This window comes from Hippea sp. KM1, assembly GCF_000526195.1.
In the GTDB taxonomy this organism is placed as follows: domain Bacteria; phylum Campylobacterota_A; class Desulfurellia; order Desulfurellales; family Hippeaceae; genus Hippea.
The window spans coordinates 1,162,059-1,557,500 of the sequence record NZ_JAFP01000001.1 but is presented as its reverse complement, the minus strand read 5'-3'; the positions used below and the strand labels follow the sequence as shown (position 1 = coordinate 1,557,500).

Below are 395,442 nucleotides of genomic sequence, written 5' to 3'. Positions count from 1 at the left end.
CAAAAGGCTTAAAAGGGCTGGGCTGGATTATTGGGATAATCTTAAGCTAAAGATTCACAACTCTTTGGATGATTTTTTGGATAAATACGGTGATAAGAGATTTTTCCTTGCTTCAACAAAGGCTGAAAAACCGTATTTTGATGTCTGCTTTGAAGAGGGTGATTTCTTGATCTTCGGATCCGAGACCCAGGGTTTACCTGACGATTTTATACAGGCCAATATGGATAATGCTATAAACATTCCTATGACCGACGGTGTGCGTTCGCTGAATTTGGCAGATAGTGTTGCCGTTGTGCTTTATGAGGCTATAAAGCAGGTATGCTTTTAGTAGATAAACATGGCATCGCCGAAGCTGAAGAATCGGTAGTGTTTATTTATTGCTTCTTTGTAGCAGTTTAGTATTCTCTCTCTTTCATAGAAGGCGCTTACAAGCATAAGCAGTGTGGATTTAGGCAGGTGAAAGTTGGTTATCAAGGCATCCACTGCCCTGTATTTATAGCCTGGGTATATAAATATGTCGGTTGAGCTTTTTTGGGCTTTTAGGAATCCTTTTTGGTCTATCGCACTCTCTAACGCCCTTACGACGGTGGTTCCAACGGCTATGATTCTGCCCTTTGAGGATTTAACCCTGTTGAATATCTCTGCGGTTTCTTGACTTATCTGGTATCTTTCTGAGTGCATCTTGTGTTTTTCCACCTCTTTTTCTTTTACAGGTCTAAATGTACCTATACCGACATGGAGCGTTATGTATGCTATCTTTGCCCCTTTGGATTTTATTGAGTCTATAAGCCTTTCTGTAAAATGGAGACCGGCCGTTGGGCTTGCTACCGCCCCTTCCTTTTTTGCAAAGACCGTTTGATAGTATTCAAAATCCCTTTTCTTATTGTAATTGTCATAGTTGCGCTGTATATACGGGGGCAGTGGAACCTCCCCAATCTCCTCAAGCAGTTCGTATACATTTTCATCTGTATCAAACTCGACGATTCGCTTGTCTGAATTTTCTATTTTTATTATGCGGGCTGTTTTTGAATTCTTCAGATAAACGGTTGTGCTCCTTTTTAGTTTTCCCTTGGTTAGGCATAAGAATTTTCCCTTGCCTATCTCTTCAAGCAGAAAGACCTCTATTTTTCCGCCTGTGGGTTTCTGTGCGAATATTCTGGCAGGGATTACCTTGGTGTCATTTAACACAATCAGGTCGTTTTCGTTTATATAGTGAACAATGTCTTTGAAGATCCTGTGCTCAATTGTATGGTTTTTCCTATCACATACCAGGAGCTTGCACTCATCCCTGGGTATGTGCGGTTGTTGTGCTATTAGCTCTTTGGGTAGGTAATAGTCAAAAAGATCCACATCCATAGCGGCGCTATTATAATAGACTCTGTTTGTTAGAACAAGAAAAAATAAAAACCCTCTATTTTTTTGTTGACAAATGCAATTAACTGTATATAATCCCATTTTGCTTGCTGGCGTAGCTCAATCGGTAGAGCAGCTGACTTGTAATCAGCCGGTTGGGGGTTCAAGTCCCTTCGCCAGCTCCATGTGGAGAGGTTCCCGAGCGGTCAAAGGGAGCAGACTGTAAATCTGCCGGCTTACGCCTTCGGAGGTTCGAATCCTCCCCTCTCCACCATTTTAATTTTAAGAGCGGGAATAGCTCAGTTGGCTAGAGCATCAGCCTTCCAAGCTGAGGGTCGCGGGTTCGAGTCCCGTTTCCCGCTCCATTTTTATTTATTTGTGCCCATGTAGCTCAGCCGGTAGAGCACTTCCTTGGTAAGGAAGAGGTCGGCGGTTCGAGCCCGCTCGTGGGCTCCATAAGTTTTTTTAAGGAGGCTCTTATGGCAAAAGAAAAATATGTCCGCTCAAAACCCCATGTTAACATCGGTACCATTGGCCATGTTGACCATGGTAAAACAACACTAACTGCAGCTATCACAAAGGTTCTCTCAGAGAAGGGTAAGGCAGAGTTTAAGGATTACAACGAGATCGACAATGCACCAGAGGAGAGGGAGAGGGGTGTTACAATCAACACCGCTCATGTTGAATACGAAACAGACAAAAGGCACTATGCACATGTTGACTGCCCAGGGCATGCTGACTATATCAAGAACATGATCACCGGTGCTGCCCAGATGGACGGTGCTATACTTGTTGTTTCTGCGGCAGATGGTCCAATGCCACAGACAAGGGAGCACATACTCCTTGCAAGGCAGGTTAATGTTCCATACATCGTTGTATTCTTAAACAAGACAGATATGGTTGACGATCCAGAGCTTATCGACCTTGTTGAGATGGAGGTTAGAGAGCTTCTGTCCAAATACGACTTCCCCGGTGATGATGTTCCAGTAATCAGGGGCTCTGCTCTTAAAGCATTAGAAGGAGACCCAGAGGCAAAGAAGGCAATAGAAGAGCTAATGGATGCAGTTGATGAATACATCCCAACACCACAGAGAGAGGCAGACAAACCGTTCCTGATGCCAATTGAGGACATCTTCTCCATCTCAGGAAGGGGAACTGTTGTCACAGGTAGGGTTGAAAGGGGTGTTCTAAAGCCCGGTGAGGAGATTGAAATAGTAGGCTTCGGTGAGACCAAAAAGACCGTTGCAACATCCCTTGAGATGTTCAGGAAGATCCTGGATGAGGCAATAGCCGGTGACAATGTTGGAGTTCTCCTAAGGGGTATCAAGAAGGAAGAGGTTGAAAGGGGAATGGTTTTGGCCAAACCAGGCTCCATAACACCACACAAGAAATTCAAGGCTCAGGTCTATGTCCTCACCAAGGATGAGGGTGGAAGGCACACTCCATTCTTTGATGGCTATAGACCACAGTTTTACATCAGAACCACAGATGTCACAGGAACAGTCCACCTCCCAGAGGGCACAGAGATGGTTATGCCAGGAGACAATGTAGAGCTAACTGTTGAACTCATTGCACCTGTTGCCTTGGAGAAAGAGACACGCTTCGCCATCAGGGAGGGTGGTAAGACAGTTGGTGCTGGTGTAATAACGGAGATATTGGAGTAAACCGATGCGTGAAATGGTAACGCTTGCCTGTTCGGAGTGCAAAAGAAGGAATTATACCAGCACGAGGGATAAGAAAAAGAACAAAGAGAAGCTTGAGCTAAGGAAGTATTGTCCATTTTGCAGGAAACACACAATACATAGAGAGGTAAAGTAGGCCAGTAGCTCCAATTGGTAGAGCGGCGGTCTCCAAAACCGTTGGTTGGGGGTTCGAGTCCTCCCTGGCCTGCCATTTTTTGTTATGAAGAAGGTATTGGGTTTTTTAGAAGAGGTTAAGATAGAATTCAAAAAGGTCGTCTGGCCTGGCAAAAAAGAGGTTACCTCTGCCACTATTTCCGTGATAATGTTCACGGTAATAGTGGCTTTTATTTTGAGTTTGTTGGATTACTTTCTTTCTGTAGGACTGCAATCACTTTTTAAATAGAAGGTTGTATATAAATGAGCGATTTCAAATGGTATGCTATCCATACGCAGGTGGGTTATGAAGATAAAGTAAGGGTTATGCTTCAGAATAAACTCAAAGAAGAAGGGCTGGAAAGCGAAGTAGAAGAGATATTTGTGCCCTTTGAAGAGGTTATCGAGATAAAGAAGAACAACAAAAAGGAAAAGGTTAAAAAGTGCCTCTATCCGAGCTATGTTTTTGTTAAAGCCAGAATGAGCGATAAGCTGTATAACCTCGTTAAGAGGATGTCGTTTGTTTCCGGTTTTGTGGGGTATAAGAACGAGCCCCTTCCGATGGATGAGAGCGAGATAAGGGAGATTATGCAGCGTGTAGAAAGCTCCAAAGAGGCACCGAGGCTTTCTGTATCCTTCGAACCCGGCGAGCAGGTTAGGGTTTTGGATGGTCCCTTTGCCAATTTTACTGGCACCATAGATGAGGTTGATGTTGATAAGGGGCGATTGAAGATATTGATAAGTATATTCGGGCGCTCCACGCCTGTTGAGCTAAATTACAATCAAGTAGAGAAAGTGGAATAAAGGAGTTTTGCAATGGCTAAGAAAGAGGTAGTGGCCCAGATTAAGCTTCAGATAGAAGCAGGAAAGGCATCACCTGCTCCGCCTGTTGGTCCAGCATTGGGTCAGCACGGTGTAAACATCATGGATTTCGTTAAGAAGTTCAACGATGTGACCAAAGACAGGATCGGCGATATAGTGCCTGTCGTTATAACTGTCTATGCAGACAGATCCTTCGATTTTATAACAAAAACACCTCCAGCGAGTTCTTTGATTAAGAAGGCTTTGGGAATCGAGAAGGGTTCAAGCGATCCTGCAAGGCAGAAGGTGGGTAAGCTAACCAAGCAGCAGCTTGAGGAGATAGCTAAGGTTAAGCTGCCCGATTTGAATACCGATGACATTTATAAGGCCATGAAGATCGTTGCCGGCACGGCAATCAACATGGGTGTTGAAGTAGAGGAATTCTAAGATCTCATTTACCACCAGAGGTGGGAGCTTTAAAGGAGGAGCGATGGCTAAGAGAGGCAAGAAGTATATCGAGGCGTTGAAGAAGTATGACTATCTGAAGGAGTATTCCCTGGATGAGGCTTTGAAAATCCTAAAAGAGATAGCCTATGCCAATTACGATGAGACGGTAGAAGTCCACATGAGGTTGGGTGTTGACCCAAGGCATTCTGATCAGATTGTAAGGGGCTCTGTGACCCTGCCACACGGCACAGGAAAGAGCGTTAAGGTGTTGGTGTTTGCCAAGGGTGAGAAGATAAAAGAGGCTGAAGAGGCTGGTGCCGATTATGTGGGCGGTCAGGAGTACGCCGATAAGATTGCAAAGGAAGGGTGGCTGGAGTTTGACAAGGTTATAGCAACACCCGACATGATGGGCATAGTCGGCCGCTTGGGTAAGATTTTGGGACCGAGGGGTTTGATGCCCAATCCGAAGGTTGGAACCGTTACATTTGATGTTGCCGATGCTGTGAAGAGGGCAAAGGCTGGCGAGATTGAATTTAGGGTTGACAAGACGGCAAACATCCATGCTGGAGTGGGCAAGAAGTCGTTTGATAACGATAAGCTAAAGGATAATATACTGGCCCTGTATGATGCTGTTGTTAAGGCTAAACCTGCAGCAGCAAAGGGAAGGTATATAAAGTCTTTCCATATAGCAACCACACATTCACCCAGCGTGAAGATAAATGTGCAATCACTTCAGTATTAACATAAATCAAGAGGTCAAAGACTGTGGGTAGCTTAAGGGCTTTAAAGGAAGCCTGCAGGAGACCAGTTTTTGGCCCGTCCAGGAAAGGAGGGGGATATTGAAGAAGGAGAGGAAGGTAGAGTTAGCCAAACGGTTAGCTGAACAGCTGCAGGAGGCCAAGATTGTTATAGTGGCAGGCTATAGTGGCCTGACTGTGGCTGAGATGGAAAGCATTAGAAACGATATCAAGAAGGCCGGCTGCACCTTCAATGTTATCAAGAACAACATTGTAAAGAAGGCCATTGAGGGTAGCGATTGGGATGTTATGAAGGAGCAGCTTAGGGGCGCAAACGCCTTCGCCTTGGGTTTTGATGATCCTGCCGTTTTGGCCAAGATCCTTGTTGAGAAGGCCAAGGAGTTTAAGAAGCTCGAGGTTAAGTTTGGCTGCCTGGGTGGTAAGCTTTTGACTGCAGAGGATGTAAAGGCATTAAGCAAGCTGCCACCAAAAGAGGTGCTGTTGGCGCAGGTGCTTGGAACAATGAAGGCACCTATATCTGGATTCGTCAATGTATTGGCGGCAAATATCAGACAGCTTCTGTATGTGCTTAAGGCAATAGAAGAAAAAAAGAAAGAAAATTAAGAGGAGGGTTGATTAGAGATGGCTGAGATTACAAAAGAGGATGTTATTGCATTTATTGAGAATATGACGGTTGTTGAGTTGGCTGAGTTCGTTAAGGAACTTGAGGATAAATTCGGTGTAAGCGCTGCTGCTCCTGTGGCTGCTGTTGCTGCAGCTGCTGCCCCTGCTGCTGGCGGTGAGGCTGCTGCTGAGGAGAAGACTGAGTTTGATGTAGTTCTCAACAAGGCTGGCGATAAGAAGATTCAGGTTATCAAGGTGGTTAGGGAGATCACCGGCCTTGGACTCAAAGAGGCTAAGGCTTTGGTTGATTCTGCTCCTAAGCCCGTTAAGGAGAAGGTCAGCAAGGAAGAAGCAGAGCAGATCAAGGCTAAGCTCGAAGAGGTCGGCGCAGAAGTAGAGATTAAATAATTCTGTTTTGAACGGGATAGAGCGGCAAGGAAAGAGGCGAAAGTCTCTTTCCTTTTTTTTTCTAAAAAATAAACCTTTTCTATTAAAAATAAACGAGGTGCATAATGGCTGAGCCTCTTAAGTTGGAATATAGAATGCGTGTGAATTTCTCAAAGGCCAGGAAGGTCTTGGAGATTCCCGATCTGTTAAGACTTAGCATAAATTCTTATAAGTCTTTTTTAGATAAAAACAGCAAAAAAGAAAAAAATCTGGATAACGCGTTAAAGTCCATTTTTCCTATAGATGATGTCCACGGAAAGCTCAGGCTGGATCTTGTGGATTGGGAGATAACGCCGCCTAAGTTCAGCCCGGATGAGTGCAAGCTTAAGGGTCTATCTTATACGGGCAACCTCATCATAAAGGTTAGGCTAACACAGTGGACCATAGATGAGCAAACCGGAGAGAAGATCGGTGTAGAGGATATTAAGGAGCAGGAGATATATGTAGGCGAGATACCCCTGATTACCGATTCTGGTAGCTTTATTATCAACGGCGTGGAGAGGGTTATCGTAGGGCAGCTTCATCGCTCACCCGGTGTGATATTCAAAAAGACAGGTGAGGTTGGCGGTAAGGGCCTCTATTATGCCCAGATAATACCGGAAAGGGGCAGCTGGATAGAGTTTGAAACAGAAGCCAGGGAGATCTTGTCAGCAAGGATAGACAGGAAGAAGAAGTTTCCTGCAACGATTATACTCCAGGCAATGGGGTTGAGCGAGGTCGAGATACTCAGGGAGTTTTACGATATAATAAGGATCAAGATAGAAAACGGTAGGGTCTTTGCCAGGTTATCTGAATCTGTGATAGGGCTAAAGGTCGATGGTGAAATAGAGGTAGATGGAGAGGTTATTGTAAAGGATGGAAGAAAGCTCACCACAAGACAATTTAGGCTTCTGAAGGAAAAGGGTGTTGAGTATATACCTATAAGCGAGAAGGAACTTTACAATAAGTTCTCTGCAGAGATAGTCGAAATAGACAGCGAAGAGGAAGAGGGCGAGTTAGATGTAATCTTGGGTATAGGCACAAAGATCACAAAAGAGAAATTGGGCTTTTTAAAGAAGTTCGATAAAGAATTCGATGTGCTGTATTCCAAGTTAGATGACTATCTTGTTCTTAATACCGTATTTGCCGCAAGGGAGGTTTTAAGAAAGAGAAAGGTGGCACTGCCCGATGGAATAGCCACCGATGATTTGGCAAGGGTGTTTATACATACACTTTTAAGGCCGGGTGAGCATACATCGATAGAGGATGCCAAGAAGTTCTTTGAGAACCTGTTTTTCAACCCTGAGAGATACGATGTATCCCAGGAGGGAAGGATACGGTTAAATGAGACATTTAATATAGATGTGCCAGAGGATGTTAGGGTTTTGACAAAGGATGACTTTACAGGGCTTATAAGGCACATTGTGTTGCTTGAGAACGATCAGGTTGTGCCCGACGATGTGGACAGCCTATCCAACAGGAAGGTCAATCTTGTGGGTGATCAGCTTTATAGGGAGATCAGAAACGGCCTTCTCAGGATGCAGAGGCTTATAAAGGACAAGATGGTGATGTCTGACACAGAGAATATTATGCCCTATGATGTTATAAACGCAAAGCCCGTGGCGGTGGCCATAAAGGATTTCTTCTCCACAGGGCAGTTGTCTCAATTCCTGGATCAGACGAATATACTCTCTGAGATTTCGCATAAAAGGAGGCTGTCGGCTTTAGGCAGCGGCGGTTTAACAAGGGAGAGGGCCGGTTTTGAGGTAAGGGATGTCCATCCGACACATTACGGTAGGATATGCCCTATCGAGACGCCAGAGGGTGCCAATATCGGTCTTATCTCGTCCCTGGCCGTTTATGCAAGGATAAATGAGTTTGGTTTCATAGAGACACCATACAGGATCGTAAAAGACGGAAGGGTAACAGACGAGGTTGTCTATCTGTCGGCATCAAAGGAGAAAGGGCACATAATAGCCCAGGCTTCGGCTCCATTGAATGAGGATGGAACATTCAAAAACGAGTATGTATCGGCAAGAAAAGACGGTGAGTTTGTTGTCGTCAAACGGGAAGATGTGGATTTAATGGATGTTTCAACAAATCAGATAGTCTCCGTTGCAGCCGGTTTGATTCCGTTTTTGGAGCATGACGATGCCAACAGGGCCCTTATGGGTTCAAACATGCAAAGACAGGCCGTGCCCCTTATAAGGCCTGAGGCTCCGTTGGTAGGCACGGGTCTTGAGCCTGTTGTGGCCAAGTTCTCAAGGTATGCAATTGTTGCAAAGAGGGATGGTAAGGTTGTAAGGATTGATGATAAGATATATGTTTCTTGCAAGACAGAGAGCGGTTATGAATTGGATGTCTATCCCTTGAAGAAGTTTATACGCTCCAATCAAGATACATGTTTCTCGCATACCCCAATAGTGGATGTGGGGGATGAGGTAAAGGCTGGTCAGATCATAGCCGATGGGCCCTCTATGGATAAGGGCGAGTTGGCCTTGGGCAAGAACCTCGTTGTGGCTTTTGTCTCTTGGAGAGGCTATAACTATGAGGACGGCATTACAATCTCCAGGAGGGTTGTTGAGGAGGATTTATATACATCCATACACATAAAAGAGTTTACGCTATATGTAAGGGATACCAAATTTGGCATGGAGGAGATTACAGCAGATATACCCAACGCCTCGAGTGAAACCTTAAGAAACTTGGATAAAAACGGCATAGTTAGGATTGGAGCGTATGTAAAACCCAACGATGTTTTGGTGGGTAAGGTTACACCGAAGGCCGAGACCCACTATTCGCCTGAGGAGAAGCTGTTGCGCTCCATATTCGGGGAGAAGGCCACCAATGTGGCCGATACATCCTTAAGGGTTCCACCGGATACAAGCGGCATCGTTGTGGATGTAAGGATAATGCACAGGAGGGGAGCCAAGGTCAATCCGAGGGAGAAGGAGATAATAGAGCAGGAGAAGGAAAAGATAAATAAGGAGCTAAAGCATAAGCTAAGCCTGCTTGGAAAGCTAAAGCTTGAAAGCATAAAGGATGCCATTGTTGAGAGGGGTATAAAGAGCAGGGATGAGCTTGAGGGGTTAACAGAAAAAGAACTCGTTAGCCTGCTTCCAAAGGACTTTGACATAAAGGCCTTGAATAAACATTACAAGGAGATGGAGAAATCCATCAAGGATTACCATACAAAACTCATCAAGAGCGTTGAGAAGGAAAGCGACTTACCGCCGGGCGTAATCTCGGTGGTCAATGTCTATGTTGCAACAAAGAGGAAGCTCTCCGTAGGCGATAAGATGAGTGGTCGCCACGGAAACAAGGGTGTCGTGTCGAAGATCTTGCCGGTTCAGGATTTACCCTTTTTAGAAGATGGAACACCCGTTGATATAGTCCTAAATCCGCTTGGCGTTCCATCAAGGATGAATATAGGCCAGATCATGGAGACGCACCTTGGATGGCTGTCTAAGGGCTTGGGTAAGAAGATAGACCAGCTGCTCAAGGCCGGAAGAAAGGATATGCTTAAAGACTTCATTAAGAAGATATACAACAACAATAAGGCCTCTGAATTTATAGATGCATTGAGCGATGAGGAGATAGAAAAATACGCCAAGGAGTGGACAAGAGGGGTTCATTTTGCAAACCCTGTTTTTGAGGGGGCAAAGGAGAAGGATTTAGAATACTTAGAAGGGCTTTTGGGCTTTAAGAGACTCAAGAGCGAGGTTTACGACGGTATAACGGGAGAGAAGTTCTTAGAGCCCGTCACCGTAGGTGTTATGTATGTGCTGAAGTTGCACCACCTCGTTGATGATAAGGTCCATGCAAGGAGCGTTGGCCCGTATTCTTTGGTCACCCAGCAGCCGCTTGGAGGAAAGGCCAACTTCGGTGGCCAGAGATTTGGAGAGATGGAGGTTTGGGCCTTAGAGGGATACGGTGCAGCCTATACACTCCATGAGATGTTGACGGTGAAATCCGACGATGTGGACGGCAGAAAGCTGACATATGAGGCAATCGTAAAGGGAAGGCCAATTCCATTGGGCGGCGTTCCTGAGTCGTTCAATGTGTTGGTCAAGGAAATGCAGGCTCTATGTCTGGATGTGGAGCTGCTTAAGGATATAAGAAGGAAATAGGGGGAGCCAGATATGTTTACAGTTTTAAAGGGTAAGCCTAAGTCCTCCAAGGACTTTGATGCCATAAGGATAAAGTTAGCATCCCCTGAGAAGATCAGGGAGTGGAGCTATGGAGAGGTAAAGAAGGCCGAGACGATCAACTACAGGACCTTCAAGCCGGAAAGGGATGGTCTGTTTTGTGCAAAGATCTTTGGACCCATAAAGGATTATGAGTGTTTATGCGGTAAGTATAAAAGGCAGAAGTATGAGGGTATAGTTTGCGAAAAGTGTGGCGTTGAGGTTACCAAATCCAAGGTCAGAAGAGAGAGGATGGGGCATATCGAACTTGCCACACCCGTTGCTCATATATGGTATTTGCGTTCGGTCCCCAGCATAATGGCTTCCCTGCTTGATATAAAGCTTAAGGATTTAGAAAGGGTAATATACTATGAGTCTTACATAGTCATAGAGAGCGAGGTTGAGGAGCTGCCCGTAAAGACCGTATTGAATGAGTCGCAATATAGGATGTATTCTGAGAAATACGGCATCAGGTTTACAGCCGAGATGGGTGCATCGGCCATCCAGAAGCTGCTTAAAAAAACAGATTTGGATGTGCTGATATTCGAATTGAAGGATGAAATAGAATCCACCAAATCCGAAGCAAAGAGAAAGAAGCTTATAAAGAGGATGAGGCTTGCCGAGCAGTTCAAAAGGAGCGGCAATAAGCCTGAGTGGATGATACTGGAGGTTTTACCTGTGCTCCCTCCGGATTTAAGGCCGTTGGTTTCTTTGGAGGGTGGCAGGTTTGCATCCAGCGATCTGAACGATCTTTACAGAAGGGTTATAAACAGGAATAACAGGCTGAAGCGTTTGATTGAGCTTGGGGCGCCCTCGATCATCATAAGGAACGAAAAGAGGATGTTGCAGGAGGCTGTTGATGCACTAATCGATAACGGCAGGAGAAAGCAGGTGGTAAGGGCCTCCAACAACAGGCCTTTAAAGTCGTTAAGTGAGTCTATCAGGGGTAAAGAGGGGCGCTTTAGAAGGAACCTTTTGGGAAAGAGGGTGGACTATTCCGGGCGTTCCGTTATCGTGTCCGGTCCGGATTTGAGGATGGACCAATGCGGTCTGCCCAAGATTATGGCGCTTGAGCTGTTTAAGCCTTTTATCCACCATAAGCTCATTGAGGAGGGTTATGCACAGACGGTAAAAGCTGCCAAGAAGATGGTGGAACGCAAGGATCCAGAGGTGTGGAACATCCTGGAAGAGGTTGTTAAGGAGCATCCTGTATTGCTCAACAGGGCACCAACGCTGCACAGGCTCTCCATTCAGGCATTCCACGCCGTGTTGACCGATGAGAAGGCCATAAGGTTGCACCCGCTTGTATGTCCTGCCTTCAATGCAGATTTTGACGGCGACCAGATGGCCGTGCATGTGCCTTTGAGCACCGAGGCCATCCTGGAGAGCGAAATATTGATGCTTGCCACAGAGAATATAATATCACCAGCCCATGGAAATCCTATAGCTATGCCCAGCCAGGATATGGTTTTGGGAGTCTATTACATGACGAAGGCTAAGGATAACCAGAAGGGTGAGGGTATGGTTTTCTCCTCCCCCGATGAGGTTAGAATAGCCTATGAAAACGGCGTATGCGGTTTAAATGCAAAGATAAAGGTCAGAATAGATTCAGAGATACACGATACAACCGTTGGAAGGGTTCTGTTCTATGAAATTGTGCCAAAATCCGTGCCGTTTAAGAGTGTTAATAAACTGTTTAAGAAGAAGGATTTGAATAAACTAATCTCCTATCTCTATAAACACGAAGATCTGCCTGTGGTTGTTAAGTTCTTGGATGATGTTAAGGATTTGGGATTTGAGATCTCCACAAGGGCCGGTGTTTCTATATCCATAGAAGATATGGTTGTGCCAAAGGAGAAATCCAAGATTATAGCAAAAGCCGAGGAAGAGGTCAGAAAGATTCAGGAGGATTACAGGCAGGGGCTTTTGACGGATAAGGAGAGGTATAACAAATCGGTCGATATATGGAGTTCTGCAACAGACAGGATTGCAGCAGCCATGATGAAGCAGTTGGGTGGTGAATACGGAGAGAGCTTTAACTCCATTTACATAATGGCCGACTCCGGGGCGAGGGGCTCTCAGCAACAGATGAGGCAGCTTGCTGGTGTTAGGGGTTTGATGGCAAAGCCATCAGGAGACATCATAGAGACGCCCATTAAATCCAACTTTAAAGAGGGCTTGACGGTTCTTGAGTATTTTACATCGACCCACGGCGCAAGGAAGGGTCTTGCTGATACAGCCCTGAAAACGGCCAATGCCGGTTATCTGACCAGAAAGCTCGTTGATGTTGCCCAGGATGTTACAATTACTATGGATGACTGCGGCACCACAGAGGGTATAGAGGTATCGGCCATCATGGTAAATGGTGAGGAGATAGAGTCCTTATCCGATAGGATATTGGGAAGGACAGCGGCTGAGGATATTGTTGATCCGTTTACCAATGAGGTGATCGTCAAAGAGGGCGAGGAGATAGATGAGGAGGCCGTTGAAAAGATCAACGAGGCCGGCATAAGGCAGGTTAGGATATTCTCCGTGCTTACCTGTAAGGCCGAAAGGGGAGTTTGTGCTAAGTGTTATGGCAGGGATTTAGCCAGGGGCGGACATGTCAATGTGGGCGAGGCTGTGGGAATTATAGCAGCCCAATCCATAGGTGAGCCTGGAACGCAGCTTACGCTGAGAACATTCCATGTTGGTGGTACTGCATCAAGGTTATCCAAAGAGAATAAGTCTGCCGAGACCAAAAGGGCTGGAATAGTAAAGTTCTTCAACTTCTTCATAGCTCCCAATTCCGATAATGAGATGGTTTTGCTCTCAAGAAGGGATGCGGCTTTGATGATAACAGAGCCGCAGATTGTATCTGTAAATAGCGGAACGGTTGAGATAGATACGGAATCTGACAAGGTTTACAACTATATCAGGATAGGCGATGAGGAGTATAAGCTTAAGAAGGTCGATTTTGTGACTGAAGAGGATATTATCGCCGGTGGTGCAAATGCTATAGGTAAATATATGCTTGCCGTTAAGAATGGCCAGCAGATAGATAGGCTCTCCTTGCTTGTTGTTAGGGTGTTAGAGGTTTTTGATGTGCCTAAGAAAATTCCGTATGCAGCCAAGGTGTTTGTTGAGGATGGTCAGACGATTAAGAGGTTTGTTAAGGCAGAGGAGAGCGGTAAGGTCAAGCTCATTGCGCTTGAGGGCGATAGGTTTGTTGAGATAGATGCACCAGAAGACGGCATCGTCAACAGGCACGGAACGCATGTTGTCATAGTAAGGGACAATGAAGACAAGGTTAGATACTATGTGCCGAAGGGTTCTAAACTCTATGTGAAAAACGGCGACAATATAGAGGCAGGCACACTGATTGTTGGCTATGACGATGAGAAGAAGAGAAGGATATTTGAAAGCGATCCGACACTCTATATAAGCTCAACGACACTGGCAGAATGGGATGCATACTCCGATTATATACTTGCCGGAGCAGATGGTTATGTTAAGTGGCTGGATCTGATACCCCATGTGACGATAAAGGAAGAGGTCGACAAGATCACATCGCTAAAGAGTAATGTTGTGGTTGAGAGTAAGGATCTATCCAAAAGACCCAGGATCGAGATTGTTGATGAGAACGGAAAGGTTAAGAAGTTTGCCAATATAGATGAAAACGCCATGTATTACATGCCGCCCGGTGTTATATTGCAAAAGGAAGATGGCGAGATGGTTAAGGCCGGTGATGTAATCGGTAAGATCCCCAAGGAGCTTGATAAGACAACAGACATAACGGGCGGTTTGCCGAGGGTCTCTGAGTTATTTGAGGCCAAAAGACCCAAGAATGCGGCCATTATTAGTGAGATTAGCGGTGTGGTGTCATACGGCAAGGAGACCAAGGGTAAAAGAAAGGTTATCGTTACATCAACGGTGGGTAAGGGTAAGGTTTCAAAGGAGTATCTGATACCGAGAAACAAGAGGCTGTTGGTCTTCCCTGGTGATAGGGTTGAGATGGGCGAGCCGTTAACAGACGGCTCTATAAACCCGCACGATATATTGGCCATTTTGGGTGAGAGGGAGCTGCAGAAGATGCTGGTTAGTGAGATCCAGCAGGTGTATAAGCTGCAGGGTGTTAGCATAAATGATAAGCACATAGAGATCATAGTCAGGCAGATGTTGTCAAAGGTCGTGATAGAGGATGCTGGTGATAGCGATTTCATAGAGGGCGAGGTTGTAAATAGGTTTATATTCACAAGGAAGAACGAGATACTCATAAGAAGAGGCAAAAGGCCGGCTATAGGTAGGATAGTCTTGTTGGGTATCACTAAGGCTTCCCTGAATACGGATAGCTTTATCTCAGCCGCAAGCTTCCAGGAAACCACCAGGGTGTTGACAGAGGCATCGATAAGTGGACAGGTGGATTATTTAAGGGGCTTGAAAGAGAATGTTATTGTTGGTAGATTGATACCCGTCGGAACGGGTCAGAAGATTTTTGATGATATAGTGTTGGAGCCGGCAGAGAAAGACGAGCAAGAAAATTAAAAAGTCTTGACAAAATGAGCTTTTATTGTTAGTTTAGCCAAGCTAAATTTTAAGGGAGGTAAGAAGTGCCTACGATTAACCAGCTTGTAAGGAAGGGTAGGAAAAAGGTTAAAGCAAAGAAAAAGACTTTGGCCCTTCAGGGATGCCCTCAAAGAAGGGGCGTCTGTACGAGGGTTTATACAACAACACCGAAAAAACCAAACTCCGCTTTGAGGAAGGTTGCAAGGGTTAAGCTGACAAGTGGATATGAGGTTACAGCCTATATTCCCGGTGAGGGACACAATCTGCAGGAGCACTCTATAGTGTTGGTTAGAGGCGGAAGGGTTAAGGACTTGCCTGGTGTTAGGTATCACATCATCAGGGGTGCCTTGGATGCTGCCGGTGTTGAGGGCAGGAAGCAAGGACGCTCCAAATACGGAACAAAGAAGCCCAAGGAGTAAGGAGAGTTAGATGAGAAGGAGAAGAGCTGAAAAAAGGGAGATTCCACCGGATTTAGTATACGGCAGTGTGTTGGTTAGCAAGATCATCAACAAGATAATGTGGGACGGTAAGAAATCCATAGCAAGGAAGATCTTTTATCAGGCTATGGATTTGGTTAAGGAGAAGACCGGCGAGGATCCGATGGAGGTTCTGCAGAAGGCCATAGAGAACATAACACCCAAGATCGAGGTCAGGCCGAGAAGGGTCGGTGGTGCAACATATCAGGTGCCTGTTGAGGTTAGACCTGAGCGCCAGATGAGCCTATCGGTAAGGTGGCTTGTCGATTATGCAAGACAGAGAAGCGAAAAGAGGATGTTCGAGAGGTTAGCCGGTGAGATTATAGATGCTGCCAACAACAGGGGTGGCGCCGTTAAGAAGAGGGAAGATACACACAAGATGGCTGAGGCCAACAGGGCTTTCGCACATTACAGATGGTAAAAGGAGTGATGAAAAGTGGCTCGTAAGTATCAGCTTAGCAAGTTGAGGAATATAGGAATCATAGCCCATATTGACGCAGGAAAGACGACAACGACAGAGAGGATTCTCTACTACACAGGCGTTTCCCATAAGATAGGCGAGGTCCATGAGGGAACGGCGACGATGGATTGGATGGAGCAGGAGAAGGAGAGGGGTATTACCATAACCTCTGCTTCAACAACCTGCTTCTGGCGTGAGCATATGATAAACATCATCGATACACCCGGGCATGTTGACTTCACCGTTGAGGTTGAAAGGGCCTTGAGGGTTCTTGACGGTGCTGTCGGTGTCTTTTGTGCTGTTGGTGGCGTTGAGCCTCAGAGTGAAACGGTCTGGAGGCAGGCAGATAAATACCATGTCCCCAGGATTGCCTTTGTTAACAAGATGGATAGGATAGGCGCAGACTTCTTCAATGTTGTAAACGAAATCGATGAAAAGTTGAACGGCAATCCGCTTGTGATACAGCTGCCCATAGGTGCAGAAAGCAGCTTTGTTGGCGTTGTTGATCTGATTAGAATGAAGGCGATTGTATGGGATTCCGATGTTTTGGGGGCTAAGTTCTCTGTTAAGGATATACCTGATGAATTGGCCGATCAGGCTTTAGAATATAGAAATAAATTGATTGAAAAGCTTGCAGATTTTAACGATGAGATAATGGAGAAGTATTTAGAGGGTGAGGATATAAGCGAAGAAGAGATAGTAAAGGCCATCAGGAAGGCCACAATAGAGACCAAGATCACACCGGTTCTGTGCGGCAGCGCCTTTAAGAATAAGGGCGTTCAGCCGTTATTGGATGCCGTTGTGGATTTTCTGCCCTCCCCTATTGACATCCCTCCGGTTAAGGGTATCGATCCTAAGAGCGGTGAGGAGATAGAGAGAAAGTCTGATGAGAAAGAGCCGTTGAGCTTGTTGGCGTTTAAGATAATGAGCGATCCCTATGTGGGAAGGTTGACATACTTTAGGGTTTACTCAGGCACGCTGAAGGCCGGCTCCTATGCTTACAATTCAACCAAGGGCAAGACCGAAAGGATAGGAAGGCTCCTTAGGATGCACGCCAATAAAAGGGAGGATGTCGATGTCGTCTATGCAGGTGATATAGCAGCAGCTATCGGTCTTAAATATACAACAACAGGAGATACGCTTTGTGATGAGAAGGCTCCTATAGTTTTGGAGTCTATGGAGTTTCCAGAGCCTGTTATATCTGTTGCTGTTGAGCCCAAGACCAAGGCCGATAGGGATAAGCTATCCAACGCCCTACAGAAGCTGGCAGAGGAGGATCCGACATTCAGGATAAGGTATGATGAGGAGACCAATCAGACGATTATATCGGGAATGGGTGAGCTTCACCTTGAGATAATTGTTGACAGGCTGAAGAGGGAGTTTAAGGTTGGCGTCAATGTAGGTAAGCCACAGGTTGCTTACAAGGAGAGCATTAAGGGTAAAGTCAAGCAAGAGGGTAAGTTTGTCCGCCAGACGGGTGGCCATGGTCAGTATGGTCATGTGTGGATAGAGATAGAGCCGCTTGAGAGGGGCAAGGGCTTTGAGTTCGTTGACAAGATAGTTGGCGGTGTCATACCCAAGGAGTTCATACCAGCCGTTGAGGCTGGAATTAAAGAGGCGGCAGAAAGCGGTGTATTGGCCGGATACCCGATGGTTGACTTTAGGGTTACACTGTTTGATGGCTCTTACCATGAGGTTGACTCCTCCGATATGGCGTTTAAGATTGCAGCGAGCATGGCTTTCAAGGAAGGAGCCAAGAAGGCCAAGCCGTATCTGCTTGAGCCGGTGATGGATGTGGAGGTGACAACACCTGAGCAGTATCTGGGCGATGTTATGGGGGATATAAACTCCCGCAGGGGTAAGATTAGAGAAATGGGTGAGAAGGGTAATCTAAAGATAATCAAGGCATACATACCTCTTGGTGAGATGTTTGGATATGCCACGGTTTTGAGGTCTATAACTCAGGGCAGGGGCACATACACCATGCAGTTCTCGCACTATGAAGAGGTGCCAAAGAACATAGCAGAGAAGATAATAAAGAAAGAAGCTTAAGGAGGCTCTTATGGCAAAAGAAAAATATGTCCGCTCAAAACCCCATGTTAACATCGGTACCATTGGCCATGTTGACCATGGTAAAACAACACTAACTGCAGCTATCACAAAGGTTCTCTCAGAGAAGGGTAAGGCAGAGTTTAAGGATTACAACGAGATCGACAATGCACCAGAGGAGAGGGAGAGGGGTGTTACAATCAACACCGCTCATGTTGAATACGAAACAGACAAAAGGCACTATGCACATGTTGACTGCCCAGGGCATGCTGACTATATCAAGAACATGATCACCGGTGCTGCCCAGATGGACGGTGCTATACTTGTTGTTTCTGCGGCAGATGGTCCAATGCCACAGACAAGGGAGCACATACTCCTTGCAAGGCAGGTTAATGTTCCATACATCGTTGTATTCTTAAACAAGACAGATATGGTTGACGATCCAGAGCTTATCGACCTTGTTGAGATGGAGGTTAGAGAGCTTCTGTCCAAATACGACTTCCCCGGTGATGATGTTCCAGTAATCAGGGGCTCTGCTCTTAAAGCATTAGAAGGAGACCCAGAGGCAAAGAAGGCAATAGAAGAGCTAATGGATGCAGTTGATGAATACATCCCAACACCACAGAGAGAGGCAGACAAACCGTTCCTGATGCCAATTGAGGACATCTTCTCCATCTCAGGAAGGGGAACTGTTGTCACAGGTAGGGTTGAAAGGGGTGTTCTAAAGCCCGGTGAGGAGATTGAAATAGTAGGCTTCGGTGAGACCAAAAAGACCGTTGCAACATCCCTTGAGATGTTCAGGAAGATCCTGGATGAGGCAATAGCCGGTGACAATGTTGGAGTTCTCCTAAGGGGTATCAAGAAGGAAGAGGTTGAAAGGGGAATGGTTTTGGCCAAACCAGGCTCCATAACACCACACAAGAAATTCAAGGCTCAGGTCTATGTCCTCACCAAGGATGAGGGTGGAAGGCACACTCCATTCTTTGATGGCTATAGACCACAGTTTTACATCAGAACCACAGATGTCACAGGAACAGTCCACCTCCCAGAGGGCACAGAGATGGTTATGCCAGGAGACAATGTAGAGCTAACTGTTGAACTCATTGCACCTGTTGCCTTGGAGAAAGAGACACGCTTCGCCATCAGGGAGGGTGGTAAGACAGTTGGTGCTGGTGTAATAACGGAGATATTGGAGTAAGAGGGTGGTAGCTATGGAGCAGCAGAAGATAAGGCTGAAACTGAAGTCCTTTGAAAGCGAGCTGTTGGACGGTTCGGTAAAAGACATCATAGAGATTGCCAGAAAAACGGGAGCAAAGGTTAAAGGGCCTATACCTTTGCCCACAAAGATATCGAGGTTCACCGTATTGAGATCGCCCCATGTTAACAAGAAATCAAGGGAACAATTTGAGATTAGGGTTCACAAGAGGCTTCTGGATATAGTTCAGGCAAGCCAGCAGACGGTTGATGCCTTGATGAAGGTAAACTTACCTGCAGGTGTGGATATAGAGATAAAACTTCAATAGACATTAGAAAATGGAAATAAGAACCCGCCTTCGGGTGGGTTCCTCTGTTTCTTTTAATAAATTTATTGTGGGAGTGAGATAGATGTTAGGATTAATTGCCAGAAAGTTGGGGATGACGCAGCTTTATGTTGATGGTAAGGCCATTCCGGTAACTGTTTTGGAGGCAGAAGAAGGCGTTATTACCGACATTAAGACAAAGGAGAAAGACGGTTATAACGCTATTCAGGTGGGTTTCATTGACACAAAGGAGAAGAGACTGACCAAGCCGCTTCTGGGTATCTTTAAAAAGCTTGGTGTTCCCCCGAAGAAGATGCTCAAGGAGTTCAGGGTTGATGATGTTAACTCGTTTGAGGTTAAGGGGGAGATAAAGGTTGACATCTTTGAGAAGGGCGAGATCGTGGATGTTGTGGGTTATACCAAGGGAAGAGGCTTTTCGGGTGTAATGAGAAGGCACAACTTTGCAGGCGGTCCAGATAGCCACGGTTCCATGTTCAACAGAAGGCCCGGTTCAATAGGTAATTGTGAGTTTCCTGGTAGAGTGGTTAAGGGCAGAAAGATGCCGGGACATTACGGCAACGAGAGGGTTACCATTAAGAACTTGGAAGTGGTTTATGTGGATCCTGAGAAGAAACTCATAGCTATAAAGGGCGCAGTTCCTGGTTCTAAAGGCAGCTATGTTAATATTATTAAAAAGGGGAACTAAAAGATGAAAGTGAAGGTTGTGGATAGAAAGAATCAGGCCGTTGGCGAGGTTGAGATAAACATACAGCCAAGGGGTGTTAAGAACAAGGGTGTTCTGTTCAATAGGGTTGTTAGGGCTATGTTGATGAACGCCAGACAGGGAACGGTAAGCACCAAGACCAGGGGTGAGGTATCAGGTGGCGGCAAGAAACCCTGGAGGCAGAAAGGCACAGGCAGGGCAAGGGCCGGATCGATAAGGTCTCCGTTGTGGGTTGGCGGTGGTGTAATCTTTGGTCCCAAACCCAGGGATTACGATTTGAAGATGAACAAAAAGGAGAAAAGAACGGCCTTTATTGAGGCTTTAGCTCAGAGGATTCAGGATGGCCAACTAATAGTGATAGATGAGTTGAACTTTGAGAAACCAAAGACCAAGGACGCCTATGAGATTGTAAAGAACCTTAACTTGCAGAAGGCGTTGTTTGTTTTAGATAAGGGCATGGATAACGCTTATCTCTCTTTGAGAAACATAAGCGGTATAGAGGTTAGGAATATCGATACACTTAACACATACGATGTATTGAGGTTTCAGAACATAGTAATACCCAAAACCGTTGTTGAGAAATTAAACGGGAGAATCGCCAATGGATAAGTGGAGTATTTTGAAGGAGAGGGTAATCTCTGAGAAGGCATTTATTGCCCAGGAAGAGAACAAGTATGTATTTGTTGTGGATAAGAAGGCCAACAAGACAGAGGTGAAAAAGGCCGTTGAGGAACTGTTTGGTGTAGAGGTTGAAAAGGTCAATATAATTAATGTTAAGGGCAAAACAAAGGTATTTAGAGGTATAAAGGGCAAGAGGCCTTCATATAAGAAGGCTATTGTTACACTCAAAGAAGGTCAAACTTTGAAGGAACTTTAAGAAAGAGGTTAAGCCATGGGTATCAAGGTTTACAAGCCTGTAACGAACGGATTGAGATTTGCAAGCGTTTCCGATTTTAGTGAGATAACCAAAAAGAAGCCCGAAAAGTCTCTAATTAAGGTATTGAAATACCATGCCGGAAGGGATAATTCTGGTCATGTTAGCGTAAGAGGCAGAGGCGGCAGGGTAAAGAGATACTATAGAATAATAGATTTCAAAAGGGATAAAAGGGGCATACCGGGCGTTGTTAAGGCTATAGAGTACGATCCAAACAGGAGCGCAAGGATAGCACTTGTTGCCTATAGGGACGGTGAGAAGAGGTATATTATCGCACCGTTGGGTTTGAAGGTTGGTGATGTGATTGAAGCGGGTGAGAATGCAGAGATTAAGGTGGGTAATGCCTTACCCATTAAGAATATACCGGTGGGCACCATCGTTCACAATATCGAGCTTAAGCCGAAGGGCGGTGCGCAGCTTGCAAGGAGCGCCGGAGCTATGGCCCAGATAATGGCCAAAGAGGGTAAATATGCCCACATAAGACTTCCAAGCGGCGAGATGAGACTGGTTCATGTGGAGTGCTATGCAACGATAGGCCAGGTTGGTAATACCGACCATTCCAATATCAACTGGGGTAAGGCAGGAAGGATGAGACATAGAGGCTTTAGGCCTCAGGTCAGGGGTGTTGCCATGAACCCAATCGACCACCCACACGGTGGCGGTGAGGGTAAGACAGGAACAGGTGGAACACCGGTTACACCGTGGGGTGTGCCAACCAAGGGTTATAAGACGCGCCACAACAAGAGAACGGATAAATTTATCGTTACCAGAAGAAAGAAGAAATAGGAGGCTTAATTTATGCCAAGGAGTTTGAAGAAAGGGCCTTTCGTCGACGAGAAGCTGCTTAAGAAGGTCGAGAAGATGAGACAATCCGGCAAAAAGACCATGATAAAGACATGGTCAAGAAGAAGCACAATAATACCTGAGTTTGTTGGCTTTACATTTGCCGTTCATAACGGCAAGAAGTTCGTGCCGGTGTATGTAACTGAGAATATGGTTGGATATAAGCTTGGAGAGTTTGTTCCAACAAGAACCTTCAAAGGCCACAAGGGTGTGGTTCAAAAGAAAATAGGTAAATAAGGGTTGGTGAGTTATGGAGGCAAGAGCATTTTTGAGGAGTGCGAAGATTTCACCTATAAAGGTAAGGGAAGTAATAGGTCTGGTTAAGGGTAAAAGCGTTGATGAGGCCTTGGTTTTGCTTAAATACTCCAACAGAAAAGCGGCTTTTATCCTAAAAAAGCTCCTTGAGTCGGCCGTTGCAAACGCCCTTGAGCAGGGTATGGATGTGGATAGCTTTAAGGTAAAGAATATCACGGCTGATGACGGTATCAGGATGAAAAGATACAGAGCCAGGGCTATGGGCAGGGCAGGAAGAATTATAAAAAGAACGAGCAATATAACAGTTATTATTGGCAAGTAGGAGGTGGGTTTTGGGTCAGAAGGTAAACCCGATTGGTTTAAGGTTAGGCATAACCAAGACTTGGACATCGAGATGGTATGCTGAAAGAGGGGATTTTAAGAACTATTTTTTGGAAGACCAGAAGATAAAGAAGGCCATAAAATCGAAGATCTATTATGCTGGCATATCCAAGATTGAGATTGAAAGAAAAAGGGATAAAATGACGATTAACATATATGCAGCTATGCCCGGTATCATCATAGGAAGGAAGGGCGCAGAGGTTGAAAAGCTCAAGGAGTATGTAAAAACCCTAACAAACTCCAATGTCACGATTAATGTCAGGGATGTATCGGTGCCAGAGAAGGATGCTCAGCTCATAGCCGAAAACATAGCCCTGCAGATTGAAAAGAGGATGCCATACAGAAGGGTTATGAAAAGGGCAGCTTACTTGGCCTTGAAAAAAGGGGCCAAGGGTATTAAAATCCAGATTTCCGGTAAGCTTGGCGGTGCTGAGATGGCCCGAACCGAGTGGATTAAGGAGGGAAGGGTTCCGCTGAGCACATTGAGGGCAGATATTGATTACGGTTTTGCCGAGAGTTTAACCCAGGCGGGCGTTATAGGCATCAAGGTTTGGGTGTTTAACGGAATGGTATCTCCAAAATAAGGAAAGGGTGGTAAAAAGCCATGTTAATGCCAAAGAGGACGAAATACAGAAAATATCAGAGGAACAGGAACGGGGTAAGAGGAACAGCCAAAAGAGGCACACAGCTTGCCTTTGGTGATTACGGCTTAAAGGCTGTTGGCAGGGGAGAGATAACCAACAGGCAGATTGAGGCGGCAAGGATAGCTATCAACAGGGTCTTGAAGCATCAGGGCAAGATATGGATAAGGGTGTTTCCCGATTTTCCCCTTACCAAAAAACCCGCCGAGACGAGGATGGGTAAGGGTAAGGGTTCTGTTGAGAAGTGGGTTGCCATTGTTAAGCCCGGCAGGATCCTCTATGAGGTAGGCGGTGTTAGTGAGGAGCTTGCAAGGAAGGCTTTTCAATTGGCAGCCAGCAAGTTTAATATCGAAATGAAATTTGTCAAACGGAGTGAATGGGTATGAAGGCAGCAGAGCTAAGAAAGATGAGTATAAAGGAGCTTGAGGCCGAGGAGAGGAAGCTAAGGGAGGAGATATTCAAACTCAACATGAGGAAGGGCCTTGAGCAGATGGATAATCCTCACAAGATAAGGAACCTCCGCAAGGATTTGGCAAGGGTTCTCACCGTAAAGAACGAGAAACTCAAGAAGGGTGAAGAGTCATGAGTAAATTAGTTAAGGAAGGTATCGTTGTAAGCGATAAGATGGATAAGACCATCGTGGTCGAGGTTGAGACCTTGGTTGAGCATCCTAAATTCCACAAATATATAAAGAGAAGAAAGAAGTTTAAGGTTCACGACGAGAAGAATGAGGCCAGGAAGGGAGATAGGGTTAGGTTTATAGAGTGCAGGCCTATTTCTAAGGATAAGCACTTCAGGCTGGTTGAGATCACCGAGAAATATGTAGGATTGGGAGATGAGCAATGATACAACCATACAGTATATTGAAGGTGGCAGATAACTCTGGCGCAAAGAAGATCATGTGTATAAAGGTGCTCGGTGGAACAAGGAGAAGGTATGCCAGGGTTGGTGATATAATTGTGGCCTCCGTTAAAGAGGCTGACCCGAACGGCAAGGTTAAAAAGGGTGATGTGGTTAAGGCTGTGGTTGTTAGAACCAAGAAGGAGTTTAGAAGGCCCGATGGCACCTATGTTAAGTTTGACGAGAACGCAGCCGTTTTAATCAACAATCAGAAGGAGCCTATAGGCACAAGGATATTCGGACCTGTTGTTAGGGAGTTGAGGGCTAAGGAATTCATGAAAATCATATCGCTTGCTCCAGAGGTGCTGTAATGAAGAGGATCAGAACAAAATTGAAGAAAAACGATAAGGTTAGGGTTATAGCGGGTAAGGATAAAGGTAAAGAGGGAAATATCATATCCTTTGTCCCTGAGAAGAACCGTGTTATCGTTGAGGGTGTTAATATAATAAAGAAGCATGTAAAGGCATCTGAGACCACAAAGGGGGGCATTATAGAAAAAGAGGCTCCCATTCATATATCCAATGTGATGCTTGTTTGTCCTCATTGCAACAAGCCAACCAGGATTGGTATAAAGTTCTTAGAGAGCGGCGAGAAGGTCAGGTATTGTAAAAAATGCGGTGAGACAATCTAAGGAGGAGAAGTTTAATGACTGAGAAGTATGTGCCAAGGCTCAAGACCATCTACAAGGAAGAGATAATCCCTCGCCTGATGAAGGAGTTTTCATATAAAAATGTTATGCAGGTGCCCAAGATAGAAAAGATCGTGCTCAATGTGGGTTTGGCAGAAGGAATGCACGATGTTAAGCTGCTTGAGTCGGTGCTGGATGAGCTTGCAACAATCACCGGCCAGAGGGGGGTAATTACCAGGGCAAGGAAGTCCATAGCAAACTTTAAGCTCAGAAAGGGTATGCCTATAGGCTGCAAGGTAACGCTGCGTGGTGATAGGGCCTATGAGTTCCTTGATAGGTTTATATCCTTTGCCATCCCCAGGATCAGGGACTTCAGGGGCGTTCCGCTGAGGGGTTTTGACGGCAGGGGTAATTACACGCTGGGTATAACCGAGCAGTTGATCTTCCCTGAGATCAACTATGATAAGATTGCAAAGATTCACGGCTTGAGTGTAACAATTGTTACAACAGCAGAAACCGATAAAGAGGCCAAGGCCTTGCTTGAGGCCTTCGGTATGCCATTTAGAAAAACAAACTGATTGAAGAGGAGAAGTTATGGCAAGAAAGGCTATGATAGAAAAGTCCAAGAGACCTCCTAAGTTTAAGGTTAGGGCTCACAACAGGTGCCAGATCTGCGGCAGGCCAAGGGGTTATATCAGGAAGTTTGGCATCTGCAGGATCTGCTTTAGAACATTGGCTGGTAAAGGTGAAATTCCAGGCGTAAAAAAGGCGAGTTGGTAGGTGGCGTATGAGTAAGAAGGTAGCAGATTGCTTGTCGAAGATAAAGAACGGCTTAAAGGCCAAACACGATTATGTCGATGTTTCAAGCAACAATTTAGTTGAGAATGTATGCAGGATATTGAAGGAAGAAGGGTATATTAAGGATTACAAGAAGTTGGAGGATGTGGGCAACAGGAATGTTGTTAGGGTGTTTTTGAAGTATGTAGATGATAACAAGAGAAAGCCCGCAATCATGTTAATGAAGATGGTTAGCAAGCCCTCAAGGAGGGTGTATATATCATCGGATGAGATAAAACCCGTAATGAACGGGTTGGGTATTGGTATAATATCCACCTCTAAAGGCGTTATGACAACAAAAGAGGCCAAGAAATTGGGGGTGGGTGGTGAATACATCTGTGAGGTATTTTAATTAGGAGGTTGCAATGTCAAGGATAGGAAGGATGCCTATCCCCATTCCTGCAGGGGTAGAGGTAAGCATTGGTGAAGATGAGGTTAAGGTAAAAGGCCCGAAGGGTCAGTTGAGTCAGTCCTTTAATCCTCAGTATGTTTCTGTGGAAAAAGACGATAAGTATGTTTATATAAAATCCACAAATAATTCTAAAAACGCAAAGGCTATGCACGGTTTGTATAGAAGCCTTATAAACAACGCTGTTGTAGGTGTATCCCAGGGCTTTACGAAGGTTTTGCAGATAGAGGGAGTGGGATATAAGGCTGCGGTTTCGGGCAAGAAACTGACGCTCACGGTGGGATTTTCTCACGATGTCATATACAACATACCAGACGGTGTAAATGTGGAAGTGGATAAAAAGGGTGTCGAGATTACGGTCTCTGGCATTGATAAGCAACTTGTTGGTTTGGTTGCAAGCCAGATCAGGGCCATTAAGCCACCAGAGCCTTACAAGGGTAAGGGTATTAGATACAAGGGCGAGTATGTCAGAAGAAAAATGGGCAAGGCTGCAAGCAAATAATGGGGGTTAATGTATGTCGACAATAGATAGAAAAAAGGAAAGACAAAAAAGAAAACTGAGAATTAAATATAAAATCAGGGGCACGGCTGAAAGGCCGAGGTTGTGTGTGTATAAAAGCCTAAAACACATATACGCTCAGATTATCGATGATGAAAGCGGCAGAACCATCGTGTCTGCCTCGACGCTGGATCTCGATCTGAGGGATAAGGTTAAGGGAAGCAATATATCATCGGCCAAGGTTGTCGGAGAGGCTATAGCAAAGAAGGCCTTAGAGAAAGGCATCGAGAGGGTAGTTTTTGACAGGAACGGTTATATCTATCATGGAAAAGTTAAGGCTCTTGCCGATAGTGCAAGGGCAGCAGGACTTAAATTTTAGGAGTGGGGCGTATGGTTCAGATGGAAAAGGAATTTGAAGAGCAGGTTATAACGATAAAGAGGGTTACGAAGGTTGTAAAGGGCGGAAGGAGATTCAGGTTTGCAGCGTTGGTGGCCGTTGGTGATAAAAACGGCAGGGTTGGCCTGGGCCTGGGTAAATCCCACGAGGTGCCTGAGGCCATAAAGAAGGCCATAGAGAAGGCAAAGAAGAATCTCATTAAGGTTCCCATAACCGAGGATGGAACCATACCTCATCAGCTGGAGGTTAAAGAGGGCGCTGGCAGGGTTTTAATTAAGCCTGCAAGACCCGGTACGGGAATTATTGCAGGCAATACAGCCAGGGCAATCCTGGAGGTATGCGGAATCAGGAACATAGTGACCAAATCCATTGGTTCAAACAATGTCCACAATCTATCGAGGGCGTTGATAAAGGCATTGAGCCTGTTGAGGGATAAGGAAGAGATTGAAAGAATCAGGCAGTCTAAGTGAGGTGGAGTATGGGAGACTTAAAGATAACGCTTACTAAGAGTTTGATAGGGCAGAAGCCATCCATAAGGAAGACGGCCATTGCCTTGGGCTTGAAGAGGCCTAATAAGTCTGTTATAAGGAAGGATACACCCTATATAAGGGGTATGATTAGAAAGGTATCCTTTATGGTTAAGGTAGAAGAACTTTAGAAGGGGTGAAAACAATGGAGCTTTACGAATTACCACGCATTGTAAAGGATAGAAAAAGGGTCGGTAGAGGAGACTCAAGCGGCTGGGGAACGACAGCCGGTAAGGGAAATAAAGGCGAGAAGGCACGCTCTGGTGGAGCAAAGGCAGCATATTTTGAGGGTGGTCAGACACCTCTGTATAGAAGACTCCCCAAGAGGGGCTTCAAGAACCCCTTTAGGGTGGAGTATGAGGTGGTGAATGTCGACAGGCTTGAGGCTGTCTGCAACGATGGTGATGTGGTCGATATAAACTATATGGTTCAAAAGGGCCTAATAAAGGGCTCCAAACCGGTTAAGATTTTGGGCAACGGTGAATTGAATAAGAAATTGACCGTAATTGCGGATGCATTTTCCAACTCCGCAAAAGAGAAGATAGAAAAAGCCGGTGGTAGTATAGAGGTATTACAGTGAGGGAGGATTATTCTAATATCTTCAATGTGCCCGAGCTGAATAGGAGGCTGTTTTTTACCCTGTTGATGTTCGTTGTCTTCAGGATAGCGGCCCATGTGCCAACACCGGGCGTTAACCCCCATGTGTTGGCGGCTATCTTTGAGCAGGCTCGAGGCACAGCACTGGGTCTGTTTAACCTGTTTTCCGGTGGAGCTATCAAGAACTTCAGTATAATCTCTCTGGGTATAATGCCATACATATCTGCAGCTATCATAATGGAGCTGCTTACCGCTGTCAGCCCGGAATTGGCCGCCTTAAAGAAGGAGGGTGAGGCTGGCAGGAGGAAGATAACGGAATACACCCGCTATGGCACGGTTGTTATATCGTTCCTGCAGGGTATAGGTATTGCCGTGGGTTTGCAGTCCATGCACGGCCCTGGCGGAGCAAGCGTTGTTATATGGCACGGTCTGCCCTTTGTGCTGTTTACAGCCATGACCATGATGGCAGGCAGCGTGTTTTTGATGTTTGTGGGTGAGCAGATAACAGAGAGGGGTATCGGTAATGGAATATCCCTGATAATCTTTGCCGGTATCGTTGCGAGGTTGCCTGCAGCGTTGGGCAATATGTTTAGGCTTGTCAGCGCCGGTGAGATGAGCATCTTGTCGCTGCTTGTTATATTCGCCGTTGCCGTTGGCGTGGTGGCATTTGTTGTCTTTGTGGAGCTTGCCCAGAGAAGGATACCGGTGCAATACCCAAGAAGAATGGTGGGAAAGAGGCTGTATGGCGGCCAGACCAGCTATATACCCTTAAAAATCAATGTTTCTGGTGTTATTCCGCCGATCTTTGCATCATCTATTCTCTTGTTCCCTGCCACCATTTCGAAGATAGTCAATGTTTCCTGGCTTAAGTCTATTTCAGACTATATAATGCCGGGCGGTTTGATATACAGCGTTGTCTATATTGCATTGATCTTCTTCTTTGCCTATTTTTACACAGCAATAGTGTTTAATCCAAAGGATATAGCTGATAATCTGAAGAAGAATAACGGTTTTATACCCGGTATAAGACCCGGTAAATACACAGCCCAATACTTGGATTGGGTATTGGACAGGCTGACATTTGGCGGTGCAATATACCTATCCTTTGTCTGTGTGTTGCCGTGGATATTGATAAGGAAGTTTAATGTGCCTTTCTATTTCGGCGGCACGGCGTTGCTGATTGTTGTTCAGGTTGCCTTGGATACGATAATGCAGATTCAGGCGCACCTCTACATGCGCAACTATGAAGGATTCTTGAAAAACCGAAGAACGAGATAGTGAGGGGGAGAGAGGATGATTTTGATTTTGCTTGGCGCACCCGGTGTGGGTAAGGGAACCCAGGGTGTTTTGATTAGCAAGGAATACGGGATTCCACAGATCTCGACAGGCGATATCTTAAGAAAAGAGGTAAAGGAAGAGACGGAGCTGGGAAAGAAGGCCAAGGTATATATGGATAAGGGCGAGCTTGTTCCTGATGATGTTATAATAGGCATGATGGAGAACAGGATAAAGGAAGACGATTGCAAGAACGGATTTATCCTGGATGGTTTCCCCAGAACGGTTGCACAGGCTGAGGCCTTCGATGAGATGTTAAAGAAGAACAACCTTCAACTGGATAGGGTGTTGTTAATCGATGTGCCCGAAGAGGAGATAATAGACAGGCTTACAGGCAGAAGGGTTTGTCCCAGCTGTGGGGCGGTTTATCACATAAAGAACAATCCACCGAAGAAGGATAATATTTGCGATCAGTGTGGCAGCAAGCTTATTCAAAGGGATGATGATACAGAAGAGGTTGTCAAAAACAGGTTGGAGGTTTACAAGAAATCAACCATGCCGCTTGTTGAGTATTACACAAAGACGGGAAAGCTCGTTAAGATCAACGGTGTTGGAACCATAGATGAGATATTTGGAAGAATAAAAGAAGTTTTGGGATGATTGTTCTAAAGAGTAAACAAGAAATAGAAAAGATGCGAACGGTCAATCGGATGGTTGGCGAGATACTTAATATCTTGAAAAATGAGGTAAAACCTGGTATAACCACCGAGTATTTGAATAGGCGGGCTGAAGAGGAGGCCAAGAAAAGGCACGCTAAGTGCGCCTTTAAGGGTTATGGTGGTTTTCCCAAATCCTTGTGCACATCCATTAACGATGAGGTTGTGCACGGCATACCATCCAAAAAGAGGGTTTTGAAGGAAGGTGATATAATCAGCTTGGATTTTGGCCTTATCTATGAGGGATGGTATGGTGATTCAGCAATTACCGTGGCTGTTGGTAAGATAGATGAGAAGAAACAAAAGCTTATGGATGTTACCCGCAAAGCACTGTATGAGGGTATAGCCCAGGCAAAGGCGGGTAATTTTCTCTATGACATTTCCGGTGCTATTCAGAGTTATGTTGAGGGTTTTGGTTTTAGTGTTGTAAGGGATTATGTGGGACATGGCATTGGTAGAAAGCTTCATGAGGAGCCGCAGGTTCCCAATTATGTCCCTTCTAAATTCGACAGGGGTCCCATGCTGAGGGTTGGCATGACTATCGCTATAGAGCCGATGGTTAATGCAGGCACCTGGAGGGTTAAGGTCTTGAAGGATAAGTGGACGGTTGTTACAGCCGACGGTGAGCCTTCAGCGCATTTCGAACACACCATTGCTATCACAGACGAAGGACCCGTAATCTTGAGTGAGGTGAGCTGATTTATGGCTAAAGAGAAGAGTATCTCGGTTGATGGTGAGGTGATAGAGGCTCTGCCCAATGCTATGTTCAGGGTTAAGTTGTCAAACGGCCATGTTGTTTTGGCGCATGTGGCGGGCAAGATGAGGATGCATTTTATTAAAATTTTGCCCGGCGATAAGGTAAAGGTTGAGTTATCCCCCTATAGCATTGAGAGGGGAAGGATAGTTTACAGATACAAGTGATGGAGGTTTCAGATGAAGGTTAGGCCATCCGTGAAGAAGATCTGCCCTAAGTGCAAGATCATCAGAAGAAAAGGCGTTGTAAGGGTTGTTTGCGAAAACCCTAAACATAAACAAAGACAAGGTTAATGGAGGGATAAGTGGCTCGTATTGCAGGTGTTGAATTACCGAGGAACAAGAAGATATTTATAGCTCTTACCTATATTTACGGTATAGGTAGGACCCGTTCTATGGAAATCTTGCAGAAGGCCAATGTGGATCCAGACAAGAGGACCCACGAGTTGACCCCTGAGGAAATTCAAAGGATAAGGAGTATCGTTGCCGATTACAAGGTCGAGGGAGAGCTGAGAAAAGAAGTGGCAATGAACATCAAGGCCTTGATGGATTTGGGTAATTACAGGGGTTTAAGGCACAGAAGGGGATTGCCCGTTAGAGGGCAGAGGACCAGAACGAACGCAAGAACCAGAAAAGGCAAGAAAAAAACGGTAGGAAGAAAGTAAAGGAGATGGGGATATATGGCTAAAGCAGTCAAGAGGAAGAAGAAGGTTAAGAGGAATGTTGTCAGTGGCATAGCCCATATTCAGGCCACATTTAACAATACCATCGTGACGATTACTGATCCTGATGGTAATGTGCTCTGCTGGTCCTCAGCTGGCGATAGTGGTTTTAAAGGCACCAGGAAGGGAACGCCGTTTGCAGCCCAGTTAGCTGCTGAGAATGCAGCCAAGAAGGCTATGGCTATGGGCATGAAGGAGATAGATGTTAGGGTTAAAGGCCCAGGACCGGGCAGGGAGACTGCTATTAGGTCTCTTCAGTCTGCCGGTTTGAGGGTTAAGTCCATCAGGGATGTTACACCTATTCCACATAACGGTTGCAGACCACCAAAAAGAAGAAGGGTATAAGGAGAGTGTAAGGTATGGCTGTATATACAGGACCTGCTTGTAGGAGATGTAGGGCTTTAGGTGTAAAGCTGTTTCTTAAGGGCGATAGGTGCTTTACCGACAAATGCGCCTTTGAAAGAAGGCCGTATCCTCCAGGTAAAAGCAGAAATGCAAGGAGAAAGATGTCGTCGTATGCGCTCCATTTGGCCGAGAAGCAGAAGGCCAAGGCCGTTTACGGTGTTTTGGAGAGGCAGTTTAGAAGGTATTTTGAGGAGGCCAAAAGGCAGAGGGGCGAGACCGGTGCAAACCTCGTTGTTTTGCTCGAAAGAAGGCTTGACAATGTGGTCTATAGGGCCGGCATGGCCTCATCGAGGAGGGAGGCAAGAAGGCTTGTTTCCCATGGCCATATAAGGGTTAACGGCAAGAAGGTTGATATTCCGTCCTATTTGGTTAAGAAAGGCGATGTGATAAGCGTATCCGATAAGATGAAGGCCAAGGAAGAGTTCAAGAGGAGGTTTGAGGAGAATTCAAGGAGGATGTCTGCATCGTGGATCAATGTTGACTTGGATAATGTCAGTGCAACATTTGTGGATCTGCCTACAAGGGATGATGTACAACCTCCGTTCAATGAAAACGCCATAGTTGAGTTGTACTCCAAATAAAAAATAACGAAGGGAAGCTAAGATGATGGGCGTTTTTGATTACTTGAAATTACCTACAGAGGTCAATGTTGAAGAGCATACACCCACTTACGGCAGGTTTAGCTTGGAGCCTTTGAATGAAGGTTATGCTATAACCATAGGCAATGCCTTAAGAAGGGTATTGCTTTCATCCATTGTGGGTATAGCTGTTGTTGGCGTTGAGATAGATGGGGTTGAGCATGAGTTTAGCACCATTGAGGGTGTGAAAGAGGATGTTTTGAATATAGTGCTCAACCTAAAACAGGTTAGGTTCAAATCGTTAAACGACAACTTCAAAGAGGGTGAGGTCTATATAAGCAAGGAAGGTCCGGCTGTTATAACCTCCTCGGATATAGAGACGCCCGGTGATATAGAGGTTGTCAACAAGGATGTGTATATAGCAGAACTTATGGATGGGGCCTCGTTTAACGCCAAGGTGTATCTGCAGAAGGGCGTAGGTTATAAACAGGCCGATTATGAGGTTGTAAATAGGGAGATAGGTTATATACCGGTGGATGCCCTATTCTCACCCATAGTCAAGGTTGCATACCATACCCAGAAAAGCACAATGAAGGATTATTACGACTTTGAGAAGCTGGTATTGGAAATAGAGACAGACGGAACCATTATGCCGCAGGATGCACTTAAGCAGGCCAGCTATATCCTGGGTAATTACATATCTGTTTTCTCTGGTGACTTTAAGGAGACATCCGAGAAGCAGCCAGAGGAGAGCAGGTCGGATATAGAGATCAACGAGAATCTGTTAAAACCCGTTGAGGAGCTTGAGCTTAATGTAAGAGCTTCGAATTGCTTGGCTGCTCATAACATCAAATACATCTATGAGCTTACGCAAAAGACCGATGCAGAGCTTCTAAGCACCAAAAACTTCGGAAAGCAATCTTTGAAGGAGATAAAGGACTCCTTGAAGCAGCTGGGCTTGGAGTTGGGCATGCAGTTCAGTCAGGAGCAGCTGGATAAGATAAAGCAGCTAATAGAAGAAAAAGAAGGAGAGGACAATGAGGCATAGAAAGGGTTATAAGACGCTCAGCATAGATGGCGAGAGGAGAAAGCACCTCTTAAGGAACCTTGCCATCTCTTTGATTGAGAATGAAAGGATCAAGACCACCGATGCCAAAGCAAGGGAGCTTGTTAGGTTTATAAGTAAGCTTATAACCATGGCCAAAAACGACAATCTAAGCTCAAGGAGAAGGGCTCTATCTAAACTGAACAACAACAAAAAGGCCGTCAGAAAGCTGTTTGACAATATAGCCCCACGATTTGCCTCAAGGAACGGTGGCTATGTCAGAAGGATCAAGCTGGGATACAGGAAGGGTGATGCAGCCCCTGTCTCCATTGTTGAGTTCGTAGAGGAAGATAATCAGTGAAGATAGGTAAGCACGGGCTAAAAGGAGTATCTTTGATACTCCTTTTTTTTATACTTGATTACTTTACAAAGTTATATATATCTGAACATATCCCGTTGAACGGTGGAATAAGTATTATAGAGGGCTTCTTTAATATCGTCAATGTTAGGAATACGGGAGTGGCTTTTGGTGTTTTTGCCCATCTGCCGGAGAATCTTCGCCTGCTTCTTTTGGGTGGTGTGAGCCTGGTTGTTTTTGTTGTGGTTTTGTATTTAGTGCTTTTTGGTAGGGATAGGAATATAGCCTTCATATTGGGTTTATCGTTTTTGGCCGGTGGGGATTTGGGTAATCTCTATGATAGGATTTTTAAAGGCTATGTCGTCGATTTCCTTGATTTTCACATAAGTCGATACCACTATCCGGCCTTCAATCTTGCAGATAGTTTTATAACTATAGGCTTGTTTATTCTGATTGTTTACAAAATGGTTGGCTCAAAATTTAAAAATGTTTAATTCATCTAATTTTCTTCTGAAGTATTAGCCTTCTTTTTAGAAGTCCGTATATCATTGCAGATTTATTTTTAGCTGCGTAGTCTATCAATTCTTTTTTTGTTTTGTTATCTAATGCTTCTGCTAAACCGTATTTTAGTAATAACCTTATCATATCAACACAATTAAATTTTACACACTCTTTTACCACATCTTCTACATTATCTAGTCCGCATCCTCTGTTAAGCAATTCTTTTACAACCTCGAATCTGTTATAATATATAGCTTCTCTTAATGGTCTATCAAATTGAGCATGTATATCGGCTCCATGATCCAGAAGGTATTTCACTATGTTTAAATGTCCATACATGGATGCCCATACAAGAGGGGCACCTTTGTGTGTATTTATATTTGCTCCATGATTTATAAGTATTTTTACAAGACCAAAATTCCCATTTGCGCAAGCCCTAATTAAAGAAGCTATATAATCATCTTCATCCTCAATAGTTATTTCTGTGACTGTTCCTTCTTTGTTTCTCGCTATTATTTTTGTTTTTGCTTTTTTTTGTACTGCAAAGCTGTTCAGAAAATCTACTGTTGATTGTTTGTTTAGCCCCAAAAGAAGTTTCTTAGTCTTGTTAATATATGATGATATATCGGCACCAGCTGCTATTATGTACTGAAGAGTTGCTGTGTCCCATATTTTACCCAGATATTTTAATTGAACCCTGTGAGCTTTGAATATCTCAGGGCGACATTTAGTTTTTGTTACCCATCCAAAAGGTTTTACTTCGTAGACATCTTCACCTTTATCTATAAAAGAAAAGATATCCTTTGCTGCAAAATATATACCTCCGGGTTCTCCATATGGATCTGGATTAAAGGGTAATATATCTTCGTTTATACCTTCTGTGTAAGAGATGCCGTAATGGCCATTTGGGTTAATAATTTTGAAGTATTTTTTTGGCGGCGGATCGTTCTTTTTTGTCATTAATTTACCTGCTTCTGTTTTGCTATAGAAGTAAGTTTCCCATTCGATATCCAGTTCAATATCCATCTTTTTTCCTCGTTTATCCTGAAAAGAAGTATAAATAAAATTTGGCTGAATTCAATTGTTTTTTAATTAGATAGAACTTTTGATGAAATTTGCTGTTTTTTTAAGAGAGTTCTCAAGTTCATTATAATTCACTCTATAAAAGAGCAGGTTTATGTAAACAATACTATTTTCTTTTGTAATGGCGAGGTGGTTGAAGTGTTTGGTGTTGAATAGCTTTATGAGATTTTTGAAGTTTGAGTATTTGTCTGAATCCTTGAGTATTTCGTATTTTCTATTATCTATTATTGCCGTTTCTTTTTTTAGTTTCCCCCTGTTGTATATTTTGGGTTTTGTAAGCTTTAATGGGCCTTCTTTTATTATGTGGAATTCTCCTATTATGGGTTTTTCCGTATAGAACATGATCTGCAGGCTGTCTTTTCCGCTGGTTATAAACATAAAAGGCAGATAAAGTATGCTTTGTCGTGGTATGAGCCTTAGATTAACAAAAACCTTCTTGAATCCGTTTACTTTGTATTCAGCTGAGAAGCCCAAAACCCCACCTAAGTAGGTATAAAGCTTGTCTTTCGGATTTAGTGCAGCCTCTAAGCTCTTTGCCATTTCCTTCATTATCTTTATATTTTTCTTGTATCCTGCAATGTATACCAGGCTTATGGCAACACTTACGCCTATAAAAATTGTTATGTATGTGCTATTCATCCAACACCCTTTTAGCCCAGACCTGACATAGCTTTTTGATGTTCTCTATATTTGTTGCATTTTCTATAAATGGCACTTCTACCATATCGACATTGAAGTGATTTTCTAAGTTTTCAGGTTTGTTCATTAAGCCTTTTTTGTTTAACACAATTAAGTTTAATGGTATGGATAGATGATTGAGCCCTTCTATGATCCTTTTGCTTTCGCTTAAAGAGAGGCTATCCTCGTTGGTTATAATAACCGTTTTTGTTTTGTTTTTATCCCTTAGCAGGTTAAGAAGAAACTCCACCGTTTGTGATTGCAGCCCCAGCTCTTTTAAAACCTTATCGTCTTCTTCGGTTATTGCAAGCTCATCGTCTATAGCTTTGGGGTTTATGTTCTTTATTGCCCCCCTTGTTTGTATGATTTTTTTCCTCCATTTTATTAGTCTATCTATCCACATCTTTGATGTTATGGGTAGAGCAAATATCTTTAGCATTAGACCCGTTGGTGGTGTATCTATGATTATGTAATCTTTGTCTAAGTTCGATTCTATTTTGTCTTTTAGTGCGTACATTATGGCGTATTCTTCCATCCCGGGTGAATACTTCATTATATCGAGCATTGAGTCTAAGTTTATAATTTGTAAGTATTTATAGGTTTCCTTCATTCTCTTTGTTGTGGTGTTTATGAACTGTTTTAGGTAAAACTCCGTATCTATCTCCTCTGCGTATAGCCCTTTATAGATGTTCGTTGGACCTTTTAGATTGCTGTTTGAGATTATGTCTCCTATATTGTGTGCAGGGTCAATAGAGGCAAGATAAACGCTTTTGTCTTGGTCTACCAGGTAATAAGCAAATCCTACAGAGGATGTTGTCTTGCCTGTTCCGCCTTTGCCTAAAAAGAATATTATGTTTTTCATATATCACTCAAATCAAAGAATTCGGCAATTTTGTCATCCAATCTTTCCGATTTGAATATCATAACCTTTATTTCATGCTCTAAATAGGGCAGCAGTGCCATCCCCAGATAGCTCGGAGGGGATGGCATGCCCATCAGGGATCCGAAACACACAAGTGCAAATGCATTTTCCATCTCATGCAGCTGAAGCTCTATGGCCGATGTGCTCTGCTGCTTAAAGCCTTCTATGAATGCTTCTAAATTCTTCAAAAACCCCTCAAGCATTGTCTTTAACAAACTGTTGGGTTTTGTCAGGCTTTGAGAAATCGTAAATGAGAATGAGGTTTAGAATTAGCATAATAACCATTATTGCACCGAGTGTGTATGCCTGAACAGGGTTTTTGTGCATAAACACAGGTATTACCTTTATTAGATACCACACCATTGCAAGTGTAACGGTTATCCACAGGAATATTGCAGGGGCAAATACAGGCCAGGATGGTTTTTTCTGAACCCTCATAACCCAGGCCGCTGCCGTGAATAGAGCAATGGAGGCAAGCATCTGATTTGCAGCACCAAAGGCAGGCCATATGACCTTCCATTCCCCACTCCAGGCAAGACCAATTCCTATGGCCGCCGGTATAAACGAGGCTACCCATTTGTTTGTAAATAACTCATACAATCCCTTTGCGTTGTCTTTGAGCGGTTCAAGTATTTCGGCAAAGGTGTATCTTGCCAGCCTATTTGTGGTATCCAGGGTTGTCATGGCGAATGATGCCACCCACATAGCCGCCAATATTATCATAAAGGCTTTCGGTATGCCTAATACTCCGTTGACTACGGTGGCATAGGATTTTGCAAATATGCCTACAGGGCCTCCATTTGCCTTCATTACACCGATATAGTGTGTTCCAAAATAGGTTGCTGTCGATGTTAACTCTTTTGCCTTGTCTGCGCCCACTATACCCATACCTGCTATTCCTATAGATAAAATGACAAGCGTGGATAAAAATCCCTCTGTAAGCATGGAGCCATATCCTATAAATAATCCCTCAACCTCATCGGCCAACTGTTTTGAGGTTGTTCCGCTTGCGACAAGTGCATGGAATCCGCTCAATGAACCACATGCTATAATTAGCGGTATGGCAGGCCAGAAGGGTGTGGGTTGGCCGCCGATAATAGGAGCAGAGAACATGGTGGCCTGTGGTATTGTCATGGGCTTAAATGCCAATATTACCGCTATACCTCCCAAAAATAGGCCAAATACCAGAAGCCATGCATTCATATAATCCCTCGGCTGAAGCAGGATGTTCACAGGCAGGGCTGCTGCTATGATTATGTATACCAGAAACACAATCATCCAGGTTTTGTAGGATGCATGGAAGGGATAATATCTGGCCGCGATTATAGAGATGGCCAGAAGTATTATTGCTAAGATTGTTGATATACCAAAATTAGCTTTCATCTTATACATGACAAAACCCAGCACCAAAGCAAAGGCTATCTGTAAGAAATAGGCTGTAGGCACTGCGGGTTGCTTTACAAAGATCCCACCTAAAACCGCTCCAAAGGCTGCAACAACGAGTATAAGGACAAACAGGATGAACCATGCAAAGATGTAAGAGGTCCTCTTTTTGATGACCCTTCCTGCCACCCACTGAACAGAATGCCCATCGTATCTTACTGAACTCATCAATGATAGATAATCATGCACGGCTCCTATAAATACATTTCCAAACCAAACCCACAGAAGAGCCGGAAGCCATCCCCATGCAAGGGCAATTGCCGGTCCCACAATGGGTGCTGCACCCGCAATAGATGCAAAATGGTGGCCGAATAAGACATATTTGTTTGCAGGCACATAATCCACATTGTCGAAAAGCCTTTTTGATGGAACCTCTTGGTCTGATTTACCAACTATAGATTTTTGAAGGAATCCTCCGTAGGCTTTATAGAACACTATGTATACTATCAAGCCTACGATAACCAGAATAGTGGCATTCATAATACCTCCCCTCAAAAAGATTGTTGGGTTAAACAAGAATCCCTGTTCACCCTGGCCATTTTACTACTAAGAGAGGAAAAATCAATAATAAATTAAAAAATATTACAGAATAATAAATACAGCTAAGTAAGCAACTTAAGGCCAACTATACGGTTTGAGGGGAGAAAATAGCGATTGATTGTTTGGTTTAATATAAATAAATGTAATGGGATGTAATTAATGTTGCCATCGGGGCTTGGCCCCCCGGGGTTTTAGACATTGGTTCTTAACGGGCGACCGCCTGCAGCCTTCTTTACATTTATGTGCTTTGTGTGGCTTGCCCACGGCATACACAACTTATAATGCCGGCGGTTCGGCTTTTGGGTGCGCATACGCCTTCTGTTCCACCTGCATCGCATAGTGCCCCCTACAGGGGCATTCTGGCAACTCTCATCTGAGCCTATAAAACTACATACATCCCAAAAAGTGGGATAAGCGTTTTTTAAAAAGCTATAAGGAAAGCATTTTCAAAAGTTAGGGTATAAATAGGGTATAAAAACCGATGTTAACCCCTGATTGTTAAAAACTACCAATTTCGGAAAATGACTTTACGACAAGAATTAAAGATGGTCGGGGCGAGAGGATTTGAACCTCCGACCACTTGAACCCCATTCAAGTGCGCTATCCAGGCTGCGCTACGCCCCGTTCTTTATGAGCCTGATTATAGGCCAAAAGCCATTTTTTTTCAAGGTTTTAATGATGGTTTTATCTGTTGTTGTGAATGTGAACTCATAGAGGGTTTTCTTTGTGTATCTCTTCTTTAGTATTATCTTGAATTTTGTTTTAGACCACGCTTTTTTGTAGGCGTATGCCTTGTTTTTGTTCACCATTTTATCTACGCATACATAAAACAACAGGTTGATGTTCGTTATTGAATATACCTTATAACCCTTGCTTTTTAGTATGTTTGCGAATTTTAGCGTATCTGGGTAGCTGTATAAGCCACCAACATATATGTCGTATTTTGTTGAGGCTTTTATTTTTTTTGCTTTTTCCTTGTAGCTTACATTGAGTTTTTTCAATAACGCCTTGAGCTGTTTCTCCCTGTATGTCTTTATTTTTACCTCATAAAACGGCGATGGGGCCTTTTTTGTTGTCTTGTTGTCCTTTGGCTGTATCTGGGGTTTTAGGCTTTTTGGTAGTGGCGGCAGTTGCGACAGGTTGTCCTTGAATGTGTTTTGGGGTATATCCTCCAATGCAATTTCTATCTTAAACAGTGCATCCTGAGGCGGTAAAGCTATATGCGTTTGTGCAGGTTTTTGATGTTCTTCTTCAGCTTTTAGGGGTTTTTCCTCTTTATGGACAGTCTCTTTTTGTTTGTGGTTAATCGGGTGTTTTTGCTTGTGTTCTTCTTTATGTTCTTTTACTTCTGTAGTTTTTTCCTCTTTTTGTTTGCTTTCTATATGTTCCTCTTTTTGAACTGTTATCTTTTTCTGAGGCGCCTTTGTTGTTTTTATCAGTTTTGATGTGTAGTAGCCTGCAGGCAGAAGCATGAGTATGGCCAGTCCTATAATGGAGAATATCAGAATCCTCTGCTTCAGCTTTATTGAAGCCGGCAGGTCTATCTTTGTGGGCAGTTGGTTTTTGATTAGGTTTATATCTATCATTGAAATACGGCTTTTACAGAGGGTATCTTGAGTAATTCAAGGTTATCTATAAACCCTATGCCCTTTATAATCTTGGCAGCCTTCAGGCTGTCGTTGTTGAATCTTTCAAACCTTATGTGTTTGATGTGGGCGAGTTTTTTTATATACATCTTTGCCTCTTCCTCTCCGCCGATAGAGTCCACCAATCCGATCTTTAATGCGGTTTTTCCGCTATATACCGCGCCGTTGGCATACCGTTTTAGTTTGTTTTTGGGTATCCCCCTGCTCTTTGATACATCCTCTAAGAATTCGTTGTATATGTCATCGACAAGGCTTTTTATCATCTCCCTGTCGTTCTGCGTTGGCTCTTTAAAGGGGTTTGCCGCATCCTTTAGCTTGCCGCTTTTTACTATAAATGCCTTTATGCCTAATTTTTTCGATAGTTGGGCTATGTTTATGCTTTCAAAGATAACGCCTATACTCCCCACAACGGATGCGGGATAGCAAACGATCCTGTTGGCGCCACATGCGGCATAGTATGCACCGCTTGCACCGGTGGTTTCTATAAGCGAAACCACCGGCTTTGTTTTTGATAGCTTTCTTATCGATAGATATATCCTCTGGCTGGATACGGCCTCACCGCCGGGGGAGTTTATCTTTATCAGTACGGCCTTTATGTTTTTTGATTTCTCTATGTTTTTTATTGCCCTTATGAGCTCATCGGCCCTGTTCTGTGTAATTATACCGTTTAGGGATAAAAGGGCAACATTGGGCACCCTGAAGGCAAAATAAACCACATTTCCCAAAAACAGCAGTATAGCAATAACAAATACCGTTATGATGATCTTCTTTGTCATTAATTTTTATGTTAGTCGTTTATAAAGCTTGATATAAGCCTCTTTTTGTCCTTCTCTATCCTTATGATTCTAACCCTTGCTGTTGTGTTGGGCTGGGGCTGTAAGTTATTAAACTCGCTTTTTGGCACCAGACTCTCTATGCCCTTGTCTATCTTTACGAAAGCCCCAAAGTTCTTTACGCTTACAACCTTAACCTCTATCTCATCACCCGGGGCGTATTTCTTGTCTATATCCTCCCACGGGTCTTTGGTTAGCTGTTTTAGGCCTAAGGCTATCCTCTCTTTCTCTTTGTCGATGCTTAAAACCTTTGCCTGTATCTTATCGCCTATGTTCAGTTGGGGTTTGTCGTCCTTATCCCACGATAAGTCGTTTTCGTGAATCAAGCCCTCAACCCCCTCTTCCAGTTTTACAAATACACCGAAGTCCTTTATGCCCGTTATCGTTCCTTCGACTATATCCTCAGGCTTGTATCTTTCGTCTATATTATCCCATGGATAGGGCTTTGTTTGCTTGATGGATAGGGACATCCTTCTGTTTTCCTTGTCTATGTTTGTTATCTTTACCTCCACCTCATCGCCGATGGAGTATGTCTCTTCGAATTTTGGTGGGTATTTGTCATAGCTTATCTCGCTTTTGTGCACCAAACCCTCAATACCCTTGTCTATCTCAACAAACAGGCCATAATCCACTATATTTACGATTTTCCCTTTTACTATATCGCCGACGCTGAATTTCTCCTCTATGTCTTCCCATGGATCCTTGGTTAGCTGTTTCATGCCTAAGTATATCTTCTTTTTCCCTTCGCTTTCCTCTATCTTTATGATCTTTACCTCAACCTCCTCATCGAGGCTGACTATGTCGGATGGGTGGTTTACCCTGCTGTATGACATATCGGTTATGTGCACCAGGCCGTCAACGCCGCCTAAATCTATAAAAACCCCGTAATCGGTTATGTTCTTTATGCGCCCCTTTAATACGGCACCCTCTTTTATCTTCTCCCACAGCTGCTGCTGCCTGATCCTTTCTTCTTCCTCAAGCAGCACCTTTCTTGACAATACGGCGTTTCTCTTTGATTCGTTTATGTTTACAACCTTAAAGTCGAATTCCTTTCCCACATAAGATTGGTAATTCTTGATGGGTTTAAGTTCAACCTGTGAGCCGGGTAAGAACGCTAAGAATCCATCTATCTTGACGGTAAAACCGCCATTGACGACATTGTTTATCTTGCCCTTTATCGTTTTGCCTTCCCTGTATGCCTCTTTTACCTTGTTCCACCCCTTGATTCTGTCGGCTGCCGCCTTTGATAGTATCTCAAATCCGTCCGGATCCGTTCTGTTGAAGAAAACGGCCTCGACCTCATCGCCTATATTTACATTGAGGTTGCCCTCATCATCCATAAATTCCCTTGCCTTGATTATGCCCTCTGATTTATAGCCTATATCGACGAAGACATCTTCCCCTCTAATGTCTATTACCTTTCCTTTTACTATGTCTCCGCTTCCAAAGTTCTTAAATACATCATCATAGTTTGGTGTTATTTGAACATCCTTTTCCGCGTTTGACATAATGCCGACCCCCTCTTTTCCAATTTTTAAGCATTATAACTATAGCTTAAGTTTGTGTCAATAAATAAGCTTGACACCGTTGGGTGTAAAACTTAAAATTTCGCTATGATTGATTTGCATACGCATACGCTGTTTAGCGATGGTGAGCTTATACCCTCTGAGCTTGCAAGAAGGGCAAAGGATATAGGATACAGGGCTATTGCATTCACCGACCATGTGGATTTCTCCAATATGTCCTTTGTGTTGGATAACCTAAAAAAGGCTGTCGATGGGCTTGAGAAGTATTTTGGCCTTTATGTGTTTTACGGTGTTGAGATTACGCATGTGCCCCCTCAGCTCATAGGGGAGGCCATAGGTAAGGCCAAAGCCTTGGGGGCTCAGGTTGTTGTTGTGCACGGTGAAAGCCCGGTGGAGCCTGTGGCCTCTGGCACCAACAGGGCTGCCATCGAGGCCTGCTGCGATATACTGGCCCACCCCGGTTTGATTGAGCCTGACGATGCCCAGCTTGCAGCCGAAAACGGTGTTTATTTGGAAATTAGCGCCAGGGGTGGACATAGCTTTACCAACGGGCATGTCTTTAGAATGGCCAGGCAGTTTAATGTCAGATATATGCTCAATACAGATACGCACTCCCCCTCCAATCTCATTACAAAGAGGTTTGCAGAGGTTGTCTTGAAAGGGTGCGGTATGAACGATGGGGAGGTTAAGCTGGCGTTTAGGTATGCGGAGGAGATGTTAGAGAAACTCTTAAGAAGGAGATATGATGAAAAGAATAATTAGCCTGTTTTCTGTTGTTGTGGTATTTTTGTTGTTTTCCTGTTCGAGTTCTAACCATTTGATCTTGAAGGTGGAGGAGCATAAAAAGCTCTCACAACCGCTTGCACCGCCACTTGAGTATTCCACCATTGCAGATGTGGGTGATGTTGGGTATAAGGCCATGCTTACATATGCAGATGGGTTTCTCTATGTGGGCAATTTGGATGGTGAGGTGTATCAGATAGACCCATCAAGGCAGAGAAAGAGGCTTGTGGTGGAGTTTAATGATGAGCCGATAGAGTCATCCGTGGCAGTCGATGGTGGTTATCTATTTGTCGGGACAAACAAGGGTAGGCTTTATAAGGTGGATATAAGAAGTGGTAAGGTTGTTGCAAAAAGGCAGTTTGGTTTCCCCGTTTTGGGGCGTATATACGCAAGGAGTGGAAAACTCTATATCACCCTCGAAAACGATACACTCTATTGCCTAAATGAGGATAATCTGGCGGTGGTGTGGAAGTATGTGCATGGTGAATATAACATGCTGGATATAAGGGGTGTATCTGGCATCTTGTTTGGTGATGATGGGTTGTATGTGGGTTTTGATGATGGAAGCGTGGATAAGGTTTCCTATAGAGGGGATCAGGTTTGGGAGGCTCAGGTCGGTGAGGGCAGTATGTTTATAGACAGCGATACAACCCCGCAGGGCAGCACAGAGAGGATTTATATAACAAGCGTAAACGGATATACAGAGGCTGTAAGCAAAGAAGACGGTTCACTTATCTGGAAGAGGAAGATTTCAACATACTCCAACCTCGATAAGAGTATTTTTGGTCTGTATTTAGCCGATCAGGAAGGTGCTGTCTGCTGCCTGGATGAGAGTGGAGGAGAAACCATATGGAGAACGAGGCTGAGCGAGCAGGGCAACATATATTCGATAAGGGTTGTGGGTAAGGTTGTATTTGCGCTTTCGGAAGAGGGCAAATTGGTGGCGCTGGACTATCTAAGCGGCAGGATTATGGATATAAAGGATTTAGGGGATGAATTTAGCAGCCCCATGCTCTATGCCCACAAGAAGCTGTTTGTTGTTTCACGGGATGGTGAAATTTACTCCATTTTTTCTAAGTAATTAGTTATGGATAATAACAACGATAAACAATTAAAGGGTTTTAATAACTTTTCCAAGTTTTTGCTGATATACATTTTGATAGCGTTTTTTATGTTCTATATGTATCAGTATTTTACAACCCAGCAGAGCGTGGAGATATCGTATTCCCAATTCAAGGAACTTATAAACAAAGACAAGGTAAAAAGCTGCAGTATATCTGAAAAATACATAAAGGGTATTTATATCGATAAAAACGGCAAGAAGAGGAGGTTTATCACCGTTGCGGTTAACGATCCGGATTTGATTAAGGACCTTGAGGCTCACCATGTTGATTTTTCCGGTAAGATAACCAATACATGGTTGACCAATCTCATATTCGGATGGATCTTGCCCTTTGGTTTTCTGTTTTTTATATGGTGGTTAATGACAAAGAAGATGAGGGGCACAAGCGGTGGCCTGTTTGGCTTTGGCAAGGGGCGATTTAAGGTTTATCTGAATGAGAAGCCCGATGTTAAATTTTCCGATGTTGCAGGAGCAGATGAGGCAAAACAGGAGATCCGGGAGATAGTTGAATACCTCAAAGACCCTCAGAAATACCAAAGGTTGGGCGGAAGGGCGCCAAAGGGGGTTTTGTTGGTCGGCGCACCCGGTGTAGGTAAAACCCTGTTTGCGAAGGCCACAGCCGGTGAGGCGGGGGTTCCGTTCATAAGCATAAGTGGCTCTGAATTTATAGAGATGTTTGTTGGTGTTGGTGCAAGTAGGGTAAGGGATCTATTCAACGAGGCAAAGAAGCTATCCCCCTGTATCGTGTTTATCGATGAGATAGATGCCATAGGCAAAAGCAGGGCATTTAACTCATTAACCAGCAACGACGAGAGGGAGCAAACGCTAAATCAGTTGCTTGCAGAGATGGATGGTTTCGATTCATCCAAGGGTGTTATCATAATGGCTGCAACAAACAGGCCGGAGATTTTGGATCCAGCCCTGTTAAGGCCGGGGCGGTTTGATAGGCAGATCATAGTGGATAAGCCAGATGTGAAGGGCAGGGAGGCTATATTCAGGGTTCACATCAAAAAGATCAAGATCAGCCCGGATGTTGATGTTAAGAAGCTGGCGCAGATGACCCCGGGCCTTGTGGGGGCTGACATTGCCAATATAGTTAACGAGGCGGCTTTGTTGGCGGCAAGGGAAAACAGGGATGCAGTCTATATGGAGCATTTTGAGGAGGCTATCGAAAGGCAGATAGCTGGTCTTAAAAAGAAGAATAAGGTTATATCCGAGGAGGAGAAGAAGAGGGTGGCATACCATGAATCGGGTCATGCCATATGCGCCTATCTTTTGCCAGGGGCCGATCCGGTTCATAAGATATCCATTATACCACGGGGGCTTTCTGCTTTGGGTTATACGCAGCAGCTGCCTGTGGATGATAAATACCTTCTAACAAAAGAGGAGATGCTGGATAAGGTTGTAACGCTTTTAGGTGGAAGGGCTGCTGAGGAGATTATCTTTGGCAGTGTATCAACGGGTGCTCAGAATGACCTATCGAGGGCGACCGATATTGTCAGGGCGTTGATTACGCAGTTTGGTATGGATGAGGAGATAGGGCTTGTTGTCCTTGAGGAGAGGTCTGGTGGTAGGTTTTTAACCAGTGAGGGTATAATAAGCCAGGATAACAAGATCAGCGAGAGAACCAAGCAGTTGGTTGATGAAGAGGTGGCTAAAATCATGGGTGAGTGCTATGCAAAGGCGAAGGAACTGCTTCTAACCCATAAGGATAAGCTAAAGATGCTTGCCTCTGAATTGTTAACGAAAGAGGTAATAAACGAGGATGAATTGAAGAATATAATGGAGGGAGACAATGGAGATTAAGAATATACTTGCATGCGTGGATTCAAGCGATTACGGCGTTAGTGTTATGAGGTTTTCTGCATATCTTGCAAGGGCCCTTAAAGCAAACATAACGGGTTTGCATGTGATCGACATAGTCCAGTTGGAAGGGCCGTTCATGTATGATATAAGCGGGGCTTTGGGGCTTGAGCCTTTCATAGACTTTTCATCCAAAGTCAGAGATGTTTTGAAACAGAAGGGCGAGAATATATTGAGTGCCTTTAGAAGCATAGCTGAGGAATACAATGTTGATTTTAAATCCTATATGGAGTTTGGGGTTGTTCCCAATGTCATAGTGGATCTTGCCAAGGATTACGATTTGGTTGTTATAGGCAAGAAGGGTGTTAATGAGCAGTATGAGAAGGGTATATTGGGCGGTGTTGCAGAAACCGTTTTAAGAAGGGTGCATAAGCCCCTGTTCGTTGCACCGAAACACTTTTATACCTTTAAAGAGGTGATAGCCTGTGTGGATTCCAGGGAACCGTCCATGAGGGCTTACAACATGGCCTTGGAATTATCCAGGCTTTTTGGTGTAAACCTAAGTTGTGTCCATGTCAAATCAAAGGCCCCTCTCCCTCAGATAGACGGTGTGGGGATGGTTGAAAGCGATACTGTTGTGGATGGTTTGGAGGGGTTTATAAGCCAAAGGGAGAGACCCCTTGTTTGCATGGGTGCTTATGCGAAGTCCAAGCTTCTTGAGATGGTGTTGGGCAGCACAACGGAGGCCATCTTAAGAAGGGATGAGAAGAATGCATTTCTGGTGGTTAGATAGATGAAGGATATACAAAAGGAGTTTTTGGAGAACAGAAACAAAAACAAGGATCTGTGGCGCCTGTTTAAGGTTCTATCGGATTTTACCGATGCCTTTGAGGAGCTTGACGATGTTGGTCTGGCTGTTGCCATGTTCGGCAGCGCCAGGATCAAGGAGGATGATCTCTATTATAAGAAGGCCTATGAGATGGCAAAGCGCTTTGCTGAGGAAGGGTATGCCGTGATTACCGGCGGTGGGCCCGGTATTATGGAGGCGGCAAATAAGGGCGCTCATGAGGCAGGCGGTATTTCCGTTGGTCTGAATATTGAACTGCCGCATGAGCAGAAGCTAAACCCTTATGTAAACCTTCCGCTTGATTTTAGGTATTTCTTCACCCGTAAGGTTACCTTTATGAAGTATGCCGTATCGTTTGTGGTTATGCCTGGTGGATACGGCACGATGGATGAGCTGTTTGAGAGTCTTGTATTGATACAAACAGACAAGATAGGCCGATTCCCAGTGGTTTTGTTTGGGAGTGAGTTCTGGGAGAAGGTTGTTGATGTTATGAGGTTTTTGGCAGATAGGGGGTATATATCGGAAAGCGATCTGGGTTTGTTTAAGATTACAGATAGCGTTGAGGAGGCTGTCTCGTATGTCATAGACAAGACCCGATATATAGACCCTTAAGGCCTTCATTTGACAAGAAAAGATTAAAGTATTATGATTGGCAAAACAAAAAAGTTTAGTTGGAGGTTGTAAGATGTCCCACGGTCATGGTAATGAGCATAGAAGATTGATGGGTTTCTATAACGCAGCTAAGTGGTCCATGGAAGGCAGGTGCTATTTGGATGTTTATGCTGATGATTTAGATGAGAAGGAAGAGGAGCAGCTAAGGAGGCACCTTGAGGATATGGGTATAAACTTTGATGTTAGCGAGAAGGGTGTTGTAAAGGGGTATTTTGAGGGGACCTATGAGAAGGTCTTTCCCGTTATGAGGCAGCTTTTAAAGGAGGGCTGGAGCTGGTAAACCCTTGAAAAAGGTAATTTTTCTATTAAGTTAATGGTTGCGGAGTGAGCTGGATGGCCGCCGGGCCCTTAAGTGGGCCTGGAGGAAAGTCCGGGCTCCATCAGGGTCAAGGCGCCACTCGAAAGGGTGGTTGGGGCGACCCAAAGGAAAGTGCCACAGAGAAGAAACCGCCGCGCCCTTCAGTGAAAGGGCGCGGTAAGGCTGAAACGGTGGTGTAAGAGACCACCGCAGTGGATAGCAATATCCGCTGGCACGGTAAACCCCGCCTCGGAGCAAGACCAAATAGGAGAACCCAACGGGTTGACCCTGCCCGCCGGGCTCTGGCCTGGGGGTTCTCGGGTAGGTCGCACAGATAAATGGCCATCCAACCTGCAAGGGCAGGTGGACAGAACCCGGCTTACAGGCTCACTCCGCTTTTTATTTTATCTTTATTTATGCTATTCGGGTTTTTGATAGGCTATTGCCATCTTGAAATGGCAGAGCTTAAAGTTGGTATTTAGTCTGGATATGGATTCTGTAGCGCCCAAGAACAGGTAGCCGCCAGGGTTTAGTATATCATTGTAAAAGGTATCTATAACCCTTTGGCGGGATTTGGCATCAAAGTATATAAGCACATTGCGGCAGAATATAACATCCATCTTACCGACCCTTCTTCCTAAGGCCGGATCCATTAGGTTGATGTTCTTGAATACAACCTTTCTCTTTACAAAGTCCTTTATCTTGTATTTACCAAAGCCGGCGTTATCAAAGTATTTCTTCTTTAATTCTGCCGATAGCTCCTTAACCGAATATTCTCCGTATATGCCCTCTTTGGCCTTCTCCAAAACCTCGTTCGATATGTCGCTGGCCAGTATCCTTGCAGGTATATTTTGGCCGTATTTTTCCATCAAGGCTATTACAAGCGTGTATGGCTCCTCCCCTGTGGAGCAGGCAGCACTCCAGACAGTAATGGAGCGTTTCTTTTTAAGGAGCTCCGGCACTATTACATCCCTGAAGGCCTCTATCTGCCTTATGTGGCGAAAGAAGTATGTTTCGTTTATCGTTATGGCATCAAATAGGGGGGCTAACTCCTGCGAACCCTTTGGTGATTTTAGGTATTGCAGATACTCCTCAAATGTGTTCAGGCCCAATTCCTTTAGCCTTTTGTTTAATCTGTTGGTTAATAGGTATTCCTTGGATTTCTCAAAGAATATACCCGATTTTTTGTATATAAACTCCCTTATTTCCTCAAAGGTTTTTGGATTCATCTTTTCTGGCACTTTTTATGACCCCTCAAAGTAAAGTTGTTTTGCGTTATCTATCTCTTCGTATAGCTTGAATGTAAAATAGGCCAAGTCGAACTCCTCGCTCAGGTTGGCCTCGTGTATCAATAGCTGCCACCCCTCATCTTCCTCCAGTGTGAACTTGGCGTAATTGCCGCCAAAACCTATACCTTCCGAGTAAGTCAACAAATCTGCAACATGAACGGTGGCTACGAGCAATTTGTTGTGGGCCTTTGTCGGGTCGTGGTGGTTTTCCACTATGTCTATGATTTCTTCTGGCAACCCCCAGATGGATAAAAGCTTTGCCCCCAACATGCAGTGGTTTATGCCGTATAGCTCCATCTCCGACTCTATAAACGATATGCCCTTGTTGTACGCATTTTCCAATATCAAGTCCAGGCAATCCGGGGCATAAAGGTCAAGGAGCACCTTGCCTATGTCGTGTATTACGCCCCCGCTAAACTCGGCGGAGCTGAAGTTGAGGTTTAATATGTTGCTTATTATCTTTGCCGTGACGCCGCATCCAAAGGAGTGCTCTAAGAACTTATCCCTGTTGAACTTCTTATGCAGCGGCAATTTCTTAACACTGGATAGTATAACAGAGATCATGACGATATTTTCGACCTGCACAAAACCCAACAGATTGATGGCATGATTTAGGGATGATACCTCCCTTGATAATCCATACAACGAGGAATTTGCCATTTTAAGGATCTGGCTTACAAGGTTTGGATCCCTCTTTATAACCTCCTCAAGGTTTCTCGATGTGGTATTGGGGTCTCTGGTTAGCTTTATGACCTCAAACGCTATAGCCGGAAAGGCAGGTAGATCCTCAATCTGCCCTAAATTCTTATAAAGTTCTTCAATTTTATTCATACTCAAAAGTTTATCTATGAAAAAAGATTAGTCAAGTTTTTTATTAAAGATAGCGGGGAGGGAACCCCCGCTTTTGTTAATCAAGCACATATTTGTTTGTGGCCCTCTTTATGGATTTCGATTAGGTTAGGAGTTCTTGGGATTTTCATCGACCTTGTTTACTATGCTCTTTATGATGTCTGCTATCTCATTTACTTATAACGCTTATTATTTAAATTATAACAGAGTAATATGTCATTTTTAGAGAAATAGAGTTTAAAAAACAGCCTCAATTTGGTATAAATAGAACAATGAGGCAGTTGAGTGATGTGCTTTACCATAAGGGCTTAAACCTTATCGATAAAGGGGAATACAAAAAGGCCGTTGTGTATTTATTGAATGCCGTAAAGGAGAATCCGACCTTTGAGGATGCTTATATTGAGTTGGGTTATTGCTATGCTCAGATGGGTAATTTTGAAGAGGCAGAGAGGTATTGCATGAAAGCGCTGGAGGTTAACCCCGACAACATCGACGCCTATAACACATTGGCCTATATATACCATACATTCGGTTTCTTTGAGGATGAAATAGATATCCTAAATGAGGTGGCTATAAGGGTTGAGGAGCCGGACCCTTCGTTGTATTTGAATATCGGCAATGCCTATTACGAAACGGGCGATAGCGATAGGGCCATAGAGTTTTACAGCATGGCTATTGAGCTTGATCCGGATTTTGCTGAGGCCTATGCCAATATGGGTAATGCCTATATGGTTAAGGAGGATTACTCCAAGGCCATAGAGGCGTATAAGCAGGCTATACAGATAGACCCGTCCCTTTCGGATGTCTATTCAAACTTGGGGATAGTATACGGTGAGTTGGGCAATTTTGATGAGGCGCTTAAGTATTTTAAGCACGCCTTGAAATTAGACCCCTACAATCCATCAACCCTGTTTAATATGGGCATCCTGTGGATCGTTATGGGGGATAAGAGCAGGGCGCTTAAGGAGTATGAGAAGTTGAGGGGGTTAAACCCCGATCTGGCCCTAAACCTCATGGAGATCATAGAAAGGGACGGTTTTAGATTTAGCTGACGACAAACATATAGAAGAGTATCGAGGCAAAGAACCACAGATAGCCCAATACAAGAAACTCGACAAGGAAGCCCTTATGTTCAGGGTTGTGGGTTTTGTATATCCTGTAGGCTATTAGGTTGGCTAAAGAACCGATGAGGTTGCCATAGCCGCCTATGCTTACACCCCACAAAAGTCTCTTCCAGTCTGCTGTAAAATCGGCCAGAAATAGCGTGGCGGGCACATTGCTTATCAGCTGGCTCAAAAAGGATGAAAAGACAACTACACTGTCTTTGAAGTTTGATGAGACGCTTATTAGATGCCTCAGGTTATCCGTTAGGCCAAAGAAGGCAAAGAATATGCCTATCAGGAAGTAATCCACCTTGAGGGCCTCCCTATCGAATACAGCCGCATACACCAGCACAACCAATCCCAACCACAGGGGGAGTATCTTCAATATGATGGCCAGCATAAGAAATAGCAGTATAATATAGGCTTTGTAATTTGGTTTTATTTCTGGATTTATCCTCTTCGATTCGGAGTCGGGTTTTATGAATAGACAGAATACCGCAAGAAGCGATACGCCAAAGAGGCTAAAGGGGTATATAGTTTTTACAAACTCCGTTAGTGATGGCTTGTAAAACCAGTATATAAACATATTTTGGGGGTTTCCGCTTGGCAGGATTGCACTGCCCGCATTTGCGGCGATTGCCTGGAGTATTACTAATATGTCCTTGTGTTTTATATTTAGGGATAGCGTTAGGGGTATTAACATCAAAAGCGCTATGTCGTTGGTGAAAAATGCAGACAGAAGAGCCGTTAAGAGGATGATCTTTAGCGGTATAAATCTCCCCTTTATGGTGCTTTGGGCCAATTTTGTAAGTATTTGGGTGTTTTCTAAGCCCTTTAGTACTACCAAAAATAGAAAGATAACGGTTAGGATCTCTACATCCCCTATGGTGTATGCAGGAATCCTCTTTAGATAGATGGATGTTATTATGAGGCCGATGGTTGAGGATAGGAATAGCCACTCTTTTATGAGTCTTTTTAGCCAGAAGTTGACCTTTAACATCTAACAGATTCGGGGCATCTTATCCGAGACGGGCATCTTCAATAGCCTTGATGAGCCAAACCTCGTCTTCAAAACCACATCGCCGGCCAGTTTTTTACTGACCCTGCCAATGATGCTTGCATCTGCCCCCTTCGGATTGCTTTTTAATATATCCAGGGCCTTGTTTTTGTTTTTTTCCGATACAACTATCACCATTTTGCCCTCGTTTGCAGCATAATACGGCTCAATGCCCAAAATCTCCGATATTACCCTGACATCCTCCCTTACCGGTATTAAGGACTCCTCAATCTCAAAGCCGAAGTCCCTCTTATAGCATAACTCGTTTAAACACATAGCAAGGCCGCCCCGTGTTGGATCCCTCATGAACTTTACATCCACATCGGACTCAATAAGGGGCAGGATAAGGTCTGCTAAGTGGGATACATCGCTTTTTAGGTTGACATCCAAATTTAGGTTTTCCCTCTGGTTTAGGATTGCAAAGCCGTGCTCCCCTATGGTGCCGCTTAGGATTACCACATCGCCGTCTTTTATATTGTCTCCCTTTATGGGCCTTATTATTTTGCCTATGCCCGATGTATTGATGTAAACCCCATCGCCCTTACCGTTTTCGACAACCTTTGTATCACCGCAGACTATCTTTGCGCTTGCTGATTCGGCCTCTTTCCTTATGGACTCTGCAATCCTTTTGAGTTTTTCTATCTCAAAACCTGCCTCTATGATAAATGCCGTTGATAGATATAGCGGCTTTGCCCCAACACAGAGAAGGTCGTTTACCGTGCCTGCAACCGACAGCTTTCCGATATCGCCTCCTTCAAAAAACAGCGGTTTTATGGAGTGGGAGTCTGTGGTGAAGGCTATATCGCCCAGTATGGCGCTATCCAGACCGCTTTCTGCTTTGAATACCTCCTCTATAAGCTCAAGTGTAAGTTTGCCGCCTGAGCCGTGATCTATCGATACGATTCTGTTCAAAACAGACCTCCATCATACCAGTTTTTACAGGTTCCCTCATCTGAGACCATGCAGGGGCCTATCGGGTCATACGGTGTGCATCTTTTTCCAAAGAGGGGGCAGTCCTTAGGCGTTAGATTGCCCAGGATTATTTCGTTGCATTTGCAACCCTTCTGGTGTTCTATGTAATCGTCGGTGTATGTGATGTTAAACTCCTCTTTTGCATCAAACCTCTTGTATTCGTCTTTTAGCTCATAACCGCTATTTTCTATCTCACCCAGCCCCCTCCAGATGGAGCTTGTAAGATAGAAAACCTCATCTATTGCTTTCTGAGCCTTTTTATTGCCTTCGTATTCTATGACCCTGTTGTAGGCGTTTTCCACCTTTGCCTCTCTGTTGTTTATCTGTTTTACTATCAGGGCTATGGCAAGCAGTATGTCTGCAGCCTCAAAGCCTGCTGCAACCGAAGGTAAGCCAAACCCTTCGGCAAACCTCTCATAGGTCTTTAGGCCCGATATGGTTGAGGCATGACCTGGAAGGATCAACGCATCCATTGAGATCTTACCGCTTTTAAGCAGGGCATATACGCCGTTTGGTGTGTATTTATGCACGCTGTAAATATAGAAGTTGTTTGGTATATCTAAATCCCTTAGGGCTGCTGCTGTTGGCGCTGCTGTTGTTTCAAAGCCGCAGGCGAAGAATATACACGGTTTGCTGGATTTTTTGGCTATCTCTATGCCGTCAAATATGCTGTAAATCATCTCTATGTCAGCGCCCATGGATTTAGCCCTAAAAAACGATAACCTGCTGCCTGGCACCTTTAGCATATCCCCAAATGTCAGAAGCTTTATATCCTCCTTTAGGGTAAGCTCTATTATGGCATCTATATCCCTTGAGCTTGTGACGCATACAGGACAACCGGGGCCTGCAATGACTGTGATGTTTTTGGGCAGTAGGTCTCTTAAGCCAAACCTTACGATTGAGTTTTCGTGGGTGCCGCAGATGTGCATAATCCTTATGGGTTTTTCTAACTTGGCGGCTTCCTTTTTTATGAAGTTGCTGAGCTTTCTTACAATCTCTGGATCGTTATAAACATCAAGTTTTATCTTGCTCACTTGTCTGGTCTCCCAACAGGCATTGCTCTATGAGTTTTAGGTTTTCTTGGGCCTCTTTTTCTTCTATCTTTTCTATAGCGCAACCGGCATGGACTATAACATAATCCCCGACCTTCAGGTTATCTATCATGTGGAAAAAGCAGTGGCGCTTAACACCGCCTGCCTCAACCACGCCGTTTAACCCACCGTCGTATATCTCAACAACCTTCATGGCTATTCCAAGACACATAACCTCCCCCTTAGTTAGAAACCTTAAGGACGATTTTTCCGAAGTGCTCGCCCTTTTCCATTATTTGGTGGGCTTCTGCAACCTCCTCAAGCGGCATGACCTTGTATATGATAGGAACGATGGTTCTGTCTGCGAATTTGGGAATGGCTTTCTCCTTGAACTCCTTTATTATCTCTGCCTTATTCTCCACAGGGCGAGACCTCAATACAGAACCGATTATTTTCTGCCTTTTTACCATTAAAAGCCCTAAATTCAGCTCTGCCTTTATGCCGCTTATGACACCGATTATTATCAGCCTGCCCTCGTATGCCAGTGATTTGATGTTCTGGTCTAAGTATGCTGCACCGACATGGTCTAAAATGATGTCAACGCCCCGTTTCTTGGTGTACTCCTTTATGATGTCTGAGAAGTTGGGGTTTTCCTTATAATTTATAACCAGATCCACGCCCAATTCTTTGACCTTATCGATCTTTCTTGGCGAGGCCGTGACGATGATATTGACATTGTTTGTTAGTGCCCTTGTTAGCTGTATGGCTGCGGTATTTACACCACCGCCACCGCCGTGGTATAGGACATAGTCGTTATCCTTTATGCCGCCTATCATAAAGACATTGAGGAATGCCGTAATATAGGCCTCACAAACGCAGGCTGCCTCCTCAAAGCTCATCGATTCAGGAATAGGTATCAAATGGCTTGCATAGGCTGTGGCATATTCTGCATATCCACCGCCACCGACCAGAGCCATTACCCTATCGCCCTTTTTGTATCCCTCAACCTCGCTGCCTATCTCCTCTATTACGCCTGCAACCTCTAAACCCAATATCTCTGATTCGCCCGGAGGTGGCGGGTATTTGCCCCTTCTTTGTACTATGTCTGGCATGTTTACCGATGTTGCCATGACCTTTATTAAAACCTGGTTGGGTTTTGGCTTTGGTTTTTCCACATCGGCTATTTTTAAAACATCCACTCCGCCAAATCCATCGCATATAACGGCTTTCATCCTTCTCCCCCTTTGAGTTTTTTCAACACTTAGCAAATTTATCCTTATAATCCCTTACAGTCAAATATTTAAACCGTTGTTTGCAAGCCATATCTGACCTAAAGCGATACCGCCGTCGTTTATGGGTGATGTGTTGTTGAAGTGCACCTCAAAACCCTTATCGGTTAGCCTGCTTATAAGCCCTTTTAGGATTATCTCGTTTTGAAAAACACCGCCGCTTAGGGCTGTAGTCTTTATGCCGTATGAGGATGAGATGTTTTTGATATTCTCAAAGACGCCCTCTATTATGGTGTTGTGGAACATCCTTGCCAAATCCGAGCGGCTTTTTTTATTACTTAACTGCACAAGCTGGGCAATAGAGTCTGAAAAATCCACGATATTGTCCTTGATGGTATAGCTGAACCTTTCCCGTGTTGATGATTTGAACGCCTCATAATTTAGTTTTATGGCCGCCTCTGCCTCGTATGAGCTTTTCTCCTTTATGCTAAGAAGCACCGATGCAACATCAAACAGCCTGCCTGCAGAGGTGGTTTTCGTTTTTTCTATAAAACCGAGGACTTTTGTTATATGGGTGTATTTTTCAAATAACGGGTGGTCGTTGATATTTAGGTGTTTCAGCCACAGTATGGCAAGCCTGAACGGCTCCTTTATGGCTTTCTGGGTAAATGCAAAGGGCATATATCTGAAATGGCCGACCCTCTCAATGCTTCTGCTATCATAGATAAAGAATTCACCCCCCCAGATAGCCCCATCATCACCAAATCCGGTTCCATCCAACACAACGCCTATGGCCGGCTTTGAAATTTGATGCTCAAATAGAACCGATGCAAAATGGGCCTTGTGGTGCTGAACCTTTATGGTGTTTTTAAAGTTTTCCTCTGCATAGATTGAGGAGAGGTAATTGGGGTGTTTGTCGCAGGCAACAATATCGGGTTTTACCTTGAAAAAGCCAAGGAGGTCCTCGATTTTTTCCTTAAACCTCAAATAGTTTTCATACTCCTCCAAATCACCGCTGTATTGGGATAGAATGACCTTGTCTTTTAGTGATACGGCTATGTTGTTTTTTAAATCACCACCAACGGCCAATATATTGGGCTTTGTCTTTCTTAGATAGACCCCCGGTGCAAAGCCCCTTGCGTATCGATATATCAACTTTTTATCGTTTATAGATTTTACTATGGAGTCCTCAAGGGGGCGTATGATTCTGCGGTTGTTTGTCAGGATATATTCTGTCTTTGAGAAGTTTAGGGCATCCTTATCCGAATAGATTAGCGGCTTCTCTGTGAAGTTTGCGCTTGTTGCCACAAGGAGCTTTAGTTTTGAGAAGTGAAATATCAATAAATGGAGCGGTGCATACGGCAGCATAGCCCCCAGGTATGGGCTTTCCATTGTGGCCGCCTTGAGTTTTTCGCTTTTGAGCCTTAAAAGGACTATAGGTCTTGTTTGGCTTTTGATTAGCTTTAGCTCTGTATCGGATACAAAACAGTAATCGTTCAAAACATCTATGTCCCTTGCTATTACGGCAAAGGGTTTTGATTCCCTGTTTTTTATCTGTTTGATTCTTTCTATAGCATTCTCATTCAAAGCATCGCAGTATAGGTGGTATCCGCCGATGCCCTTAACTAAAGCCAGTCCACCTTCTGATAGAACCTCCGATAGTTTTCTTATCGCCTCGATCCCTTTTGCTATAACCCTTTTTTGTTTTATGAGGAAGTAATCCGGGCCGCAGTCGTTGCAACATATGGGTTGGGCGTGGAATCGCCTGTTATGTGGTGAGTTATACTCCTCTTTACAGCTTTGGCACATGGTAAAATGCTTCATTGTGGTTTTTTCTCTATCATACGGGGCGCCTGTGATTATAGAAAACCTTGCCCCGCAGTTGGTGCAGTTTATGAAGGGGTGGAGGAATCTTCTGTTTTTCTCATCAAGCAACTCCTTGGCGCACTCATCGCATATGCCCAAATCCGGTGGTATGGACGGTGTTGTGTTATTGCTTGAGCTCTCCTTAATAGAAAAATCCTTAAATGCCCTCTTGGTGATTGCAAATTCCTCTGTGTGGATGGAGTCGATTCTGGCGTTTTCCGGCTTGTTGGCTTTTATCAGTTGTTCGATTTTCTCTTTTGTGGTTGGGCATTCTAAGTATATCTCCACAAAATCGGAGTTGTTTCTTACCCATCCTGAACAGTTTTTAAACAGCCTGTATATGAAAGGCCTAAAGCCCACCGATTGGACTATGCCCTCGATTCTTATCTTAAATGCCTTCATCATGTCTTTTTCAAAAGCAGTCCTGTTAGATACAGCGATGATGGGATGTTTAGTATATAGGGGTGGTCTTTGGCCTGTTTTAGGAATTCCACAACCTCGAGTTTACAGCCTGAGGCGATACTGGATGATAAAGACAGATTTAGCAACTCCTTAAAACCGATGGAGTTTGAGCAACTAAATACGGCAATATGTCCGTTTTCTTTCACTAAATTTAGGCTGTTTGTTATAAGGTATTTTAGACCCTTAAACGCCCCCTTTACTGCGTGTCTGTTTTTTGCAAAGGCCGGTGGGTCGATGATTATCATATCGTATGTCTCTGTTTCGTTTTTTAAAAAATCAAATACATCACCGTTTATGATTTGGTAATTTTTTACTCCGTTTAGGGAGCAGTTGGTTTTAATCCTTTGACAGGCATCGGCTGAGATCTCAACGAATTTGACGAATTCTGGGTTTAGATAGATGCCAAAGCCGCCCGAATGGGCAAATAGATCCAAAACCCTATCTGCCTTGTATTGGCTAACCTTTAGTCTGTTATCCCTCTGGTCTAAAAAGAAACCGCTTTTTTGGGATTGCTTGAGGTTTGTTATGAATCTTCTGCCGTTTTCCTCAACAATAAACTCATCATCTATCTGTCCATACACGGTTTGGCTTTCTATTGCAAGCCCCTCTTTTTCCCTTATCGGGTTGTCTTTTTTATAGATGCCCTTTGGCTTAATAAGCTCAACGAGCGTTTCGATTATTTTGTCTTTTAACCTGTCGACGCCCGCAGAATCAAACGATACAACGAGGTTGTCTGCGTATCTATCCACAACAAGACCGCTTAATCCGTCAGCATCGGAGTGAAACAGCCTTAGGGAATTTGTGTTCTTTATATGGCTTCTCCTTTTTATGGCGCTTTCTATTCTAAGCCTGATAAAATCCCCGTTTATATCTTCGTTTGCAAAACTCAAGATCCTTGCTGTTATCTTGCTTAAAGGGTTAACAAAGGCCAAAGCAACAGGGTTGCCTTTGTATGTTAGCTTGCATATCTGGCCTTTTTCAATACCGTTGGGCAGTCTTTCTATCTCTTTGTTGTATATCCAAACCAGGCGGTTTTTTATCTTTCTAAAACCGTTAGCGTTTAAAGCGACCTCTTTCACTGCTTGTAATTCTAAGTTTTTTAAAATATAATTCAAGCACTTGGAGGTGCTATGGCAATAACCCTGATCACAGGCGGTGTAAAATCCGGCAAAAGCAGATACGCTTTGGAGCTCTCTTTGGGTTATAAACATCGATTGTTTGTTGCAACGGCTGAAGCCTTTGACGATGAGATGAAAAGAAGAATAGAAAAGCATAAGCGGGAAAGGGGTAATCTCTTTAAGACAAAAGAGGAGCCTGTCTATTTGGCCGATGTTTTAAACAAAGCAGACGGCTTTGATGTCTGTTTGATAGATTGTCTAACTGTTTGGGTCTCAAACCTGTTGTTTTACAAAAAAGAGAATCAGATTGAGCTGTTCTTGAAAGCATTAGAAGCTGCCTCTTTTGATGTTATTGTTGTTTCAAATGAGGTGGGTTTGGGTATTATGCCTGACAATGCACTATCACGGCGGTATATGGACTTGCTTGGTGAGTTGAATCAAAGAGTGGCCGCCATGTCGGAGAGGTTTGTTTTTATGGTTAGCGGCCAGCCTTTGAATATCAAACCTTAATGTATAACATCAAAGCCAAATTGGGTGTATATGTTGAGATGGTTTAGTATAAAATTATACAACTCATTTTGCGCTTTTTTGTTTTTGGTAAAGGATATTTTGGCTATATAACCTTTCTTTATTTGGTTGAATTCTTTAGGTATTTCTACATAATCAAATCCGTTTATTTTAGCTGTGGATTTGAATACAAGCCCAGCATCAACCGTATTCTGCTTGAGGTAATTTATAATTTGAGAGATGTTTATGGCCTCAACTTTCACATTACTTTTAAGCTTTGATGCCATCTCAATAGGGAGTTTATTTAATATGTGAAAATAGGTTTTACCCAAAGCCATAGTTTTTGGGTTGCCTGCCGCTATTTTTATATTGTCTTTAAATAGGTCCTTAAAGTTCTTTATCTTCTGCTTGCCCTTTTGCGATAACCCCATAACAGGAGTTAGTCTGATAAATCTTTCGAACCCCAGAACCAGACCCTTTTTTTGGGCTATTTTAAAGAACTTTGGGTCGATGCATGTGTATATATCACCCTTCTTTGATAGAATCATCTGCTGCAATACCTGTCCTGTCCCGCCGTTTATTAATATAACTTTGTCTTTATGGGTTTTGTTGAATAGTTTGGCTATTTTTTGTGATGGTTTTTTAATAGCTGCTGACGAGAACCAGTATAACTGATAAGAGAAAGCAGTTCTCGCAAATAAAGTAAGTATAAAAACAATAAATGCTTTTCTCATTTTATCACCTCGAACCCAAATTTTTTATAAACATAGAGATGTTTTAATATAAAATTATACAACTCCTCTTGAGCTTTTTTGTTTTTTGAGTATGAAACCAAAGCCACATAGCCGTATCGATTTACATTGTATCTTTGCGGTATGGTTATATATTTTAGATGAGTGTTTTTTATTAAGGCTTTATCCAAAACAATACCTGCATCCACAACGCCCTCTTTAACATATCCCACTATTTGAAATACATTTAGGCATCTGACTGCTATGTTTTTTTGAATCTTGCTGGCCATTTTAGAGGGGAGCTTTGAGATTATCTGTTTAAATGTTTTACCCAAGCACATGGCCCTGGGATTTCCCCCTGCTATTCTTATGTCGTCTTTTGCAAGATCGTAGAAGCTTTTTATCTTTTTCTCTCCGTCTTTGGATAAAAGAAATATTGGTGTTAATTTGAGTATCTTTTTGTATCCCGATATGGCCCTAAACCGTTGTGCTTTCTTTAGAAAATCCACATCAACAAGCGTATATATATCGCCCCTTTTTGATTGTATTATCTGGTTTAGAACCTGACCTGAGCCTCCGGCGATGATTACCACTTTGTTTTTGTGGGTTTTGTTGAATGCTTTTGCTATTACTTGAGCCGGTTTTTTTATACCTGCTCCGGTGAACCAATAAAGCGTTTGTGCGAAAGAGGTAAAAGAAAAAGATAGAATAAACACCGATACCCATACAAAATAACGCATGTCAAACCTCCTATAAAAAATATGTAAATGGCTTAAAATAGAGAATGGTTGTGCATAAACACCTTCCTTTCCAAACACGGGAGGCGTAAGCGTTTCCACTTACACCCTATCGGCCAGCCTCCATAGCTAAAGGCCTTAGGAGGTTAGGCTCGGAAAGTTTTCTCAAAGCTTACAAAATAAGAATCAAAAATGCAAATCTAAATTGCGCTAAACACAACAATGGTTATTATAAACATGATGAGTATATACGATACATAGAAAGAAACCTTACCGTTCATAATTATATGGCTTATTGTATATGTTGTCTTTTTGGTGAGTCTTGAAAGCCGTTGATATACAGAGTCGAATACATCTGCCACCACAACAAAGGCTTCGTTGTTTTGTTTTATCTCTTTCATGTTATAGATAAAGCGCAGTATGTATTCAAGTATGAACGAAAATGCGTTGGCTGTGAAGTATTCCTCCTCTTTTAGATGCAATCCGCCGTTCCAAGATACAACCCTTTTTGTGGTCTTTTTGTTTTTTGTATAGATGGCAAAGGGCACGATAAATAAGACCAGGATTACAATAAGCAGAAATGCCGGCGACACAACGCCAAAGATGGGTTTCGCACTTAAAATTAACCACCCTTCTGGAACACCCAATAGCCCACCGACAAACTGTGGATAACCTATATGGATAAACCACACGGGCGCAAGGACTCCAAGCCCGATAAGCAAGATGATTAGTATTAGTTGGGATATGTGCATGGCAAATACAGGCATGTTTATGGCTTTCTTGTTGTGGTGATACCCGAGAGCTGAATACCCTATGAGTTTTATCATGGAGAATGAAGCAAATCCCATGGCAAGCGCCATCAGCACACCCGCCGTCGAGCTTGCTATTCTATCGAGAATGCTTGTGAATTGATAGGACTGAAACACCGCCTCAAGCAGCATCCATTCTGCAACATAACCCAGAAACAACGGAAATCCTCCAAAGGAAAGCCCCGATGTTAAGATACCTAAAGCCGGTATCTTGCCCACGCTTTTATAGATTCCCCTTACCCCGTCTATGGTTTCCTCCTGCAGTCTTTCCTTCGCCTCACCTATAGATAGAAACATCAGTGTTTTTGCTATACTGTGGGATAGGGCAATTACTATAGCTCCCAAGAAGGCAAACTCATGCAGGGTTGACTTTAAAGAGAATGAGTAAGCTATAGCGGATAGTCCAAGAAGGGCCAAGATCATACCGTTGTTCTCGATTGTTGAATAAGCCGGCAATACATTCAACTCCCTCGATGATGCTGCCCCTATGGCGCCCCAGAAAGCCGATATGCTGCCCAAAACTATGGCTGCAATCCCCCAGCCGTGTGTGTATCCGATTATTTGCATAACCCTTACAAGGCCGTACACCCCCATAAGGGTCATTGAACCGCTGAGTGTGGCTGAGGCATTTGCGGGTGCTTTTGAATACACCCTCTTTAGCCAGGTGTGAAACGGCACCATGTCCATCTTCACCATAAATCCCAGGGATGCAAAGATTAGAAACGGTAGGCTTTTTGATTGTGCATTTAGGGCTATGGTTTTTGTCGATGCGTATAGGGCCGCTGTGGCTATTATCAGAGAAAGTGTCGATATTTCACCGAATAATAGAAACTCATAAGCTTCTTTATATGAGCCTTCATGCTCTGCAATAAGCATATAGGATGATATGGTCATAATCTCTAAGCCTGCAAACAGCATCAACATATCGTATGATACGAGCAATAAAAACATTCCCAGCATTGCCAGATTGATAAATATAGACATCCTCTGTTTGTATCGATTTCCAAAGTCTATTGAAAACAAGGATATTGCAAACCACGAGATGGATGCCATCATCAAAAACAGACCCGATGTCTTATCCAGATAAAAACCTATCTTTATGCCGTCTATAAAGTGCACCACATGTGTTATGGCTAAATTTAAGAACACCGCTTCAAAGCCCAGTATAAAGCTCAAAAAGGAAGCTATAGCAGCCGTTGCATAGCTTAGCTGTTTTTTGGCAAACCCCAAAAGAGCACCGGTTATGAATATGCCTATTATTACCTCAATCATTTTTCAGCCTCCATTATATTTAACAGGGCATTTAATATTTCATCTGCGGTTAATGGTTTTTCATAATAACCTATGATATTGCCTAAATTTAACTCCTTTACAGGTATGCCTATCCCGCTGTTGTCTTCTATCACCATAATGCCAAACGGCTGTGGCAATTGATTGACCGTTTCTTTTAAGGGTTCAACCATTTTTGGTGAGCATTTGCCCAAAACAAGAAGGAGATCCGCATGTCTGGGTGAATCGCAAAAGAATATGCCGAATCTGTGGATGTTGTATTGCGGTGTTTGTAGGGCGGCTATTTCAAAATTTAGGCTGTTGTCGTTTGATACATCTATGGGAAAGATGTGGAGTGATTTTTTAAAAATCGGGGATATTGACCTTACCGCCTCTTTGGTTTTATTAAAGCCCTCCGTTATCCTTTGTGTTATGCCATAAATCGCCCACGGCTTCATATCTCCTCCCTTATCTTGCACAGTCTGAAAAGTTTATGCCGAATGAATCAAAGGTGAAACTAAAATCAGTGAATATGTATCCTTTTATGGCCTCTGCAAATGCCATAAAGCCAAAAACAGATGGCGTTGAGATGTAAGCATAGCTTATGAGGCCGTCTCTTATCTCTAAATAGTAGGCTATAATGCCTGTTGGGGAGCAGGAATAGCCTAAGTAATCACCGTCTTTTATTTGAATCTCTTCTTTTTTGGGTTCGTTGTCTATCTTTTCTATCTGCGATAGGATTATATTGCACGAATTTATAAATTCATCAGCCCTTACCTCCATCCTTGCCAAAGCATCGCACCCCGAGCGTGTGGTTATCTCTAAGTTTTCATACAAGGGGTTGAACCGTCTTAGGTCCTCTTCTATTCCGCATGCCCTAAGGGAAGGTCCACTAAGACCGATTTTTATGGCATTTTCTTTATTCAACCTTCCCACGCCGTAAAGCCTATCTATAAAGTTATAGCTCTGCAGGGCATGCTCGTATAGCTCTTCGAATTTTTCCCTTAAGAGCATTATTCTATTTTTTGCCTTTTTCAAGTTGGCAAGGTTGATCTTCACACCGCCAATGAGGTTTGAGTGCTTCAATAATCTATTGCCAAAAAGGAGCTTGTTTATTCTTAGAAGTTCCTCAAAGATCCATTCAAGATGGGATGTAAGAACAGTTTGGGATGCCCCCTTTGCAAGCCTTGTTATCTGGTGTATGTGGTTGTAAGCCCTCTCCAATTCAAGGCCTATTATCCTTACCCTCTGGGTTGTTTTATCTATTTCAGCTTGGTTTTCTATAGCTTCTGTGAAGGCCAATGAATGGGAGAATGAGAAGTTTCCGCATATCGATTCTGCCAGCCTTAATGCCTCGGAGGGTGTCTTTCTCACCATTAAGGCTTCTATGTTGCGTTTTTTATAGCCTGGGTCAATTTCAACAGACAGGATCCTCTCTCCATATGTGTAAAGATTGAAAACTCCGGCCTCTGCCACACCAGCAGACACTGGCCCGTATCTGAAATTAAAAACGCCCTTGCCCTGGGTTTTGCCACCCCCTATGGATATATCCCTGTTCTTTATTAGGTCATGGTTTTCAAATGTTGAGCTGCATTCGCTGGCCTTTTTTACAAACAACCTATCCTTATCCTGAATAAGCAGTCTATCGTCCCTTAGTATCCCCAACAATCTCATTTTATCATCCCCGTGGTTATGAGTTTTTCAATAAAACCTGCAGCGAATATAACCAAAAACGCCAGAACCGTGTTTAGGACAGGTATGATTAGACTCATGGATGATTCACTTTTTATCCTTGTTGATTGGGTTTTGGAGAATGCCATCTGGGCCGTTTTGCCGTTTAGAGCCAAGAAATCAAGTAAAAGAAAAACAGCCAACAGTAGTGTCAGTGCCAACCCCTTTGTTGAGTATAGGGCATAGATTATCAATATCTCGCCTAAGAATGTGCCAAAAGGGGGTGCTGAGCTTACAGCCAGCGTGGACAACACAAGATTGTATCCTGCGGTTGGCAATATTTTTGTTAGGCCTTCTATATCGCTGATTTTTCTTGAATTAAACACCGCCAATATGTTGCCCGTTGTATAGAACGCCGATGATTTGGCAAAGGCATGGGCAACAAGCAGTACAAAAGCCCCCAATAGTGAGTATTTTGTATTTAGGGATAAACCTATGAGTATCATACCCATGTTTTCTATAGAGGAATATGCAAACATCCTTTTGTAAAACTTCTGGTTTATGAGAAATATCGATGCAAAAGCGACACTCAAAAAGCCAAGCATAAAGGCAAATATATGGAGTTTGGCAGATGGCATAACCTCAAGCACCCTAAACAGGCCAAACAAAGCCACAGGCAGAAGGACTGCAGAAAATATCGCACTTACGGGTGCTATTGCCCTTCCATGCACATCGGCAAGCCAGCTATGCATGGGAAAGATTCCGGCTTTTGTTGCAAAGCCAACTATAGTCAACGCCCCGCCCAACACAAGCAGTTTCTTGTTTGTGAAGGTTAATTGTTTTATTTGGCTCAATATAAGCGTGTGGGTTGATGCATAGATGAATACAATGCCCACAAGTGAGATGATGAGGCCTGCCGATACGATTATTATGTATCTCCATGACGACTCAATAGCTGCTTCGTCGTTGTCTATAGCAACAAGGAGGGCGCTTGTTATCGTTGTTGCCTCTATGCCAACCCAGATAAGGCCTAAATTGTTGAGTATGACACTGAAGAGCATACTTGCAGCAAACAGGTTTAGGAATAGATAATAGTGGCTTCTCTTAAGCAGCGGTTTATGGACATGTTTAAGGTAGGTTAAAGAAAACAGTACGCTTGTTAGATAGATTATAGACACAATTATAAGCATTATTTTTGATTTTCCGTCTATCAATAAAAGGTGGGATGTTGTCGTTTGAAGGTTCAGTATATAGAATGAGCTAACAACGCTTAGACCTGCTGAAATGGTTGATACTAAAGCGGCCAGACCGTCTCTTCTTGTTATGCAAAATATGGAGGCTATTAGGCTAAACCCTATCGGTAAATAGTAAAACATCTCCTACCCCCTGAACTCTTCGAATTCGTCTATTACATCGGATACGGATTCCTCCCTTAGCCTCATTATGATTGCAGAGACCATAACAACGCCTATGAGGTCTAAGAGTATTCCGCCTTCTATAACAAACGGCAGATCGGGAAACATGTATCCACCGAACAAGAACAAGCCGTTCTCTATTACCATATAGCCTATAAGCTGAACGAATGCATTGTTGCGTGATGCTATCAAAAACATGCCCTGGATTATAATGGCTATTGGTATGAAGCCTGCCTGTATGTCAATATTACTAAACAGGGCTGTTCTGTAAATTGTATAGGAAAACACAACCAGCAAAACGGAGATAATGATGGAGAGGCTTGTTGGGATTGTCTGTTTTACCTCCCTTTCCCTGTGGGGTGGTTTTAGTTTTTTCAAGATATACGAGGGTATGAATATGGCTCTGACAAATAGTGTAAGCAGAGCCAAAATTAGCAGGGACAATTCTTGTGTTATTTGAAAATTCACAAACAGCAACACCGCTATGGCAACCGATGAGACGGCAAATGTTAAAACCATCTTTTTTAGATACACCTGCCACTGCATAAAGAGTATGAGTATAATCTGCAGAAATCCCACGACTATATAGGCATCCTTCATAAGACACCTCCGGTTGTGTAAAAGACCAGTATGGCAAGCAGGGCAAAGGAAAAGGCTATGGCCACATATTCAAAGTTTTTGAATAGCTTGTATTTGGATATGGTGGATTGGATGGTTGCAATAATAAACACCAGGATGGTAAGTTTTATTAGATGGATTACGCTATAGACGCAAACAGACCAAAAATCGGGCTTCATAGGCAGAAAAAAGGGAAACAGGAAGTCGTTTAAGAATACACTCATAAGGAGAAACTGCTTTATATAGCTGCCCCACCTCATAAACGCCAACTCCTTGGATGAATACTCCATCTCTATGGCCTGGTCTATCATGCCGAATTCGTTGTTTGTGTGGGATTCTATGGGCAATTTGCCCGTTTCAATCAATAGTGCCATGAAGAAGGCAAATACAACAAACCAGTGAACGAGTGAGGCATACCAATGGGTCGATGTCTGCAGTATGTTGTTGACCACATAGGGGTTGTTTGTGTGGGATATGGCACCGAATGTTATGAATATGAGGACGATTATGGGTTCTGAGAGTGCGCCGATACTTGATGCCCTTGAAACACCCATGTGGGAGTAGTTGTTTCTGCTGTCTAAGGCTGCAAGCTTCTTTAGCGTTGCTATGGCTGCAAATATCAACCCGCCGCCGATAAAATCAACCGTCGGGCCAAATATCAAGGGAAAACCGGTAATGATAGGCAGAACCAGGGTTAAGAATAAATACATGGAGAATGTGATGTATGGAACAACCTGAAACAGATCCGATGCAACCTGAGGTATGACGCTCTGTTTTCTGAACAGTTTTGCAAGGTCGTAATAGGGCTGTAAGATCGGAGGGCCTTCCTTGGATTGGTAAATCTCAAGGAGTTTGTTGAAAATACCCACAATTAAGGGTGCAAAGGCGGCCACAAAGAACAGTTGCATGACACTATAAACCCACAACATAAACCACCTCAAATATAGTTTTTAATAGGAGTTATTGGCCCAAAAAGAGAGGGCAGTTTAAGGCGAACTCCACCGCCTTTAAGCTGCGCCTGTTTTTATATCAAAGTGTTATTTTCTTGTCAAGGCTGGCTTTGGCATAAGGACTCTTTAGCTTTATTGGTATTTTTCTAAAAGGTTTAAGAACTCCTCTTTGGGTAGGGGTTTTGAGAATAAAAAGCCCTGGGCAATCTGGCATCCCATCTCTTTTAAGGTTTCTAATTGCTCTTTGCTTTCAACGCCCTCTGCTATGGTGGTTAGGTTGAGTTGCTGGGCTAAATAGACGATGGTTTTCACAATGGCTTTGGTCTTGGGGTTTTCCATCATTTGCCTGACGAATGAGATGTCTATCTTGATGCAGTCTATAGGGAGGTTTGAGATATAGGAAAGCGATGAATAACCCGTTCCGAAATCGTCTATGTATACCCTATAACCCTCATTGCGCAGCTTGTGCAGTATGCTGCTTGCCCTGCCGGGTTTGTCTAAAAACAACCTCTCCGTGATTTCGATGTTTATGAGCTTTTTGTATTGGGGCTGTAAGCCTATGAGTTTTTCTGTGAAGGCCTCATCCATAAGGCTTGTGGCCGATATATTGACAGAGAGCGGTTTGTCTATTGAATTAGTGCTTAATAGCTCCACCACCTCGTCGATTATATAGTTCTCCAGTTTAACTATGTTTCTGGTCTGTTCGAAGATCGGTATGAATTCAAGCGGCGATATGACGGTTCCGTTTTTTATCCACCTTATAAGGACCTCGGCCCCCTCTATTGCACCCGTCGCTATGCTAAAATACGGCTGGAAGTATAAGACAAACTCCTTGTTCTTTAACGCCTCTGGGAATTCCTGGTTGATCTTCAGTTTCCTTTCGGTTTCGCTCTTTAGCTCCTCTTTATAGAACCCTATGGAGTTTTCGCCTTTGAGTCTGGCATCGATGAGCGCAATCTCGGCCTTATCCAGTAAGCCTATCGGGTCTTTTGAGTCTATCGGGTATATGCTAATGCCCACATTAAACGAGAGGTTAAACCTCTGGCCGTCTATGTCGTATGGCTTTGATAGTTGTCTTATCAGATCCATGCTGATAACGAGTATGTCTTCCTCTCTTTTCATATCTTTCAGGAGTATGGCAAACTTGGAGGACTCCAGTTTGGCTATTATGTCGTATCTTCTTAGGTGTTTTTTGATCCTTTCGCCGATCTCTTTGAGTATCAGGTTGCCCTTTTGGAAACCCACAACCTCGTTTATCAGGGAGAAGTTTATCGGCTTTAGCACAACCACGGCGCCCAATCTATCCTGATATTGGGCCCTTTCTATGTATCTTTCTATGGCTTCGGTAAAGGCATATCTGTTTAGGAGGTTTGTGATGCTATCCCTCCTTAAGGCGTTTTCTATGAGCCTTTGCAACTCGGTGTTTTCTGTTATGTCCTTGCCTGCGGCTATGATGTATGTTCTGTCTGTTTTTACCTTGGATAGGTGGAAGAGGGCCTTCTTGATGTTGCCCTCATCCGTTTTTAGCTTAAACACCAGGCAATTGCCGCTATAATCCTGCTTTTCTATAACCTCGCCTATATCCCTGTCGTTCTCCTGGTATACTATCTCGTTCAGTCTCTTGTTTAGCAATTGATGCTTTGTGTAGCCCAGGGTCTGTGTTGCATTGTCGTTAGCATAGACTATTTTTAGGTCTTCTTCTGCTATGAGGATAAACTCAAACCCTAAATTGACGGCCTCCTCCAGGATGGTTTTCCACTTCTGTGTTTCGAGCTTTTCCAGTGTGGAGTTAAGGGTTTTGCTTAAGCTGTTTATCAGGTGCATGAATTCGCCTGAGAATATATTAGGTATCTTAGAATACAAAATAAGGATATAGGCGATATCACCGTTTTTGAAAAGCGGTATGGAGCAGACCGAATAGACACCAAACCTCTTCTGTACACTCCTCCAGGCAGACATGCCTTTGTCTGAGTATATGTTGTTTATGGTGACGATCCTCTTTTCCCTGTATGAGCGGCCTATGCTTCCCCTTCCTTCGGGTATGTCGGGGTTCACCGATATCTTTATGTTTCTGAAGATGTCTATGTATGTCTGTTTGCCTGCTATGTATTTCTCCTTAAACAGTTCGGTTTTCTCATCCACGTACCCTAAACATACAAGGTCAAACCCAACATCCTCATTCAGCACCCTGACCGTTTGTTTGAGTATCTCATCCTCCTGGGTTATGTTAGTGGATAACTCGTTTACCTTGGCCAGTGCCTTGTATAGTATCTCATAGGTTTTCTGTTTTGTTATATCCACGGTGATTACAAAGCCTGAGGGTTTGGAGTCGTATATGACTGTATAGCCGAAGTTTAAAACAAGCTTTGTCTGTCTGTCCTTTGTTAGGTATGTAATTTCGCTAAACTCCCTTGAGAAGAACTCGCCTGCAACCCTGCGCTCGATGATGCTTTTGGCCCTTTCTTTATATTCATCCTTGATTAGATCCAAAAGCTTTACCTGGCCGCTTAAAAGCTCCTCCTTCTGGTATCCCACAAGCCTGCAGAATGCGTCGTTTACAAAGACAAATCGACCGTCTTTTTGATAGACATACACGCCGAATATGGTTGTGTTGCTTATGGCCTTTAATGTTGCCTCGTCAAACTCTATCCTTTTCATAACAGGCTTTTTATTCTCAATATTCTTAACCCAACAATCCTCAACCTACCTTATATTATTTTTTTGTTTTGTTGTAAATCCCTAAATTTTATAAGGCATGCCCCCATAGGTTTAACCCTTTATTTAAACTTATTTAACAGGTCTGAAACATTCTGAGCTGTATCTTTTAGCTGCACGGATAGGGATGCTATGGACTCAGCCGCCTTTGCATTCTCTCTTATTGCCTCTGTGATTTCGCCAATCTGGGAGTCTATCTCTGTCATTGTTGCAGATATCTCCTCTGTTGCTGCGCTGGTTGAGTGTATCTCGTCTATGGTTCTGTTTGTCCTTTCAACGACCTCGTTTACATGCTCCCTGTTTCTTTCGATGGATTCGGCTTCCGATAGTATGCTCTCTTTTGTCTTGATGGTTTGCTCTATGGCCTTATCCACATCCTGTTGCATCTTCGTAATCGTTGTTCTGATCTCCTCTGTTGATAGTTGCGTTTTCTCTGCTAACTTCCTCACCTCATCGGCAACAACGGCAAAGCCCCGTCCAGCATCCCCGGCTCTTGCTGCCTCAATGGCGGCATTTAGGGCAAGCAGGTTGGTCTGATCTGCTATATCGCTAATTACATCGACGATCTTGCCTATCTCTTTTGACGATTCGCCGACAACATTGATCTGTTCCATCGTTCTTTCGGCCAACCTTGCATTGATCTCCATCATTCTGAGCTTCTCTTCCATATCTTTTATCAGCTCTTGATTTATCTCTGCTATCCCTTCGGCTAAGGATGTTATGTTTTCTGTCGATTCTGCTATGCTCTCAATGGCCTTTGTTGCATCCTCTATGGCATTTTTTATCTCTTCCATGCCCCTTGATGTTTCCTCGTTTGCAGCCGATATTTGAACGGCTGTCGATGATAGGTTGGATGAGCCCTTTAACATGGCATCGGATGCCGTTTTTGTTTCATTTACCATGGCTTGCAGATTTTCAACCATTGAGTTTATGTTTCTTTTGAGTTTGCCTATCTCGTTGTTTGTGTATATATTAAACCTGGCGGTTAGATCGCCATCCCCGATTTTGTTAAGCACATCACCAACGCCGCTTAACGGTTTTATTAGGTATTTTGTAAAGGCCATAAAGCCCAGTATTACTATCGCTGCAATGGAGGCATACACAACAAACATCAGTCTATCATGGTTATTTAAGCCCCTATAGATGCCTGTGATTGATGATCTGATTAAACTGATCCTGTTGCCCAGAATAGAGTTTATCTGCTCATCTATGGATTGGGTAAGTTTATCGAATCTCTGGAACTCCTCATAGCTTATCTTGCTTGAGTTGAGGTTTATTTGACCTAAGGCGACCCTCAACTGGTTGTCTATTGCCGATTTTAGGGTTGATAGTCTTTGCTTTTCTGTTGAGCCTATCCTGGCGCTGTTTATGTTTTTCTCGATAAGCGCATCCACCTTCTCAAAATACCTCTCTGCCTCTTTAAGCATTCTTTCATCCTTAAGGAAGTAAGCCTTTAGAAGGTATTTCTCTGCCTTTGAGTAGTTCTCCCTTATCTTGTTATACAGGCTGACCTGACCCAAATCCCTGGAGTATATGACCCTGGTTTTCTGTTTGATGCTTTTGCTTGATGTTATGGTGGCATAGAACCCTATTGCCAGGCCCGCTATGATGAGGATAAAGAATGCAGCAATCATTTTCTTCACCGATACATTCGACATCGCCCACCTCCTGAAAAATTTTTTTATTTACTAAAAATCGCAAAAAAAAAAAAACATTTTACATAAGTTATTAATTCACTTATTATAAGTATAATCGATTGGTCTCATATCGTCAAGTGCAAGTTAACTTGTAAAAAGGTGGTTAGTTAAAATGTTCGGTGTATAAATAGAGAATTGGTTAAAAGATTAAGAATAAGCGGGGAGACAGGAGATTTTTACCCCCTGCCTCCTTTGGGTTCTTAGTGGAACTTGTTTACTAAATCAAGCACGGTTTGTGCGATGTTTTTCAGTTCAACCGATGCGTTTGCCACCTCCTCTGCTGCCTTTGCATTCTCCCTTATGGCGTTTTGCATCTCTTTGATCTGTGAGTCGACCTCAGAGACCGTTGCGGATATCTCCTCCGTTGCTGCGCTGGTTGAGTGTATCTCGTCTATGGTTCTGTTTGTTCTTTCAACGACCTCGTTTACATGCTCCTCGTTTATCTTTATTGCCTCAGACTCAGAGAGTATGCTCTCCTTTGTCTGTTCTGTTCTCTCTATGGCCTTTTCAACATCCTTCTGCATCTTTATGATGGTGGCCCTGATCTCCTCTGTCGAGCGCTGTGTTTTCTCTGCTAACTTCCTCACCTCATCGGCAACAACGGCAAAGCCCCGTCCTGCCTCTCCAGCCCTTGCTGCCTCAATGGCGGCATTTAGGGCAAGCAGGTTGGTCTGATCTGCTATATCGCTAATTACATCGACGATCTTGCCTATCTCTTTTGACGATTCGCCGACGATGTTTATCTGCTCCATGGTTTTTTCTGCCAGCTCGGCATTTTTGTTCATCCTCTTTACCTTTTTCTCCATATCCTCAAGCATCTTCTTGTTGACCTCGGCTATAGCCTCTGCCAGCTGTGTGATGTTTTCTGTGGATGTTGCAATGCTGTTTATGGCATTGGATGTATCGCTTATTGCCGATACGATCTCGTCCATGCCGTGTGTGGCCTCCTCATTGGCAGCAGACATTTGGACTGCGGCAGATGATAGGTGAGCGGAGTGGTTTACCATGGCATCGGCAGCCTCTTTTATGTTGTTGACCATCTTTTGCAGGTTGTCCACCATGTTGTTCAACTGCCTTTTTAGGTTGCCGATCTCGTTGTGTGTCCAGACATTGAATCGGGCGTTTAGGTTGCCCTTGCCTATCTCGTTCATAACACTTTCAACACCGCTTAATGGGTTGATTAGATACGATTTTGTAACGATGAATATGATTATGAGTATTACAGCCAATATGCCGTATGCGATGAATGTGGTTGTTGCATTCCTGTTTATGCTCTTTATTACGCTTCTTAGCGATGCTTCGGCCTGGTTTAGGTTTGAGTCTGTTATGTTTACGATCGCTGCCTCTATGGTTGATGCCATGCTGTCCATCTTTGACAATTCTTCTTCTGAATAGTTGCCCGTTTTCATGGTTTCTTCTAACTGATTGAGTGCGATGGTGAGCTGTTTATTTAGAAGGTTTTTTAAGTTGATTAGTTTTTGCTTCTCGTTGCCGCTAATTGATGGGTTGTTTAGGAGCCTATCAATTGCTTCTATTGCGTATGAGAATTGGGATTTTGCCTGATTGATGAGCTTTCTGTCCCTCGTTATGTATGATTTTATGAGCAATCTCTCCCCTTTGTTAAACCCCCTTTCTATCTTGTGGTATTCGGTTATCTGTTTAAAATCGGTTGCATAAACCCTAACAAGGCGGCTTTTGCTTTTGTTGATAAAGCTTACATTCATTGTAACCATTACAACAAAGCCCAATAGAACTATCGAAAGCCCGCTGATAACAAGGGTTTTAATGGAGACATTGCCCAACATATGCCACCTCCTTAAAAACTTTTATTATTTTCTAAAATCAGTTAGTTAATAACCTTTGCTTTTAATCCCTTTAAAAGACCGTTTTCTTAAGCTAATAATTTAGGTATTATAAACTGAAAGTCAATATAGTTAATTATTCACATGTGAAACTCTGTTTTTTGCCATCTTTCATTTGAATTTGGAGAATTTTTTGGTATAACTTGGCAAAAATTTGTTTAGGGGGAGGAAGTGGTTGTAATAGGTTCTGACCACGGCGGATTTGAGTTGAAGGAAAGGATAAAGGACTTCTTGAGGGAGTTGGGTGAAGAGGTTGAGGATGTCGGCGTTTTCTCTGAAGAATCGTGCGACTATCCGGATATAGCAAAAGAGGTGGCCATTAGGGTTGCACAAAATGGCTCTAAGGGTATACTAATCTGTGGAACGGGAATCGGTATGAGCATAGCAGCCAATAAGATCAAGGGTGTTAGGTGCGCCTTATGCCATGATGCATACACTGCTGAGTTTGCCCGCAGGCATAATAACGCCAACATCCTGGCATTTGGCGGCAGGACGACGGGTGTTGAGATTGCAAAGCAGATGGTTAAGATATTCTTGAGTACCGAGTTCGATGGTGGGAGGCACCAGCGCAGAATAAACAAAATCTCTGATTTGGAGGCGTTATGAGTGTTTTGAAGGATTTTGATCCCGAAGTTTATAAGGCTATAGAGGATGAGAAGAAGAGGCAGATGTATGGCCTTGAGCTTATCGCCAGCGAGAATCTGGTATCTGAGGCTGTGCTTGAGGCTCAAGGTTCGATCATGACAAACAAATACGCTGAGGGTTATCCCCATAAGAGGTATTACGGCGGTTGTGAGTATGTTGATGTTGTGGAGGAGCTTGCAATCGATAGGGCTAAAGAGCTCTTTGGTGCGGAGCATGTGAATGTTCAACCGCACTCAGGTTCTCAGGCCAATATGGCTGTCTATCTTGCAACCCTTCAGCCCGGCGATAGATTGCTTGGTATGGATTTAACAAACGGCGGACATCTGACCCACGGCTCGAGGGTTAATTTCTCAGGCAAGCTATTTATAAGCTTTGGATACGGTGTAAACCCCGAGACGGGCTTGATCGATTACGATGAGATTGCTGCCATTGCAGATGAGTTTAAACCAAGACTGATTGTATGCGGTGCAAGCGCCTATCCAAGGACAATAGACTTTAAGAAGTTCAGGGAGATTGCAGATAGCGTGGGTGCTTATCTGATGGCAGACATTGCCCATATTGCAGGGCTTGTTGCTGCAGGAATACATCCAAGCCCAATTCCCTATTGCGAATTTGTCACCACCACAACGCATAAGACCTTGAGGGGTCCGCGTGGTGGTATGATTATGACAAAGGAGTTCTTTGCAAAACCGATAGATAAGATGGTCTTTCCGGGCATGCAGGGTGGGCCTTTGATGCATGTTATTGCGGCCAAGGCCGTCTGTTTTAAAGAGGCCTTGACCGATGAGTTTAAGGAGTATCAGAAACAGGTGGTAAAAAACGCCAAAACGCTCGCCAGGGTGTTGATGGACAACGGCTTTAAATTGGTTAGCGGCGGAACGGACAACCATCTGATGCTTGTGGATCTGACCGATAAGAATATAACAGGCAAAGAGGCTGAGGAGGCTTTGGGCAAGGTCGGCATAACGGTCAACAAGAACACCGTGCCGGGTGAGACCAAAAGCCCGTTCGTTACAAGCGGTATAAGAATAGGAACGCCTGCTGTTACCACCCGTGGTATGAAAGAGAAGGAGATGGAAAAGATTGGTGAGTTTATTACAGAGACGCTGAACAACCTGGGCGATGAGAAGAAGTATGCCCAAATCAGAAAAGAGGTGGAAAAGCTCTGCGAAGAGTTTATGTTTTACTCTGTCTGATACTTTTTATTTCCATAAGGGCCTTTGGGGTTGAGCTTGCCTTCTATAAGGAGGGCACAACCCCTTACTTTAAGCTGACCGAGGTGCCGCAGGATGCCTATCTCTATGTGAAGGGTAGGTATTTTGTGGCCTTTTTTGCTGGCAAGCGGGTCAAGAAGGAGTTTATAGCCCAAAATTTAAAGGATGCTTACTTTAAGAGCTTTTACATAGAGAACAACGACAACTCCTCGCAGATTGTAATTGAGTGCAACAAAGGGTATCAGCCCGATTTTGAAAAGCAGGGCGATGTGGTTATTGTAAAACCCTCCCTGCAGATGGCCAAGCATAAGGCTGAACCCCTTAAGGGTGTGCCCCAAGAGCTTATTGCCATACCGTTTTACACATCTCAAAATACATTCTCGCCAACCCAGAAGTTTAAACAAACATACGATGAGATGCTCTTTTTTAGCGGTATAAGGGCGTTTTACATAAAGAATTACAGGCTTGCTGCTGCTTTTTTTAGGGAGATTATAAAGAAATACCCCTCAAGCAACTTCTTTATAAACGCCTATTTCTTGTTGGGTGATTGCTATAAAAATCTAAAGCAGTATGATATGGCCATCAAGACATACGAGTCTGCTATCAAGTTTGCTCCCAAAAACTCTGCGGTTGCCCAGACGCTGTTTTCTATGGCCGACATATACATAAAGAGGAAGATGTATATGTCTGCAAGGAACATCTATAAACGCATAATGAAGGACTATGCCGATACAGAGTGGTATTACAAGGCCGAGTTCATGTTGGGCTATAGCTATTACACAGAGAACAGGTGCAGGAACGCTTTAAAGGTTTTCTTAAATGTGGATAAGAAGAGTAAGTTTTATCCCGTTTGTATGCTTATATCGGCTGAGTGTTTCTTCAGACAAAAAGACTATGCCAAAGCCGTTTTAGCCTATTATTACATGTCGAAGAAGCTGGAGAGTATAAATCCTGAGAAGTTCTATGTTGAGTTGGGCGATGTGGGTATTGCCCTGTGTGAGTATGAGGATTACAAGGAGGCCAATAGGGTCTTTTCTTATGCCGAACAGACCCATAAGGAGGAGATAATAGAGCATATCTATATAGACAGGATGAGGTGCGATCTGAAGAAGGGCGACTTTGATGATCTGAATTACAGGGGTAAATATATCCTGAAGTTCTCAAAAGACGCCAAGCTGAAGGCTAAAGCCAGAAAGTTGATGGATGAGGGCAAGCTTAAAAAGGGCGATGTGGATAAAAAGACCATAGACGAGATTATGGCCAAATACAAAAACGACCCAGAGGTGGTCTCTTTGGCGTTGTATGTGTATGCCAAGAAGAATTACAGGCAGAAGGATTACTCCAAGGCCTTGGAATACATGGCAAAGCTAAAGAAGCTTTACAGTGATAGCAAATACAACAAACTCGCTATACCGATGGCGGCAGATAGCATAAATAAGCTGTTGGATAGGTTCTATAAGATGCCGTCTATGGATACCATAGACAGGATTTATGCATACGCACGGCTGCTTAAACCGGATGGAGCAGATTACTGCAGGCTCAGCTGGGCTTTGGTGTTTACACATAGGGTTGGCTATGTGTCTAAGTTTATGTATGACATCAAGGATGAGCTGTGCAAAAACACGGTGATAGCCAAATACTATGTTGAGGTGGGCAACAACCTGAAGGCCTCGGATGTCCTAAACGGTATACCGCAGCAGAAGCCGTATATCGATTACATCAATATGATATTTGGCGATATCAATTACTTCAACGGCGATTACAACAAGGCGTATGATTTTTACAACAGGGCCATCAAGAATCTCTCTGATGGTTTGATGAAGGATTATCTAAGGCTCAGGCTTGCCAGGGTTTTGTATCAACTCAACAGATTTGAAGATGCAGAAGGTGTGTTGTCTCAGATAAGGGTCAGGATATATTCCGATTATGTTGTGTATCTAAAAGGGTTGTGTGAGTATAAGCTAAAGCATTACAAAAACGCCATAGAGATACTCAGTAATGTGGAGAATAACCTGAGATTCAAGGAGAAGGTTCTCTTCTATAAGGCCTTAAGCTATCTGAAGATGGGGGACAAGAAGAAGGCCAAAGAGGCCTACAGGAAACTCTATAGAACCTATCCCAATAGTGAATATGTGAAGATACTAAAGGCGTTGTTGCTGTGAGTGAGGATAAGCTTACCAATCTGAAGTTGATGTTTGAGGCTGTTATACAGACAAGCAAGAAGTTGGAGGAGTCTTACAATCAGCTGAAGGTAAAGTTTGAGCAACTTGAGGGACGCCTTGAAAGAAACAGGAAATACCTTGAGAATATACTCAAAAGCATAGATACGGGTGTTTGCTCGGTTGATTCAGACGGTATTATAAGGACATTCAACAGGAAGGCATCATCTGTATTCAATTTGGATGAGGATGGGGTAAAGGGCAAGCATTTTGGAGAAGTATTTGCTATTGGTGAGCTTAAGGATAAGGGGGCCTGTCAGATTGTTGACTATCTAAAGGCCTCCAAGAAGATTACCGTTAATGTTGGTGGGGAGGATAAGATTCTAAACATATCTGCCTCGTGCGTCTTGGAGGATGAGACGGCAGACGGTGCCGTTGTGGTGTTTAGCGATATAACCGAGATGGAGAAACTCAAAGAGGAGAATCAGAAAAAGGAGAAGCTGGCCATTATTGGACAGATGGCTGCATCCATCGCCCACGACATAAAAAATCCCCTTGCCAGCATAGAGTTGCTTGTGCCGCTTCTGGATGATGGCAGCAAGAAGGATATAGTCGATAATATCATGATGAGCATAAAGAGGATCAACAACATCATAAACAACACGCTTCTGTTTACAAAAACCATAAATTACGCCCCTGAGAATATAAAGAGTTTGGATTTTTCCCAGGAGGTTGAGCTTGAGATATACCCCAGGATAAAGGGCAGCGGTGTTGTGTTTGAAAAGGATGTTGAGGCGTTTGACTTTGTTAGTGATAGGAACCTTTTGAAGAGTATCGCTGTGAATATACTGACAAACGCCATAGAGGCCGCAAGGGGCAGGGTCGTTTTTGGTCTTAAAAGGACGGACGAGGGTGTTGTGCTGAGTGTAAGGGATGATGGTGAGGGCATAGACGATGTGGATAAGATATTTGAGCCCTTTTATACAAACAAGAAAAACGGCACGGGATTGGGCCTTGCCATAGTTAAGCAGGCCGTTGAGATACTAAACGGCAGGATAGAGATAGACACATCCATCAACGGGAGCGTGTTTAGGGTTATTATATGAGGCCTTTCTTTAACTTTTTGGGGTTTGCCCTTCTAACCGCCTCTTATGTTTTGAAGCATAGAAGGATAGATGAGGATGTTGTTAGGTTGTGGGTCGATGATGTTCTTAAAAGGTTCAATATAGAGGTGATATGCGATGGCTGTCTTGAGGGTGATAGATTTGTAATCATGCCCAACCACTCGAGCTATTTTGATATACTGGCCCTTTATAGATGCAGCAGGGTTAAGCTGAACTGGATAGCAAAGAAGGAGCTGTTTAATATACCGTTTTTGGGCAAGGCCATGAGGGACATAGGCGTTATCGGCGTTGATAGGCAGAACGAGAAGAAGGCAGCAGCAGCCCTCCTGCGCTTTGTGAAGGGGGATTTTGAGGGTGGTATTGTTATATTCCCCCAGGGGACAAGGAAGAACAAGCAGGCGTTCAAAAGAGGGGGCGTGTTGATTGCAAAGAAGAAGAACCTTCCCATATACCCTGTAAGGATAGACAACTCAGGTGCTATAATGCCCGTTGGAAAGCTGGCGCTGAATAGTGGGGTTGTCAGGGTTAAGGTGTTTGAAAGGATAATACCATCAGATCACGACGAGGCAGAGACTGAAAACATAATCAGGGATTTGGTTTATGATTAAAAGGATTGTTGTTCTGCTGGTTGTTGGTCTGGTTGCCGTCTCGTGCGTGCGCAGGGGCGTCTATACAGGCGGCGGTGGCTATTACCCGTATAAGGTTTTAAGCAGCGTTCCTTTGGGCTATACACAGGAGGGCATAGCCTCGTGGTATGGGCCCAACTTTCACGGCAGGCGCACCGCAAACGGTGAGATATACAACATGTATGCCCATACAGCCGCAAGCAAGACGCTGCCGTTTAATACAATCGTTAAGGTCGTAAACCTCAACAACGGCAGATCCACCGTTGTCAGGATAAACGACCGAGGGCCGTTTGTGAAGGGAAGGATTATAGACCTATCCTATGCGGCCGCTAAGGATATAGGCATGATAGGCACAGGAACAGCCCCCGTCAGGCTCATAGTAATTGGCAGAAACGGCAGGGTTGAAAACAACCCACCGCCTGCTGATAGGCTGGATAAGATAACCATAGACACCACCATAGATGGCGGTTTTGATACTTATGCCGTTCAGCTTGGCTCCTTTAGAAGCCTTTACAATGCCATCAGGTATAAGGATAAGCTTGCAGGCATCATTAAGGGTGTTTATATCGTAAGCAGGATGATTGGTGGTGAGAGGTTTTACAGGGTGTTGGTGGGCAGTTTTGAATCAAGGGATGAGGCCTTGAGGTTTGCCTTAAAATATATAGCCCCGCTGGCCGTCTCCTATTGTATTGTTAAAAGATGAATCTAAGCGCTCTTGCATATCGAATATCGAAGGATAGATCCCATACATTAATCGTACTTAAAGACAATGTGGAGATTGAGCAGTTTGCGGCCGAATTGGAGTTTTTTTCAAGGTTCTTTTCAAGTACGATAGAGGTGTGTAAGTTTTTCTCCTATGAGATACCACCCCATTCGTCCATAAAGCCCTCCTTATATGCCGTATCCAACAGATTGGCGTCTGTGTATAGGCTCATTAATGCAAGATCAAGGGTTGTTTTTATTACTAACATAAACGCCCTTATCCAGCCGATGATAAGCCTCGATAGGTTTATAGACGGTGTTTTTGAGATAAAAAAAGGGGGTGTTATCGATAGGGATGAGATGATAAAGAGGCTTTTGCACAACCATTACACTCAGACGGATATGGTCTATGAGATTGGAGAATTCTCAAAGAGGGGCGCCATAGTTGATGTTTTTTGTGGCTATTACGATAAGCCGTTTCGCATAGAGTTCTTTGACGATGAGATTGAAAGCATAAAGCTGTTCTATCCTGAGAATCAGAGAACCTATAAAGAAATCGAAGAGGCTGTTGTGCTGCCCGCTTTGGAATACAAATCAGAGGATGATGAGTTCGGTTATGTGCTTTTGAGGGATAATCAGTTCCTGATGGATTACGATTTTAGCGGTTTTGCCAGCCTTGCCTGTTTGGATAAGGAGCACATCGATTCTGTCTATAAGCTCATCGGTTTCTATAAGGATGATGGGCTGTTTGCACCCAGGGAGAGGGTTCTTGGCTTTCTTGATAAGTTTGATAGCATAGGGGAGGATTTCTCCTTAAGCAGGTTGATAAACGAATCCATGCCTATAGACGATAAGATAGAGCTTCTTAAGAAGAGATCCTCCGATAACAGGATCATAATCGCCTGCGGGTCTAAAGTTAGGATGGGGCGCGTTGAGGAGTTTCTCTCCTTCAGGGGCATACCGTTTAAGGTTTTAAAGGATGGCAACACGGGGCTTCTGCCTGGAGTATACCTCCATGACGGATATTTGGATAGGGGGGTGTGGGATAAAAAGGAGGGTGTGGCCTTTGTTGCCTTTGCCGAGCTGTTTGGTCTATCTGAGGCAAGCGGCAGGGTCAGGGGATTTAGAAAACCCAGGGCTGTTGAGTTTAGCCCCAACGATAAGGTGGTTCACAAGAAATACGGTATAGCCTTGTTTAAGGGCCTGAAGAAGATGGAGATAGAGGGCAAAAAGGAAGACTTCTTTGAGCTTGAGTTCGATGAGGGCGATAGGGTCTATGTGCCGGTTTATAACAGTGATATGCTGCTTGCCTATCACGGAAGCGAGGGGCTGAGCTCTTTAAGGAACAACAGGTGGCAGAAGAACCAGGAGAGCATAAAGAGGTCGATAAAGAAGATTCTGACCGAGCTTGTAAATACCTATGCAAAGAGACAGCTCATAAAGAGGAAACCATACGATGTCGATCTATTGGAGGTTAGGGAATTTGAGGCTATGTTTGAATACGATGAGACGCAGGATCAGCTTAAGGCCATAGACGACATCAAAAGGGATATGTCAAGGGATGTGCCTATGGACAGGCTTATCTGCGGCGATGTCTCCTTTGGTAAGACTGAGGTTGCGGCAAGGGCTATAGCTATATGCGTTTTCAACTTCAGGCAGGCTGTTTTTATGGTTCCAACAACGGTTCTGGCCCTTCAGCATTTTAAGAACCTAAAGGATAGATTTAGAAGCTTCCCTGTGGAGATCCAGATTCTCAGCCGTTTTAGCACCAAATCCGAAAGGGAGAGGATTCTAAAGGGTCTTAAGCAGGGGAGCATAGATATACTCATAACAACCCATGCCGTATACTCCAAGGATGTGGAGTTTGCCGATTTGGGGCTTGTTGTAATCGATGAGGAGCATAGGTTTGGTGTTAAGGTTAAGGAGCATCTGAAGTCTAAATACCCGCATGCCGATATGCTTTATTTGAGTGCCACACCCATACCCAGGACGCTTAACATGTCGCTTAACGGTATTTTGGATATAAGCGTTATAAAGACGCCGCCGCTTGAGCGAAAGCCGATAGAGACGATAATTGCAAAGAGAAAATCATCCATCATAAGGGATGCCATCTTGAGGGAGTTGTCCAGGGAGGGCAGGGTGTATTTTGTTCACAACAGTATTGAGACGATGGATAGGGTAAAATCCGAACTGGATAACCTCCTTCCGTTTGCAAAGAAGGGTATTGTCCATGCAAAGATGCCCAAGAAACAGATAAAGTCTGTATTTGAGCAGTTTAACAGCGGTGAGTTCGATATACTCATCTCGACATCGATTATAGAATCGGGTCTCGATATAAAATCCGTTGATACGATAATCATAGACGATGCCGATAGGTTTGGTCTATCGGATCTCCATCAGTTGAGGGGCAGGGTAGGCAGGGGTGATAGGACGGCCTATGCCTATCTGCTGTATAGGGGTAAGTTGACCGAGAATGCAACGAAGAGGCTTGAGTATATGACTGAGTTTATAGAGAGGGGTTCTGGCCTTAATCTGGCCTTAAAGGATATGGAGATTCGGGGATACGGCAACATATTGGGCAAGGATCAATCCGGCAAGATAAAGTCCGTTGGCTTTTCCACCTATCTATCGCTGATAGAGGAGGCTATTAGGGAGCTTAAGAATCAGCCGACTAAAAGGGATGTTGAGATAAAGCACACATTTGATGTCTATATACCCGATGAGTATGCCTCCTCTCAGAAAAAGGTCGAGATTTACAAAAGGCTTGCAAATATCAAGAGCCAGGATGAGCTGGAGGAACTTAAAAACGAACTTGTCGATAGGTTTGGCAGATTTGTTGAGCCGGTTGAAAACCTGTTTCTGCTTGCATCCTTAAAGATAGCATCCCAGGAGGTCTATGTTAAAAAGCTCTCTATCTCTGATAAGGGCGTTATAGTGGAATTTTACATTGATGCCGATATAGATACCGATAAGTTAATATCTTTAGAAAACTGCAGATTCCTATCGGAGACCTCTGTCTTTTTCCCGCTTTTGGGAAAGAGGCTTAAGACCATCCATAAAAACCTGATAGATATATTCAACTCCATAAAGAAATAGCGGAAAGCACGCCGATGGGTGCTTTCCGTTCAATAGGGCTCTCTCTGGCGAGAGAAACAGGGGGGAGGCCCCACTTAAGGGGGAGTGAGGCGAAAATTCACTTATGACTCCATTGTATAACAAAAACTCAAAAAATCAAGTAAAAAGTGAATGTTTAATTCTTGGTAAGTATATTTTTTGTATTGATTATATAACAATTCAATATATATTCCAGATTCTTGAAGTATGGCGAGGCATCCACATCCCTGGGCTTTCTTAATGCCCTTAGGATCTCATCTAAACTGGATACCTGTTCTATTAGTTTTAAGGCTTTTAGCTGGTTTAGCTCCTCTTCAAAGCTTTCCATGTATGGGCCGCATATGGTAAAGTTGTTGTATACAAGCGGTTCTATGGGGTTGTGCCCCTTTAGTTTTTCATTAAAACTCCCTCCAATTATGCAGGCCTTACTGATTGAATAAACATCCTCTAACTCCCCCATTGAATCGAGTATCAACACATCCTTGGGTTTTTGTTTGGCCGTCCGTTTGGTAAAATCTATGCCCCGTTTTTTAAGCTCCCTCTCAAGGTCCTGAACATCCTCCAAATGCCTGGGTGCGATTACTATAAAAAACACATCGCTTAAGGCTGATGTTATCCTGACTGCCAGATCAAACTCCTCAATGTGAAAGCTGGCAAGAACCAGAATGGGTTTATCCGAATCTATCAAGAATTGGCTTTTGGTATTGGATTTAGCTGTTCGCCTCTCTTTGAACTGTTTGATGTTGCCGCAGACGATGGTGTTTGGGTTAAACTGCTTAAACTTTTTGCTATCGGTTACGGATTTGGCCATAACCAGGTCGAATTGACGGATAGCCGTGCCAAATAGAAACCTGAATCTTTTGAATGTTTTGTATGTGGAGCGGGACATACGGGCATTTATAAGAACAAGCTTGACCCCCCGTTTTTTTAAGAAGTGTATGTATGATGGCCATATTTCTGTTTCAAAGAACAGGGCCATCTTAGGGGGGTGCCGAAACATCTTAAAGTATAGCGGATATAGGTCTATCGGGCTTAGGACGGCATGTTCTTTGTTTAGGAATTTGTGGGCTGTGTCTGTAAAAACACTGAATACAATGTCTCTGTTCAGGCTTTTTTCAAAGTAATCCTTGATGTTTAGAATCGTTTTTGCCTCACCAAAACTTGAGACATGAAACAGGATGTAATCCTCTTTTTTGATGGTCTTTGGCCAGAACCTATCTATTATCCTGTATCTAAGCCTTTTGTCTGTTAGGGATTTTATGAGTATGAAGGGCAGAAATAGGATAAGGGATATTGCAAAAATGGCATTATATACTATCAACATCGCCGCTTGATTGGAGTTTGTATAGCTTTCTGTAATATTCGCAATTCTCTAACAACTCCCGATGGCTGCCCTGGGCGAGTATCTCACCGCCCTTCATCACAACGATCTTATCTGCTGTCATTGCCGTTGAGATCCTGTGTGCCGCCATGATTACCGTTCTGTTCTTCATGAGGTTGTTCAAGGCCTTCTGAACGATCTGCTCACTTTCTAAATCGAGTGCGCTTGTTGCCTCATCCAGTATCAATATATCGGGGTTTTTAACGATAGCGCGGGCAATTGCTATCCTCTGTCTTTCTCCCCCCGATAGGATCACGCCCTGTTCACCCAAATTCGTATCGTATCCGTCCTTAAGCTTCATAATGAAGTCGTGGGCGTATGCGTCCTTTGCAGCCCTTATGATGTCCTCATCCGTCAAATCGTCCCTGCCGTATGCTATGTTCTCCTTTACACTTCTGTTGAATAGCATGATCCTTTGGGAGACTATTGCTATCTTTCTCCTTAATGTTGCAAGGTCAAACTCCCTTAGATCCACACCGTCTATGGTTATTCTGCCCTTTGTTGGTTCATAGAACCTCGGTATCAACTCAAGTATGGTGGATTTGCCACCGCCGCTTTCGCCAACCAGGGCCACAACGCTCTTTGCCGGTATGGTTAGATTGATGTCTTTTAGTGCGTATTTTTTGTCGTTTCCGTATGAGAAGTACACACCGTCAAATTCTATGGCCTTTTTGACGCCCTCAAACCTTATGCTCCCCCTGTATTTCTCCCTCTCCATGTCCATGATCTCAAAGATTCTCTCGATTGATGCCAGCGAGGTGTTTATCTCATTGTTTGCCTTTGCAACGGTTTTAAACGGCTTGTAAAGCATAAACAGGGCAGCCATGAACGAGAAGAAACCGCCCACCGATAGCATGCCCTTAAAAACGATGTATCCGCCAACCCATATAAGCACACCTATACCCACAGAGCCTATGAACTCCATCAATGGGCTTGTCGCCTCATCTATCCTGATCGCCTCAAGCTTTATGTTTAGAAACCTATCGCTTTCGTCTAAGAATTCATCTGCCTCCTTCTTCTCTGTTGCAAACGCCTTGATCAGGCGGATGTTTGTTAGGGTTTCCTGGATTATCATCGTGATGTTGGCAATGGATAGCTGCCTCTTTTTGCCTATCTTTTTCATCTTCCTGCCAAAATGGATGACAGGGTATGCAGCCAAAGGGAATACAACGGTGGAGATGAATGCCAGCTTGTAATTGTTTACATACAGCACAACGACCAGACCTATAATGGTGAATATCTCCCTTATGGTGTTGGGTATCACATTGGCTATGCTGTTTTGAACCTGCTCCGTGTCGTTGAGTATCCTCGACATAATCTCGCCTGTGTGGTATTTGTCAAAGAATTTTGTGGGCAGGTATACGATATGTTCAAATAGTTGATTGCGTATGTTGAAGAGTATCTTTTCTGCTATGTAATGGGTTTGATAGCCTTGCAGATAGGTGAAAAGCCCTTTGAAAAAGTATGTTAACATTATCGCTATGGGCAGGAGCATGAGCATCTGTTTGTTCTTTGATATGAATATGCCATCCAGGGCAGGCTTTATCAGGTATGCGGCCAATCCGCTTAAGGCACCCACACCCATCATGCAGAAGAAGGCAAACAAAAGCCTCTTCCAGTATGGCTTTAGATATTGAATGAGTCGCTTAAATGTTTCCTTATCCATCTATCACTTCCCTTACGATTTTTTCTATATCTAACTGCAGGTCTATGTCTATGTAATAGAGATTCTCTAAGTTTCTTAGCTTTACCATGTCCTTTAGAGTGGTAATCAGTATATCTGCGTCTGAGTCTTTCTGCTTGTTTCTTATAAGTTCTATGTCTTGTGGTGTGTATTGGTGGTGGTCATCGAAGAACTCATACCCCTTTAGCTTGATGTTTAGCTTCTCTATTGTATGCAGAAATCCCTCAGGATTCCCTATGCCGCAGAATGCAAACGCCGTTTTGTCATCTATCTTGGCCGGTTTTAAGTCTTTGTCAAATATACCGTTGATCCTTAGCTTTGCCTGGATACACTCAAACGGCGGCTCTTTATCTGTATCGTTTCTGTCTATGCATACCTTTATATTGCATCTTTCTATTGCCCGCTTGGCCGTTCTGATTAGTCCTGCCGGCAGGTAATATCCATCGCCGAAGGGTTTGTCCTTATCGAACACGCATATCTCTATATCCTTCTTGATGTTATTGATATGGAGTGCATCGTCCAGGATAACAAAGTCTATGTTGAATCCTGCCGCCAGCTCTATGGCTGCAATTCTATCCCTCGATGCTATAACCGTCGCAAAAGGGCACTTTAGGGCAACCATGTATGGCTCATCGCTAACCTTGGGCGGTTTCTTGAATATATTACCCTCTATGGAGACCAGATGGACGCCCTTGTCCTTTAATGGATAGTTGTTTGTAATAACGCATACCTTTCCGTAATTCGATAAGGCGTTTGCCAGCTTTATCGACAGCGGGGTTTTACCAACACCACCTGCCACCAGATTGCCTATGCTTATCACCTTTAGGGACGAAAAGACCCTTTTTGGCTTTCTTGAGGAATATCCTTCTATGGCATTGGCTATGGCCCCATAGAGGAAGGAAAATGGCACAAGCAACGGCTTTAGTTTTGCCTGTAGTTTCTTTGCCTTAACCTGATTCATTGAGTATCCCTTCAATCTGTGCGGCTTTATCCTTAAACTCTTCCTTTTTTAGGATAAATATGGGCTTTTTTAGTATGTACTTTACTGTCGAAAACGGTTTGGGTATGATCATTCTATCCCAGCTGTTGATCCTGAAATAGCTGGAAAATCTCCCCACCACAGGCACTATGGGCGCCTTCGTCAGGTATGCAAGCTCTAAGATACCCTTTTTTAGCTTTCGAGGTGGGCCCTTTGGCCCATCGGGTGTAATGCCGATACTGTATCCCTTTTTTATCTCGTTTAGCATGCTCCTGAAGGCCTTTAAGGGCTCCCTGTTGCTTGACCCCCAAACGGTCTTTAGGCCGAATTTGTTTATAACCATGCTGGCCAATACACCGTCTTTGTGGGTGCTTTGCAGTATCTTTATCTGTCTGGTCTTATCGTAAGCTATAGGCGTAAACAGTATGACCTCGTGCCAGAATGCAAATATAACGGGTTTGTTATAATCGTTTAGCCCCTCGTTGATCAGGCTGACTTTGCATGTTTTTGCATAGCCCTTCAAGGCCATGTATATAAGATGGGCCTCTATCTTCATAAGAGTTGAGCTATCTGCTGGGCGATCCTCGGTGTTATTGGGTATTGGCCCAGTATTTGCCATAACCCCTTCAACTCCTCAGACATCGAATTTTTTAGCTGAGGGTTTGAGTGTATCCTCTCGAAATCCTCAACGATATTATTGGCCGTTGCCTCATCCTCTATCAGTTCTTTCACCACGCCCCTGTTGAGTATGAGGTTGGGCAGGGAGATGTAATTGATGTTTCTTATAAGAACCCTTCCGAGCCTATAGCTGAGTTTGCTCAGTCTATAGATGACGGTCATGGGCAGACCGAATAGGGATGCCTCAAGCGTCGTGGTTCCGCTTTTTAGGATGCCGTAATAGGCCTTATCCATGAATATATGCGGTTCGTTCTCTATGTGTATGAACTCATAGCCTTTTTTGAGTCTTTTGGCCAAATCGGGGTCTAAATGCTTGGGGAATATCCAGACGAATTCGAATTGACCGTATCTGTCGTGTATGGTCTTGGCCGCCTCAAACATGGGCCTGTAATTGAACTCTATCTCGCTCTTCCTTGAGCCGGGCATTAGCAGGATTATGTTCTCCTTTTTGTGAATGCCGACCTTGTTGTGGAGTATGTCGACGATCGGATGTCCCAAAAATTTAGCATTGGCCAATCCCTTACATCTGAAGAATGTCTTTTCAAAAGGGAGGATCGGTATGGTTAGGTCTGTGTATCTGTTGAGCTTTTTAATCCTGTATCTTCTCCATGCCCAGACCTGCGGCGTTATGTAATAGACGACCCTTGCCCCGATTTTTTTTGCAAACCTTGCTATGTTTAGATTGAATTCGGGAAAATCAAGCAGAATAACAAGGCCAATACCTTCTTTTTTTATCGTGTTTTTGACCTTGCTTAGGAGATTTAGGGCCTTCTTCAGTATACCCAGGGCCTCTTTTGCACCAATAATGGATATATCCCTGTAATCCCCTATCTTGGTTGTTTTCTTATCCAGGATATCTGAGCAAATGCTATAGAATGTAAAGCTGCCCAGTTTGTTTAGTTCATCTATCAAAAGGGATGCGTAATTTTCCGCTGACCTTTCGCCGGTTATGATGAGAGTGTTCATCTATCCCTGCAGAAACCCCTGCTTGAGTTTTTCAGAAACTCTATCATGTGTATGACATGTTTCGATGGGCTGTCTTTGAGCTTGTCATAGGCCTGGTCGAATGTAAGGTTGCTCCTGAATATAATCCTGTATGCTTCTCTTAGTTGCTCTATCTCCTCTGCTGAAAAACCACTCCTCTTTAGCCCCACCATGTTTAAACCGTGGAGCTTGGCCCTTGGGCCTGAGGCCAGACAGAACGGGGCAACATCTTGAGCTATACCGCTCATGCCGCCGATCATGGCAAACCTTCCTATCCTGACAAACTGGTGTATGCCGCTCATGCCCCCTATAACAACATTGTCCTCGACCACCACATGGCCTGCAAACTGAACGGCGTTGGATACGATGATGTTGTTGCCCAAGATGCAGTCGTGCGCAATATGGACATAGGCCATAATCAGGTTATTGCTGCCTATCTTTGTTATGCTGCCTCCACCTTTCGTTCCCCTGTTTATCATACAGAATTCCCTAATCGTTGTGTTATCGCCTATTATTAGCTGGCTAAACTCCCCCTTGAATTTTAGATCCTGTGGAATGCTCCCCACAACAGCAGAGGGGAATATCCTGCAGTTTTTGCCTATTTTTGTGTATGAGCCTATATAGGCATTTGCATCTATGGTTGTGTTATCGCCTATCTCCACATTGCTTTTTATGTTGACAAACGGACCGACAACGACATTTTCTCCCAACTCAACATTATCCTCTATGATAGCCGTTGGATGTATCTGTGTTGACATTATTCCAACTCCCTGTCTATTTTTGCTGCCATTTTTGCCTCTGCCACGATTTTATCGTCCACCTTCGCCTTTCCTTCCATCTTCCATATATCGAGTTTGTGCTTCAGTATCTTTACCTCCATGATTACCTGATCGCCGGGTATTACAGGCCTTCTGAATCGGGCCTTCTCGATCTCGACAAAATAGACCATCCTCTTGCCGCCTATGGATCTTTTGAATTCCTCCTCATCCATTGACAGAAAGGCCAGTATACCGCCGCTTTGTGCCATGGCTTCAACCATCAACACGCCCGGCATTACCGACACCTGAGGAAAATGGCCACTGAAGAACGGTTCGTTATAGGTTATGTTCTTTAGTGTCTTTATCCAGTTGCCGGGTTCATATTCCAAAACCCTATCAACCAGGAGAAACGGATATCTGTGCGGGAGCATCTTTTTAATATCTTCAATCGTCAGCATCCTGAAGCTCCTTTATCATTTTTTCCAATTCTTTGATTTTTTTGTGCATATCATACAATTTTGGCATGATTACGCTGTTTTTTAGCCATTTATTGTGCTCATAGGCTGGTATGCCGCTGTATACACCCGGCTTTGAGATGCTTCTGCCAATACCGGATTTGGCCGTGATTATGGTTTTGTCTGCGATCCTTAGATGTCCTGCTATACCGGTTTGGCCTGCTAAAATCACGCCCTTGCCTATCTTTGTTGAGCCGGAGATGCCGGTCTGTGCAACGATTATGGAGCCTTCGCCCACTTCAACATTGTGGGCTATCTGCACCAGGTTGTCGATCTTTGTTCCCTTCTTGATGATGGTGCTTTTTAGTGCAGCCCTATCTATGGTGGCGCCTGCGCCTATCTCCACATCGTCTTCTATGACCACATTGCCTATCTGGGGTATCTTTAGGTGGTTGCCGTTTTCATCCGTTGCATAGCCGAAGCCGTCGCTGCCTATAACTGCCCCGGGTTGTATGATTACATTATTGCCTATGACGGTGTCTTCCCTGATGGTTGTGTGGGGATAGATGAGGCAATTTTCCCCTATTGTTGTGTTATCACCGATATATGCAAAGGGCATGATCCTTGTATGTTTGCCTATCTTTACATTCTTGCCTATGTATACAAACTCCTCTATAGCTACTGAGCTATCTATCTGTGCTGATTCATCTATATGGGCCTTGTCGCTTATGTATGGTGTGGGTTTTTTATGGCCGTAAACGAAGCGTATGATCTTTGCAAAGGCAAGGTATGGATCTTCACATATGATAAGATTCAGATTGGGGTAATTATTCGGGTCTATATCCGGTTTTACGATTACACAGCCCGCCTGTGTGGTCTTTAGGTATTTCTCGTATTTTGGATTGGATAGGAAGGTCAGCTCAGATTCGCCTGCCGCCTCTATAGGGGCAATGGAATTTATCTGAACCTCCCTTCTTACTATGGCTTTACATCCTAAAAGGTCGGCTATCTCTTGCGGTCTCATTTTTTGGAGTTCTTTTTCTCATCCATCAATTTTATTATGGTTTTTGTTATATCCATGGCATCGTTCCAATAGATTACATTGCCCTGGCTCAGTTCAAATACACCGTCTATGTGGTGCTTTTGGGCATAGTTCTTTATGGTTGTGATGGCAAGATTGAGCACCTTGTTGGTCTGCTCGATTTCCTTCTTTCTTACCTCCTGTGATGCCTTGGCCTGGTATTGCTGCAGGTCGTTTAATTTTGTTTCGTATTCCTTCTTCAGTTTGTCTTTTTCGGCCTTTGACAGCTTGTTGTTTTTCAGTTTCTTAAGTATGGCCTTTAGCTGTTTGGTCTTATTCTCTATGACCATCTTTTTTGCCTCTATGAGTGTTTCAACCTCACTCTTTGCCGCCTTTCCGGCCTTGCTATCCTGCAGTATGATCCTTAGATTAACAAATGCTATATTCCCTGCTTCTGCTTTTAAACCAAACCCTGCCAACAGAACAACGATGATTAGCGCCGTTAGAACCCTTTTCATAATACAAACCCTCCTTCTTTAAAATAAAGCCCCTGCGGAGAATAGGAATACAGTGCTTTTTTCTCCATCCTTGGGCGATAGGTTCTTTCCAATAGATATCCTTACAGGGCCAAGCGGCGAGATCCACCTGACCTCGAATCCTGCATCCTTCTTTAGATTTCCAAAATCCTTACCCGTCCAGCAGTTTCCTACATCACCAAAAACCACTCCGTATAGGTGCAAGGATTCAAGGATGGGGAAGATGACCTCGGCAGAGGCATAAAACTCCTTCTCGCCACCGATATAGTTGCCATCGCTGTCCTTGGGGGATAGTTTTCCATCCTCAAAACCCCTCATGTTGTCTATGCCGCCTAAAAAGAACCTCTTATCAACCGGCGTATCCTTTCCTGCATACGACCTTATGAAGCCCTCTTCAGCCTTTATGTGTCCGATTAAATCCCAGAATAGCGGATGGAAATATTCACCGAACATCACGGCTTTGTAATACTTTCTATCACCACCCAGACCTGCAAATCTCAATGTCAGATTTATGTTTGCACCCTTTGTCGGGAAGATATAGTTGTCTAAAGTGTTATAGGTTATAAACGGTATAAGCGAGCTATCTATGTGTTTTCCCTCTTCCTGCTTTAGGTAATATCCCGGGTTGTCTGTATCAAGCGTTATCTTGTCCCTTGTTAGGGAGTATTTTAGGCCGATTGTAAGTGTCTGATCCCAATACCTCCTTGAGATGGCAGGCACTATGCCGGTTGATTTTCGTTTGTAATCGTAATTATCAAACTCCTGATGGAATATATCCACGCCTATGGAGATGGGCCTGTTGTGCCACCATGGGTTTGTTAAGCTTAAATCGAATAGTGATGATTTGGCCGATATGTTGGCAGAGAGCTTACCGTGAATGCCTGTTCCAAATAGGTTTGTCTCCGATACAGAGCCCATGACACCGAATTTGGAGTATGACCCATAACCGGCACCAATGGTTAATAGACCGGTTCTTTTCTCTTTAACCTCGACTATCATCTTTACCTTGTTTGGTGCCACCCTCTTTGTCTTTATCTTTACATTCTCAAAGTAATTGAGGTTGTTTAGGTTTCTTTTGGATTTCTTTATCTTTGTGGTGGAATATAGACTTCCCTCCTTAAGCAGGAGCTCCCTCCTTATGACATTGTCGTGGGTTCTGATGTTGCCCGTTATCTCTATCCTTGAGATGTAAACCTTCTGCCCCTTGTTTACCACTATTGTTATATCCGCCCTGTGGGTTTTTTTGTCTTTCTTAATATCGGGATAGACATCGGCAAATGCGTATCCCAGATCGCCATACATGTCTGTAATCTTCTCTATGGCCTTTCTGAGCTTTACTATGTCTATCGGCTTGTTCTTCTCTAAATCTATCACCTCCAAGAGCTGTTTGGGCTTAAATGGCTCTATGTTTTTAAAGCCGATGGAGTTTAGCTTGTATTGCTCTCCCTCCTTTATGGATATGTCTATGTGGATGTTGCCTGTATCCGGCTCTATGCTGACAAGCGGCTCGCTGACATCAACATCTAAATAGCCCCTTGCGAGGTATTTGTCTATTATCTTCTGCCTATCGCTCTCTAAGGAGTCTATCCTGAGTTTGCCCGTATAGAACCAAGGCAAGAATGTAAGGATGTATGGCCCCTTCTTTATGTGGTTTTTTAATCCGTCCTCTAAATCGTCTGTATCGATATGCTTGTTTCCTATGATGTTTATGTCCCTTATAACGGTCTCCTTGCTCTCCCTTATGTGAAAGATTACATCGACCCTATTTCCTGGAACCTTCTTTAGTGTGTAATTGATCTTTGTCAGGTACATCCCCTTTGAGGCGTACATACCCATTATGTTGCTGATGGTTTCCTCTATGAGCTTTTTGTTTAGTATGTTGTACGGTTTGATCTTTAAGGCCTTCTGTAGCTTTTTGTCGCTTATCTCGTCGTTCCCTTTAAACATTATATACCTGACGGATGGTTTCTCTTTAACCCTGAATGTCAATATTATGCCGCCAGCGCCTTCTGTGGCAGAGGCAGAAACCGTCCTGTAAAAGCCGAGGCTGTATATGTTTAGTATGTCATCGTCTATCTTTTTTATTGAGAACTCGTCCCCTGTTTTTGTGTTTATGGCACTTTTTATGGTCTCCTTATCTGTTCTTAGGTTTCCCTCGATCCTTATTGATATTACGGGCGTCGATAGTGCAAAGGTTGAGTAAAGAATGGCTATTGTAAGCACGAAGAATATACTAATTTTTTTCATGTAATGCTCCCCCCGATAAAAAAAGAATCCTATCGCACATCCTGGCCACATCATCACTGTGGGTTGCTATTATGAATGTCTGGCTGGTTGAATGGTTAATTTCCCTCATGGTTTTAACTATATCTATTGAGGCGGCTTTGTCAAGATTAGCAGTTGGCTCATCGGCTATGATTAAAGCAGGCTCATTCATTAAGGACCTTGCTATGGCGACACGCTGCAATTCGCCTCCCGATAGGGTTTGGGGAAACTTATCCTGCATATCGCTATTTAGGCCCACAAGCTTTAGAAGCTTAAGCGCCCTCTCTTTGTTGGGTCTATTCCCTATCATGGAGGGGAGCATGATGTTCTGCAATACCGTAAGCTCGCCTATGAGTGAATAGAACTGAAACACAAACCCTATGTATCTATTTCTAATAACCGAAAGCTTGTTTTCATCATCGTATGGGATCTTGTTGCCTAAAAAATACAACTCACCCTCATCCGGCCTGTTTAGGAGACCGAGTATATGCAGAAGCGTGCTCTTGCCCGAACCAGAGACCCCCATGATGGCAACCATTTCGCCTTTTTCTATCTCTATGTTCAGGTTGTTTAGAACAGATAGCGTTCTTGAGCCGCTTTTGAACGACTTTTTCAGTCCGCTGGCTTTGACTATTATGCTCATTGCCTTAAGACCTCTATGATATTGAGCTTTGAAGCCTTAGATGCCGGATAGAGGCTTGATGCAACAACCAAAAGAAAGGCCAAAACGCTTATCAGTATAACCATCGTTGTGCTCAACTCCACCGGTATGGTTGTTATGTAATACACATCGCTGGGCAGCTTGATAAACTGGTATTTCTTTAGCAAAAAGCTTAACAAAAGGCCCAGCATATCGCCTATTACAACACCCACAGCGCCTATTATGGCCGATTGCTTTATGAATATGTTTTTTATGTTTCTGCTTGTTGCACCGAAGCTCCTCAATATCGCTATGTCCTTGGTCTTTTCCATAACCAACATCATGAGGGAGCTTGTTATGTTAAAGGCTGCAACAACAACAACAAGCATCAATATTATGAACATGGCCAATTTTTCAAGCTTTAAGGCGGCAAAGAAGTTGCTGTTTAGCTTTATCCAGCTTGATGAGTAGAACCTAAAGGGGAGCATAGCCGATAGACTGTCTGCGAACTCATCCGCCTTAAATGGATCATTCAGGTTTATGGCTATGGTATTGATCTTGCCTTTTAAGTTGGTTTTAGACCAGAGCTTTCTTATGGGTATGTATACAAAGCTTGAATCGTAATCGTACATACCGCTTTTGAATATGCCAACAACCTTCTCTTTAAACGATAAGGGAGCAAAGCCAAAGGGTGTTGTTTTTCCAAAAGGTAGTATTATCCTGACGGTTCCGCCTATGCCCACACCCAACATCTTTGAGAGTTCATAGCCCAAGACGACACCGCCTTTGAGCTTGCCCTTTATGATGTATCTTTTTATGGTCTGGTCTTTCGATGTGTCTATGCCGTTTATTACAACCCCGGTTGAGATGTTGTTTGAGCTTACCATCCCTTGTGTTATAAGCAGGGGAGAAACGGACTTTACGCCTTTTTTGTGTTTTATCTTGTCTATTATGTCGGGGTTGTAATCAAACAGGCCTGAGATGTTTTTTACGATAACATGGGGGCTCACATCGATGATCTTGCGCTGCAGTTCATTGTCAAAGCCGCTCATCACCCCCATAACGACGATCAGTGCTGCAACGCCTATAATGATGCCTAAAATGGACATCAAGGCGGAAAAGGAGATAAACTTCTCCTTCCCCCTGGATGATTTTATGTATCTAAAGGCCAAAAAGCTTTCAAAGTTCACTTTATAGGTCTTATAAGTGCCTTGTTAAGCACTTCTTCCATGGTTTTTACGAAGTGGTATTTGAGTTTTTTGGACTTTATCTGGTTTTGCACCTCTTCGGCATCTTTCTTGTTATCGTAAGGCACAATGATTTCATTGATTCCTGCCCTTAAGGCCGCCAGTGTCTTCTCCTTCAATCCGCCTATAGGCAGAACCCTTCCTGTTAGCGTTATCTCGCCGGTCATGGCTATATCGTGTTTTACGGGTATCTCTGTTAAGCACGATATAATGGCCGTTGCTATGGTTATACCGGCACTCGGCCCGTCCTTTGGCGTTGCACCCTCAGGCACATGTATATGCAGGTCGTATTTCTCATAGAAGTCCTCATCCAGCCCCAGATCCTGGTATCTGCTCCTTGCAAAGGTCAATGCGGCCTGGGCCGACTCCTTCATTACATCGCCCAGTGAGCCTGTTAGGAGCAGTTTGCCCGAGCCTTTAACCTTCGAAACCTCGATAAACAGCACGCTTCCACCGACCGGCGTCCATGCAAGGCCTGTGGCTATGCCCACATAGTCCTTATCCAGTTTTTCGTCTATGCTAAACGGTGCCACGCCTAAGTATTTGGTTAGGTTGTTTGATGTTATCTGGAAGCTGGTTTCTTTGGAGCCTTCGGCTATCTGCCTTGCGATCTTTCTCAACACCTTGGCTATGGTTTTCTCTAAGTTCCTTACGCCCGCCTCTCTTGTGTAATTCTCTATGATCTTTCTGATTGCCCCGTCTGTGAATTTTACATCGAACTTATCTAAACCGTGCTCCTTGATCTGTTTGGGTATTATGTATTTTTTGGCTATCTTCATCTTCTCCTCGGTCGTGTATCCAGACAGCCTTATAACCTCCATTCTATCAAGCAGTGGGGGCGGTATGGTCTCTGTGGTGTTGGCGGTGGTTATGAAGAACACCTCCGATAGATCGAATGGAACCCCCAGATAGTGATCCTCAAACTCGCTATTCTGTTCAGGGTCCAATGCCTCAAGCAGTGCGCTTGCCGGATCTCCACTGAAATCCCTTGATAGCTTGTCTATCTCATCCAATACAAAAACGGGGTTCTTTACACCTGCCTGCTTTAGCCCCTGTATGATCCTTCCAGGCAATGCCCCGACATATGTCCTTCTGTGTCCCCTTATTTCGGCCTCATCCCTTACGCCGCCTAACGATATTCTGACCAGCTTTCTGTTTATTGCCCTGGCTATGGATTTTGCCAGCGAGGTTTTACCCACACCGGGGGGTCCGACAAAGCAAAGTATGGGCCCCTTCATGTCTTTCTTTAGTTTTTTAACGGAGAGGTACTCCAATATCCTGGTCTTTGCCTCTTTTATGTCGTAATGGTCCTCGTTTAGTATCTTCTCCACCTCTTTTATGTTGATCTTCTCTTTGGAGTATTTATTCCACGGCATGGCTATTAGCCAGTCCAGGTATGTCCGTATGACATTGGCCTCTGCCGAATCGGGGTGCATCTTCGCAAGTCTTGAGAGCTGCTTTTCGGCCTCTTTCTGCGCCTCCTTGGGCATCTTGGCCTTCTTTATCTTCTCTTTTAACTCCTCTATTTCATCCGATATGTCCCCTTCGCCCAACTCCTTTTTGATGGCCTTCATCTGCTCTCTTAAGAAGTATTCCTTCTGGGTTTTGGAGATCTCCTCCTTGGCCTGGTTTTGTATCTTTGTTTGAAGCGCCAAGAGCTGAAGCTCCTTATCCAATATCTCGTTTAACCTTTTTAGTCGCTCTATAACAAGCGGTATCTCCAACAATTCCTGGGCCACATGCGTTTTTAGCTGCAGGTTGCTTGCGATGATGTCTGTGAACTTATCGGGCTCTTCGATGTTGTTGGCTATTACAACTATATCGTTGGGTATGTTTTTGTTGTATGCGGATAGCTGTTGCAGCTGATCCTTTACGGCCCTCATTAAGGCCTCTGTCTCCATCTCCTCATGCTCGCTTAAGGGGGGCACATCAACCTTCTCTTCGACCTCTGCCTCTATAAACGGCCTGAATTGTGTGAAGTTTTTGACCTTAACCTTCTTTAGTCCCTGAACCAGAACCTTAACCCGTCCGTCGGGCATCTTTAGCATTCTCAATATCAGACAGGCCGTGCCTGTGTGGTATAGATCATCCTCTTCTGGTTCATTGATATCCGCTTTTTTCTGTGTTAGCGTTACGATTACCCTGTCTTTGGATAGGGCCTCATCTATGGCTTTGATGGAGAAGTCCCTTCCAACGAATAGGGGTATAATCATGTATGGGAATACAACCATATCCCTTAACGGCAGCACCGGCAGTGTATCCGGAAGGCTTATTATGTCTCTGCTGTCGATATCCTGTTCCATACCTCACTCCTTTATTAGTGTTATTTTCAGGATTCCATCTGTGTATTTCATGCTCTTAAACCTAACAGGGCAGGGCAGCTCCACCTGCTTCTTAAAACTCCCAAACACCCTTTCAGCCCTGAGGTAATTGGAGCTTATTGAGGTATCCCTGTGCTTTGCCCCGATGATGGTGATGGTTTTTTTATCTGTAATATTAATGCTCAATCTCTTTGTATCAAGGTTTGTTATCTCGATTTCTATAACAAATAGATCATCGTGGCTGTATGCATCACAGGGCGGCTCCCACAGGGTGTCTTTCTCTATGAAAACGAGGTTAACTATCTGCTTAATGATCGAGTCCATTTATGAGCTGTTTTGCTTCTTTTGCGTATTCGCTATTGGGGTATTTTGATATTAATTCTTTAAAGAACGCCAACGCCTGGTTCTTTCTGTTTAGCCTGTAGTAAACCTTGCCCATTAAAAACAGCATCCTGTCGTTGAAATCAACCCCTTTGAAGTGTTTATACATGTAATCCAATCTATTCCTTGCCGCATTGAATTCGTCTAAGTCTGCATAGAAGCTTGCCACAAACAGTTCGTGCTTATACAACTCCTCAATGCTTTTGGTTAGATAGTAAGACACCTTCTCGTTGTATGGACTGTTGGGGTATTTATCTAAAAAGTCCAAAAACTCCTCTATTGCCCTCCTTAGGGGTGTTGCATCGCATTTGTAGTTGTTTTTTGCCTTATAAAAGCTTAAGGCGATCTTGTATTTGGCATACATCGCCTCTTTGCTGTTGGGATATAGCTTTATGAATTTTCTATAATAGTCCCTGGCAAGGATGTATTCGCCTTTTGCAAAGTATACATCGCCCAGGGCCAGGGTTGCCCTCTTTGCATAGATGCTGCCCGGGTGTTGGGCGTTTATCATCGTTAGGGCGTGCTCTGCCTCTGAATAGTCGTGGTTTATGTAATCCTGTATGCCCTCGTTATACCATTCGTAAGCGGGTTTTTCTTCCTCTTTGGGTATGATCTTCTTATGCGAAGAACACCCCGCAAGGACTATACCGCATATACTCAACACAGCTATGGTCTTTTTCACCTTAAGCTCCCTTTGTTTAGCCGCAACCCGGGGATATACCGCTGGGATCATCCTCCCAGTCATCATCCTCCCAGGTCTTATCAGCTATGCTTTTTCCTTCCTGCTCTTTAGTCTCTTCCTCTGAAAGCCTGTCTTTGTCTTCCATGCCAGGCCTCTCTAAATCTAATACCTTTTAGGATGGGTTTGTTAAATACCTTATTTACCCTGTTTACTATCTCATTTTCCCAAAGCGACAACTCCTGAGAGAACACCGCATTTGGCGTCTTTATCCATACGATTCCACCCCTGAAGCCTGCCATCTCTATCTGGGAGGATAGGCCTTCACCCAGAATGTTGCGTATAACCTCATAAACATAAGAAGATAAACCAACCCCCTCCCATCTTTCATCTTTTAGCAGTTCCCTCTCTATCGCTTCCTTTACGCTAATTATCATGGCGTACCCGGGGGGATTTGAACCCCCAACCTTAAGATCCGGAGTCTTACGCTCTATCCAGCTTGAGCTACGGGCACCTCGTTTTTAACCATCACAACCCAGTCTTTTTCGTTCTTCTTAAGCACATTATCAACGGTGGCTTTGACTGCGAATGCCGCTTTTGCAACGATGGAGATGTCCTCATACCTGTTCACATAGACGAGCATGAAGTTGCCCTTCTTTGTGGCAGATACACCCTCTTGAACCTTCTGGGTTATAGTGCCCTCGTCCAAGCCCCTCAGGTCTAACTCCTTATCGATGTTGAAGGTATCGCTCTTTCCATCCATTTTTATATACCCCCAAACATTAATTTTCTTTATTCTGGTTTCTTCTGTATTTTCTATTAAACTTCTCCACTCTTCCGGTTTCGTCAACTATCTTCTGTTTGCCTGTAAAGTAAGGATGGCATTTGGAGCAGACCTGAACCGTCAGATTCTCCACCGTTGACCTTGTAACTATCTCGTTTCCACAAGCACACCTGATAGTCGTGATCTTGTATTCAGGATGTATACCCTTCTTCATTCCTTCACACCCCTTCTCAAAAGAATTTCTGCGTTAGGTTAGCATAAAATACCTGCTTAGGCAAGAACAATGCATTATATTTTTATGTTAAGCCTCTTCGGTATGAGTATCGGTTTTCTATCCATCACCCCTAAAACCACATTGACATCATTGCCTAAGAATTGCTTAAGCTTTTGCAGCCGTTTTGAAAACAGTTCGAAGGAGCGCTTGTTTTCAAAGGATAGCTTTACAGATATCTTGCCTTCTATCTCCAGTGCGTCTATCTGGATTAATCCATATCTGGCATTGTTGGATATAACAGTGATTTTGAAATACCTCTTTTCCTGCTGATTTTTGCCCTTTTCTTCCCTTATATAGAGGTGTTCTATCTTTTGCTGTTTTATTACGGGTATCTGGACGAATAGGTTGTTTGGGTTTTCTATTTTTATGTGCTTTATTGCCTCTTTTATGGTTTGGGTGAGCTTTTGAACCTCATCCGGTTGGGTTTTGTCTGTAATGTGCTCTATCTTTGAGATGATGTTTTCCAGTCTTTTTCTGTCTATGGTTTTTGTCTTTATGAACTCCATTTCCAATTCCGATAGGGCGGTCTTGATCTGTTCATCGTCTATTGAGTCGTTTAGCATTGTTATGGTTAATAAGAGCTTTTTGGGGTTGTTTAGAGTTTCTTCTTTCTTCAGGCGGCTTGTTAGGCTTTCTATGATGGTTTCCTCTTTGACTTCTATCTCTATTGGTGGTGCCTGCGCCTTTATAAACTCATAGGCCTTCTCATTGTCTGTTAATTTAAGGATGATGTTCGGTGAGACCTGTTTTACAATGAGTTTTGCCTTGTCTGTTGTTAGAGGAATGTTTGAGGTGGCCTCAAACAACTCGCCCTTTATCCTTACGATATAGGTGTTGTTGGACTTTTTTGATACAACCTCAGCGTCAACTATCTCGCCCAGACGGAAGAGGTTTTTTATGAGTGTTGCTGCCTGTTTGGGTGTTAGGTTTATCGAATTTATTTGCATGGTTTAATCGCCGGACAGAGCGTTTTTAATTCATCGATGGAGAACGATTTTAGCCTCTCCCAGAAGGGGAAATTCCTGCATTGAGATGGCCTTTGGGGATAGACCTCGCATCTGTAATCATCATCCAAAAATACACACCGCTTCTGATTCTTTATAACCAGGTCTATAAGGGCTATCTTCCCAAAAACCCTTCTTGTGTATTTGTCTAAAAACTCATCTTTCGATACACCCAGAAAAGCCGATAGCCCTTTTATGTCATCGTCGGTTAAAAAGACATACCCCTCACCGATACAGCATTTAGCCTTGCAGGTTTTGCAGAGTTTATCGTCAAAACAGAACCAGAAGCCCTCTCTTTTTATCATTTTACCCCTATCTTTGGGCATATGTCGTTTAGGAAGCATTCATCGCATTTGGGCTTTCTTGCCTTGCAGATATGCCTGCCATGCAGGATCAATCCAGAATAGAAGACTATCCAATCCTCCTCTGGTATGCTCTTTTTTATTTCTTCCTCTATGACCTCTGCTTTTTTGGAATTGGATATGCCCAGCCTATTTGCCATTCTCAACACATGGGTATCGACCCCCACAGCGGGTATTCCAAAACCAAAGGAGAGTATGATATTTGCCGTTTTTCTGCCAATGCCTGGGAGTTTGGTTAGCTCTTCTATGCTTTTGGGCACCTCGCAGTTGTAATTCTTGCATAATGCCTCTGCTATGGCTATGAGGTTTTTTGCCTTGGTGTTGTGCATGCTGCAGGATGAGATTATATCGTTAAGTTCGTCATAGTTGGCCTCTTTTAGTTTGTCTGGTGTGGGGTATTTGCTGAATATCCTTGGTGTAATGGTGTTTGTCAGTTTATCCGTGCATCTGGCTGATAATACCAAAGCCACAAGCAGTTCAAACGGATTTGAGAAGTTAAGCTCAAGCGTCGGTGTCGGATAGTGTTTCTTAATCCTCTCCAATATCTGGTTCATTCTTTGAGCTCCTGTATGTGATTTTTATGGAGCAGCCCTTAAAGTCGAACAGTCTATACATGCTATTTCTTACATACCGCCTGTAATTCTCTTCAATCTCGTCGGGCCTGTTGGTGAATATGACAAAGTGCGGTGGGTTTGTGTCCACCTGCGTCATGTATTTTAGCTTAACCTCCTTACCCCTTTTTGAAAACGGAGCGTTCTGCCTGATTATCGAGTGGAGTTTTTCGTTTAATTCGTGAGTTGGTATGCGTCTTGAACATCGCTTCTGAACGGATTGTATCCTTTTTAGGAGTTTGTCTATGTTTTTGGATTCTTTTGCGCTGATGGCTAAAAACTCGGCAAACCATGCAAACGGCAAATGCTGCTTTAGGAGCTTTTCGTATTCTGCAAATGTCGTATTTTTAACCAGATCCCACTTGTTTAAGGCTATTATTATACCCTTATTCTTCTCGACGATCTTGTCTATGATGAACTTATCCGTTGAGGTTAGCCCCTCTTTTGCATCGATTAAGAAGACGCATATATCGCTTCTGTCTATGGCAAAGAAGGAGAATATGCTTGAGAGCTTGTCTATGGCCTTCTTCGTTTTGGCTTTTTTCCTTATCCCCGCCGTATCGACCAATAGATAGCATTGTGAGTTATAGATAAAAGGTGTATCTATGCTGTCGGTGGTTGTGCCTATCTTGTCGCTTACAACGCTCCTGTTTTCGCCCAATATGGCATTTATAAGGCTGGATTTGCCCACATTGGACCTGCCGGTTATGGCTATCTTTGCAACGCAATCCAGCCTATGTTCGGTTTCATCTATAATGGTGCTGAGCCTTTCCTTTAGTGTATTCAGATTCCTTTTGTGTGTTGCCGATATTTTCAGTATTTCACCGAATTTGTAATAGTCGTATTCAAACTCCTGCCTCTTTATATCGCTTTTGTTTGCAACCAATATGTATGGTTTTTTTGATTTTACCACATACCTGAATATCTCCTCATCCTGAATGCTCAAGGGTGTTGTTAAGTCAAACACCACTATTACAACATCGCTTGAGTCTATAGCGAGTTTTATCTGTTCGTTTATGCTTTCTGAAAACTCACCCTCTGTCTCAAACCCCCCTGTGTCGATAAAGAGCACATCCTTATCGTCAACTCTGCCGTATTCGAAGATCCTGTCCCTTGTGGTGCCTGGCATATCCAGTATCAGGCTCTTGTTCTTCTTTACTAGGGCGTTGAAGAGGGTCGATTTTCCTACATTGGGTTTTCCTACGATTGCTACCTTAGCCATAACACCTCCTTGTTAAATAGATTATCAATTTGGACATTATTTGCAAGTTCTTGCCAGTTTTTATAATATTCAACGAGGAGGTAAGAGATGGATGTAAATAGGGTTTTATTCGAGTTAAGCAGGCTTTCGGATTCAGTTGAGGGAAACGACACATTCCATCAAAGAAGGGTTGCTATTATTGCCTATTGGATAGCAGAGGAGATGGGTTTTGATAGGTTTGGCCTGGACTTGCTTATCAAGGCCGCCCTAATACACGATATAGCCCTGTTCAACGATACATCAAAGGTTGAGACATTCAGGCAGATCGTCTATGAGGATTTTGAGAGGCTCACACGGCATGCCGTTCTTAGCGGCAGGGTTGCAAGGTTCTTCAATCTCCATTTAGATATCACAACAGCCATCAATCTGCACCATACGCCTATAGATTCCAACTCCTCTGTATTGGGCAGTATTCTGTTTCTTGCAGATAATATAGAGGTGGCTTACAGGAGCTTAACAAATCCCTATGCGTTTAACGAGGTCTTCGATTTCTTGAATCAGAAGAAAAACCTCTTTGATGATGAGATGATGAAGGCATTTGAAAGGGTCTCAAAGAGGGAGTGCTTCTGGTTTGATCTGCTGGATGAGAATGTCGACAGAAGGCTTTTGAGTATGCTTGATGGTTTGGCAAGAGAGAAGGTCGATGATAAATTTAAAACGGCCGTCTGTTATTTTATAGGTTACTTTAGCGATTCCATATCGCCGTTTTTTGAGAACTATTCCGTTTTAGTAAAGAATATTGCTGTTTCTTTGGCCTATAAACTGGATTTGGATATAAAAACCATTCAGTATGCCTCTTTGGTTTCCCATACAGGCAACCTATTGATTCCGTTTGATTCGTTCTCCCTTCCATCCTTAGAGGATGAGGTTTACAATATCATAAAGTCCCATCCGTATCAGGCCTTATGGATCCTTAAGTCTATGGGGTTTGTGGATGAGGCCGAGATTGTTTTTAAGCATCATGAGAATCACGCTTTAAGCGGGTATCCCTGCAAGGATGAGCCGCATATAGAGGCTGCGGTTGTTGGGCTTTCATCGTTTGTTGCCGCCATGATGCAGGATAGGCCATACAGGGAGGCCTTAGATAACAATCAGATAAAACAGCAGATAGTGGATTTTAAGGGGTTGTATCCGGATTATCTTTTGGATGCATTGCTGGATGTTGACCTTGATAGGGTAAAAAAGACAAAGGATGAATACTACGATGCCGTAAAAAGGCTGTTTTTATAGGGGGTGTGTTGAATGAGACTTGCTATGATCGGAAGCGGCTATGTTGGTCTTGTTAGTGGAGCCTGTTTCTCTGAGATGGGCAACAGGGTTATATGTGTCGATATAGATGAAAAGAAGGTGGAAAAATTACGGCAGGGCATAGTCCCGATATTTGAACCCGGCTTGGATAAGATGATAAAGAGGAATTTGGAAAAAGGCAACATCGAGTTTACAACGGATATAGCCTATGCGGTTAGAAACAGTGATATAATCTTTATAGCCGTCGGTACGCCGCAGTCTGAGGATGGCAGCGCTGACCTCAACCATGTCTTGAAGGCTGCAGAGAGTATTGGCCAATACATGGATCATGAGATGATAGTGGTTGACAAATCGACGGTGCCTGTGGGCACTGCCGATAAGGTCAGGGCAGTTATAGAAAGGAAACTGAAAGAGAGATACCCAGACGGTGCGCCTTTTGGGTTTGATGTGGTATCCAATCCGGAGTTTTTAAAAGAGGGCGATGCCATTGCCGACTTTATGAAGCCGGATAGGGTTATAGTCGGTGCAAATAGCGAAAAATCCATGAGGATAATGAAGGAGCTTTACAGGCCGTTTACATTGAATCACGAGCGCTTCATAGCAATGGATGTTAGGTCTGCTGAGCTTACCAAGTATGCCGCAAACGCCATGCTTGCCACCAAGATCTCCTTTATAAACGAGATTTCACGCATAGCCGAGGCTTTAGGGGCAGACATAAACAAGGTCAGGATTGGTATAGGCAGCGATAGAAGGATAGGCTATCACTTCATCTATCCAGGCGTGGGCTATGGTGGCAGCTGTTTTCCTAAGGACGTTAGGGCATTGGAGAAGATGGCCCTGGAGGCTGATATTGAGCCTGAGATAATAAGAGCCGTTCAGAGGGTAAACCACACCCAGAGGTATTACTTCTTAAACAAGATTGTAAGCAGGTTCGGCGATGATCTAAGCCAGAGGGTCTTTGCCGTGTGGGGTTTGGCCTTTAAGCCCCAGACAGACGATATGAGGGAGGCGCCGTCTATAACCATAATCAACGAATTAACCAAACGGGGGGCTACAATCAATGCATACGACCCTGAGGCTATGGATAATGCCAAGGGGTTCTGGCTGAAGGGCAACGATAAGGTCAATTATTTCGATAATAAATACGACGCCCTTAACGGTGCAGATGCCATGATCCTGATAACCGAGTGGAAGGAGTTTAGAAGCCCCGATTTCTATGAGATGAAAAAGAGGCTTAAAAACCCTGTTATATTCGATGGCAGAAACCAATACAACAGGGAGTTTTTGAAGGAGTTTGGTTTTGAATACTATCAGATAGGCGTCAGGGGCTAATAAGCGCCCTGACCTGCCTTTTTAGTTGTGTAATCTTCCTCCTGCTCAAACCTATTGTTTCTAAAAATTCATTTGTCTTGTTTAATATATCTGATGCCATAACTATGTCGTGCTTGAGGAGGTTTTGAAGCTTATCCTGCTTTATGCTCAAGACGGTGATGGGGTATAGCTTCTTTGCCTCTATGAGTCTTTCTAATCCCCCATCTTCTGGGTATCTCCAGGCCACAGCTTTAAAGTTGTAGCACCGAGAGAATTTTATGGCATCTATCGTTAGGCGGGTGTTTGTTATTAACCACCCCTCGTATCGCTCTTTGTTGTATTTCCTCTTTAGCCTGTCCTCTAAGTCTTTGAATCTCGAATAGACATACATAGCCACCTTGGCATCGGAGGCCCTGAAGGCTGAGGAGTGGTATTTGCACTCAACGCTGATTACCGTGTTGAGGTTGAACGCCAGCACATCTATTTCGTGGCTTATGCATCTGCCTTCCTCGACGACATCCACCTCTGTTTCGAATCCGTAAGCCTGCATGAGCTTTGCAAAAAACCGCTCAAAGGGGTAGCCGGATGGTCCAAGACGCATCATGGCCTTTTTGAGGGAGTATTTCATGGCCGATGGCGGGTTTGTCTTCTTTAATAGTTCCTTTGCAAACCTATAAATCGCCCTTGTGGGTGTTGGTTGCGTTATCTTTAGCTGTATGATGTTTGCTATCTCCTGGGCTTCTTCGAGGGAGGCGCCGGAGCGGATAAGCGAATTTATAAGCTTATCCGCCTTAAACTCCTCGATTTCTCCGTTTGATTTAATTACTTTCATTCCAGATGAAACCTATCCTCAAACCGCCCCAATGCTTGCCCTCAAAGTATATGGGTGTCGATATGTCGTTCATTATCACGCCTGTATCCCTCATGTATGTCTGAAGCAGAACGGGATTGGTGTTTCTTGCCGCCGCAAGTCCCGTCGGGTCGTTGAATATCCTCATGGAGCGGTTGCCCACCAGGTCTTTCTCATAATCGCCCGTAAGCGGCTTGTCGTATATGGAGTTGTGCGCAGGCAGGTATCCGTTGTTATCAACCAAAACAACAAACTTGAAGTTTGGATCCATCTGAAGGTATTTATCCTCAATAGGCTGTATATACTGCTTTGTAAAGTCGGTAAAGCGTGTTTTGTATTTCTGAGGGTTTGTATTGGGCACGGGTACATAGTTTCTATCCCATAGGTCTGCTGAGCTTATTATACCCTTTTGTGTGGCCTCCTTGAAGGTTTCCTCTATCTCCTCTTTGGCCTGCAACAGGATGTTATAGACCTTATCTATGTATGAGCCTGTCTTGAATTGAACCATAAAGCCAAACAGCTCTTCTGCCGTTTTTGATATATGGTAGGTATCTTCCCTGATGAGTTCGATGCGTTTGGCCGATTTTGATACATCCTCTGCCATTTTCTCAACCCTCTCTGCTATCATATCGACGGCGGAGGACTGCTCTTCTGCTGCTGCAGCCACATCCTCTATCATCCTGCTTGCCTCAGACACACCGTCTGCTATCTCTATGAGTGAATCGGACGCTGTCTTGATTAGCTCTTTACCCTCATCGACCTTCTCTATAAGGGTGAGCGTCGCCTCTATGGTCTTTTGCGTTTCTCCCTGTGTTTTTTGAACGATTTGCCTTATCTGCTCGGTGGAGTGGGCTGTCTTGTCGGCCAATTTTCTTATCTCATCGGCAACCACGGCAAAGCCTCGACCCGCCTCGCCGGCACGCGCTGCCTCAATAGCGGCATTGAGCGATAGAAGGGCTGTCTGGTCTGTTATCTCGTTTATGACCTCGACAATCTTGCCTATCTCTTCGGATGAGGAGCCCAGATCCTTCATCATATCGGCGTTCCTTTTTGCCTCTTTGGCTATATCTTCTATCTTGTCTATCGCCAGCTCGGCCTTGCTTGCGCCGTTTTTTGCTAAATCGTTAACCTTTTGCATAAACTCCGATGTGTTTGTTATGTTTCTCGATACGCCGTTTATTGAGTCTTTGATCTCATCCATCGTTGTTTTGATCTCTTCCATCCCTTCGGCTTCCCTTTTTACATTGCCTGAGATTTTTTCTGCATTGAAGCTAACCTTGGCCGCCTGCGTTGCGACTTTATTAGATACTATTAGCGTCTTTTTCAATGCGTTTTGAACCTGTCCTATAAATGTATTGGCGAGGTTTAGAAAGCCCAGGGTTTTAGGAGCCTTGGGAAGCCTGTCTGTTAAATCATATGTGCTGCAGAGCCTGGTATTGCAGAATTTGTCTATATCCTTAAGAGGTTTGATAAAGCTTTTGTAATAGTAAAACAGAAATCCTCCAAAAAAGCCGATCGAGAGGACAACAAAGGATGCAAAAAACAGGCTTTTTGCTGTTAGATAGATGATTGTCATTAAGATGAAGTAAGTGGCAAAGATAATACTACTGACGCCTACTACCCCCATTTCAACCCCCTTTCCCTTAGTGAATTTAACTATTTTATATTACTTTGTCCCATGCTTGTCAAATATAATTTTAGATTCAAAATGAGGATTAGATAGTTGAAATATACTTCTTTTGGCGTTTCTATAAATGCTTGACTTATTTTTTTATTATGGTAATAAATATAGCGGCATAGATAACAATAAGATTTTTTGAAAGGAGGCTCAAGTGCACTCTTTAGTTTTTATCAAACAGGTTCCTGATGCTGCCCAGGTCAGGGTGGATTATGAGACTGGAACATTGATCAGGGAAGGGGTTCCAGCCATCATCAATCCATTCGACAAGCATGCCATAGAGGCAGCAGTAAGGATCAAGAACGAGTTTGGCGGTAAGGTTTCGGTCATCTGTATGGGTCCGCCTATGGCTGAGGATGCCCTAAAAGAGGCAATGGCCATGGGTGCAGACAACGCTTATCTTTTAAGCGATAGGGTGTTTGCCGGATCCGATACGCTTGCAACAAGCTATGCTTTGTGGGCTGGCGCTCAGAAGATTATCCAGGAAGAGGGTCCTGTTGACCTTTTCTGGGCTGGTAAACAGGCAATAGACGGTGATACAGCCCAGACAGGTCCGGGTATAGCAACGAGGTTTGACATTCCGCTTATAACCTATGTTGTCGATATTAAGAAGGTTGATCCTGAGAAGAAAACCATTCAGGTCGTCAGGCTTGTTGAGAGCGGCCAGGAGGTAATCGAAGCTCCTATGCCATGCTTCTTGACGGTTGAGGAGGAGCTGAACACATTGAGCTATGCTCCACTACCATACTTGATAAGGGCTGCAAAGACGCCTGTTAAGGTTTTGAACTCCAGCAATACTCAAATCGATGCCTCTCAGTGCGGTCTTAAGAACTCCCCGACAAAGGTTAAGAAGGCATTTACGCCTCCAAAGAGAGAGGGTGGCGAGATTTTAGAGGGCGATTCTGTGGATGCTATCTTAAACACTCTGTATGAAAAAATTACTCCCGTTTTGAAGCAAATGGGAAAAGTACAGTAAGGGTGAGGTTGAGAAAATGATTAAACAGGATATTAGCAAATATAAGCATATATGGGTTTTTGTTGAGCATGAGAACGGAGAGGTTGCAAGGGTATCCTTTGAGCTTTTGACAAAGGCCAGAGAGCTTGCCAAGGATTTGGGCTGTGAGGTTCATGCCTTTACTGTTGGTGATAAGGTTGAGCAGTTCAAGGATGAGGTTTTCAAATACGGGGCTAAGAAGTACTTTATCATAGAGGATCCGATTCTTAAGGATTACATGACAGAGCCATACAGGGACTCCATCGTATACCTGATCGAGAAGTATAAGCCGGAGATAGTTCTCATTGGTGCAACAACCTTGGGAAGGGATTTGGCAGGAACGATAGCTACGGTGCTTCAGACAGGTCTTACGGCCGATACGACAGCATTGGATATAGATCCCAAGACAAAGAACCTCCTCATGACAAGGCCTACATTCGGCGGAAACCTGATGGCCACAATCTTCTGTCCGGACAACAGGCCTCAGATGTCAACATCCAGGCCGGGTGTTTATAAGGCGATTGAGGAGCCTGTAAAGGGCGAGGTTGTAAAAGAGAAGTATGACTTTGATAAGAGCAAATACACAAAGAAGATACTCGAGAAGATAATTGAGGAAGGCGAGAAGATCAACCTTGGATTCTATGATGTTATCGTGGCAGGCGGATTTGGTATGGGCAACAAGGATAACATGAAGTTAGTTCAGGAGTTGGCCGATGTGCTTGGCGGCACATGGGCAGCAAGCAGGAAGGCCGTTCAGGCCGGTTGGGCCCCACAGACAAGGCAGGTTGGTCAGACGGGTCAGACCGTCCATCCGAAGATCTATATAGCCTGCGGAATCTCTGGTGCCATACAGCATGTTGCCGGAATGAAGTCCTCCGATGTTATCATTGCTATCAATAGCGACCCAGAGGCTCCTATCTTTGAGATAGCAACATACGGTATCGTTGGTGATGTTTTAGAGGTTCTTCCTAAGATGACGAAAATGTTTAAGGAAAAATTAGGAAAGGCTTAAAAGGAGAGCAAAATGGGAAAAAAAGATTTTGATGTAATTATAGTCGGTGCTGGTCCTGCGGGTTTGGCTGCAGGTTATGTATTGGCAAAGGCTGGTGTTGATACGATAATAATAGAAAGGGGTAAGTTCCCTGGATCCAAGAATGTCATGGGCGGAATCCTTTACAGGAAGCCCATGGACGATCTGATCCCTGAGTTCTATAAGGATGCCCCACTTGAGAGGCATATCATTGAACAGAGGATGTGGCTCCTTGATGAGACCTCCCATTTTAGCTCCGGTATCAGGAATCAGAAGTGGAACCAGGAGCCTTACAACTGTTTCAGCGTATTCAGGGCTCACTTTGATAAGTGGTTTGCCAAACAGGTGGTTGAGGCTGGCGCCCTTCTGATTAACGAGACGGTTGTTACAGAGCCTATAGTTGAAAACGGCAAGGTTGTCGGTGTTAGAACCGATAGGCCTGAGGGAGACCTCTATGCCGATTGCGTAATAGCTGCAGACGGCGTTCAGTCCTTCTTAGCAAAATCCCTGGGATTGAGGAAGAAGATAACCGCTGAGAAGGTGGCCGTTGCCACAAAGGAGATCATAGGACTTTCCGAGAAAGAGGTAAACGATAGGTTTGGTATAACCAACCCGGATGAGGGTGTTACTATCGAGCTAACAGGTCCGTTCTTTGAGGGCATCGAGGCTATGGCCTGGATCTATACAAATAAGACATCCGTATCCATCGGTGTGGGTGCCATCATTAAGGATTTGGTTGAGCACAGGATGAACCCCAACGATCTGCTTGAGAAGGTCAAACACCATCCATCCGTTCTGCCGTTGATCGAGGGCGGAGAGACAAAAGAATATCTTGCCCACATGATACCTGAGGGTGGATACTTCGCTGTTCCAAAGCTATACACCGATGGGTTTATGGTAACGGGCGATGCTGCCATGCTTGTTGACTCTGTCCACAGGGAGGGTTCCAACCTCGCAATAGAGAGTGGTAAGGCAGCGGCAAAGACATATCTTGAAGCAAGGGAGGCCGGTGATTTCTCCGAGAGGATGCTCTCAAGGTATCAGGATAAGCTTGAGGAGATGTATGTATTGAAGGATCTCAAATACTACAGGAACCTGCCAGAGTTGCTTGAGGAGAAGAGGTATCTGTTAACCGATTATCCGCAGTTTATCATCGATGCTATGACAGAGATTTACAATGTTGACGGCACTCCAAAACCAGATAAGTTCAGAAAGATCAAAGATGAACTCAAGCAGAGGTTCGGTTATATCAACCTCGCTAAAGACTTGTATACTATCTGGAGGAAATTAAGATGAAGAAGTTAAGAATCGAAGATAAACTTTATCTTGTTGGATACAATGTTGATCATGAGTATAGCCATTTGGGTATAGCAGACCCCGAGGCCTGCAAGACCTGCGAGAAGAAGCAGTGCACCTATGTATGCCCTGCAAGCGTCTATACATGGGATGAGAATGAGCAGAAGATAAACATAAACTACGATGCCTGCGTTGAGTGTGGAACATGCAGAATAGCATGTGATTACATCACCTGGAAGTATCCAAGGGGTGGATTTGGCGTTGCCTATAAGTTCGGTTAAGAATTAGAAACCGCAAGGAAACCATGGCCTCCTGCCTTTTTAAAAAGGGCAGGGGGCTTTTTTAGTTTGTGGGGATGTTGGTATGGTTTTGAGGCTTATAACAGGAGAGCTTGAGGAGAACTGTTATTTTGTATTTGACAGATCAACGAGGGAGTGCGCCATTATTGATCCGGGTGATGAACCCGAAAAAATCGACGGTGTTATTGGAGAGCATGGACTTAAACCCAGGATAATTTTGAATACCCATTACCATTTCGACCATGTGGGCGCCAATGCATTTTTAAAGGAAAAGTACAACATAGATCTTGCGATACACAGAAACGATGCAAAACCGCTTGAGAGAGCCCATGTTGATGCTGAGATATACCTGCTAAAAAAACAACAGCCGTCTCCCAAACCCGATATTCTATTGACAGATGGCGATGTTATATCTGTTGGTTCTTTGAGGCTTGAGGTTTTGCATACACCTGGACATACACCCGGCTCTGTTTGCTTCTATGAATCGAGCGAAAAATGGCTCTTTAGCGGTGATACGCTGTTTTTTGAATCTGTTGGCAGGTGGGATTTTCCTTCAGGGAGCAAGGATGATCTGTTAAACAGTATAAGAAGGCTAATGAAGCTGCCTGACGATGTTGTGGTGTATCCGGGTCATGGGGATCATACCACAATAGGGCATGAAAGGGCATTTAACCCCTACATAGATTACAAATAAAAAACCCTCCCAGAGGACAGCCCCTGGGAGGGTGGGTTTATTGTTTGGAGAAGGCGGGATTTTAATACATACCAGCGCCACCGGCAGCACCAGCCATTGCCCTGTCTTCTTTCTCCCTCTCTTTTGGATCGTCTGTGATGAGTGTTTCTGTTGTTAGCATCAAGCCTGCAACAGAAGCGGCGTTCTGTATTGCCGTTCTTTCAACCTTTGTTGGGTCGATGATGCCCTTTTCGAACATGTTGACAAACTCACCGTTCCTTGCATCGAACCCATAGGAGATGTCGTTGTTCTCTCTTATCTTGTTTATTATGATGGAGCCCTCAAATCCTGCATTGCTTGCTATTACCTTTGCAGGCTCCTCCAAAACCTTCTTGATTATCTTTATACCGATATCCTGATCGTCGTTCTCGCCCTTTACGCCCTCCAATGCTGCCTGGCACCTTAGAAGGGCTGTTCCACCACCAGGAACAATACCCTCTTCAACGGCAGCCTTTGTAGCGTTCAGTGCGTCCTCGACCCTGGCCTTCTTCTCCTTCATCTCTGTCTCGGTTGCAGCACCTACCTTGATGATGGCAACGCCACCGGCCAATTTTGCCTTTCTCTCTCTTAGTTTCTCTTTGTCGTATTCGCTTGTGGACTGCTCTATCTGTGCATCTATCTGTTTAATCCTTGCCTCTATATCCTCTTTGGAGCCAAAGCCATCAACGATTGTTGTGTTCTCCTTGTCAACGATGATCTTTTTGGCCCTTCCAAGAACATCCAGATCAACATTGTCAAACTTCATACCGGTCTCTTCGCTGATTACCTGGCCGCCTGTTAGAATTGCTATGTCCCTGAGCATCTCTTTCCTTCTGTCACCGAAGCCAGGAGCCTTTACTGCGCAGCACTGCAGTGTTCCCCTTAACTTGTTGACAACGAGCGTTGCCAAAGCCTCGCCCTCAACCTCTTCAGCAATTACCAGGAATGGCCTGCCTGTTTTTGCGATCTTTTCCACAAGTGGCAAGAACTCCTGCATAGAGCTTACCTTCTTGTCTGTGATTACGATGAAGGCATCCTCAAGCTCGGCAATCATCTTGTCTGGGTTTGTTACAAAATATGGAGACAGATAACCCCTGTCGAACCTCATACCCTCAACAAGCTCCAATGTTGTCTCTGTGCCCTTTGCTTCCTCAACAGTTATAACGCCGTTCTTGCCGACTTTGTCCATTGCCTCGGCGATTATCTCACCGATCTCCCTGTCGTTGTTTGCAGATATTGTGCCGACCTCTGCAATCTGCTTCTTCTCCGTTACCTCTTTGGAGATCTTCTTTAGCTCCTCAACAACCTTCTCGACGGCTTTATCAATACCCCTCTTTATCTCAATTGGGTTTGCACCGGCTGTAACATTCCTCAAGCCCTCTCTATATATAGCCCTTGCCAATACCGTAGCCGTTGTTGTACCATCACCTGCCACATCGCTTGTCTTGGATGCAACCTCTTTAACAAGCTGAGCACCCATGTTCTCATACGGGTCTTTAAGCTCTATCTCCCTTGCAACGGTAACACCGTCCTTTGTTATTGTTGGGCTACCGAACCTCCTGTCGATAACAACATTCCTACCCCTTGGACCCATTGTTACGGCTACTGCATCGGCGAGCTTATTAACACCCTTCATTATTGCTTCTCTTGCGCTATCACCAAACTCCAAGATCTTTGCTGTCATTTGCTCTCACCTCCCTTCGCGAATTTTTTAGTCAACGAACTTTGCCAATACTTCGTCTTCTTTGAGTATTACATACCTTTTGTCATCCAACTTGATCTCGTTTCCGGCATACTTCTCAAATACGATTACATCGCCCTTTTTTACGGTTTCAACATCCTCGCCTACCTCAACAACCTTACCCTGCTGAGGCTTCTCTTTGGCTGTGTCTGGAATGATGATTCCGCTTTCTGTCTTCTGCTCTAAATCCTGTGGCTCAACCAGGATTCTGTCCATCAGGGGTTTCAATGTTGCCATCGTCCCACCTCCTTTTATTTTTTGTTAGCACTCATCCCTCTCGAGTGCTAACAATACTCCTTTTTTTGCTTTTTTCAAGTTAGAATATCTCAATTTATTAAAAAATAAGACAAAATATTGAAAAATATAAAAAAATAGTATGGCTTTTCTATATTTTTTACACTCAAGTGGCCATCGCAATTAAAAAATTTGACTTTGGATGACCTTTGTGGTAATAGTTTCAAGCTAATTAAACAGGAAGGAGGTTGGCAAGTGGCTAATCACAAGTCTGCTGAGAAGAGGGCAAGACAGAACAAGAAGAGATACATGAGGAATAAGGCCTACAGGACCAGGCTTAAGAATGTTTTGAAGAAAACAAGAACCATGATAGATACAGAAACAGATAAGGCTGCAATTGAGGCTCAATTGAAAGAGGCTGAGAGGGTCATCAGAAAGATCTGCACCAAAGGTGTAATACATCAGAACAAGGCATCCCGCTTGATCTCCCGCCTGTATGAGAGATACCATAAAAAATTAGCGCAGGCCTCTTAAAGCAAGGGGCGTGCGCTAATTTAGGTTAGGATTTAAACAGGTTACCTATCCTTTCAAAGAAGTTTTGCTTTTTATTTAGCTCAATAAAGTCGAAGAACTTATCCTTATCCAGCACCAATACGACGCTATCTTCCAATACCACTCCTATATCCAAAAACTTCTTTGCCTTTTCCTTTTCCAATCTATCACCGTTAAACACGATGGTTGGATCAACGATGACCATGTTCTTTTGAATCTTAAATCCATCGCGCTTTGTTTGAAAGAGGTTTCTCCACATGAAGCTCCCTCTGTGGTAGTAATCAAGCAATGGCTTGTCGATAAAATAGTCTGGCTTATCTATCCCAGCAATCTTGAAATACTCCTTAAAGATCTGTCTTGTTAGATTTAGATAATCCCCATCTTTTACCACATCCTCTTCATTTTTTATAAGTTGAGAAAACTTAAAAGAGAAATCCTTAAACAGCGAGTCGTCTATGTCTTCTATAACGGCGCTAAAGTAATCATCCGTTTGTGATTTCTGTGTTTTATCGAAGGGCTTGTTTATCTGAAGATAGTAAATCCTCCTGATTATCTGCATGTTTGCGTTGAATTCCGTGTTTGTTGTGGCTATTAAGCAGGGATGCTTGCCAGTTAATGAGTTTGTTATACTCTTTACAAAGCTTTCACCTTTTGTTGCTGAGGCTGCTGAGCTTGTGAAGTAATCCTTTGTTATCTCATCAATCAAAATGGGAAAGATGTTCTCTGAGAAGAAATAATCCCTGACATTTGCCGGTTTGATGTCTGTGTTGTAGTGGAAGTATCTGCCCTGAGTGCCGAGTAGTCTGCTTATGAACTCAAGCAGGTGTGTTTTGCCCGTCCAGGCCTGCCCAGCAATTACCAAAAACGGTGGTATGTCTGACAGTGCCGTATCCCTGCCCTTGTTTTTTGCGTGTATCTCCCTGATTTTCCACAGAAAGGGTGATGAGAATGCATACAGTATTGCCTCAAAGACCCGCTGTTTTGAATATAGTTTTTTGCTGCCAATGGTGAACTTCTCATACGCCTCAACAAACATATCGATCTTCTTTATAAACCTTGTTATTCTCTCTTCATCAATGGGTTCCGAATAGCGCTCAAATGTATCGGTATCGCTAAAGCCTATATAGAGCAGATCGTCCGTTTCGTTATAGACTATCTCCCTTCTTAGATCCAGTTCGTCCGATCTTCTGCTTAGGCGCGTTATCTTTACCGATATGAGCTGCTGCTTTTTGGGTACCTCTCTTGGTGAAATCAGTGCGATGCCGTTTTTTGTCTTCTTTGTCAGCGTGTTTATTATATCCTTGCTGTTCTTTAGGTATTCTTTTTTGTATTCTATCGTGTCTGTCTCTATGTTTGCTTCACTTATGAGTTCTTCAATCGCCTGCGATGAGACGCCAACGACACTCAGCTTGCTTAGGTTTTCCTTTAATAGATCCAGTGCTGTTTCTGTGGAGAAGACATTTATCGTGGGTTTGGCTTCTTTTTTTATTCTTTCTGGCACATAGTCGATGGATTCAGACCATATCTGTTCAAATCTTGTTTCCATCAATTTCACTATGTTTGGATTGTGATCCCTATCGTATGCTATGATCTCCTCAAACTGATTCTTGTTGGATAGGGCCTTTTGAGTTAGGTTGGCAGAGCCAAAGACAGCCCGAGTGTTGCTGTTGTTTTTTAAAATGAATAGTTTTGAATGTGTTGTTATGCCCAATTTTGAATATCTGATCTGTATTTCGTCGTTTCTGATTTTCTCTATTGCCTCATCTGGTAAGGATTTAAAGAACTCATGCTGAGGCTCGGGGTTGATTAAATTGAACTTATCGTTGATGTCGTTATCCTCTATGCCGATAATCAATCTGACCCTTTGGAATTTATGCTTCAGAACAAAGTCAAAGAAGAACCTGGGCGATGAAACAAAGGTGATTGCCCAGAAGTCATCGAAACCCTCAAACAGCTTGTCTATCTTTCCCTCGAAGGGTTCATCGTTGAGGATGGTGTTTAGATATTTGACCTTTTTAGCAGTTCTCAGTATGTCCATTTTCTATCTTAATTAGTTTGGTTCTAAACATGCTCCATTATATAGTTTTGTCTGTTGTGTGGCAAACAAAAATCCAGTAGGGGGTTAGACAATGTGGCAGGCGACCAGTCTGCCGCCGACATCCCTTAGTTTGGGTTCCTGCTCTTTGCAAATATCCTTGGCAAATGGGCATCGTGGATGAAATCTGCAGCCTTTGGGTATGTTGGTGGCTGAGGGTATCTCGCCTTTGGGCATGAGCTTTTTTCTTTTTACATTTGGGTCGGGTATAGGCACAGCGCTCATGAGTATCTGGGTGTATGGGTGGAGTGGATTGGTAAACAACTCCCTGGTTTCGGCCATCTCGACGATCTTGCCCAAATACATAACACCGATTCTGTTGCATATGTATTTAGCGCTTGCCAAATCGTGGGTAATAAACAGATAGGTTAGGCCAAATTCCTCTTTTATATCTATCATGAGCTTCAGTATTTGAGACCTTACAGAGACATCCAGCATAGCCGTTGGCTCATCTGCCACGATGAACTTTGGGTTTGTGATTAGGGCCCTTGCTATTACGACCCTCTGTCTCTGGCCTCCGGATAGGTGTTTTGGGTATCTGTTGAAGAACTCCCTGGCAGGTATTAAGTTAACCTTTTCAAAGATCGAAAGGACCCTTTCCCTTTGTTCTGTCTTTGAGCCGATGTTGTGGATCTCAAGCGGGTGGGATACGATTTTCCCTATCTTCATGTATGGGTTCAGGCTTGCCATGGGATCCTGGAATATTATCTGAAAATCCCTTCTTGCTTTTCTTAGACTGTTTTTGGATAGACCCAAAAGGTCGTATCCATCAAATGTAATTTTGCCCGATGTGGGCTCAATTAGCCTTAAGACGGTGCGCCCCATGGTTGTTTTACCGCTGCCCGATTCGCCCACTATGCCGAGGGTTTCGCCTTTGTTTATCTGAAAGGAGACATCGTCAACAGCCTTAACGGTTGGCGCATCCTTTTTAAAGAGGGCCTCAATCCACGGGCGCTTTAGTTTGAACTCTTTTCTTAGATTCTCAACCTTCAGGAGTGTTTCGCTCATTTCTTATCACCGTATAACCAGCATTTTACCCTTCTGTTGCCCATCTGTATGGTGGGAGGCTCTTCTTGTTTGCAAATATCCTTGGCAAATGGGCATCGTGGGTGAAACCTGCAGCCCTGCGGTGGATTCTTTAGATCCGGCAGGCTTCCGGCTATATGCTTTAGCTCCATATCGTCTATCTTTACATTGGGGATGGACTCAAGCAACAACTGCGTATAGGGGTGTAACGGCTTGTTGTAAAGCTCCAAAACGGTTGCATACTCAACCATCCATCCGGCATACATTACAGCCACCTTTTCTGCCAATTCTGCCACTATGCCCATATCGTGTGTTATAAGCATTATGGACATGCGTCTTGTCTTTTTTAGTTCCTTTAGAACCTGCATGATCTGTTCCTGAACCACAACATCTAAAGAGGTTGTGGGCTCATCGGCTATTAAAAGCTTGGGTTTTAGCGAGATGGCTATTGCTATCATAACCCTCTGTCTCATACCGCCTGAAAATTCAAACGGATAGTTATCGAGCCTTGAGGGGTCAACACCCACAGAGAGCAATGCTTCGCTTGCAATCTTGACCATCTCCTCTTTTGTCATCTTTGGATAGTGCACCTTGAACAACTCAAAGAAGTGGTCCCTTATGCGCATTATGGGGTTTAGACTCGTCATGGGGTCTTGAAATATCATGGATATGTCTTTGCCCCTGATTCTTCTTATATCTTCTGCGCTTAGTCTTAGAATGTCTTTGCCTTCAAAGATTATCTTACCTGTTAGCCTGGCATTTTGAGGCGATAGTCTCATGATGGCCGTGCCAAGTGTTGATTTTCCACACCCCGACTCGCCAACTATGCCCAAACTCTCCTGTTCGTTTATATCTAAATTTAGGCCTGCAACGGCGCTTAAGCTGCCGCTTCTTGTCTGGTATTCTATCCTTAGGTCTTTGATTTTTACCAGAGCCATCTATCTCTTTTCTCCTATGTTGGGATTGAAGTATTCGTTTAGGCCCTCTGCAAACATACTAAAGCCCAAAACAATCAGGATAATTGCAATTCCGGGAAAGAAGCTCATCCACCAGTTGTTGGATATGAGGAATTGCTGACCGTTTGCCAGATCATACCCCCAATCGGGTGTTGGCGGTGTAATACCCAAACCCAAGAAGCTCAAACCGGCTTCGGTCATAATGGCATCGGCTATGTTCATAGATAGGACAACAATGATCGATGGCAAGACATTGGGCAGTATGTATTTGAATATTATTGTTGATGTTTTTGCGCCAATGGAGTATGCCCCCTCCACATAGAGCTCCGACTTTACGCTTACAACCTGACTTCTTATAACCCTGTAATAAGTTGGTATGTAAACAACTGCAATCGATAGAGATATGTTTATAATACCGGGCCCTAAGACAGCTGCTATGGCGATGGCCAAGATTAGGCCGGGGAATGTATAGACAGAGTCCATTATCATGGTTAGGATTCTATCCAGTACGCCGCCTGAATAACCTGCAACAAGGCCTAACGGTATGCCCACAACAGAGGCTATAAGCGTAGCTATAAATGCAATTATTAGAGCCATTCTTGAGCCGTAAATGAAGCGGGAGAACACATCATACCCCATGTTGTCTGTGCCCATTATATGGTGAATATTGGGGGCCATTAACGGCGTTCCAGACGGTTCTGTTGGGCTGTATGGTGCAATTAATGGGGCGAATATGGCCATTAGTATGAAGATTAGAAGGATGGTAAGCCCGGCAAAGGCCATGATGCCTGAGGAATCTCCAAGAAGGTTTTTTACAAAAGAGGAGATCCGTGAGGAGACCATCTGATTTGAGTTTTCTACCATCAACTAATACCTCACCCGTGGATTGATCCAGGCATTTATGACATCAACGAGTATGCTGATGATAGCGACAAATATAGCAAAGAATACGATTGTTCCCTGAATAGCGGGAAAATCCCTTGCATGTATCCTTGATACTAAATAACTCCCTATGCCGGGCCAGGAGAATGTGACCTCCGTTAAGACGGCGCCACCCAACAGGAGGGCAAACTGCAACCCCATTATGGTCAATATAGGTGGCAGGGCGTTTTTTAATGCATGCTTAAATAGCACCGTTTTTTCCTTCACACCCCTTGCCCTTGCCGCCACGACAAACTGTTGCGACAGCGTAAGAACAACATTGGCCCTGACCATGCGGACAAATATACTGGATATGACAACCCCAAGGGTTATCGATGGCAGTATTAGGTGGTTTAAGGAGTCTTTTAAGACATCCCACTGACCGTTTATTATCGCATCGACCACATACATGCCTGTATATGTCTTATCCGGTGTCATAAACGGGCTTGCCTCACCCGATACGGGAAGCCAATGCAGCCAGACGCCAAAGACGAGTTGAAGCATAAGGCCGAACCAGAAAACGGGAAATGAATAGACAAAGATCGAGTATATCCTTGCCGAGACATCTATCGGCTTGCCTAAGTTGTATGCTGCATAGGTGCCATAGAATATACCGATAAGAACAGCCACTATCATGGCAAAGATGGTAAGCTCAAGCGTTGCAGGAAACTTCTGCATAAGTTCTTTAATAACGGGCATGCCTGTAACGGTGGACTCCCCGAACTTACCCTGTGCTATATTTTTTAGGTAATTGACATACTGCACCAAGATAGGCTTATCAAGCCCCATCTTGTGTTCCATCTCTTTGACCACCTCAGGTGGAGCTTTGGGTCCCAACATGGCAAGCACCGGGTTGCCCGGAAGAACCCTCAAAACGAAGAAGACGATGGTTAAGATGATTAAGACCATTGGGATGGATAAGCCTATCCTGGTTAAAACGTAAGACTTCACGGCGCAAAACTCCTTAAAATCAAAGGGAGGGCACTCTGGCCCTTCCCTTATTTTTTGCGGATGAGATAGTATCTAAATATCTGCAGCGGGTCAAGTAAAACACCCTCGATGTTGGGTTTTAATACAACCCTCTGTTTCCCCTGGAACAGTGGGATATAAGGCGCATCCTGTGCCATTATCTGTTGAACCTGCTCATAGACCTTAGCCCTTTCTTTAACATCGGTAAGCTTTCTGGCCTTAAGGAGGAGCTCATCAACCTTCTTGTTGGAGTAGAAACAACCCATTTGTGGGCTTGCGCTTGTTGCTAAGAATGGCCACATGTAATCATCCGGGTCAAAGTAATCCGGATACCATCCAAGCAGGAACATACCCATAACGCCCTTTGTCCAGTAATCGATGTATGTTGCCCACTCTGCCGATTTGAGCTGGCATTTTACAAGCCCCGTGGCCTCAAGCTGGTTTTTGATTGTTAGGGCAACGGCGGCCTCTGTGGAACCGTAATGGCTTGGGCTGTACCATAGGGTTATCTTTAGAGGGTTTGTTTTGGAATAGCCCAACGATTTGAGTATCTCTATGGCCTTTTTCTGGTTATAGTGCGGCATTACGGGTTTGTGTCCCCACATGCCTTCAGGGATGAGCGTATAAAGGGGCGAGACCTGTCCGTTAAATACATCGTTTATGATCTGGGCCCTGTTTATAGCGTATGCAAAGGCCTTCCTGATCTTTTTGTTGTCAAACGGTTTCTGTTTTACATTGAATACGACCTCCCTGATGAAGGGGCTTGGGCCTATCATGGTTTTGAAGTTCTTGTTTTTCTTTATCTGGTTGAACTGCTGAGGCAGAAGTGTTCTGTAAGCTATATCCACCTCTTTGTTTAGTAATGCTATATAGAGGGCATTTGCATTCCTGTATAGCTTAATTAGAACGATCGGCGTTTTTGCCTTTTCACCGTGGTAGTTAGGGTTTCTTACCAGCTCTATCTGCTGGCCCCTTACCCATTTTTTGACCATGTATGGGCCGCTTGATACGGGAAGGCCGTTGTAGAATGCATTGTCTTTGTAAACCTTTGGATCGACCGGGAAGGATACGGGGAATGCCAGTATGTTTATAAAGGGTGCAAATGCATACTTTAAGTGGATCTTAAACTCCCTGTCGTTTACCACCTCAACATCCTTTACTATGTCAGACAACAAAAACGATGGCTCACCCTTTAGCTTGATAACCCTTTCGATGGAGAACTTAAAGGCCTCTGCGTTGATGGGATCGCCGTTTGAGAACTTCAGGTTCTTCTTAAGCCAGAAGGTATAGGTTAGACCGTCCTTTGATACCTCCCATTTCTGGGCCAATCCCGGTACTATCTTGGCTGTGCCCGGGACATACTTAACCAGACCCTCCATCAGGTTTTGAAGGATGTTGTCCGATAGATAATCGTATGCCTTGGCCGGATCCAGTGATGAGACCTTGTCTGTTGTGCCTATGATGATGTAATCCTTCTGGGATATGGCTTTTGCCTGCGGCAGACTGATGCCAAAGGCTACAACCAATAGCAGAAGCAACTTAAACAAACGCTTCATACCAAACCTCCTAAAACAATTTTTTCACAAAAAAATATCACATTTTAGACTAAATGTCATTAAATTTTTTATACTTTTTTTGTTTATTAATATTGATTTTTGTTATTCTGAATGGTAATCTTTTCAGAAAACGGAAAGGGGCTGTTATGTTTGAAAAAGAGGTCTATATCAAAAGGAGGTCAGAGCTAAAAAGGGCATTGGGTAGGGGTGTTGCTGTCTTTTTTGGTAATCACGAGGTTGCTATTAATTACCCCTCAAACACATACAGGTTCAGGCAGGATAGCTCTTTTCTTTACTATTTTGGAATAGATAGGCCCGGACTTGTTGGTGTGATAGATGTGGATAAGGATAACGATTTTGTATTTGGCGATGATATTGATGATGAAGATGTAATATGGATGGGTGATATAGGCACCATTTACGATGAGGCTTTAAAAAGCGGCTTGTGCTGCATTAAGCCCCTCTCTGAGATGTACGGTTATTTCAGGGATGTTATTAAGTCAAAGAGAGAGGTTATGTTTCTGCCGCAATACAGGTTTAAGAACATGATAGTTATCGAGGAGGTTTTGGGTATAAAACCCCAGACGGTGAACGGCTATGCCTCACTTAAGCTTATAAGGGCCGTTGCAGAGCAGAGGCTGAAAAAATCAGAAGAGGAGATAGAGCAGATAAAAAAGGCCATCAACATAAGCAAGGGCATGTATGAGATTGCATTTGACAAAGTAAGAGAGGGGATTACAGAGAGCCAGCTGCTTGCAGAATGCGAGGCCTATGCTATAGAAAACGGTGTCTGGCTCTCCTTTCCGACTATCTTGACAAAAAGGGGCGATATTCTTCATAACACAAGACACGATGGCGTTTTGAATAGGGGCGATCTTGTTGTGATGGATTCTGGTGTTGAGACAGAGCTTCACTATGCAAGCGATATAACCAGAACGATACCCGTTGGAAATATGAGCCGGCTTCAGAAGGATATCTACGATATAGTGGACAGTGCACAAAGGAGCGCAATAGCAAAAGCTAAAGAGGGCGTCAGGTTTCTGGATGTCCATCTTGAATCTGCAAGGGTTATAGCAGAGGGCATGAAGGGTTTGGGCTTTTTTAGGGGCAGTATAGACGGTATTGTTGAGAGTGGCGCCTATGCCGTTGTTTACCTCCACGGCGTTGGCCACCCCCTGGGTTTGGATGTGCACGACCTTGAGGGGTTGGGCGAGGATTATGTGGGCTATTCGGATAGCATAAAGAGGTCGAATAAGTTTGGCCTTAGGTATCTGAGATTTGCAAAACAGTTGAAAGAGGGGTATGTTATGACTGTTGAGCCGGGTATATACTTCATCTCGGCATTGATAGAAAAATGGCATAACCATCAGAGATTCTCCGATTTTGTTGATTACGATGCGCTGAAGGGGATGATAGGTTTTGGAGGCATAAGGTTGGAGGATGATGTGTTAATAAAAAGGGAGGGTGCCGAGGTCTTATCTAAAGATGTGAGGCGTTTCTGAGTATGGAGTGGGGTATGCTTAAGAGGGTTGTAATAATTGCAGTTGCTTTTCTTTGGCTTGTTCCCTTTAGGGGCTCTGCCTGCAAGTGGTATTTCAATATGGTCAACGACCCACACAAACAGGCTCGATGCTATGCCGTATTCGGCAAGTCAATCAAGATAGTTAAGCAATTAGATGATAGCAGGGCATTGGCAGATATCTATATGCCCTCTAACGGTCGCCGTGTTGTGGTTTTGATTGAACCTTACTGTGATATTGAGCCCTCGGCGCTGTATAGACTTACCTATAAAGGTGTATATAGGGATAAGAAAAACACCAAGGGCTTGATTGCCAGATTTGGAATTAGAAAGGTGGGGGATCTTGGCGGCCATCTGGATAAACCCCAGAGGTTTGTTGTCTGCACTCGTAAGGATTCTTACTGTCGTTGCGGTTATTTTTCCCGCCTCTTGCCTGCTGTGGATGGTAATCTTGAGGTTGAGAAATACATAAAAAGGGGTGAAGGTGAATTTATTAGGGTGGATTACAAGATAGGTTTAAGGGATGTGTGTCTGATAATGGGCATCCACTCAAGCGGCTGCAATATCCTATTTAGGGATCCATCCATAGACAACACCAGCCTGAAAAATCTTAAATATACCTACTGCGATTAACATTTCTTGATTAAATTCCTTGAAAAATACTTAAATTAATCTTAAAATACTTAAAATTTAAGGGGAGGTTAGTAAGGGTGATAACGCCTCTTGATGCATTGAGGGTTGTGCTGGATAACATTGAGCCTATAGGTGAGGAGCTTGTTGGTGTTTTTGGGGCCACAGGCAGGGTGGTAAGCAGGCCTATAAAATCGCTAAGAACCTTGCCACCTTACGATGATGCCGCAATGGACGGTTATGCAGTTAGGTTTGAGGACATCAAGGAGATACCGGCGCAGCTAAAGCTAAAGGGAACGATAAAGGCGGGCGATAGCGTTAAGTCTTTAGAGGTAAAAGAGGGTGAATGTTATAGGGTAATGACCGGTGCGGCCCTGCCTAAAGGTGCCGATACGATTGTTGAGTTTGAGATAACAGAACAAGAGGATGGGTTTGTAAGGGTAATAAAGCCCAAAAGCAAGGGCTCCAATGTAAGGTTTAAGGGAGAGGATATAAATTACGGTGATGCTATAGACTTTACAGGGGAGGTTGTAACGCCGTATAGGCTCTCCAGAATAGTCTCCACGGGCAATGTATTTGTGCCTGTCTATAAAAAGCCGTCCGTTTGCGTAATATCGACGGGTGATGAGCTTATTCATTTGGGCGATCCAAAAGAGGGTATAGTGGACTCAAACAGCTTCTTTGTAAAGTCCCTGCTTGGGCAGTTTGGTATAGATGTTAGTTATCTGGGTATATCAAAGGACAGAAGCGACGATTTTATCCAGAAGATGCACTCTGCTTGTGAGTTTGACATAATCATAACCACAGCCGGTATATCCTTTGGTGATTACGATGTGGTCACGAATTCTGAGAAGGAACTAAACATAGAGTGGTTTTTTAAGTATGTAAAGCAAAAACCGGGAAAACCGTTTGCCTTCGGTAGGCTAAAGAATAGCCTTGTCTTTTCATTCCCGGGCAATCCCGTATCCACGGCGTTCTGTTCGTTTTTTTATCTTATCCCTGCCATAAAGAAGATGCTGGGCTATAAAAAGTATCAGCATCAATACTTCAAAGCCACGCTAACGAAGCCGTTGAACAAAAGGAACAACAGGGTGCACTTCAATCGCGTTAAGGTGGAGCTTAAAGATGGAAGGTTCTATGCGACACCATTTGAGGCTCAAGGGTCCAATATCATCGAGTCCATAGCCCAATGCAACGGCTTCACCATGATAGAGCAGGATAGGCTTGGCAGGATAGATGCAGGGGAGGAGGTTGTGGTATTTCTGTATGATTATGAGTTTTTGTTTTAAAAATTTTGGAGGTGTGTATGAGCAACGACATTCTAACGGTAAAGGCTTTGAGGGTTAATCTATCAACAGGTCAAATCAAGGAGGAGATAATCGACGGGGAGCTGGTAAAGAAATACTTAGGCGGCAGGGGGCTTGCAAGCAAGATACTTTTGGATGAGATAGACCCATCTATTGATCCGTTGAGCCAGGAGAATAAGCTGATCTTTGCAAACGGTCTCTTAACGGGAACCGCCGTTCCGACCGCTGGAAGGTATATGGTTGTGACCAAGGGTCCTTTGACCGGCACCATCGCATCGAGCAACTCCGGTGGTTTCTTTGGAGCCGAATTGAGAAAGGCGGGTTGGAGTCTGGTTATTATTGAGGGCAAGGCCGATAAACCGGTTTATATCTCAATAAGGGATAGCAAGGTTGAGATAAAGGACGCAACCCATCTGTGGGGTAAGGATACACACAAGACCACCGATATGCTCCTTGAGGAGTTTGGCGATGATAAGGCCAGGGTCGCCTGCATAGGGCCTGCTGGTGAGAGGCTGGTTAAGTTTGCAGCCATCATAAACGATAAGGCGAGGGCAGCAGGAAGGACAGGCGTGGGGGCTGTGATGGGCAGCAAGAACCTAAAGGCCATTGTTGTCAGGGGTTCTGAGAGGATAGAAGTGCTGGATAAGGCAACATTTATGGAGGCCATTAAATCGAAGGTGGATATTATCAGGAAGAATCCGATAACGGGAGAGGGGCTGCCGAAGCTTGGAACCAAGGTGCTGGATAGCATAATAAACCAGAGCGGATTGTATCCTACAAAGAACTTCCAGTTTGGAACATTTGAATATACGGAAGAGGTTAACGGTGAGGCGCTGGTTAACAAGGGGTATTTGAAGGATAACAAGGCGTGCTATGCCTGCCCGATAGGCTGTGGAAGGGATGTTGAGCTTCCAACAGGCAAGAAGGGTGAAGGGCCTGAATATGAGTCCGGCTGGGCGTTTGGCGCAGATTGCGGCGTGAAGGATTTGATAGCCGTTACCGAGGCCAATTTTATGTGTAATGAGCTTGGCCTTGATACAATCTCTGCAGGCACAACAATTGCAGCTGCTATGGAGATGTATGAGAAGGGGTATATACCGAAGGAGGATTTGGAAAACGGCCCAGAGCTTAACTTCGGCAGCAGCGAGGCGATTATTTATTATCTTAAGAAGATAGCATACAGAGAGGGGCTTGGGGATAAATTGGCCGAGGGTTCATACAGGTTCTGTGAATCGTACGGCCATCCGGAGATCTCCATGACGGTCAAGAGGCAGGAGTTGCCCGCATACGATCCAAGGGGTGCTCAGGGCCATGCTTTGGAGTATGCCACAAGCAACAGGGGCGGCTGTCATGTCAGGGGATACATGATATCGCCTGAGATATTGGGTGTTCCGCAGAAACTCGACCCTCAGACGGTCGAAGGGAAGGCCGGATGGGTTAAGATATTCCAGGATTTAACAGCGGTTATCGATTCTGCGGGTCTTTGCCTGTTTAGTTCTTTTGCCTTGAGTGCAGACGATTATACAGAACTCATCAATGCAGGGACGGGCTTTGGCCTTTCCACCGATGAGGTGTTGAAGATAGGCGAAAGGATCTGGAACTTGGAGAGGTATTTCAACTATAAAGCCGGCATATTGCCATCAGAGGATAGGTTGCCCGATAGGTTTAAAGAGCCTCTGCCTGATGGTGCACAGAAGGGCTCCTTTGCCCATTACGAGGAGCTTCTGCCTGAGTATTACTCAGCAAGGGGATGGAGTAGGGATGGAATTATACCTCAAGAGAAGCTTAAAGAGCTTGAGATTGCCTAAAAAACGAGGGGCTTTTGCCCCTTTTTGTTCTATCTATGGTTAGGGTAAGGTTCTTTACGCTGCTGAGGCTTGAGCTTGGCATAAGAGGGGTTGAGTTGCAGATAGAGGGCAAAAAACAGTTAATTGATATACTCAATATGGCAGAAAGCAACTCCCCCAAGCCGTTTTTACATAAACTGATAGATGAAAACAACAACCTTTTAAGCAGCACTATCATCCTTGTTAACGGTAAGAATGTCCACCATCTCGATGGATTGAAGACAATGATTAAGGATGGTGATGAGATAGATATATTCCCACCGGGTGGTGGAGGTTGATGGATAGAACGCCTTTGAGCATCCTGTCAAGGAACCTTCAGTTTTACGGTAAATCCCGAATGGATAAGGTCTCTAAAGCCACTGTTTTGGTTGCAGGTATTGGTGGATTGGGGTGTATAGTTTCTGAAATCTTAACAAGAATGGGCATAAAGAGGCTTATAATACTTGACAACGGCATTATAGATGAACCGGATTTGGGCAGGCAGAGCCTCTATACGATTTACGATGTGGGAAGAAGAAAGGTTGAGGCTGCTAAAGATAGACTGAAGAGCCTAACGGGCTTAACGGAGATTGAACCTGTTTTTGCTTCTGTATCGCAGCTTGAGCAGAAAACCATAGACGGGTGCGACTGTGTGGTTGATTGTCTGGATAACTTCCAGAGTCGCTTTGAACTTGAAGATAGGCTAAAAGAGGGCCAACCCCTTGTCCATGGCGGGATTCAAAACGACTACGGCCAGCTTACAACGATAATAAAGGGAAAGACGCCTGGGTTGAAGGAGATCTATGCCAATGTTAAAGAGGATGGTCTTATAGCCGTATCAACGCCAATAGTGTTTACGATTGCAAGCCTTATGGCGTGCGAGGTTATCAACAACATCACAGGTTCACCGCAGCTTGTTGGCAGTATGCTGATAGTTGAGTTGAGCGATTTTACATTTACACAGATTGAGTTAGGGGTGTAATGGGTGAGGGATGTATTTAATCTAAAGAACAACCAGATTATCCTAAACGACAGTGATGATATAAAAAGGGTGTATGTTGAGCTGACAAACGCCTGTAATTTTAAGTGTAAGATGTGTTTTAAGAATACATTTGTGGAGCCTGAGGGCTATATGGATGAGGATACAATTGAATCGCTCAAAAAACAGCTAAAGGAACTGCCGCAGCTAAAAGAGGTTGTTATAGGCGGGATAGGCGAGAATTTGCTCCATCCACTGATAAGGGATGTTTTGTCTTTCTTAAAGGATGAGCTTGGAGTCTATGTTATACTTCAGACAAACGGCTTCTTTTTGAGCAGATTTTCCGATTTTATGCTCAGCAAGGGCATCGATAACATAGTGGTCTCTGTGGATAACTCCGATGTTGGCCATCTAAGCAACGATGTGGCATACAGAACGATAAAGTCTATAAACGATGAAAGGTTGAAAAGAAGAAGGGATACGCCGGTTTTTTCAATAGAGGTTGTTATAGATAAGGACTCCTTGGATGGGCTTGATAGAACGGTTAGAAGGTTTATAGGGGCTGGCGTTAAGGATATCATAATATCGAATCTTCTGCCTGTGGATGAGTCGATGGTAAACAGGGTTTTATATCCCTCTTGCGATAGGGATATACTAAAGGATGTAATCGATGTGGCTCAAGGCGTCATCTCCATGACGCTGCCGTATTTTGAGATAAAAACGGAGAGGAAGTGCAATTTTATAGATAAAAAGGCCTTGGTGATTAGGTGGGATGGCGAGGTTGCACCGTGTTATAGGTTTCTCCATACGGCGACAGAGTTTGTGCTTGGCAGAAAGAAGAGGATATACGCCCACACATTCGGCAATATAAACAAGGAGCATCTGCTTTCTATATGGAATAGAAGGGATTATAAGTGGTTTAGGTTTGTTGTCGATAATGCACTCTATCCGTCCTGCATCGACTGCAACTTCAACGAATCGTGTGATTTTGTGAAGGATACCTCAATGGATTGCTGGGGCAATGAGCCCTCCTGTGCCGACTGCCTCTGGTCAAGAAACATCATAATCTGCCCCTAAGGACATAACACCTAAGAATTTAGTTGACAAAAGGCTTATAATTTGTATAGTTATTCCTGCTTTGATGTTGAAGGGGCCCATAGCTCAGTTGGCTAGAGCCACCGGCTCATAACCGGTTGGTCCCAGGTTCGAGTCCTGGTGGGCCCACCAATTTTTTTAATGGAAGTAGAAAGGCTAATCGACTACTTAGAAGCATATTTTCCTTTAAGCCTTCAGGAAGGCTGGGACAACTCCGGTCTTCAAATCTCCCCGCAGGAAAGTTCCATAAAAGGCGTCTTACTGAGCCTGGATGTAAACTCTCAAACCATTGATGAGGCTGTTGAGCTTGGGTGCAACCTCATTATCGCCCACCACCCTGTGCTGTTTTCATCAACCAAGAAGATATTTAAAGACTTCTATCCGTATAATGTTCTATATAAGGCCATTCAGAACGGCCTGGGTGTGTATGCGTTTCACACGAATTTGGATATAGCAGAGGGTGGATTGAACGACTATCTGTGCAATTTGCTTGAGCTTGAGGATGTTGAGGTTATTGAGGATAAGCGCCCGTTGAGGATAGGAAGGCTGAAAGAGTCGATGAGCCTTGAGGGTTTTGTTGATTATGTAAAGGAGAGGCTGTCCTGCCCCATGACCAAATACATAAGGTCAAACGATAGGCCTATAAGGAGGGTGGCTATCTGTTCGGGCAGCTGCATGGAGCTTATGCACGATATTTTAGGGCTTGATTTTGATGTGTTCTTAAGCGGGGATCTAAAGCACCATACGGCCATCTTTGCCAAAGAATCCGGTATAAATGTCGTTGATGCAACGCATTTCCATACGGAGAAGTTCTCAAAATACATATTGAGGGATGTTTTAAAGAGGGGATTCCCTCAGCTTAAGGTTTTTGTTTCTGACAGAGATTATCTGCCGTGGCAGTATAGATGAAGGAGGTGGTATTTTGAATACAGATTTGAAGAAGCTGTTGGAGATTCAGCAATACGATAAGGAGATAGCCGACCTTGACCTTGAGGTTCAAAGGATGAGGGCCAAGGAGGATAAGATTGTCGAGGTTGTGCAGATCAAACAGAATCAGATTGAAGAGGCCGAAGAGGAATTGAATGAGCTAAAGAAGGATCTGGAATTTGAACAGAACCTTTTGCAGGAGACGATCGATAATTTGAATAAGCTTGAGATTAAACTCAACAATGTCTCCAACGAGAAGCAGTTGCAGGCGGTTAACACAGAGATTGAGATGGCCAAGACGAATAAGATGATGCTTGAGAAGAAGGTGGAATCACTAAAAGAGGAGATCCACCTTAAGGAGAAGGGGCTTGCAGAACTTAACGATAGGTATGAGCAACTCAAAAGGACGCTGAAGGAGTCGCAGGAGAAGTTTGATGCAAGGAGAAGGGAGATTGAGGAACAGATAGAAAAAATCACAAAGACCAAAGAGGAGCTTCTGCCAACAATAGACAGGAATGTTTTGAAAAGATACGAAAGGATCAACAGATGGGCCAAGGGCACGGCGATAGTTCCAGTAAGGAAGAACGCCTGCTACGGCTGCTTTATGAAACTTACACCCCAGGTTCTTGCCCTGCTTGAGGATACCGATGAGATTGCTTACTGTCCAAACTGCGGCAGGATGCTCTATATAGAAGAGGAAACCCAACAAGAAGAATGAACGCCCTGGAATTTTTCCTTGAGCTTCGCAAGAGGGGTTCAATAGAAGAGGTAAAAAAACACCATCCCTCTTTAACCAACGCCGATATAGATTCGTTCTTTGATGAGATTATAGGCAATCTAAAAGACGATGACTGTTATGAGATGTTTGTGGATGGTGCATCCTCATCCAACCCCGGAAAGGCCGGTATAGGCATAGTTATAAAGAAAAACGGCGTGGTGGTGGATGAGGTCTCCCGCTATATCGGTAAGGCGACCAACAATGTGGCCGAATACACAGCCCTTTTGGAGGGGCTTAAGCGTCTTGTGGAACTTGGGGTAAAAAGGGTTAGGGTGTTTAGCGATTCTGAACTTGTTGTAAAGCAGCTAAAGGGGCTGTACAGGGTTAAGGATAGCGGTCTAAAACCCCTCTATGAGGATGTCTTGAGGCTTACAAAGGGTTTTGATTTGTTTGAGATAGAGCACATAACAAGGGATAAGAACAAGCAGGCGGATAGGCTGGCTAAATCCGCCATACCGAGGGGTTAATAATCCCGTTTTCTTAAAGAACTATTGCTTAAATAAGCCCTTAATAAATTAATTAATAACCTATTGACAATTACCCTTTTTTAATTAATCTCTTCAGGAGAAAAAGTTTAGGAGGTGAACTATGGGTAAGCGGCTGGTTGCGTTTTTGAGCGTTTTGGCGTTTTTGGTTGTGGGTTTTGGTTTGCCGCAGGCGGCTATGGCTAAGAAGTATAAGAATTACATCATAGCCACAGCGACACCTGGCGGCACATATTATCCAGTGGGTGTGGCTATTGCCACCTTGATCAATGTTAAGCTTGCAAAGAAGGGTATCACGGCAACGGCCATCACATCTGCAGGCAGTGGCGAGAATATTCAGCTTTTGAAGAACAAAGAGGCAGATTTTGCCATCCTGCAGGGTCTGTTTGGCTCAATGGCTTACAACGGTAAGGGGTTGTATAAGGACAAGCCGCAAAGGTTTTTCTATGCCGTTACGGCTCTATGGCCCAATGTTGAGCATTTCTCTTTGCTTAAGAAGTATGTAAAAACCGGAAACATCATGGATCTTAAGGGGCTGCATGAGAGGTTCTCTATTGGCAAAAGGGGCTCAGGCACAGAGGGTTCAGGAAGAACGATACTCGGCGCATTGGGTATAGATGTGGGTAAGGATATATACCCCGTCTATCTGGGATACAACCCCAGCATAGATGCCATGATAAACGGAAGGATTGCTGGTGCTAATACGCCTGCTGGACCCCCTGTTGCTGCTATAACGAGGCTGTTTGCTAAGCTGGGTTCCAAGAAGGTTGCCATACTGAATTTTACCGATGAGCAGCTTAAGAAGATAGACTCCACATACGATGTGTGGTACAGGTATGTTATAAAACCGGGAACATATCCGGGTCAGGACAAACCGATTTATACAATAGCTCAGCCCAACTTCTTAGCAGTCAGAAAGGGTGTCCCTCAGGAGGATGTGTATCTGATAGTTAAGACCATTTATGAGAATTTGCCTTTCTTGCACAACATCCACAAGGCCACCTATTATTTAGGCTTGGATAATGCTATTAAAGGATTACCTGTTCCTTTGGCACCGGGTGCTGCTAAGTATTACAAAGAGAAGGGTGTAAAGATACCTGCTAAGTTGATAGCAAAGTAAAATGGACAAAAAGAGCAAACAGGAAGAACTCATAGAGGCCGAAGCAGGCTCATCCGTTCGCCTGAGAAACCCAGACAGCCTGGGTTTCTTGGGCTTGCTTGTTAAGATAGCAAGCGTGTTTTTGGCACTTTTTGCCCTGTGGTATAACAGCTTTGGTGTAATTTCAGAGCTCCACCAAAACGCCATATTCTTCTCCATTATCGGTTTTATCGGTTTTATCCTCTATCCGCTTTCCAAAAGGAAGGCCAGACAGACGCTAAAGATCGATGTGATTTTAGCGATTCTGGTTCTTGTCAGCGGCCTTTATATCGTATTCTTTGAGAACACGATACACGCAAGGAATGAGGTTTTAATCCTAAGGGATATAATCATCGGCAGTATAGCGGTTGTTTTGTTGATCGAGTTATCCAGGAGGGCGGCAGGCCTTGTTATTCCCCTTCTTGCTGTACTGTTTTCCTCCTATGCCCTGTTTTTGGGTAAATACATGCCGCCTGGGATGTTTAGCTTCAGGGGCATATTCTACTCAACCTATGTCTATAGGATGTATTTCACAAACGACGGTATATTCGGCTATATTGCAACGATTGCCTCGACCTATGTCTATCTGTTCATACTTTTTGCTGCCTTCTTTTTGAAAAGCGGAGCGGGCGATTTTATTATCGATATAGCCAAAGCCACACTTGGAAGAACCGTCGGCGGTCCTGCTAAGGTGGCAGTCTTAGCCAGCGGGCTTATGGGTTCTATTACAGGCAGCTCTGTGGCCAATGTCGTTGGCACAGGCTCCATCACCATACCATTGATGAAGCGTATTGGCTTTACGCCTGAGTTTGCGGGTGGTGTTGAGACGGCTGCCTCTGTTGGCGGTCAGATGATGCCGCCGATTATGGGTGCAGGCGCATTTATCATGGCTCAATGGACCCAGATCCCCTACACCACCATCATAGGTAAGGCTTTTATACCCGCCGTTATGTATTATTTGGGTGTTCTTTTGAATGTGCACATCAGGGCGGTCAAAAGCAACCTAAAGCCTTTGGATGATTCTGAGATACCGTCGGTTAAGGAGGTGCTAAAGAGGGGCTGGCACTTCTTGATTCCGCTTGGCGTGTTGGTATTCTTGCTTGTTAGTGGCTATACACCCACCTATGCGGCAATAATAAGCATCGTTGCGGTGGTTGTCTCAAGCTGGATCAGGAAAGACTCAAGAATGGGCCCCAAAGAGATCATCGATGCGATGATATTGGGCACAAGAAACATGGTTGGAACCGGTATTCTGCTTTTGGTGGCAGGAATAATCGTGGGCATAATAACGCTAACGGGTTTGGGCATCTCGCTATCCATCATAGTTACCTCAATAACATCAAACAGCATATTCTTGCTCTATATCTTTACGGCCTTAGCGGCCCTGTTTTTGGGTATGGGCCTGCCAGTTACGGCATCCTACATAGTCCTTGCCATCTTGATAGCCCCGGCGTTTAAGATGCTCGGTGTGGGGATTTTGGCTGCCAATATGGTTGTGTTCTGGTTGGCTGAGACGGCCAATGTTACACCACCGATAGCTTTGGCTGCCTTTGCTGCAAGCGGTATAGCCGGCTCAAAGCCCGTTCCAACGGCCGTTGAGGGTTTAAAGCTTGCAAAGGGACTTTTGCTTATACCCATACTGTTCTTATACACAGACCTGCTTGCGGGCTTAAACGGTAATGTTATAGTGCCTGCTGTAAGCGGTCTGTTTGGTCTGTTTGGATTTACCGTCTTTTTGGAGGGTTATTGGGGCAAACACCTCAATATCTTTGAGAGGCTCTTGTTCTTGATTTTTGGTCTTTTGGCCTATTACCCCTCGATCGAGACGGATGCTGTAGGCGTATTGGGCGAGATTCTGCTGTTTGGTTATTACTATCTTAAGGCCAAAAAGGCTAAATCTTAGGCTATTTTTCCTCTCTAAAGTAAGGAATACCCAGCTCTTTTGGCGGTCTTATATGTTTTGTCTTTACTATGATGCTGCTTATTACGATGACGATGAATGTCACTAAATACGGGAGCATGTTTAAGATGGCAGATGGTATGGATGTTCCGCTTGCCTGAAGCTGAAACTGCAATGCGTTTATGCTGCCAAACAGGTATGATCCTATTACGGCCTTTATGGGGTCCCACATGGCAAAGATGACCAGGGCCACGGCTATCCAACCCCTGCCTGCCGTAATGCTATCAAGCCAGAACGGTGCATAGGCCACCGTTAGATAAGCCCCACCTGCACCGGCCATCAATCCACCGAAGAATGTCCAGAAGTATCTTGTTTTCGATACGCTTATGCCCATAGAGTTTGCGGCCTTTGCGTTTTCGCCCACAGCCCTTAGGTTGAGGCCTATCGTTGTTTTGTATAGGATTATCCATAGGGCTATTGTCAATATGTACGACAGATAAACGATTAGATCCTGCATAAACAGTATAGGGCCTATAACGGGGATCTTTTCCAAAACGGGAATGGCAAACCCCTTTAGCGGGTTGGATAGGTTCATGTTTATCCACTTTTGGCCGTAAAATGTTGTGAATCCCGCACCGAATATGGTTAGAGCCAGTCCGCTGACTATCTGATTGCCTTTAAGTGTTATACATACGAATGCATGGATTAAGGAGGCTATACCGCCTGCTGCCATTCCGGCTATTATGCCGTAATACGGGTTGTTTGTTAGCTTTGCCACAATGAAGCCAAAAAACGCCCCAATCAGCATCATGCCCTCAACGCCCAAGTTTAGGATGCCCGCCCTTTCTGAGAATATCTCACCAATAGTGGGAAGGAGCAGTATGGTTCCTGCCTTAATGGCGTTTGAAAGCAGTGGTATTACTATGTCATGACTCATGTTTCTTCCACCTGATTCTATAGTTTAGAAAGATCTGTGCCCCAACCAGACTAAACAGCACTATGCTTTCTATCAATCCCACTATGCCGTATGAAACCCTCATTGATATCTGAATGGAGTATCCGCCTGATGAGAGCCCTCCAAACAGGATTGAGGCCAACAACATCAAAAACGGTTCTAAATACGATATCCATGCAACGATTATGGATGTGTATCCGTAATCGGCGTTTATCTTAACCTGCAGGAAGTGTATGATGCCAGAAACCTGGCTCATCCCTGCAAGCCCTGCCAGTCCACCGCTTATGGCCATTGCTATGATAATATCCTTATTTACATTAATGCCCGCATACCTTGCGGCTGTTGGGTTGTCTCCTATAACCCTAACCTCATACCCAAACCGTGTTTTTTTAAGCAGAAACCAGACGATTGCAACGGTTAATAGGGCGAATATGAAGGCTATGGTTAGCCTGTATCCGCTGAATAGAACAGGGAGTTGAGCCGAATCTGGAAATGTCTTTGATAAGGGAAAACCATAACTCGTTGGGTTTTTCCAGGGTCCATACATGAGAAACTTCAGTATATACAAAGCCACATAGTTCAAAAGCAGGGTGGTTATTACCTCGTTTACCTCCCAGAATATCTTAAGAAGGGTAGGAATCAGTGCCCAGAGCGCACCACCGATCAAGCTTGCCACTATCATTATGGAAAGCATCAGGGGCTTTGGTATGGATGGGTCTAAGAATATGGCAAAGTATGAACTAAAGATCGCTCCCATTATGTATTGACCGAAAGCCCCGATATTCCACACGCTCATCTTGAAAACTATAATCAGGCCTGCAGAGATGAGGATCAGCGGTGTTGCTGCAACCAATGTTTCGGAAAAGGCATACCAGCTCCCGAAGGCGTTTAAGAATAACTCCTTATACACCATCAACGGGTTGGTGCCTGTTATCAGTATGGCTATGCTCCCCACGATAAAGCCGATCAGAAGCGATACTATCGGTATGGCTATCTTTAGCTTCAGCGGAGTCTGCTTCCTCTTTTCAAAGTAAAACATCAGGCCTTCTCTCCTGCCATTAGAAGCCCTAACTGTGTCTTTGTTGTTTTTGAGGCATCGACAATCCCCATGATTTTGCCGTTAAACATGACGGCTATCCTATCGGAAAGGCTCAAAAGCTCATCTAAATCCTCACTTACCAGGATAATCGTTTTGCCCTTGTTTGCTATCTCTGAAAGCTTTGATCTAAAAAACTGTGTTGAGGCAATGTCTAAGCCCCTTGTGGGATAGGATGCTATCAGGAGTTTTGGGTTTTCTAACATCTCCCTGGCCAGGATCAGTTTTTGCATGTTGCCGCCCGATAAAAGCTTAATAGGGGAGAATGGGTTGTCCAGTTTTATCTTATACGCCTTTGCTATCATTCGCGTATAGGCTAAGGCTTTTGTATAGTTCATTATGCCGCCCTTTGAGAAGGGGAAGCGCCTGTATCTCCTTAGGATTGTATTGTCTATTGCGGAGAGGTTTGGAGCAACACCCATGGCAAGCCTATCGGCCGGTATGTAGTTTATCCCCTTTTTCATGATGTAATAGGGCGATTTTTTGCCTATATTTTCACCATTGAATACTATGCTGCCCCTAATGGGTTTTCTTAGGCCTGCTATGGTCTGAACCAACTCCTTCTGGCCATTACCCGAAACGCCCGCAATACCCAATATCTCGCCTTTGTAAACATCCAGGTCTATGCCGTTTAGCGCCTTTGTGCCTTTATCGGATAGAACCTCCAAGTTTCTTATGGTGAGTATCACCTCGCTGGTTTTGCTGCTCCTTTTGAAGATTTCGCATGTCTGGCTTTCATCCACCATTAGATTTGCAAGCTCCTCCTTTGATGTATCCTTTTTGTCTATGGTTTTTATGAGCCTGCCCCTCCTTAGTATAGAGATTCTATCCGATACCTGCATCACCTCTTCGAGTTTGTGTGTTATGAAGATGATGGATTTACCGTCTGATTTCATCTTATTCAGGATTTTGAATAGGTTCTGACTCTCCTGTGGTGTCAAAACGGCTGTTGGCTCATCCAAGATTAAGATATTTGCGCCCCTGAAGAGCACCTTGATTATTTCAACCTTCTGCTGCTCGCCAACCCCTATCTGCCATATCTTGGCGGTTGGGTTGACAGCTAAACCGTATAGCTTTTCAAGCTCTGAAAGCTTTTTTAGCACCGCCTTTTTGTTTATCAGGATGCCGTATTCCTTAAGCCCTAAGATAATATTCTCAAGGACGGTTAGCGTCTCAACGAGCATGAAGTGTTGATGTATCATGCCTATGCCCAACCTGATTGCATCAAGCGGTGATCTTATCAACACCCTTTTGCCGTTTATGTAAATATTGCCGCTTGTTGGTAAGTATATGCCGTATAGCATGTTCATTAGTGTGGTTTTGCCTGCGCCGTTTTCACCCAAGAGTGAATGGATCTCGCCTTTCTTTAGCTGAAAATTTATCTCTTTATTTGCTGTGGTTTCGGGGAACTCTTTGGTTAGGTTCTCTGTCTTTAATACTGTTTCCATAAACTAAAAAGGGGATTGGACCCAAAGGTAGGCCCAATCCTCGGTATAGTTTTTTATCATCTTAATGGGGGATGCTTCCGATAACGCCCTTAACGAACCACTGAAGGGATAGCTTATCCTTATCGGGCAGCTCCTGGCCTTCCTTAACCATGAGCTTGCCGTGCTGATCGTATATAGGGCCTGCAAACACCTTGAACTTGCCCTCTTTGATCTCCTCAGCCCTCTTTAGGACATATTTTTTTACCTTTTCTGGCACATCATCCCCGAACTTGCCCAATTTTACTATACCGGTTTCAAGGCCACCCCAGTATTGACCGGCCTTCCATGTGCCGTTTTTGATCTCTTTTAAGACCTTTACATAGAAAACGCCCCAGTTCCAGGCCCTTGAGGTTAAGACCGTTTTGGGGAACTTATCGTGTATGTCCCTATCGTATGCTATGGCGTGTATGCCTGCAGCCTTTGCTGCCTCGATGGATGCGGGTGAGTCACAGCCGCTAACGATTATGTCTGCCTTGTTTGCTATGAATGTTTCAGCAGCGCTCCTTTCTTTTACCGGGTTGAACCAGGAGTTTGTCCAGATTACATGAACCTCAGCTTTGGGGTTAACCTCCCTTACACCGATGGTGAATGAGTCTATCTCTCTGACAACCTCAGGAATAGGGAAGGGTGCAACGAAGCCTATATAGTTTGTCTTTGTCATCATGCCAGCGACAAGTCCAGCCAGATAGTCCACCTGATACATCCTTCCGAAGTATGTGCCCATGTTTTTCCTTGTTTTGTATCCTGAGCAGTGCTCAAAGATTGCATTCGGATAGTCCTTTGCCACATTGTACATAGAATCCATGAAACCGAAGCTTGTCCCGAATATCACCTTATAGCCCTTATGGATATAATCCCTTATGATCTTTTCGCATGCCGCACCCTCAGGGACGCTCTCGCTGTATGATGTGATTACATATGGCAGATGCTTCTGAAGATACATCCTGCCTTCATCGTGTGCCTGACTCCAGCCGCCGTCGTTGTGCGGGCCTACATAGAGAAAGGCCACCTTGATCTTATCCTGCTTTGCCTGTGAAGTAAGGCCAAAACCAATAACGCTTATGAGCAAAACCAGAAAAACCAACAACCGTCTCATAAACCAACCTCCCCTAATGTTTGAGGAATTTTTATCAAGATAAAACTAAAGGGTCAACAAAAATTTTTATGTCTTGCATCAAAATAAAAAAGGGCGGCATATAGCCGCCCATAGAGGCTCTGTTTCTTTGGGGGGTTATACCTTGAACCTGTTTATTAGGTTGTCCACATTTGCGGCAATCTGGCTGAGCTGTTCTGCGGCTTTTGATACATCCTCGACCACATGGATGTTTTCCTTGGCCGCCTCGGCTATATCCTTTATCTGCATATCCATCTCGGAGAATGTGCTGGAAAGCTCCTCCGTCGCTGCGCTTGTTGAGTTGATTTCCTCTATAACCCTGTTTGTCTTCTCAACGACCTCTTCAACATTGTTTTTATCCTCTTGAGCCTTCTTCTCCTCCTGCAGTATCATCTCGCTGGCCTGGCGCGTCTTTTCGACGGCTGCATTGGTATCGTTCTGGATCTTGTCGATCATATTCCTGATCTCTTCTGTTGCCCTCTGTGTTCTTTCGGCTAACTTCCTGACCTCGTCGGCAACAACGGCAAAGCCTCGTCCTGCCTCACCAGCTCTTGCTGCCTCAATGGCGGCATTGAGAGCAAGTAGGTTGGTCTGATCGGCTATCTCGTTAATCACGGCTATGATCTGACCAATCTCTTTGGAGGACTCACCGACGGTGTTTATCTGCTCCATAGCCTCTTTTGCCAAGAGGGCGTTCTTTCTCATCCTTTCGACCCTTTCCTGGATGTTCTCAATCATCCTTGCGTTAACCTCTCCAACCTCAGTTGCTAAGTTGTTTATGTTCTCTGTCGCCTGTGCTATGCCGTTTACGGCCTCCGTTGTATCGTTCATGGCCGTTGCTATCTCCTGTGTATTCTTGGATGTTTCTTCAATGAGGGTAGACATGTTATTGGCAGATGTCTGTAGCTGGCTTGAGTGTGCGCTGAGCTGGCCGACACTGGCCTTTATATCCCTAATCATCATCTGGGTTTTCTCTATAAATTTATTGAACCACTCGCCCAACTCTCCAAGCTCATCGTGGGATTCAACCTCTATCCTCTGCGTTAGATCGCCCTGTCCGCTTGCAAGTTCTTTTGTCTGCTCTGTTAACTTCATTATATTTGCAAGAACATACTTGAATATTGCAAATACAAGCATTCCTATAGCAACAATGCCCAGTGCAAGTGTTATTACATATATTATTAGGTCATGGAAGGCACTTGAGATCCTCTCGTTTAGGTCGTGTATAATGGCTTTTTCCATAAAGTCTTCGATATTCTTTAAAATATTGATCTTCTTTGTTATGGTTTTAAACCAATACTCCGGATCAACACCAAAGTTGCCCTTACCGAAGTGGCTTATGGCGATTTGCCTCATCTTGTTGACCTCTTCAATGCTGGGGCCCTGGAAGTGCGTTCTGTAATAGTTTAGGAACTTGTCGTTTGCCGATATCTCAAAGGAGTGCATGTATGCGTTCTGCTCGGCTATAAGTGTTATGAATTTCTCATACATGCCGGGGCCAAAATGGTTCTGGGCAAATGTGTTGGATAGAACAGCCCTTTCTATACCTGCCCTTTCCTTGGAGAGTAAGAAGTTTGTATAGGCGTTTAAATCCTTTGATATGTGGGAGTTGTCGGTTTCAAATCCTATGGCTCCAACGGCGTTTAATAGATTTGCATTGATCTGGGTGTAATATGCAACCTCCTGTCTGACGCCTATGGATAGGCTATCAACCCTCCTTCTCATGGAGGATAAACCGTTTAGCTCACTCAATGCGGCCTTGAAGTATTTGGCAAAGCGGGGGTTTTTGTCTATGTTTATGTGCTTTGCCAGGCTGAGCAGATCCTTTAGTTTCTGGTCGGTCTGGATGCGCTGATTGGATAGGATTTCCCTGAATTTGGTTCCCTTTGCACCGATAAATCCGGCGCTTGCACCCCTCTCTTTCTGCAGTTCATGAACCAGATCTCCTATCTTTACCGACAGCTCAACCAGCGATCTTGACTCTGAAAGGTTTGAGTATGCTTCAAACTTGGTCAAAACCAGAGAGCCTGCAAAAAACAGCAGGGCTATCGATGTAATTGCGATTACGATGGAGAGTTTTGTTTTGAGTGTTGCGTTTCTCATGCCCACCTCCCAAACACAAATATTTTTTTCAATAATAAGCTTTTTTTACAAAAGTCAAGTATCCCTTTTTGTATTGCTGTGCGTATCACCGGGCCTGTTGTACGGCAGCGGTATGTAATTTACCGATTGGGTTGCCGTTGGCTGTGGGTATAACTCCATCAAGGCATAGACCTCTTTTGGAACATCGGTGGAGATTTTCAAACCCAGTTCTTTTGCCTGGTTTACCGTTATCGGATAGTCGTGTGTCCATTTACCGCTTGAGAGCTCTTTTGCTATCCTATCGGCCGTATCCTCATCATACCCCTTCTTTATGAGTATGCTTTTGGCCGTTGCATGCATCTGCTTTAGGGCCTTCTGGCTGACATCTATCTTTATGAGCGTCTCATCGCTGATATCCTTTATCTCTTTGAGCTCTTTTATCTTCACTATGCTTGCTGCAGGTTCACTGCCAAGCTGCGGATCTATAGGGCCCAAAACGGCGTAATCGTCCATGATTATCTCATCTGCTGCTAAGGCTATCAGTGTGCCGCCAGACATAGCATAATGCGGCACTATAACCCTGACCTTGGCCTTTCTATCGGCAAGGGCATTGGCTATCTGCGTGGCTGCCAAAGCGACACCGCCCGGTGTGTGTATAATCATATCAATGGGCATATCCTCAGGCGTTATGCGAATGGCCCTTAAGATGGCCTCAGAATCCTCAATGTCTAAAAACCTCATTGAAAAGAACCCGAATAGCGATTTTGTCTCCTGTCGGTGTATGAGGGTTATAACCCTCGATGAGTTCTTCTTCTCCAAATCCCTTATGAGCCTTATCCTGTTGCCCTCAAGCGATTGGGATTTGAAATAGGGATAGAAAAGCATTATGAAGAAGATAATCCAGAACAACTGACCCACGATGGTATCCACCAAGTGCATAGATAAAACCTCCTAAAAAACTATAAATTTCTATTTAAAAATTATAATGAAAAATGGTTCTAAATCAAGGGCAAATTAATTTAACTATGGCTTAACTTGACGGTTTTGGCTTGTCTGTGGTAAAATGCTCCAGATAAAGTTAAAAAATAGTTATATTAAGGGGGAGAGGACGGTGACAGGAGCAAAAAAAATCGAGGTGTCTAAGGATTTTTTGGAAAGGGCCAATCTTAAACCGGAAGAATACAATAGGTTAAGGGAGTGGGCTGAAAAGGATTTTGAGGGGTTTTGGGATTACTTTGCAAAGAGGGAAATAAGCTGGTTTGAGCCGTATAAAAAGGTCTTCGATGATTCAAATGCGCCGTTTTATAAGTTCTTCGTGGGTGGCAAGCTCAACATGTGTTATAACTGCGTCGATAGGCATGTTACAACAAGAAAAAAGAACAGGGCTGCGATTATCTGGGAGAGTGAGCAGGGTGAGAGTAGGATACTGACCTACAGAGAGCTTCAATACCAGATAAACAAGTTTGCCAATGTCTTAAAGACCTTGGGCGTTAAAAAGGGCGATGTTGTTGTTATCTATATGCCTATGATACCAGAGTTGCCTATAGCGATGCTTGCCTGTGCCAAGATAGGGGCAATTCACTCGGTGGTTTTTGCGGGAATGAGTTCCTTTGCCTTGAGGGAGAGGATATTGGATGCAAAAAGCTCTATTATCATCACGGCAGATGGCGGATTTAGGGCTGGGAAGACCATACCGCTTAAGGAGAATGTCGATAAGGCAATAGAGAAGGTCAGGTTTATAAAGTATGTCGTTGTGGTTAGGCATGCCGATAGGGATGTGCCTATGAAGACATTGCGTGATTTCTGGTGGGGCGATTTGATGAGCGATCCGGATTATGCCAAACCGTATTGCGAACCAGAACCGATGGATGCGGAGGATCCGCTATTCTTGATATACACATCGGGCTCCACATCCAAGCCCAAGGGTGTGGTTCACTCAACGGCCGGTTATCTCTTATGGAGGATCTTGACGGCTCGCTGGGTGTTTGACTTGAAAGAGGAGGATACCTTCTGGTCGACGGCCAATATCGGTTGGATTTCAGGACACTCATACACCCTCTATGGGCCTTTGTCTATTGGTTCGACGACATTCATCTATGAGGGTATGCCGTTGTATCCAACACCCGCTCAGTGGTGGTATTTGGTTGAAAAATACAAGATCAATGTGATGTATACAGCGCCAACAGCCATAAGGGCCCTTATGAGGCACGGCGATGAGTGGCTTAAAAAATACGATCTTTCGTCGTTGAGGCTTCTAACCACGGGTGGTGAGAGGCTCAATGAGGCGGCCTGGTTGTGGTATTGGGAGAAGGTTGGTGCAAAGAGGTGTCCTGTAATCGATGCATACGGCCAGACGGAGACGGCAGGCCACATGATATCATCTCTGCCTGTTGTGCCACAAAAGCCCGGCAGCGTCGGTATAGCAGTGCCCGGCATATTCCCCGATATAGTGGACGATGAGGGCAATATCATAGATGAACCATCAAAGACAGGACATCTCGTTTTGAAGAAGCCCTGGCCTTCAATGGTAAGAACGCTGTGGAACGACGATGAGGGGTATAAGAGGCTGTATTGGGATAAATTCAACGGCAAGTATTACTATACCGGTGATTTGGCCTCAAAGGATGAGGACGGCTATTTCTGGATGGAGGGAAGGGCGGACGATGTTGTGAATGTGTCTGCACACAGGATAGGGTGTGCCGAGATCGAAAACGCCCTTACAAACTGCAGGTATGTGGCCGAGGCGGCCGTTGTTGGAAGACCGGATGAGATTACCGGTGAGGAGGTTGTGGCCTTTGTTGTGCTTAAGGAGGGTGTTGATAGGACAAGACACGATGAGATAGTCAGAAAGTTGAGGGATTATGTGAGCGAGACGGTCTCACCGATTGCAAAGCCGTCTGAGGTTGTTTTTGTCGATGCCCTGCCCAAGACCCGCTCGGGCAAGATCGTAAGAAGGGTGCTTAAGGCCATTGCGTCGGATAAAGAGATAACGGATGATATATCCACACTTGAGGATACAAGCGTCATCGATAAGATCAAGAAGGCGTTGAAGGATAGGAATCCTTAAGAGACGGAGGAGGGGTATGTCTGTTTTGGTGGAGTTTGCAATGTTTCCAACGGATAAAGGGGAGAGTGTTAGCTCCTATGTTTCAAGGATTATCAAGGTGATTGATGAGAGCGGCTTTGAGTATAAGCTTACACCCATGGGGACTGTGTTTGAAACCGAGACGATGGAGGAGGCCCTGGGTTTGATAAACAAGGCATACAGTGTGCTTGAGCCCGATTGCAATAGGATTTACTCAACGATTAAGTTTGATATACGCAAGAATCGCTCCAACAGGTTAACCCAGAAGATTGCATCGATTGAATCGAAATTGGGTAAGAAGGTTAAGCAGTGATGGATGTGTATTACCTTGCCGCCGCGGTTTTTGCTGGCGGTGCGGTTTTGTTTTTGGCGCTAAATCAAACAAGGCAGTTTAGGCTGATAAGGGATGAACTGAAGGATGAGTTGCTTAGGGTGTATCAGGAGAATCAAAAGCAGATAGAAAGAAATTCAGAATTGTTTGAAAAACTCAATCAGTCGACCTTAAGACTCAATGACACCTTAAAAGAGGAGTTGTATGCCAGGTTTAAGGATATAAACTCAACCATAGAGGCCGAAAACTCAAAGAACAGGGATGAGCTTAAGGGTTTTATGGAGATTGTAAACGATAAGCTGATACAGTTGAGCGACAGGGTGGATGAGAGGCTTAAGGCCGGCTTTGATAATGTGGATAAGACATTCAAGGAGATCGTGGAGGGTATTGCGAGGATCTCTGAGGCCCAGCGCAAGATTGAGGAGCTCTCAAAGGATGTCGTCTCTTTGCAGCAGATATTGGACGATAAGAAGAAGAGGGGCGTTTTTGGAGAGGTTAGGCTTGAGACGATATTGAAATCGGTCTTTGGGGAAGAGGGCGAGCTTTATAGGATCCAGTATAGTTTTGAAAACAACGGCAGGAAGGTTATAGCCGATGCGGTTATAAAGGCTCCAGAGATGGGTTTGTTGGCTGTGGATTCGAAGTTTCCCCTTGAAAACTATGTCAAAATGGTTGAGGCGGGGGAGGCCGATAGGGCAAGGTTCACAAGCCAGTTTAAACAGAATCTAAAAAAGCACATAGACGATATAGCAGACAAATACATCTGCCCACCAACAACAGCCGATATGGCCGTTATGTTTCTGCCCTCTGAGGCCATATTTGCCGAGGTTAACGCCCACCATGCAGACATTATAGCTTATGCAAGGCAAAAGAGGGTCTGGATAGCATCGCCAACAACCCTGATGGCTCTGCTTGCAACTGTGCAGGCCGTTGTTAAGGATGTCAAGACCAGGCAGCAGGCCTTAAAGATTCAGCAGGAGCTTGCAAGGCTCTCAAAGAACTTCGATAGATACAGGGAGAGGTGGGAAAAGCTCATAAAGGATATAGATAGGCTCAGCAAGGATGCCAAGGATGTTCATATAACAACACAGAAGATATCGGAGGATTTTAAACGCATAGAGAGGGTTGAATTCGACTCATCGAGGGCTATAGAGTGATTTTGAACAATTGTTCTATTGACGATACGGCTGTTTTTCATTATTATTGAAGTATGGAAGAGGTAAAGCTCACCCCCTCGACGGAGGACTATTTAAAGACCATATACGAGATAGCCAAGAGCAATAAGGTTGTAAGGATTAAGGACATAGCAAAGAGCCTCAATGTGAAGATGCCGTCTGTTGTTAATGCCGTAAAGCAGCTTGAGGCAAAGGATCTTGTAATGCATGAGACATACGGGTATATAGAGCTCACGCCGTTGGGTGCAAAGATAGGCAAGAAGCTCGATGAAAGGCACAGGATATTGAAGGAGTTTTTAAGCGATGTGCTCCAGGTTGATGAGACCATATCGTCTGAGGATGCCTGTGCTATAGAGCACTATCTCCATCCAGAAACCGTCGATAGGGTGGTGAAGTTTCTGAATTTCTTGAGGCTTTCGCCTGATGGTGAGCCGGGCTGGTTGAAGAAGTTTAAGCTTTACTTAAAGACCGGCAAAAAGGAGTGCGACAAGTTAGACAATGGAGGCTAAAAAGTCGATAAAATCGTTATCGTCGTTGAGGCAGTCTATCCTTTTTATCCATCTAAAACCGCAATCTTTTGCTATCTTTGTATAGGTTTTGTCTATCTCAACGGTTGTTTCCGTGTTATCGGTTGTGAAGCTAACAGGCACAATGATTAATTCTGTGTAATATCTTGAAAGCCTCTTTATCTGGTCTTCTGTTTCTGGCTTTAGCCATTCTATAGGCCCCAATTTCGACTGAAAGGATAAATAGATCGGCCTTTTTAGGATTCTACTCAGTGTTAGCCTAAAGACCTCCAGGTCGTTTCTATACGGGTCAAGCGTTTTTTTTAGCAATTTCTTTGGTATGGAGTGGGCACTTAGAAGGATAGCGGCGTTTGGATGCCTTATCAAGGCCCTGTTTAGCCTTGACTCAAACAACTCAAAGAACCCCTTGTGAATACATAGAGGCGGTTTTGCTTTCTTTGACTCTAAAACCTTGCCGTGTGTGGTGTGTGAATAGAAGTTCTGCATGATGATAAATGAGCCCTGATAGGTGTCAAAATACGGTTTTGAATAGCTAAACCCAAAGGCTATATGCCTTTTTGTTTTTTTAGACAGCTTCTCTGCCTGCCTTTTGGTTATCTCCAAAAGCGGAGACGGTGATGATTTTAGGATCTTATATGTTTCTTTTGCCCTTAAGAGGGTTATGATGACTGCCACTATTGCCCTAAACGGTTGTCTAATGGGTAGGATATGCCTGTCGTTGAACATGTTAAAGAGGAATACGGGTATGTCGATGGGTTTTTCTATGCCCCCTAAGTTAACCAAGACGGTCTGATTCATCGTGTATGAAGTCTGAGAGCATCTTTAGTTTTTCTTCATCCGTCTGGGGCAGAACGCCATGGCCTAAGTTGAATATGTGCGGAATGTTTCTTGTTTGGTTGAGTATCTCTTTTGCTTTGGCCCTTATCGTTGCATTATCTGCAAAAAGAACGGTGTTGTCCAGATTGCCCTGAACGCATCTGTTGACCGAGGCGTGTATCTGTACAAGGTCGCTGCGCCAGTCGATACTAAAGCCGTTGAAGTCCATCTTGTTTAGGAGGTGGTTTAGGTGGTGTGAGTTCTTTATAAAATAGATAGACGGTTTGATGGTTTTGGCAATCCTCTGGTTGAAGGGTAGAACCAGGTCTCTATAGGTTTTCTCATCCAATAGGCCGGCCCAGCTATCAAACAACTGAACAGCATCGCAGCCTGACTCTAACTGTCTGCTTAAGTAATCTATAGTCATATTGGTTGTTAGATCCATAAGCCTTTTGAAGCCGTTTGGGTTTTCATACATCAAGCCCCTGAGCTTGAAGAACTCCGCCCCACCGAATACATAACATAAAAGCGTAAACGGGGCTGCGGCAAAACCCAATAGAGCGAGGTTTTTCTTCTCTTTCTTTACCTCACCTATGGCTTCAAATAGAAAATCCAGCTCATCGAGGTTTTTGTGGTATTGTATGTTGTTTTTGTCCATTATTACCATAGGGCTTTTGCCGTCTTCATAGATTATCCTTGCACCAAAGAGCTTCAGTGGTATGAGTATATCGCTGAAGATGATGAGGGTATCAACCCCTAAGCTTTCAGGAAGGAGCGTGATTTCTATGATTAGCTCCTTGTTTGTGAACATCTCAAGCAGCGGGTATCTCTCCCTGATTCTTCTGTAACTTCTTAAAAACCGCCCGGCCTGTCGCATGAACCAGACAGGCGTATAGTTTGATTTTTTGCCTTTTAGCGTTTCTAAAAACAGATCACTTTGCATCATGCCAGTTATCCGCTATCTTTGTATTGGTCTTTATAGGCACATCGAATTTTACGGCATTCTCCATCGTATCCTTTACGATTTCTGCCACCTTTTCGGCTATTTCGTTTTTTGCCTCAATAAGCAGCTCATCATGAACCTGCAAAACCATGTGTGCGTCCAAATCCTTTAGCCTCTTGTGCAGTTTGACCATAGCTATCTTTATGATGTCTGCAGCTGTGCCCTGGATTGTGGCATTAACCGCAGCCCTCTTTTCAAACTGGGCCAGCCGTTTGTTCTGTGAGTTTATGTTGAAGAAATACCGTCTCCTGCCGAAGTATGTCTCAACAAATCCGTTCTTTGTGGCTGCCTCTATAGTGTTTTCTATGTATGTTTTTACACCTGCGAATCTCTCAAAGTATTTCTCTATAAACTGCCTGGCCCTTTCTTTGCTGATGTTAAGTGTTTTTGATAAAGACACATACCCCATGCCATAAATTATGCCGAAGTTTATCGTTTTTGCCATCCTGCGCAGGTTGTGATCCACCATCGATGGGTGGACGCCGAAGACCTTAACAGCCGTCTGTGTGTGTATGTCTTCGTTGTTTTTGAATATCTCTATTAGCGTCTCATCCCTGCTCATCTGGGCTAAAACCCTCAGCTCTATCTGTGAGTAATCCGAGCATATAAGCTTATACCCCTCTGGTGCAATTACCGATTTTCTAATACCCGAATGCAACTCATCGTCCCCTGCAGGCAGATTCTGCAGGTTTGGATTTGACGATGAGAGTCGGCCTGTGGATGTTAGCGTCTGGTTAAATGTTGTATGGAGCCTGTTGTCTTTGTCCATCTTCTCCAAAAACGGCCTTATATAGGTGGATATGACCTTTGAGATTGCACGGTAGGTGATGATCAATTGGGTTATCTCGTATTTGTTGGATAGTATGCTTAGGCTTTCTGAGTCGGTGGAATAGCCTGTTTTTGTCTTTTTTACCGGTTTTATGCCCAATTTTTCAAAGAGTATGTGTTGAAGCTGGTTTGTTGAGTTTATGTTAAACTCCTCACCGGCCAGCACATATATCTGCCTTTCTATGTCGGATAGCTTGTTTATTAACTCATTCTCAAAGGATATGAGGTGTTCTGCATCTATCTTTATCCCCCGTTTCTCCATCGACACCAACACCTCAGAAAGCGGTGTTTCGACCTGGTTTAGGAGAAACTCCAAATTGTTTTCCTTTATGTATTCCCTTAACACGGGATAGGCCTCTAATGCTGCCTCCTCCTCAGATAGCCCTATGAGTTTCGCAAACACCTCATCGTTTATGTTTTCAAAGCAGACCCTCGGATTGCCCTTTGAGTCCGGGTTTACTAAATAGGCTGCAAGCTTTATATCGAAAGGGTATTCCTCAAATTGAAAACCCTGCTTTAGCAACTCCTTAAAATCATAGACCGCATCGACCCTTGAATGGATCAAGCCCGGCTCTATCCTTCTTGCCTGATTGGGTTCTATCAATGTTGCTGTGCTGTCTTTTGCTAAAAGGATTGTATAATCCCCCTTTGTGGTGTTTTTGGGTTGCCCTTTCGGCAGTGATTTTAGGAGCGATTTGAAGCCAAACCGTAAGAAGATCTCCTGGATCTGCTCTATATCCTTCTCTTTCTTTCTTATTGCCTCTAAGTCTATCTCTATGGGTGCGTTTCTGTCTGTTGTGGTTAGTCTTCTGTAAAGCTCTAAGTTGTCTTTTTCTTTTTCTATAGCCTCTCTGATTTTGGGTTTTAGGCTGTCTAAGTTCTTTAGTATGCCCTCTATGTTTTTGTATTGAGCCAATAGGGTTTTGGCTGTCTTTGGTCCTATGGATTTTACGCCCGGTATGTTGTCGATACTATCCCCCACCAGGGCCAAAAAGTCTGCCACCTGTTCGGGATAGACGCCGAGCTTTTCGAATACGCCCTCTCTGTCGTAAAAGACCTTCTTTGTCGGGTCGTATATCTTTACACTGCCGTTTACAAGCTGAAACAGGTCTTTATCCGATGCTATGATTATAACCTCAAAGTCTTTTTTCAGTCTTTCTGCATAGGTCGCAATGAGGTCGTCTGCCTCGAATCCGTCAAGCTCTATTATGGGTATGCCAAATGCCTCGATGAGCCTTTTTGTTGGTTCTATCTGAACGCTTAGCTCATCGGGCATCTTGGGTCTGTTTTTTTTATAGCTTTCAAGAATGTCCTCGCGGAAGGTTTTTGCCTTTGTATCGAAAAATATGGCTATATAGGTTGGGTTTGCAGCATCAAGTTCCAAAAGCAGCTTTGCAAAACCGAAGATGGCGCCCGTTGGCATGCCCTTGTATGACAATCCCCTGATGGCAAAGAAGAATCTATACAGAAATGAGCTTCCGTCGATTAAATAGACCCTTTCCATGGGGAAACTTTACACAAAAAGACAATGGCAGTCAACCAAAGCGGATTTAGTAAAAACAGACAAAGGTGCGTTTTTCTTCCTTGATGAGTTTTGTGTTGATGTCAAAGGTTCTGTTTAGGTGTTTTTCGTTTAGTTTGCTTGCATCCATATCGTATATGACCTCACCGTCTTTCATTATCAAGAGCTTATCCCCATAGTGGAGCGCATGCTGTATATCGTGAAGGACTATGAGGGTTATTATGTTTCGCTCCCTCGTTAGGTTCTTTATCACCCTTAAAACATCTATCTGGTTTTTGGGGTCAAGATAGGATATGGGCTCATCCAGTATCAATATCTGCGGCTCCTGCACCAGGGACGATGCCAAAAGAACCTTCTGCCTCTCACCGCCGCTGAGCTTTGATATGCTTTTGTCGAGTATCCTTTCAAGGTTAAAGCTTTTGATGATATTGTCTATGACCATTCTGTCTGTGTTTTTGATTTTGAATCCACTGTATGTGTATCTCCCAAGCTCCAAAACCTCAAGCACGCTTAGCTCCGGGACCTCGCTAAACTGAGGCAGGTATGATACGATCCGTGATAACTCCTTAGGTCTAAGCAGGCTTATCTCTTTACCGTTTAGCCTGATAGAGCCTGTGTCCTTTTTGTAAATATTGGAGATGACCTTAAGGAGGGTTGTCTTTCCAGCCCCGTTGGGCCCTATGATGGCCCTTACCTCCCCTTTTGAGGACCTGAAGCTGATGTCTTTTAGTATCCTTTTGTTCTTTATGGAGAAGGATAGATTTTTTACCTCTAACATTTTATTTGGCTTTGCTTAAGAGCAGGTATAGAAATAGCGGAACACCCATAAACGATGTTAGTATCCCTATGGGTAATATAACCGGCTTTATTATGATTTTTGAGACAAAATCGGCCAGTAAAACCAATATCGAGCCCACGATTGGTGATAGCAAGATTATGGATAGGTGGGAGCTTCCAACCAGCATCCTGACGATGTGTGATGCGATTAGTCCGACAAACCCGATTATTCCTAAAAACGATACGGCTATTGCAGAAAGCAGGGATGATAATAGCAGGGATATAAACCTGAATCTGTCAACCTCAACACCCCTGCTCTGGGCGTTGTCATCCCCAAAGCTTAAGGCGTCCATCTTCCAGTGAGAGAAGATGAAGTAGATGTATATGGGTATAAAGATGAAGGCCATTATGTATATGTTCTCCCAGCTGGCCTTCCCCAATTCACCGAATGTCCAGAATAGGGTTGCAGATACCTCCAAATCGCTTGCGAAGTACTGCAAAAACATGGTGAGGGCGTGAAACAGAGAGCCAAGCCCAACACCGGCTAACACCATGGAACCCGGGCTTAAAGAGGAGATCTTACCCAAGATGAGTATGGTGATCATGCATATCAGGCTGGATAGAAAGGCGCAGGCCCCGACGCCTATGTTGGATCCTATGCTACTTTTGGCTGAATAGGCTTGAAGTATGATGATGGCAAACGATGCACCGAAGGCGGCTGCCTGGGATATACCCAGCGTATACGGTGATGCTAAAGGGTTCTTTAGGCTCCCCTGCATGATAGCGCCGCTAAGCCCCAAGAGTGCCCCTGCCAGTATACCTGCAACGGCCCGTGGAAGCCTGATCTGCTCCATTACGATGATAAACCGCACCTTGTGTTGGATGAGATTGCCTATATCGCCTATGTTGAAACCGTCAGGCCCGGTTAGGAGGTTCAGAAAGGCTGCAAGGATCAATGCAAAAAGGAAGATTGCCGTATATGCCAGCCGCTTTCTTGCCCTTCTTCTTAGTGATTGTTGCTGAACCATTCAAACTTCTTAATGGGGTATCTGGTTTTTATAAGCTTTTCTGCGCCATTTGGATAGAATGCGTTGTATATCTCAACCATCTTTGATTTGAGGTCAATGTTATAGCCCAGTCTTGATAGTATTATCCAGCTGTCTATATAGACATTTGCAATATTGGTGTTGTAAAAGTTATACGGCAGAAGCCAATATATCCTCCTGTTTTTGTAAGCCTTAAGCGATTCATACAATGCCCTTTTGTTTTTGAACTCCTCCTCTATGATCTTTTTGCCAAACATGTCTAAGAAGATTATGTCTGGATCCTGCCTTATCAGGGCCTCTTCCTGCACAAAGAGGTGGTTTCCCCTGGCGTTCTTTGTTAAGGGGTTGGTTATGCCTAAAAGCTCAAAGGGCAGATAGTGTTTTTCTGTGCTTGTGATGCCGTGTGCCCCCTTGTATCCTATGCCGCCTATGTATATCTTCAGATTGGGTATCTTGTATTCTTTCAACTCTTCTTCCTGTGTTTTCATAAATTCAACAAGTGCTTTTGCCCGTGATTCCTTATTAAAGATTCTCCCCAATAGCATTATGGATTTCTTGATGGCCTTAAGCTTTGGTTCGTCCCCGCCATAGCCGAATCCATAACTGAGCAGGACTATGGGTTTGTGGGTTTTGTTAAGTATCAGTTTTAGCTGTTTTTTATCGATAAACGAGGCAATAATGATGTCTGGATTCAGCATGATGATCTTCTCCAGGTTAGGCAGCTTGCCTGGCCCGCCTGCGCCTATGATGGGGAGGGACTCTATCCTTTTTTTACCCAGTATAGTCCTGTATTCGCTAAAGCCTATGGCCTTGCGCTCTATTCTTTCTATGCCAACAAGCTTATCCTCAAGGCCCATTATAGTGACAAGCCTCAATGCGCCAGGCCCTATGACTATGATTCTTTTCGGGTTTGTCTTTATGTTTATGTTTTTTGAGTTGATGTCTATTATGCCGTCGATGGAGAATGCAGTTTGAATAAAGACAACAACAAGGAGAAGGAATAAAACCGTCAATCTCGAAATGGCTTTGATAAGACCAACCATTTGCACCCACCCCCTGGCTTTTGAGGTATGTTGGCAGGATTCTATTCTTTTTTGGCTCTTTTTCAAGCCCTTTATGTGTAGGCTATGGTTCTGTTTCTTCCACTGTTCTTTGCGCTGTATAGCGCCTTATCAGCCATCTGAATCAATTGTTTGAACCTTTTTGAGTCATCCGGATACGATGCAACACCGAAGCTTACCGTTATGTTTAAGGAGCTGTCATCGTTTATGCTGAAAGGTGAGCCTTCTATGGCCTTTCTGAGTTTCTCTGCCACCTTTATTGAGTCTGTTTTGGTGGTATCCGGTAGTATGATTATAAACTCCTCACCGCCAAACCTCACGACCAGATCGGAATCCCTCAGCATGCTTCTAAGTGAGTTTGCTATGTGCTTTAAGACTTTATCGCCCGTTTCATGGCCGTATTCATCATTTATACGTTTAAAGTGGTCTATATCACACATAAGGATGCCAACGGTTTTCTGATGCCTTTTTGCCTGCTGTAAGATGAAATCTATTGTTGTATTCAGAAACCGCCTGTTGTAAAGCCCTGTTAGCTCATCCTTTAGCGACTGCTCCTTTAGAAGCTCCATCTGGAATTTTGTCTGCAGGAAGGGTTGGGACTCCTCTAAGTATTGCAACAGCTTTGCCGGACTCCTGAAGGCCTCTCTGTTTGAGATTTTTATTGTGTATCCCCTGTTTGATTCAACGCCAATGGGCATGCAGATGTAATGGGTGTTCCTTGATTCCAGATGGCAGGGGTTTTCAAAGGATGATAAAAATCTGTTTCTGGCCGCCGCAGGGCATGTGCATCCATTTGAATGGTTGAGGCAGCAGGGCGGTGGTTCTTTATCAGAAAAGCTTACAAGCCGACACGATGATATGCCAAAGTGCTGCTTTAAGAAGCTGCATGTGAAATCCAGCGCCTCTTTAAATGTTCCCTTCTCCTTGAGTTTTTCCCTAAAATCCTGCAGTTGCTTGATTTGGCTTAGAAGGCCGTTGAATTCCCTTGATAACCTGCCTATTTCATCGTCTGTGTTTATCTCTATGGTCTTTGTCAGGTCTATCCTTCCCTTCTTTAGTTGTTTTATCTGGGTTGTTATGTCCTGAATGGTTCTTGTCAGGTTGTTTATGGTCTGAAGTGTGGATAACAACATCAGTAGTATGTTTGCAATACCTGTGGCCATCAAGGAGCGTTGGAGTTTTGATGCGTTCTGCTTTGCTGTATTTTCTATATCTTCTGCATAATAGCTTACGCTTATGAGCCACTTTAGGTGATCCACTATCTCGAATATGGCTATCTTCTTTTTGGCCTTATTATCCTTGGTGCCCTCTGGCCAGTTGTATGTGACGATACCATTTTTCTTTTTTAGCATCTCGTCGAAGAACGCTATGTTTTTCTCCCTTCTTATCTGTTCTATGCTCATACCTTCGTCTTCTGGATGCACCACTATGGTTTCCTTGTAAAGGTCTATCGCATAAACATAGCCGTTTTTGCCGATTTTCATGCTCTTTAAGAAGTCCTTAAGCTGCTTTAGCTGTTCTGTTATGTTGATACCAACAAAGTATGCCCCTATGGTTGTTTTGTTTTCTATGATGGGTTCATAGTATGTCAGGTAATCCTTATTAAACATAGACGCCCTGCCTAAATACGGTTTGCCCTCTAATAGGGGTTTCCTTGCAGGGTGGTTTTTGCCCAACACGGTGTTTATGGCTAAATCGCCCGTGTGGGTTTTTAGTGAGGTTGCAACCCGTTTGAAATCGTCGTTTTCCCTTTTGAATATAGTGGCAACGGCCGTTTCTATGACGGATGAGAATCGAATGGGGGCCTCAGGGTTATCAAACACATCGCCCTTTATGTACGATTTGAATACGCTCATGTCTTGCTTTAGTGTATCTATGGTGGTCTCCACCAGCGAGCGGGAGATCTTGCCGATTATCTCGGCCTGGGTGAATGCCATCTCATTGAAGTATTCGCTCGTCTCTTTCCTTACCTTTTTGGGGATCGATATGAATGTGCTGTATGATAAAAATAGCGATGGCTGAACAAATGTGTTAAGGAGTATTTTTTCTTTTAGACTTCTCTTTGCCATCAATTCCTTAATTTTACTAAACATGCTTTAAAATTAATACAATGTTTAGTTAACCATTGTCAACTCTTTGGTGGTTTTTTTGGTCAAAACGCCATATTTGAGATTTTTCTTGACTTAAAAACGCCCATAAGGATAAATTCTTCTTTATGAGGGTGGTTATTTTGTTATTGAGTGTTCTTATTGCGGTTAGCTCCTGTGTCAATGTTAAGCCGTTCAGGGTTGGGGACAATATCGATGCGGATTGGCAGATAAAAAATCTCCATGCAACCGCCGTGAAGTTTTCCGAGGTGTCCAAGCAGATGTGTCGATATGTTAACAACAGCAGATTGGCCGTGCTGGATTTTGTTGATGATAATTCCAACTATATCGATTCAAATGGCAAGTATTTGGCCTTTCTGCTTTCTGAGGATTTGAATAAAAACTGCCAGACAACAGCAAGGTATGAGGGAAGCCCGGATTGGTTTGATTACAAACACCTGATCATAAAAAACACCCATCCGGATAGGTATGAGTTTGCCATTGTGGGCGATTATATTTACTATAACCACTGCTATTTTGTCTATATCAGGATTATAGACCTTAAGCTGAACACAATAGCCAGGACATTTCACTTTCCTGTAGGAAGGCAGGGTGTGGATTTTTCCATTGAACCGCTCCATATACCCAACGATGTGGAATTTCCATGAGCGTTTGGTTGTATTGTTTTCTAATAGGCCTTTCTAACTCGGTAAATGTCATAAGGGAGGGGTATGAGCCCCATGTTAGCATAGTTGACAGGATAATCCTGGGTGTTTTTACCTTTATAATCGTTTTTGCCGTTCTGTTTGTCAGATACAGGGTTTCCAAGGAGTTGAAGAAAAGGGGTATAAAAGGTGAACCTTTTAGAAGAAGAAAGAAGACTGACAAGAGATAGGTTTCTAAAGACCGCACTGGATAGGCTTAGGCATAACTATTTTACCAAAAGGGAAAAGATCGAATCGCTTTATGATTTGCAAAAGAAGAGGTATGTTGTAAGGTCTTTGAAGGAAAGAAACATCGAATCCCTCAAGGATAATTTAAAGGATTTTTTAAAGAAGATAAAGGGCAGTGCGACCGAGGTGCGTGTTGTTAAAGATAAAGAGGAAGCGCTGGGTTTTATAGATGAGATACTCTCAAGGGAGGGTGTAAGGGACATTGTTAAGTCAAAATCGTTAACCACCGAGGAGATAGACCTAAACAGCCACCTAAAGGAGAGGGGCTTTAATGTAATAGAGACCGATTTAGGTGAGTGGCTTGTGCAGATAAACGATGAGCCCCCAACCCACATGACCGCCCCCGCCATACACATGTCGAAGGAGAGGATAAACGAGCTGCTTAGGGATAGATTTGGCGTTGATCTGCCTGTGGATGCTAAATCTATGGTGGATTTCTGCAAGCTAAAGATAAGGGAGGGTTTTAGCAAGGCTCAGTGCGGCATAATAGGGGCCAATGTTGCATCCATAGAAAGCGGTGCATTCTTTATCTTAAGCAATGAGGGCAATATACAGAATGTCATAAGGCAGGATGTGGTTATCTGCATTATCGGCATAGATAAGATCGTAAGAACCGATAAAGATGCGTTTGATGTTGTTGATTTACTGCCCAAGGCTGCCACAGCCCAGATCACAACGAGCTTTATAGATATACTAAAAAGACCGTTTGGTAGGTTCTATGTGGTACTGCTTGACAACGGTCGATTGAAGCTTTCTGAGGATGAGCAGTTTAAGGAGATTCTCTATTGTATACATTGCGGTGCCTGCCAGAACGCATGTCCTGTATACACAACGGTAAGCGGTAAATTATTCAGGGGCAAATCGTATGCCGGCCCGGTGGGTGTGCTTTTATCCTTTGCAGCCTCCGACACGCCCGACATACGGCAGGTTGCCAATATGTGTATCGGTTGCATGGCCTGCGATGAGATATGCTCATCAAGGATAAACATACAGCATCTAATACTCTCAATCAAGGCAAGATACACAAAGGACACACCCGGCATAAAGGGGTTGATTATAAAATATCTGGAAAACGACTATAGGATATTGCGATTAGGAGCCTATCTGTCCCATTTTCTCTTTAAAAAACAGCTAAAAACACATATAAGAAGCATAGATGAGGCCCTGGGTTTGAACTTCAGGGCCTTACCCGGCGTTAAACCCTCCTTCGATGTGAGCATAAAAACATCTGAATCGAGCGTGTGTCTATTTGCCGGCTGTTCGGTTAACTTCCTATACCCCAATATTGGTCAGGATGCGGTATCCGTTGCCGATAAGTTGGGGGTCAATCTGTTTGTGGTCAAACAGAAGGCCTGTTGCGGTGCGCCTGCCTGGTATAACGGTGAGAGGGTCTCTGCTAAAAAGGCCGTTAAGATAAACACCGAGTATCTGCTCTCTCTGGGTTGTGAGAAGATACTCTTTTTGGATCCCCACTGTGTGCATATGATAGAGAGGGACTATGTGTTGCTTGAAGGTGGTAAGGATACGGTTGAGTTATCAAAAAGGGTTGAGTGTGCATCATCGTTTTTTATTAAGCGTATAAAAAGTATGGGTGTTAAGGTGGATAGGCTGGGTGGATTTTTGGGCTATCACCACCCCTGCCATCTGAAGAGGGGTTTGAATGTCTCTGATATGCTTGAGGCGTTTTTGAGGGAAAACGAACCCAATTTCGTAAAGATTAAGGATAGCGATAGGTGTTGTGGTTTTGCCGGCAGCTATTCGATGATGCATCCGTTTGTTTCAGAGAGCCTTCTTAAGGAGAAGATGGATTCTGTGGTTCAGTCAAATATACAGCTGCTCATAACCGCATGCCCCGGCTGTATCATGCAGATTGCAGGCGGCTTCAAAAATAGGGGCATATCCATAGAGATATTGCATTTTGTTAGCTATTTGAATAGAATACTTACAAAATTTTAGGGAGGCTAAGCGTGTTTGAATATAGAAATGGTGAGTTGTATGCAGAGGGTGTCAGGGTCGCAGATATTGCTGAAGATGTTGGAACGCCGGTTTATGTCTATTCAAAGGCCCATTTTGAGTCTCAGTTTAGCAGGTTTGATAGTGCTTTTTCAAGGGAGCATGTAATCTCCTTTGCCATAAAGGCAAACAGCAACCTTGCCGTTATTGGTGTCTTTGCTAAATTGGGGGCTGGTGCCGATATAGTGTCGAGGGGTGAGCTGTTTAAGGCCTTAAAGGCCGGGGTTGATCCCTCAAAGATCGTCTTTAGCGGCGTTGCAAAGAGGGATGATGAGATAGAGTATGCCCTGGTCAACGATATAATGATGATAAATGTGGAGTCTGAGGATGAGTTGAATGCCGTCGATAGGGTTGCAAAAAGGCTCAACAAAAAGGCCAGGATCGCCTTAAGGGTAAATCCGGATGTTGATCCAAAGACCCATCCATATATTTCCACAGGTCTTAAGAAGAATAAATTTGGTGTCCCCTATGATGAGGCTTACGATCTGTATCTAAAGGCCAAGGAACTTAAAAACATAGATGTTTACGGCGTTCAGTTTCACATAGGCAGCCAGCTGCTTGATACCACACCCATTTATGATGCCTCCAAAAGGATAGCCGATTTGATGAGGAGGCTTATGGATAAGGGCCTTGAGTTCAGGGTTGTTGATGTCGGCGGAGGCGTTGGCATAGTGTATGATGAGAAAACGGAAAAGGAGCCAGATGTTAACCTGTATGCAAAGCAGATAGAGGAGGCTTTTGAGGGCTTTGATATAAAATTGGTGCTTGAGCCTGGCAGGTTTTTGGTGGGCAATGGCGGCATACTCATAAGCAGGGTTATATACCACAAGACGAATGGTCAAAAGAGCTTCCTGATTGTGGATGCAGGCATGAACGATTTGTTGAGACCGTCTCTATATAACGCCTATCACAAGATAGCCCCGCTTAAGGAATCCTCTTTAGGTGTTATCAAGTGCGATATAGTAGGTCCTATTTGTGAGACGGGCGATTTCTTTGCGAGGGATTATCAGATAGACGATGTGCCAAATGGCGAGTGCATAGCCGTGTTTAGTGCCGGGGCTTACGGGTTTACGATGGCCAGCAATTACAACTCACGCCCAAGGCCGGCAGAGGTGCTTGTGGAGGGTGATAGGTATAGGATTGTAAGAGAAAGAGAGATGTTGGAAGATCTAATAAAGGGAGAGTATTTATGAAGAAGATACCTTTTTTCAAGATGAACGGCAGCGGAAATGATTTCATCATCATCAATAACAGGGAGAATATAGTTGAGGAGTCGATAGATATACCCCTGCAGGAGTTTGTAAGGAGGGTATGTAAAAGGCAGCTCTCCGTCGGTGCAGACGGTTTGATCCTCATAGAGAAGGACAGCGAATACGATTTTAGATGGCGCTTTTTCAACAGCGACGGCAGCGAGGCGGAGATGTGCGGAAACGGCTCAAGATGCGCAGCCAGATTCGCCTATCTAAACAACATAGCGCCGCTCAATATGAAGTTTTTGACTTTAGCCGGTGTGATAGAGGCCCAGATTACAGGCCTAAACACCGTTAGGGTTCAGTTAACAAAGCCCAAGGATTATAGGGATAATATCGAGCTGGATGGCGTCGATATGTCGCTTTCGTTCATAAACACAGGCGTTCCCCATGCTGTTTATTTTGTTAATAGCGTGGATGTGGTTGATGTTAAGGGTATAGGTGAGAAGACCAGGTATCACGACTATTTTGCCCCTGATGGAACCAATGTAAACTTTGTTGAGGTTGTAACGCCCCATACATTGAGGATCAGGACATACGAAAGGGGTGTTGAGGATGAGACGCTCGCATGTGGAACGGGCGCAACGGCATCTGCATTGGTTGCCATACTAAAGGGCAAGTGTGAAACGCCTGTTGAGGTTATAACAAAAAGTGGCAACAGGCTGAAGGTCTATGCTTATATGGAAAACGGCGATATAAAGAAGGTATACCTTGAGGGTGATGCATTGTTAACCTATATAGGAACCATGTTGGATGAGGCATGGAATTATTAATTAATAAGGGGGGATTGTATGTTTGAGTTGAAGGGGGCTATGACGGCTATCATTACACCGTTCAAAAATGGCAAATTAGACGAAGATGCTTTCAGGAAGCTCATAAAGAGGCAGATCGATGGCGGTATAGACTGCCTTGTTCCATGCGGCACAACGGGTGAGGCCGCAACCATGGATTTGGAGGAATACGAAAGAACCATCGGCGTTGCCGTTGAGGAGTGTAAGGGTAAAATACCTGTTTTGGCAGGTGCAGGAACCAATAACACCAAGAAGGTCATAGAGCTTGCAAAGATAGCCATAGGTGCCGGTGCTGATGCCATACTATCCGTTGCTCCTTACTATAACAAGCCCACACAGGAGGGACTATACTTGCACTATAAAACAATAGCCGAGGCCATTAGCGTGCCTTTGGTTCTTTACAATGTACCAGGCAGGACATCGGTAAATATCCTGCCGCAGACGGTTATAAGGCTCTCTGAGATAGACAACATAATAGGTATAAAGGAGGCCAGCGGTTCGCTGAATCAGGTTTCTGAGATTATAGAGGGGGCGAAAGAGGGTTTCAGTGTAATTAGCGGCGATGATTTCCTGACGCTTCCCATGATGTCTATAGGCGGAACGGGTGTTATATCCGTTAGCGCTAATGTGGTGCCCGAGCTTGTGGCCAGACAATACGATGCCTTTGTAGAGGGCAGGCTTGATGAGGCAAAACAGCTTCACCATAAACTTTACAAGCTCCATAAGGCTATGTTCTATGAGACAAACCCCATACCGGTAAAAACGGCCTTGGCTATTATGGGTTATGTTGAAGAAGAGTTTAAGCTGCCTCTGTGTAAGATGTCTTCTGAGAACAAGGAGAGGTTAAGGTCTGTTCTGAAAGAGTTGGGCTTAATATAAAGGAAGGGGGGAGAGATGATTAGGACGATAGTTTGCGGTGCAGCAGGCAAGATGGGCAGAAGGATATGCGCCTTAATAGGTGAGGATAGCGAACTTACATTGGTTGGTGCGGTTGAAGCTAAAGGCTCTTCCGCTGTGGGGCAGGATGCCGGTGTTCTGGCAACGGGTATATCAAACGGTATATCCATAAAAGACGATTTAGCAAAGATCATTGATGAGGGTGAGGTTGTTATAGATTTTACGGCGCCTGATGCCACACTATCCCATGTTAGGGTTGCAGCTGACCATAAAAAACCCATAGTCATAGGCACCACGGGCCTGAACAACCAACAGATAAAGGAGATCGAAAAACTATCGGTTATCGTGCCGATCGTGCTTGCACCCAATATGAGTCTGGGTGTGAATATACTGTTTAAGCTTGTTGAGGATGTGGCAAGGACGCTAAAGGATGATTACGATATTGAGATAGTCGAGATGCACCACAGGTTTAAGGCCGATGCTCCAAGCGGCACGGCTTTGAAGTTGGCCGAGTTTGCAGCCAAAGGAATTGGAGAGGATTTAGAGGATGTTGCCGTCTATGGCAGAAAGGGGCTGATTGGTAAAAGAGACCCAAAAGAGATAGGTATAATGAGCCTAAGGGGCGGTGATGTTGTGGGTGAGCACACCGTAATCTTTGCAGGCCTTGGGGAGAGGATAGAGCTAACCCATAAGGCCTCCTCGAGGGATACATTTGCAAGGGGCGCCTTAAGGGCTGCAAAGTGGGTCATTGATAAGGTGCCCGGTCTTTACTCCATGCAGGATGTGTTGGGTTTAAAATAAGATGTGCGGTATAGTCGGTGTTTTTAACAAACAGGAGGCGTCCAATTATGTCTATTTAGGCCTCCATGCACTCCAGCACAGGGGGCAGGAGGCCGCTGGTATAGTGTCCACCGATGGGGATACATTCTATGTTCATAAGGGCAGAGGGCTTGTAAACGAGATATTCAACAAAAAGGGCGTTATATCGTCCCTAAAGGGCAGGCTCGCCATTGGCCATAACAGGTATTCCACATTCGGTGATGAATCATTAGCCAATGTTCAACCCCTGCACGCCCATTTTGATTTAGGTAATATAGCCATTGCCCACAACGGTAATCTGGTTAACGCTTTGGGTATAAAGAGGCAGTTGGTTAACGAAGGGGCGATCTTTAACTCCAACTCCGATACCGAGGTAATCATACACCTCATAGCAAGGAGTAAGAAGACCAGCTTCTTTGAGCGTCTGGTTGAGGCACTCTCCATAATCAAAGGCGCCTTCAGCCTGGTGATTATGAGAGAGGATGAGATGTATGCGGTCAGGGATCCGTGGGGCTTCAGGCCATTATCCATAGGTAAGTTAGACGATGCGGTTGTGTTTGCCTCAGAGACCTGTGCATTTGATTTGATAGGGGCTGAGTTTATAAGGGATGTGGAGACTGGAGAGGTGGTGATTGCAAACAGGGACGGCATACATTCCCACAAACCCTTTAAGGATCAGGCAGAACATAAATGCGTATTTGAATATATCTATTTTGCCCGCCCAGATTCGCTTCTGTGGAATAGGCATGTTTATTCCATCAGAAAGAGGATGGGTGAGGTGTTGGCTGAAGAGTCTCCCGTTGAGGCGGATATTGTTATACCGACACCGGATTCCGGTGTGCCTGCGGCTTTGGGTTTTGCAAAGGCGAGCGGCTTGCAGTTTGATTTTGGTCTTATAAGGAATCACTATGTAGGCAGGACATTTATCGAGCCGAGCCAATCGATAAGGAACTTCGGTGTCAGATTAAAACTCAACACGGCCAAGGATGTTTTGGCCGGCAAGAGGGTTGTTGTGGTTGATGATTCCATTGTTAGGGGGACAACAAGCAGGCGTATTGTCAAGATGATAAGGAGCGCAGGGGCCTCTGAGGTGCATCTGAGGATAGCCTCACCACCCGTTATATCCCCGTGCTTTTACGGCATAGATACACCGACGAAGAAGGAGCTTATAGCCTCATCCCACACGGTTGATGAGATAAGGAAATACTCCACAGCCGATTCGGTGGCCTATCTCTCCCTGGAGGGACTTAAAAGCATCGTGGGAGGGGAGGGCTATTGCTTTGCCTGTTTCAACGGCAATTACCCCATAGAATTTGAAAGATAATGCAACTGTCTTTAAGCTCTTTGGGTCTGCTAAAAAAAGCAGGCCCATCCTCCATTTTTAGGGTAAAATTGGATTCCGACATAATAGAGGTTATATCCGAGGCCGATAGAATAGAGGGTGATCTATTGATGGTTTGTGGGGATAGGCTTGAGGCCTTGAGGTTGGTTGCAGAGCATTCAGAATCGATTGGTTGGTTTTTCTGCTTGGATCCTGTTGATTTAACGGTTGAGGTCATAGCAAAACCGAAAGAGGATGTTGATGGTCTTTTTGAAAGGATCCTTTCAAATAGCGATTTTGAAAAAAGGGACGATCAGCTAAAGATCGCAAGGATTGTCTTTGATAGCCTCAAGGAGTCCAAAAACGCCATCATAGAGGCACCAACCGGCGTGGGAAAGAGCCTTGCATACCTTGTTGGGTGTGTTGTGTTTTGCAAGGAATACAAAGAAAGGGTTGTTATCTCAACGAATACTATAAACCTGCAAAGACAGCTTATAGAAAAAGACATACCGTTCCTTCAGGGGTTTATAGATTTTAAGGCAACATTGGCGCTTGGCAGGTCTAACTATCTGTGCAAGAGGAAGGCTATAGAGGCCATAAATAGGGGCAGTCCAATCCTGTTTGAGGGCGATGTTTATAAAAGTATAGGTGAGTTTCTATCAACAACAAAGACGGGGCTTAAGTCTGAATTCTTTTCTGTGTATGAGGGTGTCTCTGAGGATGTTTGGCGAAGCATTGAAAGCTCAACCCTATCTTGTGCGCACTCTAAATGCCCTTACTATAAGAATTCGTGTTTCTTTTACAGGGCGCGATCGGAACTTGAGAAGGCCGATGTAATTGTCGCAAACCACCACCTGGTTTTATCCGATTCCGTTTTGGAGAATGCAAGGATCTTGCCCGATGCATACGCCGTTGTTTTTGATGAGGCGCACAATATAGAAAGAAACGCCACAAACTATTATACGGTTAGTGTGAGCTCAGATGATGTGTTGCGCAGTATCGATATGCTTTATACAAAAAGAAGGGGCGATGCTTACGGCTTTCTTGCGGCCATTGATGGATATAAGGGATTAAAGGAATTGATAGTTAACCTCAGGTCTGAGCTTGCCGATGCCTTTGATGAGCTTATCGGGGTGATGGATAGCGATGAGCTTAGAATCGATAGTGATAATATCGACAGGGTATTTAAGCCACTTAACAGGGTTTTGGAAGTGCTGAGTACCGTTTTGGATAATCTGAAGGGATTTCTGAAGGAGAATAAGGACGATGAGCTTGTGGATGTGAAGGGGGTTGTGCTGCTTCTTTCTAACTATCTTGATAATTTAGGTGATTTCTTAAACCTCAAGGAGGGCTTTGTCTGTTGGATGAAGCGCTTTAGAAAAACCATACACCTCAATATGACGCCGCTGGATGTAAGGGATGCTCTAAGGGGCTATCTTTACAAAAGGCTATCCAGTGTTGTATTTGTATCGGCCACCCTATCTGTGGGTGGTAGTTTGGATTTTTTCAAAAACAGTGTGGGTGTGGATGGTGCCGTTGAGTTTATAGCAGAAGGCAATTTTGACTATGAGAGACTGAGCAGGTTGTTTGTTGTTGAGGATGTGAAGGAGCCCATGCAGGATGGGTTTGATGGTGATGTTGCCGATGTTGTTGTTGCTATTGGTGAGGCGTTGAAGGGCAGTAATAAGGGTGTGCTGGTTTTGTTTACATCCTATGCCATGTTGAACGGTGTTTACGATAGGGTGCATGATAGGCTAAAGGGGTATGGCTTTAGGGTGTATAGGCAGGGAGAGCTTGATAATTTTGAGCTTTTGAATAGATTTAAAAAGGGAAACGGTTTCTTGTTTGCTACGGGCAGCTTCTGGGAGGGCATAGATGTAAGGGGCGAGGGGTTGAGTGTTCTTGTGATGGTGAGGTTGCCGTTTGAGGTTCCAACGACCCCTATAGAGAAGGCAAGATACGACCTTCTAAAAAGGGAGGGGCACAATGCGTTCTTCGAGTATGCCCTGCCAAAGGCTGTCATAAGGTTTAGGCAAGGCCTGGGCAGGCTTATCAGGAAGTCGGATGACCACGGCGTTATGGTTGTTTTGGATAGCAGGATTTTGAGTAAATCCTATGGGGATGTGTTTTTAAGGAGTATTCCTCATATAACGGTAAAGAGGGTGAAGAAGGATGAGGTTAAAGACAGGATTGTTGATTTTTTTGTTGCTTTTGATAGGGGGGTGTACAACCTTTAAACCCGTTGCCCATAAGGGTAAAACCATTAACGGCACATTTGAGGCCAACTATGGCGGTAAGGACTTTGAGGGTTTCTTTAGCCTCTCAGGCGGCAACTTAAGGATGGATGTTATAAACGCCCTGGGGTTTTCGGTGTATGGCTTGTATGTTAAAGGGGGTGATGTGTATGTTGTGGATTATCAGTCCAACAAAAGATATGAGGATTTGAGGTTTTCCGATGTCGATCTGAACAGCTATAAGGCCCTTATTGTGGGCATATCTGAAAATTTCTTTGGCCTCTGCAGAAATGGATTTAAGGATTTGGTGATACTCAAATGCAGACAATTTAAAGGCGTATACATACCTGTAGATTTTATCCTAAGAAGCAAAAACAGGCGATTGAGGATCAGGCTGTTAAAGGTGAATGTTAAGGGGTGATGTATGAGCTTATTCAGTGTGGCTTTTCTGGTGTTTTTGATAAACCTGCCGTTTGGGTATTTGAGGGCCTCTGTTCAGAGGTATTCCAAGAGGTGGTTTGTCTATATCCATGCGCCCATACCGTTTGTAATAGCATTAAGGCTTTTGAGTGGTTTGGGTTTTGAGCTGTATACATTTCCTGTAATGGTAAGTGCGTTCTTTTTGGGGCAGTTTATAGGGGGTCTTATACGAAGAGTTAGGGCATGAAGGGTTTTTTCAAGCTATTTGTATTGCCCGCTTTGGTTGGTGTGATAGGTGGATTTTCCGCCATTTTCATGAGAGAGTTGATTAAACACTCCCTTAAACTCTCTTTTGCTATAGATTTTTTTTCCGATAGCAGGTTCTATCTTTTGAGCATACCCATTCTATTTCTGGTTTCTGCCTTTGTTATAAAGAACCTGTTGGATAACCCCTCAAATCCCACAATCGATTCGGTCGCCCGCTCCATTGTTTTAAAGAAGGGCAGGCTGGATTACAAAAAGGGCATAGCTACGGTGGTTCTTTCTGCTGTAAATATAGGGTTTGGCGTTCCGGTCGGCAGGGAAGGCCCCATAGCCAAGTTGGGCGGTTCCCTCTCCTCCTTGTTTCTTAAGGGGCTGGGTTTTGAAAACTTCAATGTGCCACTGCTTGTCAGCTGCGGTGTATCATCTGCTTTGGCTGCAACCTTTAATGCCCCAATAGCTGCCGTTATCTTTGGTCTTGAGATTATCCTGGGAAGGCTCAGTTTTAATGTTATAATACCCTTGAGCGTTTCATCGGTTGTCGGCACGGCCATATCGAGGTATTTTTTAGGCAACTATCCAGCGTTTTTTGTGCCTAAGTTGAGCTATGATTATAGAATATTGATATTTTTGCCTGTTTTTTCTTTTCTGTTTGCCCTGATGGTCTATATGTTTGAGTATGTCTTTGAATCGGCGGTGGTGTTATCAGAAAAACTCCACTTTTCCTTCTATTCCAAGGCGTTAATCGGTGGTCTGATGGTGGGTCTGCTTTTGTGGCTTTACCCCGATGCTGCATCTCTTGGATATGATCAGGTTAGCAGGCTGTTTTCCTTGGGATTTGCTCCGAAGGAGGCCTTTATTCTTGGTCTTGTTAAGATGGTGGCTTTGGCCATAACATTTGCAAGCGGTATGTTCGGCGGTATCTTTGCACCGTCCATATTCGGCGGGGCCTTCTTCGGTTTTGCCATAGGGAGCGTTGCCCACCACTTCTTCTCCTTCATAAACCCGCTGGATGTTGCCCTTATAGGCACAGCTTCCATACCGGCGAGCATCTCGTTTGCACCGTTTAGGTCTACCCTGATTGTTGCAGAGCTTGCCCAGAATTACCATATGATACTGCCGTTGATGCTTACATCTGTGTTTACGGTATATTTTTCCAGTCTTTTGCAGGATAAGATCCACTTCGGACGCTCAGCCATGCAGAAGGGGTTTGATTTAATGAATGAGGATTACAGAAATGAGCTTGTGAATGTGAAGATAACCAACTTTATAGATACCTCTATTTTAACGCTTAAAAAGGATCAATTGATAGAGCAGGTTATCTTTGAGCTTATGGGTAGCAACTCGAGCTATTTCTCCGTTGTGGAGGATAATAGGCTGGTGGGTGTTTTGTCCTTCAGGGATGTCAGGCTTATCGGTGAGTTCGATAAGAAGGATGTTAGGGTTGAAGACATCATGACTCCCAATCCGGGTTATCTTAAGCTTAACTCCAACGGACTGGATGTTTTTGAGTTTCTAAGCCATATAGATGTTGATTATATACCGGTTGTGGAAAACGACAAAAACCAGATTTATGTCGGCATGCTCGATGTAAACGCCTTTTTGAAGTTTGTCTCTTTTTTGTATTTTAAACAGAGGCTGCTCAGAAGCGATGCAACCTTGAAAAGGAGCCAGAAATAGTATAATGTTAGGTAAATGTGTGAGACGGTGATAGTAAATGGGTGAGGGCGAGTGTGTCGATTTTGATCAGTTAGTTGGACAGCCCCATCTGTTTGGGAAGGGTAAGCCGCTCTATCTGTTTTACCACAGTAGCAATAAACCACCCTCGCTTGTCTTGTTTGGACCACCGGGTGTTGGCAAGAGCAGCTATGCTAAGCTTCTGGCAAAAAGACATGGGCTTGAATTTTTCTATCTCAATGCGACCGATTGTTCGACCAAACTGCTTAAGGAAACCCTGAAGAAGGGTTCAAAGGAATCCCCCATTCTTGTGGTTGTAGACGAAATACACAGGTTTGATAAAAAGCAACAGGATGTCTTGCTGCCTTTTTTGGAGGATGGTAGTGTTGTTATGATAGGCACATCCACATTCAATCCGTATTTTAAACTGACAAAGGCCTTGCGCTCAAGATGTTTTGTCTATGAGTTTAAGAGGCTTTCTGAGTCTGACCTAAAGAGGCTTGCAAAAAGGTTTATAGAGATAGATGAGGCTTTGTTGGATAAGCTTGTTTTGTATGCCTCTGGTGATGCAAGAAGGCTGATGGGCATGATTGATATATTAAAACAGCATGATGAGATTAAAGAGGGTGATATAGAGGCCCTGTTTGGTGTGGATTTGGGTTATTCCAATGAAACCGAGAGGTATGATATCGTCTCTGCGTTTATAAAGAGCATGCGTGGCAGTGATGTCGATGCCGCCTTGTATTATCTGGCGAGGTTGCTTGAGGCTGGCGAGGATGTTGAATTCATTGCAAGGCGTATGTGTATATTTGCCAGCGAGGATATAGGCCTGGCGGATAACCATGCCGTTGTTTTGGCCAACGCCGTTTTGCAGATTGTAAAGGAAATAGGCATGCCTGAGGCTAAGATTCCGCTTGCCCACTGTTGTGTCTATTTGAGCAAGGCAAAGAAATCCAACTCTTGTTATGCTGCCATAAATAGGGCCATAAAGGATATAAGAGATGGTAATATAATGGAGGTGCCAAAGCATCTTCAGGTTAAGGGCAAGGGTCTGTATCTTTATCCGCACAATTTCAAGGATGGCAGGGTTGATCAACTATACACATCAAAGCCCGTTAAATACTTTATACCGAAGGAGAACGATAAGATTTGAAGATAAAACAGTTGGGTGAGTTTGGTTTAATTGATAGGATAAAAAGGCGCTTCGATGTTTCGAGCGGTTTTGTTGGCATAGGCGATGATTGCGCCATCTTGCCGTTTGGCAACAGCGAGATCGTTGTTTCGGTTGATGCGCTCGTTGAGGGGGTGCATTTCTTTTTGGATGTTGATCCGTATCTGTTGGGCAGGAAGGCTCTATCTGTTAACATAAGCGATATTGCTGCAATGGCAGCTGTTCCCCGATGGGCTTTCTTAAGCCTTTCTTTGCGGGATATGGAGGTGGAGTGGATAGACCACTTTATAGATGGTTTTTGTGAGGTGGCGGATGAATTTGGCGTTGAGCTTTTGGGTGGTGATACGACTTCATCGAGCGTGAATGTCTTAAACATAACAATAATGGGCGAAAATAAAAGGGGTGAGTCGGTAAAAAGGAGCACGGCCAAAGTAGGTGATCTTGTATGCGTTAGTGGCAGGATAGGCTGCTCCTATGCCGGTTTTTTTGCCCTAAAATACAATATCAAAGGAGCCGATAGGTATATAGAAGCGCATCTAAACCCCACACCCAGGATAGAAGAGGCCTTAAGCGTTAAAGGTATGGCGACGGCTATGATAGACATAAGCGATGGCTTTATTCAGGATTGCAATCATATATGCAAGCAGAGTGGGGTTGGCATGGTTGTAGAGTGGGACAGTATACCGTTTTGTGATGCCGATTTTATAACAAAGCATGAGATGCTATGCGGCGGTGAGGATTATCAAATCATTGCCTGTATAGATAGAAAATACAAAGACCGCCTGATTGAGATGGGCCATTTTAGTATTGTGGGTGAGGTTGTTGAGGGTATGGGTGTTGAGCTTATCAGGGATGGTAAAAGGGAGAAGGTGGATGATTGTGGATATAAGCACTTTTGAGGGAGAGTGAGATGGGTGTGAATACAGAGGGGTTGTTGATTGTGTTTTCCTTAATCTGCAGTGCCTTCTTTTCATCCTCGGAGACCGCTTTGACATCGTTGAGCCCCCTTAAGGTTTCTCAGATAGTCCAGAGTGGCGATAAGAATGCTAAGTATTTCTCCTTGTGGTTGCACCACCCAAACAAGATGCTAAACACCATACTTATAGGAAACAACATAGTTAACATATTTGCCTCTGTTTTGGCTGGCGATTTGGCTATGAAGCTGTCTGGTTCTTCTCAACTTGCAGTCACAACGGCTGTTATGACGATTTTGATACTCTTTTTTGGCGAGATAACGCCAAAGACATTTGCCAAACACAACGCAGAGAGGTTTGCTAAGTTCTCCATAAGGATATTGGCCGTTCTGTATTATTTGTTCTATCCCTTTACATACATAATCAACATATTCGCAACGGCGGTTATAAAGATAGCCGGTGGTGAGGTTGGCGGCGAAAAACCGCTTATAACGGAGGAAGAGCTGGAGTTTATGATAAATGTCAGCGAAAAAGAGGGTATATTGGAGAATCAGACCAGGGAGATGATGCACAACATCATAGACATAAAGGACATATCGGTTAAGGAGATAATGGTTCCACGAACGGAGATGGTATGCGTCGATGTTGAAAGCTCCATAGAGACGCTGCTTGAGATAATAGAGGAGTATGAGTATTCCCGCATACCGGCTTATGAGGGTAATTTAGACAACATAGTGGGTATAGCATACATAAAGGATTTGATAAAAAAGGCAAAAGAGAAGGATATACACTCCATAAGCATAAGGGAGATTTTAAGGGATGCAATGTTTGTGCCAGAAACCAAGCACATATACGACCTGTTTAAGGAGTTTCAGGCAAGGCATATACATGTCGCCATCGTTATCGATGAATACGGCGGTGTGGCAGGCCTTGTGACGATGGAGGATATACTGGAGGAGATCGTGGGAGACATCAGGGATGAATACGATGAGAAGGAAGAGGATGAGTTTGTAAAGTTGGATAACGGGGTGTATATTGTCGATGCCGGTATGGATCTGGATGATTTTTGCGAGAAGCTGGGCATAAACAAGGAGAGCTATATGGAGGAGTATGAAACGGTGGCCGGGCTTGTTTACGATTTAGCCGATAGGATCCCCAATGAAGGTGATGAGTTTGAGCTTGAGGGTAGGTATAAAATAAGGGTTTTAAAGGTGAATGGCAAGAAAATAGAGAAGGTTGAGGTGAGGAAAATTGAAGAATAACAAGCTTATAGCACCGTCGCTTCTATCGTGTGATTTTACACATCTGGCCGATGAGATTAAGGCCGTTGAGGATGCAGGATGTGATATGTTGCATCTGGATATAATGGACGGACATTTTGTTCCCAACATGACCTTCGGGCCGTTTATCGTATCCCAGATTAAAAGGGTGGCCAGGGTGCCGCTTGATGTGCATCTGATGATAGAGACACCGGAGTTGTGGCTTGAGAGGTATGTTGAGGCTGGTGCTGATTATCTGTGTGTTCATCAGGAATCCGTTGTGCATCTAAACAGGGTTGTGAATAGAATCGCCGAACTTGGGGCAAGGCCTGCCGTTGCACTGAATCCGGCCACACCGCCTCAGGTGCTTGAGTATGTGCTTGAATTTGTGGATATGGTGCTTGTGATGAGCGTAAATCCGGGTTTTGGCGGCCAGAAGTACATATCAAACATAGTAAAAAAGGTTGAGTGGTTGGTGGAATTCAGAGAGAGAAACGGTTTGGACTTCCTTATTGAGGTCGATGGCGGCATAAACAAAACGAACATAGGCATGCTCTCAAGGAAGGGTGTCGATGTATTTGTTGCCGGCAGCGCCATATTCTCAAGCGACGATTACAAAAAAACGATAGAGGAGTTTAGGGAGCTTTTATGATAAGCGTTGTGGTGCCTGTTTATAACGAAAAGGATAATGTAGGTCTTCTGTATGAGAAGATAAAGGATGTAATGACAAAGAACGGATATGACCATGAGATAATCTTTGTTGATGACGGTTCAAGCGATGGCACATTTGATGAGCTTAAGCGGATAGCCGATAAGGATAAGCAGTTTAAGGTTATACGATTTAGAAGGAACTTCGGTCAAACAGCTGCCATGGCCGCAGGGTTTGATTATGCACACGGTGAGATTATCGTAAGCTTAGACGGTGATCTGCAGAACGATCCAGAGGATATACCAAAGCTGATAAATAAGCTCAACGAAGGGTATGATGTGGTAAGTGGCTGGAGGAAGAAGAGACAGGATGAGCCTAAAAGGGTTTTCTTATCAAAGGTTGCAAACAGGCTCATAAGCAAGATAACAAGGGTTGAGCTTCACGATTACGGGTGCTCTCTTAAGGCATACAGGGCCTGTGTGGCAAAGAACCTCCATATGTATGGAGAGATGCACAGATTTATTCCGGCTTTGGCGAATATCTATGGTGCGAGCATAGCCGAGGTTGAGGTTAATCACCATCCCAGGAAGTTTGGAAAGAGCAAATACAACCTATCACGAACCTTCAGGGTTATAGTGGATCTGATTTTAGTCTATTTCATGCAGAAGTTTATGACACGCCCCATCCATTTCTTTGGGATCGTCGGGTTTTTTATGTTCTTTTTGGGTTTTCTGATAGATGGGTATTTGGCCGTTCAAAAGATATTCTTCGGGGTTTCCTTAAGCAATAGACCCTTATTGCTGTTGGGTGTTCTGCTTATATTGACGGGCATTAATCTGATAGGCATAGGAATAATAAGCGAAATACTTACACGCATATATTACGAGAGTCAGGATAAGAAGATCTATAATATAAGAACCATTCTAAATGACGATAACGAAAAACCCGCTTAAGGCCATAGTTTTAGGCTTTCTATCCGTTATAGTGCTTGGAAGCGTTCTACTTTTGCTTCCTTTTGCATCAAAAGGCACCACCTCTTTAGTCGATGCACTGTTTACCTCGACCTCGGCTGTTTGCGTAACGGGCCTTATAACCCTGCCCATGAGCCACTTTACCCTGTTTGGCCAGATCGTGATTTTGGCGCTCATTCAGGTGGGTGGCTTTGGGTATATGAGCATGACCTCCTTTGTTATGATAGCCTTTAAGAGGAAGTTGACATATAAGGATAAGCTCCTTCTTAAGGAGGCGTTGAATTACCCCGAGATGCACTCCATAACGAGCTTCTTTAGAAGGATCATGATTTTCGGACTGTTGTGCGAGTTTGTCGGGGCTGTTGTCTTGATGGTTGTTTTTGTGCCCAAGATGGGGCTTTTGGATGGGTTTTATTATGCCGTTTTTCACTCCATAAGCGCCTTTAATAACGCCGGTTTTTCGCTCTTTGCCGACTCGTTGGTTGGGTATAAATACAATGTTTTGGTTAATTTTACCATCATGTCGTTGATTGTTTTGGGTGGCATCGGGTTTATTGTGCTGGATGAGCTGTTTTTGTATAGAAGGGGCAATATAGGGTATCTATCCTTGCATACAAAAGTTGTCTTAAGCTTTACGGCTTTTTTGATAGTGGGCGGTGCCGTATTGATATTCCTGCTTGAAAGGGATGGTATATTGGCACACAATAGCTTCTTTAAGGATGCATTGGTTAGCCTGTTTCAGAGTATAACCACAAGGACGGCAGGCTTTAATACTGTGGATTTAAGCTATATGCACAACTCCACCATATTTTTGTTTGTTATCTTGATGTTTATCGGTGCATCACCAGGCGGCACGGGAGGCGGGATCAAAACGACAACGGCTTTTGTGGTTTTGAAGGCCATATATTCATACATCAGAGGTGAGAGGGATGTGGATGCCTTCAAAAGAAAGGTGCCGGATGAGGTGGTGTATAAATCCTTTGTCGTGTTGTCGCTCTCATTTATCGTTGTTTCCCTTTCGTCTTTTATACTTAGCGACATAGAGAATGTAAACTTCTTGAGGGTCTTGTTTGAGTCGGTTTCTGCCATCTCCACGGTGGGGCTATCCATAAGCAATACAAATGTCAGTTTGTCTGGCTCTTTTGATGATTTGGGTAAAATTGTTATAATTGTCTTGATGTTTGTTGGAAGGATAGGGTTGTTTAGTTTTTCTGTTGCCCTCTTTAGGAAGAAGTCGACCAGGAATTATCGGTTGGCAGAGGGGAGAATCTTTGTATGAGTGAGTTGTTTTGCGTTATAGGATTGGGCAGGTTTGGACGCAGTGTGGCAGAGAGACTCTCTGAGCTTGGAAAAGAGCTTATATGTATAGACAACGATGAGGAGAGGGTAAAGGACCTTGCACAGATAATAGAGAATGTCTATCAGGCGGACTGCACAGATGAGGCGGCCTTAAAGCAGATAGGCGTGGACAATGCAACAACGGTGGTTGTTTCTGTTGGCAACAACATAGAGACGAGTGTTCTGGCCGTTGCCATACTGCACGGTTTCGGTATCGAGGATATATACGCAAAGGCTACAAGCCCATTGCACGGCAGGGTTTTGGCTAAAGTGGGCGCAAGAAGGGTCATATTCCCGGAAAAGGAGAAGGGGGTTGATCTGGCAAACCATCTGGCCGGTCTTGATGTGATTGAGGCTTTGGATTCCACGGGCAGGTATCTTTTAGCAAAGATAAAAGCGCCCCAAATGTTTTTTAACAAGAGCATTGTAGAGCTTGATGTAAGAAGGCGGTTTGGCTTGAACATAATAGGCATAGAGAGGGAGAAGCGGGTTAATATAAACCCACTGCCCAACGACATAATACTAAAGGGAGATACATTGATCGTCGTTGCCAAGAAAGAGGATATAGAAAGGTTGAGATAGCAATGGAATTTGGATTGAAGTGGTTGGCATTTGAGATAACCCCTCGATGCAACCTGAACTGCATACACTGCAGGACATCGGCCTCAATGAACCTGAAGGATAGATTGAGCTTTGAGGATATAACAAACACGATAGACGAAATATCGCAACAGTTTAAGCCCGTTGTTGTTTTAACCGGTGGTGAACCGCTTTTGAGGGAGGATGTCTTTGATATAGCCGACTTTATACACTCAAAGGGGATGAGGGTGGGGCTTGCCACAAACGGGACATTGATTGATGAGGATATGGCTTTGAGGATTAAAAAACACATCGATATTGTATCTTTGAGTTTGGATGGCTCGAAAGCTGAAGTTCATGACGATTTTAGGAAGGTTAAGGGCGCCTTTGATGCCACAGTTAAGGCAGCCAATATGTTAAAAGGGGCCGGTGTTGAGTTTATAACCAACTCCTCATTCACAAGGCGCAATCAGCATGACATAGAAAGCACATACAGATTGGCCAAATCCTTAGGCGCAAAGGCGTGGTATATGTTTATGATTGTGCCTACAGGTAGGGCAGAAGAAATAAGGGAGGAGTTGATAGATAAGAAGAGCTACAAAGAGATACTAAAGTGGCATTTTCAGATGGAGTTGAAAGAGAAGGATATATTGGTAAGACCCACATGTGCACCGGAGTATTACGCTTTGGTGGATATAGAATCAAAACGCAATAAGCTCGATTATCAAAGGAGGAGTTTAAAGTTTTCAACCGGCGGGGCTAAAGGGTGCGTTGCGGGTCAGCTGATAGCCTTTATAGGTTTTGACGGAAGGGTTAAGCCGTGCAGCTATTTTTTGAGGGATGCGGGCAATATACTCGATAGGGGTTTTTTGGATATATGGCATAATTCTGAGATCTTTAAAAGACTCAGGGACTTTTCGTTATACAATAAAAAATGTGCAACCTGCAGGTATATAAATGTGTGCGGCGGTTGCAGAGCCAGAGCCGATGCCTATTTCGGCGATTATTTGGCTTTAGACCCTTACTGTTTTGTGGAGGGTAGTGGCTATGAAGACGAATGATTTTAAACTGCTTGAGGAGAGGATAAGGAATGCAGAGAGCTGTCTGTTTTTGACAAGCGCTGGTATGAGTGCAGACAGCGGCATACCGACATTCAGGGACAAAGAGGGCTATTGGCGCAACTTCCCCGTTTTTAAGAGGCTGGGTCTTAATGCAATAGACCTTGCAAACCCCCACAGTTTCGAGGTTAGACCTCAGTACGCCTGGGCGTTCTATGAATGGCGCAGGCGCAATGCACACCAAAACAGGCCGCATTTGGGTTATCATGTTGTAAACAGACTTATAGGGGAGGTCTTTGAAAAATCCTTTGTTCATACAACAAACACGGACGGATACCATATCATATCGGGGCTTGATGAATCCTTGGTGTATGAGGTTCACGGCTCCATGTGGCGGCTGCAGTGTATGAGGGGCTATTCCTGTGAATACGGCGTAAAACCCAATACAGATGTGCCGCTGTGTGATCTGGATTATGAAACGATGATAGCAACCAACCTGCCTAAATGCCCCCATTGTGGTGAGCTTTTGCGTCCCAATATACTGATGTTTGGCGATTGGGGTTATGTGGAGAATGAATACCAGATAAGGAACTATCAAGCCTTTGTTGACGATGTTGGTGTTCCAGATTTGATATTCCTTATAGGTTCCTCCTCTGCTGTGCCGACAAACGACTATTTGGCCGTTAGATTTCAATCGAGGGGGTCTTTTGTTGTGACTATAAACCCCGATCCGTCATCAACGGCCGTATGCAAGCCCAATCTGTTTATCCAGAAAAGGGCAAAGGAGGCATTTGAGATAATACAAAGGATGGTATTTGGCGGTTAGGCGATGACCCTGTTCTTGCCGTTGCGTTTGGCTTTATACATGTTCTTATCTGCATAGTTGATAAGCTCTTCTATGGAAGTGGAGTTGTCCGTTGATGAGACGCCGATGCTCACCGTGCATCTGGTAGAGCTTTTATCCTCACATTCAAGGATGGAGCTGTTTTCTATATTTTCCCTGATCCTTCCTGCAATTGCTTTTGCGTCTGAGATGTTTGTGTTGGGTAGTATTACGACAAACTCCTCTCCGCCAAACCTTATTGCCACATCAACGGATCTTGTTGAATCCAATATTATTTTTGCTATCTTCTTTAAAACCTCATCCCCCACCCTGTGTCCGTACTGGTCGTTTATCTTCTTGAAGTCGTCTATGTCTATCATGAGGGCAGAAAGGGTGTGCTTGTAGCGTTTGGCCATCTCAACTTCCCTTTTCATGAACAGCTCCATGTATCTTCTGTTGTAAAGTCCGGTTAGCGGGTCTTTAAGTGATTCCTCATAGAGCTTTCTGTTTTTATTCTCCAGGCAGAAGAGCTGTTTCTCTTTTAAAAGCGAAAGCGTCAATGGCAGCTCAAATTTCGATATGATCTCTGGATCCATGTGTGAATTTATATCCGTCGGGTTGAATATCACAAAGCAGATGCCGTGTTGCCTCCCATCCTTATCCTTTACGGCGAAGGTGTATGAGGGTTCATTTATATTTAAGAGTTTGTGTATCTTTGATGGCCTGTAAAAGAAGGCGCCCTCTTCTATCAAAAAGGCTGCATCCAGCAGTATATGGGTTTTCTGTTTATCCTCAATGAGTTTGATGTTTTTGGAATCCGAATCCAGCATAAGTATATTTTCGTTATTCTCATCGCTTAGGAATGCCTTTATGGAGTCTATCTTATAAAAACCGTTTAGGTTGTTTATTATTGTATCCACCACACCGAAGAACCTCTCCTGTGATGCTATTATGTTTATGACAGACTCCAGCGCATCGTTTATCTTTGATAATTTGACGATGTCTTTTGTATATTTGAAGTTCTTGAAGATGCCGCACTCAAGGCTTCTCATCTTCTCTATGATGGGCTTTATAAGCTCCTTTTTTATTATTGAGCCGTGTTGGGGTGCTATCATCTCTATGGGGTATTTTTCTATCTCATCCAGGCCGTGGTTTAGGATGGCAGAACTCGGCATATAGTGCTGATGGAACGGTTTGAGTTTTTCAAAGTAATCGTCTGCACTTTTTGCAAACAACTCAAACTTTGGCGTAAATCCACCGAAGATGTCGCTTGAGAATAAAACCCCCGTTTTTTCGTCAAATGTGCAAAAAGCACCCGGAAAATGGAGATATGGGGTAAACACAAACTTTAGCTTTGTATCTGAAGCCTTCAGCTTCCATCCGTGCTCCTCTATCTCATATAGCTTGACATTCCACCCGAAGTGTTTAAGCAGGGCCCATGCCCGCCAGTGTGTTATGAGATATATGTCGCTTGAGCCTATATCGTTTAGGAGATTGTCTATGCAGCCGGTTATATCCGGGTCTTGATGGTGGCATATGATGTATTTTATGTGGTTTAAGGGAATGACCTCTTCTATCTTCTGTTTGGTCTGTTCATAGCTAAGCCTTGAGCCCGGGTCTATCAATATGGATTCGGTTCCATTCTCGATTAGATAGACATGGCATTGGAATTGATCATCCTTTAATACAGAACCGACCCAGTATGTGTTTTGGGCTATCTTTACAGCGTGATTTAAATCAACCATTTTCCTTTATCTTCACCGTTGCATCCCACAGAGAATCCAGATCGTATTCCCTTCTTTTGTCTTCTGTGAAGAGGTGAACGACAACATCATAGCAGTCTATCAATGTCCAGTTGCCGTCGGATGTTTCCTCTATGTGGTGGATCTCTATGTTTTTTTTCTTGATCTCATCCAGTATGGCATAGACCTGTTTATTGGACTGGACCGTTCCTATAACGAAGAAATCAAACAGGGCCGATTTCATCCTTAAATCGACCACATTTATGTCTTCCACCTTCTTTTCTTTTAAAATCTCAACAATTGTATCCTTCATCTATACAACCCCTCTTTCTCTATAAACTTTTCAACGCTTTCTGGAACCAGATACCTTATGCATTCGGAGTTTTTTATCTTCTTCCTGATCATGCTCGATGATACATCAAAGGCCGGTGGCGTGTATATGTAAACCGTGTTTTTCTTGGCGCTATAGGCACCCTCTTTCTCTATCCTTTCGAAGTTTACGATGCTTGAGTATTTTTTTAATATAGCGCTTGTGTCATATTCAGGTCTCTTTATCAGGATAAATGTAATCAATCCAACAAGCTCCCTGTGGTTTTTCCAGCTATCCAATTGATAGAATGCATCTGTTCCAACAATGAAAAACAGCTCATCGCTGGGATGGCTCTCTTTGAACTCATAAACGGTTTCTATCGTATAGTTAATGCCTTTTTTGTCTATTTCAAGCCTCGATACCTCAAAAAAGTCCAGACCCTCTGTGGCCAGTTTGACCATCTGATACCGTTGTTGCGGGGTTGTCTGTTCGACCTTCTTATGGGGCGGGTTACCCGCAGGCATAAATACCACCTTGTTTAGCTTAAATGTCTCATAAACGCTTATGGCGCCCCTTAGATGGCCTATGTGTATGGGATTGAAAGACCCGCCAAATATGGCTATTCTCACCGTCTTATCTGTCCATTTCCCCTGATTTTGTATTTGTATGTGGTTAGCTCATCCAATCCCACAGGGCCCCTTGCATGCAATTTGTTGGTGCTTATACCTATCTCTGCCCCAAAACCGAATACGCCGCCGTCTGTAAATCGTGTCGATGCATTGACATAGACGCATGCTGCATCCACCTCATCCAAAAACCGCTCGGCGTTGGTGTGGTTTTCGGTGATGATGGTCTCTGAGTGTTGCGAGCCGTGTCTGTTGATGTGCTCTATTGCCTCATCTATGCTGTTTACGATTTTTATCGATAGTATGAGGTCTAAATACTCACTATCCCAATCCTCATCCGTTGCCGGTTTTATATCCGGCAGTATCTTCAGCGTCTCTTTACATCCCCTCAACTCCACGCCGGCCTCATCCATCAACTTCTTAAACTCAACCAAGAACCCCTCTGCTATGTTTTTGTGAATTAGAAGCGTCTCCAAAGCGTTGCAGACGCCCGGCCTTTGAACCTTGGCGTTGTATGCTATAGAGAGTGCTTTTTGTAGGTCTGCAGATTCATCGACATAGCCGTGGCATAGGCCTTTGTCGTGCTTTATTACCGGCATTGTGGCATTCTGGCTTACAAATTTGATTAACCCCTCACCGCCCCTTGGCACTATGGCGTCTATGTATTTGTCTAATTTTAGCATATACAGAACGGCTTTCCTGTCTGTTTCATCTATGAAGTTTACGACATTTTCGTCTATGTTTTGACTGATTAGGGATTCCTTTATGAGTTCAACCAGCACCCTGTTTGAATTTATCGCCTCCTTGCCACCCTTTAAAATGGCGCCGTTTGAGGATTTTAAACACAGAATAGAGGCATCGACCGTTACATTGGGTCTTGACTCATAGATTATACCAAGGCACCCTATCGGAACCTTAACCCTCTCTATGTTTAGGCCGTTTTGCAATCTCCACCCATCAATTACCTTACCAACAGGGCTTTTTAGCTTTTTAACCGCTTCTGTTGCCTCTATCATGCCGTCAATTCTTTTGTCGTTTAGGAGCAATCTATCGATTAATGAGGCCTTGAGGTTTGCCTTTTTGGCGTTTTCTATGTCTATTTGGTTTGCCTCTTTTATCCTCTGTCTGTTTTTATCGATCAGCTCTTTGAGCTTCTCCAAGACGGCATTTATCTTATCCTCGGTGATCTTTGTCAGGCCTCGGCTGGCCGTTTTTGTGTTGTATGCGAGCTTTTCTATCTTCTCTTCTAAGTTCATCTCAATCCTCCGAATAGTCCTTTGTGGGCGCCATGTTGTCTATATGGACAACATCGTTTGAGTATTTGTATCCCAGTATGTTTACGATTTCACTTGAATGGTGTTGTTTTATCTTTTCTATCTCGCTTGAGTCGTAGTTGGTTATGCCTTTTGCAATGAGTTCACCTTCCTCGTTTTCTATGTTTATAACATCGCCCCTGCCAAAACCGCCATAGACCTTCTTTATGCCGCTTGGTAAGAGGCTCTTGTTGTTGAGTATATTTTTCTCAGCACCCCTATCTATGACTACGACCCCCGAAGGCATGCAGTTTATGATCCACGATTTTTTTGAGTTGATTGTCTGTTTCTGGGGTATGAAGTATGAAAACCTAAACCCATCATCGTCGAATAGGCGTTTTATGGCGTGGGGTTTTTTGCCGTTTACGATACAGGCTAATTTACCCAATTTGGCAGCATTGAGGCCCGCCTCTATCTTTGTCTTTATGCCTCCGCTGCCCAAAAGGCTTATTCCCCTATCCTCAAAGTCTGTTGTTTCATCTATTGCCTCGATGAGTTTGGCCTCAGAGTCAGTGGGGTTTTTGGTGTATAGTCCATCTATGGTGCTTAGGATTATAAGCGCATCTGCTTCGATCAGGTTTAGTATGTGGTATGATAGGTTATCGTTATCTCCGAACCTTAACTCCTTTATAACGACCGTATCGTTTTCGTTTATTATGGGCAGTATGCCCCACTTTAGGAGTGTAAGGAGCGTGTTTTTGGCGTTTATGAATCTGCGCCTGTTCTGTATATCGTCAACGGTGATTAGAATCTGCGATGTCTTTATGCCGAATTCCTCAAAGAGCCTTTTGTATGTGTTTATCAGCTCTGGCTGACCTAAGGATGCAAGCGCCTGCAGGTTTACTATGTTGTCGGGGCGTTTCTTTAACCCCATTATGTTCATACCGCTTGCCACGGCCCCGCTGGATACTATGAGGATCTGTTTTTTGCTGCCTATGCTTGCTATGTCCTCAACGATGGTTCTTAGGTTATCCTCATCGATGGAGCCGTTATTTGATATGACGCCGCTTCCTATCTTGATTACTATGCGCTTTGTTTGGGCTAATCTTCTTTTAAACTCTCGCTTATCCATTTCAGCAGGGGCTTTAGGCCTTTCTTTTTTAAGGCACTTATAAAGAATACCTCCTCTGAGAATAACCCTTTGTATAATTTTTCATCGATTTTATCAACTAAATCTATCTTGTTTAGAACAACAGCCCTTTTTCTTTTCAAGAGCTTTGGGTTGTATTTTTCAAGCTCATCCATTAGCTTTTTGTGTTTTTCTTCTGGTTCGTCGGTTATATCCAGAACAAACAGCAGTATGGTCGTTCGTTCTATGTGCTTTAAAAACCTCAAACCAAGCCCCTTGCCCTTGTGTGCACCCTCTATGATACCGGGGATATCGGCGATTATAAAATCCCTATCGTCGAAGAATACATAGCCTAAATGGGGCTGAAGCGTGGTAAAGGGATAGTCTGCTATCTCGGGTTTTGCATCCGAAACGGCCCTGATTAGGGATGATTTGCCTGCATTTGGAAATCCAACAAGACCCACATCGGCCAGCAGTTTCAATTCCAATACTATATCTTTCTCCTCACCCGGTTTACCCGGTGTGGCCGTGCGGGGTGCCCTGTTTGTTGGACTTGCAAATGCGGCATTGCCCTTGCCCCCCTTGCCCCCCTTTGCAACAATTACCGTTTGACCGTCCCGGCTGAGGTCTGCTATTGTATTGCCTTCTTCGTCCTTTACTATGGTGCCAACTGGAACAACAATAACTAAATCTTTGCCGCTTTTGCCTGTTTTGTTATTTGAACCGCCGGGTTGGCCGTTTTCTGCTTTGAAGTTTTTTTTGAAACGAAAAGACCTCAAAGTGTTTTCGTCCTTTGAGGCCTTGAGTATTACATTGCCCCCCTTGCCGCCGTCTCCGCCGTCAGGGCCGCCCTTGGGGACATACTTTTCCCGCCTAAAGCTTACGATTCCTCTGCCGCCGTCTCCTGCCTTAATGTGGATCTTGGCATAGTCGATAAACATTTACGGATAGACGCTGACAAACTTTTTACCGAGCTTCTCTTCAAACTTTACTGTGCCTGCGACCAAGGCAAAGAGCGTATCATCCTTGCCTTTGCCTGTGTTTTTACCTGGATGCCATTTGGTTCCCCTCTGGCGAACCAGTATCTCCCCGGCCTTTACCCTCTGGCCGTCGGCTCTTTTTACGCCTAAGCGTTTGCCTATACTATCCCTTCCGTTTTTGGTGCTTCCAAGACCTTTCTTGTGAGCCATTTATATTCCCCCTATGATACTATCTTTGTGATTTTTACCTCTGTGAAATACTGCCTGTGTCCCTTTTTCCTTTTGTATCCCTTTCTCCTTTTGAACTTAAAGACGATGATCTTCTTGGCCTTGGCCGTTCTTATGACCTTTGCCTCAACCTTGGCGTTCTCCACATAGGGATTACCAACCTTGTCTCCAACCATCAAAACCTTGTCGAAGGATATCTCGCTTTTGTCCTCCACTGGCAGCTTCTCAACCCTTATGATGTCGCCCTCTTTCACTATGTATTGCTTTCCGCCGGTCTCTATAACTGCAAACATCACTAACACCCCTTCTTTTCCTTCAAATTTAGCCTTAAGCTAATACAAAATTTACCCTCTTTTGTCAAATACTTGTTTAGTGTTTATGCATCAGATAAAGGGATAGGGCAAGTGCAAGTATGCATAGGGCAAAATAGAGCATATAGATGGGGCTGTCAAAGTGCATATGGAGCATCCTTTTGAAGAAGCTGACGATTAACACCATGACAACGACCTTGCCTATTTTATCCTTCAGTTCGTCTAAGGAGTGGATGGATAGGATCCTCTTTCCCACCTTGGTATCCTCTGCATCGTCTATGTCGCTTATGAATAGCTCGTATAGGCCGAATGAGAAGATTAGCATAACAACGGCTATTAGGTATAGATCCACAGCCCCTATAATCTGGCTGATCAGTTTACTGTGGAATTCGTCTTTCTCTGGATAGTGGTTGACAAAGAAGGAGAGCGTATCTTTCGCTGTGTGCCATATATCGACACTTGCTGTAATAAACATTATAAAAGCGCCGATCATGCCGAATATCACAGCGGTTATGACTATTAGCCTGCTTCTCCATAAGAGCCACTCGAATATGCCTTCCAATTTGCTTCTTTTGTCCATCGGTGGTAATTTAACATAAAAGTGCATTGTGTGTCCATTGGTAAATGGACCTTTTGAAAGGGGGGGTTGTTATGGAAAGGATTAAGGAGTCAGACAAGAGGCTGTTTGGGGAGTTTGCCGTGCTGTATGCCGGTTTTTCAAAAGATGAGAGAGATAGGCTTGAGGGTTTTTCTAAGGCTTACTCTGAGAGGTTGAGGGTGATTTTTTCTTGCCCCGATGATGGTGATAGGGTTGTGGGCGATATATTTAAAGGTGGGGATGGAAGGTGTAAGGATGAGGATACCGATTATCCAAGAACCGTTATAATGAGCGGATTTTCTGAGAAGGGGCTGTTCGATTTTCTAAAGGGATTGAAGGGGTTGAATATACCTATTCACCTTGTGGCCGTGCTGACAGAAACATCAAAGGACTGGAGGTTTGGCGACCTGATAAAGGAGCTTATCAGGGAGTCGGAAGAGGTTAGAAAGAGAAAAGCTCAATCCTTAAAAGAAAATCAAAGCTCTTGACAAAATATTGCTAAAATGATAACAACTTCTCGCAACTTTATGTGGGCGCATAGCTCAGGGGGAGAGCGCTTGCTTGACGCGCAAGAGGTCAGTGGTTCGAAACCACTTGCGCCCACCATTTTTTATTTTTGGGGAAGAAAAAGTGAGATTACAAAAGGGCACAAATATACTGGATTATGTTAAAAAGAATAAGCTAAAGAGTGTTATTGCAGTTAAGATAGACGGAAAAGTTGTTGATTTGGATACAACGCTGGATGAGGATAAGGATGTCGAGTTTATCGATGTAAATTCAGAGGAAGGGCTTGAAATACTGAGACACTCAGCAGCCCACATTATGGCTCAGGCTGTCCAGCATGTATTTGGTAATGCCAAGTTTGCCATAGGTCCTGCTATTGAGAACGGATTTTATTACGATATGGATGTGGGCAGGACGATAACGGACGAGGATCTCAAGAAGATAGAAAAAGAGATGAAGAAAATCGTGGGTGCAAACTATAAGTTCACCCGCCAGGAGCTTCCCAAAGAAGAAGCTATAAAGATATTTCAAGATAAGGGCGATGAGTATAAGGTTGAGATATTAAACGATATAGATGAGGATGTGGTTAGCCTCTATACGCAGGGCGATTTTACCGATCTATGCAGGGGTCCGCATATACCATCAACCGGGTATTTAAAATACTTCAAGCTTCTGCATGTGGCCGGTGCCTATTTCAAGGGCGATGAAAACAGGCCTATGCTTCAGCGCATATACGGCGCGGCCTTTGCAACAAAAGAGGATCTGGACAATTACCTGAAGTTTTTAGAAGAGGTAAAGAAGAGGGATCACAGGAAATTAGGAAAGCAGCTTGATCTTTTTAGCATAAACGACGAGGTAGGCCCCGGGCTTATCATATGGCATCCCAAGGGTGCCATGTTGAGGTATCTGATCGAGGAGTTTGAAAGGAAGGAGCACCTGAAGAGGGGGTATGAGTTTGTTAAGGGGCCTGAGATTTTAAGGACAGACCTGTGGAAGAGAAGTGGCCATTTTGACCATTACAGGGAGAATATGTATTTTACCGAGATAGACGGCCAGAGCTTTGGTATAAAGCCCATGAACTGCCTTGGGCATATCCAGGTTTATAAATCGAAGAAGAGGAGCTATAGGGAGCTGCCCAAACGCTATTTTGAGTTGGGTGTGGTGCATAGGCATGAAAAGAGCGGTGTTTTGCACGGCCTGTTGAGGGTTAGGGAGTTCACGCAGGACGATGCCCATATATTCTGCAGACCAGACCAGCTGAACGATGAGATCATTGGTGTTCTGAATTTTGTGCAGGATGTTATGGGTATGTTCGGTTTTGAGTATGAGCTTGAGATCTCAACAAGGCCGGAAAACTCCATAGGGACGGATCAGCAGTGGGAATTGGCAACCAATGCCCTTATCAATGCCTTAGAAAACACAGGCAGGGAGTATGAGATAAACGAGGGTGATGGGGCCTTTTACGGGCCAAAAATAGATGTGAAGCTAAAGGATGCTTTGGGTAGGAGGTGGCAGTGCGCCACGATCCAGTGTGATTTTACGCTTCCTGAGCGATTTAACCTGACATATGTGGATGAGGACGGCAAAGAGAAACAGCCTGTAATGGTCCATAGGGTTATATTGGGCTCGATAGAGCGATTTATTGCTATCTTAATAGAGAATTTCGAGGGTGATTTCCCGCTGTGGATAGCGCCTGTTCAGGCGAGGGTTTTGCCTGTTTCTGAGAAGCATGAATCCTATGCAAAAGAGGTTTTTGAGCAGCTTAAGGATAAGGGCGTTAGGGTTGAGCTTGAGGAGAGGAACGAGACCTTAGGCAAGAAGATAAGGTTTGCAGAAACCGACAAAATACCCTATATTCTCATTGTGGGAGATAAAGAGGTCGAAAGCAGAAGCGTATCTGTCAGGAGAAGAAAAGAAGGCGATCTGGGCTGTATGAGTATAGATGATTTTGTTTTGAGATTACAAAAAGAAGTAGATAGCAGGAGGTGATGCTATAAGAGGCGATTTTAGAAGGAAGGAACTTCCGCCCATCAACGAGAACATTAAAGCCGACAAGGTCAGGCTTATAACCGAGACGGGCGAGCAGGTGGGTATTGTTCCTTTGAGTGAGGCTTTAAGAAGGGCCGAGAATGCGGGGCTGGATTTGGTTGTTGTTAGCCCCAATAGCGACCCGATTGTTTGCCGTATAATGGATTACGGCAAGTACAACTATGAGAAGCAGAAGAAGCAGCAAAAGAGCAAGAAGGCTCAAAAGACCATTAAGGTTAAAGAACTCAAGCTGAGGCCAAGGATCGCAGAAAACGACTATCAGACAAAGCTTAAGATGGCCAGAAGCTTTTTAGAGGATAAGAATAAGGTTAAGTTCAATATCTTTCTGCGTGGCAGGGAGATCGACAAGAAGGAATTGGTGGAAGAACTTATTGAGCGGCTGAAGATCGACCTTGAGGGGTATGGCAGCCTTGAGGGTAAGCCGGATTACCAGGGAAGAAGGGTAAGCGTTTCCTTTGTGCCAAATAAATAGGAGGAGAAGATGAAGCTTAAAACCAGGAGAGCTGCGGCAAAGAGGTTTTCCAAGACGGCAAAGGGTCATTTTAAGCATGCAAGGGCCGGCAAGAGCCACCTTTTGTTTGATAAGACCAGAAAGAGAAAGAGGAATCTAAAGAGACCCAATTACATAAAGTCGGGTCAGGTTAAACACAATCTCAAAGAGTTGATGCCTTGGGGATAGAGGGAGGTAAAAATTGAGAGTAAAAACGGGTTTTAAGAGAAGAAGAAGACATAAAAAGATTTTAAAGCTTGCCAAGGGTTATTACCAGAGGAGGCATTCAACCTATAAGAATGCTGAGGAGAGCGTAAGAAGGGCGCTTGCCTATGCCTATAGGGATAGGAAGGTAAGAAAGAGGGAGTTTAGGAGGCTCTGGATTGCCCGCATCAATGCTGCTGTCAGGGAGTATGGCTTGAGTTATAGCAGGTTTATGCATCTTTTGAAGCAAAAGGGCATAGACCTAAACAGGAAGGTTCTGAGCCAGATGGCCATCTATGAGCCTGAGGCCTTTAAGAACCTTGTAGAGAATATTAAGGCTTCTTAAGAAAAAGAATTACTATGACCACCATAATGCGAAAAAGTGCTTATCATAAGCCTTTTTCGCATTTTTTAATTTTAAGGGGTGCCTATGGAACATCTCAAAAATGAATTTGAACAGCTATTAAAGGGTATAGAAAACCAGGAGCAGCTAAAGCAACTGAAGGCCCAGTTTCTGGGCAAGAAGGGTAAGATAACGGCTCTGTTTAAACGGCTTAAGGATTTAGCAGGGGATGAGAAGAAGGAGTTTGGTAAAAAGATCAATGAGCTTAAGGGATTTTGCGAGAGGCTTTTGGAGGAAAAATCGAAGGAGTTACTTGAAAAGGCCAAACAGGAGTCCTTAAAGAAGGAGGCCATAGATATAACGCTCCCTGCAAGGGGGGCAAACTTCGGGGCTATTCATCCCATAACAAAGACCATAATGGAGATTGAGGATATATTTAGAAGCTTGGGGTTTGGTGTTGAGAGCGGGCCTGAGGTGGAACTTGATCTATTTAACTTTGAGATGCTCAATATACCCAAGGAGCATCCGGCAAGGGATATGCAGGATACATTTTACATAAACGACAATGTTGTTTTGAGAACCCATACATCGCCCACCCAAATCAGGGTGATGAAAAGGCAAAAACCGCCTGTGATGTTCATCTCGCCAGGCAGGGTTTACAGGCGTGATTCGGATTTAACCCACTCACCGATGTTTCATCAGATTGAGGGATTGCTTGTTGATAAAAATGTCCGATTTTCGGATCTAAAGGGCGTTTTGAGCGAGTTCTTGAGGATGTTCTTTGGTGATGTCCCTGTAAGGTTTAGGCCGAGTTATTTCCCTTTTACGGAACCATCGGCCGAGGTTGATATAGGTTGTATTATCTGCAAAGGCAAGGGGTGCAGAGTCTGCTCCCATACCGGATACCTTGAGGTTTTGGGATGCGGTATGGTTCATCCCAATGTGCTTAAAAACTGTGGATACGACCCCAATGAGTATGTTGGTTTTGCCTTCGGGTTGGGTATTGAGCGCTTTGCCATGCTTAAGTATGGCATAGATAACATAAAGCTGTTCTTTGAAAACGACTTAAGGTTTTTAGAGCAATTCTCATATTCGAAGGGTAGGCTGTTATGAGGGTTTCCTATAGGTGGTTAAAGGAGTTTGTGGATATAGATGTAGATGCCAATGAGCTTGCAGACAGGCTAACAATGGCCGGCCTTGAGGTTGATAGCATAGAGAGAATAGATACATTCGGCAGTGTTGTGGGTGAGGTTGTCGGGGTTGACTATTCAGGTAATCTTGCATTGTGCAAGGTGGATATTAGAGCAAAAACCATAAACATAGCCACTGCCGATAAAAGCGTCAGGGTTGGTGAGAAGTTCGGTGTGGTTTTAGCAGGCTCAGAGGTTGGCGGTAAGAGGATAGAGAGAAGGCCGTTTGGCGATTTTATCTCTGAGGGTATGTTTTTATCCGCCGAGGAGCTGGGGCTTGAGGAGTCATCCAGTGAGCTTTTTAGGCTGGATAGTGGCTTTGAAAACGGCAAGAGGCTGTCTGATATAGATGAATTTGATGATAGTGTTATTGAGATAGAGCTTACACCGAACAGGGCCGATGCCTTGAGTATGCTTGGTGTTGCAAGAGATGTTGCGGCCTTGTTTAACAAGAGGGTTCACCTGCCCGAGGCCGGTTTTGATACGATTGATAAAAGAATAGACGAATTTGTAGATGTTGAGGTAAAGGATTATAAAAACTGCCCCAGATATACGCTTGCTATGGCTTCTGTTGAGGTAAAGCCTGCACCGTTTTTCATGAGGATGAGGCTTCTAAAGTGCGGTGTTAGATCCATAAACAACATAGTGGATATTACAAACTATGTGCTTTTGGGGCTTGGCCAGCCCATGCACGCCTTTGATCTTGATAGGTTAAACGGCAATATAGTAATCAGGCCAGCCGTTGAGGGTGAGCGTATAGTTGCCTTAGACGGCAAGGAGTATGAGCTAAAAAACGATATGCTTGTGATAGCCGACCAGAAAGGCCCTATAGCCATAGCGGGTGTTATGGGTGGTGAGTTCTCAAGCGTTTCGGATGATACAAAAACCATAGCCTTAGAGAGTGCCTTCTTTAATCCGGTAAGCGTCAGGCTTACAGCAAGGAGGCTAAAGCTCCATACGGAGTCATCCCACAGGTTTGAAAGGGGTGTTGACCCAAATCTGGCTCTAAATGCAAGCAGGTATGCTTTGAGTCTGCTTTCAAGGTATGCGAATGCAAGGGTATATGCTGGATTTATAGATAAAAAAGAGCGGGATTTTGAGAATAAAAGGATAGCGGTTAGTTTTGATGGTATAAACAGGCTGCTTGGTAGCAATTATGGATCGAACGAGATCGTCGATGTGCTGGTTGGACTAAACTTCGGTGTTGAGCAGACAGGTGAGGGTGTTGTTGAGGTTGAGGTGCCCACCTATAGGTTTGATATAGAGGGCGAGGCTGACATAGCCGAGGAGGTTGCAAGGATCAAGGGATACGACTCCATTGCGGATACGATGCCTGTTGTCAATACATACTTCAAGCCGCAGGATAGGGTGGATTTTTATGCAGACGAGGCTGTAAAGACCTTAGCCGATATGGGGCTTTTTGAGACGAAGAACTATTCCTTTGTGCATGATGAGAAGCTTAAGCTATTTGACAGCAATGAGGAGAGCTTTGTTTATCTTAAAAACCCTCTAATCGATACCCAGAATGTTATGAGAACAACCCTGGCCGTTTCGCTGCTTGATGTTTTGGTGTTTAATATAAGCAAAGGCGCAAAGGGTGTTCCTGTATTTGAGATAGGCAGGAGTTTCTTTAAAGACGGTGACTTTTGCAAGGAGTATATAAATGTTGGCTTCCTTCTGTGGGGTTTGAGCCAATTCAACATACACCAAAGGGGCAGGGCTTTTGATTTTTATGATGCCAAGGCTGTTTGCGAGGCTGTTGCAGGTATAGCTGGCGTTTCTTTTGAATACAACAGGTCAAATAGGGGCTTTTTACACCCCGGCAGAGCGGCAGAACTCGTTGTTAACGGTGAAAGTTTTGGGTATGTTGGTGAGCTGCACCCCGACCTCTATGCAGCTTATGAGCTGAAGTTTGACAAAAAGATGCGTGTTTTGATTGGCGAGATAAACCTAAGCAGGCTTGCTGAGTTGAATGTTGGCCATTCTATGTATGAGAGCCTGCCTAAGCTGCCCACCGTATGGAGGGATCTGGCTGTAGTTGTTGATAGGACTATAAGGTGGTCTGACATAGAAAGAGAGATTAAAGGAATCGATGGTGTTTATAGGGTGGCCCTGTTTGATATATACGATAAGCTTGAGGATGAGAATAGGGTGAGCTTAACCTTCAGGGTCGTTTTAAGAAACGATGAGAAGACATTTACCGAGGAAGAGATAGAGAAAATAATGGGCGATGTTTATCTTAGGTTGAAAGATAAATTCAATGCAAAGCTCAGGGGGGAATGATGGACTATAAAGATACGCTGCTGTTGCCTAAGACGGATTTTCCTATGAAGGCCAATCTTATTCAGAAAGAGCCTATTATGCTTAAGAAATGGGACGAGATGGACATCTATCACAAGATCTTGGAGGATAGAAAGTCCAGGCCGTCTTTTATTCTCCATGATGGACCCCCTTATGCAAACGGACATATACACATGGGGCATGTTTTGAATAAGGTGCTTAAGGATATAGTTGTTAAGTCAAAAACAATGATGGGGTATTACTCCCCCTATGTGCCGGGCTGGGATTGCCACGGTTTGCCCATTGAACACAACATAGAGAAGGAGATAGGCAAGAATAAAAAGAACGCCATGCCCAAGTCCGAGTTCAGGAAGATGTGCAGAGATTATGCCAAAAAATACATAGACATCCAGAGGGAGGAGTTTAAGCGCCTCGGTGTGTTTGGCGATTGGGATAATCCCTATCTGACAATGGACTTTAAATACGAGGCAGACACATTAAGGGAATTGGGTAAATTCGTTGAAAAGGGGCTGGTTTATAAGGAGAAAAAGCCGGTTTATTGGTGCTATTCCTGCAAAACCGCTCTGGCTTTGGCAGAGGTGGAGTATCAGGATGATGAGAGTGAGTCCATCTATGTCAGGTTTGACTTTATAAGCGATTTGGGGAGCGAGGATAAGAGGTTTTTAGGTAAGGCTGTAAGCGCTATTATCTGGACAACAACGCCGTGGACATTGCCTGCCAACCTGGCCGTTGCGGTTAACCCGGATTTTGACTATGCCTTTGTTCAGATAGCCCCAAGGCATGTGTATTTGGTTGCTGCTGATTTAGTGGAAGGGTTGATGGAGAAGTTTGAGATATCCGAATATGAGCTAATAAAGACCGTCAAGGGAACAGAACTTGAGGATTACATATTGGCCCATCCGTTCTATGATAGGGAATCGAGGATTATACTTGGCGACCATGTAAACTTAGAGGCTGGAACGGGTCTTGTTCATACAGCGCCGGGGCATGGTGATGAGGACTATGTCGTGGGCAAGAAGTATCACCTGCCCATATATTCACCCGTCGATGATGATGGCAGGTTTTTGCCTGAGGTTGAATACTTTGCAGGTATGCATGTGCTTGAGGCAAACCCTAAGATTATAGAGCTTCTTAAACAGAAGGAGATGCTGGTTAAACAGGAGAAGATAACCCACTCCTATCCCCACTGCTGGAGGTGTAAAAACCCCATAATCTTCCGCTCGACGGAGCAGTGGTTTATCTCAATAGACAACCCCAAGGGTGAGCTGAGGAAGAAGGCTTTGGAGGCTATAGATAAAACCAAATGGATTCCATCATGGGGCAGGAACAGGATATACTCGATGATGGAAACACGCCCGGATTGGTGTATATCACGCCAGAGGGCCTGGGGCGTGCCTATAGCGCTATTTAAATGTAAAAAATGTGGAAGGGTTCAATACGATAAGGCTTTGATAGATAGGGTTGCCGATGAGATAGAGAAATACGGTGCAGATATATGGTTCGAGAAGGATGCAGACTATTTCTTGCCCGAGGGTTATACATGCGCATGCGGAAGCAGCGAATTTGAAAAGGAAAACGATATATTAGATGTTTGGTTTGACTCAGGTGTTTCCCATGCTGCCGTTTTGGAAAGAAGAGAGGAGCTAAGCTGGCCTGCAAGCATGTATCTTGAAGGGAGCGATCAGCATAGGGGTTGGTTTCATTCGTCTCTGCTTGAGAGCGTTGGAACAAGGGATAGGGCTCCCTATGATGAGGTTTTAACGCACGGCTTTGTCGTTGACTCTAAGGGCAGGAAGATGAGTAAATCCCTGGGTAATGTCATACAGCCTGAAAAGATCATAAAGAAATACGGGGCTGAGCTTTTAAGGCTTTGGGCCTCCGCAACCGATTATAGGGAGGATGTCAGACTCTCGGATGAGATAATGAGAAGGCTGGTTGATAACTATAGAAAAATCAGAAACACCATCAGATTCCTGCTTGGAAACCTAAACGGCTTCGATGAATCAAAAAAGCTCAAATACGATGAGCTTGAAGAGATAGATAAATGGGTGTTGGCAGAGACGGAAAATCTAAAGGAGAGGCTGCTTAAGGCCTATGAGGATTACGAATACCATGTGATTTACAGGAATATGACCAATTACTGCATACTGGTTCTTTCCAACTTCTATTTAGATATACTGAAGGATAGACTTTATTGTGAGGCTAAGGATTCCAAGAAGAGGCTGTCTGCTCAGACGGCCATGAACGAGATATTGAGGGTCATTGTTTTCTACATGGCGCCGATACTCTCCTTTACCGCAGAGGAGGCATACTCCTATATGAACGGTTCAAAGCCGTCTGTTCATATGGAGGAATTTGTAAAGCCAAACGAAACATACAAAAACGATGCCCTTATTGAGAAGTGGAACAATCTAAGGAGGCTGAAAGCGGCAACGGATAAGGCCTTAGAGCTTGCAAGGAGCGAAAAGCTGATAGGCAACTCCTTAGAGGCAAAGGTCGTCGTTGATATAAAGTCCGACAGGATGAGGGGCGTTATAGAGGGGTTCTCCAAGGATGATTTGTCCGATATTTGTATAGTCTCTCAGTTTGACTTTGGCAGCCTTGACGAATATCTAAAGAAGTATTATGATGATGAGGCTGGCATCGATGTATATGTATTGAAAGCTGAGGGTGAGAAGTGTGATAGGTGCTGGAAGTATAGCCCAACAGTGGGTGATAACCCGACGAATGAAAAGATATGTGCAAGATGTTATAGGGTGGTCAGGGAAGGTTGAGCTATGGATCTGAGCTTAAAAGAGGGCGAATTTTTGGTAAGGCTTGCCCGTGAGGCGATAGAGTATTTCTTTAAAAATAAGGAGATTATGCCACTGCCTGAGGAGTATCCTGAGATCTTCAATCAGAAAAGAGGCGTCTTTGTTACGCTTAACAACTATCCGGATAGACAGTTGAGGGGGTGTATAGGTTATCCGCTTGCGTATGAACCGCTGATAAAGGGCGTGATCTCATCCGCTTTGAGTGCTGCTTTTGCCGATCCGAGATTTGAACCGTTAAACACGGTGGAGCTGGATAAGGTTGTCGTTGAGGTCACGGTATTATCCCCCATGATTCAGCTTGATTCCTCAAGGCCGTATGAGGAGCAGATAAAAGTCGGCAGAGACGGCCTCTATGTGGTTTGCGGGGCTGCAAGCGGTCTTCTTCTGCCTCAGGTGCCCGTCGAGTGGGGCTGGGATGAGGTGGCGTTTTTGGCCAATGTTTGCCATAAAGCGGGTCTACCCTATACATGCTATGAGGACTCGACTTGCACCTTTTACCGCTTTAGCGGTCAGATATTTGAGGAGGAGACTCCTAACGGCAGGGTGGTTGAGAAAAAAATTGAGGAGGTTTTGTAATGGAGAACATTCTTAAGGTTTACAAGGAGAAGTTGGCCAATGAGATAGCAAAGAGGAAGGCGGAGGTTAGAACCGCTATTGACATCAATGCCGCACTGGATAGGGTTAGGGATGAGCTTTCAAATAGCGGAAGAACCTTGCTTTCCATGTTGTTTGCAGAGCTTAAGGGCTATGTGGAGAAGAATAAGCCTGAGTTTATTCAGAACAATAAGGATAAATGGGAGAACATGCTTGAAAGGGCAAAGGCCTTAACCGAATACGGCCTTTATGTTGCACCGGTGGACCTATTAAAGGATAGGGAAAACTTGACACCCGTTTATGTGGGTTTGGGCGCCTTTGCTGCCACGACCCTAACAAGCAAGCTTTTAACCAAGAGGTTCAGACCCATAGTTGCTGCTTTGGTATCTGCCGTTGGCGGTGCTGCTTACTATGCCCTGTATGGTAAGGATGAGAACAAGGAGAGGGAGTTGCTCTCTCAATACATAGACGATGCCAACGATTGGATAAAGACAGCATTGGATAACATGTATAAGATTTTCAAGGATGCGCTTGCATAAGCTAATAATAGTTCTTTTGATCTTTTTGATTGCAGGATGCGAGGGGCAGAATGTCAAGTATCCTGCCCCTTCTGCTGTTTACAACACCCACAATAGTAAGACCTTAAGCAAACCGAAGACAATAAATAAACCAAGCAGAAAGCCAAAAAACAAAGGGATATGCCTTGCTGTTTCTGATATATCGGCCAATAGGTTAAGTAGGGCTGAGGTTAGATTGAAATCCCTTGAAAACGCCAACCTTTCCAATAAGGCCTATGCGCAGGTTTACTCCCTTATGTCGCTTGTTCGTTTCAGAAGACATTTAAGATATAAGGATTATGCCGAGATTGCCTATGCCTATGATGAGGACAACAGGCTTGCACGGTATATGTTGAAGAAAAGGCCTATCTTTGAGATAGCCCTAAAGATAGCAAAGGATTGGTGCAGATGATAACAAAGCAGATTGTTCTTGATAAGCTGAAAGAGATATACGAGCCGTGCGCCCCGATAATCGATATTGTAAGGATGGGTATGATCGACGATATACAAATAGAGGACAACAGTGTTAAGGTCTCTTTGATTTTAACAACACCCAACTGCCCTGCAAGGTTTAAGATGGTAAAAATCGTAAAGGGTAAGCTGGAAGAGATTGAAGGCATAGGCAATGCAGAGGTGGTTATATCTGATAAGAAGTGGAGCCCTGATAAGTTAAGCGAAGAAGACAGAAAGCGCTTAGGCTTTGTTTAGCTTATCCTTAAAGTATAGATAGAACATGTATGTCAGGGCCGTTGCTATGATGAGTCTTGTTATGATTATGTAGAATCCGTTTCCGCCTATTACGACAAAAACCAGCGTATCCTCTATAACGGCATGGCACATAGACAGATAGACCGCACTCAGGAGTATGTCTATCTTTGTCAGCTTTCCCTTATCGCTCTGGGCAAGCAGTATGCCGGAGCCGTATGTAATACCTAAAAAGATGCCGGTTAGCATCGATATGCTCGCCTGCTTGGAGAAACCCAGCGGTTTTAGCAGGATGTATAGAGCATCGAGGATCCTGTTGAATACCCTGCTGTTTTCTAAGAATTCATAGGCAATCATAAGCGGAACAATGATGAGTATAAGCTTTACGGATAACTTAAGGCTGCCGATAACGGCATGGCTTACAATATCAACCATATACAAACCTAAAAAAGGCGTTTAGACCCAAACCGGCCACAATCGATACTATAATTCTCAGGGTTATGGTAAAAGCTGCGTTTGTTCCGGTTTTGTGCAAGACGGCCCCCTCTATGATGAGGTTATGGGCAATCCCTGTCATAAGACCAACTATAGTAATTTGCTGCCATGTTGGATGCAAAGGGACAAGGGCTGCTATAGCGGCATAGAGGTTAACAAGATAGCCGCTGATTATGGCCACGGCCATCTTGCCCGTTAAACCCAGAGGTTCCATGAGTGGCGCTAAGGCCTTACCTATTATGTTTGCCGCTTGCGTGTGGCTTAGTATGTCTGTTGCTATATAAAACGGGATTATCACCTTTATGAGCTTTAGTGATACGGAAAGTCCGTTTTTTATACCGTTTTTTAGGTTATTCTGGATTGACATTCTTTTCTATGTAAACAGACATGGATGGGAAGGCAAACTCTATGCCTAACTCTTCCATTATCTCCATGATTCTTAGATTTACATCCTCTCTAATTGCCAAATAGTCGCCCCATATGGCTGTATCTGTGAAGCAGTAAATAAAGATGTTTAATGAGCTGTCTGCAAATTCTGTAAAATAGACCAATAGCGTTGCATCCTTGGATATGTGAGGGTGGTTTTTAAGCATCTCCCTGATACGGTTTACAGCCTCTTTTACCTTATCCTTGGGTGTGGAGTATGTTATGCCTATCTTGTATGTTATGCGCCTGATGTTCCTCCTTGAGAAGTTCTCTATTGCCGTGTTGGCTATGACGGAGTTTGGAAGGGAGATCAAGGATTTCTCAAATGTTCTTATGCGTGTGCTCCTAAAGCCTATATCCTCTATAATGCCCTCCACATCCCCTATTTTCACCCAATCGCCTATCTTGAATGGTCTGTCCAAGATAATCGTCAAGCCACCGAACATATTGGCCAGTGTGTCTTTTGCAGCCAGGGCCACAGCCAAGCCTCCTATACCCAAGCCCGTGATGATTGCACCGATGTTATACCCCCACTCCTGAACGATTAATATGAAGGCAACGGCTATAACGGAGGCTTTGATAAACTTGTTGAAAAACGGAACAAAGCTTAGACCTATCTCGTAATTCTTTCTTTTAAAAAACGCCTCCATGCTTTTTGAGAGTATGTTTTCTGCTCTATATAGCGCCCATGCAGCAAAGGATATGCCAAACGATATGAGTATCTTTGTGGCCACTATGTTGTATGCGGTCTCCAAATTTAGAATCAAAAAGGCCACATAGAAGCAAAAGACATTCAAAAAGGCTAATACCGGCGGTTCTATGATCTCTATTATATCGTCGTCTATCTGTGATTTTGTTTTTTTGGTTAGTCGCTTTAGGCTTGAGAATACGATCCTTGCTGCAATTTTTTTGGTTAAAAGCAACACAAACAGAACAATGAGTGCAGCCAGGAGGTTTTTTATTTCTATGTTCATGAATGTTTTGTTTAAGAACTCGTTGAATTTGCTCCACTGGTTCATGCTTAGTTTTTATTGTTATTTTTGTTAATAGTCAAGTTTTTGTGATTGGGGCTCATAGATAATCAAACAGGCTTTGTGATGTGAGCTTTGAACCGACCTGCAGCGTTGCCTGCATTACTATCTGATTGCGCTTGAATTCCGAAAATACATCGGCTATGTTGGCATCCTCAAGCTCGGATATGGTTTTTGTATTGGATAGCTTTATGTAGGATATCCTTTCGTGTGCCAGCTGAAAGCGATTGACCCTTGCACCCACTATGGATCTTGCTGCAAGGACCTGATCCAGGGAACTTTTGACCTTGCCCAATGCCTTCTCAACGGTGTTTGTTAGCTTGAATGAAAAGCTATCGCCCTTCTGCAGGATCGATGGAGCCCCACTGACATCGGGTTTTATTAGGTTTAGCCTAACGCCGGGATAACCATTTATCTCACCGTTGAACTCACTGCCCATCTTTGCATCCTTTGTTTGAATAACTATGTCGTCTAAGTTGCTCAATAAGGCATCTGACACATCGCTTGCTGTTGAAAAACCTGTGGATGTCCTTGAAAAGATCGTGGTTCCGTTTATCTGATCTAAGCTTTCAATCCTTGAGAAGTCCAACTGTTTATCTGGATCTTTGGGCACCTTCGTCTGTATGGAATACGAAAAACCGCTGCTCTCCCTTTTTATGTTTAACCCCACAACTGCAATGGTTTTGCCGTCGCTGTCTGTTATCTGAAGCATACCCACGGTTTTGGTCTGTCCTACATTGAGGGAGTTTGCTATATCTTCAACCTGTTCTTCTTTGATGGCGGAATAGTTGGTTGTCGATGTGTTCGCCACATACGCTACCTTAACAGTCCATGTATCGTTTTTATCGCCTAAATATTTCCCGCCGATAACAGGTTTGAATGTGGATATGTCCTGCCAGTTGGACGGTTTTCCTATCTGGTTTTTTGAATATGGATTCTTTAGTGCATAACTTGCATCCTCGAGTGCCCTGAATACATCCACGCCCCTGCCCAAGGTTTTTATATTGAATACGCCGAATATATTGGGTTTTTCATTACCCGAGGAATCCTCTATCTTGAACGATAGGTTGAATTTGCTATCCGATGGTCTTTTGTCTATTAGCTCTATCCTGCCGTTCTCGACCCTTGCCTCTATATCCTTAAATCCCCCGCTTCCACCCCTGGATGTCTCTGTGAAGCTCCCAAAGATGGGTATTTTGGATGTCTGCGTGTATGCGTACAGTTTTAGATTGCTGCTGCCTGGGGTGTTGTCCTCTATCTCTATCCTGCCGTGGTTTATGGATACAGACACATCGAAATTGCTCTCTATGGCATTTGCAATATCGCCCATGGTGGTGGAAGGTGTTAGCGATATAGTAGTGGATACTAAATTCCCATCATGGTCAAAACCCTTCAAAACCAGCGTTGAGCCTATGGCGTTGTGTATATTGGCATCGTTTATGCTTGAAAGCTGTGTGGCTGAGTCTATAGGTGTTCCGTCGTATTGAGCAAATGCCCTGTTGGATTTCAACACCTCCGTGGAATCAAGCCCGTGAATAAAACTCAAAAGCCCCTCTATATCCGATGAGCTTGCAACGGTGTATGTGCCTTTTACTAAATTGCCGCTATGGTCTGTGCCCTCTATGTTTATTACATCACCATCCTGAAGCTTATAGCCCGATGCGGAAGATGTCTGTCTTATGGCCTCGGCCAACTCCTCTGGCAGATCTAAATCGACAAGCTTCGATGATGCCGTCATGGGGTCCTGTGTTGTTGAATCTATTAGTTGATTATCGTTCTCTAAGGTTTGGTTTGTCGGTTTGTATATATCCTTGGCCGTGATATTTATGGGACTTGTCAGTTTATCCGAATATTCTATGTTTCTTTGCCCCTCATCACCCTGATATATGTTCCTTCCGCCGTTTTTATAGCTTAGGCTTAGGCTTGCAGAGATAGATGTTAGGTCGGCTGTTGGGTTTTGAAGCTCTATTTTTACCTTCAAACCTCTGCCTGTATCTATCCATTGCCCATCCTGGATTTTTTCCTCTATTGTTGGGTCTGTTAGGTCTATATAGCTGGACAGTATATTGCCCCCTGTGTCGGATTGGTCTTGAGAATCACTGTCTATAGATACTATATTGCTTTCAGTTGTTGCATCACCCTTGTAAAGCTTCAGCTTGCCATCCTCTATCTTGATTTGGTAATTTCCGCTTTCTAATTGGTTTATGTCTGAGAAGTTCTCCGTTGCGGCTATCTTTATGTCTTTTATGTTTGAGCCTTTGGTTATGCTTATTGTTGTTGCCTCATTTTGTATGGTCTGTATGGGCTTTGTGTCTGTTTTTGTGCCTGAAAACAGGTATTTGCCCTGAAATACCGTATTTGCCGAATCTATTAGCTCGTCTTTTATGGAGTCCAAGTTTTCGGCTATTGCCGTTCTGCTTGCTAAATCGTTGTTTAGGCTGTTTGCTCCATCCACCAGAAGCGTGCCGGCTTTATGTAAAAGGTCGTCTGCGTTGGATAGGGCAGTATCCTCGGCATCTAAATACGCATTTGCCGAGTTTATGTTTGTGATGTATTGGTCAAACCTCATGTTTATGTCTTTCAGGGATAGCACCTTTGATAGAGCTATTGGGTCGCTTGCCAGATCCAGCAGCCTTTTGCCGCTTGCCATCTTCTCGTTGTTTATATAGGTTTTTTCGTTTATCTTGTTTATGTTGTATAGAAAGTTGTTAAACAGGATATTATCGGTGATTCTCATCTTTTACCTCACCATGTTTATAAGGGTTTGTGTCATCTCATCAACCACCGATATAAACTTGGCGTTTGCCTGATACGCCCTTTGGAACTTTATTAGGTTTGCAGCCTCCTCATCCAACGATACACCCTCTAATGATTGCTGTGTGGTCTTTAGCTGCTGGTATACGGCCTGCTTTGCCTTATAGACCTCGTCAAACCGCTGTTTTGTTGAACCTATTGTTCCTAAGAATGCATTGTAATACTCATCTATCGTCTGGGTATTATTGACCATTACCTTGTTTAACTGAATCTGGGCTATGGCCTCTGCGTTTGAACTATCGCCTGGATTGAGCGTTTTGCCTGCAGCGATCTTGCTTGGATCGTTTCTCAATGTCCTGTTTATGTCTATATCTCCTGAGTCGTGGCCTGTAAAGAATGTGTTTATGCCAACGGCCGCTAAGAAGTTTGATGAATCGTATGTAAATGCGAATTTGTATCCGTTTAACGCCGTTATCTGAACATTTCCTGCACCGGATACACTCATTTGGGCATACCCCTGCAGGATATTGTTGAATCTGTTTATTAGTGAATGCTCATCAGATGCATCCTCTGCTATTAAGTGGTCATCGCTATTGACCGGCACGGTAAAAGTGCCCACATCGTTGCCGTTTTCATCGATGATTTTTACCTTAAACGAACCAGTCTTAACTGCTATATCTAAGCCTGTGGCCGATGTGAGGCTCAATGTAGCATTAGGATTGGCCTGATAGATGCCTTCAACCTGTGAATACGGTGTTAGGCCTGCCCCGCTTGAGTGTACTTTGTTGACCTCCTGTATCAGTGTTTTTGCAATGTTGTCGAGCTTTTCTTTGTATTCAGGTATTATGGTGTCCCTGAGGTTTAGTGTTGCCCCCAATGAACCGTTTTTTATCCTTGATGTTATGTCAACCTTGCTCCCGGAAGGCTCAACGAAATACACCCTGTAATATTCAGAACCATTGAGTTTCTCTGCGGTCAATTCGTTGTAATCCTTACCCGACACTATAGGCATACCGCCCAGAAGGATTGTCATCTCTGGCTTGGAGTTTTCATCGTATGCCCCTTCCAGTATGGTTACATCCGCTATGCTTGATAGTTTTTCAAGCAGAACGCTCCTTTCATCCCTCAATGTATTTGCGTGATCCTTGTCGCCCAATTCGGCTTTTTTGATCTCGTAATTTAGCTGGGCTATCCTTTTGGAGAGTGAGTTTATCTCGGTAATTGTTGAGCTTACCTGATTGTCTAAGTTTGTGCCTATCTGATGGAGGGAGGCGTTTGCATCCTTTATTGCCTTGGATAGGGTGAGACCCTTTTCTATTACCTGCTGCCTTGCCGTCTCTAAGTCGGGATTTAGGCTTAAGGCGTGCCAGGCGTTGAAGAACTGCTCCATCGCTCCTTTAAGTCCAACACCGTTTTCCTCGTTAAATACACTTTGTATCTCATCTAAGGATGAGTTTAATTTGTTGTAATAGCTCATCTCTTGATTGGCCGTTCTAACCCTTTTGTCTATCAGCTCATCCCTTGTGCTTATGATCTGGCTTATTTCTGCACCCGTGCCAAAGACCCCTGCATATGAGAGCATAGGCATAGACGGGAGTATATCGACCCTTTCCCTTGAATAGCCGGGTGTGTTGACATTGGCCACATTGTTTCCCGTTGTGTTTATGGCTGCTTTATTGACGAATATACCGCTAACGCCGATGTTTAAGGCATCAAAGATAGTAGGCATTTACACCCTCATATTCATCAGTTGTGTGTTTAGGTTTTTCTGGGCCTGTTTGTTGTAATTCTCCGTCGATAACAGGCCGCCATATAGATTTAGAAGGCTTCCGAAGAAGCTTAAATGCTCCGTTGCTATCATGCGGTTTATCTCGCTTTTGATCTTGAACTCCTTTAATTTTTCGTGCAACTTGCCGTTGAGCACCCTAACATCATCCACATCAATATCCCTGCTTGCAAAAAAGAGGAACTCGTTTATCGTATCTGCATCGTATACCTGCAGAAAATCCTTCAGTTGTTTTTGAATCTTACCTATCTCGTTGAATATCATCTGCTTTTTATTTGTTGCCTCCTCAAGCCCATCGGCGTCTATTGCTATGAGGCATTCCCTCTCTTGATTTGCCAGATCTATCAAACTTTCGTATCGGTCTATGAGCTTTAGAAGAAGCCCCTTTAATCGGTCAAGGCTATTCACCCTTCCACTCCTTAACAATTGACTTTGCTATAGCGTCGAGATCGGGTTTGTAAGAACCGTTTTCTATCTGCGCCTTGATCTGGGCGATCCTTTGGGCCTTTGCCTGTTCGTCTTCCTTTAGCTGAGCTAAAAGCTTTGCCTGTGGAGATATTTCAACCTTATCCAATTCGCTGCTTGGTTTTGTTGTGCTTGCCTGGCTTGCCTTTGCCTCTGTTTTTTCTGCTTTTGCGGTTTTGCTTTGTTGCTTTACATATTTATCGATTACGCCGCTTAGGTATGCGTCTATTTTCATGCCTCACCTCCAAGCCTTTTCTCACTTTTAGAATCGGCTGTTTTGATTAGAACTTTAGTATTTTTCATAGGCATAGGCAAGCACCTTTTTTACATAGTTTTGTGTTTCTTTGAAGGGTGGTATGCCACCGTATTTTTTTACATTGGCCGGCCCTGCGTTGTATGCAGCCAAGGCCTTTTTATAATCCTTAAACTCCTTGATGAGTTTTGATATGTATTTTGCCCCTCCCAATATGTTTTCCCTTATGTCCCAGATATTTTTCACACCTAATTCTATGGCTGTCTGGGGCATAAGCTGCATAAGCCCTATGGCTCCAGCTTTTGATACGGCTTTGGGGTTGAAGGACGATTCGGCCTTTATTATTCCATACAGCAGTTGCTTTGGCACATGGAACCTCTTTGAAGCCTCATCAACGGCTTTTTGTATCAACTCCATCTTCTTATCTATCTTTATCGGCTTGTCTTTGTTTAATGGTTTGAACTGTATCTCTGTTTTTAGCTTGATGGGTTCATTTGTGGTTTTTTCTATATGGGTTTTATAGTTTATGTAATCCTTAAGCGTATCAAAGAGCATCTTTGCTATACCAAAGGGTGAGCTTTGCGAGAACTTATCGCTCAAGGCGTTGATATACATCGATCTATAGATTGAATTTGCGGCGTCGTTTTTTACCATTGGGTCTTCAGGCACTGTCTTTTCCATTTGGCTTAAGAGTTGAGATATAAACATCGACTCAAACTGCCTGCACGCCTCCTTTAGCTTATACATATTCTCGATATTTACCGCCTTGTCCTTTAAAACGCCTATACTGCCTATCTGCATCATTACATCATCTCCAATTCTGCATTCAGGGCGCCTGCTGCCTTGATTGCCTGGAATATGGCCATCATGTCCCTTGGTGTTGCGCCTGCCTTGTTTAGGGCCTGTATAAGCTCCGATACCGTTGCGCCCCTTGGGAATGTCAAGAATTTACCCTTGCCCTCGCTTACGGAAACCTGTTTGTTGGTTATGGTGGTTGTTTTGCCCTTTGCCAATGGATTGGGCTGGCTTACCTCTTTTGTGCTGGTTATCGTTATTGTCAGGTTGCCGTGCGATATGCTGACCGGTTCTATGGTTATGTTGCCGCCAACAACGACCGTTCCCGTTTTTTCATCCAGCACGACCTTTGGCACAGATATCTGGTTTACAGATAGCTGGTTTATCTGTGAGATAAGCTCAACGACCGCACCCTTGTATAGCGCTGGCACATTGACCTTGACGCTGCCCCCATCTATCGGGAAGGCCATCTGTTTTCTGTAAAACCTGTTTATGGTATTGGCTATGCGTGTTGCCATCTCAAAGCTTGGGTTCTTTAGAGCCAGCACGAAGCTATCCTTTGAGTTTATATCGACATCAACCTGATTCTCCACTATTGCCCCGTTGGGGATTCTGCCCACCGTGGGGTGGTTTTTCCTGACCTTGGCTCCTCCGCCTGCTCCTGCGTTATATCCGCCTATGGATATGGGCCCCTGTGCCACGGCATACACCTTTCCATCTGGGCCCCTCAGTGGCGTCATTATGAGTGTTCCTCCCTGTAGGCTTTTTGCATCGCCTATCGATGAGACCGTGACATCTATCCTGTCTCCCTGCTTTGCAAACGGCGGCAGCTGTGTTGTGACCATAACCGCTGCTATGTTTTTTGTCTGGAGGCTGCCCATGTCTGATGGTGATAGCGTAACGCCAAACCTCTTAAGAGCGTTCACTATGGATTGTATGGTGAACTTGGAGCTTGAGCCATCGCCTGTCCCTGCAAGTCCCACAACGAGACCGTATCCGACTAACTGGTTATACCTAACACCAACGACATTGGTTAAATCCCTTATCTTGACCTCGAAGGCTAATCCATTTAGGGGTATGACGATAAGCATTAAAAGAATTACGATTCTCTTCATCTTTGACTCCTTAGAATGGCCTTAAGAGGTTCCATAGTTTTGTTAACCATCCCTCATTTCTTGATGAGCTTACAATGCCCTTGCCGTTGTAGAATATCTTGGCATCGGATATGTAAGCAGAATCTATCGTGTTATCTGAAGCTATCTGGTATTCGTCTATTATGCCTGTTAGTATGATGGTGTTTTCCTCTCCGTTTGTGTATACCTGTTTTTCGCCCCTTATGAACAGCTTGTGATTGGGCAATACCTTGACCACCCTTGCCGTTATGGTTGCCGTTAGCTGGTTGTTAACCTTGGATTCGCCGCTGCCTTTGAATGATGAGCTTGAGCCTGTATTCATCATATTTGAAGCACCGGCTGCTGCATTGAGCCTTTCCAAGATTTTGTTTTGCATTCCAAGGAGCGTTGTTAGGCCACTCTGGGACGATGTCTCCCTGCTGGTTTTGATGGATGATGAGTTTGAGCTTTGAGCTTGTTCTTTCACTATTATGGTGACGATGTCTCCAACATGTTTGGCCTTGATGTCGGAGAATAGGTTATCCGATGTGTTGTTCCACAAAGACCCTTCATGGTGAACGATCTGTGGCCTTACATCCGGTTGCTCCTTCACATACTCCGGCATTTCTGTGTATTTTCTTTCAACATTCGATGTGGTGCATCCGCTAAGTATGGCTGCTGCAACGGCCAATGCCAGAAACCTCTTCATCTCTTTCCCTCCATCTTGTCCTCTATCGTTAATTAGCAAACGGTGTTCCTAAATAAGCCGCTTCAATGCCTCAAGGGCCTCTTCTTCGGTGTTTATGGAGTGGGTTATCTGAAGCTTTTTTAGGTTGAAGAGTATGTCTTTTAATCTGCTCTTTTCTATACGGGGGTAGAGTTTTATTATCTCTTCTGCGCCGATCAGCGGTTTTGCGTGGAGTTTTGGCTGGATGTTTCTGTAATAGTAATCGGCCATATCCTTTAAAAACATGATATAGACATCCCTCTTTGATGCGCTTATCTTGCCCTTGGCCAGCGTGTCTGCTAAGGCGAAGAACAGCAGATCGATACCGTGTTCTTTGTATTTTAAAAAGAATTCGGCTTTTTGCAGATCTGTAAGTTCTGAATTGCTCCATGCATGGTAAAGGTATGCCGGTTGAATGTGGTTTTCTATGAAAAAAAGCGTCAGTTTTGTTATCTTCTTGCCGAATGGATAGATCTCTGCGTATTTTTTAAACAATTCGGAGCTCTGTTTCTCATGGAGCGGAAAATGAACCTTGCCCATAGGAGATATGACCTTACAGAAAGGCTTTGCTGCATCGTGGAATAGGGAGGCAAGCTTTAATGAACAAAACAGCTCCTCCTTGTGTGTGGTTAGGTGCGATAGGTATTTTTTGTGGTTTTTGCCTAATATCCTGTTGAGCCTGTTGTATGCCCATTCTATATAGTTATACACATTTAGCGAATGCGTTTTTACATCGAATAGGTGGTAATTGCTCTGGATGCATCCGTTTGTATAGGATAGATCCTCAAAGAGCGTATCTATTACGCCCACCTTGTCCATGATAAGCAAATATGTGAAGGTTTCGTTGAGGTTGAAGAATAGCTTTAATTCTTGAGTTATTCGCTCCTTTGATACATTGTTTAGGAGTTCAACCCTTCTTCTGAATGTGTTTATGGTGTTTGGGTCTATGTCGAACCTAAACAGTGCTGCAAGCCTAAACCCCCTCAACATGCGCAACGGATCTTCATCCACTGCATTTGTTGTATTGAGCCTTATTATGCCCCTTTTTATGTCATCTTGGCCGTTTAGTGGGTCTATAATGGCGTTTGAGTTTATATCTAAGGCTATTGAGTTTATGGTGAAGTCCCTCTGCTTTAGATCCTCCTCTATGGCTGGGCCTCTTGGTATGGAGAAATCCAGCGTCTTGATCTTGCAAAAGAGCCTGTATGTTAAAAGCTTCTTTGAATATTTGATTAGCTTGCAGCCGAAGCGGTTGGATATGTGCTTGGATAGGTTTTCTATATCACCAAACACGACAAAATCGTAATCGTTTATCGATCTCTTTAGAAGGGCATCCCTAACAGCGCCGCCAACCAGGTATATCTTTGTGTTGAGTTTTCTTGATATTGAAACTATCTCCTCTAAATATAGGTCGTCTATTATATGTTTCATGCCTGAATTATACACAAATAAATTAGAAAATAAACAATATTTTAACTTATTCTTTTTGAGAGAATCCCCGTATTAGATCCAGTGGTATAGGTAGTATCGTTGTTGTGTTGTTCTTTGAGGATATCTCGTTGAGCGTTTGAAGGTATCTTAACTGTATCGCCTGTGGGAATTCGGAGATGATCTCTGCCGCCTCTCTGAGTTTCTTTGCTGCCTGGTATTCACCCTCTGCGCTTATTATCTTTGCCCTTCTATCCCTCTCTGCTTCTGCCTGTCTTGCCATAGCCCTTTGCATATCCTGTGGTAAATCTATCTGTTTTAGCTCAACCAGTGTCACCTTTACACCCCAGCTGTCGGAGTGCTTATCCAATATCTCCTGTATCTCTGCGTTTATCTTTTCCCTTTCGGACAATAGCTTATCAAGTTCGGCCTGTCCGCAGATGCTCCTTAATGTGGTCTGGGATAGCTGTTCGATGGCATAGTAATAATTGTTGACCTGAATAACGCTTTTTACAGGATCTATCACCTTGAAATAGACCACGGCGCTTATCTTTATGGTTACATTGTCTTTGGTTATTACATCTTGGGGTTGTATCTCAACCGTTATGAGTCTTAGGTTCACCTTAACCATGGAGTCTATTATCGGCCAGAGGAAGAATATGCCGGGTCCTTTTGCTCCAACAACCCTTCCAAGCCTGAAGATAACGGCCCTTTCATATTCCTTAACAACCCTTATTGATGTCAATATAACTGCTATAATAATGGTAATAAGCACAAACATAAACATAGGCATCACCCCTTGTTTTTTGATTATAATACACTTTATCGTTGAAAATATCAAATACTGCTTAGAATTTTTACTTAATGGTTAAAGTATTTGACAAATTGTTTAAATACGATATAATTTTAATTAAATGAGAGGGATACTTATTAATTAACCTAACACTTTTTTTTTGGAGGTTTTTTTATGGGAGTGAGGCGCTTGTTTCTATTTTTGACGGTCTTTACACTCTTTGCCTTCTTGGCAAGGGCCGAGGTGGTTGAGTTTCCCACTGTTGAACCCACAGGGTCGATGCCTGTAAACTACGGCTGGGGGTATGACACCCACAGGCAGAGTTTTAAGAGTGTATGTGTAACCTATGACAGGAATGCCATGCTCAAGGGCGGTTCCCCTTACTACCACTCGTTCATCAAGTTTGCCCAGTCCACATCAGAGGTCAAGGACGATCTAAAGTTGAGCGTCGATGCATCGCTTAAGATCTTGGGTGCAACCACATACAAGGCATCGGACAAGCTCAACCTCGTTCAGGGCACAAAGACCTGCACATTCAACCAATCCCTCTATGCAGGCGTGTTGGATTACAAGAAACCTATATTTTTGGATCTGGGCACTGTCAGTCTGAAGCCTGAGTTTGCCCAATTGGTTAGAGAGGGCAAGATGGGCGAGTTCAGACAGAGGTGCGGTGATGCATTCGTTATAGGCATTCAAGAGGGAAGGGAATTCTTGGGAACGGCAACGATTAAGAAACAAACATTGAAGAGCTGGACGAAGTTTGCCAATGAACTGAATGTCTCGGCCAAGGGCGCCTGGGGTAATGCCAGCATGGGCACAAAACTCGCAACGGCGTTGGAGAGGTCCTTTGGCTCATCACAGATTGAGGTAAACACCTATTCAACCGGTTCTTCCATGCTAAACCCCACAAACATCGATGAGCTGGTTGAGTATTACAGGAAGTTCCACACAACAAACGGCGAGACCAAGACGGTAAAATACATAATCGCATCTTACAGCATACTGCCCGATTACCCCTTGCAAAACCCCTTAAAACAGAACACAAAAGAAACATACATGGCAACACTCATAACCTCTCTGTGGGATCTAAAATCCGGCATAGAGGATGCAAACTATGTCATCAGCAGGGAGACGCAAGAGCTGTTTGCCTTAGGTACAAATCCGAATATCAGAAGAAAACACATAAGCTATGTCAGGGCTTACAGGGACATGTGGCAGAAGGAGTTTGATAAACTACTCAAGGCCACAAAACAGTGCAATAAGCACTTCACAAAGAAGTGCGAGATACTTGCAAAATACTATGAGCGATACAGAAACTTCATAGACGAGTGGGATGCCGTAATGCCCCAGAAATACCTAAGCGATTGCAAAACACCGATCAGGCTGCCAAAGGATGCGTTTGCCAGTATCGCCAGTGGAATTCAGAAGATCCAGCAGAGGGTTCATGGCGATTCAGAGGGTGGCGGCGGAAAAAGCAAAACAAGGATCGTTGTCGTCATGAAGATAATGCCAGACGGAAGGCTATTGAAGGCCCAGTTATCACTTGCAAGGATCGAATGGAAAAGGCCACGCTCCAAGGGTTTCCCCATAGAGGCAAGAATGAAGGGTGAGTCTGCTTGGGGACTGTTTGTCAAAGCACCGATCTTTGATTTGGACAATCCGTTTGCATACGGCGTTAGGGTCGAATCAAACCTTAAATACTGCACATACAACAGGGCAACAGGTGGCATAAAGACGCCCATCGTTAGAAACATACCGCCGGCTGCACCGTATTTTGCCAGATTGGGCTTTAGCACAAGAAGATCAACGGCAAATGGATATATAGACGAAATGACGGGAAGGGGTCCAAGGGGTGATCAGACATTTGCAAACGGTAAGGGCGTGCTGGATTACATCGTTTGTGAGGCAGATAGAAAGGGAAGCGACGACAGGCTGACCTGCAAGGAGATCGGATTTAAGCAGGTCGAGCTGGATCTTGTATCTGTTCAGGATCTTCAAGCAAATAAGTGGAGGCCGCCAAAAAGACCAACGGTTCCTGCGCAGCTTGAGGCGTTTTTCTACAACAAGCCTATAATCCTAAGGAAGCGCATCATGAGGACATACGGTTCTATGAGCTCCGATGCGATAAAATGGCAGCGCAAGAGAACCATCTACATCAGAAGCATCGGAAGGATCAGGGTTAACCTGCCCAATCTAAAACTAAAGAAGAAGCTCAACATACGGCACATGCCAATAAACAACTAAAATGCAAAGGGGAGCCTGTGGCTCCCCTTTTTTATTTGAAGTAAAACTCCACACCGTCTTTAAAGCCATTTACAAATCCACCGTACTTGCTCCTGAATTTTCCCTCTGTCTCTTTTGCCATATCCTTTAGGTTTCCCTTCTTTAAAATGTCCTGAATATCGCTTGATTGCCAGCCCCTGCTCTGGGCATCCTTCTTTATATCCTCGGCCAATTTGTTTTTGTCAAAACCGCCGTATTGGGCCTTCTCTATGCCGTATGCCTCTGCGTATTTGCCCTGGGCTATCTTTTGTAATTTCTGCCAATCCATAGACGATAGCCTCTCCTTTGATTCGAGCACAGCCTGCAGATAGTCCCCCAGCATCCTGGCAAATGCGTGGGCCTGGGTTTTTATATCCTCCCAGTTGTCTAACTCTAAGGAGAAGCTGGCCACAGACCAAACCGATGTTTGAACACCCATCCAAAAGCCCACCATATAATCCACCATAGCCGCAACATTCTCGTTTATAACAGCGCTTTCTGTGATGCTCCCCCTCTCACCTGTGTCAAAATACGAATACACCCTGTAGGTTTGTGGGTCTATCTCAAGCCAGGCGGTTTTTAGGTAACCATCCATATTCAACGGCTTTGACGGAAATAGCAGGTAATTTTGCGTATCCTTTATGTGCTTTATCATCCAGCCAGGATAGTTTTGCCTTTTTAGTTCTTCTGCTAAGTCTTCGGCATCTTGAGGGGATAAAAGCATGATCTTCGTATCGTTTGGCAAAAGGCTCCAGAGATCAAAAACATTAAACCCTCCTGGATTGGCAAACTTCTCTAAATTGGTGTAATAGATGCCCGAAATGATGTTAAATGCCCTCTTGGAATGATCGTCTGCCTCTATTTGCGGATAGACATTGACCAGATCCAGGGATGTCGTCGGTGATTTTGAATCCTTGGTTACCCTGAAGCTTACAACGATGACCCGAGTGGATGTGGTTCTTTTTATCTTTAGGTTAAGCTTCTTTGAAAGCGAGTCTTCAAATAGGCTCTGCGCCCCTATGAACCTCGTTATTATACCCCTTCCCAACCAGCGCAGTGAAGAGATGGTATTTGGGTCTTTTGAGCGCTTGTATCTATCCATCCACTGCTGATTGGTATACTTGAGCGCCTCCCTTGTCATAGACGGTGAGTTTACAGCCAACACAAAGAACAGATCCGTTGGCCACTGACCTTTCTTTAGCCATCGTGTCGTTGTGTATTTCTCAGAATTCGAGTATATGGTGATGTTGACAGATAGCGGGATATACTTTGAAAGCTCAAGCGATTCTTCCGATACATACCTGCCACAGACACCGTCCAATATGGCCTTTATTATCCTGCCCTTGCCCGAATCCATCGTTTGCACAAAACCTATATCCAAAAACCCCATGCTCAAATCCTTCAACGGAAGCTTCTTGTTAATTAGTGTTATTGTTTCTGTTGTTTCATTCTCTCCCTCAACGAGGGCATTGCCCATGTCGGTAAACGCCTTTATGGCCGATGATGTTGTGGGTAGGGCGGTAATACTAACCTCAATCGAGGCCTGGGGATAGGAGTAGTCTGCTTCTTCAATGCTTTCTATTGCATTTCTCATCTGCCATGTTTCCTTAAAGAATGGAAGCACAAGCGTGTGGTTTACCCCTTTATCGTCTTGATATGAAATAGCGGGAAGCTCGAATATGTCTGTATCGTATCCCTTGAAGAATTCTTTAATCTGTTCTTTCCCTTTCTCAGATAGGCTTACAGTAAGCCTCTTTGAGGAGTATCCCATGCTGTTTAGGAGCGCCTCCGTCATGTAGGCTATGCCGTTTTGGGTGATCCAGTTCTGTGTGAGTGAGGCCTCTTTGGAGTATACCACCTCCCAAGCCCTCAGTTCGGATGGTTTCAACTCCATGCCTGATACTGTTCTTTTTAAATCGTCAAGCGTCTTGATCCTGCTCCACCTCTTTGCTCCCCAGGATACTATAGACGGCGTTGGTATGTTAAATCCTTTAGGGTTTGAACCGTCTAAGCTTGCCTGGGGCGCCTCAATGCTCCCCGGTTTTACAAAACCGCTTGCGAGCCGTATCTGTGTTAGCCTGCTTATGGCCTCATCGAGCTTTTCTTTAAAATCGGAATCTTCTTCATACACATCCTCCTTAACCAAAAGCCCGTATTCCTTAAACGGCTTGGTTGTGGTTATGCTCAGATTGAGATCCTTGAAGATGTCGGAGAAGAGTATAAAGTTTTGGGGCTTTGTTGGTTTTGGTAGGTTAAAGATGGCCAAAACCCTTCTTGACTGGCCGTTAAGCACGACAAGTTTGGGTCTTATGGTCGTTGTGTAGTTGTATTGATAGTCTATGTTGACATCGCCGAGTATGAGCTTTGCCCTGTTATAGCCAAAGTTTGCAAGCCCCTTTCCCATTATGACGGCACTTTCGTTTTTTAGCGATAAGTTTTTAAATTTTAAGCGCGCCTCTTTGTTTAGCTTTAAGGCTAAAAAGTCCTCAACCATGGTTGAATAGTTATCGAGCTTATCCTTAAGCGTTAAATCCACAATTAGAGACCCCTCCTTTATGTAATCGTCGCTTTGGGCTGTATAGAGGCCGTTTATGAGAAGCTCTATTCCCTTGGCCTTTGAAACAGCTATGGGTTTCTTTGAGTTCATTGAGCCTTTTATTATGGGTATCTCAACAGGTGAGCCCTTAAGGTCAATCACCAGCTTTGCTGGATTGTCTTTTAAGACCTTGGGTATCTCAAATACCATGGATACGGCATTAAAGGAGCCCGGGGTTATTAGTTGCGATTTGTAAAAACCGTACGGAATTCTGTTTGTAATGGGGTGCATCTTGAAGAAGAAATCCCCTTTGGGTGTGCTAATGGCAAGATAGAACCTCTTGCTCGGGTCTAAGGATAGGTGCGCCTGTATCTTGGATATGAGTGTGGCATGAATCACCCTGAAGAGTTCGTTATCGTCCGCCTCAAGCGTTGAGATCTTCTTTTTATCCTTGAACCCCTCTATTTTTATGGAGAATGTATCCGATAGCTTCTTCGGCTTCTCTTTCGGGAGCTTCTCTATCTCTTCCTTTGTTATCTTTATGATGCCCGATATGGGTATGTCTATATGGCCGTAAGCCACATCGTATAGATGGAGTGAGCTCTGCTTCATGAACTCATTGGGGACAACAAAGATCAACGCACCCTCCACGGTCTTGTTTGGTCTTATGTATATCTCGTTTTCACCTGGTAAAATCAGGGGCGTCTGTGCAAGATAGGTGGCATCGGATACAGGAAAACTCTGTCTGTTATTCCACCTTAAGAACAGATGGAGTTTGGCGTTGGGTATTAGGTAATCCGGGATCTTCTTTTCTATCCTTGCGTTGGCTGAGCTTGTCTGTGCAACCCAGCTTGCTGGATGGGATGAACCGTTCGGATAAACCACAACCTCCTGGGGTTTTAGGATATTTCTAAACTGCACGATCAATGCCATAAACCTCTTGCCAGAAGGGGCTTCAACACCCCTCAGTTTGTCCAAAAACACCGCTTCCTTTACCGTAATTCTCACAGCTTTGTTGGACGATGAAACATTAAGCGGGATGCGCTTTATGATTTTCACCTGTCTGTTTATGATGTCATCACCACTTAAGAATTTGGATATCTCGCCGCTATAGGGTTTGAGCTTTTCACCCTTTTTGAAGGTTATGCCCTCCAATGTCTTGCTATCCTTTGTGTTTACATTCAGTTTATTGTTAATCAGAATTGAATCATAGGCCATCTTTACCCTGCCGTATCTATCCGTGTTCTTGTATACGACCTTTAGAAGATGGACATCAGACGATTTGATATCCTTAAGTTGCCTGGATAGCTCAATAAGCGATTCCTTTATCTTTTCTGGCGTTGGGGCTATGATGTATGTGCCATCCGATAGCTTTGAGACCCTTTCAAACGGCTTTGTCTTGTCTTTGTCCACCATTCCAATCCAGATGGATTTAACACCGTCGTCTTTGAGCTTTTTAAGGTATGTTTCAAACTTTGCCCTCTCATCATCCTCCACCTCGATCGCCTCATCCGTCAGATAGATCAAATACCTGTTCTTCGATGGTATGGAATGCAGGAATCGGTATGCTTCCTTTACCGCCAGTATGGTGTTTGTGCCGGATAGCGCTTTCATCTGGGAGATGCCCCTCAAAAGGCTTGCCTTATCCGTTGTTAATACCTGCCGTACATCCACGCTGTTGCTGAATGTGAATAACTGAACCAAAAAGCCCTCGGGCAGCTCTTTAACAAAGCCTGCGAGTATCTGTCTGATCTGTTCTATTTCCTCCTCCATAGAGCCTGAATTGTCTATCATCATGGCTATGACCGGTTTGATGGATGGGCCTTTGGATGTTGGTCTTAAAAACTCTACCCGCCATTGATGACCCAAGTTCTCGTTGATGCTTCTAAACACCATCTCCAGCGCCTTTGGATCCCTTGCCGGATAGAATTGGGCCTTGGTTAGGGATGCTATTCTGCTTAAGAGGGATACATCCGGGCTTTTTCCAAACCCTATGGTGAAAATGGGCACATTGCTGTTCTTTATTGCTTCCATCAGCTGCTCCTGTGTGGCCTTGCTCTGCCGTTTTGTATCGTTGTAATTTGAATCCTTGCCATCGGTAAAGACTATCAATGTGGGCCTATTTGAACGAGATAGTATCTCCAATCCCGTTAATATGGCATCGTATAGGGCCGTTGCGCCCCTTGCCCTAACCTTCTTTAGGCTCTTTAGGGCAGACCTTTTATCGGTGTTTGAGAGTATTTTGACCGTTGAGTTAAATTCAATGAGCCAGACCTTGCTGTTTTTGGGCAATCCCTTTATGAATTCGGCTGTGGATGCCTTCGCCCTTCTCATAGATCTTCTCATTGAACCTGAGCTATCAAGGAGGATAACAACATCTGGAGGACTCTTTATCCTTTCAACGGATAGAACCTTACCCTCAATGCCTGACTCATAGATAGAAAAGTTGCTTTTATTTAGCGTGCTGTTGTCTTTGTAGTTTAAAAGCGTTATATCAACAGAGCCCCTGTCTTTGCCGATTTTTTTGCCTATTATTGATAGCTTTAAGGAGTTTGGCTCCTCAAACAGTTTAAGCAACTGCTCAGGCCAGTTGACTACAGTCATGTATCCACCGTAGGTGGGAATAAAGTGCGCCTTGAGGTTCTTTATGTTTGTTTGGCCCGATGTGACTGGATCAACATCCAATTGCCACAAGCCCGAAGGAAGCCAGAAAACGGCATCACCGCTGGGCGTTGAATCACCGATTAGGTCGCTTTCGGTGAATGAGGGATGGTAAATATCCTCACCTATCTCAGGGCTCACCTTGGCGCTGCCGTATGGTATGTTTTTCAACAGTATTCCGCCCAACTTATCTGAGTTGTTTAATTTGGGCAAACTGGACAAATCCTTTAGACTAAAGCCAATCTCTGCTGGCATTTTTTCAGATTCCACCTCAATTGAGCATAAATACATGCCAGCTGCCTGTGGATAGTCCAACAAAAGGAAGTTGTTTGTGTATTGGGCTTCAAGGCTTCTGTTGTAATTTACAACGGTCTTTAGCTTGCCGTTTCTGAGTGTTGTGTAGATCTGGAAGCTAACCTCTGAGCCCTTCGGCATGTCTATCATTGGTGCTAAGTATCGGCCGTTTGGGTGATTGCAATAGAAGTAAACCCTCTCGTTTTGTTTTCTTACCTTTAGCTTAAGGGATGACCCAGGCTGTATGGTTGTCTGTTTGAGGATTCTGACCTCACGATCATCCTTTATGAGTTTAACCCAGATTGTCTGATCCTTTTGGATCCTTTTAGCTATGAGCCTGTCCTCTATTGTCTTTACATCACTGAAGGCATGCCTTATCTGATCTTCTGCAAGCGTCGCATTGTCCACCGAGCATTTATACAAAACGCCGTATATGTCTTTGCCCAAAAACTCCTCCCTGTCGTTTGAGACCCTTATATCCTTGCATGTCAGGTTGTCTATAGGGTTCGTCTGTGCAACAGAGAGGTTTGAAAAGATAAAAAAACCCGCCAATAACAATAGAAATATCTTGCGCCCCATAACCGTCTCCTTTCTTTTGGCATTGGTAAACTATTATATTAGATAGGGTTTAAATTTTCAAAACATACTTTTTATGATTTCATATATTATCGTCAATTGACAAAGTCCCATTTTTTGTTATTATTTTACCAGTTGGTCTTTAGTTTTAAATGAGAGTTAAATCGTTTAGGAGGTTTAGATATGGCTGGAATGTTTGATGGTGTAAGGTTGGGCAATTTGACACTGAAGAACAGGTTTGTCATGGCCCCTGTGAAGACGGCATACGGCAACCCCAAGGGGGAGGTGAATCAACTCCATCTGAACTTTTACAAAAAGGTGGCAGAGGGAGAGATAGCATTAATAATCACAGAGCCGGTTGCTGTTTTAAAAAGCGGCAGGGAGCACCCCAAGCAGCTTTGTATAGATGAGGATTACTGCGTTGATGAGCTTAGAAAGATTACGGATGTTATACACCAGAATGGCTCGTTGGCCTGCTTAAACCTCAATCATGCTGGAAGGGCAGCCAACCCAAAGGCATCGGGTCAACCACCGCTTGCACCAACCGCTATAAAATGCCCTGCCACGGGCCAGACGCCCCAGGAGTTAACAAAGGAGCAGATTAAAGAGATAATAAAGGCTTTTGGAGAAGCCACAAGAAGGGCTAAAGAGGCCGGTTTTGATGCCGTTGAGCTTCAGGCCGGTATGGGTTATATTATTGCACAATTTCTAAGCGATAGGTTAAACAAAAGGAGTGATGAATACGGCAAGGATAAGCTTTTGTTTGCAAAAGAGGTGTTTGATGAGGTATTTAAGAACGCAGACGGCATGCCGGTAATTGTTAGAATAGCAGCAAGTGAGTTTGTTGAGGGCGGCATTACGCCACAGGCAAATAAGCCCATAATAGATCTGGCTGAATCATACGGTGCTGTGGCTATACATGCCGGCTTGGGTAATGCATGCGATACACCGCCATGGTATTATTCTGCAACATTTACACCCACAGAAAAGCAAATAGAGGCCTTTAAGGCTATAAAGTCCCTAACAAAACTGCCGCTAATTGTTGATGGAAGGATGGCTGATAAAAGCAAGATAGAGTCCGCCTTAAATGAGGGGTGGGCCGATCTCATTGGTCTTGGTAAGTCGTTGGCCTGCGATCAAGGATTCGTTAAGAAGCTAAAGGAAGACAGGGACGATGAGATATATTACTGCGGAGGCTGCCTGCAGGGTTGTCTGCTTAAGGTAAAATCCGGTATCGGTTTAGGTTGTATAATCAATCCGTTTATCAACAGGGATAGATTCGAAAAGACCGGCAAGAGCCTTAAGTTTGTCGTTGTTGGTGGAGGCCCGGCCGGTATGGCGGCTGCCACCTATGCTGCTATGAAGGGCTATGATGTTGTGTTGTTTGAGGCCAAAAAACTCGGAGGGCAGTTTAATTTGGCTGTCAAGCCTCCGTTTAAGGATGCTATGCAAAGGCCGCTCAATTCCATGATAAAGGAGCTTGAGAGGTATAATGTGAGGGTTGTTTTTGAAGAGGCAACATACGATAAGATTAAGGCAGAAAATCCCGATGTGGTCGTTGTTGCTACAGGCGCTTCCTCTTCAGTTCCGGGGATTGAGGGTATCGAGAATGAATATGCCCTTGATGCCTTTACATACTTTGAGGGTGAAAAGCAACCAAAAGGCAAACGTGCTTTGGTGTTGGGTGTTGGCCTGATAGGAAGGGAGGCCATGGAGGATCTTTTGATTAATAAAGGGTTTGATGAGGTTGTTGGCGTTGATATATTGGAGGAACTTCCAGCTGACTTCACGCTTGCAAGGCTTAGCACCAACCCCAAAGCTAAAATTATAACAGGCGCGAGATTGGAGAGATTTACAGAAGAGGGTGCTATAATAAGCAAGGACGGCAAGGAAGAAAACCTGGGCAAATTTGATACGATAATTACAAGCATAGGAACAAGACCGCAGAAGTCCCTGTATGAGCAGATCAAGGATAAGTTTGATAATGTTGAGATAATCGGCGATGCCAATCAGATTGGTGATATTTATCAGGCAACGCATGATGCATACGATGTCGTGGCAAAGTATTAACAGTGATAGGGAGGGGTTGCCCCCTTTTTTTGATTGAGGTTTTGATATGCCAAGGAGAAGGAAGAGGGGGAGGGTAAGGTTTAGATTTGGAAGGGTTTGTTTTAAGCCCTGCGGCATACCGGCCAATACGCTTGATAGGGTTACGCTTAGCTATGATGAGCTTGAGGCTATAAGGCTTGCAGATTTTGAGGGTATGTATCAGCAACAGGCCAGCGAACTCATGCAGATCTCAAGACCTACCTTTTCCCGGATTATAGAAAGGGCGCATCAGAAGATAGCAGATGCATTAATTAATTCAAAAGCCATAGAGATAGAAGAGGGTGTCGAACAAGAAGAATAGGTGTATCTTTTGCGATACAGAGAAGCTTGATATAATTCTTAAAAATCATCTCTGTTATGCCATCTTTGATAAATACCCTGTAAACAGAGGTCATATGCTCATAGTGCCATTTAGACATTTCTGGAGTTTTTTCGATGCCACCAGGGAGGAGGTGTTGGCTATTCATGAGCTAATAAGCCAGGCGAGGGTTTTCTTGGATAGGGAGTTTTCGCCAGCCGGATACAACATAGGTGTAAATGTTGGTCAGATTGCAGGTCAAACCATAATGCATCTGCATATCCATCTAATACCCCGATATGAGGGTGATATAAGGAATCCACGGGGTGGAGTAAGGGGTGTTATTCCATCCCGCCGTATTTATCCGTTCTAAAAATCGGTTTTTTCACGATTTTTTCACATAGAGGGTGTAGAATGTAAAGTGAAAATATGGTAGAAGGGGGTAAAGTGTGTGGCATGTAAAGGGTAGCATAAAAAATGCTTTTGTGTTGCTTTCGTTATTAATTTTTAATATCACTTTCTTTTCTAGTATTGTTATTGCTAAATCTATACAGCTTCAGCGCATCGAAGGTGAAATTGTTAGAATAAATAAAAATATTCTAACTATTTTTAACTTTAAAACACAAAAAAAAGAAAATTACTTTATTACTAGCAAAACAAATATTAAATTTGGTTCGTTAGTATTACTTGCAAAAGGTAATAAAACTTTGCTTAAAACAAATAGGCTTTTAAAAAAGGGGTATGATGTGTTAGTTGAGGTAAATGCTGAAGATCAAACTCTTATTAAAATTACAGTTAAGGAGATTCCGAGATGAAAAAGATATTGTTTATCTTGATATTTATTATAACATTTTATCCCTGTATTTCTGCTGCTTCTATAGCTGATTACTGCGCAGTGCCACCATTTATAACCCAATCCGTTTGTCCTAATGTTCTGATTATTTTGGATAATTCTGGGAGTATGTATGATTTTGCTTACAAAAACGACTTTAACCCATCTGTTACTTATTATGGCTATTTTGATTCCAATAAAAAGTATAAATACAATAATAGTGGTGGGTATTTTTATGAAGATGAATCCGGTGAGTGGGATGGTAATTTTTTGAATTGGCTTACCATGAGAAGGGTGGATATATTAAAAAAAGTGTTGGTTGGTGGTAGAGAAATAGAAACAGGCGGAGTGTGGTATTTAATAGGTGCTCCAAATCCTGATAGAGACTACAATAAAGAATACAGCAATGTAGATGATTATACGCCATATAGTGGAAATCAAAGTTTTTTGGTTACTGGCGGTAAGTTTTATGTTGGATATTGGTGGAAAAAAGTTTTTTATTATTATGACAATCCTTATTATATAAAGATTAAACTTGAAGGTGAAAAAACTGGCATAGTTCAAAAAATGTGGAATAAAGTTAGGTTTGGACTTATGTTCTTTAATGTAGGAAATAGATATGAGGACGGAGTTAACTTAGATGGTGGGTATGTGGCGGAGCAGGTATCAGGGCCAGGTGAAAATCAAGAGTTGGTAAGTAAGATTAGGAATATAGAACCTTCGACCTGGACTCCTTTGGCTGAAACTTATTATGAGGCCATAAGATATTTTGAGGCGGAAAGCTCTGCATATAATAGAGGTGTAAGTTACTCTAATAATGATCCTATTCAATATAGATGCCAGAAGAGTTTTGTTCTACTTATTACTGACGGTGAATCAACAAAAGATAAGAATTTGCCAGGGAGTTATTTTTATGGTAGGGTCGGAAAAGTGACAGATTCCAATCTCAATATTAAAACCTGGATGGATAAAATTGCAGAGAATGAGAATTATTCATCCCAATGGAGTTCCGACTTTTCAGGGGATGGAACTTATTATTTGGAGGGTGTAGCCTATTATAGTCATGTTTCTGATTTGAGAAATGATATGGATGGCACTCAAAACTTAAGCTTATATGTAGTTTATACATTTGGTAATAGCGATACAGCTAGAGATCTACTGAAAAAAGCCGCAAAGTATGGTGGATTTAATGATATAAATAATAATAATATACCCGATTTGCAGAAAGAGTGGGATAGTGATAGTAACGATATTCCTGATAATTACTACGAAGCTCAAGAAGGAAAGGAGCTTGAAAATAAGATAATGGACGCTATTAATAATATGTTGAAACAGGTCTCTTCCGGCACAGCGACATCTGTTTTATCAGAGAAAGAGAGGGTAAATGCAGGTATATTGCAGGCTGCTTTTTATCCTCAAAAGATACTCATAAATAACGGTAAAAGTTATACCGTTGATTGGGCTGGATCGTTGTATAATTGGTGGTTCTATACCTCAGAAACCGGTCAAACATTCAAAAGCAACATGAGGGAAGATACGATAGTTAATAAAGACCTCGATATATGCAGCAACGGCTCGGCTGGTGGCGATTATATAATGAGTTATGAGTTTGAGGATAATAAGCTTAAGATCAAGGCCTTTAAGAGTTCGTGCACAGGTGATAATGTCTCGTCAACCGCAGATGTTGTGTATGATGGTTTGGACGAGGCGCATTCCGTTTGGGAGGCTGGTAGTGTTCTTGCCCAGGAGAATGCTATGGATAGAAAGATATATACATATGTAGATGATACACAGCCATCCTCTCCAAAAGACCTTGTTGAATTAAAGGATTTATCAAACGATTCTAACAATAACCTTTATTACTCTAAATTATTTGGGGATGAAAACGGGGATGGAACCATAGATGAAGAAACAGAATCTGTAAAATACTCCAAGAGTATAACATTTAGCGATTTGAAGAATTATATTTACGGTGTCGATATATCTGGCTATAGGGAAAGAAAGATAAATCCTTCGGGTGATGTTTGGAAATTAGGGGATATAATATACTCAACACCCAAGATTGTAAATTACGATGACTATGCCGTGGCCTTTGTAGGGGCTAATGACGGTATGTTGCATGCATTTAGGGTTGGTAAGTATAGATATGATAGGCTGGGCGTATATCAGCTGGCTAAACTAAGGAACGATAGAACCTATGAAGATACAGATAAATTGGGTGAGGAGTTGTGGGCGTTTATACCTAAAAACGCCCTTCCGTATCTGAGATTCTTAGCCGATCCAGATTATTGTCATCTATACTATGTGGACTTAACGCCAACCATTATAGAACTGGATAACAATAGCGACGGCACTATTGATAAGAGGATTTTGATAGGCGGCATGAGGCTTGGTGGTGCCGTCGGATGTGATAACTCCTCTGTGTGCATAAACCCTCCTGAGGATACATGTGATAACACCTCTGCTTATGCGCACGATAGGGATCCTGTGGTGTCGTCATCCAATTACTGTCTGGGATTGTCTTCTTATTTTGCCCTCGATATAACAGATCCTGTGCATCCTAAGTTTTTATGGGAATTCACGAATAAAAACCTGGGATTCAGTTATTCTGGTCCGACATTTATAAAAAGAAGGAACGACTCTGGTGGCTATAACTATTATGTAATGTTTGCCTCAGGCCCCACAAATTATAACGGTGAGGTTGGTCAGAAGTTGAGGCTGTTCGTTCTTCGTTTAAAAGATGACTTTACTATATCCTCGACATACACCATAAATGTTTCCGATGAACTTGGTTTGGGTAATGCATTTGGCGGCAGGATGTCAAAATATGGGGTATTGGACGATAGTAGATGGTATGAAACGACGAAGGCTGTTTTCTTTGGCGTTGTGTATAAGGATGGGGATAATTGGAAGGGTAATGTGGTTGGGGTCAAGATAGATGATGATAACCCCGCCAATTGGACGATATTCAAATTATTTAGCAATCCTATTGGGCCTGTTATAGTGCCTATAAGCTATTATAAGTGCAATGTAGGCGGCTCAAAAAAGGGTTTTCTTTACTTTGGCAGCGGAAGGTATTTCTTTAGGGATGATGATCCTGGTAAGGATGATTCTGATATAGAAAGGTTGTATGGCATAAAGATTGAGGCTTGTCTGGAGAGTGATGGTGATACAGACTGCACATTGGGTAGTTCTGCTCTGCATACATCTGAGAATTCGTGTTCTTATGTTGATGATACGCTTTATGGCTGGTATCAGGATTTAGATCCAAAAGGCGATGGGTATAACAAAGAAAGGGATATTACAGGCACCACTGTATCATCCATGGATGCTGTGTTTTTCACAACAACCGAACCCACATCGGATATCTGTGGTTTTGGTGGTAGGTCGAGAATGTGGGGTATGAACTGCGCCACAGGAGAATCGCTTGTCCATCAGACATGTAATTTAACCGGCAGAATAGTAGGAACACTCTTATTGCAGACATCGGTTGGTAAGATTACTAAGTTTGATATGGATATTAACCCACAAAACCCGACTGGTGGAAGCAATCCATTTACTAAAAAGAACGATAAAGCAACAGATTGGACAGTTGGAACTGCACCGCCCAATAGGTCGGCTATAGTTGAAAGGCCAACGAGGAATCCAGCAGAAATACTCTATGAGATAGAGAGATGAAAAGGTTGATGAATAAAAAAGGCATAACATTGATTGAGTTGCTTGTTGTTATAGCCTTGATAGTTATCATGTTGTCCATAGCCATACCCATGTATAACAGGTGGGTAAAAAAAGAGGATGTATCTGGCGATGTTCAAAAGATATACTCAGCGCTAAACGAGTTGAGGGTTAGAGCTTTTTCTGGAAAGCAGGAATGCAAGATGCAGTGGGCAGCTAATCCGTTTAAAAAGGTGGATCTGTATTGTGGTGGCAGCAAAATAGGGGAGATTCAGCTGAAGAATGACTTTGAGGGAAGTATAAAGCTTGGCGTTAGTTATGTAGATTTTTCTTCTGATGGAACTGCTGATCACAACGGTAATATCCACATAAAGGGTGATGATTATGGTGCAAGGTATAGTTGTGTAAATATATCTGAAATTAGAATATCTTTAGGGAAGTGGGATGGAACAGACTGTAATACCGAGGAATAGGGATAAAGGTTTTAGCCTTATAGAGTTGCTTGTTGCTATTGTTATAGTTTTGGTGGTTTTTCTTGCTCTGGCGCATGCCTTGATTGTCTATACTCAACTCAATGTTTTAAATGCATTAAGAAATGAAGCCGTAAAGATTGCCCAATCGTGCGTGGAGAGCATGAGGGTTATGCAGGTTTGCCCAAGCGAAGATAACATCACATATAGAAATCACACCGTAACATACACCATACAAGCCAACCCTTCAGACCCCAATAGTTTTACAAAGGGTGGGGTTAGTGATTTGACCGTTAATGTTTCATACGATTACAAGGGCAAGCATTACACTTATACTTTACAGACAAAGGTGTATAGAGATGAATAGAAAGGGTATCACTCTGATTGAGTTGTTGGTTGTTCTGGCTATATTGGGCATAGTTCTTGCGATGATATACAGAAGCTATATAGTGGTGCTTAAATCCCAAATACAGCAGAGCGGCATAGCCCAGAGCAATATAAACAATTTGATAGGGCTTGAGATGTTAAGAAAGGACATAGAAATGGCGGGTTTTGGTCTGCCCTGGAATATTAGTGTTTCTTACAATGAAGCTGATTATGATTCTAAATATACACCCGATCCACATGATTTAAATGCCGAGGATTCGTCAAAACCTGAGGCCTTTTCTTTTGCAAATAATGCTGGTCCGGATAACTCTGATGTCCTTGTTATCCGTTCATCAGTGGCAGCACTTAATAAATACACGGAGCATTGGGGTTATGTGTATGAGAATTTAAGTGATGAGGTTTATTATAAGGCGTTAGGAGGAGATGGTAATATAGATGATATATATTTTGCCGTGGTAAAGCCTGAGAATATGGAGTTTTTGAAATATGTAACAGATAGTGACTTTGGGACAACATGTAAGCCCGGGGGTAATATATATCTATTTTTTGGTATAGATGATAATAATCCAAGAATGCCATTCAATAGAGTAGATTACTATCTAAAAAGACCCACAGATGGTATGCCAAAAAGATGCGCCCCGAATACTTACGAGCTATATAGGGCCACTATAAGGCAATCAGATGGAAAAAGAAATGAGCAGCCTATTATGGATTGTGTCGTGAAGTTTCAGGTTAAATTTGGATTGGATAATAACAGTGATGGGAGTATTGATGATTGGAGTGATGCTCCATACGATAATAGTGTAGCCAATTCGGATATTAGCAAGGAAATCAGGGAACAACTAAAACAGGTTAAGGTGTTTATTGTTTATCAGGAGGGTAAAAAAGACCCCGATTTTACATTTAATCAGAGTTTTAAACTAAGAGACGATACAACGGATACATCGGATGAATTTACCCCCACTGGTGATCAGAAGCATTACAGATGGAAGATGGTAGAGCTTGTTGTTGATCCGTTAAATATAAAAGTCAGAAAAAGGAATTTGGAATGATGAAGAAAAGGCTGAATAATAAAGGTATAGCACTTATAACAGCCCTGGTATTGTCCCTGGTTGCTATGGCTTTGATAGCCGCACTTATGCAGCTTGTATTAAGCGGCACAAAGATGTCGGGATCTATGAAGGTGTATACGACAGCCTTAGAGGCCGCCAAAGGAGGTGTGGAATATTTTGTCAGAAGCATGTCCGGTTATGTTTACCATAAGGGTATGCCTTCCGATACAGATGCAAAGTGCAAGGTGCAACAAAATACCGAAAATTGGGCTGAAAGTTGCAAAAAATACATAGAATCCAATAATCGAATAGACAATGAATCTCAGCTGTCATCACACGATACCGTTGAGGATATAATAGATTACTATGATACGAAGCTCGATTTAGGCGATTATGAGGTCTATATGAAACTTGTCGATACCAGAGGCTCTTCCTCTGGTAAGTGGTATTACACCTTTGATGTTGTATCCCAAAATAAAAACAATCCACAGGAAAGGGCATGGATTATAGTATTTTTAAGGACAGATTAAAAAGAAAAAAGGAGGGTCTCCCCTCCTTTTAGGCTTTTTTGAAGACTATCTCGTTGTTCTCAAAGTCTGCGAAGATCTTATCGCCCTTTACAAATCTACCCTCAAGGATTGCCCGCGCAAGTGCGTTTTCGAGCCTGTTTTGTATGTATCTCCTTAGCGGTCTTGCTCCGTATACAGGATCGAAGCCTTCATCGGCTATCCTTTCAACGAGCCTGTCGCTTACCTCAAGCTCATAGCCGTTTTCCTTGAGTTTTTGCTGGGTCTTTTTAAGCAGCAGCCTTACGATCTGTTTTATCTCGTTCCTGCCTAACGGATTGAATACGATTATTTCATCTATCCTGTTTAGGAATTCGGGCTTAAATCTTCTTTTAAGCTCGGCGTTAACCTCAGCAACTGCCTTCTCGAACTCGATTTTATATCCCTCTGTGCCTGGCTCCCCCTTGATCCTTGTTAGGTATTCACTGCCTATGTTGGATGTCATTATGATAACGGTGTTTCTGAAATCCACCGTTACACCCTTTGAATCGGTCAGGCGTCCATCATCTAAAACCTGCAGCAATATATTGAATACATCCGGATGCGCCTTCTCTATCTCATCTAACAGAACCACTGAATAGGGCTTTCTCCTTACAGCTTCGGTTAGCTGGCCACCCTCTTCGTATCCAACATATCCAGGCGGTGCACCTATTAGCCTTGAGACGGAGAATTTCTCCATGTATTCGCTCATGTCTATCCTTATTATAGCCCTCTCATCGTCAAACAGGTATTCAGCTAAAGCCTTGGATAACTCGGTCTTTCCCACACCTGTTGGCCCTAAGAATATAAACGAGGCGATAGGTCTGTTTTTGTCGGACAGTCCAGCCCTTGAACGCAATATAGCCTCGCTAACGGCTTTAACGGCGTGATCCTGCCCAACGACCCTTTCTTTTAGTTTATCCTCCATCTTAAGGAGCTTTTCCTTTTCGCTTTCCAACATCTTGGCAACTGGGATACCTGTCCATCTGGAGACGATTGCAGCGACCTCTTCCTCGGTTACCTCCTCTTTTAAGAGCCTGTTTTCTATGGAGTTTAACTCTTTCTGTTTCTCTTCAAGCTCCTTTTGTAATTTTGGAAGCTCTCCGTATTTCAATACGCTTGCCTTCTCAAAATCACCGTTCCTTTCGGCAATCTCGATCTGCGTTTTGATTTTGTCTATCTTCTCTTTGATGTTGCGTATCGATTCTATCAGGCCTTTTTCGTATTGCCATCTTGCCTTTATTTGATTGAGTTGCTCTTTTAGTTGACTTAGCTCTTTTTCAAGCTCTTCAAGCCTCTTTTTGGAATCCTCGTCGTTTTCTTTCTTTAGAGCCTGACGCTCTATCTCAAGCTGAGCTATCTTCCTGTTTAGATTGTCTATGGGCTCTATATCACTCTCAAGCTGCGTTTTTAGGCTTGCTGCAGCCTCATCTATTAAGTCGATTGCCTTGTCGGGCAAGAACCTATCGGTGATGTATCTATGACTTAGGACAGCGGCTGCCACTATTGCAGAATCCTTTATCCTGACACCGTGATGGAGCTCATACTTCTCCTTAAGACCCCTTAAAATCGATATGGTATCCTCCACAGTTGGCTCTTTCACAAAGACCGGCTGGAATCTCCTCTGCAATGCCGCATCTTTTTCTATGTATTTTCTGTATTCCTTTAGTGTTGTGGCTCCTATACAGCGCAATTCACCCCTTGCAAGCATCGGTTTTAACATATTCGATGCATCCATGGAACCTTCGGCCGCACCCGCTCCTACGACGGTGTGAAGCTCGTCTATAAACAGTATAATCTTACCCTCTGAGCGCTTTACCTCGTTCAATACGGCTTTAAGCCTCTCCTCGAACTCGCCCCTAAACTTAGCGCCAGCTATCAGTGCGCCCAGGTCGAGCTCTATCAGGGTTTTGTCTTTTAGGCTTTCTGGCACATCACCCTTTGCTATCCTCTGCGCCAATCCCTCAACGATAGCCGTTTTACCCACGCCGGGCTCACCTATCAAGACGGGGTTGTTCTTTGTTCTCCTTGAGAGTATCTGTATGGTTCTTCTAATCTCCTCGTCCCTTCCAATGACGGGGTCTAATTTTCCGCTCTTTGCAAGCTCTGTTATGTCTCTTCCATACTTCTTTAGGGCTTCGTATTTCTCTTCGGGGTTCTGATCCGTTACTCTAACTCCACCCCTTATATCGACTAACGCCTTTAAGAGTTCGTCCTTTTTGATGCCAAAATGCTTAAACACCTCAGCTGCATCACACTTCTCAGACAGAGCTATCAAGAAGTGCTCAACGCTTATGTATTCATCCTCCATCAGGCGCATCTGCTCTTCAGCTCTGTTGAATACATCATCCAACTCCTTGGTTATGTAAAACTGCGTGGATGTTGAGCCTGTGATCTCAACCTTCGGAATCTTCTCTATTAAGCTGTCGGTGTATGATGTAAAAGCAGATATATCGGTGCCTAATTTCTTAAGTATAGAAACAGCAACACTCTCATGGTCTGAGATCAAGGCCCTCAATAGGTGAAGCGAGCCAATCTCCTGGTTTTTATTGGACTCTGCTATCTGTTTTGCTGCCTGCAGCGCCTCTTGAGATTTTACGGTCAGTCTGTTTATATCCATAACTCCCTCCTAAATTTTTTTATTTTGGCGGCAAAACCAGGGGAGGGCACCCCTCCCTCGGCATTACCGTCTTACTTTGCCTCTTTCTCGATCGGTATCTCTTTGGGTTTGGATTCAGGTTTTTTCGGAAGCGTTATTGTCAAAACACCGTCCTTGTATTTTGCCTTAATGGCATCGACATCCACATTGTCGGGCAACAAAAAGCTCCTTGAGAACGAACCGTAGCTCCTTTCCATCCTGTAATAGTTCTTGCCTTCCTCTTTCTTCTCAAACTTCCTCTCACCGTAGATGGTCAATGTGTTATTCTCAAGATTTATCTTGATGTCTTCCTCTTTCATGCCAGGCGCTTCAACCTCGATGTTGATGGAATCCTTTGTCTCATAGATGTCAACGGCCGGCATCCACTCGGCGCTATCCCTGCTCTGACTGGCGCTTGGCATAAGATCATTGAATACCCTGTTTAATCTCTCCTGGAGTGTTGTTAACTCCTTGAAAGGCTCCAATGCATTCAACATGGCTCTCACCTCCTTGTTTCTCATTTTTAATTCCGCTATTGAATATAACCTTGATAATAATATTGTCAAGTCCTTGAGGTAAATTTTTTAAAATTTTTGTTATTGGCGTTAAAAGTGGAATTTTTTTGATTTTAAAACTTGACAATACCACTATAAGGTTTATATTAATGGTTGCAGCTTTGCAAAATTCTTTTGAAAAGGAGAGTGACCATGAGGGATCCTTACGAGGTTTTAGGGGTTTCTAAGAATGCAACAGATGAGGAGATAAAAAAAGCATACAGGAGATTGGCAAGGAAATACCATCCGGATCTAAACCCAAACAACAAGGAGGCTGAGAAGAGGTTTAAAGAGATCAACGAGGCCTATTCGATACTGTCTGATCCTGAAAAACGCAAGCAGTATGATCAGTTCGGTTTCTCTGGATTTGATGCGGGTGGTAATTCCTATGATTTTAGCAATTTTAAGGATTTTGGCTTCGACTTTGGCAATTTCAAGACAACCTATTCGACAGAGGGGTTCGATATAGGCGATCTGTTTGAGAATCTCTTTGGCGGCAGAAGGGGAGGTTTTGGGGGCGGCTATGAGCCAAAGGGTGCAGACATCTATTACTCCATGGATCTGGATTTTAGGGATGCCGTCAAGGGGACGACCATAACATTAAACATAAACGGCGAGAGGGTTAAGGTTAAGATTCCAGCTGGTATAAAAAACGGAACCAAACTCAAGGTTAAAGGCAAAGGTCAGGCAGGGCCTGGTGGAAGGGGCGACCTCCATATTATCGTTAATGTTAAGGAGGACCCAGATTTTGAGCTTAAGGATGGCAAGCTGTATACGACATTTGAGATACCGCTTCTTACGGCACTATTGGGTGGCTCTGCGAAGGTCAAGACGCTGGATGGGGAGGTCACCATAAAAATACCTAAGGGAACCCAGTGCAATCAGGTGTTTAAGATAAAGGGATACGGCGTGGGTTCAGATCCGCTCTATGCGAGGGTTAATATCAAGATACCAAAAAACATAAAGGATGAAGAATGCATAAAAAAGGCGTTAGAGGGTTAAGCTATGAGTAGGAAGAAGGGTTTTTATACGATAGGCATGGTTGCAGAGATTCTAAACATCCATCCGCACACATTGAGGGAGTATGAGCGTGAGGGGCTTATAAGACCAAAGAGAACGGCGGGCAACATTAGGATATATACGGAGGAAGACATAGAGGATATTAAGTTTATCAGGGAGATGACCCAGGAGCTTGGTGTTAACTTAGCAGGGGTGGATATTATAATGAGGATGAAAAGGCAGATCGAGCAGCTGCATGAGGTTATAGAGAACTTGGAATCTGCCTTAAGAAGGAAGATAGAGGAGGAGAACGCCCGCAGAAGTTCGCTTGTTAAGAAAGAACCCTCCCACATTGTCGAGATTAAGATAGAAAGGGAGGATTAACTGCCAAGCTCCTCGCTCCTTTTGGTTGCAGAAACAACCGCCTCTATAAAACTGCCCCTCGTTCCCCTTTTTTCAAGCTCTGCTAAACCGTATATCGTGGTTCCGCCCGGTGATGCAACCATATCCTTCAACTCGGCGGGGTGTTTTCCTGTTTTTAATACCAGTTCGGCAGCCCCTTTAACCGTTTGGGCGGCTAATTTTAGTGCATCTTCCCGCCTAAGACCCACCTTTACGCCTCCGTCGGCCAATGCCTCTATAACCTCAAAGATATAGGCAGGTCCGCTGCCTGAGAGCCCGGTGACGGCGTCCATGAAGCGTTCGTTGTGTATAACAACGACCTCGCCCACAACCCCTAAGATGGCCATCGCTATCTCTTCGTCCTCTTTTGTGGTTCTTGGCCCGCAATAGATGGCGCTTGCCGCCTGCTTTACTATCGCTGCAATGTTGGGCATAACCCGTATGAATCTGCCTTTTTTTAAGATAGAGCGCATAACCTCAACCTTTATACCGGCCGCAATCGATATGATGAGTTTGCTGTTGTCTATAAAAGGATAAATCTCCTGAAGGCACTCGGGTATGTCAATGGGCTGAACAGCCAATATGATAATATCTGATTCCTTTGCCAGTTGGGGGTTCTCTAAAAACCTTACTCCAAATCTCTCCTCCACGGTCTCCTTTGGCATGTAGGCGTCCGATACCACTATGTTCTTTTTGTCTATGCCGACATTTAAAAGACCGGTTAGGAGTGCAGAACCCATCTTGCCGACACCTATGATGCCGATGATCTTGTCTTTTAACATCCTTCCTCCTCGATAGCTATTTTTTTACAATTTACAAATTTTGTAGAAAAAAGCAAACATTTGAGCAGAAACAATGGACAAAGGCTAATGCGGCTCGTATTGGGTCGGTTCTTGCCTTATAATTCGGTAAAGACAGTTTTCTCGATTCCCACTTTTTTTAGTTGAAATTTATGAATAATAAAAAAATAGAAATTACTTAATAATTAATTGACAAATTGGGTTTTATGGTGATAATACACAATTAAGATGATTTTAAAGGGTAATGCACCGCTTGAGGATTGTAAGCGTATATACTCCCGTGGCGAGCTTAAATCTATATTAAATAGGTTTGAGATAACAGAGGCCGATATAGAAAAATTAAGGGGATATAGGGATTTTATAAAGAAGTACAGCATGTCAATAGCTGAGGATTTCATCGTATATCTAAAAAAAGAGCCATCTGTTGGCAAGATCTTTGACGGATTAGGCGGCGATGCCATAAAGGGTATCCAGGAGAGGCTTAAGTTCTATCTTGAGGATATGTTTGAGGGCAGGTTTGATGAGGGGTATGTGGAGAAGAGGCTGCTGGTTGGCATGATTCATCACGAAAGGGGCATAAACGAGGAGTTTTATGTCAGTTCCTATTGGAAGATATTTGATGTGATGGGTAAATATGCAGCAAGTGCCTTCTCGTCTGAAGATTTGGTTGAGTTTTTAAGGTTGACCTTCAGGGTTATATTGATGGATACAACCATGACATTGAGGTTTTACTTCTGCGTCAAATCCCGCAGTGTAAACTATTTTAAAGAGATGTCTGAGAAGGACTATTTGACAAGGATATATAACAGGAAGAAGTTTGAGGAGATTTTAGAAAAGACGATATGCAGGGCTGATCGTTATGTAAAGCCCATGTCCCTTGTGATGTTCGATATAGATGATTTTAAGAGGATAAACGACGAATTTGGGCATAAGGCGGGTGATGAGCTTTTGAAGGAGATAGCCGACCTTGTCAGTGAGAATATAAGGCAGTGCGACTATTTTGTCAGGTGGGGCGGTGATGAGTTTATCATAATACTGCCTGAGACAGACATTAATGGTGCCTATAGGGTCGGGGAGAAGTTAAGGAAAATGGTGGAGAACCATAGGTTCTCTATAGGAAAAGGCGTAACAATCAGCGTTGGCGTTATAGAGCATCAGGCCGGTGAAAGCTGTGAGGATGTGTTTAAAAGGCTGGATGAGGTGCTTTATAGATCCAAGAATATGGGTAAGAACAAAACGATCATAGAGAATGAGCCTCTTGCCGGTTGAGCTTTTTTGCCATTTGTTTCTTTCTCATGCATCCGTAAATTAAGTCCTCTGTGTTCTTAAACTCATCTGGATGAACGGTATAAAATACATGGAAGCCTATGTGGCTTTTGATGAGGTTTTTTGTTTTATTGTCGATTTCTTCATCCCTTTCAAATAGCTCCTTAACCCTCTTTAGAAGAAACGCCTTTATGCTCTTTGTTATGCTTTGGCACCTTTCTGTGCAATCCTCTTTTTCGTTAAGATTCAATATAAACAGGAATGCGTCGTTGTATGCCCTGGATGGTTCGCTGCAACCTGAGCATTTCTTTGTAAATTCGGATAGTGCTATGGCGCTGTATAGTATTAGCTTATCCCCCATGGCCGTTGAGAAACGGTGGTTTACGATGGATAGGTTCTTTATGTCAACAAAAAATACGGCAAATGTTTTCTTCTTTTTGATTAGACTGTTTGTTTCCTCTATAAATACCTTTCTTCTCTTTAGGCCCGTCATATAATCTATATCAAACAGCTCTTCCCTTATTTTTTCAACTTCTTCAATAATCTCCATTTTATACTCCACATCGGATTCCTCTATACACCAACTGCTAAGCTCATCTTCAACCGCTGATAGTATGTTTTTATCCAACGGCTCCTTTTTCATGATTGCTATTGCATCTTGAACGCTGAGCCTATCCCTGTATCTTCTTTTGCTTGTGAGGGCATCGAATACATCGGCAATGGCCAGTATCTTTGCCTTAAGGCTTATCTGCTCGCATGTTAGACCATCGGGGTATCCGCTGCCGTCGCACCGTTCATGGTGGTGCCTGACCGCCTCTGCTAATGGCTTGAACTGTTCTATCTTTGATACGATCTCATAGGAGAATATGGGGTGGTATTGTATTATCCTGTATTCGTTGGGTGTCAATTTGCCCGGTTTTAGGAGTATGTTGTCCGGTATGCCGATCTTGCCTATATCGTGAAGGAGGCCTGCCTTGTATAACTCCTCCTGCTCCTCTTCATTTAAGTTGAGTTTTGCGGCTATTAGGCTTGCATACCTTGCGACCCTTTGGGAATGGCCCTTTGTATATGGATCTTTGGATTCCATGGCATAGATTAGGGCCTCTAAGAACTCGTTTTCGTATTCTTTGAACTTCTCTATAGAGTTGTTTATATATTTTGCTATGTTTTTTAGCTCAAGTATGGGATAATTTTCCTCATTTAGCTTCTTCTGTTTTCTGAATGCGATCTCAAAGTTTTTAAACACCCTGTTTAGCTTTTTGTTTATTAGGATAAATAGCGCTGAGGTAAACAGAAGCATCAGGCCGAAGAAGGCAAAAAGATATAGATAATATTTTTTTACAATTGCAGCAAATGTCTTTTTAAGGTTTTCTCTTGTGCTTAATAAGGCTGATTCCATCTCGTCCTCATAAAAACCCTCACCTATAATCCATCTCCACGGTTTGTATCCTATTATGAAGGATATCTTCTGAGACGGCTTTCTGCTTTTGGGCTCATGCCACATGTAATTTATGTATTCGCCGTTGCTTGAGTGGTATGCCTTTAGCTCCTTCTTGAATACATTTCTCATTAGTTGCTCTTCTTTTTTGTTCTTTGCAAGCTCCCACAGTTTTATGTTCTTACCGAGCATCACGCTGTTGTATATGAGCACAACATTGCCGCTTGTGTCGTTTATGAATATGTATCGGTTTTTGTTCGATGAGATGTTTCTGTTTGCTAAAGACTCTGCAACCCTGGTTTTTATTAGGTATTCCAAGTCGTTTTCAAACAGGCAGGATGCGATATAGGAGTTTGAAGGGGAGAATCTCTTTGTATAGCAAATGATGTTTGATGAACCGTTTGTTAGCTTTACAAAACCGCCGTTTGATAAGGTATCTGAGGGTTTTATTAGGTAAAACTCATCTTTGGCATCCCTGCCAAACCTCAAATGACCGTTTGAGATAATGCCGTGAAAGCCAAATCCGTCTAAGAATGTAATCTGCTGGAGCGTTTGAAGTATGATGTCGTTTAACGGTTTTTTGTTTTTTATGTTGATGGCCTTATAGCTGGAATATACTATATAGGATAGAGATAGGGCCTTCTCGCAATTCAGCTTCATAGTCTCCTCTATCTGGCTTCTGCTTTTTTGGGATAGGTATGGAATGTACTTCTGGGTTTCTATGACATCGCTTTTGATGTTTCTTTTGAGCAATTCTAAATACTCCGTTTTTATACTGCTTAGATTTTTGTTGAAGGTGTCTGTGTTTGCCTTCAAAAGTATAACGAAGAATGCAGATACTACAGCTACGGTTAGAATGAACAGGCCGATAGAGAGTAAAAACGATATGGGCAGGGCCCTTTTTAGCTTCACCATCTTTAAATCCCTAACTTCCTTAATATTACTGAAAAATTAGATATAAGTCAAAAATTAATATAATATAGTTCTATAAGTTGGATTATATAGAAATATCCCTTAATCTTATTGAGTTTTCCTGAAGAATGGTGTTAAATAAACAAAACAAAAGGAGGCGCCTATGCAATACACACTCATAACCGGTGCGACCGACGGTGTGGGCTTAATGGTTGCCCTTGAGCTTGCAAGAATGGATGAGCATCTGATAATACACGGCAGGAATAAACTTAAGCTTAACAGAACAGCGGAGGAGTTGAAGAGTATAAACCCGTCTATTTCTGTTAAGACCGTTGTGTGCGATTTTGCCTCTTTGAAGCAGGTTAGGGATGCGTTCGTTAAGATAAAGGATGAGAACATAAGGGTTTTGATAAATAACGCCGGTTGTTTTGACTCAACGGGTGTAATAACGGAGGATGGATTTGGCCTAACATATCAGGTAAACCACCTATCCCACTTTCTTCTGACCCATACCCTGCTTCCATCTATAATTAAAAACGCACCGTCTAAGATTATCGTTGTCTCCTCTATGGCGCATGCCGGCAGCATCGACTTTGAAACCCTAAAAAAGGGGCGGTTTGGATATTCCTATTCGGCATACTCATGCTCAAAGTTGTGTAATATACTGTTTGCCTTTAAACTTTCTCGGATGCTTAAGAGTAAGGGTGTTTCTGTAAATTGCCTCCATCCGGGGGTGATAAACACAAAGCTTTTGATAGAAGGGTGGGGCGCATGCGGGATTGATATATCAAAAGCCCATCAAATGGTGCTGTATGCTTATGAGCTTAAGCAGGATATAACGGGTGAGTATCTGAAGGATTTTTCTATCTCAAAGGCTGCAGATTTTGCTTATAGCGAAGACAATCAGGATGAATGCTATGAGATTGGCCTTAGCCATCTAAAGGACTATCTCAATTTTACAAACGCAAATCCGTAATGCTCCTGCGTTGTTATCTTGCCGTGCGTCTTTTTTATTAAGAAAATAGACGTTTGTATGGGTATAACCATTCTGCTGTTGTCTTTTAATGCGCTTAGGAGTTCTTGAGGGAGTTTTTCAGCAGAGGCAGAGACCAAAATTCGGTCAAACTCACCATAGGAAGGCGGCAATTTGTTGACATGGTATATCTCGATGTTGTTGAGGTTGTATTTGTTCAGGTTGTTTTTGCAAAATTCTACGAGTTCTTTGTCTATTTCTGTGCCAATTACCTTGCCCCTCTTTGCGATTTTGGCAAGCAGGGCTGTTGTGTAGCAGCTGCCGCATCCAACATCCAAAATGAGACTGTCTTCTTCTGGTTGTAGGAGTTCAAGCATGAAGGCCACCGTATAGGGTTGTGATATGGTTTGGGAGTTTCCTATAGGCAGTGGATAGTTTTCATACGCCTCATCCCTGTATCTATCCCTTACAAAATCACCCCTATCTATTGCCTTGAATGCTTCTATTATGGCTGTTGTCTTAAGGACGCCTATGGCCTTAAGGTAATCTATGAGTTCGTCGTTTGACCTCATGTAATTGATTTTAGTTTAAAGTTTTGCTTAGTCAACCGTTGATGTTTTGTAGAAACGGCGTTATTATAGTTGTGTATCACAATAAGGAGGGATATGCATATGAAAAGGGTAAAGATAATAGCCACGGTCGGCCCATCCACCAACTCTAAAGAGGCGATAGAGGAGCTTATAAAGGCTGGGGTCGATGTTTTTAGATTGAATTTCTCACACGGCGACCACGATACGCACAGAAAGACCATAAGGATGATTCGTGAATGCTCAAGAAGGCTGTCAAAACCCGTTGCTATACTGCAGGATATAAGTGGACCAAAGATTCGAATAGGCCAAATAGAGGGGCTATTGCAGCTAAAGAAGGGTGATGTATTGAGACTTGCAAAGAAGGATACAGGGGATAGATATACCGTATCGGTAAGCCATCCGGAGATTATAGATTTCATAAAAGAGGGTGAGAGCGTATTTTTTGCAGACGGCAGCATAAGAACCACGGCCTTGAAGAAGCATAGGGACTATGTTGAGCTTGTTGTTGAGAATGAGGGTGTTTTGTCATCAAAAAAGGGGTTAAACCTGCCCAATTCAAATCTAAGAATATCCGCTATTACACGCAAGGATGAAGAGGATTTGGCGTTTGGGGCAGGTGAGGGGGTGGATATTGTTGCTGTATCGTTTGTCAACTCAAAAGAAGACATCATAAAGGCTAAGGATATATTGAACTCTTACAAGGCTAATCCGTGGGTTATTGCCAAGATAGAGACAAAGAGGGGTGTTGAAAATATAGGCGAGATTCTCAATCACAGTGATGGATTGATGGTTGCAAGGGGCGATCTGGGTATAGAGGTTGGCCTTGAGAAGGTGCCTGTTATACAGAAGAGACTGATAAAGAAGGCAAACGCCCACGCAAAACCTGTAATTGTGGCAACCCAGATGCTTCTTAGTATGGTGAATTCGCCCTATCCAACAAGGGCTGAGGTTAGCGATATAGCCAACGCCCTTTTGGATGGTGCTGATGCGGTTATGCTAAGCGATGAGACAACGGTTGGAGAATATCCGATAAAGGCCGTTGAGATGTTGGTTAGGGTTATAATAGAGACCCAGAAGATATACCTGTATTACAAAAAATACGAGGCTTACGATGAGGATGCTATAGCTGCAAGCGTTGCTGATTTGTGCAAAGGCATTAATCCAAAAGCCGTAATCAGCTTTACAACCAGCGGAACGACAGCGAAAAACATAGCCAAGTATAGACCAGATGTGCCAATATACGCCATTACAAACTCAGAGGATGTGTTGAGGCGGTTGTCAATTGTATGGGGCGTTGAGCCTCTTTGTGTAATGAAGGGCGTCAAAGAGCCCGAGGTTTACATAGAAAGGTTAAAAGAGATTATAGCTCAGAGGCAGATGTTTAAGGAATCCGATAAACTCATATTGACCATGGGCAGTATCATAGGAAGGGAGGGCTCAACCAATATGATAAGGGTTCTTGAGGTCTAAGCCCTCCACCTTTGCTTTTGGATTTACCTTGCCTTTTGAAGTATATTGACTATATCTGCCGGTGTTAGATTGTTGGCCGTTGCAATGTCCTTTAGCGTTTGATTCTTGCTAAAGTTTATTCCCTTTGCCTTCAGGATTTTTGAGACTCTATCTAAGTCGTAATTGTTTTTCTTGCAAAACTCCTCAAGCTTCATTCTGCCTACCCCGCTTTTGAGTATAAGTGTGGAGTTCTGAGAACTGTTCTTCTTGATTATCTCATAGATCTTATCCGGCGTTGTGTTGTTTTTGGCTGCAATTTCTTTTAAGGTCTCGTCTTGCTTGAACTGTATGCCTTTTTCTTTGAGCTTTTTTATAGCCTCATTCAGCGGTATGTCTAACTCTAAGCAGAATTTCTTAAGCGTTAAGAGCTCACCGTGTGCTATAGGTATTTCCGTTTTTGATACCTCCCATGAGTTTTTTATGTATTCCTCCAAATCACTTACACTTTTGAACGGCTGAACACCCGCAACTGTGCCTGCCGATATGATAATGGTGATCAAAGCCGCATAGATGGATTCCTTCTTTGTAAGGTAATGTTTCAATGGCTTGAAATTGACTATTATGTGCCAGACTGCCACTATTACCATTAGAATTCCAAAAATCACATGCAGATTGGTCCATCCATCTTTATCTATACCCAAAAACCTCCAGCCTGTGAAGTATGCAACACGACCGTGCGGCATTATGTATAAAACAACGCCGCTGACCACAATGATCACTGTGGCATAAAACAGAAACAGATCAATCCACTTCCTCATTTGCATCTCCTTGATTTACTGTTGTAATTGAACCCTGTTGTCTTGTCCTTTATGCTGCAAGCTATAAAACTATATGCTCCTTTATACCCTTTTACCTCCACCTCATCTTTTGTTTTTATGTCTATATCTTGCAGAATCCATGTGGGCGCAATGGCCACTTTTACTGTGCCTTCATCTGTTTTTATGTCTGCCATCCACCAATATACTCCTTTTCTAAAACCGGGCGACTTGTATATCTTTTCTATAGTGCCGTAGATATGGCCGTTTTGGTTGATGCTGTTCTTTGATACACCTCTTTCGTGCTTCGAATTAATTATCTGGTTAAAATAATCTGCAGATATGAATTGAGGGGTATAGCTCCAGCCGTATCTTTTTAGTATTCCGACAAAAGCCCTCATGTGATTCCTGCTGCCCTTTTCAAGGTTTCTATAGACTAATCTTATATCCTTATTGTCGCTTTCTTTGATAGCTTCCTCTAAGTCTTTTATGTCTAAATCTTCGATCGTGGCCCCAACGATCAGCGCATCCTTCAGGCTAACAGAACCTTTTTTTATCAGTTGATTATAGAGATCTTGCAGTTTCTTGTTCTTGAATACACCCACCTCATCCTTCGTTTCTGCTATAGGATCCTGCAGGTTGTATTTGTTTAGAAGCAACTTAATCATGTGCATGTGCCAGCTCTCGCTTTTTGATATGTTTTTGAATACGGGCAGCTCCCACTTTTTATACATATTTAGATAAACATCCCTTGCCAGCTTCTCCTCCTCCCTCATGTGCATTAAATCGCTGATCTCAGTTGCAGATAAGCTCTCTTTGGGCAGATTTAACACATAATCCTCGATGGGCGCCTTTGCATAAGCACTGCTTACTAAAAGCACTAAAATTAAAAGACCCAACAACTTCTTCATCTTTACCCCCTCCTTACAAATTCATTCTTGGACTAAGTATAAAAAGGTGAGTTAAACAAAACATAAACGGACAATGACTTTTCCTTCTATATTTTTTATTTCAAACTTAATTTTATATTCTTTGGTTATCTCTTTAACAATATAAAGACCCAGGCCAAATCCTCCCTTGACCTTTTCCTCTCTTGTAAATTTCTTTGTGATATTTTTGATATTCTTGATTTCACCGTCGTTTTTTATGCAAAACTCACCATTTTTTAGCCTAATTGTTATGGTGGAGTTGCAAGGAGCGTATTTAATTGCGTTTGATAATAGGTTATCCATGAGCCTTATTAGATCTTCTTCGTCGAATATGGTTTCTGTATTATCACAATCCTTGATTATTTTGAGATTTTTGCCTTCAATCTGGGTCTCAAAAAGCGTTATCCTTTTGTTTATAAAATCCTTTAAGTTGATTTTTTTCAGATCCCTCTTTTTTTTGTGGTGCAGTTTTATGTATTTTAAATCGTCAAAGATTTTATTAAGCCTCAAAGATGCTTTCTCGATTCTCTCTATTGCTTTTTTGCTTGGTTTCTCCTTAAGGATTTCTATGTTTGTTAGGATTGTGCTTAAAGGGGTGTTCATCTCGTGTGTTGAGTCCCTTATAAAATCCTCTAAATTGTTTATAACCTCTTTCATGGGAGCAAGAAACACCCTTCCAAGCCAGAAGGATATAAAGGTTAAAAAGACCAGGAAAAAGACATTGAATGCCAGCAAAGACCTTTTTAAAAAGACAAGTTTTTCTTTGTCGAGCATCTTTTGAGCAATGATTTCCACCTTTCCCCATCTTTTTAATGTCTCATATCTGTAATATAGATAGCCGTTTTTGATCCAGAATTTTCTATTGAGGTGGATTTTCTTGCAATTAAGGTCTGAGAATATTAGCTTTCCGTTTTTGTATATTGCTATTTTTAGATTCTTTGGGCGAAGTTTGTGTTCAATAATCTTTAGAACCATTCCTTTGTTTTGTTCTAAAAAGAGTCTTATTTCTGTCTCAATTGATTTGATTTCGTTTTCTATTATGTTTTTGTATGAGATTTTATAGTAAAACCACTCTCCTATGCCTATCAGTATGGTGGTTGATACGATGTAAATCAACAAAAATCTTTTTAGTGCTTTTTTCTCAGCCCACAAATTTATACCCTATACCTTTTACGGTTTCTATGGTTTTTTTGCCTAAGATGTTCCTTAGGGTGTTTATGAATGTTCTGAGAGATTGCTCGTTGGGCTCTTCCAAATCATATAGGTAGCTAAATATTTCTTCTTTGCTTACCACCCTTCCTTTGTTTTGTATAAAGAACTTTAATAGGTCTGCAACTTTTGGTTTTAAATGAACAACCTCATTGTTTTTTTTAAGCTCTAAATTGTCTAAATCAAACTCAAATCCGTTTAGCTTCACCACTTTGCCACCGTATATTCTCTTTATAATGGCGTCAATCCTGTATTTTAGCTCCTTCAGCAAGAAAGGTTTTCTTATATAGTCATCACCCCCACTTAAGAAGCCGGCCTCAACATCTTTTTCGCTATCAAGTGAAGTTAAAAATATAATTGGGGTATTTTTGAATCTTCTAATTTCCCTTGCCACGCTAAAACCGTCCATTTTGGGCAGTTTTACATCCAGAATTATTACATCATAATTTTTCTCGTATGCTTCTTCTGTTGCCTCTTCCCCGTCAAATACACTTTTTACCTCATAAAAATCCTCTAAGTATTCTTTAATTGTTTCGTTTAAATCAAAATCATCTTCTACTAATAAGATTTTAAAACCCATAACCATTCACTCCCTATCGGTTAGGTCAACCACACATTATATTGTGCATAATTGAAGAATGAATTCAAGTTAGCTGACTAAGTTTTTGCCTGTATTAAAAGATAGATTGTAATCTTTTGTGTTTTTTCATGTTTTTTTCACAATTATTTTATAAAATTATTTTCTGAGGAAATTATTTTGGATTTTTGGAGGTGGAGGAATGGAAAGGCTCAGTCAACTCGCCATAAACGATGAGGGCTTTATCTTTGATCCGTACACTGGAAATAGCTATGCAACAAATAGAACCGGCATTTTAATATTAAACGAACTAAAAAATGGAAAAAGTGAGGAGGAAATTGCCAAAATTTTATCAGAGAAGTTCAATGTTGAACATTCTGCTGCTTTAAAGGATGTTACGGATTTTATAGAACAGCTGAGATCACTATCCTTGTTATAAAAAATGTCAAAGGTGAAGAAAATGAAGAAAATGTGCATTGGAGTTACTGGCATTAATGCCGTGGACAACCCCGGACCAGGTATAGGTGTAATAAGGGGCTTAAAAGAGTGTGAAGACCTAAATGTCGAGATAGTGGGACTGGCTTACGATGCAATGGAGCCAGGGATATACATGGACTGGCTTGTTGACAAATCCTTCATTCTTCCATATCCATCGACATCTGAAGAAGAATATATAAGCAGATTGCTATACATAAAAGACAGAACTGGCATCGATATGATAATACCCACTTTAGATGCAGAAATACCCCTTTTCATCAAATCAAAAGAAAAATTAGAATCATACGGAATTAAAACATTCATTCCTTCTCAGGAGCAATTCAACTTAAGAAGCAAGGCAAAGCTTGAGGAAACGAGCTCAAAGATAGGTATAAAAACACCCAAATCAAAGACTGTAACATCTTACGATGAACTAACGAAGGCAGTCGAGGAGTTGGGTCTGCCCGTAATGGTCAAAGGTGCATTTTACAAAGCATACAGGGCATACACACATCAAGAGGCAGTAGGTTTTTTTAGAAAAATTGTAGCAGAATGGGGATACCCGGTTATTGTTCAACAAGTCGTAAGTGGAGAGGAGATGAATGTTGTAGGTGTTGGCGATGGTGAGGGAGGAGATTTAGGCTTAGTTGCAATAAAAAAGCTCTGGATCACAAGCCTCGGTAAGATATGGACGGGTGTAACGGTTAAAAACGGTAAGTTATTTGAGCTTGCTAAAACCTTTATAGAAAAAACCCTTTGGAGGGGAGCCTTCGAGCTTGAGTGTATAGTTGATCACGATGATATCTACTTAATCGAGGTAAATCCAAGATTTCCAGCATGGATATATTTTGCCACAGGCGTTGGAATAAATTTACCATCAAGAATGGTAAAAAGGGCATTTGGAATAGATTTTGACAACTCAACGGAGTATGAGGCTGGAAAACTCTATGTCAGATATACATACGATATCGTTACGGACCTATCACTGTTTCAAAAAATAACTATGAAAGGAGAAAGCCTATGAACAGCACAATCTACGAAAAACCTATAATCAAGAAATTACAAACGGGATTCATGAACAAGTTTGGCACGGGCGTTTTTAAACGCATAAGAAAAGATATAGACGGTATTGCTATAGAGAGGTTGGTTGAGCAATTCGGTAGCCCACTATTTGTGTTCTCTGAGAAAAAACTGAGGGGGAATTACAGAAAGCTTTATAACGCCTTCTCTAATCGCTATCCAAATGTTCTGTTTGGTTGGTCTTACAAAACAAATTACTTAGATGCTATTTGCAGTATTTTACATCAGGAGGGCGCCATTGCCGAGGTTGTCTCTGAGTATGAATACAAAAAAGCCAAAAGACTCGGTATTGACGGTAAAAACATAATATACAACGGACCATTCAAAACGATGGAAAGCCTCAAAGGGGCGGCAGAAGACGGCGCCATGATAAATATTGATCATTTTGAAGAGATTCAGGATTTAGAAAATGTGGCAAAAGAACTAAATAAGAAGATAAAGGTTGGCATCAGGGTAAACATGGATACGGGGATTGTTCCGCAGTGGTCAAGGTTCGGTTTTAATATAGAAAGCGGACAGGCATTGGACGCAGTAAAAAGAATAAGCTACGGTGGTCATTTAATACTTAATGGTTTGCACTGCCACATTGGCACATTTATTTTGGAGCCAAATGCATACGCCCAAGAAGTTAAGAAAATGGTTGAGTTTGCCTATAAAATTGAAGATGAATTTGGCTACAAAATCGAGTATTTGGATATAGGAGGGGGTTTTCCTTCAAAGAACAGATTAAAGGGTGTTTATCTTCCACCAGAGGTTGTTGTTCCATCAATAGATGAATTTGCGGAAGCGGTTTGTGATACGCTACTTGAAAACCTAAGGCCGAATGATTTCCCCAAGCTTATTTTAGAAACTGGAAGGGCAATAGTGGATGAGGCGGGGTATTTGATAACAACGGTTCATGCCATAAAGAGGTTACCCGATGGAACAAGGTCTTATGTCGTCGACGCTGGTGTTAACATTCTGTTTACATCGTTCTGGTATAAGTTCAATATTGAGATGGACAGGGAGGTTAGTGGCACAGCAGAACCCAGCGTAATTTATGGCCCCCTTTGCATGAACATAGATGTGATTGATGAGTCTGTTAACCTACCACCCCTTGAAAGAGGGACAAGGCTGATAATCTCACCTGTTGGTGCTTACAATGTGACTCAATGGATGCAATTTATAACATACAGACCTTCAGTTTGTATAATATCAGAGAAGGGAGAATCTTTACTTATCAGAGAAAAGGAAGATATGGAAGATATAATAAAACGGGAAATTTTGCCGGAGGAATACAAACTTAAAAAATGAAAAACTACAAAAAATTCGCAGAGTCCATAATAAGCAGTTATGCTGGTATATTCTTTGTTGACAGATACTTAGTTGGATTTCTTTTACTAATTCTATCCTTCATAAACCCCAATATTGGCATCTCAGGTCTTTTGTGTGTCATCAGTTCATACATCTTTGCCAAATTCTTAGGTATGCATGATCAGTTTCTCTCCTCTGGGTTCTACACCTACAATCCACTGCTTGTGGGCTTGTCTATAGGATATTTGTTTAAGTTCAATCTCCTGACACTATTTCTTGTGTCAATATCTGGCATAATTACATTTCTTTTAACCTTTAGCCTGGTTAGCGTATTGTATCAATACCTAAAACTACCCGTGTTGAGTTTGCCATTTGTGATTGTCAGCTGTATAGTGTATCTGGCATCAAGTCAGTATAGTAACCTATTTGTTAACGGGTTTTATCCACAAACAGCCATCTTTGAATGGGTAAACAAGCTACCATTGTGGTTTGTTGGTTTAACAAGATCACTGGGAGCAATAGTTTTCCTGCCTAATGTGATAAGCGGTTTTATTATACTGATCGCCATATTTCTCGTATCGAGAATACTCTTTTTCTTAGCTGTAACTGGATACTTCGCAGGCACACTAACAATAGCAGCTTTTACGGGCTCTTTTGTGCAGGCATTCAGCAATGTCAATTCATTTAACTTTATACTCATAGCAATGGCATTGGGGGGAGTATTTTTAATACCAAACATAAAGAGCTATTCAATTTCAATAATAGCCGTAGTTTCATCGTCAATATTTTTATACGCCATTGAAAAGATTTGGTATCAATACGGAGTGCCTGTCTTTACCCTGCCCTTCAACATCGCCTCCATGATGTTCTTGTATGTACTGGGCTTGCTAAACTTTCCACTGATCACAAAGTTTTACAGGGGTACACCAGAAAAAACGCTTGATCATTACCTAACCTACAACAGCAGGTTTCCTGGGACATACAGAACACTTTCTTTGCCTTTCTCTGGTGAGTGGACTGTCTGGCAGGGTATAAACGGTAAGTGGACCCACAAAGGCGCCTGGATGTATGCAATTGATTTCGTGATAACAGATGAAAACGGCAAGACATACAGTGGGGATGAGAAAATTATAGATAACTACTATTGCTTCAGGAAACCCATTCTATCTCCAGTAAGGGGAAGGGTTGTAAAAATCATCAACGACATAGAGGATAACCCTATAGGTACAGTGAACAAAGACAATAACTGGGGAAATCTAATATTGATTTACGATGAAAGGGGTTTCTATGTTTTAATATGCCACCTGCTAAAGGGATCAATAAGGGTAAAAGAAGGAGACTGGGTGGAAAGGGGAAGAATACTGGCCTTGTGTGGTAACTCAGGATATTCTCCTCAGCCACATATACACATACATGTTCAGTTAACCAACAACATAGGTGCCCCAACCGTTCCTTTCAGCTTCATACAATACATAGACTCAAACAACAGGTATCACTCCAACGATATCCCAAAGGAAAACCAGAGATTGATGCCTATTTTCACAGACAAGGTCATGGACTTTAAAATGTCGTTCTTATTGGATGAACAGATGGAGTTTGAATTAGAAAAAGGCGGCACCAAAGTGAAAGATGTCAAACTCTCTGTAAAAATGGATAGCAGTGGCGAATTTTATCTTGAAAGTGGAAATGGTAGATTATATTTTACCAAATGGGAGGGAACCTTCTATGTAAACAGAATCGAGGGGAAAGTGGAGCCTGAGCTCAAAGCCATTTTTCTGGCCTTACCGAGATTGCCTTTAGCATACAGGCAAGGTATGGAGTGGGATGATTGCATTCCTACGCACCTGGTACTCAAGGGAATAAGAAAAGACATCACACTTTTAAAAAACTACATCTATCCATCAAATTGTGCTATAAAAGGCACCTATAGATTCACAAGTGACAGTGAAATTGCTGGCTATATAGAGCCATGCAACATAAAAACTCATGCAGTATTGCACGAAACAAAGGGATTTTCAAAGATAGAGGTCGCATTCAAGGAAACAAAAATTACTCTTAGGAGGTGTGAGAATGGTTAAAGCTATTTTGGGTAAGATTAAGCAAAGGAAACCTTTAACATGGCTGCTTGTTTTCTTTTTGATACCATTCCAGGCATCTTGTGTTAACCTCAACAATAAGGATCTGGTAAAAGCTTATTATCAATCCTTCAATTACGAAAAGATGGCAGATTACAAAGATGCCATAAGGTCTATCATGCCGGTTTACGAAAAATACCCACAGGGATATACCGTTAATTTGAGGCTTGGTTGGTTGTACTACTTAAACAAAAATTATGCTGATTCCATAAGATTTTATAAAAACGCAGAGTACCTGATACCATCTTCGATAGAGCCTGTGTTGGGAATGGCTTTGCCACTAATGGCTCAAAAAAAGTGGAGTGATGTCGAAGATTTGATGTATAAAGTTATAAAGATAGATTATTACAATTACTATGCCAATTTGAGGTTGGCTATAGCCCTTAGAATGGAAAATAAGCTGAATCAGGCAAGAAAAATCGTCGATAAAATGCTTGCACTTTATCCTACAGATGTGAATTTTTTAGATGAACTTGGCCTTATTTATTTTGCAGAAGGCAAGAAGAAATACGCAAAAAGTGTTTTTGGGAATGTCTTGGTATTAGACCCTCAAAATGTAACGGCAAAGATATATTACTTTGAGAAGCTGAAAGGCGTAAAATAACCCTTTAAAGGAATTAGAGGGGGTGGACACCCCCCTTTTTTTATTAGAATGATTCATGCTCTGTTCTTCTTATGATCTCATCCTGTAGCTTTTCATTCAGATGGCAGAAGTAATCGCTGTATCCTGCAACCCTTACGATTAAATCCCCGTATCTTTCTGGATGTTTCTTTGCATCTTTTAGGGTTTCTGCATCCACTACATTAAACTGAACATGATGCCCATCGAGCTTAAAGTATGTCCTTATGAGTTTAACCATTGCATCTATGCCCTTTTGGTCCTTTAGAAGGTCTGGTGTAAACTTCAGATTAAGAAGCGTTCCGCCGGTTTTTATGTGATCCATTTTGGCTGCCGATTTCAATACGGCGGTTGGGCCGTTTCTGTCCATACCTTGAACCGGCGATATGCCCTCAGATATTGGCTCAAACGCCAACCTTCCATCCGGTGTTGCACCTATCTTTGAGCCAAAATAGACATGAACGGTTGTTGGCAGCATGTTTATCCTGAACTGTCCGCCCTTGTATGTTGGTCTTCCGTCAATGTTTTTAAAGAACTCTTCAAATACCTCCCTCATTATACTATCCGCATAGTCGTCGTCGTTTCCGTATTTGTGCGTTTTGTTTATGAGCATTTGCCTTTGAATCTCAAATCCATTGAAGTTCTTGTCAAGCATCTCCTTCAGTTCCTTTTTGGTGAACACCTTATCCTCGAATACCATCTGTTTTATTGCAGCAAGCGAGTCTGTGATTGTGCCTGTGCCTACACCCTGAATATAGGATGAGTTATACCTTGCGCCGCCGTTGTAATAATCCTTACCCTTCTTAATGCAGTCGTCTATCAAGATCGATAGAAACGGTGCCGGCATGTGTTTTGCATAGATCCTCTCGATAATCAGGTTGCCCTCTATCTTTATGTCGATAAAGTATTTTAGCTGCTTCTTGAAGGCATCCATAAGGTCTTCGAAGCTTTCGAAATCCTCAAATTTGCCGGTTTCTAAGCCTATCCTTTTGCCCGTTAAGGGATCCACGCCGTTGTTTAGAGTGATCTCCAAAACCTTTGGTATGTTGAAATACCCCGTTAGGGTATAGTTCTCTTTGCCAAATGCCCCGCTCTCCACACAACCGCTTGTGCCTCCGCATCTGGCATCAACAATATCCTTGCCCTGCCTTAGAAGCTCTTGAACAACAGCATCGGAGTTGAAAACGGATGGCTGGCCAAAACCGGTTTTGATGATGTCTATAGCCCTTTTGATGAAGGCATCGGGGTTTTTCTTGCTTACATGTATCGAGGCATTGGGCTGAACAAGCCTCATCTCCTCCACTACATCCAAGAGCATGTAGGTCAACTCGTTGACATTATCTGAGCCGTCTTCCTTGATGCCGCCTATGTTTATCTGGGCAAAATCCGTATAGGTTGAACTCTCCTCAGCCGTTACGCCAACCTTTGGTGGAGCAGGGTGGTTGTGAAACTTGACCCAGAGACACTCCAAAAGCTCCTTAGCCCTTTCTTTTGTCAGCCTGCCTTCCTCTATGTCTTTTTTGTAGAACGGGTATAGGTGTTTGTCTAATTTGCCGGGGCTAAAGGCATCCCAGCCGTTTAGCTCTGTTATTACGCCTAAATGAACAAACCAGTAATACTGCAGGGCCTCATGGAATGTATCCGGTTTGTGTGCCGGAACCTTGTTGCAGATCCTTGCTATTTCCAAAAGCTCATCTTTCCTTTTTGGGTCTTTTTCGTTTTGGGCAAGTTCTTCAGCCTTCTTGGCATATCTTTTTGCAAACTCAATGATAGCACCTGCAGCTATCTTCATGGCCTCAAGCTCTTCCTTTTTGTCCAACGCCTCTGGATCCCTCTCAAAGTCGAGCTTTTCTATCTGCTCGTCTATCTCTTTAATAAAATCCAGCATACCCTTTTTGTAAATCTTTCCATCAAGGACGGTATGTCCCGGGGCTCTTTGTTCCATAAATTCGGTGAATACACCGGCTTCAAATGCATCCTTCCATCTCTGTGGCAGCTTTTCAAACATCATGTCCCTTATGGTTTTGCCTTCCCAGAATGGAATTATCTCTTCTTTGTAAATCTTCATGACATCGTCTGAGACCTTGTATGAAACCTTTGGTCTGTCGTTTAGCGCTTTTAGGTCTTCTTCCTTGTGAAGCGTAATCTCTGGATATGTTGGTGTGGCCTTTGGTGCCTCACCCCGTTCGCCAACGATTAACTCACCGTCGTTTATAACAACCGTTTTGTTTTTTAGTATGTATTCAAAGGCCTTTGCCCTCTTGATAGGGATAGAGGTTTCCCTGCAGTTTTTGTAAAACTCCGTTAGAAGCCTTGCCCTCTCTGCCGATATCCTCTCAACCGCCTCGATGGATTGCCTTCTGAGTTTTTTGATTCTATCGTTCATACCCCTTTCTTCCTTTACAATCTTCGTATAATCAACGATCTTGCAGGCCACATCCTTCATTTTTAACCTCCTATGTTTACTCTAAAACCCTCGTTTTGAAAGGCTTCCTTAAGCCTTTCCATCTCCTCATCGGTTGGTTTTTTGATATCACCAAGCAGAAACGGCATCTTTAGCCTCTTGTATTTATCCACCATCATGGAGTGATACGGCAGAAGGTCAACCGAAACCACATTGTTTAGTTGTTTTAGGAAATCTATTGTTGCATTTATATTTTCCTCATCATCGTTGATTGTTGGAATTATTGGTATTCTGATTGCAATTTTTGCATCTTTTTTATCCAGTGCCTCTAAGTTGCTGAGTATTGTTTTGTTATCGACGCCTGTGTATCGTTTGTGCTTGGATGGATCCATGATTTTTAAATCATACAGGTATAGATCCACAAACTCAACCGTCGATAGGAGCTTTTCTTCTGCTGTATAACCCGTTGTGTCGAGGGCTATATGCAGACCCTTTTCCTTTAGCGCCTTTAGCAGTTCCATTAAGAAGTCGTATTGGACAAACGGCTCACCCCCTGAGATGGTTATGCCCCCACCGTCCTCAAAGAATACGGAATCTTTTGTTAACTCCTTGATTAGCTCATCTATTTCATAGTATTGCCCCACAACCTCCAAGGCGTTTGTTGGGCAGTTCTGCCAGCATTTGCCGCACATGTCGCAGAGGCGGGTGTTTATCTCTATCCTGTTGTTGATAAACGATATAGCCTTCTTTTCGCAGACGGCCTTGCATGTTAGGCATCTTATGCACTTTTGTTCGTAATAGATTATCTGCTGATAGGGCTTTTGGCTTTCCGGATTGTGGCACCACAGACACCTCAAGGGGCAACCCTTAAAGAATACGGTTGTTCTAACGCCAGGCCCATCATGGATTGAGTATCGTTTAATGTCGAAGATCAAACCTCTCATTTTTCTACCCCTCTGATATCTGATATATCACATATCTTGACCAAAGTCAACCCAAAAAAATCAACATCCTGACCATAGGCATCAAGAAAACCTCTCAATTAATATGTTTTTCTGCACCTTACCCATTGCATTTTTGGGCAACTCGTCCAGTATGTGTATGCGCTTTGGGCATTTGTAATGGGCAAGGTTCTTTTTGCAGTAATCGATTAAATCCTGCGGATCTATCCCTTTGTCTAAAACAACGGCAGCCTCCACCCTCTCGCCGAAATCGTCGTCTTTTACACCGAAAACGGCGCTCTCTTTTACATCTGGATGGCTGTCTAAGACATTTTCCACCTCTTTTGGATAGACATTCAACCCTCCGGTTATTATGAGCTCTTTGGCTCTTCCCACCAAAAATAGCCTTCCTGAATTATCTGTATAACCCAGATCCCCGCTTTTAAACCAGCCGTTGTCGAATGACTCTTCCGTTTTCTTGGGCATTTGCCAATAGCCTTTAAAAACATTGGTGCCCTTTATGTAGACCTCTCCCACCTCAAACGGTTTTGCCTCTTTGCCATCTTTTACTATCTTTATGGAGCATCCCTCAAGCGGGTATCCCACGCTTAGGGGTATCCTCTCTTTGGGCTCATAGGGATTTGATGTAATCATACCTGCCTCGCTCATGCCGTATCTTTCCAGTATCCTATGTCCTGTTAGGCTATAGAATTTCTCAAACAACACCTTTGTTAAGGGGGCAGAGCCGGATATAAACAATCTCATGGAGGAGAGGTCTATCCTGCCTTCCAATTTTTGAAGGGCATCGGTAAGGCGTGAGTATATGGTTGGGACGCCCATGAATAGCGTAATTCTTTCGCTTTCTATGGTTTTTAGCGTCCTTATCGGGTCGAATTTTTCATGCATTACTATGTCCATTGCTGCATTTAGACCACCCTGGAGTGCCACGACCAACCCGTGAACATGGAATATGGGCAAGACATGGAGCAATTTGTCTTTATCGGTCATACGCCAGAGTTTTTTTAGGGCTTCCATGTTTGTAATCAGGTTTTTGTGGGTTATCATAGCCCCCTTGCTTCTGCCTGTCGTTCCTGATGTATAGGCGATAATCGCCACATCGTCGGGTTGGGTTGTTGGTTTTTCTTTATATTCACCAACATCGTTTATTTTATCCATCTCCTCATCAACGAGGAATGTTTTTATTTTTAGTCTATCGATAACGCCTTTCAACCTTTGACTGTTTTCCTTTGTTGTGATAAAAAGATAACTGCCTGAGTCGCTTAAGTAATACTCGGTTTCTGCTTCTGAATATGAGGGGTTTAAGGGCAGTGTTATTGCACCTATCAGCATGTTGGCAAAGTGAAAATAGATAAACTCCATGGATTTTGGCAGCTGAAGGGCAACCCTATCGCCAAATGATACGCCCAGCTTTCTAAGTAAAGATGCAGCCTTTCTTATCATTGAGGCGATGTATCCGTATGTGTATATCGTATCCTCAAACACAAGCCGCTTATTGGGGTTGCCTTCCAACGAGTCGAGGATCTTCTGTGAGATGTTCATCTTCTATCCCCTCATAGCAATAACATCCAATGCGACCCTTGCCCCTTTTGGCATGGCTGATTGTATTACAAGCGACCTTGCCGGTTTGTTTTTAAAGTATTCACCGTAAACATCGTTAACAGCAGAGAAATCCCCAAGGTCTGTCAGATACAGCGTGGCCTTTACCACATCATCCAAAGAAAACCCGGCCTCCTTCAGTATGGTCCCTATATTCTCTATAACCCTTCTTGTCTGTTCTTTTACATCATTCGAAACAATCTCTCCGTTTGAGGGGTCAATGCCCAGCTGCATGGATACAAAGCAGAAGTCGCCCTTTTTGATGGCCTGGGAGTAAGGCCCTAAAGCCTCGGGTGCATTTTTTGTATTGATGCGCATCTTGCCCTCCTTGTTTAGTTTGAGATATCGACCTTGAACACCTTCAAAACGGGTTGTGTTTTTAGCGTTGTGATCAGGTCTGCGACGCTGAGTTTTCTTGGGTTTTCTATTGTTATCGTTATCTTGTCTGAATCTGATGTAATGAAGTTTTCGATCGGCTTTTCATAACCTAAAAACGGAGTGTTGTTTAGTGATGCGCTGAGTTGTTGCCTGAGCTGATCCTTTGATGTGTTGGTCTCCTTTTTTATAAAATCCAGGGCCCTGTCAACCACGCCTTCGTTGGTTATGCTAAAGCTTAAGTTTATGGGTTTCATCGTGTATAGCTTTGACAATAGGCTCAAAACCATCAACGGGTCGCCTTTGTTGGATCTTAGCTGCTTTGCTACATTCTCAAAGCCCTGATAATCTATGTTGGTTACATAGAAACTATAGCTGACCTTTAGGTTGTTTTTGAAGTCTATCTGGTATTTGTCTATGTTTAGTATGCCCTTGTCTTTGTTTATTATGTAATGGGCTTTTATGTATATGGGATTGTCCAGCCTAAGCACCTTTGTCATGATTTCTTTGGCCTGCTTCTCTTCTTTTACGAGTGAGTTTATAAGCATTTTGTTTAGCTTTATATCGTCAAGTGAGAATCTTATGTCCATGTTGCCATCGCTTCTTTTTACATCCCAATAGCCGTTCTTTGCCTCAAATAGCGGTTTTCCTATGAGTTCTGTCGGTGAGTCTGAGTTGAGGTTGATGAGTTCTATATTTTCCATCTTTACAGTAAAGCTCTCTTTCGGATTACCCGAAATGGTTAGTGTTTTTATGTTTAGCTCACCCACCGTTTGTTTGGTGTTTTGTATATCCCATTGAACACCCTCTAACTTTACGCTTTTTGAGAATATATTTGCCTTTAATGTCTTGTAATTTACATCCCCTTCGAGATTTGCCTCCTTTAAGAAGCTTTCAACCTCGGCCTTGGCCCTTTTTTGGGCATATGTGTTGGCAAAGAAGTATCCGATTATACTAATCGCAACAACCAAACCAATTACAACGGCCACCAATCCCTTTTTCATTGTTTCCTCCTCCTGGATTTTTCTAATTTTAGAATATCTTTTCTGTATAAGCAAGGAAAATTAATCGTTAAATAGCATCCGTTTTTTGGGCTTTAGTATTATATTGAATAGGGAAGGGGAGAGTATGCAGGTTATAGCGGCAAGGATTATGATAGCCGAGTTGATCTCCTTGTTTATGAGGTTTAATTTCAGTCCAATTATGCTTGCTGCAATTATCAGGCTGAGTCTACCGCTTAGAAGGAACCCCCCAGCCAATGTTTCTTTTAAGGAGAACCTGATCAGAAGCGGCAGGCTTGCAACCACCTTTATGGCCATTGCCCCTATGACCGTTATTGCTATAAACTCAATCCCCGCCTCGGCTTTTATGGGTATTGAGGATTTGGCCCCCTGATATATGAAAAAAACCGGTATAAAGAAGCCGTATCCTATAGCGTCAAGCTTGGCCCTTAATACCTTAACCCTGCTTTTGTTTAGATTTGATATGATGATGCCTGCAAGAAAGCTCCCCAATATGACCTCAACTCCCAACTTCTCAGATAGGAATATAAAGAAGAATAGAATGGCAAAGGAGCCCCTGATACCTATCTGTATATGGGGTTTGTATTTAACCATCTGAAAGGGCTTTGTTATGTTCTGGTTCTCTGGGGCCTTCTTGATGAGGCCTATAAATAGAAATACCACGGTTATCAATAGAAAGAATATGAGTATCTCCGATGTTATTCTGTTTTTCTCCTTATACAACGAAAATAGGGTTATGGCTATGAGGGTCAGAAAATCCGCTAAAAAGGCCGCATAGAGGAGGGTTTGCTTGTATGTGCTTTTTAGGTCTGCTCTGGATTTTAGGGTTGGAAAGACGATAGCAACCGATGTGGTTGAAAAAATCAGGGTCATATAGAAGACGCTTTTTGAGCAGTGGAAGAGTTTAATCAAAAAAGAGGACATAAACCACGATGCCGCAAATGTTAAGATGAATATCATTGTCGCTAAGGAATACGGTGAGTTGACAAATCCGCCTGCGTGCTTTTTTGTTGTAATCTGGGTTTCAAGCCCTCCCAAGAACATCAGAAAGGCTAATCCGAAATTGGAGAGGAATTCTATGGTCTCTGAGCCTGTGTGTATTAGATTTAGGCCGCTTTTTCCTATAAGAAACCCGACGAATATCTCAAAGGCCACAGACGGCACCAAATCCCTTGTTATCCTTGCAGCTATGATGGGTATGATAAAGCTCAATATGACAATCAGGGTTAGTGAATCTATCATAGTATCGATTTTACGATGGGTATGAATTTATTTAATATTCTTGCCGTTGCACCCCATATTATTTCACCCTTATAGTTCAGCATTGGCGTTTTTCTTTGCCTGCCTCTAAATGTATAGATTCCTATGGGTATGGGTGAGTTGTCTATTAAATAGTCAAGCGGTATGAAAATGATTTTTTCCACCTCTTGGGTGTTTATGCTATAGGGAGGATTTTGTCTTATCAGGCCAACAAACGGGTAGATGATGAAGTTCGTCGTCAGGGTTTTTGTGGGCTCCACCGCCCCTATGATTTCTATGTTTTGCCTTTTTATGCCTAATTCTTCCTCGGTTTCCCTTACGGCCGTATCGATAAAGGTTTTGTCCTTTTCTTCCCTTGAGCCGCCTGGGAAGGATATCTGAGATGGGTGGAGCCTATCGTAGGAGGGCTTTTTTTCAAAGATCACAAGCCAGCCGCTTTCTGTTTTTAGAAGCGGTATTATAACAGCAGACTCTTTGGCATTTGTGGATATTGGACTGTGTTCTCCGTTTAGCGAGCTTTTCAGTTTTTCTATCAACATAGAAAAATTATACACAAAGCCATTCAATTTGGGTAGATATTTGTACTGCGTTGGTGTAAAATTTAAACATGAAGGTCTTTTTGGTTGATGTGGATAATACCTTATACCCTGAGGAAAGCGGCGTATTTGAGCTTGTGGATAAAAGAATCAACAGCTATATGGTTGAGTTCCTTGGTATGGACGAAAAAGAGGTGCCAAGAAAAAGGATAGAGTATTGGCATACATACGGCACAACGATGGCTGGCCTTATGAGGCATTACAACATAGACCCTTACCATTTTTTGGAATATACCCATGATGTTGATTTGGATTCCTTGATAAAACCCAACCCAGCCTTGAGGGAGAAGCTAAAGAAGATGGAGGCGGTCAAGATCGCCTTTACCAATGCGCCGCTTAAGCATGCACAAAAGGTGTTGTCTTTGCTTGGTGTTGAGGATCTGTTTGTTGACATATTTGATATAATAAGCGCCGATTTTATAGGTAAGCCGCACAAGTACCCCTATGTAAAGATTATCAATCAGACGAAGGCTGAGGATTACATAATGGCGGATGATTTTGAGAGGAATATAGAGACCGCCAAATCGTTGGGTATATTCAGCATACATGTGGGTAAACACGCCTCCAAAGGGCATCTCAATGTTAGGTTTTTTGAGGATATACCGATTGATGTGGTTAATCGTTGATAAGCAGTAGTATCTCTTTGGTTATACTTGCAGCCACCACCGATGATACACCGCTTGCATCGTAATGAGGCGATAGCTCAACAATATCGGCTCCGACGATTCTTTTGCCTTTCAAGAGCTTTATGAATTCTATGAGTTCTTTATAGGAGATGCCGCCGGGTTCTGGTGTGCCTGTTCCATTGAATATGGATGGATCGAGCACATCCAGGTCTATTGTTAGGTATATGGGTCTGTCCTTTATCCTTTCCAAAAACTCTTGGGCCTTTGATAGGTCAAACAGCCCCATATTGACATCCCTTAGCGGCAGGAGCCTATCTTCCTTTACCATGCTCCTTATGCCTAACTGATAGAGGTTTTCAAAACCCACCAACTCTGAGCAACGCCTCATGACCGTTGCGTGTGAATAGGTCTCCCCCCTGAATGAATCTATTAAATCGCTATGGGCATCGAGTTGTAAAACGGTTAAATCCTTGTATTTTTTGGCATGAGCCTTCACGATTGGATAGGTTATGAGGTGCTCACCCCCTAAGGAAACAACCCTTCTGCCCTTTGAGATGAGCTTTGATATGAACAGCTCTATTATGTTGAGGTTGAGTTTTTTATCACCATAACTTAGAGGCATATCGCCGATGTCGTAAAACCTTATATCCCTTAAGTCTTTATCCTGATACGGGCTGTATGATTCTATACCGTATGATGCTTCCCTTATGGCTTGTGGTGCAAATCTTGAGCCGGGTCTATAGGTGGATGTGCCATCGTAAGGCACACCCACCAGCACTGTTTTTGCTTTTTTAATGTTGGGAAGTGAGCAGTAAAACCTCATTTACTCCCACCATAAAACCACGCAGGCAAATACAGCCCCGTGTTCTTCAACCACATGGTCAACCGAGATGCTCTCGATTCTGTCTATTTCGAAACCACGATACTTCATGCCCCACTCGGCCATCTTTCTTACCTGTTTTTCAGCCTCTTCCTTTGTTATGTTGTAATCCTCAAATTCCATGATTAGACCGTTTTTGGTGGGGTCTTTTGGTATGGCTATTGCCACTGCTGCTGCTATTCTCTGTCCCTTTTTACTGGATGTTAGCGCTGCATAGGCAACGGGTACTAAATCCCCCGGGGGTAATTCTATATGCTCCTTTTTTTTGCAGGATGGGGGAAGTATAGAGCTCATTTTCACCAGGTTTGTATTTCCAACGCCGCTTTTTAATAAGGCCACATCAAATGCATTTAAGGGGCTAAAGCCTTCGGCTTCTGCTGCTTTAATTGCATAAATGTTGGGAGCCCTATTGAACATCTATGGTTTCCTCCTAAAAATAAAAATCAAACAAAAGCAGCGCTATTGTTTTCTCTTTTTTGTTGCTCTATTAAAAACGGCTTGAAGCTTAGGTTCTCTATGTCTAAAACCCCTCGCAAGACCTCTTTTTCCTCTGTTTTTGAGGGTTTTAGAACACTCTTTAGATACTCATGGGCTTTCCATGGATTGGAAGAGTCGCCACATGTAAAGAAATCAACCGCTGCAAAGCCGTATTCAGGCCATGTATGGATGGCTAAGTGGGATTCTGCGACGATGACAACGCCGCTAACCCCGAAGGGTTCGAAGGTTCTAAATGAGGAAGAGATAACGGTGGCATTGGCCGCCTTAGCAGCCTCAATAAGGTGCTTCTCCAAAGCCTTTGGGTCGTTTAGAAGTTCCTTTTCACATCCAAAGTACTCAGCCAAAACGTGTCTTCCGAGTGCCTTCACTCATGTGCCCTCCTTTTTTCTTTTAAAAGTTTTCTCATGCCTTTGCAGGCATGACAACAGTTAATCTTTATATCACTCTTGTGAAAATTATGCAAGTTTAAAGAGTGGTATTTGAGTAAAATTGTCTTATTGCTTGATTGTTAGCAGACTTTGATATTATACTATGGCAAATAATCAAAGGGGGGATTGAGATGGCCAATATAGAGGAAAACATTGAGTTTACAGACAACGGCAAAAAAGTCATTATTCCAAGAGAGCTCTGGGATGAGATTGTTGAGGCTTTAGAGGATTATGGTTTATTAAAGGCAATGGAAGAAGCAGAAAATTCATCCCTGCTTACCAAAGAAGAAGCATGCGAGGATTATCTTCTTGGCAGGCTTGCTAAAGAGAGATTGAAAGATTTAGACAAAGCGGTTGAGGTTGGTTTGGATGAGCTTAATAAAGAGTGAAAGAACTTTCTTTACCATGGGCTTCATAGTCAGTCTCATAGTTTCATTCCTTCTCCTGGTAAGTATCAATACGCCCATTTTAAAAGCTCTTATTGCAAGCCTGTTTATAACGATGTTTGGCGGTGTGATTTTAGGGTGCTTGGTGGTTGGCGTAGTTTTGCTTGTTGTTGAGTATGTGGTGTGGGCGTTGAGGGGGATTTAATGGACACCCCATGGTTACCCCAGCATTTTCACCAATAAAAAAAGCCAACCCCAGCATTGCCGAGATTGGCGTCAAATTAAGGTTTTTGTTGGTAGCGGGGGGAGGATTTGAACCTCCGACCTTCGGGTTATGAGCCCGACGAGCTACCAGACTGCTCCACCCCGCGTCAAGCGACGCTTCTATTTATAGCCATTTATTCTTAAAAGTCAAGATTTTTTTGGTGGATTTTGCCTTTTTTTGTATAATCAGGGCAATCATGTGTTTTAGAGTTGTTTTTAGATGGGTTTTTTATATTGCCTTATTCCTTTTCTTTTCTGTTTTACCGGGCTTTGCGGCAGATAGGATCGTCTCTTTAACGCCTGTTGCAACTAAAGAGATCTTTATGTTGAAAAAGGGCAGGGCGATTGTGGGATGTAGCAGGTATGGTGTGGTGCCCAAGGGGTTTAAGGTAAAAAGGGTCGGGAGTGTGGTTAAAGCAGACATAGAAACCATCTTAAAACTCAAACCCGACATAGTCATTGTCAGTTCACTTATGAACCTAAATGATGTAAAAAAGATGAGATCGTTGGGTTTGAATGTTGTGGTTTTTAGACAACCCAAGAGCTTTGATGATATATGTAATCAGATGATTAGACTTGCCAAGTTGATACACAGTGAGGATATAGCCAACGATATAGTTAAAAGGGCCAGGGATATGGTTTTTAGGATCAAGAAAGCCACAGAAGGGCTAAAAAAGCCCAAGGTATTTGTCCAGATAGGGGCAAATCCGCTATTTACAGCCGGAGGGGACTCTTTTATAAACGACTTTATAACTTTTGCAGGGGGTATCAATATAGCTTCTGATGTTAGAAGTGGCATATATTCTCCTGCTGAGGTTATAAGAAATAATCCCGATGCCATAATAATATCCCAGATGGGGTTTGATGGAGAAAGGCAGGCTGCCAGATGGAGGAGATTTGCATTTTTGAACGCCGTTAAAAACAACAAGATCTTGATTTTAAACGATTACAGTTTATGCAGCCCAGATCCCCTATCCTTTGCTAAAACACTCCTTAAGATAGCGAAGTTTCTGCATCCAGAGGTGGATTTTGAAAACCTTAACTAAACTTACGATATTGTTTATTTTTTTGATTGTCTCACTTGTTTTCTCCTTATCATGCGGTGATAGCGGCTTTTCCTTAAAAGGTCTTTTTGAAGGCTTGAAGGGTTCGGGAATAGAACATGTTATACTGTTTAAGCTGAGACTTCCCAGGGTTGTTTTTGGCTTTTTTGTTGGCGGGGCTTTGGGTGTATGTGGGGTTATCCTTCAGGCCCTTTTTAGGAATCCATTAACCGAACCGTATACACTTGGCGTATCTGGTGGTGCGGCATTGGGTGTGGTTGTGAGTTTTTTGCTTAATCTGGAAAGATGGGCTCCGCTGAGTGGCATTTTGGGTTCTATGGTGGTTGTTTTCTCCCTTTATGGTTTTGCCGTAAAAAGGGGTAGGTTGAGTCTGGATAGTTTGTTGCTTGTCGGTGTTATGATAAGCTTTATTTCGTCGTCTATGGTTCTATTTGTCATGGCCGTATCCAATCCGGAAAAACTGCACGGCATAGTTTTTTGGATGATGGGCTCCCTTCAATGGCCGACAACCCTTGCCTTGTGGCTTGTTGGGCTTTCGTCGATTACAGCGGCTTTGGTCTCTTTTTTATTTAGTTGGAATCTAAACGCCTTGTCTATAAGCGAAGAGGATGCTGTGTATTTGGGTGTAAATGTTGAGGCGACCAAACGGATTGTGTTTCTTGTTTCGTCTTTAGCTGTTGGGGTTAGTGTGTCTTTTGCAGGCATTATAGGCTTTGTTGGCTTGGTTGTGCCCCATTTTTTCAGGATTACCTTCTCATCTGACCACAGGTTTCTTATTCCTCTCTCCTTTTTCGGGGGAGGGTCATTTTTGATTTTGTGTGATGCGATTGCAAGGAGTGCCGTTGCGCCTGTTGAGTTGCCCGTTGGTGTAATTACCGGGATTATTGGAGGCCTGGCCTTTATCTGGGTGTTTTTGAAAAACAGGGGATATACTCCATGATAAGTGTGGAGTCGATCCATTTTTCTTATAAAGACAAGCATGTGTTAAAGGGTACTAATTTTAAGGTGAATAAGGGTGAATTTTTCTGCATTGTAGGACCAAACGGTGCGGGTAAATCGACGCTTGTAAAGATTATGGGAAGAGCTATAAGACCGAATAGGGGCTCTGTTGGCTTAGGCGGTGTGGATATATGGTCTTTGGATGCAAAGGGGTTTTCAAAAAGGGTTGCCGTGATTGCCCAATCCCCCCATTACGGATTCTTAAAGGTTAGAGAGTTTGTGTTGTTTGGCAGGATACCCCACTTCTCTATGTTTAGCTTTAGAGAGACCAAAGAGGATAAAGAAGCCGTCAACATGGCTTTGGCTCTATGCGGTATTGATAGGTTGTCTGATGAGTTTATGCACAGAATTAGCGGGGGTGAGAGGCAGCTTGTTTTTCTGGCAAGGGCTTTAGCGTCCAATCCAGAGGTCTTAATAATGGATGAACCGCTTTCCAATCTGGATATAAACAACCAGGAAAGGATACTTTATCTGCTTAAAAGCTTAAGGGAGCGGTTTGGATTGACTATAATTGCGGTTTTACACGATTTGAATGTGGTGAGCGAGTTTGCCGATAGGGTTTTGGTTCTAAAAGATGGAGAGGTTAAATCAATAGGTGCACCGAAAGATATTATAACGGAATCCCTTGTTAGGGATGTCTATTCAGCCAGCAAGATTAGGGTTTTTAAAAAACCCTCAAACTCCAGCCCGTTTGTTTATATAGAAAATATTTAGTCATCCTTAAGCTCGAATGTTATGGTTAAAACGATGTTTGCAGGTGGTCTTATTTTGGATCTTTCTAATATACCCTTTGGAATTGGGGATGACCTTTTTATGATCTCTATGGCAGCTTTGTTTATATCTTCATAACTCTTTTTAATTATCTTTATCGATGTAATCTCTCCCCCGTTTTTTATATAGAAGCTTAGGTTTACGCTGCCCTCTTCGCCTTTATAGATAGCAGATACAGGATAGAATTTGTGCGATGAGATCCAGCTAAATAGCGATGAATGGGAATTTGGTGAAACAACAATGGGTTTTGAGGGTGGTTTTTTAGCCGTTTTTGTAAGGATTTTTGATGGGTTTGTCGATGAGTCTAAGCTTGATAGTGGTTTTTGTTTGTGATTGAGTTTATGGGTGTGTTTTTGCTTTGGTGGTTTGGTTAAAACAATGCGGTGTTTTTGGATTTTGGGCTCTGTTTTTGAGGCTGGTGCCATGAGGCTATGTTTAAATGGTAAAATGGGCTTTTGGGTTTTGTGTTTTGTTGTTGAGCGGTGTCTTGTTTTGGGTTTTTTATTTATGGTTTGGGTTTTTTGCGGTTCGGTTGGGTGTTTTTGTTCTGTTTTTGTCGTTTTTAGCTGAATTAGGCTTACATCGTATATCTTTTTGGGGCTTGTTTGGATTGGTTGAAGTGTTGAGTGGTGTAAAAATAACAGCACGGCCGTCCCGTTGATTAAAAGCGAGACGGCCGCACTTAAGAGGTGGTAGCCAAAACCCTTAGAACTTATATGAAACGCTGGCGAATACACTTCTTGGGAGCGTTGAGTATCCATAAACCTCCTCATAGAACCTGTTGAATATGTTTTTGACGCTTACAGAGGCCTCTAAGTTATCTATTGGTTTGTATATAAGCGTAAAATCAAAAACTGCGTATTTGCCCGTTTGATGGTTGTGATTACTGTCGTCAAATCTTTTCCCAATGTATCTGCCATCTAAGGTTGCAGTCAATTTATCGCCCATCGGTTTAATCGTTATATAGCCTGTATAGACCCTTAGAGGAATCCTTGCTGCTTGTTCACCTGTACTTGGATCTTTGCTTGATGTGTAGGTGTAGTTTGCGCCGATGGTTAAAAATTCTATTGGGTTGGATTTTAAGCCGATTTCAAAGCCATCGGAGACGGTCTTGCCTTCTTTTTGCGTGTATTTCCATGTGGTTGTGTCAAAGCCTATTCTATTTTTTATTATGTTTTTGAAGTATGTTATGGATATGCTCGTTTTATATGGTAATGCCTGTGTTATGCCAAAATCCCAACTCTTGGATTTTTCGGGTTTTAGGTCTTCGTTTCCGTAAGATGAGTATAGCTCATAGATGCTTGGAGCCCTAAAGCCTGTTGAGAAGTTGGCTTTTAGGATCGTGCTTGTCTTTTCTATTAGATAGTTTGCCCCCAGTTTGTATGTAAAATGGTTGCCGAATGTTGAGGAGTGATCCTCTCTTGCGTTGCCCTGCAGGATTAGGTTGCCTATGCCCTGCTCAACCTCAACAAAGGCCCCTATGTTGTATTTTAACTTCTTTATAGCCGGAGGGCTGTATTCTTTGCTTATATTTACCCAATCCTTCTTAAAATCCACGCCAGATGTGATCTTTGTGCGTTTTAAGGGTTTGTAATCTATCAAAAGACTGCCACCCCACCTTTTGCTTTTGAAGTATTTATTATACCACCACGATGGGGCTATGGATTTGTTATATCTAAAGTTTTGAAGGTAAAAGATGTATGGCTCAATGGATAATTTTCCAAAATCCTTGTGGATATAAAGCTTACTCAACACAAAATGGGTTTGATTTCTGTAGCTTCTTGCTGTTGGTGTTTTGTTTGATGCTGCAGAGTCGTTTGCCGGCCAGGCATAATCCAAATAGTTTCTGGTTTTATACCACTTAAATAGTGTTCCTATTTTTAATGAATCATCGGGGATGTATTCGATTTTTGTGTCAAATGCCGTCTGATGGTATGAATCTTTCTCATCACCCCTTGAGTATGAATTATCGGGATTTAGCTTGTCCATCTTTGATATGCCGCCTGTGTCGAATCTCAAGACATTGATATAAAAGCTTATGTTGTTTGTTTTACCCGATGCTTCTAATGATTCCTTGTATGTATTGAAGGAGCCTGCACCTTGAGTGTATTTTACATGGGGTTTACCCCTGCCTTTTTTGGTTATTATGTTGATAACCCCTCCAATGGCACTTGAGCCGTACAGGCCGCTTTGTGCCCCCTGGACTATTTCTATCCTGCTTATATCATCCGTTGTTAGATTGGTTAGGTCGTAATATGGCTTGGTAAGGGATGGATCGGATACATCAATGCCATCTATTAAGATCTTTGTATAACATGTTGATAATCCCCTCATATAAACATTCGTTGTTCCGCCAAAGGCCCCATTGGATGTTAAAGACAATCCCTCTATATCCTTTAATGCATCCTTTACATAGATGGCTCCTTTGTTCTTTAGTTGCTTGGATGTTATGAGGTTAACCTTGGATGGTGTTTTGGCTATCTTTACCTGGGTTCTTGTTGCCGTTACGACTATGGTATTATCGGAGTTGTTGTTGGCAAGCGATGTATTGGAAAATAGCAAAAATGCGCAACCAAAAGCCATTAATCCCTTTAGTTTCATTCTTGACTCCTCCTTTTACCTGATAATACACCTCTTTACCCATCGATTGGCGATTTGTTTCATGTTCAAAAGCTCCTGATGGGAATAACTGGATTTTTCCTTAAATGATGGGTTTAGGGTTTTTGTCGGTATAAAGTTCTGGATACAGAATAATTCGGCACCGTTTATGAGTTTGGCGATCTCGGCTATATCGTCTTCTGTTATTAGGTCTTTAACGACTGTTGTTCTAAACTCATAGGGTATGCGGGCATTAAGCAGAAGACCTATGCTGTCTTTTATATTCTGTGTATTTGTTTTAGTGTTTGTTATGTGATTATATTTTTCTATCGGTGCCTTAACATCCATTGCTATGTAATCCAAAAGATTCAGGCTCAAAAGCCTTTCTATTAAGCCCGGATTTGTGCCGTTTGTGTCTATTTTGACCTTATAACCCATATCCTTTAGCTTACGAATAAACCCCACAAGCTTATCGCCGTGTAATGTTGGCTCTCCCCCTGTGATGGATACAGCCGTAAGTTTGCCCATTCTCTTTTTTAGAAACCCCAATATCTCGTCTATCTCTATCTCCTCTGCTGTATTGTTAACAAGCTCTGGATTGTGACAGTATGGGCATCTAAAATTGCAACCCTTTGTAAACACAACGGCAGATAGCTCACCCGGATAGTCGATCAAGGAGAATCTTGTTAATCCGCCAAACATCATACCGCCTTGAAGGTTTTTCTTTGTTTAAACTCCTCTTGCTTGCCGTCATTCCACTGCTGCGTTGGCCTTAGATAACCCACAACACGAGAATACACCTCACACGGCGTGCCCTTAAGCTCTTTCTTTGCTTTTTCTAACTCCTTAATCCTTTTCAATATTTCATCTCTTGTCATCTTTGCCTCCAGGTTCAGTATTAGTAATGGTGTTGGTAAACTGTTATCCACCCATTCACCCATCTACCCATTTTCCATCTCTAACTGCTGCTTCAACCTTTGAATCTCCTTCTCGATCTCCTCCAACCTCTCCCTCTTGCATATTGGACATTCTCTGTGTTCCCCGGCTATGTATCCATGCACAGGGCAGATGGAGAATGTGGGCGTGATGGTAAGGTATGGCAGCCTGTAATTCTCAAAGATGGTTTTTATAAGAAGTTTTACGGCTTTTGTTTCATGCAACCTCTCTCCAAGAAATATATGCAAGACGGTGCCGCCTGTGTATCTTGTTTGCAACTCATCCTGCAGATCCAATGCCTCGAATATGTCGTCTGTATAGTTCACCGGCAATTGCGTTGAGTTCGTGTAATAGGGTTTTGATGCCGTGCCCGATGTTTTTATGCCGGGATACCTCTTTTTGTCTAATTTTGCCAATCTGTATGATGTGCCCTCTGCCGGGGTTGCCTCTAAGTTGTAATTATTACCCGTCTCTTGCTGAAACTGCTCCAATCTCTCCCTCATAAAATCGAGGGTTTTCTTTGCAAAATCCTGACCTTCCGGAGCCGTTATAGGGGCTTTTATTAGGTTTAGGCAGGCTTCGTGCATGCCTATAAGGCCTATGGTCGAGAAGTGGTTTTTCCAGTATTCATCGAATCTTTCCTTTATGGATGATAGATAAAACTTAGAATACGGATATAGATCGAAATCGGTAAACCTCTCTAACACCTTGCGTTTAATCTCTAAAGAATCCCTTGCCAACTCCATCAATGTATTTAACCGCTCGAAGAACTCATCTTGCGTTGCAGAGATGTATGCTATTCTTGGCATGTTTATGGTGACAACGCCTATCGAGCCGGTTAGGGGGTTTGCGCCAAACAACCCGCCGCCTCTCTTCTTTAGTTCCCTTGTGTCAAGCCTGAGCCTGCAGCACATGGAGCGGGCATCTTCTGGATTCATATCTGAGTTTATGAAGTTCGCAAAGTACGGTATGCCATATTTTGCCGTTGCCTCCCATAGCGGTTCTAAATTGGGGTTATCCCAGTTGAAGTCTTTTGTAATGTTGTATGTGGGAATGGGGAATGTAAAAACCCTTCCGTCGGCATCACCCTCGCTTGCCACCTCCATGAATGCCCTGTTTATCATGTCCATCTCTTTCTGAAATTCCCCATAGGTGTGGTTTAGCAGTTTGCCCCCTATAATTACGCCCTGATTTTTCATAAAATCAGGAACCTCTAAATCAAGCGTTAAGTTGGTAAAGGGTGTCTGAAAACCCACCCGTGTCGGAACATTTACATTGAACACAAACTCCTGAAGCGCCTGCTTAACCTCTTCATAGGAGAGCCCATCGAATGCAACAAAAGGTGCCAAATATGTATCGAAGTTTGAGAAGGCTTGAGCCCCTGCCGATTCGCCTTGGAGCGTATAAAAGAAATTGACGATTTGTCCCAATGCGCTTCTGAAGTGTTTGGCAGGCCTGCTTGCAACCTTACCCCTTGCACCCCTAAATCCCTTAAGGAGCAGGTCTTGCGGATCCCATCCCACGCAGTAAACGCTTAACGAGTTTAGATCGTGAATGTGGAAATCGCCGTTTATGTGAGCTTCCCTGATCTCTTTTGGATAGATCTTATTAAGCCAGTATGTTTTTGTTATGGCAGAGGATATGTAATTGTTTAAGCCCTGGAGGGAGAAGCTCATGTTTGAGTTTTCCTTAACCTCCCAATCCAGCTTATTGAGATACTGCTCGACCAGTTCCACATCGGCCTTGTTTTTGAATTCCCTGAGTCTGGCGTGTTGCTCCCTGTAAATGATGTATGCCTTGGCCGTTTTTTTGAATGGGGATGAGAGCAGCACCTCTTCCACTATGTCCTGGATCTCCTCAACCGTTGGTGTCCTGTCTTTGAAGAACTTATAGGCCAGATCCAAGACCTTTATCGTCAGTTTTCTTGCCGTTTCGTAATCAAATTCCCCTGTGGCACCTCCCGCCTTTGCAATTGCGTTTGTTATCTTTTCGGCATCGAAATTTACAACACGACCATCCCTTTTTACGATTTTAGAAAACACTTCTTCCCCCTTGAGGTTGTTTATGATTGCCGTATGGATAAATGTGTTATGTTGATGGTGGGGTTTTAATGCTCATAACTGAACCTCCCGTTCTTCTTTATTGTCGGGTAAGTCTCCTGGCTCGGCTTCATCCTACTCCCCTGCCTTCCCATCGAGCGACCCCTTAGGAGCCCATCCCGACAGTGGCGTTGTTAGGGTTTCGTCAGCCTCACAGTTGCGGGGGCAGCGCCGGATTTTCACCGGACTTCCTTGACCCGACAGATTACTTATACACCCATATTCTGGATTGTGTCAATAGTTAGTTGGAATGATATGTGTGTTTGTTATGCTTTTGCTTTACTCAAGGTCGTTGGATATGGATTTTATTATCCTTCTTTGCCCTTTTGAGAGTATCACCTTTCCGTCTAATATCTTTTCTATGGTGTATCCCTTTATCTTGTCGCCTTCCTTGAGTATCTGATAATCTATTAACACAACCCTTTTGCCACCCGATAGGAATATGCCAGAAATGTTTATATCTGGGCTTGATGGTTCACTGCTCTGGGTTGTGTTTTGTGGTTTGATAGGTGGTGAGTATGTGTAATTGAATAGGTTGTATTTATTATTTGGCGGTATATGGAATACGGGCAACTTATGTGCGTTTGCCATCAAGGGCAGAAAAACAAGACAGGCTAAAATTACACTTTTTTTCATTGCATATTCACCTGCACATACTCTATTCTCAGTTTTGCCTCATAGAGCCCGTTTTTGCTTGCTATTGAGTAAGATGGAACCTGCATATTCTGGGAATAGTCCTCTATAGCATCCAGAAAGTAAACGATGTTTTTCAATGTATCATCTATAACAAGATCGAACTCATATATATCCTTAAAGCCATCCCTTTTTATCTGTGCAACATTAAACGATACAACATTTATGCCTGTTTTTAGGAGTAATTCCTTTATCATATGCCCGACATCTAAAACGCTGACCTTTTTGTTTTTAAGCAATGCTATTTTGTCTTTCATAAATTGTATCTCTTTCCTTGCTCGCACTATCTTGTTGAATACCTGCTGCTTGTTTTGTATTGAGGAGAGTTTGGAATATATCTCTGTCTCGTAATTTATGCAATTATCTATTAAGGCCTCCCTTTTGTGTTTTAAGGGTGGGAGTATGTATTTAAAGAATACGATATTTACGGCTATGATTAGAAGAACTGCTAATATGACTAACTCTTTGAGACTAACATCCTTTTTAATCTGAATGGCTTTCAATACACCACCTCATAGCTTATAGAAAATTCAAATTGGCCGTCTTTCTGTTTTACGGAGTGCAGATTTAGGTTTTTTATGTATTTATTTTTCTCCAAAAAGTAATAAAATCTTTGAAAATCCGATAGTGAATTGGCAATGCCGGTTGTTTTAAAGTATCCATTCTCATAGCTGAAACCCTTAAATCCCACACCCTTTGAAAATGTGTTTAGATATATTATCGTTGAGGCAAACGCCGATTTTCTAATAAAGATCATACTCTTTAGTTTTTTCTCTTCCTCTCTTAGCTTAATCAGGGTTTTAGTGAGGTTTTTATAACTGCTTTCATAGTTGGATAGTTTTGCATCTAAGGAGGAGATTTTATTTAATACCTGTTTTTTTCTTTGGATGCATTTTGTTAATTTGGTGTTAAAATAGACATTTGCAACATAAACCAAAATCAGAAACGCAGCGTTAAGCACAAGGGCCGCTACGCCTATCCTTTTTAATAAGTATTCCTTGTATGAAAATCTCTTGTCCTTCGGAAGCAGGTTTATCTCTTTCATTTTACCTCTCTCAATGCCGCACCTATGCAAACTTCCAAATAATTCATTTTATCAATAGCGGAAAAGTCGATCTCTTCGTTGAATTCGATCAATTTTTGCGGTTGGAATCTTGTGGTTTCCAAAGAAAACAGCCTGGATATATAGTTTTCCAGCTTTTTTATCTTGTTTACTTCACCTATGGTTATGATCTTTTGTATGTCTCCTATCTTCTGAACGGTGGTGATGTAATCTATGGTTCGCTGTATCTCTATTGTGAATTGATCGAATGCCTCGGATATGCTTCTGTAAACCGCCTCCTCCTCTTCATTGCCATCATCAGGTTCTTCCAGCCCCTTTTCCCTTATGAGTCTTTCTGCCTCTTCTTGGGTTATGCCTCCAGCGTTGCATAATGAGTTTATGAGTTCACTCCATGAGTATCTTAAGTTTCTTAAGGCCAAAACCTTTCCTTGGGAGCAGGCAGATATGACAGAATAGTCCTTAAATATTGCACAACCCAACAGATAATCACCCTCAAGAAACTCATTAGCGGCCCTTCTAATTGATACGCTGTGTGTTTCAAAGCTGTACAATTTTAATTTCTTTTGTTTTTCCAGCATGCCGTAATAGAAATTAAATAGACTCTTGGGAAGTGCAACCACATATGCAACGGTCTTGTCCTTTATCTGGTGTTCTTCGTAATCTATTATGTAATCCTTTAGCTCTATCTCGTAATCCCTCTTTAGGTCTTTGTATATATTGGATTTTGATTCTGTGTTGTTGTTGTAAAAGTATATATGCTCTATAATCGACTGGTGCTTGAATGATACATTGGCCAGGATTTCTTTTGGGATATAGTCCGATAAGGCGTTAAATATATCTTCAAGCTCACCTTCATTTGCAAAATCATAGAAGAACAGACTTTCTATAGAGTAATCCCTTCCCTTTTTCTTCAATATGCATGCATCTATTCGGTTTTTTCCTATGGCTATACCGCATCTTAGGTTTAAATCCATTATTTTACAAACCCCAAAACCACGAGTTTGGATTTTATTGTGCCCCTTAAAACAGGATCAGGCGTCATTTTCAATGCTTCCCTGTAATTTTGCCTGGCTTTATCTATCATGCCGATCTCCTCATATATTACAGCCCTATCCAGATACACTTCATATCTCTGGGTATTTATCTTTTTTAATTCCTCTAAAGCCTCTTTGTATCTATTCTGTTGTTTTAGGGCCATGATTAAATATAGCCTTGCCTGGTCGTCTTGGTGTCTTTTTAGATAAAATCCAAGCAATTCTATAGCCTTTTTAGCATTGCCTGTTTTTGCATAGTATATGCCTAAGTATTTTATGTTGTTCTCCTTTTGCGCCAAGTCTTTTAGTTCCTTCAATTTGTTTGTTTCCAAATAATACTCAAATCTTCCCTTTCCCTTTATTTTCCTTTGTCTTATCATGAGTTCGCCGTTGCTTATGTTTTTCTCTATTTTGCTAATGATGGATAGGTCTTTTTCTTTGATTTGTCCTTCTATTTTTTTGTTGGTTGATATAAAATAAAGCCCAAAAGAGCCAAGGCATACAAGCAGAAGCAATGCATATATCGCCACCTCGTTTATTTGGCTTGGGTTTACCGTCCCCGTAAATGCTTTTTTGTGTGTTTTTCTGTCTGTTTGAAGTCTTTTTAGGGATTTAGCAATCAGACTCATCTTATTATACCCGCAAGACCGAGTCTTAGAAGCCTCTTTTTGTCGAATTTGTAATACTCTTTAGCTGCCATGACCACATCCTTTGGATATACCTTTTTTGAGTTTCTTGATGCTGCAAATATAAGGCTTGTTTCTGCAAGCTGATTTATCTCCCTGGGATTGCCTCTTGTCAGCTTATAGATGTATTTTACAGCCCTGTCTTTGAATATCGATCGTCTGTACTTTAGGGCCTGATTTACCCTGTATTCTATGTATGATTTTGTCTCTTCAAAGCTTAAGCCTTTAAGGTATACCCAATAGGCAACCCTCTGCTTTATCTGCCTGAGTTTTGTCTGGTTTAGTTTATTTATTAGCTCACTTTGGCCAACAAGCAGGATCTGAACGAGCTTGGCGTTCTCCATCTCAATATTTGAGATTTGCCTTATCATCTCCATAGATTCAAAACTCAAATGCTGAGCCTCATCCACGATTATCAATGCGTTGTTGTTGGATTTATAAAGCCCTACAAAGTAATCCACCAAATCTTGAAATATCTCGCCCTTGTCTTTGTTTTCTATGTTCAAGCCAAAATCCTTTGCTATGTATTTGAGTATTTCGCTTTCTGATAGAAATGGGTTTAAAACCAGACTGACCTGGGTGTTTATGAGCTTATTTAGAAGGACCCTGCTCAATGTGGTCTTTCCCACGCCCACATCGCCCACAAGGACTATTATTCCCCTCCTTGAGCTAATCGCATACTCTATGGTTCTTATGGCATCGTCGTGCTCCTCAGAGCTATAAAAGAACTCAGGATCGGGTGTTAGCCTGAACGGTTCCTCTTCAAAGCCAAAAAAATCCTTATACATATCAATTCCAGAACTTAAACTCTATCTTGCGTTTTATATCACCAATCTCCCCTTCACTTGTTACCGTATGCAACTTCACGGTTGAGCCGTTATCCAATGTTATCGTGGAGTTTCCTAAAAATTTTAGAGTTATCTTTCCATTGCCCATTGTGTAAACCCCACCTATACAGCTACCTTCTATTACACACCTTTCAATAGCAATTTCCTTGCCACTTTCTGCAAGGTAAAGGGCTTGAGCAGAAAGCAGATCCTCAGAAGAGGAGATGCTGCTGCTTGACAGAAGGCTAACGATCATCCCTCCAATAAACGCAAATAGTATAAGCAAAAAAACAATAAAAATCAAAGAACCTTTGTTGTTAAGGGACATTTCTTATATGCACCTCCTGGTTGTATGTCAACTCAACATCGCCCTTTCTCATAACAAGCTCGATTTTTAACACGGCCTGCCTGAATGTAAAGCCTTGCATGTATGTGAACTTCAGGCTTTTTATGTAATTTGCCATTATGTATCCACCCTCTTCTATTTTTGCTTTGTTTGGAAAATCGACAGAATCCCTGTAAATCTTCCTGTCTTTTAAGTAAAACTTCACAATTTTGCCTATTTTGTATATCCTGTGATAGGGTGAGTCCTTGATGATGTTTTTATTCAGGATACATCTTCCGCCCTGTATGTCTTTTATCGTATAGACCCTGTGAATAGACTTATTATCACTATAGAAATAATCGGGCTTTGTGTTGTAAATAGACACATAGTCATTTGCCGCAACATTAATCCCAATGCATGTAATATTGTCTGAGTTTTGAAGCGGCGAATAGTAACCAGCATCAGAAAACTCTGCAAACTCGATTTCACTGTTGCTCAAAACCTTAACCGTGTTTGGTATTGCATTTCTCAGTTCAATTGCCATCCTGCTTGCAGCATACTGGGCTTCATTGAACAGAAGCGTTTTTACCTGTGTATCCACATACCCTTCCATAACGGGCATGATTAGGTTTGAACCAAGATAAGCCACTATGCCCACAAGCACCATCGTTATGATCAACTCAACAAGCGTAAAACCGCTTACCTGCAATTTTGGATTATAAATTTTAGATCTATTAAATCCCATATCCACTCTCTAATTCAAAATCCAAAATCCAAAATTCAAAATCCTCCTAAAAGTTTCCCTTTAGCGCCTTTAGTGTGTATGTTTCATTAAGCCCTTTTGATTTAACCTTAACAGTTATGAGTTTAAAATTCTCAGGACAGCTTGCAACCTCAACACTGTTGCCATTCAGTTTTACACATTGAACAGTTACCTCTACATGATACCCCGGCGTAACATCAGGAAAACACCCGTTTGAGCCGGTTGTGCAGCTTAAGCCATTGAAATCATCCACATCGTCAAATGTTTCTGTGCCACTACCGTCATTGCTCTCTTTCCCTATATTGATTTTATTTGGAGGAATAACGCCTCCACCGTTTGGTGTATCGTTATCGAACTTTCTTGATAGTATCTCATCCATAACGGACTGGGCAACCTCTACAGCCCTATGTCTGATAATCGGATCAGATGTTCTGCCCAATGTATTATAAAAAACGACCATAACACCCACCACACCAATAGAAAACACAACTATGGCAAGTATTATCTCAATAAGTGTAAAACCCTCTTTGTTTTTAATCATTTAGAATCACACCGCCTGCAATTGGTGTTATGATGACCTTTTTACCATCAATTATAATCGTTGTATTGTCCGTTATTTTGCTCCCGTTGTCATAAACAGGCTCACCCATAAAATCAAAACAAATTGGCGAAACAGAACTGTTTATGCTTTTCTCAACCCCTATATCCTCGCTCTTCTCACCCGGCACCAGTATCTTACTCGACCCTTCCTCAACATAATAACTCGAACCGTTAAACCCAACACAAACCCCGCCGCCCCTAACCATAGCCTCATGCTGGGCATACCGAACTATGGTGGCAAACTTTATCTGATCGGCCTTTTCTTTATAGCCACCTGTGAAGATCTTTGGCCCAACCACTATGGATAATATACCTATCAGCACAATAACGATTATAAGCTCGATCAATGTAAAACCGCTTTTCATTCCAGCGCCTTGATTGTCTTGGGGTTTATGTAAACAGAGCCCGTTTTGTTGTCATAGATGTAGGCATGATTCAATCTATCGAGTAACTCTTGCCTTTTTTTGTCTATCCTAAAATCCCTGTAATACAGATAACCCTTCTTGTAAAGCTCCAAAAGGTTAGAAGGAAGTTTGCCATTTTTTACCCTATACAGCTCAACGGCGAGCTTAAGATTGGAAAGCTCAACATTCAGTTGCGTCCTTATGGCTTCATTTCTCAACACCCTATACCTCTGATAAACCACACTCACCATAATGGCAATCACAGCAAGGACTATAACCTCTTCCCATGCAGAAAATCCATCTCTCATTGATGGATAACCTTGACCATGTCCCACATGGGCAAAAACACTCCCAGTGCAAGAAGGAGCACCATTCCCGCAATAAATACCAATAGAATAGGCTCAAGAGCAGTGGATAGGTTTGCTATTGCATACTCGATTTCCTCATCAAAGTAATCTGAAACCTTAAACATCATTTCATCCAATCTGCCCGTCTCCTCACCCACGGCAACCATATCACTTACAATATCTGGAAAGAAGTTGGAGTTCTTTATGGGTCTTGAGATTGTCGCACCGCCTTCCACATCGGCCCTGATAGCCAAAACGGCATCCCGCGCTATCTCATTGCCCGTAACCTCGGCCACTATGCTCAAAGCCGTTGTTATGGCAAGGCCGCTTTTATACAAAAGCCCCAATATTCTCATCATCCTCGATATGTAAATTTTATGAACAAGCTTACCTATTATCGGCATCTTTAAAATCCATTCGTCTATCTTTCTTTTGCCGGCCTGCGTCATCTTGTATCTTTTAAAGGCAACAATCCCGCTTACGATAAGAATCAATACCAGCCACCAGTAATTATGAACAAAGTTATTCACCGCTATAAGTATCCTTGTGGGCAGTGGCAGTTGAACATTAAATTTGCTAAAAATGCCTACGAATTTGGGTATAACAAATGTGATTATTATCGTGAAGGCCACAACAATCGCTGTAACCACGATCTTTGGATACCGCGTGGCTGTCTTTATCCTGTTTCTTGTCTTTAATTCAGTCTCCAAAATCGTTGCAAGCCTTTCCAAAACCACATCCAATGTTCCGCTCTCCTCACCAACCCTGAGCATGTTTATGTACAGCGGCGAAAAAACACTTTTGTGAATTGCAAATGCCTCACTCAAGGACATTCCGCCATCAACATCCTTTCTTATCTGCTCAACTATGCCTTTCAATTTGAATGAGACTGTCTGTTCGCTTAAGCGCTCTAAAATCGTCGAAATAGGCACACCTGCATCAAACAGTGTGGCAAATTGGCGTGTAAAAACGATTAAATCCTCTAACTTTACACGGCCAAATCTTACCCTGAGCTGATTTATTATATTGCCCAACTCATCAAACGCAGAGGCTTGCTTTAAAACCTCAACATCTATGCCCTTATCGTATAAAAAAAGCAGCGCCTCATCCTGAGACGCTGCCTCTATAATGCCCGAAACCCTCTTGCCCTCAGCAGTGCCTTGATAGGCAAACTTCATGGGTTATTCACAGCCAGTGGTAGTTACTTTAACAGTAGGAGGGGTAGTACTGTTATCGTATGTTACCGAACAATCTGTTTTATTATCATAAGCAAACGTACCATTGTCTTGATCAACTATCTTATCAGCACCATCAAGATTTATAGCTTTCGATATGCCACTTGAATCTGCTGTAGGGTAACCATTACTACCAACAGTTACATTATCACCATCTGCCATAGTTACAGTGTCCCCACCCCCCTGAGCAAGCCATTTAGCGTGGACAATATTAGCAGCAGATCTTATGCTCCCAGCTACACCTTCAATAACAGCCTTTTTAGACTCTCCCGTTAAATTGGCAAACTTTGGTATGGCGAAAGCCGCCAAAATTCCGATAATCACGATGACGATAATCAACTCAATCAGTGTAAAACCCTCTTTCCTCATCTCAAATACCTCCTAAAAATTTTTTTAACTAACTTATTATACAAACCCAAAGCCTAAATTAACAATACTTTTCCCACCTCCTCTCTTAAGAAATCGGATTTTTAAGTAATAATTATAACACAAAAATTACCAGCACACCCCCAATTTTTTCAGCAATTCCACATAACCACCCAACCTTTGAAAAATCTCTTCTGCAACCTCTTCATTGTAAGTGTGAGATGTCAAATTTCTATCATCAATCATATTAAGCAGAATCTCCAGGTCATTCTCATCAACATAACCATTCAAAAATAGCTCCCTCATACAGCCCTTTGGAGAATTGCATACAACACCTTCCCTTATCTTTAGAAAAACCTTGACACACTTCCAAAACGCCTCGGTTGTGATTTCAAATCTTTGAATAGCAGAATCCCTATAAACTTCATAGTCTTCGTTTTCCTTATTTGTATTCTCAATCACCTCTTTTAGTCTATCAAAAGCTCTCTTAAAGCTTGTCTTTCTCTCTTCTAAATCCACCTGACACCCTCTTTTGACACTACATCCCTAAACTTTTCATTGTTATTCAAAACAACAATATCTACCTTAAACGGCAGATTGGAGTTCTCTAAAATTTCCCTTAATAAGCTTATCTTCAAATCCACATCCTTCTTTTTGTAAATCCCCAAATCAACATCCGAGAACTTATTGTCATCACCCCTCGCCCTTGAACCAAACAAAAACAGATCCACCTCATCAGTCTCAAAGTATTCCTTTAAAAAAGCTTTAAGCTCCTCTACCGTGCTTATCTTTGTATTAAAACTATTCTCTAATATCTCACCAACCCTCAAGTTTCTCCCACTCAAAGTCTTTAATAAGCCTATTCAACGAGATTTGGACTTCCCTATTCGGAATCTTTAGCGTATACCTATATGCGCCATCCAAACCAACAGAAACATTATCTATAGTCAAATAGCCTGTTTGATACAAAAGAACCTCAAGCTTTAAGTTTTCAACATCAAAGCTGTTCAAAAGCTCTTCTCTTACCGTAAGGTTCTCAAGTTGGGGTATGAAGTATTTGTTCCTCTTGAGCATCTCTATCAAAAAGTATGGATTGCCGCTTTCAAACCAATAGTTTCCAAACCTTTTGTATTTCAAAAGCTTCAAAACATCGTAAGGATTATAAATTTTATCTTTAAGGAAGTAATATCCGTTATACCATTCGCTAACTTTATCTAAATCCAAGTCTTTTGTGTATTCAGCAAACTCGTTTTTTAAGTTATCTTGCGTATAACCACAAACACTGCCAAAGTTAGGGTTCAAGGATATATCCTCCAAATTATTCAAACCGCTAAAAATCGAGGCTTTGGAAAATTTTGTTATACCTGTTAAAAAAACGAACCTTAAAAATTCATCGTTCGATTTAAGCTGAGAATATATACCCCTCAAAAAATTCCTATTCCTTTTGGCAACATCCAAATTATTGATATTATCCAAGATGGGTTTGTCGTACTCATCTATTAGCACAACCACTTTGTTCTTATGTTTTTTAAAAGCTTCGTTTATCAGCTGATCAAGTATTATGCTTGGATTTGTGGCATCGCATTTTACACCCAACCTTTCTGCATTTTTTCTCAAGATGTGTCTTGTTGTTTCTATCGTGCTTTCTAAAGAGGAAAAATCTCCCGTTAGATCAATCTTAATCACAGGAAATCGCTTAAAATCGTACTTTTCGTATATAAAAAGCCCCCTAAATAGTTCCCTGTTGCCTTCAAATATCTCCTTAAGCGTATCTAAAAAGAGACTTTTACCAAATCGCCTCGGCCTTGATAAAAAAACATATTTGTAGTCTGTTATAAGCTCATACGCTTCTTTTGTTTTATCTATGTAAATATAACCATCTTCTATGATTTCTCTAAATGTCTGAATACCGATGGGCAGTCTTTTCATATCTTATCCAAAACCCTTATTCCTTAACAATCGTTGCCCTTAATACCTCTTCAAGCGTTGTAATGCCCTTCTTTACAAGCTCGAGTCCACTTTCCCTCATAAACTTCATGCCGTTCTCTTTAGCCTTCTGCCTGATTTCATCAATAGAGGCGTTTTTGTTTATCAGACTCCTTATGTCCCTGTCTATCTTCATCACTTCATAGATGCCGATCCTGCCTTGATAGCCACTAAACTTGCACTTCTCGCACCCCTCGCCTTTATACAAAACAATATCTTCATCCAGACCCAATCTTTCGATAAGCTCTTTTTCCGGTTTATACTCAACCTTGCAGTATGGGCAAATCTTTCTAACCAATCTTTGGCCCACAACACCAATCAAAGATGTCGAGACAAGATAGTTCTCAATGCCCATCTCAACAAGTCTCACAGCACTTGATGCGGCGTCGTTTGTGTGTATAGTCGATAAAACCAAATGCCCCGTCAGCGATGCCTGAATGGCAATCTCAGCCGTCTCCTTATCCCTGATCTCGCCGATCATGATAATGTCAGGGTCTTGCCTTAAGATGCTCCTCAAAGCATTAGCAAAAGTTAGACCAGCCGCCTCATCCACATTGACCTGATTTATCAGCTTAAAGTTGTATTCAATCGGATCCTCAACGGTGATTATGTTCTTTTCAGGCGTGTTGAGCTTGTTCAGTGTTGCATACAGCGTGGTTGTTTTTCCCGAACCCGTTGGACCAGAGATTAAAATAATCCCGTAAGGCCTCGATATCATCTCCTCATAAACACTCAAATTGTAATCATCCATGCCGATATTTCTTAAATCAAGTAAAGCTTTTTCCCTATCTAAAATCCTCAAAACCACCTTTTCACCGTAATTTGTTGGCAGAGTGGAAACCCTGAAATCCACATCCTTAAAATTCCTTTTTATCTTAAATCTGCCATCCTGAGGAATTCTCTTTTCGGCTATATTCATATTGGCCATTATCTTGATCCTTGAAACAATGGCAGGGTGAAGCACCTTACTAAGGCTTAGAACCTCATGCAGTATTCCATCAATTCTGTATCTAACCCTTAAGATATCCTCATCCGGTTCAATGTGTATATCGCTTGCCTTCTCGGCCAAGGCCTTGGCGATAATTCCATCAACAAGATTAACGACCGAGGCATCCTCTGCCAAACTCCTTAAAACATCCTCATCACTTCCACTTGAGGTTATCTTCTTTTCGACATCATCCACGATTTTGTAAAGCCTATCCTCAGTTCCGTAAATCTTCTCAAGGGCACTGAAGAGCTCTTCCTTCGACATTACAGTTGGTATAACCTCTTTGTGCGTTATCCTGCTGATTTCATCCAGGGCAAAGATGTCCGTCGGGTCATTTGTGGCAATGGTTATCTCTTTATCATTAAAGTCCACAGGAACAACCTTAAACCTTCTGGCGAGCTTCTCGGGCAACGCTTCCTTAAGCGGTTTTTCAAACCTTATATCCTTTAGTGTGGTTTTTTCTATTCCTAGCTGCTCAGCCAAAACATCGGTTATCGTCTGCTCATCAACATAACCAAGTTCAATAAGCATCTCACCGAGCTTTTTGCCCTTGTTCTTGGCCTCATTTAGAGCAACCTTTAGCTGGGCTTCTGTTATATAGCCCTTTTCTTTTAATAAATCCCCAATCCTAATCTTTTTTAATTTTGCCATAAACACACCTCAAATTTACTCATGGTGCCACCTCTTTCCATTCGATAACCCTATCCCTACCGCGGTATATACCAAAGAATGCCGTGCCTTTTGTGTCGTTGTCGTAAAGCCAGTTGTAAAAAATGGCGCTGTTGCTCAGATCCACATCTATACTGCCGTATTTGTCTAAACCGGGTGGTGAGAGAGTCAGGCCACCTTCTCCTGCATCTATCTCATTTACAGAGCTAACAGAAGTGTCATTATCTGAAAGATTACCTGTAAAATTATCAAGCACAAAATCGCTGCTATCCAAGACCGTACATACATCATCCCCGTTCAACTCCCATTGGGCACCATTCCAATATTGAGTTTGAACCTTCAATATTAGTTTTTCATTTCCTGGACCATAGTTGTTGAAGATTTTTAATCTTCCATATTTCATCAAAGTGCCAGTAACAGTAATATTGTCTGGACAGTCTGGACATGTGACATTATCCGAATCAGTTACATTGTCGATACTAAAGTGAAATTCCGGTGAAAACGGAGCAATTTTTGAATTGTTATCTTTTACATAGGTAATATTATCATTTCCGAAGGTGTATGTTCCGACACCGTTTCCTTTTTTAAAATCAGGTGTTGCCCGTTCTATCTCTATGCTGACCTGCGTTTTGTTGTCGTCATGCTGGGGTTTTGTTATTCCAATGTCTGAGGCTTTTAGTTTGAAGAAATAACCTTTGTAGTTTAAAGTAGTTTGATTGTCCTTGTTCTCAGCTATAACATAAAAAAATGGTTTGGCATCATAAGTTGTAGTCTGACCAATATAGTTGAATGTGTTACATTGCTCTTTGAGCGTGCCATTTGTAATATTGTCTATAACAAAGTGATGTGGTATAAAGCGCCCAACCTTTTTATCAACACCGATAGAACCCGCACCTAAATAGTTGTTGTCTACAGCTTTTAAATCTATCACCCCAATCTCACCGAAGCTCTCTTTAACTTTAGCCACACCTCCATTAAACTCGCTTGCGTCAATTGTCGTTTTACTTAGCTTGTTTGTAACGTCCGTTCCGTTGTCAGGTGCAACCATAAAAGCAGCCAGGTTAACGGTTGAGTTGTCGCCATTTTGATTTATCGGATAATAATTCGGTGTGACAGTGCCGTTATCACATACAGCTTTTACATCAAAATTAAATATTTCCCCAGCTTTCTTAAACACACCAATGTTTGCCCAGCAAGAGTCTGTGGAGCAGGTGGAATTATCTGCTGGACTGCTTAAGTTACCAAAAGCAAACCTCTCGGGTTTTACAACAAACGGATTGGATTCACCACTAACTTTAAGTCCATTTTTGTCATAAATTGCTCCTACTTCAATACTTCCAGCATCAGGGTAAGATAAATTAAATTGTGCAGTGCCGTTGTCAAAATGGAGTGTTAAGCTCGTCCCTGTTGCTGTAGAATTATAATCAACAGTTTCAACAGATGCGTCATTGATCATTACCTTTGTGCCATAAGGATTTGCTGAAGGAGTAACATACCTTCCATACATATTTAGCGTTACATCACCATTAAATACAGACATATTCGTGCATTTGTTTGTCACATTGTCCTTTTGAACCGCATCTATCTCAATGGGTTTAACAGAGCAGGATAGAATATTGTTTACCACATAATCAGAGTTTGTCGGAGTCTTGAAAACGAAACCTGTATCTTTGAAGGTTATATCGCATGATGTAGAACTTGAATTGAATATGTTACAAATCGTGGGACTTGAGGGAGTGGGGCTTTCATTAGATGTTGATAGAGTTATTGTTCCTGCTTGAGTGTAACTGATTGTTGTGTTATACTCACCGCCAGAAAAGCTTATTTCTTTACTTTCACTATCATAATCAAGTGTAAGTGTAACGTTGTCTGTGTATAACCGAGAACAATTATCATTTGCGCAAGCTTTAATTTCCAAAGGTGCAGGCTGGCATGTCAAATTTGTGGGATAATGCCAGATTTCGTAGTGGTCAATGGCCATGCAGACGGGGCAGGTTCTTGTGGTGCCATTGTAATTTTTACCCGCATTTTCGTTGTTGTAAATTTGCCGAATTTGATTTGCAGTAAGTGCTGTGTTGTAAAGTTCAAATTCATCAACATCAGTCCCAATTGATTGACCATTTGGTTCATCAGTATTTCCGCCATAATCACTATTAAATAGAAGTCCTAAATAACCGGTATTTGGATGTGTAGAGAAAGTATATTCCTCTTTTCCATCTAAATAAAATTTGGTTCCTCTATTGTTGATCACAAATGTAAGCATATGCCAACCGCTGAATTTTTGAGGATTAAAATTATAACTATCTCCTTCATTATCATCATCTACATCTAAAGTCCACGAATTATTATTAAGATTTTGTGTAAAATAAATAAAATCTCTATTACCACCCTTTCTATCTGCAATATTAAAATATTTTACATTTGTTCTATTCCAAAAAAATCCATATGTAAAAATTTTATGATCTTCAGTATTTAAAGGAAATTTAATCCACACATTTAAAGTATATTTAGTAGGTAAAAGATAATCACTTTTAAGCCTTAACGCTTTATCTTCTGTATTTGAACTAACAATATCACCACCCCTGCAAATTTCCCCATTGGCAATGGTGTTTGCACCGTTAAGTGCTGTGGCATTGTAATCGCTCTCCAACGATCCATAATTCTTAATTTCGTATGTGGAGCTATCATTGTCCCATTTACATTCATCCATATGATAGTCAATTATAGGTTTTGGAATACTGCTGAAAGGACACGAACTTAAAGGGTGATAGTCATAAACAGGAACATCTGGAATTTCATATGCGCCACTTCCACTCCAATCATTATAGTAATTTTCATTGAAATCAGCATTTCTATCTCTATTAAAAACGTTTTTACCATTTCCATTCTCAAAACAGTTATTAATTACTTGATATCCTCTCCACTTTTTCTGAGATAACAAGTAAAGCCCTTCCACCGATGCACCCTTTATAATATTGTTTTTAATTTTTCCAGGATTAGAACTATCATTTATGTAAACACCGTAATTTCCGGGGTTCTCTATTAAATTTCCCACCATATCGATTTTCTCGTGATTTTTTTCCACATAAAATCCCTCATATTTTGTATTATGAATATAAGAGTCTTCAATGTCGATATAATTAGAATTTTTAATCCAGATTCCATCTCCTCTTTTTGCCTCAAATTCACAACCTTTTACACTAAAATCTCCTGTAATATTATTAATATTAACGGCATCATTTCTTTTTGAAATGAAAGTGGAATTACTTAAATACAGTCCATTGTAAGAATTTTCAACATCCAAAGCAATTTGCGAACTATTAATATACACATTTGTTAAAGTACTATTTTGTATTTGAGAATTTACTACTAAACCGTAGCCTTTTGACACTATTTTTAAATTTTTCAACAAAAATCCCGTACCTTCACCAATAGATAAAGCGGTTCTATTATTTCTCTCTTGACTTATAGAAAAATTCTCCAAAACTACCCCGTTTCTCCATCCGCTTGTATAAAAAATAGGACTTTTACTCCAATATTCAACTTTCACATCATCTGGAGAGGTTCCCAAACCTTCAATTGTAATATTTTTGTTTATTTCTAAGTTGCTTTCATTGTAACTTCCAGCACAAATTTTAATCACATCTCCATTATCAGCGTTTTCCAAAGCCCTTTTTATAGAATGATAATATTCGTCGCCATTCTCACAATAATAACCAAGTAAATAGCTCAAATAACTATTATCAACCACCAAAGTTTTTGCTTGAATAGTTGAAAAAAACCCAAAAACCAAGATAAAAAAAACCAAAAAGAACAAACCCTTTCTCATGTTAATACTCTAACTTTTTTGCATCTTCATATTTTTCCTCTTTCGGCAGTTCCCTCTCAAACACTTCCCACAGATTTATCTCAATGTCAAAAGTATTAAGCTTTAATGTCTCATCCCAGTTGAACCGTTCAGGCACGCCGTAAGATCCATCCTTTAAAACATACCGCTCAACAAGGAAGAGATCAGGAAAAACAATGATATACTCTTTGACACCGAATTTTTCATACAGATCCTTTTTTATCTTCGTATCCTTGTATGCCGTTGAGGGCGAGACAATCTCAATAATCAAGTCAGGTGCGCCTTTGATGTTGTCTTCTGTGATCTTGTTTTTATCACAAACAACAAATATATCTGGTTGGACTACACTGGTCTCATCCAGCACAACATCCGTCGGTGCACTGAATAGATCGCAATGAGATTTTTTATCCCTAAGCGCCTTTTTTAATTCAAAGTACAAATTACCTGAGATTTTTTGATGCTTCACTTTGGGTGCGGGGCTCATGTTATATGCCACACCGTCGATAATCTCCCACCTCTCGTCATCGGGCCAGTTTTTATAGTCCTCGTATGTATATTTTCTATCCATTCTCTTGGCCGTTATAGCCATTATATTACCTCCTATCTTGCTACATCCCTATCCCTTATGTATGTATCCCTTAAATGCACATAATCCATGTATTCCTTAAATTTCATCACCTGAAAGTCGCTTCTGATGTCATTGTCTTTGATCAATAGCCCGTCTTTTAGTACACCGTATGAAAACGACACGGGGGCTTTGTTAATGATCCTAACATCAACGGGTATTTTTAACATAGCCTCAAGGTCGTCCTCTATCTCAAATTCATACCTCAGCGAGAAATCACCATCAACATACAAGGCTATATCAATATCGGAAAATTCATCACTCCTCACAAAAGACCCAAAAATATACGCAAACAGCACCTCTTTTCTTTTGTCCAAATAATCTTTTATCCTGCCTATTATCTCTTCCTTTTTATCACGATCCATCTTTATTTTCTTCTTCATTGGGCAATTCCTTTTCGAATATCTCCCACAGATTTATCTCAATATCAAATGTCTTTAGTCTCAGCGCCTCATCCCAGTTAAAAATCTCAGGAGCCATGTATCTTCCATTTTGAAGCACATAGCGCTCAACATACTCACGCTCGGGAAAAACAATGATATATTCTTTAACGCCGAACCTTTCATACAAAAACAGCTTCTCCCTTTTATCCTTTAGTTCCGTTGATCTTGATGTGATCTCAATAACCAAATCCGGCACGCCTTTGATGTTGTCTTCTGTAATTTTGTTTTTATCACAAACAACGAATATGTCAGGCTGAACAACATTGAACTCATCCAAAACAACATCTGTCGGTGCACTAAACGGCATACACCCTTTGAGTTTCTCTTTTACCCTAACAAAGGCTTCTCCTATGTTCCAGCTTATTCTTTGATGCTTCACCTTCGGCGCAGGGCTCATGTTGTAAGCAACACCGTCGATGATCTCCCACCTCTCATCATCGGGCCAACCAATATAATCGCTGTATGTGTATCTCTTCTTTTCCTTCTTTGCTAATTCCATTTATCTGCTTCCTGTAAAATGGTTCTTAAGTTTCCTTACGGTTTTAACCATCCTTACTTAAATTCTATAACATACTTAGTTATTGTCAACAAAAATAATGCCGCAGGGGATAGAATTTACCGATTCAGAAGCATCACGCCGCCTGCATTTCTGCCCGTTGTTTTGTCCCTTCTGTATGAAAAGAACGATTCGTTTTCCATCGTGCAGATATTTAGATCCTCTATATTTTTGTTGGGTATGCCGGATTGTGTTAACTGTTCGATGTTCACCAAAGAAAGATCCAGATACAGTTTGCCGTTCTTCGATTTTATGAACTTTCTGTCGAACCTATAGGCCACATCGCTTTTGATCTCATAGCAATTCCCACAGATATGCGGCCCTATGGAGACGATGATATCTTTTGGATCCGACCCTTTTCTTTTGAGTATGTCGACCGCATTCCTTGATATACCTAAATAACTGCCACGCCAACCCGCATGTATAGCCATCACAACCCTTCTTTTTGTGTCCATTAAAACTATGGGGAGGCAGTCTGCAAACCTTATGGCTAAAAACACCCCAACTTTGTCTGTGAATATACCGTCTGCATCGTGGTTTTTGCCGTCGAATTTAACAATATCTTTTGAGTGTATCTGATTTATGAAGGCTATCTCTTTTGCACCTGTAGTTTTTTGGGCAATCTCTATATTGCTTTTTACATTTTCTTTCTTATCGCCGACGGTAAAACTAAAATTTAATGAATCAAAAGGGGAGGGGCTTACGCCCCCAAATCTGTCAAAGAATAAACACCGTGCTGAAAATTCTAAAAACCTCTTATCCTCAACAAAACCCATTATCCAATCTTCTCTTTTCCAAAATAGGGCACAAGCGCCTCAGGTATCTTAACAGAGCCGTCTTCTTGCTGATAATTCTCCAGTATTGCAACCAGGCACCTTCCAACGGCAACACCCGAACCGTTAAGCGTATGGACAAATTGCTTCTTCTTGTTCTTATCCTTGAATTTTATCGATGCCCTTCGTGCCTGAAAATCCCTTGTGTTTGAACATGATGAGATTTCCCTGTATCTGTTTTGACCGGGCAGCCACACCTCGATATCGTAGGTCTTGGCAGCAGAGAAACCTATATCGCCACTGCAGAGGGCAACGACCCTATAAGGAAGACCAAGCAGCCTTAAAACCTCCTCAGCATCGGCTGTAAGCTCCTCAAGCGCCTTATCCGACTCATCAGGCTTTGTAAATTGAACAAGTTCAACCTTGTTGAATTGGTGCTGCCTTATGATGCCCTTGACATCCTTGCCATAGCTGCCGGCCTCTTTTCTGAAGCATGCCGTATATGCCACATATTTTATCGGCAGGTCATCCTCAGCAAGCATCTCCTCCCTGTGTAGGTTTACAAGTGGAACCTCGGCTGTTGGTATCAGGTATTGACCAGATGTCTCATACGCCTCCTCTATAAATTTGGGAAACTGCCCTGTTCCAACCATGACATCGTAATTTACAATGTACGGCGGAATGATCTCTTTGTATCCGTGTTTTTGCGTGTGTAAATCCAGCATGAAGTTGATCAAGGCCCTCTCAAGCCTTGCGCCATCCCCTTTATATACAACAAAACGGGAACCCGACAGCTTGGCAGCCCGCTCAAAATCCAATATGCCCAAATTTTCTGCTATCTCGAAGTGCTCTTTGGGTTTGAAGCTGAATTCGGGGGGTTCACCCCATTTCCTTATCTCGGCATTGTTGTTTTCATCCTCACCAAACGGAACATCATCGTCCAGTATATTTGGCACAAGCAACCATTTATCCATAAATTCTTCATGGAGTTTTTTATATTCACCCTCAACGGCCTCAAGCTGTTTTAATATCCGATTTACGCTTTCTATCAGATCATCTGCAGGCTCTTTTTTGGCTTTTCTTTTGCCTATCTCTTTTGAGAGTGAGTTCCTTTTGGATAAAAGCTCATCCAGTTGGGCCTTTTTTTGCCTTACTCTTTTGTCTAACTCAATCAGTTCATCCACATCTATCTTTGCAAACCTCTTTTTTAGATTTTCCTTAAGTATCTCAGGCGTTTTTCTTAGGATGTTTAGGTCTAACACTTCACCACCTCTTTTATGTATTTTGTTAATTCCTTGTTTATCTCTTTGTCGTTTAGGGCAAACTCTATGGTTGCCTTCAAAAAGCCCAATTTGCTCCCGCAGTCGAATCGCTTACCCTCTATTATCTTGCCGTATATAACCTCTTTCTTGCTTAGGGATTCTATAGCGTCTGTCAGCTGAATCTCACCCTTTGCACCCGGTTTTGTCTTTTCCAATTCATCGAAGATGGCCGGGGTAAACACATATCGGCCTATTATGGCTGTATTGCTTGGGGCCTCCTCCTTTTTGGGTTTTTCGACAAATGTATCCAGCTTAAATATGCCGTTTTCTATCTCTTTGCCCGCCACGATGCCATAACTTGAGACATCGTCTGGGTTTACCTCCTCAAGCCCGATGACCGAGCAGTGGTATTTATTGAATACATCGACCAATTGGGCTGTTCCGCTTGTTTTTGATTCTATAACATCATCTGCCAAGATTACGGCAAATGGCTCATTGCCCACCACATCCTTGGCCCTTAAAACGGCATGCCCCAATCCCTTAGGCTCCTTTTGCCTTATGTAAACAAAATCGGCCATGCTGCTGATCTGCCTCATTTTTTCGATGAGTTCATCTTTGCCTTGAAACTTTAGATGAAACTCAAGCTCAAAGGATATGTCAAAGTAATCCTCGATAGCCCTCTTGCCCCTTCCTGTAATGAATATGATTTGTTCAATACCGGCATTAACCGCATCCTCAACGGCATAGTGGATAAGCGGCTTGTCAACCAACGGCAGCATCTCTTTGGAGGATGATTTTGTGGCTGGCAAGAATCTTGTGCCAAAGCCCGCAACGGGCAGAACGGCCTTTTTAACCTTCATTTAGACCTCCAGCGCTTCATCTATTAATTCAAGCAGGTGCACAACCCTCACCTCTTTGTGGTTTTCTAAATTCAGTATGTCTGCAAGTTGCATTATACAGGCGCTGCACGATGTGGCCAGGTATTCGGATTTTGTATCCAATATGTTTTTTACCTTCCTCGATGCTATCTTTATAGAGGTTTCTCTGTAATCTATGCTGAATGTGCCGCCGTTTCCGCAACACCTGTCGGCCTCTTTCATCTCTGTGTAGTCAGATATTGCCCTTAAGAATTCCCTGGGTTCATCTTTAACCTTTAATGCTCTTTTTAGGTGGCATGGGTCGTGATAGGTTGTTTTTATTGGGAGTTTCTTAAGATGCTTCAAGGCATCGGTCTGGTCGAATAGAAACTTTATCGGGTCTATGATTTTTTCAGCAACCCTGCGCGCCTTATCTTCCCACTTTTTATCCTCAAAATACATAAACAGCTTTGGGTAATCAAGCTTTATCATGCTTGCACATGTGGGCTCAAGCACAACAATATGTTCAGCGTTTAGGCTCAAAAATAGCTCTATGTTTTTTTTGGCTAAATAGCGGGCATCCTCAAAATTCCCGGCAAAATAAATCGGAGCACCACAACATAGCTGCTTTGTTGGGACACTGAAGTCTATTTTTAACTTTTTCAGGATACTTACAAAGGCATCGCCTATTTCTGTATAGGTATAATTTATCAAACACCCCGGGAAAAGGGCAATTTTGGATTTTTTGTCATCCCCGTATTTGTCCAAGAATGTCTTTTTTGCTATGGGCGGCAGCAACCTGTTCTTTCCTGCAACCTCAACCCTAAGCTTTATGCCCTCTCTCGGCTTGTCTTTCTTCTTTGCAAAGAACGGTGAAAGGGTTGATGCACTTTTGAAGGCAAAATCCATTGCCTGCCTGCTTTTTAGGAGTTTTGACAGGATCTTTTTGTATGTGGGAAGGCCGTGTTTCTTTATGACCTCATGCCTTGCTATCTCAACGATGGTGTCTGTGTGTGAGTCGTTTGGACAGGACTCCACGCATGTGGTGCACAGCAGGCATTTGTATAGGTAATCCTTGGCCTCTTTTTCGCTGAAGTCTATATTACCCTTTATCAGTTCGCTTAGAAGGGTTATGTGCCCCCTTGCCACATAGGGTTCTGATTTTTCCTCTTTAAATACGGGGCAAACGCTTCTGCAGATGCCGCATTTGACGCAGGATTCCCATTCCTTAAAGAGTCTTTTATCCATTACAGCCTCATTTTAGCCGGATTGATTATGTTGTTCGGGTCAAACGCCTTTTTGATCCTTCTTAGGAGCTCAACCTGGGCTTTGCCTATCTGTTTTTCTAAGAAGTCCTGTTTTGTTATGCCAACACCGTGCTCACCCGTAATGGAGCCCCCCAATTTTATGCATGCATCAAAGACATCGTTCATAGCCTTGTAGGCCCTTTTTGTCTGACTTTTGCTGTCTGTATGATACATGATATTCACATGTATATTGCCATCGCCCGCATGGCCGAAGTTCACTATTGGTAGGTTGTATTTTTTGGATATCTGTTGGAGCTTTTCTATCATCTCGGCCAGCCTTGAGCGTGGCACGACGATATCCTCGTTTAGCTTGCCGTCTGCTATGCGCTTTAGGGTGGGGGATATGGAGCGCCTTGCTATCCAGAGTTCATCCTCTTCCTTTTTTGTTTTTGCAATCTTGAACGACACAACGGAGGGTTCTTTTTCAGATAGCGCCTTTATTTTTTCTGTCTGCTGCTCGACCTCGCTTTTGCTTCCATCCACCTCTATTATCAAGATCGCATCCGCCCTGGGCAGGTCAACATTGAGCGCCTCTTTAACGGTTTTTATTGCGTCCCTATCGACAAACTCCACGGCTACGGGAATTACGCCGCTTAGGAGGATCCTATTGACCATTGCTGCGGCCTTTTTCATATCGTCGAATGCAAGCTGCATTGTTTTTTTGGTCTCAGGCAAAGGATAAAGCCTAAGAAGGGCTTTGGTTATTATGGCTAATGTCCCTTCGCTGCCCACAAGTAGGCTGGTTAAATCATAGCCTGCCACATCCTTGATGTTTTTGGAGCCGGTTTGCATTACGGTTCCGTCTGCTAAGACAATCTCCAAGCCCTTGACCCAATCCTTCATTACGCCATATTTCACAGCCCTTGGGCCGCCGGCGTTTTCGGCTATATTGCCACCGATGGTTGAAAACTTCCAGCTCGATGGGTCGGGCGGGAAGAACAAACCGTATGGTTTTACATACTCCTGCAGATCGTAGTTTACCATGCCGGCCTCGACCCAGACCATCATGTTATCAAGGTCAAGCTCAATCACCCTGTCCATTTTCTCAAGGGATAGGCATATGCCGCCTTTAACATTTAATGCCCCGCCGGTAAATCCGCTGCCCCACCCCCGAGGAACGACGGGGATTTTGTGTTTGTTGGCTATTTTCATTAGCTTGGACACTTCATAGGTGTTTTCTGCCAAAACCACCACATCGGGCAGATACATCTTTTGTGTGGCATCGTATGAGTATTGAACCCTGCTTAGCTTATCTGTTAGGCATCTGTCTTTGAATATGTCTTTTATCTTTTTTAATGCGGTGGCTTTCATAACGGTTGTGATTATACACAATTATCGATTTTTTTCTATAGGAAAACAAAAAAGCCGGCCTAAAGAGGCCGGCTTAAGGTGGGCAGGTGGGTTTGACCCCTATTTAACATAGAGAATTACCGAATCCCTCTTTACAGCAGAGTGGTGCCTGCCTTTGTATTCGGCCTTAATCGTTATGATGTTTATCTTCGGAGGTGTTTTGAAGAGCATGCAGCCATAGCTTCTGTATCCCACACCGTTTGAGAATCCCGAATATATCCTTTTAAGGCATGGATGGGCGTTTTTTAAACGAAGCCTTTTTGTGAACTTCTTGCCGTTTTCAAAGGATACGGTGACCTTAAGATATGAGTTGTATCCAGCCCCGCCGTTTACCTTGTTTGTGGATAGTGTTGAAAAGCAGGCTGCCATGAGTCTTGGTGCCTGGGATGGGAACTTGAACTTCCACTCCGCATAGTGTCCGCTTCTTCTTAGCCAATACCATCCAGAGATCTTGTCTCCGTTGGTATTAAAACCGGCTGGTGTTACCTTTGATGCCGAAAATGATTGTTGAGGGAGTAAAAACATAACGGCGACAATAAAACTTACTAACCAATAAAACTTTCTCATACCAAACCTCCCTTAATTCAAGATTATATACCTGAATTATAACCATTTTATATCGAAAGTCAAATTATTTGAAGTTGATTTTTTCTCCTGCTATACTGCCTCAAAAAAGAGGGGTTGTCATGTATGAGAAGATAAAGCAGGCCAGTTTGAGGTTTTTGGAACTGTTGGGTGAACCCGAGGTTGCCATAATTACAGGCACGGGTATAGATATAAAAATCGACGGTGAGCTGATCAGGAGTGTTCCGTATTCATCCATACCGCACATGCCCACACCATCCACGAAATCCCATAAGGGGTATTTTGAGCTTTATAAGAAGAACGGGATGAATGTGGTTGTTGCTTGCGGCAGGTTTCACTATTATGAGGAATACTCCATGGAAGAGGTTGTTTTTCTTGCAAGGTTGCTTGGGGTTTCGAAGGCAAAGCTTGTTATATTGACCAATGCTGCGGGCGGTTTGAATCCAAACTTCAAGAAGGGTGATCTGATTCTTATAACCGACCATATCAATCTCATGGGCGTTAATCCACTAAAAGGCAGGAATATAGATGAATTGGGGGAGAAGTTTCCCGACATGAGTGAGGCATACTCAAAAAGACACAGGGAGACGATGAAGAGGGTTGCCCTGAGGTTGGGTATTGAACTTAAGGAGGGCGTCTATGTGGGGGTCTCTGGCCCATCCATGGAGACACCAGCCGAGACGAGGTTTTTCAGGCTTATTGGTGGCGATGCCATCGGTATGTCAACGGTTCCTGAGGTGATAGCGCTAAACCACATGAATGTCGATAGGATCGCCATATCCATCATTACCAATGTTAATTTGCCCGATTGCATGGAGAAGGCCCCCATCGATGAGGTTATATCTGTGGCATCAAAGGCCAGCAAAGAGCTTTCGAGGCTTATCAATGGATTTTTAGAGGTGCAGAGATGAGTTTGCTCATAAAAAACGGTTATTGCATAAGGTCTCAAAAGGAAGGCTATTACGATATTTTGATAGAGGAAGGCACCATAAAGAGGATAGATAAAGGGATAGATGGGAAGGATTGTGAGGTTATAGATGCTAAAAACTGCATTGTTATGCCGACATTTTGCAATGCACACACCCACATGGCTATGAGCCTGTTCAGGGGGCTTGCCGATGACCTTGAGCTGATGGAGTGGCTAACAAAGCACATTTTCCCTGCCGAGGCTAAGTTTGTTGATAAGCAGATGGTCTATGTGTGCTCAAAGCTGTCCATATTGGAGAGCCTAAGAAGCGGAATGGGCTGTTTTATGGATATGTATTTCTTTGAGGAGGAGATTGCAAGGGCTGCCATAGAGGTTGGTGTCAGGGCCATCATAACCGAGGGTATAATAGATTTTGAGACACCGGATTGTAAAAACGCCAGAGAGGCTATAAACAAGACAAGGTCTTTGAAGGAAGAGTTTTCTGATGAGGAGTTAGTCAGGGTGGGGTATGGCCCACATTCCACCTATACCCTATCGTATGAATCCTTAAGATACCTTGCAGATAATCTGAGCGATGATGATATAATCCACATACACATAAACGAAAGCAGAAGGGAGGTTGAGTCTGTTTTAAAGGATAAGGGCAAAAGGCCGATTGATGTATTGATCGATGTTGGTCTTTTAAGGGAGACGACATTCATGGCGCATTGCGTTGAAAGCAGCGATGAGGACATATCAAAGATCGCCAATTACGGCGCTAATGTGATAAATGTGCCCCAGAGCAACTTAAAGCTTGCAAGTGGTATAGCCCCTATTCAGGATATGCTAAAAGCCGGGATTGGCGTTTATCTTGGCACAGACGGTGCGGCCAGTAATAATAATCTCGATATAATCGAGGATATGAGGACATCATCACTCCTGCAGAAGGTCAAGTTTGACGAAAGAGCGATGGATTCAAAGACGGCTTTGGCTATGGGTATGAACCATGAAGGTCTTTTTGATGGTGTCGGTTTCATAAGGGAGGCAGGCCCTGCCGATGTTGTTGTTATGTCTCTTGATGATTTGGAGGCCACACCTGTGTATAACCCCTATTCGTTTGTTGTTTATGCGGCCAATTCAAGGAGTGTTAGGGATGTGATAGTCAACGGTAAGGTTATTTTGAAAGGCGGTGAGTTTGTTAATGCGGACGAGGAGGAGGTTAAATACGAGGTTAGAGAACTATCCAAAAAATTGGGGGCACTGTGATACTTAAGTCATTTGCCAAGATCAATTCCCTGTTGTATGTGTTGGGTAAGAGGCCCGATGGCTATCATGAGCTTTTCACCTTGATGCATAAAATAGACCTATTCGATGTTATAGAGATAAAGAAAAACAGCGGTGGGCTTGAGTTTGGCATCGATGTGGATGAGCTAAACAATCAGGATAACTTAGCCGTAAGGGCTGCAAGACTGTTTTTTGAAAGGGCCGGTATAAAACCGCAGGTGAACATAGAGATAGAAAAGCATATACCGATAGGTGGCGGCTTGGGCGGTGGGAGTTCCAATGCGGCATACACCTTACGGGGTTTAAATGAACTGTTTGATTTTCCTTTGAGCAAGGGTGAGCTGTTTGAGCTTGCCTCTAAGATAGGCAGCGATGTGGCCTTCTTTGTGGAGCACGGGAGTGCGATAGCAGAGGGTAGGGGAGAGACAATCACCAAGATCAGGTGTCATACAGATGGGTTTAAGGTCTTCCTTGCAATACCGAATTTCAGCGTTTCAACGGCACTTGTCTATAAAAGATTGAGGTTGACAAAGCTTGGGGGCTTAAATAAAATGGCTCTTACTGTGAAGGAGGGTGTATGCTCGATGGATGAGCTTAAAAACCACCTTCACAACGATCTTGAGAGTGTGGTGTTAGAGGAATTTGATCTTTTAAAATGGATAAAAGACTTATTGATTGAAAGAGTTGGTAATGGTTTGGTTTCCGGAAGTGGGTCTTGTATATTTTCAATTCTTGGTTCGGAGGTGCAAGCGGAAGAGGGGTTAAAAGAGCAGCTTGAGGAGAGAGGGGTTTTATGTAAAACTTTAAACTTTGCAGAAGAAATCTTGAGGTAGGGAAAGGTAAAAAGCTATGGAGATTACAGAGGTAAGGGTTAGCCCGATCGAGGGTGATGAGAAGTTGAAGGGTTTTGCAACGGTAATCTTTGATAACGAGTTTGTGGTCAGGGATCTTAAGATCATAAACGGTCAGAAGGGCTTGTTTGTGGCCATGCCTTCAAGGAAGATGAAGGATGGAAGCTTTAAGGATGTGGCCCATCCCTTGAACAACGAGATGAGGAAGAAGTTGGAAGACGCCGTTATTGGAGAGTATAACAAGGTAAAGGAAGAGCAGCAGCAGGCTGAAGAGGGAGAATAAATCTATCCGCAGGGCTTAAAGCCCTTGCGGATTTTTAGTTTTAATTGGGGCGTAGCCAAGCGGTAAGGCAGAGGACTTTGGATCCTCGATCGCTGGTTCGAATCCAGCCGCCCCAGCCATTTTAAAGATTAACAGAGGAAGGCTAAGTGAAGATGTCGCAGCTAAAACTGATAAGCGGAACGGCCAACAGGGCGTTGGCAGAAGAGATAGCTTTTTATTTGGGCGTTGGCCTGGCCGAGGCTCAGATATCGAGGTTTAGCGACGGTGAGATATATGTGCAGATCGACGAAAGCGTCAGGGGTGCTGATGTATTCTTGATCCAGTCCCTTTCATCCCCTGTGAACGACAATATTATGGAGCTTTTGGTGACTTTGGATGCCTTGAAGCGCTCCTCTGCAAGCTCCATAACCGTTGTTGTTCCTTACTATGCCTATGCAAGGCAGGATAGGAAGGTCTTGCCGAGGGTTCCGATTTCTGCCAAGCTTTTAGCAGATCTGATAACCACAGCCGGTGCAAGCAGAATCATGTCTATGGATCTGCACGCCGGCCAGATACAGGGTTTCTTCGATATACCCGTTGACCATCTCTATGCTGCCCCGATTATGTTTAGATACATCAGGGAGAATGTTGCACCGAAGGGTGAGCTGGTAATTGTTTCACCCGATGCAGGCGGCGTTGAGAGGGCGAGGTATTATGCCAAGAAGCTGGGCTGCTCTATAGCCATTATAGATAAAAGAAGGCCCAAGCCCAATGTTAGTGAGATAATGCATATAATTGGCGAGGTTAAGGGTAAGACAGCCGTTATAGTGGATGATATAGTGGATACTGCAGGGACATTGACCAATGCGGCTAAGGCCATCCATGAAGAGGGGGCAGTAGAGGTTTATGCCTGCTGTAGCCATCCTGTTTTGAGTGGCAATGCCATTGAGAAGATAAACAACTCTCCGTTGAAGGAGCTTGTTGTAACAAACACCATAACCTTTAAAAAACCGATACCCACGGATAAGATAAAGGTGTTATCCGTTGGCGAGATAATCGGTGAAGCCATACGCAGGGTATATCACAAGGAGTCATTAAGCGCCATTTTTGATTAATAAAGTTGTGAGGTGGAAGATAAGATGTTGATAACAGCTCAGAAGAGGGATGTAGGGACTAAGTATGCCAAGAAATTAAGAAGGGACGGCAAGATACCTGCTGTTATTTACGGTGCTGACTTTGAGAATCAGCACATAGCCGTTGATAGGTCGGAGTTTATGGCGGCTATCAGGCGCAGCCGCAGGAACGATAAGTTCGATCTGAAGTTAGATGAGCAACAGTATAAGGTTATTGTTAAGGATATTCAGTGGCATCCTGTAAAGGATGAGGTTGAGCATGTGGATTTTTACAAGCTAACAGACGGAAGGCCTGTTGAGATTGAGGTGCCTGTTAAGGTTGTTGGTGAGGCCAAGGGTGTTAAGATGGGTGGTGATCTCTATCAGCCACGCAAGAGGATCACTGTCGAGGCGTTGCCTGAGGCTATACCCAACGAGATAGAGATAGATGTCACCAATCTGCAGATAGGCGATGTTATCCATGTATTTGATTTGGATATGCCAGAGGGCGTGAAGGTCAAATCCTCTAAAAACTTTACCGTTGTTGCAATCTTGGGTAAGGCTATAGAGGAGACGAGCGAGGAAGGCGAGGAAGAAGAGGCAGAAGAAGAGTCCTGATAACTTGATGGACTGGCTTGTAGTTGGTTTAGGTAACCCTGGCAAGGAATACGCATTCACCCCACACAATGCGGGTTTTATGGTGTGCGATTCCTTGTCTTTTATTTTTGATTTTAAATTTTCCTTAAAGAGCAGGTTTAAGGGTTTCTTAGGGGAGTTTTCTTTAGCCGATAATAGGGTTGGTGTGCTAAAGCCCATAACATACATGAACTTAAGCGGGGTCAGTGTAAAGGAGGTTTTTTTATTTTACAAGATCCCTTTGGATAGGCTTATCGTAATCCATGACGATGTGGATTTGCCTATGGGGAGGTTGAAGATAAAGAAGAACTCCTCAAGCGGTGGCCATAAGGGTGTTGAATCGATAATTGAGGCATTGAAGAGCAAGGATTTTATCAGGATAAAGATAGGTGTGGGCAAGAAGGGCGATGTGAGGGATTATGTGCTTAAGCCCCTGGGTGAGGAAGAACTCGATATTATATCAAGAACCGTCAGGGCTGCAGCCGATAGTGTAGGCTGTATTATACTTGAGGGCTTGAATAAAGCGATGAGTGAATATAATAGTTTAGGTAGGGAGGTTGTCAAATAATGAAGGAGTATGCCGTTGCCGTTGTTGGTGCCACTGGTGCCGTCGGCGAGGAGATGGTTTTAACATTGGAGCAGAGGGGTTTTCCTGTAAAGCTTTTAAGGCCTTTGGCATCCGAAAGGAGCATAGGCAAGACTGTAAGATTCAAAGGGGAGGAGATACCCGTTGAGGTTTTAGATAAAAACTCCTTTAAGGGTATAGACATAGCTCTGTTTTCGGCCGGTGGCAGCATAAGTAAGCAGTTTGCCCCAATAGCAGCAGAAAGCGGTGCTATTGTTGTTGATAATACGAGCTATTTCAGAATGGAGAAGGATATACCGCTGGTTGTGCCTGAGGTTAACCCCGATGATATTGCAATGTATAAAAATAGGGGCATAATAGCAAACCCCAACTGCTCAACGATTCAGATGGTTGTTGCCTTAAAGCCGATATTGGACCATTACGGTATCAAAAGGATAGTCGTATCCACATATCAGGCCACATCCGGGGCCGGCAAGAAGGCGATGGAGGAGCTTGTTGAGCAGACAAAGGCGTGGTTTGAGTTTAGATACGATGAGTGCAAACCCAACAAGATACCAAAAAAGATAGCTTTCAACTGCGTTCCTCATATAGATGTGTTCTTTGAAAACGGTTATACAAAAGAAGAGATGAAGATGATAAACGAGACCAGAAAGATATTCCATAAACCTGAACTGCCGGTGACGGCCACCTGTGTTAGGGTGCCTGTATTCAGGGGGCATTCCGAATCTGTAAATGTTGAGACGGAGAAACCCTTTGATCTGGATGAGGTAAGAAGGATTCTAAGTGAGGCTGCAGGCTGCAAAGTTGTTGATAACCCTCAGAATTTGGAGTATCCTACAGCTATAGATGCAGCAGGAAGGGATGAGACATTCATCGGCAGGATTAGAAGGGATGAGTCTGTTGAAAACGGGCTCAATATGTGGGTTGTATCTGATAACTTAAGAAAGGGCGCTGCGCTCAATGCGGTGCAGATAGCCGAAATACTCATTAAAGAGTATCTATGAAAGGGGGAGTTATGGATAGTGTTGCTATTAAAAAGGTGTTGGCTCCTACGGATCTATCGGAGGCAAGCGTATATGCTTTGAACTATGCCAAGGCAATAGTCGATAAATTCAATGCAAAGCTTTACATCTATCACTGCATTACGGACATAAACAACTATGTGGGCTATGTGCCATCATTTCCCTCTGAGCAGATAGTCAACTCCTTGAGGGATGAGGCCATAAAGGAGATTGAGCATATAAGGAACAGGTACGGCCTGGATGATGCAGAGGTGGTTATAGAGATTGGGGAGGCTGCAAAAAGCATAGTGGATTTTGCCAATAAGAACGAGATAGACCTTATCGTTATGGGCGCACACGGAAAGAGCGGCCTGGAGAGGTTTATGTTTGGAAGCGTTACGGAGAAGGTGATGCGCTTAAGCGATATACCCGTTTTGGAGGTTAAGGCTCCTCATTAAGAAGAAAAAGGAGGGGGTTGCCCCCCCTTTTTTATTTCTTTTCCTCTTCCTGTTTGGCCTCTTCGATTATCTTCTCTGCAATCTGCGGAGGCACTTCCTCATAGGTTGAGAATTTGTATTTGAAGAATCCCCTTCCGGCTGTCAAAGACCTCAGTGATGGTGCATACTCCAATATCTCAGCCTCAGGAACCAATGCCCTGATGCGCTGATAACCCTTCTTCTCTTCATAAGGCTCCATACCCAGAACCCTTCCCCTTCTGGAGTTTAGGTCTCCTATTACATCGCCCATAACCTCATCCGGAACATAGACCTCCATCTCAACTATGGGCTCAAGTAGAACCGGTTTGCATTTAGCAACACCCTCTTTAAACGCTATGGAGCCTGCCATCTGGAATGCCAGATCGCTTGAATCGACTGGATGGTATTTGCCGTCGACGAGCTTTATCTTGATGTCGATCATGGGGTATCCTGCTAAGAATCCCTGCTCCATTGCGCTCTTTATGCCCTTCTCAACCGACGGTATGAACTGTTTGGGTATGGCACCGCCGACAATGAGGTCTTCGAATTCGAAACCGCCTCCCCTCGGGAGCGGCTCTATCTCTATGACGCAGTCTCCGAACTGGCCGTGGCCGCCGGTCTGCTTTTTGTATCTTCCGTGTGATGATGTTTTGCCTTTGATGGTTTCCTTGTATGCCACCTTCGGTGTTTTTAGCTGGGCTTCAACGCCGTATTTCTTCTTAAGCCTTGATACGACCGTTTCAAGATGGAGTTTGCCCATGCCCGTCAGGATGAATTCGCCTGTCTCGTCGTTTCTTGTGAATGACAGCGATGGGTCTGCCTCAATAATCTTGCTTATGGCGGCTCCGATCTTCTCCTCATCGCCCTTACTTGAACCGTAAATTGCAGAGGATATGTAGGGCAGCGGCATATCCACGAATTCGCATTTTATATTTGATCCCTTGTTGGCTATGGTATCGCCTGTTTGGGTTATCTTGAGTTTTGCAACGGCGAATATGTCGCCTGTGGTTGCCTCTTCTATCTTTGATAGGGATTTGCCCATCATAAAGCTTATGGTGCCTAACCTTTCCTCCTGGTCTTTGTTGATGTTGTAATAGGTCGTATCGGCCTTTAGGCTCTTTGAGCAGACTCTTATGAGGCTGATTTTGCCCATCTGCGGGTCGTTGTATGTCTTAAAAACGAGGCCTGCAGGCTCATCGAACATATCCTCAGGCGGAGGCAGCAGGTCGATGATTTCATCCAAGAGTTTTTCGGTTCCATACCCTTTGAGGGCAGAGCCGAAGATCATTGGATAGAGCCCGCCGCTTCTTACGGCCTCTTTTAGCGTCTTTACGACAGTTTCCCTGTCTAATTCCTCACCCTCTAAATACTTCTCCATCAATTCATCGTCGTATGTGGACACCTCCTCCACAAGCTCTAAGTATCTCTCCTCAAGCTCATCGGAAAGCTCGCTCGGCACATCGATCTCTTTGCCATCCTCAAATGAAAAGGCCTTTTTATTCAGTATATCTATAAAGCCTATGGCCTTATTGTCTTTGAAGACGGGTATTTGAAGCAGAAACGCCTTCTCGGTCAGGTTTTCCTTTATGGATGATAGGGTGTTTTGAATGTTGATGTCTTCCTTGTCTATGCCGTTTAGAAAGAATATAGCGGGCTTTTCTTCCTTCTTTATCTGGTCAAGCAGTCTCTCGTTTTGAGCCTCTGGGCCGTCCTTTGCATCGATCAGCATGACGGCAGCATCTGAGGCCTTTAAGCCGCAGAGTGCGTCGGCTATGAAGTTGTGGTATCCCGGGGTATCTATGAAGTGGATGAGGTGTTTTTTGTATTCTGTGTATCCAACAGCCAGCTGAAGGGAGATTTTCCTGTCTATCTCCTCAGAATCGAAATCCATTACCGTGTTTCCCTTATCGGTTGAGCCCTTTCTTGTAATCTTCTTTGTTTTGAATAGAATGTCCTCACAAAGGGTTGTTTTTCCAACCCCTCCCGAACCGCAGATTGCGATGACTCTTTTTTTGTCAGTAGCCACTCCCATAAATGTTTACCTCCGCTTCGTTTTTATAGACACCCTTTTAGTTTATCTTTGTAATCTTCTTCGGCTTTTAATGCCCTCAATTTCTGACTTCTTTCTATATAGGCCTGGAGTTTGTTTTCTTTGGACTTTATGTGATCAAGCCAGGAGTTTATCCAGTCTTTGTATTCTGGATGGTTCTGGCTATTGCTCTTCATTATTGAATCCTGCAGGTTATATCCCACGATTATATCTGTAATGTCTAAAGCATCTGAATAATCGACGAAGTATGCACTTGTTCCTGTAATGGCATAAGCCCCGGGTGCTATCTCCAACCCCTGGGTATTCTCCACTGTATAGTATCCTATTACGATATGCTGGGTTTCCTTCTGGTATGGTTTATAGATAGCCCTGAACAGAATGTATATCTGGTCGTAGGCCTTTCTTTCAATGATCTTCTCAACCTCTTCGAAATAGAACACATAGTCTAACTTTCCGTCTGCATTGAATCCCTCAAGGTATGGACCGTTTTCATATTCACCCTTTCTTAGTGGATTTAGTCCGAGTATGTCCCTTACAATTAGGTTTTGATCCCCAACCAACTCGTTGCAGTCCGGTTTCATACCCGGAAGAGCAAAAAACGGCACGCAAATGGTTAGTGTCTCCATTGGCTTGCACTCCTTTCTTTATTTTTAGGGTTAGACATAGACACCACCCCTATGGATTTTTAAAGAAACTTCCATATTTACAAATATAGATTAATTATCATTTTATATCAAGTTAAAATTGAAGGTGGAGTATGTAAACCACCCTCTCTATCCAGGGGTTTGCTTCGGGATTATTTGAACATAAGTTCAATAAGTGATAAAATAACTCTTGAAAGTTCCCATAAAAAGTGTATTAATCCATTATGAAAAAATGTAAAAAAATGAGTTGGAGGTGATAAAATGCCTTGGGGAGACAGAACAGGTCCTTTAGGAGCGGGTCCAAGAACAGGAAGAGGCCTGGGTTATTGCTCAGGAAACACAGTGCCAGGCTATATGGTCGGCGGTTATGGATTTGGATGGGGTAGAGGTTTTGGCGGCGGCAGAGGCAGAGGATTTGGAAGAGGCAGGGGCTTTGGCTTTGGAAGATGGGGTTATGGCCCGTATTTCTATCCTGCAGCAGCTGCCCCATCCAGGGATGATGAAAAAAGGCTATTGGAGAGTCAGATCGACTCATTAACCCGCTCTATAGAGGCTCTAAAGTCGAGATTGAAGGAACTTGAGGAAGAGGATTAAGCCCCGCTTTGTCTTAAGCGGGGTTATTTTATTTTTTGGAGGTGGATTTAGATGAAGCTCATGATTACAGCTAAGGGCGACAAACTGGAAAGCACGGTTGATGAGAGATACGGAAGGGGCGAATGCTTCATAATCTATGATACCGATAGCGGTGAATTCGAAGCCATTAGAAACCCATTTTTGAATAATCAAGGCGGGGTTGGCGTATCCACAGCCCAATTCAGTGTAGAAAAGAAGGTGGATGCCATCATTTCTGGTAGTTATGGCCCCAATGCTTTGGAGATTCTAAGGGCGGCTCAGCTTGAGTTGTATAAGGCTCAACCCGGGACGGTGAAGGAGAACATTGAGCTTTTCAAAGAGGGTAAGCTTGAAAGGTTCTAAAGGAGAATAAGTTATGAAAATAGCCATAACAAGCGGTAAAGGCGGCACGGGCAAGACCACCATCTCTACGATGCTTGCTTACTCTTTGGATAACCCGCAGTATATTGATTGCGATGCGGAGGAGCCCAACGGTCATCTCTTCTTAAAACCCAAGATAGAAAAGACCATTCCATATACAGAACTCGTGCCTCAGATAAACGAGGATATATGCACATTCTGCGGTAAGTGTGCCGATGCATGTGCCTATAAGGCCCTGGTGGTTATGGGTGAACCGCTAAAGAAGACCATGTTCTTTGATGAATTGTGCCATTCGTGTGGTGCCTGTGCTTATGTGTGCCCTGTTGAGGGCGCCTTGATTGAGGTTCCAAAGAGGGTAGGTGAGATAAGGGTTGGTAAGGCTGGCCATATAGATTTTGTTATGGGGCTTTTGGATGTGGGTCAGGCCAGTGCAACCCAGTTGATTGCCACATTGAAACGGGAGTATATGGACGATTCAAAAACCGTTATCCTGGATTCACCGCCTGGGACATCGTGCACCGTTGTTGAGACCATAGACGGGGTTGATTTTGTTATCCTGGTGGCAGAGCCAACGCCCTTTGGATTGAGTGATTTGAAGCTTTCTGTGGAACTTGTTAGGGATATGGGGCTGAATTTTGGCATTATTGTGAACAAGCATGAAGAGGATAACGGGCTTATTGAGGATTATGCCCAACAGGAATCCATCCCCATACTCTATAGATTGCCGTTTTCTAAAGATATAGCAAAGAGCTATTCAAACGGAGCCTTGCCGTTTGAGAAATACAAAAACGACTTTAAAGGCGTAATTAAGCAGATAGAGGAAAGGATATGAGTAAGGAGCTTGTTATAATCAGTGGCAAGGGTGGCACGGGTAAGACCACCCTAACCTCGAGTCTGGCCTATGTAATGAAGGATAAGATAATTGTCGATGCAGACGCCGATGCTGCAAATATGTATATCTTGACCAGTCCAAAACTCAAGCATAAGGAGCTTTTCAAAGGAAACCCAAAAGCCGTTATAGATGTCAACAAATGCGTAAATTGTGATCTCTGCAGGAAGCTTTGCAGGTTCGATGCAATCCATATAAACCCAGACGGCAATTACTATGTAGATGAGGTCAAATGCGATTCCTGTGAGCTTTGTAAGATTGCATGCCCAGCCGAGGCCATCACGATGAAGGAGGTTTACTCAGGTGAATGGTATGAATCGGAGACCCCATTTGGGTTGATGGTTCATGCCAAACTCTATCCGGGTGCTGAAAACTCCGGAAACCTCGTTACGATGGTTAAGCACAGGGCCCATGTCATAAGTGAGGAGCAGGATATTCCATACATATTGGTGGATGGCTCACCCGGTATAGGATGCCCTGTTATATCCACGATTTCTGGGGCTAATTTTGTTGTGGTTGTATCTGAACCGACACCTGCGGGATTGCATGATTTAGAGAGGGTAAAGAGACTCTGTGATTCCTTTAAGGTGAAAAGCGGTGTGGTTGTAAATAAGTACGACTTGAACGAGGAAAAGACCAGACAGATAGAGGAGTTTGCAAAAAAGGAGGGCATGGAGGTTTTGGGGAGGATCCCGTTTGATGAGTGCGTGCCCAAGGCCATAGTAAACCTGCAGATACCCTATGAGGCCTGCGAATCGGTTAAAAGGGCCGTCGATGAAATATATGCAAGGGTTATGGAGAAGCTATGAGTATCAGGGATGAGGTATTGGAGAAGCTAAAGGGTGTTTACGACCCTGAGCTTAGGGAGGATGTTGTAAAGTTAAAGCTCGTTTACGATTTGGAGGTGGATGAGCAAAGCGGCGTTGTCAACATAAAGTTTAGACCCACCGTTGAGAACTGCCCCGTTGGTTTGCAGCTTGCTATAGCCATAAAGAAGGCCATACTCTCCGTTGATGGTGTTAAAAAAGCCAATGTCAAGGTGGAAAATTTCATCTGGGCTAAGGAGGCTGAGGAATTCTTAAAAGCGCTGGATAAGTGATTATCTTTGCTTGATGGATGAGCATTTTAGGCTCTCTAATTGCATCTCGGCGAGGTAGATTATCTCCTCGCCGTTCTTTGAGCCTTTGGAGTGGACAAAGGTCGTTAAGAACTCGACATCTATATTGCCGATCTTGATGTCTTTTAGTTCATTTAGAAGCTCTTTTTCTATCTTAACCACATCGTCTTTTGCGTATATGAATGCAAAGTAGTTCGATCCGACCCTGCTTGGGTGGAGGGCGAATTTTAGGTTTCTTATAATCGCTGCAACCTGGGCTATCAGCTCATTGCCCTTTTGGTATCCAAAGATATAGTTGATCTTCTTTAGATGCTTGATGTCCACCATAAACAGGTAAAAGTCTATCTGGTTTTCTATGAGCTTATCTGCAAAGTTTATGAGGCTTTTGATCCTGTGAAGGCCGGTGAAGACATCCTTCTCAAACAGGTCTATCCTACTCTTTTCCACCCTCGATAGCATCTCAGACGGCAGGGTATCCTCCTTCTCCTCTATGTAAATTTCCTTTAGCTTATGCTCTATAGCACTGATTATGGTTTTATCCAGCGGCATGTTCTTTATGATTTCTAAGGACTCCTCCAATGAGAACGCCCTTCTGTATGGTCTGGATGTGGTTAATGCGTCGAATACATCGGCTATAGCCAAAATCTTGCCCTCAAGCGTGATCTGCTCACATTTTAGGCCATCTGGGTATCCGCTGCCGTCGCACCGCTCATGATGCTGCCTGACGAATTTGGCTATGCCCTTAAAAAATTCCACATCCTTTATGAGCTCATAGGAGAAGACGGGATGGTATTTCATGATCTCGTATTCGTAATCGCTCAACTTGCCCGGTTTTAGGAGTATGCTGTCTGGTATTGCCACCTTGCCCAAGTCGTGCAACAGGCCTGCTATGTATAAGTCGTATTGCTGCCTTTTCGATAGACCCAATATTTGAGCGATTTTTTGGGCATAGAGTGCAACCCTTTCTGAATGTCCTTTTGTATAGAAGTCCCTGACCTCTAACACCTTAACGAATGTCCTTAAAAACTCTATCCTGTTTCTTTCGATCTGTTCGTTTTTATCTATTATGGTGGTGGACAGCTCATTGAGCGCTTTGGCTATGGTTTTAAGCCTTTTTAGGTGGAGTTTATCTATATCTATAGGGTCTTTTTTGCTTCCTATGTGGGGTATGGCCGATGTTATTAGGTTTGTATCCTTATTTGTGTCCGATGAGAATTTGGTGTTTATTAGGTGTATAAGGGCCATTGTTGCAAGGTATAGACCAAACAGGAGGAGTTGAAAGTATTTGAGCTGTCTAAACAGGTCATCTGCAAACATCGAGGCTGTCTGTTTTATGCTATCCACATAAAAGCCGGTGCCTATCATCCAGTGGAGCGGTTCGTAGTACTTCCTGAATGAGATTTTTAGGCGTGGTTTGTTTGTCGTGGGTGATGGATACCAGTAAGCCGAGTATGTTTCGCCCTTTTCTCTTAAGGCCTTTAGGTATTCCTCCCTGTAAGGGTTGCCCTTTGCATCTGTTCCTTTTGATGATGCGGGCTTGCCTATGCTTACGCCTTTGGATTTGTTGTATATGTTCATGGCGAATGCATCACCGCCGTTTAGGTTCAACATCTTAACCACAAAGAAGTAGCTGTCCTGGTTCTTATCTGCCAGTATGAATTTGTTTAGCTGGGGGAATGTGTATTCCATGATTTTGTTTTCCAACTCAAGCATCGGTTTGTATGCGCCAAGCAGTATATCGTCGCTAATGGGCGTTGTAGCTAAAAGGAATGTCTCATTGAACTGGCCTTCTTTGAGCTTTTCCGACTGGCACATATACAGGTGTATGTCGTTGAAGGATAGGTTTAGGTTTTCCCTATACGGCTTGCATTTGTTCAAATTAAGAAAATCCACCGTTGATGTGTTGTTATCAAAAAAGAAGACGAACTTTGCCCCTTTTCTTATCCTTTCATCTTTTAGCGTATTTAGCAGGCTTTTGGTGTGTGGGTTGAGCTTGATCTTTTCAAGCGATACCTCATAGGCCAAGCTTTTGAATGTGTTTTTTATGGTGGATTTTGTATAGCTGTCTATGAACGATATGGCGGCGTATGTCTCTAATTTTATTTCTTTCTTCTGCCTGTTTAATTCATAATTGTAAACGAAGTTGTATATGGCCTCTTTCTGGTTCTTCTCAATATAGTAAAACGCACCGCTCATTATGATGAATGTGGCAAAAAGAACCGCATAGACGGCCTTTAGGTAGGAGCCCTCATCAAACCCAGACTTCATGCTTTAATTATAATAGATTTTTTAATTTAGAAAAGTCTCTAATTGAAATTTTTATTTTTCGGTTTAAAAAGTTGACTTTGTGGGGTCTGTTGTGCTAATTTTTTTAGGCTTTTTGGAAGGGGGTGGGGGTGATCTTAGAGGTTAAGGTTAAGCCCAACTCTAAGGTTGAGCAGTTCGATTTTGACGGAAGGGTGTTGACCTTAAAGATCAGGGAAAAACCGCTTGAGGGTAAGGCCAACAGGGTTGTGATTGAAAGAATAGCAGAAAGGTTGAAGATCGCAAAGGGTTGTATAGAGATCGTGAAGGGCGAGAAATCGAAGAGCAAGCTTGTTAGGATAGATTGCTTGGGCGATGATGAGATACTCTCAAGATTAGGAGGATAAACGAGGATGCCGATTTATGAGTATGAGTGCGAGTTCTGCTCTCATAGATTCCAACTGTTGCAGAAGTTTAGCGATCCTGCCCCTTCTGTATGTCCAAACTGCGGCAAGGAGGGTGGAATAAAGAAGCTCATATCGCAGACATCCTTTGAGCTTAAGGGTTCTGGTTGGTATGTAACCGATTATAAAAGCAATATAACAAAGGGCTCATCGACTTCTTCTAATAAAGATAACGGCTCAAAAAATACGCAAAGCAAGGAGGCTAAGAGTGGTTGAAAGGACACTTTCTATTATCAAGCCGGACTGTGTGGCGGCCAAGAATGCGGGCAAGGTTATATCTATGCTTGAGGAGAATGGCTTTAACATCATAGGTATGAAGAAGATCCATCTAACAAAAGAGCAGGCCAAGAAGTTTTATATAGTACATAAGGATAGGCCCTTCTATGATTCCTTGACCGATTTTATGTCCGAGGGGCCTATTATTGTTATGGTTTTGGAGAAGGAGAACGCAATAGCGGATTACAGAAAGCTCATGGGTGCAACGAATCCTGAAGAGGCAGAAGAAGGAACAATTAGGAAGCTTTACGGTTCGAACATCGAAAGAAACGCCGTGCACGGTTCTGACTCTTCAGAGTCGGCAAATTATGAGATAAACTTCTTCTTTAATGAATTAGAACTTGTATAGAAAGGAGAAAGAAGATGGCTCAGCCAAAGAGAAAGTCAAGCCATTCAAGGGCTGCAAAGAGGGCAACGCATAAGAAACTTAAGAATGTGCCATTGACAAAGTGCCCAAACTGCGGTGAATACAAACTGCCGCATAGGGTCTGCCCATCTTGCGGTTATTACGGTGATAGGGAAGTTTTGACCCCTGAGGAGTAAATGATATCTGTTGCCGTGGACGCATACGGGGGGGATCATGCCCCCCAAGAGGTCATAAAGGGTGTTGAGTTAGCGCTGAAAGAGGAGGGCGATCTTCGTATCCATCTTGTCGGCAAAGAGAATGAACTGAACGGGCTGATTGAGCAGATAGACGATGATTTAAAAAAGAGAATAGATATATTCGACGCACAAGAGATTGTTAGGATGTCTGATAAGCCCTCTTTGGCGCTCAGGCTTAAGAACTCATCAATGGCCGTATCTGTTGATCTGGTCAAAAGCGGTAAGGCTGATGCCTTTATGACGGCAGGCAACTCGGGTGCGGCTATGGCGCTGGCTATGTTTAAGCTGGGTCGCATAAAGGGTGTCTCCAGGCCTGCCATTGCAACGCTCCTTCCAACGCTGGATGGTCAGATGTTAATGTTGGATGTTGGGGCTAATGCAGACTGTAAACCACAACACCTCCTTGAGTTTTCCATTATGGGTTATGTGTATGCAAAGCATGTGGCCGGTATCAAGAATCCACGGGTGGCGATTTTAAGCAACGGCGCTGAGCCCGGCAAGGGCAATCAATTGACGCTGGCTGCATACGATCTGTTATCAAAAAGCAGGCTGAACTTTATAGGTAATGTTGAGGGTGACGATATATACAAGGGTAAGGCCGATGTTATAGTGTGTGATGGGTTTGTCGGCAATGTTGTTCTAAAGGTCAGCGAATCCATACCCGATTTGATCATAGAGTTTCTAAAGGAAGAGATAAAAAAGAGCTTTTGGTATAAGGTCGGTTTCCTTCTGGCCAAACCGGCTTTCAGGATGCTAAAGAGTAAAACCGACTATTCGTCTTTTGGGGGGGCTCCCCTTTTAGGGGTGAACGGCTCATGCATAATCAGCCACGGCAGGAGCAATGGTGTTGCCATTAAAAACGCCATCTTAAGGGCTGTGAAGTTTTCCAAGGAGAAGGTGAACGATAAGATAGAATCCGCAATGGAGGGTTGTTTTTTGCTTAAGGAGTTGAAGGGGGCTGTGAGGACATGAATGCAAGGATAGTTTCGACGGGGGCTTATTTGCCGAAGAAGATATTGACCAATTTTGATCTGGAGAAGATGGTTGATACATCGGATGAATGGATAACCCAGAGAACAGGCATAAAGATAAGGCATATTGCAGAGGAGGGTGAGTCGACATCGGATTTGGCCTATAAGGCTGCTTTGGATGCACTAAAGGGTTCGGATCTATCTCCGTCCGACATCGATCTCATTGTTCTGGCCACCGTAACGCCGGATCAACCGTTGCCTGCAACTGCGCTGTTTGTTCAGGAGAAGCTTGGTGCCTATAATGCCTTTGGTTTTGATATAAATGCTGCCTGTAGCGGTTTTATGTATGCCTTATCCATTGCTAATGCATACATAAAATCCGGTATGGTTAAGAACGCCCTGGTTATAGGGGCTGAGATATTAAGCAGGATAGTTGATTGGACCGATAGAACCACATGCGTATTGTTCGGCGATGGTGCAGCGTGTGTTTTGCTTCAGGCAACAGAGGAAGAAGACAGGGGTGTTATAAGTTTGGTTCTGCATTCGGATGGCAGGTATACGGATCTTATGAGGGCTCCTGCACCGGGCAGTATAAGGCCCTGTTCAAAAGAGGTGATTGAAAACAGGGATATTTTCATTAAAATGAAGGGTAACGAAACATTTAAGATGGCCGTTAGGAATATTGCAAGCGTGAGCAAGGAGGCCCTGGATCTTGTGGATATGGATTTTTCCGATGTGGATTTAATGGTCTCCCATCAGGCCAACAAGAGGATCATAGAGAGCGTGGCAAAAAGGGCCGGTATAGATGAGGATAGGGTTATAGTGACCATAGACAAACACGCCAATACCTCTGCTGCATCTATTCCTCTTGCTCTGGATTGGGCCTATAAGAGTGGAAGGATAAAGGATGGGGATGTGATTTTGTTGAATAGTTTTGGTGCAAGTTTAACCTGGGCTGCAGGTGTTGTAAGGTGGTGATAGATGTTTAGGACAGAGATTTGCGATCTGTTGGGTATAGATTATCCGATAATTCAAGGCGGTATGGCTTGGGTTAGCGATGCTGTGCTGGCTGCTGCTGTTTCTGAGGCTGGCGGATTGGGTATCATAGCAGCCGGTAATGCAGAGGCCGATTGGGTGGAGAAGGAGATAATAAAGGCTAAGGAAATTACAAAGAAGCCATTTGGCGTTAATATAATGCTTTTGTCTCCTTATGTGGATGATGTGGTGGATGTTGTTGTTAAACACGGGGTTAAGGTGATTACAACGGGCGCTGGCAGCCCTGGCAAGTATATGGATAGGTTTAAGTCTATCGGGGCTAAGGTCATTCCGGTTGTTGCCAGTGTGGCGTTGGCAAAGAGGATGGAGGATACCGGGGCAGACGCCGTTATAGCAGAGGGTATGGAATCTGGCGGTCATATAGGTGAGCTTACCACTATGGCGCTTGTGCCTCAGGTTGTCGATGCGGTCAAGATCCCTGTGATTGCAGCAGGCGGCATAGCAGACGGCAGGGGGTTGGTGGCTGCTTTGGCATTGGGGGCAAAGGGTGTTCAGATGGGCACCCGATTTGTCGCCTCTTATGAGTGCACAATAGCCGAGGCCTATAAAGAGGCTGTAATCAAGGCAAAGGATAGGGATACGGTTGTAACCGGCAGGATCACAGGCCATCCGGTCAGGATAATAAAGAACAAATTGGCAAGGGAGTTTATAAAGTTGGAGAACAGCGGCGCGACGCCTGAGGAGCTTGAAAAATTTGGCGAGGGCAGACTCAGGCTTGCAGCAAGAGAGGGCGATGTGAAAAACGGAAGCGTTATGGCCGGCCAGATTGCCGGTTTAATATCCGATGTAAAGCCCGTTGATGCAATAATAAGGGATATAATTGAAGAAGCTAAGGGTGTAATAAAACAGATAAACGGTCTTTTGGGAGTCTGATGATGAGGTTTTTGATGTTCACAGGCCAGGGTTCTCAATTTGTCGGCATGGGCAGGGATCTGTATGAGAGCTTTGATGTGGTTAAAAAGACATTCAATAGGGCAAACGATGCCTTAGGTTTTGATTTGAAATCCCTTATGTTCGATGGTCCGGAGGATAAACTAACACTTACAGCCTTTGCCCAACCGGCCATATTGACCGTGTCTTTGGCCATATACGATTTGATAAAATCCGAGACCGATTTTGATTTTGATGTTGCTGCAGGCCATTCGTTGGGTGAGTATTCTGCATTGGTTGCAGCGGATGCTTTGGATTTTGAGGATGCGGTCTATGCGGTGCATAAGCGGGGCGAATTTATGCAACAGGCCGTGCCTGAAGGTGTTGGGGCTATGGCTGCCATAATCACAGATAAACACGACGAGGTGGAGAAGCTCTGTATAGGTGTCAGCAAAAACTTTGAGAATGGATATTGCCAGATAGCCAACTATAACGCCAATAATCAGGTCATAGTGTCTGGATATAGAGAGGGTGTTGAGAAGGTATCGCAACTTGCAAGCGAAAGGGGGTTGGGCAAGGTAATACCGTTGAATGTATCTGCTCCGTTCCATTGCGCATTGATGGAGCCGGTTAAGGAAAAAATGGAGAGGGTTCTGGATAAAATAGCATTTAGAAAGCCCTCAAAACCCGTGATTGAGAATACAAAATCCGATGTTATAGATGATAGCTCAAACATAAAGGATTATCTGATCAACCAGATAACAGACCCGGTAAGGTGGACGGATAATGTTAATAAGGCCATAGAGTTGGGGTGCGATGAGTTTGTAGAGTTTGGGCCAAAGAATGTGCTATCCTCGATGCTAAAAAGGCAGATGCGCAAGGCCAATATAAATTATGTGGTTGACTTGAAAAGCTATAATAGCTATAAGGATAGGGTATGAATTTTAAGGGTAGTGTGGCCCTGATTACGGGGTCAAGCAGGGGTATAGGCGCTCAGATAGCATATCAACTTTCAAAGAAGGGTTTAACGGTTATCGTTAACTATTCATACAATAGGGACATGGCTTTAAAGCTGTGCGATAGGATTACATCAGAGGGCGGCAGGTGTGATGCGGTCGGTTTTGATGTGGCCGATTTTGATGCTTCAGGCGAGGCAATAAAACAGATAGCATCAAGGTATGGCAGTATTGATTATCTAATCAATAACGCAGGCATTACAAGAGACAATCTTATCATGAGGATGAACAAAGAAGATATAGACAGGGTTATAGATGTCAATCTAAAGGGTGCCTTGAATTGCATAAAGCATGTATCAAGGTATATGATAAAAAAGAGGTTTGGCGTAATAGTTAACATATCAAGCATCATAGGCCTTATGGGTAATGCGGGGCAGGCCAACTATGCTGCAAGCAAGGCCGGTTTAATAGGTCTTACAAAATCACTTGCAAGGGAGCTGGGTGGGCGCAACATAAGGGTCAATGCCGTTGCCCCGGGGTATATAGAGACCGATATGACAGCCGTTTTGAACGATGAACAGAAGAAGGCGTTGATAGGCAATATTGCCCTCGGTCGTTTGGGCAGCGTGGAGGATGTGGCCAACCTGGTTGAATTTCTACTGAGCGAGGAAGCTTCATACATAACGGGCGAAGTCATCAATATAAGTGGCGGATTATATATTTAAAAATAAAAAGGGGGTTTGTAAGATGAATGTAGCAGAGGAAGTAAAGAAGATCGTTATTGAGCAGTTGGGTGTGGACGAGGATGAGGTTAAGCCTGAGGCCAAGTTCATTGAGGATCTGGGAGCAGATTCCCTGGATACGGTTGAGCTTGTTATGGCTATGGAGGAGAAGTTTGGCATCGACATTCCGGACTCCGATGCCCAGAAGATCGTAACCGTTCAGGATGCCATCGATTATGTTGAATCCCATTTAAATAAATAAGAGAGAGCAATGCGAAGGGTTGTTGTAACAGGTGTTGGAGCCATAACGCCCGTTGGCCTGAATGCTAAGGAGAGTTTTGAAAACGCCTGTAAGGGTATAAGCGGAATAGGCAGGATAACCCACTTTGATGCCTCTAACCTGACCGTTCAGATAGCCGGTGAGGTTAAGGGGTTTGAGCCGACCAGATATGTCGATAGGAAGGATGTAAAAAAGATCGACCTGTTTTCCTTATACGCCATTGCAGCGACGGATGAGGCTATAAAGAGTGCCGGCCTGGATATGGATAAAGAGGATCCGTTCAGGGTTGGCGTTAGCGTGGGAAGTGGCATAGGGGGTCTTCAGACGATTGAGAAGTACAACGAGGCTTATCTTAAGAGGGGTCAAAAGGGGGTATCTCCCTTCTTTATCCCCGTTGCCGTTATAAACATGGCTGCAGGCAACATAGCCATGCAGTTTGGCGCAAAGGGGCCCAATTTTAGCGATGTTACGGCCTGTGCAACAGGCACCCATTCCATAGGCCTTGCTGCCCGTTGTATTGCATACGGGGATGCCGATGTTATGATATGCGGCGGAACGGAATCGACCATAACGCCGCTGGCTGTTAGCGGTTTTGCCAACATGAAGGCTCTATCCACAAGGAACGATGAGCCGGAGAAGGCCTCCCGCCCGTTTGATAGGGATAGGGATGGTTTTGTTATGGGTGAGGGTGCAGGAGTCTTGATTCTTGAGGAGTATGAGCATGCCGTTAAGAGGGGTGCTGAGATCTTAGCTGAGTTTGCCGGTTTTGGCATGAGTGATGATGCCTATCACTTCACAGCGCCCGATCCCAAAGGTGAAGGTGCAACATACGCCATGAAGATGGCCCTAAATGATGCTAAGCTAAACCCTGAGGATATAGACTATATAAACGCACACGGCACATCCACACACTTCAACGACATTATAGAGACAAAGGCCATAAAGACGGTGTTTGGCGATCACGCCTATAAGCTAACCATAAGCTCAACCAAGTCGGTTACCGGCCATCTATTGGGTGCTGCCGGTGGCGTTGAGGCTGTGTTTAGCGTGTTGGCTTTGAAAGAAGGTGTTATACCTCCGACGATGAATCTGGATAACCCTGACGATGAATGCGATCTCTTCTATACACCCAATGAGGCGATTAAGAAGGACATCAAAACGGCCATGTCCAACTCCTTTGGCTTTGGTGGAACAAACGCCGTTGTGATCTTTAAGAAAATCTGAAGAGGGGCTTTTGCCCCTTTGTTTTTTTATGAGGTTTGTTCTCTTTGACCTTGACGGCACTCTCATAGATTCCCGCCTGGATCTTGCAAATAGCATAAACGCCGCATTGGTTGAGTTTTCCCTAAAACCGCTTCCAAACGAGAAGATCTATAGCTTTGTGGGCAACGGTGTTAGGAGGTTGGTGGAGGATTGCTTAAAGGAGGAGAATGCGGTTCATCTATTTGATGGGGTGATGGAGTTTTTCTTTGCCCATTACTACGAACACCTATTGGATAATACGGTTCTGTATGAGGGCGTATTGGATGTGCTTGAGAGGTTAAAGACAAAGAATACCCAGATGTTTGTCATCACCAATAAGAGCTTCATATTTACAAAACGGGTGCTTGAAGGATTGGGTATAGATGGATACTTCAGGGATGTGGTGTGCGGCGATAGCCTCCCCTTTAGAAAACCCCATCCGCAACCCATATTGACGCTAAGGGATAGGCACGGTTTGGAGTTAGACGGCGGGGTAATGGTGGGGGATTCTGAAAACGATATAGAGGCAGCAAGAGCAGCCGGCGTAAAAATAGGCTGGGCTGCATACGGTTTTAGGGGTGAGGATATTTTAAGGCAATACGAGGTCGATTTTGTATTGAAAAAGCCGATCGAGCTGCTCAATCTGGTTTAACAAGCACGCATTTTTCCTCTAACCGTGAAAGGCATCTGCCTATCTTTGTTTTAAATTTGCCCTCTTTTAGATCCTGATGAAACAGGTTCCATATGTTATCGATGTTGGAGCTTGCAAATATATTCACATCGCCGTAATAGAGCATGTCTATCAAGTAGGTAAACCTCAATGCATCCATCAGTTCCATATCGTTGAAGGGCCTTAGGTTTTCTATGAACAAGGCATCCAGGGAATAGGCTATGTTTCTGTATCTTGTCGGATGGATTTCTTTTAGTTTTTCTATGAGCTCCTCAAAGTTTACATAGAGTTTTAGCTTTTCTTTGGGTTGATATTTGCCGAATATCTCTTTAAGGTTTGAGTTTGAGATGCTGAAATTCAGGCTGGGTTGTTTGAATCTGTAATCCTCACCGTCGATTATTATTGTTTCAAATGAGTTGATCAATGACCCCATTCTGGCTTTGAATGTTAGCATGTCTAACTTTCTTGCCCCCAGCTGAGAGGGAAGCGTGTTGGATGTGGCTATAACAACAGTGTCGGTTTTGTTTATCTCCCTTATGAAGTTTATGCCCATCATGGCATCTCCTGGATCGTCAACCTCAAACTCATCCAAAAGCACTATGTCGTATTGTGATAGCATATCAACCACATCCAGAAGGGTATAGTAGGCAATCAGATACATGAGTTCGGAGAAGGATATAAACAGCTTCTTTCCCCTATATGCATTGCCTATGGAGGCAAGCAGATGGGTTTTGCCCACACCGAACACGCCGTCTAAGTATATGTGTGGCGGTTTTGAGGTTTTTATGAGCTTGCGCAACAGCTTGTTTTTTGGTGTTTTTCTCTTGAAGGTCTCTATCTGTTGCACTAATTCTATCAGGCGCTCCTTTGCCTGTTTTTGGGATGGGTAATCCTTGTTTGGTATATAGTTGTCAAAGGAGCATCCCTTGAATTTGGGTGGTATGGTGTTTTGGTTTATGATGGTCTCTATGGGTGATGAGAAGTCTAATTCGTTTAACGATATGGCGTTTTTCATGGATTTATACCCCTTCTTTTAAGAAAATCCAGACAACTGTTGTCCAGCCGCCTTAAGCCTGCCTCAATTGCCCACAACAGCGCCTCTAAATACTCCTCCTCCGTGATTGGTCTTGCTATCTCTTCGAATCTGTATGCCAAGCCTAAGGGCCTGTATTGTGCCATTATGTTTGTGTATGTGTTGGGCGATACCTCTTTGGCTATGAAGTTTACTATCTCCTTTGTGCCTGCAAGCCTGTTGGGAAGAACCAGATGCCTTATGATAAGCCCCCTTTTTGCTATGCCGTCTTCTATTACCAGGTCGCCAACCTGCTTATGCATTATCTTTATGGCGTTTTTTGTTATCTGGGGATAGTCTTTGGCAGATGAGTATGCCTCTGCAGTTTTGCTATCCCAATATTTAAAATCCGGCATGTATATGTCTATAATGCCGTCTAACAGGTTTAGCGTTTCCGGTAATTCATAGCCGCTTGTGTTGTAAACGATGGGTATGCTTAAGCCGTCTTCTATTGCCAATTTTAGGGCTTTGAGGAATTGAGGAACTATGTGGGTTGGGGTCACTATGTTTATGTTGTGGCATCCCTGCCTTTGCAGTGATAGCATCATTTGTGAGAACTCCTCGATAGAGACCGTCCTGCCCTCACACAGATGGCTTGTGGATGAGTTCTGGCAATATATACACAACAGGTTGCAGCAGGATATGAATATCGTGCCTGAGCCGTTTTTGCCAACAAGCACATCCTCCTCTCCGAAATGCGGAAAATAATCTGCCACAGCTGGCAATTCGGCCGTATTGCATATGCCCTTTTTGCCAGCCAATCTGTTGACCCTGCAGACCCTCGGGCATAGCCTGCAGCTTTTGAGCATCTCGTAGGCCTTCTCTATCTTCTCATCCAACTTACCCTCTTTGTATGTTTTTAGGTATATGGGTTTTGTGTTATTCATACTTTATCCTTGGATCCACTATCGCATAACATATGTCTGCTATGAGGTTTCCAATGAGTGTAAGAATAGTGCTTATGGTCAATATACCCATGACGGTGGGGTAATCCCTTGCCATTGCAGAAAGGTAAAACAGCCTCCCCATGCCGGGTATGGCAAAGATAGACTCTATGATCACGCTTCCACCAATCAGGGAGGGTATGGATAGCCCCATTATCGTAATAAGCGGCAATAGGGCGTTCTTCAGGGCATGTTTGTATAGGATGGTTTTTGGGCTGATGCCCCGCATAAACATAAGCTTTATAAAATCCTTCTCTAATGTGTCGACAACGCCGCTTCTGATGTATCTTGAAAAGCCGGCCAAAGACCCAAAGACGCCGATAAAAATAGGTATTGTTAGGTGTTTTGCCATATCGATGTAATAGGGTAGGCTGCCCTCTTTTACATTGAAGGAGTGCAGGCCCGCAAGGGGCAAGAGGTGCCATTTAACAGAGAGCAATATCATAAGCAGGAGTGCCAGCCAGAACGACGGCATGGAATATCCACTGAACACAAAGAATGTTAGGAATTTATCAACAATGGAATCCTTCTTTGCTGCCCCAATTATGCCTATGGGTATGGATATTGCAAGGGACAACAGCAATACCACGATGTTTATTATTAGCGTTATGGGAAGGCTATAGGCTATTTTGTCCCATACACTTACACCGTCTATTAGGCTATATCCGAAATCCAACCTGAAGAACGATTTTAACCAATCCAGGTATTGGATATAGAGCGGCTCGTTTAGGTGGTATATCTTTTCCATATTTTTGAGCGATTCGTATGATACATTGGGGTTAAAGCCACCCGTTGCATTTACGGGATTTCCCGGTGATAGGTGGATTATGAAGAATATTATGAATGTTATACCGAAGAATGTGGGGATTAGCTCAGCTATCTTCTTTAGAATAAAGCCCCGCATAGTAATTCAAAGCTTCTTTTCTCTTTTTTAGCGAGCATATATACATCAATTCGTCGGATGTTTTGCCCTCCTGGGGGTATTTGGCATAGGTTATATAGCATCCGATGATGTTTTTTGCTTCATCTTCGTTTATTATGCAGCTTTTGCTTTTTATCTTGTCTATGATGCCGTTTTTCAGCTTCTCCGATATGTTTTTGTGAAACTCCTCTGTGTTTTTGCCTAAATACATAAACATGAACGCATCGGCCGATGTTCTGGCTAATGCCTCTTTGTTTATTATCCCTTTTAAGGCCTCAGCCAAAAAGAGTATGATCCTGTCACCCACCAGCCTGCCGTATTTGTGGTTTATGTATGACATGTTCTTTACATCGACCATAAACAGCGTAAACGGTTCTTTTTTCTGTATGTAGCTATCCATTATACGCACAAGATAGCTTCTCCTTTTTAGGCCTGTCATGTAATCCATCTCTGTTATGTGCTTGCGGAAGTAATCTATCTTTTCCGGTATGAATGTGCCTTTGCATGTTATCTCCTCTATGAAGCTGCTAACCAGCACATCCTCGACCTTTGAGAGTATGCTCTGATCTATCTTTTCGGATTTCATGATCTCTATGGCCTCTGTTGGCTTTAGGGCCTTTCTATACGGCCTGTCTGTTGTCAAGGCGTCGTATATATCGGCAATGGCCAGTATACGGGCCCCTAACTCTATCTCGTTTCCGGATAGTCCATCGGGGTATCCGCTGCCATCTAACTTTTCGTGGTGATGCCTGATGCATTTTGCAATACCCTTGAATTTTGGAACATTCTTTACGATTTCGTATGAGATTATAGGGTGGTATTTCATAATCTCAAACTCAAACGGTGTTAATTTGCCGGGTTTTAGCAATATGGCATCGGGTATGCCTATCTTTCCTATATCGTGCAATAGACCGGCATTGTACATCATCTCCTGCTGGTATATGTCCAATCCCAACTTCCTGGCTATTAGCTTTGAATATCTGGCGACATGCTCGGAGTGCCCCCTGGTGTATATATCCTTGGCCTCTGTGGAATAGACAAATGCCTGGATAAGGCCTTCCTCTGTTTCTGAGAGTTCGCTGAAAACAGAGCGGATGGTTTTGTATGTGTAAACGATGGATATGAAATGGGTCAAGGCACTCTGGAATGTTTCAAGCTCTGATTTAAACTCATCTGGCGGCTCCTGACTGAATCCAAAACCAAAGACGCCCACAACCTTTCCCTTTGATGTTGCCGGTATGTAAACGCAGTATTTCGGGTATGTTTTGTCGGTGGAGCAGCTCTGTGATATGGTTTTTGTGTTTGTTTTCCATAGGTTGTATATCATGTTCTTCTTGCTTGCCTCTATATCGCCCACCTCTATCTTGTCGTTTAATGTTATGTAAAGGTTCTCTGAGGCAAACAGAAAACACAGCATCTTTGCGCCTGCCAGGTCCTTTATCTTCCTCAACGCCTGGGCTATCAGGCTAATGGATACATTCTGCGATAGCTTGGAATCCAAAAGCTTAAACAGCTCTAACTGTCTTTTGTTCTTTTCTCTTTCTATCTCTATCTGTTTTATGTATGATTCCTTTTGAAGCTCCGATGCTATTGTGTCTGCGATGGTCTTTAGTATCTTTATCTCTTCTTCTGAGAACGATTTGATCTTTTTTAGGCTTATCAGGTGGAGCGAGCCGTATATTTCGTCCTTTGTTTTTATCAGCACGGCAAGAAGGGATTTCAGGCCCACATCCAGCCACGACTTTAGCGCCAGAGGATAGTTTTGGTAATCGTTGATGATGAGATGCCCGTCTTTTTTTAGCCTGTCGTGGAATTCTCTTCTTGATTCTAAAGGCACCTCATAGAGCTGGGGATAGATCTGCTTTGGATAGTTCTCTGCCATGAAGAAGGATGAGTGTTTGAATTTTATGTATCCACTATCCCAAAAGCCTATAAAGGCACCGTCAACGCCGCATAGCTGGGCAATGTTGTCCAGTATGAGTTTCCAGTTGTGTTTCTTATAATCGCCTTTGACTATCCTGTTTGATAGTTCTAAGGCCTTAAGAAGCAGTGAACCATCTCCCCCCATAATTGCAAATTCTATAACAATTTTTGTATAAGGTCAACGAAAAGCTCGGTTTTTTGGGAATATTTTTTGCTAATATACTCAAGGGAGGTGCAGGATGCCGTTTTTGAATGATTCGACATTTGATTATATAAAATACGGCCTCGATGTTGCCGTGTTGAGGCAGGATGTTATAGCCAGCAATATAGCAAATGCAGATACCCCGCACTATAAGGCTAAGCACATACCCTTTAAGGATATACTCTCTCTGAAGAGTAAGGATATAGAGCTTAAAAAGGAGGATCCAAGACACATAGAGCCCAAAGATGGGCTTGAGTTTTTGATTAAAAGGGACAGAGACGATTATCTTGTTAAAAACGACCAGAATAATGTAAAACTGGATAAAGAACTTACGCATCTGGCAAAGAACACGCTGCTTATCAATGCCCTGACGGCATTTGAGCGCTATAAGTTCAATGAGTATAAGGATATAATATCATCGACAAGAAATGCATAGGAGGGTTGAATGAGTATATTCGATAGCATGAACATAGCCTCAAGCGGCATGAGCGCCCAGCGATTAAGGATGAATATAATATCGTCAAACATAGCCAATGCCGACACGGTTGAAACCCAGGAGGGCGGACCATACAAAAGGAGGGATGTGATCTTTGAGGCTGTCGGCTATTCTAAGTTTTCCGATGTGCTTAAGACCGTTGAGGTTAAGGATGTTGTAAGGGATGATTCGCCGCCGAAGTTGGTGTATGACCCGTCAAATCCTTTGGCTAACAAGGACGGTTATGTGGCATATCCCAATATAAACCCCGTTGTTGAGATGACAAATCTCATAGATGCCATGAGAACATATCAGGCCAATGCCTCAGTTATAGATTCGGCAAAGCAGATGATCCAGGCAGCATTAGGTGTATTAAGGGCTTGAAAAATGGCATTAAACGGGTTATTATGGTGGTAAGATGGATGTAAAGGATATTCAACTAAAGCCCATAGATAGCCAGATTGAAAGCAAACCCAAAAAGGAGAAGATAGAAGGGGACTCATTTGCCGATATACTGAAAAAGTCCCTCGATGAGGTGAATAAGCTTCAGAATAAGGCTGATGAGTCTATAAAGGATATAGCCGCAGGCAAGATGGAGAACATCCAGGATGCCGTTATGGCCATAGAGAAGGCCGATGTCTCCCTAAAGCTCCTTACAGAGATCCGCAACAAAGCCATTGAGGCCTACAAAGAAATAATGCGCATGCAAGTATAGTTTTTTGTTGCTAAATTAACCGTTTTTATTATATTGTCTTAACATGGATTTTAAACTGTTTATTGAGCAGGTTAAGAAGTTTTACTCTGCAATGAACCGCCAGCAGAGGATAGTGCTCTTCAGCTCTGTTGGCGTTTTGCTTGCCGGTATTATCTTTATACTTGTTGCATCCTCTAAGGTTGCATACGCCCCACTTTTTACAAATCTCAATGCAAAGGATGCCTCCGATATAGTCACATACCTTAACCAGCACGGTGTGAAATATAAACTTGTTAACGGTGGCACGGCTATAGAGGTGCCGAAGGATATGGTATACAGTCTGAGATTGGATCTTGTGGCTGCGGGATTGCCAAAGCACGGTGTTGTGGGTTTTGAGATATTTGATAAGCAGAATTTTGGGACCACCAACTTTGTTGAAAACATAAATTACATAAGGGCGTTGGAGGGCGAGCTAACAAGAACCATCGAGAATATAAACGAGGTTAAATCCGCAAAGGTCAATATAGCCATACCGAAACCCACCATATTTACAGAAAGGCAACAGCCGCCAACGGCAAGCATCGTTTTAGATCTTTACAGGCCGCTTACAAAGCAGCAGATTGTTGCTATTCAGAAGTTGGTTGCTTCCTCTGTGCCGGGATTGTCATACAAAGATGTTACGATTGTCGATAGCGACGGTAATCTGCTTTCTATTAATGCCACCGATGAGCAGTTGTTGACGGCCAATGAGCTTAAATACAAGCAGTTTATAGAGGAGCAGTATAAAAACAGGATAAAGAGCATGCTGGCCCCCATTTTGGGTAAGGATAAGTTTGTTGTTAGCGTCGATGTCGATCTGGATCTTAGCAAGATAAAGAAGAGGTCGATTGTCTATGACCCCAATAGCGTGGTGGTTAGTGAGCAGAATGAGGAATCCACCTCAACCACACCTGTTAGCGGTGGTGTTCCTGGGGTTATCTCTAACATAGACAACAAGACCCCACAGAGTGGCGGTGTGGCCAAGAATTCAAAATCAAAAACCATTACAAATTACGATGTGGGCAAAACAGAAACCATAACCGAGGGGCCGCTGGTTAAGATAAAGAGGGTGTCCGCTGCAGTGGTTGTTGATGGGATATACGAGCCTGTGAAGAATAAGAAGGGTAAGGTTGTTTCGTATAAATTCAAGCCGTTGCCTGCCGATACTATAGGCGCCATACAGCAGGCTGTTATGAGCGCTATAGGATACGATAAGAACAGGGGTGATAGGGTTACGGTTACTTGTATGAAATTTGCTTTGTCGGGAGAGAAACATATGGGTGGTGTTTCTATTGGCGGTGGCAATATGGTTATCAATGTTGCCGCTTATTATAAGTATATCATTATTGCCGTATTGCTCGCCCTGTTTTACTTCCTCTTCCTGCGCAAGTTTATTAAGAATGTGATGACCGTATCGACCGTTGAGGCCAAAAAGGAGGAGGCCTCAGCACAACAACAGGAGGGCGGAGCTGAGGCTGCTGAGGCCTCTGAGGAGCTAAAAGAGGAGGAGATTAAGGGTAAGACGATTAAGGAGATAGAGGAAGAGATAGCCTCGAAGCTTGAGGAGGAAGAGGTTGTTGATGAGGAGAAGATCAGGGCAAGCATGATGGAGGATAAGATAAGGGAGGCAGCAGAGGAGAATCCGGAGGAGGTGGCAAACCTGATAAAGACCCTTCTAAATGTAAAACCCAAACAGTAATAGTTAGGGGTGCGTTATGGCTAAAACAGCTGCAGATATCAATAGTATAGATGATTTAACCCCGCATCAGAAGGCTGCTATCCTTACCATTGTATTGGGGGATAATCTATCTGCAAAGGTGCTTTCTTACCTGCCTAAATCGGACATCGAGGCCATATCGAAAGAGATTGCCTTTATGAAGATGGTTGATCCAAAGATAATGAGGCAGGTGGTTGATGAGTTTTACAAGATGCTCAAGGCCAAGGAGTTTATGAGTGTGGGCGGCCTTGAGTATGCAAAGGAGATCCTGGTTAAGACATTGGGGCCTGAGGAGGCTCAACGCATCATAGATAAGCTTATAAAGATGATGGAGTCGAGTTATGGGTTTGATTACCTTGAGAACATAGACCCAAAGCAGCTTGTTAAGTTTATACAGAATGAGCATCCCCAGACGATAGCCATAATCCTGGCCCATTTAGACCAATCAACGGCGGCAGAGGTGTTATCCCTTCTGCCCAAGGAGCTTCAGGCCGATGTGACTTTGAGGATGGCATCGCTTGAGAATGTATCGCCTACGGTTATTAAGCATGTTTCTGAAATACTGGAAAGTAAGCTTGAGAATGTTAGTGGTTCCAATATTGAGCTTGGCGGCGTCAGGAAGGTTTCAGAGATTATCAACCGCATGGGCAGGGTGGAGTCCAAGGCCTTGATAGATGCTATAGCCGAACACAATCCGGATCTTGCAAGCCAGATCAGGGATATGATGTTCGTATTTGAGGATATTATTAAGCTCAGCGATCAGGATATCCAGGAGCTGCTTAAGCATGTGGATAAGAAGGATCTTGTTATGGCGCTTAAGGGTGCATCCGATGAGCTTAAGGATAAATTCTTCAAGAATATGTCTTCAAGGGCGGCAGAGACACTCAAAGAGGAGCTTGAGTTCCTGGGCGCTGTTAAGGTTAAGGATGTTGAGAGGGCGCAGAAGGTCATCGTGGATGTGGTTCGCAAGTTAGACGAAGAGGGCGTTATCTCCATTGGTGGCGGTGGAGAGGAGGTATTGGCCTAAATGCCTTTGCAAATAGAGGAGTATGTATTTGAGGATTTCGATTCTGAAAACGATAAGTGCGAGATAGAAGAGCAGAAGGACAACAACGATAAACAAGAGGATAAGACAAAAGAAGAAAGGCAACAGGATGAACAAGCCCAAAAGGATAACCAGAACAACTTTGTGCTGGATAAGGAGGCCATAAAGAAGGAGCTTGAGGCTATCATAGAGACCACCAAGCAGGAGGCCTTAAAACAGGCCCAACTCATAAAGGAGCAGGCCAAGAAGGAAGGGTTTGAGTTAGGCTATAAAGAGGGTTATCAGAAAGGGCTTGAGGATGCAAAGGGCGTATTTGATAAAACCATAGCCGATTACACATCGAAGATGCAGCAGGCCATAGAAAAACTCATAAAGACGGCCGAGGAGATATCCAAAAAATACGAGGAATTGGAGAATGTGGCCACCGATATGGTTTTGAATATAGCAAAGAAGGTTATAGCCAAGGAGCTTGACTCAGATAGGGATGTGATTAAAAACATGGTTAGGGAGGCTTTGGGGTTAGCAGAGACAAAAAAACTAAAGGTTAAGCTTAATCCTGAGGATGCCCAGTTTGTCAAAGGGGTCAATCTGGATGAGAGCAAAACCGTTGAGGTTGTTGAGGATGACAGCTTACCCAAGGGCTCATTGATTATAGAGGAAGAAAACGGCAATGTTATAGATGCCAGTGTTGATACAAAACTTAAGCAAATAAAAAACTCGATGGTAAATGAGTAATATACTGAAGCTAAAGAAGGCGATAGACAGTTCCAATCTAATAGTCACATACGGCAGGATAAAAAAGGTTGCAGGCATTACAATAAAATCAACAGGGCCTAAGAATGTGAAGATAGGCGATGTGTGCAAGATAGAAACGGATGAGGGCTGGATCGACTCAGAGGTTGTGGGTTTTGATGAGGACGGCGTTGTATTGATGCCGCTTGGCGTTCTTGATGGTATAAAATCGCACAGCCTGGTTAAGTCAGAAGGAAGGGGTTTGAGTGTCCCTGTGAGTGATGGGCTATTGGGCAGGGTTGTCAACGCCTTGGGCAGGCCTATTGATTCCAAAGGACCCATTCGGGTTGATGAGTATTATCCTGTTTATCCCAAACCCGTGCCTCCGCTTGAAAGAAAGATTATAGATCAGCCTCTATCTGTGGGTGTAAAGGCCATTGATGGGCTTCTTAGTCTGGGAAAGGGTCAGAGGGTTGGTATATTCGCAGGCAGTGGTGTGGGTAAAAGCACGCTGCTTGGTATGATAGCAAGGAATAGCTCTGCCGATGTGAATGTTATTGCCTTAATTGGTGAGCGTGGCAGAGAGGTGCGTGAGTTTATAGAGAGGGATTTGAAGGAGGAGGGGCTTAAAAAGAGCGTGGTTGTGGTGGCAACAAGCGATGAGGCTCCGCTTCTAAGGAGGGAGGGTGCATTTGTGGCCACATCCATTGCGGAGTTTTTTAAGGATAAGGGCGCCGATGTTATGCTTATGATGGATTCGGTGACCAGATTTGCCATGGCGCAGAGAGAGATTGGGCTGGCCGTTGGCGAGCCACCCACCACAAAGGGTTATACGCCCAGTGTATTTACGCTTCTGCCCCGTCTTATGGAAAGGGCCGGTAATTTCAATACGGGATCTATCACAGCCATCTATACGGTATTGGTCGATGGTGATGACCTTATGGAGCCTATAGCCGATGCGTCACGTTCGATACTCGATGGCCATATTGTTCTATCCAGGAAGATAGCAGAAAGGGGAAGGTATCCGGCTATAGATGTCCTAAAGAGTATATCCAGACTGATGAACTCCATAGCCTCACAACAGCATAAGGAGTTGGCATTGAGAATAAGAAGGGTTCTATCCGTATACGCCGATGCAGAGGATTTAATCAATATCGGTGCTTATGTGAAGGGGAGCAATAAGGATATAGACGAGGCTATAAAGTATATAGACAGGATTGAGGGGTTTTTGGCTCAAGGGGTTGATGAGAGTTATTCCTTTGAGGATACCTTGAACCTGATGAGAAGGATATTTGATTGATGTTTGCGTTTAAGTTTGAGAAGCTTCTGAAGATCAAAAGCAGATTGTTGGATGAAAAGAGGGTTCAGATAGCACTTATTGAGAAAGAGATAAACTCAAAGAAAGAGAAGCTATCAAGGCTTCTTCTTGAAAACGAAGGCAGAAAGAAGAGGCTATTTGAGGTATTGGAGGCTGATGAGATAGACAGGAATATGGTTATGTTTTTAAACGAAAATATAGAAAAAACGCTTAATGCCATTGATTTAACAAGGCAGCAGATAGAGGCATTGGAAAAAATGAAACAGGAGTATGTTAAGGAGGCTGAGAATCTGCTTAAGGAGAAGAAGAAGCTTGAGAAGCTAAAGGAGAAGGCCAGGGAGGAATACAGGGTATCAAGCCTTAGGGAAGAGGTTAAGTTTTTAGATGAGGTTGCCAATGTTAAGGTCGCTGTTAGCAGGATTTCTAATAATTAGCATACTGCTTTTTTCTTCTGCTTCCTATGGAAAGGATACCCAGCAGCTAAGCAGCATAGTTGAAAAGATCAATGAGCTAAAGAGCTTACAGCAGCTTATTGATAAGAAGATAGCAAAGCTTGAAAAGCTAAAGGCTCAACTGGATAAACAGGAAAAGGAGATAGAACAGAAGAAGAAGGAGATAGAGCAGTATGCCAAGAACACGAAGAAGGAAGCTGACGAATATGCCAAGAAGAAGAAAAAAGAGGCCGATGACTATTTTGCAAACATAAAAAAGCAGGTTGAGGATTATCTTAGCAAGAAGCAGAAGGAGCTTGAGGGTTTGCAGAAACAGATTGCGGATGAGAAGATAAAGAAGCTTGCTCAGATATACTCGGCTGCCAAACCCCAGGCGGCCGCAGAGGAGCTCTCCCAAATGAATGAGGATGTGGCCGCACAGATCTTGGTGTTTATGCGGCCACGACAGGCGGGTGCGATAATCTCAAAGATGCAGCCCAAGAAGGCTGCAACCATCTTTCAGAAATACCTTCTTAAGAAGGACAGCTTAAAGGTTAATAAGCAATAAGCTTCCAGTTGCCGTTTTCTATCCTTACGATACAGAAGTCGCTTGGATTTAATCCTGCATGATTGTCTTTTGAGTAGCTAAACACGCCGGTTATACCCACAAAATGCCTTATTTTTTCCAGCTCATCCCTGATTTGAGATCTCGTATGGGCTTTCTTTAGGGCCTCTTTCAGCATCATAATCGCATCGTATGCATGACCACCAAATGTGGATACCGGCCCAAATTTCTTCTCATACATCGCCTTGTAAGACAAAAGCACATCCCTCTGGGGATCTGTTTTTGGCAGTTGTTCTGCGACAAGTAGTTTGCCCACAGGCAGGATTATCCCTTCTGCTGCATCACCTGCAAGCTGTATAAACCTCTTGGATGCAACGCCGTGGCTCATGAATAACGGTATCTTTATGCCAAGCTCCTTGGCGTTCTTTGCCACAGATGCTGGCCCTGGGTTTGTCCCCCAGCATACAATAGCTTCAACACCCTTGATGTTTTTTATCTTAATAAGCTGAGGCGTCATGTTTGTGTCTGTGGCGGCAAATGTCTCATCCGCCAGTATCTCTATGTTGTATTTGGATGCCAATTTTTTAAGCTCTTCCCTTCCACTTTCACCGAATCCTGTTTCTGCTGTAAGTATGGCTATTTTGCTTATGTTTTTATCCCTTAGATAGCTGTAAAGCCTCTCAACGGCTAAGCTATCAGACGGTGCCGTTTTGAATACCCATCTCTTTGTGGGTGTTGTTATCTTATAGCTTGATGCCATAGATATTAAGGGAATCCTGACCCTTTCCACCAACGGGATTATGGCCAGGGTTGAGCCGCTCCTTGTTGGTCCAATAATGGCCGAAACCCTATCGGAGTATATGAGTTTTCTTGCAAGAACCACCGTTTTTGCCGGCTCTCCCTTTGTGTCATAGACAATGAGCTTTATCTTGTTTCCGTTTATGCCGCCGTTTTTATTGATCTGTTCAACCAGCATCTCCAGCGTGTTTTTTTCAGGCTGACCCAAAAACGATGTTGGCCCTGTGATTGAGACCAATGCCCCTATCTTGATCTGTTTTGCAAATGATGCCGATCCTATCAATACAACAAGAACAACAATTAAAGTAAATAGCCTCTTCATACTCCCCCCTTTGTTTAATTAAATCTCTCTAATCTCTTCCTGAGTCAGTGTTTGGACGCCGTTTTCCTGGAGTATCCTTTCTGCCTTATCCAGTTCTGAGAATTTGAATACCATAACGGCCTTTCCCTGAATGGGTGATGCAAAGCCGTACATGTATTCGATGTTTATCTGGTTGTCTGCCAGTGTTCTTAGGATTTTGGCCAGTGCACCGGGTTTGTCGTCTATCATGCAGGCTATGATGTTTGTTTCACTGATTGTAAAGCCGTTATCCCTCAATACCTTTATTGCCTCATCGGTCCCTTTAACAACAAGCCTCACTATGCCGAAATCGCTTGAGTCTGCTAAAGAGAGGGCCTTTATGTTTATGTTGTGCATTCCTAATAGTTCCACAACCTCCAATAGCCTGCCTGGCCTATTTTCAACAAACACCGAAATCTGTCTGATTCTTTTCATATCCCTCTCCTAAATATTCCTTTTATCTATGACCCTTTTTGCCTTGCCCTCAAACCTCTGCAAGCTCTTGGGCTCTGTTAGGGTTACCTTTACCGTTATACCGTATAGGTCTTTGATGTCTTTTTCTATCCTCTCCTTGAGCCTTTGCAGATGCTTTATCTCATCGGAGAACAACTTTTCGCTGACCTCGACCTTGACCTCCAATGTATCTAAGTTGTTTATCCTATCGACTATTAACTGATAATGCGGCTCCACACCTTCTGTTTCCATTAAGAGTGCCTCGATTTGGCTTGGGAAGATGTTTACTCCCCTTATGATGAGCATGTCGTCGCTTCTGCCCTTTATTCTTTCAATGCGTCTGTGGGTCCTGCCGCATATGCACGGTTCCTTTATTATGCGTGTTATATCCCTTGTTCTGTAGCGGATTAGCGGCATGGCCTCCTTTAGGATAGTTGTTATGACCAACTCCCCCTCTTCTCCGTCTGGTAAAACCTCTCCCGTTTCTGGGTCTATTATCTCTGGAATGAACGCATCCTCCCAGATATGGAGGCCGTGTTTTGCCTCTTTGCACTCTATAGCCACACCAGGCCCCATAATCTCACTCAATCCGTATATGTCGATGGCGTCTATGTTGAGTTTTTCCTCTATCATGTTGCGCATCTCTTCGCTCCACGGCTCAGCACCCAGGATGCCCACCCTGATCTTCAACTCATCCCTTTTTATGCCCATATCCCTGATTGTTTCTGCCAGATAAAGGGTGTATGACGGTGTGGCTGTTAATACCGTTGATCCAAAATCCTTCATTATCATTATCTGTTTTTTGGTGTTTCCGCCCGATATGGGTATAACCGTGGCACCGAGCTTCTCACCCCCGTAATGGGCGCCAAGCCCGCCGGTAAACAGACCGTATCCGTATGCATTCTGTATGATGTCGCCCTTTTCAACGCCCGCTGCGGCAAACGAGCGTGCCATAAGGTTTGACCATACCTCTATATCCCTCTTTGAATAGCCGACCACCGTGGGTTTCCCCGTTGTTCCGCTTGATGCATGAACCCTTACAACCTGTTCAAGGGGTATGGTGAACAGGCCAAACGGATAGTTATCTCGTAAGTCTTGCTTGGTCGTAAATGGAAGCCTCTTTAGGTCGTCCAATGTCTTTACATCGTCCGGTTTTACGCCGGCCTCGTCAAACTTCTTCTTATAAAATGGAACCAAGTTGTAAACCCGCTCAACGGTGTTTCTCAAGCTTTTTAGCTGTAATGCCTCCAATACCTCTTTTGGCAAGGTTTCGAGTTCGTCATCATAAATCATAACACTACCTCAAACCCAGATATTTATCTATTTTAACCTTATCAAACCCCACCACGGCCCTTGATCCTATAAGAACAACGGGCACGCCTGTCTGTCCGGTTCTTCTGACCATATCTTCGGCTGCCTTTCTGTCCCTGGATACATCCACATCCTTAAACTTGATGCCGTTTTGTTTTAGGTATGCCTTCACCCTGTTGCACCAGGGGCATGACGGCGTTGAGAATACTACCACCCTTGGTTGTTTCTTCTGTGTTTTTTCTGCCATAAGCTGACCTCCTTTTTTCTTAAAATTCAGGCATTCTGGATATTATTCTAAACATCCGAGTTGTCAACTTACAAGAATAGTCTGCATGCTATGTTTTTGGTTTCGTCCACATAGTCGTAATTTATCTTTTTTAGGAACCTTTCAAACTCCCCTTTTTCACCTTCTGGAATCTCAAAACCGATAAACACCCTTCCAAACTCACCGCCATGCCTTCTGTAATGGAATGCCGAGATATTCCACCTCTCCTTCATGTTGCTTAGAAACTTCATTAATGCGCCGGCCTTTTCCGGAAACCTGAAATCGTAAAATATCTCGTTTTTTACGAATTGGCATTTACCGCCAATCATATACCTTATGTGGTCTTTTATGAGTTCGTTGTGGGTAACATCCATAGCGTAGTATCCAGCATCCTTCATCCTTTTGAGTATCTCTTTATTTTCCTTTTCGTAATCGACTGTCAGGCCCACAAGTATGTAAGCCTCATCCCTGCTTGCAAGCCTGTAGTGGAATTCGGATACATTCTTATCCTGAACCACCGTTTGACAGAACTTCTTAAACTCCCCCGGTTTTTCTGGAATCTTAACAGCATACAGGGCCTCCTGGTGCTCGCCTATCACGGCCCTTTCTGCCACATAGCTGAGCCTGTCAAAGTTCATGTTTGCGCCGGAGTTTATAGCGACAAAGGTCTTGTTTTGTGTGTTGTGCTCCTTGATGTATTTCTTTATACCTGCAACAGCTAAGGCGCCAGCAGGCTCGACTATATTCCTCGTATCGTAATAGATGTCCTTTATGCTGGATGCTATCTCATCCACACTGACGAGTATCACCTCATCCACATACTGCTTGGCCTTCTGAAAGGTTAACTCACCCACCTCTTTTACGGCCACACCGTCTGCGAATATCCCGACCCTATCAAGCACAACCCTGCGGTTTTCTTTTAGTGATAGATACATGGCATTGCTTTCTATTGGTTCGACGCCTATTACCTTTATGTTGGGGTATATGTTTTTTATAAAAGTTGCAATGCCTGCTATCAGCCCACCACCACCAACAGGCACAAAGACGGCATGTATATCCTCTTTTGTTGTCTGTCTTATTATCTCATGGCCTATAGTTCCCTGTCCTGCTATTACCAGCTCATCGTCGAATGGCGGTATGTAATTAAGGCCCGTTTCCTTAATCAGGGTCTTGCAGTGTTCGTATGCTTCGGAGTAATTATCCCCCTTTAGGACAACCTCAGCACCGTGTCTTTTTACGGCATCTATCTTTATTTGTGGCGTGGTTTCTGGCATTACGATGGTTGCTTTTATCTTTAGCTTTTTGGCAGAGAGCGCAACGCCCTGGGCGTGGTTGCCTGCACTTGCGGCTATTACACCCTTTTTCTTTTCATCCTCTGATAAGTGAACTATCTTGTTGTAAGCCCCTCGAATCTTGAATGAGAAGACCTCTTGAAGATCCTCCCTTTTTAGAAGTATCCTGTTGTTTAGCTTCTTTGAGAGATTTACTGCAAAATCCAGCGGTGTTTCCTTTACTATATCATAAACCCTTGCCGTTAATATGAGTCTGAATATATCGTCCATCTCTCCCCCCTATAATAGATGGTGGACGGTAGGGGAGTCGAACCCCCGACCTCTACCGTGCGAAGGTAGCGCTCTCCCAACTGAGCTAACCGCCCGATTACGCCCAATATAAAAAATGATTTATCAATTGTCAAACAAAGAGCTTAGCTATAAAACTAACCTAAGTAAATTATTGACACATCGAATAATAGATGTTAAAAGTTATCCTACTATCAAAAACTTTTTTAAAGGAGGTTTAGGGATGAGGAAGTTTCTGCTAATGGTGGTTGCTGTGTTGTTCATGTCCAATGTTTCTTTTGCAGCATTGACGACCTATGAGCTTGTCGGGAGCGTCTCCGGTTCAAGCCATCAGGCCGTTGTTGAGTCGGTGAAGAAGGCTTTGAGCGGTGAGTTTGAGGTTGTTGCATCTTACAATCCGGGCGGTATTTCTGACCTTACGGTGTTGATTGTTCAGAATAAGGAGTATTTTGATGCTATTGGTAAGGCCGGAAAATATGCCTATTTTGCTGCACCGTTGAGGGTCGGCATCCAGAAGAACGGTGCAGGTGAGAATATCATGTTTGCAAACCCTGTGTATCTTGTTGATGCATTCGCAAAGGGTAAGTCCTCTCTTGAATCAACAGCAGAGGCTGTTAAGTCTAAACTTGAGGCTGCACTGCTTAAGGTTGCCGGCATAACACCACAGAAGAAGAACTTTGGATATTCAACGGATCCGGATGAAATAGGCAATTGGCAGATGATGGGTCAGAGCCTTTATACGATCTATGAGGTGGGTCACAAATACGGTTCTTTGGATAAGGCGTTGGCTGCTTTGGATGGTGCTTTGAATGCAAAGAAGAACGGATGGCAGAAGGTTTATCAGATAAAGATCGGTGATGTTGCGGTTGTTGGTGTAAGCAACTCCAAATATGAGAAAGAGGCATTCGAGATTGGCGGGCATGACCATCTCTGTGCATTCCCCATAGAGCTTGTTGTCTATAGCAATGGAAAGATAAAGGCATTGCCTGAGATGTATAGGATGTCTTTATATTTCATGGATGCCGGTATGGCAGCGTTTTCTGCCCATATGGCTATGCCTGGAGAAATCGATGATTCCCTAAAGGGGTTGCTTAAGTAAAAAGCCTTTGGTGGGTTTGCTTTTTTGGCAGGCCCACCTAAATTTTTTTGAAATTCATCCGATTTAGTGTTAAAAATGGAAAGGGAATTACTTTTGCTAAATTATAATGGATTTGACATTGGGTGGAGGATGTGGTTAAATTTAATGTGTTTTAGATAATCCTTATAAAGGAGAATGGAAGGCAGTGTTTGGTAAGAAGGGTTTAGTAGGGATAGATGTTGGTCATTATTTTACCAAGGTTGTTTATTTAGAAAATAAAAAAGGCGTTATTGAACTGGTTGGTGCCTACAAAGAAAAAACCCCTAATGACATACTTAGCGCTGAGGGTATAGAGGAGGAGCTTTTTGCCGATTTTATATCCTCTGTTTTTTCTGATAACAGGATCAAGAACAAGAATGTTGCTATTTCTCTTAATAGTTCTATTGTTATAAGCAAGATGCTTTCAATGCCCCTTGTGGCCGATGAGGAGATTGAGCAGGCCATTATGTGGGAGGCAGAACAGTATGCTCCCTTTGGCATGGAGAATGTCAATGCCAGCTATCAACTTTTAGAGAGAGACGAAGAGAAGAAAGAGATGACCATTTTGCTTGCCCTGACGAAAAAGGATGTTGTTGAATCGTATAAATCTGCATTCAAAAAAGCCAAGCTGAATTTAAAGGTTATCGATGTTGATGTCTATGCAACGGCTAATGCGTTTTTTATAAACGAACCGGATAAGGCTAACAAACACAATCTATTTGTCGATATGGGCCATACATCCACCAAGCTGATATTCACAAAAAAAGAGATCCCTATTTTTAGTAGATATATCGACTTTGGTTTCTCTGACATATTAGAAGAGGCCATGAATATCTTGGATATAAAAGAGGAAGAAATAGACTCCATATTTGAGTCTTCCTATAAAGATAAGGATAAAAGATACGGGTTCTTTAACTTTATAAATGATAAGATAATCACACTTTATACACAAATACAGAACTCTTTAACCTTTTACAAAGCAAATATATTGGAAACTGAGGAGGATGTTGAGAATATCGTCTTTGTTGGCTGCTTGGGTGCTTTAATGGATAAACTCAATCTTAATCTGGCAGAGGAGCTGTTGAAGGCCAATATTTTATCGTTCAATCCATTCAATTTTGCCTCAAAGGGTTCTTTGGAGAATAGGGGTGTAATTTCTGAGGGTGCATCTTTTTACACTATAGCTGCTGGATTATCTTTAAGGGGTCTGGGTATATGATTAAGATAAATTTGTTGGAAAGTGGCGATAGTAAGAAGGGGCAGAAAAAGAAGAGCGATTTTTCTTTGAATATCCCAATTGCAGCCATCGTTGTGGGCAGTGTTTTTTTGGTTGAGGTGGCAAGCCTTGGGGTTGTTACTTATATGACTAATAACAAGATAGATGAGTTAAAAGCAGAAAGGAATAAGTTGAGCAAGCTTGAAAGGGAAGTTCACATGATGCAGTCGAAGATCAGGGAAGTCAAGAGAATGATAAAGGCTGTGAAGTCTTTAGAGAAGGGCAGGGGGAAGGCCGCCCATATCTTGGCTGAGATTGCGGATACCATACCGGATGATTTTAATTCTGCCTCCAATGCTGTTATCCAAACATACGGCGGTAGTCTTTGGCTTGTTAGCGTTTCTAAGAACGGCAATACAATTAAGATTAAGGGAAAGAGCTTTACGCCCGAGGCTGTGGCTGATTATATGATGAGGCTTGGTGCTTTGAAGGATGTTAAAAAGGTCAGGTTTGACGGGAGCGGCTTGAGGAAGATAAACAGTAAGAGTGGGATAGATGTTTATTCGTTTTCCATATCCGTTACACTGAAGGGTTAGTGGTATGAAGGATTTAGATTTTAAGAAGGCTTTGGTTATTGCGCTTGTTGGTGTTATTCTTATAGGCGGTTTGTGGTATTACTTTTATTATAAGGATGCTACTGCCCAGATAGATAGGCTAAGCAGGGATATAGAAAGACTGTATAAGTACAAAAGGCAGCTGCCAAAACTCAAAAGGGAATACAAAACCGCCCAGGCTGAGTTTAAAAAGTATTCATCGAAGCTTCCACTGAAGGAGGAGATTCCCTCCTTACTTGTAAAGCTCAATGACATAATTAAAAGGGAGGATGTGGTTTTGATGAACTTTAACCCAAAAAATGCCGTTAAATCCAAAAGCGGGCTTTACTATATAAAGCCGATAGATATAAGAATAAGAAGCACATATGTAAATTGTGGTAATGTTTTTGAGAAAGTGGCTAAGATGGATAGATTGTTTAAGGTTAAAAGCTTCAGCTTGAGCAGCCCCAAGGTGATAAACAGCTCTAAGGTATTGTTGGATGTTAAATTTTCTGCAGAGACATACTATTTTAAGGGTAAGGGAAGATGAAAAGGTCTATCTTATTGGCTGGAATGGTAATATTGTTTGCTATAACATCGGCGGATGGTTTTCAGATTACACTTAAGAGGGATCCGTTTATGGATTTGTTGAAATTAAAGAAGATTAAGCAGATAGAGATGTTGAGAAAAAGCAAGATAGAATTGAGTAGGCAACAGAAAATCAAGAGAGAGATGGATATTATAGCTTCATCGTTGAAGGTCAAAATGATAGTAACGAGCAAGGATCCCAGTCTCAATGCTGCGTTAATTGTCGGGCCTTCGGGTATTCCGGTTGTGGTTACCAAGGGCTATAAGATTAAGGATAATGTATATATTAAGGAAGTAAAGGACAATGAGGTTGTTGTGGCTGTTAATACCAATGGAACCACAAGAACCATTAGTTTAAAACTCAGTAAATAAGGAGAGGGGCTATGAGATTTGTGTGGAAACTCTTTTTTGTGATGATGATGGTGGGCATATATCTGCCTTTTATGGCTAAAGCCGGAAACATTAAGAGCGTGAGTGTTAAGGGTGATGCGAGCGTTGTGGATTTCAATGGTGATGTCGATTATAAGCTGTTTTACCTGGATAACCCTCCAAGATGTGTTGTTGATATACTAAAGGTGAGCCAGTGCCCTGTTTGCCTTAAGAATGCCGGAGTTAGGGTTTACAAAGAGGGCGATCTAAAGGTTAGGATTGCATACCACAACGACAAGAAGGAAAAAGAGGTTAAAAAGCAGGGAAAATTCTTAAGAATATGTGTGGAGTTTCCAAAAAATACGAAGCCCGCATGTAGGGTTAAAAAAGACGATAAATCTCTAATTTTAAACTATAGGGCTAAAGTTGCCAAAAATGAGGCCAGACAGATAAAACAGAATAAAGCTGTAAAGCTTAATAAGATTGAGCGTATATCTTACAGAAGGTTTAAGACTTACGAGATGGTGGTTTTACTGACAGAAAACAAGCCGTTGTTTTATTTAAAAGAGGGCGACCATCTGCTCTATGTGGATGTAAAGAATGCAAAAGCCTCACCTGCTGCTTTGAAATCACAGGATCTTAAATCCCTCTCCGACAATGTAAACTCCATTATTACCCTGCAGAAGGGTGATATGGTTAGGTGTTTAATCTCTCTGAAAAAAGGGGCTCAACTTAAAAAATTCTATGCCGATAAGAGGCATATATACATAATCTTCCCACTTAAAGGAACTGAGAAATTGGCATCTGCTGTGCCTGACAAACCAAAAACGGGTTCTAAATCTTCAAGCAGCCTGGTGGATGAGGGTTCAAATAAGATATTCCCGGAGGATAAACTCATCTCCTTTGATGTAAGGGATGCCCAGCTTAAAGACATATTCAGGGTTTTTGCCCAGATAAGTGGTCTTAACATCATAGTGGGCGATGATGTAAAAGGCACGCTTACTATGAAACTAAAGGATGTTCCACTAAATCAGGCGATGGATTTGATCCTGCAACAGGAAGGGCTTGTTGCAGATCGCAAGGGTAATGTGGTTGTCATAACCACCGCCTCAAGGTATCAGAAGCAGAAGCAGGAGGAGATTAAGGCTATAAAAGATAAGGAGAGGCTTGAGAGGATTAAAAGTGCCATAACAAAGGTGATTAATCTGAATTACATAACCCCAGATTATGCTATTAATATAATTAACAAGCTGCTTTACAATACAGGAAATGCCAAGAATGCAAACAATGGCGGGTTTATTGTTTCAGATGTTAAAAACAACGCCCTGATTTGTCATGATACAAAGGAGAATATAGCCAAGATAGAGAAAATCGTAAAAATAATAGATCAAAAGAAGAGGGCGGTTGAAATAGATGCCAGGATTGTGGAGATAAGTAAATCTTATGAAAGACAGCTTGGTATTCAGTGGGGAGGTAATTATTTTAATCAAGATATCAATCACTCTAAAACATTTATAGGCATAGGAGGGACATCCTCTCCTGTTGATGTTAGCAATGGATTACCCCCAACAGAATCCTTCTCTAATGATAATTTTGTTGTTAATCTTCCTGCCAGTTTAAGTGATGCTCCAACATCAACGGTTAGTTTGGCTGTTGGAAATGTTATTGCAAATTATAATTTAGATTTGAAATTAACTATGGGTGAGCTTGAGGGCTATAGCAAGGTTCTGTCAACACCTAAGGTTATTACTTTGGATAATGAGCATGCCATAATTAGCAGTGGTCAGCAGATACCGTATCAGGAGAGCGCTGGTTCGAGTGGTGCAACGAGCACTAGCTTTAAGGATGCCACCCTGTCTTTGGATGTTACACCGCATATCACAAGAAATAATCAGGTTATACTGAAGCTTACAATAACGAAAAATTCACCCGATTATGCTCATAGCGTTGGAGGCGAACCCCCTATTAACACCAACTCGGTTGAGTCTACCGTTATACTCAAGGATGGCCAAACAGTAGTAATAGGCGGATTAATGCAGAGCACGACAGAAAAAACGGTTGGAGGCGTACCCGGTTTAATGAGAATACCTCTGTTGGGTTGGTTGTTTAAGACAAAAAGGATATATAACCCACAAAGAGAACTCTATATATTCGTAACGCCTCATATAATTAAGGAATGAGAGAGATAGTAAATCGCAAGGCCCGTCATGATTATGAGATCTTAGAGACTTATGAGGCGGGCCTTGAGCTTAAGGGTAGTGAGGTTAAATCCATAAGAATGGGCTCTGCCAACCTAAAGGATAGCTATGCAGAGATCAAAAACGGCGAGGTGTGGGTCAACAATTTTCACATAAGTCCGTATAAGTTTGCCTCAAAGCACACCAATCACGATCCTTACAGGAAAAAGAAGCTCCTTCTTCATAAATATCAGATCAGAAAGCTTATAGGAAAGGTCAAGGAGAAGGGGCTTACACTCATACCGTTGAGGGTTTACTCCAAAAATGGAAGGATAAAGATGGAGCTTGCCCTGGCCAAGGGGAAAAAGCTATATGATAAAAGGAAGGATATAAAAGAGAGGGATTTGGCCAGGGAAGCAGAAAGAGAATTGGCCCGTTTTAAATAATTCATTTGAAATATAGAATTCAATAGGTAAAATAAAGGGATTTTTGTTGGAAGGGGTATTGTGTATGCCTAAAAGAACGGATTTGAAGAAGATCATGATAATAGGCTCAGGGCCTATCGTAATTGGTCAGGCTTGTGAGTTTGATTATTCAGGCACCCAGGCCTGCAAGGCTTTGAAGAACGAGGGGTATGAGATAGTTTTGGTTAACTCCAACCCTGCCACCATCATGACAGATCCCATGTTGGCAGATAGAACCTATATTGAGCCCATAACGGTCGATTTTTTGGAGAAGATAATCGAAAAGGAGAGGCCCGATGCCATACTGCCGACACTCGGCGGTCAGACGGCCCTCAATGCAGCTATGGATCTGTATAAGGCAAAGATTTTAGATAAATACGGCGTTGAGCTAATCGGTGCAAACGCCCAGACCATAGAGAGGGCTGAGGATAGGGAGCTTTTCAAGAAAGCTATGGATGAGATAGGCCTGAAGGTGCCTGCATCCGGTGTGGCCCACAACTTAAAGGAGGCCTGGGAGATAGTAAACCAGATCCACTTTCCTGTTATTATAAGACCTTCGTTTACACTTGGTGGGACAGGGGCCGGCGTTGCTTACAACAAAGAGGAGTTTGAGGAGGTTGTTAAGTGGGGTCTTGAGCAGAGCCCTGTAAATGAGGTGTTGATAGAGCAGTCCGTTTTAGGGTGGAAGGAGTTTGAGCTTGAGGTTATGCGTGATAAAAAGGACAATGTATTTATCATCTGTTCCATAGAGAACTTTGACCCCATGGGTGTCCATACGGGTGATTCAATAACGGTTGCACCTGCTCAAACCTTGACCGATAAGGAGTATCAGATTTTAAGGGATGCTGCTATCGATATAATAAGGAAGATTGGTGTTGAGACGGGTGGGTCGAATATACAGTTTGCCGTCAATCCGGAGAATGGTGAATTTGTTGTTATTGAGATGAACCCCAGGGTATCGCGTTCTTCGGCTTTGGCAAGTAAGGCGACGGGTTTCCCTATAGCAAAGTTTGCAGCCCTGTTGAGTGTGGGTTATACGCTTGATGAGATTCCAAACGACATAACAAAGAAGACCCCGGCAAGTTTTGAGCCTGTTTTGGACTATGTTGTTGTTAAGATACCGCGATTTACCTTTGAAAAATTCAATACCCCAGATGAACTTGGCACGCAGATGAAGAGCGTTGGCGAGGTTATGGCTATAGGCAGAACCTTCAAGGAGGCATTTCAAAAGGCCATACGCTCTTTGGAGTATAATTGGGACGGTTTTGTTGGAATAGACTGCAGCGACGATGAGTTAAGACATAAGCTAATACACCCCAACTCAAAGCGGTTCTTGTATGTGGCCGAGGCCTTCAGAAGGGGATATGATGTAGATTACATATATGAACTTACATACATAGATAGGTGGTTTTTGCACAATATCAAGCAGATTGTAGAAAAGGAGGAGGAATTAAAAAGAAACCCCGACATAATCCATAAAGAAATCAAAACGCTCAAGCAGTATGGTTTCTCCGACTCCTATCTTGCAAGCATAACGGGTAAGAGCGAGCTTGAGGTTAGGGATTTAAGGAAAACAAACGGCTGCATAAATGTGTATAAGATGGTGGATACCTGCTCTGCCGAATTTGAGGCTTACACTCCCTATTTTTACTCCACATATGAGGATGAGAACGAATCTATACCGTCAAACAACAAGAAGGTTATGATTTTGGGCAGTGGGCCGAATAGGATCGGGCAGGGCATTGAGTTTGATTACACATGCGTTCACGGTTCGTTGGAGTTGAGAAATGAGGGGTATGAGTCGATAATGGTAAATTGCAACCCAGAGACCGTCTCAACGGATTATGATATATCAAATCGATTATACTTTGAACCCCTGGTATTTGAGGATGTAATGAACATCATAGAAAACGAGAAGCCAGAAGGCGTGATTGTTCAATTTGGCGGACAGACCCCTTTAAAGCTTTCGCTTCCACTTAAAAACGCCGGTGTTAAGATATTAGGTACAGACCCAAAGAGTATCGATATAGCAGAAGATAGGGAGCTTTTCAGGGAGTTGATAAATAAATTGAAGCTCTTGCAGCCAGAAAGCGGCATAGCCCATTCAAAGGAGGAGGCCATAGCGGTTGCTGCAAGGGTGGGTTATCCTGTGCTGGTCAGGCCGTCTTATGTGCTTGGTGGCAGGGCTATGATGATAATATTCAACGAGGAGCAGCTGAAGCAGTATGTAGATGAGGCGGTTGAGGTTAGCGGTGAGCGACCTCTGCTTGTTGATAAGTTCTTAGAGGATGCCATCGAGGTGGATGTGGATGCTGTAAGCGACGGTGAGGATACGGTTGTAGCCGCCGTTATGGAACATATAGAGGCTGCCGGTATCCATTCGGGTGATTCTGCCTGTTCTATTCCACCGAGAACCCTAAAGAAAGAGATTGTAAACGAGATAAAAAGACAGACGAGGCTTTTGGCAAAGGAATTGAATGTTAAGGGCCTTATAAACATACAGTTTGCCGTTAAGAATGACAGGGTTTACATATTGGAGGTCAATCCGAGGGCATCAAGAACGGTGCCTTTTGTAAGCAAAGCCACGGGTGTTCATTGGGCGAAGATCGCAACACAGCTCATAATGGGTAAAAAGATAAGGGAGTTGGGCATAAAGGAGGTTGAGCCTAAGTATTACGCCGTAAAGGAATCGGTTTTCCCGTTTGTTAAGTTTCCCAATGTTGATATTACGCTTGGGCCTGAGATGCGCTCAACAGGCGAGGTTATGGGTATAGCGGATGAGTTCCCTATCGCCTATTACAAGGCACTTCTGGCAAGCGGCATGAGATTACCCCAAAGCGGCAATGTGTTTATGTCGTTGTCTGACAGGGATAAACCTCAAGGGGTTATCATAGCCTCTAAACTGCTTGAGCTTGGATTTGATATTTTCTGCACAAGGGGCACATATGAGTATCTGAAAAAAGAGGGGGTTGATGTTAAGTATGTGAAGAAGCTCAGTGAGGGAAGACCCAATATCCTTGACAAGATGAAGAACAATAACATACATTTCTTGATAAATACACCATCGGGCAAGCGCTCAAGGACCGATTCGTTCTATATCAGGAGAACGGCTTTAGTTATGAATATACCTTACTGCACGACGATTTCTGGTGCAATTGCGGCTGTTAGGGCGATTGAAGCTATTGCTAAGGGCAAGAAACTCGATGTTGTGCCGATTCAGGATTATTACAGAAGGGGTGGGACAGATGGCTGAGAAGATGCTTATTACACCTGAGGGTTATAAAAGATTGCTTGAGGAGATGGAGGATCTGCAAAAGAACCAGAGGCCTGCGATTATAAAGGAGATAGAAGAGGCAAGGGCTAAGGGTGATTTGAGCGAGAATGCCGAATACCATGCAGCAAAGGAGAAGCACGCCTTAATAGAAAACAGGATTTCTGAGCTTTCAAGGAAGATAAACAATGCTCAGGTTGTTGATCCTGCGACGGTTCCCAAGGATAGGGTGAATTTCGGCTGCAGGGTTATACTTTACGATATAGATAACGACGAGGAGATTGAATACATGATTGTGGGTGAGGATGAGTCCGATCCCGAAAACGGGAAGATCTCCGTAAACAGCCCCATAGCCAGGTCGCTTTTAGGAAAACAGGAGGGGGACGAGGTTGAGGTTAAGGTGCCTGCAGGGGTTAGAAGATTTGAGATAGAGGAGATAAAGTGAGACTAAAGATAGTTGAGAATGTAGAGGTTGCAAAGAACACCTATTCCCTGAAGTTGGAGAATCCGGCCCTGTTTGATGTTGAGCCGGGGCAGTTTTTTATGGTTAAGATCAATGCTTATCCTTTTCCTTTATTGAGGAGGCCGTTTAGCGTAGCGGATTTTGGTGATTATCTTGAGTTTATCTATAGGGTTGTAGGTGAGGGCACGAAGATCTTAACCACCAAAAAGCCCGGAGAGTTTGTTGATGCCTTAGGCCCTTTGGGGAAGGGCTTTAGTATAAATTCGACAAAGAGGCTTTTGCTTGTTGGTGGAGGCATAGGCGTTGCCCCGCTTCTGTATCTGAAAAAAACCATAGAGGAGACTTACAGGATAGAGTGTGATGCCTATTTTGGTTTCAATAGCTCTGATGAGATATTCACAAGGAATGGAAACATAGCAACAATGGATGGCAGTTTCGGCTTTAAGGGCAATGTTGTGGATATGGTTGAGGGTGCGCTTGATGAGAATACACTTGTCTATGCTTGCGGGCCGACGCTGATGTTAAAGAGGCTTGCATTTTTGTGTTTTGAGAAGAATTCGTCTATGCAGGTTTCGCTTGAATCGAGGATGGCATGTGGCATAGGTGTGTGTTTGGGTTGTGTTGTTCAAACATCAGACAATAGATACAAAAAGGTCTGCGTTGATGGACCTGTTTTTGATTTTGAGGAGATACAATGGCAGGCTCTGTAAATTTAGCGGTTAAATTGGGCAATTTGATATTTAAGAACCCGGTTTTAACAGCCTCGGGAACCTTTGGTTATGGTCTTGAGTATGAGAGGTTCTTGGATTTGAATAGGCTGGGCGGGTTTGTTGTGAAGGGTTTGAGTATAGTCGAGAAATTGGGCAACAAGCCGCCGAGGATCGTTGAGACCCCTTGTGGTATGCTTAATGCGATAGGATTACAAAATATAGGTGTGGATAGGTTTATTGAGGAGAAGCTTCCAAAAATGGCCTCCCTCAACACCCACATCATAGCCAATATATACGGCACAGAGGTTGCAGAGTTTGTTGAGATTGCAGAGAAGCTCGATAAAGAGAGGCTTGTTAGTGCTATAGAGGTCAATGTATCCTGCCCAAATGTTTCAGCAGGCGGTGCCTTATTTGGTAAGGACCCGGATATGGTTTTTGTGCTTACAAGCTCTATAAAGAAAGCCACAAAGAAGCCCGTAATTGTTAAGTTGACACCCAATGTTGAGGATATTGCATTTATTGCTCAGGCGGCACAGTCAGGCGGTGCTGATGCGGTGAGCCTTATAAACACCATAACCGGCATGGTAATAGATACAAAGACCAGAAAACCGTTTTTGGCAAACAAGACAGGCGGTTTGAGCGGGCCTGCTATCTATCCCATAGGCGTCAGGATGGTCTATGAGACATACAAAAAGGTTAAGATCCCCATAATCGGTGTGGGCGGCATATACAATGCAGATGTTGCCCTGCAATACATAATGGCAGGTGCTTCTTTGGTTGAGGTTGGAACGGCAAACTTTATAGATCCTTCTATAACGATTAGTATCATAAAGGGCATAGAGGAGTATTTAATCAATGAGGGCATTGAGAGTATCAATAGCCTTGTTGGTATTGCTCATTCTGAATAGCGTCTGCGTTGCCGGCGGGCTTAGGCAGATATTTGATGTGTATAAGCATAAAGATATTGAATTGTGTTTTGAGCAGAAATCCATAAACGGTATGAGTGGGCAAACCATAGAAAAGAAAGGCAGACTGAAAATCGTAGCGAATGAGAAACTAATGTTTAGTTACAAAAACGAGAGATTGGTTATAGACAACTTCAAGGCGATAGATTACAGGGACAACAAGACCCAGGTTTACAAGCTCAGTGGTTTTGAGAAGGTGCTTTTTTTAATGTTTATAGGCAAAAAAGACCTCAATGAACTGTTTAGGACAGAAGAGCTTGATAACAACACCTACAGGCTTTATCCAAAATACCAGAGTAATATCGACTCGGTTGTGGTTAGATTGGATAATGGAACCGTTAGGGAGTTGACGATAAGCGATATATACGCAAATAGAACGATCTATACATTCTATGCTCCTGATAGCTGCAGAGCATTTAGGTGAAATAAGACCCCTCCTTGAGTCCTTTCCCTTTGAGAAGGAAGGTGAGTTATATCGATATGATAATTTAGCCGTCTTTGTTAACCACGGCAGGGGCGGTCTGTCTTTGGGTTTTAAGGTTTCTCAGCTCTTAGAAAGATACGATGTTGGTATAGTCTTGTTGTTTGGGTTTGCAGGCAGTGTTTGCAATTTGGATGTTGGGCAGTTTGTTTTTGTTAATAGGGTGAAGCTTCTTGATAAAAGCAATAGAGCTATTTTTAATCCTGTTGAGCTTACAAGGGTTTATGGTTTTAGTTGTGTTAATGGCCTTACGCTGCTTGATGGATTCAATTTTGACAACGAATACTTAAGTCTTTTTGCAGACTGCGTGGATAGGGAGGCCTATTTCTTTGCAAAGGCTGTAAGTATTTCGAACTCATTTGGCCTAATACTGAAGGTTATCAGTGATAGAAATACAGAAGACGGTATTGCAAGGCTAAAAAAGGGCTGTTTTAACTATGATGTTGAGAAGCTTAAGGATCTGGTTGACAGGCTTAATAGGATAGAGCAGAACCTGATGCTTTCTGAGATCTTCAGGCATACGGGTATTCTGGATGTTGGAATTTTAAGCGGCATAGAGAGGCTTATTAAAAAGAAACGCTTAAGCTTTAGCTTTCGTCAGATGCTTTATAAAAAGATAGCAATAAACAATACGCAAAAAGAGGCCAAACCGTTAAAAACGGGAATAGTTTTTGTTGAGAAGGGAGTCGATACATCCAGGATAAAAATACCGCTAAATTCGAAAAGGGTTGTCTATATTGATGACTATGTGTCTTATTTTCACAACCTGAAGGATAGGTCTGGTTTGATATTTGCAAACAAGAAGGGGGAGTTTCTAAGGAAGACGCCCGATAATTATACGCCAGAGAATGGCTATGGTTATTCACTGCTTGGCTCATACAATTGCATATATGACTGCTCATACTGTTTTTTGAAGGGGTATTTTAGAAGCTTTAACCCCGTGGTGTTTTTGAATCATGAGGATTACATTGAATCTATCTTGAAGACAATTGAAAGGGATAAAAGAAGGCCTTTGTATTTCTATGCCGGCAGCTTTTCCGACCCTGTGGCATTGAGTGTTTTTAGCGATTTTTATGTGAAGATAGCCGAATTTTTCTCATCCTTAGAAAGCGGTGTCTTCTTAGAGATTAGAACAAAATCCACATATTTAAAACCGTTTTTTGAGCTAAAACCCTCGGGTAATGTTATATTTGCCTTTTCTATTTCTCCCGATAGGGTGTATGACAGATATGAGGCGTTTACACCGAGCATAGAAGCAAGAATGAAGGCTATAAAAAGATTGGATGATGCCGGTTTTTTGATTGGCATCAGGTTTGATCCTGTAATTGTGGAGTATCTTGAGGATTACGGTAAGCTGATTGATTTTGTTAAGGGTATAAAAAACCTCCATTCCGTTGAGATAGGGTTCTTAAGGTTTGATAAGAACGATTACAAGGCTATGCTTGAAAAATCTGCTGCGGTTTTGAGGGGTCTTGTGTATGAGAACGGCATGTATCGCTATCCCTATAAGGCAAGAGAAAAGGCTTTGGATTTTTTTAAGGCCAAGCTGGATAGGTTCTATGTGAACATGGAAGGTTGACCTTAGGTGAATATTGGTGTAAAATTTATTATATAAAACAATCTGGAGGTGAAAAAGATGAGACAGATGACAAAAAAGGCGCTGTTGGATGCATTTGCCGGTGAGTCTATGGCTCATATGAAGTATCTTGCATTCAGTGAGGTTGCAGAGAAAGAGGGTTATCCGGGCATTGCCAAGCTTTTTAAGGCGATTGCCTATGCTGAACAGGTGCATGCAACAAACCACGCAAAGGCGTTGGGTTTGATAGGCACCACCAAGGAGAACCTAAAGGAGGCTGCAGGCGGCGAAAACTTTGAGATAAACGAGATGTATCCCGCCTATGATGCAATAGCAAAACTGCAGGGGGAGAAGTTAGCAGAAAGGTATATCCACTATGCCCTGGAGGCTGAGAAGGTTCATGAGGAGATGTATAACGATGCGCTGAAGGATGTTGAGAACAATAAGGACAAGGAGGTTGACAAGGTCTATGTCTGCCCCGTCTGTGGCTATACGGCTATTGGCGATTTAGATTTTGATAAATGTCCCGTTTGTGGTGTGCCCGCAGATAAATTTGTTGAATTTTAAAATAAAAGTAAGGAGGGTTTTATGAGAAGGGTTGGTTTGCTGAGTTCTCTGTTTTTCTTTCTATTGTTGGGTGTGGCATTTGCAGTCGGGGGTTATGAGAATACAGAGATTGGCAAGATCTTGGGCGGTATAGGCACTCAGAAGTCTCAGACGGCCGATGTTCCTGCACCAGATCCATCGAAGCTGTGTGAGTATTTGGTGGATGTTGATGGATGGAAGTCTGGTGAGTGTGATAAGCTTAAGATGAGCGGCACACCTGCCGGGGATATGGTAAAGGTCGAAAAGGAATACAGGGATGGCGATAAGGTCATAACGATAATAATCTTCAACGGTATAATGGCTCAATCCTCATGGGCTCCGTTTGCACAGGAGGTTAAGGTGGATAACGATAAGGAGCTTGGAGGTTTTACAACCATTAACGGTTTCAGGGCAGGTTTCAACTATAGAAAGAAGGAGCACAGCGGGAGTATAGTTATACCGCTTACAGATGATGTAAAAAACAGGGCGCCCAACGCCGTTATGGGTGTTAATTTTGAGAACATGGATTATGAGGAAGTGGTTGATTTTATGGAGAACTTCGACATTGGATCGATAGTCGATCTATTTCAGTAAAGTTTTAGGGCCTCTTGGAAGGCCCTTTTGTTTTTCTTCTCGGCTGAGTTGTAATCGAGCGAGTTAAAGTATGCCTCTAACGCCTCAATGGTTTGAGAAAGCCTCTTTTTGTATTTATTGAGTATGGCTTCGGCTGCAGAGCTGTCTTTTAGCTGATCTATCGTTAGGATAAGGTGTCTTTTGCATAGGTTTGCCGATGAGTTCATGTAAATCGATAGGCCTTTTTTTGATGCCACTATCTTGCATAGCTGCATGATGGATAGCTTTTCTATACGCTCCTCTTCCAAGCAGAATTTGCACATGAGGTGTTTTGCCATTTTCTTTATGGATTTTGGGCTTTTAAACGCCTCTAAATCTATTGGCAGTATGAAATCGAATGTATTGTTTAGGTATTCCCCCATATCCTTAAGGATGCTTTTGTGCCTGTCGCATATGTATCCTGCCTCTTGTATGGACTTACAGACAGAAGGCTCCTTATAACCCTCTATTTTAAACCACTTCATATATTCATCAAACTCCTTTTTTATACAGTGGCATACGGGACAGTCGTTTAGCTTTAAAGCCTCATGCAGGCACAACTCCATCATGCTTCCATAATAACCTTTGCTTTTTGTATGTCAAAGGTTAAAATAGCTTTCATGGATTGCATTGAGGTTTTAAAAGATCTGGCGGTTGATAGGGTTTCCTCCTCCTTTAGTATAGCAAAAAGGATGCTTAAGTGTTGCATTGAGTTGTGTGGCAGTTTTGATTTTAGACCGCTGGTTGAGGGTGTAATGGATGGGCAGCCCTCTATGAGTGTGGTGATAAACATCGGCAATGAGGTTTTGAAAAGCAGGGATTGCAAGAGTTTAGCGCTGCTTCTAAAAAGGCTTGATGAGGCCGAAGAGTTGTCCATAAATCAGGCATACAGAGAACTTAAGGGCTTAAAAAACATAGCCACCATTTCATTCTCCCATAGCGTTTTTGCCTTAATAGAGAGGCTTAAGCCTGAAAGGGTTTTTCTTTCTGTTTCTCATCCTGCTAAGGAGGGCGAGATTTTGGCAGATAAGCTGAAAAGGGCTGGTATGGATGTTGTGCTGTTTGAGGATGTTGCCTATTCTCTTGTTGTGGATAGGATAGACGCCTTCTTGGTTGGGGCCGATGCTGTCTTTGATGATGGCATTGTTAATAAAATTGGCAGCTATTATCTTGCGCTTTTATCTAAAGAACATTCAATACCGTTCTATGTGGTTGCCAATAGATTTAAATTTCTAAACAACCAGCTGAGGAGGATTTATAAAATAGTGAGCATGCCTAAAGAGGAGATAACGGCTTTGCCTGTTGAGGTTTTGAATGTGTATTTTGAGTTTGTCCCTATAGAACTTGTAAGTAAGGTTTTTTTGGGAGGATTATAGATGGATTTCTTGTTTGGGCCTGTTCCGTCAAGGCGGCTGGGTTTGAGTCTGGGTATAAACATTATACCGTTTAAGGTGTGCAGCTATAGGTGTATATACTGCGAGGTGGGTAAGACCACAGAGCTTACCATAGAGAGAAAGAGCTTCTTTGATGTTGATGCAATAAAAAGGGAATTTGAAGAGAACATATCCAGGATAGGCAAGATAGACTTTGTTACCTTCTCAGGCAGCGGGGAGCCGACCCTGAATGCAGATATAGGCGATCTGATCAGGTTTGTTAAGGGGTTTGGTTATAAAACGGCCGTTCTGACCAATGGGAGTCTGATGTGGAGGGATGATGTGAAATCAGATCTCTATAACGCAGATGTTGTTATACCGAGTCTGGATGCAGCAGAGGGTGATAGCTTTTTAAGGATAAACAGACCCCATCCGTCGTTGGATTTGACTAAGATCATACACGGCATAGCTGATTTTACGCATTCATTTAGGGGTGAGGTCTGGCTTGAGATACTGCTTGTAAAGGGTGTGAACGACAACAAAAGGAACATAGACTCCCTTATAGATGCCATTAGCATGATTGCTCCCAATAGGGTGCAGATAGGAACGGTGGACAGACCCCCAACGCTGCCCTGGGCAGAGAAGGTGGATTTTGAATCTTTGCAGGCGATAGCGGATAGGATAAAAAAAGGGATAGCCTGCGATGTTGAGGTGATTGGCGGTTTCGATAAGGAGAATGATGCCTTCGAGGAGGACAAGGAGAAGGCCATCCTAAAGCTTATAAACATAAGGCCGTGTTCAAGGGCGGAGCTGATGAAGATCTTTGGTATTGGTGAGGATGAGCTTGAGGATATCCTGCAGCGTTTCTCAAGAGAGGGTAAGGCCTTTGAATACAGCTATGGCGGCAAGGATTTTATTACAGGAAGCATGGCAAGAATAGCCGGCATTGGTTTAGAGGATTAGATTTTTGTTGAACAAAAGGCGTTTTTCCATTATAACTTGAAGATAAGTAAACCTTTAAGGAGGGGTGCTATGGTAAGCTACAAGGAGTTGGGTTTTGTAAATACTAAAGAAATGTTCAAGGATGCTATGGAGAAGGGCTATGCCGTGCCTGCATACAACTTCAATAATATGGAACAGCTGCAGGCCATTATTACCGCATGCACATTGACCCAATCCCCCGTGATTCTGCAGGTTTCAAAGGGTGCAAGGAAGTATGCCAACCAGACGCTTTTGAGGTGGATGGCCCAGGGTGCCGTTGAGCTTATGAAGGAGATTGCTAAGGAGAACAACTTAAAGGAGATTCCAATAGCCCTGCATTTAGACCACGGTGATAGCTTTGAATTGTGCAAAAGCTGCATAGAGATGGGCTTTTCATCCGTTATGATTGATGGGAGTCATCTGCCCTATGAGGAGAATGTTGAAATCACGGCCAGGGTCGTTGAATATGCCCATAAATACGATGTTAGTGTCGAGGGCGAGCTTGGCGTTTTAGCTGGAATTGAGGAGGATGTCCAGGCTGAAAAGAGTATTTATACAAATCCGGATGATGTTGAGGATTTTGTAAAAAGGACAGGCGTTGACTCGCTTGCCATTGCCATAGGAACAAGCCATGGAGCCTATAAATTTAAGGTTAAGCCCGGTGAACAGCCACCACCATTGAGATTCGATATTTTGGAGGAGATAGAGAAGAGGATTCCGGGCTTTCCGATAGTGTTGCACGGGGCTTCGAGCGTATTGCAGGAGTATGTTGAGATGATAAATAAATACGGCGGTGATTTGGGTGGTGCTGTCGGTGTGCCGGAGGATCAGCTAAGAAGGGCGGCAAGGAGCGCAGTGTGCAAGATAAACATAGATTCAGACGGAAGGCTTGCTATGACGGCAAAGGTCAGGGAGATTCTCTGGACGCAGCCTAAGGAGTTTGACCCAAGGAAGTATTTGGGGCCTGCAAGGGAAGAGTTGATAAAGATGTATATGAGGAAGAATAAAGAGGTATTGGGAAGCGCAAACAGGGTGTGATTTATGGGAAGCTTTAGGAAGAAATTACTTATTTATATGTTGACCTTTGGGATTGCGATGGGGGTTATATTCCCCATCTTTGCCTCTCTTTTTGTCAAGGTGAATAAGGGCTATTCTGTAGTTTTTGACATCTCTTGCATAGCAGCCGGTGTAGTTGTGGGCTTAAGTGGGTTTTACATTACAAAGATAACCATTTTGAAGCAGTTAGAGAGGATAGCCTTTATAGCCAAGAACATAGAAAGCGGCGATTTGAAGGATAGGATAGAGAATGAGGATTTGCTCAACTCAGAGGATGAGATAGGTATGCTTGCCCGTAACTTCAACAAGGCGCTGGATGCTTTGAGTGGTGTTATAGTAAAGACCAAGGGCTTGGCTCAGTCATTGAGTGAGCTGTCATCCTCTGTGGATAGCGGCACAAGGGGCGTAAAGGAGTTGTCCGATAAGGCAGAAAGGCATCTCATCGATGTTAAAGAAGCAATGGATTCTTTAAAGGGGCTTTACAGTGGACTTGAGGAGAAGCTATCCTCGGTCAGGGAGAGCTTAGAGAATTCAAATGAAGCCTTTAATGAGAGCTTTGGTTTAATTGAGGGCAATCTAAATACGATAAACAGGTTTTCTGATTCCTTCAGGGAGATGAAATCCTCCATAGAGCAGCTAAGGGGCATAGTGGATGTTGTGGCAAAGACCGTTGGCGTGATAGATGAGATAGCCAATCAGACGAATCTATTGGCCCTAAATGCGGCCATTGAGGCAGCAAGAGCAGGAGAAGCTGGGCGAGGCTTTGCCGTTGTTGCCGATGAGGTTAGAAAATTGGCGGAGGATACACACTCCTCGACAAAGAAGATAGGCGATGTTATAAAGGAACTCGTTGGCATGGCCGAGGGGTTCTATGAGGATATTAACCGCATAAGCCTAAAGACAGAGGAAAGCAAAAGGGATAGTGAAATTCTGATAAACAAGACCAGGGGCCTGCACGATGAGATGAACAGGGTGTATGATGAGCTGATGTCCTTTTTTAAGGACATTGAGGAGTTATCCAGTGTTGTGGATGTTGTTGGTTCAAACATAGAGAATATGGGCATAATAAAGGAGAATGGGGATTTAGTTAAGCGTATTGGCGATAGAATGGATGAATTGATGAGAGAGGTGCGCTCGTTGAAGGCGCATATAGAGGAGTTTAGGGTTTAGGCTTATGAGGAAAGCAAAAGAAGTTGGTATGATGGAGGATATACTGGATTTTGAATACACCAAAAAGCACGACTTTGAGCTTAAATACCTTGCCCATTACGGCTTCATAAGGAGCCTGTGTGTAAAAGGGCAGAAAGAAAGGATATTGGAGTTTTCTAAAGGCATAAGGGATAGGTATGAAAGCTTTGTTCAGGTGGGTATCGGTGGGTCTGCCTTACCCCTTGAGGCCTCTTTGCGTTTTTTAGATAAAAGGGGCGTTATGGAGCGATTTTTGAGCCTTGATAACATCGACCCGTGCCGCATCGAGAGGGTTTTGTCTTTGGATATAGATAAAACCTTCTTTCATGTGGTGTCAAAAAGCGGTTCAACCATAGAGACGCTTGCAGAGTTCTTTGTGCTTAAAAAGAGGCTGAAGCCTGAGCAGATTGCCTTTACAACATCCAACAAGGGGTTTTTGTATGAGGTGGGAGCCAAAGAGGGTATAGAGTTGTTCTTTATACCCGATGAGGTCGGCGGCAGGTATTCGGTCTTTAGCCCTGTTGGTCTTGTTGGTCTGGCTTTCTTTGGTTTTGACATAGACGCCTTTATAGAAGGGGCAAAAACTGCGGTCAGGGCATACAGAAACGGCTGGGATTTTCCCAACGATTTTGTCAATTTTGCTATAGGTGCATATCAGGATAGTAAAAATATGCTGGTTATGTTTGCCTATAAGGACTATCTGTTCGGCATAGTCGATTGGTTTAGGCAATTGTGGGCTGAAAGTTTGGGCAAGGACTCAAAGGGGCAAACCCCCATTAATGCGTTGGGTGTGACCGATCAGCATTCGCAGTTGCAACTGTATCAGGAAGGCCCTAAAGATAAGGCCATAGTCTTTATTGATGCACCAAGCAGGTGCGATTTTGAGATAGAAGACGATTACGGGTTTGACTATCTAAAGGGCAAAACCCTATCTCAAATAATGGAGATAGAGAAGAATTCAACGATGAGGGCCCTTAAGGAAAGCGGTGTGGATGTTGCCCATTTGAGGCTTAAAAGGAATGATGAGTTTGCCCTTGGCGGGCTGTTGATGGGTTTGATGATAGCAACGGCCAAGGCGGGTGAGGTTTTGGGCGTTGATCCGTTTAACCAGCCCGGCGTTGAGCTGGGCAAAAGATATACAAAAGAGGCATTGAAGAATGGCTGAGTTGGCTTACAAAACCAAGATTTACTATGATGATACAGATGCCGGCGGTGTTGTCTATTATGCTAATTATCTTAAGCTTTATGAGAGGGCAAAGCAGGAGTTTTTTCTAAAGAAAGGATGTGATCTGTTTAGGCTTCACTATGAGGGGGTTTATCTGATAGTAAAAGAGGTTAAGGCCAATTACATAAAGAGCTTAAGGCTTGGTGAGGAGGCCTTGGTCTTTGTTGAGGTTAAAAGGATAAAGAAGGCTAGTATAGAGCTTTACTTTCAGGTAAAGGTAAATGATGAGCTTAGGGCCGAGGCTGAGATACTGTCTGTTGCGGTTGATACGGATAGCAGAATAGTAAAACTGCCCGATTGTGTATCCAAATTGTTGACATAGATTAGAATTTAATAATAATTGTTCTAATTTTTAAGGGGGGCTTTAAGATGGCAAGAAGAAGTGATGTGATGTTAAGGGGGCCAGAGAGGGCGCCGCATAGGTCTTTATTTAAAGCCGACGGTTATACCGATATTGAGCTAAACAGGCCGATAATAGCCATAGCCAATTCATATAATACGATAGTGCCGGGACATGTGCATATGCAACAGCTCGTTGAGGCTGTTAAATACGGCATATACATGGCCGGTGGCACACCTATAGAGTTCAATGTGATAGGCGTTGATGACGGTATAGCGATGGGGCATTTGGGTATGCACTATTCGCTGCCCTCGCGTGAGCTTATAGCCGATTCTGTGGAAACGATGGTCAATGCGCACCCAGTTGATGGTCTTGTGATCTTGCCGGCATGCGATAAGATTGTGCCCGGCATGATGATGGCTGCTGCAAGGGTCAATATACCGACGATCATGATCTCCGGCGGTCCAATGCTTGCCGGCAGATACAACGGCACCGATATAGATCTGGCCCAGGTATTTGAGGGTGTGGGTAAATATTTAAGCGGCCAGATAACCGAAGAAGAGCTAAAGCAGATAGAGGATGTTGGGTGTCCTTCTTGTGGTTCGTGCTCGGGCATGTATTCGGCAAACTCGATAAACTGCATCAGCGAGGTTTTGGGCCTTTCTTTGCCTGGAAACGGCACAATTCCTGCCCCTATGGCTGCAAGGGTCAGGCTTGCAAAAATTGCCGGAATGAAGATAGTTGAGCTTGTAAACAGGGGTATAAGACCCAGGGATATAATGACAAAAGAGGCGTTCCATAACGCCATTATTGCCGATATGGCTATGGGCTGCTCAACAAATACGGTGCTTCACCTTTTGGCCATAGCACAGGAGGCAAAGGTCGATTTGACGCTGGATGATTTTGATAGATTTACGGATAAGGTGCCTGATCTGTGTGCATTTTCTCCGGTTGGTCCGTATCATTTACAGGATTTAGATGAAGCAGGCGGTATGATGGCGCTTCTAAATAGGCTTGAGCCTTTGGGACTTTTGAATCACGACTGCATAACGGTAAGCGGCAAGACGATTTATGAGAGCTATAAGGATGCAAGGGTTTATAGGGATGAGGTTATAAGGCCGTTGGATAAGCCGTATTACCCGAGGGGCGGTCTTACAATCTTAAAAGGCAATTTAGCACCCGATGGTGCTGTGCTGAAGCAGTCCGGTGTTGATACATCCATGAACAGGTTTGTTGGAAGAGCCAGGGTGTTTGACTCAGAAGAAGAGGCGCTAAAGGCTATATTTGGAAAGCAGATAAACAAGGGCGATGTTGTGGTTATCAGGTATGAGGGGCCTGCTGGAGGGCCTGGAATGAAGGAGATGTTGCAGCCCACAAGCGCCATAGCAGGAATGGGTCTTGACAAGGATGTGGCCTTGATTACAGACGGAAGATTCTCAGGGGCAACGAGGGGTCTTTCTGTGGGCCATATATCGCCTGAGGCTGCAAGGGGCGGTTTGATAGGATTGATTGAGGAGGGCGATAAGATAGAGTTTGATGTTGAGAATAAGAAGATGAATCTCCTTGTTGATGATAAGGCAATTCAAGAAAGGAAGAAGAACTTTAAGCCCAAACCACCCAAGATTAGAGAGGGTTGGCTTGCAAGGTATGCCAAGATGGTTGGGCCTGCAAGCAAAGGGGCTGTTTTAGAATACTAAATGGAGGTTGAGGCGTTGAAGAAGTACAACCCGGCTGAGATAGAGACAAAATGGCAGAGGGTTTGGGAAGAGAAGGGGGTTTTTAAGGCTAAGGATTTTGACAAAAAACCCAAGTTCTATCAGCTTGAGATGTTCCCCTATCCTTCGGGCAGGATCCATATGGGGCATGTCAGGAATTACTCCATAGGTGATGCCATAGCCAGGTATAAATTTGCCCAGGGGTATAATGTTTTGCATCCTATGGGTTTTGATGCATTTGGAATGCCTGCTGAGAATGCAGCAATCAGCAACAAAACCCATCCTGCTAAATGGACATATTCCAACATCGATTACATGATTAAAGAACTCAAAAGGCTTGGCTTTTCATACGATTGGGACAGGCTCGTTATTACCTGTGATGCGAATTATTACAAATGGGAGCAGAAGGTCTTTATAGAGATGTTCAAAAGGGGCATGGTTTATCGTGCAAAGAGCACGGTGAATTACTGCCCGACATGTAAAACCGTTCTGGCCAACGAGCAGGTTGAGGATGGCAAGTGCTGGAGATGCGGCGATGAGGTTATTCAGAAGGAGATGGACGAATGGTTCTTAAAGATCACCGATTATGCCGATCAGCTGCTTGACGATATGGAACTCATAAAGGATGGTTGGCCAGAGAAGGTTCTGATTCAGCAGAAAAACTGGATAGGAAAATCCAAGGGCGCCTTTGTTAGGTTTAAAATAAAGGGTAAGGATGAGTATTTTGAGGTATTTACAACAAGGCCGGATACACTGTTTGGTGTTACATTTGTCAGTATAGCCCCGAACCATCCCAAGCTGATGGAGTTGGTCAGCGATGAGCAGAAGGAAGCCGTTGAGGCGTTTGTTGAGGAGTTTAAGAAGGTTGATAGGGATTTCTCCAAAGAAAAAGAGGGTGTGTTTACGGGGGCTTATCTGATAAATCCGGCCACAGGGGAGGAGGTTCCCCTATATGCTGCAAATTTCGTCTTGATGGATTACGGAACGGGCGTTGTTATGGCTGTTCCTGCCCATGATCAGAGGGATTTTGAATTTGCCACAAAGTATGGCCTCAAAAAGAAGATCGTCATAACCACCGAAGGCTTAACGGATAATCCGGATGAGCTTGATAGGGCATACACAGAGCCGGGTGTATTGGTAAATTCGGCTCAATTTGATGGCATGGATAATGAGAAGGCCAAATGGGAGATAGTAAAATGGCTTGAGGATAAGGGTCTTGCCAGGGTTGGCTATCAATACAGGCTGAGGGATTGGAATGTCTCACGCCAGAGGTATTGGGGTGCACCAATTCCCGTTATTTACTGTCCCAATTGTGGAATAGTGCCTGAAAAGGAGGAGAACCTGCCTGTAAGGTTGCCTGAGAATGTGGAGATTACGGGTGAGGGCGGCTCACCGCTTGCCAGGGTGGATGAGTTTGTTAATACCAAATGCCCTGTCTGCGGGGCCGATGCAAAAAGGGAGACCGATACATTCGATACATTCGTTGAGTCTTCATGGTATTTTCTGCGCTATTGTTCGCCCAAATACGACAAGGCCATCTTCGATAGAGAAAAAGCGGATTACTGGATGGATGTTGACCAGTATGTTGGCGGTATTGAGCATGCCGTTATGCATCTGCTCTATGCAAGGTATTTTACGAAGGTTTTGAGGGATTTGGGCTATACCAGCTCAACGGAGCCGTTTAAGAGGCTTCTAACCCAGGGCATGGTTATAAAAGACGGCGCCAAGATGAGCAAATCCAAGGGCAATGTGGTTGATCCGGATGATATTATCAACCAATACGGAGCCGATACGGCAAGGCTGTTTATCCTGTTTGCCGCACCCCCTGAGAAGGACCTTGAATGGTCTGATGAGGGTGTTGAGGGTGCCTATAGGTTTTTAAACAGGGTCTGGCGTCTGGTTTATGAGCATAGGGATTTGAGGGTTAGGGATGTTGAGATAAAGACCGATAGGCTGAAAGAGTTAAATTACATGATACACTCCACCATAAAGAGGATTACGCACGATTTTGAGCATTACCACTTCAATACGGCTATTGCCGCAAGTATGGAGTTTGTGAATTTCCTGTATGAGTTTAAGCCGCAGAGTGAGGATGAGAAGGCCCTATTTGCCAAGGCTATTGAGGTGCTCCTTGTTATGCTCAACCCCATAGTTCCGCATATTGCTGAGGAGCTGTGGCAGTTAACCGGACATGAGACATTGATAGCGTTTGAACCGTGGCCCGAATACGATGAGTCTGCCACTGTCAAGGATACCATAACCATAGCCATAACGGTCAATGGTAAGTTGAGGGATACATTGACTCTGCCCAGGGGCATCAAAGAGGATGAGGTCTTTGAGAAGGCAAAGCAGAGCAATAAGGTAAAAAGGCACATAGAGGGTAAGACTATAGTTAAGAGGATTTTTGTTAAGGATAAACTATTGAATATAGTGGTGAAATAATGAAGAGATTTGTTTTATTGGCTGTTCTGCTTTTTGTTTATGGGTGTGCCTATAGCTTTGTTGGACAGAACTCGTCAATGATGGGTGGCATAAAAAGGCTCTATATCGATAATGTTGTTAATCTTACAACCCAGCCCAATCTCCAGATATATCTAAAGGGCGATTTGATTAATACGATGAATTTGGACTCAAGGGTATCTGTTGTAGAGAGCAAGGATGGGGCAGATGGTATATTGAGGGTTTCTATACTGCACTATGTAATTGAGCCTATATCCTATGATGAAAGTGGACTCAGCTCAAGATACAGGTGCACCATAGATGCTAAAGTTAGCCTGATCTCTAAAAACGGGGAAGAGCTTTTGAATAATAGGGAGGTGTCCAGCTATAGGGATTTTAACGCATCAGGCAGCGTTGATGCCACAGAAAAGGCCAGAAGGGAAGTCTCCAAAGAGGTTATCAAGGATCTGGCCGACAAGATTAAGGATCTATTGTTTGTGGGTTTTTGAGGATGTATTTTCTTATTAAATGGGCCATTAACACCATAGCTTTGGGGGTTGCTGCCATAATCGTGAAGGGCGTTGTCGTGCACAGCGTTGTTGCGCTTGCTGTTGCATCGTTGATAATAGGTTTTCTCAATGCATCCCTAAAGCCCATCATGATTATATTGACGTTGCCTTTGAATATACTTACCATGGGGCTTTTTACGCTTGTTATAAACACCATTATGATTTTAATCACATCGCAGATCGTTAGGGGTTTTGATGTCAGTGGTTTCTGGGCAGCTTTTGTTGCCTCGCTATTTATGAGCTTTATTAGTTTTATTTTGAGTATGTTTGTAGGAGAAGAATAGCATGTGTGAGATACCATCTTTGAAGATAGGCGATAAGGAGGCTAAATACGCCATAGTTCAGGGGGGAATGGGTGTAGGCATATCTTTATCTTCCCTGGCCAGTGCTGTGGCTAAAGAAGGCGGTATAGGCGTAATATCCGCCGCCGAGATCGGAATGGTGGATGAGAAGGATTTTATGAAACACCCTCAACAGGCCAATGAGAGGGCTTTGAGAAAAGAAATCAGAAAGGCCAGAGAGCTTTCAGGTGGCGGGATTATAGGCGTCAACATAATGGTGGCCATGAGTGAATTTGAGCATCTGTTTGAGGTGTCTGTGGAGGAAGGGATTGACATCGTATTTGCAGGTGCTGGCCTGCCGCTTGATGTGCCGTATGAGAAGTTAAGAGACAGTGATACGAAGTTTGGGGCCATTGTATCATCCGATAGGGCTTTGAAGTTGATCTTTAGGTATTGGGATAGGCACTATAAGGATGTCCCCGATTGTGTGGTTGTGGAAGGCCCAAAGGCTGGAGGCCATTTAGGTTTTAAACCCCAGCAGATAGACGATCCTGATTTTGCTTTGGAGAGGCTTTTGCCGCCTATAATAGAGGCCGTTAAGCCGTATGAGGATAAGTATGACAGAAAGATACCGGTGATCGCAGCGGGTGGTATATATACGGGTGAGGATATATACTATTTCATAAACGAGATAGGCGCAGACGGGGTGCAGATGGGCACCCGTTTTGTTGCAACGCATGAGTGCGATGCCGATATAAGGTTTAAAGAGGCATACATAAAGGCCAAGAAAGAGGATGTGGTTATAATAAAAAGCCCTGTGGGACTGCCGGGAAGGGCCATAAGGAACAAATTTTTAGAGGATGTTGAAAAAGGTAAAAGGCAGCCGTTTAAGTGTATCTGGCAGTGTTTGAAGGGGTGTGATTATAAAAAAGCACCATACTGCATAACCCAGGCGCTTGTGAACGCCCAGAAGGGCAGGTTTGCCGGTGGTTTTGCCTTTGCCGGTGCCAATGTTTACAGGGTGGATAAGATAGTTTCCACAAAAGAGCTGTTTGATGAGTTAAAAGAGGGATACGCAAGGGCCTGCAGAAGCCACTAATCCAATAAGATAGGAGATATATGAGAAACGAAAAGATAAGGAACATAGCCATCATTGCGCATGTTGATCACGGCAAGACCACCCTTGTTGATGCTATGCTTAAGCAGAGTGGGCTTTTTAGGGAAAATCAAATCATTCAGGAAAGGATGCTTGATAACATAGACTTAGAAAGGGAGCACGGCATAACCATAAGGGCAAAGAACTGTGCCGTAAATTATAAAGGGGTCAAAATCAATATAGTCGATACACCGGGGCATGCCGACTTTGGGGGTGAGGTTGAAAGGGCACTATCAATGGTGGATGGTGCTATTCTGCTTGTGGATGCCGCAGAGGGCGTTTTGCCTCAAACTCGGTTTGTTCTGACTAAGGCGTTGAGACTTAAGCTGCCCATAATCGTTGTTCTAAATAAGATAGACAGAAGGGATGCACGCCCTGGTGAGGTTTTAGATGAGATTTATGATTTGTTTATAGATCTGGATGCAAATGATGAACAGTTGGAGTTTAGCTATCTTTACTGCATTGCAAAACAGGGTATAGCAAGGTTTGGCTTGGATGAGCATAGCGATGATTTAAAACCGCTATTTGATGCGATTATAAAGGATGTGCCACCACCAGAGATTAACGAGAACAAACCCTTTCAAATGCTTGTTGCCGATGTCTCCTATTCGGATTATTTGGGCAGGCTCGCCATAGGGAAGGTGTTGAATAGGGATTTGAACAGGGGTGATGAGCTTGTTCTGTTTTCTAAGGATGGCAGAAAAAGGCCGTTTAAGATTGCAAGATTAGAGGTTTATGAGGGTTTGGGCCTAAAAGAGGTGGATAGCGTAGTTGCCGGTGATATAGCCATTATTGCGGGAAACATTGAGGATATAACCATAGGTGATGTGATAGGTTCACCACAGATCCAAAGGCCTGTGGTTGGGTTGAGGATTGATGAGCCAACGGTTGCCATGCGCTTTTCTGCCAATACCTCACCGTTTGCCTCCAAAGAGGGCTCTATTGTTCAGGCAAACAAAATAAAGGATAGGCTCTTTTTGGAGGAGAGGCGCAATGTTTCATTAAGGGTTGAGCAAACAGAAAACCCCGATGAGGTGATAGTTAAAGGAAGGGGCGAGCTGCAACTTATTATTTTAATAGAATCCTTAAGAAAAGAGGGGTATGAGCTAACCGTTGGAAGGCCTGAGGTTATCTTAAAAAGGGAAAACGGCAAGGTTTTGGAGCCCATTGAGCATCTGTTTATAGACTGCAACGAGGAATTCATGGGTGTAATTACCAGTAAATTGCAACTTAGGAAGGGTAGGCTGATTAACATGACCAACAAGGGCTCAGGCAGGGTCAGGCTTGAGTTTTTGATTCCGACAAGGGCTTTGATAGGATACAGGGATGAGTTTTTAACCGACACGAAGGGCACAGGCATTATGAACAGCTATCTTGAGGGTTATGAGGAGTTTAAGGGTGAGATCAAGAGGAGGTTTACGGGTTCTTTGGTTTCGGATAGAGAGGGTGTCGCAACGGCGTATGCGCTTTTCAATCTTCAGCCGAGGGGGAGGTTGTTTATTACACCCAATGAAAAAGTCTATGAGGGGATGATAATAGGTGAGCACAACAAGGAGAACGATCTGAATGTGAATCCCACAAAAGAAAAGAAACTCTCCAACATGAGGGCTGCCGGTAAGGATGATAATATAATCTTAGCACCCATAACGCCCATGAGCCTGCAGAGGGCCATTAACTTCATAAAAGAGGATGAGCTGGTTGAGATAACGCCCAAATCGATAAGATTGAGGAAGAAGATTTTATCAGCCCAAAAAAGAAGGATGACAGAGCACAATAGGATATGAAGGTATATATTGAGAGTTTGGGTTGCCCAAAGAATACAGCAGACAGTGAATATATGGTGGGTATTTTAAAAGCCAAGGGGTGTACAATAGAAAAAGACCCGCAGCAGGCCGATGTGTTGATGGTGAACACCTGCGGCTTTATCGAGCCTGCCAGAGAGGAATCGATCGATACTATACTTGAACTTGCCCAATTTAAGAAGGATGACCCGTCAAAGAGGCTTATAGTTTGCGGCTGTCTTTATGAGCGGTACAGGCAGCAGTTGAAAGAGGAGTTGCCAGAGGTTGATGGTTTTGTGGGTGTTAATGAACTGGATAGGATCTCCGATGTTGTTTTAGATAGCCCCCATAATCTAAAGAAACCTTATATTTATAGGCATATTATAGGGCATAAGCATATAGGCTATCTAAAGATTGCAGACGGCTGCTCAAACGGTTGCACCTTTTGCGCCATCCCTCTAATTAAAGGTGGCTTTAGAAGCAGGGATATGGATGAGCTTGTTGATGAGGCGCAGATACTATCAGAAAAAGGCGTTAGGGAGCTTTACATAACGGCTCAGGATACAACAGCCTATATGTTTGAAAAGAATAAAAAAAACGCCCTTGTTGAACTCCTAAAAAGGCTTGATGAAATCGAGGGCTTACCCTGGATTCGGTTGATGTATACCTATCCGAGCTATATAACGGATGAGTTGATCGAGTTTATGTCGACCTCTAAGAGGGTTGTTAGATACATCGATGTGCCGTTTCAACATGCATCGGATAGGGTTTTGGCCGACATGGGGCGGGGTTATACCCTGAAGGATATGGAGGGATTGATAGATAGGTTGAGGTTAAAGGTTAAGGGTATAGCCATACGCTCAACATTTATAGTGGGGTTTCCAACCGAAGAAGATGAGGATTTTGATAGGCTTTTGAGTTTTCTTGACTATAGCCAGCTTGATTGGGCTGGTTTTTTTAAGTATTACCATGAAGAGGGCACCCAGGCATTTAAGAGTTTTTACGATATGGATGAGGAGATTAAGGAGGATAGGCTGATAGAGGCGCAAAGCCTTGCCCTGTCGATTACAGAAGGCATAAATGAAAGGCTTGTGGGTGAGGTGCTTGAGGTTATAGTGGATGAGCCTGCAGAGGATGAGGGTTATTGGATAGGAAGGAGCTACAGAAGCGCCTATGAGATAGACGGCGTTATCTTTGTAAAGTCAGACAGCCTAAAGCCCGGTGATTTTGTTAAGGTTAGGGTGGAGTTGGTTAAAAATCAGACCGACCTTGTGGCTGTTTTACAGTCTGGGTAGGGAAAGGTTTTTTGCTATTGCGAAAAGCCTCAAGGATAAAGTGAAAAACAGCGTTATGGTCATGGCCAACCGCTCCTCTATGGGTTGTGTCATTATTAAAAAGAAGATCAAAGCCCCGATGATAGAGCAGGAGGCATAGAAGTCTTCCCTTAGAATCAGGGGTATTTCGCCTATCAATAGATCGCTTAAGGCTCCGCCGCCTGTGCCTGTTAATGTTGCCAAAACTATCACACCTATCGCATTAAACCCCTTATCAAAGCCTATAACGGCGCCTATAACGGTAAATGTGGCAAGACCTATAGCATCCGATATCTTTATTATCATTAGATTTGATATATCCCTTTTCAGGGTTTTGTAAATAAACACACCTATAATAACGCCAAGAAGGGCAAAGCTTACATCCGAATATCCAACGAATACGGCCGGCGTTCTGTTTGATAGGGTATCTCTTAGCATGCCGCCGCCTAAGGCGGTTAGAAAACCCAAGATGGAGACACCTAAGATGTCTAAATTCTTGGCAATGCCCTTGAATACGCCGGATACGGCAAAAGCCACAATGCCTATAGCGTTGAATACGGCAAATAGATCCATGGGTTTGATAATACTTCTTTGTGTTTTTGTGTGTCAAGTATCATAATTTTGGCTGGATGAAGAATTGTGGTATAATGGAAAAAACGAGATAGGAGGTGAGCCGTGAGGATGCTTATAAGGTTTGTATTGGCTATTTTTTTGGTTGTTGCACCGGTCTCTTCTAAAGCTGATGGCTTGATGGATATATTCAACAAGGTTCAAAAGATACAAAAAGAGGTAAACAAGATCAAAGACACATTCAAAGGCGAAGATAAACAAAAGGAAGAACAACAAGAACAGCAGCAGGATGAGGGGTATCAGGAGGAATACAACGAAGATGAAAACATCCAACAGGATACGCACATAACAAGCCATATAGAGCAGCCCATCTTCGACGGTGAGGTTGTTATACCGGATTCGGGCAAGACCTGGTATTTTAAGATGCAGAAGTTTAGTGCTGCAGCCTGCAGCAGGGTCTATTATTCTGTAAACGGCGGTGAACCCAGGTTCCTTGTTGAGTTTGCTGGATTGCCCAAGGATACGGGTGCACCCATACCGATTAAGGGCTTAAAAGAGGGTGATAGGGTCGTGTTTTTGGTCAAAACACACTATTACGGTTGGAAGGGGCCTATCTATTCCACAGACAGCGAATACTTCATCTCAAAGAAGATAAACGACAGGAAGTATTACTTCAGGTTTGAGGATGCTGCAAGGGCCGATGGTCGCTATAACGACGGTGCGTTCTATTTCTTTGAGGAAGGCCAGATGCCCATCAACAGGTATGTTAGGATATTGAGCTATAATGTTTACAAACAGGGCGATAGCTATCTGTTTAGGGGCAAGATTAAGGCCAATGTTGATAACATTGTGGAATCCAAGATCATCATAAAGGATAACCACTGGAAGACCAGCGATGTCATCAATCTGAATTTCTCAAACGATAGCACATCAGACGGTGTCTATAGCTTCTCCTTTACCATGCCTTCTGCCGATTTTACAAAACCCGCTTATACATCGATTCTTCAGGTGGCATACGATAGGGAGACCGATGTAAGGGTTAGAATGGTAAAGCCGTGCGTTGATAAGCTTGCTCAACAACAGACACATAATCCGTTTGGTGGGGTAAACAAAGACCCGTTTGTGTTTATGGGCGAGGTTTTTTATTTAAAGGAGGGCACCAGCAGGCTTCCCAATTTTAACAGATTGAGGAGGGCGGGTGTTGTGTATACGTCTATTTTGGACATTACGCCCAGAAGATTTGATGAGGGTTTTGATGGTATAGGCTCAAGGTATGAGTGGTTTGGCATCAGATACAGGGGTGAGATATTTCTTCTAAAACCCAGGCTGTTTAGGTTTGCCCTTTTAAGCGATGACGGTGCAAGGCTGTATATTGACGGCAAAAGGATTATAAACAACGACGGCATACACCCACCAAGAAAGAGATACGGCAGCGTGTTTTTGGATAAGGGTTCGCATAGAATAGAGGTTGATTACTTCCAGGGTCCGAGGTATGAGGTTGCTCTGGTTTTGTATGTGAAGGATAATGGTAAGTATAGGGTTTTTGATATAGGGGATTTTGCCCCTGTTGTTAGGGTTGATGACGGCTATGGCATAAAAAAGGGAATCTTGTTTGATGGTGATAGCTATAGGCTTACACCGTATGGCGTTAGGGTTCTCCTTAAGATGAAAAGGGAGGTTATCGGCAAGGATTATAGCAAAATAGTTATTTACGGTGGTTCGGATGGGCTTTCTAAAAACAGGCTCAGATCCGTGGTAAACTTCTTGGAGGGTCTGGGTGTTGAGGCAAGGAAGATAGAGACGGTGTATTCGTTGCCGGAGGATAGCGAGTTTTCAATAAAGATAAATTATCAATGAGTTTTCCACTAAAATAGGTGATTGAGTAATACAGATAAAATATTACTTGACATCTATACAAAAAAGTTTTATAAAAGAGTTAACTATAACTTTAGATTTAAGGTGGGAGGTGGGCTTTGGCTAATAGTAGGGATTTGCAGGAGTATTATGAGTCTTTGCTTGGTGAGGTCGATGAGAAGCTAAACGACCTCTACAGCAAAGAAAGGGAAGAGGAATTTGAAGAGAGGCTTAAGGAAAATGGCTTCTCAAGAAGGGACTTCCTTAAGTGGGCTTCGTTCCTTACGGCCACTTTGATGCTGCCACCGGCCTTTGAATCCAGGATTGCAAAGGCTGCTGCCATCAAGGAGAGGACGCCTATTATCTGGCTTCACATGGCCGAGTGCACCGGATGCTCTGAGAGTTTCTTAAGAACAAGAGAACCAGACATTGCCACGCTTATCTTTGATCAGGTTTCCCTAACATACCACGATACGCTGATGATGGCCTCCGGCGAGAGGGTCGAAAAGCACCTTGACGATGCTATAAAGAGGTACAAGGGCAAATATATATGCATAATCGAGGGTGCTATTCCGACAAAAGACGGGGGCATATACCTGAGGGTTGGCTCCAAAGGTGAGACAGGCCTTGAAAGGGCAAGAAGGGTAACAAAGGATGCAAAGGTTGTTCTGGCGTTTGGTACCTGCGCTGCTTTTGGTGGAGTTCAGGCTGCATATCCTAACCCAACCGGTGCGAAGGGTGTGAGGGATGCTCTTGGTATAGAGATAGTGAATGTGCCGGGTTGTCCTCCCAATAGCGTGAACATGGTAGGAACACTTTTGCATATACTCTTGTTTGACAAGATCCCGCCGTTGGATCTGTTATACAGGCCTTTGTGGGCTTACGGTTCGAGGATTCACGACTACTGCGAAAGAAGGGCCCACTTCGATGCAGGTGAATTTGTGGAAGAGTGGGGCGATGAAGGAGCAAAGAAGGGTTGGTGCCTGTATAAGATGGGTTGCAAGGGTCCATTTACATACAACAACTGCTCAAGGTATAGGTTTAATCAGGGAACCAACTGGCCTATCGGTGCCGGTCATGGTTGTATAGGCTGTTCTGAGCCCAATTTCTGGGATACGATGGCTCCGTTTGAGGAACCCAACGAGAAGGCGGATATTAGAGTGCCGGCTGGTAAGGGCGTTGAGGCAACCAGTGATCAGATTGGGGCCTTCCTGGCCGGTGCAACAGCGGCAGCTATCGGTATTCATGCTGCAGGTAGTATAGTTAGAGGAAAAACAACAAAAACATCCCAGAAGGAGAGTGAATAATGGCTGAGAAAAAACATGTGGTAATTGACCCTATCACGAGGATAGAGGGTCATTTGAGGATAGAGATAGATGTTAAGGATGGAAAAATAGATAACGCCTGGAGCAGTGGAACGCTCTGGAGGGGTATTGAGCCTATCCTTCAGGGTAGGGACATAAGGGATGCAGGTCTTTTGGTTCAGAGAATCTGTGGCGTTTGCACATGGGCCCATTATGAGGCCAACACCATGTCTGCTGAGGTGGCTTTGGGTATAAGACCGCCCACGAATGCAAGGCTTATAAGGAATATGATAAACGCAAGCCAGTTCATGCATGACCATATTGTTCACTTTTATGCTTTACACTCACTGGATTGGGCTGATGTTGCAGGTGCCTTGAAGGCCGATCCGGTTAAAGCAAACGAGATGGCGCATCAGTTTTCCAAAAAGCCTTACAATGCGTCTGTTGAACATTACAAAGAGGTGATCGAGAAGCTGAAGAAGTTTGTTGCAAGCGGCCAGCTTGGACCGTTCTCTGGCGCCTATCTGGGTAATAAGCTATACAAGCTGCCACCGGAGGGTGATTTAATCGTTATTTCTCACTATCTGGATGCCCTCTATGTTCAGGTTGTTCTGGCTCAGATGATGGCTATATACGGTGCCAAGAACCCCCACCCGCAGAGCTTGGTTGTTGGTGGTATCACAAGCGTTATGGATATGCTCGATGCAAGGAGGTTGGGACAGTATCTTTCTAAGCTGGATGAGGTTGGTGGGTTTATAAGGCATGCCTATCTTGCCGATATAGACCTCATTACCCACTTCTATAAGGATGAATTCGTTGAGGGTTGGGGTTGCGGTTCTTATAACTTCTTAAGCTATGGTGGATTCCCCGAGACAAACGATTGGGAGGCAGAATACAGGTATCTGCCGCAGGGTGTTATATACGACAGAGATCTAAGCAAGGTTGAGAAGGTGGATGAGAAGTTTATTACAGAGAGTGTTGCCCATTCGTGGTATAAAGGCCCCAATGAGGGTGTCTATCCAGGTAAGGAGGAGACCATACCTCAATATACAGGCCTAAACGAGGATGGCACGATAAAGGGAAATGAAAAATACAGCTGGGTTAAGGCTCCAAGGTATAAGGGTAAGATGATGGAGGTTGGCCCGTTGTCAAGGATGTTGGTGGGTTATGCCTCAAATCACAACAACATAAGGCAACTTGTTGATACCTATCTAAACAAACACAATGCCGATGTAAGGCAGATGTTCTCCACAGTTGGAAGGACGGCTGCAAGGGCCATTGAGACATTCTATATATGGTATGGGGCCTATAGGTGGGCCAACGACCTTGTTGCCAACCTAAAACAGGGCGATGAGAGAACCTGGACGAGGTTTGAATATCCAGAGAAAGAGACCAATACATCCGTGGCCCTTTATGAGGCTCCAAGGGGTTCGCTTGCCCACTTTGTCAGAATAAAGGGCAAGAAGGTTACGCATTATCAGGTTGTTGTGCCTTCAACATGGAATGCATCACCGAGGGATGAGAAGGGCCAGAGGGGCGCCTATGAGGAGTCGTTGATAGGTTTGCCTGTGCCCGATACGGAGGAGCCGTTGGAGGTGTTAAGAACCATCCATTCATTTGACCCGTGCCTTGCCTGTGCTGTCCATATAACCGATGTGGATAGCGGTAAGGTTAAAAAGTTTAAGGTAGAGGTCTAACGATGTGTTTGAAGAAGAAGTATGAATGGACGGTGGGTATAAGGGTTCTGCATTGGCTTACATTCATCTCCATTGCCGTATTGACATTCACCGGTTTTTACATAGCCGATCCGTTCTGGTTTGTGCATACACCAGGCACAAAGGAGGCTTACAATACATTCTCCATGGCCAATGTCAGGTTTATACACTTTGTTGCCGCCTATGTGTTTATCTTTGCCATCATTCTCAGGTTGTATTACGCCTTCTTCTCACGCTTCGATGCAGATTGGAAGGAGTTTCTCTTCAGGTGGCTTAACATTAGGGAGTGGGGTTTAACGCTTAAGAATTACCTTACCTTCAAACCATACGGTGTTGAGGGTTTGAAGACAAAATACAATCCGGTTCAGTCGTTGGCCTATTTTGCCTTTATTGTTGCCTCGATTCTTCAGATCTTTACGGGAATAATCCTCTATACAATGAACGACAACTCAATCAGGGGCGTTTCGTTTGTGCAAAAGTTGTTCTTCCCGCTTGTTCAGCTTTTTGGCGGCTATCCCAATATAAGGATAGCCCACCATCTGCTTATGTGGTTCTTTATCATCTTTGTTATAGCGCATGTGTATATGGTTATCGCCCACGATATTGGCGAGAAGAACGGATCGCTATCCTCCATGTTTACTGGTTATAAGTGTGAAGATGAATAGTATAGCTGTAATCGGGCTGGGTAATCTCCTTTTGGCCGATGAGGGCTTTGGGGTTCACCTGGTCCGATACCTCCTTAAGCATTATCGATTTGACAATGTGGACATTATAGACGGCGGGACTATAGGGTTTGGGCTGATAGAGTACTTCCTTACCTATAAAAGCCTCATTTTTATCGATGCTATTAGGGTTGATGATGAACCCGGGAGTATCTATAAGTTTAGGTTGAGTGAGGTTCCGCCGAATCTAACATTTGTATCGTCCATCCACGAGATAGGATTGGGTGATGTCTTGCATCATGTTAAACTGATGGGTGAGGATAGGGATGCCACGGTTGTGGGTGTTGTTCCTTTGGCCGTAACGCCCAATGATTTGAGTGTTGAGCTTACAGGCCTTCTGCAATCCAAGATAGTCCCTGTTGCTGAGATAGTGCTTGATGAGGTGGAAAGGTTAGGCGGGGTTTATGCACGAAGGGGCGATAGCTGAAAGCATAGTTGATATACTGAAACAGACGGCTTTAGAGAACGATTTGAAGGGTATTGTTAAGGTGCATCTTAGGATAGGCAAACTCAGTGGCGTTATGGTTGATGCCCTCCTTTTTGCTTTAGAGGCATTAAGAACGGAAGAAAAGATAATCGAATCGACTCTGTTTGAGATAGAAAGGGTCGATGTTGTGGCTAAGTGCAATATCTGCAATAGGGAGTTTAGTTTTGATGATGAAACCGAAATGGCTTTGATATGTCCTTCTTGCGGTATGCCTTTGGAGATAATATCGGGAAAAGAGATGGAAATTGTTGATATAGAGGGTGTGTGATGAAGAGGGTTGTTGTTGAAAGGAAGATACTCCAGAGAAACGATGAGACGGCAGAAAGGATCAGGGAGCTTTTAAGGTCTAAAGGTATCTTCTCTGTGAATTTTATGTCCTCGCCGGGTGCCGGTAAGACCACTATTGTTGAAAAAACCATCGAGGCGCTCAAGGATGATTTTAGAATTTCCTTTATAGACGGTGATTTAGATACAGACAGGGATGCGGAGAGGGTTAAGGCTTTAGGGGTCGATGTTGTTCAGATTAACACATCGGGTGCCTGCCATCTGGATGCACAGATGGTGTATAGGGCCATTGATAAGGTTTCGCTGGATTGCGATCTGCTTATCATTGAGAATGTGGGTAATCTTGTCTGCCCTGCGACATTCGACATTGGAGCCGATAGAAATGTCGTTATATTGAGCGTGCCCGAAGGGGATGATAAGGTAAAAAAATACCCCGTCATGTTCAATGTTGCCGATGTGGTTTTGATAAACAAGATAGATCTGTTGGGCATACTGGATTTTGATATCGAAAAGGTTAGAAGGGAGCTAAAAGAGGTATCGCCTAAGGCTGAGGTGTTTGAGGTTAGCGCCAAGAAAGGCACCAACCTCGAATTGTGGTTTGAGTATCTCAAATCTTTAATAAAATCTCACAGATAGACAATCTCCCTTGGAAATCTATTGAAGGGCTTTGGCCCCTCTTTTGTCAAGAGGTATGTATTTTCTATGCCGACAGCCCCTATGCCTTCAAATGCGATCTTTGGCTCAAAGGCAAATGTCATATTCTCCTCTAAGGCGTATTGCTGACCCTTTGCGATAAAGGGGAACTCATCCAGTTCAAGCCCTATACCGTGGCCAACAAATGGCGTTTGGTTGTGTTTTACGCCCATGAAGTTGTCTTTGTATCCGGCCTTTTCTGCCATTGATAGGCATTGATTGTAAACATCCTCTGCTATCATTCCTACCTTTACGGTTTCCTCCAGCCACTCGAGCATCTCTGCGCAAAAATAGAAAGCCCTTTCCAACTCTTTTGGAAGCTTACCGTCGACAAATAGCCTGGTCTCATCGGATAGATACCCTTGATAGTTTGCTAAAAAGTCCACAATCACGGGTGAGTCCTTATCTATCTTCTCAAACGAGGCCCCTTCGGGATAGCTTGGGTGCGGTCCTATGCCTGTTGTTGGTTTTAAAAAGCCTGAGGGGTATGCGCTTCTGTATCCTGAATGGACATGCCCCATAAATACCTCACCGTTGAAGCCCCTCATCTTGCTCCTTCCTTGGTGTCCCCTTTTTCTTGCCCTGAATTCAAGTTCGGCACTTACCTGAATCTCGCTTTTTCCAGCCCTTATGAGCTCTTTTGCATCTTCCATTGTGCAGTCAAGCATCCTTGCTGCATTCTGCATCTTTTCTATCTCGTAGGGCGATTTTTTGGCTCTTTGCCATCTTATATGAAACGATACATCGGTTATGTTGGATTCCTTGAATATGCTTTTGAGTCTTAGATACATATCAGCAGGCACGACATCCATCTCTATTCCCACTGTATCAAGCCTCATGCCCCTTTCTTTTAATAAAGCGGGCAGCTGGCTTAGGCCCTTTATCTGTATGAGGGCATCGTCGGGCACCGCAGTCTCGTTTTTTGTTCTTAGATATCCCCTTCGTATGGCATAGAGTATATCTCCTTCTGAGGATATGGCCAAAACCCCTGACGGTATGCTGCCTGAATAGTAATACAGATCGGTGTTTTGCATAATTAATGCAACATCGATGCCGTTTTCCTTTAGCGTTTCCGATAGCTTGCTTATTCTGCTTAAAAACTCCTCTTTCATCTTACTCTCCTATCTGACTTTAACTTGGAGGTATTTTTTGTAGTAGAAGAATGCATAAATCCAACTAAGTATCATTATTACAACAACGGCGCCACCCAAAACCTCAAAATTTAGATTGTCTATAAACTCAAAGAATGCATAGTTTAGATTGAATTTCTCAGAGATAACCTGAACCCACTCTATAGCTCCTATCGCTAAGGCCACAAATACGCTTGCTGCCGTAATTGCTATGTTGAAGAATAGCTTTCTTATAGCATCCACCATAGCCCAGTCGTATATCTTCATCATTATTAGGCCATCTAAGGAGTCCATTAAACTCATACCTGCGGCAAAAAGCAGAGGGAACATAATTACACCCCATATGGGAAGTTGAGAGTTCTTTGCCATTGTTGCAGATATTCCAAGTATGGCTATCTCTGTTGCAGTATCGAATCCAAGACCGAAAAGGAATCCAAGGGGATACATCTTCCAGCTTCTGTCTATTTTTCTATACATAAATCCGAAGAATTTGCCCATCATCCCCCTTTTGTTTAAAAGCTCCTCTGTCATCTGCTGAGTCTTTTTGTCCATTGATCCGTTCTGTTTGTAGGATTTAAAGATCGAGTATAGATCTTTTAGAATAAATAGGTTTATTATGCCTATTATTGTTAAAAAACCTGCAGAAACTATGCTTCCAAATAGTCCACCGGCTTCTTCTATGGATTTTATTGCAGGAGAGAATCCTCTCACAACAACCACTATGACTATAGACATAATAAGGACAACCGTGGAATGACCCAACGAGAAGAATAATCCAACACCAACATCCCTTCTTCCGTCTTGTCTAAGTTTTCTTGTAACATTGTCTATAGCTGCTATGTGGTCTGCATCAAAAGCATGCCTTAAACCAAAGAAATAGGCTAAAGCGCCTAAACTTAACATAGCTGTGGAAAATTTCACAACACCGATGAATACAGCCCATGAGGTTAAATTAAACAGGATGAGAAATAAAATCAAGATTTTAGCGTTCCTGCCCACCTTTCCCCTCCTAAATTAAAGTGTTTTCCTTGTGTTTACCACTATTTATTGGATGTGTCAATATTTTTGGACACCTTATTCTAAATTTGATATAAGTAAACAATAAGATGTTGGTTAGCTGAATTAATAGTATAGGGTTATCTATTTGACTCCCTGAAGAGGGGTTATACAGGAAGGGCTTTCTAATCGGATAATTCAAGATTGGGAGGATGGGATGCGTATCAGGTTTTTCGTTTTTTTTGATTTTGTTGTTTGCTGTATTTGGTGTTGATGCTTCTTTGGCTTCAAACAAGGACTCTAAGAAGGATATTAGCAATAAGGATTTAATAGAAAAAGAAAAATTCATAATCAAGGAGTTGTCCGATAGGTTGAATAAGATTCAGAATAAATACTTCGAATACAGGGTGATGGATTTTAGCAGGCTGGAGAAGAATAGGTATAAGGCCTATGTGGCGTATAGTTCTGCTGAATCTAAAGGAATAAAGGGGGAGAAGTTAGAAGATCTGCATCTGAAATACTTGGAGGCCCTCCATTTTGAGCTAAAACAGAAGCTGTTGACATTGGAGGGTATGGATGCACTGACCTTTGAGAGTATGAAGAACGATTTTTGGCAGGGTGTTTATGAGGATGTGGATTGGATAGTAAAGAACCTCGATTGGAGTAATGTGTTTAAGAATATAACAGATTGCTTCAAGGAGTTGGATAAGGATAAATGCCTCGATATAACGGGCCATATTACGAATTTGGTGTTGGAGTTGGTTGAAAAGACATGGAAGAGGAGATTTATAGTTGATATGGAGAGAAGGATAAATGCCACTCCACAAATAGCAGAGTATCTCTGGGATAGTATGGTGATGCCTAAGGTGGACGATACACCCGCTCAAAAGGTTCTTGATAAGATCGGCGAGAAGATGAACGATAAACTCAAGGAAAAGCTCCAGAAAGAGGCAGAAAAGAAGTTAAAGGATCAACTCATAAAGGGCATTGGAAAATACAGAGGGTTAACAGCTAAGGAGCTTAAGGAGAAGCTAAAGGAGGAGGCAAAATCAAAGGCCGATTCTCTGTTTGCTTCGGTTGTTTTTGGCTCTGAACTGTTGAAGAAATCTGTTCAGATATGGATTGGCGAGGAGTTAATAGAGGATCAACTCCAGACGCAGAAGAGGCTAATAGAACTGGCAAGAATGGCTGCGAATTACGATTGTAGAAAGAGGAGGCACAAGGATGTGTGCGATGATCTGGTTAACGAGTATTATTTTGATAGAAAGGCGCTTGCCAAAAAGCTCAGGCAGATAAAGGCTGCAAGTAGCATACCGGCCACGCCCAACATAAAGGGCTATGTGGCGCCTAACTCAAATGGAATAAGCAAAATAGAAAGGGTGACAGAGACCATAAACCCAGAACACAAGACAAAAAAGCAAAACTGCAAAACCGACATAGAGAAATACAAGGGGGCATTGTTAAAGATTGATAATCTGTTTTCAGGCGGCAGTATATCGTTTGATGAGTATGTGGAGGCCTCAGACGAGGTGTTTAAGGAGTTGCGCAATCGATTGCTTGAGTGTTATGGTGGCCATCTTAGCGGCAAGATGGATAAGGAATTTAATGAGTTGTATAGTTGGTATAGAAACAGGCGGCAGTCATACTATAATCGCTGTTTGAGTATAAAGAATCAGCTTGACGGTATGTTTAGCAGGTTTCAGGCGGGTTTAAATAAATACAGAAAAGAAGGGATGGCCCTTGCCAAAGATATAAAGGAAGAAACCAAAAGTATGGGCATTGGCTTTAGGCCTCGTGATTATGCTTTGATTGAGCAGAAGAAGAGGCATATTGAGGATATGCTTGAAAAATTAGACGACAAAATAGAGGAATGCAGAAAGTATGTTGATGATTTTGTTAAAAGCTATGAGATGTTTGCTGAGGCGAATTACATGTATTTCTTTGAAGAGGGGGCTTTTAAGCCTGCCAGTTGTTTATACGGTTATGATGAGCCTTATAGCTGGGGTTATAGGGTTAAGATGAGGGCATGCAAGTTTGATGTAGACCCCATTGATATTGGCAATAGGATCTCCCAGATAGAGGATGAGACCGAAGCTAACATAGTCAATATGATTTCTCAAAAAGAGGGGGATAAAGATGCAGATGAAAATACAAGCATAATTCCTTCTTATCAGAGATACTTGCCTGGAGATGTTCTTAGCCTGGCTCAAAAAGGGGTGGAAAAGAGAAGGCAGATAAATAAGCTGTTTGCCGACTATCTTGAGTTCATGGTTCAGATAATAAATCCGGAGTATGTTAAAAAGCAAAGGAGCCTCATAAAGAAGGATGTGATGAGAATACTCTATCTGGATAAGAAATATAGATCCGGAAGGATAAATGATGGGGATTTTGTTAGGGAGTGGAGCATTACTGCATCCGATATTAAAAGAAGATACAATAAAGTATTGCACATATGTAAGCTATCGAAGGACGGTGTGCCTAATGAGTGGGATTATAACGGAAAGAGTGAGAGGATTAGGCAGCTATTGATTGAGCTATCCGAAAGAATACGCAAGATTAACGATATATCAAGAAGGCCCCTCTTTAGCGAATTAGAACTGGCAAGAATCGACATATACAACGATCTGTGGGATAGGTACTCTGTAAGGAACTGGATGTATTTTATCCCTGAAAGGGAGAAGAAGTCGATGGCACCGTATCTTTTGAGGTATATAAACAGCGATGGCCATGATAGGGCTGTTGATTGTAATTGTCCGGATTGCTATTGTTGTTATAGTTCGCATGCTGCTTTTATGCACACATTCTTAAATAGATACCCCCAGGATATAATTGCTGCCAGGAATGCCGATATGCCCATTGTTGTAAAGAAGTGCAAAAAGGTGGAACAGTTGAATAAGATATTAGATTCTCTTGATAAGAGGTATGATCACAACACCTATAAACAGGCAGAAAAGGTATATAAAGAACTATTTGTTGTGGATGATGGGTATGTATTGAGCAAGAGGTATAGGCAGAACCCGTTTTTGAAATACCCATGCGGGGTATACCTTGCAATGAAGAGATTTGAGGAGTACAGCATAAAACCCGTTCGTCTGGATCCGAATAAGGATTTCTGTGAGATAGAGATAAACTCAACGCCGCTGTCTAAATTGAAGAAATTGTTTAAGGGCTCCAATTTTATAAAGATATACTCAACCAGCCCAAACCTATCCGTAAAGACATACAGGGCTTCAGAAGGTGTTAAGAGGTTTACAAAAGAGGTATACTTACGCATCTGTCCAATTATTGTTGCAGGCAGTAATCAGAACGATAAGTTAAGGGCGGAGTGCGAAAACAAGCCCATGATTAAGGTCAGCTCGAATTACAACTTTAACTATGTATACAAGATGCCCATAAAGGGGGCTGTATACAGAATAGAGGTTTCGTGTGTTTTGAAGGATAGAACAAGCATTGCACCAAGGGATTGCCCTGTATCTGTTTATTGGGTGTCTAATACAACCGATAAGGATGAAGAAGAAGGGGAGGGTAAGGAGCAGGCCAATCCGGATAGCTATAAAGAAAAAAAGCCCAAAGAGACAGATAGCCATAAACCCAAAACCAATAAGCAGATAAACGGGGATAATAACGGCAAAGCTAAACCTCCTGCTGCCAAAAGTCACCAACCATCAAAACACAAAGATATATCCGGGACGGACAATAGTTGCAAGGGGTATTATAAGGCCTATGTTGAGGCCTATAACAGGGTGGTTAAGCTCATGAGCAGCGGTAAGGGTAATACCGATGAGGCAAGGAAGGCTTATGGGGTCTACAAAAAAGCAAGAGAACGCTATATGTCTTGTAAGAATCGTTCAAAATCAAATATAACCACGCAGCAGCCCAACCATTCTGATGAGGTTTCTAAAAAAGAACACCATGCTTCTAATTATATTGGATGTTTTAGTGATAGGGGTGATCCGTATGGGCTCAAGGGCAGAGACTTGCACGGTGCAGCCTTGTTTAATGACTCGAAAATGACGCCTGATAGGTGTATGGCGTATTGTAAAGAAAAGGGCTTTAGGTATGCAGCTGTTCAATACGGCAGTCAATGCTTCTGTGGCAATAGTTATGGAAGGTATGGAAAATCTAAAAGCTGTAATATGCACTGCTCGGGTGATAGAAATCAGATATGTGGAGGGGTTTGGGCAAATAGTGTTTACAGTGTAAATGGCCAGGCCACAGGCAATAAGAACGATAACATTATTTACAACACAGCAGAGGGTGGAGAAGACTTCTTAGGCAACAACCAAAACAACAACTCATACAAGACCGACAACAACTACGAATACTTGGGCTGCTTCAAAGACCAAGGCGACCCCTACGGTTTAAGGGGCAGAGATCTGGCAGCCTTTGGCTTTGGAAGCGACAAGATGACACCGAGCTTGTGTATGAGGGAGTGTGCAAAAAGGGGCTTTAGGTATGCAGGCGTTCAATACAGCGGATACTGCTTCTGCGGCAACACCTATGGAAGATACGGAAGGGCTGAAAACTGCAATATGCAATGCAATGGCGATAAATCCAAGATATGCGGCGGAAGTTGGGCAAATAGCATATACAGGATAACACACCTCAATATACCGAGGATTAATTACAGTGGAGTCGAGGTTAACACAGATAGGCCGGGTTTGGATTATAAAAGCTTCGATTTACCTTACCCAGACTATAGGCTCTGCCAGAATGCCTGCAAAAAGGACCCCAAATGCAAAGCCTGGACATATGTAAAGCCCTACACAATTCAAGGACCACGGGCAAGATGCTGGCTAAAAGGCTCTATACCAAACCAAGTAAAAAGAAGCTGTTGTATATCAGGCATAAAACATACATATTCTAAAAACACAAAAACATTCAGATACCCAACAATAAACGGCTATAGACTGGATTGGTGCAGAAGGTGGGCTCAGGATTGCGGAAAAGGCGCTGCAGATGCATTCTGCAGAAGAATGGGCTTTGCAAGGGCAATAGCATTTGAGGAGGATTACGACATCGGTGCAAAATCACCAACATATGTGATTGATGACGGCAAGGTATGCAATCAGGCTTTCTGTGATGGGTTTAAGTATATAACCTGTAGCGGCAGAAGATAGACCAAAAGGGTGGATTATAAGGGGTTATTATGGCCGTTGATTTTTGTTTAGGTTGGTGTTATTGTAATTCAATTAAATGAGTGGAGGTTGTTATGAGAAGGGTTGTTTGGATTGTTTTGCTTGTTTTTGCCTTTGGTATTAATGCATTTGCAGCCGAGAGGTATTCTGTTATATCCACCAACTTCAAAATCTCAAAGAGTGTGGAGTGCGACAGGTTGATAGCCGGTTTTTCTGTTTGGGCTGAGGCAGACAACTACGCTATGGCCCTGGGCAGATTAAAGCCCATAAACAAAGATTTTATGAGGTTCTTAAGCAGTTTACTGCCAAAAAGCGATATAAAGACCAACAACAGCTATTCTTATTCAAAGAGGGCAACCGTGGTGATAAAGATAGATACGAGCAAGATGTCTGTGCTTTCCAAGATACTCAACTATCTTTCTGAGAAGAACTTTCCCTACAAAACGGGCATAGAGGTTGACTATGTCTCATACGCTGTCTCTTACAACAAGCAGGCCAGGCTCAAGCAGGAGATATTTAAGGAGGCGCTGTTAAAGGCAAAAGAACTTCTAAAAACGATAAACAGCATAATGAATCAGAAGTATTATTTGGGTAATCTTTCTGTAAACTATAACTTTGGCAGCCCGGTTATGCTTGCACGCTCCTTTATGAAGGCCCCGGCAAAGAATGGAGACTTTTCAGGTGGTGGATTTAATACCTCCTCCGGCAAGAGGGTTATTAAGGTTAATGTAAGGTTTGAGGCTATCTCCCCCTTGAAATGAAAGCGGCTGTTATAGGCTCTGGAATAAGCGGTGCCTCTGCCGCTTATCTGATAAAGAAAAAACTAAAATGCGATGTTTTTGTCATAGAGAAGCAGAGCATAGGCGGGAAGGCTTATAGCGTTGAAAGAGACGGCTATCTTATAGAGACAGGCCCAAACGGATTCTTGGAGAACAAAAAAGAGATATTAAGCTTGGTGTATGAAAGCGGTTTTGAGTCTGAGCTGATCAAGGCAAACAGCGACTCAAAGAGGCGGTTTATCTATTCAAATGGTAGATTGTGGGAGTTGAAAGATAATCCGTTATCGCTGTTGTTCAGCGGCTTTTTTTCTTTGGGTGGATTGTATGCCTTTTTTAGGGAACCGTTTGTCAGGCCTTTTTTTGAGGATGAGACGGTTGAGGAGTTCGTTTTGAGAAGGTTCTCTAAAGAGATGTTAGATAAACTCATAGGCCCTATGGTTTGCGGTGTGTTTGCAGGGGATCCCTCTTACATGAGCATGGAGTCGAATTTTCCACGGATAAAGGAGATAGAGAGAAGATACGGCTCACTAATCAAGGGACTTATGAGTTTGATGGCAGAAAAAAAGGCTAAGGCTTCATCGGCAAAGGGGAGTTTTTCTGCGGATCTTCTATCGTTCAAAAAGGGCATCTTGAGCTTTGTAAGGCATCTGTTGGATGGGGTTGATGTTGTTTTTGATAAGATAGGCGAGATATCCAAAGGGGATCGCTTCCATCTAAAGGGTTTAAAGGACAGCTATTCTGCTGACATTGTTGTATTTGCTATCCCGGCCTATGCTATAGCCGATGTTCTTTCAGGATACGACCCTGATGTATCAAGGGCCGTCTCATCGATAGAGTATGCCCCCATGGCCGTTTTGTCTTTTGGTTTCGATAGGAAGTGGCTGGGCAGTGTTGTTGATTCCTTTGGCTATCTGTTTGATTTAAATGAGATAGAGGACATCATAGGCGTTCTATTCGACAGCACCATATTTCAGCACAGGGCTAAGGAAGATAAACTGCTTGTGAGGTGTATGGTTGGAGGGGCTTTAAGAAAGGATAGTCCGTTTAAATCCAATCTATTTCAGATAGGCATAAAGGAACTTCAAAGGAGTGCCTCTATATTTAGACCACCTGAGTTTTTTTATAAGGTTGTTCACCCCAAAGCCATACCGCAATATTCCCTTAATCATAAGGATGTTTTGAACACTATAAAAGACTTTGAAAATAGGAATAGAGGACTTTTTATCACGGGTAATGCTTTCTGGGGTATAAGCCTAAACGATTGTGTTAAGGCCTCTTACAATTTGATTGAAAGGATAGGGGGATAGCCCCCTATCTTACACATCGAAGTATAGGTAAAACTCCGCTGGGTGTGGGATGGAGTTTACATACTTGATCTCATTCTCTCTTTTGTAATCTATCCAGGCCCTGATTAGATCCTCTGTGAATACATCTCCCCTTAGCAAGAACTCGTAATCCTTCTCAAGCTCATTTAATGCCTCCTCAAGGCTTGCGGGCATCTTGTTTACCCTTGCAAGCTCCTCGGGCGGCAGATCGTAGATATTTTTATCCAAAGGCTCGCCGGGGTCGATCTTGTTTATAATGCCATCCAATCCAGCCATGAGCATTGCCGTGAATGCCAGGTATGGATTGGCTGTTGGGTCTGGGAATCTTACCTCTATCCTTTTTGCCTTTGGAGAGGGTGAATACATGGGTATCCTTATTGCTGCGGATCTGTTCCTTGATGAGTATGCCAAATTGATTGGAGCCTCAAAGCCCGGTATCAGCCTTTTGTATGATATTGTTGTTGGGTTTGTAAATGCAGCTAAAGCCTTGCCGTGTTTTAAGATTCCACCTATGTAGTAAAGGCCTATCTCGCTCAATCCTGCATAACCGTTGCCGGCAAATAGCGGTTTTCCGTCTTTCCATAGGCTCTGATGCGTGTGCATGCCGGTTCCATTATCTCCTGAGAGCGGCTTGGGCATGAATGTAATAGTTTTGCCATACATTGATGCCACATTCTTTGCCAAGTATTTATACTTCATCACATTATCTGCCTGCTGCAGAAGCGGTGCGTATTTTATATCTATCTCTGCCTGGCCGGCCGTTGCAACCTCGTGGTGGTGAGCCTCAACCTCTATCCCTGCCTTTTCAAGCTCAAGCACTATCTCGCTTCTTAAATCCTGCAGTGTATCGGCCGGTGGAACGGGGAAGTATCCCTCTTTGTGTCTGATTTTGTATCCGAGGTTTGGATCCTCATCCTTGCCCGAATTCCATATACCCTCTATGGAGTCGACCTGATAGTAAGCCGTGTTTGATTTTATATCGAACCTGACATCGTCAAAGATGAAAAACTCAAGCTCTGGACCGAAGAAGGCAACATCGGCTATGCCTGTGGATTTTAGATACTCCTCTGCCTTCTTTGCTATAGCCCTTGGATGCCTCTGGTACGGCTCCTTTGTTATTGGATCTACTATGTCGCAGATGATGTTTAGTGTGTTGACCTCTGCGAACGGGTCGACAAAAGCCGTTGAGGCGTCTGGGATTACAAGCATGTCGCTTTCGTCGATGCTCTTCCATCCCCTGATAGAGGAACCATCAAAACCCAAACCCTCCTCAAAGACATCCTCTGTTATGACATGAGCAGGAACTGTAAAGTGTTGCCATGTGCCGAGCAGATCGACAAACCTTACATCCACTAATTTGATATCCTCTTCCTGGATCTTCTTTACCAACTCCTCTGGAGTCATCCCTTCACCTCCAATGCGTTATTTGCCCTTATTTTAAGCAAAGTGTGTTCCGTTGTTGTTTCTTTAAGGGTTTTCAAAAGAAATACGATATTAGGCGTAAAAAAGTTGCAGGATTGTTTACAAAAATGTAAAATTGATAACAGAATTATGGTGATGGCAAGGATAAGCATTAAAGAGGGTTATCTCTCTATTATACATGAAGTCAGTAAGATATTGAGCAAGAAAAACACCTTGAATGAGGCGCTTAAGGAGATATTGAAGATTCTCTATTCGTATTGGGATGCCCCCGTTTCCTTTGTTGCCTTGTATGATGAGCAAAGCGCCGATTTAAGGATTAGTGAGAGCTTTGGTATGACCAAAAAGGAGGTCTCAAGGGGTATATTCAAAAAGGGTGAGGGTATAGTCGGCAGTATATTCAAAAACGAGATTCCGGCCGTTATTTACGATATAAAGACAAACCCAAAATACCTGAACAAGACAAAGATAACAAAGAGAGTGGATAGGGATTTGGTCTTTTTGGGCGTGCCTATAAAGGTGGGTGGTGAGAAGTTCGGTGTTTTGTGTGTTTACAAAGAGAAGGGGAGGGAGTTTTCGCCAGATGATGCCATAAAGATGCTCTCCACGCTTGCAACGCTCATCGGCTTGACAAGAAAGATGTATGAACGCATGGAAGAGGAACGCAAGTATTGGCAGGAGGAGAAGGAACTGCTTTTGAGTAATTTGAGCAAGGATACAATAGCGCTGAATGAGATAATAGGGGTATCCGATGCCATAACCAACCTTAAAAAAGCCATTCTAAAGATCGCCTCCACCGATTCCACGGTGTTGATTACAGGAGAATCCGGGACGGGAAAGAGCCTGATAGCCAAAACCATACACAGGTTATCTTTAAGAAAGGATAAGCCCTTTGCCACTATAAATTGCGCCGCTATACCGGAGAATCTGTTAGAGAGTGAATTGTTTGGGTATGAAAAGGGTGCGTTTAGCGGTGCAATCTCCAAAAAGAAGGGTAAGTTTGAGCTTGCCGATGGTGGAACGCTATTTTTGGATGAGATTGGCGATATGCCCTTGAGCCTGCAGGCTAAGCTGTTGAATGTCTTGCAGGATAAGGAGATATCGAGATTGGGCAGCGAGCAGACCATATCTATAGATGTAAGGATAATTGCCGCCACGAATAAGGATATAAAGAAATTGATAAGCCTGGGTCATTTTAGGGAGGATCTGTATTACAGACTCAATGTGATACCGCTGCATGTGCCTTCTTTGAGGGACAGGAGGGAGGATATACCCATATTGGTGGATTATTTTTTAAGGAAATTCGGCCAGAGATACAAAAAGAGGCTGTCCATAGATAACGCCACAATGAAGATGCTCATCAATTACAGATGGCCTGGTAATATAAGGGAGCTTGAAAATACCATAGAGAGACTCGTGGTTATGAACGATAAGAAGATAACACCGATGGACCTGCCGGATTACCTGAAAGAGGACATGGATTTTGAAGACAATATAATAGAGAAGGTTAACTTTTCTGATATGCCATCAACGATAGAGTCTATAGAAAAACAACAGATTCAAGACGCCCTAAAGAAAACGGGATATGTAAAATCAAAGGCGGCCAGGCTATTGGGATATACAATTAGGCAGCTTGATTACAGGATAAAGAAATACGGCATAAAGGTTCAAAAGCTGTAAATGTAGGCCAAGATCTTTGCCACAGCCTCGTAAAGCTCCTCTGGTATTTCCTCATTTAGCTTTATTTTATAAAGGCTTTCTGCCAAAGCCGGGTCTTTTTCTATATAAACACCGTGCTCTTTGGCTGTTTCTTCTATTTTTTCTGCCAAAAAGCCCCTGCCTTTGGCTATGACTTTTGGTGCATTGTCCTCTTCTTTTTTGTATCTTAAGGCTACGGCCTTTTTGCTGTCTTCTTCCATTTAGTATTGTTTCTTGATGCTAAATAAACCTGTGAGATTGAGTGTTATCCAGAAGCCTTTGTTCAATACGGTTTTATATGAGCCGTCTTCCTGTTCCTCTGCTTCCCTGTTGAAGTATAGGTCTAAGCCTATGCCCCAACAATCCTCCTGATAGAGAAAGCCTATCTTTTTGGATGGATAGTAATCGTGAATGGTGCTTTTGTTTGCAGAGGCGTAGATGTATAGATTTTTTATCGGGTAGAGGTATACCTTGCCGTTTATGGTATCATCTGTGAGTTTATAGTTGTCGTCCCTTGACATGGAGTGTCCAATGGAAAAGCCAAACCTGTTTAGGTGGACATCCAGATCCTCGGATGATGATGTGAATAGATGCTTTTTAAAGAAGTAATGCGCCTGGCTGTGAATAGTTAAGAATTCAAACGGTTTTAATATGGTTTCCTCGTATATCGGTGGAAACGGACTGTTGTATTTTTTGGCAAAGTCGTATTGAATCTCTATCTTGTTATACACTATATCCCTGTAGTTGGCTTTTAGCTTTTTGATGAATTTGGCCGTCAGCGTGTTTTCAAGCCTAAAGGTTATAAGGTTGGTTTTTGAGTAGGTGTTGACAAAATCGGGAAAATTGCTCTGATCCCTGTATGGTATGTATTCGTATTCCAGGGTGGGCTTTATTGTGTGTTTTAGACCCTTAAACCCTTCTGTGTTGTTGTTTAGGAAGATGCCGTTTATGGTTGTGCTTGCCGTGATTATGTAATCCGGAATAAAGGCCTTTTCTGTGTATGTCTTATCCGATGGAGCATTTTTGTAATGCGAGTACAGTTGATGAAATCCGGCCTTTGGTGTGATATTGAAATACGACACCTTCATAGGGTAATACAAAAAGGCTGTCGTGTCAGAGGCTATTCCCCTTTCTCCCTTGATCCTGAAGTTGTTTGAGATGGTTTGGGAGAAATCCAGCGTTAGGTTTTTGTATAGCTTTTTGTTTATCAAACCGAATTTTACCACAGGAAGCCTCTGAAGCGTCTCTTTGTTGTTATCTGATATTAGGTCCTGGTTGTATTCACCGTATAGGGATAGGTAATAGTTGTCTTTTGATATGTAGTAGCTGGCCTTTGATGTGGTATACCTATCGGATGCCTCTTCTATTTTGTTTAGATTTACGACCCTTAGGTTGTTTTTGTGGTTTACAACATTTATATCATAGCTCAGTGTGCCGTATTTGCCAAAATCGGCATACTGTTCTGCTTTTATGTTCAGCCTTGTTTTTTTGTTTTGCCTGCCTTTGTATGGCGTTTTTTCTTTGAATACCGTTATGTTCCATTCACCTTTTGAGTGTCTTGTCCAGTAAAACCTATACTGGACCCTGAGGCCGTTGCCCTTCTTTGAGTATGTGAATGGATAGAGTGTTATGTCTTGGGATTTGGATAGGTTGATAAAAAACGGCTGTATGTATTCAAAGCCGTTTATGCTTGAGGAGCCCAACTGTGGAAAGAGGAATCCTGTTCTTCTCTCTTTATCGAGGCTTTTGTAAAAAAACGGACTGAATAGGACGGGTGCTTTTTTTATCTTAAACACCACTGGATATGCAAACATAAAATCGTCTTTTATCACATATGTGTTTGATGCTGATATTGTCCACTTCGGCGAATGGCGATTTTTGAAATTTATAAAATCGTCGCATTTGCAGGTGGTTATGGTTCCGCTTTTTATGAAGTATCTATCTTTCGAATATACCACGATCCTTTTTGCCCTGATGTATAGCCCATAGCCGTTGTTGGTGGAATACAAAAGGGCTTTTTTGATGTATCCCTTGTATGTTGAATAATTTAATACGGCATAGCTGCCCTTTATCCAATTGCCGTTTCTGTCGCTTAACACCACATGGCCTTTTGCTGTGGCTATGTATGTTTTTGTGTTGTAGCTGACCTTGTCGGCCTTCAGTGTGTAGTTTTCGTCGTATATAAGGCAGTGTCCATAGGCATAGTAGGTGTTTAGTTGTTTGCTATATGAGACATGATCGGCCTTTATGTGTATAACCCCGTCGGATTTTGCGGCCGTATTTAGAAGCAGGATGGCAAGAACAACAAAAAATACCCTCTTCATCTATCAAAGTATATTAAAAAAAACAGTAGCAAGCAACGCTAATTTTAAGGTTGAAATTATGTTCACTTTTATTTATTATTGTTAAAAATTAAGTTTTTGTTGGGAGGTTTTGTTATGCTTAATTTTAAGGGATTTGTTGGTGGTGCTGTTGTTGGTGCCTCATCGTTGGGCCTTGCCGGTCTTAAGCTCTTTCAAACCAAGATGGTAAAGGAGATAGAAAGCCCCAAGAGCTTTGAGGAGACCTGCAGGGCTATTGAGAGGGTAATACCTGAATTTGCCGATGAGGGTTGGGGTTTTCCCTTTGATAAGTGGAATTTTTATAAGGTGTTTGAGTCCAGGAATATCGAGGTTGAGGGCATAAGGAATATAATGGTGTATTTTATATGCAACGCAGGGCTTGCTGCAACGGTTATAAACGAAAATAATGCCATGATGGGTATAATGCCCTGCTCATGGGCTGTGAATGAAAAGGATAACGGCAAGGCATATATAGCCAAAATGAATATAGGGCTTATGTCAAAGATGTTTACGGGTAAAATCAAGGAAATGATGTTGGAGGTTGAAAAAACAGAGAAGGAGATGTTAAGAAGGATTTTCAGCTAAAAGAAAGAAGCCGGGCCTTAAAGCCCGGCGATTTTTTAAACCTCAACGCCGACCCTTAAGCCGCCCCAGTGTTTACCATCCACATAAATCGGCACAGACATGTCATACATAGCATTGCCTGTATCCCTTAGGTATGTCTGAACAAGCAATGGGTCTGTGTTTTTAGCGCAGGCAAGACCCACAGGGTCGTCAAATTTCCTTTTGGATCTATTGCCTATTAAATCCTTCTCGTAATCTCCAGTTAATGGTTTGTCGTATATGGAGTTGTGCGCTGCAGCATAGCCGTTATTATCAACCAAAAGGAAGTATTTGAACTTATTGTTCTTTGCCAGATACTTATCCTCGATGGGCTGTATGTATTTCTTTACAAAGTCTGTAAATCTCGTTTCGTATTTTTGCGGATTGGTGTTTGGTATGGGTTGATAGTTTCTATCCCATATATCCGACGATGATATAACGCCGTTTTTTATGGCGTTTTCTATCGTTTGCTCTATCTCAGACTTTGCTTCCCTTAAGAGTTTGTATATATCCTCCATCGGGTGGTCTATCCTGAGCTTTTGGAGCATCTTGAATGCCTGGTTGGACACCTCCGTTAAGTCAACACTCTGGCCAGCGACCTCGTTGAGGCTGTTTACAACCTCTCTTGTTGATTGGGTTACCGTTGTAACGGTTTGTGTAACCTCCTCGATAGAGGCAGACTGCTCCTCAACAGCCGCAGTAATATTGGATAGCATCTGAGAGGCCTTTTCGATTTCTGATACCACACCTTCGAAGGTATCCTTTATTTTTGCAGTCTCTTTACCGCTTTCTTTAATCTTGCTTGCTATTTTTAGATTTTGCTCAATGAGCTTTTCGGCATTAATACTAACCGTGTTAATCATTTCATAAATCTCGTGTGCATTTGATTGTGTTTTTTCAGCCAGCTTCCTAACCTCATCAGCGACAACGGCAAAGCCCCTGCCGGCTTCCCCTGCTCTTGCTGCCTCAATAGCTGCATTTAAGGCCAACAGGTTTGTTTGGTCTGCAATATCGTTGATGACATTCACGATGTTTGAGATGTTTTTTAAATTGTCACCCAACTCGTTTATTAGATTTTTGCCGCTTTCCATCATCTCCACATTGGATTCCATGGTTTTTTCGACATTTTCCGCTATCTGGAGCACATCCTTTGCTGCATTCTCGATTTCTGTCATGAAGTTGCTAAACTCCTCCACATTTTTTGAAATGTCGGTTATGGCGTATGAGGCGTCCTTCATTGTTGAGTTGATGGCATCAAACTGCTCCATGTTCTCGTTTATGGCCTCGATTGTCTTTTTTAGTTCGTGATTGAATTTAGCGTTGAACACGCTGGCCTTGCCTGCTGCTGTGATAAGATTGCCAAGCACCGTGTTTATTAGTTCCCTGAATTTCTTTACGAATGTTTCAACAAAAGGAATTGATGGTGTCTTTATCTCCTTAAGTAGGTCGATTCTCTCATCGGTCAGTATTTCCTTGAATTGTTTGTTAATTTTATCGACCTGGGAGATGAGCTGATAATAGTAATAGGCTAAGTTAACGCCGGCGAATAATACGGATGCCCCTAAAAAGAACAAAAGAAAGTTGTTTTCAAAGGTTTGTTTAAAGAAAAGATACGATACAATACCAAAAATTACATACAGCAGAAAGGTAACTGCCGTAAAGCTAAACAGCTTAAACAACATAAGCCCCACCTCCAAAAAATCTTCCTCGCCTAATAATAGGTGTTAATCCTCAAAAGTCAAGCTAAGAATAATTAAAAATGATTAAAAATTAACTTAACATCTCCAGGTGAATTTTTTTATTGACAAAAGAGAAAAAAACATTATATTAGCCAACAGCAAGAGCGGGAATAGCTCAGTTGGTAGAGCACGACCTTGCCAAGGTCGGGGTCGCGGGTTCGAGTCCCGTTTCCCGCTCCATTTTTATTTACACAGAAAAAAATCCACAATAGAGGCGGCATAGCCAAGCTGGCTAAGGCACGGGTCTGCAAAACCCTGATCCCCGGTTCGAGTCCGGGTGCCGCCTCCATTTTTTTATTGTGCCGGGGTGGCGGAATTGGTAGACGCAAGGGACTTAAAATCCCTTGGAGCTATGCTCCGTGTGGGTTCGATTCCCACCCTCGGCACCACGCAAAGCCCGCTATAGCGCCAACCAGGCCGGTTAATCTTGGTTGGCTTTTTGCTTGTTTTTCCCTTTTGGCACATAGAAGAGGTGTTTGCTGCGGATATTTTTCCTGCTTTGCCGATATACCTTTGCTGATAAACTGCAAAACATGAGACCTGAATGGTTTTTCCTTGACGGTTTTGGTAAAAATCTTAGAATTTAAAAAAGAGTGGGGGTATTGTTTTATGTCCTCAATTTGGAGCTTGACAAATGCAACTATAACTTTATTGAATGTAATTGTTGCTGTTATAGGAGTTCTCTTTCTTGTTTTTGCATATGTCGAATACACTAAGTTAAAAGGACTTGAGGATAAAATAGGAAAGCTATTCAATAAAACAAAAGAAGAAATGGAGCTAATGCAAAAGGCAATGCACAAAGTCATTGCAAGTTATTCTGTAAAAGACCCGGATGTTAAAATCGGATTGCTGAAAGAAGCCGAAAGCATCTATCCACAGGCCTATAATCTTTATAATTCCATGGGATACGCCTATATAGATAAAAAAGACTATCAAAAAGCTATAGAGTGTTTTCATAAAGCAATACGATACCGCCCTGATGACCCGGCTGGCTATTCAGATCTTGCTTATGCTTACCACTTAATGGGGAATAAAGAACTTTCCGAGGAATACAAACAGAAGGCTTTGGAATTAGACCCTCAGACAAGGTTTTGGTTTTAAGAACGTTTACTCACCTATCTTTGCTTTGTCCTTTGAGTTCTTTCAGTTCAATTGCTAAGCAGGGCAGAAGAAAGAGATAAGGAAATCTTCAAAATTAGGAGCCCTAAAGCTAAGTTTTTAAGGCATTCCAATTTCTGTCAAAATTGATACTTTTTGATAGCGTGAATGTAAAATAACCAAGGTTGGGGTTTTCAGACTAAATTTAAAATTGAGACAATTAGAGGTGTTAATCAAAATGGCTCCCCCGGAGGGACTCGAACCCCCGACCCGGTGGTTAACAGCCACCTGCTCTACCGGCTGAGCTACAGGGGAGCAACACTTGCGAGTGTTAGTATATTCAAAGAAATTCATTTGTCAAATTTTTTGTTTTTTTGGGTTGAGTGGTTTTTTGGGGATTTAATTTTTCTTTAATCTTGACAAGAGGAGTGTTTTTTTAGAAAATTAAGCGAAATTTAGAAAAATCAGAGGTTTAGTATGTATAGAAAAGATTTTTCCTTAATACAACACACCCCGCTAATTCACTTTGAGAATCTCGAGAACGCAACAATTAGACCCACAGAGCTTAAGTCTAAGTTGGATAAGTTTCTTCTGGTCAAATGTAAAGATTTTCTGGATGCAGGTGATCCAAAAAATAAAGATGATCTCATTAAGTTTAAGACCAAATACAGATACAAGGTTTTTGTTAAAGCAAACAATATAAAAATTGAAGGGATCGAGAAGAAAACACCGTTGTACTTTGGAAATCTTGGTAATAAGAAACCACCCAAGAATTATTCTGAAGCCGATAAAAATTACAAGAAACCGCATGAAAAGTGGTTTTCGAGGTCATTGTCTAAGATAACCGTTTCCTTTTTTAGTTTTAACAAGACCTTATTGGACTGTATTGAGAATAATTTTGAGGCGTTTTTAGCAAGCACGAATTTTGGCACAAGACAGAGTAAGGGTTATGGAAGCTTTTATTTAGCTGATAAAGAGTTTAAGCCAAATCTTATAGATGGTTTTGTTTACAAGCTGAGAATCAACAAAAGCGATTGGATTGAAGCGTTGAAAGATGTAGATTTATTTTATAGATTCTTAAGGCAAGGTATAAATAGAGTTTCTTTTAACAAAACCAAAGAAAGTAGAATAACGGTTTTTTACTGCAAACCAGCAGTATTTTCCTATGTGAAGAAAATATTTCCTGATATAGAATGGGAAAAGAGGGTTATAAAGCAAAACTTTTTTTCGGATGCTCTTGTATCTCAAGCAAAAAATTATCCATACAGCGATGTTTTAAAATCGGGTGATAAAAAAAGGGATATTAGGGATATTTTTGGTTTATCTTCAAATGAAAGGTGGTTTACTTATTCAGCTTATATTAAAAAAATTGACCAAAGTGGAAAAATAAAAAGATTCAAATCACCTATCACCATAAAACCAATTAAAGTATCAAATGGTTTCGATGTGTATTTCTTTATGGATTGGAGAAAAGAAGAGAGACTGGATGAATTTCTTGGAACATCTCTAAAAATAGAAGCAACGGGCAAATTTATTGATTGTAAGCCTTTTAAAATTAAGGTTCTTGAGGATTTTGATTTTGATGATTTCTTTAGGTATGTATCTGAAGTAAAGCTCGATGAATATGTCGATAAAGAATATCACGGCTCTAAAGATTTTGGGCAACTAAAAGGGATGCTAAATAATTTTGAGAAGGTGAAGTAGCTATGTATTATGGAATAACAATTTCCCCTATTGTTGAGACCATATCTATGGGAAGAAAGATGGCTGAGATTTGGGCTGCGAGTTATATGTTCAGCTATATGATGAAGAATTTAGCCTCCAAATTAAAAGACAATCCTGATGTGAAATTTTTGGTGCCTCATGTGGAAGATAGTCTGTTTGAGAAAAGGGATGGTGGCATTGGAAGGTTTGCCGATAGAATAATTATCGAAACAAAAAAAGAAATAGATGGAGATCTAAACAGGTTTGTGCAAGAAGTAAAAGAAAATGTGTCAGAACTAATTGCAGATGCAATAAATGAGGATAAAAACAGGGTTTTTGAGTTTATAAACACATACATAAGAATCCCATATATAAAGGTATTTCAGGATTTTAAAAACCCTATAAAAGAAGTGAGCCGCTTGTTAAACAATATAGACTATTTTGAGTGCCCTTCGGATTATAAAGATTATCTTCAAAGGTTCTTAATAAGAGAAAGAATTTTAAAATCAAGGCTCTATAAAGATTGCGGAAAAGGGGGTTATGAAAGTATTGCAGAGATTGCCAGCAAGGGTAGCGGCGTGAAGGTAAAATTTGCACTGGATAAAGAGGAAGATGATTATTACAAAGCTTTAAAGGAACAGCTAAAAGAAAGCGAAGAGCCGTTTTTAAAGGTTTATAAATACATAGCCATAGTTCATGCAGATGGAGATAACTTAAGCAAGGTTGTAGAAGAGAAAGGCAAAAAGACATCCGAGATGATATTTAACTTCACGAAAGAAGCAGAAAAAATATTATTAAAGAAAGATAGGGGATGCAATATTGTTTTTATGGGTGGAGATGATTTACTATTCTTCTCTCCCGTCTATTTCAGAGATAAAAGCACCATATTTGATTTAATAGATGAATTAAGAGAAAAATACGATGAAGCATTTAAGGAGTTTAACAAAAATACGCAAAGCGGTATTCAGACTTCCTTGAGCTTTGGTGTAAGTATCTCCTATTACAAATTTCCCCTTTATGAGGCACTGAAGGAATCAAGGGAGGCTTTGTTTGCAAAGGCTAAGTCCAAAAAGAACGCTGTTTGTGTAAAAGTTAGAAAACACAGCGGCCAGTTGTTTGAGTTCACAGAACAATTCGACAGCGACATTTATACGGATTTTAAGAATTTATTGAAAAGAGCACTATCGGATGAGATAGAATTTCCGCACTCTTTTCAATACAAATTAAGAAACTTAAAGGCCCTTATTGAAAACAACATAAACTTGGACAATTTCTTTGAGAATTTCTTTAACGAGGAGATACACAAAACCAAATTTAAAGCAGGTCTAATTGAGGTTAAGGGTTTGCTTGAAAAGTATAAAAACAGAGTAAAAAAAGGGAGTTTTGATGAGGAGTTTAACAATCTCTTTTCCATGTTGAGTATGATAAAGCTATTGGAAGGTAGGGAAGATGATTAGAAAGTTCTTAACATTGACCCCATTAACGCCATATTTCTTTGGAGGGGAACACACATTTAGCGTTGATGATTTAAGGAGCGAGGAAAAAGCAAGGTTTTTTGCAAAAAGCTTCAAGTTGCCACAACAAACGACGATTCTGGGCATGTTAAGGAAGGAGATTTTAAGAGCAAAAGGCAAACTAACCACGCATAAAAGGGGAGAGTGGGTTGATCTGCCTAAAAGAAACCCAAATCAAGATAATCCTGAATTTATAGAAGTTGTAAAATTGGTGGGAGATAAGCCTTTTGATTTTGATGCCCAAGAAGAACTGGATTTTGGAATTATTAAAAGTATATCAAATGTATTCTTAGTAAGAGACAGAAAAATTTACTACAGAGCACCAGCTGATTTGAAACTAAACCCAAGAAAGATAGAGGGGGTGGAACTTTTTTTGGGCAATTTTAAGAAGGATTTTATAGATTTTGGAATAGACCCAAAGAAATATAGCTTCGGCGGTTTTATACATAAAAGCGACTTTGTGAGTGAGGATGACATATTTGAAGAGGTCTGGAGTGTAGGCATAAACAAGGGTTCTAAAGATGAGGGTTTTTTTCAGAAGATAATGTACAGACTGAAAAACGGCTTCAGTTTTGGTTTGGCTGTTGAGTTAGAAGAAGAAGTGAATCTTGAGGGAGTAGTGCAGCTGGGTGGTGAAAACAGTCTTTTTAAACTAACCCTTGAGGATGGTTTTGAGGACTTTGATTTTGATAAAAAAGACGGATTTGAAAGGATTGTTATCTTAAGTGATACCATTCTGCCACCCAAAGCCCTTAAGTGGTGCGACTTTATTTTGGGTGAAAGCAGGATAATCAGAAACATAACAAGAACAGGAAACCGAAAGAGCTCGAGGAAGAGGGTGCTTGAAGCAGGAAGTGTTATCTATACCCATAACAGGCAAAAGCTAAAGGAGTTTCTGGATATAGCAAACCTGCAAAAAATAGGTATGAATAGATACAAGGAGTGTTGAAATGAATTACAAAAACAGGGTTTTTATTATCGAGAATATTACAAACATGCATGTGGGCAGTGGAGAGGCAAACTTTGGAATTATAGACAACCTTATCCAAAGGGATGTGTTAACAGGGTATCCAACTATACATTCTTCTTCATTGAAGGGTGCATTAAGGGAGTTCTTTGAGGTAGGCCTAAAAGAGAGCAAAGAATTTATAAAGTATGTGTTTGGTGATGAAAACAAAAATCCCGGTAGTGTAAAGTTTTTTGAAGCCATGTTTTTAGGCATGCCCTTAAGGAGTTCAAAACAACCGTATGTTTTTGCAACATCGGCATTCGCCTTAAAGAACCTGCTTGATTTTCTTAACCATTTGGGTGTTGAAATGCCGTTGAATGAACAATTGAAAGGGTTTCTTGAAGGAATCAAAGATAGCGGTAATATCATTTCAAACGGCGATTACGAGGTAGAAGATGAAGATAAAAAGGTCACTAAAAGTGATGTTGATTTAAGCGTATTAACCGAACTTTTCAAAGAGGAAAGGATAATAGTGTATCCTGAGAAACTTGAGTACAAATTCAAAGAGTATGTGGAGGATTTACCGACAATAGCCAGAAACAAGTTAGAGAATGGTATAAGTATAAATCTATTTTACGAGGAAGTTTTGTCCAAAAAGAGCAAATTCTTTACTGTATTTTCCTTTCCAACAAATTTAAACAAAGACGACAAGGAACAATTGGAGAGGTTTGAGGAGGGGTTTGTATCTGAGATAACATCACCCAAAAATGTAATTCAACTCGGTGCAAACGCATCCATCGGTTATGGAATATGCAGATTCAGGGAGATAGAAAAATGAACAAGGTGGAGAAATATATACCGAAAGCTTTAGAGGCAGTAAAAGAGAAAATAGCATCTAAAGATGGAAAGGTAGCAAAGGAATACAACGGATATATATCATCATTTGGTGCTTCAATAAGACAGGCAGGCATCTTGCCAACAGTGCTGTTTTTTGAAAACAGAAATGCGGGTTCTCAAGAGGATAGAAGCAAGGTTTTAAGGGCAATCGAATACATATTAGACATAGGTGAGGGTCAAATTAAGGATGTGGCACTAAAGAAAAAAAAGGACATCGAGGCGGCCGCTGTCGCACTTAAGCTTGCACTCAGAACATTTAAACTTGAGGGGCAGGAGAAAAATGAACAAAGGCAAAAATGAGAATGTAATTGTTAAGGGCAATTTAGGGTGGCTGTTCTATAAGAGGTTGTATGTTAAATCAAATAAAGGTGGAAATAAGATTAAGGTTGATAGCGGGGTTCTTGATGGTCTTAAGTCAAGGGTTGATTATGAGGATGACCTATTAAAGGAAATCAGATTAATATCCACACACGGCTTTAGACTCAAAGTAGCATATCCGGGTCTCCTTGTAGGTGTAGGTTATTTTCACGGTCTTCCTGATGACAACTCGGATATAAAGATGGGTTTCTACTTTGATTACACAACGGGTTTGCCAACTATACCATCAAGCAGCATAAAGGGGGTTTTAAGGAGTTTCTTTGAGGATACCGACAAAGCCATCAAGAAGGAAAAAGAAGAATTTATAAGGGATATTCTAAGAAAGAGAGACCTAAACATAGACCAACTCAAGGATGAAATATTTGAAGGAATAAGACATAAAAACGGTTCCAAAGAAAACATACCCCTGTATGAAAGGGACAAGTTTCTCGATGCTTGCATTGTAACAAAAAACGCCCCTATTTTGGCTGAAGACTATCTTGCACCACATGAACCGTTTAAGGAGCCAATACCTATAAAAATGATTAAAGTCAGGCCTGGAGTTGAGTTTGAATTTAACTTTATACTCCGCGACGGGATTATATCCGCAGATGAGAAGGAATACTTGTTCTTTAGGTTGTTGTTGGAAGGTGGAATAGGAGCAAAAACGGCATCGGGATATGGTCATTTCGAGATGGTTGAGTTGGACGAAGCCAAGAGAAAGAGAGATGGGGAATTAAAGGCAAAAAGAGCAGAAGCCGAAAAAGAGCAAGAGGAGAGAAGATTAAAGTCTCTGTCAAAAGAAGAAAGGCTGTTTGAAGAGTATAGAAGAAAAAATGAATTGACAGAGTTGGTCAACAAGATGAAAAACAATGAGATTGACCCAAATGAATATGACTTTAAAAAGCTTGCAGCCTTTATAAAAAACGAGTTTGATAAAACCCCCAAGCAGAAAAAGAAGAAAATGGGCAAGAAGGCAAGGGAAAGGATGGAGTATATTCAAAGTTTACTAAACTAAGAGGTAAGTTTTGATACTGGTTAGCGTAATCGGCGATTATTTTTCATCTGTTGCGCCTATTTTTTATCAGCTCAAAGATGAAATAAAGACGCATATTATCATCTCAGACAAATCCGAAAGATCGAAAAAGAAAGCCCATAAATTCAAAAAGGGTGTTGATGGTTTCTGTGATAAATATAACCTCGATATAAGAAACACGCTTTATACTATCGATGAACACTCTTTTTCATCTATCGACAAGGCTATAAGGTTTATTTTTGATTTGGCAGATAAAGATATCTTTATTAACACAACCGATGGGCTGTCTTTTATTAACACCTATATGTCACTAAAAACCCTGCCGCTTGGCGCAAAAATTGTCTCATACGATATATTTGATAATGTTTACTCAATCGTTGATATGGGTGGCATAAAGAAGGAAAAAATAACAGATTCAGTTCCAATA

General features: G+C 43.2%; 395 protein-coding genes, 16 tRNA genes, 1 other RNA gene, 1 pseudogene and 3 riboswitches (2 of these 416 running past the window's edge). Of the genes and pseudogenes, 240 read left to right on the top strand and 173 right to left on the bottom strand.

The window, feature by feature from the left end; genetic code table 11:
* Positions 1-328, top strand: partial view of a tRNA (uridine(34)/cytosine(34)/5-carboxymethylaminomethyluridine(34)-2'-O)-methyltransferase TrmL gene (trmL, locus tag D891_RS0108000; protein ID WP_051453595.1) — the 3' portion only. Its footprint begins 161 nt before the window's first position; the window shows 328 of its 489 coding nt (coding positions 162-489); the start codon falls outside the window, past its left edge; its stop codon occupies positions 326-328.
* On the opposite strand, the gene queA is transcribed toward trmL, so the two are convergent.
* The gene (gene queA, locus D891_RS0107995) at positions 325-1,356 is read right to left on the bottom strand and encodes a tRNA preQ1(34) S-adenosylmethionine ribosyltransferase-isomerase QueA (protein ID WP_025270596.1); all 1,032 of its coding nucleotides are present in this window, start codon (positions 1,354-1,356) and stop codon (positions 325-327) included. The genes trmL and queA overlap by 4 nt on opposite strands.
* A gap of 106 nt (positions 1,357-1,462) precedes the next feature.
* Here queA and D891_RS0107990 point away from each other — a divergent pair.
* The 51 genes from D891_RS0107990 (at position 1,463) to lspA (ending at position 34,378) form a co-directional block, all read left to right on the top strand.
* Positions 1,463-1,538 (top strand) — tRNA-Thr (locus tag D891_RS0107990).
* A gap of 3 nt (positions 1,539-1,541) precedes the next feature.
* Positions 1,542-1,627 (top strand) — tRNA-Tyr (locus tag D891_RS0107985).
* 14 nt (positions 1,628-1,641) lie between these two features.
* Positions 1,642-1,718 (top strand) — tRNA-Gly (locus tag D891_RS0107980).
* Between the two features lie 15 nt (positions 1,719-1,733).
* Positions 1,734-1,809, top strand: a tRNA-Thr gene (locus tag D891_RS0107975).
* A 23-nt stretch (positions 1,810-1,832) separates the two neighbouring features.
* Positions 1,833-3,017 (top strand): elongation factor Tu, encoded by a 1,185-nt coding sequence (gene tuf / locus D891_RS0107970; RefSeq protein WP_025270583.1) that lies wholly within the window; start codon positions 1,833-1,835, stop codon positions 3,015-3,017.
* 4 nt (positions 3,018-3,021) lie between these two features.
* Positions 3,022-3,171 (top strand): 50S ribosomal protein L33, encoded by a 150-nt coding sequence (gene rpmG / locus D891_RS0107965; RefSeq protein ID WP_025270595.1) that lies wholly within the window; start codon positions 3,022-3,024, stop codon positions 3,169-3,171.
* A tRNA-Trp gene (locus D891_RS0107960) sits at positions 3,170-3,246 on the top strand. Before rpmG ends, D891_RS0107960 begins: the two co-directional genes overlap by 2 nt.
* A 9-nt stretch (positions 3,247-3,255) precedes the next feature.
* Complete coding sequence (gene secE, locus D891_RS0107955) at positions 3,256-3,438, top strand: preprotein translocase subunit SecE (protein ID WP_025270594.1); 183 nt, start codon at positions 3,256-3,258, stop codon at positions 3,436-3,438.
* A 14-nt stretch (positions 3,439-3,452) separates the two neighbouring features.
* Positions 3,453-3,992: a transcription termination/antitermination protein NusG gene (gene nusG / locus D891_RS0107950; RefSeq protein ID WP_025270593.1), complete on the top strand. Its 540-nt coding sequence runs from the start codon at positions 3,453-3,455 to the stop codon at positions 3,990-3,992.
* A gap of 12 nt (positions 3,993-4,004) precedes the next feature.
* Positions 4,005-4,436, top strand: coding sequence for a 50S ribosomal protein L11 (gene rplK, locus D891_RS0107945; protein WP_025270592.1), 432 nt, complete (start codon positions 4,005-4,007; stop codon positions 4,434-4,436).
* A gap of 43 nt (positions 4,437-4,479) precedes the next feature.
* Positions 4,480-5,178 (top strand): 50S ribosomal protein L1, encoded by a 699-nt coding sequence (gene rplA, locus D891_RS0107940; protein ID WP_025270591.1) that lies wholly within the window; start codon positions 4,480-4,482, stop codon positions 5,176-5,178.
* Positions 5,179-5,275: 97 nt separating this feature from the next.
* A complete protein-coding gene (gene rplJ, locus D891_RS0107935; RefSeq protein ID WP_025270590.1) occupies positions 5,276-5,797 on the top strand; it encodes a 50S ribosomal protein L10 in 522 nt (173 codons plus the stop codon).
* An 18-nt stretch (positions 5,798-5,815) separates the two neighbouring features.
* Positions 5,816-6,205, top strand: a complete 390-nt coding sequence (gene rplL / locus D891_RS0107930) for a 50S ribosomal protein L7/L12 (protein ID WP_025270589.1) — start codon at positions 5,816-5,818, stop codon at positions 6,203-6,205.
* 104 nt (positions 6,206-6,309) lie between these two features.
* Complete coding sequence (gene rpoB, locus D891_RS09925; protein ID WP_025270588.1) at positions 6,310-10,353, top strand: DNA-directed RNA polymerase subunit beta; 4,044 nt, start codon at positions 6,310-6,312, stop codon at positions 10,351-10,353.
* 12 nt (positions 10,354-10,365) lie between these two features.
* The gene (gene rpoC, locus D891_RS09920; protein ID WP_025270587.1) at positions 10,366-14,934 is read left to right on the top strand and encodes a DNA-directed RNA polymerase subunit beta'; all 4,569 of its coding nucleotides are present in this window, start codon (positions 10,366-10,368) and stop codon (positions 14,932-14,934) included.
* Positions 14,935-14,999: 65 nt separating this feature from the next.
* Complete coding sequence (gene rpsL, locus D891_RS0107915; protein ID WP_025270586.1) at positions 15,000-15,374, top strand: 30S ribosomal protein S12; 375 nt, start codon at positions 15,000-15,002, stop codon at positions 15,372-15,374.
* 10 nt (positions 15,375-15,384) lie between these two features.
* The gene (rpsG, locus tag D891_RS0107910; RefSeq protein ID WP_025270585.1) at positions 15,385-15,852 is read left to right on the top strand and encodes a 30S ribosomal protein S7; all 468 of its coding nucleotides are present in this window, start codon (positions 15,385-15,387) and stop codon (positions 15,850-15,852) included.
* Between the two features lie 15 nt (positions 15,853-15,867).
* Complete coding sequence (gene fusA, locus D891_RS0107905; RefSeq protein ID WP_025270584.1) at positions 15,868-17,943, top strand: elongation factor G; 2,076 nt, start codon at positions 15,868-15,870, stop codon at positions 17,941-17,943.
* 10 nt (positions 17,944-17,953) lie between these two features.
* Positions 17,954-19,138 carry an elongation factor Tu gene (tuf, locus tag D891_RS0107900; protein ID WP_025270583.1) on the top strand — a complete coding sequence of 395 codons (1,185 nt, stop codon included), beginning with the start codon at positions 17,954-17,956 and terminating at the stop codon, positions 19,136-19,138.
* Between the two features lie 13 nt (positions 19,139-19,151).
* On the top strand, positions 19,152-19,463 hold the full coding sequence (gene rpsJ, locus D891_RS0107895) for a 30S ribosomal protein S10 (protein WP_025270582.1): 312 nt from the start codon (positions 19,152-19,154) through the stop codon (positions 19,461-19,463).
* An 82-nt stretch (positions 19,464-19,545) separates the two neighbouring features.
* Positions 19,546-20,166, top strand: coding sequence for a 50S ribosomal protein L3 (gene rplC, locus D891_RS0107890; RefSeq protein ID WP_025270581.1), 621 nt, complete (start codon positions 19,546-19,548; stop codon positions 20,164-20,166).
* 3 nt (positions 20,167-20,169) lie between these two features.
* On the top strand, positions 20,170-20,793 hold the full coding sequence (rplD, locus tag D891_RS0107885; RefSeq protein ID WP_025270580.1) for a 50S ribosomal protein L4: 624 nt from the start codon (positions 20,170-20,172) through the stop codon (positions 20,791-20,793).
* A complete protein-coding gene (gene rplW / locus D891_RS0107880) occupies positions 20,786-21,061 on the top strand; it encodes a 50S ribosomal protein L23 (protein WP_025270579.1) in 276 nt (91 codons plus the stop codon). Before rplD ends, rplW begins: the two co-directional genes overlap by 8 nt.
* A gap of 15 nt (positions 21,062-21,076) precedes the next feature.
* On the top strand, positions 21,077-21,904 hold the full coding sequence (gene rplB / locus D891_RS0107875) for a 50S ribosomal protein L2 (protein ID WP_025270578.1): 828 nt from the start codon (positions 21,077-21,079) through the stop codon (positions 21,902-21,904).
* 12 nt (positions 21,905-21,916) lie between these two features.
* Positions 21,917-22,198, top strand: coding sequence for a 30S ribosomal protein S19 (gene rpsS, locus D891_RS0107870; RefSeq protein WP_025270577.1), 282 nt, complete (start codon positions 21,917-21,919; stop codon positions 22,196-22,198).
* A gap of 13 nt (positions 22,199-22,211) precedes the next feature.
* Complete coding sequence (gene rplV / locus D891_RS0107865; RefSeq protein ID WP_025270576.1) at positions 22,212-22,538, top strand: 50S ribosomal protein L22; 327 nt, start codon at positions 22,212-22,214, stop codon at positions 22,536-22,538.
* 10 nt (positions 22,539-22,548) lie between these two features.
* Entirely contained in the window at positions 22,549-23,181 is a 633-nt protein-coding gene (gene rpsC, locus D891_RS0107860) for a 30S ribosomal protein S3 (RefSeq protein ID WP_025270575.1), read from the top strand.
* Between the two features lie 20 nt (positions 23,182-23,201).
* Entirely contained in the window at positions 23,202-23,624 is a 423-nt protein-coding gene (rplP, locus tag D891_RS0107855) for a 50S ribosomal protein L16 (protein WP_025270574.1), read from the top strand.
* Positions 23,621-23,824 (top strand): 50S ribosomal protein L29, encoded by a 204-nt coding sequence (gene rpmC / locus D891_RS0107850; protein ID WP_025270573.1) that lies wholly within the window; start codon positions 23,621-23,623, stop codon positions 23,822-23,824. Before rplP ends, rpmC begins: the two co-directional genes overlap by 4 nt.
* Positions 23,821-24,084, top strand: coding sequence for a 30S ribosomal protein S17 (rpsQ, locus tag D891_RS0107845; protein WP_025270572.1), 264 nt, complete (start codon positions 23,821-23,823; stop codon positions 24,082-24,084). Before rpmC ends, rpsQ begins: the two co-directional genes overlap by 4 nt.
* Positions 24,081-24,449 (top strand): 50S ribosomal protein L14, encoded by a 369-nt coding sequence (gene rplN, locus D891_RS0107840; protein WP_025270571.1) that lies wholly within the window; start codon positions 24,081-24,083, stop codon positions 24,447-24,449. Before rpsQ ends, rplN begins: the two co-directional genes overlap by 4 nt.
* Complete coding sequence (rplX, locus tag D891_RS0107835; RefSeq protein ID WP_025270570.1) at positions 24,449-24,769, top strand: 50S ribosomal protein L24; 321 nt, start codon at positions 24,449-24,451, stop codon at positions 24,767-24,769. The genes rplN and rplX overlap by 1 nt, the downstream gene beginning before the upstream one ends.
* A gap of 29 nt (positions 24,770-24,798) precedes the next feature.
* Positions 24,799-25,344 (top strand): 50S ribosomal protein L5, encoded by a 546-nt coding sequence (gene rplE / locus D891_RS0107830; RefSeq protein ID WP_025270569.1) that lies wholly within the window; start codon positions 24,799-24,801, stop codon positions 25,342-25,344.
* Between the two features lie 16 nt (positions 25,345-25,360).
* Positions 25,361-25,546, top strand: coding sequence for a type Z 30S ribosomal protein S14 (locus tag D891_RS0107825; RefSeq protein ID WP_025270568.1), 186 nt, complete (start codon positions 25,361-25,363; stop codon positions 25,544-25,546).
* Between the two features lie 7 nt (positions 25,547-25,553).
* A complete protein-coding gene (rpsH, locus tag D891_RS0107820) occupies positions 25,554-25,955 on the top strand; it encodes a 30S ribosomal protein S8 (protein ID WP_025270567.1) in 402 nt (133 codons plus the stop codon).
* A gap of 13 nt (positions 25,956-25,968) precedes the next feature.
* On the top strand, positions 25,969-26,514 hold the full coding sequence (gene rplF / locus D891_RS0107815; protein WP_025270566.1) for a 50S ribosomal protein L6: 546 nt from the start codon (positions 25,969-25,971) through the stop codon (positions 26,512-26,514).
* Positions 26,515-26,527: 13 nt separating this feature from the next.
* Positions 26,528-26,890, top strand: a complete 363-nt coding sequence (rplR, locus tag D891_RS0107810; protein WP_035556533.1) for a 50S ribosomal protein L18 — start codon at positions 26,528-26,530, stop codon at positions 26,888-26,890.
* A 2-nt stretch (positions 26,891-26,892) separates the two neighbouring features.
* Entirely contained in the window at positions 26,893-27,378 is a 486-nt protein-coding gene (gene rpsE, locus D891_RS0107805; RefSeq protein WP_442905291.1) for a 30S ribosomal protein S5, read from the top strand.
* A gap of 8 nt (positions 27,379-27,386) precedes the next feature.
* Entirely contained in the window at positions 27,387-27,566 is a 180-nt protein-coding gene (gene rpmD / locus D891_RS0107800) for a 50S ribosomal protein L30 (protein WP_025270563.1), read from the top strand.
* Between the two features lie 14 nt (positions 27,567-27,580).
* Positions 27,581-28,015, top strand: coding sequence for a 50S ribosomal protein L15 (gene rplO / locus D891_RS0107795; protein WP_035556531.1), 435 nt, complete (start codon positions 27,581-27,583; stop codon positions 28,013-28,015).
* Positions 28,012-29,310 (top strand): preprotein translocase subunit SecY, encoded by a 1,299-nt coding sequence (gene secY / locus D891_RS0107790; protein WP_025270561.1) that lies wholly within the window; start codon positions 28,012-28,014, stop codon positions 29,308-29,310. Before rplO ends, secY begins: the two co-directional genes overlap by 4 nt.
* 15 nt (positions 29,311-29,325) lie before the next feature.
* Entirely contained in the window at positions 29,326-29,967 is a 642-nt protein-coding gene (locus tag D891_RS0107785) for an adenylate kinase (RefSeq protein WP_025270560.1), read from the top strand.
* Positions 29,964-30,722, top strand: coding sequence for a type I methionyl aminopeptidase (map, locus tag D891_RS0107780; protein WP_025270559.1), 759 nt, complete (start codon positions 29,964-29,966; stop codon positions 30,720-30,722). Before D891_RS0107785 ends, map begins: the two co-directional genes overlap by 4 nt.
* Positions 30,723-30,725: 3 nt before the next feature.
* Positions 30,726-30,944: a translation initiation factor IF-1 gene (gene infA / locus D891_RS0107775; protein ID WP_013682342.1), complete on the top strand. Its 219-nt coding sequence runs from the start codon at positions 30,726-30,728 to the stop codon at positions 30,942-30,944.
* 12 nt (positions 30,945-30,956) lie between these two features.
* Positions 30,957-31,070: a 50S ribosomal protein L36 gene (gene rpmJ / locus D891_RS0107770; protein WP_025270558.1), complete on the top strand. Its 114-nt coding sequence runs from the start codon at positions 30,957-30,959 to the stop codon at positions 31,068-31,070.
* Positions 31,071-31,081: 11 nt separating this feature from the next.
* A complete protein-coding gene (rpsM, locus tag D891_RS0107765) occupies positions 31,082-31,441 on the top strand; it encodes a 30S ribosomal protein S13 (RefSeq protein WP_025270557.1) in 360 nt (119 codons plus the stop codon).
* Positions 31,442-31,456: 15 nt separating this feature from the next.
* A complete protein-coding gene (gene rpsK / locus D891_RS0107760; protein WP_025270556.1) occupies positions 31,457-31,843 on the top strand; it encodes a 30S ribosomal protein S11 in 387 nt (128 codons plus the stop codon).
* Between the two features lie 14 nt (positions 31,844-31,857).
* Entirely contained in the window at positions 31,858-32,484 is a 627-nt protein-coding gene (rpsD, locus tag D891_RS0107755) for a 30S ribosomal protein S4 (RefSeq protein ID WP_025270555.1), read from the top strand.
* Positions 32,485-32,506: 22 nt separating this feature from the next.
* Positions 32,507-33,529, top strand: coding sequence for a DNA-directed RNA polymerase subunit alpha (locus tag D891_RS0107750; RefSeq protein WP_025270554.1), 1,023 nt, complete (start codon positions 32,507-32,509; stop codon positions 33,527-33,529).
* Positions 33,519-33,887 (top strand): 50S ribosomal protein L17, encoded by a 369-nt coding sequence (gene rplQ / locus D891_RS0107745; RefSeq protein ID WP_025270553.1) that lies wholly within the window; start codon positions 33,519-33,521, stop codon positions 33,885-33,887. Before D891_RS0107750 ends, rplQ begins: the two co-directional genes overlap by 11 nt.
* On the top strand, positions 33,884-34,378 hold the full coding sequence (gene lspA / locus D891_RS0107740; protein ID WP_025270552.1) for a signal peptidase II: 495 nt from the start codon (positions 33,884-33,886) through the stop codon (positions 34,376-34,378). Before rplQ ends, lspA begins: the two co-directional genes overlap by 4 nt.
* 1 nt (position 34,379) lies before the next feature.
* Here lspA and D891_RS0107735 read toward each other — a convergent pair whose 3' ends face one another.
* The 10 genes from D891_RS0107735 to D891_RS0107695 form a co-directional block, all read right to left on the bottom strand.
* A complete protein-coding gene (locus D891_RS0107735; protein ID WP_025270551.1) occupies positions 34,380-35,411 on the bottom strand; it encodes an ankyrin repeat domain-containing protein in 1,032 nt (343 codons plus the stop codon).
* Positions 35,412-35,477: 66 nt separating this feature from the next.
* Complete coding sequence (locus D891_RS0107730) at positions 35,478-36,107, bottom strand: hypothetical protein (RefSeq protein WP_025270550.1); 630 nt, start codon at positions 36,105-36,107, stop codon at positions 35,478-35,480.
* Entirely contained in the window at positions 36,100-37,008 is a 909-nt protein-coding gene (locus D891_RS0107725; protein ID WP_025270549.1) for an ArsA family ATPase, read from the bottom strand. Before D891_RS0107725 ends, D891_RS0107730 begins: the two co-directional genes overlap by 8 nt.
* Positions 37,005-37,256 (bottom strand): hypothetical protein, encoded by a 252-nt coding sequence (locus D891_RS0107720; protein WP_198014814.1) that lies wholly within the window; start codon positions 37,254-37,256, stop codon positions 37,005-37,007. The genes D891_RS0107725 and D891_RS0107720 overlap by 4 nt, the downstream gene beginning before the upstream one ends.
* A 7-nt stretch (positions 37,257-37,263) precedes the next feature.
* Positions 37,264-38,991 carry a carbon starvation CstA family protein gene (locus D891_RS0107715; protein ID WP_025270547.1) on the bottom strand — a complete coding sequence of 576 codons (1,728 nt, stop codon included), beginning with the start codon at positions 38,989-38,991 and terminating at the stop codon, positions 37,264-37,266.
* A gap of 251 nt (positions 38,992-39,242) precedes the next feature.
* The gene (locus D891_RS09875; RefSeq protein WP_156919082.1) at positions 39,243-39,389 is read right to left on the bottom strand and encodes a hypothetical protein; all 147 of its coding nucleotides are present in this window, start codon (positions 39,387-39,389) and stop codon (positions 39,243-39,245) included.
* Between the two features lie 208 nt (positions 39,390-39,597).
* Positions 39,598-39,675, bottom strand: a tRNA-Pro gene (locus D891_RS0107710).
* Positions 39,666-40,637, bottom strand: coding sequence for a hypothetical protein (locus tag D891_RS09740; RefSeq protein ID WP_025270546.1), 972 nt, complete (start codon positions 40,635-40,637; stop codon positions 39,666-39,668). The genes D891_RS0107710 and D891_RS09740 overlap by 10 nt, the downstream gene beginning before the upstream one ends.
* Positions 40,634-41,473, bottom strand: a complete 840-nt coding sequence (sppA, locus tag D891_RS0107700) for a signal peptide peptidase SppA (RefSeq protein ID WP_025270545.1) — start codon at positions 41,471-41,473, stop codon at positions 40,634-40,636. Before sppA ends, D891_RS09740 begins: the two co-directional genes overlap by 4 nt.
* 11 nt (positions 41,474-41,484) lie before the next feature.
* Positions 41,485-43,038: a 30S ribosomal protein S1 gene (locus D891_RS0107695; protein WP_025270544.1), complete on the bottom strand. Its 1,554-nt coding sequence runs from the start codon at positions 43,036-43,038 to the stop codon at positions 41,485-41,487.
* 105 nt (positions 43,039-43,143) lie between these two features.
* On the opposite strand from D891_RS0107695, the gene D891_RS0107690 reads away from it, so the two are divergent.
* From D891_RS0107690 to rnpB, 7 genes are all read left to right on the top strand, one after another.
* Entirely contained in the window at positions 43,144-43,818 is a 675-nt protein-coding gene (locus D891_RS0107690) for a histidinol phosphate phosphatase domain-containing protein (protein ID WP_025270543.1), read from the top strand.
* Complete coding sequence (locus D891_RS0107685; protein ID WP_025270542.1) at positions 43,802-44,920, top strand: outer membrane protein assembly factor BamB family protein; 1,119 nt, start codon at positions 43,802-43,804, stop codon at positions 44,918-44,920. Before D891_RS0107690 ends, D891_RS0107685 begins: the two co-directional genes overlap by 17 nt.
* A gap of 6 nt (positions 44,921-44,926) precedes the next feature.
* The gene (gene ftsH / locus D891_RS0107680) at positions 44,927-46,768 is read left to right on the top strand and encodes an ATP-dependent zinc metalloprotease FtsH (RefSeq protein WP_025270541.1); all 1,842 of its coding nucleotides are present in this window, start codon (positions 44,927-44,929) and stop codon (positions 46,766-46,768) included.
* Positions 46,758-47,558: a universal stress protein gene (locus D891_RS0107675; RefSeq protein ID WP_025270540.1), complete on the top strand. Its 801-nt coding sequence runs from the start codon at positions 46,758-46,760 to the stop codon at positions 47,556-47,558. The genes ftsH and D891_RS0107675 overlap by 11 nt, the downstream gene beginning before the upstream one ends.
* Complete coding sequence (locus D891_RS0107670; protein WP_025270539.1) at positions 47,559-48,224, top strand: TIGR00730 family Rossman fold protein; 666 nt, start codon at positions 47,559-47,561, stop codon at positions 48,222-48,224.
* Positions 48,225-48,297: 73 nt separating this feature from the next.
* Entirely contained in the window at positions 48,298-48,564 is a 267-nt protein-coding gene (locus tag D891_RS0107665) for a hypothetical protein (RefSeq protein ID WP_025270538.1), read from the top strand.
* Between the two features lie 41 nt (positions 48,565-48,605).
* An RNA gene (gene rnpB, locus D891_RS09655) (RNase P RNA component class A) lies at positions 48,606-48,980 on the top strand.
* Between the two features lie 21 nt (positions 48,981-49,001).
* Here rnpB and D891_RS0107655 read toward each other — a convergent pair.
* Together D891_RS0107655 and D891_RS0107650 are read right to left on the bottom strand one after the other, a co-directional pair.
* Positions 49,002-49,823, bottom strand: a complete 822-nt coding sequence (locus D891_RS0107655) for a CheR family methyltransferase (protein WP_051453578.1) — start codon at positions 49,821-49,823, stop codon at positions 49,002-49,004.
* Positions 49,824-49,826: 3 nt separating this feature from the next.
* Complete coding sequence (locus D891_RS0107650; RefSeq protein ID WP_025270536.1) at positions 49,827-50,702, bottom strand: HDOD domain-containing protein; 876 nt, start codon at positions 50,700-50,702, stop codon at positions 49,827-49,829.
* 290 nt (positions 50,703-50,992) lie between these two features.
* Between D891_RS0107650 and D891_RS0107645 the strand changes: the two genes are divergently transcribed.
* Positions 50,993-51,772 carry a tetratricopeptide repeat protein gene (locus D891_RS0107645; RefSeq protein ID WP_084042343.1) on the top strand — a complete coding sequence of 260 codons (780 nt, stop codon included), beginning with the start codon at positions 50,993-50,995 and terminating at the stop codon, positions 51,770-51,772.
* On the opposite strand, the gene D891_RS0107640 is transcribed toward D891_RS0107645, so the two are convergent.
* From D891_RS0107640 to D891_RS0107610, 7 genes are read right to left on the bottom strand one after another with little or no spacing between them, the layout of a single operon-like run.
* Complete coding sequence (locus tag D891_RS0107640) at positions 51,765-52,823, bottom strand: SLC13 family permease (RefSeq protein WP_025270534.1); 1,059 nt, start codon at positions 52,821-52,823, stop codon at positions 51,765-51,767. The two genes, D891_RS0107645 and D891_RS0107640, sit on opposite strands and share 8 nt — an antisense overlap.
* Positions 52,824-53,792 (bottom strand): hydrogenase expression/formation protein HypE, encoded by a 969-nt coding sequence (gene hypE, locus D891_RS0107635; protein ID WP_025270533.1) that lies wholly within the window; start codon positions 53,790-53,792, stop codon positions 52,824-52,826.
* Positions 53,789-54,886, bottom strand: coding sequence for a hydrogenase formation protein HypD (gene hypD, locus D891_RS0107630; RefSeq protein WP_051453577.1), 1,098 nt, complete (start codon positions 54,884-54,886; stop codon positions 53,789-53,791). Before hypD (D891_RS0107630) ends, hypE begins: the two co-directional genes overlap by 4 nt.
* Complete coding sequence (locus tag D891_RS0107625; RefSeq protein WP_025270531.1) at positions 54,867-55,115, bottom strand: HypC/HybG/HupF family hydrogenase formation chaperone; 249 nt, start codon at positions 55,113-55,115, stop codon at positions 54,867-54,869. Before D891_RS0107625 ends, hypD (D891_RS0107630) begins: the two co-directional genes overlap by 20 nt.
* Before the next feature lie 10 nt (positions 55,116-55,125).
* Positions 55,126-56,115 (bottom strand): NAD(P)H-quinone oxidoreductase, encoded by a 990-nt coding sequence (locus tag D891_RS0107620; protein ID WP_025270530.1) that lies wholly within the window; start codon positions 56,113-56,115, stop codon positions 55,126-55,128.
* A 60-nt stretch (positions 56,116-56,175) separates the two neighbouring features.
* Entirely contained in the window at positions 56,176-58,380 is a 2,205-nt protein-coding gene (gene hypF, locus D891_RS0107615; RefSeq protein WP_025270529.1) for a carbamoyltransferase HypF, read from the bottom strand.
* Complete coding sequence (locus D891_RS0107610; RefSeq protein WP_025270528.1) at positions 58,380-59,519, bottom strand: class I SAM-dependent rRNA methyltransferase; 1,140 nt, start codon at positions 59,517-59,519, stop codon at positions 58,380-58,382. Before D891_RS0107610 ends, hypF begins: the two co-directional genes overlap by 1 nt.
* Positions 59,520-59,570: 51 nt before the next feature.
* On the opposite strand from D891_RS0107610, the gene cobU reads away from it, so the two are divergent.
* A complete protein-coding gene (gene cobU / locus D891_RS0107605; RefSeq protein WP_025270527.1) occupies positions 59,571-60,068 on the top strand; it encodes a bifunctional adenosylcobinamide kinase/adenosylcobinamide-phosphate guanylyltransferase in 498 nt (165 codons plus the stop codon).
* Here cobU and modA (D891_RS0107600) read toward each other — a convergent pair.
* From modA (D891_RS0107600) to D891_RS0107550, 11 genes are all read right to left on the bottom strand, one after another.
* Positions 60,065-60,799, bottom strand: a complete 735-nt coding sequence (gene modA / locus D891_RS0107600) for a molybdate ABC transporter substrate-binding protein (RefSeq protein WP_025270526.1) — start codon at positions 60,797-60,799, stop codon at positions 60,065-60,067. The two genes, cobU and modA (D891_RS0107600), sit on opposite strands and share 4 nt — an antisense overlap.
* Positions 60,796-61,536 carry a molybdate ABC transporter substrate-binding protein gene (modA, locus tag D891_RS0107595; RefSeq protein ID WP_025270525.1) on the bottom strand — a complete coding sequence of 247 codons (741 nt, stop codon included), beginning with the start codon at positions 61,534-61,536 and terminating at the stop codon, positions 60,796-60,798. The genes modA (D891_RS0107600) and modA (D891_RS0107595) overlap by 4 nt, the downstream gene beginning before the upstream one ends.
* Positions 61,537-61,583: 47 nt before the next feature.
* A riboswitch (molybdenum cofactor riboswitch) is annotated at positions 61,584-61,703 on the bottom strand.
* Positions 61,704-61,733: 30 nt separating this feature from the next.
* A complete protein-coding gene (locus D891_RS0107590; RefSeq protein WP_025270524.1) occupies positions 61,734-63,614 on the bottom strand; it encodes a proton-conducting transporter transmembrane domain-containing protein in 1,881 nt (626 codons plus the stop codon).
* Positions 63,611-64,069, bottom strand: coding sequence for a hypothetical protein (locus D891_RS0107585; RefSeq protein WP_025270523.1), 459 nt, complete (start codon positions 64,067-64,069; stop codon positions 63,611-63,613). Before D891_RS0107585 ends, D891_RS0107590 begins: the two co-directional genes overlap by 4 nt.
* 10 nt (positions 64,070-64,079) lie before the next feature.
* Entirely contained in the window at positions 64,080-65,285 is a 1,206-nt protein-coding gene (locus tag D891_RS0107580) for a hydrogenase large subunit (protein ID WP_025270522.1), read from the bottom strand.
* Positions 65,282-66,658: a proton-conducting transporter transmembrane domain-containing protein gene (locus D891_RS0107575; RefSeq protein ID WP_025270521.1), complete on the bottom strand. Its 1,377-nt coding sequence runs from the start codon at positions 66,656-66,658 to the stop codon at positions 65,282-65,284. Before D891_RS0107575 ends, D891_RS0107580 begins: the two co-directional genes overlap by 4 nt.
* A 3-nt stretch (positions 66,659-66,661) precedes the next feature.
* Complete coding sequence (locus tag D891_RS0107570) at positions 66,662-67,297, bottom strand: hypothetical protein (RefSeq protein ID WP_025270520.1); 636 nt, start codon at positions 67,295-67,297, stop codon at positions 66,662-66,664.
* Positions 67,294-68,244, bottom strand: a complete 951-nt coding sequence (locus D891_RS0107565) for a respiratory chain complex I subunit 1 family protein (protein WP_025270519.1) — start codon at positions 68,242-68,244, stop codon at positions 67,294-67,296. Before D891_RS0107565 ends, D891_RS0107570 begins: the two co-directional genes overlap by 4 nt.
* An 18-nt stretch (positions 68,245-68,262) precedes the next feature.
* Positions 68,263-68,330: riboswitch (Fluoride riboswitch) on the bottom strand.
* A gap of 67 nt (positions 68,331-68,397) precedes the next feature.
* Entirely contained in the window at positions 68,398-70,923 is a 2,526-nt protein-coding gene (locus D891_RS0107560) for a sensor domain-containing phosphodiesterase (protein ID WP_025270518.1), read from the bottom strand.
* A gap of 119 nt (positions 70,924-71,042) precedes the next feature.
* Positions 71,043-72,638, bottom strand: a complete 1,596-nt coding sequence (locus D891_RS0107555) for a methyl-accepting chemotaxis protein (RefSeq protein WP_025270517.1) — start codon at positions 72,636-72,638, stop codon at positions 71,043-71,045.
* Between the two features lie 239 nt (positions 72,639-72,877).
* A complete protein-coding gene (locus tag D891_RS0107550; protein ID WP_025270516.1) occupies positions 72,878-74,482 on the bottom strand; it encodes a methyl-accepting chemotaxis protein in 1,605 nt (534 codons plus the stop codon).
* Positions 74,483-74,710: 228 nt separating this feature from the next.
* Here D891_RS0107550 and rpiB point away from each other — a divergent pair, with 228 nt between their 5' ends.
* The 7 genes from rpiB to D891_RS09590 all read left to right on the top strand — a co-directional run bounded on the left by rpiB (position 74,711) and on the right by D891_RS09590 (position 84,105).
* A complete protein-coding gene (rpiB, locus tag D891_RS0107545; protein WP_025270515.1) occupies positions 74,711-75,145 on the top strand; it encodes a ribose 5-phosphate isomerase B in 435 nt (144 codons plus the stop codon).
* Positions 75,142-76,380, top strand: a complete 1,239-nt coding sequence (gene glyA / locus D891_RS0107540) for a serine hydroxymethyltransferase (RefSeq protein WP_025270514.1) — start codon at positions 75,142-75,144, stop codon at positions 76,378-76,380. The genes rpiB and glyA overlap by 4 nt, the downstream gene beginning before the upstream one ends.
* 83 nt (positions 76,381-76,463) lie before the next feature.
* Complete coding sequence (locus D891_RS0107535) at positions 76,464-78,560, top strand: tetratricopeptide repeat protein (protein ID WP_025270513.1); 2,097 nt, start codon at positions 76,464-76,466, stop codon at positions 78,558-78,560.
* Complete coding sequence (locus tag D891_RS0107530) at positions 78,557-79,663, top strand: sensor histidine kinase (protein ID WP_025270512.1); 1,107 nt, start codon at positions 78,557-78,559, stop codon at positions 79,661-79,663. Before D891_RS0107535 ends, D891_RS0107530 begins: the two co-directional genes overlap by 4 nt.
* On the top strand, positions 79,660-80,289 hold the full coding sequence (locus D891_RS09595; RefSeq protein WP_025270511.1) for a lysophospholipid acyltransferase family protein: 630 nt from the start codon (positions 79,660-79,662) through the stop codon (positions 80,287-80,289). Before D891_RS0107530 ends, D891_RS09595 begins: the two co-directional genes overlap by 4 nt.
* Positions 80,282-81,010, top strand: a complete 729-nt coding sequence (locus D891_RS10055) for a septal ring lytic transglycosylase RlpA family protein (RefSeq protein ID WP_051453576.1) — start codon at positions 80,282-80,284, stop codon at positions 81,008-81,010. Before D891_RS09595 ends, D891_RS10055 begins: the two co-directional genes overlap by 8 nt.
* Positions 81,007-84,105, top strand: a complete 3,099-nt coding sequence (locus D891_RS09590) for a DEAD/DEAH box helicase (protein WP_025270510.1) — start codon at positions 81,007-81,009, stop codon at positions 84,103-84,105. Before D891_RS10055 ends, D891_RS09590 begins: the two co-directional genes overlap by 4 nt.
* Positions 84,106-84,259: 154 nt before the next feature.
* On the opposite strand, the gene D891_RS0107510 is transcribed toward D891_RS09590, so the two are convergent.
* From D891_RS0107510 to der, 23 genes are all read right to left on the bottom strand, one after another.
* Positions 84,260-85,447, bottom strand: a complete 1,188-nt coding sequence (locus tag D891_RS0107510; protein ID WP_025270509.1) for a 3-deoxy-D-manno-octulosonic acid transferase — start codon at positions 85,445-85,447, stop codon at positions 84,260-84,262.
* The gene (locus D891_RS0107505) at positions 85,431-87,170 is read right to left on the bottom strand and encodes an ABC transporter ATP-binding protein (RefSeq protein WP_025270508.1); all 1,740 of its coding nucleotides are present in this window, start codon (positions 87,168-87,170) and stop codon (positions 85,431-85,433) included. The genes D891_RS0107510 and D891_RS0107505 overlap by 17 nt, the downstream gene beginning before the upstream one ends.
* Positions 87,163-88,149: a tetraacyldisaccharide 4'-kinase gene (gene lpxK, locus D891_RS0107500; RefSeq protein WP_025270507.1), complete on the bottom strand. Its 987-nt coding sequence runs from the start codon at positions 88,147-88,149 to the stop codon at positions 87,163-87,165. Before lpxK ends, D891_RS0107505 begins: the two co-directional genes overlap by 8 nt.
* A complete protein-coding gene (locus tag D891_RS09260) occupies positions 88,136-88,723 on the bottom strand; it encodes a lysophospholipid acyltransferase family protein (protein WP_025270506.1) in 588 nt (195 codons plus the stop codon). Before D891_RS09260 ends, lpxK begins: the two co-directional genes overlap by 14 nt.
* Positions 88,720-89,811 carry a lipid-A-disaccharide synthase gene (gene lpxB / locus D891_RS0107490; RefSeq protein WP_025270505.1) on the bottom strand — a complete coding sequence of 364 codons (1,092 nt, stop codon included), beginning with the start codon at positions 89,809-89,811 and terminating at the stop codon, positions 88,720-88,722. Before lpxB ends, D891_RS09260 begins: the two co-directional genes overlap by 4 nt.
* Complete coding sequence (gene lpxA, locus D891_RS0107485; RefSeq protein WP_025270504.1) at positions 89,808-90,587, bottom strand: acyl-ACP--UDP-N-acetylglucosamine O-acyltransferase; 780 nt, start codon at positions 90,585-90,587, stop codon at positions 89,808-89,810. Before lpxA ends, lpxB begins: the two co-directional genes overlap by 4 nt.
* Positions 90,587-91,045 (bottom strand): 3-hydroxyacyl-ACP dehydratase FabZ, encoded by a 459-nt coding sequence (fabZ, locus tag D891_RS0107480; RefSeq protein ID WP_025270503.1) that lies wholly within the window; start codon positions 91,043-91,045, stop codon positions 90,587-90,589. Before fabZ ends, lpxA begins: the two co-directional genes overlap by 1 nt.
* Complete coding sequence (gene lpxD, locus D891_RS0107475; protein ID WP_025270502.1) at positions 91,032-92,066, bottom strand: UDP-3-O-(3-hydroxymyristoyl)glucosamine N-acyltransferase; 1,035 nt, start codon at positions 92,064-92,066, stop codon at positions 91,032-91,034. The genes fabZ and lpxD overlap by 14 nt, the downstream gene beginning before the upstream one ends.
* Positions 92,063-92,581, bottom strand: a complete 519-nt coding sequence (locus tag D891_RS0107470) for an OmpH family outer membrane protein (RefSeq protein ID WP_025270501.1) — start codon at positions 92,579-92,581, stop codon at positions 92,063-92,065. Before D891_RS0107470 ends, lpxD begins: the two co-directional genes overlap by 4 nt.
* A gap of 18 nt (positions 92,582-92,599) precedes the next feature.
* Positions 92,600-94,846 (bottom strand): outer membrane protein assembly factor BamA, encoded by a 2,247-nt coding sequence (gene bamA, locus D891_RS0107465; RefSeq protein ID WP_025270500.1) that lies wholly within the window; start codon positions 94,844-94,846, stop codon positions 92,600-92,602.
* A complete protein-coding gene (locus D891_RS0107460; RefSeq protein ID WP_025270499.1) occupies positions 94,833-95,507 on the bottom strand; it encodes an ABC transporter ATP-binding protein in 675 nt (224 codons plus the stop codon). The genes bamA and D891_RS0107460 overlap by 14 nt, the downstream gene beginning before the upstream one ends.
* A complete protein-coding gene (locus D891_RS0107455; RefSeq protein WP_025270498.1) occupies positions 95,504-96,694 on the bottom strand; it encodes an ABC transporter permease in 1,191 nt (396 codons plus the stop codon). Before D891_RS0107455 ends, D891_RS0107460 begins: the two co-directional genes overlap by 4 nt.
* The gene (gene lon / locus D891_RS0107450) at positions 96,691-99,054 is read right to left on the bottom strand and encodes an endopeptidase La (RefSeq protein ID WP_025270497.1); all 2,364 of its coding nucleotides are present in this window, start codon (positions 99,052-99,054) and stop codon (positions 96,691-96,693) included. The genes D891_RS0107455 and lon overlap by 4 nt, the downstream gene beginning before the upstream one ends.
* Positions 99,055-99,057: 3 nt before the next feature.
* Entirely contained in the window at positions 99,058-99,396 is a 339-nt protein-coding gene (locus tag D891_RS0107445) for an Hsp20/alpha crystallin family protein (protein ID WP_025270496.1), read from the bottom strand.
* Positions 99,380-100,186, bottom strand: a complete 807-nt coding sequence (locus D891_RS09585) for an outer membrane protein assembly factor BamD (RefSeq protein ID WP_198014812.1) — start codon at positions 100,184-100,186, stop codon at positions 99,380-99,382. Before D891_RS09585 ends, D891_RS0107445 begins: the two co-directional genes overlap by 17 nt.
* 56 nt (positions 100,187-100,242) lie before the next feature.
* The gene (locus tag D891_RS0107430; protein ID WP_025270494.1) at positions 100,243-100,569 is read right to left on the bottom strand and encodes a DciA family protein; all 327 of its coding nucleotides are present in this window, start codon (positions 100,567-100,569) and stop codon (positions 100,243-100,245) included.
* Positions 100,569-100,646: transfer RNA gene (locus D891_RS0107425), tRNA-Arg, on the bottom strand. The genes D891_RS0107430 and D891_RS0107425 overlap by 1 nt, the downstream gene beginning before the upstream one ends.
* Positions 100,623-100,895: a hypothetical protein gene (locus D891_RS09735; RefSeq protein WP_025270493.1), complete on the bottom strand. Its 273-nt coding sequence runs from the start codon at positions 100,893-100,895 to the stop codon at positions 100,623-100,625. The genes D891_RS0107425 and D891_RS09735 overlap by 24 nt, the downstream gene beginning before the upstream one ends.
* A 19-nt stretch (positions 100,896-100,914) precedes the next feature.
* Positions 100,915-101,130 carry a 50S ribosomal protein L31 gene (gene rpmE / locus D891_RS0107415; RefSeq protein ID WP_025270492.1) on the bottom strand — a complete coding sequence of 72 codons (216 nt, stop codon included), beginning with the start codon at positions 101,128-101,130 and terminating at the stop codon, positions 100,915-100,917.
* A gap of 74 nt (positions 101,131-101,204) precedes the next feature.
* A complete protein-coding gene (locus tag D891_RS0107410) occupies positions 101,205-102,137 on the bottom strand; it encodes a hypothetical protein (protein WP_025270491.1) in 933 nt (310 codons plus the stop codon).
* Positions 102,128-102,499, bottom strand: coding sequence for a YkgJ family cysteine cluster protein (locus D891_RS0107405; protein ID WP_025270490.1), 372 nt, complete (start codon positions 102,497-102,499; stop codon positions 102,128-102,130). Before D891_RS0107405 ends, D891_RS0107410 begins: the two co-directional genes overlap by 10 nt.
* Positions 102,496-103,110, bottom strand: a complete 615-nt coding sequence (gene nth, locus D891_RS0107400) for an endonuclease III (protein ID WP_025270489.1) — start codon at positions 103,108-103,110, stop codon at positions 102,496-102,498. Before nth ends, D891_RS0107405 begins: the two co-directional genes overlap by 4 nt.
* Positions 103,085-104,389 carry a ribosome biogenesis GTPase Der gene (gene der / locus D891_RS0107395; protein WP_025270488.1) on the bottom strand — a complete coding sequence of 435 codons (1,305 nt, stop codon included), beginning with the start codon at positions 104,387-104,389 and terminating at the stop codon, positions 103,085-103,087. The genes nth and der overlap by 26 nt, the downstream gene beginning before the upstream one ends.
* An 87-nt stretch (positions 104,390-104,476) precedes the next feature.
* Here der and D891_RS0107390 point away from each other — a divergent pair, with 87 nt between their 5' ends.
* Positions 104,477-105,658 carry an HD domain-containing protein gene (locus D891_RS0107390; protein WP_025270487.1) on the top strand — a complete coding sequence of 394 codons (1,182 nt, stop codon included), beginning with the start codon at positions 104,477-104,479 and terminating at the stop codon, positions 105,656-105,658.
* Positions 105,659-105,670: 12 nt separating this feature from the next.
* Positions 105,671-107,008 (top strand): UDP-glucose dehydrogenase family protein, encoded by a 1,338-nt coding sequence (locus D891_RS0107385; protein WP_025270486.1) that lies wholly within the window; start codon positions 105,671-105,673, stop codon positions 107,006-107,008.
* Here the strand turns inward: D891_RS0107385 and D891_RS0107380 are convergent.
* Together D891_RS0107380 and D891_RS0107375 are read right to left on the bottom strand one after the other, a co-directional pair.
* On the bottom strand, positions 106,998-107,819 hold the full coding sequence (locus tag D891_RS0107380; protein ID WP_025270485.1) for an ATP cone domain-containing protein: 822 nt from the start codon (positions 107,817-107,819) through the stop codon (positions 106,998-107,000). The two genes, D891_RS0107385 and D891_RS0107380, sit on opposite strands and share 11 nt — an antisense overlap.
* A complete protein-coding gene (locus tag D891_RS0107375; protein WP_025270484.1) occupies positions 107,806-109,464 on the bottom strand; it encodes a methyl-accepting chemotaxis protein in 1,659 nt (552 codons plus the stop codon). The genes D891_RS0107380 and D891_RS0107375 overlap by 14 nt, the downstream gene beginning before the upstream one ends.
* 205 nt (positions 109,465-109,669) lie before the next feature.
* On the opposite strand from D891_RS0107375, the gene D891_RS0107370 reads away from it, so the two are divergent.
* The 5 genes from D891_RS0107370 (at position 109,670) to D891_RS0107350 (ending at position 113,828) form a co-directional block, all read left to right on the top strand.
* Positions 109,670-110,491 (top strand): electron transfer flavoprotein subunit beta/FixA family protein, encoded by an 822-nt coding sequence (locus D891_RS0107370; RefSeq protein ID WP_025270483.1) that lies wholly within the window; start codon positions 109,670-109,672, stop codon positions 110,489-110,491.
* 16 nt (positions 110,492-110,507) lie between these two features.
* On the top strand, positions 110,508-111,521 hold the full coding sequence (locus D891_RS0107365; protein ID WP_025270482.1) for an electron transfer flavoprotein subunit alpha/FixB family protein: 1,014 nt from the start codon (positions 110,508-110,510) through the stop codon (positions 111,519-111,521).
* A 12-nt stretch (positions 111,522-111,533) separates the two neighbouring features.
* The gene (locus D891_RS0107360; RefSeq protein WP_025270481.1) at positions 111,534-112,835 is read left to right on the top strand and encodes an FAD-dependent oxidoreductase; all 1,302 of its coding nucleotides are present in this window, start codon (positions 111,534-111,536) and stop codon (positions 112,833-112,835) included.
* On the top strand, positions 112,832-113,116 hold the full coding sequence (locus D891_RS0107355; protein ID WP_025270480.1) for a ferredoxin family protein: 285 nt from the start codon (positions 112,832-112,834) through the stop codon (positions 113,114-113,116). The genes D891_RS0107360 and D891_RS0107355 overlap by 4 nt, the downstream gene beginning before the upstream one ends.
* An 82-nt stretch (positions 113,117-113,198) precedes the next feature.
* On the top strand, positions 113,199-113,828 hold the full coding sequence (locus tag D891_RS0107350; RefSeq protein ID WP_025270479.1) for an MBL fold metallo-hydrolase: 630 nt from the start codon (positions 113,199-113,201) through the stop codon (positions 113,826-113,828).
* Positions 113,829-113,889: 61 nt separating this feature from the next.
* Here D891_RS0107350 and groL read toward each other — a convergent pair whose 3' ends face one another.
* Both groL and D891_RS0107340 read right to left on the bottom strand, forming a co-directional pair.
* Positions 113,890-115,530, bottom strand: a complete 1,641-nt coding sequence (gene groL / locus D891_RS0107345; RefSeq protein ID WP_025270478.1) for a chaperonin GroEL — start codon at positions 115,528-115,530, stop codon at positions 113,890-113,892.
* 27 nt (positions 115,531-115,557) lie between these two features.
* Positions 115,558-115,824: a co-chaperone GroES gene (locus D891_RS0107340; protein WP_025270477.1), complete on the bottom strand. Its 267-nt coding sequence runs from the start codon at positions 115,822-115,824 to the stop codon at positions 115,558-115,560.
* A 252-nt stretch (positions 115,825-116,076) separates the two neighbouring features.
* Between D891_RS0107340 and rpsT the strand changes: the two genes are divergently transcribed.
* A complete protein-coding gene (gene rpsT, locus D891_RS0107335; RefSeq protein ID WP_025270476.1) occupies positions 116,077-116,355 on the top strand; it encodes a 30S ribosomal protein S20 in 279 nt (92 codons plus the stop codon).
* A gap of 25 nt (positions 116,356-116,380) precedes the next feature.
* On the opposite strand, the gene D891_RS0107330 is transcribed toward rpsT, so the two are convergent.
* The 6 genes from D891_RS0107330 to D891_RS0107305 form a co-directional block, all read right to left on the bottom strand.
* Positions 116,381-118,411: a phospholipase D family protein gene (locus D891_RS0107330; protein WP_025270475.1), complete on the bottom strand. Its 2,031-nt coding sequence runs from the start codon at positions 118,409-118,411 to the stop codon at positions 116,381-116,383.
* An 84-nt stretch (positions 118,412-118,495) separates the two neighbouring features.
* Complete coding sequence (locus tag D891_RS0107325) at positions 118,496-119,476, bottom strand: ABC transporter ATP-binding protein (RefSeq protein ID WP_025270474.1); 981 nt, start codon at positions 119,474-119,476, stop codon at positions 118,496-118,498.
* Positions 119,473-120,432 (bottom strand): ABC transporter ATP-binding protein, encoded by a 960-nt coding sequence (locus D891_RS0107320; RefSeq protein WP_025270473.1) that lies wholly within the window; start codon positions 120,430-120,432, stop codon positions 119,473-119,475. Before D891_RS0107320 ends, D891_RS0107325 begins: the two co-directional genes overlap by 4 nt.
* Complete coding sequence (locus D891_RS0107315) at positions 120,433-121,314, bottom strand: ABC transporter permease (protein ID WP_156919089.1); 882 nt, start codon at positions 121,312-121,314, stop codon at positions 120,433-120,435.
* A gap of 3 nt (positions 121,315-121,317) precedes the next feature.
* On the bottom strand, positions 121,318-122,322 hold the full coding sequence (locus D891_RS0107310; RefSeq protein ID WP_025270471.1) for an ABC transporter permease: 1,005 nt from the start codon (positions 122,320-122,322) through the stop codon (positions 121,318-121,320).
* A 47-nt stretch (positions 122,323-122,369) separates the two neighbouring features.
* Positions 122,370-123,896, bottom strand: coding sequence for an ABC transporter substrate-binding protein (locus tag D891_RS0107305; RefSeq protein WP_025270470.1), 1,527 nt, complete (start codon positions 123,894-123,896; stop codon positions 122,370-122,372).
* A 146-nt stretch (positions 123,897-124,042) separates the two neighbouring features.
* Here D891_RS0107305 and D891_RS0107300 point away from each other — a divergent pair, with 146 nt between their 5' ends.
* The 13 genes from D891_RS0107300 (at position 124,043) to D891_RS0107240 (ending at position 136,483) form a co-directional block, all read left to right on the top strand.
* Positions 124,043-125,398: an aminopeptidase P family protein gene (locus D891_RS0107300; protein ID WP_025270469.1), complete on the top strand. Its 1,356-nt coding sequence runs from the start codon at positions 124,043-124,045 to the stop codon at positions 125,396-125,398.
* Between the two features lie 14 nt (positions 125,399-125,412).
* Entirely contained in the window at positions 125,413-126,048 is a 636-nt protein-coding gene (locus D891_RS0107295) for a hypothetical protein (protein ID WP_156919081.1), read from the top strand.
* 77 nt (positions 126,049-126,125) lie between these two features.
* Positions 126,126-127,334 carry a molybdopterin molybdotransferase MoeA gene (locus D891_RS0107290; protein WP_025270467.1) on the top strand — a complete coding sequence of 403 codons (1,209 nt, stop codon included), beginning with the start codon at positions 126,126-126,128 and terminating at the stop codon, positions 127,332-127,334.
* 17 nt (positions 127,335-127,351) lie between these two features.
* Positions 127,352-129,160, top strand: coding sequence for an aldehyde ferredoxin oxidoreductase family protein (locus D891_RS0107285; protein WP_025270466.1), 1,809 nt, complete (start codon positions 127,352-127,354; stop codon positions 129,158-129,160).
* Between the two features lie 35 nt (positions 129,161-129,195).
* The gene (locus D891_RS0107280; protein ID WP_025270465.1) at positions 129,196-129,477 is read left to right on the top strand and encodes a MoaD family protein; all 282 of its coding nucleotides are present in this window, start codon (positions 129,196-129,198) and stop codon (positions 129,475-129,477) included.
* Positions 129,477-130,160, top strand: a complete 684-nt coding sequence (locus tag D891_RS0107275) for a HesA/MoeB/ThiF family protein (RefSeq protein WP_025270464.1) — start codon at positions 129,477-129,479, stop codon at positions 130,158-130,160. The genes D891_RS0107280 and D891_RS0107275 overlap by 1 nt, the downstream gene beginning before the upstream one ends.
* A gap of 3 nt (positions 130,161-130,163) precedes the next feature.
* Positions 130,164-131,234: a tungsten cofactor oxidoreductase radical SAM maturase gene (locus D891_RS0107270; RefSeq protein ID WP_025270463.1), complete on the top strand. Its 1,071-nt coding sequence runs from the start codon at positions 130,164-130,166 to the stop codon at positions 131,232-131,234.
* Positions 131,235-131,307: 73 nt separating this feature from the next.
* Positions 131,308-131,384 (top strand) — tRNA-Ile (locus D891_RS0107265).
* Positions 131,385-131,393: 9 nt separating this feature from the next.
* A complete protein-coding gene (locus D891_RS09730) occupies positions 131,394-132,161 on the top strand; it encodes a Nif3-like dinuclear metal center hexameric protein (protein WP_025270462.1) in 768 nt (255 codons plus the stop codon).
* 13 nt (positions 132,162-132,174) lie between these two features.
* Positions 132,175-132,897 (top strand): zinc ribbon domain-containing protein, encoded by a 723-nt coding sequence (locus D891_RS0107255; protein WP_025270461.1) that lies wholly within the window; start codon positions 132,175-132,177, stop codon positions 132,895-132,897.
* On the top strand, positions 132,894-133,424 hold the full coding sequence (locus D891_RS0107250) for a ribonuclease HI family protein (RefSeq protein ID WP_025270460.1): 531 nt from the start codon (positions 132,894-132,896) through the stop codon (positions 133,422-133,424). Before D891_RS0107255 ends, D891_RS0107250 begins: the two co-directional genes overlap by 4 nt.
* Before the next feature lie 121 nt (positions 133,425-133,545).
* Positions 133,546-134,562, top strand: coding sequence for a TAXI family TRAP transporter solute-binding subunit (locus D891_RS0107245; RefSeq protein WP_025270459.1), 1,017 nt, complete (start codon positions 133,546-133,548; stop codon positions 134,560-134,562).
* A gap of 1 nt (position 134,563) precedes the next feature.
* On the top strand, positions 134,564-136,483 hold the full coding sequence (locus D891_RS0107240) for a TRAP transporter permease (protein WP_025270458.1): 1,920 nt from the start codon (positions 134,564-134,566) through the stop codon (positions 136,481-136,483).
* 1 nt (position 136,484) lies between these two features.
* Here D891_RS0107240 and D891_RS0107235 read toward each other — a convergent pair whose 3' ends face one another.
* The 6 genes from D891_RS0107235 to D891_RS0107210 form a co-directional block, all read right to left on the bottom strand.
* Positions 136,485-137,417, bottom strand: coding sequence for an ABC transporter permease (locus D891_RS0107235; protein WP_025270457.1), 933 nt, complete (start codon positions 137,415-137,417; stop codon positions 136,485-136,487).
* On the bottom strand, positions 137,407-138,474 hold the full coding sequence (locus tag D891_RS0107230; RefSeq protein WP_025270456.1) for an ABC transporter permease: 1,068 nt from the start codon (positions 138,472-138,474) through the stop codon (positions 137,407-137,409). Before D891_RS0107230 ends, D891_RS0107235 begins: the two co-directional genes overlap by 11 nt.
* Positions 138,474-139,979: an ABC transporter ATP-binding protein gene (locus D891_RS0107225; RefSeq protein WP_025270455.1), complete on the bottom strand. Its 1,506-nt coding sequence runs from the start codon at positions 139,977-139,979 to the stop codon at positions 138,474-138,476. The genes D891_RS0107230 and D891_RS0107225 overlap by 1 nt, the downstream gene beginning before the upstream one ends.
* A 61-nt stretch (positions 139,980-140,040) precedes the next feature.
* Positions 140,041-141,114, bottom strand: coding sequence for a BMP family ABC transporter substrate-binding protein (locus tag D891_RS0107220; RefSeq protein ID WP_025270454.1), 1,074 nt, complete (start codon positions 141,112-141,114; stop codon positions 140,041-140,043).
* 135 nt (positions 141,115-141,249) lie between these two features.
* Positions 141,250-143,235 carry a methyl-accepting chemotaxis protein gene (locus D891_RS0107215; RefSeq protein ID WP_025270453.1) on the bottom strand — a complete coding sequence of 662 codons (1,986 nt, stop codon included), beginning with the start codon at positions 143,233-143,235 and terminating at the stop codon, positions 141,250-141,252.
* A gap of 54 nt (positions 143,236-143,289) precedes the next feature.
* Entirely contained in the window at positions 143,290-144,153 is an 864-nt protein-coding gene (locus D891_RS0107210) for an SDH family Clp fold serine proteinase (RefSeq protein ID WP_025270452.1), read from the bottom strand.
* Positions 144,154-144,277: 124 nt separating this feature from the next.
* On the opposite strand from D891_RS0107210, the gene acs reads away from it, so the two are divergent.
* The 4 genes from acs to D891_RS0107190 are packed head-to-tail and all read left to right on the top strand — an operon-like array spanning position 144,278 to position 148,314.
* A complete protein-coding gene (gene acs / locus D891_RS0107205; protein WP_051453572.1) occupies positions 144,278-146,281 on the top strand; it encodes an acetate--CoA ligase in 2,004 nt (667 codons plus the stop codon).
* 16 nt (positions 146,282-146,297) lie between these two features.
* Entirely contained in the window at positions 146,298-146,612 is a 315-nt protein-coding gene (locus tag D891_RS0107200; RefSeq protein ID WP_025270450.1) for an MTH1187 family thiamine-binding protein, read from the top strand.
* Positions 146,612-147,787, top strand: coding sequence for a DNA recombination protein RmuC (locus D891_RS0107195; protein WP_025270449.1), 1,176 nt, complete (start codon positions 146,612-146,614; stop codon positions 147,785-147,787). The genes D891_RS0107200 and D891_RS0107195 overlap by 1 nt, the downstream gene beginning before the upstream one ends.
* 53 nt (positions 147,788-147,840) lie before the next feature.
* Complete coding sequence (locus tag D891_RS0107190) at positions 147,841-148,314, top strand: metal-dependent transcriptional regulator (RefSeq protein WP_025270448.1); 474 nt, start codon at positions 147,841-147,843, stop codon at positions 148,312-148,314.
* Here the strand turns inward: D891_RS0107190 and D891_RS0107185 are convergent.
* From D891_RS0107185 to D891_RS0107155, 7 genes are all read right to left on the bottom strand, one after another.
* On the bottom strand, positions 148,297-149,130 hold the full coding sequence (locus D891_RS0107185; protein WP_025270447.1) for a ferrochelatase: 834 nt from the start codon (positions 149,128-149,130) through the stop codon (positions 148,297-148,299). The two genes, D891_RS0107190 and D891_RS0107185, sit on opposite strands and share 18 nt — an antisense overlap.
* The gene (locus tag D891_RS0107180; protein WP_035556513.1) at positions 149,108-150,091 is read right to left on the bottom strand and encodes a uroporphyrinogen decarboxylase family protein; all 984 of its coding nucleotides are present in this window, start codon (positions 150,089-150,091) and stop codon (positions 149,108-149,110) included. Before D891_RS0107180 ends, D891_RS0107185 begins: the two co-directional genes overlap by 23 nt.
* Positions 150,081-152,483 carry a DNA polymerase I gene (locus tag D891_RS0107175; RefSeq protein ID WP_025270445.1) on the bottom strand — a complete coding sequence of 801 codons (2,403 nt, stop codon included), beginning with the start codon at positions 152,481-152,483 and terminating at the stop codon, positions 150,081-150,083. Before D891_RS0107175 ends, D891_RS0107180 begins: the two co-directional genes overlap by 11 nt.
* Before the next feature lie 46 nt (positions 152,484-152,529).
* Entirely contained in the window at positions 152,530-153,279 is a 750-nt protein-coding gene (locus D891_RS0107170; protein ID WP_025270444.1) for an ABC transporter ATP-binding protein, read from the bottom strand.
* A gap of 1 nt (position 153,280) precedes the next feature.
* Positions 153,281-154,306 (bottom strand): FecCD family ABC transporter permease, encoded by a 1,026-nt coding sequence (locus tag D891_RS0107165; protein WP_025270443.1) that lies wholly within the window; start codon positions 154,304-154,306, stop codon positions 153,281-153,283.
* Positions 154,285-155,367 carry an ABC transporter substrate-binding protein gene (locus tag D891_RS0107160; protein WP_025270442.1) on the bottom strand — a complete coding sequence of 361 codons (1,083 nt, stop codon included), beginning with the start codon at positions 155,365-155,367 and terminating at the stop codon, positions 154,285-154,287. Before D891_RS0107160 ends, D891_RS0107165 begins: the two co-directional genes overlap by 22 nt.
* A 71-nt stretch (positions 155,368-155,438) precedes the next feature.
* Positions 155,439-157,454, bottom strand: coding sequence for a diguanylate cyclase (locus D891_RS0107155; RefSeq protein ID WP_025270441.1), 2,016 nt, complete (start codon positions 157,452-157,454; stop codon positions 155,439-155,441).
* A 146-nt stretch (positions 157,455-157,600) separates the two neighbouring features.
* On the opposite strand from D891_RS0107155, the gene D891_RS0107150 reads away from it, so the two are divergent.
* From D891_RS0107150 to D891_RS0107050, 21 genes are read left to right on the top strand one after another with little or no spacing between them, the layout of a single operon-like run.
* A complete protein-coding gene (locus tag D891_RS0107150) occupies positions 157,601-158,140 on the top strand; it encodes a hypothetical protein (RefSeq protein ID WP_025270440.1) in 540 nt (179 codons plus the stop codon).
* Positions 158,137-158,367 carry a hypothetical protein gene (locus D891_RS0107145; protein WP_025270439.1) on the top strand — a complete coding sequence of 77 codons (231 nt, stop codon included), beginning with the start codon at positions 158,137-158,139 and terminating at the stop codon, positions 158,365-158,367. Before D891_RS0107150 ends, D891_RS0107145 begins: the two co-directional genes overlap by 4 nt.
* Entirely contained in the window at positions 158,327-160,381 is a 2,055-nt protein-coding gene (locus tag D891_RS0107140) for a heterodisulfide reductase-related iron-sulfur binding cluster (RefSeq protein ID WP_025270438.1), read from the top strand. The genes D891_RS0107145 and D891_RS0107140 overlap by 41 nt, the downstream gene beginning before the upstream one ends.
* 11 nt (positions 160,382-160,392) lie before the next feature.
* The gene (gene lysA / locus D891_RS0107135; RefSeq protein ID WP_025270437.1) at positions 160,393-161,631 is read left to right on the top strand and encodes a diaminopimelate decarboxylase; all 1,239 of its coding nucleotides are present in this window, start codon (positions 160,393-160,395) and stop codon (positions 161,629-161,631) included.
* Positions 161,628-162,461: a diaminopimelate epimerase gene (dapF, locus tag D891_RS0107130; protein WP_025270436.1), complete on the top strand. Its 834-nt coding sequence runs from the start codon at positions 161,628-161,630 to the stop codon at positions 162,459-162,461. Before lysA ends, dapF begins: the two co-directional genes overlap by 4 nt.
* 18 nt (positions 162,462-162,479) lie before the next feature.
* Positions 162,480-163,358, top strand: a complete 879-nt coding sequence (gene dapA / locus D891_RS0107125; protein WP_025270435.1) for a 4-hydroxy-tetrahydrodipicolinate synthase — start codon at positions 162,480-162,482, stop codon at positions 163,356-163,358.
* A 15-nt stretch (positions 163,359-163,373) separates the two neighbouring features.
* Positions 163,374-164,177 (top strand): 4-hydroxy-tetrahydrodipicolinate reductase, encoded by an 804-nt coding sequence (gene dapB, locus D891_RS0107120; RefSeq protein WP_025270434.1) that lies wholly within the window; start codon positions 163,374-163,376, stop codon positions 164,175-164,177.
* A gap of 1 nt (position 164,178) precedes the next feature.
* Positions 164,179-165,519 (top strand): amidophosphoribosyltransferase, encoded by a 1,341-nt coding sequence (purF, locus tag D891_RS0107115; RefSeq protein ID WP_025270433.1) that lies wholly within the window; start codon positions 164,179-164,181, stop codon positions 165,517-165,519.
* Positions 165,519-167,753 (top strand): ATP-dependent DNA helicase, encoded by a 2,235-nt coding sequence (locus tag D891_RS0107110; RefSeq protein WP_025270432.1) that lies wholly within the window; start codon positions 165,519-165,521, stop codon positions 167,751-167,753. Before purF ends, D891_RS0107110 begins: the two co-directional genes overlap by 1 nt.
* On the top strand, positions 167,689-168,171 hold the full coding sequence (locus D891_RS0107105; protein ID WP_025270431.1) for a hypothetical protein: 483 nt from the start codon (positions 167,689-167,691) through the stop codon (positions 168,169-168,171). The genes D891_RS0107110 and D891_RS0107105 overlap by 65 nt, the downstream gene beginning before the upstream one ends.
* A 3-nt stretch (positions 168,172-168,174) precedes the next feature.
* Positions 168,175-168,417, top strand: a complete 243-nt coding sequence (locus tag D891_RS0107100) for a hypothetical protein (protein ID WP_025270430.1) — start codon at positions 168,175-168,177, stop codon at positions 168,415-168,417.
* Positions 168,414-170,111: a chloride channel protein gene (locus D891_RS0107095; protein ID WP_025270429.1), complete on the top strand. Its 1,698-nt coding sequence runs from the start codon at positions 168,414-168,416 to the stop codon at positions 170,109-170,111. Before D891_RS0107100 ends, D891_RS0107095 begins: the two co-directional genes overlap by 4 nt.
* A 37-nt stretch (positions 170,112-170,148) precedes the next feature.
* Positions 170,149-171,261, top strand: a complete 1,113-nt coding sequence (locus D891_RS0107090) for an AAA family ATPase (RefSeq protein WP_025270428.1) — start codon at positions 170,149-170,151, stop codon at positions 171,259-171,261.
* The gene (thiL, locus tag D891_RS0107085; RefSeq protein ID WP_025270427.1) at positions 171,258-172,178 is read left to right on the top strand and encodes a thiamine-phosphate kinase; all 921 of its coding nucleotides are present in this window, start codon (positions 171,258-171,260) and stop codon (positions 172,176-172,178) included. The genes D891_RS0107090 and thiL overlap by 4 nt, the downstream gene beginning before the upstream one ends.
* A gap of 11 nt (positions 172,179-172,189) precedes the next feature.
* Positions 172,190-173,455: a hemolysin family protein gene (locus D891_RS0107080; RefSeq protein WP_025270426.1), complete on the top strand. Its 1,266-nt coding sequence runs from the start codon at positions 172,190-172,192 to the stop codon at positions 173,453-173,455.
* Positions 173,445-174,104, top strand: a complete 660-nt coding sequence (gene rpe / locus D891_RS0107075; RefSeq protein ID WP_025270425.1) for a ribulose-phosphate 3-epimerase — start codon at positions 173,445-173,447, stop codon at positions 174,102-174,104. The genes D891_RS0107080 and rpe overlap by 11 nt, the downstream gene beginning before the upstream one ends.
* Positions 174,101-175,054: a glycosyltransferase family 2 protein gene (locus D891_RS0107070; protein WP_025270424.1), complete on the top strand. Its 954-nt coding sequence runs from the start codon at positions 174,101-174,103 to the stop codon at positions 175,052-175,054. The genes rpe and D891_RS0107070 overlap by 4 nt, the downstream gene beginning before the upstream one ends.
* Positions 175,029-176,351 carry a TrkH family potassium uptake protein gene (locus tag D891_RS0107065; protein WP_025270423.1) on the top strand — a complete coding sequence of 441 codons (1,323 nt, stop codon included), beginning with the start codon at positions 175,029-175,031 and terminating at the stop codon, positions 176,349-176,351. Before D891_RS0107070 ends, D891_RS0107065 begins: the two co-directional genes overlap by 26 nt.
* Entirely contained in the window at positions 176,348-176,992 is a 645-nt protein-coding gene (locus D891_RS0107060; protein ID WP_025270422.1) for a potassium channel family protein, read from the top strand. Before D891_RS0107065 ends, D891_RS0107060 begins: the two co-directional genes overlap by 4 nt.
* Positions 176,993-176,994: 2 nt before the next feature.
* Complete coding sequence (locus tag D891_RS0107055) at positions 176,995-178,050, top strand: radical SAM/SPASM domain-containing protein (RefSeq protein ID WP_029952117.1); 1,056 nt, start codon at positions 176,995-176,997, stop codon at positions 178,048-178,050.
* The gene (locus tag D891_RS0107050; protein ID WP_025270420.1) at positions 178,037-178,873 is read left to right on the top strand and encodes an SIR2 family NAD-dependent protein deacylase; all 837 of its coding nucleotides are present in this window, start codon (positions 178,037-178,039) and stop codon (positions 178,871-178,873) included. Before D891_RS0107055 ends, D891_RS0107050 begins: the two co-directional genes overlap by 14 nt.
* Here D891_RS0107050 and D891_RS0107045 read toward each other — a convergent pair.
* The 9 genes from D891_RS0107045 to D891_RS0107005 all read right to left on the bottom strand — a co-directional run bounded on the left by D891_RS0107045 (position 178,870) and on the right by D891_RS0107005 (position 186,029).
* On the bottom strand, positions 178,870-180,615 hold the full coding sequence (locus D891_RS0107045; RefSeq protein ID WP_025270419.1) for a diguanylate cyclase: 1,746 nt from the start codon (positions 180,613-180,615) through the stop codon (positions 178,870-178,872). The genes D891_RS0107050 and D891_RS0107045 overlap by 4 nt on opposite strands.
* Positions 180,608-180,925, bottom strand: a complete 318-nt coding sequence (gene rsfS / locus D891_RS0107040) for a ribosome silencing factor (protein WP_025270418.1) — start codon at positions 180,923-180,925, stop codon at positions 180,608-180,610. Before rsfS ends, D891_RS0107045 begins: the two co-directional genes overlap by 8 nt.
* A complete protein-coding gene (gene nadD / locus D891_RS0107035; protein WP_025270417.1) occupies positions 180,922-181,551 on the bottom strand; it encodes a nicotinate-nucleotide adenylyltransferase in 630 nt (209 codons plus the stop codon). The genes rsfS and nadD overlap by 4 nt, the downstream gene beginning before the upstream one ends.
* Positions 181,548-182,804, bottom strand: coding sequence for a glutamate-5-semialdehyde dehydrogenase (locus tag D891_RS0107030; protein WP_029952116.1), 1,257 nt, complete (start codon positions 182,802-182,804; stop codon positions 181,548-181,550). Before D891_RS0107030 ends, nadD begins: the two co-directional genes overlap by 4 nt.
* 1 nt (position 182,805) lies before the next feature.
* Positions 182,806-183,933 (bottom strand): glutamate 5-kinase, encoded by a 1,128-nt coding sequence (proB, locus tag D891_RS0107025; RefSeq protein WP_025270415.1) that lies wholly within the window; start codon positions 183,931-183,933, stop codon positions 182,806-182,808.
* Positions 183,903-184,871: a GTPase ObgE gene (gene obgE / locus D891_RS0107020; protein WP_025270414.1), complete on the bottom strand. Its 969-nt coding sequence runs from the start codon at positions 184,869-184,871 to the stop codon at positions 183,903-183,905. Before obgE ends, proB begins: the two co-directional genes overlap by 31 nt.
* Positions 184,872-185,120 carry a 50S ribosomal protein L27 gene (gene rpmA / locus D891_RS0107015; protein ID WP_025270413.1) on the bottom strand — a complete coding sequence of 83 codons (249 nt, stop codon included), beginning with the start codon at positions 185,118-185,120 and terminating at the stop codon, positions 184,872-184,874.
* An 11-nt stretch (positions 185,121-185,131) separates the two neighbouring features.
* On the bottom strand, positions 185,132-185,431 hold the full coding sequence (gene rplU / locus D891_RS0107010; RefSeq protein ID WP_025270412.1) for a 50S ribosomal protein L21: 300 nt from the start codon (positions 185,429-185,431) through the stop codon (positions 185,132-185,134).
* A 76-nt stretch (positions 185,432-185,507) separates the two neighbouring features.
* Complete coding sequence (locus tag D891_RS0107005; RefSeq protein WP_025270411.1) at positions 185,508-186,029, bottom strand: YqhA family protein; 522 nt, start codon at positions 186,027-186,029, stop codon at positions 185,508-185,510.
* A gap of 71 nt (positions 186,030-186,100) precedes the next feature.
* On the opposite strand from D891_RS0107005, the gene D891_RS0107000 reads away from it, so the two are divergent.
* From D891_RS0107000 to D891_RS0106940, 13 genes are all read left to right on the top strand, one after another.
* Complete coding sequence (locus D891_RS0107000) at positions 186,101-186,535, top strand: DUF3783 domain-containing protein (RefSeq protein WP_025270410.1); 435 nt, start codon at positions 186,101-186,103, stop codon at positions 186,533-186,535.
* 43 nt (positions 186,536-186,578) lie between these two features.
* Positions 186,579-186,653: transfer RNA gene (locus tag D891_RS0106995), tRNA-Val, on the top strand.
* Between the two features lie 24 nt (positions 186,654-186,677).
* Positions 186,678-188,540 carry a threonine--tRNA ligase gene (thrS, locus tag D891_RS0106990; protein ID WP_025270409.1) on the top strand — a complete coding sequence of 621 codons (1,863 nt, stop codon included), beginning with the start codon at positions 186,678-186,680 and terminating at the stop codon, positions 188,538-188,540.
* Positions 188,527-189,072, top strand: a complete 546-nt coding sequence (gene infC, locus D891_RS0106985) for a translation initiation factor IF-3 (protein WP_332248434.1) — start codon at positions 188,527-188,529, stop codon at positions 189,070-189,072. Before thrS ends, infC begins: the two co-directional genes overlap by 14 nt.
* A 9-nt stretch (positions 189,073-189,081) precedes the next feature.
* Entirely contained in the window at positions 189,082-189,279 is a 198-nt protein-coding gene (gene rpmI, locus D891_RS0106980) for a 50S ribosomal protein L35 (protein ID WP_025270407.1), read from the top strand.
* Between the two features lie 13 nt (positions 189,280-189,292).
* Entirely contained in the window at positions 189,293-189,640 is a 348-nt protein-coding gene (gene rplT / locus D891_RS0106975; protein ID WP_025270406.1) for a 50S ribosomal protein L20, read from the top strand.
* 84 nt (positions 189,641-189,724) lie between these two features.
* Positions 189,725-190,750, top strand: a complete 1,026-nt coding sequence (gene pheS / locus D891_RS0106970) for a phenylalanine--tRNA ligase subunit alpha (protein ID WP_025270405.1) — start codon at positions 189,725-189,727, stop codon at positions 190,748-190,750.
* Positions 190,747-193,110: a phenylalanine--tRNA ligase subunit beta gene (gene pheT / locus D891_RS0106965; protein ID WP_025270404.1), complete on the top strand. Its 2,364-nt coding sequence runs from the start codon at positions 190,747-190,749 to the stop codon at positions 193,108-193,110. Before pheS ends, pheT begins: the two co-directional genes overlap by 4 nt.
* Positions 193,110-195,902, top strand: coding sequence for an isoleucine--tRNA ligase (gene ileS, locus D891_RS0106960; protein ID WP_025270403.1), 2,793 nt, complete (start codon positions 193,110-193,112; stop codon positions 195,900-195,902). The genes pheT and ileS overlap by 1 nt, the downstream gene beginning before the upstream one ends.
* Positions 195,903-195,905: 3 nt before the next feature.
* Positions 195,906-196,517 (top strand): TIGR00296 family protein, encoded by a 612-nt coding sequence (locus tag D891_RS0106955; protein ID WP_025270402.1) that lies wholly within the window; start codon positions 195,906-195,908, stop codon positions 196,515-196,517.
* Positions 196,517-197,074 (top strand): hypothetical protein, encoded by a 558-nt coding sequence (locus tag D891_RS0106950; RefSeq protein WP_025270401.1) that lies wholly within the window; start codon positions 196,517-196,519, stop codon positions 197,072-197,074. The genes D891_RS0106955 and D891_RS0106950 overlap by 1 nt, the downstream gene beginning before the upstream one ends.
* Complete coding sequence (locus D891_RS0106945; protein ID WP_156919079.1) at positions 197,061-197,504, top strand: hypothetical protein; 444 nt, start codon at positions 197,061-197,063, stop codon at positions 197,502-197,504. The genes D891_RS0106950 and D891_RS0106945 overlap by 14 nt, the downstream gene beginning before the upstream one ends.
* The gene (locus D891_RS0106940) at positions 197,501-197,800 is read left to right on the top strand and encodes a metal-sulfur cluster assembly factor (RefSeq protein ID WP_025270399.1); all 300 of its coding nucleotides are present in this window, start codon (positions 197,501-197,503) and stop codon (positions 197,798-197,800) included. The genes D891_RS0106945 and D891_RS0106940 overlap by 4 nt, the downstream gene beginning before the upstream one ends.
* Here the strand turns inward: D891_RS0106940 and D891_RS0106935 are convergent.
* Genes D891_RS0106935 through D891_RS0106880 form a run of 12 tightly spaced genes read right to left on the bottom strand, consistent with a single transcriptional unit; the run spans position 197,786 to position 209,856 of the window.
* Positions 197,786-198,232, bottom strand: coding sequence for a nucleoside recognition domain-containing protein (locus tag D891_RS0106935; protein ID WP_025270398.1), 447 nt, complete (start codon positions 198,230-198,232; stop codon positions 197,786-197,788). The genes D891_RS0106940 and D891_RS0106935 overlap by 15 nt on opposite strands.
* Positions 198,225-198,659, bottom strand: a complete 435-nt coding sequence (locus D891_RS0106930) for a nucleoside recognition domain-containing protein (RefSeq protein WP_025270397.1) — start codon at positions 198,657-198,659, stop codon at positions 198,225-198,227. Before D891_RS0106930 ends, D891_RS0106935 begins: the two co-directional genes overlap by 8 nt.
* A complete protein-coding gene (locus D891_RS0106925; protein WP_025270396.1) occupies positions 198,643-199,737 on the bottom strand; it encodes a mechanosensitive ion channel family protein in 1,095 nt (364 codons plus the stop codon). Before D891_RS0106925 ends, D891_RS0106930 begins: the two co-directional genes overlap by 17 nt.
* Before the next feature lie 52 nt (positions 199,738-199,789).
* On the bottom strand, positions 199,790-202,486 hold the full coding sequence (locus tag D891_RS0106920; protein WP_025270395.1) for a flagellin N-terminal helical domain-containing protein: 2,697 nt from the start codon (positions 202,484-202,486) through the stop codon (positions 199,790-199,792).
* Positions 202,487-202,489: 3 nt separating this feature from the next.
* Positions 202,490-204,232 carry a flagellar hook-associated protein FlgK gene (gene flgK / locus D891_RS0106915; protein WP_025270394.1) on the bottom strand — a complete coding sequence of 581 codons (1,743 nt, stop codon included), beginning with the start codon at positions 204,230-204,232 and terminating at the stop codon, positions 202,490-202,492.
* Positions 204,233-204,697, bottom strand: a complete 465-nt coding sequence (locus D891_RS0106910; protein WP_025270393.1) for a flagellar protein FlgN — start codon at positions 204,695-204,697, stop codon at positions 204,233-204,235.
* On the bottom strand, positions 204,690-204,989 hold the full coding sequence (gene flgM / locus D891_RS0106905; protein ID WP_025270392.1) for a flagellar biosynthesis anti-sigma factor FlgM: 300 nt from the start codon (positions 204,987-204,989) through the stop codon (positions 204,690-204,692). Before flgM ends, D891_RS0106910 begins: the two co-directional genes overlap by 8 nt.
* Before the next feature lie 54 nt (positions 204,990-205,043).
* On the bottom strand, positions 205,044-205,811 hold the full coding sequence (locus tag D891_RS09575) for a transglycosylase SLT domain-containing protein (RefSeq protein ID WP_025270391.1): 768 nt from the start codon (positions 205,809-205,811) through the stop codon (positions 205,044-205,046).
* A complete protein-coding gene (locus D891_RS0106895; RefSeq protein ID WP_025270390.1) occupies positions 205,811-206,917 on the bottom strand; it encodes a flagellar basal body P-ring protein FlgI in 1,107 nt (368 codons plus the stop codon). The genes D891_RS09575 and D891_RS0106895 overlap by 1 nt, the downstream gene beginning before the upstream one ends.
* A 10-nt stretch (positions 206,918-206,927) precedes the next feature.
* Complete coding sequence (locus tag D891_RS0106890) at positions 206,928-207,623, bottom strand: flagellar basal body L-ring protein FlgH (protein ID WP_025270389.1); 696 nt, start codon at positions 207,621-207,623, stop codon at positions 206,928-206,930.
* A gap of 48 nt (positions 207,624-207,671) precedes the next feature.
* The gene (locus D891_RS0106885; protein ID WP_025270388.1) at positions 207,672-209,072 is read right to left on the bottom strand and encodes a CCA tRNA nucleotidyltransferase; all 1,401 of its coding nucleotides are present in this window, start codon (positions 209,070-209,072) and stop codon (positions 207,672-207,674) included.
* Between the two features lie 46 nt (positions 209,073-209,118).
* A complete protein-coding gene (locus tag D891_RS0106880; protein ID WP_025270387.1) occupies positions 209,119-209,856 on the bottom strand; it encodes a slipin family protein in 738 nt (245 codons plus the stop codon).
* A 186-nt stretch (positions 209,857-210,042) separates the two neighbouring features.
* Here D891_RS0106880 and D891_RS0106875 point away from each other — a divergent pair, with 186 nt between their 5' ends.
* Entirely contained in the window at positions 210,043-212,106 is a 2,064-nt protein-coding gene (locus tag D891_RS0106875) for a hypothetical protein (protein WP_198014810.1), read from the top strand.
* 31 nt (positions 212,107-212,137) lie between these two features.
* On the opposite strand, the gene D891_RS0106870 is transcribed toward D891_RS0106875, so the two are convergent.
* On the bottom strand, positions 212,138-218,194 hold the full coding sequence (locus D891_RS0106870; RefSeq protein WP_025270385.1) for a vWA domain-containing protein: 6,057 nt from the start codon (positions 218,192-218,194) through the stop codon (positions 212,138-212,140).
* Between the two features lie 180 nt (positions 218,195-218,374).
* Between D891_RS0106870 and D891_RS0106865 the strand changes: the two genes are divergently transcribed.
* The 9 genes from D891_RS0106865 to D891_RS0106825 all read left to right on the top strand — a co-directional run bounded on the left by D891_RS0106865 (position 218,375) and on the right by D891_RS0106825 (position 227,544).
* Positions 218,375-220,261 (top strand): oxidoreductase, encoded by a 1,887-nt coding sequence (locus D891_RS0106865; protein WP_025270384.1) that lies wholly within the window; start codon positions 218,375-218,377, stop codon positions 220,259-220,261.
* A gap of 46 nt (positions 220,262-220,307) precedes the next feature.
* Entirely contained in the window at positions 220,308-220,601 is a 294-nt protein-coding gene (locus D891_RS0106860) for a DUF134 domain-containing protein (RefSeq protein ID WP_029952109.1), read from the top strand.
* The gene (locus D891_RS0106855; protein ID WP_025270383.1) at positions 220,582-220,971 is read left to right on the top strand and encodes an HIT family protein; all 390 of its coding nucleotides are present in this window, start codon (positions 220,582-220,584) and stop codon (positions 220,969-220,971) included. The genes D891_RS0106860 and D891_RS0106855 overlap by 20 nt, the downstream gene beginning before the upstream one ends.
* Before the next feature lie 76 nt (positions 220,972-221,047).
* Positions 221,048-221,413, top strand: coding sequence for a hypothetical protein (locus tag D891_RS0106850; protein WP_025270382.1), 366 nt, complete (start codon positions 221,048-221,050; stop codon positions 221,411-221,413).
* Positions 221,414-222,735: 1,322 nt separating this feature from the next.
* Complete coding sequence (locus tag D891_RS09870; protein WP_156919078.1) at positions 222,736-225,108, top strand: hypothetical protein; 2,373 nt, start codon at positions 222,736-222,738, stop codon at positions 225,106-225,108.
* On the top strand, positions 225,105-225,578 hold the full coding sequence (locus D891_RS09570; protein ID WP_025270380.1) for a pilus assembly FimT family protein: 474 nt from the start codon (positions 225,105-225,107) through the stop codon (positions 225,576-225,578). Before D891_RS09870 ends, D891_RS09570 begins: the two co-directional genes overlap by 4 nt.
* Complete coding sequence (locus tag D891_RS0106835) at positions 225,550-225,942, top strand: type IV pilus modification PilV family protein (RefSeq protein ID WP_025270379.1); 393 nt, start codon at positions 225,550-225,552, stop codon at positions 225,940-225,942. Before D891_RS09570 ends, D891_RS0106835 begins: the two co-directional genes overlap by 29 nt.
* On the top strand, positions 225,935-227,014 hold the full coding sequence (locus D891_RS09240) for a PilW family protein (protein ID WP_025270378.1): 1,080 nt from the start codon (positions 225,935-225,937) through the stop codon (positions 227,012-227,014). The genes D891_RS0106835 and D891_RS09240 overlap by 8 nt, the downstream gene beginning before the upstream one ends.
* Entirely contained in the window at positions 227,011-227,544 is a 534-nt protein-coding gene (locus D891_RS0106825) for a pilus assembly PilX family protein (protein WP_025270377.1), read from the top strand. Before D891_RS09240 ends, D891_RS0106825 begins: the two co-directional genes overlap by 4 nt.
* 28 nt (positions 227,545-227,572) lie before the next feature.
* Here D891_RS0106825 and clpB read toward each other — a convergent pair whose 3' ends face one another.
* Positions 227,573-230,179 (bottom strand): ATP-dependent chaperone ClpB, encoded by a 2,607-nt coding sequence (clpB, locus tag D891_RS0106820; RefSeq protein ID WP_025270376.1) that lies wholly within the window; start codon positions 230,177-230,179, stop codon positions 227,573-227,575.
* Positions 230,180-230,250: 71 nt separating this feature from the next.
* Entirely contained in the window at positions 230,251-230,694 is a 444-nt protein-coding gene (locus D891_RS0106815) for an Hsp20/alpha crystallin family protein (protein WP_025270375.1), read from the bottom strand.
* 210 nt (positions 230,695-230,904) lie between these two features.
* Here D891_RS0106815 and D891_RS0106810 point away from each other — a divergent pair, with 210 nt between their 5' ends.
* Positions 230,905-231,753, top strand: a complete 849-nt coding sequence (locus D891_RS0106810; RefSeq protein ID WP_025270374.1) for a DnaJ C-terminal domain-containing protein — start codon at positions 230,905-230,907, stop codon at positions 231,751-231,753.
* Positions 231,754-231,756: 3 nt separating this feature from the next.
* Complete coding sequence (locus tag D891_RS0106805) at positions 231,757-232,134, top strand: heat shock protein transcriptional repressor HspR (protein WP_025270373.1); 378 nt, start codon at positions 231,757-231,759, stop codon at positions 232,132-232,134.
* Here D891_RS0106805 and proC read toward each other — a convergent pair.
* Complete coding sequence (proC, locus tag D891_RS0106800; protein ID WP_025270372.1) at positions 232,131-232,934, bottom strand: pyrroline-5-carboxylate reductase; 804 nt, start codon at positions 232,932-232,934, stop codon at positions 232,131-232,133. The genes D891_RS0106805 and proC overlap by 4 nt on opposite strands.
* Positions 232,935-233,180: 246 nt before the next feature.
* On the opposite strand from proC, the gene D891_RS09565 reads away from it, so the two are divergent.
* A complete protein-coding gene (locus tag D891_RS09565) occupies positions 233,181-234,221 on the top strand; it encodes a diguanylate cyclase (protein WP_025270371.1) in 1,041 nt (346 codons plus the stop codon).
* Here the strand turns inward: D891_RS09565 and D891_RS09560 are convergent.
* Positions 234,193-236,571 carry an HD domain-containing phosphohydrolase gene (locus tag D891_RS09560; RefSeq protein ID WP_051453568.1) on the bottom strand — a complete coding sequence of 793 codons (2,379 nt, stop codon included), beginning with the start codon at positions 236,569-236,571 and terminating at the stop codon, positions 234,193-234,195. The two genes, D891_RS09565 and D891_RS09560, sit on opposite strands and share 29 nt — an antisense overlap.
* 160 nt (positions 236,572-236,731) lie before the next feature.
* Here D891_RS09560 and D891_RS0106780 point away from each other — a divergent pair, with 160 nt between their 5' ends.
* On the top strand, positions 236,732-237,544 hold the full coding sequence (locus D891_RS0106780; RefSeq protein WP_025270370.1) for an SDR family NAD(P)-dependent oxidoreductase: 813 nt from the start codon (positions 236,732-236,734) through the stop codon (positions 237,542-237,544).
* On the opposite strand, the gene D891_RS0106775 is transcribed toward D891_RS0106780, so the two are convergent.
* Complete coding sequence (locus D891_RS0106775; RefSeq protein ID WP_025270369.1) at positions 237,514-238,113, bottom strand: protein-L-isoaspartate O-methyltransferase family protein; 600 nt, start codon at positions 238,111-238,113, stop codon at positions 237,514-237,516. The genes D891_RS0106780 and D891_RS0106775 overlap by 31 nt on opposite strands.
* Before the next feature lie 99 nt (positions 238,114-238,212).
* On the opposite strand from D891_RS0106775, the gene pyk reads away from it, so the two are divergent.
* Positions 238,213-239,601: a pyruvate kinase gene (gene pyk, locus D891_RS0106770; protein ID WP_025270368.1), complete on the top strand. Its 1,389-nt coding sequence runs from the start codon at positions 238,213-238,215 to the stop codon at positions 239,599-239,601.
* A 23-nt stretch (positions 239,602-239,624) separates the two neighbouring features.
* On the opposite strand, the gene D891_RS0106765 is transcribed toward pyk, so the two are convergent.
* Genes D891_RS0106765 through D891_RS0106750 form a run of 4 tightly spaced genes read right to left on the bottom strand, consistent with a single transcriptional unit; the run spans position 239,625 to position 243,119 of the window.
* On the bottom strand, positions 239,625-240,398 hold the full coding sequence (locus D891_RS0106765; RefSeq protein WP_198014808.1) for a DUF4405 domain-containing protein: 774 nt from the start codon (positions 240,396-240,398) through the stop codon (positions 239,625-239,627).
* Positions 240,395-241,306 (bottom strand): DUF2202 domain-containing protein, encoded by a 912-nt coding sequence (locus tag D891_RS0106760; RefSeq protein ID WP_025270366.1) that lies wholly within the window; start codon positions 241,304-241,306, stop codon positions 240,395-240,397. The genes D891_RS0106765 and D891_RS0106760 overlap by 4 nt, the downstream gene beginning before the upstream one ends.
* Before the next feature lie 51 nt (positions 241,307-241,357).
* Positions 241,358-242,440 carry a sensor histidine kinase gene (locus D891_RS0106755; protein WP_156919077.1) on the bottom strand — a complete coding sequence of 361 codons (1,083 nt, stop codon included), beginning with the start codon at positions 242,438-242,440 and terminating at the stop codon, positions 241,358-241,360.
* Positions 242,441-242,465: 25 nt separating this feature from the next.
* Entirely contained in the window at positions 242,466-243,119 is a 654-nt protein-coding gene (locus D891_RS0106750) for a response regulator transcription factor (protein ID WP_198014806.1), read from the bottom strand.
* A 193-nt stretch (positions 243,120-243,312) separates the two neighbouring features.
* Here D891_RS0106750 and D891_RS0106745 point away from each other — a divergent pair, with 193 nt between their 5' ends.
* Genes D891_RS0106745 through D891_RS0106725 form a run of 5 tightly spaced genes read left to right on the top strand, consistent with a single transcriptional unit; the run spans position 243,313 to position 248,699 of the window.
* The gene (locus D891_RS0106745) at positions 243,313-243,549 is read left to right on the top strand and encodes a PqqD family protein (protein WP_025270363.1); all 237 of its coding nucleotides are present in this window, start codon (positions 243,313-243,315) and stop codon (positions 243,547-243,549) included.
* A 21-nt stretch (positions 243,550-243,570) separates the two neighbouring features.
* Positions 243,571-244,611, top strand: coding sequence for an ATP-grasp domain-containing protein (locus D891_RS0106740; RefSeq protein ID WP_051453567.1), 1,041 nt, complete (start codon positions 243,571-243,573; stop codon positions 244,609-244,611).
* Positions 244,608-245,960 carry an alanine racemase gene (locus D891_RS0106735; RefSeq protein WP_029952107.1) on the top strand — a complete coding sequence of 451 codons (1,353 nt, stop codon included), beginning with the start codon at positions 244,608-244,610 and terminating at the stop codon, positions 245,958-245,960. The genes D891_RS0106740 and D891_RS0106735 overlap by 4 nt, the downstream gene beginning before the upstream one ends.
* Positions 245,957-248,038 (top strand): urea transporter, encoded by a 2,082-nt coding sequence (locus D891_RS0106730; protein WP_025270360.1) that lies wholly within the window; start codon positions 245,957-245,959, stop codon positions 248,036-248,038. Before D891_RS0106735 ends, D891_RS0106730 begins: the two co-directional genes overlap by 4 nt.
* The gene (locus D891_RS0106725) at positions 248,031-248,699 is read left to right on the top strand and encodes a tetratricopeptide repeat protein (protein ID WP_025270359.1); all 669 of its coding nucleotides are present in this window, start codon (positions 248,031-248,033) and stop codon (positions 248,697-248,699) included. The genes D891_RS0106730 and D891_RS0106725 overlap by 8 nt, the downstream gene beginning before the upstream one ends.
* Positions 248,700-248,742: 43 nt before the next feature.
* On the opposite strand, the gene hypD (D891_RS0106720) is transcribed toward D891_RS0106725, so the two are convergent.
* The 7 genes from hypD (D891_RS0106720) to D891_RS0106690 form a co-directional block, all read right to left on the bottom strand.
* Entirely contained in the window at positions 248,743-251,160 is a 2,418-nt protein-coding gene (hypD, locus tag D891_RS0106720) for a trans-4-hydroxy-L-proline dehydratase (protein ID WP_084042333.1), read from the bottom strand.
* 2 nt (positions 251,161-251,162) lie between these two features.
* Positions 251,163-252,062, bottom strand: a complete 900-nt coding sequence (locus D891_RS0106715) for a glycyl-radical enzyme activating protein (protein WP_025270357.1) — start codon at positions 252,060-252,062, stop codon at positions 251,163-251,165.
* Positions 252,063-252,143: 81 nt separating this feature from the next.
* Positions 252,144-253,619, bottom strand: a complete 1,476-nt coding sequence (locus tag D891_RS0106710) for an AMP-binding protein (RefSeq protein WP_025270356.1) — start codon at positions 253,617-253,619, stop codon at positions 252,144-252,146.
* Positions 253,620-253,622: 3 nt separating this feature from the next.
* The gene (locus D891_RS0106705; protein ID WP_025270355.1) at positions 253,623-253,994 is read right to left on the bottom strand and encodes a RidA family protein; all 372 of its coding nucleotides are present in this window, start codon (positions 253,992-253,994) and stop codon (positions 253,623-253,625) included.
* A gap of 14 nt (positions 253,995-254,008) precedes the next feature.
* Positions 254,009-255,055 (bottom strand): hypothetical protein, encoded by a 1,047-nt coding sequence (locus tag D891_RS0106700; RefSeq protein WP_025270354.1) that lies wholly within the window; start codon positions 255,053-255,055, stop codon positions 254,009-254,011.
* A gap of 60 nt (positions 255,056-255,115) precedes the next feature.
* Complete coding sequence (locus D891_RS0106695; RefSeq protein ID WP_025270353.1) at positions 255,116-256,315, bottom strand: cation:proton antiporter; 1,200 nt, start codon at positions 256,313-256,315, stop codon at positions 255,116-255,118.
* Positions 256,312-256,872, bottom strand: a complete 561-nt coding sequence (locus D891_RS0106690) for an NUDIX hydrolase (protein WP_025270352.1) — start codon at positions 256,870-256,872, stop codon at positions 256,312-256,314. Before D891_RS0106690 ends, D891_RS0106695 begins: the two co-directional genes overlap by 4 nt.
* 68 nt (positions 256,873-256,940) lie before the next feature.
* On the opposite strand from D891_RS0106690, the gene D891_RS0106685 reads away from it, so the two are divergent.
* Positions 256,941-257,555 (top strand): pyrimidine 5'-nucleotidase, encoded by a 615-nt coding sequence (locus tag D891_RS0106685; RefSeq protein WP_025270351.1) that lies wholly within the window; start codon positions 256,941-256,943, stop codon positions 257,553-257,555.
* Here D891_RS0106685 and speB read toward each other — a convergent pair.
* The 3 genes from speB to speD are packed head-to-tail and all read right to left on the bottom strand — an operon-like array spanning position 257,545 to position 259,301.
* Entirely contained in the window at positions 257,545-258,378 is an 834-nt protein-coding gene (gene speB, locus D891_RS0106680; RefSeq protein WP_025270350.1) for an agmatinase, read from the bottom strand. The genes D891_RS0106685 and speB overlap by 11 nt on opposite strands.
* On the bottom strand, positions 258,379-258,852 hold the full coding sequence (locus D891_RS0106675; RefSeq protein WP_025270349.1) for a pyruvoyl-dependent arginine decarboxylase: 474 nt from the start codon (positions 258,850-258,852) through the stop codon (positions 258,379-258,381).
* A gap of 26 nt (positions 258,853-258,878) precedes the next feature.
* Positions 258,879-259,301, bottom strand: coding sequence for an adenosylmethionine decarboxylase (gene speD, locus D891_RS0106670; protein ID WP_025270348.1), 423 nt, complete (start codon positions 259,299-259,301; stop codon positions 258,879-258,881).
* Positions 259,302-259,492: 191 nt separating this feature from the next.
* Here speD and D891_RS0106665 point away from each other — a divergent pair, with 191 nt between their 5' ends.
* Positions 259,493-259,750 (top strand): hypothetical protein, encoded by a 258-nt coding sequence (locus D891_RS0106665; protein ID WP_025270347.1) that lies wholly within the window; start codon positions 259,493-259,495, stop codon positions 259,748-259,750.
* The gene (locus D891_RS0106660) at positions 259,731-259,952 is read left to right on the top strand and encodes a hypothetical protein (RefSeq protein WP_025270346.1); all 222 of its coding nucleotides are present in this window, start codon (positions 259,731-259,733) and stop codon (positions 259,950-259,952) included. The genes D891_RS0106665 and D891_RS0106660 overlap by 20 nt, the downstream gene beginning before the upstream one ends.
* 89 nt (positions 259,953-260,041) lie before the next feature.
* Here D891_RS0106660 and D891_RS0106655 read toward each other — a convergent pair.
* Positions 260,042-260,118, bottom strand: a tRNA-Met gene (locus D891_RS0106655).
* Between the two features lie 90 nt (positions 260,119-260,208).
* Here D891_RS0106655 and D891_RS09725 point away from each other — a divergent pair.
* The 3 genes from D891_RS09725 to D891_RS0106640 are packed head-to-tail and all read left to right on the top strand — an operon-like array spanning position 260,209 to position 262,788.
* Positions 260,209-261,057: an ABC transporter substrate-binding protein gene (locus D891_RS09725; RefSeq protein ID WP_025270345.1), complete on the top strand. Its 849-nt coding sequence runs from the start codon at positions 260,209-260,211 to the stop codon at positions 261,055-261,057.
* A 10-nt stretch (positions 261,058-261,067) separates the two neighbouring features.
* The gene (locus tag D891_RS0106645) at positions 261,068-262,015 is read left to right on the top strand and encodes a FecCD family ABC transporter permease (protein ID WP_198014803.1); all 948 of its coding nucleotides are present in this window, start codon (positions 261,068-261,070) and stop codon (positions 262,013-262,015) included.
* Positions 262,012-262,788, top strand: coding sequence for an ABC transporter ATP-binding protein (locus D891_RS0106640; protein ID WP_025270343.1), 777 nt, complete (start codon positions 262,012-262,014; stop codon positions 262,786-262,788). Before D891_RS0106645 ends, D891_RS0106640 begins: the two co-directional genes overlap by 4 nt.
* Here D891_RS0106640 and D891_RS0106635 read toward each other — a convergent pair.
* The 32 genes and pseudogenes from D891_RS0106635 to D891_RS0106480 all read right to left on the bottom strand — a co-directional run bounded on the left by D891_RS0106635 (position 262,785) and on the right by D891_RS0106480 (position 292,051).
* Entirely contained in the window at positions 262,785-263,606 is an 822-nt protein-coding gene (locus D891_RS0106635; protein ID WP_198014802.1) for an energy transducer TonB family protein, read from the bottom strand. The genes D891_RS0106640 and D891_RS0106635 overlap by 4 nt on opposite strands.
* A complete protein-coding gene (locus tag D891_RS0106630) occupies positions 263,551-265,446 on the bottom strand; it encodes a TonB-dependent receptor plug domain-containing protein (RefSeq protein ID WP_025270341.1) in 1,896 nt (631 codons plus the stop codon). The genes D891_RS0106635 and D891_RS0106630 overlap by 56 nt, the downstream gene beginning before the upstream one ends.
* Before the next feature lie 15 nt (positions 265,447-265,461).
* Positions 265,462-266,145 carry an anaerobic ribonucleoside-triphosphate reductase activating protein gene (locus tag D891_RS0106625; RefSeq protein WP_051453590.1) on the bottom strand — a complete coding sequence of 228 codons (684 nt, stop codon included), beginning with the start codon at positions 266,143-266,145 and terminating at the stop codon, positions 265,462-265,464.
* A pseudogene (gene nrdD, locus D891_RS10115) lies at positions 266,145-266,258 on the bottom strand (anaerobic ribonucleoside-triphosphate reductase); the annotation flags it as partial. The pseudogene nrdD and the gene D891_RS0106625, both read right to left, overlap by 1 nt.
* 126 nt (positions 266,259-266,384) lie before the next feature.
* Positions 266,385-268,421, bottom strand: coding sequence for a ribonucleoside triphosphate reductase (locus tag D891_RS0106615; protein WP_025270338.1), 2,037 nt, complete (start codon positions 268,419-268,421; stop codon positions 266,385-266,387).
* Between the two features lie 89 nt (positions 268,422-268,510).
* Positions 268,511-268,694, bottom strand: a riboswitch (cobalamin riboswitch).
* Positions 268,695-268,757: 63 nt separating this feature from the next.
* Positions 268,758-269,114, bottom strand: a complete 357-nt coding sequence (locus D891_RS0106610; RefSeq protein ID WP_025270337.1) for a hypothetical protein — start codon at positions 269,112-269,114, stop codon at positions 268,758-268,760.
* Positions 269,111-269,674 carry a hypothetical protein gene (locus tag D891_RS0106605; RefSeq protein ID WP_025270336.1) on the bottom strand — a complete coding sequence of 188 codons (564 nt, stop codon included), beginning with the start codon at positions 269,672-269,674 and terminating at the stop codon, positions 269,111-269,113. Before D891_RS0106605 ends, D891_RS0106610 begins: the two co-directional genes overlap by 4 nt.
* Positions 269,671-270,216 (bottom strand): PilN domain-containing protein, encoded by a 546-nt coding sequence (locus D891_RS0106600; protein WP_025270335.1) that lies wholly within the window; start codon positions 270,214-270,216, stop codon positions 269,671-269,673. Before D891_RS0106600 ends, D891_RS0106605 begins: the two co-directional genes overlap by 4 nt.
* Positions 270,213-271,208, bottom strand: a complete 996-nt coding sequence (locus tag D891_RS0106595) for a hypothetical protein (protein ID WP_025270334.1) — start codon at positions 271,206-271,208, stop codon at positions 270,213-270,215. The genes D891_RS0106600 and D891_RS0106595 overlap by 4 nt, the downstream gene beginning before the upstream one ends.
* Positions 271,208-271,897 carry a tetratricopeptide repeat protein gene (locus D891_RS0106590; RefSeq protein ID WP_025270333.1) on the bottom strand — a complete coding sequence of 230 codons (690 nt, stop codon included), beginning with the start codon at positions 271,895-271,897 and terminating at the stop codon, positions 271,208-271,210. The genes D891_RS0106595 and D891_RS0106590 overlap by 1 nt, the downstream gene beginning before the upstream one ends.
* Complete coding sequence (locus D891_RS0106585; protein ID WP_025270332.1) at positions 271,894-272,742, bottom strand: ExeA family protein; 849 nt, start codon at positions 272,740-272,742, stop codon at positions 271,894-271,896. Before D891_RS0106585 ends, D891_RS0106590 begins: the two co-directional genes overlap by 4 nt.
* 1 nt (position 272,743) lies before the next feature.
* On the bottom strand, positions 272,744-273,109 hold the full coding sequence (locus D891_RS0106580) for a hypothetical protein (protein WP_025270331.1): 366 nt from the start codon (positions 273,107-273,109) through the stop codon (positions 272,744-272,746).
* On the bottom strand, positions 273,099-273,851 hold the full coding sequence (locus D891_RS0106575; protein WP_025270330.1) for a PilW family protein: 753 nt from the start codon (positions 273,849-273,851) through the stop codon (positions 273,099-273,101). Before D891_RS0106575 ends, D891_RS0106580 begins: the two co-directional genes overlap by 11 nt.
* 46 nt (positions 273,852-273,897) lie before the next feature.
* Positions 273,898-274,410, bottom strand: coding sequence for a type II secretion system protein (locus tag D891_RS0106570; protein WP_025270329.1), 513 nt, complete (start codon positions 274,408-274,410; stop codon positions 273,898-273,900).
* Positions 274,403-274,834 carry a prepilin-type N-terminal cleavage/methylation domain-containing protein gene (locus tag D891_RS09555; RefSeq protein ID WP_025270328.1) on the bottom strand — a complete coding sequence of 144 codons (432 nt, stop codon included), beginning with the start codon at positions 274,832-274,834 and terminating at the stop codon, positions 274,403-274,405. The genes D891_RS0106570 and D891_RS09555 overlap by 8 nt, the downstream gene beginning before the upstream one ends.
* The gene (locus tag D891_RS0106560) at positions 274,831-275,181 is read right to left on the bottom strand and encodes a hypothetical protein (protein WP_025270327.1); all 351 of its coding nucleotides are present in this window, start codon (positions 275,179-275,181) and stop codon (positions 274,831-274,833) included. Before D891_RS0106560 ends, D891_RS09555 begins: the two co-directional genes overlap by 4 nt.
* Positions 275,178-276,398, bottom strand: coding sequence for a type II secretion system F family protein (locus D891_RS0106555; RefSeq protein WP_025270326.1), 1,221 nt, complete (start codon positions 276,396-276,398; stop codon positions 275,178-275,180). Before D891_RS0106555 ends, D891_RS0106560 begins: the two co-directional genes overlap by 4 nt.
* 3 nt (positions 276,399-276,401) lie before the next feature.
* A complete protein-coding gene (locus D891_RS0106550; RefSeq protein ID WP_025270325.1) occupies positions 276,402-276,824 on the bottom strand; it encodes a prepilin-type N-terminal cleavage/methylation domain-containing protein in 423 nt (140 codons plus the stop codon).
* A 126-nt stretch (positions 276,825-276,950) separates the two neighbouring features.
* Positions 276,951-277,340, bottom strand: coding sequence for an HI0074 family nucleotidyltransferase substrate-binding subunit (locus D891_RS0106545; protein ID WP_025270324.1), 390 nt, complete (start codon positions 277,338-277,340; stop codon positions 276,951-276,953).
* Positions 277,331-277,651: a nucleotidyltransferase domain-containing protein gene (locus tag D891_RS0106540; RefSeq protein ID WP_025270323.1), complete on the bottom strand. Its 321-nt coding sequence runs from the start codon at positions 277,649-277,651 to the stop codon at positions 277,331-277,333. Before D891_RS0106540 ends, D891_RS0106545 begins: the two co-directional genes overlap by 10 nt.
* Positions 277,638-278,750: an ATP-binding protein gene (locus tag D891_RS09220; protein WP_025270322.1), complete on the bottom strand. Its 1,113-nt coding sequence runs from the start codon at positions 278,748-278,750 to the stop codon at positions 277,638-277,640. The genes D891_RS0106540 and D891_RS09220 overlap by 14 nt, the downstream gene beginning before the upstream one ends.
* A gap of 16 nt (positions 278,751-278,766) precedes the next feature.
* On the bottom strand, positions 278,767-280,446 hold the full coding sequence (locus tag D891_RS0106530; RefSeq protein WP_025270321.1) for a GspE/PulE family protein: 1,680 nt from the start codon (positions 280,444-280,446) through the stop codon (positions 278,767-278,769).
* Positions 280,447-280,465: 19 nt separating this feature from the next.
* A complete protein-coding gene (locus D891_RS0106525) occupies positions 280,466-284,293 on the bottom strand; it encodes a DUF6701 domain-containing protein (protein ID WP_025270320.1) in 3,828 nt (1,275 codons plus the stop codon).
* 1 nt (position 284,294) lies between these two features.
* Positions 284,295-284,900, bottom strand: coding sequence for a Uma2 family endonuclease (locus D891_RS0106520; RefSeq protein ID WP_025270319.1), 606 nt, complete (start codon positions 284,898-284,900; stop codon positions 284,295-284,297).
* A gap of 11 nt (positions 284,901-284,911) precedes the next feature.
* Entirely contained in the window at positions 284,912-285,319 is a 408-nt protein-coding gene (mntA, locus tag D891_RS0106515) for a type VII toxin-antitoxin system MntA family adenylyltransferase antitoxin (RefSeq protein ID WP_025270318.1), read from the bottom strand.
* Positions 285,291-285,878, bottom strand: coding sequence for a Uma2 family endonuclease (locus D891_RS0106510; RefSeq protein WP_025270317.1), 588 nt, complete (start codon positions 285,876-285,878; stop codon positions 285,291-285,293). The genes mntA and D891_RS0106510 overlap by 29 nt, the downstream gene beginning before the upstream one ends.
* A gap of 116 nt (positions 285,879-285,994) precedes the next feature.
* Complete coding sequence (gene pgeF / locus D891_RS0106505; protein ID WP_025270316.1) at positions 285,995-286,711, bottom strand: peptidoglycan editing factor PgeF; 717 nt, start codon at positions 286,709-286,711, stop codon at positions 285,995-285,997.
* Positions 286,711-287,970 carry a serine--tRNA ligase gene (serS, locus tag D891_RS0106500; protein WP_025270315.1) on the bottom strand — a complete coding sequence of 420 codons (1,260 nt, stop codon included), beginning with the start codon at positions 287,968-287,970 and terminating at the stop codon, positions 286,711-286,713. Before serS ends, pgeF begins: the two co-directional genes overlap by 1 nt.
* Complete coding sequence (galU, locus tag D891_RS0106495; RefSeq protein WP_025270314.1) at positions 287,964-288,830, bottom strand: UTP--glucose-1-phosphate uridylyltransferase GalU; 867 nt, start codon at positions 288,828-288,830, stop codon at positions 287,964-287,966. The genes serS and galU overlap by 7 nt, the downstream gene beginning before the upstream one ends.
* On the bottom strand, positions 288,831-290,075 hold the full coding sequence (locus D891_RS0106490; protein ID WP_025270313.1) for a (Fe-S)-binding protein: 1,245 nt from the start codon (positions 290,073-290,075) through the stop codon (positions 288,831-288,833).
* Complete coding sequence (locus D891_RS0106485; RefSeq protein ID WP_025270312.1) at positions 290,075-291,445, bottom strand: FAD-binding oxidoreductase; 1,371 nt, start codon at positions 291,443-291,445, stop codon at positions 290,075-290,077. The genes D891_RS0106490 and D891_RS0106485 overlap by 1 nt, the downstream gene beginning before the upstream one ends.
* Positions 291,446-291,544: 99 nt before the next feature.
* Entirely contained in the window at positions 291,545-292,051 is a 507-nt protein-coding gene (locus D891_RS0106480) for a hypothetical protein (RefSeq protein ID WP_025270311.1), read from the bottom strand.
* A gap of 119 nt (positions 292,052-292,170) precedes the next feature.
* On the opposite strand from D891_RS0106480, the gene D891_RS0106475 reads away from it, so the two are divergent.
* The 10 genes from D891_RS0106475 to D891_RS0106430 all read left to right on the top strand — a co-directional run bounded on the left by D891_RS0106475 (position 292,171) and on the right by D891_RS0106430 (position 299,166).
* Positions 292,171-292,980 (top strand): purine-nucleoside phosphorylase, encoded by an 810-nt coding sequence (locus D891_RS0106475; protein WP_025270310.1) that lies wholly within the window; start codon positions 292,171-292,173, stop codon positions 292,978-292,980.
* A complete protein-coding gene (locus tag D891_RS0106470; RefSeq protein ID WP_025270309.1) occupies positions 292,977-294,242 on the top strand; it encodes an amidohydrolase in 1,266 nt (421 codons plus the stop codon). The genes D891_RS0106475 and D891_RS0106470 overlap by 4 nt, the downstream gene beginning before the upstream one ends.
* Positions 294,239-295,093, top strand: a complete 855-nt coding sequence (gene ispE, locus D891_RS0106465) for a 4-(cytidine 5'-diphospho)-2-C-methyl-D-erythritol kinase (RefSeq protein ID WP_025270308.1) — start codon at positions 294,239-294,241, stop codon at positions 295,091-295,093. The genes D891_RS0106470 and ispE overlap by 4 nt, the downstream gene beginning before the upstream one ends.
* Positions 295,094-295,109: 16 nt before the next feature.
* Positions 295,110-295,394 carry a septation regulator SpoVG gene (spoVG, locus tag D891_RS0106460; protein ID WP_025270307.1) on the top strand — a complete coding sequence of 95 codons (285 nt, stop codon included), beginning with the start codon at positions 295,110-295,112 and terminating at the stop codon, positions 295,392-295,394.
* A 45-nt stretch (positions 295,395-295,439) separates the two neighbouring features.
* Positions 295,440-295,513: transfer RNA gene (locus D891_RS0106455), tRNA-Gln, on the top strand.
* 33 nt (positions 295,514-295,546) lie between these two features.
* Positions 295,547-296,488 (top strand): ribose-phosphate diphosphokinase, encoded by a 942-nt coding sequence (locus D891_RS0106450; RefSeq protein ID WP_025270306.1) that lies wholly within the window; start codon positions 295,547-295,549, stop codon positions 296,486-296,488.
* A gap of 24 nt (positions 296,489-296,512) precedes the next feature.
* A complete protein-coding gene (locus tag D891_RS0106445; RefSeq protein ID WP_025270305.1) occupies positions 296,513-297,103 on the top strand; it encodes a 50S ribosomal protein L25 in 591 nt (196 codons plus the stop codon).
* Positions 297,104-297,110: 7 nt separating this feature from the next.
* On the top strand, positions 297,111-297,689 hold the full coding sequence (pth, locus tag D891_RS0106440; RefSeq protein ID WP_025270304.1) for an aminoacyl-tRNA hydrolase: 579 nt from the start codon (positions 297,111-297,113) through the stop codon (positions 297,687-297,689).
* Positions 297,689-298,711: an aspartate-semialdehyde dehydrogenase gene (locus D891_RS0106435; protein WP_025270303.1), complete on the top strand. Its 1,023-nt coding sequence runs from the start codon at positions 297,689-297,691 to the stop codon at positions 298,709-298,711. Before pth ends, D891_RS0106435 begins: the two co-directional genes overlap by 1 nt.
* An 11-nt stretch (positions 298,712-298,722) precedes the next feature.
* Positions 298,723-299,166, top strand: coding sequence for a universal stress protein (locus D891_RS0106430; RefSeq protein WP_025270302.1), 444 nt, complete (start codon positions 298,723-298,725; stop codon positions 299,164-299,166).
* Between the two features lie 31 nt (positions 299,167-299,197).
* On the opposite strand, the gene D891_RS0106425 is transcribed toward D891_RS0106430, so the two are convergent.
* Together D891_RS0106425 and D891_RS0106420 are read right to left on the bottom strand one after the other, a co-directional pair.
* Complete coding sequence (locus D891_RS0106425; protein WP_025270301.1) at positions 299,198-301,216, bottom strand: elongation factor G; 2,019 nt, start codon at positions 301,214-301,216, stop codon at positions 299,198-299,200.
* Positions 301,217-301,239: 23 nt separating this feature from the next.
* Positions 301,240-301,860: a hypothetical protein gene (locus D891_RS0106420; protein ID WP_025270300.1), complete on the bottom strand. Its 621-nt coding sequence runs from the start codon at positions 301,858-301,860 to the stop codon at positions 301,240-301,242.
* A 279-nt stretch (positions 301,861-302,139) separates the two neighbouring features.
* On the opposite strand from D891_RS0106420, the gene D891_RS0106415 reads away from it, so the two are divergent.
* The 5 genes from D891_RS0106415 to D891_RS0106395 are packed head-to-tail and all read left to right on the top strand — an operon-like array spanning position 302,140 to position 304,859.
* A complete protein-coding gene (locus D891_RS0106415) occupies positions 302,140-302,472 on the top strand; it encodes a DUF5320 domain-containing protein (RefSeq protein ID WP_025270299.1) in 333 nt (110 codons plus the stop codon).
* Between the two features lie 51 nt (positions 302,473-302,523).
* A complete protein-coding gene (locus tag D891_RS0106410) occupies positions 302,524-302,853 on the top strand; it encodes a NifB/NifX family molybdenum-iron cluster-binding protein (RefSeq protein ID WP_025270298.1) in 330 nt (109 codons plus the stop codon).
* Positions 302,854-302,866: 13 nt separating this feature from the next.
* Entirely contained in the window at positions 302,867-303,703 is an 837-nt protein-coding gene (locus tag D891_RS0106405; protein WP_025270297.1) for a nucleotide-binding protein, read from the top strand.
* Complete coding sequence (locus D891_RS0106400) at positions 303,700-304,569, top strand: ATP-binding protein (protein WP_025270296.1); 870 nt, start codon at positions 303,700-303,702, stop codon at positions 304,567-304,569. The genes D891_RS0106405 and D891_RS0106400 overlap by 4 nt, the downstream gene beginning before the upstream one ends.
* Entirely contained in the window at positions 304,566-304,859 is a 294-nt protein-coding gene (locus D891_RS0106395) for a metal-sulfur cluster assembly factor (protein ID WP_025270295.1), read from the top strand. Before D891_RS0106400 ends, D891_RS0106395 begins: the two co-directional genes overlap by 4 nt.
* On the opposite strand, the gene D891_RS09550 is transcribed toward D891_RS0106395, so the two are convergent.
* The gene (locus D891_RS09550) at positions 304,860-307,145 is read right to left on the bottom strand and encodes an HD domain-containing phosphohydrolase (protein ID WP_025270294.1); all 2,286 of its coding nucleotides are present in this window, start codon (positions 307,143-307,145) and stop codon (positions 304,860-304,862) included.
* A 128-nt stretch (positions 307,146-307,273) separates the two neighbouring features.
* Here D891_RS09550 and D891_RS0106380 point away from each other — a divergent pair, with 128 nt between their 5' ends.
* Genes D891_RS0106380 through D891_RS0106325 form a run of 12 tightly spaced genes read left to right on the top strand, consistent with a single transcriptional unit; the run spans position 307,274 to position 315,213 of the window.
* Complete coding sequence (locus D891_RS0106380) at positions 307,274-307,528, top strand: DUF167 domain-containing protein (protein WP_025270293.1); 255 nt, start codon at positions 307,274-307,276, stop codon at positions 307,526-307,528.
* A 6-nt stretch (positions 307,529-307,534) separates the two neighbouring features.
* Positions 307,535-307,801 (top strand): FmdB family zinc ribbon protein, encoded by a 267-nt coding sequence (locus tag D891_RS0106375; protein ID WP_025270292.1) that lies wholly within the window; start codon positions 307,535-307,537, stop codon positions 307,799-307,801.
* Positions 307,794-308,210, top strand: a complete 417-nt coding sequence (gene ndk, locus D891_RS0106370) for a nucleoside-diphosphate kinase (RefSeq protein WP_025270291.1) — start codon at positions 307,794-307,796, stop codon at positions 308,208-308,210. Before D891_RS0106375 ends, ndk begins: the two co-directional genes overlap by 8 nt.
* Positions 308,211-308,224: 14 nt before the next feature.
* A complete protein-coding gene (gene rpmF / locus D891_RS0106365; protein ID WP_013682216.1) occupies positions 308,225-308,404 on the top strand; it encodes a 50S ribosomal protein L32 in 180 nt (59 codons plus the stop codon).
* The gene (gene plsX / locus D891_RS0106360; RefSeq protein ID WP_029952091.1) at positions 308,405-309,436 is read left to right on the top strand and encodes a phosphate acyltransferase PlsX; all 1,032 of its coding nucleotides are present in this window, start codon (positions 308,405-308,407) and stop codon (positions 309,434-309,436) included.
* On the top strand, positions 309,433-310,413 hold the full coding sequence (locus D891_RS0106355) for a beta-ketoacyl-ACP synthase III (RefSeq protein WP_025270289.1): 981 nt from the start codon (positions 309,433-309,435) through the stop codon (positions 310,411-310,413). Before plsX ends, D891_RS0106355 begins: the two co-directional genes overlap by 4 nt.
* Before the next feature lie 3 nt (positions 310,414-310,416).
* Positions 310,417-311,364: an enoyl-[acyl-carrier-protein] reductase FabK gene (fabK, locus tag D891_RS0106350; RefSeq protein WP_025270288.1), complete on the top strand. Its 948-nt coding sequence runs from the start codon at positions 310,417-310,419 to the stop codon at positions 311,362-311,364.
* 2 nt (positions 311,365-311,366) lie between these two features.
* Positions 311,367-312,302, top strand: coding sequence for an ACP S-malonyltransferase (gene fabD, locus D891_RS0106345; RefSeq protein WP_198014800.1), 936 nt, complete (start codon positions 311,367-311,369; stop codon positions 312,300-312,302).
* On the top strand, positions 312,299-313,042 hold the full coding sequence (gene fabG / locus D891_RS0106340) for a 3-oxoacyl-[acyl-carrier-protein] reductase (protein WP_025270286.1): 744 nt from the start codon (positions 312,299-312,301) through the stop codon (positions 313,040-313,042). The genes fabD and fabG overlap by 4 nt, the downstream gene beginning before the upstream one ends.
* A gap of 22 nt (positions 313,043-313,064) precedes the next feature.
* Positions 313,065-313,301: an acyl carrier protein gene (gene acpP / locus D891_RS0106335; RefSeq protein ID WP_025270285.1), complete on the top strand. Its 237-nt coding sequence runs from the start codon at positions 313,065-313,067 to the stop codon at positions 313,299-313,301.
* Positions 313,302-313,310: 9 nt separating this feature from the next.
* Positions 313,311-314,543, top strand: coding sequence for a beta-ketoacyl-ACP synthase II (gene fabF / locus D891_RS0106330; RefSeq protein WP_025270284.1), 1,233 nt, complete (start codon positions 313,311-313,313; stop codon positions 314,541-314,543).
* A gap of 28 nt (positions 314,544-314,571) precedes the next feature.
* Positions 314,572-315,213 (top strand): HAD family hydrolase, encoded by a 642-nt coding sequence (locus D891_RS0106325; RefSeq protein WP_025270283.1) that lies wholly within the window; start codon positions 314,572-314,574, stop codon positions 315,211-315,213.
* Here the strand turns inward: D891_RS0106325 and zapE are convergent.
* From zapE to D891_RS09545, 4 genes are read right to left on the bottom strand one after another with little or no spacing between them, the layout of a single operon-like run.
* Complete coding sequence (gene zapE / locus D891_RS0106320; protein ID WP_025270282.1) at positions 315,200-316,246, bottom strand: AFG1/ZapE family ATPase; 1,047 nt, start codon at positions 316,244-316,246, stop codon at positions 315,200-315,202. The two genes, D891_RS0106325 and zapE, sit on opposite strands and share 14 nt — an antisense overlap.
* The gene (locus D891_RS0106315; protein WP_025270281.1) at positions 316,243-317,190 is read right to left on the bottom strand and encodes a radical SAM protein; all 948 of its coding nucleotides are present in this window, start codon (positions 317,188-317,190) and stop codon (positions 316,243-316,245) included. The genes zapE and D891_RS0106315 overlap by 4 nt, the downstream gene beginning before the upstream one ends.
* Positions 317,183-318,151 carry an ABC transporter permease gene (locus D891_RS0106310; protein ID WP_029952216.1) on the bottom strand — a complete coding sequence of 323 codons (969 nt, stop codon included), beginning with the start codon at positions 318,149-318,151 and terminating at the stop codon, positions 317,183-317,185. The genes D891_RS0106315 and D891_RS0106310 overlap by 8 nt, the downstream gene beginning before the upstream one ends.
* On the bottom strand, positions 318,120-320,237 hold the full coding sequence (locus tag D891_RS09545; RefSeq protein WP_025270280.1) for an HD domain-containing phosphohydrolase: 2,118 nt from the start codon (positions 320,235-320,237) through the stop codon (positions 318,120-318,122). The genes D891_RS0106310 and D891_RS09545 overlap by 32 nt, the downstream gene beginning before the upstream one ends.
* A 94-nt stretch (positions 320,238-320,331) precedes the next feature.
* Here D891_RS09545 and flgB point away from each other — a divergent pair, with 94 nt between their 5' ends.
* Genes flgB through D891_RS0106260 form a run of 9 tightly spaced genes read left to right on the top strand, consistent with a single transcriptional unit; the run spans position 320,332 to position 327,313 of the window.
* Entirely contained in the window at positions 320,332-320,730 is a 399-nt protein-coding gene (gene flgB / locus D891_RS0106300) for a flagellar basal body rod protein FlgB (RefSeq protein ID WP_025270279.1), read from the top strand.
* A gap of 9 nt (positions 320,731-320,739) precedes the next feature.
* Positions 320,740-321,153, top strand: a complete 414-nt coding sequence (flgC, locus tag D891_RS0106295; protein ID WP_025270278.1) for a flagellar basal body rod protein FlgC — start codon at positions 320,740-320,742, stop codon at positions 321,151-321,153.
* A 34-nt stretch (positions 321,154-321,187) separates the two neighbouring features.
* Complete coding sequence (gene fliE / locus D891_RS0106290) at positions 321,188-321,484, top strand: flagellar hook-basal body complex protein FliE (protein WP_025270277.1); 297 nt, start codon at positions 321,188-321,190, stop codon at positions 321,482-321,484.
* A 43-nt stretch (positions 321,485-321,527) separates the two neighbouring features.
* Entirely contained in the window at positions 321,528-323,201 is a 1,674-nt protein-coding gene (gene fliF / locus D891_RS0106285) for a flagellar basal-body MS-ring/collar protein FliF (protein WP_025270276.1), read from the top strand.
* A gap of 16 nt (positions 323,202-323,217) precedes the next feature.
* A complete protein-coding gene (gene fliG / locus D891_RS0106280; RefSeq protein WP_025270275.1) occupies positions 323,218-324,246 on the top strand; it encodes a flagellar motor switch protein FliG in 1,029 nt (342 codons plus the stop codon).
* The gene (locus D891_RS0106275) at positions 324,247-324,999 is read left to right on the top strand and encodes a FliH/SctL family protein (RefSeq protein ID WP_025270274.1); all 753 of its coding nucleotides are present in this window, start codon (positions 324,247-324,249) and stop codon (positions 324,997-324,999) included.
* Complete coding sequence (gene fliI, locus D891_RS0106270; RefSeq protein ID WP_025270273.1) at positions 324,992-326,296, top strand: flagellar protein export ATPase FliI; 1,305 nt, start codon at positions 324,992-324,994, stop codon at positions 326,294-326,296. Before D891_RS0106275 ends, fliI begins: the two co-directional genes overlap by 8 nt.
* The gene (locus D891_RS0106265) at positions 326,296-326,748 is read left to right on the top strand and encodes a flagellar FliJ family protein (protein ID WP_025270272.1); all 453 of its coding nucleotides are present in this window, start codon (positions 326,296-326,298) and stop codon (positions 326,746-326,748) included. The genes fliI and D891_RS0106265 overlap by 1 nt, the downstream gene beginning before the upstream one ends.
* Positions 326,711-327,313, top strand: a complete 603-nt coding sequence (locus D891_RS0106260; RefSeq protein ID WP_025270271.1) for a MotE family protein — start codon at positions 326,711-326,713, stop codon at positions 327,311-327,313. The genes D891_RS0106265 and D891_RS0106260 overlap by 38 nt, the downstream gene beginning before the upstream one ends.
* On the opposite strand, the gene D891_RS0106255 is transcribed toward D891_RS0106260, so the two are convergent.
* The 6 genes from D891_RS0106255 to D891_RS0106230 all read right to left on the bottom strand — a co-directional run bounded on the left by D891_RS0106255 (position 327,300) and on the right by D891_RS0106230 (position 332,134).
* Positions 327,300-328,430: an ABC transporter substrate-binding protein gene (locus D891_RS0106255; RefSeq protein ID WP_025270270.1), complete on the bottom strand. Its 1,131-nt coding sequence runs from the start codon at positions 328,428-328,430 to the stop codon at positions 327,300-327,302. The two genes, D891_RS0106260 and D891_RS0106255, sit on opposite strands and share 14 nt — an antisense overlap.
* 18 nt (positions 328,431-328,448) lie before the next feature.
* Positions 328,449-328,883 carry an ACT domain-containing protein gene (locus D891_RS0106250; protein ID WP_025270269.1) on the bottom strand — a complete coding sequence of 145 codons (435 nt, stop codon included), beginning with the start codon at positions 328,881-328,883 and terminating at the stop codon, positions 328,449-328,451.
* 9 nt (positions 328,884-328,892) lie between these two features.
* Positions 328,893-330,194, bottom strand: coding sequence for a phenylacetate--CoA ligase family protein (locus D891_RS0106245; RefSeq protein WP_025270268.1), 1,302 nt, complete (start codon positions 330,192-330,194; stop codon positions 328,893-328,895).
* A gap of 4 nt (positions 330,195-330,198) precedes the next feature.
* On the bottom strand, positions 330,199-330,459 hold the full coding sequence (locus D891_RS0106240; RefSeq protein ID WP_025270267.1) for a glutaredoxin family protein: 261 nt from the start codon (positions 330,457-330,459) through the stop codon (positions 330,199-330,201).
* Between the two features lie 68 nt (positions 330,460-330,527).
* Positions 330,528-332,039, bottom strand: a complete 1,512-nt coding sequence (gene ilvA, locus D891_RS0106235) for a threonine ammonia-lyase, biosynthetic (protein ID WP_025270266.1) — start codon at positions 332,037-332,039, stop codon at positions 330,528-330,530.
* Positions 332,040-332,058: 19 nt separating this feature from the next.
* A tRNA-Ala gene (locus D891_RS0106230) sits at positions 332,059-332,134 on the bottom strand.
* A 146-nt stretch (positions 332,135-332,280) separates the two neighbouring features.
* Between D891_RS0106230 and D891_RS0106225 the strand changes: the two genes are divergently transcribed.
* The 15 genes from D891_RS0106225 (at position 332,281) to D891_RS0106155 (ending at position 347,226) form a co-directional block, all read left to right on the top strand.
* Positions 332,281-333,156 (top strand): hypothetical protein, encoded by an 876-nt coding sequence (locus D891_RS0106225; RefSeq protein WP_025270265.1) that lies wholly within the window; start codon positions 332,281-332,283, stop codon positions 333,154-333,156.
* Positions 333,157-333,340: 184 nt separating this feature from the next.
* Complete coding sequence (gene pilM / locus D891_RS0106220) at positions 333,341-334,393, top strand: type IV pilus assembly protein PilM (protein WP_025270264.1); 1,053 nt, start codon at positions 333,341-333,343, stop codon at positions 334,391-334,393.
* Entirely contained in the window at positions 334,390-334,986 is a 597-nt protein-coding gene (locus D891_RS0106215) for a PilN domain-containing protein (RefSeq protein ID WP_025270263.1), read from the top strand. The genes pilM and D891_RS0106215 overlap by 4 nt, the downstream gene beginning before the upstream one ends.
* A 4-nt stretch (positions 334,987-334,990) precedes the next feature.
* Positions 334,991-335,533 carry a type 4a pilus biogenesis protein PilO gene (locus tag D891_RS0106210; protein WP_025270262.1) on the top strand — a complete coding sequence of 181 codons (543 nt, stop codon included), beginning with the start codon at positions 334,991-334,993 and terminating at the stop codon, positions 335,531-335,533.
* A complete protein-coding gene (locus tag D891_RS0106205) occupies positions 335,530-335,943 on the top strand; it encodes a hypothetical protein (protein ID WP_025270261.1) in 414 nt (137 codons plus the stop codon). The genes D891_RS0106210 and D891_RS0106205 overlap by 4 nt, the downstream gene beginning before the upstream one ends.
* An 11-nt stretch (positions 335,944-335,954) precedes the next feature.
* The gene (locus D891_RS09215) at positions 335,955-338,120 is read left to right on the top strand and encodes a type IV pilus secretin PilQ (protein ID WP_025270260.1); all 2,166 of its coding nucleotides are present in this window, start codon (positions 335,955-335,957) and stop codon (positions 338,118-338,120) included.
* On the top strand, positions 338,117-338,563 hold the full coding sequence (smpB, locus tag D891_RS0106195) for an SsrA-binding protein SmpB (RefSeq protein ID WP_025270259.1): 447 nt from the start codon (positions 338,117-338,119) through the stop codon (positions 338,561-338,563). The genes D891_RS09215 and smpB overlap by 4 nt, the downstream gene beginning before the upstream one ends.
* A 64-nt stretch (positions 338,564-338,627) precedes the next feature.
* Positions 338,628-341,834, top strand: coding sequence for a carbamoyl-phosphate synthase large subunit (gene carB / locus D891_RS0106190; RefSeq protein ID WP_025270258.1), 3,207 nt, complete (start codon positions 338,628-338,630; stop codon positions 341,832-341,834).
* Positions 341,827-342,297, top strand: a complete 471-nt coding sequence (gene greA / locus D891_RS0106185; RefSeq protein WP_025270257.1) for a transcription elongation factor GreA — start codon at positions 341,827-341,829, stop codon at positions 342,295-342,297. The genes carB and greA overlap by 8 nt, the downstream gene beginning before the upstream one ends.
* Positions 342,294-343,025: a dihydroorotate dehydrogenase electron transfer subunit gene (locus D891_RS0106180; protein ID WP_025270256.1), complete on the top strand. Its 732-nt coding sequence runs from the start codon at positions 342,294-342,296 to the stop codon at positions 343,023-343,025. The genes greA and D891_RS0106180 overlap by 4 nt, the downstream gene beginning before the upstream one ends.
* A complete protein-coding gene (locus D891_RS0106175; protein ID WP_025270255.1) occupies positions 343,010-343,933 on the top strand; it encodes a dihydroorotate dehydrogenase in 924 nt (307 codons plus the stop codon). Before D891_RS0106180 ends, D891_RS0106175 begins: the two co-directional genes overlap by 16 nt.
* Positions 343,881-344,414 carry an outer-membrane lipoprotein carrier protein LolA gene (locus D891_RS0106170; RefSeq protein ID WP_025270254.1) on the top strand — a complete coding sequence of 178 codons (534 nt, stop codon included), beginning with the start codon at positions 343,881-343,883 and terminating at the stop codon, positions 344,412-344,414. The genes D891_RS0106175 and D891_RS0106170 overlap by 53 nt, the downstream gene beginning before the upstream one ends.
* Positions 344,383-346,050, top strand: a complete 1,668-nt coding sequence (locus D891_RS0106165) for an SPL family radical SAM protein (RefSeq protein WP_025270253.1) — start codon at positions 344,383-344,385, stop codon at positions 346,048-346,050. The genes D891_RS0106170 and D891_RS0106165 overlap by 32 nt, the downstream gene beginning before the upstream one ends.
* A 57-nt stretch (positions 346,051-346,107) precedes the next feature.
* On the top strand, positions 346,108-346,614 hold the full coding sequence (locus tag D891_RS0106160) for a rubrerythrin family protein (protein WP_025270252.1): 507 nt from the start codon (positions 346,108-346,110) through the stop codon (positions 346,612-346,614).
* A gap of 21 nt (positions 346,615-346,635) precedes the next feature.
* Positions 346,636-347,226, top strand: a complete 591-nt coding sequence (locus D891_RS0106155) for a hypothetical protein (RefSeq protein WP_025270251.1) — start codon at positions 346,636-346,638, stop codon at positions 347,224-347,226.
* Here D891_RS0106155 and D891_RS0106150 read toward each other — a convergent pair.
* Entirely contained in the window at positions 347,220-347,813 is a 594-nt protein-coding gene (locus D891_RS0106150) for a hypothetical protein (protein WP_156919075.1), read from the bottom strand. The two genes, D891_RS0106155 and D891_RS0106150, sit on opposite strands and share 7 nt — an antisense overlap.
* Positions 347,814-347,840: 27 nt before the next feature.
* Between D891_RS0106150 and D891_RS09540 the strand changes: the two genes are divergently transcribed.
* The 13 genes from D891_RS09540 to rimO all read left to right on the top strand — a co-directional run bounded on the left by D891_RS09540 (position 347,841) and on the right by rimO (position 362,643).
* A complete protein-coding gene (locus tag D891_RS09540) occupies positions 347,841-348,620 on the top strand; it encodes a hypothetical protein (protein ID WP_198014797.1) in 780 nt (259 codons plus the stop codon).
* Positions 348,621-349,580, top strand: coding sequence for a radical SAM protein (locus D891_RS0106140; RefSeq protein WP_025270248.1), 960 nt, complete (start codon positions 348,621-348,623; stop codon positions 349,578-349,580).
* A gap of 69 nt (positions 349,581-349,649) precedes the next feature.
* Positions 349,650-350,636 (top strand): class II fructose-bisphosphate aldolase, encoded by a 987-nt coding sequence (locus D891_RS0106135; RefSeq protein ID WP_025270247.1) that lies wholly within the window; start codon positions 349,650-349,652, stop codon positions 350,634-350,636.
* A gap of 3 nt (positions 350,637-350,639) precedes the next feature.
* A complete protein-coding gene (locus tag D891_RS0106130; protein ID WP_025270246.1) occupies positions 350,640-351,824 on the top strand; it encodes a methyl-accepting chemotaxis protein in 1,185 nt (394 codons plus the stop codon).
* 4 nt (positions 351,825-351,828) lie between these two features.
* Positions 351,829-353,007: a glucose-6-phosphate isomerase gene (locus D891_RS0106125; RefSeq protein ID WP_025270245.1), complete on the top strand. Its 1,179-nt coding sequence runs from the start codon at positions 351,829-351,831 to the stop codon at positions 353,005-353,007.
* Complete coding sequence (locus D891_RS0106120) at positions 353,000-353,389, top strand: acyl-CoA thioesterase (protein ID WP_025270244.1); 390 nt, start codon at positions 353,000-353,002, stop codon at positions 353,387-353,389. Before D891_RS0106125 ends, D891_RS0106120 begins: the two co-directional genes overlap by 8 nt.
* Before the next feature lie 47 nt (positions 353,390-353,436).
* On the top strand, positions 353,437-355,104 hold the full coding sequence (ilvD, locus tag D891_RS0106115; RefSeq protein WP_025270243.1) for a dihydroxy-acid dehydratase: 1,668 nt from the start codon (positions 353,437-353,439) through the stop codon (positions 355,102-355,104).
* Positions 355,105-357,564 carry a leucine--tRNA ligase gene (leuS, locus tag D891_RS0106110; protein WP_029952082.1) on the top strand — a complete coding sequence of 820 codons (2,460 nt, stop codon included), beginning with the start codon at positions 355,105-355,107 and terminating at the stop codon, positions 357,562-357,564.
* The gene (gene lptE, locus D891_RS0106105) at positions 357,564-358,070 is read left to right on the top strand and encodes an LPS assembly lipoprotein LptE (RefSeq protein WP_025270241.1); all 507 of its coding nucleotides are present in this window, start codon (positions 357,564-357,566) and stop codon (positions 358,068-358,070) included. The genes leuS and lptE overlap by 1 nt, the downstream gene beginning before the upstream one ends.
* Before the next feature lie 2 nt (positions 358,071-358,072).
* A complete protein-coding gene (locus tag D891_RS0106100) occupies positions 358,073-358,414 on the top strand; it encodes a phage holin family protein (RefSeq protein ID WP_025270240.1) in 342 nt (113 codons plus the stop codon).
* A 1-nt stretch (position 358,415) separates the two neighbouring features.
* Positions 358,416-359,510, top strand: a complete 1,095-nt coding sequence (locus D891_RS0106095; protein WP_025270239.1) for an NAD(P)H-dependent flavin oxidoreductase — start codon at positions 358,416-358,418, stop codon at positions 359,508-359,510.
* 20 nt (positions 359,511-359,530) lie between these two features.
* Positions 359,531-361,351, top strand: a complete 1,821-nt coding sequence (gene typA / locus D891_RS0106090; protein ID WP_025270238.1) for a translational GTPase TypA — start codon at positions 359,531-359,533, stop codon at positions 361,349-361,351.
* A complete protein-coding gene (rimO, locus tag D891_RS0106085) occupies positions 361,348-362,643 on the top strand; it encodes a 30S ribosomal protein S12 methylthiotransferase RimO (RefSeq protein ID WP_025270237.1) in 1,296 nt (431 codons plus the stop codon). The genes typA and rimO overlap by 4 nt, the downstream gene beginning before the upstream one ends.
* Here rimO and D891_RS0106080 read toward each other — a convergent pair.
* Positions 362,629-363,234 (bottom strand): trimeric intracellular cation channel family protein, encoded by a 606-nt coding sequence (locus D891_RS0106080; protein WP_029952079.1) that lies wholly within the window; start codon positions 363,232-363,234, stop codon positions 362,629-362,631. The genes rimO and D891_RS0106080 overlap by 15 nt on opposite strands.
* A gap of 108 nt (positions 363,235-363,342) precedes the next feature.
* On the opposite strand from D891_RS0106080, the gene D891_RS0106075 reads away from it, so the two are divergent.
* The 7 genes from D891_RS0106075 to hypB all read left to right on the top strand — a co-directional run bounded on the left by D891_RS0106075 (position 363,343) and on the right by hypB (position 370,234).
* Positions 363,343-365,088 (top strand): PA14 domain-containing protein, encoded by a 1,746-nt coding sequence (locus tag D891_RS0106075; RefSeq protein ID WP_232227892.1) that lies wholly within the window; start codon positions 363,343-363,345, stop codon positions 365,086-365,088.
* A gap of 116 nt (positions 365,089-365,204) precedes the next feature.
* Positions 365,205-366,392 carry a hydrogenase small subunit gene (locus D891_RS0106070; RefSeq protein ID WP_025270234.1) on the top strand — a complete coding sequence of 396 codons (1,188 nt, stop codon included), beginning with the start codon at positions 365,205-365,207 and terminating at the stop codon, positions 366,390-366,392.
* Positions 366,392-368,086: a nickel-dependent hydrogenase large subunit gene (locus D891_RS0106065; RefSeq protein ID WP_025270233.1), complete on the top strand. Its 1,695-nt coding sequence runs from the start codon at positions 366,392-366,394 to the stop codon at positions 368,084-368,086. Before D891_RS0106070 ends, D891_RS0106065 begins: the two co-directional genes overlap by 1 nt.
* Positions 368,087-368,088: 2 nt before the next feature.
* Entirely contained in the window at positions 368,089-368,769 is a 681-nt protein-coding gene (gene cybH / locus D891_RS0106060) for a Ni/Fe-hydrogenase, b-type cytochrome subunit (protein ID WP_025270232.1), read from the top strand.
* Positions 368,762-369,253, top strand: coding sequence for a hydrogenase maturation protease (locus tag D891_RS0106055; protein WP_025270231.1), 492 nt, complete (start codon positions 368,762-368,764; stop codon positions 369,251-369,253). The genes cybH and D891_RS0106055 overlap by 8 nt, the downstream gene beginning before the upstream one ends.
* Complete coding sequence (locus tag D891_RS0106050) at positions 369,231-369,581, top strand: hydrogenase maturation nickel metallochaperone HypA/HybF (RefSeq protein ID WP_025270230.1); 351 nt, start codon at positions 369,231-369,233, stop codon at positions 369,579-369,581. The genes D891_RS0106055 and D891_RS0106050 overlap by 23 nt, the downstream gene beginning before the upstream one ends.
* On the top strand, positions 369,581-370,234 hold the full coding sequence (gene hypB / locus D891_RS0106045; RefSeq protein WP_025270229.1) for a hydrogenase nickel incorporation protein HypB: 654 nt from the start codon (positions 369,581-369,583) through the stop codon (positions 370,232-370,234). The genes D891_RS0106050 and hypB overlap by 1 nt, the downstream gene beginning before the upstream one ends.
* Here the strand turns inward: hypB and D891_RS0106040 are convergent.
* Positions 370,225-371,403, bottom strand: a complete 1,179-nt coding sequence (locus D891_RS0106040; protein ID WP_025270228.1) for a M24 family metallopeptidase — start codon at positions 371,401-371,403, stop codon at positions 370,225-370,227. The genes hypB and D891_RS0106040 overlap by 10 nt on opposite strands.
* Positions 371,404-371,412: 9 nt before the next feature.
* Positions 371,413-372,420, bottom strand: coding sequence for a HoxN/HupN/NixA family nickel/cobalt transporter (locus D891_RS0106035; protein WP_025270227.1), 1,008 nt, complete (start codon positions 372,418-372,420; stop codon positions 371,413-371,415).
* 209 nt (positions 372,421-372,629) lie between these two features.
* Here D891_RS0106035 and D891_RS09535 point away from each other — a divergent pair, with 209 nt between their 5' ends.
* The 3 genes from D891_RS09535 (at position 372,630) to hemG (ending at position 379,641) form a co-directional block, all read left to right on the top strand.
* Complete coding sequence (locus D891_RS09535) at positions 372,630-377,537, top strand: WSC domain-containing protein (RefSeq protein WP_025270226.1); 4,908 nt, start codon at positions 372,630-372,632, stop codon at positions 377,535-377,537.
* Positions 377,538-377,629: 92 nt separating this feature from the next.
* Entirely contained in the window at positions 377,630-378,316 is a 687-nt protein-coding gene (locus D891_RS0106025; protein WP_025270225.1) for an SIMPL domain-containing protein, read from the top strand.
* A complete protein-coding gene (gene hemG, locus D891_RS0106020) occupies positions 378,313-379,641 on the top strand; it encodes a protoporphyrinogen oxidase (RefSeq protein WP_025270224.1) in 1,329 nt (442 codons plus the stop codon). The genes D891_RS0106025 and hemG overlap by 4 nt, the downstream gene beginning before the upstream one ends.
* 9 nt (positions 379,642-379,650) lie before the next feature.
* Here hemG and glnA read toward each other — a convergent pair whose 3' ends face one another.
* A complete protein-coding gene (gene glnA / locus D891_RS0106015; RefSeq protein WP_025270223.1) occupies positions 379,651-381,063 on the bottom strand; it encodes a type I glutamate--ammonia ligase in 1,413 nt (470 codons plus the stop codon).
* A gap of 153 nt (positions 381,064-381,216) precedes the next feature.
* Here glnA and D891_RS0106010 point away from each other — a divergent pair, with 153 nt between their 5' ends.
* Entirely contained in the window at positions 381,217-382,758 is a 1,542-nt protein-coding gene (locus D891_RS0106010; protein ID WP_025270222.1) for a sigma-54-dependent Fis family transcriptional regulator, read from the top strand.
* On the opposite strand, the gene D891_RS0106005 is transcribed toward D891_RS0106010, so the two are convergent.
* Positions 382,746-382,997: an EscU/YscU/HrcU family type III secretion system export apparatus switch protein gene (locus D891_RS0106005; RefSeq protein WP_025270221.1), complete on the bottom strand. Its 252-nt coding sequence runs from the start codon at positions 382,995-382,997 to the stop codon at positions 382,746-382,748. The genes D891_RS0106010 and D891_RS0106005 overlap by 13 nt on opposite strands.
* Positions 382,998-385,100 carry an LPS-assembly protein LptD gene (locus D891_RS0106000; RefSeq protein WP_025270220.1) on the bottom strand — a complete coding sequence of 701 codons (2,103 nt, stop codon included), beginning with the start codon at positions 385,098-385,100 and terminating at the stop codon, positions 382,998-383,000.
* Positions 385,101-385,214: 114 nt separating this feature from the next.
* On the opposite strand from D891_RS0106000, the gene D891_RS0105995 reads away from it, so the two are divergent.
* Positions 385,215-385,703, top strand: coding sequence for a DUF302 domain-containing protein (locus tag D891_RS0105995; protein WP_025270219.1), 489 nt, complete (start codon positions 385,215-385,217; stop codon positions 385,701-385,703).
* Positions 385,704-385,738: 35 nt separating this feature from the next.
* Here the strand turns inward: D891_RS0105995 and D891_RS0105990 are convergent, their stop codons facing one another.
* A complete protein-coding gene (locus tag D891_RS0105990) occupies positions 385,739-387,403 on the bottom strand; it encodes a methyl-accepting chemotaxis protein (RefSeq protein ID WP_025270218.1) in 1,665 nt (554 codons plus the stop codon).
* A gap of 161 nt (positions 387,404-387,564) precedes the next feature.
* Between D891_RS0105990 and D891_RS0105985 the strand changes: the two genes are divergently transcribed.
* The 4 genes from D891_RS0105985 (at position 387,565) to D891_RS0105970 (ending at position 388,561) form a co-directional block, all read left to right on the top strand.
* Positions 387,565-387,640 (top strand) — tRNA-Gly (locus tag D891_RS0105985).
* A 33-nt stretch (positions 387,641-387,673) separates the two neighbouring features.
* Positions 387,674-387,749 (top strand) — tRNA-Cys (locus tag D891_RS0105980).
* A gap of 12 nt (positions 387,750-387,761) precedes the next feature.
* Positions 387,762-387,849, top strand: a tRNA-Leu gene (locus tag D891_RS0105975).
* Positions 387,850-388,069: 220 nt separating this feature from the next.
* The gene (locus D891_RS0105970; protein ID WP_025270217.1) at positions 388,070-388,561 is read left to right on the top strand and encodes a tetratricopeptide repeat protein; all 492 of its coding nucleotides are present in this window, start codon (positions 388,070-388,072) and stop codon (positions 388,559-388,561) included.
* 236 nt (positions 388,562-388,797) lie between these two features.
* On the opposite strand, the gene D891_RS0105965 is transcribed toward D891_RS0105970, so the two are convergent.
* Positions 388,798-388,873, bottom strand: a tRNA-Asn gene (locus D891_RS0105965).
* A gap of 162 nt (positions 388,874-389,035) precedes the next feature.
* Between D891_RS0105965 and D891_RS0105960 the strand changes: the two genes are divergently transcribed.
* The 7 genes in view from D891_RS0105960 to D891_RS0105930 are tightly spaced (at most 10 nt apart) and all read left to right on the top strand, a layout consistent with a single transcriptional unit that may run on beyond the window.
* Positions 389,036-390,262, top strand: a complete 1,227-nt coding sequence (locus D891_RS0105960; RefSeq protein WP_025270216.1) for a hypothetical protein — start codon at positions 389,036-389,038, stop codon at positions 390,260-390,262.
* Between the two features lie 2 nt (positions 390,263-390,264).
* Complete coding sequence (locus D891_RS0105955; protein ID WP_025270215.1) at positions 390,265-391,719, top strand: Cas10/Cmr2 second palm domain-containing protein; 1,455 nt, start codon at positions 390,265-390,267, stop codon at positions 391,717-391,719.
* On the top strand, positions 391,712-392,725 hold the full coding sequence (locus D891_RS0105950) for a type III-B CRISPR module-associated Cmr3 family protein (protein ID WP_025270214.1): 1,014 nt from the start codon (positions 391,712-391,714) through the stop codon (positions 392,723-392,725). Before D891_RS0105955 ends, D891_RS0105950 begins: the two co-directional genes overlap by 8 nt.
* 1 nt (position 392,726) lies before the next feature.
* Positions 392,727-393,563: a type III-B CRISPR module RAMP protein Cmr4 gene (gene cmr4 / locus D891_RS0105945; RefSeq protein WP_025270213.1), complete on the top strand. Its 837-nt coding sequence runs from the start codon at positions 392,727-392,729 to the stop codon at positions 393,561-393,563.
* A complete protein-coding gene (locus D891_RS0105940) occupies positions 393,560-393,922 on the top strand; it encodes a type III-B CRISPR module-associated protein Cmr5 (protein ID WP_025270212.1) in 363 nt (120 codons plus the stop codon). Before cmr4 ends, D891_RS0105940 begins: the two co-directional genes overlap by 4 nt.
* Complete coding sequence (cmr6, locus tag D891_RS09530; protein WP_025270211.1) at positions 393,903-394,997, top strand: type III-B CRISPR module RAMP protein Cmr6; 1,095 nt, start codon at positions 393,903-393,905, stop codon at positions 394,995-394,997. Before D891_RS0105940 ends, cmr6 begins: the two co-directional genes overlap by 20 nt.
* Positions 394,998-395,007: 10 nt before the next feature.
* Positions 395,008-395,442, top strand: partial view of a Card1-like endonuclease domain-containing protein gene (locus D891_RS0105930; protein ID WP_025270210.1) — the beginning only. 744 nt of this gene lie beyond the right edge of the window; the window shows 435 of its 1,179 coding nt (coding positions 1-435); it begins with the start codon at positions 395,008-395,010; the stop codon falls past the right edge of the window.

Excerpts from the sequence above, each read along its gene's own strand:
- D891_RS0107315 (WP_156919089.1), bottom strand. The coding sequence starts at position 121,314 with ATGGTAGAAAACTCAAATCAGATGGTCTCCTCACGGATCTCCTCTTTT.
- D891_RS0107825 (WP_025270568.1), top strand. The coding sequence starts at position 25,361 with ATGGCAAGAAAGGCTATGATAGAAAAGTCCAAGAGACCTCCTAAGTTT.
- D891_RS0107185 (WP_025270447.1), bottom strand. The coding sequence starts at position 149,130 with ATGAATCAGACCGTCTTGGTTAACTTAGGGGGCATAGAAAAACCCATC.
- D891_RS0106405 (WP_025270297.1), top strand. The coding sequence starts at position 302,867 with ATGAAAATAGCCATAACAAGCGGTAAAGGCGGCACGGGCAAGACCACC.
- D891_RS0106660 (WP_025270346.1), top strand. The coding sequence starts at position 259,731 with ATGAGCTTAATAAAGAGTGAAAGAACTTTCTTTACCATGGGCTTCATA.
- D891_RS0106080 (WP_029952079.1), bottom strand. The coding sequence starts at position 363,234 with ATGGATCTATTTGCCGTATTCAACGCTATAGGCATTGTGGCTTTTGCC.
- modA (WP_025270525.1), bottom strand. The coding sequence starts at position 61,536 with ATGCGTTATTTTGTATGGGTATCGGTGTTTATTCTATCTTTTTCTTTT.
- D891_RS0107105 (WP_025270431.1), top strand. The coding sequence starts at position 167,689 with ATGAGGTTAAAGACAGGATTGTTGATTTTTTTGTTGCTTTTGATAGGG.
- D891_RS0106210 (WP_025270262.1), top strand. The coding sequence starts at position 334,991 with ATGAAGGATTTAGATTTTAAGAAGGCTTTGGTTATTGCGCTTGTTGGT.
- D891_RS0106760 (WP_025270366.1), bottom strand. The coding sequence starts at position 241,306 with ATGAAGAAGTTGTTGGGTCTTTTAATTTTAGTGCTTTTAGTAAGCAGT.
- lon (WP_025270497.1), bottom strand. The coding sequence starts at position 99,054 with ATGGAACAGGATATCGACAGCAGAGACATAATAAGCCTTCCGGATACA.
- D891_RS0107230 (WP_025270456.1), bottom strand. The coding sequence starts at position 138,474 with ATGTTTTACTTTGAAAAGAGGAAGCAGACTCCGCTGAAGCTAAAGATA.
- tuf (WP_025270583.1), top strand. The coding sequence starts at position 1,833 with ATGGCAAAAGAAAAATATGTCCGCTCAAAACCCCATGTTAACATCGGT.
- der (WP_025270488.1), bottom strand. The coding sequence starts at position 104,389 with ATGGCTAAGGTAGCAATCGTAGGAAAACCCAATGTAGGAAAATCGACC.
- D891_RS0107675 (WP_025270540.1), top strand. The coding sequence starts at position 46,758 with ATGGAGATTAAGAATATACTTGCATGCGTGGATTCAAGCGATTACGGC.
- D891_RS0107210 (WP_025270452.1), bottom strand. The coding sequence starts at position 144,153 with ATGCACTTGGTGGATACCATCGTGGGTCAGTTGTTCTGGATTATCTTC.
- rpsH (WP_025270567.1), top strand. The coding sequence starts at position 25,554 with ATGAGTAAGAAGGTAGCAGATTGCTTGTCGAAGATAAAGAACGGCTTA.
- rsfS (WP_025270418.1), bottom strand. The coding sequence starts at position 180,925 with ATGAAGGATACAATTGTTGAGATTTTAAAAGAAAAGAAGGTGGAAGAC.
- D891_RS0107000 (WP_025270410.1), top strand. The coding sequence starts at position 186,101 with ATGGAAAGGATTAAGGAGTCAGACAAGAGGCTGTTTGGGGAGTTTGCC.
- D891_RS0106715 (WP_025270357.1), bottom strand. The coding sequence starts at position 252,062 with ATGAGAGGTTTGATCTTCGACATTAAACGATACTCAATCCATGATGGG.
- D891_RS0106450 (WP_025270306.1), top strand. The coding sequence starts at position 295,547 with ATGTCGCAGCTAAAACTGATAAGCGGAACGGCCAACAGGGCGTTGGCA.
- D891_RS0106865 (WP_025270384.1), top strand. The coding sequence starts at position 218,375 with ATGGCTGGAATGTTTGATGGTGTAAGGTTGGGCAATTTGACACTGAAG.
- glnA (WP_025270223.1), bottom strand. The coding sequence starts at position 381,063 with ATGACTCCAGAGGAGTTGGTAAAGAAGATCCAGGAAGAGGATATCAAA.
- D891_RS0107055 (WP_029952117.1), top strand. The coding sequence starts at position 176,995 with ATGGAATTTGGATTGAAGTGGTTGGCATTTGAGATAACCCCTCGATGC.
- D891_RS0106275 (WP_025270274.1), top strand. The coding sequence starts at position 324,247 with ATGCCTTTGCAAATAGAGGAGTATGTATTTGAGGATTTCGATTCTGAA.
- nusG (WP_025270593.1), top strand. The coding sequence starts at position 3,453 with ATGAGCGATTTCAAATGGTATGCTATCCATACGCAGGTGGGTTATGAA.
- D891_RS0106945 (WP_156919079.1), top strand. The coding sequence starts at position 197,061 with ATGCGCTTGCATAAGCTAATAATAGTTCTTTTGATCTTTTTGATTGCA.
- rplQ (WP_025270553.1), top strand. The coding sequence starts at position 33,519 with ATGAGGCATAGAAAGGGTTATAAGACGCTCAGCATAGATGGCGAGAGG.
- D891_RS0106940 (WP_025270399.1), top strand. The coding sequence starts at position 197,501 with ATGATAACAAAGCAGATTGTTCTTGATAAGCTGAAAGAGATATACGAG.
- rplP (WP_025270574.1), top strand. The coding sequence starts at position 23,202 with ATGTTAATGCCAAAGAGGACGAAATACAGAAAATATCAGAGGAACAGG.
- D891_RS0107235 (WP_025270457.1), bottom strand. The coding sequence starts at position 137,417 with ATGAGTCATGACATAGTAATACCACTGCTTTCAAACGCCATTAAGGCA.
- rpmF (WP_013682216.1), top strand. The coding sequence starts at position 308,225 with ATGGCTCAGCCAAAGAGAAAGTCAAGCCATTCAAGGGCTGCAAAGAGG.
- acpP (WP_025270285.1), top strand. The coding sequence starts at position 313,065 with ATGAATGTAGCAGAGGAAGTAAAGAAGATCGTTATTGAGCAGTTGGGT.
- D891_RS0107730 (WP_025270550.1), bottom strand. The coding sequence starts at position 36,107 with ATGAATAGCACATACATAACAATTTTTATAGGCGTAAGTGTTGCCATA.
- D891_RS0106520 (WP_025270319.1), bottom strand. The coding sequence starts at position 284,900 with ATGGCTATAACGGCCAAGAGAATGGATAGAAAATATACATACGAGGAC.
- fabD (WP_198014800.1), top strand. The coding sequence starts at position 311,367 with ATGAGGTTTTTGATGTTCACAGGCCAGGGTTCTCAATTTGTCGGCATG.
- D891_RS0106695 (WP_025270353.1), bottom strand. The coding sequence starts at position 256,315 with ATGATAGATTCACTAACCCTGATTGTCATATTGAGCTTTATCATACCC.
- groL (WP_025270478.1), bottom strand. The coding sequence starts at position 115,530 with ATGACAGCAAAGATCTTGGAGTTTGGTGATAGCGCAAGAGAAGCAATA.
- D891_RS0106245 (WP_025270268.1), bottom strand. The coding sequence starts at position 330,194 with ATGATTTATGATGACGAACTCGAAACCTTGCCAAAAGAGGTATTGGAG.
- D891_RS0107505 (WP_025270508.1), bottom strand. The coding sequence starts at position 87,170 with ATGGATAAGGAAACATTTAAGCGACTCATTCAATATCTAAAGCCATAC.
- D891_RS0106675 (WP_025270349.1), bottom strand. The coding sequence starts at position 258,852 with ATGTTCAATAGGGCTCCCAACATTTATGCAATTAAAGCAGCAGAAGCC.
- hypB (WP_025270229.1), top strand. The coding sequence starts at position 369,581 with ATGAAGAGGGTTGTTGTTGAAAGGAAGATACTCCAGAGAAACGATGAG.
- D891_RS0106175 (WP_025270255.1), top strand. The coding sequence starts at position 343,010 with ATGGCAGGCTCTGTAAATTTAGCGGTTAAATTGGGCAATTTGATATTT.
- D891_RS0106590 (WP_025270333.1), bottom strand. The coding sequence starts at position 271,897 with ATGAGTCTGATTGCTAAATCCCTAAAAAGACTTCAAACAGACAGAAAA.
- D891_RS0107580 (WP_025270522.1), bottom strand. The coding sequence starts at position 65,285 with ATGAGATTGTTGGGGATACTAAGGGACGATAGACTGCTTATTCAGGAT.
- D891_RS0107360 (WP_025270481.1), top strand. The coding sequence starts at position 111,534 with ATGGGAAAAAAAGATTTTGATGTAATTATAGTCGGTGCTGGTCCTGCG.
- proC (WP_025270372.1), bottom strand. The coding sequence starts at position 232,934 with ATGTTAAAAGACAAGATCATCGGCATCATAGGTGTCGGCAAGATGGGT.
- D891_RS0106125 (WP_025270245.1), top strand. The coding sequence starts at position 351,829 with ATGAGGAAAGCAAAAGAAGTTGGTATGATGGAGGATATACTGGATTTT.
- D891_RS0107170 (WP_025270444.1), bottom strand. The coding sequence starts at position 153,279 with ATGTTAGAGGTAAAAAATCTATCCTTCTCCATAAAGAACAAAAGGATA.
- D891_RS0107275 (WP_025270464.1), top strand. The coding sequence starts at position 129,477 with ATGGATAGAACGCCTTTGAGCATCCTGTCAAGGAACCTTCAGTTTTAC.
- D891_RS0107340 (WP_025270477.1), bottom strand. The coding sequence starts at position 115,824 with ATGGCAACATTGAAACCCCTGATGGACAGAATCCTGGTTGAGCCACAG.
- D891_RS09220 (WP_025270322.1), bottom strand. The coding sequence starts at position 278,750 with ATGAAAAGACTGCCCATCGGTATTCAGACATTTAGAGAAATCATAGAA.
- flgB (WP_025270279.1), top strand. The coding sequence starts at position 320,332 with ATGCCGTTTTTGAATGATTCGACATTTGATTATATAAAATACGGCCTC.
- D891_RS0107110 (WP_025270432.1), top strand. The coding sequence starts at position 165,519 with ATGCAACTGTCTTTAAGCTCTTTGGGTCTGCTAAAAAAAGCAGGCCCA.
- D891_RS0105955 (WP_025270215.1), top strand. The coding sequence starts at position 390,265 with ATGTATTATGGAATAACAATTTCCCCTATTGTTGAGACCATATCTATG.
- purF (WP_025270433.1), top strand. The coding sequence starts at position 164,179 with ATGTGCGGTATAGTCGGTGTTTTTAACAAACAGGAGGCGTCCAATTAT.
- D891_RS0106560 (WP_025270327.1), bottom strand. The coding sequence starts at position 275,181 with ATGAGAGATGGATTTTCTGCATGGGAAGAGGTTATAGTCCTTGCTGTG.
- D891_RS0106810 (WP_025270374.1), top strand. The coding sequence starts at position 230,905 with ATGAGGGATCCTTACGAGGTTTTAGGGGTTTCTAAGAATGCAACAGAT.
- D891_RS0106835 (WP_025270379.1), top strand. The coding sequence starts at position 225,550 with ATGGAACAGACTGTAATACCGAGGAATAGGGATAAAGGTTTTAGCCTT.
- D891_RS0106250 (WP_025270269.1), bottom strand. The coding sequence starts at position 328,883 with ATGAAAAGAATCAGACAGATTTCGGTGTTTGTTGAAAATAGGCCAGGC.
- spoVG (WP_025270307.1), top strand. The coding sequence starts at position 295,110 with ATGGAGATTACAGAGGTAAGGGTTAGCCCGATCGAGGGTGATGAGAAG.
- D891_RS0106920 (WP_025270395.1), bottom strand. The coding sequence starts at position 202,486 with ATGAGAATCACCGATAATATCCTGTTTAACAACTTTCTATACAACATA.
- D891_RS0106860 (WP_029952109.1), top strand. The coding sequence starts at position 220,308 with ATGCCAAGGAGAAGGAAGAGGGGGAGGGTAAGGTTTAGATTTGGAAGG.
- rpmC (WP_025270573.1), top strand. The coding sequence starts at position 23,621 with ATGAAGGCAGCAGAGCTAAGAAAGATGAGTATAAAGGAGCTTGAGGCC.
- D891_RS0107380 (WP_025270485.1), bottom strand. The coding sequence starts at position 107,819 with ATGAAAGTAATTAAATCAAACGGAGAAATCGAGGAGTTTAAGGCGGAT.
- D891_RS0106490 (WP_025270313.1), bottom strand. The coding sequence starts at position 290,075 with ATGGATAAAAGACTCTTTAAGGAATGGGAATCCTGCGTCAAATGCGGC.
- D891_RS0106550 (WP_025270325.1), bottom strand. The coding sequence starts at position 276,824 with ATGAGGAAAGAGGGTTTTACACTGATTGAGTTGATTATCGTCATCGTG.
- rpmA (WP_025270413.1), bottom strand. The coding sequence starts at position 185,120 with ATGGCTCACAAGAAAGGTCTTGGAAGCACCAAAAACGGAAGGGATAGT.
- D891_RS0106000 (WP_025270220.1), bottom strand. The coding sequence starts at position 385,100 with ATGAAGAGGGTATTTTTTGTTGTTCTTGCCATCCTGCTTCTAAATACG.
- D891_RS0107145 (WP_025270439.1), top strand. The coding sequence starts at position 158,137 with ATGAGCGTTTGGTTGTATTGTTTTCTAATAGGCCTTTCTAACTCGGTA.
- map (WP_025270559.1), top strand. The coding sequence starts at position 29,964 with ATGATTGTTCTAAAGAGTAAACAAGAAATAGAAAAGATGCGAACGGTC.
- tuf (WP_025270583.1), top strand. The coding sequence starts at position 17,954 with ATGGCAAAAGAAAAATATGTCCGCTCAAAACCCCATGTTAACATCGGT.
- lpxD (WP_025270502.1), bottom strand. The coding sequence starts at position 92,066 with ATGAGACCGCAAGAGATAGCCGACCTTTTAGGATGTAAAGCCATAGTA.
- hypF (WP_025270529.1), bottom strand. The coding sequence starts at position 58,380 with ATGAAGGCATTTAAGATAAGAATCGAGGGCATAGTCCAATCGGTGGGC.
- D891_RS0106480 (WP_025270311.1), bottom strand. The coding sequence starts at position 292,051 with ATGAGAAAGTTTTATTGGTTAGTAAGTTTTATTGTCGCCGTTATGTTT.
- D891_RS09585 (WP_198014812.1), bottom strand. The coding sequence starts at position 100,186 with ATGATCCCAGCGGTATATCCCCGGGTTGCGGCTAAACAAAGGGAGCTT.
- D891_RS0106435 (WP_025270303.1), top strand. The coding sequence starts at position 297,689 with ATGAAGGAGTATGCCGTTGCCGTTGTTGGTGCCACTGGTGCCGTCGGC.
- D891_RS0105990 (WP_025270218.1), bottom strand. The coding sequence starts at position 387,403 with ATGTTGTTTAAGCTGTTTAGCTTTACGGCAGTTACCTTTCTGCTGTAT.
- D891_RS0106040 (WP_025270228.1), bottom strand. The coding sequence starts at position 371,403 with ATGAAAGAGGAGTTTTTAAGCAGAATAAGCAAGCTATCGGAAACGCTA.
- D891_RS09595 (WP_025270511.1), top strand. The coding sequence starts at position 79,660 with ATGAGGCCTTTCTTTAACTTTTTGGGGTTTGCCCTTCTAACCGCCTCT.
- D891_RS0106315 (WP_025270281.1), bottom strand. The coding sequence starts at position 317,190 with ATGAATAACACAAAACCCATATACCTAAAAACATACAAAGAGGGTAAG.
- D891_RS0106935 (WP_025270398.1), bottom strand. The coding sequence starts at position 198,232 with ATGGTTGATATTGTAAGCCATGCCGTTATCGGCAGCCTTAAGTTATCC.
- D891_RS0105950 (WP_025270214.1), top strand. The coding sequence starts at position 391,712 with ATGATTAGAAAGTTCTTAACATTGACCCCATTAACGCCATATTTCTTT.
- rplW (WP_025270579.1), top strand. The coding sequence starts at position 20,786 with ATGGATAAGTGGAGTATTTTGAAGGAGAGGGTAATCTCTGAGAAGGCA.
- D891_RS09565 (WP_025270371.1), top strand. The coding sequence starts at position 233,181 with ATGATTTTAAAGGGTAATGCACCGCTTGAGGATTGTAAGCGTATATAC.
- D891_RS0106420 (WP_025270300.1), bottom strand. The coding sequence starts at position 301,860 with ATGGAGACACTAACCATTTGCGTGCCGTTTTTTGCTCTTCCGGGTATG.
- D891_RS09535 (WP_025270226.1), top strand. The coding sequence starts at position 372,630 with ATGGGATGCGTATCAGGTTTTTCGTTTTTTTTGATTTTGTTGTTTGCT.
- hypD (WP_084042333.1), bottom strand. The coding sequence starts at position 251,160 with ATGAAGGATGTGGCCTGCAAGATCGTTGATTATACGAAGATTGTAAAG.
- D891_RS0106595 (WP_025270334.1), bottom strand. The coding sequence starts at position 271,208 with ATGGATTTAAACCTAAGATGCGGTATAGCCATAGGAAAAAACCGAATA.
- D891_RS0107445 (WP_025270496.1), bottom strand. The coding sequence starts at position 99,396 with ATGGACTCGATCATTAAGCAGATAGTTAACCTCGTTTTCATAGAGAAA.
- dapB (WP_025270434.1), top strand. The coding sequence starts at position 163,374 with ATGATTAGGACGATAGTTTGCGGTGCAGCAGGCAAGATGGGCAGAAGG.
- pth (WP_025270304.1), top strand. The coding sequence starts at position 297,111 with ATGGACTGGCTTGTAGTTGGTTTAGGTAACCCTGGCAAGGAATACGCA.
- flgC (WP_025270278.1), top strand. The coding sequence starts at position 320,740 with ATGAGTATATTCGATAGCATGAACATAGCCTCAAGCGGCATGAGCGCC.
- rpmD (WP_025270563.1), top strand. The coding sequence starts at position 27,387 with ATGGGAGACTTAAAGATAACGCTTACTAAGAGTTTGATAGGGCAGAAG.
- D891_RS0107470 (WP_025270501.1), bottom strand. The coding sequence starts at position 92,581 with ATGAAAAGGGTTCTAACGGCGCTAATCATCGTTGTTCTGTTGGCAGGG.
- D891_RS0106100 (WP_025270240.1), top strand. The coding sequence starts at position 358,073 with ATGTATTTTCTTATTAAATGGGCCATTAACACCATAGCTTTGGGGGTT.
- cmr6 (WP_025270211.1), top strand. The coding sequence starts at position 393,903 with ATGAACAAAGGCAAAAATGAGAATGTAATTGTTAAGGGCAATTTAGGG.
- D891_RS09560 (WP_051453568.1), bottom strand. The coding sequence starts at position 236,571 with ATGGTGAAGCTAAAAAGGGCCCTGCCCATATCGTTTTTACTCTCTATC.
- rplU (WP_025270412.1), bottom strand. The coding sequence starts at position 185,431 with ATGTTTGCAGTTATAGAGACCGGCGGAAAGCAATACATAGTGAAAGAG.
- D891_RS0106815 (WP_025270375.1), bottom strand. The coding sequence starts at position 230,694 with ATGTTGAATGCATTGGAGCCTTTCAAGGAGTTAACAACACTCCAGGAG.
- D891_RS0107095 (WP_025270429.1), top strand. The coding sequence starts at position 168,414 with ATGAAGGGTTTTTTCAAGCTATTTGTATTGCCCGCTTTGGTTGGTGTG.
- carB (WP_025270258.1), top strand. The coding sequence starts at position 338,628 with ATGCCTAAAAGAACGGATTTGAAGAAGATCATGATAATAGGCTCAGGG.
- D891_RS0107750 (WP_025270554.1), top strand. The coding sequence starts at position 32,507 with ATGATGGGCGTTTTTGATTACTTGAAATTACCTACAGAGGTCAATGTT.
- D891_RS0107430 (WP_025270494.1), bottom strand. The coding sequence starts at position 100,569 with ATGATAATTAGCGTAAAGGAAGCGATAGAGAGGGAACTGCTAAAAGAT.
- D891_RS0106885 (WP_025270388.1), bottom strand. The coding sequence starts at position 209,072 with ATGAAACATATAATAGACGACCTATATTTAGAGGAGATAGTTTCAATA.
- lpxA (WP_025270504.1), bottom strand. The coding sequence starts at position 90,587 with ATGTCAACACAGATACATCCAACGGCTATCATAGAGGATAATGTTGAG.
- pyk (WP_025270368.1), top strand. The coding sequence starts at position 238,213 with ATGAAAAGGGTAAAGATAATAGCCACGGTCGGCCCATCCACCAACTCT.
- D891_RS0106325 (WP_025270283.1), top strand. The coding sequence starts at position 314,572 with ATGAGGTTTGTTCTCTTTGACCTTGACGGCACTCTCATAGATTCCCGC.
- rpoC (WP_025270587.1), top strand. The coding sequence starts at position 10,366 with ATGTTTACAGTTTTAAAGGGTAAGCCTAAGTCCTCCAAGGACTTTGAT.
- rplN (WP_025270571.1), top strand. The coding sequence starts at position 24,081 with ATGATACAACCATACAGTATATTGAAGGTGGCAGATAACTCTGGCGCA.
- D891_RS0106170 (WP_025270254.1), top strand. The coding sequence starts at position 343,881 with ATGAGGGCATTGAGAGTATCAATAGCCTTGTTGGTATTGCTCATTCTG.
- D891_RS0106255 (WP_025270270.1), bottom strand. The coding sequence starts at position 328,430 with ATGAAGAGGCTATTTACTTTAATTGTTGTTCTTGTTGTATTGATAGGA.
- D891_RS0106205 (WP_025270261.1), top strand. The coding sequence starts at position 335,530 with ATGAAAAGGTCTATCTTATTGGCTGGAATGGTAATATTGTTTGCTATA.
- D891_RS09240 (WP_025270378.1), top strand. The coding sequence starts at position 225,935 with ATGAATAGAAAGGGTATCACTCTGATTGAGTTGTTGGTTGTTCTGGCT.
- D891_RS0107200 (WP_025270450.1), top strand. The coding sequence starts at position 146,298 with ATGTCTGTTTTGGTGGAGTTTGCAATGTTTCCAACGGATAAAGGGGAG.
- hemG (WP_025270224.1), top strand. The coding sequence starts at position 378,313 with ATGAAAGCGGCTGTTATAGGCTCTGGAATAAGCGGTGCCTCTGCCGCT.
- nth (WP_025270489.1), bottom strand. The coding sequence starts at position 103,110 with ATGAACCAGATATTGGAGAGGATTAAGAAACACTATCCGACACCGACG.
- infA (WP_013682342.1), top strand. The coding sequence starts at position 30,726 with ATGGCTAAAGAGAAGAGTATCTCGGTTGATGGTGAGGTGATAGAGGCT.
- clpB (WP_025270376.1), bottom strand. The coding sequence starts at position 230,179 with ATGGATATAAACAGACTGACCGTAAAATCTCAAGAGGCGCTGCAGGCA.
- D891_RS0107070 (WP_025270424.1), top strand. The coding sequence starts at position 174,101 with ATGATAAGCGTTGTGGTGCCTGTTTATAACGAAAAGGATAATGTAGGT.
- D891_RS0106215 (WP_025270263.1), top strand. The coding sequence starts at position 334,390 with ATGATTAAGATAAATTTGTTGGAAAGTGGCGATAGTAAGAAGGGGCAG.
- D891_RS0106955 (WP_025270402.1), top strand. The coding sequence starts at position 195,906 with ATGGATCTGAGCTTAAAAGAGGGCGAATTTTTGGTAAGGCTTGCCCGT.
- D891_RS0106510 (WP_025270317.1), bottom strand. The coding sequence starts at position 285,878 with ATGGAATTAGCAAAGAAGGAAAAGAAGAGATACACATACAGCGATTAT.
- D891_RS0107725 (WP_025270549.1), bottom strand. The coding sequence starts at position 37,008 with ATGAAAAACATAATATTCTTTTTAGGCAAAGGCGGAACAGGCAAGACA.
- D891_RS0106750 (WP_198014806.1), bottom strand. The coding sequence starts at position 243,119 with ATGGTTATGGGTTTTAAAATCTTATTAGTAGAAGATGATTTTGATTTA.
- D891_RS0107570 (WP_025270520.1), bottom strand. The coding sequence starts at position 67,297 with ATGAAGGATGCCTATATAGTCGTGGGATTTCTGCAGATTATACTCATA.
- D891_RS0107625 (WP_025270531.1), bottom strand. The coding sequence starts at position 55,115 with ATGTGTCTTGGAATAGCCATGAAGGTTGTTGAGATATACGACGGTGGG.
- D891_RS09735 (WP_025270493.1), bottom strand. The coding sequence starts at position 100,895 with ATGGATGGAAAGAGCGATACCTTCAACATCGATAAGGAGTTAGACCTG.
- D891_RS0106410 (WP_025270298.1), top strand. The coding sequence starts at position 302,524 with ATGAAGCTCATGATTACAGCTAAGGGCGACAAACTGGAAAGCACGGTT.
- D891_RS0107355 (WP_025270480.1), top strand. The coding sequence starts at position 112,832 with ATGAAGAAGTTAAGAATCGAAGATAAACTTTATCTTGTTGGATACAAT.
- pgeF (WP_025270316.1), bottom strand. The coding sequence starts at position 286,711 with ATGGGTTTTGTTGAGGATAAGAGGTTTTTAGAATTTTCAGCACGGTGT.
- D891_RS0107555 (WP_025270517.1), bottom strand. The coding sequence starts at position 72,638 with ATGTCGAATGTATCGGTGAAGAAAATGATTGCTGCATTCTTTATCCTC.
- galU (WP_025270314.1), bottom strand. The coding sequence starts at position 288,830 with ATGAAGGTTAAAAAGGCCGTTCTGCCCGTTGCGGGCTTTGGCACAAGA.
- D891_RS0106665 (WP_025270347.1), top strand. The coding sequence starts at position 259,493 with ATGGCCAATATAGAGGAAAACATTGAGTTTACAGACAACGGCAAAAAA.
- D891_RS0106890 (WP_025270389.1), bottom strand. The coding sequence starts at position 207,623 with ATGAAGAGGTTTCTGGCATTGGCCGTTGCAGCAGCCATACTTAGCGGA.
- rpsJ (WP_025270582.1), top strand. The coding sequence starts at position 19,152 with ATGGAGCAGCAGAAGATAAGGCTGAAACTGAAGTCCTTTGAAAGCGAG.
- D891_RS09260 (WP_025270506.1), bottom strand. The coding sequence starts at position 88,723 with ATGAAGATAGAGGCCCATCTTATATACATGGCCTTGAAGGGCTATGCA.
- fliF (WP_025270276.1), top strand. The coding sequence starts at position 321,528 with ATGGATTTTAAACTGTTTATTGAGCAGGTTAAGAAGTTTTACTCTGCA.
- rplO (WP_035556531.1), top strand. The coding sequence starts at position 27,581 with ATGGAGCTTTACGAATTACCACGCATTGTAAAGGATAGAAAAAGGGTC.
- ilvD (WP_025270243.1), top strand. The coding sequence starts at position 353,437 with ATGGCAAGAAGAAGTGATGTGATGTTAAGGGGGCCAGAGAGGGCGCCG.
- smpB (WP_025270259.1), top strand. The coding sequence starts at position 338,117 with ATGAGAGAGATAGTAAATCGCAAGGCCCGTCATGATTATGAGATCTTA.
- D891_RS0107280 (WP_025270465.1), top strand. The coding sequence starts at position 129,196 with ATGGTTAGGGTAAGGTTCTTTACGCTGCTGAGGCTTGAGCTTGGCATA.
- D891_RS0107590 (WP_025270524.1), bottom strand. The coding sequence starts at position 63,614 with ATGATTGAGGTAATAATAGGCATATTCATAACCGGTGCTCTTTTGGGG.
- D891_RS09575 (WP_025270391.1), bottom strand. The coding sequence starts at position 205,811 with ATGATGCAGATAGGCAGTATAGGCGTTTTAAAGGACAAGGCGGTAAAT.
- D891_RS09590 (WP_025270510.1), top strand. The coding sequence starts at position 81,007 with ATGAATCTAAGCGCTCTTGCATATCGAATATCGAAGGATAGATCCCAT.
- D891_RS0106400 (WP_025270296.1), top strand. The coding sequence starts at position 303,700 with ATGAGTAAGGAGCTTGTTATAATCAGTGGCAAGGGTGGCACGGGTAAG.
- D891_RS0106525 (WP_025270320.1), bottom strand. The coding sequence starts at position 284,293 with ATGAGAAAGGGTTTGTTCTTTTTGGTTTTTTTTATCTTGGTTTTTGGG.
- rplB (WP_025270578.1), top strand. The coding sequence starts at position 21,077 with ATGGGTATCAAGGTTTACAAGCCTGTAACGAACGGATTGAGATTTGCA.
- ileS (WP_025270403.1), top strand. The coding sequence starts at position 193,110 with ATGGACTATAAAGATACGCTGCTGTTGCCTAAGACGGATTTTCCTATG.
- D891_RS0107735 (WP_025270551.1), bottom strand. The coding sequence starts at position 35,411 with ATGGATATTGAACTGGATATCGAATGGGAAACTTACTTCTATAGCAAA.
- zapE (WP_025270282.1), bottom strand. The coding sequence starts at position 316,246 with ATGAAAAACGCCATATCGTTAAACGAATTAGACTTCTCATCACCCATA.
- rplX (WP_025270570.1), top strand. The coding sequence starts at position 24,449 with ATGAAGAGGATCAGAACAAAATTGAAGAAAAACGATAAGGTTAGGGTT.
- proB (WP_025270415.1), bottom strand. The coding sequence starts at position 183,933 with ATGGATAAGCGAGAGTTTAAAAGAAGATTAGCCCAAACAAAGCGCATA.
- D891_RS0106740 (WP_051453567.1), top strand. The coding sequence starts at position 243,571 with ATGAAGAAAATGTGCATTGGAGTTACTGGCATTAATGCCGTGGACAAC.
- rplC (WP_025270581.1), top strand. The coding sequence starts at position 19,546 with ATGTTAGGATTAATTGCCAGAAAGTTGGGGATGACGCAGCTTTATGTT.
- D891_RS09570 (WP_025270380.1), top strand. The coding sequence starts at position 225,105 with ATGAAAAGGTTGATGAATAAAAAAGGCATAACATTGATTGAGTTGCTT.
- D891_RS0107100 (WP_025270430.1), top strand. The coding sequence starts at position 168,175 with ATGAGCTTATTCAGTGTGGCTTTTCTGGTGTTTTTGATAAACCTGCCG.
- D891_RS0106805 (WP_025270373.1), top strand. The coding sequence starts at position 231,757 with ATGAGTAGGAAGAAGGGTTTTTATACGATAGGCATGGTTGCAGAGATT.
- fliE (WP_025270277.1), top strand. The coding sequence starts at position 321,188 with ATGGATGTAAAGGATATTCAACTAAAGCCCATAGATAGCCAGATTGAA.
- D891_RS0106950 (WP_025270401.1), top strand. The coding sequence starts at position 196,517 with ATGGAGAACATTCTTAAGGTTTACAAGGAGAAGTTGGCCAATGAGATA.
- rplV (WP_025270576.1), top strand. The coding sequence starts at position 22,212 with ATGGAGGCAAGAGCATTTTTGAGGAGTGCGAAGATTTCACCTATAAAG.
- D891_RS0107405 (WP_025270490.1), bottom strand. The coding sequence starts at position 102,499 with ATGATAAAAAGAGAGGGCTTCTGGTTCTGTTTTGACGATAAACTCTGC.
- flgK (WP_025270394.1), bottom strand. The coding sequence starts at position 204,232 with ATGCCTACTATCTTTGATGCCTTAAACATCGGCGTTAGCGGTATATTC.
- D891_RS0106150 (WP_156919075.1), bottom strand. The coding sequence starts at position 347,813 with ATGATGGAGTTGTGCCTGCATGAGGCTTTAAAGCTAAACGACTGTCCC.
- greA (WP_025270257.1), top strand. The coding sequence starts at position 341,827 with ATGGCTGAGAAGATGCTTATTACACCTGAGGGTTATAAAAGATTGCTT.
- D891_RS0106765 (WP_198014808.1), bottom strand. The coding sequence starts at position 240,398 with ATGAGGAAGTGGATTGATCTGTTTCTGTTTTATGCCACAGTGATCATT.
- D891_RS0106425 (WP_025270301.1), bottom strand. The coding sequence starts at position 301,216 with ATGGGAGTGGCTACTGACAAAAAAAGAGTCATCGCAATCTGCGGTTCG.
- D891_RS0106780 (WP_025270370.1), top strand. The coding sequence starts at position 236,732 with ATGCAATACACACTCATAACCGGTGCGACCGACGGTGTGGGCTTAATG.
- D891_RS0106930 (WP_025270397.1), bottom strand. The coding sequence starts at position 198,659 with ATGTCAATCCAGAATAACCTAAAAAACGGTATAAAAAACGGACTTTCC.
- D891_RS0106430 (WP_025270302.1), top strand. The coding sequence starts at position 298,723 with ATGGATAGTGTTGCTATTAAAAAGGTGTTGGCTCCTACGGATCTATCG.
- D891_RS0106880 (WP_025270387.1), bottom strand. The coding sequence starts at position 209,856 with ATGTTTATGTTTGTGCTTATTACCATTATTATAGCAGTTATATTGACA.
- rpmI (WP_025270407.1), top strand. The coding sequence starts at position 189,082 with ATGAAGCTTAAAACCAGGAGAGCTGCGGCAAAGAGGTTTTCCAAGACG.
- D891_RS09550 (WP_025270294.1), bottom strand. The coding sequence starts at position 307,145 with ATGAAGTCTGGGTTTGATGAGGGCTCCTACCTAAAGGCCGTCTATGCG.
- D891_RS09545 (WP_025270280.1), bottom strand. The coding sequence starts at position 320,237 with ATGGGGGGAGATGGTTCACTGCTTCTTAAGGCCTTAGAACTATCAAAC.
- rpsG (WP_025270585.1), top strand. The coding sequence starts at position 15,385 with ATGAGAAGGAGAAGAGCTGAAAAAAGGGAGATTCCACCGGATTTAGTA.
- D891_RS0107165 (WP_025270443.1), bottom strand. The coding sequence starts at position 154,306 with ATGGTTCAGCAACAATCACTAAGAAGAAGGGCAAGAAAGCGGCTGGCA.
- fabF (WP_025270284.1), top strand. The coding sequence starts at position 313,311 with ATGCGAAGGGTTGTTGTAACAGGTGTTGGAGCCATAACGCCCGTTGGC.
- D891_RS09215 (WP_025270260.1), top strand. The coding sequence starts at position 335,955 with ATGAGATTTGTGTGGAAACTCTTTTTTGTGATGATGATGGTGGGCATA.
- D891_RS0106730 (WP_025270360.1), top strand. The coding sequence starts at position 245,957 with ATGAAAAACTACAAAAAATTCGCAGAGTCCATAATAAGCAGTTATGCT.
- flgM (WP_025270392.1), bottom strand. The coding sequence starts at position 204,989 with ATGAAAATAGACGCATACCTAAGCGGCGTAATCGATAAATATGTAAAG.
- D891_RS0107575 (WP_025270521.1), bottom strand. The coding sequence starts at position 66,658 with ATGTTTTACTATTTACCGATAGGGTTTAGCCTAATAGCCTCCATATTT.
- speB (WP_025270350.1), bottom strand. The coding sequence starts at position 258,378 with ATGAGGTTTTACTGCTCACTTCCCAACATTAAAAAAGCAAAAACAGTG.
- rplL (WP_025270589.1), top strand. The coding sequence starts at position 5,816 with ATGGCTGAGATTACAAAAGAGGATGTTATTGCATTTATTGAGAATATG.
- lptE (WP_025270241.1), top strand. The coding sequence starts at position 357,564 with ATGAAGAGATTTGTTTTATTGGCTGTTCTGCTTTTTGTTTATGGGTGT.
- D891_RS0106825 (WP_025270377.1), top strand. The coding sequence starts at position 227,011 with ATGATGAAGAAAAGGCTGAATAATAAAGGTATAGCACTTATAACAGCC.
- lpxB (WP_025270505.1), bottom strand. The coding sequence starts at position 89,811 with ATGAACACTCTCATCATAACCGGCGAAAGGTCAGCGGAAAATTACGCA.
- D891_RS0107175 (WP_025270445.1), bottom strand. The coding sequence starts at position 152,483 with ATGGAAAGGGTCTATTTAATCGACGGAAGCTCATTTCTGTATAGATTC.
- obgE (WP_025270414.1), bottom strand. The coding sequence starts at position 184,871 with ATGTTTATCGACTATGCCAAGATCCACATTAAGGCAGGAGACGGCGGC.
- D891_RS0107060 (WP_025270422.1), top strand. The coding sequence starts at position 176,348 with ATGAGTGAGTTGTTTTGCGTTATAGGATTGGGCAGGTTTGGACGCAGT.
- D891_RS0106710 (WP_025270356.1), bottom strand. The coding sequence starts at position 253,619 with ATGAACATCTCACAGAAGATCCTCGACTCGTTGGAAGGCAACCCCAAT.
- D891_RS0107150 (WP_025270440.1), top strand. The coding sequence starts at position 157,601 with ATGAGGGTGGTTATTTTGTTATTGAGTGTTCTTATTGCGGTTAGCTCC.
- D891_RS0106005 (WP_025270221.1), bottom strand. The coding sequence starts at position 382,997 with ATGGAAGAAGACAGCAAAAAGGCCGTAGCCTTAAGATACAAAAAAGAA.
- D891_RS0106485 (WP_025270312.1), bottom strand. The coding sequence starts at position 291,445 with ATGAAAGCCACCGCATTAAAAAAGATAAAAGACATATTCAAAGACAGA.
- D891_RS0105960 (WP_025270216.1), top strand. The coding sequence starts at position 389,036 with ATGTATAGAAAAGATTTTTCCTTAATACAACACACCCCGCTAATTCAC.
- D891_RS0107620 (WP_025270530.1), bottom strand. The coding sequence starts at position 56,115 with ATGAAAGCCGTTATATGCGATGGATTTGGCGGAGTGGATGTTTTAAAA.
- D891_RS0107250 (WP_025270460.1), top strand. The coding sequence starts at position 132,894 with ATGAACGCCCTGGAATTTTTCCTTGAGCTTCGCAAGAGGGGTTCAATA.
- ilvA (WP_025270266.1), bottom strand. The coding sequence starts at position 332,039 with ATGGACGATATATTCAGACTCATATTAACGGCAAGGGTTTATGATATA.
- D891_RS0107560 (WP_025270518.1), bottom strand. The coding sequence starts at position 70,923 with ATGAAAAGGATAGAGTTTGACGAGGCAACATTAAAGGCCATAAGCAAC.
- D891_RS0106745 (WP_025270363.1), top strand. The coding sequence starts at position 243,313 with ATGGAAAGGCTCAGTCAACTCGCCATAAACGATGAGGGCTTTATCTTT.
- D891_RS0106775 (WP_025270369.1), bottom strand. The coding sequence starts at position 238,113 with ATGAGGTCAAACGACGAACTCATAGATTACCTTAAGGCCATAGGCGTC.
- D891_RS0106470 (WP_025270309.1), top strand. The coding sequence starts at position 292,977 with ATGAGTTTGCTCATAAAAAACGGTTATTGCATAAGGTCTCAAAAGGAA.
- fliG (WP_025270275.1), top strand. The coding sequence starts at position 323,218 with ATGGCTAAAACAGCTGCAGATATCAATAGTATAGATGATTTAACCCCG.
- D891_RS0106140 (WP_025270248.1), top strand. The coding sequence starts at position 348,621 with ATGGATTTCTTGTTTGGGCCTGTTCCGTCAAGGCGGCTGGGTTTGAGT.
- D891_RS0107215 (WP_025270453.1), bottom strand. The coding sequence starts at position 143,235 with ATGAGAAACGCAACACTCAAAACAAAACTCTCCATCGTAATCGCAATT.
- D891_RS0107650 (WP_025270536.1), bottom strand. The coding sequence starts at position 50,702 with ATGAATAAAATTGAAGAACTTTATAAGAATTTAGGGCAGATTGAGGAT.
- D891_RS0106095 (WP_025270239.1), top strand. The coding sequence starts at position 358,416 with ATGTGTGAGATACCATCTTTGAAGATAGGCGATAAGGAGGCTAAATAC.
- D891_RS0107065 (WP_025270423.1), top strand. The coding sequence starts at position 175,029 with ATGACGATAACGAAAAACCCGCTTAAGGCCATAGTTTTAGGCTTTCTA.
- D891_RS0107300 (WP_025270469.1), top strand. The coding sequence starts at position 124,043 with ATGTTTGAAAAAGAGGTCTATATCAAAAGGAGGTCAGAGCTAAAAAGG.
- D891_RS0107285 (WP_025270466.1), top strand. The coding sequence starts at position 127,352 with ATGAGCAACGACATTCTAACGGTAAAGGCTTTGAGGGTTAATCTATCA.
- D891_RS0105970 (WP_025270217.1), top strand. The coding sequence starts at position 388,070 with ATGTCCTCAATTTGGAGCTTGACAAATGCAACTATAACTTTATTGAAT.
- rpsK (WP_025270556.1), top strand. The coding sequence starts at position 31,457 with ATGGCTAAAGCAGTCAAGAGGAAGAAGAAGGTTAAGAGGAATGTTGTC.
- D891_RS0106585 (WP_025270332.1), bottom strand. The coding sequence starts at position 272,742 with ATGTATAAGGATTTTTTTGGCTTTGAAGAGGAACCGTTCAGGCTAACA.
- D891_RS0107190 (WP_025270448.1), top strand. The coding sequence starts at position 147,841 with ATGGAAGAGGTAAAGCTCACCCCCTCGACGGAGGACTATTTAAAGACC.
- D891_RS09555 (WP_025270328.1), bottom strand. The coding sequence starts at position 274,834 with ATGAAAAGCGGTTTTACATTGATCGAGCTTATAATCGTTATTGTGCTG.
- D891_RS0107005 (WP_025270411.1), bottom strand. The coding sequence starts at position 186,029 with ATGGACAAAAGAAGCAAATTGGAAGGCATATTCGAGTGGCTCTTATGG.
- D891_RS0106870 (WP_025270385.1), bottom strand. The coding sequence starts at position 218,194 with ATGGGGCGCAAGATATTTCTATTGTTATTGGCGGGTTTTTTTATCTTT.
- D891_RS09870 (WP_156919078.1), top strand. The coding sequence starts at position 222,736 with ATGGACGCTATTAATAATATGTTGAAACAGGTCTCTTCCGGCACAGCG.
- D891_RS0107330 (WP_025270475.1), bottom strand. The coding sequence starts at position 118,411 with ATGGACATACTGAGAACTGCTAAAAAGGTCAAATATCTAAACACCATC.
- D891_RS0107665 (WP_025270538.1), top strand. The coding sequence starts at position 48,298 with ATGTCCCACGGTCATGGTAATGAGCATAGAAGATTGATGGGTTTCTAT.
- rpsD (WP_025270555.1), top strand. The coding sequence starts at position 31,858 with ATGGCTGTATATACAGGACCTGCTTGTAGGAGATGTAGGGCTTTAGGT.
- D891_RS0106415 (WP_025270299.1), top strand. The coding sequence starts at position 302,140 with ATGCCTTGGGGAGACAGAACAGGTCCTTTAGGAGCGGGTCCAAGAACA.
- D891_RS0107690 (WP_025270543.1), top strand. The coding sequence starts at position 43,144 with ATGATTGATTTGCATACGCATACGCTGTTTAGCGATGGTGAGCTTATA.
- D891_RS0107645 (WP_084042343.1), top strand. The coding sequence starts at position 50,993 with ATGAGGCAGTTGAGTGATGTGCTTTACCATAAGGGCTTAAACCTTATC.
- lpxK (WP_025270507.1), bottom strand. The coding sequence starts at position 88,149 with ATGAATCAGGTTAAGGCAAAGAAACTACAGGCAAAACTAAAGCCGTTG.
- rpoB (WP_025270588.1), top strand. The coding sequence starts at position 6,310 with ATGGCTGAGCCTCTTAAGTTGGAATATAGAATGCGTGTGAATTTCTCA.
- D891_RS0107565 (WP_025270519.1), bottom strand. The coding sequence starts at position 68,244 with ATGTTGTGGGTTTATAGTGTCATGCAACTGTTCTTTGTGGCCGCCTTT.
- D891_RS0107090 (WP_025270428.1), top strand. The coding sequence starts at position 170,149 with ATGGGTGAGGGCGAGTGTGTCGATTTTGATCAGTTAGTTGGACAGCCC.
- D891_RS0107220 (WP_025270454.1), bottom strand. The coding sequence starts at position 141,114 with ATGAGACGGTTGTTGGTTTTTCTGGTTTTGCTCATAAGCGTTATTGGT.
- D891_RS0107785 (WP_025270560.1), top strand. The coding sequence starts at position 29,326 with ATGATTTTGATTTTGCTTGGCGCACCCGGTGTGGGTAAGGGAACCCAG.
- rplD (WP_025270580.1), top strand. The coding sequence starts at position 20,170 with ATGAAAGTGAAGGTTGTGGATAGAAAGAATCAGGCCGTTGGCGAGGTT.
- D891_RS0107295 (WP_156919081.1), top strand. The coding sequence starts at position 125,413 with ATGCTTAAGAGGGTTGTAATAATTGCAGTTGCTTTTCTTTGGCTTGTT.
- D891_RS0106600 (WP_025270335.1), bottom strand. The coding sequence starts at position 270,216 with ATGAAAGAGATAAACCTGCTTCCGAAGGACAAGAGATTTTCATACAAG.
- D891_RS0106580 (WP_025270331.1), bottom strand. The coding sequence starts at position 273,109 with ATGTCCCTTAACAACAAAGGTTCTTTGATTTTTATTGTTTTTTTGCTT.
- D891_RS0105940 (WP_025270212.1), top strand. The coding sequence starts at position 393,560 with ATGAACAAGGTGGAGAAATATATACCGAAAGCTTTAGAGGCAGTAAAA.
- D891_RS0106025 (WP_025270225.1), top strand. The coding sequence starts at position 377,630 with ATGAGAAGGGTTGTTTGGATTGTTTTGCTTGTTTTTGCCTTTGGTATT.
- rpmJ (WP_025270558.1), top strand. The coding sequence starts at position 30,957 with ATGAAGGTTAGGCCATCCGTGAAGAAGATCTGCCCTAAGTGCAAGATC.
- D891_RS0107510 (WP_025270509.1), bottom strand. The coding sequence starts at position 85,447 with ATGTTGATAGTATATAATGCCATTTTTGCAATATCCCTTATCCTATTT.
- rpsQ (WP_025270572.1), top strand. The coding sequence starts at position 23,821 with ATGAGTAAATTAGTTAAGGAAGGTATCGTTGTAAGCGATAAGATGGAT.
- fabK (WP_025270288.1), top strand. The coding sequence starts at position 310,417 with ATGTTTAGGACAGAGATTTGCGATCTGTTGGGTATAGATTATCCGATA.
- cmr4 (WP_025270213.1), top strand. The coding sequence starts at position 392,727 with ATGAATTACAAAAACAGGGTTTTTATTATCGAGAATATTACAAACATG.
- D891_RS09730 (WP_025270462.1), top strand. The coding sequence starts at position 131,394 with ATGGAAGTAGAAAGGCTAATCGACTACTTAGAAGCATATTTTCCTTTA.
- ftsH (WP_025270541.1), top strand. The coding sequence starts at position 44,927 with ATGGATAATAACAACGATAAACAATTAAAGGGTTTTAATAACTTTTCC.
- D891_RS0107225 (WP_025270455.1), bottom strand. The coding sequence starts at position 139,979 with ATGGAAACAGTATTAAAGACAGAGAACCTAACCAAAGAGTTCCCCGAA.
- pheS (WP_025270405.1), top strand. The coding sequence starts at position 189,725 with ATGGAACATCTCAAAAATGAATTTGAACAGCTATTAAAGGGTATAGAA.
- D891_RS0107350 (WP_025270479.1), top strand. The coding sequence starts at position 113,199 with ATGGTTTTGAGGCTTATAACAGGAGAGCTTGAGGAGAACTGTTATTTT.
- D891_RS0106120 (WP_025270244.1), top strand. The coding sequence starts at position 353,000 with ATGGCTGAGTTGGCTTACAAAACCAAGATTTACTATGATGATACAGAT.
- D891_RS0107670 (WP_025270539.1), top strand. The coding sequence starts at position 47,559 with ATGAAGGATATACAAAAGGAGTTTTTGGAGAACAGAAACAAAAACAAG.
- D891_RS0107240 (WP_025270458.1), top strand. The coding sequence starts at position 134,564 with ATGGACAAAAAGAGCAAACAGGAAGAACTCATAGAGGCCGAAGCAGGC.
- queA (WP_025270596.1), bottom strand. The coding sequence starts at position 1,356 with ATGGATGTGGATCTTTTTGACTATTACCTACCCAAAGAGCTAATAGCA.
- rplA (WP_025270591.1), top strand. The coding sequence starts at position 4,480 with ATGGCTAAGAGAGGCAAGAAGTATATCGAGGCGTTGAAGAAGTATGAC.
- rplK (WP_025270592.1), top strand. The coding sequence starts at position 4,005 with ATGGCTAAGAAAGAGGTAGTGGCCCAGATTAAGCTTCAGATAGAAGCA.
- D891_RS0106160 (WP_025270252.1), top strand. The coding sequence starts at position 346,108 with ATGAGACAGATGACAAAAAAGGCGCTGTTGGATGCATTTGCCGGTGAG.
- D891_RS0106225 (WP_025270265.1), top strand. The coding sequence starts at position 332,281 with ATGAGGAAGTTTCTGCTAATGGTGGTTGCTGTGTTGTTCATGTCCAAT.
- D891_RS0106260 (WP_025270271.1), top strand. The coding sequence starts at position 326,711 with ATGTTAAGGTCGCTGTTAGCAGGATTTCTAATAATTAGCATACTGCTT.
- D891_RS0106445 (WP_025270305.1), top strand. The coding sequence starts at position 296,513 with ATGTTGATAACAGCTCAGAAGAGGGATGTAGGGACTAAGTATGCCAAG.
- D891_RS0106610 (WP_025270337.1), bottom strand. The coding sequence starts at position 269,114 with ATGAAAAAAAGTGTAATTTTAGCCTGTCTTGTTTTTCTGCCCTTGATG.
- D891_RS0106685 (WP_025270351.1), top strand. The coding sequence starts at position 256,941 with ATGAAGGTCTTTTTGGTTGATGTGGATAATACCTTATACCCTGAGGAA.
- D891_RS0106725 (WP_025270359.1), top strand. The coding sequence starts at position 248,031 with ATGGTTAAAGCTATTTTGGGTAAGATTAAGCAAAGGAAACCTTTAACA.
- glyA (WP_025270514.1), top strand. The coding sequence starts at position 75,142 with ATGAGTGTTTTGAAGGATTTTGATCCCGAAGTTTATAAGGCTATAGAG.
- typA (WP_025270238.1), top strand. The coding sequence starts at position 359,531 with ATGAGAAACGAAAAGATAAGGAACATAGCCATCATTGCGCATGTTGAT.
- D891_RS0107550 (WP_025270516.1), bottom strand. The coding sequence starts at position 74,482 with ATGTTGGGCAATGTCTCCATTAAAACCCTTGTTATCAGCGGGCTTTCG.
- D891_RS0106135 (WP_025270247.1), top strand. The coding sequence starts at position 349,650 with ATGGTAAGCTACAAGGAGTTGGGTTTTGTAAATACTAAAGAAATGTTC.
- D891_RS0106155 (WP_025270251.1), top strand. The coding sequence starts at position 346,636 with ATGAGAAGGGTTGGTTTGCTGAGTTCTCTGTTTTTCTTTCTATTGTTG.
- modA (WP_025270526.1), bottom strand. The coding sequence starts at position 60,799 with ATGAGAAAAGCATTTATTGTTTTTATACTTACTTTATTTGCGAGAACT.
- D891_RS0106375 (WP_025270292.1), top strand. The coding sequence starts at position 307,535 with ATGCCGATTTATGAGTATGAGTGCGAGTTCTGCTCTCATAGATTCCAA.
- D891_RS0107385 (WP_025270486.1), top strand. The coding sequence starts at position 105,671 with ATGAGACTTGCTATGATCGGAAGCGGCTATGTTGGTCTTGTTAGTGGA.
- D891_RS0106165 (WP_025270253.1), top strand. The coding sequence starts at position 344,383 with ATGCTCCTGATAGCTGCAGAGCATTTAGGTGAAATAAGACCCCTCCTT.
- D891_RS10055 (WP_051453576.1), top strand. The coding sequence starts at position 80,282 with ATGATTAAAAGGATTGTTGTTCTGCTGGTTGTTGGTCTGGTTGCCGTC.
- dapF (WP_025270436.1), top strand. The coding sequence starts at position 161,628 with ATGAAGAAGATACCTTTTTTCAAGATGAACGGCAGCGGAAATGATTTC.
- D891_RS0106625 (WP_051453590.1), bottom strand. The coding sequence starts at position 266,145 with ATGTTTGGCGGATTAACAAGATTCTCCTTGATCGACTATCCGGGTGAG.
- D891_RS0107050 (WP_025270420.1), top strand. The coding sequence starts at position 178,037 with ATGAAGACGAATGATTTTAAACTGCTTGAGGAGAGGATAAGGAATGCA.
- D891_RS0106570 (WP_025270329.1), bottom strand. The coding sequence starts at position 274,410 with ATGATTAAAAACAAAGAGGGTTTTACACTTATTGAGATAATACTTGCC.
- rplR (WP_035556533.1), top strand. The coding sequence starts at position 26,528 with ATGTCGACAATAGATAGAAAAAAGGAAAGACAAAAAAGAAAACTGAGA.
- D891_RS0107585 (WP_025270523.1), bottom strand. The coding sequence starts at position 64,069 with ATGAAGCCGTGGGCGATTTATGGCATAACACAAAGGATAACGGAGGGC.
- D891_RS0106395 (WP_025270295.1), top strand. The coding sequence starts at position 304,566 with ATGAGTATCAGGGATGAGGTATTGGAGAAGCTAAAGGGTGTTTACGAC.
- D891_RS0106530 (WP_025270321.1), bottom strand. The coding sequence starts at position 280,446 with ATGGCAAAATTAAAAAAGATTAGGATTGGGGATTTATTAAAAGAAAAG.
- D891_RS0106475 (WP_025270310.1), top strand. The coding sequence starts at position 292,171 with ATGTATGAGAAGATAAAGCAGGCCAGTTTGAGGTTTTTGGAACTGTTG.
- D891_RS0107715 (WP_025270547.1), bottom strand. The coding sequence starts at position 38,991 with ATGAATGCCACTATTCTGGTTATCGTAGGCTTGATAGTATACATAGTG.
- D891_RS0106010 (WP_025270222.1), top strand. The coding sequence starts at position 381,217 with ATGGCAAGGATAAGCATTAAAGAGGGTTATCTCTCTATTATACATGAA.
- rpmE (WP_025270492.1), bottom strand. The coding sequence starts at position 101,130 with ATGAAGAAGGGTATACATCCTGAATACAAGATCACGACTATCAGGTGT.
- D891_RS0106050 (WP_025270230.1), top strand. The coding sequence starts at position 369,231 with ATGCACGAAGGGGCGATAGCTGAAAGCATAGTTGATATACTGAAACAG.
- D891_RS0106700 (WP_025270354.1), bottom strand. The coding sequence starts at position 255,055 with ATGAAAAAGGGATTGGTGGCCGTTGTAATTGGTTTGGTTGTTGCGATT.
- rimO (WP_025270237.1), top strand. The coding sequence starts at position 361,348 with ATGAAGGTATATATTGAGAGTTTGGGTTGCCCAAAGAATACAGCAGAC.
- acs (WP_051453572.1), top strand. The coding sequence starts at position 144,278 with ATGCTCCAGATAAAGTTAAAAAATAGTTATATTAAGGGGGAGAGGACG.
- D891_RS0107180 (WP_035556513.1), bottom strand. The coding sequence starts at position 150,091 with ATGCAAAGTGATCTGTTTTTAGAAACGCTAAAAGGCAAAAAATCAAAC.
- D891_RS09540 (WP_198014797.1), top strand. The coding sequence starts at position 347,841 with ATGTCAAAGGTTAAAATAGCTTTCATGGATTGCATTGAGGTTTTAAAA.
- D891_RS0106310 (WP_029952216.1), bottom strand. The coding sequence starts at position 318,151 with ATGCGGGGCTTTATTCTAAAGAAGATAGCTGAGCTAATCCCCACATTC.
- D891_RS0106635 (WP_198014802.1), bottom strand. The coding sequence starts at position 263,606 with ATGGATACTCAACGCTCCCAAGAAGTGTATTCGCCAGCGTTTCATATA.
- fabZ (WP_025270503.1), bottom strand. The coding sequence starts at position 91,045 with ATGCTGACGATTGAAGATATTAAAAAGATGCTCCCGCACAGATATCCG.
- D891_RS0107320 (WP_025270473.1), bottom strand. The coding sequence starts at position 120,432 with ATGGCTCTGGTAAAAATCAAAGACCTAAGGATAGAATACCAGACAAGA.
- D891_RS0106265 (WP_025270272.1), top strand. The coding sequence starts at position 326,296 with ATGTTTGCGTTTAAGTTTGAGAAGCTTCTGAAGATCAAAAGCAGATTG.
- D891_RS0107685 (WP_025270542.1), top strand. The coding sequence starts at position 43,802 with ATGAAAAGAATAATTAGCCTGTTTTCTGTTGTTGTGGTATTTTTGTTG.
- D891_RS0107160 (WP_025270442.1), bottom strand. The coding sequence starts at position 155,367 with ATGGTTGGTCTTATCAAAGCCATTTCGAGATTGACGGTTTTATTCCTT.
- D891_RS0107305 (WP_025270470.1), bottom strand. The coding sequence starts at position 123,896 with ATGAAGCGTTTGTTTAAGTTGCTTCTGCTATTGGTTGTAGCCTTTGGC.
- mntA (WP_025270318.1), bottom strand. The coding sequence starts at position 285,319 with ATGAAGAAGAAAATAAAGATGGATCGTGATAAAAAGGAAGAGATAATA.
- pheT (WP_025270404.1), top strand. The coding sequence starts at position 190,747 with ATGAGGGTTTCCTATAGGTGGTTAAAGGAGTTTGTGGATATAGATGTA.
- D891_RS0107410 (WP_025270491.1), bottom strand. The coding sequence starts at position 102,137 with ATGCAAATAAATTCGATAAACCTAACACCCAAACAGGCAGCAACACTC.
- fabG (WP_025270286.1), top strand. The coding sequence starts at position 312,299 with ATGAATTTTAAGGGTAGTGTGGCCCTGATTACGGGGTCAAGCAGGGGT.
- D891_RS0107155 (WP_025270441.1), bottom strand. The coding sequence starts at position 157,454 with ATGGCAAAGAGAAGTCTAAAAGAAAAAATACTCCTTAACACATTTGTT.
- bamA (WP_025270500.1), bottom strand. The coding sequence starts at position 94,846 with ATGAAAAAAATTAGTATATTCTTCGTGCTTACAATAGCCATTCTTTAC.
- sppA (WP_025270545.1), bottom strand. The coding sequence starts at position 41,473 with ATGACAAAGAAGATCATCATAACGGTATTTGTTATTGCTATACTGCTG.
- D891_RS0105995 (WP_025270219.1), top strand. The coding sequence starts at position 385,215 with ATGCTTAATTTTAAGGGATTTGTTGGTGGTGCTGTTGTTGGTGCCTCA.
- D891_RS0107375 (WP_025270484.1), bottom strand. The coding sequence starts at position 109,464 with ATGGGGGTAGTAGGCGTCAGTAGTATTATCTTTGCCACTTACTTCATC.
- D891_RS0106355 (WP_025270289.1), top strand. The coding sequence starts at position 309,433 with ATGAATGCAAGGATAGTTTCGACGGGGGCTTATTTGCCGAAGAAGATA.
- leuS (WP_029952082.1), top strand. The coding sequence starts at position 355,105 with ATGGAGGTTGAGGCGTTGAAGAAGTACAACCCGGCTGAGATAGAGACA.
- secE (WP_025270594.1), top strand. The coding sequence starts at position 3,256 with ATGAAGAAGGTATTGGGTTTTTTAGAAGAGGTTAAGATAGAATTCAAA.
- D891_RS0106130 (WP_025270246.1), top strand. The coding sequence starts at position 350,640 with ATGGGAAGCTTTAGGAAGAAATTACTTATTTATATGTTGACCTTTGGG.
- D891_RS0107640 (WP_025270534.1), bottom strand. The coding sequence starts at position 52,823 with ATGTTAAAGGTCAACTTCTGGCTAAAAAGACTCATAAAAGAGTGGCTA.
- D891_RS0106240 (WP_025270267.1), bottom strand. The coding sequence starts at position 330,459 with ATGGCAGAAAAAACACAGAAGAAACAACCAAGGGTGGTAGTATTCTCA.
- dapA (WP_025270435.1), top strand. The coding sequence starts at position 162,480 with ATGTTTGAGTTGAAGGGGGCTATGACGGCTATCATTACACCGTTCAAA.
- D891_RS0107045 (WP_025270419.1), bottom strand. The coding sequence starts at position 180,615 with ATGGTTGATTTAAATCACGCTGTAAAGATAGCCCAAAACACATACTGG.
- D891_RS09740 (WP_025270546.1), bottom strand. The coding sequence starts at position 40,637 with ATGATAGATATAAACCTAATCAAAAACCAACTGCCCACAAAGATAGAC.
- D891_RS0106575 (WP_025270330.1), bottom strand. The coding sequence starts at position 273,851 with ATGGGATTTAATAGATCTAAAATTTATAATCCAAAATTGCAGGTAAGC.
- D891_RS0107365 (WP_025270482.1), top strand. The coding sequence starts at position 110,508 with ATGATTAAACAGGATATTAGCAAATATAAGCATATATGGGTTTTTGTT.
- D891_RS0106895 (WP_025270390.1), bottom strand. The coding sequence starts at position 206,917 with ATGAAGAGAATCGTAATTCTTTTAATGCTTATCGTCATACCCCTAAAT.
- D891_RS0106555 (WP_025270326.1), bottom strand. The coding sequence starts at position 276,398 with ATGAAGTTTGCCTATCAAGGCACTGCTGAGGGCAAGAGGGTTTCGGGC.
- rplF (WP_025270566.1), top strand. The coding sequence starts at position 25,969 with ATGTCAAGGATAGGAAGGATGCCTATCCCCATTCCTGCAGGGGTAGAG.
- D891_RS0106630 (WP_025270341.1), bottom strand. The coding sequence starts at position 265,446 with ATGAAACTAAAGGGATTAATGGCTTTTGGTTGCGCATTTTTGCTATTT.
- D891_RS0107195 (WP_025270449.1), top strand. The coding sequence starts at position 146,612 with ATGGATGTGTATTACCTTGCCGCCGCGGTTTTTGCTGGCGGTGCGGTT.
- D891_RS0107080 (WP_025270426.1), top strand. The coding sequence starts at position 172,190 with ATGGGTGTGAATACAGAGGGGTTGTTGATTGTGTTTTCCTTAATCTGC.
- D891_RS0106055 (WP_025270231.1), top strand. The coding sequence starts at position 368,762 with ATGAATAGTATAGCTGTAATCGGGCTGGGTAATCTCCTTTTGGCCGAT.
- D891_RS0107245 (WP_025270459.1), top strand. The coding sequence starts at position 133,546 with ATGGGTAAGCGGCTGGTTGCGTTTTTGAGCGTTTTGGCGTTTTTGGTT.
- D891_RS0106925 (WP_025270396.1), bottom strand. The coding sequence starts at position 199,737 with ATGAACCAGTGGAGCAAATTCAACGAGTTCTTAAACAAAACATTCATG.
- D891_RS0107390 (WP_025270487.1), top strand. The coding sequence starts at position 104,477 with ATGGATGTAAATAGGGTTTTATTCGAGTTAAGCAGGCTTTCGGATTCA.
- D891_RS0106065 (WP_025270233.1), top strand. The coding sequence starts at position 366,392 with ATGGCTGAGAAAAAACATGTGGTAATTGACCCTATCACGAGGATAGAG.
- cobU (WP_025270527.1), top strand. The coding sequence starts at position 59,571 with ATGGCAATAACCCTGATCACAGGCGGTGTAAAATCCGGCAAAAGCAGA.
- rpsS (WP_025270577.1), top strand. The coding sequence starts at position 21,917 with ATGCCAAGGAGTTTGAAGAAAGGGCCTTTCGTCGACGAGAAGCTGCTT.
- D891_RS09725 (WP_025270345.1), top strand. The coding sequence starts at position 260,209 with ATGTGTTTTAGAGTTGTTTTTAGATGGGTTTTTTATATTGCCTTATTC.
- D891_RS0106690 (WP_025270352.1), bottom strand. The coding sequence starts at position 256,872 with ATGTTGATAGAAAAACTGAAAAGCTCGCTAAACGGAGAACACAGTCCA.
- cybH (WP_025270232.1), top strand. The coding sequence starts at position 368,089 with ATGTGTTTGAAGAAGAAGTATGAATGGACGGTGGGTATAAGGGTTCTG.
- D891_RS0107030 (WP_029952116.1), bottom strand. The coding sequence starts at position 182,804 with ATGAACTTAGAAGAGAAGATAGAAAAGCTCGCATACAACACAAAAACG.
- D891_RS0107325 (WP_025270474.1), bottom strand. The coding sequence starts at position 119,476 with ATGAGCGAAACACTCCTGAAGGTTGAGAATCTAAGAAAAGAGTTCAAA.
- D891_RS0106075 (WP_232227892.1), top strand. The coding sequence starts at position 363,343 with ATGCTTATAAGGTTTGTATTGGCTATTTTTTTGGTTGTTGCACCGGTC.
- D891_RS0106735 (WP_029952107.1), top strand. The coding sequence starts at position 244,608 with ATGAACAGCACAATCTACGAAAAACCTATAATCAAGAAATTACAAACG.
- D891_RS0107460 (WP_025270499.1), bottom strand. The coding sequence starts at position 95,507 with ATGAGCATAATAGTCAAAGCCAGCGGACTGAAAAAGTCGTTCAAAAGC.
- D891_RS0107695 (WP_025270544.1), bottom strand. The coding sequence starts at position 43,038 with ATGTCAAACGCGGAAAAGGATGTTCAAATAACACCAAACTATGATGAT.
- D891_RS0106705 (WP_025270355.1), bottom strand. The coding sequence starts at position 253,994 with ATGCGCATCAATACAAAAAATGCACCCGAGGCTTTAGGGCCTTACTCC.
- rpmG (WP_025270595.1), top strand. The coding sequence starts at position 3,022 with ATGCGTGAAATGGTAACGCTTGCCTGTTCGGAGTGCAAAAGAAGGAAT.
- D891_RS0106640 (WP_025270343.1), top strand. The coding sequence starts at position 262,012 with ATGATAAGTGTGGAGTCGATCCATTTTTCTTATAAAGACAAGCATGTG.
- D891_RS09875 (WP_156919082.1), bottom strand. The coding sequence starts at position 39,389 with ATGCGATGCAGGTGGAACAGAAGGCGTATGCGCACCCAAAAGCCGAAC.
- plsX (WP_029952091.1), top strand. The coding sequence starts at position 308,405 with ATGATATCTGTTGCCGTGGACGCATACGGGGGGGATCATGCCCCCCAA.
- fliI (WP_025270273.1), top strand. The coding sequence starts at position 324,992 with ATGAGTAATATACTGAAGCTAAAGAAGGCGATAGACAGTTCCAATCTA.